The 372,857-nt window shown below is 61.3% G+C and carries 331 protein-coding genes, 3 tRNA genes, 1 other RNA gene, 1 pseudogene and 1 riboswitch; of the genes and pseudogenes, 162 read left to right on the top strand and 174 right to left on the bottom strand.

All coding sequences use genetic code 11. The annotated features are described in order from the left end of the window. The 4 genes from MRX98_RS03610 to MRX98_RS03595 all read left to right on the top strand — a co-directional run. Window positions 1-224, top strand: a 224-nt coding sequence (locus MRX98_RS03610; RefSeq protein WP_246903052.1) for a hypothetical protein, incomplete at its 5' end; no start/stop codon positions are given. Between the two features lie 219 nt (window positions 225-443). Then, complete coding sequence (locus tag MRX98_RS03605) at window positions 444-734, top strand: BrnT family toxin (RefSeq protein WP_246903051.1); 291 nt, start codon at window positions 444-446, stop codon at window positions 732-734. Beyond that, complete coding sequence (locus MRX98_RS03600; RefSeq protein ID WP_246903050.1) at window positions 676-936, top strand: CopG family transcriptional regulator; 261 nt, start codon at window positions 676-678, stop codon at window positions 934-936. The genes MRX98_RS03605 and MRX98_RS03600 overlap by 59 nt, the downstream gene beginning before the upstream one ends. 243 nt (window positions 937-1,179) lie before the next feature. Then, window positions 1,180-1,686, top strand: coding sequence for a hypothetical protein (locus MRX98_RS03595; protein WP_246903049.1), 507 nt, complete (start codon window positions 1,180-1,182; stop codon window positions 1,684-1,686). Between the two features lie 369 nt (window positions 1,687-2,055). Here MRX98_RS03595 and MRX98_RS03590 read toward each other — a convergent pair whose 3' ends face one another. After that, window positions 2,056-3,150 carry an IS91 family transposase gene (locus MRX98_RS03590; RefSeq protein WP_246903048.1) on the bottom strand — a complete coding sequence of 365 codons (1,095 nt, stop codon included), beginning with the start codon at window positions 3,148-3,150 and terminating at the stop codon, window positions 2,056-2,058. Further along, entirely contained in the window at window positions 3,137-4,063 is a 927-nt protein-coding gene (locus MRX98_RS03585; protein ID WP_246903046.1) for a site-specific integrase, read from the bottom strand. Before MRX98_RS03585 ends, MRX98_RS03590 begins: the two co-directional genes overlap by 14 nt. Before the next feature lie 405 nt (window positions 4,064-4,468). On the opposite strand from MRX98_RS03585, the gene MRX98_RS03580 reads away from it, so the two are divergent. The 7 genes from MRX98_RS03580 (at window position 4,469) to MRX98_RS03550 (ending at window position 13,463) form a co-directional block, all read left to right on the top strand. Continuing rightward, a complete protein-coding gene (locus MRX98_RS03580; RefSeq protein ID WP_246903044.1) occupies window positions 4,469-4,927 on the top strand; it encodes a hypothetical protein in 459 nt (152 codons plus the stop codon). Between the two features lie 309 nt (window positions 4,928-5,236). Beyond that, window positions 5,237-5,695 (top strand): C-GCAxxG-C-C family protein, encoded by a 459-nt coding sequence (locus tag MRX98_RS03575; RefSeq protein ID WP_246903042.1) that lies wholly within the window; start codon window positions 5,237-5,239, stop codon window positions 5,693-5,695. A gap of 425 nt (window positions 5,696-6,120) precedes the next feature. Then, window positions 6,121-9,666, top strand: a complete 3,546-nt coding sequence (locus tag MRX98_RS03570) for a S8 family serine peptidase (RefSeq protein WP_246903040.1) — start codon at window positions 6,121-6,123, stop codon at window positions 9,664-9,666. Between the two features lie 98 nt (window positions 9,667-9,764). Continuing rightward, window positions 9,765-10,499, top strand: coding sequence for a hypothetical protein (locus MRX98_RS03565; protein ID WP_246903038.1), 735 nt, complete (start codon window positions 9,765-9,767; stop codon window positions 10,497-10,499). 208 nt (window positions 10,500-10,707) lie between these two features. Then, the gene (locus MRX98_RS03560) at window positions 10,708-12,120 is read left to right on the top strand and encodes an acetyl-CoA hydrolase/transferase family protein (RefSeq protein ID WP_246903036.1); all 1,413 of its coding nucleotides are present in this window, start codon (window positions 10,708-10,710) and stop codon (window positions 12,118-12,120) included. Window positions 12,121-12,275: 155 nt separating this feature from the next. Next, window positions 12,276-12,980: a YkgJ family cysteine cluster protein gene (locus MRX98_RS03555; protein ID WP_246903034.1), complete on the top strand. Its 705-nt coding sequence runs from the start codon at window positions 12,276-12,278 to the stop codon at window positions 12,978-12,980. A gap of 81 nt (window positions 12,981-13,061) precedes the next feature. Next, a complete protein-coding gene (locus tag MRX98_RS03550; RefSeq protein WP_246903033.1) occupies window positions 13,062-13,463 on the top strand; it encodes a pancreas/duodenum homeobox protein 1 in 402 nt (133 codons plus the stop codon). Window positions 13,464-13,473: 10 nt separating this feature from the next. Here the strand turns inward: MRX98_RS03550 and MRX98_RS03545 are convergent, their stop codons facing one another. The 4 genes from MRX98_RS03545 to MRX98_RS03530 all read right to left on the bottom strand — a co-directional run bounded on the left by MRX98_RS03545 (window position 13,474) and on the right by MRX98_RS03530 (window position 17,329). Beyond that, window positions 13,474-14,118 carry a hypothetical protein gene (locus MRX98_RS03545; RefSeq protein WP_246903032.1) on the bottom strand — a complete coding sequence of 215 codons (645 nt, stop codon included), beginning with the start codon at window positions 14,116-14,118 and terminating at the stop codon, window positions 13,474-13,476. Between the two features lie 213 nt (window positions 14,119-14,331). After that, window positions 14,332-15,315 (bottom strand): thioredoxin-disulfide reductase, encoded by a 984-nt coding sequence (gene trxB, locus MRX98_RS03540; protein WP_246903031.1) that lies wholly within the window; start codon window positions 15,313-15,315, stop codon window positions 14,332-14,334. Then, window positions 15,312-16,820, bottom strand: coding sequence for a 30S ribosomal protein S1 (locus MRX98_RS03535; RefSeq protein WP_246903030.1), 1,509 nt, complete (start codon window positions 16,818-16,820; stop codon window positions 15,312-15,314). The genes trxB and MRX98_RS03535 overlap by 4 nt, the downstream gene beginning before the upstream one ends. Window positions 16,821-17,134: 314 nt before the next feature. Further along, window positions 17,135-17,329: a hypothetical protein gene (locus MRX98_RS03530; RefSeq protein WP_246903029.1), complete on the bottom strand. Its 195-nt coding sequence runs from the start codon at window positions 17,327-17,329 to the stop codon at window positions 17,135-17,137. A gap of 439 nt (window positions 17,330-17,768) precedes the next feature. Here MRX98_RS03530 and MRX98_RS03525 point away from each other — a divergent pair, with 439 nt between their 5' ends. From MRX98_RS03525 to MRX98_RS03430, 20 genes are all read left to right on the top strand, one after another. After that, window positions 17,769-19,616, top strand: a complete 1,848-nt coding sequence (locus tag MRX98_RS03525) for a dynamin family protein (RefSeq protein WP_246903028.1) — start codon at window positions 17,769-17,771, stop codon at window positions 19,614-19,616. A gap of 3 nt (window positions 19,617-19,619) precedes the next feature. After that, window positions 19,620-21,431, top strand: coding sequence for a GTPase (locus MRX98_RS03520; protein WP_246903026.1), 1,812 nt, complete (start codon window positions 19,620-19,622; stop codon window positions 21,429-21,431). Further along, entirely contained in the window at window positions 21,406-21,930 is a 525-nt protein-coding gene (locus MRX98_RS03515; RefSeq protein ID WP_246903025.1) for a hypothetical protein, read from the top strand. The genes MRX98_RS03520 and MRX98_RS03515 overlap by 26 nt, the downstream gene beginning before the upstream one ends. Further along, window positions 21,931-22,533, top strand: coding sequence for a 4-vinyl reductase (locus tag MRX98_RS03510; protein ID WP_246903024.1), 603 nt, complete (start codon window positions 21,931-21,933; stop codon window positions 22,531-22,533). A gap of 109 nt (window positions 22,534-22,642) precedes the next feature. Then, entirely contained in the window at window positions 22,643-24,757 is a 2,115-nt protein-coding gene (locus tag MRX98_RS03505; protein WP_246903023.1) for a PAS domain S-box protein, read from the top strand. Beyond that, window positions 24,750-25,418, top strand: coding sequence for a response regulator (locus tag MRX98_RS03500; protein ID WP_246903022.1), 669 nt, complete (start codon window positions 24,750-24,752; stop codon window positions 25,416-25,418). The genes MRX98_RS03505 and MRX98_RS03500 overlap by 8 nt, the downstream gene beginning before the upstream one ends. Window positions 25,419-25,698: 280 nt before the next feature. Next, the gene (locus MRX98_RS03495) at window positions 25,699-26,652 is read left to right on the top strand and encodes a hypothetical protein (protein ID WP_246903021.1); all 954 of its coding nucleotides are present in this window, start codon (window positions 25,699-25,701) and stop codon (window positions 26,650-26,652) included. Beyond that, window positions 26,653-27,771, top strand: coding sequence for a uroporphyrinogen decarboxylase family protein (locus MRX98_RS03490; RefSeq protein ID WP_343217725.1), 1,119 nt, complete (start codon window positions 26,653-26,655; stop codon window positions 27,769-27,771). It begins immediately after the preceding gene. 91 nt (window positions 27,772-27,862) lie between these two features. Beyond that, on the top strand, window positions 27,863-28,528 hold the full coding sequence (locus tag MRX98_RS03485) for a cobalamin B12-binding domain-containing protein (RefSeq protein WP_246903018.1): 666 nt from the start codon (window positions 27,863-27,865) through the stop codon (window positions 28,526-28,528). Window positions 28,529-28,695: 167 nt separating this feature from the next. Then, window positions 28,696-30,756, top strand: a complete 2,061-nt coding sequence (locus MRX98_RS03480) for an ASKHA domain-containing protein (RefSeq protein WP_246903017.1) — start codon at window positions 28,696-28,698, stop codon at window positions 30,754-30,756. After that, entirely contained in the window at window positions 30,737-31,207 is a 471-nt protein-coding gene (locus MRX98_RS03475) for a DUF6951 family protein (RefSeq protein WP_246903016.1), read from the top strand. The genes MRX98_RS03480 and MRX98_RS03475 overlap by 20 nt, the downstream gene beginning before the upstream one ends. A 3-nt stretch (window positions 31,208-31,210) precedes the next feature. After that, window positions 31,211-31,816: a DUF2284 domain-containing protein gene (locus tag MRX98_RS03470; RefSeq protein ID WP_246903015.1), complete on the top strand. Its 606-nt coding sequence runs from the start codon at window positions 31,211-31,213 to the stop codon at window positions 31,814-31,816. A gap of 203 nt (window positions 31,817-32,019) precedes the next feature. Then, window positions 32,020-32,955: a uroporphyrinogen decarboxylase family protein gene (locus MRX98_RS03465; RefSeq protein ID WP_246903014.1), complete on the top strand. Its 936-nt coding sequence runs from the start codon at window positions 32,020-32,022 to the stop codon at window positions 32,953-32,955. Window positions 32,956-33,081: 126 nt separating this feature from the next. Further along, a complete protein-coding gene (locus MRX98_RS03460; RefSeq protein WP_246903013.1) occupies window positions 33,082-33,486 on the top strand; it encodes a hypothetical protein in 405 nt (134 codons plus the stop codon). A gap of 72 nt (window positions 33,487-33,558) precedes the next feature. After that, window positions 33,559-33,849: a hypothetical protein gene (locus tag MRX98_RS03455; protein WP_246903012.1), complete on the top strand. Its 291-nt coding sequence runs from the start codon at window positions 33,559-33,561 to the stop codon at window positions 33,847-33,849. 156 nt (window positions 33,850-34,005) lie between these two features. Next, window positions 34,006-35,043: a CobW family GTP-binding protein gene (locus MRX98_RS03450; RefSeq protein ID WP_246903064.1), complete on the top strand. Its 1,038-nt coding sequence runs from the start codon at window positions 34,006-34,008 to the stop codon at window positions 35,041-35,043. 53 nt (window positions 35,044-35,096) lie between these two features. Beyond that, window positions 35,097-36,008 carry an NAD(P)/FAD-dependent oxidoreductase gene (locus MRX98_RS03445; RefSeq protein WP_246903011.1) on the top strand — a complete coding sequence of 304 codons (912 nt, stop codon included), beginning with the start codon at window positions 35,097-35,099 and terminating at the stop codon, window positions 36,006-36,008. Between the two features lie 162 nt (window positions 36,009-36,170). Next, complete coding sequence (locus MRX98_RS03440) at window positions 36,171-36,824, top strand: thioredoxin family protein (RefSeq protein WP_246903010.1); 654 nt, start codon at window positions 36,171-36,173, stop codon at window positions 36,822-36,824. Between the two features lie 254 nt (window positions 36,825-37,078). After that, the gene (locus MRX98_RS03435) at window positions 37,079-37,423 is read left to right on the top strand and encodes a hypothetical protein (protein ID WP_246903008.1); all 345 of its coding nucleotides are present in this window, start codon (window positions 37,079-37,081) and stop codon (window positions 37,421-37,423) included. Window positions 37,424-37,445: 22 nt separating this feature from the next. Next, window positions 37,446-37,787: an HUIPC motif thioredoxin-like (seleno)protein gene (locus MRX98_RS03430; protein ID WP_393970556.1), complete on the top strand. Its 342-nt coding sequence runs from the start codon at window positions 37,446-37,448 to the stop codon at window positions 37,785-37,787. Window positions 37,788-37,794: 7 nt separating this feature from the next. On the opposite strand, the gene cobO is transcribed toward MRX98_RS03430, so the two are convergent. The 12 genes from cobO to MRX98_RS03370 all read right to left on the bottom strand — a co-directional run bounded on the left by cobO (window position 37,795) and on the right by MRX98_RS03370 (window position 51,685). Next, the gene (cobO, locus tag MRX98_RS03425; protein WP_246903005.1) at window positions 37,795-38,313 is read right to left on the bottom strand and encodes a cob(I)yrinic acid a,c-diamide adenosyltransferase; all 519 of its coding nucleotides are present in this window, start codon (window positions 38,311-38,313) and stop codon (window positions 37,795-37,797) included. Between the two features lie 217 nt (window positions 38,314-38,530). Next, window positions 38,531-38,938, bottom strand: a complete 408-nt coding sequence (locus MRX98_RS03420; RefSeq protein WP_246903003.1) for a Rieske (2Fe-2S) protein — start codon at window positions 38,936-38,938, stop codon at window positions 38,531-38,533. Window positions 38,939-38,953: 15 nt separating this feature from the next. Further along, on the bottom strand, window positions 38,954-39,970 hold the full coding sequence (locus MRX98_RS03415) for an AIR synthase related protein (RefSeq protein ID WP_246903001.1): 1,017 nt from the start codon (window positions 39,968-39,970) through the stop codon (window positions 38,954-38,956). Then, complete coding sequence (locus MRX98_RS03410; protein ID WP_246902999.1) at window positions 39,967-41,508, bottom strand: MSMEG_0568 family radical SAM protein; 1,542 nt, start codon at window positions 41,506-41,508, stop codon at window positions 39,967-39,969. Before MRX98_RS03410 ends, MRX98_RS03415 begins: the two co-directional genes overlap by 4 nt. Window positions 41,509-41,656: 148 nt before the next feature. After that, entirely contained in the window at window positions 41,657-43,249 is a 1,593-nt protein-coding gene (locus tag MRX98_RS03405) for a CoA-acylating methylmalonate-semialdehyde dehydrogenase (protein ID WP_281432167.1), read from the bottom strand. Between the two features lie 63 nt (window positions 43,250-43,312). Further along, a complete protein-coding gene (locus MRX98_RS03400) occupies window positions 43,313-44,365 on the bottom strand; it encodes an arginase family protein (RefSeq protein WP_246902996.1) in 1,053 nt (350 codons plus the stop codon). Between the two features lie 351 nt (window positions 44,366-44,716). After that, window positions 44,717-45,733 (bottom strand): MtaA/CmuA family methyltransferase, encoded by a 1,017-nt coding sequence (locus tag MRX98_RS03395; RefSeq protein ID WP_246902994.1) that lies wholly within the window; start codon window positions 45,731-45,733, stop codon window positions 44,717-44,719. Between the two features lie 85 nt (window positions 45,734-45,818). Beyond that, window positions 45,819-46,052, bottom strand: a complete 234-nt coding sequence (locus MRX98_RS03390) for a hypothetical protein (RefSeq protein WP_246902992.1) — start codon at window positions 46,050-46,052, stop codon at window positions 45,819-45,821. A gap of 71 nt (window positions 46,053-46,123) precedes the next feature. Then, on the bottom strand, window positions 46,124-47,572 hold the full coding sequence (locus MRX98_RS03385) for a hypothetical protein (RefSeq protein ID WP_246902991.1): 1,449 nt from the start codon (window positions 47,570-47,572) through the stop codon (window positions 46,124-46,126). A gap of 303 nt (window positions 47,573-47,875) precedes the next feature. Beyond that, window positions 47,876-48,991 carry a (Fe-S)-binding protein gene (locus tag MRX98_RS03380; protein ID WP_246902990.1) on the bottom strand — a complete coding sequence of 372 codons (1,116 nt, stop codon included), beginning with the start codon at window positions 48,989-48,991 and terminating at the stop codon, window positions 47,876-47,878. 373 nt (window positions 48,992-49,364) lie between these two features. After that, a complete protein-coding gene (locus MRX98_RS03375; RefSeq protein ID WP_246903063.1) occupies window positions 49,365-50,801 on the bottom strand; it encodes an FAD-binding oxidoreductase in 1,437 nt (478 codons plus the stop codon). A 101-nt stretch (window positions 50,802-50,902) separates the two neighbouring features. After that, window positions 50,903-51,685, bottom strand: coding sequence for a FadR/GntR family transcriptional regulator (locus MRX98_RS03370; RefSeq protein ID WP_246902989.1), 783 nt, complete (start codon window positions 51,683-51,685; stop codon window positions 50,903-50,905). A gap of 294 nt (window positions 51,686-51,979) precedes the next feature. On the opposite strand from MRX98_RS03370, the gene MRX98_RS03365 reads away from it, so the two are divergent. The 11 genes from MRX98_RS03365 to MRX98_RS03315 all read left to right on the top strand — a co-directional run bounded on the left by MRX98_RS03365 (window position 51,980) and on the right by MRX98_RS03315 (window position 63,450). Then, the gene (locus MRX98_RS03365) at window positions 51,980-52,342 is read left to right on the top strand and encodes a 4Fe-4S dicluster domain-containing protein (protein ID WP_281432166.1); all 363 of its coding nucleotides are present in this window, start codon (window positions 51,980-51,982) and stop codon (window positions 52,340-52,342) included. A 37-nt stretch (window positions 52,343-52,379) separates the two neighbouring features. Then, the gene (locus MRX98_RS03360) at window positions 52,380-53,699 is read left to right on the top strand and encodes an aldehyde ferredoxin oxidoreductase N-terminal domain-containing protein (protein WP_246902987.1); all 1,320 of its coding nucleotides are present in this window, start codon (window positions 52,380-52,382) and stop codon (window positions 53,697-53,699) included. 11 nt (window positions 53,700-53,710) lie between these two features. Continuing rightward, the gene (locus MRX98_RS03355) at window positions 53,711-55,027 is read left to right on the top strand and encodes a BPL-N domain-containing protein (RefSeq protein WP_246902986.1); all 1,317 of its coding nucleotides are present in this window, start codon (window positions 53,711-53,713) and stop codon (window positions 55,025-55,027) included. After that, window positions 54,955-55,926 (top strand): multiheme c-type cytochrome, encoded by a 972-nt coding sequence (locus MRX98_RS03350; RefSeq protein ID WP_246902984.1) that lies wholly within the window; start codon window positions 54,955-54,957, stop codon window positions 55,924-55,926. Before MRX98_RS03355 ends, MRX98_RS03350 begins: the two co-directional genes overlap by 73 nt. 1 nt (window position 55,927) lies before the next feature. Beyond that, window positions 55,928-56,614 carry a formate dehydrogenase subunit gamma gene (locus MRX98_RS03345; RefSeq protein ID WP_246902982.1) on the top strand — a complete coding sequence of 229 codons (687 nt, stop codon included), beginning with the start codon at window positions 55,928-55,930 and terminating at the stop codon, window positions 56,612-56,614. A 57-nt stretch (window positions 56,615-56,671) separates the two neighbouring features. Beyond that, the gene (locus MRX98_RS22145) at window positions 56,672-58,105 is read left to right on the top strand and encodes a cytochrome c3 family protein (protein WP_246902980.1); all 1,434 of its coding nucleotides are present in this window, start codon (window positions 56,672-56,674) and stop codon (window positions 58,103-58,105) included. An 89-nt stretch (window positions 58,106-58,194) separates the two neighbouring features. Further along, entirely contained in the window at window positions 58,195-60,132 is a 1,938-nt protein-coding gene (locus tag MRX98_RS03335) for a (Fe-S)-binding protein (protein ID WP_246902978.1), read from the top strand. Window positions 60,133-60,162: 30 nt separating this feature from the next. Beyond that, entirely contained in the window at window positions 60,163-60,897 is a 735-nt protein-coding gene (locus MRX98_RS03330) for a hypothetical protein (protein ID WP_246902976.1), read from the top strand. Next, entirely contained in the window at window positions 60,897-61,919 is a 1,023-nt protein-coding gene (locus MRX98_RS03325; RefSeq protein ID WP_246902974.1) for an ABC transporter substrate-binding protein, read from the top strand. Before MRX98_RS03330 ends, MRX98_RS03325 begins: the two co-directional genes overlap by 1 nt. Window positions 61,920-61,928: 9 nt before the next feature. Further along, window positions 61,929-62,684: an ABC transporter permease gene (locus tag MRX98_RS03320; protein WP_246902972.1), complete on the top strand. Its 756-nt coding sequence runs from the start codon at window positions 61,929-61,931 to the stop codon at window positions 62,682-62,684. A 10-nt stretch (window positions 62,685-62,694) separates the two neighbouring features. Further along, on the top strand, window positions 62,695-63,450 hold the full coding sequence (locus MRX98_RS03315) for an ABC transporter ATP-binding protein (RefSeq protein WP_246902970.1): 756 nt from the start codon (window positions 62,695-62,697) through the stop codon (window positions 63,448-63,450). Window positions 63,451-63,496: 46 nt separating this feature from the next. Here MRX98_RS03315 and MRX98_RS03310 read toward each other — a convergent pair whose 3' ends face one another. Further along, window positions 63,497-64,117, bottom strand: a complete 621-nt coding sequence (locus tag MRX98_RS03310) for a flavodoxin family protein (protein WP_246902968.1) — start codon at window positions 64,115-64,117, stop codon at window positions 63,497-63,499. A 120-nt stretch (window positions 64,118-64,237) separates the two neighbouring features. Here MRX98_RS03310 and MRX98_RS03305 point away from each other — a divergent pair, with 120 nt between their 5' ends. Both MRX98_RS03305 and MRX98_RS03300 read left to right on the top strand, forming a co-directional pair. After that, complete coding sequence (locus MRX98_RS03305; RefSeq protein WP_246902966.1) at window positions 64,238-64,756, top strand: GcvH-related protein; 519 nt, start codon at window positions 64,238-64,240, stop codon at window positions 64,754-64,756. Between the two features lie 46 nt (window positions 64,757-64,802). Further along, on the top strand, window positions 64,803-65,786 hold the full coding sequence (locus MRX98_RS03300) for a CobW family GTP-binding protein (protein ID WP_246902965.1): 984 nt from the start codon (window positions 64,803-64,805) through the stop codon (window positions 65,784-65,786). Here MRX98_RS03300 and MRX98_RS03295 read toward each other — a convergent pair. The 8 genes from MRX98_RS03295 to MRX98_RS03255 form a co-directional block, all read right to left on the bottom strand. Continuing rightward, a complete protein-coding gene (locus MRX98_RS03295; RefSeq protein ID WP_246902963.1) occupies window positions 65,783-66,763 on the bottom strand; it encodes an AAA family ATPase in 981 nt (326 codons plus the stop codon). The genes MRX98_RS03300 and MRX98_RS03295 overlap by 4 nt on opposite strands. Before the next feature lie 3 nt (window positions 66,764-66,766). Next, complete coding sequence (locus tag MRX98_RS03290) at window positions 66,767-66,994, bottom strand: hypothetical protein (RefSeq protein WP_246902961.1); 228 nt, start codon at window positions 66,992-66,994, stop codon at window positions 66,767-66,769. Window positions 66,995-67,052: 58 nt separating this feature from the next. Continuing rightward, window positions 67,053-68,009 carry a TIGR03905 family TSCPD domain-containing protein gene (locus tag MRX98_RS03285; RefSeq protein ID WP_246902959.1) on the bottom strand — a complete coding sequence of 319 codons (957 nt, stop codon included), beginning with the start codon at window positions 68,007-68,009 and terminating at the stop codon, window positions 67,053-67,055. Window positions 68,010-68,064: 55 nt separating this feature from the next. Beyond that, entirely contained in the window at window positions 68,065-68,679 is a 615-nt protein-coding gene (locus MRX98_RS03280; RefSeq protein ID WP_246902957.1) for a ferredoxin--NADP reductase, read from the bottom strand. Window positions 68,680-68,900: 221 nt separating this feature from the next. Next, window positions 68,901-69,740, bottom strand: coding sequence for an aminotransferase class IV (locus MRX98_RS03275; RefSeq protein ID WP_246902955.1), 840 nt, complete (start codon window positions 69,738-69,740; stop codon window positions 68,901-68,903). Window positions 69,741-69,910: 170 nt separating this feature from the next. Beyond that, entirely contained in the window at window positions 69,911-70,321 is a 411-nt protein-coding gene (locus tag MRX98_RS03270) for a response regulator (protein ID WP_246902954.1), read from the bottom strand. A 30-nt stretch (window positions 70,322-70,351) separates the two neighbouring features. Further along, a complete protein-coding gene (locus MRX98_RS21950) occupies window positions 70,352-72,601 on the bottom strand; it encodes an ATP-binding protein (RefSeq protein WP_281432165.1) in 2,250 nt (749 codons plus the stop codon). Window positions 72,602-72,604: 3 nt separating this feature from the next. Beyond that, on the bottom strand, window positions 72,605-73,933 hold the full coding sequence (locus tag MRX98_RS03255) for an HDOD domain-containing protein (protein WP_246902953.1): 1,329 nt from the start codon (window positions 73,931-73,933) through the stop codon (window positions 72,605-72,607). Window positions 73,934-74,117: 184 nt separating this feature from the next. Between MRX98_RS03255 and MRX98_RS03250 the strand changes: the two genes are divergently transcribed. The 15 genes from MRX98_RS03250 to MRX98_RS03180 all read left to right on the top strand — a co-directional run bounded on the left by MRX98_RS03250 (window position 74,118) and on the right by MRX98_RS03180 (window position 92,350). Further along, the gene (locus tag MRX98_RS03250; protein WP_246902952.1) at window positions 74,118-76,154 is read left to right on the top strand and encodes an NADPH-dependent 2,4-dienoyl-CoA reductase; all 2,037 of its coding nucleotides are present in this window, start codon (window positions 74,118-74,120) and stop codon (window positions 76,152-76,154) included. Between the two features lie 187 nt (window positions 76,155-76,341). Continuing rightward, on the top strand, window positions 76,342-77,895 hold the full coding sequence (gene scpC, locus MRX98_RS03245; RefSeq protein ID WP_246902951.1) for a succinyl-CoA:acetate CoA-transferase ScpC: 1,554 nt from the start codon (window positions 76,342-76,344) through the stop codon (window positions 77,893-77,895). 416 nt (window positions 77,896-78,311) lie between these two features. Next, a complete protein-coding gene (locus MRX98_RS03240) occupies window positions 78,312-79,145 on the top strand; it encodes a FadR/GntR family transcriptional regulator (RefSeq protein ID WP_246902950.1) in 834 nt (277 codons plus the stop codon). Window positions 79,146-79,149: 4 nt separating this feature from the next. After that, window positions 79,150-79,869, top strand: coding sequence for an ABC transporter ATP-binding protein (locus MRX98_RS03235; protein ID WP_246902949.1), 720 nt, complete (start codon window positions 79,150-79,152; stop codon window positions 79,867-79,869). Next, window positions 79,853-80,557: an ABC transporter ATP-binding protein gene (locus MRX98_RS03230; RefSeq protein WP_246902947.1), complete on the top strand. Its 705-nt coding sequence runs from the start codon at window positions 79,853-79,855 to the stop codon at window positions 80,555-80,557. Before MRX98_RS03235 ends, MRX98_RS03230 begins: the two co-directional genes overlap by 17 nt. 37 nt (window positions 80,558-80,594) lie before the next feature. Beyond that, the gene (locus MRX98_RS03225) at window positions 80,595-81,473 is read left to right on the top strand and encodes a branched-chain amino acid ABC transporter permease (RefSeq protein WP_246902946.1); all 879 of its coding nucleotides are present in this window, start codon (window positions 80,595-80,597) and stop codon (window positions 81,471-81,473) included. Window positions 81,474-81,560: 87 nt separating this feature from the next. Beyond that, window positions 81,561-82,571 carry a branched-chain amino acid ABC transporter permease gene (locus tag MRX98_RS03220; RefSeq protein WP_246902945.1) on the top strand — a complete coding sequence of 337 codons (1,011 nt, stop codon included), beginning with the start codon at window positions 81,561-81,563 and terminating at the stop codon, window positions 82,569-82,571. Window positions 82,572-82,600: 29 nt separating this feature from the next. Beyond that, complete coding sequence (locus tag MRX98_RS03215) at window positions 82,601-83,821, top strand: ABC transporter substrate-binding protein (RefSeq protein ID WP_246902944.1); 1,221 nt, start codon at window positions 82,601-82,603, stop codon at window positions 83,819-83,821. A 124-nt stretch (window positions 83,822-83,945) separates the two neighbouring features. Beyond that, window positions 83,946-84,389: a 4Fe-4S dicluster domain-containing protein gene (locus MRX98_RS03210; RefSeq protein WP_246902943.1), complete on the top strand. Its 444-nt coding sequence runs from the start codon at window positions 83,946-83,948 to the stop codon at window positions 84,387-84,389. Beyond that, entirely contained in the window at window positions 84,389-86,257 is a 1,869-nt protein-coding gene (locus MRX98_RS03205; protein WP_246902941.1) for an aldehyde ferredoxin oxidoreductase family protein, read from the top strand. Before MRX98_RS03210 ends, MRX98_RS03205 begins: the two co-directional genes overlap by 1 nt. Before the next feature lie 2 nt (window positions 86,258-86,259). Continuing rightward, complete coding sequence (gene betA / locus MRX98_RS03200) at window positions 86,260-87,912, top strand: choline dehydrogenase (protein ID WP_246902939.1); 1,653 nt, start codon at window positions 86,260-86,262, stop codon at window positions 87,910-87,912. Window positions 87,913-88,120: 208 nt separating this feature from the next. After that, on the top strand, window positions 88,121-88,879 hold the full coding sequence (locus tag MRX98_RS03195; RefSeq protein WP_246902938.1) for a TorF family putative porin: 759 nt from the start codon (window positions 88,121-88,123) through the stop codon (window positions 88,877-88,879). 948 nt (window positions 88,880-89,827) lie between these two features. Further along, window positions 89,828-90,076, top strand: coding sequence for a hypothetical protein (locus MRX98_RS03190; RefSeq protein ID WP_246902937.1), 249 nt, complete (start codon window positions 89,828-89,830; stop codon window positions 90,074-90,076). A 12-nt stretch (window positions 90,077-90,088) separates the two neighbouring features. Next, window positions 90,089-91,783 carry an ABC1 kinase family protein gene (locus MRX98_RS03185; protein ID WP_246902936.1) on the top strand — a complete coding sequence of 565 codons (1,695 nt, stop codon included), beginning with the start codon at window positions 90,089-90,091 and terminating at the stop codon, window positions 91,781-91,783. Window positions 91,784-91,912: 129 nt separating this feature from the next. After that, on the top strand, window positions 91,913-92,350 hold the full coding sequence (locus MRX98_RS03180; RefSeq protein WP_246902935.1) for an ATP-binding protein: 438 nt from the start codon (window positions 91,913-91,915) through the stop codon (window positions 92,348-92,350). Window positions 92,351-92,431: 81 nt separating this feature from the next. Here the strand turns inward: MRX98_RS03180 and MRX98_RS03175 are convergent, their stop codons facing one another. Beyond that, window positions 92,432-92,791 carry an Mth938-like domain-containing protein gene (locus MRX98_RS03175; RefSeq protein WP_246902934.1) on the bottom strand — a complete coding sequence of 120 codons (360 nt, stop codon included), beginning with the start codon at window positions 92,789-92,791 and terminating at the stop codon, window positions 92,432-92,434. A gap of 155 nt (window positions 92,792-92,946) precedes the next feature. Between MRX98_RS03175 and MRX98_RS03170 the strand changes: the two genes are divergently transcribed. Continuing rightward, window positions 92,947-94,074, top strand: a complete 1,128-nt coding sequence (locus MRX98_RS03170) for a metallophosphoesterase (protein ID WP_246902933.1) — start codon at window positions 92,947-92,949, stop codon at window positions 94,072-94,074. A gap of 73 nt (window positions 94,075-94,147) precedes the next feature. Here MRX98_RS03170 and MRX98_RS03165 read toward each other — a convergent pair whose 3' ends face one another. Then, the gene (locus tag MRX98_RS03165) at window positions 94,148-94,399 is read right to left on the bottom strand and encodes a hypothetical protein (protein ID WP_246902931.1); all 252 of its coding nucleotides are present in this window, start codon (window positions 94,397-94,399) and stop codon (window positions 94,148-94,150) included. A gap of 466 nt (window positions 94,400-94,865) precedes the next feature. Here MRX98_RS03165 and MRX98_RS03160 point away from each other — a divergent pair, with 466 nt between their 5' ends. Genes MRX98_RS03160 through MRX98_RS21945 form a run of 3 tightly spaced genes read left to right on the top strand, consistent with a single transcriptional unit; the run spans window position 94,866 to window position 95,622 of the window. Continuing rightward, window positions 94,866-95,321: an alpha/beta fold hydrolase gene (locus tag MRX98_RS03160; RefSeq protein WP_246902929.1), complete on the top strand. Its 456-nt coding sequence runs from the start codon at window positions 94,866-94,868 to the stop codon at window positions 95,319-95,321. After that, entirely contained in the window at window positions 95,285-95,500 is a 216-nt protein-coding gene (locus MRX98_RS03155; RefSeq protein WP_246902927.1) for a hypothetical protein, read from the top strand. The genes MRX98_RS03160 and MRX98_RS03155 overlap by 37 nt, the downstream gene beginning before the upstream one ends. Continuing rightward, on the top strand, window positions 95,497-95,622 hold the full coding sequence (locus tag MRX98_RS21945; protein ID WP_281432164.1) for a hypothetical protein: 126 nt from the start codon (window positions 95,497-95,499) through the stop codon (window positions 95,620-95,622). The genes MRX98_RS03155 and MRX98_RS21945 overlap by 4 nt, the downstream gene beginning before the upstream one ends. A gap of 63 nt (window positions 95,623-95,685) precedes the next feature. Here MRX98_RS21945 and MRX98_RS03150 read toward each other — a convergent pair whose 3' ends face one another. Beyond that, entirely contained in the window at window positions 95,686-96,144 is a 459-nt protein-coding gene (locus MRX98_RS03150) for a pyridoxamine 5'-phosphate oxidase family protein (protein WP_246902926.1), read from the bottom strand. Window positions 96,145-96,520: 376 nt separating this feature from the next. On the opposite strand from MRX98_RS03150, the gene pcaD reads away from it, so the two are divergent. Together pcaD and MRX98_RS03140 are read left to right on the top strand one after the other, a co-directional pair. Continuing rightward, window positions 96,521-97,330, top strand: a complete 810-nt coding sequence (gene pcaD, locus MRX98_RS03145) for a 3-oxoadipate enol-lactonase (RefSeq protein WP_246902925.1) — start codon at window positions 96,521-96,523, stop codon at window positions 97,328-97,330. Between the two features lie 5 nt (window positions 97,331-97,335). Further along, entirely contained in the window at window positions 97,336-99,603 is a 2,268-nt protein-coding gene (locus tag MRX98_RS03140; RefSeq protein WP_246902924.1) for an NADP-dependent malic enzyme, read from the top strand. On the opposite strand, the gene MRX98_RS03135 is transcribed toward MRX98_RS03140, so the two are convergent. Further along, window positions 99,600-100,817, bottom strand: coding sequence for an aminotransferase class I/II-fold pyridoxal phosphate-dependent enzyme (locus MRX98_RS03135; protein ID WP_246902923.1), 1,218 nt, complete (start codon window positions 100,815-100,817; stop codon window positions 99,600-99,602). The genes MRX98_RS03140 and MRX98_RS03135 overlap by 4 nt on opposite strands. A gap of 438 nt (window positions 100,818-101,255) precedes the next feature. Between MRX98_RS03135 and MRX98_RS03130 the strand changes: the two genes are divergently transcribed. From MRX98_RS03130 to MRX98_RS03115, 4 genes are all read left to right on the top strand, one after another. Then, window positions 101,256-102,944: a HAMP domain-containing methyl-accepting chemotaxis protein gene (locus MRX98_RS03130; RefSeq protein ID WP_246902922.1), complete on the top strand. Its 1,689-nt coding sequence runs from the start codon at window positions 101,256-101,258 to the stop codon at window positions 102,942-102,944. Window positions 102,945-103,097: 153 nt separating this feature from the next. Further along, a complete protein-coding gene (locus MRX98_RS03125) occupies window positions 103,098-103,835 on the top strand; it encodes an energy-coupling factor ABC transporter ATP-binding protein (protein ID WP_246902921.1) in 738 nt (245 codons plus the stop codon). 27 nt (window positions 103,836-103,862) lie between these two features. Then, window positions 103,863-104,480, top strand: a complete 618-nt coding sequence (locus MRX98_RS03120; protein ID WP_246902920.1) for a histidine phosphatase family protein — start codon at window positions 103,863-103,865, stop codon at window positions 104,478-104,480. 174 nt (window positions 104,481-104,654) lie between these two features. Further along, window positions 104,655-105,896 (top strand): Fic family protein, encoded by a 1,242-nt coding sequence (locus tag MRX98_RS03115; protein ID WP_246902918.1) that lies wholly within the window; start codon window positions 104,655-104,657, stop codon window positions 105,894-105,896. A gap of 49 nt (window positions 105,897-105,945) precedes the next feature. On the opposite strand, the gene MRX98_RS03110 is transcribed toward MRX98_RS03115, so the two are convergent. The 3 genes from MRX98_RS03110 to MRX98_RS03100 form a co-directional block, all read right to left on the bottom strand. Beyond that, complete coding sequence (locus MRX98_RS03110; protein ID WP_246902917.1) at window positions 105,946-106,212, bottom strand: hypothetical protein; 267 nt, start codon at window positions 106,210-106,212, stop codon at window positions 105,946-105,948. Between the two features lie 100 nt (window positions 106,213-106,312). Then, window positions 106,313-106,864, bottom strand: a complete 552-nt coding sequence (locus tag MRX98_RS03105; protein WP_246902916.1) for a hypothetical protein — start codon at window positions 106,862-106,864, stop codon at window positions 106,313-106,315. 248 nt (window positions 106,865-107,112) lie between these two features. Next, window positions 107,113-107,304 carry a hypothetical protein gene (locus tag MRX98_RS03100; RefSeq protein ID WP_246902914.1) on the bottom strand — a complete coding sequence of 64 codons (192 nt, stop codon included), beginning with the start codon at window positions 107,302-107,304 and terminating at the stop codon, window positions 107,113-107,115. 135 nt (window positions 107,305-107,439) lie between these two features. Here MRX98_RS03100 and MRX98_RS22140 point away from each other — a divergent pair, with 135 nt between their 5' ends. From MRX98_RS22140 to MRX98_RS03085, 3 genes are read left to right on the top strand one after another with little or no spacing between them, the layout of a single operon-like run. Next, on the top strand, window positions 107,440-107,796 hold the full coding sequence (locus MRX98_RS22140; RefSeq protein WP_246903066.1) for a hypothetical protein: 357 nt from the start codon (window positions 107,440-107,442) through the stop codon (window positions 107,794-107,796). Then, the gene (locus tag MRX98_RS03090; RefSeq protein WP_246903060.1) at window positions 107,705-108,802 is read left to right on the top strand and encodes an ATP-binding protein; all 1,098 of its coding nucleotides are present in this window, start codon (window positions 107,705-107,707) and stop codon (window positions 108,800-108,802) included. The genes MRX98_RS22140 and MRX98_RS03090 overlap by 92 nt, the downstream gene beginning before the upstream one ends. Continuing rightward, window positions 108,757-109,035 carry a hypothetical protein gene (locus MRX98_RS03085; RefSeq protein WP_246902913.1) on the top strand — a complete coding sequence of 93 codons (279 nt, stop codon included), beginning with the start codon at window positions 108,757-108,759 and terminating at the stop codon, window positions 109,033-109,035. Before MRX98_RS03090 ends, MRX98_RS03085 begins: the two co-directional genes overlap by 46 nt. A gap of 49 nt (window positions 109,036-109,084) precedes the next feature. Here the strand turns inward: MRX98_RS03085 and MRX98_RS03080 are convergent, their stop codons facing one another. From MRX98_RS03080 to MRX98_RS03060, 5 genes are all read right to left on the bottom strand, one after another. Further along, entirely contained in the window at window positions 109,085-109,450 is a 366-nt protein-coding gene (locus MRX98_RS03080) for a hypothetical protein (RefSeq protein ID WP_246902912.1), read from the bottom strand. A gap of 268 nt (window positions 109,451-109,718) precedes the next feature. Then, window positions 109,719-111,191: a glutamate synthase subunit beta gene (locus MRX98_RS03075; RefSeq protein WP_246902911.1), complete on the bottom strand. Its 1,473-nt coding sequence runs from the start codon at window positions 111,189-111,191 to the stop codon at window positions 109,719-109,721. Window positions 111,192-111,420: 229 nt separating this feature from the next. Then, window positions 111,421-115,920, bottom strand: coding sequence for a glutamate synthase large subunit (gene gltB, locus MRX98_RS03070; protein WP_246903059.1), 4,500 nt, complete (start codon window positions 115,918-115,920; stop codon window positions 111,421-111,423). 94 nt (window positions 115,921-116,014) lie between these two features. Beyond that, a complete protein-coding gene (locus MRX98_RS03065; protein WP_246902910.1) occupies window positions 116,015-116,755 on the bottom strand; it encodes a YebC/PmpR family DNA-binding transcriptional regulator in 741 nt (246 codons plus the stop codon). 9 nt (window positions 116,756-116,764) lie between these two features. Beyond that, window positions 116,765-117,370 (bottom strand): SAM-dependent methyltransferase, encoded by a 606-nt coding sequence (locus MRX98_RS03060; RefSeq protein ID WP_246902909.1) that lies wholly within the window; start codon window positions 117,368-117,370, stop codon window positions 116,765-116,767. 262 nt (window positions 117,371-117,632) lie between these two features. Here MRX98_RS03060 and MRX98_RS03055 point away from each other — a divergent pair, with 262 nt between their 5' ends. Next, window positions 117,633-117,836, top strand: a complete 204-nt coding sequence (locus MRX98_RS03055) for a hypothetical protein (RefSeq protein WP_246902908.1) — start codon at window positions 117,633-117,635, stop codon at window positions 117,834-117,836. A 113-nt stretch (window positions 117,837-117,949) separates the two neighbouring features. Then, window positions 117,950-118,974 (top strand): annotated as a pseudogene (locus MRX98_RS22135) (arsenic resistance protein). A gap of 58 nt (window positions 118,975-119,032) precedes the next feature. Here the strand turns inward: MRX98_RS22135 and MRX98_RS03040 are convergent. From MRX98_RS03040 to MRX98_RS02995, 10 genes are all read right to left on the bottom strand, one after another. Further along, window positions 119,033-119,365 (bottom strand): MTH1187 family thiamine-binding protein, encoded by a 333-nt coding sequence (locus MRX98_RS03040; protein WP_246902903.1) that lies wholly within the window; start codon window positions 119,363-119,365, stop codon window positions 119,033-119,035. A 78-nt stretch (window positions 119,366-119,443) separates the two neighbouring features. Further along, complete coding sequence (locus MRX98_RS03035) at window positions 119,444-119,911, bottom strand: universal stress protein (protein ID WP_246902902.1); 468 nt, start codon at window positions 119,909-119,911, stop codon at window positions 119,444-119,446. Between the two features lie 276 nt (window positions 119,912-120,187). After that, complete coding sequence (locus tag MRX98_RS03030) at window positions 120,188-120,625, bottom strand: DUF2141 domain-containing protein (protein ID WP_246902900.1); 438 nt, start codon at window positions 120,623-120,625, stop codon at window positions 120,188-120,190. A gap of 191 nt (window positions 120,626-120,816) precedes the next feature. Beyond that, window positions 120,817-120,952: riboswitch (cyclic di-GMP riboswitch) on the bottom strand. 287 nt (window positions 120,953-121,239) lie between these two features. Continuing rightward, a complete protein-coding gene (locus MRX98_RS03025) occupies window positions 121,240-123,849 on the bottom strand; it encodes a CHASE2 domain-containing serine/threonine-protein kinase (RefSeq protein ID WP_246902899.1) in 2,610 nt (869 codons plus the stop codon). Between the two features lie 174 nt (window positions 123,850-124,023). Next, the gene (locus MRX98_RS03020; protein ID WP_246902897.1) at window positions 124,024-125,025 is read right to left on the bottom strand and encodes a calcium/sodium antiporter; all 1,002 of its coding nucleotides are present in this window, start codon (window positions 125,023-125,025) and stop codon (window positions 124,024-124,026) included. A 64-nt stretch (window positions 125,026-125,089) separates the two neighbouring features. Then, window positions 125,090-125,401: a hypothetical protein gene (locus MRX98_RS03015; RefSeq protein ID WP_246902896.1), complete on the bottom strand. Its 312-nt coding sequence runs from the start codon at window positions 125,399-125,401 to the stop codon at window positions 125,090-125,092. A gap of 475 nt (window positions 125,402-125,876) precedes the next feature. Then, window positions 125,877-127,253: a DUF6880 family protein gene (locus tag MRX98_RS03010; RefSeq protein ID WP_246902895.1), complete on the bottom strand. Its 1,377-nt coding sequence runs from the start codon at window positions 127,251-127,253 to the stop codon at window positions 125,877-125,879. Further along, window positions 127,240-128,472: a cytoplasmic protein gene (locus tag MRX98_RS03005; RefSeq protein WP_246902894.1), complete on the bottom strand. Its 1,233-nt coding sequence runs from the start codon at window positions 128,470-128,472 to the stop codon at window positions 127,240-127,242. The genes MRX98_RS03010 and MRX98_RS03005 overlap by 14 nt, the downstream gene beginning before the upstream one ends. Before the next feature lie 16 nt (window positions 128,473-128,488). After that, window positions 128,489-129,751, bottom strand: a complete 1,263-nt coding sequence (locus MRX98_RS03000; RefSeq protein ID WP_246902893.1) for a hypothetical protein — start codon at window positions 129,749-129,751, stop codon at window positions 128,489-128,491. Window positions 129,752-129,930: 179 nt separating this feature from the next. Beyond that, entirely contained in the window at window positions 129,931-130,455 is a 525-nt protein-coding gene (locus MRX98_RS02995; protein ID WP_246903058.1) for a putative DNA binding domain-containing protein, read from the bottom strand. A gap of 445 nt (window positions 130,456-130,900) precedes the next feature. On the opposite strand from MRX98_RS02995, the gene MRX98_RS02990 reads away from it, so the two are divergent. From MRX98_RS02990 to MRX98_RS02975, 4 genes are all read left to right on the top strand, one after another. Continuing rightward, window positions 130,901-131,044 (top strand): hypothetical protein, encoded by a 144-nt coding sequence (locus MRX98_RS02990; protein ID WP_246902892.1) that lies wholly within the window; start codon window positions 130,901-130,903, stop codon window positions 131,042-131,044. A 276-nt stretch (window positions 131,045-131,320) separates the two neighbouring features. Continuing rightward, window positions 131,321-131,596 (top strand): tyrosine-type recombinase/integrase, encoded by a 276-nt coding sequence (locus tag MRX98_RS02985; RefSeq protein WP_343217724.1) that lies wholly within the window; start codon window positions 131,321-131,323, stop codon window positions 131,594-131,596. A 114-nt stretch (window positions 131,597-131,710) separates the two neighbouring features. Then, the gene (locus MRX98_RS02980) at window positions 131,711-131,938 is read left to right on the top strand and encodes an AbrB/MazE/SpoVT family DNA-binding domain-containing protein (RefSeq protein ID WP_246902891.1); all 228 of its coding nucleotides are present in this window, start codon (window positions 131,711-131,713) and stop codon (window positions 131,936-131,938) included. A gap of 3 nt (window positions 131,939-131,941) precedes the next feature. Next, window positions 131,942-132,331: a type II toxin-antitoxin system death-on-curing family toxin gene (locus tag MRX98_RS02975; RefSeq protein ID WP_246902890.1), complete on the top strand. Its 390-nt coding sequence runs from the start codon at window positions 131,942-131,944 to the stop codon at window positions 132,329-132,331. Window positions 132,332-132,733: 402 nt separating this feature from the next. On the opposite strand, the gene MRX98_RS02970 is transcribed toward MRX98_RS02975, so the two are convergent. Then, the gene (locus MRX98_RS02970) at window positions 132,734-133,876 is read right to left on the bottom strand and encodes a Fic family protein (protein WP_246902889.1); all 1,143 of its coding nucleotides are present in this window, start codon (window positions 133,874-133,876) and stop codon (window positions 132,734-132,736) included. Window positions 133,877-134,702: 826 nt separating this feature from the next. Further along, the gene (locus MRX98_RS02965) at window positions 134,703-135,452 is read right to left on the bottom strand and encodes a class I SAM-dependent methyltransferase (protein ID WP_246902887.1); all 750 of its coding nucleotides are present in this window, start codon (window positions 135,450-135,452) and stop codon (window positions 134,703-134,705) included. Window positions 135,453-135,634: 182 nt separating this feature from the next. Between MRX98_RS02965 and MRX98_RS02960 the strand changes: the two genes are divergently transcribed. Then, window positions 135,635-137,134 carry an ATP-binding protein gene (locus tag MRX98_RS02960; RefSeq protein ID WP_246902886.1) on the top strand — a complete coding sequence of 500 codons (1,500 nt, stop codon included), beginning with the start codon at window positions 135,635-135,637 and terminating at the stop codon, window positions 137,132-137,134. Here MRX98_RS02960 and MRX98_RS02955 read toward each other — a convergent pair. The 9 genes from MRX98_RS02955 to MRX98_RS02915 form a co-directional block, all read right to left on the bottom strand. Further along, window positions 137,064-137,849, bottom strand: a complete 786-nt coding sequence (locus tag MRX98_RS02955; protein WP_246902884.1) for a hypothetical protein — start codon at window positions 137,847-137,849, stop codon at window positions 137,064-137,066. The genes MRX98_RS02960 and MRX98_RS02955 overlap by 71 nt on opposite strands. Window positions 137,850-137,994: 145 nt before the next feature. Continuing rightward, on the bottom strand, window positions 137,995-139,122 hold the full coding sequence (locus tag MRX98_RS02950) for a virulence RhuM family protein (RefSeq protein WP_246902882.1): 1,128 nt from the start codon (window positions 139,120-139,122) through the stop codon (window positions 137,995-137,997). Next, complete coding sequence (locus MRX98_RS02945; RefSeq protein ID WP_246902880.1) at window positions 139,058-139,501, bottom strand: hypothetical protein; 444 nt, start codon at window positions 139,499-139,501, stop codon at window positions 139,058-139,060. Before MRX98_RS02945 ends, MRX98_RS02950 begins: the two co-directional genes overlap by 65 nt. A 142-nt stretch (window positions 139,502-139,643) precedes the next feature. Continuing rightward, window positions 139,644-140,297, bottom strand: coding sequence for a nucleotidyl transferase AbiEii/AbiGii toxin family protein (locus MRX98_RS02940; RefSeq protein ID WP_246902878.1), 654 nt, complete (start codon window positions 140,295-140,297; stop codon window positions 139,644-139,646). Beyond that, complete coding sequence (locus tag MRX98_RS02935) at window positions 140,266-141,288, bottom strand: type IV toxin-antitoxin system AbiEi family antitoxin (RefSeq protein WP_246902876.1); 1,023 nt, start codon at window positions 141,286-141,288, stop codon at window positions 140,266-140,268. Before MRX98_RS02935 ends, MRX98_RS02940 begins: the two co-directional genes overlap by 32 nt. A 579-nt stretch (window positions 141,289-141,867) precedes the next feature. Further along, window positions 141,868-142,221, bottom strand: a transfer-messenger RNA (tmRNA) gene (gene ssrA / locus MRX98_RS02930). Window positions 142,222-142,332: 111 nt separating this feature from the next. After that, complete coding sequence (smpB, locus tag MRX98_RS02925) at window positions 142,333-142,794, bottom strand: SsrA-binding protein SmpB (protein ID WP_246902875.1); 462 nt, start codon at window positions 142,792-142,794, stop codon at window positions 142,333-142,335. Between the two features lies 1 nt (window position 142,795). Next, window positions 142,796-144,568 carry a phosphoenolpyruvate--protein phosphotransferase gene (gene ptsP, locus MRX98_RS02920; protein ID WP_246902873.1) on the bottom strand — a complete coding sequence of 591 codons (1,773 nt, stop codon included), beginning with the start codon at window positions 144,566-144,568 and terminating at the stop codon, window positions 142,796-142,798. A gap of 6 nt (window positions 144,569-144,574) precedes the next feature. After that, a complete protein-coding gene (locus tag MRX98_RS02915; protein WP_246902872.1) occupies window positions 144,575-144,859 on the bottom strand; it encodes an HPr family phosphocarrier protein in 285 nt (94 codons plus the stop codon). A gap of 508 nt (window positions 144,860-145,367) precedes the next feature. Between MRX98_RS02915 and MRX98_RS02910 the strand changes: the two genes are divergently transcribed. From MRX98_RS02910 to MRX98_RS02855, 12 genes are all read left to right on the top strand, one after another. Next, complete coding sequence (locus tag MRX98_RS02910) at window positions 145,368-146,885, top strand: PAS domain S-box protein (protein ID WP_246902871.1); 1,518 nt, start codon at window positions 145,368-145,370, stop codon at window positions 146,883-146,885. 76 nt (window positions 146,886-146,961) lie between these two features. Continuing rightward, window positions 146,962-148,851, top strand: a complete 1,890-nt coding sequence (locus MRX98_RS02905; RefSeq protein WP_246902870.1) for a bifunctional acetyl-CoA hydrolase/transferase family protein/GNAT family N-acetyltransferase — start codon at window positions 146,962-146,964, stop codon at window positions 148,849-148,851. A gap of 203 nt (window positions 148,852-149,054) precedes the next feature. Next, window positions 149,055-149,816 (top strand): ABC transporter ATP-binding protein, encoded by a 762-nt coding sequence (locus tag MRX98_RS02900; RefSeq protein WP_246902869.1) that lies wholly within the window; start codon window positions 149,055-149,057, stop codon window positions 149,814-149,816. 7 nt (window positions 149,817-149,823) lie between these two features. Then, window positions 149,824-151,752 carry an AMP-binding protein gene (locus tag MRX98_RS02895; protein WP_246902867.1) on the top strand — a complete coding sequence of 643 codons (1,929 nt, stop codon included), beginning with the start codon at window positions 149,824-149,826 and terminating at the stop codon, window positions 151,750-151,752. Beyond that, the gene (locus tag MRX98_RS02890; protein WP_246902865.1) at window positions 151,749-152,642 is read left to right on the top strand and encodes a branched-chain amino acid ABC transporter permease; all 894 of its coding nucleotides are present in this window, start codon (window positions 151,749-151,751) and stop codon (window positions 152,640-152,642) included. The genes MRX98_RS02895 and MRX98_RS02890 overlap by 4 nt, the downstream gene beginning before the upstream one ends. A gap of 3 nt (window positions 152,643-152,645) precedes the next feature. Then, the gene (locus MRX98_RS02885) at window positions 152,646-153,740 is read left to right on the top strand and encodes a branched-chain amino acid ABC transporter permease (protein ID WP_246902864.1); all 1,095 of its coding nucleotides are present in this window, start codon (window positions 152,646-152,648) and stop codon (window positions 153,738-153,740) included. 91 nt (window positions 153,741-153,831) lie between these two features. Beyond that, complete coding sequence (locus MRX98_RS02880) at window positions 153,832-155,052, top strand: ABC transporter substrate-binding protein (RefSeq protein ID WP_246902861.1); 1,221 nt, start codon at window positions 153,832-153,834, stop codon at window positions 155,050-155,052. A 74-nt stretch (window positions 155,053-155,126) separates the two neighbouring features. Next, window positions 155,127-155,942, top strand: a complete 816-nt coding sequence (locus MRX98_RS02875) for an ABC transporter ATP-binding protein (RefSeq protein ID WP_246902859.1) — start codon at window positions 155,127-155,129, stop codon at window positions 155,940-155,942. An 84-nt stretch (window positions 155,943-156,026) separates the two neighbouring features. Then, window positions 156,027-156,425 (top strand): universal stress protein, encoded by a 399-nt coding sequence (locus MRX98_RS02870; RefSeq protein ID WP_246902857.1) that lies wholly within the window; start codon window positions 156,027-156,029, stop codon window positions 156,423-156,425. 57 nt (window positions 156,426-156,482) lie between these two features. Then, on the top strand, window positions 156,483-158,012 hold the full coding sequence (locus MRX98_RS02865; protein ID WP_246902856.1) for an AMP-binding protein: 1,530 nt from the start codon (window positions 156,483-156,485) through the stop codon (window positions 158,010-158,012). A 140-nt stretch (window positions 158,013-158,152) separates the two neighbouring features. After that, a complete protein-coding gene (locus MRX98_RS02860) occupies window positions 158,153-158,554 on the top strand; it encodes a universal stress protein (RefSeq protein WP_246902854.1) in 402 nt (133 codons plus the stop codon). 365 nt (window positions 158,555-158,919) lie between these two features. After that, on the top strand, window positions 158,920-159,204 hold the full coding sequence (locus MRX98_RS02855; RefSeq protein WP_246902852.1) for a ComEA family DNA-binding protein: 285 nt from the start codon (window positions 158,920-158,922) through the stop codon (window positions 159,202-159,204). A gap of 161 nt (window positions 159,205-159,365) precedes the next feature. Here MRX98_RS02855 and MRX98_RS02850 read toward each other — a convergent pair whose 3' ends face one another. Further along, on the bottom strand, window positions 159,366-160,133 hold the full coding sequence (locus MRX98_RS02850; RefSeq protein WP_246902851.1) for an acetoacetate decarboxylase family protein: 768 nt from the start codon (window positions 160,131-160,133) through the stop codon (window positions 159,366-159,368). A gap of 296 nt (window positions 160,134-160,429) precedes the next feature. Between MRX98_RS02850 and MRX98_RS02845 the strand changes: the two genes are divergently transcribed. Then, window positions 160,430-161,452, top strand: coding sequence for a cyclic nucleotide-binding domain-containing protein (locus MRX98_RS02845; RefSeq protein ID WP_246902849.1), 1,023 nt, complete (start codon window positions 160,430-160,432; stop codon window positions 161,450-161,452). Between the two features lie 4 nt (window positions 161,453-161,456). Here the strand turns inward: MRX98_RS02845 and MRX98_RS02840 are convergent, their stop codons facing one another. Beyond that, the gene (locus MRX98_RS02840) at window positions 161,457-162,722 is read right to left on the bottom strand and encodes a hypothetical protein (RefSeq protein WP_246902848.1); all 1,266 of its coding nucleotides are present in this window, start codon (window positions 162,720-162,722) and stop codon (window positions 161,457-161,459) included. 249 nt (window positions 162,723-162,971) lie between these two features. On the opposite strand from MRX98_RS02840, the gene MRX98_RS02835 reads away from it, so the two are divergent. The 3 genes from MRX98_RS02835 to MRX98_RS02825 all read left to right on the top strand — a co-directional run bounded on the left by MRX98_RS02835 (window position 162,972) and on the right by MRX98_RS02825 (window position 166,066). After that, window positions 162,972-163,565, top strand: coding sequence for a flavin reductase family protein (locus tag MRX98_RS02835; protein ID WP_246902847.1), 594 nt, complete (start codon window positions 162,972-162,974; stop codon window positions 163,563-163,565). Between the two features lie 210 nt (window positions 163,566-163,775). Next, window positions 163,776-164,804, top strand: coding sequence for a bile acid:sodium symporter family protein (locus MRX98_RS02830; RefSeq protein WP_246902846.1), 1,029 nt, complete (start codon window positions 163,776-163,778; stop codon window positions 164,802-164,804). After that, on the top strand, window positions 164,801-166,066 hold the full coding sequence (locus MRX98_RS02825; protein ID WP_246902845.1) for an MFS transporter: 1,266 nt from the start codon (window positions 164,801-164,803) through the stop codon (window positions 166,064-166,066). Before MRX98_RS02830 ends, MRX98_RS02825 begins: the two co-directional genes overlap by 4 nt. A 143-nt stretch (window positions 166,067-166,209) precedes the next feature. On the opposite strand, the gene MRX98_RS02820 is transcribed toward MRX98_RS02825, so the two are convergent. The 5 genes from MRX98_RS02820 to MRX98_RS02800 all read right to left on the bottom strand — a co-directional run bounded on the left by MRX98_RS02820 (window position 166,210) and on the right by MRX98_RS02800 (window position 171,822). Further along, the gene (locus tag MRX98_RS02820; RefSeq protein WP_246903057.1) at window positions 166,210-169,086 is read right to left on the bottom strand and encodes a CHASE2 domain-containing protein; all 2,877 of its coding nucleotides are present in this window, start codon (window positions 169,084-169,086) and stop codon (window positions 166,210-166,212) included. Window positions 169,087-169,176: 90 nt separating this feature from the next. Continuing rightward, complete coding sequence (locus MRX98_RS02815) at window positions 169,177-169,779, bottom strand: OmpA family protein (RefSeq protein ID WP_246902844.1); 603 nt, start codon at window positions 169,777-169,779, stop codon at window positions 169,177-169,179. A gap of 69 nt (window positions 169,780-169,848) precedes the next feature. Continuing rightward, the gene (locus tag MRX98_RS02810) at window positions 169,849-170,295 is read right to left on the bottom strand and encodes a FecR family protein (RefSeq protein ID WP_246902843.1); all 447 of its coding nucleotides are present in this window, start codon (window positions 170,293-170,295) and stop codon (window positions 169,849-169,851) included. Window positions 170,296-170,401: 106 nt separating this feature from the next. Beyond that, window positions 170,402-170,926, bottom strand: a complete 525-nt coding sequence (locus tag MRX98_RS02805) for a carboxymuconolactone decarboxylase family protein (protein WP_246902842.1) — start codon at window positions 170,924-170,926, stop codon at window positions 170,402-170,404. 47 nt (window positions 170,927-170,973) lie between these two features. Then, window positions 170,974-171,822 carry an SDR family NAD(P)-dependent oxidoreductase gene (locus MRX98_RS02800; RefSeq protein ID WP_246902841.1) on the bottom strand — a complete coding sequence of 283 codons (849 nt, stop codon included), beginning with the start codon at window positions 171,820-171,822 and terminating at the stop codon, window positions 170,974-170,976. Window positions 171,823-172,088: 266 nt separating this feature from the next. Between MRX98_RS02800 and MRX98_RS02795 the strand changes: the two genes are divergently transcribed. After that, on the top strand, window positions 172,089-173,117 hold the full coding sequence (locus MRX98_RS02795) for an MBL fold metallo-hydrolase (protein WP_246902840.1): 1,029 nt from the start codon (window positions 172,089-172,091) through the stop codon (window positions 173,115-173,117). Window positions 173,118-173,124: 7 nt separating this feature from the next. Here the strand turns inward: MRX98_RS02795 and MRX98_RS02790 are convergent, their stop codons facing one another. From MRX98_RS02790 to MRX98_RS02760, 7 genes are all read right to left on the bottom strand, one after another. Beyond that, the gene (locus tag MRX98_RS02790; RefSeq protein ID WP_246902839.1) at window positions 173,125-174,438 is read right to left on the bottom strand and encodes an MFS transporter; all 1,314 of its coding nucleotides are present in this window, start codon (window positions 174,436-174,438) and stop codon (window positions 173,125-173,127) included. A gap of 414 nt (window positions 174,439-174,852) precedes the next feature. Further along, window positions 174,853-176,019: a CaiB/BaiF CoA transferase family protein gene (locus MRX98_RS02785; RefSeq protein WP_246902838.1), complete on the bottom strand. Its 1,167-nt coding sequence runs from the start codon at window positions 176,017-176,019 to the stop codon at window positions 174,853-174,855. Then, window positions 176,019-177,161 (bottom strand): acyl-CoA dehydrogenase family protein, encoded by a 1,143-nt coding sequence (locus tag MRX98_RS02780; protein ID WP_246902837.1) that lies wholly within the window; start codon window positions 177,159-177,161, stop codon window positions 176,019-176,021. The genes MRX98_RS02785 and MRX98_RS02780 overlap by 1 nt, the downstream gene beginning before the upstream one ends. A 48-nt stretch (window positions 177,162-177,209) precedes the next feature. Next, on the bottom strand, window positions 177,210-178,415 hold the full coding sequence (locus MRX98_RS02775) for an acetyl-CoA acetyltransferase (protein ID WP_246902836.1): 1,206 nt from the start codon (window positions 178,413-178,415) through the stop codon (window positions 177,210-177,212). A gap of 21 nt (window positions 178,416-178,436) precedes the next feature. Further along, a complete protein-coding gene (locus tag MRX98_RS02770; protein WP_246902834.1) occupies window positions 178,437-181,178 on the bottom strand; it encodes an SDR family NAD(P)-dependent oxidoreductase in 2,742 nt (913 codons plus the stop codon). 12 nt (window positions 181,179-181,190) lie between these two features. Next, window positions 181,191-182,945 (bottom strand): SDR family NAD(P)-dependent oxidoreductase, encoded by a 1,755-nt coding sequence (locus tag MRX98_RS02765; RefSeq protein ID WP_246902832.1) that lies wholly within the window; start codon window positions 182,943-182,945, stop codon window positions 181,191-181,193. Between the two features lie 11 nt (window positions 182,946-182,956). Continuing rightward, window positions 182,957-183,586: a TetR/AcrR family transcriptional regulator gene (locus MRX98_RS02760; RefSeq protein WP_246902830.1), complete on the bottom strand. Its 630-nt coding sequence runs from the start codon at window positions 183,584-183,586 to the stop codon at window positions 182,957-182,959. 221 nt (window positions 183,587-183,807) lie between these two features. Here MRX98_RS02760 and MRX98_RS02755 point away from each other — a divergent pair, with 221 nt between their 5' ends. After that, window positions 183,808-186,681 carry a S8 family serine peptidase gene (locus tag MRX98_RS02755; protein WP_246902827.1) on the top strand — a complete coding sequence of 958 codons (2,874 nt, stop codon included), beginning with the start codon at window positions 183,808-183,810 and terminating at the stop codon, window positions 186,679-186,681. 185 nt (window positions 186,682-186,866) lie between these two features. Then, complete coding sequence (locus MRX98_RS02750) at window positions 186,867-187,772, top strand: adenylate/guanylate cyclase domain-containing protein (protein WP_246902826.1); 906 nt, start codon at window positions 186,867-186,869, stop codon at window positions 187,770-187,772. 105 nt (window positions 187,773-187,877) lie between these two features. Here MRX98_RS02750 and MRX98_RS02745 read toward each other — a convergent pair whose 3' ends face one another. Together MRX98_RS02745 and MRX98_RS02740 are read right to left on the bottom strand one after the other, a co-directional pair. Beyond that, window positions 187,878-188,603, bottom strand: a complete 726-nt coding sequence (locus MRX98_RS02745; RefSeq protein ID WP_246902825.1) for a DUF4197 domain-containing protein — start codon at window positions 188,601-188,603, stop codon at window positions 187,878-187,880. 119 nt (window positions 188,604-188,722) lie between these two features. Continuing rightward, entirely contained in the window at window positions 188,723-189,178 is a 456-nt protein-coding gene (locus MRX98_RS02740; RefSeq protein WP_246902823.1) for a hypothetical protein, read from the bottom strand. A gap of 231 nt (window positions 189,179-189,409) precedes the next feature. Here MRX98_RS02740 and MRX98_RS02735 point away from each other — a divergent pair, with 231 nt between their 5' ends. Next, complete coding sequence (locus MRX98_RS02735; protein ID WP_246902821.1) at window positions 189,410-190,546, top strand: hypothetical protein; 1,137 nt, start codon at window positions 189,410-189,412, stop codon at window positions 190,544-190,546. A 25-nt stretch (window positions 190,547-190,571) separates the two neighbouring features. On the opposite strand, the gene MRX98_RS02730 is transcribed toward MRX98_RS02735, so the two are convergent. After that, window positions 190,572-190,904 (bottom strand): cupin domain-containing protein, encoded by a 333-nt coding sequence (locus MRX98_RS02730; protein ID WP_246902820.1) that lies wholly within the window; start codon window positions 190,902-190,904, stop codon window positions 190,572-190,574. Between the two features lie 265 nt (window positions 190,905-191,169). Between MRX98_RS02730 and MRX98_RS02725 the strand changes: the two genes are divergently transcribed. The 3 genes from MRX98_RS02725 to MRX98_RS02715 all read left to right on the top strand — a co-directional run bounded on the left by MRX98_RS02725 (window position 191,170) and on the right by MRX98_RS02715 (window position 194,069). After that, a complete protein-coding gene (locus MRX98_RS02725) occupies window positions 191,170-192,798 on the top strand; it encodes an HDOD domain-containing protein (protein WP_246902818.1) in 1,629 nt (542 codons plus the stop codon). Window positions 192,799-192,901: 103 nt separating this feature from the next. Further along, the gene (locus tag MRX98_RS02720; RefSeq protein WP_246902816.1) at window positions 192,902-193,219 is read left to right on the top strand and encodes an ArsR/SmtB family transcription factor; all 318 of its coding nucleotides are present in this window, start codon (window positions 192,902-192,904) and stop codon (window positions 193,217-193,219) included. 55 nt (window positions 193,220-193,274) lie between these two features. Continuing rightward, the gene (locus tag MRX98_RS02715; RefSeq protein ID WP_246902814.1) at window positions 193,275-194,069 is read left to right on the top strand and encodes an arsenite methyltransferase; all 795 of its coding nucleotides are present in this window, start codon (window positions 193,275-193,277) and stop codon (window positions 194,067-194,069) included. A 13-nt stretch (window positions 194,070-194,082) separates the two neighbouring features. On the opposite strand, the gene hrpB is transcribed toward MRX98_RS02715, so the two are convergent. Next, complete coding sequence (hrpB, locus tag MRX98_RS02710) at window positions 194,083-196,695, bottom strand: ATP-dependent helicase HrpB (protein WP_246902812.1); 2,613 nt, start codon at window positions 196,693-196,695, stop codon at window positions 194,083-194,085. A 370-nt stretch (window positions 196,696-197,065) separates the two neighbouring features. On the opposite strand from hrpB, the gene MRX98_RS02705 reads away from it, so the two are divergent. Further along, window positions 197,066-198,121 (top strand): CoA transferase subunit A, encoded by a 1,056-nt coding sequence (locus MRX98_RS02705; protein WP_246902810.1) that lies wholly within the window; start codon window positions 197,066-197,068, stop codon window positions 198,119-198,121. Further along, window positions 198,111-198,950, top strand: a complete 840-nt coding sequence (locus MRX98_RS02700) for a CoA-transferase subunit beta (protein ID WP_246902809.1) — start codon at window positions 198,111-198,113, stop codon at window positions 198,948-198,950. Before MRX98_RS02705 ends, MRX98_RS02700 begins: the two co-directional genes overlap by 11 nt. Window positions 198,951-199,276: 326 nt before the next feature. Here MRX98_RS02700 and MRX98_RS02695 read toward each other — a convergent pair whose 3' ends face one another. Further along, window positions 199,277-200,452 (bottom strand): multidrug effflux MFS transporter, encoded by a 1,176-nt coding sequence (locus tag MRX98_RS02695; protein WP_246902807.1) that lies wholly within the window; start codon window positions 200,450-200,452, stop codon window positions 199,277-199,279. Between the two features lie 294 nt (window positions 200,453-200,746). On the opposite strand from MRX98_RS02695, the gene MRX98_RS02690 reads away from it, so the two are divergent. Both MRX98_RS02690 and MRX98_RS02685 read left to right on the top strand, forming a co-directional pair. Then, window positions 200,747-201,724: an ABC transporter substrate-binding protein gene (locus MRX98_RS02690; protein WP_246902805.1), complete on the top strand. Its 978-nt coding sequence runs from the start codon at window positions 200,747-200,749 to the stop codon at window positions 201,722-201,724. Continuing rightward, window positions 201,699-203,654, top strand: a complete 1,956-nt coding sequence (locus MRX98_RS02685) for a SpoIIE family protein phosphatase (RefSeq protein ID WP_246902804.1) — start codon at window positions 201,699-201,701, stop codon at window positions 203,652-203,654. The genes MRX98_RS02690 and MRX98_RS02685 overlap by 26 nt, the downstream gene beginning before the upstream one ends. 28 nt (window positions 203,655-203,682) lie before the next feature. Here the strand turns inward: MRX98_RS02685 and MRX98_RS02680 are convergent, their stop codons facing one another. From MRX98_RS02680 to MRX98_RS02635, 10 genes are all read right to left on the bottom strand, one after another. Then, on the bottom strand, window positions 203,683-204,720 hold the full coding sequence (locus tag MRX98_RS02680; RefSeq protein ID WP_246902802.1) for an elongator complex protein 3: 1,038 nt from the start codon (window positions 204,718-204,720) through the stop codon (window positions 203,683-203,685). Next, complete coding sequence (gene rnc, locus MRX98_RS02675) at window positions 204,717-205,439, bottom strand: ribonuclease III (protein WP_246902800.1); 723 nt, start codon at window positions 205,437-205,439, stop codon at window positions 204,717-204,719. The genes MRX98_RS02680 and rnc overlap by 4 nt, the downstream gene beginning before the upstream one ends. 12 nt (window positions 205,440-205,451) lie before the next feature. Then, the gene (locus MRX98_RS02670) at window positions 205,452-206,357 is read right to left on the bottom strand and encodes a PHP domain-containing protein (protein WP_281432177.1); all 906 of its coding nucleotides are present in this window, start codon (window positions 206,355-206,357) and stop codon (window positions 205,452-205,454) included. 25 nt (window positions 206,358-206,382) lie between these two features. Then, window positions 206,383-206,745, bottom strand: a complete 363-nt coding sequence (gene dksA, locus MRX98_RS02665) for an RNA polymerase-binding protein DksA (RefSeq protein WP_246902796.1) — start codon at window positions 206,743-206,745, stop codon at window positions 206,383-206,385. A 115-nt stretch (window positions 206,746-206,860) separates the two neighbouring features. Continuing rightward, window positions 206,861-207,799, bottom strand: a complete 939-nt coding sequence (fabD, locus tag MRX98_RS02660) for an ACP S-malonyltransferase (protein WP_246902795.1) — start codon at window positions 207,797-207,799, stop codon at window positions 206,861-206,863. 71 nt (window positions 207,800-207,870) lie between these two features. Continuing rightward, window positions 207,871-209,196, bottom strand: a complete 1,326-nt coding sequence (gene hemA, locus MRX98_RS02655) for a glutamyl-tRNA reductase (protein WP_246902793.1) — start codon at window positions 209,194-209,196, stop codon at window positions 207,871-207,873. 42 nt (window positions 209,197-209,238) lie between these two features. After that, entirely contained in the window at window positions 209,239-210,060 is an 822-nt protein-coding gene (gene ccsB / locus MRX98_RS02650; protein ID WP_246902791.1) for a c-type cytochrome biogenesis protein CcsB, read from the bottom strand. Between the two features lie 10 nt (window positions 210,061-210,070). Next, a complete protein-coding gene (locus MRX98_RS02645) occupies window positions 210,071-210,733 on the bottom strand; it encodes a precorrin-2 dehydrogenase/sirohydrochlorin ferrochelatase family protein (RefSeq protein WP_246902789.1) in 663 nt (220 codons plus the stop codon). Further along, complete coding sequence (locus tag MRX98_RS02640; protein ID WP_246902786.1) at window positions 210,730-211,521, bottom strand: MBL fold metallo-hydrolase; 792 nt, start codon at window positions 211,519-211,521, stop codon at window positions 210,730-210,732. Before MRX98_RS02640 ends, MRX98_RS02645 begins: the two co-directional genes overlap by 4 nt. Before the next feature lie 6 nt (window positions 211,522-211,527). After that, entirely contained in the window at window positions 211,528-212,559 is a 1,032-nt protein-coding gene (locus MRX98_RS02635; RefSeq protein WP_246902784.1) for a DHH family phosphoesterase, read from the bottom strand. Between the two features lie 143 nt (window positions 212,560-212,702). Between MRX98_RS02635 and MRX98_RS02630 the strand changes: the two genes are divergently transcribed. After that, window positions 212,703-216,767 (top strand): hypothetical protein, encoded by a 4,065-nt coding sequence (locus MRX98_RS02630; RefSeq protein WP_246902783.1) that lies wholly within the window; start codon window positions 212,703-212,705, stop codon window positions 216,765-216,767. A 23-nt stretch (window positions 216,768-216,790) separates the two neighbouring features. Further along, complete coding sequence (gene recN / locus MRX98_RS02625) at window positions 216,791-218,503, top strand: DNA repair protein RecN (RefSeq protein WP_246902782.1); 1,713 nt, start codon at window positions 216,791-216,793, stop codon at window positions 218,501-218,503. Window positions 218,504-218,629: 126 nt separating this feature from the next. Here the strand turns inward: recN and gltA are convergent, their stop codons facing one another. The 3 genes from gltA to MRX98_RS02610 are packed head-to-tail and all read right to left on the bottom strand — an operon-like array spanning window position 218,630 to window position 221,151. Continuing rightward, window positions 218,630-220,033 (bottom strand): NADPH-dependent glutamate synthase, encoded by a 1,404-nt coding sequence (gltA, locus tag MRX98_RS02620; RefSeq protein WP_246902781.1) that lies wholly within the window; start codon window positions 220,031-220,033, stop codon window positions 218,630-218,632. A 21-nt stretch (window positions 220,034-220,054) separates the two neighbouring features. Beyond that, the gene (locus MRX98_RS02615; RefSeq protein ID WP_246902780.1) at window positions 220,055-220,888 is read right to left on the bottom strand and encodes a sulfide/dihydroorotate dehydrogenase-like FAD/NAD-binding protein; all 834 of its coding nucleotides are present in this window, start codon (window positions 220,886-220,888) and stop codon (window positions 220,055-220,057) included. Between the two features lie 23 nt (window positions 220,889-220,911). Continuing rightward, complete coding sequence (locus MRX98_RS02610) at window positions 220,912-221,151, bottom strand: hypothetical protein (protein ID WP_246902779.1); 240 nt, start codon at window positions 221,149-221,151, stop codon at window positions 220,912-220,914. 26 nt (window positions 221,152-221,177) lie between these two features. Between MRX98_RS02610 and MRX98_RS02605 the strand changes: the two genes are divergently transcribed. From MRX98_RS02605 to thiM, 4 genes are read left to right on the top strand one after another with little or no spacing between them, the layout of a single operon-like run. Next, the gene (locus tag MRX98_RS02605) at window positions 221,178-222,959 is read left to right on the top strand and encodes a 4Fe-4S dicluster domain-containing protein (RefSeq protein ID WP_246902778.1); all 1,782 of its coding nucleotides are present in this window, start codon (window positions 221,178-221,180) and stop codon (window positions 222,957-222,959) included. Next, complete coding sequence (locus MRX98_RS02600; RefSeq protein WP_246902776.1) at window positions 222,956-223,828, top strand: CoB--CoM heterodisulfide reductase iron-sulfur subunit B family protein; 873 nt, start codon at window positions 222,956-222,958, stop codon at window positions 223,826-223,828. The genes MRX98_RS02605 and MRX98_RS02600 overlap by 4 nt, the downstream gene beginning before the upstream one ends. Before the next feature lie 8 nt (window positions 223,829-223,836). Beyond that, window positions 223,837-226,878 (top strand): FAD-dependent oxidoreductase, encoded by a 3,042-nt coding sequence (locus MRX98_RS02595; RefSeq protein ID WP_484840246.1) that lies wholly within the window; start codon window positions 223,837-223,839, stop codon window positions 226,876-226,878. Next, the gene (gene thiM / locus MRX98_RS02590; RefSeq protein WP_246902773.1) at window positions 226,878-227,696 is read left to right on the top strand and encodes a hydroxyethylthiazole kinase; all 819 of its coding nucleotides are present in this window, start codon (window positions 226,878-226,880) and stop codon (window positions 227,694-227,696) included. The genes MRX98_RS02595 and thiM overlap by 1 nt, the downstream gene beginning before the upstream one ends. Window positions 227,697-227,883: 187 nt before the next feature. Here the strand turns inward: thiM and rlmN are convergent, their stop codons facing one another. Continuing rightward, window positions 227,884-228,912: a dual-specificity RNA methyltransferase RlmN gene (gene rlmN / locus MRX98_RS02585; RefSeq protein WP_281432160.1), complete on the bottom strand. Its 1,029-nt coding sequence runs from the start codon at window positions 228,910-228,912 to the stop codon at window positions 227,884-227,886. A gap of 193 nt (window positions 228,913-229,105) precedes the next feature. Here rlmN and ffh point away from each other — a divergent pair, with 193 nt between their 5' ends. The 12 genes from ffh to MRX98_RS02525 all read left to right on the top strand — a co-directional run bounded on the left by ffh (window position 229,106) and on the right by MRX98_RS02525 (window position 237,357). Then, window positions 229,106-230,437, top strand: coding sequence for a signal recognition particle protein (gene ffh / locus MRX98_RS02580; protein ID WP_246902771.1), 1,332 nt, complete (start codon window positions 229,106-229,108; stop codon window positions 230,435-230,437). Window positions 230,438-230,459: 22 nt separating this feature from the next. Then, window positions 230,460-230,717, top strand: a complete 258-nt coding sequence (gene rpsP / locus MRX98_RS02575; RefSeq protein WP_246902769.1) for a 30S ribosomal protein S16 — start codon at window positions 230,460-230,462, stop codon at window positions 230,715-230,717. Window positions 230,718-230,762: 45 nt separating this feature from the next. After that, window positions 230,763-230,993, top strand: coding sequence for a KH domain-containing protein (locus tag MRX98_RS02570; protein WP_246902767.1), 231 nt, complete (start codon window positions 230,763-230,765; stop codon window positions 230,991-230,993). Next, on the top strand, window positions 230,977-231,522 hold the full coding sequence (gene rimM / locus MRX98_RS02565; RefSeq protein WP_246902765.1) for a ribosome maturation factor RimM: 546 nt from the start codon (window positions 230,977-230,979) through the stop codon (window positions 231,520-231,522). The genes MRX98_RS02570 and rimM overlap by 17 nt, the downstream gene beginning before the upstream one ends. 9 nt (window positions 231,523-231,531) lie before the next feature. Beyond that, the gene (gene trmD / locus MRX98_RS02560; protein ID WP_246902763.1) at window positions 231,532-232,320 is read left to right on the top strand and encodes a tRNA (guanosine(37)-N1)-methyltransferase TrmD; all 789 of its coding nucleotides are present in this window, start codon (window positions 231,532-231,534) and stop codon (window positions 232,318-232,320) included. Next, entirely contained in the window at window positions 232,289-232,852 is a 564-nt protein-coding gene (locus tag MRX98_RS02555) for an RNA methyltransferase (protein ID WP_246902761.1), read from the top strand. The genes trmD and MRX98_RS02555 overlap by 32 nt, the downstream gene beginning before the upstream one ends. A 71-nt stretch (window positions 232,853-232,923) precedes the next feature. Next, on the top strand, window positions 232,924-233,271 hold the full coding sequence (gene rplS, locus MRX98_RS02550) for a 50S ribosomal protein L19 (RefSeq protein ID WP_281432158.1): 348 nt from the start codon (window positions 232,924-232,926) through the stop codon (window positions 233,269-233,271). Window positions 233,272-233,289: 18 nt separating this feature from the next. After that, on the top strand, window positions 233,290-233,955 hold the full coding sequence (locus MRX98_RS02545; protein WP_246902759.1) for a ribonuclease HII: 666 nt from the start codon (window positions 233,290-233,292) through the stop codon (window positions 233,953-233,955). Beyond that, window positions 233,945-234,316, top strand: coding sequence for a YraN family protein (locus tag MRX98_RS02540; protein ID WP_246902757.1), 372 nt, complete (start codon window positions 233,945-233,947; stop codon window positions 234,314-234,316). The genes MRX98_RS02545 and MRX98_RS02540 overlap by 11 nt, the downstream gene beginning before the upstream one ends. Continuing rightward, window positions 234,291-235,163 carry a 16S rRNA (cytidine(1402)-2'-O)-methyltransferase gene (gene rsmI, locus MRX98_RS02535; protein ID WP_246902755.1) on the top strand — a complete coding sequence of 291 codons (873 nt, stop codon included), beginning with the start codon at window positions 234,291-234,293 and terminating at the stop codon, window positions 235,161-235,163. The genes MRX98_RS02540 and rsmI overlap by 26 nt, the downstream gene beginning before the upstream one ends. 1 nt (window position 235,164) lies before the next feature. Next, complete coding sequence (locus MRX98_RS02530; protein WP_246902753.1) at window positions 235,165-235,776, top strand: 4'-phosphopantetheinyl transferase family protein; 612 nt, start codon at window positions 235,165-235,167, stop codon at window positions 235,774-235,776. 3 nt (window positions 235,777-235,779) lie between these two features. Then, complete coding sequence (locus MRX98_RS02525; RefSeq protein ID WP_246902751.1) at window positions 235,780-237,357, top strand: MBL fold metallo-hydrolase RNA specificity domain-containing protein; 1,578 nt, start codon at window positions 235,780-235,782, stop codon at window positions 237,355-237,357. Between the two features lie 43 nt (window positions 237,358-237,400). Here the strand turns inward: MRX98_RS02525 and MRX98_RS02520 are convergent, their stop codons facing one another. From MRX98_RS02520 to MRX98_RS02500, 5 genes are all read right to left on the bottom strand, one after another. Next, complete coding sequence (locus MRX98_RS02520) at window positions 237,401-237,586, bottom strand: hypothetical protein (protein ID WP_246902749.1); 186 nt, start codon at window positions 237,584-237,586, stop codon at window positions 237,401-237,403. Window positions 237,587-237,666: 80 nt separating this feature from the next. Further along, window positions 237,667-238,389 (bottom strand): tetratricopeptide repeat protein, encoded by a 723-nt coding sequence (locus tag MRX98_RS02515; RefSeq protein WP_246902747.1) that lies wholly within the window; start codon window positions 238,387-238,389, stop codon window positions 237,667-237,669. A 316-nt stretch (window positions 238,390-238,705) separates the two neighbouring features. Beyond that, complete coding sequence (locus MRX98_RS02510) at window positions 238,706-240,682, bottom strand: cellulase family glycosylhydrolase (RefSeq protein WP_246902745.1); 1,977 nt, start codon at window positions 240,680-240,682, stop codon at window positions 238,706-238,708. 578 nt (window positions 240,683-241,260) lie between these two features. Beyond that, window positions 241,261-242,091 carry a hypothetical protein gene (locus MRX98_RS02505; protein WP_246902744.1) on the bottom strand — a complete coding sequence of 277 codons (831 nt, stop codon included), beginning with the start codon at window positions 242,089-242,091 and terminating at the stop codon, window positions 241,261-241,263. Beyond that, window positions 242,091-242,321 (bottom strand): DUF350 domain-containing protein, encoded by a 231-nt coding sequence (locus MRX98_RS02500; RefSeq protein WP_246902742.1) that lies wholly within the window; start codon window positions 242,319-242,321, stop codon window positions 242,091-242,093. The genes MRX98_RS02505 and MRX98_RS02500 overlap by 1 nt, the downstream gene beginning before the upstream one ends. Window positions 242,322-242,495: 174 nt before the next feature. Between MRX98_RS02500 and MRX98_RS02495 the strand changes: the two genes are divergently transcribed. Continuing rightward, window positions 242,496-242,747 (top strand): zinc ribbon-containing protein, encoded by a 252-nt coding sequence (locus tag MRX98_RS02495; protein WP_246902740.1) that lies wholly within the window; start codon window positions 242,496-242,498, stop codon window positions 242,745-242,747. A 147-nt stretch (window positions 242,748-242,894) separates the two neighbouring features. Here the strand turns inward: MRX98_RS02495 and fdhF are convergent, their stop codons facing one another. From fdhF to MRX98_RS21930, 13 genes are all read right to left on the bottom strand, one after another. Beyond that, on the bottom strand, window positions 242,895-245,675 hold the full coding sequence (fdhF, locus tag MRX98_RS02490; RefSeq protein ID WP_246902738.1) for a formate dehydrogenase subunit alpha: 2,781 nt from the start codon (window positions 245,673-245,675) through the stop codon (window positions 242,895-242,897). A gap of 74 nt (window positions 245,676-245,749) precedes the next feature. Beyond that, entirely contained in the window at window positions 245,750-247,849 is a 2,100-nt protein-coding gene (locus MRX98_RS02485; protein WP_281432157.1) for a molybdopterin-dependent oxidoreductase, read from the bottom strand. Window positions 247,850-247,932: 83 nt separating this feature from the next. Then, complete coding sequence (locus MRX98_RS02480) at window positions 247,933-248,595, bottom strand: histidine phosphatase family protein (RefSeq protein WP_246902736.1); 663 nt, start codon at window positions 248,593-248,595, stop codon at window positions 247,933-247,935. Further along, window positions 248,592-249,734 carry a DVU_1551 family NTP transferase gene (locus tag MRX98_RS02475; protein WP_246902735.1) on the bottom strand — a complete coding sequence of 381 codons (1,143 nt, stop codon included), beginning with the start codon at window positions 249,732-249,734 and terminating at the stop codon, window positions 248,592-248,594. The genes MRX98_RS02480 and MRX98_RS02475 overlap by 4 nt, the downstream gene beginning before the upstream one ends. Window positions 249,735-249,739: 5 nt before the next feature. Next, window positions 249,740-250,807 carry an XdhC family aldehyde oxidoreductase maturation factor gene (locus tag MRX98_RS22130; protein WP_246902733.1) on the bottom strand — a complete coding sequence of 356 codons (1,068 nt, stop codon included), beginning with the start codon at window positions 250,805-250,807 and terminating at the stop codon, window positions 249,740-249,742. Window positions 250,808-250,819: 12 nt separating this feature from the next. Beyond that, entirely contained in the window at window positions 250,820-252,157 is a 1,338-nt protein-coding gene (locus tag MRX98_RS02465; RefSeq protein WP_246902731.1) for a DVU_1553 family AMP-dependent CoA ligase, read from the bottom strand. Continuing rightward, window positions 252,154-253,530 carry a radical SAM (seleno)protein TrsS gene (gene trsS / locus MRX98_RS02460; RefSeq protein WP_246902729.1) on the bottom strand — a complete coding sequence of 459 codons (1,377 nt, stop codon included), beginning with the start codon at window positions 253,528-253,530 and terminating at the stop codon, window positions 252,154-252,156. The genes MRX98_RS02465 and trsS overlap by 4 nt, the downstream gene beginning before the upstream one ends. Continuing rightward, window positions 253,527-253,961, bottom strand: a complete 435-nt coding sequence (locus MRX98_RS02455) for a DVU_1555 family C-GCAxxG-C-C protein (protein WP_246902727.1) — start codon at window positions 253,959-253,961, stop codon at window positions 253,527-253,529. The genes trsS and MRX98_RS02455 overlap by 4 nt, the downstream gene beginning before the upstream one ends. 1 nt (window position 253,962) lies before the next feature. Beyond that, complete coding sequence (gene trsM / locus MRX98_RS02450) at window positions 253,963-254,661, bottom strand: DVU_1556 family methyltransferase (RefSeq protein ID WP_246902725.1); 699 nt, start codon at window positions 254,659-254,661, stop codon at window positions 253,963-253,965. Beyond that, entirely contained in the window at window positions 254,661-257,189 is a 2,529-nt protein-coding gene (locus MRX98_RS02445) for a pyridine nucleotide-disulfide oxidoreductase/dicluster-binding protein (protein WP_246902723.1), read from the bottom strand. Before MRX98_RS02445 ends, trsM begins: the two co-directional genes overlap by 1 nt. A 70-nt stretch (window positions 257,190-257,259) precedes the next feature. Then, window positions 257,260-259,983: a molybdopterin-dependent aldehyde oxidoreductase gene (locus tag MRX98_RS02440; protein ID WP_246902721.1), complete on the bottom strand. Its 2,724-nt coding sequence runs from the start codon at window positions 259,981-259,983 to the stop codon at window positions 257,260-257,262. A 53-nt stretch (window positions 259,984-260,036) separates the two neighbouring features. Next, complete coding sequence (locus tag MRX98_RS02435; protein ID WP_246902719.1) at window positions 260,037-261,059, bottom strand: molybdopterin-binding protein; 1,023 nt, start codon at window positions 261,057-261,059, stop codon at window positions 260,037-260,039. After that, entirely contained in the window at window positions 261,056-261,187 is a 132-nt protein-coding gene (locus MRX98_RS21930) for a hypothetical protein (RefSeq protein ID WP_281432156.1), read from the bottom strand. Before MRX98_RS21930 ends, MRX98_RS02435 begins: the two co-directional genes overlap by 4 nt. A gap of 276 nt (window positions 261,188-261,463) precedes the next feature. On the opposite strand from MRX98_RS21930, the gene MRX98_RS02430 reads away from it, so the two are divergent. Continuing rightward, the gene (locus MRX98_RS02430; protein ID WP_246902717.1) at window positions 261,464-261,850 is read left to right on the top strand and encodes a winged helix-turn-helix domain-containing protein; all 387 of its coding nucleotides are present in this window, start codon (window positions 261,464-261,466) and stop codon (window positions 261,848-261,850) included. A gap of 136 nt (window positions 261,851-261,986) precedes the next feature. Further along, a complete protein-coding gene (locus tag MRX98_RS02425; RefSeq protein WP_246902715.1) occupies window positions 261,987-262,760 on the top strand; it encodes a hypothetical protein in 774 nt (257 codons plus the stop codon). On the opposite strand, the gene MRX98_RS02420 is transcribed toward MRX98_RS02425, so the two are convergent. Further along, the gene (locus tag MRX98_RS02420) at window positions 262,741-263,130 is read right to left on the bottom strand and encodes a helix-turn-helix transcriptional regulator (RefSeq protein ID WP_246902713.1); all 390 of its coding nucleotides are present in this window, start codon (window positions 263,128-263,130) and stop codon (window positions 262,741-262,743) included. The genes MRX98_RS02425 and MRX98_RS02420 overlap by 20 nt on opposite strands. A gap of 68 nt (window positions 263,131-263,198) precedes the next feature. On the opposite strand from MRX98_RS02420, the gene MRX98_RS02415 reads away from it, so the two are divergent. Then, entirely contained in the window at window positions 263,199-263,420 is a 222-nt protein-coding gene (locus MRX98_RS02415) for a hypothetical protein (protein WP_246902711.1), read from the top strand. Window positions 263,421-263,435: 15 nt separating this feature from the next. On the opposite strand, the gene MRX98_RS02410 is transcribed toward MRX98_RS02415, so the two are convergent. Both MRX98_RS02410 and MRX98_RS02405 read right to left on the bottom strand, forming a co-directional pair. Continuing rightward, window positions 263,436-264,311 (bottom strand): amino acid kinase family protein, encoded by an 876-nt coding sequence (locus MRX98_RS02410; RefSeq protein WP_246902709.1) that lies wholly within the window; start codon window positions 264,309-264,311, stop codon window positions 263,436-263,438. Window positions 264,312-264,410: 99 nt separating this feature from the next. Further along, complete coding sequence (locus MRX98_RS02405) at window positions 264,411-265,529, bottom strand: TOBE domain-containing protein (protein ID WP_246902707.1); 1,119 nt, start codon at window positions 265,527-265,529, stop codon at window positions 264,411-264,413. Window positions 265,530-265,848: 319 nt separating this feature from the next. On the opposite strand from MRX98_RS02405, the gene MRX98_RS02400 reads away from it, so the two are divergent. The 5 genes from MRX98_RS02400 to MRX98_RS02380 all read left to right on the top strand — a co-directional run bounded on the left by MRX98_RS02400 (window position 265,849) and on the right by MRX98_RS02380 (window position 270,871). After that, complete coding sequence (locus MRX98_RS02400) at window positions 265,849-267,090, top strand: putative sulfate/molybdate transporter (RefSeq protein WP_246902705.1); 1,242 nt, start codon at window positions 265,849-265,851, stop codon at window positions 267,088-267,090. 209 nt (window positions 267,091-267,299) lie between these two features. Next, entirely contained in the window at window positions 267,300-268,226 is a 927-nt protein-coding gene (locus tag MRX98_RS02395) for a helix-turn-helix transcriptional regulator (RefSeq protein ID WP_246902703.1), read from the top strand. A 78-nt stretch (window positions 268,227-268,304) separates the two neighbouring features. Further along, window positions 268,305-269,144 (top strand): ABC transporter substrate-binding protein, encoded by an 840-nt coding sequence (locus tag MRX98_RS02390; RefSeq protein WP_246902701.1) that lies wholly within the window; start codon window positions 268,305-268,307, stop codon window positions 269,142-269,144. An 8-nt stretch (window positions 269,145-269,152) separates the two neighbouring features. Continuing rightward, a complete protein-coding gene (locus MRX98_RS02385; protein WP_246902699.1) occupies window positions 269,153-269,839 on the top strand; it encodes an ABC transporter permease in 687 nt (228 codons plus the stop codon). Between the two features lie 6 nt (window positions 269,840-269,845). After that, window positions 269,846-270,871 (top strand): ATP-binding cassette domain-containing protein, encoded by a 1,026-nt coding sequence (locus tag MRX98_RS02380; RefSeq protein ID WP_246902697.1) that lies wholly within the window; start codon window positions 269,846-269,848, stop codon window positions 270,869-270,871. Between the two features lie 110 nt (window positions 270,872-270,981). Here the strand turns inward: MRX98_RS02380 and MRX98_RS02375 are convergent, their stop codons facing one another. The 4 genes from MRX98_RS02375 to MRX98_RS02360 form a co-directional block, all read right to left on the bottom strand. Beyond that, window positions 270,982-271,827, bottom strand: a complete 846-nt coding sequence (locus MRX98_RS02375; RefSeq protein ID WP_246902695.1) for an alpha/beta fold hydrolase — start codon at window positions 271,825-271,827, stop codon at window positions 270,982-270,984. Window positions 271,828-271,836: 9 nt separating this feature from the next. Next, window positions 271,837-272,607, bottom strand: a complete 771-nt coding sequence (locus MRX98_RS02370; RefSeq protein ID WP_246902694.1) for an acyl-CoA dehydratase activase — start codon at window positions 272,605-272,607, stop codon at window positions 271,837-271,839. A gap of 82 nt (window positions 272,608-272,689) precedes the next feature. After that, window positions 272,690-273,928, bottom strand: coding sequence for a 2-hydroxyacyl-CoA dehydratase subunit D (locus MRX98_RS02365; protein WP_246902692.1), 1,239 nt, complete (start codon window positions 273,926-273,928; stop codon window positions 272,690-272,692). A 110-nt stretch (window positions 273,929-274,038) separates the two neighbouring features. Then, window positions 274,039-275,157: a 2-hydroxyacyl-CoA dehydratase subunit D gene (locus tag MRX98_RS02360; RefSeq protein ID WP_246902690.1), complete on the bottom strand. Its 1,119-nt coding sequence runs from the start codon at window positions 275,155-275,157 to the stop codon at window positions 274,039-274,041. 187 nt (window positions 275,158-275,344) lie between these two features. Here MRX98_RS02360 and MRX98_RS02355 point away from each other — a divergent pair, with 187 nt between their 5' ends. Beyond that, complete coding sequence (locus MRX98_RS02355; protein WP_246902688.1) at window positions 275,345-277,099, top strand: thiamine pyrophosphate-binding protein; 1,755 nt, start codon at window positions 275,345-275,347, stop codon at window positions 277,097-277,099. A 101-nt stretch (window positions 277,100-277,200) separates the two neighbouring features. On the opposite strand, the gene MRX98_RS02350 is transcribed toward MRX98_RS02355, so the two are convergent. Further along, on the bottom strand, window positions 277,201-277,644 hold the full coding sequence (locus tag MRX98_RS02350) for a Rid family detoxifying hydrolase (protein WP_246902687.1): 444 nt from the start codon (window positions 277,642-277,644) through the stop codon (window positions 277,201-277,203). Window positions 277,645-278,055: 411 nt separating this feature from the next. Next, a complete protein-coding gene (locus MRX98_RS02345) occupies window positions 278,056-281,295 on the bottom strand; it encodes an efflux RND transporter permease subunit (protein WP_246902685.1) in 3,240 nt (1,079 codons plus the stop codon). A 631-nt stretch (window positions 281,296-281,926) separates the two neighbouring features. Between MRX98_RS02345 and MRX98_RS02340 the strand changes: the two genes are divergently transcribed. Genes MRX98_RS02340 through MRX98_RS02325 form a run of 4 tightly spaced genes read left to right on the top strand, consistent with a single transcriptional unit; the run spans window position 281,927 to window position 285,507 of the window. Further along, window positions 281,927-282,757, top strand: a complete 831-nt coding sequence (locus tag MRX98_RS02340; protein WP_246902683.1) for an ABC transporter permease — start codon at window positions 281,927-281,929, stop codon at window positions 282,755-282,757. Next, window positions 282,747-284,105 (top strand): ABC transporter ATP-binding protein, encoded by a 1,359-nt coding sequence (locus MRX98_RS02335; RefSeq protein ID WP_246902681.1) that lies wholly within the window; start codon window positions 282,747-282,749, stop codon window positions 284,103-284,105. The genes MRX98_RS02340 and MRX98_RS02335 overlap by 11 nt, the downstream gene beginning before the upstream one ends. Then, window positions 284,102-284,899 carry a CmcI family methyltransferase gene (locus tag MRX98_RS02330; RefSeq protein WP_246902680.1) on the top strand — a complete coding sequence of 266 codons (798 nt, stop codon included), beginning with the start codon at window positions 284,102-284,104 and terminating at the stop codon, window positions 284,897-284,899. Before MRX98_RS02335 ends, MRX98_RS02330 begins: the two co-directional genes overlap by 4 nt. 23 nt (window positions 284,900-284,922) lie before the next feature. Next, window positions 284,923-285,507: a methyltransferase domain-containing protein gene (locus MRX98_RS02325; RefSeq protein ID WP_246902678.1), complete on the top strand. Its 585-nt coding sequence runs from the start codon at window positions 284,923-284,925 to the stop codon at window positions 285,505-285,507. Window positions 285,508-285,596: 89 nt separating this feature from the next. Here the strand turns inward: MRX98_RS02325 and MRX98_RS02320 are convergent, their stop codons facing one another. The 31 genes from MRX98_RS02320 to MRX98_RS02170 form a co-directional block, all read right to left on the bottom strand. Further along, window positions 285,597-286,853, bottom strand: a complete 1,257-nt coding sequence (locus MRX98_RS02320) for a glycosyltransferase family 2 protein (RefSeq protein WP_246902676.1) — start codon at window positions 286,851-286,853, stop codon at window positions 285,597-285,599. Then, a complete protein-coding gene (locus tag MRX98_RS02315; RefSeq protein ID WP_281432155.1) occupies window positions 286,850-287,878 on the bottom strand; it encodes a glycosyltransferase in 1,029 nt (342 codons plus the stop codon). Before MRX98_RS02315 ends, MRX98_RS02320 begins: the two co-directional genes overlap by 4 nt. 6 nt (window positions 287,879-287,884) lie before the next feature. Then, the gene (locus MRX98_RS02310) at window positions 287,885-288,844 is read right to left on the bottom strand and encodes a glycosyltransferase family protein (RefSeq protein WP_246902672.1); all 960 of its coding nucleotides are present in this window, start codon (window positions 288,842-288,844) and stop codon (window positions 287,885-287,887) included. Then, complete coding sequence (locus MRX98_RS02305) at window positions 288,841-289,839, bottom strand: class I SAM-dependent methyltransferase (protein ID WP_246902670.1); 999 nt, start codon at window positions 289,837-289,839, stop codon at window positions 288,841-288,843. Before MRX98_RS02305 ends, MRX98_RS02310 begins: the two co-directional genes overlap by 4 nt. An 85-nt stretch (window positions 289,840-289,924) precedes the next feature. Further along, entirely contained in the window at window positions 289,925-292,426 is a 2,502-nt protein-coding gene (locus MRX98_RS02300) for a hypothetical protein (protein ID WP_246902668.1), read from the bottom strand. Further along, a complete protein-coding gene (locus MRX98_RS02295) occupies window positions 292,423-293,184 on the bottom strand; it encodes a hypothetical protein (protein ID WP_246902666.1) in 762 nt (253 codons plus the stop codon). The genes MRX98_RS02300 and MRX98_RS02295 overlap by 4 nt, the downstream gene beginning before the upstream one ends. A 26-nt stretch (window positions 293,185-293,210) precedes the next feature. Further along, window positions 293,211-294,314: a bifunctional UDP-sugar hydrolase/5'-nucleotidase gene (locus tag MRX98_RS02290; RefSeq protein ID WP_246902664.1), complete on the bottom strand. Its 1,104-nt coding sequence runs from the start codon at window positions 294,312-294,314 to the stop codon at window positions 293,211-293,213. Window positions 294,315-294,369: 55 nt separating this feature from the next. Then, entirely contained in the window at window positions 294,370-294,786 is a 417-nt protein-coding gene (locus MRX98_RS02285) for a hypothetical protein (RefSeq protein ID WP_246902662.1), read from the bottom strand. Then, window positions 294,783-295,895, bottom strand: coding sequence for a bifunctional UDP-sugar hydrolase/5'-nucleotidase (locus tag MRX98_RS02280; protein ID WP_246902660.1), 1,113 nt, complete (start codon window positions 295,893-295,895; stop codon window positions 294,783-294,785). Before MRX98_RS02280 ends, MRX98_RS02285 begins: the two co-directional genes overlap by 4 nt. Window positions 295,896-296,074: 179 nt before the next feature. Continuing rightward, window positions 296,075-297,544, bottom strand: coding sequence for a hypothetical protein (locus tag MRX98_RS02275; RefSeq protein ID WP_246902658.1), 1,470 nt, complete (start codon window positions 297,542-297,544; stop codon window positions 296,075-296,077). A 234-nt stretch (window positions 297,545-297,778) separates the two neighbouring features. After that, window positions 297,779-299,257 carry a CAP domain-containing protein gene (locus MRX98_RS02270; protein ID WP_246902657.1) on the bottom strand — a complete coding sequence of 493 codons (1,479 nt, stop codon included), beginning with the start codon at window positions 299,255-299,257 and terminating at the stop codon, window positions 297,779-297,781. Window positions 299,258-299,456: 199 nt separating this feature from the next. Further along, window positions 299,457-300,236 carry a class I SAM-dependent methyltransferase gene (locus MRX98_RS02265; protein WP_246902656.1) on the bottom strand — a complete coding sequence of 260 codons (780 nt, stop codon included), beginning with the start codon at window positions 300,234-300,236 and terminating at the stop codon, window positions 299,457-299,459. A 25-nt stretch (window positions 300,237-300,261) separates the two neighbouring features. Next, a complete protein-coding gene (locus tag MRX98_RS02260) occupies window positions 300,262-302,328 on the bottom strand; it encodes a TonB-dependent receptor plug domain-containing protein (RefSeq protein ID WP_246902655.1) in 2,067 nt (688 codons plus the stop codon). A 5-nt stretch (window positions 302,329-302,333) separates the two neighbouring features. Continuing rightward, window positions 302,334-303,683: a sigma-54-dependent transcriptional regulator gene (locus MRX98_RS02255; protein WP_246902654.1), complete on the bottom strand. Its 1,350-nt coding sequence runs from the start codon at window positions 303,681-303,683 to the stop codon at window positions 302,334-302,336. Beyond that, a complete protein-coding gene (locus MRX98_RS02250; RefSeq protein WP_246902653.1) occupies window positions 303,684-305,195 on the bottom strand; it encodes a sensor histidine kinase in 1,512 nt (503 codons plus the stop codon). After that, on the bottom strand, window positions 305,192-306,187 hold the full coding sequence (locus tag MRX98_RS02245; protein ID WP_246902651.1) for an ABC transporter substrate-binding protein: 996 nt from the start codon (window positions 306,185-306,187) through the stop codon (window positions 305,192-305,194). Before MRX98_RS02245 ends, MRX98_RS02250 begins: the two co-directional genes overlap by 4 nt. Before the next feature lie 82 nt (window positions 306,188-306,269). Further along, entirely contained in the window at window positions 306,270-308,483 is a 2,214-nt protein-coding gene (locus MRX98_RS02240) for a secretin N-terminal domain-containing protein (protein WP_246902650.1), read from the bottom strand. Continuing rightward, window positions 308,480-309,250 (bottom strand): hypothetical protein, encoded by a 771-nt coding sequence (locus tag MRX98_RS02235; protein ID WP_246902647.1) that lies wholly within the window; start codon window positions 309,248-309,250, stop codon window positions 308,480-308,482. The genes MRX98_RS02240 and MRX98_RS02235 overlap by 4 nt, the downstream gene beginning before the upstream one ends. Before the next feature lie 19 nt (window positions 309,251-309,269). Beyond that, window positions 309,270-309,869 carry a type II secretion system protein GspM gene (gspM, locus tag MRX98_RS02230; RefSeq protein ID WP_246902645.1) on the bottom strand — a complete coding sequence of 200 codons (600 nt, stop codon included), beginning with the start codon at window positions 309,867-309,869 and terminating at the stop codon, window positions 309,270-309,272. 30 nt (window positions 309,870-309,899) lie between these two features. After that, entirely contained in the window at window positions 309,900-311,285 is a 1,386-nt protein-coding gene (locus MRX98_RS02225) for a PilN domain-containing protein (RefSeq protein WP_246902643.1), read from the bottom strand. 46 nt (window positions 311,286-311,331) lie between these two features. After that, window positions 311,332-312,372, bottom strand: coding sequence for a type II secretion system minor pseudopilin (locus MRX98_RS02220; RefSeq protein WP_246902641.1), 1,041 nt, complete (start codon window positions 312,370-312,372; stop codon window positions 311,332-311,334). Between the two features lie 13 nt (window positions 312,373-312,385). Further along, window positions 312,386-313,042: a PulJ/GspJ family protein gene (locus MRX98_RS02215; RefSeq protein ID WP_246902639.1), complete on the bottom strand. Its 657-nt coding sequence runs from the start codon at window positions 313,040-313,042 to the stop codon at window positions 312,386-312,388. After that, window positions 313,032-313,514, bottom strand: coding sequence for a type IV pilus modification PilV family protein (locus tag MRX98_RS02210; protein WP_246902637.1), 483 nt, complete (start codon window positions 313,512-313,514; stop codon window positions 313,032-313,034). The genes MRX98_RS02215 and MRX98_RS02210 overlap by 11 nt, the downstream gene beginning before the upstream one ends. 50 nt (window positions 313,515-313,564) lie before the next feature. Further along, entirely contained in the window at window positions 313,565-314,098 is a 534-nt protein-coding gene (locus tag MRX98_RS02205; protein WP_281432173.1) for a GspH/FimT family pseudopilin, read from the bottom strand. After that, on the bottom strand, window positions 314,086-314,520 hold the full coding sequence (gene gspG / locus MRX98_RS02200) for a type II secretion system major pseudopilin GspG (RefSeq protein WP_246902634.1): 435 nt from the start codon (window positions 314,518-314,520) through the stop codon (window positions 314,086-314,088). The genes MRX98_RS02205 and gspG overlap by 13 nt, the downstream gene beginning before the upstream one ends. A 19-nt stretch (window positions 314,521-314,539) precedes the next feature. Further along, window positions 314,540-315,769, bottom strand: a complete 1,230-nt coding sequence (locus tag MRX98_RS02195; protein WP_246902632.1) for a type II secretion system F family protein — start codon at window positions 315,767-315,769, stop codon at window positions 314,540-314,542. Continuing rightward, on the bottom strand, window positions 315,769-317,310 hold the full coding sequence (gspE, locus tag MRX98_RS02190) for a type II secretion system ATPase GspE (RefSeq protein ID WP_246902631.1): 1,542 nt from the start codon (window positions 317,308-317,310) through the stop codon (window positions 315,769-315,771). The genes MRX98_RS02195 and gspE overlap by 1 nt, the downstream gene beginning before the upstream one ends. Window positions 317,311-317,726: 416 nt before the next feature. Continuing rightward, on the bottom strand, window positions 317,727-318,704 hold the full coding sequence (locus tag MRX98_RS02185; protein WP_246902630.1) for an efflux RND transporter periplasmic adaptor subunit: 978 nt from the start codon (window positions 318,702-318,704) through the stop codon (window positions 317,727-317,729). Window positions 318,705-319,430: 726 nt separating this feature from the next. Further along, window positions 319,431-320,606, bottom strand: coding sequence for a hypothetical protein (locus tag MRX98_RS02180; RefSeq protein ID WP_246902628.1), 1,176 nt, complete (start codon window positions 320,604-320,606; stop codon window positions 319,431-319,433). Between the two features lie 536 nt (window positions 320,607-321,142). Beyond that, complete coding sequence (mutL, locus tag MRX98_RS02175; protein WP_246902626.1) at window positions 321,143-323,032, bottom strand: DNA mismatch repair endonuclease MutL; 1,890 nt, start codon at window positions 323,030-323,032, stop codon at window positions 321,143-321,145. Between the two features lie 167 nt (window positions 323,033-323,199). Further along, entirely contained in the window at window positions 323,200-323,373 is a 174-nt protein-coding gene (locus MRX98_RS02170; RefSeq protein ID WP_246902624.1) for a hypothetical protein, read from the bottom strand. Window positions 323,374-323,643: 270 nt separating this feature from the next. Here MRX98_RS02170 and MRX98_RS02165 point away from each other — a divergent pair, with 270 nt between their 5' ends. Both MRX98_RS02165 and MRX98_RS02160 read left to right on the top strand, forming a co-directional pair. Beyond that, a complete protein-coding gene (locus MRX98_RS02165; protein ID WP_246902622.1) occupies window positions 323,644-323,904 on the top strand; it encodes an AbrB/MazE/SpoVT family DNA-binding domain-containing protein in 261 nt (86 codons plus the stop codon). Continuing rightward, the gene (locus tag MRX98_RS02160) at window positions 323,888-324,304 is read left to right on the top strand and encodes a type II toxin-antitoxin system VapC family toxin (RefSeq protein WP_246902621.1); all 417 of its coding nucleotides are present in this window, start codon (window positions 323,888-323,890) and stop codon (window positions 324,302-324,304) included. The genes MRX98_RS02165 and MRX98_RS02160 overlap by 17 nt, the downstream gene beginning before the upstream one ends. A 60-nt stretch (window positions 324,305-324,364) precedes the next feature. Here MRX98_RS02160 and gatA read toward each other — a convergent pair whose 3' ends face one another. From gatA to argS, 5 genes are all read right to left on the bottom strand, one after another. Then, window positions 324,365-325,825 carry an Asp-tRNA(Asn)/Glu-tRNA(Gln) amidotransferase subunit GatA gene (gene gatA / locus MRX98_RS02155; RefSeq protein WP_246902618.1) on the bottom strand — a complete coding sequence of 487 codons (1,461 nt, stop codon included), beginning with the start codon at window positions 325,823-325,825 and terminating at the stop codon, window positions 324,365-324,367. Window positions 325,826-325,830: 5 nt separating this feature from the next. Next, window positions 325,831-326,205 (bottom strand): hypothetical protein, encoded by a 375-nt coding sequence (locus tag MRX98_RS02150; protein WP_246902616.1) that lies wholly within the window; start codon window positions 326,203-326,205, stop codon window positions 325,831-325,833. Continuing rightward, a complete protein-coding gene (gene gatC / locus MRX98_RS02145; RefSeq protein WP_246902614.1) occupies window positions 326,205-326,489 on the bottom strand; it encodes an Asp-tRNA(Asn)/Glu-tRNA(Gln) amidotransferase subunit GatC in 285 nt (94 codons plus the stop codon). The genes MRX98_RS02150 and gatC overlap by 1 nt, the downstream gene beginning before the upstream one ends. Before the next feature lie 72 nt (window positions 326,490-326,561). Next, the gene (locus MRX98_RS21925; protein ID WP_281432154.1) at window positions 326,562-327,332 is read right to left on the bottom strand and encodes an SPOR domain-containing protein; all 771 of its coding nucleotides are present in this window, start codon (window positions 327,330-327,332) and stop codon (window positions 326,562-326,564) included. A gap of 19 nt (window positions 327,333-327,351) precedes the next feature. Further along, window positions 327,352-329,016: an arginine--tRNA ligase gene (argS, locus tag MRX98_RS02135; RefSeq protein WP_246902612.1), complete on the bottom strand. Its 1,665-nt coding sequence runs from the start codon at window positions 329,014-329,016 to the stop codon at window positions 327,352-327,354. 535 nt (window positions 329,017-329,551) lie between these two features. Between argS and cbiM the strand changes: the two genes are divergently transcribed. The 3 genes from cbiM to cbiQ are packed head-to-tail and all read left to right on the top strand — an operon-like array spanning window position 329,552 to window position 331,568. Further along, window positions 329,552-330,184, top strand: coding sequence for a cobalt transporter CbiM (gene cbiM / locus MRX98_RS02130; RefSeq protein WP_246902610.1), 633 nt, complete (start codon window positions 329,552-329,554; stop codon window positions 330,182-330,184). A gap of 53 nt (window positions 330,185-330,237) precedes the next feature. Next, window positions 330,238-330,819, top strand: coding sequence for a hypothetical protein (locus MRX98_RS02125; protein ID WP_246902608.1), 582 nt, complete (start codon window positions 330,238-330,240; stop codon window positions 330,817-330,819). Continuing rightward, window positions 330,816-331,568: a cobalt ECF transporter T component CbiQ gene (gene cbiQ / locus MRX98_RS02120; RefSeq protein WP_246902607.1), complete on the top strand. Its 753-nt coding sequence runs from the start codon at window positions 330,816-330,818 to the stop codon at window positions 331,566-331,568. The genes MRX98_RS02125 and cbiQ overlap by 4 nt, the downstream gene beginning before the upstream one ends. A gap of 480 nt (window positions 331,569-332,048) precedes the next feature. On the opposite strand, the gene MRX98_RS02115 is transcribed toward cbiQ, so the two are convergent. Then, complete coding sequence (locus tag MRX98_RS02115) at window positions 332,049-332,609, bottom strand: hypothetical protein (protein WP_246902606.1); 561 nt, start codon at window positions 332,607-332,609, stop codon at window positions 332,049-332,051. Between the two features lie 63 nt (window positions 332,610-332,672). Further along, window positions 332,673-332,747 (bottom strand) — tRNA-Val (locus tag MRX98_RS02110). A 266-nt stretch (window positions 332,748-333,013) separates the two neighbouring features. Between MRX98_RS02110 and MRX98_RS02105 the strand changes: the two genes are divergently transcribed. Then, window positions 333,014-334,018: an MBL fold metallo-hydrolase gene (locus MRX98_RS02105; protein WP_246902605.1), complete on the top strand. Its 1,005-nt coding sequence runs from the start codon at window positions 333,014-333,016 to the stop codon at window positions 334,016-334,018. Between the two features lie 430 nt (window positions 334,019-334,448). On the opposite strand, the gene MRX98_RS02100 is transcribed toward MRX98_RS02105, so the two are convergent. The 10 genes from MRX98_RS02100 to MRX98_RS02055 all read right to left on the bottom strand — a co-directional run bounded on the left by MRX98_RS02100 (window position 334,449) and on the right by MRX98_RS02055 (window position 345,375). Further along, complete coding sequence (locus MRX98_RS02100; RefSeq protein WP_246902604.1) at window positions 334,449-335,027, bottom strand: CDP-alcohol phosphatidyltransferase family protein; 579 nt, start codon at window positions 335,025-335,027, stop codon at window positions 334,449-334,451. A 44-nt stretch (window positions 335,028-335,071) separates the two neighbouring features. Next, a complete protein-coding gene (locus MRX98_RS02095) occupies window positions 335,072-336,244 on the bottom strand; it encodes a hypothetical protein (RefSeq protein ID WP_246902603.1) in 1,173 nt (390 codons plus the stop codon). Window positions 336,245-336,634: 390 nt separating this feature from the next. Beyond that, window positions 336,635-337,615, bottom strand: coding sequence for a polyprenyl synthetase family protein (locus tag MRX98_RS02090; protein ID WP_246902602.1), 981 nt, complete (start codon window positions 337,613-337,615; stop codon window positions 336,635-336,637). After that, window positions 337,612-338,949, bottom strand: coding sequence for a 30S ribosomal protein S12 methylthiotransferase RimO (gene rimO / locus MRX98_RS02085; protein WP_246902600.1), 1,338 nt, complete (start codon window positions 338,947-338,949; stop codon window positions 337,612-337,614). Before rimO ends, MRX98_RS02090 begins: the two co-directional genes overlap by 4 nt. 17 nt (window positions 338,950-338,966) lie before the next feature. Then, window positions 338,967-340,025 carry an FAD:protein FMN transferase gene (locus MRX98_RS02080; protein ID WP_246902598.1) on the bottom strand — a complete coding sequence of 353 codons (1,059 nt, stop codon included), beginning with the start codon at window positions 340,023-340,025 and terminating at the stop codon, window positions 338,967-338,969. 78 nt (window positions 340,026-340,103) lie between these two features. Further along, window positions 340,104-341,123 (bottom strand): hydrogenase expression/formation protein HypE, encoded by a 1,020-nt coding sequence (hypE, locus tag MRX98_RS02075; RefSeq protein WP_246902596.1) that lies wholly within the window; start codon window positions 341,121-341,123, stop codon window positions 340,104-340,106. Window positions 341,124-341,200: 77 nt separating this feature from the next. Then, the gene (hypD, locus tag MRX98_RS02070) at window positions 341,201-342,298 is read right to left on the bottom strand and encodes a hydrogenase formation protein HypD (RefSeq protein WP_246902594.1); all 1,098 of its coding nucleotides are present in this window, start codon (window positions 342,296-342,298) and stop codon (window positions 341,201-341,203) included. Beyond that, on the bottom strand, window positions 342,295-344,601 hold the full coding sequence (gene hypF, locus MRX98_RS02065; protein ID WP_246902592.1) for a carbamoyltransferase HypF: 2,307 nt from the start codon (window positions 344,599-344,601) through the stop codon (window positions 342,295-342,297). Before hypF ends, hypD begins: the two co-directional genes overlap by 4 nt. 12 nt (window positions 344,602-344,613) lie before the next feature. Then, window positions 344,614-344,850 carry a HypC/HybG/HupF family hydrogenase formation chaperone gene (locus MRX98_RS02060; RefSeq protein ID WP_246902591.1) on the bottom strand — a complete coding sequence of 79 codons (237 nt, stop codon included), beginning with the start codon at window positions 344,848-344,850 and terminating at the stop codon, window positions 344,614-344,616. A gap of 39 nt (window positions 344,851-344,889) precedes the next feature. Then, the gene (locus MRX98_RS02055; protein WP_246902589.1) at window positions 344,890-345,375 is read right to left on the bottom strand and encodes a hypothetical protein; all 486 of its coding nucleotides are present in this window, start codon (window positions 345,373-345,375) and stop codon (window positions 344,890-344,892) included. 162 nt (window positions 345,376-345,537) lie between these two features. Between MRX98_RS02055 and MRX98_RS02050 the strand changes: the two genes are divergently transcribed. The 4 genes from MRX98_RS02050 (at window position 345,538) to MRX98_RS02035 (ending at window position 347,644) form a co-directional block, all read left to right on the top strand. Next, window positions 345,538-345,623 (top strand) — tRNA-Ser (locus MRX98_RS02050). A gap of 124 nt (window positions 345,624-345,747) precedes the next feature. Next, a tRNA-Ser gene (locus MRX98_RS02045) sits at window positions 345,748-345,840 on the top strand. Window positions 345,841-346,127: 287 nt separating this feature from the next. Then, window positions 346,128-346,724 carry a type IV toxin-antitoxin system AbiEi family antitoxin domain-containing protein gene (locus tag MRX98_RS02040; RefSeq protein ID WP_246902587.1) on the top strand — a complete coding sequence of 199 codons (597 nt, stop codon included), beginning with the start codon at window positions 346,128-346,130 and terminating at the stop codon, window positions 346,722-346,724. After that, window positions 346,721-347,644 carry a nucleotidyl transferase AbiEii/AbiGii toxin family protein gene (locus MRX98_RS02035; RefSeq protein ID WP_246902585.1) on the top strand — a complete coding sequence of 308 codons (924 nt, stop codon included), beginning with the start codon at window positions 346,721-346,723 and terminating at the stop codon, window positions 347,642-347,644. The genes MRX98_RS02040 and MRX98_RS02035 overlap by 4 nt, the downstream gene beginning before the upstream one ends. Before the next feature lie 41 nt (window positions 347,645-347,685). Here MRX98_RS02035 and MRX98_RS02030 read toward each other — a convergent pair whose 3' ends face one another. Beyond that, entirely contained in the window at window positions 347,686-348,186 is a 501-nt protein-coding gene (locus tag MRX98_RS02030; protein WP_246902584.1) for a cyclic nucleotide-binding domain-containing protein, read from the bottom strand. 584 nt (window positions 348,187-348,770) lie between these two features. Here MRX98_RS02030 and sat point away from each other — a divergent pair. Further along, the gene (gene sat / locus MRX98_RS02025; protein WP_246902582.1) at window positions 348,771-350,045 is read left to right on the top strand and encodes a sulfate adenylyltransferase; all 1,275 of its coding nucleotides are present in this window, start codon (window positions 348,771-348,773) and stop codon (window positions 350,043-350,045) included. A 187-nt stretch (window positions 350,046-350,232) separates the two neighbouring features. Here sat and qmoC read toward each other — a convergent pair whose 3' ends face one another. From qmoC to aprB, 5 genes are all read right to left on the bottom strand, one after another. Then, on the bottom strand, window positions 350,233-351,384 hold the full coding sequence (qmoC, locus tag MRX98_RS02020) for a quinone-interacting membrane-bound oxidoreductase complex subunit QmoC (protein ID WP_246902580.1): 1,152 nt from the start codon (window positions 351,382-351,384) through the stop codon (window positions 350,233-350,235). A gap of 71 nt (window positions 351,385-351,455) precedes the next feature. Continuing rightward, window positions 351,456-353,792, bottom strand: coding sequence for an FAD-dependent oxidoreductase (locus MRX98_RS02015; protein ID WP_246902578.1), 2,337 nt, complete (start codon window positions 353,790-353,792; stop codon window positions 351,456-351,458). A gap of 10 nt (window positions 353,793-353,802) precedes the next feature. Next, complete coding sequence (locus MRX98_RS02010) at window positions 353,803-355,080, bottom strand: CoB--CoM heterodisulfide reductase iron-sulfur subunit A family protein (RefSeq protein ID WP_246902576.1); 1,278 nt, start codon at window positions 355,078-355,080, stop codon at window positions 353,803-353,805. A gap of 389 nt (window positions 355,081-355,469) precedes the next feature. Continuing rightward, on the bottom strand, window positions 355,470-357,449 hold the full coding sequence (gene aprA, locus MRX98_RS02005) for an adenylyl-sulfate reductase subunit alpha (RefSeq protein WP_246902574.1): 1,980 nt from the start codon (window positions 357,447-357,449) through the stop codon (window positions 355,470-355,472). A gap of 65 nt (window positions 357,450-357,514) precedes the next feature. Next, on the bottom strand, window positions 357,515-357,952 hold the full coding sequence (gene aprB / locus MRX98_RS02000) for an adenylyl-sulfate reductase subunit beta (protein WP_246902572.1): 438 nt from the start codon (window positions 357,950-357,952) through the stop codon (window positions 357,515-357,517). Window positions 357,953-358,418: 466 nt separating this feature from the next. On the opposite strand from aprB, the gene MRX98_RS01995 reads away from it, so the two are divergent. The 13 genes from MRX98_RS01995 (at window position 358,419) to MRX98_RS01935 (ending at window position 372,338) form a co-directional block, all read left to right on the top strand. Further along, a complete protein-coding gene (locus MRX98_RS01995) occupies window positions 358,419-359,147 on the top strand; it encodes a YkgJ family cysteine cluster protein (protein WP_246902571.1) in 729 nt (242 codons plus the stop codon). A gap of 463 nt (window positions 359,148-359,610) precedes the next feature. After that, on the top strand, window positions 359,611-360,393 hold the full coding sequence (locus tag MRX98_RS01990; protein ID WP_246902569.1) for a DUF3450 domain-containing protein: 783 nt from the start codon (window positions 359,611-359,613) through the stop codon (window positions 360,391-360,393). Beyond that, window positions 360,390-361,844 (top strand): MotA/TolQ/ExbB proton channel family protein, encoded by a 1,455-nt coding sequence (locus MRX98_RS01985; RefSeq protein ID WP_246902566.1) that lies wholly within the window; start codon window positions 360,390-360,392, stop codon window positions 361,842-361,844. Before MRX98_RS01990 ends, MRX98_RS01985 begins: the two co-directional genes overlap by 4 nt. Further along, a complete protein-coding gene (locus MRX98_RS01980) occupies window positions 361,841-362,506 on the top strand; it encodes a MotA/TolQ/ExbB proton channel family protein (RefSeq protein WP_246902565.1) in 666 nt (221 codons plus the stop codon). Before MRX98_RS01985 ends, MRX98_RS01980 begins: the two co-directional genes overlap by 4 nt. Further along, complete coding sequence (locus MRX98_RS01975) at window positions 362,455-362,874, top strand: ExbD/TolR family protein (protein WP_246902563.1); 420 nt, start codon at window positions 362,455-362,457, stop codon at window positions 362,872-362,874. The genes MRX98_RS01980 and MRX98_RS01975 overlap by 52 nt, the downstream gene beginning before the upstream one ends. Before the next feature lie 83 nt (window positions 362,875-362,957). Beyond that, entirely contained in the window at window positions 362,958-363,608 is a 651-nt protein-coding gene (locus MRX98_RS01970) for an energy transducer TonB (protein ID WP_246902561.1), read from the top strand. 89 nt (window positions 363,609-363,697) lie between these two features. After that, the gene (locus tag MRX98_RS01965; RefSeq protein ID WP_246902559.1) at window positions 363,698-365,056 is read left to right on the top strand and encodes a tetratricopeptide repeat protein; all 1,359 of its coding nucleotides are present in this window, start codon (window positions 363,698-363,700) and stop codon (window positions 365,054-365,056) included. A 114-nt stretch (window positions 365,057-365,170) separates the two neighbouring features. Further along, window positions 365,171-365,359, top strand: a complete 189-nt coding sequence (locus MRX98_RS01960; RefSeq protein WP_246902557.1) for a CooT family nickel-binding protein — start codon at window positions 365,171-365,173, stop codon at window positions 365,357-365,359. Between the two features lie 429 nt (window positions 365,360-365,788). Further along, window positions 365,789-367,915, top strand: a complete 2,127-nt coding sequence (locus MRX98_RS01955; protein ID WP_246902555.1) for a TonB-dependent receptor — start codon at window positions 365,789-365,791, stop codon at window positions 367,913-367,915. Window positions 367,916-368,032: 117 nt separating this feature from the next. After that, window positions 368,033-369,697 carry an SAM-dependent methyltransferase gene (locus tag MRX98_RS01950; protein WP_246902553.1) on the top strand — a complete coding sequence of 555 codons (1,665 nt, stop codon included), beginning with the start codon at window positions 368,033-368,035 and terminating at the stop codon, window positions 369,695-369,697. Window positions 369,698-369,760: 63 nt separating this feature from the next. Then, entirely contained in the window at window positions 369,761-370,546 is a 786-nt protein-coding gene (locus MRX98_RS01945; RefSeq protein ID WP_246902551.1) for a DUF4198 domain-containing protein, read from the top strand. Next, window positions 370,546-371,889, top strand: coding sequence for an APC family permease (locus tag MRX98_RS01940; protein ID WP_246902549.1), 1,344 nt, complete (start codon window positions 370,546-370,548; stop codon window positions 371,887-371,889). Before MRX98_RS01945 ends, MRX98_RS01940 begins: the two co-directional genes overlap by 1 nt. 5 nt (window positions 371,890-371,894) lie before the next feature. Continuing rightward, entirely contained in the window at window positions 371,895-372,338 is a 444-nt protein-coding gene (locus MRX98_RS01935) for a DUF4198 domain-containing protein (protein WP_246902547.1), read from the top strand. Window positions 372,339-372,857: the final 519 nt, after the last annotated feature.

The raw sequence follows: 372,857 nt of genomic DNA, 5'->3' as shown, positions 1-372,857 counted from the left end.
CATGCAAAGAAATTAATCGTATGGATCGAAGATACAAATCCAACTACAAAATGAGCGTAAAAGTCAATTTGGAGTATATAAAAGAGCATGGGTTAAAAGAATTTACTAAGAAACAGTATCAAGGGTACCACTGTTCGAACTGCGGTGCACTGAAATCAGTTCATAATAGAAGGTGCTTTAAATGTGAATCGATTCAAAAATTAGTGGAAATAGAGAAGATTTGAATATCAAAATGAAATTGGCACATAACAAGCGCTTTCACAGCCGACCGGGCTAGTCAGCGGCAACTTACAAGGGCTTTCGGGAAATGGATCAATCGGCTGCTTAAAAACTCATTGCTTCCTCGTGCCCGGCGGTTGAAGCGCAGCGTTATGGCGCGGTGAGCCTCTAAAAAGCCATATATTTGTATTGACAAATAGCCATTCCAGATACAATCTATACGCATGAAAAAGCGAACTGATTTTGAATGGGATCAAGCTAAGGACCTGATTAACCAAGATAAGCATGGAGTGTCCTTTGCTTTGGCGCAGCTCGCTTTTCTCGATCACAACCGTGTCATTCTAGAGGATCTTGAACACAGTGATCTTGAAAAACGGTTTTATTGTCTCGGCAGAGTAGCTGATGGAATTATGACGGTGAGATTCACCTATAGAGACAAAAAAATCAGGATTTTTGGTGCCGGATATTGGCGGAAAGGCAAGCAAATATATGAAAGAGAAAATAAAATACACTGATGAGCCAATTGGAAAAGTAAGGGTGATTACCGATTTTCTACCTTCACCGGAGCATCTCGCGCTAAAGGACGAAACCGTGAAGGTGACCCTATCACTTAGTAAAACAAGTGTCGATTTTTTTAAAAAAGAAGCCAAGAAATACAATACACAGTACCAAAGAATGATACGCAGATTGCTTGATGAATATACTGCTAATCAATAAAGTGGAATCCATAACCAGCGCGTGTATACGGACGCGCGGAAGATCGCCGCGCGCCGGTAACGCGCAACGTCCGGCTAACATTACAAATGTTGCGATCAAATAGGTATCTAATGGGCAAGAATATTAAAACCAAGAATAATTCAAGTGTTGACGAGGGATTGGTCGCAATGTTCCTCAAGATGTCACCAGAGGAACGTTTAAAATCGAACGATAACGCAGTACGCGCTATTTTGGAATTAAGAGATGCCTACAAATATCAAAAAAACGTCGGAAGCGGATCTAAGCGCCATAATTGAAGGCCTTATAAAGGCAGATGTGAAGTTCATCCTTGTCGGTGGACTTGCTGCAGTAATTCAGGGCGCACCGGTAACAACAATGGATGTGGATATTGTACATAGCCGGTCTCCCGAGAATATTTCTAAACTCTTTGCATTCTTAAAATCCATTGATGCAACCTATCGCCGTCCAGACGATAAAATTATCGCGCCGAAGGAGGAGGACTTTTCTGGGATGGGGCATGCGCTTTTTTCGACCCGAATAGGACCACTTGACGTCCTGGCTTTTATCGAAGAGAGGAAAGCTTACGAAGATCTTCTCAAGCATACAATAGAAATTGAATTCAGAGGCCATACTATTCAAGTTCTCGACATCAAAATGTTAATTATGCTTAAAAGAAAATCCAAAGATCCAAAGGATAAGCAGCGACTTTCTGTTCTTGAAGAAACACTGCGACAATTGGAAAAAATGTAGGTCATGATCCCGGCATGAAAAAGCATCAGCAACAAATACAACCATCCGTCGAACCTCATGGATTGACACGATCCCGAAGGGTCGTTTCAATCCAATGTTCAAGAAGCCCGGGTCAAAAGATGGCACAAAAATAGTATAAGGGGATTTGTTTGAAAGTTTTTTAGATGGTGGCATCCCGGCCAGAGGGTAGGCCGGGGTGACACCGCAAAGGGAGAGCAAAAGAGTCTAAGATGCCTGTCAGACCCGCAATGTCGAAAAGATTTACAGCCTGTTTTTCGAGCAAATGCTTCAATCAAACGCACTACTACGAGTCCGACAAGGGTACCTGAAATCGGAAGGTGGAAAACGGCCTTCAAGCAGCGTCGTTTTTTATCCAGCACCGCACCATGGCAAGCGTAGGGGCAGGATAAACGCATGATAGACGAGATCGCCGCCGCACGCTCGGCATTTGGGCACAAAACGAGAGATGCTAATCGAGCGCGAAGCGCGGGACACCGCCGCCGCACAGTGTTTAATGCTCTCGGCCACGGTTTTTATCGATACCGACGATCCGGGGCTCATAAAACCGTAATAGCGCACTTTCATAAACCCGGAGGGCAGCACATGCTGCAAAAACCGATGCAAAAACGCCATGACCTCCAGCGACATGGTGCGCCACCGGTTGCTACGCTGTTTTTTATACTTGAAAAAGATGCGCCGATCCTCGATTTTGACGATGCGGCTGTTGGAGATGGCGACCTTAAAGACGTATGGAGCCAGGTACTTGATGCTCTTTGCACCGGCACCGACCATCCGACAGTCGACCACCCAGGCTAGCTTCCAGACGTCCGGGCAGATGGTGGAAGCAAGCCCATCTTTTTGCATTGCATCCCGGAACTTGGCCTTGAAGATTTTGGACATGGCCCGCACCGGCAGGAAAAAATGATCGAACGAGCGATGCCATCGGCCGTCCGATTTGGTCAATGCGCCGGCGGGTACCACATAGTGGAAAGGAGGATGGTAGGGCATGGTGCGCCCCCAGGTGTGCAGCACCCCGAAAAATCCCGGCAAATCTGCGCCGATGAACTTGTCGTTTCGTGCAAGCGTCTTTAGCGTCTGCGACGATGCATCGAACATGGCTGCATAGCATCGGCGCTGATGACGGCGAATAAAGCCGCGGATGGCCTCGGGCATCGTGAAGGTGATCATGAAATGGTTCACCGGCAGTTGCTCGGCAAGCCGCCTGGCCAGCCACTGGCGGGTTTTCTGTCCTTGACAGTTGGGGCAATGCCGGTTGCCGCAGCAACGAAATACGCTATGGCCTTTGCCGCAATCGTCGCACCGAAAAAGCGTCGCACCATAATATTCGGTTCGGCAGTTGACGATGGCATCGATGACCTTGCGATGGTGTGCCGGCATGTTGTGGCCAAAACGCTGCACATACTCCGGGCCATAATCGCGCATGATCTGCTTAAGCGTTGCCATGGTCGAATCCTTTCATCAAAGTGTCGATGATCGCATAGGCGTCCTCGGCCCCCTTTTGGGTCAGATGAAAGTAGGCCATGGTAGTCTCCAGATTGCCGTGGCCCATGTATCGTTGAATGACCCTGGGATTGGTGCCCGCTTCGAGCAGATGGGTGGCATAGCAATGGCGCAACGTGTGCACCGAAACCCGGCGCTTATTGATCCCGGCAGCGTAACGGGCCTGCCGGAAAGCGCCTTGCACGCTTTCAATGGACATGTGCGTCTTGGAAACAGCGCCCTTATTGAGTCCCCGGCCCAGCGCCGGGAAAACCAGCGCAGGATTTTTATGTGTGACCCAGTACCTGCGAAGCAAAGCGAGCGTATCGGCCGGCAGTGGCACGAAGCGATCTTTTGCCCCTTTACCGCGATGGACATGGAGCATCATGCGTGATTTGTCGATATCGGCCACCTCAATGGCCAAAGCCTCGGACAATCTGAGCCCGCAGGCATAGACCGTCGACAAAAAAGCGTAGTTGTGAAAGGTCTTGACCTTGCCCAGAATCCGAAAGACCTCCTCGCGGCTCAAAATGCACGGCAGACGGCGCTCCCGCTTGGCGTTAAGGTAATTGAAGGTGTGCCAATCGCGCTCGAGCACATTGGTAAAAAAAAACTTGATGCCGCTTTGGGCGATTCGCAGGGTGGCAGCCGACCATTTATCCTTGTTGCGTCGGTGTAAGAAATAGTCCTGCAGCTGCTGTTCGGTGATCTTTTTGGGGGAAAGCTTGTAAAACTCGACCAGTTGGCGCACCGAACGCGTATAGCAATGCTGAGTGCGTTCGCTCATACCGGCAAGCTGAAGGGCCTTAATCGATTGTTGGTAATAATCTTTCATGGTATGCCTCCTATATAATGGTGGATTTGTCATCCGCCCCATGCGGACGACGCCATAAAAGGATACCAGGAATGCAATTGAATTGTTAAATTCGGGTGGGATCCGGCGGATAGGACTTTTATGTGAGGTGCTTCGGGGCACCCCTGCCGCGTAGCGGCTTACTTGAACAACCGGTTGCAGCGGACGGTACGCTGCGCTGCTCGCCGCTGAACCGGTGCGTTGGGCGGAAAAGGGAAAGCGCTTATGCATAAAGCCCAAGTAAGATGAGAGGCGGACAAAAGCAGTATTGAAATCGGGACCGGGATCGGGATCGAAATCGATTCAGGTCCGTTTTGCGCCTCGTTTCGCTTCGATTTCGATAGCGATCACGATAGCGATCCCGATTTCGATTTCCAACGGGGCAAGCCCCAACTTGGGTTTTGTGCATAACCACTAAAGGGAAACATAATGAAGAAAACAATCTTATATCGGCTATTCGGGTTTGGTTCTGTCCCCAAAAAAATACGCCCAGTGCTTGAGCAAGAAGGAATCGTTGTTTTTGATGAAGGCATTGTAGGCTGGTTCGTAACAAAGAACGTTAATGGCCCGGGCAAGCGATATCGTCACCGCACTGAGGGATTTTCTGGTTGGCTTGCAGTAACGAAGGTGCGAGTGGTCTGCTACACGTACGGGAAGCGTCAGATAAATATCTCTGTTGAAGACCCCAGGATAGCACACCTGTATGTTGATACCCCAGAAGAACAAAAGTTGTGTCTCTCGTTCGAACCATCAAGCTTTCGAGAAGAGTGGAAAGGTGTGATTGAATTCCGATTCAAAACAGAAAAAGCGCACCTATTTCGTGATGCGCTAATGACAATCGGCGCCCAGCAAGGCACTTCAGCGGAAGCGGGAAAGCCTCGCCGCTGAGTTTTGCGTTATCGCGCCGAGCAAGACTCGGCACATCTTGCAGGGTGAAGGTTTTTGTCGGGAGGGAATCCGTAATGATTTTCTGTAAGGGTCGGCCACCCACCCGTATCGAGCCTTGGGGCCATGGCGGAGTTGCCCGCAGGTTTAGGGCAGAGAACAAGATGGTCTAAGCGCAGGCAGGTAACCCTGCAGGCCGATGGGGAGGTGGCGCTCCCTGAAGTGCTGGTACAGCTTCGAAATGACAATCGCGAACGCCGAGGGTTTTGCCGTACGCCGAAGGCAACGCTAAGCGTAATAAAGGAATCTGATATGGAAGGGACCGCAATACCTGAAGTCGGCAAGTCTGCCGAAGCTTTTTTTGCTTCCGGATTTTATTGTGCGGAGAGTGTTGTCCTAGCTATTGCAAGGGACATGGGCATTGACTCAGAGGTTCTACCCAATGCGGCTACCGGCTTCTGTAGCGGTATGTCCCGAACGTGCGGGATTTGCGGTGCACTCACGGGCGCCATCATGGCCGTGGGCTTGTCATTGGGCCGCTCAACCCCAACGGATTCGGTTGCGCCTGCCTACATCGCAACCCAGCAACTCGTTCGGGCTTTCGAAAGCGAGTTTGGCAGCCGCGACTGTTCGGTGTTGTTGGGTGGCTGTGATTTGAGCACGCCGGAAGGACAAGAGATGTTCACGGCGCAAGGGCTTGGCCGGCGCTGTCAACAGATCACCGGCAAGGCTGCTGAAATGGCAGCGCGCGTGCTAGTGGCCAAAAGATGACCTAACCCCCTATTTCCAATGATGGCCGAAAGATGGATCGCAACCGCACAGCGCCCGACCTTCGGCGCATCCTGCCAAATATCAACTTGCGCGATTGAACCGTGCTTGGGTATATTCGTTTTATCGGCACCTTGATTGCGGCACCTGCCGAATAACGAAAACGCCTTGCATTGCACCCGGCGGGTTTTGCAACCGGCCTGTTGTGCACATTGCCCAAACGCCTGTCCGGCGCCGTGTGACCGAATAACGACAATCGCCCTGCCGGCTCTCTCACCTTCTCCTTCTCCTTTTCTCGGACCGGCTGCGCGAACATCCCTGCTGGATCCCGGCGTATGCAGCAATCTTGTTGCCGATGCCCCATATTCCACGACCTTCCGCAGGGTCGCATGAAAGAAACAAACCCATATTCGAAGGAGGAACGCCCTATGGCCGGGATACGTTTGCTGGTTAAAGCCGATGCCAAGATCGGTCACGCCCTTGCGGCGGCGGCCACCCCGTTGGGACCCATGGCCCTGCGGTTGCGCCCTTTACTTCCCTATTCCAGCGCCATTGCGGGGTTGGGCCTGGCCGGCGGGCAGGACTGGTACGTCGCCGAGACGGGAGAGGAGATGGACCCGTCGACCGCTTGGGAGGAGTGCCACAAGCTCAACGATCCGCGGCAGGAAGCGTTCGCCGCGGCGGCCGGAGCGGCCGGTATCACCTATGCCGAGCCCGACTGGCCCCAGGTCTGGATGCCGGCGGAGACGCCCGAATCGGTCTCGCCTTTCGGCATCGTGGAAGGGTGCGCCACGGATCAGAGGTGGATGGACCACAAGAAGGTGCCCCACGGCGAGCGGCCCGATTGGCATTTGGAGGACGGTTTCAGCGGGTTGCGTGCCGCGCGCAAGGCCGCGCGGGCGGACAATCCGCGGCGGGTGCGCATCGGGCACCTCGATACGGGGTATGATCCACAGCACCGGCTCCGGCCTCCCGGCTTGGCGACGCCCGATCCGCTGGAGTTCAACGTTTTGGAAGGGGAAGATCCCCACCGTGCCGTGGATCCTTTCGTTACCGGCATGCTCAAGGCGCCCGGCCACGGCACCGGCACCATCGGCATTCTGGCCGGCGGCATGTTGAGCGATCTGTTCTTTCCGGATGCGGAGACGGGCGATTATCTGGGCGGTGCTTACGAGGCGCGCATCATTCCCGTGCGGGTGGCCGCCTCGGTGGTGCTGTTCTACACCAGCGGCTTGGCCCGCGGCTTGGACTACATCGCCGCGCCGCGGGGCAAATCGGATATGCGTTGCGATGTGGTCAGCATCAGCATGGGGGGGGTGGCGTCGGCGGCCTGGACCGAGATGGTCAACCGGGCCTACGACCTGGGCATCTGTATTTTCGCGGCCGCCGGCAACAATTTCGGTGGCCTGCCCACGCGTCGCCTGGTGTACCCGGCGCGCTACGAACGGGTCACGGCGGTGTGCGGGGTGATGCAGGACGGCCGCCCCTACTATGATTTGGGACTGCGCACCATGGCCGGCAACCATGGTCCGGACAGCCGCATGGATACGGCCATCGCGGCCTACACGCCCAACATTCCCTGGGCGCGCTGGGGCTGTGCGCGGGCCTACCGCTGGAACGGCGCAGGCACCTCGGCGGCCACGCCCCAGGTGGCCGCGGCGGCGGCACTTTACATTCAGAAGCATTTCGATGCCATCGCCGCTTACCCCAAGGGGTGGATGCGGGTGGAGGCGGTGCGCAAGGCCCTATTCGACGCGGCCCGCAAAAACACCCGCGACGACTGGCGTACCTACTTCGGCAACGGCACCCTGGATGCGGCCGCCGCCCTGGCGGTGCAGCCGGCCAAGGCCTCCGAACTGCGCAGGCGCGAGCCGGATTCGGCCACCTTTCCTTTCCTGCGGGTGCTGACCGGATTAGGGGCGGCGCCGGCCGCCGATGAAATGGTGCACTTGGAGATCCTGCAGCGCACCCAGCATTCCAAGACACTGCAGGAGATCATTCCCGATCCCCATCTGGCGGCATCGCGCATCGCCAAAGGTGTGCAGCGTCGCTTCTTCGAGGCGCTCATCGCCGACCCCGAGGCCTCCGGCACCGTGAAGCAATACCTGGCCGGGCACCTCAAGGGCAAGGTCAAGGCGATACCGGCGGCCGCGCCTTCCAGCGCGCCGCGGCCGACCATCGCCCTGACGGCCCGCCGGGCCGCGCCGCCCTATCGAAAACTGCGCGGCTATGCCCTGGATCCCAGCCTCTCCACGGAGCTGGCCCACGTGGCCATCAGCGAAACCACCTACAAGGTGCTCTGGGAGTCCGATCTGGCGCCCGGCCCCGTGGGCGAGTACTTGGAAGTGGTGGATTTCGACTATTCCGAGGACACCCGTTACGCGCCGGTGGACCTCAATGACCGCGACATTCTGGCCCAGGACGGTTTGGCGCCTTCCGAGGGCAACCCCCAGTTCCACCAGCAGATGGTCTATGCGGTGGCCATGTCCACCATCGCCCATTTCGAGGCCGCCCTGGGCCGGCGCATGCAGTGGGCGGACGCCGATGGCGATTTCGTGCAGCGGCTCAAAATATTCCCCCACGCCATGCGCGATCGCAACGCCTTTTACAGTCCCGACCGCAAGGCGGTGCTGTTCGGCTATTTCCAGGCCGGGGACGGCGACCCCACGGCGGCCTATCCCGGCGGCCGGGTCTACACCTGCCTTTCCCATGACATCATCGCCCACGAGGTCACCCATGCCTTGCTGGACGGCATGCACCAGGGGTTCCGCGAACCGAGCAACCCCGATGTGCTGGCCTTCCACGAGGCCTTTGCCGATATCGTGGCGCTGTTTCAGCAATTTTCCCATGTGGACGTGGTCAAGCGCCAGTTGGCCGCGGTGCGCGGCGCACTGGAGATGGAGAGCCTGCTGGGCAACCTGGCGCGCCAGTTCGCCCGGGCGACCACCGGCCATGCCGCCCTGCGCAGTGCCTACCGCGCGTACACGCCCGAGGGATCGGAAAAATTGCAGCCCGATCCGGCCGCCTACCAGAATGTCATGACGCCCCACGATCGCGGCGCGCTCTTGCTGGCCGCGGTTTACGATGCCTTCACGGCGATCTACCGCAACCGGACCGCGGACCTGGTGCGCCTGGCCACCGCCGGCAGCGGCGTGCTGCCGCTGGGGGCCCTGCATCCCGACCTGGTCAACCGGCTATTCGAGGAGGTGGCCAAGACCGCCGATCACGTGCTGGGCATGTGCATCCGGGCCCTGGACTACTGCCCCCCCGTGGACATCACCTTCGGCGATTTTCTGCGGGCCTTGATCACGGCCGATTACGACACCGTGCCGGACGACCCCTTCCACTATCGCATCGCCTTCGTCGAGGCGTTCCGCAAATGGGGCATATACCCTCGCCGGCTGCCCACCCTCTCCATCGAAACCCTGCTCTGGCAGCCGCCCCCAGGGGGACGCAAGCCGGTCCTGGGGCGAATATTCGATCTGCTCTCCGGCTTCATCGCCAAACGCGGGTTTACCGCGACGCGCCGGGAGTTGTTCGAACAGTCCAGCGATTGCAAGGACGCGCTGCGGCGGGAGCTGGACGGCATTCTTGAAGAGTCTGGCGTGTCCGCCGATCTGGCCGCCGCCCTGGGGCTGAATCCCGAACTGGACTACAGCATCGTTCGTCTGCGTATTTCACAGAAGATTTCGCCCCAGGGGGATTTGCACCCCTCGGTGATCGTGGGCATCACCCAATCCGCCGAGATGCCCGGCAGCGCCGTGCCTTTCCGTGGCGGAGCCACCCTGATCGTGGATCTCAACCGGGCCGAGATTCGGTACTGCATCACCAAGAACATGAACAGCATGGAACGGCGCGACCGGCAGACCGACTACGCCCAACGGCTCACCCTTTACCGAGACACACCCAAAGAACCTTTTGCCATTCTCCACGCGCGCACGGAAGGCACGGAAGGGACGCCCTTAACTTTTTAACTTAAAAAGGGAAAAACGATAACCCCAAGACTTTACAGGGCTTGAAATTATAAAAGTCTACCGCGTCTCCCCCATTTGTGTTGAGAAGGAGGTGGGTGATGAATGACAACCCAACAGAGCCGGCAAAGAAGGAACCATCCTTTCGTTTTTTGACCCCGATCATCGCGACCCTCATTGCATCGTTGGTAGCCACCTACGCGACCTACACATACAATCAGCGCCAGATGCAATTGGCGCGTATCGAAGCGCTCGACAAGTATCGGATATACATCAACTCGGAAAACCGGGCGGAAAGGGAGTACGGCTATTTCGTGTTCGAAGAGCTGGGGTACCGGACCCTGGTCGACAAAATCGCAGAGGTCCGTGATGATCCGGCCGCCCTCAAGATTCTGATTTCCAGGGCGGACAGAGATACCGGGTCCGCCGAGAATGTCAGAACAGTCGAAGTTGCCGATCGCATCATGCGACAAGCCAACCCTTCCGACCAATTGCCGCTTCCTTTTCCGTCGCCTCCGCCGGTGCCAATGCCTGAAGCGGGCAAACACGAAGACGGATGGGTCTATTTGGGTCATTTCGTTTCGGAAAAGAGCGGTTGGAAAACCAGATACTTGAACTTTCCCGTGAACGAACCCCCTGCCAACCTGGTCGGCAAGACTTTCGAGGTGCGAAGGGAGACCGGTGCACTGAATGTGCGGGCGGCGATGCCGTCGATCTTCGGCCAATTCGCTGCAGTGCAAGAGGTGTTGGCGGAAGGCAGCCGTGTTGAAATTCTGGATCAGCAGGAGTGGCAGTCCAGCGGCTACATGTGGGCCAAGGTGCGCTTCGATAATTAAGGAGCAGAAACATCGGGGACGTTCATGAAAATATGAATTTTTTGAACCGCAAAAAAATTCATATTTTCATGAACGTCCCCTTCTTGCGTCTTTCCCACCGAATTTTTCGAATTGATTTGATCCGTGGGCGGCTAAAGGATAATGTGACCGTTTTGTTTTATTGGGGTTGCTATGGATTTCTTCTGAAGTCGAACATGGAGGTACATCGATGGGTTGCAAACAAGATTACGAGGCCAAGCGGGTCAGTGCGGCGGAGGCGGTGAAGGCGGTCAAGTCCGGCGACATTGTGGATTATGGGTTTTTCAACGGCAAGCCGGTGCTGCTGGACCAGGCTCTGGCGGCGCGGGCCGGGGAGTTGCGGGATGTGAGCGTGTACACCGCCGTGACCATGCCGCCCGTGCCGGCCGTGGTCAATTTTCCGGACAGTTTCATGTACATCGACTGGCAGTGGAGCAAGTTGACCCGCATGCTCCATGGCCATGTGGCGACCAGCTATTACTGTCCCATCCTCTATCATAGAGGGCCTTTCTATTACCGGGAGCTGTTGACCCAGGACCCCAACGAAAAGCTGCACCGCGGGCGTCGGTCGATCTATTACGAAGATCCGGACAAATCCGGTGATGTGAAGTGGATCACCATGATCCAGGTGGGGCCGATGGACAAGGACGGTTTTTTCAACCTCGGGCCCCAGAACTCGGAGACCTCGGCCAAGATCGAAACGGCCGATGTGGTGATTGTGGAGGTCAACCCCAACATGCCCGTCTGCCTCGGCGGCAACGAGGAGGCGGTGCACATTTCGCGGGTGGATCATGTGGTGGAGGCGCCGGCGGAGCAGGTGCTGTTCGATGCGCCCCAGGTGGCGCCCACCGAGGTGGATACGCAGATCGCCCGGCACATCATGAATTACATCTATGACGGCTGCTGCATCCAGTTGGGCATCGGCGGCATGCCCAACATGGTGGGCAAGTTGATCGCCGATTCGGATCTGAAAAACCTGGGCGGCCACACCGAGATGTTCGTGGACGCCTACGTGGACATGATCGAATCGGGCCGCATGAACGGTTCCAAGAAGAACATCGACCGCTACAAGTGTGCCTACACCTTCGCCATCGGCTCCCAGCGCATGTATGACTTCATGCACAACAACCCGGCGCTGGCCTCCTATCCTGTCAACTACACCAACGATCCACGGGTCATCGCGCAGATCGACAACATGGTCAGCATCAACAACGCCATCCAGGTGGACCTTTTTTCCCAGGTCAACGCCGAGAGCCTGGGCATGAGCCAGGTGTCCGGCAACGGCGGCATGTGGGACTTCGTGCTGGGGGCCCAGTGGTCGCGCAAGGGCAAGAGCTTCATCTGTCTGGCCTCCACCCACACCGACGCCGAGGGCCGGCTGCAATCGCGCATCACGCCGCAGCTTTCCCTGGGCTCCATCGTCACCATTCCGCGGCAGATGGTGGATTACATCGTCACAGAATACGGCGCGGTCAAGTTGACCGCCTGCCCCACCTGGATGCGGGCCGAACGGATCATCAGTATCGCGCACCCCGACTTCCGCGAAGAGTTGATTCAGGCGGCGGAAAAGATGAAAATCTGGCGCCGGTCCAACAAAAAATAGCCGGTGCTGCCTTGTGATTCCGGGCGGGGGGCCGGCGTTGCGTTGCCATCGCCATCCCCCCACCGGTCACCCTCCCCGCCGATCCCCATTGAACCGGATTTCAAAATGTGGTTTCATCGGTCCCGAACGCGGCAACAGCCGGCGGAGGTGGCCCGATGGATCCGGAACGGCTGGTATTGAATCCCGAACAGGCATTGAACGCCATCTGCCTCGATTTCAGGGGCTACGGCCCACAACCCATGTTGTTTTGCGAGGTGTTGCGCGCCATTCACGGCGAAGCCATGGTGGTGCGGCGCGAACCGGGCAGTGAGGGTTTGTGGATTGCCAAGCCGGGCAGCGGCAAGATGCGCCACCTGGAGGGGGCCGAACTGGTGGCGTTCATGTGCGACCAGGTGCGGGGCGCCCGCCTGCCGCCCGAGCGGCTGGCGGTGGTGAGCCGGCAGGTGTTTCAGACCGCCTGCCGGGTGGTGACCGATCCCGCCACCGACGCACCGGCCATTGCGGTGGACACCGGCATGGCGACCTTTGCGTGCCGCCAATGCGGCCGGTGCTGCCGTCATCTGGATTATCGCGACGGTATCACCGAAGCGGACGTGGCGCGCCTGCGCGCCCTGGACCGACAGGACATTCTCGAATGGGTGGGTGTGGCCAAGGGGGCCGACGGCCGCAACGTTTACCGGATTTGGGTGGAGCCGGGCACCAATCGATTCGCGGTGCCGTGCCCTTTTTTAAAACGCGGGCCCACGGCGGATCGGTGGTTGTGCCGCATTCACGCGGTCAAACCGGAGATTTGCCGCCACTACCCGGTGAGCCGCAAACACGCCGCAATGACCGGCTGTCCGGGGTTCGATCGGCGTTGACCAAGGCAGCGTTCAGGTGTTGATGTAGGTGTTGATGTAGGTGTTGGTGTTGGCGATAAAACGCGTAATCGAGGTGTATTCATGGCGCATGCAGACGACCGGTGGCAGAACCTATTCACCCGCGAACAGTTGGACCGGCTCCTGCCCGAAGAGCGGGCCGATCATTTTTTCGATGCGTTGCTGGGAGATCCCGTGGAAGGGGCCTATGACATCCGCCTGGTCTACGACGGATGCGACGGCCGGCAACTGCGTTTCCATATCGAGCTGCGGCAGCGGCCCGGCAAATGCCTGGCATGCAATCTCACCTACGGCCTGCCCACGGTGTTCGCCCGGCACCCGGTGATCGACATCGCCGGCGTGGTGGCTCGCATCGATCAACTGCTCGACGGCCAGGGCCGTTGCGGCGCGTGGCGTCTGGCGGCCACCCGCGAAATCAGCCGGCAGCTGCACGTGGTGCCGTTGACCATCGACTTGGCGGATTGACGCGGCCGGCTCAATCCTCCTCGAACACGATGTCCACCTTACCGTAGTTTTCCGGTTCGAAGGTTTCGATGCCTTCGCTTTTCTCAATGAAGGCCGTCATGTGCTTGAAGGCGTTTTCATAGCCCGTCATGGCGGCACTCAAGCGGTTCGTCAGCAGATCCTCCTCCCCCAGCTCGGCCATCGCCGCCCGCAGCAGCTTGCGTCCGGCCTGCAAATGTTTGTGGATGCGGTCGTACATCTCTTTGCGTTTGATGTGCCGCCGGCGTTCGTCGGCGATCACCGGCAACAGGCGCTGTACCGACACTTCGATCAGGGCGTCCCGGGGCGCGTTGAAACTGCGCGCGACGTCCTCCAGGCTGACCAGGGCGCCGCGGCTGATGACGTAGGTTTTCTGGATACGGTTCGAGGGCTCCAGGCGTCGATTGCGAAACTTGCGTGCGATGGCCGCCAGGTTGTCGGTATCGCTGAACAGGTGGTCGAACAGGGATTTTTGTTTTATGCCCAGCTGGGCGGCGACAATGCTGATGGCGTCGATGCAGCGGTCGGTCAACTTGAAGGTGGCCCGCACCGATTGCCGACTGCGCAGTTCGGTGAAAGCCGATTCGGCCCATTCAGCAGCGATGTTCTTGGATTCGGCAGCGTCGTTGTCGGCCATGGTCGCCTCCGTATGCGCAGGGGGTTCCTGGTAAATGAATTACTAATATATTGACATCAATTTAGTAATGCAAGTGAATTGTGCGGGCAGGGTCGCCCGAAATGGATCCGGACCGCTGCCGTTCCATCCCAAAGTGCGGCCGGGTTGGCAGCGGCAGGCATGCGATAAGGGGATCGCACCGCGATCCCCCGGGTGGTTCAATCGGTATTGGTATTATGGATGGGTCAGCGCTTCCGGCAGTTCGCAACTGGCGTCCAGCTTGCCCGCTTTGCGGGTTTCCACGTAGTGGGCGGCATCCAAGGCGGCGGTGCAGCCGTCGGCGGCGGAGATGACGATCTGACGGTAGGTTTTGTCCCGCAGGTCGCCGATGGCGTAGATGCCGGGAATTTGGGTGGCGCACTGCGGGTCGGTCATCACGAACCCGTCGGGGGTCATGCGGATGCCGGCGGGCACCAACTGGTTGTTGGGTTCGAATCCCACGAAGATGAACACGCCGTCGATGGGCATGCCGCGCTCTGCGCCGGTTTGGGTGTCCTGCAGCGCGACGTGGGCGACGCCACTGTCATCGGCGATGATTTCGGTGACCACGGTGTTCCAGAGCACTTCCATTTTGCATTCGGCCTCCACCCGCTGCTGCAGGATGCGGCTGGCCCGCAGTGCGTCCCGTCTGTGGACCAGGTAGACCTGCCGCGCCAGCTTGGCCAGGTAGAGGCCCTCTTCGCAGGCGCTGTCGCCGCCGCCGACCACGATCACATCCTTGTCGCGGAAGAAGAAACCATCGCACACGGCGCAGTAGGAGACGCCGCGGCCGTAGTAGGCCTCTTCGCCGGGTACTTGGAGTTTGCGGGGCGTGCCGCCGGTGGCCAGGATGACGGCATGGGTGTTGATGGTCCGTCCGTCGGCCAGCCGGACCGTGTGATGGTCCAGGCCCGGCTCCACGGCCGTCACCTCTTCGTTGATCTCCTCCAAACCGTAGGTTTGGGCGTGCTCGGCAAACATCATGGCCAGCTCGGCGCCGCCGATGTGTTTGATGGCCGGGTAGTTTTCCACAGCGTCGCTGAGATTGATCTGGCCGCCGGGGACCGATTTTTCGATGAGAGCGGTTTTCAAGGCCGCCCGCATGGCGTAGATGCCGGCCGACAGCCCGCCCGGACCGCCGCCCACGATGATCAGGTCATACATCTCCGATGCGCTCATTCGTCGTTCCTTTTCTTCAGCGCCCGGGCCAACTGTTCGCCCAGGGCGCCCATGTTGGCTGGCGCGGCGCCGCTGTCCGGCTTGAATTCGCGCCAGCTGTCCTCGTCCTGCGCGTCCGCGGGTTTGAGGGATATTTTACGCTGGTCGGCCTGAACGGTGTCGACGGCCACGGCAATGGGGTCGCCGGGCTTCAATTTTTCCATCTTGGGCCCTTCGGCGGAGCGGCTCAGCGCCGACTTGGGCAACAGCCCCACGATGCCCGGCTCGAGCCGCACGAAGATGCCGAAGGACTCCTGTTTTTCCACGGTGCCTTTGACCGGCTGTCCTTTGGCATACTTGCGCTCCACGTCGGACCAGGGATCGCCCTCGGCGTCCCGCAGGCTCAGGCCGATGCGCCGCTTGTCGGTGTCCACCTCCTTGACCACCACCGTCACGCCCTGGCCGGGTTGGACCACGTCTTCGGGCTTGTGCACCCGCTGGGTGTAGCTCATCTCACTGATGTGGACCAACCCCTCGATGCCGGGCGCCAGCTCCACGAAAGCGCCGAAGGGCGCACAGCGGGTCACCTTGCCGTTCAACTGGCGGCCGGTTTGGATTTCGGACGGCAGCCGATCCCAGGGATCGCCGTCCACCTGTTTTAAGGAGAGGGCGATTTTGGGGCCCTTGGGGCCATGTTCGATGCGCAGCACCTTGACTTGGATCTGCTGGTTCGGCTGCACCGCATCGGCCGGGTTTTCAACGCGGGACCACCCCAACTCGGAAATGTGCACCATGCCCTCCAATCCCGGCACCAGCTCCACGAAGGCGCCATAGGGCATCAGGCGGGTGACGCGGCCGGTGACCACCTGGTCGGGCGCGATGGTTTCCATGAAAGCCTGGATCGCCTTTTGTTGTTCGGCTTCCAAAAGCTCCCGGCGCGACACCACGATGTTGCGGCCGTTCTCGGTCAGCCGCTTGATCACGAACTCGAAGCTCTGGCCCACATAGGTTTCCGGGTTTTCCACATAGTGGGTGTCGATCTGGCTGATGGGGCAGAAGGCGCGCCGCTTGAGCACCTCCACCTGCAATCCCCCTTTAATCACATGGGTCACCTTGCCTTCGACCGGGATGCCGCCATTGAAGGCGTCTTTGAGCATTTCAAGGCCGCCGGCGCCTGCGATGGCCTTGGAAAGCCGGATTTCGCTCTCGTCCGCGCCCACGACGTAAAGGGTCACGATATCGCCCACGGCATAGGGCAGATTGCCCTCTTCGTCCTTGAGCTCTTCGATCTCCGCCACGCCGTCGGCCTTGGTGCCGGTGTCCACGAACACGGCGCTGTCGCTGATGGCGATGATCCGCCCTTCGATTTTGTCGCCGACCCGCAGGTTCTCTTTCATGCCGGCGCTGTAGGACTCGAACATCGCGGCGAAACTCTCTTCCCCCTCGTTTTCGTTCTCGATGTCGTTGTCCATGTCGTCATCGGCGCCGTTTTCGGGGATGTCGTTGTTGGAATGGTCTTCGGCCATAAGGTTCCTCTGATGATAGGGATGGTTGAAATGGTTCAAGTGCTTGTATGGTATCGCTCCTGGAACCGCCCATGCGGATGAAGTGGAGCCAATTCAACAAAAAACGGTGGGTTTTGCAAGCAAGAAAGCAAGGGGGGCATTGGGTGCCGGCATACCTTATCCGCAGGATAGCCGATCATGATGGCGCCGACCGGGATGGCGCCGGTGTGGCGGGCGCGGCGCAGCCACCGTTTGAAACCGCAAACCCCGGCTTTGCAACCGGGGTTTGTGTGATGGATTATGTGCCTGCGGCATGGGCTTCGGCGGCCTTGTAGTTAGAGGGAGCACTCCTTGCTCTTGGGCGAAAAGGCGAAAAAGCCGGAGAGGGCGAAAATGGGAACCGCCATCATCAATCCGATAACCGGTAGCAGGGTGACGCCGATAACGCTCATGCCCAATGCCATCATGAAGATCGCAAACGCGATGGCGAGATTGGCCGGACGTTCAACGAGACAATCGATTTTCTTCATAGCAAACCTCCTTTGCAGAGGCGCGGCTGCTTTTAGGGAACCTGGTAACGGTGGGTTCGGTTGCGGGGATGCACACCGCGCATCGCTCATCGCCGCATCCCTGACAGGCATAGCAATCAGGACACTGGTTTTTGCGGCCTTCCGCCCGGTTTTCCGGAACGAAAACTTGGCCTTCAAGTCCTGGTATCCGTTGCCATGCCATCATCCACCTTCCTTTCGGGTCGATCAGCGAACGGTATTGAGATCCGTGCATGTTTCATCTACGGCGCCGTCGTCGACCGTTGAAAAATACCATAGGCCCCATTTGTCCTTTGTCAAATGGCCCATTTGAGGAAGGGTGTGGAACTGACCGTGTTTAAGTGGTAATCTGAATTGCGAAGGCCGGCCGCTGAAGGCCCGCAGCTGCTTGGTCGCAAAATTTAAACCGGACTGTGAACATATGACCTTGGATACCCGCACCGGCGCCGCCATGCAAACCCTGCGCGAACAACTGCCCGCGCTGCTTACCGCCTTGGGTGCCGCGGACAGCGACGATTTGCGGACCTGGACCCATGCCCTGGATGTGAAGCTGCTGCCCAAGCTGCACCCCGATTTTCCCATGGTGGTCGCGGTCTGCGGCGGTGGCTCGGGGGGTAAATCGACCCTCTTCAACAGCCTGGTGGGGGAAGCGGTGTCGCCCATGGGCGGGCGGGCGGGCCTGAACCGGCGGGTGCTGGCCGCCCTGCATCCGCGCCATTTGCAACAGGCCGGGTTGCTCGATTATCTGGCCCAGGCCTTCGGCGGACCCCTGCAGCCCCTGACCGACGCCCAACAGCTCACCACGCCGGGGGATCCGTTCTATCACTGCCACCCAGGGGCGCCGCAAGAGGTGGTGCTGCTGGACACGCCGGATATCGACACCGGCGCGCGGGGCGCCTACCACAACCGGGAGCAGGCGCGCCAAAGCCTGGAAAGCGCCGACGCCTTCATCTACATATTTACCAACGCCACTTACAACAACCGGGACAACACCGATTTCATCGCCCAACTGCTCACCCAATTGGGCACCCGTCCCTGCTACCTGGTCTACCGGGTCTATCCCGCCTTCACCGCCGACGAGGTGCGGGCGCATGCAGCCACCGTGGCCGCCAATCTCTATGGGCCGGATCACAAACGCCATGTGCTGGGGGTGTTGCGGGCCGACGAGGACAACCGGGTGGCCGCCGGAGAGCAACCCGTGACCCTGCGGACCCTGGCAGGCGAACCGGCCGATCTGGCCGCCGACCTGGCCACGTTGGACACCGGTGCGCTGCGCCGGCGGCTGATGGGGGACATGCTGGCCGATGCCGTGGCCCAGGCCCGCCGCATGGTGGAACAGGCCCGCCGCAGCCGCGCCGATTTAGGCGATTACATCGGCGCCCTGGAAAGCGCCCAGCAAAAGGCCGTGCAGCAGGCGTTGTCCCACTTTCCCACCGACCAGGTGTTGCGGCGCTTCGCCGACATCTGGCAGGCCGGCGATCCGGCCCATATTAAATGGATGCGGCGCACCGGCCGGGTGGTGGAGTGGCCCTACAAGATGGTGGCATCGGCGGTAAGCCGGCTGCGGCCGGCACAGGAAGTCTCCACCGACGGCACGGGTAAGGTTGCCGCAGCTTCCCTGCCGGATCAATTGCGTCTGGACCTGATCCAGGCGGCCACCGGTTTGCACCGTGCGCTGGTGGCGGATCACATCACCACGCCGACCGCCACCGTGGCGGCCCACCCCACGGTGCGGCCCGCCCGCGAGGGGCTGCGGCGCAAAGCGTGGCAGGAGATCCTGACCCGTATCCAGGATCAACGTGAAACCATTTTGAGCTGGTCCGAACCCCTGGAGAAAGACCTGGCCGATCTGGCCGACGCCCTGCGCGCACGCATGGGCCTGATGGACCAGGTGCGGCAAACCTTTGCCGCCATGCTCAACGTCATTCCCGCCACCGCCGCCGTCACCTACATTCTGCACACCGCCGACCCGGCGGGTGCCGTGGGCATCAAGGTCAAGCTGACCGGCCTGCTGGGGCTCAACGACCTGGTGGCGCTGATCGCCATCCCCGCCACGGCCGGCATGAAATCGGCGGATCAGCGCCAACTGGAGCAGTTGCTGGCGCCGGTGGCGCAAACCTGGCTGGCCCACAAGCTCAACACTGTGGCGGAGCTGTTCGAGACCCAAATCACCGGGGAGGTGCTCACGGCCGCACGGGAAGCGACCGTCGCCGCGGATCACGGCCTGCAAGCCGTCGCGGGCGCCTTGGCGGCGCTCAAGGAGGTGTAACCCATGACCACGGTGCGTCCGGAACTGGCCGCCCTCGATGCCCTGGGCCAAATGGAGACCCACATGGGGGCCATGGCCGATCTGGCCGACCGCCTGGAACGGCTCTCCTTGTGGCGGCCGGCCCGGGCCCTGGCCAAACAGGCGGCCGAGGCGCGGCAGATGATGGCCGCCATGCGGCAACGCCTGGACCGTCGCTTGGTGGTGACCCTCGTCGGTCCCTCGGGGGCGGGCAAATCCACACTGCTCAATGCCCTGGCCGGCGTCGACGACCTGTCGCCCACCGGGCGCAACCGGCCCACCACCCGGCAAATAGTGGTGTTGTCCAACGACGCCGAAGCGGTGGACCAGCTGCTCGGCCCCCTGGACCCGGACCAGGTGTTGATCCGTGCGGACCGCAGCGCCGACATGCTGAGCCATTTGATCCTGGTGGACACGCCGGATACCGACTCCATCCACCAGGCGGACCACCTGCCGCTCATCCACCAGGCCGTCGCCCATTCGGACGTACTGCTCTGTGTGTTCGACGCCCAGAACCCCAAGCGGCGCGATCACATGGACCTGATGGCGCCCCTGGTCAGCCGCTTTCACGGCGCCTCCCTGGTGGCCGTGGTCAACCAGTGCGATCGACTGGACGCCGCGGAGTTGAGCGACACCATCCTGCCCGAATTCAAAACCTATCTGGCCGAAGCCTGGGACACGGTGCCCGCGGCGGTGCTGCCGGTGTCGGCCCGGCGCCACCTGCAACGGCCCCGCTGGGACCCCCAAGCCGGCCCGCGCCACGACCTGGACCGGTTCGAGGAACTGCGCAGCCTCATCTTCGAAACCTTCAACCGTCCCGGCGCCGGTCCGGATCGCCGCCTGGCCAATGCCCGCCAACTGCGGGACTACATCACCGACCAGGTAAGCCGCGCGGCGGCCGCGGACCGGCCGGCCCTGCAAGAGGCCCTCGCCCGCATCGCCACGGCGGAAAAGGCGGCCTTGCACGAAGCCCTGGAACGGTTGCGCGCCGACGAACGGCGACTGGCGCTGGGGCTCCACGTGCGGCTCTACCAAGCCCTGGCCCAGCGCTGGGTGGGACCGGTGGGCTGGCTGGTGGCCCTCTGGTCCCGCCTGCTGCTCTTCGGCTCCGGCCTGACCGCCCTGGTGCGTTTCGGCAATCCATTGCGCCAGATCTGGGGCGCGGTCTCCGCCTGGCGCCGCTACAAGGAGAGCAGCGCCGCCCTGGACGCCCTGAACGACGAAACCCGGGTCGACGGCGCCCTGCAGGCCTTTCGCAAGGTGTGGTGGACCCACTGGCCGGACATCGGCGAGCAGTTGGTGCGGGGCCGTTTCGATCCGGATGTGCGCCGCCTGGACGACAGCGGCCGGCAGAACGCCGCGGCGATGGCGCGGAACCTTTGGCGCAACGGCCTGGACAACGAAATCGAACGCAGCGCCGACCGCATGAGCGGCTTTCTGCTGCAACTGATTTTCAACCTGCCCACCGTCGCGTTGCTGGGCTACGTCGGCTGGCTGACCGCCTCCCGTTTTTTGACCCACACCATCATGGGGGGCGACTTTTTCGTGCACGCCCTGCTGACCATCGCCATCGTGCTGCTGCTCAGCTTCTTCCTGCTGCAGGCAGTGGTGCGGATGGCCGTGCGCCGGGATCGCGTTCAGCGCCGCGCCTTCCAAGCGGTTGAAAAGGCCATGGGCGATCACAATTTGGAAGCCGGCGGCGAGGTGGCCGTCCAGGCCCGGTTTGTCGTCGAGATGGGCAATCAGAAACAATCCAACAGGAAAAACGACAATGGCCAAGATGAAATGGAAACATGAACTGGACCGCAGGCATCATCAAGTCGTACTGTCCGGGCAGCACGTTGCCATTCACTGCCACCATTACAATATCAATTTGCAGAAAACCCTCGAAGACACTCTGGGGCATGCGGGAACGGCAATTATTTATCAGGCCGCCGAAGAGGCCGCTTTCCAGGGTTTGGAACCGCTGCTCGAACAATATCAGGGGCTTAAAACCATCAAATCCAAACTCGAGATGTGTTCGATATGGTATCAAAATTGCGGCCTGGGCATCATTCATCTGCAGGATCTCGAGACAGGCACGGGATACGCGGTGAGTTCGGACAGTCACCATGTGACCGGTTGGCTGGCAAAGCACGGATGCCGTAATACGCCCGGTTGCCATTTTACCTGCGGTTGGCTGGCGGGGGCGATGGCATGTGTTTTCGGCAAACCGGCCGGCACTTATATGGTAAAGGAGATCAAGTGTAAAATGATGCGGGATCCGGATTGCATTTTTCAGATTGGAGCGCACTGAATGGCCATTGACGGGGAAAAAATCGTCCAGGCGGTGATGGAGGGCAGCCGGATCAGAGAATCCAGGGGCATCATTCCCTTGTTCGGCGTTTACCTCTCCATCTTTTCGACCCAATATTACAACCGTATCAACTTCGACTTTGAAAAGCGGATCAAGGAAGTCCAAGGCATCAAGGCGGCCGAGCTGCTTATCCAGGCAGCGCAGGAATGCGGCTACACCACTTTTCAAGGTGTCCGGAACTCATGGGAATGGGATGAGATCGTCCAGCCCATGATCGAGCGCAAGGAAGATCAGTTGATGGGGTTTGTTCAAGTTGCCGTGGCCTTCGGATGGGGCGATCTGCAAGTGCAGAAATTGATTCCGGGCAGCGATCTTGTCATTAGGGTCGGCGACTCCTACGAAGCCAAGGGTTATGTCGAACTCAACGGGATCGCCGACACGGGCAAGTGTTATATGCTGAGGGGCGTGACCGGGGCCTTCATGGATCTGCTGTATGGCGAAGGGTACCCGGAAGGATGTTTCACCTTTTCGGCCACCGAGCCCCTGTGCCGCGCCAAAGGAGATCCTTATTGTGAATTCGTTGCGCGAAAATCACTGCGTTGAATGCCGCTCGGATCAATGCATCGCACCGACCGAAGCAAGTTGCTGGGATTATCTGCGCTGTCAAACGGTGCTTTGTCCAAGCCACGGTAAAAGCATCTCCAAATGCTGGTTGTTGCCGAGAACCCACTGCACCGGCTCCGTGGAAGAGAATTTCTATCGGAAACTGGCGAACTGCCTGTCATGCGCCTATTTTCATGCGAGATGCAAAGCCGACGGCATATCCACGACTCTTTTCATCGCCCAGCAGTTGCAGCAGCACCACAGCCGAACATTGGAAAGGATATACGCCAAGGAAGAAAGCTACATCGAGATTCTCAATCGCCTGCCCGACGGTCTTTTCACCACCGATCATGAGTGGCGCATCACCTTCTTCAACCCCGCAGCGGAAAAAATCACCGGGTTTACAGCCCATGACGCCATCGGCATGTACTGCAAGGATGTCTTCAAAAATTCCATCTGCGAGTATGATTGCGCTTTGAAAAAAGCCGTGGCGGCCGGCCATGACATTCATAACCGGGAATACGAAATTCGCAACATCGAGGGGCGCAAGGTGCCGATCATCTGCTCGACGTCTGCCTTCCGGGACAAGGAAGGGCGCGTCACCGGCGGCTTGGAGGTATTCAAGGACATCACTGCCATTAAGGAGCTCCAGGAGGAGGTGGCCCGCCGGGAGCGTAAGTATCGCCGGATTTTCGAGGGCAGCCACGACATGATCTATACGACCAACCTGCAAGGCCGCATTCTGGATATCAATCAGGCCGGCGTCGAATTGATGGGTTACAGGACAAAACAGGAGATGCTGGATGGTCTGCGGGCGGAGGACCTCTATTTCAATCCCCGGGACCGCGAGAAATTGGTGGCCGCCATTACCAAAGCCGGTTTCGTGAAGGACTATGAAGCCCAGTTCAAAACCGGAGACGGGTCCAGGTTGCATGTGCTCATTTCCAGTCGCATCTATGAAAACGCTCACACCGGCGAAGTGGAACTGGAAGGCATAATCAAGGACATCACCCGTCGCAAGCAAAGGGAAGAGGTGATTCATCAACGCAATCGTGAGCTTTCCATCCTGAACAGTATCGCGGTCGCCTTGAACCACACCATGAACCTTAAAAACACCCTGAAGGTCACCCTTGAAAAAGTGATCAAGGTGTTGCAACTCGAGCGGGGAGGCCTTTTCATCATCGATCATGACGCTAAACGGATCCATCTGCAGGCCCGTCACAACATTCCCGAAGCAATCAACGAAAAGTCCGACCAATTGGTTTTCAGCGACAGAATATTGATGCAGCACTTGATCGAGGACCAAAAGAGCTTGTCCCCCGAAGCTGCGTTTCCGCCGTTTCATGCGCACTACCATGCTGCCGGTGCGCAAACCAATCTGCATTTGACCTGCTTTCTGATCACTTTCAAGGGCCGCGCTGTCGGGTTTTTCGGAATGAATATCCCGAAATCAAGAGTATTGAGCACCCACGAAGCGCACTTGATGGGTTCGATCGGCAATTTCATCGGCGGCGTTATTGAGAACACGCAAATGATGCTGACCATACGAAGGCATCGCCAGGAGTTGCGGCGTCTGACCGAAAAACTGTTTCAGGGGCAGGAGGAAGAACGGCGCCGTATTGCCCGGGAGCTGCACGATGAGGCGGGTCAGTCCCTGACGGCGATCAAACTGGGTCTTGACCGCCTGGAGGAAAAACATGCATCCGGCATGGCGATGCGGCAAGAAATCAAAGAAATAAGAGACATGATCCAGCGGACAGCCACAGAAATACGGCAAATGTCCTACCGTCTGCACCCTACCCTGCTCAGCGACTTGGGGCTGGAGCCGGCATTGGCGCTATATTTCAAAGAAATACAAAAGCGTACCACAATCGACATTCAGTTTCGGATCATCGGCTTCGATCGCCGCCTCGGGGTGGACATGGAAACCATTCTTTATCGTTTCAGCCAGGAAGCAATGACCAATGCCCTCAAGCACTCGGGTGCTGAACAATTCAGCCTTTCAATCATCAAAAGCTATCCGCGCATCATTTTTTTGGCAGAGGACGACGGTGTGGGCTTCGACACCCACATCATCGGCCGGGACCACCAAAGCCTGGGTTTGCTCGGCATGCGCGAGCGGGCCTCGTTGCTCAACGGCACCTTTATTCTGCGGAGCGAGCCCGGCGAAGGCACGCGGATAAGAATCGAACTGCCCTTGGATGAGGAGGTTGAAAATGATTGATCCGATCCGGATCCTGCTGGCCGACGATCACACCATCGTGCGCCAGGGGCTGGCACGGCTGCTCGAGGAACAAGCGGATTTCAAGGTGGTCGGCGAGGCCACCAACGGTCACATGGCCATGGAACAGGCGGTGGCTCTGAAACCGGACATCGTCATCCTGGACATCGCCATGCCCCGCATGAACGGCATCGAGGCAGCCAAGCGAATTCGCAAACACCTGCCGAAAACCAAAATCCTGATTCTTTCCATGTATTCCCACGAGCACTACATCCACAACCTGATGGAAACCGGTATCAACGGTTACCTGCTAAAGGATGCCAGCGGTCGGGAAATCATCAAGGCCATCCGATCGATCATGAAAAACGAAACCTACCTGAGCCCTACCATTTCCAAGGTCCTTGTCGACGCCAATCACCTGCCCGACGACCGCAAAAAGAGCACCATCGCCGACCGTTTCAGCCAGCTCACCAATCGGGAGCGAGAGGTTTTTCAACTGATCGGGGAGGGGCACTCCACCAGAGAGATCGCGGACATGCTCTGCGTCAGCATCAGCACGATAAAATCCCACCGTGCCAACATAATGGATAAATTGAACATTGATTCGCCGGGAAAATTGATTCACTTCGCCATTCAGCTTGGCCTGGTGGACCCATCCTTGTGATGCGGGAACCGCGGCCCCCGCGTGGAGCCGCGTCTTGGGGTGAAAACGCCATTCCTTTGAAAAATGCGGTCGACCACCCCCTGTGCTGAATCCCCCTCACCGGCCATATTCCGCCCCCTAATTTTTCCATTTTATAATAATTAAATGAAAAATCAGCTAATGGACGATATTCATCGCCTTTCCTTTGCGCTATGAATGGTTTCAGCATCCATCCGGTCAAAGGGATCCGAGGCCCTATCCGTTCGACATTCGTCAATATAACCGCACAAAGGAGGTTGTGATGTTTCGACTCAGCACCGAACAGAAGGTGTGCGAAGTTGGGGGCGTGAAATTCGGCGGCCAACCCGGTGAATACCCTTGCGTTTGTGTCAGCTCGATTTTTCAAAAGGGCGACAAGGTTTTTACAGGTAAACGCAAGGAGGGGTTCGACGAAGTCAGGGCCAAGGAGTTGTTACAAACCCAGGAGCGCCTCACGGCTGAAACGGGTGTGCCCGGCATGGCCGACATCGTCGCCAACACAGGGGACGAGTTCAAACGTTTTATTGATTTTGTAAGTGAAAACAGCTCAATGCCTTTTTGCATCGATGCCTGGGTGATGAAACCCAAACTGGAAGGAGCGGCTTATTGCGCGGAGAAGGGGTTGTTGGATCGGATGTTCTACAACAGCCTGACGGTTTGGGAAAAGGACTTGGAGACCGAAATTCGTGAAATCGCGCAAATCGGCGTCAAGCACGTATTGCTGGTGGCCTTCGATCAGGAGGACCAGATGCCCAGCGGACGGATCAGCGGCACCCAGAAGCTGCTCGACGCCATTGAAAAGGTCGGCGCTAAATTTGAAAGTATTTTCGTGGACACCTCGGTTATGAACGGACCCGCCACCGCCTTTTGCGGTATCGCCAACCGGATGATCAAGGAGAAATGGGGCTTCCCCGCCGCCAGCGCGCCGAGCAACGGCTCCTACATGGATTTGAAACGATTCAAGGATACGTGGGGATTCAAGGGCTGGTCCGCCACCGACGCCGCCTTGGAGTCGCTGTCGGCCTTCTTTTTTCACGACATGATCTTTTCCGGCCCGATGGCGGGGGCCACCCGCATTTTGCCCGCTGTCGCCGAGGCCGAAGCCTTCCTGGCCACCGCTGTGTTCGCCGAAACCAAGCAGCTGCCCAAAGATCCAAACCATCCGCTGTTCAAACTGTTCCCGGATTTTGTCGAACAACTCAAAACATTGGCATAAATGTGCCGTCGATCCGTGATGGAGCGGCCGATGGCCCCAATATCAATAAGTAGAAAGGACGAAATGATGGCTGAATTGACGCCCAAAGAACGCGTGATGAGGATGTTTCGCAAGGAACCGGTGGACATGATGCCTTTTTTCAGCGGCATGGGAATGGTTTTGATGCCTGCCATCAAGGAGCTGGGATATCAATTCCCCAAGGTTCACACCAACGCCGAAATGATGGCCAAATCGGCAATTGCATCCAGCCGGATGTTCGGATTCGATTCCGTGGTCGTGCCCTATGACATGACCTGCGAATCGGAAGCCATCGGCAACACGATCAGTCTTTACGAAGATTCGATGGACATTCTCTACCCGACCATTCCCGAGAAAATGTGGAAAAGCATGGACGAGGTGCAAATTCCCAAAAACATCATGGAGCTGGGGCGCATGCCCCTGGTCGTGGAAGCACTGAAAATATGCAAGAAAGAAGCGCCGGAACTGGCTTTAGGGGCATGGACCCTGGGTCCTTTCACCATGTCCGGTCAGTTGCTGGAATTGGACATTCTCCTCAAAGGCGTATTCAAACAGAAAGCCAAGGTCGAGGAGACCCTTGATAAGATCACCGACATGATCATCAAGGTGGGGCAGGCCTATCAGGCGGCGGGCGCCGACTTCATCACCCTGCGGGAAATGGGCACCGGAACGGACCTGATCAGCCCGCGCACCTGGAAAGATATGATCCAGCCCAGAATGCGCAAGATCCTGGCCGCCTGGAAATCGCCCAAGGTGTTGCATATCTGTGGCGCCACCAACCTGATTATCGAGATGATGGCGGATTGCGGTGCCGATGCGGTTAGCGTGGACATCAAGAACTGCCTGAACGAATCCCGCGAAAAGATCGGCAACGACAATCTGCTGTTGGGAAATTTCGATGTGTTTGCATTGCCCTGCAAAGCAGAGACAACAGTGGAAGAGGCCGTCGCGGGCATCAAGCAGAACATAGACGGTACAGTGGATGCGGTCTGGCCGGGGTGCGACCTGTGGCCGGACATCAAGGAAGAGAACATGCGTGCCATCGTAAAAACAGCAAGGGAATACGGCAGTAAGCCAAGTCCGGCGGTCGGACGGCTTTAAATTCGGAGTGGCCAAGGTAATGCTACGATTGCCGCAAGCGATCGGCATCGATCTCCATATCAACCTAACTAGTGAATGAAAGGTAGCGAACATGGCGACAAAAGAGGAACTGTTGGAAAAAATGAAGAACGGTGTGGTCGAATACGATGAAGAGGCTGTCAAGGAGGCCGCACAGCAGGCTTTGGATGATGGTTACGTACCACTGGAGATGATCATGGACGGACTGGCGGCCGGCATGGAGGTCGTCGGCGAGCTTTATGACCGCAACGAATATTTCGTGCCGGAGGTGCTGATGTGCGCCGATGCACTCTACGCGGGCCTCGGTATCCTGCGCCCCCATGTTCCCAAGCAGGAGGGCGGGCTCAATGCCCAGGTGGTGATCGGCAGCATCCAGGGGGATGTCCACGACATCGGCAAGAATTTGGTCAAAATGATGTTCGACGTCGCCGGCTGGGAAGTGCACGATCTGGGCCGCGATGTACCGCTGGAGAAGTTCGTCGAAGAACAGATGCGCACCGATTCTGAAGTGGTCGCCATGTCGGCCATGATGACCACCACCATGCTGGGCATGAAAAAGGTCATCAAGATGATCAAGGATAAGAATCCCAACGTGGCCATCATGCTTGGTGGCGCGCCGGTGACCAAGGACGTGGCCAACCTCTTCGGCGCTGATGGTTATGCCGAGTCCGCCGGCAATGCCGTTTCCGAAGGCATCAAAATGATCGGCCGGCTCCGGGAAATGCAGGGCAAGAAATAGCGACTGAGCTGGACAGAAACCTTCCGGCCGGCCATGATGGCCGGCTGGAGGGAAAAACTATTCCATTCAGGCAGCTTACACATTAAACCGACCTGCGTCCCCCAAGCGATCCCTTTCATAGCGACACGATCACTTTCAGATAAATAGACGGATAAGGAGCAGCGCCAATGGATTCTGATAAGGCCATGGTCATATTTCAACCTTCCGGGCGAAGAGGTGAAGTGCCCAGAGGTATTACCCTTATTGAGGCATCGCGGTTGCTGGGTGTGGACATCGAAGCCCTGTGCGGTGAAAAAAAGGTATGCGGAAAGTGCGTCGTAAGAATCGAAGAAGGTCATTTTGAAAAATACGGCGTCACTTCCGGAATGCAGAGTGTCAGCCCCTGGCAGGTTGAGGAAGAGAAATACATCAACGCGGAACGCCGCAAGAAGGGGTTTCGCCTTGGCTGCGTGGCAACCGTGCAGGGAGATCTGCTGGTTTTCGTACCGGAGGAGTCTCGTGCCGGCAAGCAAGTCGTGTCCAAGGCGGCCCGCGACATCCATATCGACCACAACCCGGCGGTCAAGTTGTACTATGTGGAAGTAGACTCCCCGACCTTCGAAGATCCGATGGCCGATTTCGAGCGGGTCTGCAAGGCGTTGGAGCGGGATTACGGATTGAGCAACCTGACCGTTGATATTTTTACACTGCGGACGCTGCCCACGACCCTGCGGGACGGCAATTGGAAGGTGACCGTCAGTGTGTGGAATGAGAAAGAAGTGATCCGTATCCGCCCCGGCAAGGATGCAAACGCCTACGGTCTGGCCATCGATGTCGGCACGACCACCGTCGCAGCCTATTTCTGCAACCTGACCAACATGGCGGTGGTGGACACGGTGTCCATGATGAACCCGCAGTGCAAGTATGGCGAGGATGTCATGGCCCGCATCACCTTTCACATGACCAGCACAGACGGCCTCCAGCGGATGAGCGATGATATCATCGAGGGATTGAACGATCTCATCGACCAGGCCATCGCCAACACATACCCCCCGAAAAAGAAAAAGAAGAAAAAAAAGGGCGAAGAAGGGCCGGACGAGTTTATCGAAGTTCCCGAAGAGGGCAAGACCTATTTGCGCCTGACCCGCGATGATATCGAGGATATCACCATCGGGTTCAACACGGCCATGCACCACATCCTGCTGGGGCTCAATCCCGAGTTCGTCGGAATGGCGCCTTTTCCGCCGGTCATTCACCACAGCATGGATATCAAGGCCCGTGATCTCGGCATCAAGATCAATCCTTCCTCCTACTTGTTTGTGCTGCCCAATGAGGCCGGTTTTGTGGGCGCAGACAACGTTGGCGTGCTGATCGCCGAAGAGCCTTACAAGCACGAAGAGAACCAATTGATCATCGATATCGGCACCAACGGCGAACTGGTCCTGGGCAATCGGCACAAACTGATTTCCTCCTCGTGCGCTACGGGGCCGGCCCTCGAGGGTGCCCAGCTCTCATTCGGCATGCGCGCGGCCCCCGGGGCGATCGAGCGCATCGAGATCGATCCCCAAACCAAGGAAGTCAACTACAAGGTCATCGGCCGCGATGCTTGGCGCAAATACTCCGAGCCGAAGGAGATGAAGGCAAAAGGCATCTGCGGATCTGGCATTTTGGATGTGCTGGCCGAGTTGTACAGCAGCGGGGTGATCACCAAGAGCGGTGTTTTCAACAAGAAGGCGCTCAAGGACTGCACCCGTTTTCGGATCAACCCCGACAACAAGCAGCCTGAGTTTGTTCTCGCCTGGGCCGAAGAATCCAGCATCGACAAGGATATTGTCATCAGTCAGAAGGATGTGCGGCAGATACAGCTGGCCAAAGGGGCGCTGTATGCCGGCTGCAAGCTGATGGTCAAGCGAATGGGGTTGGAGAAGGTGGACAAGGTCAAGATCGCCGGCGCCTTCGGCACCCATGTGGATCGCACCAAGGCGCTGATCATGGGCCTGTTCCCGGACTGCGAAATCGAAATGATCCAGAGCGTGGGCAATGCCGCAGGTGACGGTTGCCGGGCGGCCCTGCTGAACGTCAAGAAGCGTGTCGAGGCCAACTGGTGTTCGCGCAACGTGGAGTATATCGAACTGACGGTGGAGCCGACCTTCCAGCAGGACTTTATGGAGGCGATGCAACTGCCCCATATGAAAGACGAATTTCCGCATTTGCGAGGCATTGTTCCGGATGAAATCCTGGACCAATAAAGGGCCGTTTCCGGGACCCCGCCGGGGTCCCGGAAAGCAGCCGTTATTATTCACCCGGCCGGATAGAAACATGGAATCTTGTTCACACACAACAGCGCCTGCTGTTTCAGTCACTGCGCAACCCGGCATTTGCGGCTTCAACTGCGAGATAACCGCTTGCTTGTCCGGACGACGAAAGGTCATGGTCACGATTGCCGCATCGGAGTGCAAGCAGGTTCAGCGTCTGGCCGGCGAACTGACCGAAATTACAGTCAAAGAGCTGTTCCTGCCGTTTTCGCGCAACCCGGTCTATCAAATCGCTGAAAAAATGGGTTGCCACAGCTCCTGTCTCGTGCCCGCTGCGGTGCTCAAGGCGGTGGAAGCGGCCATGGGTATGGCCGTTGCCAAGGATGCCGGTATTCACTTCCAATGCGCAAAGACGGACAGCCGACAAGGGTCGAAAGGTTCTTGAAAAATGAACGCCATGAAGCCACCCAAAATCGTCCCTTTCAAGTCCAACGAATGCATGAGCAAGGAGTTGGTCGAAAAGCTACTTGAACAGGGAAAAAATTATGGCATCAACGCCGTATACCCCTTCAGCGTCGAGAAGATCATTCTGGCGGAGTGGGTTCATTTGAAGTGCCGTTACGGGTGCAGCAAATACAATACCAGTTGGTGCTGCCCGCCGGCGACACCGCGGCCCGAAAAAGTGCGTAAGATCATCGATGAGTATACCACCGCCTTGCTTCTGGTGGGCAGCAAGCATTGTCCCGATTTTTATCGCGACAATCAACGCAAGCGCAGTCTGCAAGTCCGATGCTGGCGCGGTACGGTGGGGATGGAACGATTGTTGTTCCTGGAAGGTTACTACAAAGCCTTCAGTCTGGTAGGCGAATGTTGTGCTCTCTGCAAGGAGTGCGCCTATCCTGAAGACTGCCGTTTTCCACAGGAGAAAAGACCGTCGGTGGAATCTTTTTCAATCGATGTTATCGGTACCCTTCGCAACCTTGGCAGATCCGCCAATGTGGCCAGCGATACCAATGCTACATATAACTATTACGGTCTTATCCTGGTAGAGTAATGTCAATTTCACGGAAGATCGCTGCCGGCTTTTCGATCTCGGCCGAAATGCTTTCCCGGGTGGCTGATGCTTTTTTAAGGGGGCATTCGGCTATCAGTGCGTGCCTTCCGGTAGATGGAGAGGAGGTGATAGTTATCAGTTGAGAAACGCTATGGGACCGCAAACAGGATCGATAACCGACAACACTTTTTAGGAGACTCCTCATGGCCAAGCAAATGCTTATCGATGCCTATCGGGGGAAAAGAACGGCGAAAGCCCCGTGGGTGCCCTACGCCGGCGTTCATTGTGCGTTTTTGATCAATGAGCCGGCGGACAAAATGCTCAAGGATGCCGCACTTCTGGCAAAGGGGGTTGTCAACGCTGCCAAGCGCTACAAAGCTGACGGAATTCCGCTGCTGTTCGATCTGTCGGTTGAGGCCAACTCGGTTGGGTGCGATCTCAAATGGTGGGGCGACAACGTGCCCTCCGTCACCAACCATCCCTGTTCCAATCAGACACCTGCGCAGGCGGGGCTCAAACTTCCTACCAAGGAGTCGGGCAGGTGGCCTGTTATCTACGAAGCGGCCAAAATTGCCAAACCGCAACTCGAAGAGGCGGATTGCGCGATGATGGGCCTTTTCTGCGGTCCTCTGACCTTGGCATCGCACCTGGCGGGCGTGCGCATATTCACGGATGTTTACAAGCACAAAGACTTCGCCCACGAGGTCCTTAAATTTTCCGGCAAAGTCGGCGCCGTGGCCGCACAATTCTATGCCGATATGGGGTGCGACATCATCGCCATTGTCGATCCCGTCGCCTCGCAGATCAAATCCGAGACCTTCAAGGAGTTCGTCACCCCCAACTGCCAGGAAGCCATCAAGGTGATTCATGACGCCGGCAAGACATCTTCCTTTTTCATCTGTGGCGATGCCACCAAGGTGATGGAAGACGTTTGCAAGATCGGTACCCATGGCTTCGCCATTGATGAGCAGCTCAACCTGGTCTTTATCCGGGATCTGGCGCGCAAACATGGCGTGGGCTTCGGCGGTAACCTGAAATTGACCTTGGCCTTGAGTTTGGGCTTGCTTTCCTCCAGGGAGGACGCGATTGTGAGTCTTGCTGCAGGAGGGCAACATGGCTACACCTTCGCACCCGGCTGAGACATGCCCTACGATGTTCCGGTGGAACACATGGACCAAGCGATCGAAGCCAGGGATTGGTATGAGCAGTACTACGCCAAGTATCCGGAGTCCTGGTAAAACAATCATAAAAGGAGGTTTCGGATCATGGCAGACCAAAAAATCACCATCGATGTCCTCACCTTGGACAGCGTTCAGTGTGCGGCCTGCGGATACATGATGGAGTCCATCGCCGCCCTGCCGACGGATGTGCAGGAGATGATCGAGTACAAGGAGTGGTCGATCAAGAACAAGGACAGCGTGGCCAAGTTCATCGAACTCAAAGGGAGAGTGTTGCCGACCATCTGTATCGAAGGCGACCTGGTTTTTGAAAGCATCATCCCCCAATATGAGGAGTTGATCGATGAGATGGCCAAGCGGGCGCCTTCGGAGGCAATGAAAGAGCGGATTCTTTCGTTGCGCGACGTGGGGTTCGAGTTTGACAAGCTTCAGGATAATCTGGCCAAGGCGGGTTCCGGTTTGTCGACCCGCGTTGATTCGGAGCGCAAGTAATCTAAAACTACGGCAAGGCCGGATCGGTCGACGATCCGGCCTTGCCCTCATGCGCAGAATGGGTGAACGCTATTGCCGGTGCACGATACGGTCGAACAGCTCAAGGCCCTGATCATCGAAACCAATCTGCCACTTACCGAGGTGGCGCTGTGCGGCATCACCTGCCCCTACTGTGGAAAATCGGATCGCATCCGGCAATTGGAGTTTCCCGAAGATTTGTCGGGAATGGTCGATGATCAAACCCTTTCTTGCTACAGCAATTTGTGGCGCCGACTCAATCCGGCTTCCAACCGGTTGGGTGTGTGCCGTTTCTGCCTCAATCCCCTGGCACTGGCCAAGGGCAGGGCCGAAACGCTGGACTGACCTTAGCGCGGCGGTAAGGCACCAAGGAGCGCTGTGCCTCCCCAGTTGGGTGAAACACTCCGCCTTCAAGTAGGGCGGGTTCGCAGGGCCGCGGCCGGCGTTCTCCACCGTTACAAGCGGTGATGACGAATCAGTGAAGCCAAGGAGGTGGTGGCTATGCCCGAGCATACCGACGTCTATCTGATCACCGGCTTCCTCGGTGCCGGCAAGACCACGTTCTTGAACCGGGTCATCGAACGATTCCCCAAGGATCGCAAACTGACCCTGCTGGTCAATGAATTCGGTGAAATCGGTGTGGACGGCACCCTCGTCGAGGGCGAAGATCTCGACATCATGGAGATCAGCAAGGGATCGATTTTCTGTGTCTGCGTGAAAACCGATTTCATAAAGGGACTTTATCAACTCTGCATGACCGTCCGACCTGACGTCCTGCTGATCGAGTCTACCGGGGTAGCCAATCCTTCCGATTTGAAAAAGGACTTGCAACTGCCCATTTTCAAAGATCGTTTCCACCTGAAGGAGCAATTTTGCATCATCGATGCGGCTCACTTCCTTGACGCTTTCGAGGTCTACGCATCGCTGGAGAAACAAATCGCTTCTTCCACCGTCTTTCTTATCAACAAGGTGGACAGCACTACGGCCGAGACCATTGCAGCCGTCAAAGCAGTGATCGAACAGTTCCATCCCGCTCCCCGCTTTCTGGAAACCAGCTATGCGAACATTCCTATGGACGCTTTTTTTGATTTCGCCTCGAAATCAGAGGTGGTCGCCGCTCTTCCGGAGGACGGCGGCAGCCAGTCCAACGACCTCCTCAGCGAAGCGGAATTGGATCAATATCTTGACGCATTGCTGGACAGCCCGGATCTTCAAATAACACCACCGGACCTGTTGGTATCGGTGGCTTATCGCTGGACCGGAAAGCAGCATTCGCAAATCGAGGCCATGGCGAATGCATTGACCGCCAAAGTATTGCGAGCCAAAGGGTTTCTCGAATCTGAGGGCCGGATGCTGTTGTTCAATTTCGTGCTTGGCGACTGGACCATCGAACCCGTCCGGATTCCTACGGACCGCATCCAGCACAAAAACGTGGTGGTCTTCATCGGTCCGCCGGAAACAACAGCGCAAATCGAGTCCGCCACCCGGACCGGCAGTTGGGAGGGCCTGGGGATTTACCAGCCCTATTCGTCGTCATGAGGCCTTTCAACCGGGCGGTTTGAGCGGCTTTGGCTTCACACCCGGAGGCAACCATGCCCGCCGAAGTTTACGATCTGATAATCGCAGGAACCGGTCCAGCCGGAATGACGGCGGCGGTATACGCCCAAAGATTGGGGCTGCGGACCGTCGTCTTCGGTGACATACCCGGCGGCTCCCTTTACATGGTCGAAAGGCTGACCAACTTCCCGGGGATGGGCGAGCCGATTGCGGGTATGGAATTCGGCATGCGGCTTTTTCAACAGGCATCCGCCGAAGGGGCCTGCTTTACCATGTCCCGTTTGCGACGGCTGGGGCAGGACCGCAACTTGTTTCTGGCAGTGGACGATAAAGAGCGGTCCTACGCCGCGGCCGTTGCAATCGTCGCCACCGGTCATGCGCCCGTTCGGCTGCCCGGGGAACACCCTTCGTTGAACGGTGTGCACTTCTGCAGCGTTTGCGACGGCCCGCTGTATCGCAACCAGAAGGCCACGCTGGCCGTAGTGGGCAGTGATAATACCGCGGTTCAGCATGCCGTCACCCTGGCGCGGTTAGCTGAAAAGGTGATCCTCGTTTTTCGCAGCGCGGCACCGCTGATGGATGCCGCCCATGCGACACTGCTAAAAAAACAGCAGAAAGTTGCAATTTTTGCGGATAGCGAGGTGATCGGTTTCAGGGGGGAAAAGGACCTGCAAGCTTTACTGGTTAAGCAAAAAGGGGGTCCGGTGCGGGAGATGGCCGTTGACGGCGTGTTTCTCGCCATCGGCTGGCGACCGCACCTCGATTGTCTCGACCTTCGCCTTGAAAAGTCCGCCGACGGTTATCTGGTTACCGATGCCAACCTGATGACATCCCATCCAGGGCTGTTTGCCGCAGGTGATGTGCGCGCTTCCAACCTGCGGCAGGTGCTCACCTCTTGTGCCGACGGCGCGCGGGCGGCAAAGAGCGCCTCGGTTCGCTTGCGGTGAACAAGGTGACATCAATGACTGCGTGGAAGAGGAGGTCTTGCAATGAAAATCGACGAAATATGGATCATCGGGACCGAACCGCCTTGCCCACGTTGCGATCGGCTCACCCGCATGGTGCAGGACATTGTCAATCAAATGGGACTGGCCTGCAAGGTGGTCCACATGGATTATACGAGCGTGGCGGCCGAACGCTTCGCGGCATCTCTCGGGTTGGTGCCGGGTACTGCCAAGGATGTCGCAGGCAAAACCGGAGTTGCCATCGACTGGGATGGGGTTTACGGTCTGATGGATGAACAGGTGGACCCTTCCGCGAATCAATGCTGCGCAACCCCCGGGGACCGATGGTCACCGGAATTGGACGAGGCCCTTAGGCCCTGCCAGCGGACCGCCGCTGGGGCAGGCATATTGATGACGCCCGTTCTTGTCGTAATCGGAAGATTGGTGCATAATGGCAGTGTCCCTTCGCGGGAGCAGGTTCTACAATGGCTTGGCCAAAGCGGTGGCAAATCGCAACAGCATCGGCACGTCTTGGAAATCCTGGGGTCTGGATGCCCCAATTGCCGGATTCTTTATGAAAACGCCGCGGAGGCGGTTCAGGGTGCAGGCCTGGAAGGGCTGGCACTCATCAAAAGAAGCGACATCTTGTACTTCCAGCAGCTGGGGCTGCGCATGACCCCTGGGTTGGCTTTCAACGGCAAGCTGCTGTCGGCCGGCAAGGTTTTAAAACCGGATCAAATCCGCCGAATCTTGTTGGCTGAATTGGGTACGTCGGAAATGGGCGCCGCATCCGGTGCATTGGCAAACGATGCACTCTGATGCCGGTTGCGTGGCAACATCGGCACGAGGGTGGATATTTATGACCCGATCATCGTTGAGGGATGCACGAGAACTGACGGATCGCATTGCGGATTTGACAATGCGATCAGGTACCGGTGCGGACAAAGCGCTTGCGGAAGCCTATTTGCGGAGAGCGCTTTGTTTTTATTCCCTGGGCAACCGCCTCAGGGCCATGCAAGACTTGCAAGCCGCCGGCCTGCTGGGAAGTGAGGCGGCGTTACTGTGGAGCCGATATGACTTTCGCCGCGATTTTGGAACCTGAAAAAATTCTTTTGGAAGTTGTTTACAAGGCGGATTACTGTCTTCTTTGCCTCTACATGGATCAAACGGTTCAAGAGGTCATCAAGCGTTATCAAGGTTTTGTCGATTATAGACGGGTCGAGTTTCTGCGCGGCGACGGGCGGCGGCGTTTCCTGGAGTTGTCCTATTCACTATATGGAGAAAAGGGCGTTCATCAGCAATTCCGTGTCGCTCCGGTACCGTCCTTGTTTATCGACGGCGAACTTGTTTTTGATGCCATCCCGCCGGTTTTTGAGCTCGAGGAGGCCATCGAAGAGGCAATAGGCAATAGACGCTGATACCGTTGATCCGGAGGCAATAATGGCGCCGAGAAAGCCGCCGAAAGAGATCCATTTGGAGGTGCTTCACGAGGGGGGGCACTGAGTCCCTTGTGAATACATGGCCCGTGTGGTCGAAGCGGTCGTTTCCGAATTTCCCGACGTCATTCGTCAGGAGATTGTCATTACCAAAACCCTTGCCGGGGCCTTGCGGCATGCCGAACTATCCAAAAAACACGGGCGCCCGGTACCGGTGCCGGCGATTGTAGTTGACGGAACGCTGGCTTATGATGTGATTCCCGGAACGGAAGAGTTGCGCCGGTATCTGGAGCAGTACACGGAAACCGGCGTATTTTCGATTAATGGGTCTGACGACCCGACCTGATGGTTTATTACATCTCGATACCCACCCTGGCCTTGGTGCCCCGTTCATAATAATGCTTTTTCGCTTGAAACTCAGTGACCATGTCGGCCATCTCGATGATTCTCGGTGAAGCGTAGCGCCCGGTGATGACCAGTTCCAGCGGCTCGGGCTTGTTGATGATAAGGCCCAACAGTTCCTGCACCTGGATCAGGCCGAATTTTACCGCCACATTGGCCTCATCGAGGATCACCATATCGTATTGACCGGAGGCCATCACCTGCCTCGCTCTATCCAGCCCTTTCCTGGCGGCTTGAATGTCCTCCAGTTCCGGTTTTTCGTTGGTAAAACGGCCCAATCCGAACTGTTCGATGGTGATCAGATCCTCAAAGCGTTTCAATGCCTTGATTTCGCTGTATTCGCCTTGCTTGATAAACTGGCCGAAAAACACCCGCATGCCGGCGCCTGCCGCCCGGATCGCCAGACCGATGGCGGCAGTGGTTTTACCCTTGCCGTTGCCGGTGAACACATGCACGTATCCCTTTTCCATTCGTTCGCCCCTTGCTGGCATTGTAAACTATAGCTTAATACCGGTTCAAAGAATCCGATGCAAGTGGATTTGTATCTCTCCGACGCGCAATGGTACGTATCGAAACCATGGATGAAAGGTGACGGCGGTCCTATCCCTCTACCGCCGGCTTGCGGTACGGCAACCGCGGTTTCGGTCTTTGCCTTTGCCGGGGCGGCCCGATCCGGTGTTTAAACGGTTAGGCGGATGGTTGGAGCGTGATTATGATCTCGCCGTTTCGGCTTTCGACGGGGTAAACGGTCAGGTCGCCTTTGGCGGGCCCGGCAACCTGGGTGCCGCCGTATTCAAAGGTGGACTTGCCGACGCTACAGCATTGGACCTGCGGCTGGCCGGGCAAGGGGTCCAAACGGCGACCGAAATGGGTGCATTTGTTCGCAAATGCATGATACGCCCCGTCCATTCCATGTACAACCATCAAACGGGTGGGCAAGTCGCCACCCTCGAGACGAATGGCGCCGCCTGGGCTCGCCAACTCCTTTGCGCTGGACAGTTCGATTTTCACGGTGCCGTTGTCGTAACGCCAGCAGTTCGGATTTTGCGGTAGCCTGGTTTCGCATATGCCGAATATGCGTTTCAAGATTCCCATGTTGCCCTCCTTGGTTTAATCGCCCGGCTTAAAACGAATGCCGGTAATATGATTACGCCTGAAATCGATCAGATCTTCCTGCCGGCCGGATAGGCACAAGGACACCACAGGCTTTTCTTGGACAGATCCGATGACCCCGGCGCTGATACCGCGCTCTTCAAAAAGCGATGTGACCTTGGCGGTGTGGGCGGGAGGAACAGACAGGACAAAACCATAACTTTGAAAACACAAAACCCAGTCGAGGATGCGCATGCCCTCGGGGCGGGGCAAGGCATCGAGGTCGATAATCGCCCCGTGGCCGGAATTCTCAACCATGATGGCCGCCGTACCGAGAATGCCGGCATTGCTGACATCTTTGGCTGCCACCGACCATTCGTGCTCGGCCACTGCCACCATCACCTCGAGGCGTTCTTGAAGCTGCTTCGGCTGTTTGCCCGAATTGGCATCCCAGCTTTTAACCGACCGGCATCCCGGGCGGCCCTGCAAATCAACGGCCAACAAGATATGATCACCGACGGCGGCCAGATGGCTGCGCATCAATTTTTTGGCATGGCCGAGTATCGCGACGCTCAACGCAGGCAGGTCCAAGGGTGCCTCAGGGTGGGTGTGACCGCCGAGCATCGGCACTTGGAGCTTCTCACAGCCTTTGGCGATGCCGGCGACAATCATGGCGCGCTGCTGGGCATCGCCGCTGGAAAGTACATTGACCAGCCCGATAGGTCGGCCGCCCATGGCATAGATATCGTTGACCGTCACCATGACAGCCGCTTTTCCTGCTGCGTAAGGTTCGTTCGCCAGCAATTGGGTCATCATACCATCGGCGGCCAGCAGCAGATAACCCTCATTCCAGGGAATGATCGCGGCATCATCGCCGTAGTTCGGCAGTTGGCACCCAAACTGATGCGTGCGGCGCAAAATGTTGTATACATCCCGGATTGGCTGTTTGCGCCTCAGACCGTCATAGCAGCTCACTTTTTGTACGATTTCCCGCAGAATGGTTTCAGGAGGATCCACGGAATGTTGTGTGGTCATTGGATTTGCAGAGCCTCGCTTTTGCGTTGCGAATTCAAGTCGGCCTTCATCAATTGGTGTGGTTTGCCCATGTGAAGCTTTGGTTTACCGATGGTCGTCCAGCCGATTTTTTCGAAAAATCGTACATTCTGTTCTTGAATACAGGCCGTAAAGCGGACACATCCTTGACGCTTGACCTGCGCCACCGCTTCCTTGACCAGGGCTGCGCCAACATTGCCGTGACGATACCCTTTGCTGACGGCCAAGCGTCCGCCGACCCAATGGTTGTCGGTGCCTTGCGGAAACACCCGGACCGTGCCGACGACGCGGTCACCGGCTTTGGCGACAATGTAAATGCTCTTCTCATCGTGGACGTCCCTGTCGGTATCGGTGAACATTCCTTGTTCGGTCACAAAAACGGCGTGCCGGATGGTGAATACGTGTTCAAGTTCCCGGGGGGTGCGTGCCCGATGATAAATCAGGTCATCAGGTGGTCTTTCGTAAGCCGCCAGGGCGCTGCATGCGCCGCAACGCACGCAGCCGGCCTTGCATCCGGCGGCGCTCAAGCCTCTTTTTGCCAAAATGTCGGCCACGCCCTCATAGATGGGTTGCATGACGCCGGCGCCCGGCGGGCGAGGAATGATGCACCGGGTGCCGCTGATGGGTCGCAGTGGCACAATGAAAGGATAAACGCCCATGTCGGCCAGCAGCTCGCTGCCGTGCATCAGGCTTTGCAAAGGTTCTCCCAATCCGACGATCAGGAAACTGCTGACCTGATTGGGGCCGAACAGCGCCACCGCCTTTTCCCAGGCTTTCCGGTAACGAGACAATCCGATACGCGCTTTGGCCGGTGCGAAACGTTCCAAGGTGCCCGTATCGAAGCTTTCAATATGAATGCCCACGGTGTCCACGCCGGCGTCATACAAGGCTTCCATCGCCGCGAGGTTGTCGGGCGGGGCGAACTGTGCGTGTACGGGCAATCCCGTTGCTTGTTTAACGGCCTGCGCGCATTCGGCCAGATAGGAAATTTCACTGCCCGGCGGATCTCCGGCACCCGAGGTGAGCACCACGTGTGCCACCCGATCCAGCCGCTGCGCACAGGCAGCCGCTTCGGCCAATTGTGACGGTGTCTTGCGCACTAATGTCGTGCCGGCTTTTAAAGACAGTTCCGTACCGCAAAAGGCGCATTGCTCACCCTTGCGCCAATGGCGGCAACTTTGCAAAACGGTGGTCGCAAGGCAATCGCGCCCATGCAGGAGGGCGATCTTGCGATAGGCGATACCCTCCCGGTTCCGGTGGAGATAGAAGCGGGGCTCGGGTACGATGTCCACCGGCAGCAGCGGCTGGTCTTCCCGGCAAAGGACATAGTTGTCGCCGTCATCCCGCAGGCTATAGGGTGAAAGTGCGGCATAACTACTACTGATGGGTGCATTCACGGCAATGCCCCCGATGATCAAGGCACGTCCTTCAGCCGGACCGGCGCCGCTTTTCCGGCCGGTGACCGAGGCAGGTACGCGCACGCCCAGGCTGAGTATATCCCTGACGATCTCTTTGATCACCGGAGAATCTCCGGTTCGCGCCAGCGTCGCATCATTCGGGTTTGTCATCGGCAAAGACATATGCACCTATATATCATAGACCGAGTGTCAATAGAAATTAAAACCGGACATGCCGCATTCTTGCCATGCGGCATGTCCGGATCGGGACTTAGTGCTTTTCGGTGGGCATGGAAGTAATGGTGCCATCCCAGGTGTCCACCTTGCCGGTGTGCTCGATTTCCTCGGAGAACCAGGTGGCGGTCACGTTCTTCGATTCGGTGAAGAAGGCAAAGCCGTCTTTACCCATTACATGAAGATCGCCGAAGAAGGATTGTTTGTGGCCGGTAAAACCGAAAATTCCCAGTGGAACGGGGATACCCACATTGATGCCCACCATGCCCGCATCCGTTCTTTTGGAGAATTCACGCGCGTAGTGGCCGTTTTGGGTGTAAATAACCGAACCGTTGGCAAATCGGCTGTTGTTCATCAAGGTGATGCCTTCCTCGAAGTTCTTGACCCGTTTGACGCACAGAACGGGGCCGAAGACCTCCTCGCGGCCGACGGACATTTCCTCGGTGACATGATCGAAAATGGTTGGCCCGATAAAGTAACCGTTCTCACAACCAGGCGGCACCTGGGGGTTGCGTCCGTCCACGGCCAGCTCGGCGCCTTCTTCAACCCCGGTGCGGATCCAGTCGAGCACAAACTGCATGTGTCCTTCGTTCACCACCGGTCCCATATCGGTGGTTTTCTCATAGGCTTTACCCAGCTTCATTTCGCTGACGAATTCTTTGAGGTAAGCCATCAATTGATCGGCAATGGCTTCCTCTGCCACCACCACCGGCAAAGCCATACACCGCTGTCCGGCACAGCCGGTGAAGGCATTGATGATGCCTCGGGCCGTTCGCTCAAGCTTGCAGTCACGCAGCACCAGGGCGTGGTTCTTGGCCTCGGTCAAGGCTTGGACACGCTTGCCGTTGGCCGCGGCCGTCTCGTAAATGTGTTTGCCCACCTTGGTTGAACCGACAAAGGAAATGCCCCTGATGTCCGGATGACGCAAAAGAATTTCCGCCTCATTGCGACCGGCGGTGACCACATTGATCACGCCGTCGGGAATACCGGCTTCCTGCCAGAGTTCCATCATGCGCATGGAGGATTGCGGTACGAAACTGGCCGCTTTCAAAACCATGCAGTTCCCCGTGGCGATGCAAATGGGGGTCATCCAGCCATGGGGAATCATGGCGGGGAAATTCCAGGGGGCGATGCCGGCGAAGACGCCGATGGGCTGATGGTACAAAACCGTGTCATAACCCGTGCTGACATTCATCAGGGACTCGCCCTTCATCAGATGGGGCGCGCCGCAGGCAAATTCCACCACTTCGGTAACCTTGAGAATGTCGCCCATGGCCTCCATGTACTTTTTTCCCATTTCAAAGGCCAGCAGATGGGAGAGCTCTTCGAGATGGATGTCCAGCAGGTGTTTCATCCGGTACAAGACCTGGACCCTTTTGCTGACGGGTGTATTCGCCCATTTGGGGAAAGCCTCCTTGGCCGACTGAATAGCGATTTCCACTTCTTCAGCCAGGCACTGGGGCGCGCGGGCGATGACCTCGCCGGTGGAAGGATTGTAACAATCCATGTATTTGGTCGTTTTGGACTCTTGCCATTTCCCATTCGCGTGGAATTTGAGCTTCCTGGGCGCGCCTTCTGCTTCCGCGGACGGCGCTACACTGAAATATCGGTTGGCGACTTGTTCGGACATGTTGCATGCTCCCTTCTGATAGTGCGTTTGCTGTTTATAAACAGGTTGAAAACCAAGGCGAGATCATTCACTGGAATGAACCACCTGCTGAAAAGCAAATTGATGAATCAGATCCTGCGCGATCCGATAGGTCGGATCCGCTTGGTTGCCATCGATCGGTAGACCGGCGGTACGCGGATTGATTTCGGTGATATCCATTCCCACCAACTCCAGATCCCTGCCGCCGCATTCGCCGATGGTGGCGGCCAGGCGAAACAGCTGCTTCTCTCCGAGACCGCGCCAATTCTTGAAGCGTACCCCTTCAACGGCATTGCGCGCGCCGATGTCCATATCGATGGACAAATAGGCATAGGGCGTGCGAATGCGTTTCAGAAGGTTTTTGACTTTGGTTGGCTGCATCTGGCATTCCTGCCGGGTGATGAGGGTGGCACCCCTGCTTTGCAATGAATGGTAAACCGCCACATAGTCCGCTATGCGTTTGTCCTTGATGCGAAATGCCTTTTTTGCGGGAAAATCGCTTATTCCGATAATGTATAAATCGCGTGGGTCAAGTACCCCATCCTCCAGCAGACCCTGGATGAAAGAGCCGGCATTGTAGCTTTCGGTACGATTATGCAAATAGGGATCGTTAGCATCAAACACCGAATCGCGGTTGGTTTGCGCATCGTATAGAATCGCATCGGCCAGCCTTGACATGGGAACGGCATCGGTGTGACTGTCGATCACAAGGAAGGAGATGTTTTCGCGACCATGGTGTTCCGCCAGCGCTCTGTAAGCGCCGCCGCTGAGGGAATGGTCCACTGCGATCAGGCACGGAAAATCGGGCAACACACTTTCCGCAACCTTCTGTTGAATCGCCTGCGCGAAATCAAGGCAGCCGTTGCGATCGATGAAATTGACATAATTCTCGACCGTAACATGTGCTTTGTCTTCCTGCGGAACAATCGGCCGCAACCATCCCGGTACGGCAAGGGATCCGTCCACCCGCCAATGATCATTGGCGACCGATTCCGCCAGCATCCCCACGATGGGCTTCAACGGGTCGTCCACCGTTGGGCCTGACGCGCCGTAGCCGATTTTCTCCTGGATGGCTTCGTGCTTTTCGTCACAGTCCAACGGACACCCCAAGAAGACGACTTTATTAAAGGTGGACCTGACCACTTCCTGGATGAACCTTTCCCCTTGTTTCAATCTGCCCGCGGTTCAATCTGTCCGAGGTGCTCAGGCAAGAAAATCGCACAAAGCGGGCATTGTGTCAATGATATATTATAAATATTGAAACATCTGATGTTTTGTTTGGTTAAATATGCCTGAAAGGGTGTCATCTTGGCTGTGAACAACGCCGTGTATCGAACAAAAGATGAGCACCCTTGAATCAGGCATACGGTGGTGTCGACTATCGTTGTTTCAGGACGGCATCGCCATTATTGGACTGACCCTGTGTGCGTCCGTCGAATTATCGGCGGCTCAGCCGACCTTGAAGTAGTCGTCGCGTGCCTTGCGCAATTGCTGTACGTTGACAAGGGGCGAGCCGGGCGCGATGCCGCAGCCCGGCGTTAGAAAATCGCAGCCGTTCTCAAGGGCCGCGATGGATTCCTTGTAGCACTCTTCAGGTGTGCCCATGAACATGGTCGTGGCCGTGGCCACATTGCCGAACACTTTGACACCCTTCGGGCGTGCGATTTCAACCGCCGCCTTCATGTCGGCCTTCTCCTCGATGCTGATGCCGGCCACACCCGTGTCACACATAAACTCGATGATCGAATCGGTGTTGGCGCAAACGTGCAGCACTACAGGGCCTTTGGACCTTTGTGCCACCTTGGTCATCATCGGCAGCACAAACTGCTTCCAAGTTCTTGGGCTCATCAACGCCGGGCCGGAGGAGGGCTCCGCAACCACGTAGTAATCGGCGCCTTGATCGAAAGCCCAGTTGATGACATCAATAACCACTTCAGTGGTGACATCCAACACTTGCTGGACTTTTTCCTTTTCCTTGAATGTCCATTTCATGAACTTTTCGGTGCCCACCAGATTACAGGCGGCGGTCCAGGCGCCTTCCGTTTCGCCGAAAATGGCCACTTCATCTCCAAGCTTTTCCTTAAGAATCTTGAACTGCTCCTTGTAGGCCGGAAATCGACCTTTTTCGAAAAGATTGTCGGGATAAGCCAGGCCGTCAAGGCTTTCGGCATAGGGGTGCTCCTTGATGAACTTCTGAATATCGATCTTGGGTTCCCCGATGGTGCAGCCCATCACTTCGCTGACGGCCGTGATGTCCCAGCCCATCGCCTTGCACCATTCGAAGCCGGCCTCCACGTACCCGAGCGCCAGGCCCGCCATGGCCACCGGATCGGTGTCCGCCAGGGGTCTCTCATGGCCCACCTTTTTCATGATGTCGACGACACCGTAAGTAGTGGTACAGCCGACCGGGACAATATCCGAATCTTTGCCTTCCAAACGGTTCATAAAGCGTTGTTTCAGATTCATCGATTCCTCCTTGAAATGTGAGATGCGTGTTCCTGCGGAAACGGGGAAGCCTTGCGGCTCCCCCATTTCGATTTGTCGCTCGCACTTATCTGTCCATGCTTCGTTTCACTTGCTGGATGCGGCGCCTGAAAAGCGGTTGGTACACAAACCAGAAAACGGCTATCCATCCGAAAAGTATCAGATTCAGATGCTTGGCATCTTCGAAGACGCTCTTGATGGCCCATATGCCGAGGAAAATGACCACGATGCCGACAATGGTATAGGGAAGGCCGGCCTTCAGGAACACCATCAATCGCTGTTTTTGATCATTGGTTTGCATCGATTAAGACCTTCCATTTGTTCCGCGAGATCCAAGAAAACATAGGTACGCTCCAGGCGCCGAGGTGATAACTATTTATCCTTCGGTGGCTGCTTTTTGCCGATGAGGATCTTCTGGACAGTGGTTTTCGGATCCCTGTCCTCCTTCCTCTCCTCCTCCGAGTAGTATTCCAGAGAGAAGTAGAGGATGGCGCCGACGATCAGCGCCAGGGTCGGGCCGGTCCAGAACGGACTGCCCCACAGCTTTACGTAGTTGGCCGTTACCAGTACGGCGCCCATGACACCGGCAATACCGCGCTGTGCGTTGTTGGTGCACATGGCAAATGCGATGTACACACAAAGGTAGCCTTGAATCAGAAGCGTCAATCCGAAGCCGATGTTGCGGGCCGGCAAAATGATCTGGACCAACGGATGGAACACCATCGCCAGGCTCATGCCCCAGAAGAGACTGGTGGCACCGCCCCAGTAGGATGGTTCCTGGTCCGGCGTGGAGTGCTTGTAACGGTTGACTACCAAGGCCTGCCCGCCGGTCCACTGAGGCCCACACAGCGGCAGATAGGGCATAAAGAAACCCTGAACCAGGTTCCGGGTGGAGGTGATGATATGGTTGCGCGGCACCTCAAAGACGATTTTTTCATCCTTGCGATTGGCGTCCGCGTCCAGGATCATGGCTTCCAGTACCAGTATGTCGCCGAAGGCCAGGACGTAGGCGACGATGGCCAAGGAAAAGGCCGATATCCACATGCTGATGGAAGGCATGCCGATGCCGAAGGCACTGAAGCTGGTGAACATCTCTCCGAAGGGCAAGCTGATGATGAACTGATCGAACACGCCTTGGGGCATGGGGATTTCGCCCGTGATCAATCCCACGATGTAGCCGATGACGAACCCCGGTGCGATACCGAAGCCGGCGACCCAGGCGAACCAACCGTAGCGGGCGCGATAGGCCAGTGCCCGCACGGAGAACAGCACGAAAAAGCTGAAAAAGGCGGCCACCAGAAAAGCAACCGGCATTTGCGAGATGAAGGGCTGGCCCGGGTCGAAAATGCGCATCAGGGATGCAAACCCCGCACCGAGCAAAATGCCGGCGCGCATGGATACGGGAAATTTTCCGATTACCGTTTTGGCTATCCCTGTCACCCCCATCACCAGAAAGATCACCCCCACGAGGACCTGGAGGGCGATCAACGCCTGGATGCGTTCGGGCCCCTCCGCATAGCCCGTCAAATAAGCGATATAAAGTGGAATGCCGGCGGTGATCCAGCCGGCCACCGAAGGATCGCCGAAAGAGGTGTGCAACAGGTACAGAAAATTGTTGATCACCACCATCAGCACGGCAATTTCGATTGGAATGCCCAGCACGCCGGTCATGGCGGCGGTAATACCCAGTGGTACACAGCTCAGGATCGCGCCTTGAATGAAGTCCTGGTACTCGATCCGGTAATGCACAAAGGGGAGTCTCAGCTTGAGAGCTCCAGCTGAAGAAGGTTGTTCGGCACCGAATTCCCTAGACAACGCCATAGTCGTTCCTCCTTGTCCGATTTTGTCAATTAGCTGAATGGAGCTCTTGCAATACCAACGGTGATGCACTTGCAGAATTTGAATTGCCGGCGGATGTATTTCCCGGCGCCAAGGATCTTTTCAACATTCTGAAATATGGAATTAAAGTTTCTTTATATAAGCAACTCCTTTCCATTAGATCGGGTTTTCGGCCATAGTGTACACCTCTACCGCTTCATTTAGGAAGTGCTTGTGCCTAAATAAATGAATTATATTCAGCAAAAACGCTATGGGAACCGCTTATCCGAAGCTTGCAGGGGTGGCTTACCCCTCCAATGCCGCGTCGATCAATTCCGTAAGGTCATGCAGCGTCATGTTGCTGCCGACCCTACGGGAACCTTCGGTCAGGTTGAAATAGCAAAAGGGGCAGATGGAAACCATTTTCTCCATGCCGGTCTCCAGGCCCTCCATGATTCGTAGTCCGGCATTCTTACTGGACCAATCGCTGAAACCGGTCATGACACCACCACCACCACCGCAGCAGAAGGAATTGCCGCGGATTCTCTCCATTTCCTGGAATTGAACACCGGGCACCGCCTGAATCAGTTCGCGGGGAATGTCGTAGAGGCAATCGCTTTCGTCGACATCCACATAGGCGCCCTCCCACAGGGTGGAGCCGTCATGGTCAACGACGAATTTATTCAAGTGGCGGCCGGTGTGGCAAGGATCGTGATAGGTCACTTTCCAAGGTACTTCCTTGGTCAGTGGAAGTTTGCCTTCCTTGTACAACTGGTGCAGGAATTGCGCTGTGTGCACGACCTGAATCCCGTCCATCGTTTCATCGTATTCGGACGACAGGATGTAATCCTTCTTAATTGCGCGGTAGCACCCGGCGCATGAGGTGACGATGGTTTTCACGCCTTTTTCTTTGTGCAGCTTCTGGAACGTTTCGAGGTTGGAGGTGGCGACACGCTTGAATTCGTTGGCATCGCCCACCCGCATGGCCGTGGATCCGCAACAGACTTCATTTTCGCCCAGTATGCCGAAATCGATCCCCAGTTTCTGAAAAATGCGCGCCGTGGCCTGGGGCACCGACATGGCCGCCTTGTTGAAGGCACCGGTGCAGCCGACGTAGAACAGCACCTCGGCCGGTTGCGTGTTGATGTCCTTGATCGGCGTTTTGGCCTTTTTAAAGGGGCGTGTCCAGTCCGTGCGCAAACGCCGTGGGCCTTGATAGGGGTTGTTGTAGTTTTTCATGGACTGGACCAGGTTTTGCTGCAACGGCATGGGCCCTTTGCCGCTGGCGACGGCCTCGCGACGCATGGCCTCGATGACTTCGGGAATATGGGGTTTGAAATCGATTTGGCACTGGTTCTGGCAGCCGGCACAAACGGTGCACTTGTAAATGGCTTCCAAAAACTCGGGATCGTCGAAGGTCAAGGTGCCGTCGGTGATACCGCGGGCGAAAGCTGCTTTTCCTTTTGAAGAGTAAAAGCCCTCAAAACCGAATTCCGTTCCGGCGGGACAAATGGGGCGGGCCGTCGGTGGAGGTCCGAACTCGTATGCGGACCGGCACGTTCCGCAAGCCGTACATCGCCAGAAGTAATGCTCCAAATCTTTCAGTGAGGGAATATTCCATTCCATAAGATCCTCCGATGAGATAGCAGATATATGAGAATTGCAAAAATCGTTTTTATTGGTCACGGATGACGAACACAGGCAGTGGCGGATCCCGGAAGGAGGCGAGGTGAAACCTCGGCGCAAGGGAGGCCTTCCCGTCGCTTTCCGGCCCGACCGGCTTGCCGCATATCGATCAGATGCCCAGCTTGCCTGGGTTCATGATGTCGTTTGGATCGAGCATCTGTTTGATGCGCTTCATCAGTTCCAGATAACCCGGGTGTGCGCGTTTATTGATTTCGATCGCGAAATCCACCGGAGGTTTGTAGGGGATGCCGCCGTTGTCCAAATCTACTTTGAGACATTCCACAATAGCCTTCCGGGCGTTCTCCGTCTCTTCCTGGCTCTGCTTGTTGAAAGGAATCATGGCGCGCAGCATGCCGTAGTGGACGCCGCGATACATGCTCATGCGGACCGAAGGGGAAAGATTGTGCTCGATCAGGATACGTTTCCACTCATTGTACACCGGCGCCCACTTGTTGGCGGGGGTGAAGGTGCCCGGCCAGGAGATGCCGGCGCCGGCCATTTTGCAGTAGTTCTTGGTGGATCCGACGATCTGGCTGGGAAGCTGGGTTCTGGCCCGCAGGGCCTCCTCGGGATATTCGGTTACTTTTAATGAGGTGCCCTTTTTCTGCTCTTCGTCGACGACCATCTGCCATATCTCTTCCCTGGCCTCCTTCTCTTTTTCGGTAAAGGAGTTGGTGTTGGCGAAGCTGAACATTTCCGGCACATCATCCGGCTTCGGACGATAGGGGTAGGGAATCGGCACCTGCGCCAGCCACCATGAAACGGCCGTCAAGTCGTCGCAGATCTCGTAATAGGCGAGGTTGTGCATGTAGGAATACATGTCTTCCACGTTGTCGCAGGAGACGGTGAAGACTTTCAATACCGGCGGAATGGGATGGACCGTCAGGCCCAGCTTGGTCACAACCCCGGTACTGCCCAGCCAACCCTTGAACAAACCATCCATTTTCGGCAAGGGAAGGGTACTGTGCCAGGCGTCGTCGACAATGGCGCAGGAGCCCACGCGCACCAATTCCCCGGTCGGGAGCACAACCTCCATGCTGGTGATTTCCTGGCTGTTGAGCCCGTATCGGGCGTTGAGCCCCCCGATGCCATGGGATATGGCGCATGACGAGACGGATGCGGAAGGCGGTCCCACCGGCCAACCGAAACGCAGGTTGTGCTTGTGAAGTGCTTCGGCCAGCATCCCATGGGACACCCCCGGTTCGACGACGGCGTAGTGGGATTCGGGATCGATTTTGACGATTTTGTTCATGCGCTTTAAATCCAGCAGAATACCGCCGCGCTCCGGAATACACAATCCGCCGATGTTGGTGCCGGCTGTGTAGGGGATCACCGGTATTTTTTCGGCATTGGCAAAACGCATGATTTGCTGAATCTGCTCGACGGTCTCGGCCATCACCACGTAGTCCGGCAGCTTGGGTGTCACAAACGACATGTCATAAGAATAGGCATATCGAATGTGCGTCGCCGCCGTAGCGTACTTCTCGCCCACGATGGCCTGCAGGGCCTTGACCACTCCTTCACTTTCCTTCGATTGTTTGGGCATCTCGGACACGATCGGCCTCCTTTTATCCCGCAAGCGGGATTGGCATGATATAACGCCTCCTTTAGAGGAGAACCGTTGTCGCGAGTTGTGTGTCAACCGATCTAACGAACAGCGGCGGTATCCTTTTCAGGAGACGACTCTTTTTCGTCGTCCACCGGATCCGAGACCGAAATGAAGGGGGAATCGGCATCGCAGTAGGCGACCAGCTCTTTGTCCACGCTAATAATGTGGTTGCGCATTTCTTCCAGCGCAGTTTCGGCATCTTTCTTGCGGAAGGCGTCCACGATACGTTGGTGACTGTCGAAGACACTTATTGAAAAGCGCGAATCCAACTCCAGTTGCAGTTTGAGATTCACGATGGCGTTTTTGAGGGAATCAATGACGAAAATAATCAGGCGGTTGTTTGAAATGGTGGCGATGCGGTGGTGAAATTCGCTGTCCAGCTTGTAGTAGAACTCGCCACTGTCCAGTTCCCGGCTTGTTTGCTCAAGGTTTTCGTTGAAGAACGCCAGATCCTCGTCGGTGCTGTGGATCGCGGCTAGCGCGGCCATCTGGGGCTCTATCAACAGGCGCAGCTGGGTGAACTCATGAATGGCGGGGTTTTGGAAAAAAATGTAGTTGAACAAGCTGTTGCGCGCCGTTTCCAGATCCACTTCCCGAATGAAGACGCCGCCTGAAACGCCCTGCAATACCTCCACCAATCCCAGGGCCTCCAGGGACCGGATGGCCTCGCGTAAAGAGGCTTTGCTGACGTTGAAACTGATGGCCAGTTCTTTTTCGCTGGGCAGCCGGTCGCCCGGCTTGAGGTCGCCGGCCAGAATGGCGTTGCGGATCTGTTTTACGATATTGTGTGAAAGGCGATGGGTCTTGGCGCTTTTAAACATCTGTCCGTTCTCTAATTTCGCTTTGATGTAAATGAGGGCGCAATTTAGTATTTATGAGTTTCTCATGACACATTCCGCCGGCCAGTGCAAGAAAAAATTTAAACATTAAAATATCTGATATATGAATATTTTTTTATTGACATTTATTCAGTCCATGAACTAAGCCGTCCAATGGAAGGATACAAAGGGCATTGCCGACCATGCGGTTTGCAAGGCCGACAGGAATGGGGGTCCATATCCAGGTCCGAAACCATCATTGCGATCCGGTTCACCGGATGAGTTGGGGGTCCGAAAATGGCGATTCAAATCGATGCACTGAAATGTATTGGATGCATGGCTTGCGAAATGGCCTGCGGCTATCACAGGGATGACGGCTTCGCTTTGTTGTCGGCCTGCATTGTCACCTATCGCACCAGGGAAAAGAAGGACTATTTCGGCGTTTTGCTCAAGCGCGAAGAGGATTTGCTGATCGCCCGCCCCGAGGGCACCGAGATCAAGCGGATCGGCGTTGAAGAAGAGACCGACTCGTCCCAGGAAGCGGATGCTTCGGCAAAGCCGATGCTTTTGCGGGAAGCATGCGATTTGTGCAAGGACATGGATCTCGGGCCGATGTGTGTCCGGTTCTGTCCCGTGGATGCCATCACCAACGTTGAATGATTCAAAGTCGGACGGCAGATATCATAAGGAGCGGAACATGGAATATTTGTCAGGCGGAAAAATTGTGGTTGTCGATTTGGGCACATCGGAAATTGTCGAAGAGACCCTGGAGGAATCCCTGGTCGAGGAAAAAATCGGCGGCGCCGCAATTACGCGTCACTTGGCGGAGGCGCATGCCGACGGGAATCCTATCGTTATCGGCACCGGCCTCTTGACCGGCACTTTGTATCCAGCCACCTGCGGCGGCATCATCACCGCTAAAAGCCCGGTCACCGGAAAGTTGTGCCACTGTCCTGTCACGTTGAAGGTCGCTCTTGAAATCCAGTTCGCCGGATTCGATTACATTGTTCTCAAGGGCGTCTCCGCCAAGCCGGTGTTTCTATGGGTCCATGACGGCATCGCGGATATTTCGGATGCCGCGGATGTGTGGGGCAAGGACACCTGGACGACCACGGACGCATGGCGCAAGAACATGGGCGACGATCTGATCCAGACGATGGTCATCGGCAAAGCCGGCGAGGAAAAAAGCGATTGCGCCCAGGTGTGTCTCAATTACTGGGCCAGCGGGGATCGATTCGGATTCGGCAAGCTTTTCGGCATGAAAAACCTCAAGGGGCTGGCTTTCCGCGGCATGGGCCTGTTGGAAATCGCGGATGCCGAAGAGTTCATCGAGCTGTCGTTGGATATGCTCGAGGATCTCAAGGAATCCGCCTTCGTGGGCAAGCAAGGCATCGGCGACCTTTGTGCCGCGATCGGCGAGCAGGGCGCCAAGGAGTGGCTGGCCCCCATCGTCCATCGGCACAGCGCTTGCTACAACACCCCATACCCTAGCAACACCTTTGTCTATATTGATGAGGACCCGCAAAGAGTGACGGAACCGGAGCAGGCCGAACCCGGCTTTCTGGTAACCGATCTTTACGGTCTGCTCGGTTTTTACAAGCTGAATTTGAGCGCCAAGGATGCCTGCGGTCTCATGCGGGAATGCGCCCGGCTTGGATTGGACGCCGCTACCGTGGCGGAGTGGTGTGCCGCCAACGGCAAGCAAGCCGCCGGCGACATTCAGGCCGCCTTGCCGGGCATCAGCAGCCAGGCCACCATTTCCGGACGCGGCATTTTCTCGCCATGGTGTCCGCGGCAACCCATTTGGGGCGCATTTGAGGCCGCCGCTCAGGATGGCGAGCAGTGGTGGGAACGCCGCATGGCGGTCGCCGCTGTTTTCGGCATCCACCCTTTGATGGCGGTCATGGCACCGGAGTTGAGCGAGGCGGATCTGCTGGAAACCGCCACCGTCGGTACGGGGATCACGTTCAACCAGGAACGTTTGAATGGCGTGATCGACTATCTATTGGCCGACTGAGCACAAAGTGCATGATGGGTTACGATGAATATGCCGCTTTGAATCAGCGGCTGATGCAAGGGCAACGGTGGTATATTTCGGGCCGTCCCGGGACGGAGCGCATCAGCCGGTATCGGTCCGATGAAAGTCGGCTTTTGTACTACCCGCGCATCGGCGTCTACACGGGTTCCGGTGCTTCGCACTCCTGGCTCTGGGTCGCGGAAATGCTCGATCGGATGGGGTTTCACGACGTCGCCTTCCTGGATGCGGCCGGCGTTCAAAACGGGCTCCTGGAGGGCATGGATGTACTGATGGTCTCCGGTGGCGATACCTTTGCGGCGGCGAACGCCCTGGGGCCTGCGGGGGCCCTGGCCATTGCGCATTTCGTCAGCCGGGGCGGGCTGTACATCGGGGCTTGCGCCGGCGCCTACCTGGTCATGAACTCTTCCAAGCCGGGTTTGGCGGATTTCAATTTTACCGCCGTAAAAATCACCAATCTGAGCAAATCGCTGCCGGCCTGTTTCCAGATGCCGCACAAGTTTTCCACCTCCTATGGGTGCGACTACATCTTTCATCCCGTGCGGGAGACCGTTCGGCTGAGAATCGATGGGCATCTCCCCTTTGCACCGGACGAGGAGTTGGATGCACCTCTTTACGGCGGCGCCGGCATGCTGGCGTCAAGGGACGTTCAGGTATTGGCGTGCTATCATGCTTTTACTCCCGACACCGCGTTTCTTGTCGATCCGGGTCTGGCAAGCGAAACCCTTCTGGGAACCGCGGCCGCTTTGCGCTCACCAATGGGTAACGGCTGGTTTTACTTGTTTGGCCCCCATTTTGAACATCCGCGTTACCCTGCGGCCAATGCTTTTCTGGCCGACGCCATTTTCTGGGACAGCCAACCCAACAGCGCCGGTCGCCACACCGCCGAGGCACCGCCCTTGGCCAGCGAGGCGGAGAGCCGACGTTTGCTCAAAGACATCAAGCGCGAGGTCAGCAACGCGCGCATTTGCGCCGGTGGGATGGAGATGCTGCCCATCGGGTGGCTGATCGGGGCCAAATACTATGAGCCGGAAAAGATCCGGTACTTTCTGGAAGCGATATGGCACCGATTGCAGCGCCTTGAAAAAGGCGGACGGGTAAGGTGCAGCGATGAACAGGCGCAACGACTGCGTCGTTTTTCCATCGCTACCACAGAGCGGGTGCGCCAATTGAAGCAGAACATCGAAAGCACTGAAGGTACGCGGGATTTGGCTGAATCGCTCTTCTCGCTGCTGCAGTGCTACGCCGTCACTTTTCTGGAACTCTATTTTCAGACACTCAGCAACCCAACATTCAACAGTCGGAGTTGACTTTGGATCGCCAACGTATTTCCAGTATTTTGCAGCAAACGCTTGTTTGTGGTTTGTTGGCGGCGGCTGTAGCCCTGACCGCTCTCCTATTGCCGGGGTTCGCAGCAGGGCAACCGAATCGCGCGGTAACGTCGGACAGTGGCTGGTTCGTTGACATGAACCGCTTCTCGGCCGCTGCCCATTCAGGTTTCAAATGTGAAGATTGCCACGGTACGATGATTGAAAGCGGCCGCGCCCACCCCGATCCAGAAGGTCCCGGCTTCTTGAAAACGCCGGCGATCTCTTCCTACGATTATGGCCGCTGCCAGAAATGTCATCAGGTATCTTATGACCGCTACATGGCCGGCGGCCACGCACGCGCCAGGAGTGATGAGGCGGACGGGACGCAGCGCGCGCCGGCGGTTTGGCCGCCGGCGTTGTATGCGGCGCCGACCTGCGGCGCCTGTCATTCCTCCCATTACGATCCTTCCGGCCTGTCGCGGGTTGAAAGCGGCCGGCGCATGATCGTGGTTTGCAGTCAATGTCATCCGGCCCATGGCGCCAGTTATCGGGACAATATTCACGGACGGCTGGCAGCGGATCTGAAAACGGCATCCGCCGCCTACTGCACAGACTGCCATGGTGCCCATACCACCGCCTCGCTACGTGACCCGGAAACGGCCTTGGCAGCCTGTCGCCGCTGTCATTCCGATGCGGGCCCCGAGTATGCCAATATCGTGATTCATGCTTCGGCCGATCATTTGAAACCGGAAGACAATGACAAGAACACCGCCATACGCTGGATCGAACGGGTACGGCTGGCGGCCGTGATCGTGGTTGCTTTGTCCCTGGTGTTCTTTTTCGGACACAGCATTTTATGGATACTGCGCGAGCTGCATGAAAAATTGAGGAAGCATTGATATGCAAGAGCATCACCCTTCGGAAACGTCCGTCATTCGTTTTTCGGTGTTGCACCGTTTTCTGCACCTCGTGGTGATGGTCGGCTTCACCGGGCTGGCGGCCACCGGATTGTCGCTGGCCTTCAGTGCTTCTTGGCCGGCGCGGGCTTTCATGTGGCTGATGGGCGGTTCGGCCGGCGCCGCCTGGGTACACCGTGCCTGCGCTGTGATCACATATGCGACGGTGGTGATCCACGGCCTGTGGTTTCTCTATTACAAATGGGTACTGCGGGGCCGCCTCACAGGGCCGCACTCCATTCTCCCCAGCTTGAAGGACTTGAAGGATCTGCGTCACAATGTCGGCTATTTCCTCGGTACGCGTCCGCAAGCGCCACAATTCGACAAATTCTCCTATATGGAAAAGATCGATTACTGGGCGGTTTTTATCGGAATGAACACCATGGGGATCACCGGGCTGCTGTTATGGTTCCCTGAATTTTTCACCCTGTGGCTGCCGGGCTTTTTCATCAACCTGGCCCAGGTGCTCCATTTTTATGAAGCCCTGTTGGCCATTGTAATCAAATTCTTCATCCACATCGGCATGGCCCATTTGCGGCCTGCCGTTTATCCTGCCGACATGTCCATTTTCACCGGCAGAGCGACGGCGGCACACAGCGGATCGAATCCATCGATGAAACCTGAACAATAGCGAGGGATCTCTAATTCCATGAGTGGAAAAGCCTGGACAGGATTGGGAATCATAGCCGTGACGGCACTTATGCTGTTTGCCGCCATCGACAAGCCCATGGTCAGTGAGATGCAAGGGGCCGCCGGCGCCCGGGAACTGGTTTGCCTGGACTGCCACCGGCGGCCGAATGTCAATACCAATGAGGGCGTTGCCACATCGAGAGCATTTTGTTTCTCCTGCCACGCCACGCCGGAAAGCAGTACGCGCAACCTCGACGACCGCAACATTTCCCTGCAGGTCGAGGCGGCCTCTTTCCAGAACTCGCCCCATCGGTTCGTCGCCTGCGTCCAGTGCCACACCGATGTGGCGCGTTCACCCCACCGGACCGACATGGGCGCCCAATGCCGTGACTGCCACACCGTCCACGGCGAAGGCACCGCCAGTGCCCCCCACTTGCGGGTCGACTGCCAGGCTTGCCACTTCACCCATGAGGCGGTCATGCAGGATGGCGATACCGATCGCATCCGGCTTGCCGCCATCGATGGCGCCGGCGAGATGCCTCCGCTTACCGGAAGGGTTGATCATGCACTGCAGGATACGACCGACCCGGAGACCTGCCGTCGCTGCCACCATGACCAGAACGCGGTCGGGGCGCCGGCTGCGGTTTTACCGGCCAAAAGCCTGCTGTGTGTCGCTTGTCACCCGGCCTCCTGGTCGCTGAACCATCCATTGTTCATGCTGGCGGCGCTGGCCCTGCTGGTAGGGCTATTGCTCATGGTTCGTTTCTGGTTTGTCGGCAGCGTGAAAGGCGAGGACGAATCGTTGCACCAGAAAATCGGTTTGACGTCGGAAGCTGTCTGGAACACCTTGTTCTCACGCAAAGTTCTGATTGTTTTAAAAACGTTGTTGCTGGACATCTTTTTGCAGCGCCGCATTCTAAAAGAGAGCGTACAGCGCTGGTCCATGCACGCTTTGATCTTTGTCGCCATCGTCGTTCGCTTTTTGCTGAGCGTTTTCACCGGCGTTTTGTTCAGTCTGAACCCCGATGGGGACCTGGCCCTGGCGCTGATCGACAAGAATCACCCGTTCACCGCCTTCTTTTATGACCTCTCCGGCCTGATGATCTTGTTGGGCATTGCATGGGCCGCCGTTCAGCGCTTTGTGGTCAAGCCACCCCACGTGCTCACCGAAATCAAGGACAACATCGCCTTGGGTCTGATCGGATTACTGGTGGTGCTGGGATTCGTGGCGGCCGGCGCCCGCATTGCGATGACCGGGATTGCGCCCGAGGTGGCGGTCCACTCTTTTATCGGCTACCCGTTGTCCAGATTGATGGATTTGCTGCCCTTGGACTGGCGCATCGTTTATCCATGGCTGTGGTACGCCCATGCTGTCGTCGGCCTCGCCTTCATCGCCAGTCTGCCTTACGGCAAACTTAAACACGTGATCAATGTGCCTTTAACCTATCTGCTGGAAGAGGTCGATGGTACTGACAAATCCAAGCGGGTATAGTCTTGCCGCCGCCAATGCCGGGACAGTGGCAGGCGGTGACAAACCACTAACAAATCGATGATATGAATCGGTATCCAATAGGCGAACCAATGAGCAAAGACAACCCGACCGATCCCCGGAACGAACCCGGCACCGCGCCAGGCGAAAACCTGGAGTTGCCGCTCAAGCACCTCAATATGCGGCAGCTCATCGCGCTGGATGCCTGCACCCGCTGCGGCGAGTGTCTGACCTGGTGCCCGGTGTATGACCAGGATGCCAAGGAAGCCATTCTGCCCCGGGCGAAAGTCGCTGAATTTCTCAAGATCGCCAGAGCGCAACACGGCTTGCTGGCGGGCATCATCAAAAGCAAGAAGGTGAGCCCTACGCTGCGCCGCTGGTTGACGCGCATCTCCAATTACCGCGCCATTGGACGCGCGGAAATCGAAACCTTTGTCAACAACCTTTATGAATGCTCCACCTGCGGTCAATGCGAAGTGGTCTGCCCGGCCCACATTGAAACGGTCAACTTGTGGGAAGAACTGCGCCGCATCATGGTGGAAGCCGGTTACGGTCCGCTGGAAGCCCAGAAGGGACTGGCCAAAAGCGTCAAGTCCTTTGACAATCCGTGGCAACAGCCGCGCGCCGGTCGCACCAAATGGGCGCGCCGCGCCATCAAGGACGGACTGTTGCAGGCCATGCCGCGTGAGATTCGCAAAACCGGCGGCAAAGTACTGCTCTTTTTCGGCTGTACGGCTGCTTATGATGTCAATGTGAAGCAGGTGGCGATCAACAGTATCAATATCCTGGAAGCCCTTGATATCGATTACGGTATTTTGGGAAGCGAGGAAAAGTGCTGCGCCAGCGTGTTGCTGCGTATGGGAGATCCGGAACATAAAAGAGTCTTTAAGGAAAACATCGACATCTTCAACAGCCTGGGCATCGAGACCCTGATCAGTTCCTGCTCGGGGTGTTTTAAAACCATTTTGCAGGATTATCCCAAGGTGGCTCCCCTGAATTTCGAAGTGCTCCACACGGTGGAGTACCTGACGCGGCTGTTGCAGAAGGGCCAACTGCATTTTAAGCACCGGGTGGAGCGCACCGTCACCTATCACGACCCCTGTCACCTGGGCCGGGCCACCGGTGGTTTCGACGCGCCTCGCATGATCATGGAGGCCATCCCCGGTCTCAAACTGGTGGAAATGCCGCGCAATCGTGAATACTCGCGCTGCTGCGGCGCCGGAGGCGGCCTCAAGGCCGGCTATCCCGATATTCAGAATCGCATGGCCCAAAGGCGCATCAAAGAAGCCGAGGAGACGGGCGCCGGCCAGTTGGTGTCCTGCTGTCCTTTTTGCTTTCAGGGGTTGAACATCGGGATTACGGCCATGGGGTCCCAGCTGGTGATGAAGGATATCAGCAGCCTGGTGGCGGAATCGCTTCTGGGTTATGATGTGTTCGAGAAGGCGGCAGGGGCTGCAGGCGGTTCGGCACAACAACAGGCGTCGAATGCCCCGGCCGCAAACGCTGCGTCGAGCCCCTCCCTTGAAGTCGCACCGGCAGCGGTTTCCGCATCGCAAGACACTGGCGCTGCGCCATCGCCAGCCGACCCGGATGACCGATCTGGAAAAGAAGCCGCACGCGCGGCGCGGCGTGCGGCGCGGCGCGGCACTACCGCACCCGCTCCGGCGTCACTTGCAACGCCCCAATCGGATGCATTGGCGGCACCCGCGAAGGAATCCGTGCAGGCGGCACCGACGGCACCGAGCCAGCCGCCCGCAGATGATGAAAAGGAGCGCCGGCGGGCGGAAAAACGTGCCGCACGTCGCCAGAAAGCGGCGGAAAACCCTGCTCCTGAGGGTGCGGGGGTGACGATCAAGGCACCGACGCCGGCCCCTGAGCCGGTACCGGAGGCAACATCGGCGCCCTCGAACGGCGAAAAGATGTCGGTGGCCGACGGCGACACCTCCGATAAGGAGGCGAAACGGGCAGCGCGCCGGGCGGCTCGCGAAAAGGAGAAAGCTGCCCGTCGTGCAGCCCGAAATGATGCCTGACCATACGCCAACGAGAGTGGAACGCCGAAAATGGCTCCTGTTTACAAATATGCCTACTGGGCCGACGCCCAAACCGTCCAGCATCTGAAAGCGCAGCTGGCCATATGCGGCATGGAGCCGCACGAAGCCCGCAAAGTTGTTTGCAGTCCGCTGGCACGCCACATCAAAATCGGCATCGTCGTGCCGGACACCTGGAGAAAAACCCGATTGTGTCAAAGGCCGTTGTCCTGGTACTGGGATTCACCCATGGCCGGCCGCTATTTGATCGTAAGCGACAAAGGCCTTGATGGCTTCGGGCTGTCCCCCCAAATTCTGCTGCGCAAGACCGGTTTCCGCGCACCGCGGTTACCCGACCGAGGACAACAGCTGCAACTGATCCAAAGATCCAGCTACCGCAATGCCAAGCCGGCCGCCTGGGATGATTTGTCGGCCGAGGATCCATCCCAACAGGAAAAATGGATGCGGATAATGGGTATCAGGGGCCAACGCTTCGATGAACTGTTCATTACACACTGCGCCAACCACGCCAATTTTCTGGAGCCCGCCTATTTCGTCGAATCCAGCGGTGAAATCGTACCCTATTCCATCGGGCAGACCAATCAGGTATGCTCGGCATGTCTGGAGCTGTTCAATGTCATCGGCGCCGCTTATCGGCGCAAGCTCGTCGTGCCTTGTCCGGGGGCTGTGATCTACGCCGGATTGCCGGTCAACCGATATATCGAAGTGGAAACCGTGTCCGATCCGGATGAAAGGATATCGAAGTGATGAAGATATTTCTGATCCTGCTTGCCGCTGTGCTTTTGCCGAACCCGGCGACAGCCTGCGACGGCCATGGCAGCGAAACGGTGCCCTATCTTGCCGCCGCTGAGGCCCGAAAGCATCCGGGCCCGGCCGAAAGCCCGGATAAAGCCGGTCCTCTGCGCATCGCTTATTTGCAAAACGACATTCATCACCTGGCCCTATGGGTCTCATTGGCGCAGGGGTATTTAACCGAAGGCAAAGACGTGGAAATTGCGGGTGTCTTTCGCGCCGGCCCGGAAATCATGTCCGCATTCGCCGCCGGCGCGCTTGACATGGCCTATGTCGGCCTGGCGCCCACGGTGACGGCGGTGGCCAACCAGACGGCCGGCGTGGTCGTGGTCTCGCAGGCCAACGCCGTCGGATCGGCCCTGGTGGTTGGGGTCGATTCGACCATTGGCGCGGTCGGTGACCTGAAAGGGCGCACTGTGGCCATTCCGGGCCATGCCACCGTTCAGGACTTTTTAGTGAAAAGAACTCTTCACGACCATCAGATCGATTTAAAAAGCGTGCAAATGATCGTGCTCAAGCCACCGGAGATGATCACCGCCTTGCGCAGCGGGCAGATCGACGCCTTTATCGCCTGGGAACCCTACCCGTCGCAGGCGGCTGCGCTGAAGGTGGGGCGCAATCTGATCGTTTCCAGGGAAATATGGCCCGATCATCCCTGCTGCGTCGTGGTGGCCTCCAATCGACTGATGGCAGCCCATCTGGAAAAGGTGCGCGCTTTCGTGACGGCCCATAGGCGGGCCACCGATTTCATCCGCCGCAACCCGCAGGAAGCGCTGGCCGTGGCGGTTCAATACACCGGTCTGGATCAGGAAACGGTACGTCAGGCGATGGCCAATGTCGATTTCAATGACCGTTTGAATGTCGCGAGCGCCGCCACCTATGTGGCCTTCTTGTCCGATCTGGGGTATATCCGGATAGCGGACCCGGACGCCTTCATCAAGGCACTGATTCAGCCTGTGACGATTACCGATGATTGATGCACACCTATGACCGCTAAGCGGATGCTGCCGTTGCTGGCGGTTTTATTGGCGTGGCAAGCCATGTCCAGCGCGGGTTTCATTCCGGCCTACAAGCTGCCGTCGCCCCTTGAGGTGTTGCGCGGGCTGCGGGATCTGATCACCCTCGGCATGCCGCCCGGCCACCAGTTGGCCGGACACGCCTATCACAGCCTGCTGCGGGTTTTCTGGGGCTATCTGATCGCAGCCGGGGTGGCCATTCCGCTGGGCATTGTCATGGGATGGTCCCGGATGTTGAATGCCGCACTGGATCCAATTATCGAAATGGTGCGGCCGATCCCACCTCTTGCGTGGATACCCATTGCCATTCTGTGGTTCGGGATCGGCAATCAGTCTGCTGCTTTCATCATTTTTCTGGGCGCCTTTTTTCCGATTCTGCTCAACACCGTCAATGGTGTGCGGACCATCGATCCGATCCTGATCGAAGCAGCGCGCACGCTCAATGCATCACGGCGCTTCATTCTTTTGAAAGTGCTCCTGCCCGGCGCCTTTCCCTCCATTTTCACCGGGTTGCGCATCGGGCTGGGCATCGGCTGGATGACGCTGGTGGCGGCCGAATTCACGGGTGTGCGTCAAGGGTACGGGCTGGGCTACATGATCATGACCGCAAGGGACATTCAACGGCCCGACCAGATTGTGGCCGGAATGGTGGTCATCGGCGCCATCGGTTTTACCATCGACGCAGGGCTGCACCTTTTGGAACGCGTCCTTTTGCGTTGGCGCTAGGATGGACCGAATGGGTACGCACCTGGAACTGCGGGGCCTGACAAAATATTACGCACATGCCGATGGCGAGTTGCCTGTGCTGGCCGACATCGACCTGGACATTGCCCGGGGCCAACTGGTCTCATTGGTCGGCCCCAGCGGATGCGGCAAAACCACTTTGCTGCGCATCATCGCCGGCCTGGAGAGTGCTTCTACCGGCGATTTGCGGTTGGATGGCCAACCTTTGACAGGTTGTGATCCACGGGTGGGACTCGTTTTTCAGGAATTCGCCCTTTTCCCGTGGCGCCGGTTGATCGCCAATATCGACGTCGGATTGGAGATTCAAGGCGTTCCCAAGGCCAGAAGACGCGCTGCCGCCAGAGAATACATCCGCAGTTTCGGTCTGGAAGGATTTGAGAACAAATATCCCAAGGAGCTGTCCGGCGGCATGAAACAGCGGGTGGCCATTGCGCGGACACTGATCGCGAACCCGCGCATCGTCTTGATGGACGAGCCTTTCGGGTCTCTCGACAGCCAATCCCGCAACAACATGCAGAACTTCTTATTGCGGATATGGGCCGAAAGAAGGGACACGATCCTGTTTGTCACCCATAACGTCGATGAGGCGGTCTACTTGAGCGACCGTATCGCCGTCTTCGGTCCAAGGCCTTCACGAATTCTGCAAATTTTCGACGTATCTCTGGATCGGCCGAGGGATCGTACAAGCCCGGAAGCCAACCGCATTCGCCGTGAAATACTCTCCCTGCTCCATCAAACGGAGAGCTGAGAAGAAGTCGAGGGGCGAACACGGTGGCCTCCCCGCGTCAAACCGATCAGGTCGAAGGCGACCGGTCGGAATGCAACCTTCTGGCCAACGCGGCGACCCGCCGCCCGAGATTGGCGACGGTTTGCAGACCGAAGGCATCCTGCTGCACGCCGTCCGGGTGTCCGCTCCATACCGTGCCTCCGTAATGGAAGGTGTTATGGCCATCGCCGACGATGATCATGTCCTGGATCAACATGGCCGCGTGAACCGCGTGGACGGTGGTTTCCTGTCCGCCGTGGCGAAATCCGCCCACCGCGATGGCGCCGCCGATTTTATCGCGGAACAATGCGCCATTGCGCCGCAGGATCACGCAACGGTCCAGAAAGGCCTTGGCTTGGGAAGTCATGGTGCCGAAATAGACCGGCGTCGCCACGATCAGGCCGGCAACGGCGGGATCGGTCAGAAGTGGGAGCAGTTCAACAAAATCGTCCTGTTGACTACATGCAATCTTTTGCGTGCAGGTGCCGCAAGCCAGACAACCCCGGATGTCTTTTCCGGCCAAATCCACCATCACCGGCTCTATGTCGTCGAACTCATTGCGGATGGTTTCAAAACAGGCTTGCAATGCCGTGTGGGTGGTTTGCCCGGAACGGGGGCTGCAGGCAACACCCAAGATTTTGAGCGTCATGTCTTTTCTCCTTTCTTTGGATTGTCCAGTGGCGGCCCCTGTGCCGGTCGGCCAGGAGCCATTGAAACCCTTGTCACCTGAAAAGTCAATTGCCAAGCGGTTTGCAGAGGAGGTTGTATCATGATCGTAATTGAACATTTTTTGGGTCAATCGGTCGAGGTCCCCGATGACCGCCGGTACCACATTCCACAAGGACTTTGGTGCTGCAAACAGGATGCCTTTCTGGTGTTCGGCCTTACGCAGCCGGCCCTGGTGTTGATGGGAGGCATCAAAGATGTCGACTGGCTGCGGCAAGAGGGTGAACCGGTCCAATCCGGCGATTCCGCCATTTTCGCCATAACCGGAAAAATTCTGTATTTGGAAACGCCCATACCCGGGACCGTACACTACCATAAAACTTTAAAAGAACATCTTGATATCCTGGGAAAAGATCCTTATGGCGAAGGATGGTTGTTCAAAATCCGGCCCGTCGGCGACCCCTGGGAAGCTTACCACTCCTTGGCGCTTCCCGAAAAATACCTTGCAAGCCTTCAGGCTTCGGAAGGGTGCAAGAATCCGCAAGGGCTCAAAGGCGGTGTTTCAGGTATATGCAAGGCGGTATACTCCGGCATCGGCCAACAAAAACTAAGCAAGTCATGAAATTGATTTGCTCGCTTCTCTTCAATGAACCCGGGAGTCATTCGTCATGCATCTGCACGCAACATCCTCGGAAGAAGGCAAAACCGCCGTCATCCTGGTGGCTGGATTTCTCGGCGCCGGCAAAACCACCTTGCTCAAAAGAGTCCTCAATTGGCGGACCGACGCCGCCAAAACGGTCGTGCTGGTCAACGAATTCGGAAAGGTGGGGATCGACGGCGACTTGCTTCGAACGTCCGGAACGGACATCGTTGAATTGACCAGCGGTTGCATCTGCTGCACCTTGAGCGCCGATTTGAAGCAGTCGCTGATGCGTCTCTGGGAAGATTTCGAGCCGCATCGGATTTTCATCGAAGCCTCCGGCGTCGCCGACCCAACCACCATTCTGAGCCTTATGAAGGACCCGCAATTGGCCGCCATGATGCATTTGCAAAAAGTGGTCACGGTCCTGGATGCCGATTTCTGGGAAGCCCGTGACCATTTCGGCCCGCTGTTCTACCATCAACTTGAAGCCGCCCATTTGATTCTGCTCAACAAAATCGATCAGGTTGATCCCAGCCGGGTTTCATTGTACCTCAAAGAGATGCATGCCGCCCTTCCCGATTGCCAGGTGGTCCCCACGGTTCACTGCGCCGTGGATGCCGCCACGCTCTTTGCGCCGGTGGAAGACGCAACAGGAAAACCCCTGGCGACCGTCGTCACAGACGGCCAGTTGTTTGAAGCGATTCAACCGGGGCACCTCAGTGAACATGCGCCCACCATGGCAACGGAACATTTCTCGACCTTTTCTTTCGTCAGCTCGAAGGCCATGGACCAGGATCGCTTCCACCATTGGCTCCAAACCCTTCCCCTGGAAGTGTTCCGCATCAAAGGTACGGTTCGCCATCGCGACGGCACCGACTTCATCAATTTCGTCGGCGGGAAGTGGGATCGATATCCATGGAGCGGAGAACAGACGACGCGCCTGGCCTTGATAGCGTGGAACGTCGATGTCGATGCAATCGAGGGGGGTCTCAGGGAGTGCCTTGTTTAACAACACTTGTAGAGCCTGAGCAACCGCTCGTCCATGTCGAAGTAGAACTTCATGAAGGATGAACCGTCCCACCGGGTGCGCACGCCGTGAAGGGTGTCGGCCAGCTCAATGGTGCTGCGCAGGTGGGTGATCATGATCAGCTGCGTATCTGTAGCCACCGCTTTGAGAAAGGCCTGCATGGACTTGTGGTGGCTGTAGTCAAGCGACGGCTCCACTTCATCCAGCAGGAAGAAAGGGTTTTCAAGTTGGCGGAACAGTGCCAGTTTCAAAGCCAGGCTGGCAACCGCCTTTTCACCGCCTGAAAGTTGGTGTGCCTTGCGTGTACGGTTGCCCGGCAGCGTGATCACAAGATCGATACCCCGGCGACCGTTGTGGGATATCAATTTCAGCGCAACGGCGCCATCCGGAACGAGATGCAGCATGTAGCGGCGGAAGGTTTCATCGATGGCGTTCTGCAGTGACGCGTCGAAGCCGGCGGTAGAGGGCAGTTTCAAAAGGGCGCATACCATTTCGAGGCGCTCGTCAGGATCCACCAGCAGCAAGTCGTTGATCCGTTCTTGCCGGACAATGGTTTTCAGGGATTGGTGCAGCCGGTGGGCGGCCAGCGTCTTGCTTACTTGGTCGGGTGAGCAGGCGTGGTCGTCGAGGAAAAATCGGTCCGGACCGTTTCTTTCCAATTCCCGCCGGATATTCAATCCGGGGGTCGCGGCCCCTTTTTCATGCCGAAACCTCAGCTCGACGGAAACCCTTTGCGCCGGAGGGCAATTCTCGCTGCCGGCAAAAAAAAGCTCCTGACGGTCCAAACATCGGAGGCGGCCCAAATCGTTTTCCCCCAAGGCCCACACAATGGCGTCGAGGATATTGGATTTGCCAACCCCGTTGTTGCCGACGATGACGCTGATCCCGGGTTGGAACCCCATCTCCGTTTTGATGGAGAAGGACTTGAACCCTTCTATGATGACATCTTCCAGAAACACTCACTAATCCTTATTCTTAGCTACATAACGCTGTCGGATGGCCGCGATCAGTTCTTCCTGCATGGGAATCAGCGATTCGTAAACCAGCTCGCCATCCAAGGCGATGCTCGGTAGCGATTTGGCTTTCAGCTCCCTGAAACGTTGCACGCCCTGGCGGGTGCGCATGTCCCAGTTGTCGACGGTGATGATCTGCTGAATGTCGTCCGGTAAAACCTTTACCGCTTCCGCCATGTAGACGCAGGCCACTCACTGGTTGAAATCGGTCAGCAAAACATCCACGACAACAGACTTATGCATCATTCACCCCAACTTGCAAAGTGTTGAATAGGCGCTTTTCGGGCCCATCCTGCAGAAGACCGACCGACACTACAGTGCCGTCCGCAATCGGGCCGATGCCGACAATATCTTTTCCACCGACCTGCCAATGCCCCCACCGGTCCGTCTGGGCGAAAAGAATCACATCCGCAGTGAATTGCGGGGTCATCTCCGCCAGGGCGGGAAAAACGGTTTCATCCTGCATGAACAAGGCAAGTCCGGCGATCATGTTGATTTCAAGGGCATATGGGTCGTAATCCGAGTATCCGGGCAGTGTTTGGAGGAAATCGCCATGGAAGGCCAAACATTTCTTGTCCCCCAGTTGAAAAACATAGGCTTGCGGCAATTGCAGCAACCAATCCCGAGATGATGCGGTTATCGGTGAAAAGGCGGATGTCTCCACGCCGCAGGCATAGGCCCAATCGTTGGGGCCTTGGATGGCGTTCACGCCCGATCGCCGCAACGCTTTAATGGTTTCGTCGTTATTTCGGGTGGGGCAGGTGATGTTGCCCAGGCAAACAACCGTTTCGGCGCCAGCCTGGGCCACCGTTTCAAATGCGGACCGAAGTGCCTGTGGATTGCCGCCGACTTCGCCGATGAAACCGATGCGGGATCTGACCGTCGGGTCCTGTGCCAGACGAAACGGGGCGGCGGGGGCCAGGTCGCCCTTTTCAATAGCTCGAAGGGCCTGTGCCAACTGGTCGGCGCACGAGGTGTTGTCTCGGCATGGTATGCCTTCGATCAACGGCATAATGTCTTCGACCGGGCGATCCTGCAGTAAACGGCCCACAAGGGTGGCATTGCCGGGGCAACCACCGCCCACAAATCGCACCCGGGTAAGGGTGTTGCCACTGATCTGAATATGTATTTCCGGGGGGCAGACCCCTTGCGTCTTGTAAATATAACGAAGGGGTTGGCAGCAGTCGGTCATTGGTGTCCCAACAGAGTCCCGGTGGTCCGGCTGAATAGGGCGGCAGCGAGCCGGATTAGTAAAAAACTTCGGTGTAGACGTGCGAATGGGGGTACAAGGTGTCGACGATGTTGGTGACCGATTTGATCATCTTTTGCCATCCGCAAAGATAAAAATCATATTGCCCTGGTTCGATATGTTCTTTTAGGGTATCGACCAGTTTGCGGTGATACCGGTCGCACTGTTCGATGTCGTCGTTCGGCGTATCGCAAATGCAGGGGACATATTTGCGGGCATGGGATTCGAAAAGATCGCGGTAAAAAAGTTCCTTCTCGGAGCGGGCACCCTGCAGCATGGTGAAACCGGCGACTCCGGAACGCACCATTGACACAAACGGCGCGACGCCGGTGTCGGTGGCGATGAAAACGGGTGACCGGGACGAGGGGCTGAAGTTGAAGTACCCGAAGGGGCCGCAGATCCCGATGGATGAACCGATTTCGGCGGTTGATAAATAAGACGCCAACCCTTGGGGGTTGATGATTCTGATGCAAAGTCGCAGACGCCCATCGTCCGGCGCGGATATGGGTGAGTAATAACGTTGATAGGCTTGGTGAGTCAGCCGAATGGCATGGCCCGCCTGCAAGTAAAGATCCGGCGGACGGCGGAGTTCAAGTTCAAATACGTTCGGCAACAGCCACCTGCGATCCATCACTGTGGTCGTTGTGGACGCCGCAAAACTTTGATAGGCAACCTGTTCCCGTCCAGTCACAGCGTTGTCCTCCTGCTGACCGAATCAGCCCTTGTTCATACATCAATAATACCGGCAAGGGGAGGCCGTCAATCGTCCATAAGACGATTTTGTCGAGTCTTGCGGCTTTTGAAGATTGTTGTTTGCGGCACCGTTTCCCAGGGTTACCCGGAAAGCCGCGGCGCCGTCATCTGGGCTTCCAGGGCCGCCATGATGCGGCGGGTGAGCGGGCCGGGTCGGCCGTCGCCCACGGGTGTGTCGTCGATTTGTACCACGGGCACCAGGCCCTTGTTGGTGCCGGTGATGAACACCTCTTGCGCCTTGGGCAGCTCCTTGCGGGGCAGGTCCCGGACTGCCACGGGGCAAATGCCTTGGGCGATGGCCAGCACCACCTTGCGGGTGATGCCCGACAAGATCCCCTTCCCCGGCGTCACCAAGGTGCCGTCGATCAGCGCGAAAAGGTTGCTGGTGGTGCCCTCCAGGGCATTGCCCCGGCGGTCTATGTAAATCGCCTCCACCGCTTCGGCTTCGCGCGCCTTCTGCAAGGCCATGGCCGCCGGCAGGTAGTCGATGCTCTTGGCGTCGGGAATGCGCCGTTCGCTGACCAGGGTGATCACCTTGACCCCCTGGTCGTACCACCAGCGGGGCAGGCGGGGCAGGGGGGTGACCAGCACGATCAGGCGCGGCTTGCCCTGGGGGGTCATGAAATCGGGGCTGGAGCCGCCGGTGACGATGATGCGGATGTTGGCCTCCTCCAGGTCGTTGCGCGCCAGGGTTTCCAGGGCCACCCGGCAGATGTGGTCCGGCGACCAGGGCAGATCGAGCTTGATCGCCTTGGCGGAATCGAAGAGCCGTTGCACGTGTTCCTGTAAAAAGAGGGGCTTGCCGTCGTAGGTGCGCAAGAGGTCGAACACGCCGATGCCGCGCACCACCGCCAGATCGTCCACCGGAATCACCGCCTTTTCGGCGGGCATGAATTGTCCGTCCACATGATAAATCGCCATGGCACCCAATCTCCTGTGGGCACCTCTTTACTCCATTCGGCAAGGATACTCAAGGCAGGGATTGCGAGGTTCGCGGGATCGGCAAAGCGCCGGGCGTAATTCATCGGCGCCGGCGTGGCAGATGCAATGGGGGCGCGTGACCACTGGAGCGGGGACCTTATTGCGACCCTTCAGGAGGCGGATTTATTTGCCCCTTTTTTGGCGAACCCCATGGCCAGCATTTTCTGCTCCAGGGAATCGCGCATGGTCGGCTTGACGATGAAGCCGTCGCACCCTTTGGCGTGAGCCTTGAGCAGGTTCTCCTTGGTGCCCGAGGCGGTCACCATCAATTTTTTGGCGGGGGTGACCCGTTCGCGGGCCTCCATGGTCTGGATGGCGTGCAGCAGGTCGTGACCGCTGGCGTCGCCCAGCTGGATGTCGATGGTGATCAGTTCGTAGGGCACTCCGGCTTTAATGGCCTTGGCGCACAACTGCAGGGCCTGGCCGGCCTGGGTGGAGAGGGTGCAATCGCCATAGGGGGCCAGCAACACCTTCATTTTGGTCAAGGCGGCCATTTCGTCGTCAACGATTAAGATTTTCATCGGGTTACCATCCTCTCGTTCGGGGCGTCGTCAGGGCGCCTCCGTTCCATTGAGCCAGGGTATTGCGGCCACGAAGCGCGTCATTGCATCGGCGGCCGAGGCCAGTCGGGCCACCTGCGCCGTCACCTGGTCCGGCGAAGCGCTTTGGCACTGGGTTTCCAGGGCTGCCGCCGCTGCGGCCAAGGGTCGGGCTTCGACGGTGGCCGCGCCGCCCTTGATGGCATGGGCGATGGCCCGGATGCGCGGCAGGTCCGCCGCCGGCAGCGCCTTGCCGATCTGCGCCACTTGGTCGGACACGGTGCACACGAGCTCGGTAACGACCAGTTGCAGCGTCTCGCGGTCGCCGAATTCGTAAAGGGCCTTGTCTATATCCAGCGGTGGGCCCAGCGGGTCCGCCCCATCCGCAGGCGCATCGCATGGGCCGTCAGGGCGGGGTGGAAGGCTTGCCCCCGCCGCGGCACCTTTGTCGGGCAGCCATTGGTCGACGGCCGCCAGCAATGGCCGGCGGCGGATCGGTTTGGTCAACACGGCGAGCATGCCGGCGGCGCGACAGTCCCGTTGGGTGCGGGCATCGGTGTTGGCGGTCAATCCTATAATCGTCGGACGCACTTGCGGCCCTATCTCTTTCGTGATGCGCCGGGTGGCCTCCAGGCCGTCCATCTGCGGCATCTGCACATCCATCAGGACCAGATCGAAACGCTCTTGGCGGCAGGCCGCCAGCGCTTCCCGTCCATTGGCCGCCAGTCGCACCCGGTGCCCCTGGCTTTGCAGGTGTTGCGCCAGCACCATCTGGTTGACGGGGGTGTCCTCCACCACCAGGATATGGCCGACCGCTTTGGCTTGCTCCCAAGGAAGCGTTGCAGCAGCACCTTCGTCGGCCGCCGATGGGTTGAGCGGGGAGTGCGGCGCCGTCGGCAGGGGCAGGGTGAAAGCAAAGGTGGACCCCGCTCCCGGCGCACTCTGCACCGTCAGCAGGCCGCCCATGCGTTGCACCAGGTTGAAGGCGATGCTGGTGCCCAAACCGGTGCCGCCGAAGCGTCGTGTGGTGCCGGCATCCACTTGGGTGAAGCGCTGAAAGATGGCCGCCTGCCGTTCTGCGGGAATCCCGATGCCGGTGTCGACCACGGCAAAGGCGATTTTGGGGTCGGTGTCCGCTTCCCCTGCGGCGGTAAACGCTTTGAGGGTCACCGAGCCTTCCGGGGTGAATTTGATGGCGTTGTTGACCAGGTTGACCAACACTTGGCGCAGGCGCAGGGCATCGCCCACCACCCGGTGCGGCAACCCATCCGACAGCGCCACCTTCAGGGCCACCCCATTGGCCGCCGCCAGGGGCGTCAAACCCGCCGCCACCGATTGGAGCAGCTCCGGCAGGCAGAAGGGCGCTTGTTCCAGGACGATCTTGCCCGCTTCGATTTTGGAGTAGTCCAGCACGTTGTTGATCAAATGCAGCAGGTGTTCCGATTCATCCAGGCAGACACCGGCCAGCCGGTGGCATTGCGACACGCTGTCGGCTTTGAGCATCAGCTCGGTGCAACCGATGATGCCGTTGAGGGGGGTGCGGATTTCGTGGCTCATGTTGGCCAGGAACTGACTTTTGGCCTGGTTGGCCTGCTCGGCCGCGCGGGCCAACCGCTCCTGGCGCTTCATGGCCCGTTCGAGGGCCTGGCGGGAGGCGTCCAGGCGGGCGGTGCGCTCGGCCACCTTTTCTTCCAATTGCGCATTCTGCGCCATGACCAGGCGGTGCAGGGCCAGGCTCTGGCGTACGTTGGCCATGTTGAACAGAATGATGGTCAACAGGGTCAGGGAGGTGTCGGGCACCGTGGTTTGACCCCGTGCCATCAACCCGACGAACAAGCCTTGCACGCGGGCGTTGTTGGCGATCACATGGAGCAGAAAATGGCGTTCGCGAGGGCGGTCCTCGACCACCAATCCCCGTCGTTCGCGCACGGCCCAGGCGAAGATGCCCTCGTCGATCATGAACTCCACCTGGTCGTAAATATAGTCGCTCAAGGCGGGATCGGAGCAGTAGGCCGGCTCGAAGGTCTGGGTGTCGTCGTCCACCAGGTAGACGGCGCAACCTTCCAGGGCAATCAGTTTCTGGATGCGGGCCGCCGCCTCGGGCAGCAGGTGGGCATGGCTGCTCTCGGCGCCCAGGTCGATGGAAAAATCGGCCATGGAGAGCACCATTTCCAGGGCGTTCTGGATGAAGCGGCGGTTCTCCTCCAGGTAATCGATGCGGGCCTGGAGGTTGGCCGTGTCTGTCGCGGTGCTCGGCGGCATGGTCTATCCTTGCTGCAATACCTCACGAAAGGTTTCCAACTGGCGTCCGGCTTGCTGGATGACGGCCCCGAAAGCGCCCGCGGGCATACGGACCTTGTCCCAGGCGCCGGCGTCGAAGGCCGGGAGGATCTCTTCACCGCTGTTGCCCACTCCCAGGGCGTGCACCACAATGTCGGCCATCTGCAAGGCGGCGGCCATTTCCGGGTTGATGGCCGCTGCGGGATTGTGGTGGCAGGCCACATTGTTTTCCAGGGCGTAGGGCAGTTTCCACTTTTGCAGCAGCATTTTGCCCAAACGGGCATGGGTGGTGCCCAAAAGGGCCTGTTCCGACTTGAGCAGCGGCTGCTGCAACCGGCGGGCGTGGGCCATGGTGGCCATGGCGTGGCGGGGAAAATATTTGCACAGCACCAAGCGGCCGATGTCGTGCAGCATGCCGGAGACGAAAATTTGCTCGGTGTGGGCGGCGATCTTGCCATGGGCGGCGATGATTCGGGCCACGATGCCGCAGGCCAGATTGTGTTCCAAAACGGCGGGCACGTCGATCACCCGGCGCGGAATGCTTTTGAAGGCCTCCATGATGGTGATGCCCAGGGCCAGGTGGGATACCTCCTTGGATCCGATCAGGGTGACCGCCCGGGATATGCTGTCGATCTTGGAGCGAAAGCCGTAGAAGGCCGAATTGACGATTTTGAGCAGCAGGGCCGCCAGGCTGGGACTCTTGTTGACCACCCGGGCGATTTCGCCGGAGGAAGAGAGCGGGTCGGCGATGATGTCGTTGAGTTCGTAAACCAGGGAAGGCACTTCGGGCAGTTGGACATCGATGCGCGCCATGCGGGTCAGCAGGCCGTCGCTGTCCGGCGCTTCGGCGGGTTCGGCGCCGTCTTCTTCTTCCGGCGCGTGCTTGTCGTCGAAGTGGCGCGGCCGGTGCCTTAACGCCAGGCGCATCACCTCCCGGATCGCCGGATGGTCCCTGTCCAGCGCGGCGAACGAGCGATCAATGGCTTGGGAGGCCCTGTCGGCCAGGGCATCGTCCGGAGCGTCGCCGCGCGTCTCCGGATCGGGATCCGATCCCGCCACCGCGACCTCGAACACCCCCCACATCTTCAGCATGCGCAGGTGCCGGCCTTCGATGGTTTGCCCCTTGGCCAGCAACAGGCGGGCATTGATATCCCGCACATCCTCGCTCAATACCATACCCTGCGCCACTTCCTCCACTTTGACCAATACCATACCATCCGCTCCCCGTGCGGGTGTCTGCGCACCCGTTGTGTTGGGCGCCGCGATGCAGCCCATACGGCTATTATCGGCCGCGGCGGGCAATGCTTTAGCCATTGCCGCATGTCCTGCGCAGCAGGTGCCGGTGGTTCCGGTGCCATTGCTTTTTCGGTTGCGCGGCAGATGGAAGTGACGTTAGATTGTTATCAGTCGTTGCGCTGCCACCACCTCGAAGTTCGCGACCGGCCGCTGCCCATCGCCCCCTGCCCCGCGAATACATGTGCCGCCCGGAGGCGTTTGAATGGCTCACCCCCTCTATCCCCGTCTGTTGGCCCCCTTCGTTCTGGGCGGGGTGCCGCTGGCCAACCGCGTGGTGATGGGTGCCATGCATTTGGGGTGGGAGGCCAATAAAGACGGGGCCGAACGGCTGGCGGCCTTTTACGCCGAGCGCGCCATGGGCGGCGTGGGATTGATCATCACCGGGGGCATCGCCCCCAACGCGGCGGGATGCATTGTTGAAGGGGGCGCCAAACTGACCGACGCCGCAGAGACGGCCCGCCACCGCCAAGTGGTGCAAGCGGTCCACGCCTTGAACACCCCAATTTGCCTTCAGATCCTGCATGCCGGTCGCTACGCGCGCCATCGGCAAGCCGTGGCCCCGTCCGCTGTGCAGGCGCCCATCAACCTGGTACGCCCCAAGGCTTTGAGTGCCGACGCGGTCGAAGCACAGGTCGCCGATTTTGCGCGCTGCGCCCGATTGGCGCGCCAAGCGGGCTACGATGGGGTGGAGATCATGGGGTCGGAAGGCTACCTGATCAACCAATTCATCGTCCGGCGCACCAACCGGCGGAATGACCAATGGGGCGGCGCCTATGCAAACCGCACCCGCTTCGCCCTGGCCGTGGCGGCCCGTGTCCGGCAAGCGTGGGGCCCTGACGGCCTGGTGTTGTTCCGCCTCTCGATCCTCGACCTGGTCGCCGAGGGCAGCACCTTCGAGGAGATAGTGTACCTGGCCCGCCGCCTGGCGGATGCGGGGGTTACGGCCATCAACACCGGTATCGGTTGGCACGAAGCGCGCATTCCCACCATCGCCGCCATGGTGCCGCGGGCCGCCTTCGCCTGGATCAGCGCCCGCTTGAAAAAGGAGGTGGACCTGCCCCTGATCGCCGGCAACCGCATCAACACGCCGGAAATGGCCGAAACGGTCCTGGCCGAAGGCGCGGCCGATTTGATCGCCATGGCCCGCCCCCTGCTGGCGGATCCCGATTTCGTGGCCAAGGCGGCCACCGGCCGATCCCATCTGATCAACACCTGCGTTGCCTGCAACCAGGCCTGCCTGGACCACCTCTTCTCTGGTCGCGCCGTCACCTGCCTGGTCAATCCCCGCGCCGGCCGGGAGCTGGACAGGCCCTGTCAACCGGCGCACACCGTGCTCAAAATCGCCGTGATCGGCGCCGGGCCGGCCGGGCTGGCCTGTGCCGTCACCGCCGCCCGGCGCGGCCACACCGTGCACCTGTTCGAACAGTCTCCCTTCATCGGGGGTCAGCTCACCATGGCCCAAGCCGTGCCCGGCAAAGGGGAGTTCGCTGAGACCGTGCGCTATTTCCAGTGCCAGCTCGACCTCTTGGGCGTCAAATTGCACTTGAACCGCCGGATGGCCGCCCATTCGCTGCTGCGCACCGGTTACGAAGCCGTGGTGGTGGCCACGGGCGCCGCGCCGCGCCGCATCGCCTTGCCGGGCATCGACCATCCGCGGGTGATGAGCTATGAAGCGGTGCTGCGGGGGCGCGCCCCCGTCGGTTCACGGGTGGCCATCATCGGCGCCGGCGCCATCGGTGTGGACATCGCCCTGTTTCTGACCCGCAACCAAACCACCCCCTGGCGAGACCCTCCGGCTTTCCAGCGCCACTGGGGGATCGACCCGGCCATCCGCTCGCCGGGCGGGTTGTCCGAGGATCCCCTGCCCGCATACGATGCGCCCCGCCAAGTCTATTTGCTGCAGCGTAATAAGCGTAAACCGGGCGCCCGCCTGGGGATCACCACCGGATGGATTCTGCGCGCGGAACTGGCGCGCCGCGGGGTGATGGCCCTCAGCGGGGTGACCTATCAGCGTATCGACAACCAGGGGCTGCACATCCTTTACAAGGGTGCGTCTTCTTGCCTGGCCGTCAACCATGTGGTGCTCTGCGCCGGACAAGAACCCCGCCGCGCTCTGGCCGACGCGCTGATGGCCTACGATGTGCCGGTGCACATCATCGGCGGTGCCCTGAGTACCGATGACCTGGATGCCCGGCAGGCCATCGCCCAGGGCACGGCACTGGCCCTGCGGCTGGGTTGATCCTATCCGTCCGTTGTGAAGTCTGCCGCCGGTATCCGTTTTTTTCTACCAAACTGTTAAAAGAGCTGACAAAGGGGTGTCGTCGCGCTGCCGTCAGAATACCTGAGAAAAAACTGAAACGATAAAATATCAGTTGGTTGAATCGGGTCGTGGGGGAATGTTCGTCTCAGGCACGGAGATTGCTCCAATGGCCTACAGCGCTTCAGGCCGGACCGGCCTTTTCAAGGACAACCCGTATAGAGAGGATAACGCCATGCCGCAAGCCATTCCCTTTCCGCAATTGACGCCGCAGGAGGTTGTCGACTTTATTCCCCACGGCGCCACCGTCGCCTTCAGCGGCTTTTCTCCCGCGGGATCGGCCAAGGCCGTACCCTTGGCCTTGGCCGACCACGCCAAAAGCGAACACGCCGTGGGTCGTCCTTATCAGATAAGGGTTCTGACCGGCGCCTCCAGCGGGCGCTGCATCGACGAGGAGTTGGCCTCGGCCCTTGCCATTGCATGGCGTGCGCCCTACCAGGGCGGCAAAACTTTGCGGCGCCAGATCAACGCCCAACAGGTGGAGTATGTGGATATGCATCTTTCCCATGTGCCCCAAATGGCCGCCTGGGGCTTTTTCGGCAAAATCGATCTGGCCGTGGTGGAGGCCACGGAAATCACCGCCGACGGGCGTGTCTATCTGACCTCCTCCATCGGCGCCTCTCCCACCTATCTGCAACTGGCCGACAAGGTCATCATCGAATTGAACCGCCACCACTCACCCCGCCTCAGGGAGTTGGCCGACATCACGGTGCTACCGCCGCCGCCCCACCGCAACCCCATTCCGATCCACGATCCCATGACCCGCATCGGCGTGCCTTATGCGGTGGTGGACCCGCGCAAGGTGATCGGCGTTGTGGCGACCGACGCCGGGGACGATGTGGAGGATTTTAGTGTTGCCGGCGAAGATGTGGCCCGCATCGGTGCCCATGTGGCGCAATTTTTGTTGCAGGAGTGGACCATGGGGCGGATTCCGAAAACTTTCCTACCGTTGCAGGCCGGCGTCGGCAACATCGCCAACGCCTTGATGGCCGCCCTGGGCCAATGCGCCGATCTGCCCGCCTTCATGATGTACAGCGAGGTGTTTCAGGATGCGCTGGTGCCCCTCATGGAGCAAGGGCGCCTGCTGGGGGCCAGTGCCACCAGCCTGACGGTCACCACACCCATGCTCAAGCGGATCATCGACCATTTCGATTTCTACGCTTCGCGCATTGTGCTGCGTCCCCAGGAGATTTCCAACCACCCCGGCATCATCCGGCGCCTGGGCGTGATCAGCATGAATACGGCTATCGAGGCGGACCTCTACGGCAATGTCAACTCCTCCCATGTCTACGGCATGGACATCATGAACGGCATTGGCGGCAGCGGTGAGTTCACCCGCAACGGATACCTGTCCATTTTCATGACCCCCTCCACCGCCAAGGCGGGCAAAGTGTCGGCCATCGTGCCCATGTGTCCGCACATCGACAACAACGAGCACTCCGTCCAGGTGGTGGTCACGGAGCAAGGCCTGGCAGATCTGCGCGGCCTCGGCCCCCTGCAGCGCGCCCGCGTCATCATCGAAAATTGCGCTCATCCGGCATACCGCGACTATCTGCATGGCTATTTGGCCGGCGCCCGCACCGGTCACATTCGCCACGACCTGCGCCGCTGCTTCGAACTGCACCGCAACCTTTTGGAGACGGGGCAAATGCTGCCGGTGTGAGCCGTGCGCCGGCGTGCGGCTGCAATTGCCGCGGTGCGAATCAATTTGGATAGCGCACCCGATTTCGGTTTCGATTTCCAAATCGGCGAGTCCCGGCTCGGGCTTTGTGGATCATCGCCGTGTCCCTGCCTTTTTCGAAACATTGGAAAAAAATTAATTTTTTTTTCCCGGTGTAACCCTTCAGCAATACAACCCCATATGGCTGAATCCCACCCGTTTTGATTTTTTGGGCGGTTGACAAGCCCTTTTGGGCTCGGTAATGGTACTACCATTCAATCGAGATCAAAATCGAATGCCGCCGTGCAGTATATATAACAATCGGGATTATTGCTGAAATTAAAATCGTTTAGATTTTGTGGAACGGCAGGCTGTTTTTATTAATATAAAACTGTAGGACCATTCATAGGAAGCGGACCATGACCGAGGAGTTCATATTCAGTCCCGCCCAGGTGGGACGCGCCGGCGAGGATGTCGCCTTGCAGATCGAGGCGGCGATTCTGAACGGCAAATTCCAGCCCGGCGAGCGGCTGCCCAGCGAGCGGGATCTGCAGCGCCAGTTTCACACCGGCCGGGGCGTCATTCGGGAGGCGATGGGCGCCTTGAAGCAGAAGGGGCTGATCGAGATCAAAAAAGGGGCCAAGGGCGGCGCGGTGGTCAAGAACGTGGAGATGCACCTGGTCAGTGAATCCCTGGCGCTTTTTCTCAAACAACGGCGTGTGGAGGCCCAGTATTTGATCGAGGTGCGCGAAAGCATGGACCGCACCATCACCAATCTGGCCATTGCCCGGGCCACCGCCGAAGAGAAGGCCGGCCTGGTGGAAGGCGCCAAAAAGCTGGTCCGGCTGCTGCAAGCCCAGGAGCCGGACATGGTGGCGGTTTTCGAACTCGATCGGGAGCTGAATCTGCTGCTGGCGCGGATGACCCGCAATCCGGTGTTCGAATGGATCATGCGGGCCATGCAGTCCGGCCTGGCCTCCCACGACCATTCCCTTTATGACGATCCCGCCTATCGGGAGCGTACCGGGGTCAACTGGCTGCAGACCGCCCGGGGCATCGCCCGCGGCGAGCCGCTGCAGGCCCTCTCTTTCATCGGCTATCACTACGTGATGCTGCGCGATTGTCTGGCCAAGGCGCGGATGGGGGATCAGACCACCGCGGACGACATTCCCCGTTACCCGCTGGAGATCGGACCGGCGGCAACCCAAGGCGTCCCGGACAATGGGGACGTTGCAGCTTCCGGAGGCAAGTGAAGCCATGCTACGCGTATCCCATTTGACGAAAAAATTCGGCGAGCTGGTGGCGGTCAACGATTTGAGTTTCCATGTGGCCGAGGGGCAGATCTACGGCATCGCCGGCCCCAACGGCGCCGGCAAATCGACCATTTACAACCTGATCACCGGCTATCACGATTTCGAAGGCGAAATTCTCTTCGACGGCACCCCTATCGCCGGCATGGCGCCCCACAAGATCGCCCAGCTGGGCATTTCGCGCACCTTTCAGGTGCCGGAGACCTTTCCCAGTCTGACGGCAGCGCAGAGCATCGGTGTGGGGTGCCATTTCGGCGACAGCGAGGCCTACGACCAGGCGCGGGTGGATGAAATCATCGCCTTTCTCGACCTGGCGCAGGACCGTGACTGCATGGCCGATGAGCTGAACCTGCTGGGCAAGAAAAAGGTCATGATCGGCGCGGCCCTGGCCACGCGCCCCAAAATTTTGCTGCTGGACGAACCCATGGCCGGCTCAAATGCCCACGAGATCCGCGATCTGATGGAATTGATCAAACGGATCAACCAAGAGATGGGCGTCACCATCATTATCATCGAACATTTCATGAAAGTGTTGACCGAACTCACCCAAAAGCTCCTGATCATCGATGCGGGCGCCCGCATCGCCGAAGGCGATCCGGAAGAGGTGATTCGCGATCCCCACGTCATCGAATGCTACCTGGGTGAAGAATATGCTGACAATAGCTGATGTAAACGCATACTACGATCAGTTCCACGTGCTGCACGACGTCTCCTGCGAGGTGCACGAAGGGGAAGTGGTGGTCATGCTGGGTCCCAACGGCCATGGCAAAAGCACGTTGCTCAAGGCGGTGTGCGGCCTGCTGGACAGGGTGGACGGCACCATCACTTACAAAGGGCAGGACATCACCGGGTGGTCCACGGAGCAGTTGGTCAACCAGGGGGTCATCTACATCGCCGAAAACCGCGAGCTGTTCGGCGACATGACGGTGATGGAAAACCTCAAGCTGGGCGCCTATGCCAAGAATGCGCGCAAAAAAGAGAAGCGCAACCTGGCCCGGGTGTTCGAACTGTTTCCCCGCCTGGCGGCCCGTAAAAAGCAACTGGCCGCCACAATGAGCGGCGGCGAGGCCCGCATGTTGGCCATCGCCCGCGGTTTGATGTCCAATGCCGATTTTCTCTGCATCGATGAACCCTCCCTGGGCCTGCAGCCCAATCTGCGCACGGAGGTGTTCAACATCATCAAGGAGATCCACCGCCAAGGCAAATCGATGCTCCTGGTGGAACAAAACATTCCTCAGATCGCCGATTTGGCCGACCGCGTCTACGTGCTGGAAGAAGGGTGCATCACTTTCCAGGGATCGGCCGAAGAAGCCGCCGCGGATGATCGCCTCAAAGAGATTTTCCTCGGCATGTAACCGGCCGCCCGTTGGGCGACGACGGAAGAAAACGATTATGTATATCGAAGAATACCTGGATGTCTTTATCAGCGGTTTGACCAATGGTTCGGTCTACGCCTTGATGGCCGTGGGCTTGACCTTGGTCTACGGTGTGAGTCGGGCCTTCAACTTCGCCTACGGCTCCTTCTACAGCCTGGGAGGGTATTTTGCCTGGGTGCTCATGGTGTACCTGGGCCTCAGCGGCGGCTATCTGATGGTATTGCTGATGGCGGTGCCCTTTCTGATAGGGTTCGGCTACGTCACCGAGAAAGTTATCGTCGCGCCCCTGCGCAAACGCTCGGATTGGGAAGTGAAGGTGATGATGATCACCCTGGGCCTGGCGCTTTTCCTGGACAACGGCTACCAGGTGCTGTTCGGGCCGCGCATGAAATCGCTGCCGCCGATCATGACGGGCGCCGTCGAACTGGGCCCCATCTATATCGCCAACCAGGACATCATGATCTTCGTGTTGGCCATCAGCGGTATCCTGGCCTTTCGCTGGTTGCTGAACAACACGCGCATCGGCATGGCCGTGCGCGCGGTGGCCCAGAACCCCATCGGCGCCAAAATCGTCGGCATTCCCAAGAACCGCATTTTCGCCGCCACTTTCGGCATCTCCACCGTCATGGTGGGCCTGGGCGGCATTCTGTTGGCCCAGAAATACTTCATCTCTCCCATGGGCGGCTGGGACATCCTGGTCAAGTCCTGGGTGATCACGGCCTTCGGCGGCATGGGCTCCATCCGCGGCGGCCTGCTGGCGGCCTTCATTCTGGGCATGTTGGAAGCTTATGTGGGGTACGTGTTCGGCATGACCTGGGTGCTGTTCGCCCTCTTCGGGGTGCTGCTGGCCACCTTGGCCATCCGGCCCCAGGGGCTGATGGGCAAATGGGGCTGATGGCCGGGAAGCCGGTTGCGGTTCGGCGCCGATCGCTTTGTGGTCGGTTCGGGTAAAACTTTCAGGAGCGTAATGGAGTAATTGAATATGGACTGGAAACGCATGAGCGGAACAATGGCGCTCATCTACGGCGTCATGGCCTTGATGCCCCTGTTCGTGGGCGGGACGGACCACCTGATGCACATCCTGATCATGTGCCTGATATGGGCCGTGGTGGCCTCCTGCTGGGACCTGATCATGGGCTTTGCCGGCATCTTCTCCTTCGGGCAGGTGGCCTTCTTCGTCATCGGCGCCTACGCCTCGGCCATCCTCGCGTTGACCTTCGGTATCCACCCCCTGGCGGCCATGGTGCTGGCCGGGGTCGTCGCGGCCGCCATCGGCGTGCTGGTGGCGCTGCCATGCCTGCGGCTCAAAGGCGCTTATATCGCCCTGGTCACCTTTGCCGTGCACATGATCCTGGAACCGTTTCTCAAAAGCGATATGGGCCGCGCCATCGGCACGGGCGGCTCGCGGGGCATCCTGACCATCCCGCCCATGGAGCTGTTCGGCATCACCTTCGGCGCCGGCGACAAGGTGGCCGTGTTCTATGCCGCCCTGGTGCTGGCGGTGGTCTGTTCGGTCATCATCATGCTGGTGATTCGTTCTTTCTGGGGTACCGCCTTCCTGGCGCTCAAGGACTCGGCCGGCTTCGCCGCCAGCCTGGGGGTGAGCGCCTTCAAATATAAATTGGCCGTCTTTGCCCTGACCAGTTTTCTGACCGGTCTGGCGGGCGGGTTCTACGGTCACTACATCGGCATGCTCTCCACCCGCATGCTGGGCATCGATCTGTTCGTGATGCTGATGATCATGCTGGTGCTGGGCGGCATCGGGCAGTTTCCCGGCGCCATCCTGGGCGCCATCGTGACCGTGACCTTCAACGAGGCGCTGGCGCCTCTGGGCACCTATCGCCCCATGGTGTTGGGCGCCCTGGTGGTGGTACTGGTGCTGGCGCTTCCCGACGGTATCATTGGTTTGTTGCGCAACCTTGTGCCCGGCCGCGGCGCGGCCGAACCGGCAGTGGCCGAATCAACGGCCGCGAATGCCGGCGGCCAAGGTTGAACCGAAAACTTTCAATAAAGGAGTTCATCGTGAAGAGAATCATCCCCATCGTTTTGTTGCTGACGGCAATCCTCACCCTGACCGGAATGGCCCATGCCGGTGACGTTATCAAAGTCGGCGTGCCCCTGGCCATGACCGGCCCTTACACCGACACCGGCGACAACTACTGGAAGGGCATCAAAATGGCCATCGACGAAATCAATGCCGACGGCGGCCTGCTGGGCAAGCAACTGGAGCCCATCCGCTTCGACACCCAGGAGTTCGCGCCGGAGCGGGTGATGCAGGGGGCCGACTATCTGGTCGGCCAGGAGAAGGTGGATTCCGTCCACGCCGGCTGGGCAGGCTGGGGCCAGGATGTGCGTGCCTACGGCAAGTACACCGCCCCCTTTTTTGCCGATGACGGCTCCCAGGCGGCGGTGGATGTCTTCAAGGAAGACCCGGAGAAGTACGCCAACATCTTCCAGCTGACCGACACCGACATCAATCAGGCCACCAGCATGTTCAACGTGCTCATGGCCCTGCCCTACGAATACCCCAACAAGAAAGTGGTCATCATCAACGCCGATGACGCCTGGGGCACCGGTGTGGGCGACACCCTGGAAACCAAGTTCAAGGAAGCCGGCTGGGAAGTGGCCCTGCGCGAGGTGGTGCCCTATGGCACGCGGGAGTGGGGACCGATCATGACCCGCATCCGGCGTATCAAGCCGGCCATCATTCACGTGGAGATCGTCAGTGCGCCGGAAGTGATCACCTTCTTTCGCCAGTTCATGCGAACCCCCACCGACACCATCCTCAGCTACGGCTACTCCATCGTGCCGCGGGAAGTGGTGGAGACCATGGGCAAGGAAGCCGACGGCCTGATCGGTGAGGTGCCCACCGCCATGCCGACCCCCGAAGCGCCGACCCCCGAGGCCCAGGCCTGGGTGGAGCGGTTTACGGAAATCTGGGGCCATCAACCCCAGGCCGGTTCCTGGGCAGCCTACAGCGGCGTCAAGGCGTGGGCCGCGGCCGTGGTGGCCGTGGGCGATGAAAAGGACCACGCGGCGGTCAACCGCCACATCGCCACCGTGGGCTACAAAGGCGAGACCGGTTGGTGGAAGTGGGATGAAGATCACGTCATGCGCGGTGGTGGGGATGTGCCTTTCGGCCACTACCAGGTGCAGGACGGAGAGATGGTGACCATTTTCACCGATCCGCCCACCAGGCCGTACAAAGACTACAAGTTCATCAAGCCGCGTTGGATCAAGTAGCATCCATCGCTTGCGGCCGCGGGGGTGCCTTGGCCGGCGCTCCCGCGGCCGATACAGAATCACAATAGAGCAATTATCGACGACCGAAGATTTGAAAGAAGGATAAGGGCCATTGGATCGGCAAATGGAACGGATGCAAATCAAAACCCACTTCGACCGCTGCACGGGCTGCGGGCTTTGCCAACTGGCTTGTTCGGAGCGGCTGCTGGGCGGCTACAACCCCCACCGGGCGCTGCTGCAGATCGCGCACCAATGTGAAAATCTCTACCATTTTCCCACGGTGTGCAACCAGTGCGAAAACGCCTATTGCGCCAAAGTCTGCCCGGTGCAGGCCATCGCGCGCGACGCGGCCACCGGCGCGATGGTGGTGGACCCTGACAAATGCATCGCCTGCAATCTGTGCCACCGCTACTGCCCGTTGCACATTGTGGGGGTCGATCCGGAGTTGAAGAAATCGGTCAAGTGCGACCTTTGCGGTGGCGCGCCGGCCTGCGTGGCCGCCTGTCCCACCGGAGCGCTGGAAATTGTGCACCGGACCGTGCCGGGGCCGGTGAAAGAGGAAAGCTGATGGCACGCAGCGACATGCAAAAACTGTTGTGGGTGGATCTGACCGCGCGGCGCAGCCAAGCAATCGCCACGCCCGACTGGCTGCAGGAGGCCTTTGTGGGCGGCAAGGGCCTGGGCGCCAAGCTGATGAACGACCTGACCTCGGCAGGGGTCGATCCCCTGGCGCCCGAGTGCCCGCTCATGTTTCTCACCGGCCCCCTGACCGCCACGGCGGCGCCGTCCATGCGGGCCTGCGTGGTGACCAAATCGCCGCTGACAGGCACTTTCCTCGATTCCTATTTCGGCGGCCGCTTCGGCCCGGAGATCAAGTATGCCGGCTATGACGGCATCATCATCACCGGCCGGGCCGATGCGCCGGTTTATCTATGGATCAAGGACGACGCCGTGGAACTGTGCCCGGCGGATGCCATCTGGGGCCAAGACGCCCTGGCGGCCAATGCCGCCATCAAGCGGGACTTGGCGGCGCCCGAGGCCACGGTGGTGACCATCGGCCAGGCCGGGGAGAACCGCGTTCCCTTCGCCCTGGTCAGCTGTGAGTACAACCGCCAGGCCGGCCGGGGCGGCGCCGGTGCCGTCATGGGCGCCAAGAACCTCAAGGGCGTGGCCCTGCAGGGATCGCGGGTGGTGGGGGTCCACGACCTGCCCGCCTTCCGCGCCGCCTGCCGTGAAGCCCATGCCGCCATCGCCGCCAACGAGGAGTGCCGCACCCTGACCTACGGCGGCACCAGCACCAGCGTGGCATGGGCCTCGGAAGCCGGCGTGCTGCCGGTGCGCAACCATGCCGACCAGGTGGACCCCAAGGCCGACCGGCTGGGCGACGAAGCCCAGTACAAACACCTGTTTCTCGGCAAGGCCGCCTGTTTCGGCTGCCCCATTCGCTGCAGCCAGATGGGCGCCATCCGCACCGGCAAGTACGCCCATCAGATCACCGACATCGTGGAGTTCGAATCGGCGGCCCTGCTGGGGTCCAATCTGGGCATTCACGATGTGCGCGCCGTGGCCCACCTGACCAAGCTGTGCGACCGCTGCGGCATCGATTCCATGAGCGCCGGGGGCATCATCGGCTTCGCCTTCGAGGCCGCCCGCAACGGCGTTCTCCAGGCCCCCGACGGCGTCACCCTCGATTTCGGCAGCGTGGCCGGCGCGGAATATCTGCTGCGCGCCATGGCGCTGCAGGAGAACGAACTGGGCCGCCTGCTGAGCCAGGGGGTCAAACGCGCCGCCGAAATCCTGGACGGCGGGACCCGGCATTACGCCATGCACGTAAAAGGGCTTGAAATGCCGGCCTGGGGCCCGCGGGGCACCCCGGGCATGGGGCTGGCCTACATGACCGCCGACCGGGGCGGCTGCCACCAGCGGGGTTTCATGATCGCCTACGAAGTGGGCGGCCGCGAATACAAGGGGCGGCCCGTGCCGGCGCACACCATAGAGGGCAAGGCCGAAATCCTCAAAGGCGAGCAGGACTACCTTGCCGGCACCGATACCCTGGTCAAATGCGACTTCGGCGCCTTCGCCGTTCCGCCCGAAGTCTACGCCCGCCTGCTGCAGGCCGCCACCGGACGTCCGGTGAGCGCCACTTTTTTCAATGAACTGGGCGAACGCATTTGGAACCAGACCCGGTTGTTCAATTTGCGCGAGGGGATCAAGCCCGAGGACGACCGGCTGCCGCGCCGGATCGCTGAAGAGCCCCTGCCCGACGGCCCCCATAAGGGACAGCGCATCAGCGCCGAAGACATGAACCGCATGCGGGCCGATTATTACCGCGTCCGGGGATGGGACGCGCAGGGGCGGCCCACGCCGCAAACCCTGGCCCGATTGGGGCTGAACGAGCCACCGCGCTTCACTTTGCCAAACCGTGACAAGGAGTAACCATGTTCAAAAGACATTATGACTACATCATCATCGGCGGCGGTTCCGCCGGAAGTGTCCTGGCCAACCGGCTGAGCACCAACCCGGAGCACCGGGTGCTGGTGCTGGAGGCCGGACTGCCCGATTTTAAGTTGGATTTCCGCCTGCACATGCCCGCCGCCCTGACCTATCCCCTGGCCGGCCGAACCTACAACTGGTGGTACGAATCGGAACCCGAGCCGTGGATGCACAATCGCCGCATCTACCAGCCGCGGGGCAAGGTGCTGGGTGGGTCGAGCTGCATCAACGGCATGATCTACATCCACGGCAACGCCCAGGACTACGAGAAGTGGGCCAAGGAGCCGGGCTTGGAGAATTGGGACTTCGCCCACTGCCTGCCCTATTTTCAACGCTTCGAAACGCGCCTCAAGGGCGCCGACGAATACCACGGCTTTTCCGGCCCGCTCTTCCTCACTTCGCCGGAGTGCGACAACCCGCTGTTCGATGCCTTTTTCAAGGCGGTGCAGCAGGCCGGCTACCCGCTGACCAAGGACGTGAACGGCTACCAGCAGGAAGGTTTCGGTCCCTTCGATCGCACCTGTTACCGCGGCCGCCGCTGGAACGCCGCACGGGCCTATGTCCATCCGGTCAAGAACCGCTCCAATCTGCGGGTCGTCTGCCGCGCCCACGCCACCCGCATTCTCTTCAAGGGCGACCGGGCAGTGGGGGTCGAATACACACGAGGCAAAAAGCAGTTCAAGGTCACCGGCGGCGAGATCATCTGCTGCGGCGGCGCCATCAACTCGCCCTCCCTGCTCCAGCTCTCCGGCATCGGCAACGGCGATGCCCTCAAAACCCTGGGCATCCCGGTGGTGCAGGATCTGCCCGGGGTGGGGGAAAACCTCCAGGACCATTTGGAAGTGTACGTGCAATATGCCTGCAAGCAGCCGGTCAGTCTCTACCCGGCCCTCAAAGCCTGGCGCGCGCCCATGATCGGCGCCCAGTGGCTGTTCCAGCGCAAAGGCATCGGCGCCAGCAACCATTTCGAAGCCGGCGGCTTCATCCGCTCCAACGACCAGGTGTCCTATCCCAACCTGCAGTACCATTTTCTGCCCATCGCCATCCGCTACGACGGCTCGGTGGCCCAGGGCGGGCACGGCTACCAGGTGCACGTGGGCCCCATGAACACCGACGTGCGCGGCACGGTGAAGATCGACAGCGCCGACCCCATCGTCTACCCCAAGGTGAAGTTCAACTACCTCTCCACGGAACAGGAGCGCCAGGACTGGATAGACGCCATCCGCGTCACCCGCCGCATCATGACCCAGCCGGCCTTCGACGAATACCGCGGCGACGAGTTGGCCCCCGGCGACAAAGTGCAATCGGACCAGGAGATCCTGGATTTCGTGGGGCACGAAGGCGAATCGGCCTACCATCCCAGCTGCACCTGCAAGATGGGTACCGACCCCACGGCGGTGGTGGACTCCGAACTACGGGTCCACGGCCTGCGCAACCTGCGGGTGGTGGACGCCTCGGTCATGCCCTACATCACCAACGGCAACATCTACGCACCGGTGATGATGATCGCCGAAAAAGCGGCCGACCTGATTTTGGGCAACACGCCATTGGCGCCGTCGGCGGCGCCGTACCACAACCCCACCGGGAACCCATCATGAAAATCGTGAAGTAGATTCCCCGCGCCAAGCCACGCCGGGCAACCTGGCGGTGCCCCCACAACGGTGGAGCCGCCGGGACAAGGCCCGGCCGGTCCGCCGTCGCCCCTCGGCAGGGGCGTTCGGTGAAAAGTAGCGGGTTCGGTTTAAAACCGCGGGCCGACAACATCGACATCGACCCGCACAACCATCTCTTACAGGAGGAGAAAAAATGAAGAAAAGCGTTATCGGAATCTTGCTCATCGCCTTGCTGGCTTTCAGCGGCACGGCCTATGCCCAGAACACCTATTTCGGCAAAGACAACTTCGGCGCCACCATCTACCTGACCACCGACTACGTGTCCCGCGGTGTTTCCTTCTCGGACAAAATGCCGGCCATCCAGGGAACGGTGGACTACTTCAACGATCTCGGTATCTTTGCCGGCATCTGGGCCAGCAGCTGGCACAGCGGTGAGCCCTCCAACGACTTGGAGCTGGGATACTACCTGGGTTACGGCGACAACATCGGCAATTTGGCCTTCAGCGTGTCGGCCAATTACTACGACTACCCAGGGGCCGATGACGACGAGGCCGAATGGAACTATTGGGAATTTGTCGGCACCCTGTCCTACACCTTCGCAGACATGTTTCTGAGCCCTACTTTGGGTGTCGGCTACACCTATTCGCCGGAATTTTCAGGTGATGATGGGGTGTTGAATTACTACAACGCCAGCCTGGACCTGGTGCTGCCATGGAACCTGGGCCTTGGACTGGAAGGTGGCTATTATGACCGTGAAGGTGGTTTTTATACTGGCGGCGGCAGAGGTCTGGGCGGTAAATCAGGCGTAACCTACTACCATTGGCGCGCAGGCCTCTCCACCACCCTGGTGGGTTTTGGCCTCGACCTAAGCTACCACAATACCAATGAAAGAGAGTACTTCGACGGCATGGGCGGCGACAAATACGTCTTCACCCTATCACGCAGCTTCTAAGTCGACTGCCCTCTCACAATATACATCTAAGCAAAATAGTGTCCTCCCCGTCCCTCAAGGGGCGGGGAGGACACCATCCCGCCGCGAAAAATGGTCTTTTCAACCGGTTTTATCAGCAATCCACCGGCAAACAAGGATCCGTTTCCACCAAAATTCCTCTGCTGTTCCAACAACTTTCAGGCCATAAATATTTGCAAATCATTATAGCATGAGCGACCGGAAATAATATGCCTGGAAAGAAACCCAATCCTGTTCTGCTATGAAAAGAGATGTGATCGGTGAGCACGGCATGTGCTGCGACACTAAAATAGACATGTTGTGTTTGATGAATTGCCCACCAAATTATCAGTAAGCCTATTACATCCAAGAATGAAAAGAAAACCATAGCCCATTTTTTACTCAGTTAGAACCCCATCAATCCTTTATGTTCAAACCATTGGCCACATTTGTTTTGTTAATGAATTCTGTCGCTTAGGTGTGTTTGTGTGTAAGGGGAGAGCGAGTGTTTCGGGGATGTCGGGGGTGGCCGAAGGCCAAGAGTTGTTTCATAAATGCGGCGTCAACCGTACACCTATCGCCTTGTTCAACAGATACCGGCGCCAGAGCCGAAACTGCCCGGGCGCTCTTGTGTCCTGACAACCGAAACAGCGGCAACCGGATTGTTTGTGCATGTGGCGTGAACGCTATCCGCCTTGCCCAATAAGACCCGATCCACCCGCCGGTGGTCGTTCAACGCTCCCCACCATCAGGCGCGCGAACATACGTATCGCCATACGCACCATTCAACAGCAACCCCCCTCCCAAAGCAACGCCCCTCCCACGGCAATCGCTTCTCCCAATTGACAGCGCTACCGCTTTGGTTCATAAAAGTCGCTAACCACTTACGGTTCCGGCCCATTGTCCATGGCCCGGCGCAAGGTGGGTCACGTCTCAGCGAAAGGAGTTCCCATGAAAAGCGGTCAATGTCCCAAGTGCGGCTCCAAAGAGGTCTATGCGGCCACGGACATGCCCCTCAAGGGCGGCCCGTTCGGCAGCAACTCCATTCCCGTCAGCCTTGCCTCCATGGCCCCCCTGGACAATTACGTGTGCGTCGACTGCGGTCTGCTGGAAAGCTACGTCGCCGATGAGGAGAAGCGGGCCGAAATCCAACGCAAGTGGACGCGGGTGACGCCGGAAGAGGGCGACCCGTCGCAATAAAGGACGGCAATCATGGTGTTTCCTTTTCCCAGCCGGCGTCTGCGCGGCATTCGCCATTTCGGCGCCATATCCAGCGTTCTGATCAAGCACGGCCTCGGCGAGGTGGTGGAGCGGTTGCGCGGCCGCCGGGCGAGCAAGGCGGGCGCGGTGCCGCCGGGATTGCCCGATCCGGTGCGGGTGCGGAAGGCCCTGGAAGAGCTGGGCCCCAGCTTCATCAAGTTGGGGCAACTGCTGAGCACGCGGGGCGATATCCTGCCGCCGGAATACGTGGAGGAACTGAGCAAATTGCAGGACCGGGTGCCGCCGGTGCCCTTTGCCGAGATTCAGGAAGTGATTGAAAAGGAGCTGGGCCGGTCGCTGAACGAGCTGTTCGCCCACTTCGAACCATCCTCCATGGCGGCCGCCTCGGTGGCCCAGGTGCACGCGGCACGCCTGCACAGCGGCGAGCGGGTGGCGGTAAAGGTGATCCGGCCGGGCATCCACAAGCGCATCCGCAAAGACATCGAGCTGATGGCCTATTTCGCGGCCAAGATCGAAAAGCGCTTCGACCTGGGCCAGGTGGTGGGGGCCGTCAACCTGGTGCGGGAGTTCGAGCGCACCATTTTCCGCGAGCTGGACATGTTGGTGGAAGCGGGCAACATCGAGCGTTTCGCCCAAACCTTCGCCGATGTGCAGGAGCTGTGCATCCCCGCCGTCCATTGGGATTTCACCGCCCGGTCGGTGCTGGTGATGGCGCACATCGACGGCATCAAAATGGACCGCGTGGAGGAGATCCGACAGGCCGGCATCGACCCGCGCGAGGTGGCCATGATCGGGCTGCGCTCCTTTTCACGCCAGTTGATGCAGTCCGGTATCTTTCATGCCGACCCCCACCCCGGCAACACCATCGTGATGTACGACGGTCGCGTGGGGCTGGTGGACTTCGGCATCGTCGGCTACCTGGACGAAGAGACCATGCTGCAGATCGCGCACCTTTTTCTGGGATTCGCCGAACACGACTACGACCTAGTGATGGACGCCTTCGCGGCGGCGGGCCTGGTGGACCCCGACACCATGGATCTGCACAGCCTGCGCATGGACCTCAAAGAGGTGGCCGAGCCTTTCTACGGCCGCTCCCTGAGCACCATCGCGGTCAAGGATGTCTACGACCAGGTGATGCGCCTGGTGTACAAGTACCGTATCGTACTGCCGCGCAATCTGCTGCTGCTGCTCAAGACCTTCATCCAGACCGAGGCCCTGGGCAAGATCCTGGGATCGGACGCCAGCCTGTTGGAAGTGACGCGGCCCTACGCCCGGCGGCTGATGGAACGGGGTTACGAGGCCCGCAAGATCTTCAAGAACATGGGGCGCGAAGCCCGCGCCGCGGGGCTTCACCTGCGGGGCATGCCCAAGCTGGCCCACGACGCGCTCAAGCGCATGGCCATGGGCGAGCACCGCGTGGAGCTGCGTCACGGCGGGCTGGACCCGCTCAGCGGCAAGCTGGAAAAGGTGCTCAATCGTATGATCGTCGGGTTGGTGCTCTCGGCCTCCATCATCGCCGCCGCCCTGATTCTCAACGCCACCCACCAGACCCTGATGTTCGAAATCGACTTGTTCGGCGTGCAGATCGTCTCCCTGACCCAGCTGCTGGGGTTGACCGGCTACAGCATCGCCACGATTCTGGGGCTTTGGCTGATCTACTCCATCATGCGATCAGGGAAGTTGTAGCGCGTTTGTTGAGTTGATTGAGTTTGTTGGGTTGGCAGGGTTTGTTGGGTTTTTGGGGTTTGTTGAGTTGATGGGGTTTATTGGGTTGCGGTTTGAATTTCCTTTGGATTGACGGATTGGAGCATCTTTTTGACGACCTCGTCTGAACCGGTTTTGGAGTGGTTGTGTTTGCCTGGATCGGCGGGGTCGCTGGCGTCTTTTCGCGACTTTGTCCTGGGGCGTGGGCGGGCCGTCGGCTTGGCGGAGGCGGTGATTTCAAAGATCGACCTGGTTTTGGAAGAGGTGCTGGTCAATGTTTTTCACCACGCATTCGAGGGCCAAGCGGCGGGTGCGGTGGAGGTAGGTTGTGGACCGGCGGCGGAGGAGGGGTTGTTTCTGGTGCGGGTCATCGATCCGGGGCGTCCTTTCAATCCCCTGGACCAGCCGCCGCCGGACCTCGACGGGGATATCGCCGACCGGCCCATCGGCGGTCTGGGAATCCTGCTGGCAAAGGAGATGAGCCACCGCATGCACTACCAGCGCCGGGACGACTGTAATGTGCTGGACATCTACTTCTCTGCCGCATAGCCGCCGGGAGCGGCGATCCGTGGATGCCGGCGCATGTAGATCGCATGGCGCTTCAGTCTGTCGGCGACAGCCCGCGGGTGCTCAACAGGTCAGATGAAAGCAGCCGGCCACCGAAGTGCCTTCCTGCGCCACGGCCGCGTTAAAGCGTCGGGCGGCCTCGGCGGTGGGCAACGCCTCGAGGGCAATGCCTTGCGTGCGACATTGTTCCAGCACCCGCTTGTCCACGGACATGCGTCCGTCGGCGCCCGTGCCGATGATCAGGCAGCGGGGCGGCGCTGCCATCAGTGCGTCGATATCCGCCGGTACCAGATCATGTCCCCGTTGCCGCCACCACTGGTCCTGGATCCTGCCGTCGGCGTGAATGATCAGGTCGGAGGTAAACACTTTGCCGTTCACGGTCATGCGACCGAAGGTGTAATGTTCGATTATGGGCTTGCTCATGAGGGTTCCTGTTGCTTCAGTCATTCATCTCCATGGTGTAGGATGTCCTTTTCCGAATGCCTTCTCCCCGTGGTCAGGGACTTGACCCATCCCTCTTTCAGCTATAAGTAGTCTGATCCGATTTTCAAGCCTTGCACCGCAGTCGAGGATGTGCCGTGACTTTTTTCCTGATCGCCGCCCTGGTCTATTTTTCCATGCATGCCCTGGTCTGGGCGCGCGCCGGCAAGCAACTCGCGGCCGGCCGGCGGTTCCTGCTGTTCGGCTGGCTGATCGCCCTTCTGTTAACCTTTACGCCTTTCCTGGCCCACTTCATTCCGGCCACCTGGCCCCAGCCGCCGGTGCGTTTGGCCTGGTGGCTGGTCTATCTGTGGGTGGGGGTCATCTTCTACCTGTTCTGGTTGAACTTGGTCGCCTTTGTCCTGGAGCTGGCGGCGCGCCCCCTGCCGACGGCCTGGAGTGCTTGGCTGCCCCGGGGCCGGCGTCAACTGCACTGGATTCTGGGTGTCACGGTGTTGATCGTGGGTTACGGCCTTTACGGCGCCACCCAGTGGCAGGTGCCCCGGTTGACCATCGAAACGCCCTACATTCAGCGGGATGCGCGGGTGGTGTTGCTCAGCGACACCCATTTCGGCGTGATGACCACCCAGGCGCGGGTGGCGCGCCTGGTCGCATTCGTCCAGGATCTGAATCCCGACCTGGTGTTGTTCGCCGGGGATCAAATCAACGACCATCCGGAGTGGCTGGCACCCAAGGCCCAGGCCTTGTCCGGTATAGCAGCGCCCCTCGGCAAGTTCGGCGTGGTGGGCAACCACGAGTTCTACGTCGGTGTGCAGACCAGTCGTGATTTTCACGAACTGGCCGGCATTCGGCTGCTGCGCAACGAGACCCGCGTCCTGCCCGAAAGCGGTATCCAGTTGGTGGGGGTCGACGATCCGGCATGGGGGTTCAGGGACCGCGGCTTCACGGCCCGGCAGCTGGACAAGTTGGCCCCCGATCTGCTGCCGGACCACTTCACCCTCCTGATCGCCCATCGTCCTTGGGGCTGGGAAGAGCAAGCCGTGCCCCTGGGCATCGATCTGCAGCTGTCCGGGCACACCCACGGCGGCCAGATCTTTCCCTTCAACTGGCTGGTCCGCCTGCACTATGACCACGTGGCCGGCCACTTCGAAAAAGAGGGGCGGCACCTGTTCGTCTCCACCGGCACCTTCGGCTGGGGACCCCCGCTGCGCGTCGGCACCCGGCCGCAGATTGTGGTCATCGAGCTGGTGCGGCAAGGCGGGTAGCCGTCACCTGCGGTGCATTTTTAGCCGACGGTTCAACGGCAAATGGGGGAAAGTGGCGGCGACGGCCCCGGCATCAGCCGCTTTTGGTTGCCGGTCCGGCATTGGCGCCCTTGATCAGTTGCCTGAGGCCCGCGAGGGTGCCCTTCCACGCCGTGGCCTCATCCACCATGATGGCCACGATGATGTCCTTTTCCACGCTCACCTCCATCACGATCTCCTGCTCCTGAATCTTGAAAACCGCCTCGCCCCAACGCTCGGCGGGCAGCCCGGTGGTCTCGCAGTCGAAGTCGGTCCGGATTTCGGTGGTCATGCGGATCTCGGTCATTGTAATTCCCTCCTTGAATGCCTGTTGATCGGCCGGCAGCTTCGTGTGACGTGTCGACGCTTTTCATGGATATGCCGTCTTGGGCGACCCTACCGCTCCTTGTTTATCGCATGCCTTGAAAAGGTCGGCAACTGGTCGGATTCGATCAAGAATTGATTTTCAGGGCAGGCTGCCTATTTTCTTACATCGTTTGCGCAGCGGCGGCCGCGCTCAGGTCTCGGCGCGCCCACAGCCATCGGCCGGCAAGCCCGGCAACGGATCATCCGGCGCTCGCCGCCACAATCCACCGCACCGAAACCGTTGACTGCGCAATCCTGGCCAACGGGGGCACCATGGAAAAAGAGATACGCTTTTGCAAGGACACCCAGGGCAACGCCATTGCCTACATGCGCATCGGCCAGGGTCCCATGCTCGTCGTGCCGCCCGAAAAATCGGCATCTTTCAGCGCCACTGCGCCACGGCGGAAATGGCCGCCAGGCTGCTCGAGCTGTTTTTTGTCATCGATGTGACCGATCTGCTGCCCGGTCTCGTTATCCCCACCCTGGTCATCCACCGCCGGGGGGATCGCCCCGTGCCCATGGTCCATGGGCGGGAGCTGGCCACGCGGATTCCCAACGCCCGTTTTGTGCTGCTGGACGGCACGATTCACTTTCCATGGCTTGGCAATGTGGATGATGTGCTTCTCCCGCTGTTCGATTTTCTGGGTGACCACCCCTTGCCGGCCTCGGCCCCGGACCGCCAATCGCCCGCGGTCACGGCTGCCGTCGCCCCAAAAGCAAGAAGGGTGCGGGCACATACCGTTTCGTGCTGCACGATCTGCAATCGGTCCAGCCCCGGGTTCAGCCGGAGAGATGCCGGGTGGGCATCGCCCAAATCGATCTGCCCATGGCGCTATTGGAAGAGCGGGGCGGAGGCCTGGTAGGGCTGCGCGTTTCCGGCGTCGATGCGATGCGGCGCCGCATCGACACCATGCTGGAAAAGGCGGTCCGACAAAACGTCAACCTGCTGGTGTTTCCCGAAATGACCGTTTCTTGTGCAATATCGCTTCGCAGGGCAACTCTTCCATCTATTCGCCCGAGAAAGGGCGAAGGAAGAGAGTGATCCCCCAAGGAAAGGAAGATTTGATTTTCAAGGACATCCGCCTGTTCAACCTGCGCGCCGAAAGGAGAAAATGGGAACTGGTTCGGGAGCGCAAGGTGCGGTTCATCCAAAGCACCCGCTGACGGGCATGGCCTTGGGTGCGATACGCGCGTGACGGCAACGGTGCCGTGGGCGCCCGGCATGGGTCACGGGCCGGATGTCTTGCCGCTGATCGCTTCGATTTGCACCTTGATGATCAAAGTGCGGTTCAACGCTGCTTCGGCATAGACGGGCGCGTCCGATCCGTATTGCGCCATGATGAGGTCCAGGGCCGTGCGCTTGGCGGCGGGATCGTAGAGCAGGGTGGCGCGGCCGGTGCCCATCACGCTGCGGTACCCCATTCCCCATTTGCACGCTTCGTCGGCGGCCCGCACCCGGGCCTCGATGTCGATTTCGAAACAGACCGCCCCGTTTTTTCGCAGCATGTCGATTTTGCGGCCTTCGCGGGCGCTGTGGAAATAGAGAGCGCTGCCGTCATAGCCGAAGCAGAGGGGAACGATATAAGGGCGGTTGTCCCACGCCATGCCCAGGCGACAGATGCGCGCGCGGCGTATCACCGCATCGATTTGCGCACGATCCGCGATCTCCTTGTCTTTGCGTCGCATACGGTTCCTTTCATTTGCGATGCATCACCAGTGGTCCCCGGCAAACGGCATTTCGACCGAGTTGAACAGGGCGATGGGTGCACGGTTGACGCCGCTTTTGTGAAAACCCTCTTGGCCTTCGGCCACCGGCAACCAGTTGCCTGTGCCACCCCCTCCTCCTCCTCCCCCACACACCAACCATCTCTAATCGAGAGCATTCTTTCAACTTAAAGCTGCCCGCCAGGGGCGGGCTCCGTTCCACTTGATTTCTGCATGCGATTGTCCTGCCGGCTCCGGCTTGCCCGGCTTGCCCGGTTGCAAGCAGCCCTATAAGTCTATAGAATGTAAGCCTTGAAGGAAAGCCAGTGTTTCATCGCACCAACGAAAGGAGTTTGCAATGCCCGAAATCAAAGCCAACGCGACCACCCTCAACTATCGCTGGGACGGTCCCGCAGAGGGGCCGGTGGTGATGCTGGCCCACTCCTTGGGCGCCCATCTGGGGATGTGGGATTGGCAGGTGCCGGCCCTGACGGAGGCCGGATACCGGGTGCTGCGCTATGACAGTCGCGGTCACGGGGCATCGGCGGCGCCGGAGCGGTCCTACACCATGGAGATGCTCGCCGATGACGCCGTGGGGTTGCTGGACGCGCTGGCCTTGGACCGGGTCCATTTTTTGGGCCTCTCCCTGGGGGGAATGGTGGGCCAGGTTTTGGCAGCGGCCCACAAGGACCGGTTGTTCAGTTTGATTCTAAGCTCGACATCGGCGCATATGCCGCCGCCTGAAATGTGGGAAGAGCGCATGCAAGCCGTTTCCGTGGACGGCACGGCGGCGGTGGTGGACGGCACCCTCGACCGCTGGATCACCCCGGCGGGGCAGCGGCGGCAGCCCGAGGCGGTCGAGCGTGTGCGGGCCATGATCCTGGGCACGCCCACGGAAGGGTTCATCGGTTGTTGCACGGCGATCCGCGATCTGGATCAACGGGACGCCAACCGCAGCATCACCGTGCCCACGCTGATTCTGGTGGGCGAACAGGACCAGGGCACGCCGCCGGCCATGGCGCGCGCCATTCACGAATGCATCCCCGGCGCCCGCTTGGAGGTGGTGCCCGGCGCGGCCCACCTGGTCAACGTGGAGCAGGCCGACCTGTTCAACCGCACCATTGTCGCCTTTCTGGATCAACAGCGGCCCGCGCCGGCCGATAGGTGAATCCCATGCACACCAAAGCGCAAGCCCTGCGTTATCATCGGGAGCCGCGGCCTGGAAAGACCGAGGTGGTGCCCACCAAACCCTTCTTCAGCCAGGCGGACCTGAGTCTGGCTTACACGCCCGGGGTGGCCGTGCCCTGCCTGGAGATCCAGGCCGATCCGAACCGGGCCTACGACTACACCAACCGATCCAACCTCATCGCCGTGATCACCAACGGTACGGCGGTGTTGGGCTTGGGCCACATCGGCGCCCTGGCGGGCAAACCGGTGATGGAGGGCAAGGCGGTGCTGTTCAAGCGTTTTGCCGACATCGATGTGTTCGACCTGGAGTTGGACACCACCGACCCGGAAGCGTTCATTCAGGCGGTCAAGCTGCTGGAACCCACCTTCGGCGGCATCAATCTGGAGGACATCAAGGCGCCGGACTGCTTCTACATCGAAGAGCAGCTCAAGGCGCAAATGAACATCCCGGTGTTTCACGACGATCAGCACGGCACGGCCATCATCTCGGCCGCCGCCATGCTCAACGCGGCGGCCTTGACGGATCGCGCCATCGACCGCCTGCGGGTGGTGATCAACGGCGCCGGCGCCGCGGGCATTGCTTGCGCCAATCTCTATGTGCAGTTGGGGGTGCGCAAGGAGAACCTGGTGATGGTGGATTCCCGGGGGGTGATCTTCCAGGGCCGTGCCGAGGGCATGAATCCCTACAAGGCCCGCTTCGCCGCCGAAACCGCCGCCCGGACGCTGGCCGATGCCGTGGAGGGCGCCGATTTGCTGGTGGGTATGTCGGCCAAGGGGGCCTTTACACCGGCCATGCTGGCCCGCATGGCCGAGCGGCCCATCATCTTCGCCCTGGCCAACCCCGATCCGGAGATCGGCTACGAGAAAGCCAAGGCGGCCCGGCCCGACGCCATCGTGGCCACCGGCCGCTCCGACTATCCCAACCAGGTGAACAACGTGCTGGGTTTCCCCTACATCTTCCGGGCCGCCCTGGATGTCCGGGCCACGGGCATCACCGAAGAGATGAAGGTGGCGGCGGTGCGGGCCCTGGCGGCCCTGGCCCGCGAGGATGTGCCCGATGCCGTGATCCGGGCCTACGGCGGCAAGCCCATCCATTTCGGGCCGGCCTACATCATCCCCAAGCCGCTGGACAACCGGGTGCTGCTCAAAGTGGTGCCGGCGGTGGCGGCGGCGGCCGTGCAAAGCGGCGTGGCGCGGCTGCGCCCACCGGAGACGACGGCCTATGTCCAGCGGTTGGAAGCCTGCCTGGGGCCGGAGCGCGAGCTGATGCGCAAGATCATCATCCGTGCCCAGCAGCGGCCGCTGCGCATCGTGCTGCCCGAAGGCACCCATCCGGTGATCGTGCGGGCGGCGCACCAGGCGCGGCTGGACGGCATCGCCCAGCCGGTGCTGCTGGGGGCGCCGGAGGCGGTGGCCGCCACGGCTGCCGCCATTCAGATTCCCCTGGAAGGGATCGAGGTGATCGACCCGCGCGTCAATGACCAATTCGAGGATTTTGTGCGCAAGCTTTACGCCATGCGGCAACGCAAGGGGTGGACCTTGGCGGAGACCCGCCGCCGGTTGCAGCACCCCTATTTGTTCGGCGCCATGATGGTTCAGGAGGGGCTGGTGGACGGTCAGGTGCACGGCATCGCCCAGACCTATCCCGACGCCATCCGTCCGGTATTACAGGTGATTCCCCGGCGGGCGGGGGTGACGCGGGTGTCGGGCCTTTACCTGATGATCGCCAAGAACCGGACCCTGCTGTTTGCCGATGCCACGGTCAACATAACGCCCACGGCGGCGGAGCTGGCCGAGATCGCCCTGCTGGCTTCGGAAATGGCCCTTTTCTTCGACATGCCGCCAAGGGTGGCCATGCTCTCCTTTTCCAACTTCGGCAGCACCCGCCATGCCGCTGCCGATAAGGTGGCCGAGGCGGTGCGCATCGCCCGCGCCCGCAAGCCCGAGCTTTGCATCGACGGTGAGATGCAGGCCGACACCGCGGTGACCGATGAGATCCTCAACGGCACCTTCGGCTTCAACCGTCTGCAGCAGGCGGCCAATGTGCTGATCTTTCCCGACCTGGCGGCGGGCAACATCGCCTACAAGCTGGTGGATCGCTTGGGCGCGGCCAAGGCGGTGGGGCCCCTGTTGATGGGCATCAGCCGGCCATTCAATGTGCTGCAGCGCGACAGCGACATGGAGAACGTGGTCAACGTCATCGCCATCACCGTGGCCCAGGCCCAGAACCACAAGAATGGGTGGTGCTGCTAAAGATCCCTTTCCTGCTCCATCTCGCGCATCGCTTTTTTCATCTGGCGCAAGGCCTGGCGGATGCGGTGTTCGTTTTCCACCAGGGCGATGCGCAGATAGCCTTCCCCCTCCTCGCCGAAACCGATGCCCGGCGCCAGGGCCACGTTGGCCCGTTTCATCATCTCGATGGAGAACTCCATGGAACCCAGCTTGTCGAAGGGCGGCGGGATCTTGGCCCAGGCGAACATGCCCGCCTTGGGCCGCTCGATGGGCCAGTCCATGCGCTCCAGCACCTCGCAGAGCACATCGCGCCGGTTCTGATAGATCTGTGCCTGGTGGAGCACATCCTCGTCGCAGTGGCGCAGGGCCACGATGCCGGCGATCTGGATGGCCGAGAAGATGCCGTAGTCGTAATATCCCTTGATCTGGCGCAGGCCGGTGACCATCTGCTTGTTGCCCACGCAGTAGCCCAGTCGCCAGCCGGCCATGTTGTAAGACTTGGAAAAGGAGCCGAACTCCACGCCCACGTCCCGCGCGCCGGGCACTTCCAGGAAGCTGGGGGCCACGTAGCCGTCGAAGGTGATCTTGTTGTAGGCGAAATCGTGGATCACCATGAAGTTGTATTTCTTGGCCAGATAGACCACCCGTTCGTAAAGGGAGCGGGTGCCCAGCACGGCGGTGGGATTGTGCGGATAGTTGAGGATCAGCACCTTGGGCCGGGGATAGACGTTGGCGCACATGGTTTCCAGCCGCTCCAGGAAAACCGGCTCCTCGGCCAGGGGAATGCGCAGCACGCTGCCCCCGGCGATGATGGCCGCGTAGATGTGCACCGGAAAGGCCGGGGCCGGCACCAGCACCGTGTCGCCCGGGCCGATCAGGGCCAGGCACAGGTGGGAGATGCCCTCCTTGGAGCCGATGGTGCAGATGATTTCGGCATCGGGATCCAGCTCGACACCGTAATCCTTTTTATAGCTCTTGGCGATCTCGATGCGCAGATTGCGCATGCCGTAGGCCACCGGGTAGCGGTGGGTCTTGGGATCGTTGGCCACTTCCACCAGCTTCTCGATCACCGGCGCCGGCGCCGGGTCCACCGGGTTGCCCATGCCCAGGTCGATCACATCGTCCCCCTGCCAGCGTTTCTCCATCTTCATCTGGTTGATCATGCCGAACAGATAGGGCGGCAACTGGGCCATGCGGCCGGCGAACTGGATGGTGTTGTTTGGTTCTGATGCCATTTTGTGTGTCTCCTTTGCAAACAGAAAGGCCCCGGAGCGTGGGCTTCGATCCGGGGCCTTGAAGAGAACGCCACGGACCGACCGCTACAGCCCGTGGCGAAAAATTAACGACGTTGGATTTTACACTCCGCCGCCCTGCGCCCGAGCTGTGCTGTGCGCGGCCGCGGCGGCCAATGGGACAATGGGTTTCATCGTACACCTGCCTTACCACGTTAAGGATCTGAATAGACATATAAAGGGGGCCAGAGGGGTTTGTCAACGAAAAATAGCGGTTGCGACGCCAAGGCCCGGATCATCGACCGGCCGGCGCTCTGAAAATGCGATGCGGGCGTTTTCAATCCGCCAGTGTCCGAAATATTCCTCAAGTAAACGGTTTGTCCGTCCAATAGTAATGGTAACGGGTGGGTCATCCAACGACATGGAAAACGAGGGATAAAAATGCAACGCATCAAGAATTTGAAAATTCACACCAAATTATTGGCCGGTTTCGGGATCATGCTGCTGTTCATGGGCGTCGTCGGTTACATCGGGTTTCACAGCGCCGGCGGGGTGCACCACAACCTGGCGCAAATCTATACGATTCACATGCCGGGCATCGATTATCTGATCGAAGCAGACCGCGATCTGCAGCAGCTTTTGGTGGCGGAACGCTCCATGCTTTTCACCGATCCACAGTCGCCACTTTTCAAAGGCTTCGTCGAAGAATATGAAACCAATTTGCGACAAGCGCAGGAGCGTTTTGATCAATACAAATCCTTGGCTTTCACATCGGCGGAAAAAAAGCTGATCGCCGACCACGAAAAGGCGCGGGCGGAATGGGCGCCGGTTTCGCGCAAGGTCCTCGAGCTGGTGCGCAAAGGGACCCCGGAGGCCATCGACCAGGCCGAAGCGCTCAGCGCGGGCGATGCCAAGAAACGGTTCGAGGCAATGCGCGACCCCATCGACCAGTTGACGGAACTGGCGCTCGGGCTCGCGCAACAGGCCAGTCAGCAAGCGGAAAGTACCTATAAGTCCGGCAAAATGCTGCAAGGCGTCTCTTTGGCCCTGGCTGTCGCGGCCGGCCTCCTGCTGGCGTGGTTCATCGGTCGCATGGTCACCCGACCGGTCAATGCCATGGTCGAGGGGCTACAGGACATCGCCCAGGGCGAAGGGGACCTGACCAAGCGGCTGGACAGCAGCGCCAAGGACGAGTTGGGCCACCTGGCCTACTGGTTCAATGCCTTCATGGACAAGCTCCAGTCGCTGATCAAGGAGATGGCCCAAAACGCCACCACGCTGCACAACAGCGCCAACACCCTGGCGGAGCTCTCCGCCCACATGTCGGCATCCGCCGAGGATGTGTCCGGCAAATCGGACACCGTGGCCAGCGCCGTGGAGGAGATGAGCACCAATATCGGCAATGTGGCCGCGGCCATGGAACAGTCCAGCACCAACACCAACGTGGTGGCCTCGTCGGCCGAGGAGATGTCCTCGACCATCAACGAGATCGCCCAGAACGCCGAAAAAGCCCGCACCATCTCCGATCAGGCCGTGTCGACCACCCGGGAGTCGTCCGCCCAGATGGGCGCCCTGGGCCAGGCGGCAATGGATGTGGGCAAGGTGGTGGAAACCATCACCGACATTTCCGAGCAGGTCAACCTGCTGGCCCTCAACGCCACCATCGAGGCGGCCCGGGCCGGTGAGGCCGGCAAGGGTTTTGCCGTTGTGGCCAATGAAATCAAGGAGCTGGCCAAGCAGACCGCCAACGCCACCCAGGAGATCAAAGGCAAAATCGCCAACATTCAAGAGAGCACCAACGGCGCCGTTACCGGCATCGACGAGATCTCCGGCGTGATCAAGACCATTAACGACATCGTCGGCACCATCGCCGCGGCGGTGGAAGAGCAATCCACGGCCACCCAGGAGATCGCCGGCAACATCGCCCAGATTTCCACGGGTATTCAGGAGGTCAACGAAAACGTCGGCCAGAGCTCCACGGTGGCTTCCCAGATATCTCAAGAGATCCTGGCGGTGAATCAGGCCTCCAGCGAAATGGCCAGCGGCAGCGGTCAGGTGAAAAACAGCGCCGAGGATTTGCTGGGCATCTCCCAAAAATTGACCGCCGTGGTCAACAGTTTCAAAGTTTGAGCCCTCCCTTCGCGGCAGGGGCGCAGTTTCCGGCGCGCCCCTGCCGCGCCCTTATTCACGCCGCATCAACCGACTGCCGACATCTGTCCTGCCTCCGCCGCGGTGCCAACATCCCATAGCCAAGCCCCCCATTGTATGGTAAAGCTCCGGGTGATGAACACGGACCGCGACCATAGCCCCATCATCCGTTTGCAGGAGATCTCCTTCGCCTATCCCGGCGGATCGCCCGTGCTCGACCGGCTCGACTTCGCGCTTTTTCCGGGAGATCGTATCGGCCTGGTGGCGCCCAACGGCAGTGGCAAGACCACCCTGCTGCACATCATCATGGGGTTGCTGCGGCCCGACGCGGGCCGCATCGAAATTTTCGGTCGGCCGGTGTCGGAAGAGAAGGATTTCGTGGCAGTGCGCCAGCGCATCGGCATGCTGTTCCAGGACGCCGACGATCAGCTCTTTTCCCCCACGGTACTGGAGGATGTGGCCTTCGGGCCGTTGAACATGGGCCAATCCAAGGACGAAGCCATCGCCACAGCCCGCCGGGTGCTGGATCGGCTGGGACTGCACGGTTTCGAGCAGCGCATCACCTTCAAGCTTTCGGGCGGCGAAAAGCGATTGGTCTCCCTGGCCACGGTTCTGGCCATGGCGCCGGAAGTGCTGCTGCTGGACGAACCCACCAGCGGCCTGGACGAAACCACCAAGGCACGATTGAAAACCATTCTACTGGAACTCGATCTTTCCTACATCCTCATCTCCCACGAGTTCGATTTCATGGCTGAGGTGGTCTCCGCTTTTTACACCCTCAAAAACGGACGGCTGGTGGAGGATGCCGAGCTGCACCAACATGCCCATGCCCACTGCCACCCCCTGGGGCACCAGCCCCACGAACACCCCTGACCCCGGGCACGCCAAAGGTTTGTACCCATGAACAGCGCCACCTGCATCCACCTGGTCCGCCACGGTGAAGTTCACAATCCCCAGCAGATCCTTTACGGCCGACTGCCGCGCTTTCGGCTCAGTGATCGGGGCCGGGAACAGGCCCGGGCCGCCGGCCGCCGCCTGCAAGCCCACGACCTGCGGGCCGTCGTCAGCAGTCCGCTGCTGCGCACCCGCCAGACCGCCGCGGAGATCCTCAACTTTTTTCCCGCCCTCAAGCTGCGCCAGTCCCGGCGTCTGATTGAAGTGCACACGGTGTATGAGGGACGGCCCGGTGCCCAAGTGGATGCCCTCAACGGCGACATTTATACCGACGCGCCGCCGCAGTTCGATCAACCCGAAGATATTGTGGTGCGGGTGCGGCCCCTGCTGTGGCAGTTGCGCCGCCGCTTCGCCGGAGGCCATGTGGCGGCGGTCACCCACGGGGACGTGATCGTCTTCACCATGCTCTGGGCCAAGGGGGTCGCGTTGTCGCCGGAGAACAAGGTGCGTCTCAAAAAGACCGGTTTTCCGGTGAGTTATCCGGGGCATGCATCGATAACGAGTTTGGTGTTTCGGACGGAAGATGAAGAGGGGTTGCCGGAGGTTAAGTATTTAAAAATATAGTTTAAAGTTTAAAGCAAGGTATTCTGCCGATTGGATGGGGGATAGTGAGGGGTTTTGGCGGGTTGTTTGGATCCGGACATGGATGTGGACATTTGGGGTGGCTTTGTGTATGGTAAATATTAATTATTAAAGGAGATATACCGGTCATTGAACCGGACATGAATGGGGGGTGGCGTGGACGGTGCATCTGTTGGGCAAATCTTCGATCCGCCGATTCCTTTCCATCGCTTGGGGGAGTTGAAGGATATGGCCCAGGCGGTTGTTGTTGCCTCGGCCACCCTGGAAGGGCGGATCGCCCCACAGACCGCCGCCGCCCTGGGCGATCGGTTGCGTTTTCTCAACAGCTACCACTCCAACCTGATCGAAGGGCACAAAACCTCCATTCTGGATATCGAAGCCGCCCTGCAACAGGACTACGCCCGCGATGCGGAAAAGCGCTACGCCCAACAGCTGTGCGCCGCCCACGTGCAGACCGAGCGGGCCTTGATGGCCGAGATGCTCACCGATCCGCCGCCCAACCCCTGCGCCTTCGACTTTGTCCGTCGCATTCACCGCATGTTCTACGAGCAGCTGCCCGCCGAACATCGGTTCACCCACAGCCGCGGCGGCTTCACCCCCCACTCGGTCATGCCGGGCCACATGCGCGACGGCGACATCTCCCTGGACGGCGGCGCCACCGTTCATGGTCCGACGGCCCGCCAATTGCCGGCGCTGTACGACACCTTCAGCCGCCTTTATCAGCCGCACCATTTCCATGGCGACGAACGGCTGATCGCCGCCGCGGCCGCCCACCACCGCCTGCTGTGGCTGCACCCCTTCCGGGACGGCAACGGCCGCGTGGCCCGGCTCTTTTCAGGACTCTACCTGGCCGCCGTCGGCATCAACCGGACCAACCTGTGGTCCCTTTCCCGGGGATTTTCGCGCAACAAACAGTGGTACATGACCAACCTGCAATCCGCCGATTCACCCACCGCGGATCGCAGCGGTTTCGACCAGCCCTTTTTCGCCGACTACTGCCTCTATTTTCTGGAAGTGTGCCTGGACCAGGCCATCTTCATGGACAAGATCCTGGGCCTGCAGCGCATCGACGCCCGTATCGACGGCTATATCAAGGATCGCCGGGCATCCCGCGGCGCTATCCACCCCATCGACCCGCGGGCCGCCAAACTGCTCAAGGCGCTTTTCCTGCAGGGCGAAATCCCCCGGGGCGAAGCCCGCGCGGTCATGGGAATGGAAAGCCAGACCGACCGCCACGCCCGCCGCATCGTCAGTCAATTGATCAGCGAAGGGCTGGTGCGCAGCACCACCCACCGTGCCCCCCTGACCATCGGCTTTCCCACCAAAGTGCTGCGCTACTACTTTCCGGACATCTTCGATCTCTCGGTGCTGGGCGAAACACCGGAGGAGACGGCGTAGAAGGGGTAGGGGTATGTTCGATTACTTTCCGTGAGTCCGTTCTAATGAGTCAGTTGTCAAAAAACAGCACAAAAACTATTAGAATGCACAGCGAAAAAGTGTTTGCCCAAAAAAGCACCCAGCCCCTGATGATATCCGCTCGGGTTGCATAGCGGCGCACCAGTGCCACATCGATCAGAGGATCGTCCAGCCGGTTCCATATGCCCACTGGAAAAATGATGGCATGCAAGTACCACAAGACCCGATAGCCCACTCCATCCCATGGGGCCGGACGGGGCAGGCCGTCTGCAGGGATTTCGCGTTCGATCCGTGCCATGGTCAATCGGGCAAACACAATCCATAATATAAATGCTGACATAATGATCACAAGAGCTACGAACGCGAAAATGCCTTCCGAAGTTTCGAAAAAAACATCATTATCGACCCCGATCCCATATCAAAGACGATATATATTTGCCTAACGAATCACCGCCATATCCGGCAGCAAACCCAACGGCAACGCCTCCCGCCAAAAGCACAACCCAACCCGCCGGCGTTAAGGCCAAGCCCATTTTGGCGAGCAGGGCTGCTCCTCCTATAACGGTGGACTTGCCTGCTGCGCCGCCAAAAAAACCACCCATTCCAAAACCGGTCAACTGCACCGAGGCCTCGCGCATCCAATCGCCACCGGCCTGGTGTGTGCGGCGGACATCGTTGGCGCGGAAGCCGGCGTCGAGGACAATGGCGCCGTTTCCGACGCAGCGGATGGCGCGGGCGAATTTGACCAGGCGGCCGGCTTGGATGTAATCGCTCACATCGAGTCCACGCCCTTTGCTGCGGCGGGCCAGTTCCAATCCCCGTTGGCTGCTGGTCAGGGCCGTGCCGCGGTTCTTGCCCATGTCCGCGCGGGGCACGATGCGTTCCAACTCCACCCGGAACTTGCGGTTCAATTCGTTGTAGCGCCGTTCCACCGCCTGGCGCAGGCGCATGCGCTCGGCGCCCGATCCGCGGCTCTGGCGCTCGAAGGCGTGCAGCGCGAGCAGGGCATTTTCATATTCCCGGACCGCTGTTTCGAAGGCGGTTATGCGAACCGTGGCCGCCGTGGCGCCGGCGCCGACCAGGCCTGTTGAGCGGCGCGCTATCCTGGAAAGCTGTTCGTCCCAAAAGATCGCCAGCGGCAGGGTCAGCTAACCGAACTGCCCGGCGCAGTCGTAGAGGTGGCGTCGTTGATCGGGGTTCAACAGATTGAGTTGAGTGGCAATGGAGTGACTTTGCGGCCGGCCTCCGGGATGACGTAAAAGTTGTTCGGCAGCAGCTGTTGCCCGGGGCCGAGCCTGTTGCAGCGGCGAAAGGCGTCGACGGCTTCGGGTGTGTCGCCGGCGATTTGATCCATGGCGCAACAATAGTTCGGAAAAAAGAGTTGGGTCATGCTTTCTCCCCCTGATGTGGGCTGCAAGACGGCCGGCCGCCGCCGGCCCTGGCGCGATGGCGCCCGGTGGCGGCACGGTGTGCAGCGGTTGTAATGCAAGTTTGCCGAGAAAGAGGTCAGGGGCAGCGAACACAGGTGAAGCCAAGTCTCGGCGAAGACATCATCCTGAAAATTGCTGATAGGCCAAACCATCCGTTTTGTCAAGGAATGCTGCATTTTAATTGGGGGTGGGATTTCTGGTGGGCCGTTTGGAATCTGGGTAATCCGGGGACATCTTTAAAAATAGCTTGCCACAGCCCTAATTATCAGTTAGCCTCAATTCAATTGCGGATCTTGATGGAAAACAGCAACACGGGTGAGGATAGTTATGTATCAAAGGGCTCTAAATCTCGCCCCTTTATTGAAAAGAAAGTCCATTTTTCTATTCGGGCCAAGGGGCTCTGGAAAAACGACGCTGATTCGACATACCCTTCCAGATGCGGTTGTGATTGACCTGCTGGAGAGTCAGACATTTCGTTACTATTTGAAAAACCCTTCGTTATTAGCGGAGCAAACAAAGGCGCCCCTGGTCGTCATTGACGAAGTGCAGAAGCTGCCGGAGCTTTTGGACGAAGTCCACCGCCTGATTGAGCTGGAGGGGCTGACTTTTTTGCTCACCGGCAGCAGCGCCCGTAAGCTTAAGCGCGGGGGGGCGAATTTGTTAGCCGGAAGGGCTTGGTGGGCATCCTTGTTTCCGCTGACTTCAACGGAGATCCCTCAGTTCGATTTGCTGAACTATCTGAACCGCGGGGGGTTGCCGGCCGTATATCCCAGTAAGGACTATGGTGAAGAGCTTCGTGCTTATGTCGGTTTGTATCTGCGAGAAGAGATTCAAAACGAGGCCCTTACCCGCAATGTGGTTGCATTCAATGACTTTTTGGAACTGATGGCGCTGAGCAATGGTGAGGAGATCAACTTTCAGTCCATTGCCGGCGACTGCGGCGTATCGCCCAATACCATTAAAAACTATATCGAAATTTTAGAGGATACGCTCATCGCTTTCCAGCTCAAAGGGTTTACGCGTACAAAACGGCGCAAGGCCATTGCGCGATCCAAACTCTACTATTTTGATATCGGGGTAACCAACACCCTGGCCCGCAGAGGTGACATTCTTGAGGGATCGGAACTGTTCGGCAAGGCTTTCGAGCATTTCATTGTGTTAGAGACAAGGGCTTGTATCTCCTACGCACGAAAGGATGTGAGCATGCGATACTGGCGCTCCACCTCTAAGTTTGAAGTGGATTTGATCTTGAATGATCAATGGGCCATCGAGATTAAAAGCGCCAGGCAGATCAGTGACAAGCATCTGAAGGGTTTGCGCGCTCTAAAAGAAGAGGGTGTCATCCGAAATTTTGCAGTGGTCAGCTGTGATCCACAGGAGAGAAAAACGAGGGATGGTATTTTTATTTTCCCATGGAAGGTCTATTTGGAAAAGCTTTGGCAGGGCGTATTCATTTAAAAGGTGCTCTTTCTGCAGGGCTAAATCCCCTGCGGCGAGGCCTGGGCGGTCATGGTCGTGAAGGCCGGACCACCCGCCACATCGTCAGCCTACCGCTCAGCGAAGGGCTGGTGCGCAGCACCGTCCACTGCGCCCCCCTGATCATTGGCTTTCCCACCAAAGTGCTGCGTTATTATTTCCCGGACATTTTCGATCTCGCGGTCCCGGGCGAAACACCGAAGGAGACGGCGTAGAGGTTGTGGAGTATGTTCCTCTCCTTTCCGTGAACCCCGTCCGGACTGGTCAGTTGTGAAAAAATAGCATGAAAATTAATATCATACATACCCATAGTGCGTTCGATATGAAAAACACCCAACCCCTGATGATATCCGCTCGTGTTGAATATCGGCGCACCAGTGCCACATCGATCAAGGGGTCGTCCAACCGGTTCCATATGCCGACGGGAAAAATGATGGCATGTAGGTACCACAAGACCCGATAGCCCACTCCGTCCCATGGTGCCGGACGGGGCAGGCCATCCGTTCGGATTTCGCGTTCGATCCGTGCCATGGTCAATCGCGCAAAAGCAATCCATGAAGGAAGAGCAATCATTGTGATTACACCAAAAGCAGTAAAAAAAACGTCTATCGGTTCTTTCAATCCGCTCATTTAATTCATTCCCAGAGCCAGGAAGCGAAATTTTTTCCGATTGTGTCGCCAGCATATCCGGCCGCAAAGCCAACGGCAATGCCTCCTGCCACCAGCACCACCCAACCCGCTGGCGTTAATGCCAACCCCATTTTGGCCAGAAGGGCGGCACCGCCTATAACTGCGTGTTTGCCTAGAAATTCTCCAGCTGCACCACCAAACCCGAAACCGGTCAACTGCACCGATAAGGCCAATCCGGACGTTTAGTCAATGGTGGGGTGGCCTGTTGTCAGCGCACCAGGGGCAGGTCGCAGCACCCTTTGCTGGGCAAGCGGGTGGTGCCCATCAGGTAAAGATCAACGGCCCGGGCGGCTTCCCGGCCTTCGGAGATGGCCCAGACAATGAGGGATTGGCCGCGGCGGGCGTCACCGGCGGTGAAGATGCCGGGCGCGGCAGTCATGTAGTGATCGTTGGTGGCGATGGTGCCTTGTTGGTTGAGGGGCAGGCTCAATTGCGCCGCCAGGAGGTTGGTTTCCGGGCCCCTGTAGCCGATGGCGATGAGCACCAGGTCGGTGGGCCAGTGGCGCGTGGTACCGGGCAGCTCCTTGATGCGCGGCGGGCCGTCGGGTTGCGGGGTCATGCGAATGTCCACGGTGGTCAGGCCGGTCACCCGGCCTTCGTGGCCCTGGAACGATTCGGTGAGAATGTTCCAGTACCGCTCGCCGCCCTCTTCGTGGGAGCTGCTGGTGCGCAGCCGGGTGGGGTAGTAGGGCCACGGCTGGTGACCGGGCCGCTCGGCGGTGGGCCGCTCGGCGGCTTCGAAATTGACCACCGAGCGGGCTTTTTGCCGCAGGCAGGTGCCGATGCAGTCGCTCCCCGTGTCGCCGCCGCCGATGACGATCACATTTTTGTCGGCGGCATGGATGGGAGCTTGTCCGGCGGGTGCGGGCGCGTCGCCGGCCACCCGGCGGTTCTGTTGGGTGAGAAAATCCATGGCGAAATGGATGCCGTCCAGCTTCCGGCCGGGCAGGGATAGGTCCCGGGGCACGGTGGCGCCCAGGCACAGCACCACGGCGTCGAAAGCCTTCAGGTCCGCCACGGACACTTCCACGCCGACCGCGGCACTGGTCCGGAACCGCACCCCTTCCGCCGCCAGCAATGCCAGGCGGCGGTCCAGCACCTGCTTTTCCATCTTGAAGTCGGGGATGCCGTAGCGCAGCAGGCCGCCGATGCGGTCGTGGCGCTCGAAGACCGTCACCTGGTGGCCGGCCTGGTTGAGTTGGGCGGCGCAGGCCAGCCCGGCAGGACCCGAGCCCACCACCGCCACCCGCCTGCCCGTGCGCCGTTCAGGCGGCCGGGGCCGGATCCACCCTTGGGCGAAGGCGTGCTCGATGATCTCCTTCTCGATCTGCTCGATGGTCACCGCCGGTTCGTTGATGCCCAACACGCAGGCTTCTTCGCAGGGCGCCGGGCAGAGGCGGCCGGTGAATTCGGGAAAGTTGTTGGTGGCGTGCAACCGCTCCACAGCCTGTTGCCACTGACCGCGATAGACCGCGTCGTTCCACTCCGGAATCAGGTTGCCCAGAGGACATCCGGCGATGCAGGTAGGCACGCCGCAATCCATGCAGCGGGCCGCCTGGCGCACAAGCTGCTCCCGGGGAAAAGGCAAATAGATCTCCCGATAATCCCCCAACCGCTCCACCACCGGCCGCCGCCGCGGCAACGCACGGCCAAATTCCACAAAACCATCCGGCTTCCCCATAACCAACCACCCTATACCCTAACCAAAAGAAGCATCATCGACAATCAACGATACAACCTCCCCATCTTTGATACACTACAACAGCTCACCTTCACCGAAGACTTCGCACTTCTACCACCCCTTCAAAATCGGCAGCATTCCTTGCTTTTAACTTTAAACTTCTTCCCCACCACTCTCCAGCCCATCCAATCGACAGAATACCTTCAACTTAAAACTTAACACTTAAAACTTAACACTTTTCCAACACCCTTTTATAATCAATCGGCATAATTTTCACAAACAATGGCAGCATTTCCTCCCAACCATCGATAATGCGCCGCGCAACCGGGCTTTGCGTGTACCGCCAGTGATTGTGCACCAATGTCTTGAGCTCTTCGATGTCCGCTTCAGCGGTCACGTTTTCCAGTTCCACCATCTCCTTGTTGCAGCGGTGGTCGGCGAAGTCGCCGGTTTCGTCCAGCACGTAGGCGATGCCGCCGCTCATGCCGGCGGCGGTGTTGCGACCGGTGGGGCCGAGGATCACCACCCGGCCGCCGGTCATGTATTCGCAGGCGTGGTCGCCGGTGCCTTCCACCACGGCGTTGGCGCCGCTGTTGCGCACGGCGAAACGGATGCCGGCCCTGCCGCGGATGTAGGCCTGGCCGCCGGTGGCGCCGTAAAGGGCCACGTTGCCGATGATGGTGTTCTGCTCGGCGGCGAAGGGGGCTTCGGGCGGCGGCAGGATGATCAGTTTGGCCCCGCAGAGGCCCTTGCCGAAGTAGTCGTTGGCTTCGCCGTGGATCACGGCAGTCAGGCCCTGCACGGCGAAGGCGAAGAAGCTCTGGCCGGCGGTGCCCGTGCAGCGCAGGGTGATGGTGTCGTCCGGCAGGCCCGCATCGCCGTGGCGCAGGGCGATTTCACTGCTCAGGCGGGTGCCCACGGCGCGGTGAACGTTGCGCAGGGCCAGGTCCACGGTCACCGGGCGGCTGTGTTCCAGGGCCGGGGTCGACCGGTCACGTATCCGAACCTCCAGGGTTTCGTCCACCGGACGGGTCCGTATGTGGCCGCAGTGCTCCTGGACTTGCGTCGGCGCCTGAATGCGGCGCACCAGGTCGGAGAGATCCACGTCCCGGGCCTTCCAGTGGTCTACGGCCGGACGGAAATCGAGGCAATCGGCCCGCCCCACCATCTGTGCCACCCGCCGGAATCCCAGCCGGGCCATGATGGCGCGCAGCTCCTCGGCCAGGAAGCGCATCATGGCCACCACGTGCTCGGGCCGGCCGGTGAACTTCTTGCGCAACTCGGGATCCTGGGTGGCCACGCCCACCGGGCAGGTGTTCAGGTGGCACACCCGCATCATGACGCAGCCCAGGGCCACCAGCGCCAGGGTGCCGAAACCGAACTCCTCCGCGCCCAGCAGGCAGGCCACGGCGATGTCGTGACCGGTCTTGAGCTGGCCGTCGCACTCGAGCACCATGCGTTGGCGCAGCCCGTTGCGCACCAGGGTCTGGTGGGCTTCGGGCAGGCCCAGCTCCCAGGGGGCGCCGGCGTGGCGGATGGAGCCTTGGGGCGAGGCGCCGGTACCGCCGGTGTCGCCGCTGATCAAAACGCAATCGGCGCCCCCTTTGACCACGCCGGCGGCGATGGTGCCCACCCCTACGCTGGAGACCAGTTTGACGCTGATGCGCGCCACAGAATTGGCCCGCTTGAGGTCGTAGATGAGCTGGGCCAGATCTTCGATGGAGTAAATGTCGTGGTGCGGCGGCGGCGAGATCAGGCCCACATGGGGCGTGCTGTGGCGGGTTTTGGCGATCCAGGGGTACACCTTGAAGCCGGGCAGCTGGCCCCCTTCGCCCGGTTTGGCCCCCTGGGCCATCTTGATTTGGATCTCCCGGCAGTTGGCCAGGTAGGCGGCGGTGACGCCGAAGCGGCCCGAGGCGACCTGCTTGATGGCGCTGTTGCGCCAGTCGCCGTTGGGATCGGGGCTGTAGCGGTCGGCGTCCTCGCCTCCCTCGCCGCTGTTGCTGCGCGCGCCGATGCGGTTCATGGCGATGGCCAGGGCTTCGTGGGCCTCTTTACTGATGGCGCCGTAGGAGATGCCGCCGGTCTTGAACCGCTGCACGATCTCGGTCCACGGCTCGACCGCTTCCAGGGGCACCGGCGCGGCCGTCGGCCTCAGAGCGATCAGGCCGCGCAGCAGTCCCTCCGCGCGGTTCTGTGCGTCCACGGTGGTCGAATAGTCCTGCCAGGCCGCCGCATCGTCGTTGAACACCGCCTGGCGGAATTGGGCCAGCATGCGGGGGGTGTACTGGTGGGCCTCACCGTCCCGGCGCCACTTGTACTTGCCGCCCGAGGGCAGTACCGGTAGGGTATCGGCGGGCGGGTCCGGATGGGCAATGCGGTGGCGCGCCAGCACCTCGCGGGCCAGGATTGGCAGATCGGCGCCGCCGATGCGGTTGGCGGTGTCGGTGAAGTGACGCGCCACCACCGCTTGGGCCAGCCCCAAACATTCGAAGATCTGGGCTCCCTGGTAGCTTTGCAGGGTGGAGATGCCGTTTTTGGACATCACCTTGAGGATGCCGGCGTTCACTGCCCGGTGGTAGTTGCCCAGGGCCGCGGCCGCATCCGGCGCCGCGAAGCTGCCGCCGGCCACGCCGGCGGCCAGGGTGGCATGCACCAGGTAGGGGTTGACCGCCGCGGCGCCGTAGCCCAGCAGGCAGCAGAAGTGGTGCACCTCCCGCGGCTCGGCGCTCTCCACCACCAGGGCGCAGCGGTTGCGCAGCCCCTCGCGGATCAGGTGGTGGTGCACCCCGGCCACGGCCAGCAGGGCCGGAATGGGGGCCCGGGCAGCGTCGGCGTCGCGGTCCGAGAGAATCAGCACGCCGGCGCCGTCGGCCACGGCATCGGCCGCGGCCTGGCAAAGCTGGGTCAAGCCCTGCGCCAGGCCCTGTTCGGCGAACGCCACGGGAAACAGGATCGGCAGCACAACGCTGCGCAGGCCCGGCCGGTCCAAGGTCCGCAACAGGGCCAGTTGGCTGTCGCTGAGGACGGGATTGTCCAGGCGCAGCCGTCGGCAATGTGCCGGCGTGGTATCCAGCAAATTGCCCTCGGCGCCCAGGTAGGTGTGCAAGGAAGTGACCAGGGCCTCGCGGATGGCATCCAGGGGCGGGTTGGTCACCTGGGCGAAAAGCTGGCGGAAGTAGTCATACAGCAGCCGGTTGCGCCGGGAGAGGATGGCCGGGGGAATGTCGTCGCCCATGGAGCCCACCGGCTCCTTGCCCGTTTCGGCCATGGGGGCCAGGAGGATCTTAAGGTCCTCCAGGGTGTAGCCGAACAGGTGGTGCAACCGGGTCAGGGATGCGCCGGCATGCAACGGTTCGGTAGCGGTAGCGGGCGGCGCGGGGACGAGGTGGTCCAGGGAGAGCAGATTTTCCTGCAGCCACCGGCGGTAGGGGTGCGCGGCGGCGGCCGCGGCCTTGATCTCCTCGTCGGGTACCAGGCGGCCGGCCTCCAGGTCCGCCAGAAACATGCGCCCCGGATCCAGTTGACCCTTGCATCGCACTTGATCCGGGGGGATGTCCAGCACGCCGGTTTCCGAGGCCAAAACCACCAACCCGTCCTGGCTGATGGTGTAGCGCGCCGGGCGCAGGCCGTTGCGGTCCAACACGGCGCCGATGCAGCGACCGTCGCTGAAGACCACCAGGGCCGGCCCGTCCCAGGGTTCCATGGTGCAGGCATGGTATTCGTAAAAGGCACGCCGGGCATCGTCCATGGTGCCGTGGTGCTCCCAGGCTTCGGGGATCACCATCATCAAACAGTGGGGCAGGGGACGGCCGGCGTGGTAGAGCAGCTCCACCAGGCTATCCAGGGCGGCCGAGTCGCTGGAGCCAGGCCGCACCAGGGGCAACAGCCCGGCCAGGTCGGCGCCGAAGCGGGGTTCGGCCAGCAGGGCCTCGCGGGCCTTGAGGCCGTTGAGGTTGCCCCGCAGGGTGTTGATCTCACCGTTGTGGGCCAGAAAACGGAACGGGTGGGCCAGGTCCCAGGAGGGAAAGGTGTTGGTGCTGTAGCGCTGGTGTGCCAGGGCCATGGCGCTGGCCATGTCCGGGTGGCACAGGTCGTCGTAAAAGGCTTCCAACTGCCGCGCCAGCAGCATCCCCTTGTAGACCAGGGTGCGGCTGGAAAGCGAGGCCACGTGAAACAGGTCGCTGCCGGCAGCGCCGGGGCGGATGGTCTGTTCCGCCCGGCGCCGGATCAGGTAGAGGATGCGTTCGAAGTGGTCCTGATCCGTGACCGATGGTCCCTGGCCGATGAACAACTGTGCCATGTGGGGCTGGGCATGGCGGGCCAAGGGGCCGAGCACATCCGCCCGCACCGGCACCGCACGCCACCCCAGCACCTGCTGGCCCTCGTCGGCCACCAGCGCTTCCATCCGGGCGCGGGCATCGGCGCGGGCGGCCGGATCCACGGGCAGAAAAATCAGGCCAACAGCATAGCGGCCCGCCGGCGGCACGTCGAAGCCGGCCGCCGCCCCGACCCGGCGCAGAAAGCGGTCCGGCATCTGGAGCAGGATCCCGGCGCCGTCCCCGGTGTCGGCATCGCAGGCCACGGCCCCCCGGTGGGCCAGGTTGGCCAGCAGCCGCAACCCCTGGCGCACGATCTCATGGGAGGGCCCAGCGCCCAAACGGCACACAAACCCCACCCCGCAAGACGCCCGCGCCAACCGCGGATCGCACAACCCCCCATCACCCATCTCCCTCACCAACCCCCATCAATCCCTCAAAAAAATCAAATAGATAGAATACAACAACTTAAAACTTAACACCTAAAACTTAAAACTGATTATCCTATTCCTCCATCATTTCATCCGGCAAATCCGCATTCGTATAAACCTTCTGCACATCATCCAAATCGTCCAAAAACTCCAGCAACCGGACAATTTTGGCGGCGTTGTCCCCCTCCACCGGCGCCATGGTCTGGGGCAGCATGGTCACTTCGGCCACGAGGCAGGTCAATCCCTTTCCATCGATGGCCGTCTTGACCGCCTCGTAGTCGTCCGGTTCGGTGATCACCTCGTAGTTGTCCTCGTCCACGCGCACATCCTCGGCCCCCGCCTCCAGGGCGATTTCCATCAAGGCATCCTCGTCGATGGCGCTGCGCTCGATCACCATGTATCCCTTTTTCTTGAACATCCAGGCCACGCAACCGCTCTCGCCCATGTTGCCGCCATGTTTGGTCAAGGCGTGGCGGATTTCCGAGACCGCGCGGTTCTTGTTGTCGGTGAGCGAATCGATCAGAATGGCCGCGCCTCCCGGTCCGTAGCCCTCATAGGTGGATTCATCGTAGGTGACCCCTTCCAACTCGCCGGTGCCCTTCTTGATGGCCCGCTCAATGTTGTCCTTGGGCATGTTCTCCTGCTTGGCGGCGGCGATGGCGGCCCGCAAGCGCGGATTGGCGGCCGGGTCGCCGCTGCCGGCGCGTGCCGCCACGGTAATCTCCTTGATCAATTTGGTGAACACCTTGCCCCGGCGGGCATCGGCGGCACCCTTTTTGTGCCGAATATTGGCCCATTTGCTGTGTCCTGACATTGATTCCTCCTACTTCTTGCCCAGCCCGATGATGAAAATCTCCCGGCTGGCTTTGCGACTGCTCTGGGGTTTAAAGATATGCATACGGTCGAACCGTGCTTTCACCTGATCGCTGAACGGTTTGAAATCCTCGCCTTGGAAAATTTTGCACACAAAATGGCCCTTGGCTTGCAACAGTTCGTCGGCCACCGCCAGGGCCGTGCGGCACAGTTCGTAGGAGCGTGCCGCATCACCGAAGCGGTCGCCGGTGGTGGCCGGCGCCATGTCGCTGAGCAGTACGTTGAATGCGCTGCCCAGGGATTGGGCCGCCGTCGCCTGCAGCGTGTGGATGTCCCCCTGGATCGCTTGTGCCTGCTTGGGCAGCTGCACCGTCACAGGAGTCAAATCCACCCCCAGCACCGAACCGCCGGGGCCCACCTGTTCGGCGGCGTAGAGCAACCACGACCCCGGCGCGCATCCCAGGTCCAGCACGCGGTCGCCCTTGGCCAGAACACGATGTTTCTTTTGTATTTCAGCCAACTTGTATACCGAACGGGCCGGGTAACGCTCTTTCCGGGCCTGCCGGGTGTAGTGGTCCTGCCATTGGGGTTTCCGGGTGGCTCTTTTTCGCGTCATATAATAATTTCGCAGGGAAAGTCAATTGGTTAAGCGGTTATGTGGGTCACAAGCCAAGCGCAAGCAGCACCGCAGTCCCGAATCAAATCGTGGTCCGTCGCCAGACCGTCGGCGCCAAAGCGCACATGGTGACATGTTCGCTCCGATTCGGCAAATGTTTCTCGTCAGTCGAATCGGCGGTGTCCATTACGACGTTCCTTTGATATCCTATTTTTACAGGGGTTCGTTTCGAAAAGGAACATCGTATATCAGAGGAGGTGCCATGAAAGCGCTTAAGGCCAAGATTTTCAACCACAGCACCGAAAACATCAACCTGCCCAATGAACTGCAGCTCAACGCTTGGCTGGCCGAACATCCGGGGGTCGATATCGTACACACCCTGCAGTCCGAATCCATGACAGTGGCCGACAACGGGGTGCAACGCAATTTGACCATCACCCTGATCTACCGCGAACCGCCCGACTGATTCGGGCTGCCCCATATTGCCCTCGGCATTGATGGTACCGGCGGTCGGTGGCACGCATTTTGATTCTCCTTCATCCAGCGTAAATTCGCAAACCGTAATCCTGGAGGTAGCCCATGTGGCGTTTTTTCGCAGGTATCAACCGCAACCTGGTCATCGCCATTCCCATCACCATGCTGCTGGGTTTCGGGTATGGCCTTTTCCTCCCGGTATCATTTCTGAAAACGCTGATTATTCCGTTCACCTTCCTCATGGTCTATCCCATGATGGTGACGTTGAAACTGCGCAAGGTGCTCGAAGGCGGCGATGTGAAGGCCCAACTGCTCACCCAGGTGATCAATTTCGGCGTGATCCCCTTCGCGGCGTTCGGTCTGGGTCTGCTCTTTTTCCGCGAGGCGCCCTACATGGCTTTGGGCCTGCTGCTGGCCGGGTTGGTGCCCACCAGCGGCATGACCATCTCCTGGACCGGTTTCGCCAAGGGCAACGTGGCCGCCGCGGTCAAGATGACCGTGATCGGGCTCACCCTGGGGTCTTTGGCCACCCCGTTCTATGTCAAGTGGTTGATGGGGCTGAACTGGACGTGGACGTGCTGCTGGTGATGCGCCAGATCGTGGTCATCGTCTTTCTGCCCATGGCGGCCGGATTTCTCACCCAACAGATCCTGGTGAAACGCTATGGCATGGCGGATTTCCAGCAGCGGATGGCGCCGCGTTTCCCGGCGCTGTCCACCGTCGGCGTGGTGGGCATCGTCTTCATCGCCATTGCCTTGAAAGCCAAGGGGATTGCCGCCTCGCCCCAGCAGCTCGGCTACATTCTGTTGCCCCTGACGGCCATCTACGGCTTCAATTTCCTGTTGAGCACCCTCGTCGGCCGCTTCCTGCTGCCCCGCGATGACGCCATCGCCCTGGTTTACGGCTCGGTGATGCGCAATCTCTCCATCGCCCTGGCCATTGCCATCAACGCCTTCGGCCCCCAAGGTTCCAGTGCCGCCCTGGTGGTCGCCATCGCTTATATTGTCCAGGTGCAGTCGGCTGCCTGGTATGTGCGGCTGACCGACAGACTCTTCGGGCCGGCCGAGGCAGCGCCGCCACCGGCCGAAGACTGCCGACCGCCGGCCCATGCGGCGCAGCGGCCCCGGTAACGTTCTGTTCGGCATGGAAACGCGCGTACCGTCGCCCGAATGCCGTCCGGGCGGTCGTTTATGCAAGAGATTGTGCTCGGCCGGCGCCCTTGCCCGTCGATAGCTTCTCCTGAACGGCGGCCACCTTGCGCTGCAGGCGCCCGGAAGGCCCTTTGCGATAGTCCGCTTTCAAAGTGAGGTAAATTCGGTCGCTGTCCTTCTGCAGCGCTTTAAAACAGCGATGCACAACCTCCATCACCTCCTCCCACTCGCCCTCGATGCAGGTCCCCATGGGATTCAACGCGAAAGCCAGTCCGCCCTCTTCAATGATCTGGACGGCCCTGGCGACATACGCTGCGACGCTGATGCCCTTGTCCATTGGAAAGATGGATAGTTCGACGATGACGCTCATTGGATCGGCCTCCGTAAAGGATCGATGGATCCGGCAACCCCTGTTCGTAAAATTCGGCAAACGGTTATCCGATGGATGTCATAAACCTTTCCATCCGGCAACAGGTGCCCGCACAATGAATACCGGAATTTTGGCGGAACGAATGAGCTTGTCCGCTATACTGCCCATGAGCCAGCGCGAGGCGCCGGATCGTCCATGGGTGGCAATAATGATGACATCGACACCCTTCTTGTCGGCAAATTCAATCAGACTGTCCGCGATGCGGCCCTCCAGAACCTCCGAATGAACGGACGCACTCATATGATTGAATCGCTCGCGGATTTTCTGGATGTACTTTTTCGCCGGTGATGTTTGAAGTTTTTCAAATTCCGCAAGACGCGCCAGGTCGGCATAATCTTCTGCGGAGGAGAGCGTTTTATCGGGATCCACCACCCGAACGAAAATGACATCACTGAGTTTGAATCCTTCCACAAATGCTTCCACGTGGGGAAACACGCACTCGGCAAGTGCTGAACCATCTAACGGAACCATGACTTTTTTATACATTGGTGGCCTCCTCTATGTTCCGCTGTTCTGGTGGAGGTTTCGAATATTGCGCTGCCTATTCCATGATTCAATCGCACCAACACAAAGGACTCGGTATTCGCCGGTGGTGAACAACTGCTCGATGCCGTATCCGGCCTTATAGGCCTTGGGTGGAAAGCAGGCACGAGGCGCGGTCTTCGCCGTTTAGAAGCCGGTGTAGGCAGCCGCACCATTTGACGCCGGCAGTTCTTCATACGACCCGACCGCGCCCCGCCATTGGCGGTTCATGGCGTGTTGCTAATCGATGATGCTTATCAACACAATGTCCGGGAGCGTGATGTCCTGGTTCACCTCAAAATGGGTGCCGCTCCACAAGTGAAGAAATGAGGGCCGATAGGTGCCCGCAGGTTCCAGCGGCGTGCCTTTGGCATTCCTGTCCAGTTTGCCGTTTTCGTCTATGTCCTGAAAGGCGAGAAGCGCATACCTGCCTTGCGGAACGCCCTCAAATTTGAAAGACACTTTTCCCGTGGTTTTCTGCTCATCGGTCAATTGGATTGCACAACAAAAAACCGGCTCTATATCGCTCTCCCACTCTTCATGCGTTGAAAGGCTCACAATAACGTCCGCCGTTCCGACGCAGCAGACAGTTCCAGAAACCGAGTATTTTTCCTGTGCAGACACAGCGCAGACACCGAACGCGAAAACGACAAGCATTGATAGGATTGGCTTTTTCATGGCAAATCTCCTTTGTCGTGTGGGTTGCTAACTGTCGAGCGCTTCGTTGTGATTGAAATTCGGTTTCGGCAGAAAACCGCATCCATCCGATAAGGGGAGTGGAGGGGCTTCGCGTTATCCGTCCCTATCGAATTTTCGCAAACCCCAAAAAAATGCCGAGCACTACCTGGGGTGCGCTTAACGATGTCACCCTCGGCAGCTCGGCTGTCTTTGAAACCAAAGTCCTGAAGAAGGGCCTGATAAATCCAGCAAGCAGGTGTCGGAAATTCTATTTCGAGACCCGTGGCTTTCCGTCCCCATTTCGCAATGGGTTTGGCTTTGGCGCTGATGGCAAATGATGGGTAGGCCTCCATGGAGCGCGTTGCCCCAAGGAGGCATTATTCAGGAATTTTGAGGGGCGTATCCATTGAGACACCTCCTGTTTGGAGGTTTGTGGACGAAAGGGCAACTGCTGATTTCATCAGAAGCCATATGGAACCGGATGTCAAGGAAAATGCGGTTCGAGAACATTTGGGGGCAGTTGAAAAAGTTGCAGGATGCATGGACATTGATCGGCACCACGCCCATCGACGATGAGAATGGCGCGGTGCCGGAAATTCATTGCGAAATGGCGCTCAATCACCTCGCGGATCGGCTGCCGGATCTACTTTGGCGTCGATTTCGCTAACGGTTGCAGGTGCAGCATGCGGCAGCTCGTTCATACACGCCGCTATCGCTTCTGCAAGCCGGGCGGCGGCGTCGAACCTTTCGTCCAGCCCCTTGGCCAGCAGTTTTTCGATGATCGCCTGGCAACATGGCGGAATATTTTTTTCCGAATCCGAAACCGGCGGGTGGGCCTCATGCATAATCGCATAGATGATCTGGTTGATGGTATCGCCTCTAAAGGGTTTGGCGCCGACCAGCAACTCGTAAAGAACGATACCCAGGGAAAAGAGATCCGAGCGGCCGTCCAGCGTCTGGCCGGCCACTTGTTCCGGCGACATGTAATTGGGTGTCCCCAGGAGAATCCCGGTGCCGGTCCTGGATGCATCCACTACGAGGGCGATACCGAAATCGGTGACCTTGACGCGGCCATCTTCCAGCAACATGATGTTGGCCGGTTTGATATCCCGGTGAATCACGCCCTGGTTGTGGGCATAATCAAGCGCCACCGCCACATCCGCGACAATGGACAGGGCCTGATGGACCGGCAACAGGTGCTCCGCCGCACAAAACCGGGTCAAATTCCCTCCGTTGAGCAGTTCCATGGCGATATAGGCCATGTCGTGCTCTTCGCCCACATCGTATATGGATACGATGTTGGGATGGGACAGCTTGCCGGCGGCTTCGGCCTCCCGGAAAAAGCGTGCTTTCACCTGATCCAGGTCCCCCGAAACGACCTCCGCGTATTTTAGCGTTTTGATGGCGACCTCGCGGTTGATTTTGGGATCGCGGCCCAGATAGATCGTTCCCATCGAGCCCCGGCCCAGCTCCCTGAGGATCTCGTAGCGCCCGAAGGTCGGCTTGATGTCACCGTCGAGCAGCAACAAGGGGGGCTTCCCGTTGCCGCCGTTGACGGGTGCGGGCAAGGTACCGTCCGGCGATTCGAGCCGGCTGCTGCGTTGTTCGATATCTTTGAAGGGGCCGTATCTGCCGATGTGATGGTAAATCGTCAACGCTTTGCCGAACATCCTTTTGCGCTCGAAATCCAGACCCAGGTTGTACAGCAGCAGTTTGACCGAACCGTCCTGGAGCGGGCATTTCATGAACCGCTCATAGGCCATGTCGAGCAGGCCCTGCCCCTGATAGTGCAACCCGAGGTGTTTATTCGCATCGATGACTTCGTGCCGCCATTTGCGGGCGTAACCGGCGGCCGTGATCAGCACAAAACCGCCGCACGCCAGGGCGGCCGGCCCGAAAGGCTTGATCCGGTACCCGTAACCCAGCAAAAGGGCGACGCCGATGACGAACCAGGTGAACAGAAAAATGCCGAGGATCGAGGCGCCGACCCGGGTCTCCATGCGCGGGATCGCAAACATGAGGAAGAAAGCAAAGTAGAGCAGGGCCGCGATTTCCAGCGGTTGCGCCCATGCAGGACGGGAAAGCCGGGCCGTCGACAAAATGCGACCCAATACATTGGCGCTGATTTCAACCAAGGCGGCCGAGGCATGCGGTCCGATGCGGTAGAAGGGCGTCATCTCTTCGCCGGTCGCGCCGATTAAAATGATGTTGTCCCTGAAAATGGCAGGATCGAGCGATCCCTGGAGCACATCCACGAAAGAGTAGGTTCTTGCCTTTGTCCAGGCAGCATCATAGTTCATCAGGAGACGATATTGGTCGTCCGTGGCGATCTCGAGGTATTTGATCCGCAGACAGGGCTGACCGAAAAAGTTACGTCCCACGGTCAGATCCTGCAGGTCCCCGCCGGTTTGGCGGATCGCCAGCTGAAGGGGCATGGCCGGAAACAGCCGGTCCTTGTATTCCATCAGCAACGGCATGCTGCGAAACAAACCATCCCGATCCTCGTCCAGGTTCAGGTGCCCCAGGCCGCTGGCCTTGGTTGCCAGCGCTTCGAAGGGCTCCCAGACACCGGTCATGGTGATGGGCTTGTGACGGAAGGTATGCGTCGTTTGGGCTTCGGCCGAGGGCGTTTCGGCGGTACCGGCGGCCAACGCCGCCGCATCCAGTGAGCAGAGGGCCAACATCCCCGACATTTTGTTGCGCTCCGTCGCCGCCTCCGGTCCCTTGGTAAAGCGTATCGGAAGCACCACATTTCTGCCCCGGCGGACGGTTTCAATCAATTGGGCGTCCTGGTCCAACTGCTCTTCGACCTTGCTCAGCATGCCCTGAAAGGTTCGCGCGGCCTGCTTGTCGCCCTTCCATTCCCGATCACCCAGCAGCTTTTGGGTTTCCTCGATTGCCAACAGACCGGGATTGGCGTCGGGCTGGGTATACAGTGGCAGAATGCCCATGGCCCCGGCCTGCTGGGATGTCAGAAAACGAACCATTTCGGCAATGCGCGAGCGGGGCCAGGGCCAGTCGCCGAGCTCCCGAATGCTTTTTTCGTCGATGGCGACAATGACGATGGGCTGTTCCTGAGGGCTGCGAAAATGGTGCCCCCAGAAATCGTAATATCGATTCTCCAGGTGCTCCCAGGGGGTCAGGGAGAACAACATGCCCATCAGGATCAAGGCACTCAACAACGCAATCTGGACTGAAGGTGCAGCGAGTATCTTTTTCAACATGGGTCCTTGCAGCAAATCGTTACTATGAACACCCCCGCAAGGGGCATATGCCGTGCGCTCCGGCGTCAGTCCCCGGCGGCGATTGCCCGGAAATGGAAATCCCTTCATTAATCCATTATCGCCCGTTGGCGACAACTCTTAACCGTGCGTTCGCAAAAAAGGGTCGCCAGGGCATCATTGGATGGATAACAGTCGGGCCGATGCTTGCCCCACGAAAACCGTGCCGATCAGGTAGGCGGTGTACCCTGCATAACAGGCCAGCAGCGCCGCGCCCTCGATGCGGTTGATGCGGCCCGGCCCCCGGAACCCGTAGCCGATGACGAACAGCGACAAGGTCAGGGCGGCCATGACCAGCATGTCCCGCTTGAAGACCTCCGGCCCCACGGCCATTGGGTGAATTGCCCCGGCGATACCCACCACCGCCAGGGTGTTGAACAGGTTGGAGCCGAGCACATTGCCCAGGGCGATGTCATGCTCCCCTTTGCGGGTGGCGATCAGCGACGCGGCCAGTTCCGGCAAAGAGGTGCCCACCGCGACGATGGTCAGACCGATCATCAGATCGCTGACCCCGAAACCATGGGCGATTTCCAGCGCGCCCCAAACCAGGATGCGGGAGCTGACAATCAACAGCGCCAGACCCACCACCAGCCAGGAAACGGCGCGGCGGACGGGCATGGCGCGGACTGCGAGCTCCTGCTCCATCTCGATGCCCAGAGTGTCGGCTTGCTTCCGCAATCCCTGCCGGATGGTCCAGGCCATCAGCCCGCCGAAGACAGCCAGCAGCACAACGGCATCGAACCGGCTGATATCCCCATCCCGGAGTTGCCATGCCGCCAGGGCGGTCACCGCCGTGAGGATGGGCAACTCCTTGCGCAGTACCTGCGAATGGACGGCGATGGGGCTGATAAGCGCCGTCAGCCCCAGGATCAGGGCGATGTTGGTGATGTTGGAGCCGTAGGCATTACCCAGCGCGATCCCCGGATTGCCTTGCGCGGCGGCCAGGGCCGACACCACCATCTCCGGCGCGGAGGTGCCGAAACCGACGATCACCATGCCGATCAAAAGCGGCGGCATGCCGAAATGGCGCGCGGTGGCGGCCGACCCTTCGACAAAGCGGTCGGCGCTCCACAGCAGAAGTGCGAGACCCAGAGCGATGGCAATAAAGGCCGGTGTCATGCAGTTCCCGTTCTCCTTACATCTTTACGAAACTTTGGCTTGATGCGTTCCGCCATCTCAACAATTACCATGACCGTGCGCCACGTTCGTTCATTGGCATTGATAAAACAGTATCCACGCGATCACGCAGTTCCGCTGCAATACTGCCGATCATGGATGCCGTAACAGCTTCCATGTTTTCAAGATCCCAAAAGTCAACGTAATCGACAGGGTCTTCGAAGATGTTCACCAGATGAGCCCGGACCCCTCGCAGCCATTCATCCTCGGTCTTGAAGCGGCCGGCCATTGCGCCGAGTTCGGCCTTCAGGGTATCCGAGACGCGGGATGCGCCGACAATGAGGCCCCAAGCCATTTCAGTCAGATCGTCGGTGTCCATAAAGCCAATTCCTGAATGGGGTTGAATTTACCTGATCGGTTACTTGTTCGGTACTTGGCCGCTGAGCCAGGGCATCTCACAAGTCGTGTCGCGAGCTTGTCGCAAGTTCACCTCCCAAGTCAACCCTCAAGTCGGCCCCAAGATGTCGCAGCTTGTGTCATAGCTCTGTCGCAGCTTGTCATAGCTCGGCCAATACGTAATGGCGGGTCGGGTCGGTCGCTCCTGCGCCAACCTCAACGATCAGGTTCTTGTCCAGCATCCCCTTCAGATCCCGCAGTCCCATGTTCTGTTTCTGATGATCAGCCCGATCACTGATCACTTCGGTAGCGGTCTGTCCATTTGATTTCCAGTGACCGGACGAGGGTGCCGGGTTTGAAAAAAACCGGTCACCTTGCGATGTGAAAAACTGCACGTTTATCAATTACGTGGAACGCGGTTCAATTTCCAGATACGGATTCGAATTGGCTGGTTGCTCTCATCTGCCCACAGGTTTTCTTGGCCAGCGCGCCTTTGCACGCTCCAGAAAGGGGGGCTCAACATACTTGGGTGCATCGGAAACGATATCCTCGAATTCGGCCATAAATCCCTTCTTGCGAAAGTGCCTTGCGCGCACATCGGCAACCACCGCCTGCCAGTCGGCATTGAGCCCTGCTTTGGCGTAGCATTTCTTGGCATGCTCGATATTGTCGAGGGCCGCGTCGTAATACTTGCTCTTGCCGGCATTGACGATTCGCATGCAGAGCGCCCGATACACTCTGGCAGAAATTTCAGGATGAGAGCGTTCCAGTTTACGTGCCAATGGCTCGGTCCGGTAGTGGCTAAGATCTTCCAACTCTTCATCCGTGACCTTGTGAAGGCGCGATATAAGACGGTCGCTCTCTTTTCTCTCGAGCCAGAGTTCAATCTGAGCGGACAGATCGCCCCTCTCTGAAACCTCCATGGCCTTTTGGTGCCAGGCCATTTTCTCTTTGGCCGGCACGTAGCGCATCAACTCCTTGTATGAGAATGATGAGGGGTGTGCCTCAAACTCGGACCAGGCTGATTGGAGCGCATCTGCCGGGCGGTTTAGCCTGGCCAGCAGGGATCGCTTCATTTCTCGCAGATCGTGTTCTCCAAAGGATCTTCGGCTGTCCGACCGTGCTATCTCCAAACCTCGCTCGACCCAAGTGAGCGCATCTTCGGGGCGTCTCCGGCTTCGGTACATCACGGCGATCGCCTTGCAATCCACGGCCTCGAGCTCGGTCTGCTCGCAAAGTGCTATGTAGGCATCGACATTGCGCTGGCCTGCGAGCAAAGTTTTCAGCACACCGCCCCACCTGCGCCGCGCGTATCCGGGGTAGCGTTTCTCATTGTCATGCGGTGTCATAGTGGATTCGAACTTGGCGCGTATCCGGCGAACGAAGGCGTCCAGACCCACTTTGTCGAGCACTTTGACAGCCTCGCGATCAAGATCATGGCAAAATCCGAAAGGATCGTCCTCCATCCAGGTAAGCAGCGACTTTGCGGTTTCATCCGGATCATGGTTTGCCGCCTGGCGGGCTTGGATCCAACCACGGAAAAGATCATCCACCAGCATGCCGAAATTGCCGCTGGAATCGTCGATCTCCTCGGCTTTTTCATGGCAAGCGGCGATGAAGGTCTCGAACAAATGGGCCGCTCGTCTCGGCTCTTTTTTGATGATTTTTTCAATTTCATCGGCAACATCTTGAACATCGTCCACGAACGACCAGGCGGCTTCGTAGGAAATAAAACTTCCGGGAGATAATGCCGCTTCGATGGCCTGCTCAAGCAGATCGTTCTGTTTTCGCTTTCTGGGGCTCACCGTATTCCTCTGATTTTTAGTCGTTTTCACGATCCTCCCAGGCTGCCTTTGCTCTTACCTCATCAATGAGAAACCGCACGCCCTGATTATCCGACGGGTTCAGCCAGAGCATCCGGTCAAAAACGCTCAGAGCTTCGTCAAGTCGCCCAAGACGCCAGAGGCACAAGCCATATCCATGCATGCAGCGCAAAAACGGGCGGTTGTCTATATGGCCCCATTGCAATAGGTCGGAAAAGTTCTTTCCCAGGGATAGTTCTCCGATACGCATACCGACCTCATAGTGGCGAATGGCATCTTCCGGGCGGTGACCAAAGACGAGATTGCCCAGATGCGAATGGGCATCTAGGCAACGCAGGTCTGCCTGGCACAGCTCCATCAAAATTTTTTCCGCCTCTGCCCATTCGCCGGCATCCTTGAGATCGTTGGACCTGGTGATGGGGTCATCTAAAGGATCATCCAAGTCCCGGCCGGGCAGCACCTGCTCCATTTTAAATTCGAGGCGAGGTCCATGGGCAATGATCGGCTCGGTCCACGCCTCGATGGGCTCGTCCTCTTCGCCCCAATAGTGCTTTCCGGGATCCCACATGCCCATCTCTTCAAGACCAAGCGGCACCAGATCCAGGGCCGCCGCCTCGATCCGGGCCGATTGAATCTCTCCGGAGAGATAGGGATGACCGGCATAACGCCACTGCTTCCGCGGCTTGACCGTGATGATCGCGCCAGGCACGACATGCCAAAGGCGGCTCGCGCGCAGCGTAATGACCTTGTCGCTCTCCAACAAGCGGCACCGGACGGCCCGCTCCTTGACCGAGAGGGCGACCAGTTCGACCGGTTGGCTAAAGTCGAGGTCATCGGCGGTTACCTTATGCTGCTGCTTGCAACGGGCATCGGGTGCCTCCGCAGGGAAGGGATCGAGGTTGAGCCACTTGCGGTAGGCGGCGACGTGCCATGCACCTTCCGAATTTTGGGGAAATTCGACCTCAGACACCGCAACGGTATGTTCGGAGCCATCCTCACGGCGAAATCTTGCCGTCAAGCCGCGCCGCGCGTTGCCGTCGTAGTCAACTGTCATTATCGAAACCGGCACACCGATGACGAAGCCGTCGGCCGGCAAATCGACCTCGTCCTCGAAGGCCTGCCGAAAGGCCCATAGCTGCTCGTCATCACCGTATGCGTCTACCGTGATCTCCTCGATCATCTTTTCCAAAGCATCGAGGTCCTTGTTTCTCTTGGATCTTCGTGCATTCATAAAATGTCCTTTGCTATCAAGCCGGTCCGCCCAACTCCCGCCAGCCCGGCACCGAATCGGCAAATTCCTGCTGAAACGCCGAACGCCGGAAATTGTCCTTCTTGACCTTGCGCGCAAACTTTTCCCAACGCGGTTTGTCGTCGAGCACCTCGACCAGCACATGTCGTACCTTGGCCATCAACTTGGCCTTGCGGGCGTACTCCTTGCGCTGATCATTGCGGTTTAAATTACCGAGTCCGGAAAGATAATATTTTAGAATTTCTTCGGGGAAATCCTTTTCAAGCTCTTTGGCCACCTGGACTTCATAGCCGCCGTCCCAGGCCGACATCGGATAGCGGCCCTTGGATAAAAGAGCCACGGCTTGATCGTACTCGTTGCGGTGCATGTGGATTTTCAGCCGCTCCGATCTCCCGGCCTGTTTCAACTGCAAGACAATTTTCGGCTCGAAAAGACGCCATTCAGCGGCACTGCACAGTTGCTCGAAATCCTTGTATTTTCCCCAGGTCAAGTCGTCAGTGGTCTGGTCGAGCTGAAGGGCCATGTATTTTTCACGATCACCCGCCTCCCGGGCCCGTCCCGCAACAAACCCGCGCAGTTCATCCATGCGCCCTTTCGCTTTTTCCAGCCCCTCCTCAGCCACCTGCATGGCTTTTTCCTTTTCACCGGATTCCCAATAAAATGCAGCCAGGTCATGGTAATCGGTGCCGTATTCCATCCGTCCGGCACGCAGCTCAAGATATTTGTCCCGATCCCCGAGACGGCGGTAGATATCGCGGGCCCGTGCCGTCCTCCACTCCTTGTTCATCGCCTCAAAAGCCTGGGCCAGCCCTCGCAGATCGCTGTCATTATAACAAGCGGCATAAGCCACATCATCAAGCATGTCGTCCATACCGGCATTGCCGCTTTTGATAAGCGGCAGGACAAGGTCCAGAAGCTCGCGCCGGTAATCGGCGTCCACCTCCTTGGATTCCAGCCGCTCTCGAATCTGATCCAACAGCTCGGCCACATGATCCTCGGTGCCATAATCGCCACCGCCGTACATATCCAGTTCATCCAGATCCGGCGCCAGTTCCGACCAAAGGGCCAGGACGGCCTCGCCTTCAGAGCGTTTTATAAGGGCCTTGGAAACTGTAGACTGGGATTTCAGAAAATCGAAACATTCCCGCCGGACATCGGGAAACATCACCGTAAGCTCTGTAATCAGCTTAGAGAGAACTTTATGCGGCGCCGCCTCCAGTAACTCGGCCAGAGCATTTCCTTCTTTACGTTCCTTCGCCATATCCGCCTATCCTGATGGATAAAAATGAAGCAGGTTCGTATATATATGCGTCAAGCGCATAGCCGGGCGCATAGAATTGCGCCGAGTGTTTACCGTTTTCGTATATAAACCGCTCCCTTTCTTTCTCCTTTTTGTTCAATTTTTCCGGTATCTTTCAATCGGCTGAGAAGTTTATAGGCCTAATCCTTTGTTATTCGGCATAAATCCATGGCCTCAGCCCTTTTTATGGAGCCATGCTTGTCGATATAGTTAAGGACCATTTGCTCTTGCTGAATGGGGGCGAAACCGGCCTGGCGGATATGGGCAGCTTTCTGACAAGTGGTGCGATATACTTTCGCGCTGAGCATGTAAGTCCGGCCGCGACCTGATCCATGGGCTTCAACCAATCCCGCTTCTGCCAGTTTTTCAAGAGCGGAGCGTGTTTCCTGTTCAGAATTCTGGGTCGAGGGGGCCAGATCGGCCGTGGTCAATCTTCGTTCGTAGCGAAGCCTCGAAAGGATAATCATGCTATCTATGGGCATAGCCCGTCCAGTTCGGTCTTCATGGGACAATATCATTTCAAGAAAGTTAAAATCTGATTCTGCACTGGACATTCGGACTGTCACTGTGTAATCGTCCGAAATGCCGTAATCCGGAGCGGGCCGGCCATAGCGCAGCATGCCCTTGTAGATCCGATCGATACCGCGCCCTGTCCGTTCCGCCAGGCCGATGCGTTTTACAATATCCGCCAGCAGTGGATTTCGTGATCGGGGTGCGCCACAAGCAGGTTCTGGAGGGTCACCCCTTCGACAAAACCGCCTGGGCTGGAAATTGACAACCCGTCATCCGTATTTTCGTACGGCCTCACGCAGGCGATGTCTTTCCAAGGGGTTCAAATCATCCACAGAAAGCTCCTTCATCAACAGAGCTGAAGGAAATGCAAAATATAACATACGCCGAGTCTTGTGCAAGGCGAAATTTCACCGATTGTTTAAAGAACAACTACTTTATCGGGCAGATAGCGACTTTGGGCGTTTCCGACGCATCCTTGAAATTTCCGGTAAGTAAGCTCCATCAACGAAAAAACAGCCTACCAGGGGCTCTTCGACATAGTATTCCCAGGCCTTACGAGCTCGCTCCTCCCAGGTGGCTGGAACCGCTTCGGAGGCATTGACCTTGCTGAAGGCGGCCGAATCCAGGGCGGCGGCCGCGGCCATGGGCGCGATGATGAACCCGGTGGTGTCCGGGACGGAATGGTTTTGTTCTGGTTGGGCGTTGCATTCCAAGTTATCCCTTTCGATCAAGTCGATGTAAATGGGCACACAAATGGCTTGTGCCAGATGAGGCTTTATGATGGGGGGCTACTTACCGGGGAAGGGTGAAAAGCGTCGGCTGGAGGAGGACGTATGCAACGAGCTTGGTCGTCGCTAATACGCCATGCGTCGATCTGTAACGATTATTCGTAACTTCTCAATAAGTTCTGGTAGCACACAAAAATCGCTGGACAATTCGATGGGGTCATAGTATGCCTATTGAGTATGAAACCTCACATTTTGATGCCACAAATTCCAGAAGAGCAGCCGCATCTGCATGTGCTCGCGAAGGGCCCTTTTTCTATCCAACCGCGGAACGCGGATTTCTCCGGGCCAGGTGGCCAACCGTGTCAAACACTGGCTGACCAGGGCCGGCATTGACAAGGGCATCAGCCCGCATGGACTGCGCCACACCTTCGCCACCCACCTGTATGCGGCCACCTCCGACCTTCTCGTGGTCCAACGGGCGCTCGGGCACCAGGACATCTCGACCACCGAGATTTACACTCACTTGGTGGACGCAGCCCTGGAGGATGCCCTCGAACGCTTGTAAAGACCTTGATCTTGAATTATATCGAAAATGAATCAAACACAGATCTTGACAGGGCTGTCTTTTCGTTATATCTTTGTAGCAACATTGTATATACCGACCAAGGAGGTTCAAATCATGATCAAAACCCTGACCAAGCATGGCAACAGCTTGGCGCTGGTAATCGAGAAGCCAGTCCTGGAGCTCATTGGTGCGGACTCCGAAACGCCTTTTGACGTTTCCACCGACGGGCAGGTGCTTATCCTTTCCCCGGTGAAGGACGCCGGCAGGGACACAACCTTTAAAGCCACCCTGGATAAGGTGAACAAACAGTATCCCAAGGCCCTGAAAAAGCTTTCGGAATAAACCATGGTCCCGAAATTTCTCAGCTTGCCCGAAGTACTTTTGATTCACCAGGACCAGATCGCACGCTACGGTGGTGCACCCGGTATTCGGGACATTGATCTTTTGAAGTCTGCTCTCGGCATGCCGCCGGCAACCTATGGCGGCGAGTTTCTGCACACGGATATTTACGAGATGGCTGCAAGCTATCTTTTCCACCTGGTGAAGAACCATCCTTTCGTGGACGGCAACAAACGGGTTGGAGCGGTAGCGGCGCTTGTTTTTCTTGCTTTGAACGGGTTCGAACTCCACGCCTCCGAGGATGACTTCGCAGAAATGGTGCTGGCGGTGGCCCGCAGTGAAATGGACAAAGCGCAAGTCGCTGTGTTCATCCGCACATGGTCGAAACCAACCTGATTCCTGCCTCAAATCTTCCTGCCGTGAACCTCCGTCTTTCCGGGATCGTGTTTTCCTGGGGCCGGGTGTTATCCGCAGGTATTTCTGCGTTTTCCTTCCGGCCGCCGTCTTGAGGGCCGACTTCTTCCGCAACCCGGCCAATTTTTCAACCAGGGCCGTGGCTGGAGCAAACAGCTCTCGACCGCAACTCAGTCTCCGACCTCAATCTACCCCGTAAAACATTGAAAACAAAGGGCTTCACACCGGAAGCCGAGTCACGCCCCAAGTTCTCACCCGGGAAGCAACTTTTCTCCCCCGATTTCCAAGCTCCGGACGAGGATGCTGGGTTTGCAACGGGAGCGGATACCAAGAAAAGCATCCCAACGAATCTGATTCGATTCCGAAAATAGGAATCGAATTGGCCTACCTGCCCGGCAGTTCCGTGCCGCGACTCATGATCTCGATATAGCCCGCATAGCTGAACAGTCGGTTGCGTTTCTGGGCGGTCAGCTCCTTGACGATGCCAAGCTGCTCCAGGTGACCGAGCGCCTTGTTGACCGTGGCTGAAGTGATGCCGGTCTTCTCCACCAGCGAGCCCGAGGTGGCGATGGGATGCTCCATAAGCGCCCGGTGGACCTGCAGGGTGGATGCCGCCGCCCGTCCGAGGCCGCTGATCTTGTCGCGGTCCTGGTTCGACAGGTCGAGAAGCTGCTGGGCCGTTTCCACAGCCTGGGTGGCGGTGACGATCACGGCCTCGGCAAAGAAATCGAGCCAGGCTTCCCAATCTCCGGTCAGACGGACATTGGTGAGCAGCTCGTAATAATACTGTCGGTGCGTCTTGAAATAGAGGCTGAGGTAGAGCATCGGCTCCCGCAGCACCTTCTGCTCAAACAACAGCAGCGCGATCAGCAGACGACCCAGACGGCCGTTACCGTCGAGGAACGGGTGGATCGTCTCGAACTGCACATGGGCCAGTGCCGCCTTGAGCAGCACCGGGGTCGGCTCCGGCTGGTCATGGAGGAAGAGCTCCAGCTTGCTCATGCACTCCAGTACCTCTTCGGCCGGAGGCGGAACGAAGGCCGCGTTGCCCGGCCGGGTGCCGCCGATCCAGTTCTGGCTGCGACGAAACTCCTCCGGGGTCTGATTGCTGCCACGACCCTTGGTCAGCAGCACGCCATGAATCTCGCGGAACAGCCGCAGCGACAGTGGCAGCCCTTCCTCCAGCAAACGCAGGCCATGGTCAAGGGCGGCGACATAATTGCTGACCTCCCGCACGTCATCCAGTGGCACGCCGGGTTCCTGGTCCAGCTCGAACAGCAGCAGATCCGACAGGGACGACTGGGTTCCCTCGATCATGGAGGAGAGCACGGCCTCCTTGCGGACATACATGTACAGGAACAGCGAGGTGTCCGGCAGCAAGGTCGAGACGCTGTCCAGCCGACCGAGGGCCAGCAGCGCCTGGTCGAACTTGCTGCGCAGCACCGGCGTCCAGTCGATGGGTGGACGTGGCGGCAGCGGCGCGGGCACGAAGGCCTGGGCCTTCTCACCCACCGTCGATATGGTCACGTATCTACCTTGGAGTTCTCGCTTCATCCTGCCTGCCTCGAGCCTAAAATAAGGTTCGTCTTTATTTTACTTTCGCTGCACATCCTAAAATAAAGGACCAGGAAGGAAAAATCAAGCGGATTTCCTGAACGGCCACTTCGATTTCCTCAGACGAGCGTTCGACGTTGCGACGCATATGCTAAAGCGGAAAAAATTTACAACCACGGCTCCGATTTTTCGGTTGCCGGAAAGCCCTTGGTATCAAAGGCTTTCGGGCCGTTGGTCGGAATGGGCATTCTCCGGGGTCGGGAAATGCTGTTTCAATCCCATTTCCTTTTCGAGGTCACTTTCGGACGTGCGTTTTCTCTGCCCCTCCGAAAAATCTCGCGAACTCGTCTTGAACGGTCCTTGAAGCACAACCCATTGTAAAATCGGGATTTCGGTGTGAGGCGGTGTCGGCGGGAGGTCGGAAACGCGGGAAATCGGGGTGAATAATTTTTGCGTTTTCCAGGTGAGTCCGATTTGCGTTAGCTCTCAGACCGGCAAAATCGGAGGGAACGACGACCTACCGCAAAACAGTCTCAAAGCCCGTGCTCCTCGCAACTCCTTGATAATAAACGCCGAAGTCATATCCCACAACCACTTCCCGACAACCCGACCAGAGAAACGATTTTCTTCCTCGATTTCCCGGCACCGGACGAGGGTGACGGGTTTGCAGTAAAACCGGATACCTGGCGACGAACCGCAACAACTTCGAATCCGGTTTTCGGACGCCGGTTCGGTTCCCAAAACGGGAATCGAATTGAGCATCCCGGGCAAGCAATCCTGCCTCCGGTGGCGTCATGGCTCACACCTTTTTCGCCACGTAAACGCCGTAGCTGTAGTAGTCACGGAATCTTTCATACAGGGCTATTTCGTGCCGTTCCGCATCGACGATAGCCTTGGCCTGGTTGCTGTGACCATGCCGCTCCAGAAACGCATCAAAACGGCTCTGCATGGGGCGATAGTAATCCTCCAGCCAGCAATGCACCGGCAGGACAAAGTAGCCCTGCGGGCTGTAACCATGCCGCTCCACTATCCCGATCTTTGCCGAGGCGACATCGATCTCCGGGTACTCCGAATGCCAATGGGATTGGAGCTCCGCCGGTCGTGTGGCACTGAGCCAGGTGATCTCGGAAACAATGAGCTTTCCTCCGGGTTTCAGGAAGCGGCGCCAGGTGGAGACCCCTGCCTCGAAGCCGATATTGTAGATGGCCCCTTCAGACCAGATCACGTCGAATTCACCCTCATCAAACGGCAGGGCATCCATGGAACAGTTCAGCGTGGTGATCCTGTCCGCCACGCCCTGCTCACTGGCTCTGATTTGCAGTTCATCCAGAAACTCCTGCAGGAAGTCCACGGCTGTAATGTCGGCGTCCAGCTCCCTTGCCAGCAGAATGGTCGATGCGCCGGTACCGCAGCCGATATCCGCAATCTTTAGCGGGCGTGACAGGTCGAGTCCAGCCAGCTCCATCGCCAGTTTTGTTTCAGTGTCTCCGCCTGGACCTTGCCGTTTCGCAGGCCGGTGGAGATCAATGAGTAATTGGAAATCATCCATACACGGTTTCTCTCTTGATTAATGTTTGCGTGCTTCCTCTCATGTAACATCTGCGCCTGTTTTCCGCAAAGCGGGATTGTTCCCGGCAACCATTTCGGACGCCGGTTCGGTTCCCGAAAACGGAATCGAACTGAGTCGTCTGCCTTTTCGACAAACCACTTGCTTATTCCGACCAGCCAAGCATGAATGACACCGGTTGCCAAAATGAACAGGGAGCACCGGGCCATGCCATGATCGAATGCCTGAAACAAATCATCCGCGAATACCAGAACCTTGAACCGTCGGGCGGCCTGCTTCCCCGGCGTGTCACCATTGGCAATCTGCCGGGCAAGGTCTCGGTGGTCACCGGCGTCAGGGGGAGCGGCAAGACCGCCTTGCTGCGCCAGCGCATCCGGCAGTTGATCGAGAGCGGGGTTCCCGTTGAGAACATCCTCTCTCTCGACCTGGCCGATGACCGGCTTTACTGGCTGCGGCACGAAAACCCGGACCTCATCCTGGAGGCGTACTTCGAGCTCCACCCGCAGAAGCGCGGCAGCGAGACGGTTCATTGCTTTTTCGACGAGGTGCAGGCGCTCCCGCACTGGCCGCTCTTCATCGGCCGCTTGACGCGCACCGAAAAGTGCGAGGTCACCGTGGCCGGTTCCTTGCTGCCCTCACCGGATGAGGACACCGCCAGCCCGCTGACCGGCCGGATCGTCTCCTGGGAGATCTTGCCGCTTTCGTTCCGTGAGTTCCTCGACGGCAAGGGCATCGAGAGCGACGGCCCGCTCTCCAACATGCAGCGGCTGACCATCCAGAAGGCATTCGAGAACTTCTGGCAGGTCGGCGGCTTCCCCGGTGTGAACGGCCTCGACCAGCGCCAGCGCATCGAAGCCCATCAGGCGAACTGGAATGCGATTATCGCCAGCATCATCGGCCACCACAACATCTCCCACCCTCGGGCGGTGATCGATCTGGCACACTGGCTGGCGGACAACACCGGCTCCTTTTACGCCGTCAGTCACCTGACCGACTTCCTGAAGTCCCTCGGCCACCGGGTGCGCAAAAGCTCGGTGGTCGACTGGCTCGCCTGGTTCGAGGATGCCGGGTTGCTGTTCAGCGTGAACATCTTTTCCAGCTCGCCGACCCGGATCAGCGTCAATCCCCGCAAGGTCTATTGCATCGATCACGCCCTTGCGGCCTCGGTCAGCTCCGGCATCCTCACCAACCGCGACAGTCTGCTGGAGAATATGGTGTTCACCGCGCTGCGCCGGGTGACGCCGGAGATCTTCTACCACAAGACCAAAACGGGCCGGGAGGTGGACCTTGTCGCGCTGCTGCCGACAGCGCCGGGCCAAGAACGAGCCGTAATGCTGGTCCAGGTCTGCGCCTCCCTGGCCGATCCCCGCGTCAGGCAGTGCGAAGTTCGATCCCTCTCCGAAGCCATGGTCGAACTGGCGGTGGCTGAAGGGACCATCGTCACCTGGCGCACCGATGAAACCATCCCCGTGGGCTTCGGCACCATCCAGGTGGCGCCGGTCTGGCGGTTTCTGCTGGAGATGGAGCCGCGAACCGAAAATAGCGGCTCATCTTATTTTAGGTTCGTGCCGCTTCCTAAAATGATCGATCGCGTCACATCACGCCGAGAATCCATCCTTCGACCTGGGCAACGGGGTATTCGCCGGGCAGCATGTCCGGCTTGAGAAATTTACCGAGGCTGCCACCCGTATCAACCTGCCGCAGCCAGGCGGCAGCGACGTAGGCATCGTGCTGGTCGGGCGTGCGGCGCTCCCGTGGAGTGCTCTTGCTCCAAAACGACGGGTAGACCTCCCCAAGCGCGGATTTGCCGGCAGGAATTTCCCAGCCATCGAAGGGCCAGAAATGGACCCGCTCACAGAGCTGATTGCGCAGATACCGAAGCCAGGGCAATCCGGCATGGGTCGATTTGGCCACCGAACCGGGCACGTCGAAGTGAAAGACCGACTTGGCCCCGGCCCGTTCCTCGGTTATCCGCCGCCAGCGGGCGCTGCCGGAACGGGCCTCGCCCTCGCCCATTAAACCGAGGCGAATGAAATCGACGTAGGTGTGCTCGGCATCGGTCGGCCAGTGTTTCTGGAAATCATCAAGGAAGGTCGGCCAATCCGGTTCCAGCCAATGGACCTCGAAATACCGCAGGGGAAAGGAAAAGCCGTGGTCGATACCAACGATGGTCGGCACATCCCCGGATAGCTGTTCCGCCAGCCATTCCGCCAAGCCGCGCCGGGTCCAGTATTTGCACGGGCTGGGCGGCGGTTCCACCTCTACTGGCTCAGACTCGCGGCTGGCCTCGTAAACCCGGAGCCCTTTCAGGCTGGCATCCGGTGTTTCCGCGCCGGAATAGTCGATGCCGATATAGCGTTGGAACGCAGGATGCGTCATAAACTCACTTCCAGAAATTTACTTGATCGGTTACTTGGTCGGTTCTTGATCGGTGAGCCAGGGCATGTCGCAAGCCGTGTCGCGAGTTTGTCGCAAGTTTCACCCCCCAAGTCACCCCCCCCAAGTCACCCCTCAAGTAGGCCGTTTATTCTTTCTCCGGTTTTTCCTCTCCGGCGGATTCGATCTGCTTCACTATCCGGTCAAAGTCGCTTTCAAACAGCCGATCCTGCACGATACGGTACTTCTCGAATTCGCTTTCGGCATGAGCCTTGGCGATATCCGCACTTACCTTGCCACTGTGCTGCAGAATGTCACGCTCGGTGAACTCCAGGAAGGCGTCCAGCCGCTTGGCCCAGTCCTCCATGGTCATGGGGATTTTGCGCAGTGCGCGTTCCTCGGCAAGATCAAGATAGGCATTCACAATCCGCCCAAGAGCTTCCAGCTCCTCCTTGGCCAGATAGTTTTTGGCCACCGCAACATCGGTTTTCAGAATCTTGCCGTCAGGGGCCTTTTCCCAGGTGGTCAGCCCCATGTTGGCCTTGGTGCTGTCGGCCCGCTGCAGGATCAACTCGGCAGCGGTATGGCCATGGATGGCAAAATGCAGCTTGTTCTGAACCTTGGCGAAAAACGCCTTGGTGGTCGGCGCGTCCCGATTGTAATCGACACTGGTGGCATAGATGTCGGTGATTTTCTGGTAGAAGCGCCGCTCCGAGAGGCGGATCTCGCGGATCTCTTCCAACAGGCGTTCGAAATAGTCCTCACCCAGAAACGCGCCGTTTTCCATGCGCTTTTTGTCCAGCACATAGCCTTTGATGGCAAACTCTCGCAAAACCTGTGTGGCCCACTGGCGGAACTGGGTAGCCCGCACCGAATTGACCCGGTAGCCAACGGAAATGATCATGTCCAGATTGTAATATTCCAGCTCCCTCTGAACCTGCCGCTTCCCCTCTTGGCGAACTGTCAAATATTTTTTGACAGTTGCCTCTGGATTCAGCTCTCCCTCATCGAAAATGCTTCGAATATGATGGCTGATATTTTGCTTAGAGGATTGAAAAAGCTCTGCCATCAACTGCTGGGTCAGCCAGATGGTTTCGTCCTCATAACGGGCCTCAATGTTTTGTTCACCCGCCTGACCGGTGAAAATCAGGAATTCAGCGGTGGAGTTGCGAATCAGTTTTTTGTCGCGGTCAGTCATGGCATGTTTCCCCTCATTCAACGTCCAGATAATCAAAGCGGCCGAGCCGCAACAGATTTTCCCGGGCACGTTCAGCATTTTCGCGGACCTGAGGGTCTTCAGCGGTCAGGCCAGCCTTCAAAATTGGCTTGGCCTCATCGGCTGAAATATACATCTGCGTGCCTTGGTCCATGGCATTCGTGATTTTGGCAAAGCATTCGACAACCAATGCCAGGTGATTCGGGAGCAGTTTATTCAGAGCTCTCACCTCAAGCGAAAGTCCAACATCTTTTCCCCGGCCAAGATCGAGAATCTTCGAGTATGATTGCAAACGCCAGTCCGGATCGAGACATTCGGCTTCCAGCCAAAAGGTAAATTCCTGAAGCTCCAGCGGTTCAGCGGCTACAAAGCGCCAATCGAAAAAAGCGATAATGCGGTCGGTCAGTGTTTTATCCAGATGCCTGCCGCTATTTTTCAATGATCGGCCAACATGGTTGAAGAGTCGCCCCCAGCGTTTCCGGTGGTGGGTGGGAGCATTATCAAACTGTTAATAAAAAGTAATTGATCAGACCGATACCTGTGCCTTTTTGTACTTTTCAAAAACCTTGTCGTAGGTGCCATTATAGATGGCGCAACGGATCGCGAGCATCCGGTTTCCTGTTTGCTTCACCCACCAAGCCCCGGAACGTTTCATGCGGGTGTGGCAAATTTCTCATGATAAAAAACAGGTCGGCAGCATCCTTGCCACGCCTTTCAATGTTGTCATCCCATGAGACAAGCTTCAATATCGCCAGACCTGCCAGGGAGACGATCTTTACGACCAAATCAGGCTCGGCCCTTACTTGCACGGAAACGGCATGCTGATAGCATTCCTGGAAACCCGCGACGCTCATCTGGATATCATAATCCGGCGGCCAAGCGATCGAATGGTTTTCTTCTGCTATGCCGCCGAATGGAATGATATCCAGCAGTAATTCGTCGTCGAAAAGCAGGCGTTGAGCCTGCCTGGTTGGACTGAATTTTCCCGTGCGCACAAGGGTTTCTTTTAAAGTCCGAAACTGCTCCCAATCAGAGACAAACACGCCGATGTCGACATCCAGCGTGGCTCTTGTTGTGTGAAGACCATGGGCATGCTGCAGCAGGATATCGCGAGCAGTGGCGCCGACAATGAAAAAGGTAAGTTTCAAGTCCCGGGCAATTGTATCAATCTCAAATAGAAGGGCGACGGTTTTTTTATCGGTCTTACCGGTCAGGTTGTGCGAGATAGTTGTCATAAATCATTTCTGCCGTTTCGATGTTGCGATCATCCCCGGTGGCCATCAGGTCCGCATAGACCAGGAGCGGCGGCGCGATGCCCTGCGCGTCACACTCATGCTTAAACGTCCAGAAGGGTTTCAGCATTTCGATGTCGCCGGCCGTGGTTTTACGCAGTTTTTTTTCAATAATCAATTTACCCGGCGGTTCAGGGGCATAGATGACGACTTTTTCCGGCTTCAGCTGCTTGGTGAGCTTGGCGGCCGCAACTTCACCGCCCCAGCAAGCGTTGTAACCGGTAATATCGACATCCTTCCACCAGTCGGGGTCATCCGCCTTGAAACGCCCAAGGCCAAGCTTGGGGCGCAATTGCTCCGGATAGGCCTCCACCCATCTTTTGAGCAGCTGCAATGGGTTGGTGATCTTTCGTTTGCGTCCGCCCATTTCAAGGAGGAACCCCATTTCTTTGAGGTCCTTGAAAATCCAGTCGACCGTTCCCAGGGCCACATCCGTCACGGCGGCGATCTGTCGATAAGGCCAATCGACCATTTCAGGATTGTTCAGCAGCGCAAATACGACCTTCAATCCGGCGGGTTTGAATAAACGCTTTATGGGAGCAGGTTTCAGGTTTTCAGGACGCTTGTTGCCCTTGATGAAGATATAAAGCGGCGGCTTGTTAATGTATGCATTGCCGGCCGTGTCCATAAAAAGCAGTCCGATTTCCTTCATCAGGTCCGCCATCTGCGGCGTTGCATATTCCGTGACCAGAATGCGATTTTGCCCAGGCAGCGTTGGCTGGGCTTTTTCCATTGCTACTGTCGCACGCGTCACCCTTGCCTTGGCCTGTATGGCGAAATCATAGTGCATATCATCATAGTCGATCCGGACAAGACTATCAGGATTGGCATTTTTCGCTTTTAAGACATTTGCCCGGAGTACCACTTCTATGCCGGTGGCTTGTGCAAGCGTTTCCACGGCTCTATTGATCAGATTCTTAGTCAGCTGATCCATCTGGATATCCTGTTGTTCAATAATTATTAAAGTACATTCATCGTGAACATAATAAATTTTTGAACAAAAAGCAAGTGATCCATGCGTATTGCAGTGCTTGCAAGTATCAATTGTGTTCAAAAATCTTAGATGTTCATCAAAAATGTACGAGATATAATACTGAACACAATATCAGCGCATTCAGCATAAATCAAACTAATATATTGCAATTATTACATTTAGTGGCTGGAAATATAGATTGATTCCGTTTCTTTTCCGTTTGGCGCTCGGTGAGTTCGGAAAAGAGGTCCGATTGCAACACCGGATGCAGACTTAACACAACCACCAAAAAAGGCGATTTACCGTAAGCCCTTGCAGGACAAGGATATAGCTTACCGGACGAGTATCGGACCAGGTCCGAACGAAACGGAGAATCAGGGGGCAAACAGAGAATGAAGGGCAGGAAAAAGGGAAAAATCAGGTGATCAGAGAATGGTTTTAAAAGATGGCAAATACGCCAAAGGCCTTGAATATAAGGGCAAAAACAAAACCCGCCCTCCCGGATAAGAATCCCGGAGAAACGGGTTATCAACTGTATAATGGTGGAGGCGGCGGGAGTTGAACCCGCGTCCGAAAACATTCCGCACTGGCGTCTACATGCTTGTTCCGATGATTAAGTTCGCGATTCGAGGCTCCATCGGACGAGAGGCTGGAACCGCTAGCCTGCTAGAATTTCATTTATACCGTAACAGGCATTCGGCATAAACTATCCTGCAAGTCGGCGCCCTATCCGTGTCCGCAGGAGTGATACGGTAGGACGGCAGCTGCCTAAGCAGCTACGGCGTAGTTATAATCGTCTGCGATTATATTTAGTTTCCCATCGAGTTTACGAGCCGATGAGCACTCGGCATGCAACCAGCACTTCTTTGTCCCCGTCGAAGCCGTTTCGCCCCCATATTTGGATGGTTGGTGTTCGAGGGTGGTGCCGATTTCTTTTAAAGAGCAATTAACGGCTTAAATATAATGGATCGTTTGGGTTTGTCAATGTAACAGCGCCATGGATGCTTATTTGTACTCTTTGCGTTGGCGGTCCAGGTCCCTTTGTTCGTCGCGGCGGCGGATGGAATCCCGTTTGTCGTATTTTTTCTTGCCCTTGGCCAGGGCGAGCTGGAGTTTGACCTTGCCGTCGCGGAAATAGAGGCGCAGGGGGATCAGGGCGTAGCCTTTTTCGTTCATTTTGCCGTAGAGTTGTTTGATTTCATGCCTGTGCAACAGCAGCTTGCGCACCCGCAGAGGGTCGTGGTTGTCGTAGTAGGCGAAGGTGTAGGGGCTGATGTGCATCTGGTGGACCCACACTTCGCCTTTTTTGATGCGGGCGTAGGCGTCCTTGAGGTTGGCGCGCCCCTGGCGCAGGGATTTGACTTCGGTGCCGGTGAGCACCAGGCCGGCTTCGAATTCGTCTTCGATGAAATAGTCGTGGCGCGCCTTGCGGTTGTCGGCGATCAGTTTGATGTGGTCCTTTGGCACCCTAACGCTCCCAGATGTGGTGATGGTTGTTCTTCAGATCACCGTAGGTGGTTTCAAGCAGTTTTTCGATTTGCGCGATGGTGGTCTGCTGCAGCAGGCGGTCAACGAATTGGCGCGCCTGTTCCACGTCGACGGCGCGCACGGCACTTTTGATCAGGGGTATGGCCTGGGCGTTGACGCTGAGTTCCTTGATGCCCAGCCCCAGCAGGATGGGCACGTAGATGCTTTCGCCGGCCATTTCGCCGCACATGAAGACCGGGACGTTGTGGCGGGCGCCGGCTTCGGTGACGTGCTTGAGCAGGCGCAGGACCGCCGGGTGCAGCGGGCTGTAGAGGTAGGCCACGTGCCGGTTGCCGCGGTCGATGGCCATGGTGTACTGGATCAGGTCGTTGGTGCCGATGCTGAAAAAGTCCACTTCGCGGGCCAGGGCGTCGGCCATGATGGCGGCGGAGGGCACTTCGATCATGATGCCCAGGGGCACCCTTCGCTGGTGGCGGAACCCCTCTTTTTTCAGGGATTCGGCCGCTTTTTCCAGCAGGCGGCGGGTTTGTTGGACCTCTTCGATTTTGGAGATCATGGGCACCAGGATGCGCACCTGGCCGTGTTGGGCGGCGCGCAGGATGGCCCGCAGTTGGGTGATGAACACTTCCGGTTTCTTGAGGCAGTAGCGGATGGCTCGCAGGCCCAGCACCGGGTTCTCCTCGATGTCGCTGTTGTGGGCCATGGCCTTGTCGCCGTTGATGTCCAGGGTGCGGATGGTCACCGGCTGGCCGGGCATGACGTCCAGCACGTCTTTGTAGTGTTCGTACAGTTCGTCCTCGCTGGGGAAATCCTGGCGCGCCAGGTACTGGAACTCGGTGCGGTAGAGGCCGATGCCGTCGCCGCCGCGGTCCTTGACGGCCACGACCTCCTCGGGCATTTCGATGTTGCCCATGACCGTCAGCTCGATGCCGTCGCGGGTTTTGGCCGGCAGGTGACCGCTGCGGGCATAGAAGGCACGGCGGTTTTCGAACTCTATTTTGCGCGTTTCGGCTTGGGCCAGGGTCTCTTCCGAGGGGTTGACCACCACCACGCCGGCGGTGCCGTCAACGACGATGATGTCGTCGTTGCGGATGGTGCTGGTGGCCTTTTCCAGGCCCAGCACGGCGGGGATTTCCAAACTGCGGGCGATGATGCTGGTGTGGGAGGCGCGGCCGCCGCGGTCGGTGACGAAGCCCATAACCCGTTCGAGCTGGATCTGGCTGGTTTCGGCCGGGGAGAGGTCCTGGGCCACCAGGATCACCCGCTTGTCGATGGTGCGGATGCTGACGCCGGCCGAGCCGGTGAGGTGCTTCATGATACGTTCGCAAACGTTGCCCACGTCCTCGGCGCGGTCCCGCAGGTAGGGATCGTCCATGCCCTCGAACAGCGGCTTGATGGCCAGCACCACCTTGCGCAGGGCCCACTCGGCGTTGATGTGTTCTTTATCGATGGTGTCGATGGTGCGTCCGTAGAGCATCTTGTCCTTGAGCAGCACCACATGGGTCTCCAAAATCTTGGCGTTTTCCCGCAGTTCGGCGGATGTTTCCTTGATGATGGCGTGCAGCTCGTCGATGGCTTTCTTGACCGCCACTTTGAAGCGTTTTTTTTCCGCTTCCAGTTTGGTTTGGCAAACCGCGTATTTGGGCACCACATCGACGCCGTCCTTGTCCACCAGGTACGCCTTGCCGATGCAGATGCCGGGGGATCCGCCGATCCCGTGCAACACGATTTCCCTGGATGCCTGTTCCGTCATACCCGACTACTCTCCAAAGCCGCTGTTGACCAGCGCCACGATCTGATCGAGCGTATCCCGGTCGGCGGGAGCGTCGATGCGGATTTGCAATCGATCCCCCCGGGCCGCTCCTAGTGTTAATATATCGATGACCTCTTTGGCGTCCACCTGCTCATCGCCGTGGTGCAGCCATACCCCTTTATCGGCTTTTTGGGCGATTTTGGCAAGTTTTGCGGCCGAACGGGCGTGGAGTCCCAGCGCGTTGACAATCACCACTTCGCGTAACAGTTCGTTTTGAGCGTCGGATTGCATATGGCATTGAATCTGATCAGCGCCTCATCGCTGCAGCCTTGATTTGGACCGCAGCCGCCGTTTCCGGGTGGCTGCAACCTGCACCATGTCTGTTTCATTTAAAGTCGGCCAACGGCGAATGCGATGCCATCAGGAGTGCCTGTTGGATTGCGGCGGAAATAGGTGTGTGGCGGACTTTTGGATCGGGTCGTTTAAAAAGGCCATCCCCCATTCATCGTGTCCATCGGGAAACGGCCTCCCGTGTCCCTGCGCTGCCTTCACGGTGGTTTGCCATCCGCGATGCGGCCGCGATCCGAGCCGCAAGGAGCCGTTTCAGGATGAATACTGAATCGCAGACCCCTACCATCATCCGCCAAGGGTGTCAATTCGATTTCAAATCGTCGATTGACTTATGGCGGCGGCAGCGATTAGCATGTGAAGCATCAGATTTGGCCTTTCTCTTGGGATGGTCCCGATGGTGGATGTCTCTTCTTCCAGCATTGCCGTGGATGGCCGGCAAGGTGAATCGATGCCGGTGGCAGACCCGGTGGTGCGGCGCTACGGTCAATTTCTCAGCGCGCTGCATGAAACCGCTTTGGCCCTGATCGACCAACCCGATCCCCAGGCGCTGTTGCAGACCATCTTGTTGCGGGCCGCGGCCTTAACCAACACCCGGCACGGTTATGTCTATTTGTGTACGCCGGATGATGCCTGCATGGAGATCCGGGTCGGCATGGGGTTCTTCGAAGGGCAAGTCGGCCGCCGGGTGCGTCCCGGCGAAGGGTTGGGCGGCCAGGTGTGGCGCACGGGACGTCCGCTGGTGGTGGCCGATTATTGCCGATGGGAGCGGCGGCTGCCCGATGCCGCCCTGGATCCGCTGCGCTGCGCGGTGGGCATCCCGCTGCGTGACGAACGGCGGGTGCGGGGGGTGATGGGGTTGGGACACGTGGCGCCCGAGCGCTGCTTCGATGCCGACGATATCCAGCTGCTGGAGCGTTTCGCCGCCCTCGCCCTGCTGGCGCTGAACAAAGCCGAGCTGCACCTGGAGTTGCGGCGCGAGTTGAACGAGCGGCAGAAGGCCGAGGCCCGGATCCGTGAAAGCGAACGACGTTACCGCAACTTCCTGGAATCCTCCCCCGATCCCATCGTGGTTTACGATATGCAGGGCACGGCCACCTATGTGAACCCCGCCTTCGAGCTGACCTTCGGCATGTCCCGCGAGAAGGTACTGGGCAAGCCCATCGATTTCGTGCCGCCCGATGCCTGGCCCGAAACCCGGGAGGCCATCGCGGCCATGCTGCGGGGGGAAAAGATCCACCTGTTCGAAACCCGGCGCGTGACCCGCGATGGGCGCACGTTGGATGTCCAACTCAGCTCCTGCCTCTACCGGGATGATTCGGGGCACCCGGTGGGCAATATCGTCACCTTGCGGGATGTGACCGAACATCGGCGGGCGGCGCTGGCCTTACGCCGATACCAGGATCAGTTGGAGGAGCTGGTGCGCGAGCGCACGGCCGAGCTCAATGCCGCCAACCGGCGTTTGGCCCGGGAGGTGGAGGAGCGCAAGGAGGCGCAAAAGGCGCTGCTGCGCCGTGAGGTGGACCTGCAGGCGCAGTCCGAACATTTGGAAGAGGTCAATACGGCCCTGCGGGTGCTGATCAAGCAGCGCGAGGCGGACAAGGATGAGCTGCAGAAAAACGTGCTCGACAATGTGCAGCAACTGGTGCGGCCCTACCTGGAGCAGTTGAAGAACACCCGCTTGAGCACGCGCCAGCAGACGCTGTTGGGTATATTGTCCACCAACCTGGCCAACATCGTTTCACCCTTTGCCAGCCGGTTGGCCAACCACTTTTCCCATTTCACCCCCACCGAGATCCGGGTCGCCAATCTGGTCAAGGAGGGGCGGACCAACGAAGAGATCGCAAGTGAGTTGCTGGTGTCCAAGAACACGGTGCTGTTTCACCGCCACAACATCCGCAAGAAATTGCGCCTGAACGGAACGGCCCGCAATTTGCGGTCGGTATTGCAAACCATGGATCAACCGTAGCGTGTTTGTTGAGTTTGTTGAGTTTGTTGGGTTTTTTGGGTTGGGTGGAGTTTTTCGTTATTGAATAGGGGGGCTTATGGCCTTGGCGGGGTATTGGGCGGATAAGTATGTGGAGAATCGGCGTTCGGCTTATGATGCATTGCGGTTGATCAAGCCGGCGCAGCGGGTTTTCATCGGATCGTCCTGCGGCGAGCCGCAGCATTTGGTGCAGGAGTTGTCCACGCAGTCGGACCGTTTCAGGGAGCTGGAGATCATCCGCTTGATGACCCTGGAAACGGCGCCGCTGACCCTGATCGCCAATCAGACCAAGGATCAGAGCCTCAATATCCGCTCCTTCTATCTCGGCTCGGCCAAGGCCGCCGCGATCGCCCGCAATCAGCGCTTTTTGACGCCTATTCACATGTCGGCCATTCCGAGGCTTTTCACCAGCCGCCTGCTGCCCATCCACGTGGCCCTGATTCAGGTGTCGCCGCCCGACGATTTCGGCTGGATGAGCCTGGGCATTTCGGTGGACATCACCCTGGCGGCGGCCCGCGCGGCCGAGCTGGTGATCGCCCAGGTGAACAGCAACATGCCGCGGGTGCTGGGCCGCAGCTTCATCCATGTCAACGATGTGGACCTGTTCGTGGAGCACGACGAGCCGCTGTTGACCATCGGGGCCAATCCCGAAATGCCGGCGGCCAACGACATCGCGCGCCTGATCGCCCGGCGCCTGGTGGACGACGGCAGCACCCTGGCCATCGGACTGGGCACCGCTTCCGAGGCGGTGATGCTGGCCTTGTCCGATAAAAACGACTTGGGCATTCACACTCTCTACATGACCGACGACATGATGCAGTTGGTGGCCAGGGGCGTGGTGACCAACCGGAAAAAGGGGCTGCATGAGGGCAAAACCATCGCCAGCAGCGCCATCGGGTCGGCCAACCTGTATGAATTTCTAGACGACAATCCCTCGGTGGAGTTTCATCCTTGCGATTATGTGTGCGATCCGTCGGTGATCGCGCGCAACAACAAGCTGATCTCCATGAGCGTGGTGATGGCCATGGACCTGACCGGCCAGGCGGCCGCAGACGCCATGCCCCACAGCCATTTTTCGGGGGTGACGGGCATCAACGATTTTGTGCGCGGGGCCTTTCAGTCCCCCGGCGGCAAGTCGATCCTGATGCTGCCGTCGACCACCGCCCGCGGCAGCCGCAGCCGCATCGTGCCCATGCTCTCCGATACGGCCGTGGTGGTGCCCCGAGGGGATATCCAATACGTGGTGACGGAGTTCGGGGCGGTGAATCTGTTCGGCAAAAGCCTGCAGGAGCGGGCCCTGGCCATGATCAGCATCGCCCACCCCGATTTCCGGGATGAACTGTTCGTGCAGGCCAAGGAGATGGGGTTGCTCAGCGCCGATCGCACGCTGCACGAATCCCTGCACGGCGTTTATCCCATCCACCTGGAGGAGGTGCTCGTCATCGACGGCGAACAGGTTACCGTGCGTCCCGTCAAGCCGGTGGACGAGCGGCGCATCCAGGAGCATTTCTACAGCCTGTCGGAAGATGATGTGATCGCCCGCTTTTTCCACGACAAGACCCGCTTTCTGCAGGAAGAGATGGAGGAGGTGTCCCAGATCGATTACGTCAATGATCTGACCCTGGTGGCGCTGGTGGGCGAGTTCGGCTTCGGCCGGGTGGTGGGCGTGGGCGAGTACCTGGCGGACCCGGACACCAACATCGCCGAGATCGCCTTTTCCATCAACAGTGCTTATCGGCACAAAGGGTTGGGCTCGGTTTTGCTCAAGAAGCTGTCTTCGGCCGCGCGGGAGAACGGCATCGCCGGCCTGGTGGCCTACGTGGCCCCTGATAACCATGGCATGATCAAACTTTTCAACCAGTTGCCCTATCCCGTGGCCACCTCCTTCGATGACGAGATGATGGTCCTCAAGTGCGAATTCGATGCCGTGAATGGTGGACAGCGGTAGTGTAGTAGTAGTGGTTTCCCGCTATTTTGCCACTGTTTTTCTCACTTGACAGGTTCGGCCCTCTTGCCGGATGATGGCCTTACGCCTTGTGCGGACCGTCCGGACCCTTCGGTTCCGCATTGCCGGTGGACCGAAAGCCCGCGTCCCCCTCTGCAGCTTGGCCCGGTACGCTTACCATTACCCTTGAATCGACCGTTGGTTTTATGCATCCGCTGATCATCTCAGATGTGACCTTGACCTTTGGCGGCCTCAAAGCACTGTCCGGCGTGGCGATGCGATTCGAGCCGGGGACCATCACTTCGATCATCGGTCCCAACGGCGCCGGCAAAACCAGTCTGCTCAACTGCATTTCCGGCTTTTATCATCCCGACCAAGGCGACATCCATTACGGCGACCAGCGGCTGACCGACGCCGCACCCCACCAAGTGGCCAAGATGGGCATCGCCCGGGCCTTTCAGAACCTGGAGCTGTTTCGCGGCATGACGGTGCTCGACAACCTGTTGCTGGCCCGACACAGCAAGCTCAAATACAATTTGTTGCAGGCCGTTGTCTTCATCGGCAAGGCCGCGCGGGTGGAGGCGGAAAATCGCCGCACCGTGGAAGAGGTGATCGATTTCATGGAGCTGGAGCCTTACCGCAAAAACACCGTCGGCACCCTGAGCTACGGCATTCAGAAGCGGGTCGAGGTGGCCCGCGCCTTGACCATGGAGCCGCAGGTGTTGCTGCTCGACGAGCCCATGGCCGGCATGAATATCGAAGAGAAGGAGGATATGGTCCGGTTCGTCATGGACATTCAAAAGGAGCGCAACGCCACCATCATTCTGGTGGAGCACGACCTGGGCGTGGTGATGGACATCTCGGACCGGATTCATGTGCTGGATTTCGGGGAGATGATCGGGTCGGGCACGCCGGCGGAAGTGGCCCGCAATCCCAAAGTGATCGAAGCCTACATTGGAAAAGAGTGACGCCGCCATGGAATCGATGGACCATCTGCTGCAGTACACCATCCCGCAATTGCTGCGCTGGCGCGTGCGTCTTTCGCCGTCCAAGGTGGCCCTGCGCGAAAAGGCGTTCGGCCGCTGGCAGCCCTACACCTGGGAAGGGTATTACACTTACGTGCGCCGTGTCGCGCTGGGGCTCGAGCGCATCGGCCTGCAGCGCGAGGACAAGGTGGCCCTGATCGGTGACAATATTCCCGAGTTGTTTTTCATGGCCATCGGCACCCACGCCATGGGCGGCATCACGGCCGGGATCTACCAGACCAGCCTGCCCGAGGAGATCGCCGGCATTCTCGAATACCTGGAAGTGGCGCTGGTTTTCTGCAATGATCAGGAGCAGGTGGACAAGCTGGTCAAGATCCGCGACCGGATTCCCAACGTGCGGCAGGTGATTTACGAAGATCCGCGGGGCATGCGCGATTACGGCCAGGACCCGTGGTTCATGGACATCGAGCGGCTCTATGCCCTGGGCGAAGAAGCGCTGGCGGCGGATCCCGAGCGTTTCGATGCCTTGATCGATCAGGGCCGGCCCGACGACATCTGCCATTTGTGCCTCACATCGGGCACCACCGGCTTGCCCAAGGGCGCCATGTTGAGCCATCGCAATTACATCAATATGGGGGTGCAGATCACCAAGGTGGACCCCCTGGCACCCACGGATGAGTATCTCTCTTTCCTGCCCTTTGCCTGGATCGGCGAGCAGATGAACTGCTTCGGCATCGCCATGGCTACGGGGATCACCATCAATTTCCCCGAATCGGTGGAGACCGCCATGGAGGACCTGAAGGAGATCGGTCCCCACTTCATGTTCGGTGCCCCCCGCATCTATGAAACCATCCGCTCGCGCATCTGGCTCAAGATCGATGAGTCCTATTGGCTCAACAAGCGGTTTTACGGTTTTTTCATCAAGGTGGGCGAAGCGGCCGCGCGCTATCGCATGGCCGGCCGGGCGATGCCCTTGGGGCTGCGCCTGCTCTCCTGGCTGGGCGACACCCTGGTGTTCCGGCCCCTGATCAACCAGGTGGGACTGCTGCGGCTACGGCGGGCTTACACGGGCGGGGCCGCCCTGGGACCGGAGCTGTTCACCTTCTACCAGGCCATCGGCGTCAACTTGAAGCAGATCTATGGCCAGACGGAGATCGTGGGCATCGCTTACATGCATCGGGACGGCGATATCCGACCGGACACCGTTGGCAAGCCGCTGCCGGGCACCGAGTGCAAAATATCGGACCAAGGCGAAATTCTCTCCCGCTCCGCCTCCGTGACCCGCGGCTATTTCAAGCTGCCGGACAAGACCCAAGAGCTGCTGGAAAACGGCTGGCTGCACTCCGGCGATGCGGGCTACATCGACGAAAACGGCCATCTGGTAGTCATCGATCGCGTCTCCGATGTGATGCACAACCGTGACGGCGAGATGTTCAGCCCCATGTTCCTGGAGAACCGCCTCAAGTTCAGCCCTTATATCAAGGAGGCGGTCATCTTCGGCGACCGTCAGCCCTTCGTGTCGGCCCTGATCAACATCGATCCCGTCGTGGTGGGCAAATGGGCCGAAGACCACGGGATCTCTTACAGCACCTTCATGGACTTGTCGGCCAAACCCGAAGTGGCGATCCTGATCCGCAAAGAGGTGGAAACCATCAACGCCAACGCGGAAAAGCCCCACTTCCGGATTTATCGTTTCGCCCTGCTCTACAAACTGCTGGATATGGACGACGGGGAGTTGACCAAGACCGGCAAGATCCGGCGTAAATTCGTCAAGGAGAAGTACCAGGAGCTCTACGAAGCACTGTACGATCCGTCGGTCACCGAAAAGACGGTGGATGCCCATTTTCAATACCAGGACGGGCAGACGGCCGATGTCCGAACCATCATCCGGTTCTACACTATGGAAGGCATGCCATGAGCTACTTTTTTCAATTGGTAATCAGCGGCATCGTGGTGGGGTCCATTTACGCCCTTTCGGCCCTCGGCTTCGTGTTGATCTACAAATCGAGCCGGGTGCTCAATATCGCCCACGGGCAGCTCATCGCCATTGGCGCCTTCATGGTCTATGCGCTCACCGTGTGGCTCAAGGTGCCGATCCTTATCGCCTTTCTGGCCAGCATGGTGCTCACCTTCTTCATGGCCATGAGCGTGGAGCGTGTTTTCCTGCGGCGCTTGATCGGCGAACCGATCATTTCGGTGATCATGGTGACCATCGGCTTGATGTCCATTCTGGACGGCATCATCTATCTGACCCCTTTCGGCTCGGTGAATTACTCTTTTCCCGCAGTGCTGCCGGTGACGCCCATCAGCTTCGGCGGCGTCTCCATTTCCTGGACCCAACTGGTCGGCGTGATCATCACGGTGATCCTGATCGGAGGGTTTTCCTGGTTTTTCAAACGTTCGACCCTGGGCATCAGCATGCGGGCCGTCAGCGATGACCAACTGGCCGCCATGTCCATCGGCATCTCCGTGCCTCGGGTCTTCGGGCTCGCCTGGGCCATGGCGGGGCTGAGCGCCGCGGCCGCCGGGGCGATCATCGGCAACATCACCGGACTCAATTTCGATACGCTGCGCGCCTTCGGCATCCTGGTCTTTCCCGTCGTGATTCTGGGCGGCCTGGATTCCGTTTTCGGAGCGGTGGTGGCCGGCATCATCATGGGACTGATTCAGCAGTTCGCCGGCGGTTATCTCGACGGGCAGTGGGGCCTGAGCGGCACGGCCAACGTGCTGCCCTACATCATTTTGTTGATCATCCTGCTGTTCAAGCCCCACGGGCTGTTCGGCACCCATGAGATCGAGAGGGTGTAGCCTATGTCCGCGAACCGTTGGCTGGCCACCGGCAATTTCTTCACCTCTTACCGTGAAGAGCAGCGCATCTTCTTCACCCACCTGGACCGACTGGTCTTCGTGGCCGTTCTCGTGCTGCTGTTCGCCTGGCCCCTGTTCTTCGAGCTGAGCAACAAATACATGCTGGTGGTCAACCACACCTTGATCGCCGTGGTGGCGGTGATGGGGCTGAACATCGTGACCGGATACGCCGGCTTGATCTCCATCGGCCATGCCGCCTTCGTGGGCGTCGGCGCCTACACCGTGGCCGGGCTGGCCACCACACTGGGTGACAGTCACAAACTGATCACCCACGCCTGGCCGCTGATGATCGTGCTTTCCGGCGGCATGGGCGCCCTGTTCGGCGCTTTCGTGGGGTTGCCGGCCCTGCGGCTCAAACATCTCTACCTGGCCATCGCGACCCTTTCCTTCCAGATGATCTTCGAGTGGGTCATCCACTTCATGGGCTTTTTCAACCAAGGGCAGACCATCTACATCGGCCGGGTTCATTGGTTGACGGGCGAAGTGGGCCGCTCGTCCCACTATGTCTTCTGGTATTATGCCAGCCTGGTGGTGGTGGTCATCACCGGTTTCGGCATCCGCAACCTGATGCGCACCCGTTTCGGCCGCTGTCTGATCGCCGTGCGCGACAACGACCGGGCCGCCGACGCCATGGGCATGCACCCGGGTTTGACCAAGGTGTACGCCTTCGCCCTGGCCGGATTCATGGCCGGTCTGGCCGGTGCGTTGCACGCTTATCTGTACCGGGGGGTGGGGATCGAATCCTTCACCCTGCACCACTCCATCACCTACCTGGCCATGGCCATCGTGGGCGGCCTGGGCACACTGCACGGCGCGTTCTGGGGGCCGGCGGCCATCGAGTTTCTGGATATCCAGGTGGAGCATTTGTCGGCCTGGGCCGCCCAGATCTTTCCGGCCCAGGGGAACCTGGCCACCGCCCTGCGGCCCTTCAGCTTCGGCTTGGTCATCGTGTTGTTCCTGATGTTCGAACCCCGCGGTATCGCCAACTGGTGGCGCATAGCGCGGTCCTATGTCAAGCTCTGGCCCTTCCGCTATTGATCGCCGGAGGGGCTGCCGGGAGAAAAGGGGCGGCATCGGGCCCCATCGTCGTAAACCCGTCGTGAGGAAAGCCAACCAAAAGGAGGAAACGATGAAACACATGAAGATTTTTCTGATCGGCATTGCCGTTGTTTGTCTGCTGCTCGCCGCGGCGGGGCCCAGCCGGGCGGAGGTGATCAAGATCGCCCTGTCGCTGGCCATGTCCGGTCCCACCTCGGACGCCGGGCAGCCCTATGCCAAAGGGGTGGAAGACTTTTTCAAGTACGTCAACGAAGAGAAACTGCTGGGCAAGGACACCATCGACTGCACCATCCGCGATGACCAATACAAGAACGACGTGACCAAACGCAATTTCGAAGAATTCCTGGACATGGGCATCCCGATCTATCTGAACTACTCCACCGGATCGACGCTGGCATTGAAGCGGGATTTCGAGGAGGAGAAAATTCCGACCCTTCCGGCATCGTTTCATCGGGGCAACGTGGAGGACAGCAACTATATCTTTTTGCCCATCGCCTCCTACTCGGAACAGTGCATCGGCCTGGCCGAATATATCGCGCGCCATTTCGACGGCGGCAAGGCCAAGGTGGCCCTGTTTATTCACCCGTCCGCCTTCGGGCGCGGGCCGGTGGCCGATCTGGAGAAGGCCATGGCGGCGGGACTGAACATCGAGATCGTGGAGACCGTGGAGCACGGCACCGACCTGGATAGCACCGCTACCTTGCAGCGCTTGATGAGCAAGGGCGTGCAGTTCGTTATCGCTCAGACGGTGCAGAGTCCCGTGGCCACCTTCCTCAACGATGCCGAGCGCCTGGGCATCATCGCGCAGACCTTCGGAGAAAAAGATAAAATCACCTTCATGGGGGCCCACTATACCGGCGGCACCGATTTGATCGCCCTGGCGGGCAGCGCCGCGGAAAACTTCTTCTGGACCACCTCCTATCGGCTCACCAGCGTGCCCGGCGTGGGCACCGAAGCGCAGTTGGCTCTGGCCGAACGCTACGGCCGGGACGACAAGACCGCCAACAGCCACAACTACACCAACGGCATCATGGTGGCCCAGGTGGCCTTCGAAGCCATCCGGCGCTGCAAGGCCAAGGGCAATCCGGTGAACCGGGTCAATTTGACCGCCGAGTTGAACCAGATGAACGGCCTGAACGCCTTCTACCCCGTAACCACCGTGGGGCCGGTCACCTATTCCGCCACAGATCGGGCCGGGGTGGACAGTCTGCAGCTCTATCGGGTGCAGGATGGCCAGTGGCATGCGGTGGACGCGCCCTTCCGCTCCGAATATATGCGCAAGGTCGAGTAGCCACAGATCGCGCCGTGGCGCCGGTGCGGATTGCCGACGCGCCGGCCCATGGTTGTCACGGTACAGGAGCCGCAATGTCCGACGCACAACCACCGATTCTTGAAGTAAACAACATCGAGGTGGTCTACAACGACATCATCCAGGTGTTGCGCGGGGTCAGCCTCCATGTGCCGCAGGGGCAGATCGTCAGTTTGCTGGGCACCAACGGCGCCGGCAAAACCACCACCCTGCGCGCCGTCAGCGGCTTGCTCAAACCGGAGAACGGCTTCATCCGGGCCGGCTACGTGCGGTTTGCGGGCCAGGACATCACCAATGTGCTGGGGACCCAAATCGTGCGCCTGGGCGCGGTGATGGTCCCCGAGGGCCGCAGGGTCTTCAAGCATTTGACCGTGGACGAGAACATTCGCGCCGGTTCGATCACCCGCAAGGACAGCACCCGGCAGATCAAGGCCGATCACCGCAAAATGTACGCGCACTTTCCGCGCCTGGCCAAAATCACCAACCGGCTCGCCGGATACTGCTCCGGCGGCGAGCAGCAGATGATCGCCATTGCCCGGGCGCTGATGGCGTCGCCCAAAATGCTGATGCTCGACGAACCCTCTTTGGGATTGGCGCCGTTACTGGTGCGGGAGATATTCGACAACATTCGCACCATCAACCGGGAGATGAACACCACCATCCTGGTGGTCGAGCAGAACGCGCGCACCGCGTTGGAAATTTCGGATTATGCCTACATCATGGAGTCCGGCAAGATCGTGCTCGAAGGGCCCTCCAAAACGCTGCAAGACAACCCGGACGTCAAGGAGTTCTACATGGGGCTGACGCGGGGGGGCGGGCGCAAATCGTTCAAGGAGATCAAGTCCTACAAGCGGCGCAAGCGCTGGATCTAGCGTGTCCGGCATCATCGGTCGGCCGGTGTGGCGGTTACCTGTCGGCGCGGGGGATCCCTTCGCCATGCAGAAAGGAATGCGGTCATGGAAAGGCGTTTTCTGGTGGCCTACAATGGTTCCAAGCCGGCCAGGGCGGCACTTGAGTTGGCGATTCAGAATGCAGCGACCTTCAACGCCGCGCTGTTCGTCATGACCAGCATGGAAGGCGGGCACAGTGAAAAGCCGGAAGACATCGCCCGTGTGCAGCAGGCACTGAAGGAGGTCCGGGACCGATTGAGCGCCGCCGGCGTAACGCATGAGGTGTGGGAAACGGCCCGTGGCATGTCGCCGGGAGAGGACATCGTGTTCTTCGCCCGGGAGAACCGCATCGATCATATCTTCGTGGGGGTCGAAAAGAAATCCCGTACCCGCAAGCTGCTTTTGGGCTCAACCGCCCAATACATCATTTTGAAAGCCACTTGCCCGGTGACCACCACCAAATAGACGGCGGCGGTCTGTGGAACCGGCGTAAATCCGCCGTATCGCAATAGGAGCATGAGAATGGGTATCTACGATCTTTCCCTGTATGCCGTCATTCAACAAAACGACCGGCTCTACCAGGACCGGACGGCCTGGATGGAGGCCGACGATGACCAATCCCTCTCCTTTACCCAGTACCGTCGGGCCGTTGAGCAAACCGCCGCGCGGTTGTCCGCCGCCGGGGTGGCCAAGGGGGAGCGGGTCGGTATTTTGGGCAAAAATTGCCTGCCCTATTATGTGCTCTATGGCGCGGCGGCGGCCCTGGGGGCCATCCTGGTGCCGGTCAACTGGCGGCTGTCAGCGGCGGAAACGGCCTATATTCTCAACGACAGCGGCGCCCGGATTGTTTTGGCCGACCCGGAAGAGGCTGAAAAAGTGGCGGCTCTGCAACCCGAACTGAAGGCGCAGACCGCCTTTTTCAATCTGCAACCGGGACAGGGCCCCTTTAGCGAGCTGCCGCAACCAGCGTTGCCCGACGGCGGCTGGTCGCCACCGGACGCGGTGTCCGCCGATGACGGATTGGTGATCATTTACACTGCGGCGGTGTCGGGTTACCCGCGCGGCGCCCTGTTGAGCCACCGCAACCTGCTCACCGCCAACATCCAACTGATGTACCTGCTGGGCCTGACGCCCGCCGATGTCCACCTCAACCCATTGCCGTTGTTTCACATCGCCGGTCTAGGGATGGCCTTCTGCGCTTTTCACGCCGGTGCCCTGAACATCAATATGCCCAAATTCGATGCCCCCCGGGCCGCCCGTTTGATCGCCGACCACAAAGTCTCCCTGCTGTTCGCCTTCGCCCCCATGCTGCAAACCTTGCTGGCCCACGTGGAACAGAGCAACGACGCCATCGGATCGCTGCGCACCGTGCTGGGCGTGGACACGCCCGAGGTCATCGCGCGCTACCAGTCCCTGACCGGCGGCACTTTCTACGTGATGTTCGGGCAGACCGAAACCAGTCTGGTGGCCACCCTGAGCCGCTACGACGAACGGCCCGGGTCGGCCGGCCGGCCTATCCCCCTGGTGGACATTCAGTTGCTTGACGACAATGATCGGCCTGTGGAAGCGGGGCAGACCGGCGAAATTGCCATTCGCGGTCCCATGGTGTTTCTCGGCTATTGGCAGTTGCCCGCGGAGAACGCCCACACCTTCCGCAACGGCTGGCACCACACCGGCGATATGGGCCGCTTCGACGCGGACGGTTATTTGTGGTACGTGGCGCGCAAAGCCGACAAGGAACTGATCAAGCCGGGCGGCGAAAATGTCTACCCGGCCGAGGTGGAAAAGGTTCTACTGGAACATCCCGACGTGGCGGAGGCGGTAGTCATCGGCGTGCCCGATCCCAAATGGACCGAAGCGGTCAAGGCCGTGTGCCGTCTCGAGGCGGGGCGCACGCTGACGGCCGAGGCGCTGATCGCTTTCGTGGGCGAACGCATCGCGCGCTACAAGAAACCGCAGTTGGTCTCTTTTGTCGCCGAATTGCCCTTGACCGCCGATGGCCAAATCGACCGCGCCAAGGTCAAACAGCTGCACGGCAAGCCCAAAGCATAACTCGTATTCCACTGCTCCAAGGGAGGCAGGCATTCCGGGGCGAACCGCCCTCTTGCACATAAACGCCATAACGGCTATGCTCAAGCTGTTGTGTTGCAAAAACCGTGTGTTGGCGTGGGTGCCAGTCAAGGAGGGGGTGGATGATGATCAAATTCATGGTGGGATACAACGATTCCCCCGCGTCCCAACGGGCATTGCTGTTGGCGGCCAAGGCGGCTCGCGGTAGCGCGGATGCCGTAGTGTATGTGGTCGCCAGCCTGGAAACCGGATCGGAGAACGCCATGGCCGACACCGCCTATTTGGATGAAAAACTGCAATCGGCCAAGGATTACCTGAAGAAGGAAAAGGTCGCCTGCGAAATCCACCTTTTGAACCGAGGCCTCGGCCCCGGTGAGGACCTAGTCAAATTCGCCACCGAAAACGACGTGGCGCACATCTTCTTGGGTATCGAAAAAAAATCGCGCACCAAGAAAATTTTTCTCGGCTCCACGGCCCAATTTGTCATTCTTCGTGGACCGTGTCCGGTGACCACCACCAAATAGCGTCAACCCACCGCGCGTTAATTATGTGTTGCAAAAACAGTTGGTTGTGTTGGATACACCCGCCCGTGGCCGTCTATTGACACAACGTCGTTCGTCCTTTCCGATGGATCCACCGTCCACTATTCTGATGGGTAAACCATTCTCATCGTTTCGCAAATACGACACCTTTGTCCGATTCCTTTTCAAGCGTTAAATTCATAAATTCATGAACGTCCCCCTTTATGCGGTACTTAGGTGGGGGACGTATTTTGGGACCACTCTTTCAGCGTTGACATGGTTTGGGGGTGTTGTCATGGTGAGCCGTTAATTTTTGTGTGGGGTAGGCGGCATGTGCCGAAGGGGCTTCGAGGAAGCAAGGAGGAAAGATGAAAAAGGTGATTCAGGTAGTGGCGCTGCTTTTGGTGGCGCTGTTCGTGGCAGGGACCGTTCCCGTCCTGGCGGACGTGCCGGGCAAGATCAACATCAACAGTGCCGACCAGGACGAGCTGATGCTGCTCGACGGTATCGGCGAAAGCTATGCACAACGGATTATCGAATACCGGGAGCAGAACGGGCCCTTTGCCGCGGCTGAGGATTTGCTGAATGTGAAGGGGATCGGTGCCAAAACGGTTGAAAAGAACAAGGATCGCATTTTGGTGCAGCAAGAGTAGGAAAACGCGGTGGGTCGTCGACCCATTCGTGGATGGAACCCCATTTGAAAACCGCAGTATGAGTCCCTTTGCGAGTGTCCCGCCATCCCTCCCGGGCAGCGGCGAAGCAACGCCGCTGCCCGCTTTTTTTTATCCAGCCGTTGTGCCGCCGGTCCGGTGCTTCATTTGTCGAGCAGGTTGCGCGCCGGGAATAAAATGCTCTGGTTCACAGGGCTGTATTGGTAATGAATCGGATATTCGGACAGTTCCAGGGCGCGCAATGCCTTGCAGATGGGGTGCCGGGTGCCGGTTTGTACCAGGGCGGCGTGTTTGTCGTTGCTGTAGGCCATGGCCAGCGGATTGAACACCATGTTGGCCAGCAGCGGCGTTCCCTCCAGCACGGAGTAGGTGCGAATGCGGGACCGTTTTTGCGGGCGGGTGGACAGTATCTTGCCGGTCAGGGCCAGGATCGGTTCGTCGTCACTGGTCAAATGGCAGGTGGTGCGCCGCTCGGCTTTTTCGAATTCGATCTCGGCCAGGAATTTGGGATACCCATAAAGCGCCACACCGCTTGCCCGGGCGCTTTCGGTGGAGACCGGCAGTTGCCAGACGTAGGCGTTGATACGACGGCGGGCCGCTTGCCAGGCGGCGGACAACCAGGGCAGTTGGGGCCGGCCGAAGGTGATGGGAAAGGCGATGCTCACTTCGTTGTAGGGCTCGATGTCGCAACTGCGATATTCGAAGGCCGAGAAGGCCACCAGGCAACGGCCGGGCCGCAACTCGACAGGGTGCATGCGGCGCAGCGGCAGGCGTTTTTTGACCTGCCGGGTGGCGGCGGTATAGATGGCGGTCATCGAGGTGGTGTCGTAGTAAAAGACCGGTATCTTGGCTGTCATGTCCTGATGTGTGACCACCCATTGCCGCACGCCTTCGAAGAATTCCTGACCCATCGCGCCCTCCCTCGGATTGTCGGATATAGTCCGCCCCTTATACCCTCCCTAACGGCTCCAAGTAAAGCGAGGCGCAAATTTCAGCCCGGTGTTTTGCAGGCCTCACGAAATGCCCTTTTCCCTTTTTTTTCCTAACTGCTTAATATTCAGCCGCTATCGGCCGATGATGTGTTTGTACCGGATTGCCCCCGGTATGGGGTGCCGTCGTGTCTATGTCGGTAGCCCGGCGGGGCCATGCCGCGGCAGGCCGGCGGCAAGACGGTACCAGTTCTGATTCACGGATGTGAGGTGGTACCATGAACGACGATGATGGCGCAAAGCAGCAGGCGGTAAAGGCGTTGCTCAAGGCCGGACGCAAGGACAAGGCGCTGGATCTGCTGTTCGAAGCGGCCATGGCCCATGCTCGGGCGCATGCCTTCGCCAAGGCGGAGGCCTTGCGCGACCGGATGTATGAGGTGGACAGCTTTGCCCTGTCCCAGATCACGTCCCTCAACGCGCTGATCGAAGACAAGAAGAGCAAGGCCCTGACCCCTGCCCTGCGGCAGCGGTGGGACCGCTTTTTCAAAGGGCTTTCGGCGGAAGAGGCCAATGCCTTCTTTTTTGGTTTGCAAACCATCATCCCGGGGCCGGACGAGACGCTTCTGCAGCAGGGTAGGGCCAATGATCGTCTCTACCTGATCAATGAAGGACAGGTGCAGCTGTTCCACGACAACGGCAACAAACGCTTGTTCATTAAATCGCTGGGGCCTGGCGATACGGTGGGTGAAGACACCTTTTTTTCGGTCAACGTCTGTACATTTTCCGCCGTCTGTTTGGGCAACACCGCATTGAGTTACTTGGACCGGTCCCGGTTGGCGGCCTTCAAACACGAATTCCCGCTGATGGGCAAAAAATTGAAGGCGGTCTGTGAGGTTGGCCGGGGGATCTTTTCATGGTTGCGCCAGAAAGGGTTGGACCGGCGCCGGCACAAACGGATTCACTTCTCGACCAAGGCTGTTTTCCAGGTGCTGCCCATGGATGACCGGGAGCGGCCCGGCAGTCCGGTTACGGCTGAAATATGGGATATTTCCAAGAGCGGTTTGTCCTTTTATTTTCATGCCAAGAATGCCCAGGCCATGCGCCGGTTGATCGGGCGCACGCTGCAGGTGCGATTCAAGGTGCCTTTGGGAGAGCGGCCAAAAACGGTGACCTTGATCGGGCTGGTGCAGGGTGTCCAAAGCCATCCGTTGGATGAGTACAGCGTGCACCTGAAATTGCAGCGCAATCTGAGCGACGATGCGATCAAGACCATCTCTGCGATCGCCGCCGGGATGGATTGAGTGGTCAGCCTTTGACGTTGAAGGTGATGGCCGCCGCCAGCGCCTCGCCGGTGAACGGATCCCGGCAATAGGTGCCCGACAGTTTGATCTCCACCGCCTCCTGCCGGAATCGGCTGCCGGCGCTCAGGGCCAATTGCAAGCCCTCATCGCTGCCCGTCACCCCGTTTTCATAAACCGTGTAATGGGTTTCGGCGCGTAAAAAGCCATTGACCCGCAGCGGGTTGCGCCAATGCACAAAGCCGCGGTAGAGATAGTGATTGTTGACCGCGCTGTGCCCGTCCATCTGCCCGATCTCCATGCCGATGCTGCTGCCGCCGACCAGATCGACGGTCAGCAGTCCCGCCATGTAGAGCGCTTCTTCGCCGAGCAGTTCATAGGCGTAGCGCCGGCCGCGAAAACCCGGTTTCAAAGGCCCCTTTGCCTGCCAGATCAGATCGCTGCCGGCGATTTCAATGGTTTCATTATCGTCCTTGACGAAGCCGAAGCGGTTTACCTCACCCCGGTAGCGTTGGGCGAAGTTGCGGTATTGAAAATGTTGGTAGGTGGGGGCAATGCGCAAACGGTCCAGGAACAAACCGGCGGCATAGCTGTGTTCACTCCAGGCCCTGCCGGCCACGCTGCCGCCGGAAAGTCCTTTGAGGGTGAAGCGGGCGTCATCGTGAATGTCGACGTGGGCGGCTGCTTTGGCATCGCCGCTTTTTTCGCGTTGATAGCTCAAACTGAAGCGATAGTTTTTGTGGGCTTGAAAAGTGGCTTTGCCGCCGTAGATCAAATAGGGCCCACCACTTGCGTCATCCGCCAGGAATGGGGACAGCCCGGCAAAGAGGGTGGCACTGAAATGGTCGTTCCATTGGGTGCCGATGCGCAGACCGTCGATCCGCGACGGTGTGATGCCATCCTTGACCAGCTGCCGGCCCAGATTGAAACGCAGACGCTCCCGGGCGCTCTGATATTGCAAATAGCCGTGGCGCAATCCCCCCCTGAACTGTTTTCGGCGATCCGGGGCGTCCAGGGTGCGTTCCTGACTCCAGGCGTTCAAATGCAGGGACCATCCGGCGCCCCGGCGGTTTGACGAGGCGGCGGGCGCTGCCTGCACCGGAAGCACATAGGCGTATTCGCCGCGCACGGCGCCGTTGTTTTGCCGGAACAAATGCTTTTTATAGAAGGGGCGGTCGGCATCCGATGCTTCGGCGGTACTGATGTTGGCCGCTGCAATCAGCAGCAGCGCGACAACCCCCATGATCCAATTGCGACCCTTGTGCAAAAGCAATGAGACCTCCTCCATAATCAACAAATACCGCACGAACCCGATTTCTGCAAAGATCATGCCCTGCACGCCGATGGCGGTGGCGAGGACATAAGCTTTGAATTTCAAGGGTCAAGGGCGTAGGGCGGAGCCGGCCGCCGGCTGATGTCAAAAAAGTGTCGCCTTCTTTGGCCTGTGGCGTTATATAACTGTGCACACTCGGCCCGGCGCGCCTGCGGCACCGTCGGCCGGATAGGAGGAGGAGCCCGCCCGATGGCCAAGGAAGCGTGGAAGCCCGGCACCATGATCTATCCTCTGCCCGCCGTATTGGTCAGTTGCGGCAACGCGCGGCTGGGTGACAACATCATCACCATCGCCTGGACCGGCACCCTCTGCACCGATCCGCCGTTGTGCTATATTTCCGTGCGGCCTGAACGTTTTTCCTACGGTTTGATCAAGGCCGGCGGCGAATATGTGATCAACCTCACCACCCGTGCTCTGGCCTTCGCCACCGACTGGTGCGGGGTGAAATCCGGCCGGGATCAAGATAAATTCAAGGCCATGGGCTTGACTCGCGAGAAGGCTCGGGTCGTATCGGCGCCGCTCATTGCCCAATCCCCACTGAACATCGAATGCCGGGTGCGCGAGGTGGTGCCCTTGGGGAGCCATCACATGTTCGTCTCCGAAGTGGTGGCGGTCAATGCCGACGCCGGTTTGATGAATCCCGCCACAGGGGCCTTCCAGCTTTCCCATGCCGACCCGATCTGTTACGCCCACGGCCGCTACTATCAACTGGGGCGCATGTTGGGCACCTTCGGCTTTTCCGTTCGCAAAAAACCGAAAACCAAAGCCCGGCGCAAACTTTAGGGCTCTCCGGGGGCGCGCATCCCTGGCGGCCTTCGGCCTGCGGCGCACACCGATAATCGGTGGGGGTACGATGCCGGGCACCCCATTGTCCTGTTTGCCGCTTGACACCTCCCCGTCCCCCCTTTAAAGTGGCGCCCTTGCGCGTTGCGCAGGCGCCCATTGCAAGGGCTTGCGCGGGCGACCGTTTTTATCCGGCAGCAGGAGGCACAGGTGGCGTTGAAACGATGGATGGCCCAAAACTGGTTTCTGATCGGCCTGGCGGCGGTGGTCTTGCTTGCCTGGCTATTGCCCGAGCCCGGTGCCGCCGGCGGCGTCCTGCGCAGCCAGGTGCTGACCCGCTTGGGGGTGGTGCTCATCTTCTTCTTTCAAGGACTGACACTATCTCTTAAGGTGTTGCGCATGGGCTTGCTGCAGTGGCGGCTGCATCTTTTCGTCCAGGTCTTCGTTTTCCTGGTGATTCCTCTGTTGGCCCTGGTGCTGGTGACGGTGGGCGGTGCCTGCATGACCGAAGAGTTGCGGCTGGGGTTCATCCTGCTGGCGGTGTTGCCGACCACCATCGCCACCTCGGTGGCCTACACCGGCATGACCGGCGGCAATGTGGCCGGAGCGGTTTTCAACTCCACCTTCGCCAATATGGCCGGTATCTTCATCACTCCCATGTGGATCGGCATCTGGCTCCAGGCCGGCGGCCAGAGCCTGCCCCTGGGAAAGTTGTTTCTGGACATCTCCCTGATGTTGCTGGCGCCGCTGTTGGCCGGACAAATCGTGCGACCCTTTGTGAGCAAGCGGGTCGACCGCCACAAGAAGAAATTCTCCACCGCCGCCAGCCTGATCATTCTGTTCATCGTGTATGCCGCCTTCTGCAACTCCTGGAAGCAGAACATCTGGTCGGCCCAGGGGACTGAAATCGCTCTGGTGGCTGCGGCGGGCGCAATCTTACTGTTTGCTGCGGCGGTGACGCTCAGCGTGGCGGGCACCCGCCTCTTGCGTTTCAATCATGAAAACAGCATGGCCGCCTGGTTTTGCGCGCCGCAGAAAACGCTGGCCGCCGGTGCGCCGCTGGCCAACCTGATTTTCGCCGGCCATCCCGGCCTGAGTTTGATTCTGCTGCCCATCATGTTCTACCATCCGCTGCAGTTGCTGGCCGGCGGCGTATTGATCAACCTGGTCAACAAGCGGCGGCAAACCGCGTCGGCCGCCGCCGGCGACGGCGATGCCCGCGCCGTGAAAACACGATGAAGCGCAAGGTCTTCTACGGCTGGTGGATCGTTCTGGCCACCAACATCATCTGCATGTTCGGCTACGGCACCTGGCTCTACAGCTTCGGGGTCTTCTTCAAGCCCATGGCCCGGGAGTTCGGTTGGAGCCGGGCCATGACCGCCGGGGCCTACGCCCTGCGCAGCGTCGAAGGCGGCATCGCCTCGCCCATCGTCGGCTGGGCCGTGGACAAATACGGCTCGCGGCGCTTGATTCTCATCGGCGCGGTCATCGCCGGCGCGGCCTTCGTGATGATGCCCCTGATTCAATCCTTGCTGGGCTTTTATCTGATTTACGGCGTGGTGCTCTCGGCCGGCATGAGCGCCATGCTCTACCTGCCGGCCTGGACGGTGATCGCCAAATGGTTCGACCGCCGGCTTTCCATGGCCATGGCCATGCTGTCGGTGGGCGCCGGCTTGGGGGGGCTGATCTGCGCCCCCTTGGCCGCCATCATGGTGACCCACTTCGGTTGGCGCACGGCCTTCGTGGTGATGGGCGTCTTCATTTGGTGCCTGGTGATTCCCCTGGCGTTCGTGGTTCGGGAACGACCCGAAGATATGGGATTGAAGCCCGATGGCGGCGCGCCCCTGCAAGGCGCGGCCGACCGGCGCGGGTTGCTGGGCTTCATCGGCGGCATGGCGTCGATGCGGGCCACGAGCGGTGCCGACTACACCCTGGCGGAGGCGCTGCGCTCCTCCACCTTCTGGTTCATCGCCTTGGCCTTTTTCTTCCAGGGCATGGCCCACGCCACCGTCACCGTCCATACCGTCCCGGCTTTGACCGATGCCGGGATCCCGGTGGAAACCGCCGCCATCAGCATAGGACTGTTGACCCTGGTGAGCATCATCGGCCGCCTGCTTTTCGGGGTGCTGGGGGACTACTGGGACAAACGCTACCTGTTCATGGCCTCCTACACCATGATGGGCGCCGGCATGCTGGTGCTGATGAGGGCCGACTCCATGGCCCGGGTGTGGCTGTTCATCTTTCTTTTCGGCATCGGTTTCGGCGGCAACATCCCCTTGATGCCGGCCATACGGGCCGAATACTTCGGCCGCAGTGCCCTGGGCAAGATCCAGGGGGTGATGAACCCGGTGATGATGATCGCCGGCGCGGTGGGGCCCATCCTGGCGGGCCACCTGTTCGACACCACCGGCACTTACCGGGTGGCCTTCCTGATCACCGGCCTGATGACTTTTCTGGCCGCCGGGGCCATTTTCTTCGCCCGTCCTGGACGTGGACGTTAGTACATCTCGCGCAAACACCAATGCGTTTAAAAAAGCCCAAGGAAGATTACAAACGGGCTAAAGCAGCATCGGGATCAGTATCGATTCCCATTGGTTTGTGCGCGACCCTTCGTGTCGGCGTGCAAGCGTTTGAATGCCATGGGTCAAGGGGGGATCTGCGTCGACTTGTTCTTATCCAGCTCACGGCGGACGGCCAGACCGATTTTCTCCAGGGTATACGGTTTGTGCAGATACTCACCGGCACCCAGCTCACGCATCGCCTGGACCCGCTCCGAGGGTGCGTAGCCGCTGGCGATGATCGCCTTTTGTTCCGGGTGTATTCGAAGAATGCGTCGGTAGGTTTCCAGGCCGTCGATCCCCGGTGGCATGACCATGTCGAGCACCAATAGATCCACCTCGTGGATCTGCATATAGCTTACGGCCTCCTCGCCATTGGCGGCGGACACCACTTGGTAGCACAGTTTGCCGAGCATCCGGGTGGCAATGGTGCGCTGTTCCGCGCTGTCGTCCACCACCAGCACCCGTTCCGTGCCGGTGTAATCCTGGAGCACCACCCGCTTGGGGATCGGATTTTCCTCTTCCCGCGTTGCCGGCAGGTAAATGTCAAACTGTGTGCCCTCACCTTCCTTACTGTGGATGTCCACAAAGCCGCCATGATCCTTGACGGTGTTCCAGACGATGGTCATGCCCAACCCTGATCCGCTGCGTCCCATCCGCTTTTTGCTGTAGAACGGTTCGAATATCCGGCGGCATTCGTCCGGCGCGAGGCCGACCCCCTCGTCGGCAATACGCAAGACCACATACTCACCTTCCGGAATTCGTTCGAATCCCTCGAAATCCTCATCCAGGTATCGGTTCAGGGTTCGGATGCGTATGTTGCCCCTCGCAGGCATGGCTTCGACGGCATTGCCGACCAGGTTCATGATCAACTTGGAGATGTGTAAGGCCGACCCTTTCACATGCAGTAAATCACCGGCCAATTCGCTGTTCATTGTGATATTGGGATGGTTGCGCGCCAGGTTGTCGTATTCCGGGGATCGGAGATAGGCGGTGACGATATCGTTCAATTTGACGATCCCATGGTTTGCGACGTTACGCCGTGCGATCATCAGCATATCCTGGACGATTTCAGCGGCCCGCTGTCCGGAATGCCGGATCGTCTCGATCTTTTCGCGCATGGGATCGTCGTCGGGCAGATCCAGCAGAAGCAATTCCGGATAGGTGACCAGCCCGCTCAAAATGTTGTTCAAATCATGGGCCACACCGGCGGCAAGGGTGCCGATGGCCTCCATCTTCTTGGACTGTTCCAGTTGGTTTTCGAGGTGTTTGCGCTGGGTGATATCCTTGGCGATGCCTTGTGTGCCTGCAAATGAACGCTCATTTGGCGCCTTTTGGGTGTAAATACCCTCCGCCGATATGTTGAAATAGCGATCTTTACCGTCTAGTGGTGGATCGTCGGACGATAGCATCAGCCGTATTTCCAGATCGGCGGTGGCGCGTTGCCCAGTCCGACGTTCGTTGATAAGATGGTTGGCCCGGGGCCGGTCTTCGGGTACGACCAAGTCCAGAATGTGTTTACCTATCAGTGTTTCGGGCATTTGTTGATAGCGGATAACGGCGGGGCTGATAAAGGTGATCCGACCCTGCGGGTCGAGGCGGAAAACGATGTCCGGGATGGTTTTGATGATCGCGCTCAACTCCTGTTGACTGCTTCTCATCAGTATCAACGCATCTTGCATGCCCAGCCGTGCGCGTCGCTGCCGCATCCAGTATTTGAAAAGCATGAGCAGTAGCCCGGCGCTCAAGATGGATACCGATGGAAGCAATGGGGAGAGAAGCATTTGCCGGCTGTTGAACAGCAACTGGGCGGACCACCAACAAGTGATGATGCCCAGGGCGCCGATGACGGTGGTGATTGCAAATTCGCAGCGCGCAATGCACAGGCTGAACAGGCCTACTGCCAAGAGTGAGAGGAGGATCTCCGCCAGCAGCATTCCTGTGTGGCGATGGATGTACTGTCCCGACAGGATCGTCTCCACCGCCTGGGCGTGAATCTCGACCGTCGAATAGCGCCCATGCCCCGGTGTGGGGAAGGCGGATGCCAGACCGGCGGCGGACAGCCCCACAAGCACCACCCGATCTTTGAAGACCGTCGTTTCGACTTGGCCGGCCAACACTTGCCCTGCGGGGACATGCAGCAGCTTCGAGCGCCGGCTGGTGAAGGGGATCTGAAGATTTCCTTTTTGATCGATGGGAATGGTGTGCGCACCGACGGTCAGCGTGCTATGGCTCGCCACATGTCGGTGCAATATCACCGCTGCCCCATGAACGGTGGGCAGCAGGGCGGCCAGCACCAGATTGGGATGAATCGCCTGTTCATATTGGATCATCAGGGGCAGACGCCGCATAAGACCGTCTGCATCGGGAAGGCCATTGAGAAAGCCGGAATGGGGCGCCGCCCGCGCGAGCCGGTCCACATTGCAGATGGCTCCTTGCGCACGATGCAGGCCCGCGGTTGCTTCTCCGTTGGTCGCTTTTTGTACCTGCACCAACTTGAGCGGGTGAAGAAAGCACGCTTCCTGTTCGCCGGGTACTTCGTCGAATTGAAGCTTGTATCCCAATACGAATGGGCCGCCGGAAAGGGTTTCGGCCAGCAAGGCGTCGTGGTCCTGCAACGGCAAGAGAGAGGTGCGATCCGCTTCGGCCATGATGAACGCAAGGGCGATGCTGCGGGCGCCCATTTCCGATAGCGTGTTCAGCAGCGATGCCATCCGGTGCCGCGGCCATGGCCACTGGCCCCACGTTGCCAATGCGGCTTCATCGATCTCCACCACCACGACTTGTCCGGTTGGTTCGGGGTCGCCGGCATTGGCAACAATGGCGTCGGTGGTTCTATGCTGCAGGTGGCTGATGAAATCGGGGCGTAAGAGGTAAAGTGCGGATAAAAAGATCGACAACAGAAGTCCCAGGCATACGGTCCATGGAACCGATGGATCCAATTTGTGTTTGGGCGTATCCATGTCTTTCAATACCACTGACACCTTATGCTACCCATCGGATTCCGGGGTCGGAAACGCCTGTCCGAGCTTCTGTGCGGGTGCGCGGTGATGCTATCGGATCACCACTTCCACCCGTCGGTTCTGGGCGTTGGCGACGTTATCGGGCGTTTTCACCAAGGGATTTTCTTGGCCATGGGAAACGACATCGATAAAAGCGGCGTCGATCCCCCGGTCGATCAGGAGCTGCCGCACTGTGATCGCGCGGCGCAGGGAGAGTTGGACATTATAAACTTTGTCGCCCATAGTGTCCGTGTGGCCCACCACCGAGACGCGGGTGGGGGAACGCGCTTCAATGGCTTCGACAATTTCCGTCAACTGTCGGCGGGAGTCCGGCAACAGTCGCACCGAATCCGATTCGAAATGAAGCCGGAAGTGCAGTGGCGGCAACGGTTGGTTGGCCACGACCTGGCCGAACAATGCTTCGACCTTGGCCGGGTCCAGGGGCTCCGGCGCACGGGGGGCAGCTTCCGGCGAGCGGATTACCGTCGCCAGGTTGGCTTGGTCGATGTCGACCGAACCGGCCTCGTTGGCAACCGTGATACGCCCCACCGATCCGTCCGGATCCGGTGCAAGCATGACCATGCTTTTTTTGCCGCAAGCCATGTTGAAGGCCATGGCCGCCAGGCAGCAAGCGATAAGTATCGATTTCTTCAAGGTTCACCTTCCTGCGTAAAGGCTGTCTTCGAATATGCGCCTGCGCGTCTGCGCACCTGCGCAAAGCGATCAATCCACCTTGATCAGCACGTGGGTTCCCCGAACGCCGATGGTGGCTGCAGGCAGGACGAGCTGTACGGCTTCAGGGGCGAGCTTGGCGATTTGCCCTGATAAATAGGACACCGTTCCCCGGACAAGTCGCAAGACGAAGGAGAGGTTGTTCTCAAGGGGTTCGAAAAGGTAGCTGTCGATGGTGAGTTCGGTGCCGGGGCCGATGGAAATGCGCGTATCGTCGGAGAAGACCAGGCCGACATGGCCGTTGCGGTCGGTTCGGATGATATCCGCCCGTTTGACTTCCATGCCGGACGTGACGGCGTGGGTCGTGTCGCCACGCGTAATCGTCGCTCCGCCCTCAACGGATTTAACGATGCTGATGAAGATTTCTTCGGCAACTGCGGTGCTCGTCCCGATCCAAACAAGGCCAAGGCAGAGCAGGCAGGCGATGGCATGTCTCATGGGCGCCTCCTTTGTTATGGATCAAGCTTACCGATGGGGCCGCTGTTTGACAAGTGAATTGTCACGGTTGTGGCGGCGGATGCGTTTCGCCCGCCACAGACAAGGATTACGCCTGTTGCGGGGCCGGTTCGATCTCCACTTCGAAGTTTTCGAGCACCCGTGACACCATCATGTAGTAGCCGATGGTGATGGTCAGTTCCATCAAGGCGCGCTGGGACAAGCTGTCGGCCACGGCCTTGAACGTGCTGTCGCCGGCCTTGACGTTGAGCACCACCTGGTCGGTGTAGCGCAGCACTTTGCGCTCCAGGGTGTCGAAGGCCGGCGCGTCGGGCCCGTCGCGCAGGGCCTGGATCTTTTCTTCGGCCACCCCCACCCGCCGTGCCAGCCGTTCGTGCTGGTATACTTCGTATTCCGCCCGGCAGAGAATGCCCACCCGCAAAATGGCCAGCTCCCGCAGGCGGCTGTCCAGTTCGTTTTTGCGCAACAAGGCCGCGCCCAACTCCAGAAAACCCACGGCCGCCGGTCCCCCATGGGCCAACATGCGGTAGATGTTCAAGGGCGGCCGGGTGCCCACTGCGGCACGCAGCTGTTCATCGGCCCGGCTCAAATCAAAATAGGGCATGCGGGGCATGTTCCGTACCTCCATTCAGGGTGTCTTGTTAAAGGCATCTCGCACTGCTACATCGCAATGCCCGTTCCCAAACCGCCATCCACGAAGATGGACTGGGCGTTGATATAGGATGCTTCATTGGAAAGGAGAAAAATGGCGGCATAGGCGACTTCCCAACCGGTGCCCTGGCGGCCGAAGGGGACCAGAGCGGCACGCTTGGGACGCTTTTGGGTGGCCACCCGGCCCAGGGGCGTGTCGATCAAGCCCGGTGCGACGGCGTTGCAGCGAATGCCCTGTCGCTGGCCGGCCAGGGCCACGCTGCGGGCCAGGGCCAATTGGGCCGCCTTGGTGCCTTCGTAAGCCGGATTGCGCCCGTTGGGCCGTTGACTGGCCAGGGAGGAGATCAGGACGATGGCCGATCCGGGCGCCATCAGGGGCAAAGCCGCCTGGCAGGCCAGCATGTGACTTCGCAGGTTGACGGCGAATTCCCGGTCCCAGATGTCGGACGTCAGGGTGTCCAGGGAGCGGCCGTGGCTGGTGCCCACATTGAGCACCAGACCGTCCAGGCCCCCCATGGCGTGGTGGGCCTGCTTGACCATGCGGGCGTTTTCCTCGGCCTGAGCCACATTCACCGTCAGCGGTTGGGCCCACCCCCCTTCGGCGGTGATGCGGGCCACGGTTTCGGCGGCGCTTTGCGCGTTGATATCGGCGCACACCACCCGTGCGCCCTCCCGGGCCGCCAGCATGGCGATGGCGCGGCCGTTGCCGGGAATCTCCTCGGCGCCGGTCACCGCCCGCTGGCCGGCGCCCACCACCAGTACGTTGCGCTCCGGCAAGCGATTGCGGCCCGGGGCGGTGCCGATGGCCTCGGCAAACATTTGGATTCGTGGATCGACTTTGCGTTCGGGGATACTCATCCGTCGTCACCTCCGTAGGCAAGCATGAAAGATGGCAAACGAGGGGCCGCCATGTCCGGCGCGGCTTGGCCGATGATCATGTGCGTGATACTCCTTGCATATCATAGAAGTCGCCCATCGGCATCCCCCCGTCGCGTGGACCGGCTTGCATTTTGCGCTGACTGTGCATAGAAGTGGGCGCCGGTCGGCCCGTGATGGGTCGCTTCGGCACAAACCAAACCCATGCAGTGCATTGCATCATGATCACAAGGCCCGTATAATCGCCCATGTCCCTCGCGACCAACCCCGAACCCCATCCGGGTGTCCACCGCCTCAAGCTGCCGCTGGCCGGTTCTCCCTTGAAGTATGTCAACGCCTATCTGCTGGCGGCGCCCCAAGGGTACCTGCTCATCGATACGGGCTGGAACACCCCGGATTGCCGGTCGTCCCTGCTGCAGCAACTGGACGGCCTGGGGATACGCCCGGAGCGGATCGGCCGGGTGGTGATCACCCATGCCCACATCGACCACTACGGCCTGGCCGCCGGGGTCCTGACTGCGCCCGACAGCCGTTTGCTGATGCACGCCCTGGAAGCCGATGTGGCGCACTTGCGCTACGGCGACACAGCGCATTACCTGCAGCGGACACAGGCGCTGCTTCGGGCCGCTGGGGCCGAGCGCGCAATGATCGCCGACGGTGGGCGGCAGGCGGACCGTTTCGCGCACCTGGTGGATCGGGCCGCGCCTGACATCCTGCTGCAGGGGGGCGAGACGCTGCAACACGGCGATTTTTCCCTGGAGGTGATCTGGACGCCGGGCCATTCCCCGGGTCACATCTGTTTGTACGAGCCGACCCGCAAGCTGTTTTTCTCCGGCGACCACCTGCTGCCGGGCATCACCCCCACCATCGGCCGCTATCCGCGCTCGGGCGACAATCCGCTGGGCGACTACATCGCCTCGGTGCGGCGGCTGAGATCGCTGAATGTGGCGCTGATGCTGCCCGGCCACGGTCCCCCGATGACCGGATTCCGCAGCCGGATCGATCAGGTGCTGAGCCAACACGAACGGCGCACCGGAGAGCTGCTGCAGCGCATGGCGGCCTGCGCCGAGCCGCTGACCGCCTACGACTTGGCGCGGATCATGCCGTGGTCGGCCAAGTTGCGCCCCATCGCCTTCGAGGAGATGGCGCCCTTCGATCAGCGCCTGGCGGTGGCCTCGGTGTCGGCCCATCTGGCCGCTTTGGTTCACGAAGGCCGGTTGATACAACAGACCCATGGCGGGGTGCACCGCTACCAACCGGTCCGGAGCGAGGGGTGAGGGGGGATCAATCTTGCTTGGCCCGCAGCGCCCCGGCGATGTTGCGGCAGCCGGTCTCCTTGACAAAGAAGGCGGCCACCAGGGCCATGGCGGCGTAACCGGCCATCAGCAGAAACCCTGCCTGGTAATCCCGCGCCGCATAGAGGCGCAGCCCGTCCTGCAGCGTCCCCTGCCAGAAGATGTCCAGCACCTTGCCGAAGGCCGGCTGCATCAGGGAAGTGCCGATGAAAGTGCCCATGTTGACGATGGCCACGGCCATGCCGGCGAAGCGCGGGTCGCTGACCTCCTTTGCCACCGGGAAGGTGACGGTGAACCCGGCGCCGGCGAACCCCATCAGGGCGAACACCGGGTAGCCGTAAACGGCGGATGTCCACGGGGGCATCGCCAGCAGGGCCCAGGATAGCAGGTAGAGCATCACCGAGGCCAGCAGAACAGCCTTGCGTCGCCGCAACCAGTCGGAGAACCAGCCGAAAAAGAGGCAACCCAGGGCGAATCCCAGCAGCATGACGGTCATATAGGCGGCGGCCTCCGGTCGCTCGAAACCTTTCACATCCCGCAGATAGGGCATGCCCCACAATCCCATGAAGGCGTAGAGGCCGCCGGTGGTGCCGAAGTTGACCACGAACCCGGGCCAGAGGTGCCGGTTGCGGGCCACCTCCAGCAACTGCCGCCCCAAGGCGCCCAAGCCGGTGAACGGTGCCTTGGTGGCATCGGACAACGGCGCGAAACTGCAATCCTCGGGCCGGTTGCGCACCACGATGGCCCCCAGAACGCCCAGGGCGATGGACACCGCGCCGATGGCCACGAAGGTGGCGCGCCAGGTGACCACATCCAACAGCGCCGCCAGCGGTCCGGCGGCCATCACCGACCCCAAGTTGCCCACCAGCAGGGTCAGGCCGCTCATGAAGCCGTAGCGCGACTCGCTGAACCAGACCGAATTGCTCTTCATGGTGCAGACAAACACCACCGACACCCCCAGCCCCACCATCAGGCGGCCGGCGCTCGCCACCGCCAGGGTGGGCGCCAACCCGAAGAGGATCGCGCCGCACCCGGCCAGCAAATTGCCGACCACCACGGTGGTGCGGGTGCCCAGGGCGTCGGCCAGCACCCCCGAAGGGATCTGCATGGCGGCGTATACATAGAAATACATGGCCGCCAAGGATCCCAGGGCCGCACCGGAGGTGTGAAAGGTGGCCATCAGCTCGCCGGAAACCACGCCGGGCGCCATGCGGTGGAAATAGACGGTGATGTAAGCCAGGATGAGGACAAGGAAGATCAGCCAGCGGGTGAGGTTGAAGCGAACAGCGGGCGACAAGGGCATGGGGCGTTATCCGTATTCAGGGTTGGCGCCGGTGCGACGGCACGAAGAAAATGGGTGTCGGCGCGTTTTGTGCAATCAGCGCGCCGCCATCGGGATCCGCCTCTGATAGCCTCCCATCGGAATTTTTGCAAGTCCGGAATGCGCCCTGGCGGGCGCCGGTTTTAAGTTTTAAGTATTAAGCTTTAAGCAATGAATTCTGTCGTTTAGATAGGTGTGTGGAGGCTTGTGTTTCGGGGGTGTCGGAGGTGGCGGGTGGCGGGTGGCATGGGCAACGGGTTGCCGGGGTTGCGCAGCAACATGAGGTCATGCGCATCTTTGCCGCTACCGGCACGGGTGACGCCGTTTTTTTGAAAAACCGTTTGGTAATGGGGCAAGCCCCAACTTGGGCGTTGTGCATCACTGCATAATAAAAGCCTATACGACCTTCTGTGCCTGCAGTTGCCGGATTTGGGTTTCGCTGTAGCCGTATTCGGCGAGGATTTTCGTGGTGTGTTGGCCGAAACGGGCGCTTGGTGTGCGCAGGGTGCCGGGCGTGACGCTCAGTTTGATCGGCACGCCCAGATGGGTTTCGCCGGGATCTTCGGGGGTTTCGATCTGCGCCACCATCTCCCGCTTTCGGAACAGGGGGTCGCACAGGGCTTGTTCCAAGGTGTGCACGGCGCTGACGCAAATTTGCTGGCCGCCGAGGACGGTTTCCCAGTGGGACAGGGGGTGTCGGCGGAAGGCGCGGCGGAATGCGTCGATGATCTCTGCGCGGCGGGCTTCGTCGAACTGCAGGTCGGCGTATTGCGCCATATCCATTGCCTCGCAGAGCCGGCGCCAGAAGCGGTTTTCCAAGGCCCCGACGGCCACGGCGCGGTCGTCGGCGGTTGCGTAGGTGTTGTAGCAGGCGTAGCGGTGGCCCAGCAGGTGGTCGCCGCGGCGGGGCGCCTGGCCGGAGAAGCCGTGCCAGAAGTGGGCTACGGGCAACATGGCCAGCATGCCGTCGGTCATGGCGATGTCGATGTATTGGCCGCGGCCGGTACGGTTTCGGGCGTAGAGGGCCAGCAGGATGCCGATGGCGCCGTTCATGCCGCCGGCGGCGATGTCGGCGATCTGGATGCCGGGGATGCTCGGCGGGCGGTCGGGGTCGCCCATCAGATCCAGCGCCCCGGCCCGGGCCAGGTAGTTGACGTCGTGGCCCACCTGGTCGCGGCAGGGGCCGGTCTGGCCGTAGCCCGTGATGGCGCAGTAGATGATGTCCGGCTTGACCTGCCGCACGCTGTCGTAGTCCACCCCCAAGCGCGCCGCCACGCCGGGCCGGAAGCCTTCTATGATCACATCGGCGCCGCGGGCCATGCGCATGAAGATCTCCTTGCCGGCGTCGGTTTTCAGGTCCAGGGTCATGTGGCGTTTGTTGCGCTGCACCGTGGGCAAAAAGAGACCGTCGGCGGCGTACTGCCGTTTGTCTTCGATGGCGATCACCGCCGCGCCGTGGTCGGCCAGGATCATGGAGCAGTAGGGGCCGGGCAGCAGCCGGGAAAGATCCAGCACGGTGACGCCGTCCAGGGCGCCGGGAGATGGTAAGGCGTTTGCGTTCATCACAATCCCATGAATTTGGCGGCGATGCCCTTCATGATTTCGTTGGTGCCGGCGAAGATGGACATCACCCGGGTATCGCGGAAGGCACGCACCATGGGGCACGCCTCCAGCATGCCGTGGCGTCCCAGCAGATCCAGGGCGCGGGAGGCGATGCGGTGCACGGCGTCGGTGCACCAGTACTTGGCCATGGAGACTTCCACCACGATGTTTTGCTTCTCCATGTGGTCGGTGATGAGTTTTTCCATGAAGGTGCGGCCCAGTTTGACTTCGGTGCTCATCTCCACCAGGGCGAATTGCACCGCCTGGGCGCGGCAGAGGGGCCGGCCGTTCACCAGGGTGCGTTTGCAGTGGTCGATGGTGTATTCGACGATCCGTTCGGCCGCCGCCACCGCCCCCATGACACAGGCCAGCCGCTCCTGCTGGAGCTTTTCCATCATCATCAGGAAACCGGCCCCTTGCTCCCCCAGGCGGTTGGCCACCGGCACACGGCAATTGGTGAAGAAGAGCTCGGCCGTGTCCTGGCTGTGCCAGCCCATTTTGTGCAGGGGGTTGCCCTTTTTGAAGCCGGGCGTGTCCGCTTCCACCAGGTAGAGGGAGATGGCTTGATGGGGATTGGACTGCTCCGGGTCCTTGGCCGCCAGCACCAGCAGGTCGCAGTTGAGGCCGTTGGAGATGAAGGTTTTGGTGCCGTTGAGCACCACCGTGTCGCCCTCTTCCACCGCCGTGGTCTGCATGCCCGCCAGGTCGCTGCCGGCGTTGGGTTCGGTCATGGCCACGGCGGTGACGATGTCGCCGTTGACGCAGCCGGGCAGGAAGCGCTGCTTGATCGGTTCGGCGGCGAAGGATTCGATGTAGGGCACCACCACGTCGCTGTGCAACGTGGCCGCCAATCCGGTGTGCACGGTGCGGGAGAGCTCTTCGGCCACGATGAGCGCGTGGATGAAGTCGCCGCCCATGCCGCCGTAGGTTTCGGCCACCGTGGGGCACAGAAAACCGGCCCGGCCCATCTTGCGCCAGGCCTCCCTGGGCACCCGGCGCCGGGCCTCCCATTGGTCGACATGCGGGATCACCTCCTGTTCGCAGAAAGCCCGCAGGCGCCGGCGGAACTGTTGGTGGTCCTCGGTGTATCGGAGAATATCCATGGTGTGATTCTCCTTGTCCCGGTAATGTCGTGCACGTCTTCCGGGCGCTTACTTGTACTTTCCGATGATCGCGATGCTGCAGATGTTCTGAAACGGGAAACCGCCCAGATTGTGGGTCAGCCCGTAGCGGGGGTTGCCCAGTTGGCGCTTGCCGGCGCGGCCGTGCAATTGCAGATACATCTCGTAGAGCATGCGCAGGCCCGATGCGCCGATGGGGTGCCCGAAGCACTTGAGCCCGCCGTCCACCTGGCAGGGCATCTGGCCGTCGCTGTCGTAGAAGCCGTCCATCACGTCGTGCCAGGCGCGGCCCCGCTCGGAGATGTGCAGATCTTCCATGGTCACCAGTTCGGTGATGGAGAAGCAGTCGTGCACCTCCATCATGCTGATCTCCCGTTTGGGATCGGTGATGCCGGCCTCCTGGTAGGCCATTGCGCTGCAGCGGTCGGTGGTCATGAAGTGATCGCCGTCCCAGCGGTTGAAGGCGGCCTCTTCGCCGCTGCTCAACGCCACCTGCAGGGCCTTGACGGTGACGAAATCCTTCTTGCCCAGGCCGGCGGCGATTTCCGGGGTGGTGACAATGGCGCAGGCCGCGCCGTCGCTGACCCCGCAGCAGTCAAACAGTCCCAGGGGGTGGGCGATGATGGGGGCGCCCAGCACCTGGTCCAGGCTGACCGCCTTTTGCAAGTGCGCTTTGGGGTTGAGGGCGCCGTTGGCGTGGCTTTTGACCGACACCCGCCCCATGGCGCGCTTGAGGTCCTGCTCGCCGACGCGGTACTTGGCCCGGTAGGCGCTGGCCAGCTGGGCGAAGGCGCCGGGGGCCGAGAGGTTGGGCATCCACTGCCACTGCAGGCTGCCGGCGTTGGATCCCGGGTTGGGCAGACCGCCGTAACCGGTGTCCTTGAGTTTTTCCACCCCCATGGCCAAACAGATGTCGTAGGCGCCGGAGGCCACGGCATAGCAGGCGCCGCGGAAGGCCTCGGTGCCGGTGGCGCAGTAGTTCTCCACCCGGGTCACGGGGATCATGGGCAGGCGCAGGGTGACGGCCAGGGGCATGGCCGTCTTGCCCACGTTGATCTCCTCCATGCAGGTGCCCAGCCAGGCCGCTCCGATCTGCCGTTTTTCCAGGCCGGCGTCGGCCAGGCACTCCTCGAAGGCCTCCACCATCAACTCCTCGGCGCCGGCGTCCCAGCGTTCACCGAAGCGGGTGCAGCCCATGCCGATGATGGCCACTTTGTCCTTGATTCCGGTTGCCATGCGCAAACCTCCCTGGGTCCCTTAAATCGTGAACAGCTTTTCGATGAGCTGCGATTTCATCACATCCCCCTCGATCTTCAGCTTGCCTGAGGTGAACGCCTGCATGGGCGCCATGCGGCCGGTCATCATGGCGCCGAAGTCGGCCGCTGCCATCTTCAGGGTGCAGGTGGGCCGGGGATGGTCTCCGGCGGCCACGGTGCACTGCCGGTCCTTGATCTCGCAGGACCAGTTCCCGCCGCCGGGGCCCGAGATGAGGAACTGGAACACCACATCCACCCCTTCGGCCGCATCGGCTTTGAAGGTGCCCGCCAGGCGGTCGAAGATCGCCTGGGTGTCCGGCGCTTCCTCGGCCGCGGGGGTCTGTCCGCCGCCGGTCGTGGCCGGTCGGTCCTTGGGCGGCGGCGGCGTCATCAGGTCCACGGTGGCGGCGTTGAGATCCGCCAGCTCCTTGGCCCCTTGCAGGTCATTGATGTGGTCCCAGTGGAAGGCGATGTCCTCCACCGCCGGCGGATCCCCTTCCCGGCCCAGTTGCACCGGCGGCCCGGTGAGCAGCGCCGCCCGGCTGAAGTGGCCGACACCGGCGTTGAAGATTTGGCCGCTGTGGTCGCACCCCTCGCTGCACAGGTAGAGGACCATGGGCACCACATCGTCCGGCTTGGCCATTGCGAACAGCTCGGGGGGCATCACATCCTCGGTGAGCCGGGAGGCGGCCAGGGGGGCGATGGTGTTGACCCGGATGTCGTATTTGCCCCCTTCCAGCTTGAGGGTGTTCATCAGCCCCACCAGGGCCATTTTGGCGGCGCTGTAGTTGGCCTGGCCGAAGTTGCCGTAGAGTCCGGCGGCCGAACTGGTCATGACGATGCGGCCGAAGCCGTTGGCTTTCATTGCGGCGAAGGCGGGCCGGGTGACGTTGTAGGCGCCGTTGAGGTGCACGTCCATCACCGCACGCCAGTTCTCCGCTTCCATCTTGACGAAGCTCTTGTCCCGCAGGATGCCGGCGTTGTTGATCAGAATGTCCACCCGGCCGAAGGCGTCCAGGGCGGTTTGCACGATGGCCGCGCCGCCTTCGGCGCCGGCCACGTTGTCGTAGTTGGCCACCGCCTGCCCGCCGGCTTCCCTGATTTCGGCCACCACTCGATCCGCCGCCGCACTGGCCGCGCCGCTGCCGTCCCGGGCGCCGCCCAGGTCGTTGACCACCACCTTGGCGCCGCGCCGCGCCAGTTCCAGGGCGTAGGCCCGGCCCAGGCCGCCGCCGGCGCCGGTGACGATGGCCACCCGGTCGTCGAAACGGATGCGGCGCATCTGTTCGGCGGCATCCGGCGTGGGGGTGGCTTTCCAGAAATAGTTGACAAAGCCCCGCTGCTTGTCCTCGGTGCGCTTGCGGAAGACCATCTGCACCGGCAGGCCCACCTGCAGCTCCTCGAAGTCGCAGTCGGTGAAATCGGCCATCAGCCGTCCGCCATCATCGAACTGCACCATGCCGTACTTGTGGGGCGGGTCCACCGACACCGCCAGCAGATCGCCGGTGAAGGTTTTGATGCGGGCGGGTCGGTCGGCGAATTCGTAGTCCTCCTGGCTGTGCAAGGCGCCGCAGTCGGGATTGACGCAGATGTCCATCTTGGGAAACTGCGGCGTGCCGCAGGTGCGGCAGCGGCCGCCCACCAGTCCCAGCAGCATCTTCCGGTTGCGCCACAAGGTGGTCATGGCGGTCTGGGTGGGGGCCTCGGCCCGGATGCCCATTTCCGGGTCGATCAGTTCGCGGAACTTGAGCCACTTGGCGTAGTTGTCGGTGGCCTTGCCGCGGGCCAGCGCGCCGCGGACCCCGGCGCGCGGGGCCAGGCCGGCGATGGCCTCGGTGACCCGGAAGCACAGCGCATTGCACCCCTGGCCGAAACCGGCCATCAAAATGCGTTGGCCCGGTTCGGCCGTCTCCAGCGCCCGCACCAGCAGCAGCAGGCTGTGGGCCGCGCCGGTCTCGCCGCACACTTCGTGCATGTTGTCCATCACCTGGTCCGGCCGGGCGCCCAATTTTTTGGCGATGTTGCGGTGTTCGGCGGTGAAGAAGCAGGGGTAGACCAAGCGATCCACTTGGTCGATGGCGATGCCCAGCTTGGCCAGCAGGCCGTTGACCGCCTCCGGGATCATCTTGCCGTAGCCTTCGTCGCGCACCCATCGCTCTTCCCAGAAGTAGTCGAACCGCTTGTCCGCCGCCCGGTAGTGGTCGACAAAGTCGTAGGAGACGGAGAAGGCGCCCTCGAAGGCGGCGATCACGTCGCTGTCGCCCACTTGCAGGGCGGCGGCCCCGTCGCCGAACCACATTTCATAGAAATAGCCCGGCCGGGTTTCGCGCCGGTCGGCGGCCGCCACCAGGATGTTGTTGCGCGCGCCGCCCTGCACCGTTTCCAGGGCGGTGAGCAGGGCCGTGCTGCCGGCCTTCTGGGAGGCGGTGACATCGGCGGTCAGAAGGGTGCCGGGCAGGTTGAGGGCCGTGGCCACGATGCCGGCGTTCTGGCGGTCGGCGAAGGGCAGGCTGGTGGAGGCCAGGTAGAGCCCCTGCAGCGCCTGTTTGTCACGGCCGGTCAAACAGTCCCGGGCGGCGGCCACCGCCATGGTGACCGCATCCTCGTCCCAATTGCACATGGCGCGTTCGCCCTGGGCCACCATCATCAAGGCCGGGGCGAACCACCCCATGGACTGGAAGATGGCGGCCCGCTGCAACCGCAGTTTTGGAAGATATGCGCCGTAGGCGGTAATGCCGATCATGATTCGCTCCTTTCATTGAACCTTTGTGACCACATCCATCACCTGCTCGGCCAGTTGGCCGAAGGTGCGGCCCGCTTCGAGGTCGGTGATCGCCGCCGCTTGATCGCGCACCGCCTCCGGCGTCGGCACGGCGCCTTGCGCGGCCGGTACCGCGCCGGGGCCGGTCATCACCGCCACCCGGTTGAAGAAGCCCATGCCGGCATTGTAGATGTTGCCACTTGCCGGGCACTGGTCCGTGCAGAGAAAAAGCGCCAGGGGCACCACATATTCCGGCTGCATTTTGGCGAACAGGTCGGGGGGCAGGATGTCCTCGGTGAGCCGGGAGGCGGCCAGGGGGGCGATGGTGTTGACCTTGATGTTGCGCTTTTCGCCCTCCAGTTTCAGGGTGTTCATCAGGCCCACCAGCCCCATCTTGGCGGCCGCGTAATTGCTCTGGCCGAAGTTGCCGTAGAGCCCGGCCGCCGAGGTGGTCATCAGGATCCGGCCGTACCCCTTGTCCCGCATCACGGCGAAGGCGGGCCGGGTGACGTGGTAGGCGCCGTGCAGGTGCACGTCCAGCACGGCCTGCCAGTTCTCCGGCGTCATGTTGACAAAGCTCTTGTCCCGCAGAATGCCGGCGTTGTTGATCAGGATGTCCACGGTGCCGAAAGCCTCGAGGGCGGTTTGCACGATGGCCGCGCCCCCTTCGACCGTGGCCACGGAGTTGTGGTCGGCCACGGCCTCGCCCCCCGCGGCCCGGATCTCGGCCACCACCCGGTCGGCCGGCGCGGCGGCGCCGTCGCCCGAGCCGTCCCGGGCGCCGCCCAGGTCGTTGACCACCACCTTGGCGCCGCGACGGGCCAATTCCAGGGCGTAGGCCCGGCCCAGGCCGCCGCCGGCGCCGGTGACGATGGCCACCCGTCCGTCAAAGCGGATCCGGGGCGGCACTTCATCGCCGTACTCGAATTCGCCGTTGTCGATCACCACCTCTCCGGTCTCGGCATTGACCACCCGCCAGAGGGCCTTGCCCTGCTCCGTGCGCCAGATCAGGGTTTGGATGGGCATCCCGGGATAGAGCGGCTTGCTGAAGCGGCAGGCCATGCGCCGGGCCTTTTCCGGCGCGCCGGGAATCAGGGTGTCGCACAGGGCTCGGCAGGCGTAGCCATGGGTGCACAGCCCGTGCATGATGGGTTTTTCAAACCCCGACAGGCGGGCGAATTCGGGATCCACGTGCAGACTGAAGGTGTCTCCCGAGAGGCGGTACAGCAGTGGTTGGCTGGGCGCCGGGGTGGCCGCCACCACCGTGTCGGGCGCCCGGTCGGGAAAAGCCGGCGCGCGTTTGGGTGCGTCGGGTCCGCCGAAGCCGCCGTCCAGCCGGCCGAACACCGTGCAGATGCTGGTGAACAACCGGTTGCCCGCTTCGTCCACCGTGTCGCTTTCACCGATGATCAGGGCGCCGCGGTCAGGCCCCTTGTCGTAGATGTGGCGGATGCGCCCCTTGGTGGTCAGGCTGCCTTCGGTGGGAATGGGCCGGTGGAAGATCAGCTCCTGCTCGCCGTGCAGCACCCCGGCCAGATTGACCTCGGATTTGATGCCGATCTGGGCCAGCACATCGAAAATCGACGCGATGGCGAAGCTGGGAATCACTTTCAAATCCTTTTCGTAGCAGTAATGCAGGTCGTTCTCGCCGGCGCCCACCCCCAGGGCGTAGAGCACCACGTCTTTCCAGGTGTAGTGTTTAGTCATCGGCCCGAGCGTCTGCCCCACCGCTTCCAGGTTGAGCGCCATCGTTTGCCTCCTTACGGGTCGTCCCGGGTGAAGGCCGGGATCAGGATGAACTTCAGGGTCTCCTTGACCACCGCCACATAGGCGTCGCGGTCCAGTTTGAGCAGGGGGCGGAACGACCCCTCGCCGGCCGCGAAATTGATCACCGCATTCCACACCGCCAGCACCCGGGCGTTGGCCCGCGCCGACACATTGGCCTTGTCCACGGCCAGCCCCATGGCCACGGCGATGTTGCCCAGGTGGCGGCCCATGCGGGCATCCAGGGTGGAGGCGATGCGGTTCTTGGAAAATTGGCTCAGCAGCACCAGATTGGCCGCCTCGGGATTGGCGAACAGGTGATCGCACATCACATCGATGGCCGCCGCCAGTCGTTGGTCCAGCGGCTTGCCGTGCACCAGGGCCTCGATTTCGATCAGCTTGCCCCGGATCTCGTCGCTCAGGTCGGTCAACACCGCCTCGTACAGTTCCTGCTTGTCGCCCCAGTGGTAGTGGAGGGTGGAGATGTCGATGCCCACGTCCTTGGCGATCATGCGGGTGGTCACCCCGTGAAATCCATACTCGCCGAACAATCGGCGGGCGGCGGCCAGAATGCGGGCCTTCATGGAGTCGGGTGCTTGTCGGGCGATGTCAAGGGCGGTGGGCATGCCGGAGTCTCCGGGAAGGTGTTGCAACCATGCTTTCCATCATTTGATGGATAAACCATGGCTGAAAAATGAATCGCTGTCAAGTGCTAAATTTGGTTCAATTTGGATTTCGATCCCGATCCCGATTTCGATGGCCTAAGGTTTCGGGGGCGGCGACCGATGATGTCCTTTGGTCGTCTTTTGCATCACCCCAACCGTCTTTGTTCGCGTAGGAGATCAGGATGAATTTAAAAACAATCGGTAAACCGTCGCTGCCGCGCCTTGTAGTGGCCCTGCTGTTGGTTGGATGGATCGGTTCGGCCCTGGCCGGGGACAACCCGATGCGATCTTTCGGATCCTTTGCCATGGGCGGGCGTGTCGAAGCGCCTCGGGAATCGGCACCAGCGGGACCGGTCACGGCACCGGGGATTCTGCTGCACATCGGCGGTCGCAGTTTCGATCCGTTGCAGGAAGCGGCGGTGCCGGACGGGGGGCGCAGCAGCACCCTGCAAAGCGACTGCGGCGGTGAAACGGCCTATTTCATCGTCCAGTTCGACGGTCCCATCCAGCCGGACTGGAAGGCGGCCTTGGCCGATGCCGGCGTGGAGCTGTTCGACTATGTGCCTGAATTCGCCTTCATCGCGCGCATGGCCCCCGATCGCCGGGCAACGGTGCAGCGCATGGTCCATGTGCGCTGGGTGGGTGTCTACCAACCGGCCTATCGTGTGAGCCCGTCGGCCCGCAGCCGAATCTATTTACGGGAAGAGGCCGACGAGCAGGCCGAGGCGCCAACAGCGGAACTGCGGGTCAACCTTTTTCCCGGCGTCGATCCGGCGGTGGTGACTGAGCGTATCCAAGGGTGGGGCGGCATCGTTCGATCCCACCACCCATCCCATGACGGCACGACCCTTGCCGTGGCACTGCCGGCGGACCGGGTGGCCGACCTGGCCGCCGTCGAGGGGGTGAAATGGATCGAAACCCTGCCGCAGTGGGAGCTGTACAACGATGTGTCGGCCGACATCATGGGGGTTCGGCCGACTTGGCAACGGTTCGGGCTCTACGGCGAAGGGCAGGTGGTGGGAGTGGCCGATACCGGGCTGGACATGGGCAGCACCGTCGCCGGCGAGATCCACAAGGATTTCGAGGACGGCCTAGGCAACTCACGGGTGGTGGCGCTCATCGACCGCGTGCCGGTGGAAGAGGGGGGTGCGGTGGGCGACAACGCCTCGGACACCAACGGCCACGGGACCCACGTGGCCGGATCGGTGCTGGGCAACGGTTGGTGGTCCGGCAGCGATCCGGCCACGGATCACTTTCCCGTGCGCACCAACGCCGGCATGGCCCCCAAAGCCGGACTGGTGTTACAGGCGCTCAACCGGAACGGCACCAACAGCCTGGAGGGGCTTCCACCGGATCTGGGCGAGGTGTTCGAAGAGGCCCGCCTGGCGGGCGCCCATTTGCACACCAACAGTTGGGGATCTTCCCTGGCCAGTGCCTATTCGATATTCTCCCGCGATGTGGATGCCTACATGTGGCACAACCCCTTTTTTTTGATTCTTTTCTCCGCCAGCAACGACGGTGTGGACCGGGACCGGGACGGGGTGATCGACGGTTACAGCATCGGCGCGCCGGCCACGGCCAAGAATTGCCTGGCGGTGGGCGCCACCGAGGGGGATCGGCCCAGGGGGGCGGGTTATGACTTCGCTTGGGGGAGCGGGTGGGGGCCCTTGTACCATGCCGACCCCATCCGGGAGGACCATATGTCCAACAATGACCGCGGGCTGGCGGCCTTCAGCTCCCGGGGACCCGTGCTGGACGGGCGCTACAAGCCCGATATCGTGGCCCCCGGCACCAACATCCTCTCCGCCCGCACCCGGGCCGCGGCGGCGGAAGCAGACATCGGTTGGGGCAACTACAACGATCACTACGTCTGGATGGGCGGCACCAGCATGGCCACGCCCCTGGTGGCCGGCGCCGCCGCCCTGATGCGTGAGTATTTGATGACCGAGGCGGATTTCGATCCGCCTTCGGCGGCTCTGATCAAGGCGGCCCTGCTCAACAGCGCGGAGGATATTTCACCGGGGCAGTACGGCGCGGGCGACCACCAGGAGATCCCCTACGGGCCGGGACCCAACAACGTGACCGGCTGGGGGCGCTTGAACCTGGGCGACGGCGTATTTCCGGAAGCGCCCTTCCATATCCTCTTTTATGATGAAAACACGGGCCTGGAAACCGGCGGCCGCCAGGATCACACGATCAAGGTCACCGATGGCGATGCGCCGCTGCGGGTGACCCTTTCCTGGACCGACTATCCGGGGCTGCCGTCGGCCCACGGCGCCCTGGTCAACGATCTGGACCTGCAGTTGATCGCCCCGTCGGGTGCGGTCCATTATCCGGACGGCGCCTTGCAGTCCTCCGCGGTCAGCTCCATCGCCTATGATCATGGGGGCCAAGGGGGCATCGTCTACGATACCCGTAGCTATGCCGTTCGGTTCACCCCCGAACGCACGCCCGCCTACCTGGAGAGTGTCACCTTTGCTTATGCCAACGCAGACGACCCGGACGACCTGTCCGTCGCGCCCGTGGAGGTGGTGGTCTATGCCGATCTCGCAGGGATGCCGGACCCGGATCGGGTATTACTGCGCCGTACGCTGCAATTCATGCCATGGGGCTATCACACCATCCCGCTGGATGTGGTCTTGGGCGACGGGGATTTTTACATCGCCCTCGAACGAGGGGACGCCGCTCTGCTTCGCATTGTTTTGGAGGCGGGCAATCCGGAGGGGCGTACCATGGTGCGCGACACAACTACGGACGACGATGCCTGGGCGCCTTCGGACAACACCGCGCTCATCCGCGCCAATGTGCGTTACACGCCCGACTGGTCCACCGACTGCGACCGGGTCAACAACAACGAAAGCATCACCTTGCAGAGACCGGAGGTCGGCCGTTACACCCTGCGGGTCAGTGGCTACAATACCCCCTACGGCCCCCAGCCTTATGCGCTGGTCGCCAGCGGCCACATCGTTCGTGCCGAAGGGGGCTCCGGCGGCGGCGGCGGTGGGGGCGGCGGGGGTTGCTTTGTCCAATCGATGGCGTCCGCGTGGGGCCGGTAGCCGTAGCAAGGGCCGAGTGCCATGCCGCCTTCTGCGCGAACAGAAGAACGATCAAACGGCCTTATCAACGGGTGCCGTGAGGCCGGCATCGGCTTGACAGGGTCGATGCTGCATGCGAAGGGTATCCAGCACGGAAAAACGGTTTGCTTGCAACTTCAGACGACGCACAAGGGATGGAAACGGCAATGGCGGACGACACACATCAGACCCAAGCCATCCTTTTCGCAGACATTGCCAACAGCACCCGGCTCTACGAACAACTCGGGGACGCCCGTGCCCTGGAATTGGTCACCAGCTGCCTGTCACTGGTTGAAAAGGTCACCTTGGCCAACCACGGCCAAGTGGTCAAAACCATCGGTGACGAGGTGATGTGCCGTTTCGCCCAGCCGGATCAAGCGATGGCCGCGGCCGTCGGCATGCAGGAAACCATCAGCGATGACGAAACCATGGTGGCCTATAGGATTCGCTTGCGCATCGGTTTTCACTACGGCCCGGTGATTTGCGAAAGCGGCGATGTTTACGGGGATGCCGTCAATGTGGCGGCACGCATGGTGCAGCAGGCCAAAGCGGGACAAATCATCACCAATCACGCCACCCTGCAGCAGATGGCGCCCCGGCATCACCGCACCACCCGGCTGGTGGACGAGACCCGCATCAAGGGCAAGCAGGCACTGCTGACGATTTATGAAATCCCCTGGGGCCACCCGGAAGAGATGACCATGATCAGCGGCGCCATGGGCGCAGCGGCGAAGGGCAAGGCCAAAGCCGAATTACGGCTGCGGCTGCGTTTTCAGAACCGGGAGGTCGTGGTGGATGCGCAAACGCCGGTGGTCACCATCGGCAGGGATGCCATCAATCACCTGGTGGTCAACGAACCCCGCGTCTCCCGGCTGCACGCGCGCATCGAACTGCGGCGCGATAAATTCGTGCTGGTGGACCAGAGCACCAATGGCACTTACATCCTGCCCGCCGACCAGGAAACGGTCCTGATGCGCCGGGATGAAATCGTCCTGCCCGCCGCCGGCGCCATTTCCCTGGGGCACGCCGGCTTTCTCGCCACCCCCATGGAAATCCGCTTCCAACACATTTGAGGGCTCGCCCTTATTTTTGCGCGGGTCCACAGCGGCTGTTGGCATAATCGGCAGTGACGCACCGATCATTGTGATCGTCGCACACCATGGATACCCCGTTCGGCGCTATTGGCCGAAGACCCGGCGCAACAGATCCGTCACCCGCGCGGCGGGATCGGAGCGGATCTTGCGCTCTTCCTCCGCCACCATGAGAAACAAACCATCCAGGGCTTCATTGGTCACGTAGTGGTCCAGGTCCAACCCTTCGGTTTGCAGCATGGGCACCGATGACAAGGGGGCCACCACCTCTTTGTAGGCCCGGGCGACCCCCACCTGCTCCATGCTCGTGGTGACCACCGGTTTGAAAGCCGCATAAAGCCGGGTGGTGGTTTTACGCCGGAAAAAGTCGGTGGCCGAGGTTTCGCCGCCCTCCAGTATGCCCCGGGCATCCTCGAAAGTCATCTCGCCGATGGCCGTCACGAAAAGGTCGGCGGCGGCGGGCGCCGCGGTTTCCGCCGCCCGGTTCATGGTGACCACCAGATGGTCCACCTGCTCTTGAAAACCGACGGCCGCGGCCATGTCGGCCAACCGCTGAACGCGTTCGGGCAGCACGATTTTGATCCATTCATTGCCCAGGTAGCCGTCCACCCGGGCGACGTTGTGCACCGCGTTGCGGGTGCCGACGGTCAACGCCTCCCGCAGGGCGGCGATGGTGGTGTTCTCATCGGGTGGGGCGCCGGTGTCCGCGCTTTCCGATGTGAGCAGGCGTTTGAAGGTGTCGAAAAAGCCGGCTTGTGCCGGGGCCGTGGCCGTGATCAAGAGCAAAGCGATGGTAACTGTCAGCAGGCGCATGCAAGCTCCCATTTTTTGAATTCTCAAGGGGTTGTCAATAAGGCAGCGGGCACGGGGGGCTTCAAGGCCCCGCGGCGCAAGCTATATTCCATCTGATTGGATGGGGCAATGGGCGAGCCCTAATCAGCGCCACCCATATCTTTGTCGGCTTTGTTCCAGGCGTCGTAGAACGCTTCATAGGCATCGGAGAAGCCCTTTTTCAGCTGTTCCCAGGCCTCGGCGGAACCCGATTTCATTTTCTCGTACCACTGGCCCAGCTCCTTGCGCTGACGTTGCAGGGCGTCACGGGTTTCCCGGGCCCTTTCGCGGGCCGTCTTGTCCATCTGTTCCCATTTCGCATCCATCTCCTTTTGCAGCGCCTCGAGTCGTCGGTCCGCGCGCGCCATGGCCTCTTCCGTTTTGCGCGCCGCTTCATCCCGTTGATCGGCACCATAGCTCTTCAAAGCCTCGATCAGTTCCCGGGTTTCCTTTTTGACCTGCTCCGCAGAATCGGTGGCGGCCGTCGCCGGCACGCCCATGGCGCCCATGGCCAACATCAGCACCATCACGAATAGCGTTCGGATCTTCTTCCTCATGGCATTTTCCCTTCCTCCTCAGGATTTCCAATATCAAAATCTAATCCTCAATGGCGCCAAAAGCAAACCGCTCATTGTATTCGACGCGGCCATGCTTTAAAATACCATCATTATCGCAGGCGACTCCCGCACCCGCCAAGGAGGTGCCCGCGGTTTACGGCTGCAATCTTCAGTAAATCGAATCGCATATGAACAGGCCCACCGCGGGGACCTGTTCCGCGGGGTCACGTTATGCAGCGATATATCCCCTTGGGTTATTGTGTCGGCTGCGGCCGCCTTTGTATCTGCTTGCTGGTGATACTGTTGTTGGTCGGCTGCGGTGGCGGCAGCAGTTCCGGCGCCGCCGGCGGTGACGGGATCGGATCGTCCACCGACCCACTGGCCGGTCCCCTTGCCGGCAACCCCGATGGCACCTGCGCCATTCCCCTGGCGGCTTTGGCCGAGGAGGTGTGGGACCCCGACGAGGTGGTGGGCAATGGCACCCCGGCAAGCTGCAGCGCCGAGGCCTTCATCACCGCCGTGGCCCGGGGCGGCAAGATCGTCTTCGACTGCGGCCCGGACCCGGTCACCATCACCCTGAACCGGCCGGCCAAGGTGTTCAACAACGCCCGACCGGACATCGTCATCGACGGCGGCGGCATGGTGACCCTCAGCGGCGGCGGCACCAGCCGCATTCTCTACATGAACACCTGCGACCGGGACCAGGTGTGGACCACCTCCCACTGCCAGAACCAGGACCACCCCCGCCTGACGGTGCAGAACCTGACCTTCATCGACGGCAACAGCCGCAACGAGAGCGAATATGAAGGCGGGGGCGCCATCTGGGTGCGCGGCGGCCGCTTCAAGATGGTCAACTGCCGCTTTTTCAACAACACTTGTGCCCTGGCGGGCCCGGATGTGGGCGGCGCGGCGGTTCGGGTTTTCAGCCAATATGAGGGCCGGCCGGTCTATGTGACCCACTGCACCTTCGGCGGCGCCGAGGGGTTCGGCAACTACGGCGCCAACGGCGGCGGCATCAGCAGCATCGGCGTCTCCTGGACCATCATCAACAGTCTATTCACCCACAACCGGGCCACCGGCCGAGGCGCCAACCCTCGTCAGCCCGGCACGCCGGGGGGCGGCAGCGGCGGCGCCATCTACAACGACGGCAACACCATGACGCTCTCGCTGTGCGGCACCTTGCTAGCCCACAACGAGGTCAATGCCCACGGTGCGGCCATTTTTTTTGTGACCAACGACCGCAGCGGCTTTCTCTCCCTGGACCGCACGGTGATTCGCGACAACATCGGCGGGAGCTGGTACAACCTGCCGGGCATTTCCATGCATGCGGACACCGCCCGCGAGATCATCGATTCCGTTCTGGAATAGCAGCACCTGCGGTTATGCGCCGGTCCTATTCATTCAATCGCAGGTAATCCTCGCGTACCGGCGCGAACACCTCCACCGCCACGGTGTCTTCCAGCACTTCGGCGCTGTGTTCGGTGTCGCCCGGGATGGACCAGCCATCCCCCGGCCCGGCCTCATGGGTCGTTTCGCCGATGGTCAGCCGGATCCGGCCGCTGACCAAATAGCCGGTCTGTTCATGGGGGTGGCTGTGCCGGGGCAGCAAGCTGCCCGCCGCCAGGCGGAACTCCGCCAGCAGGGTCTTTGCGCCGTGGGCCAGGGTCTTGAGCGTGATCCCCGGCATGGCTGCGTGGTAACCGGATGCATTGGCTTTGTAAAACACGGGTCCTCCTTTTTTTGTTTCAGCCTGCGACCGGTTCTCCTGCGGCACAGGTGTTTTGGATGGACGGGTCCTCAATTTTTCATCGCATCGGTCGATAACAACAAGGATGGGGCATCGCAGCCCGCCGCGCCGCCTTGGCGGAAGGAACTTTCCGCAGGCGCCGGAGCTGTGTTCGCGATACGCCATCACGATGGATCTTGCTTGCTTATAAATATCGATCCCCGCATCCGCGGGGTCGTCATATGCACTACCGGAAGGATGCACCATGCCCTTGGGCGAGCCCCCTGAATTGCTGACGCCCCGGCCCCGCAAACCTCAGTCGCCCCTGGCGCGCATGCTGGGACGGATTCGCCATAGCGATGAATTTCCAAGTATTTCCAAATACGTCGTCGAGATCAACCGGAAGTTGGCCGCTTCTTCGGCCGATTGCGACGCTTCCGAACTGGCCGACATCATCCTACACGATTACGGGTTGACCAGCAAACTGCTCAAGCTGGCCAACTCCGTCAACTACGCCTTTGCATCGGGCAATGTCACCACTGTGACCCGGGCGGTGGTGGTGCTGGGTTTCAAATATGTGCGCATGACCGCCATCGGTCTGTCGCTGTTCGAACATTTTAAAAACAACGCCTTCGAGCAAGAGCTCAAAGAGGAGGTGATCCGCTCCTTCTGGTCCGGCATCCTGGCGCGGGATCTGGCGGCCGCGGAAAAAGATATCGACCCTGAAGAGGCTTTTCTATGCGCCATGTTGAGCCGCTTCGGCAAGCTGGTGATGATCCGATACCTGCCGGGGGAATACCGCAAAGTGCTCAACTGGATGGCCCGCCACGACTGCAGCGAGACCATTGCGGTCAAGGCCTGCTGCGGCATCACCTACCAGGAGCTCGGCCGGGCCGTTGCCCGGCAATGGAATTTCCCGCCCCGGATTTGCGACGGCTTGCGCCCCATTGCCATACACAACTGGAAACACAGGGACACCGGAGCCTCCAAACTGGCTGCCTTGAGCGGTTTTGTGCAGGCATTGAGCAAGTTGATCGGCATGGACGGCCAACAGAAAAATGAGGAGGCGGTCCAGAAATTGCTTGAGCAATTCCAGCCGGTGGTGTCCATCTCCAAGAAACAGCTCGAGCGACTGATCGAAGACTCCTTGGCCAAGGTGCGGCAACACGCCCGGGCCATGGATTTCAGTGTCGCCGACAGTCCTTTTTTCAACGACCTGACGGCCGCTTTCGCATCGGCGCCGGAAGGGTCGGCCGCGGTGTCCAAACCGTCGGCGGCGCTGCCCGCATCCGGCAGTTTCAAGCTGACGGACAGCATGGATCTGAAAACCGGCGGTTCCGATGCCGCCGCCAGCCCCGCCGAAATGATCCTGGAAGGCGTGCAGGAAATCTCCCAGGCCATGATGGCCGATCACGCATTCAACGATATCGCCCCGATGGGACTGGAAATCCTCTATCGGTCCCTCGGCGTTCAGCGGGCCCTGATGTTCATCCGCGACAGCGACACCCAATGGATGAACGTGCGCTTCGGTTATGGCCGGCAGGCTCGGAACCTGGTGCAAAATGCGGGCTTCAAGGTGGCCGAAGCGGCCAAGGACCTGTTCAATCTTTCCCTTCGGGTGGGCAAGGACCTTGTCATGGCCGATGCCGGGGACGACAAGATACGCCATCTCATTCCCCTCTGGTATCGTCGCCACATCGATGCGCCGGCCTTCATCTTCCTGCCCATCATGGTGCAGAACGTGGCCATCGGCGCGCTCTATGCCGATCGTCCAGAGATCGGCGCGCCCATCAACGAAGCCGAACATCGCCACCTGAGCATGCTGCGCAACCAGCTGGTTTTGGCCATCCAGTACCGCCAGCTGCACCAGGACGGCGCACAACCGACCCATTGATCAGCGCTCACACCCTTATTTCCGGGTGGCGCCCCTGCGGTCGGTTGCCGGTATCATTGCAGCCCTTGACAAGTGGTCCGATAACAATTAGATAGTTCGACACATGTCGAACTATGATACCGATACCATCGACCAGCTGGCCGAGATGTTCAAGGCGCTGTCCAACCCCAATCGCCTCAGAATATTCCTGGAGCTGATCGACTGCTGCCCGCCCGGCACCCTTTGGCAACAGGATGGCGAATGCTGCGCCTTTGTCGGCGATCTGACCCGCGTTCTGGAAATTGTGCCATCCACCGTTTCCCATCACATGAAGGCGCTGCGCCAAGCGGGTTTGATCAAAATGCGGCGCCGGGGCAAACAGATCGTGTGCTGGGTGGACCCCGCAGCGGTCCAAGCCCTGGTGCGGTTTTTCAACCGATGAACGCCGGTGCTTTGCGCCCTTGACCGCTTGCATGCATTTGAACGAGGTGAATCCCATGGAAAAAGAACAGTTTGAAATCATCCGCCAGGCGGTGCGCAGCCGCTATGGCCAAATCGCCGCCGCCGACGGCTGTGACTGCGGTCCCTCTTGTTGCGGCGACCCGCTCAAAGAAGTGTCCCCCGATCAGATCGCCCTGGCCCTGGGCTATTCGGCCGCCGATCTGGCCGCCCTGCCCGAAGGCGCCAACATGGGGTTGAGTTGCGGCAATCCCAAGGCCATCGCCGCCCTCAAGCCGGGCGAAACGGTGCTCGATCTGGGCAGCGGCGGCGGCTTCGACTGCTTTCTGGCCGCGCGGGAGGTGGGCCCCGAGGGGCGGGTGATCGGCGTGGACATGACCCCCGAGATGTTGAGCAAGGCCCGGGCCAGCGCCGCGCGGATCGGTGCCCTGAACGTCACTTTCCGATTGGGCGAAATCGAGCATTTACCGGTGGCGGACAACAGCGTGGATGTGATTCTCTCCAACTGCGTGATCAATTTGTCGCCGGACAAACCGCAAGTGTACCGGGAAGCCTTCCGGGTGCTCAAACCGGGCGGTCGGCTGGCTATCTCGGACGTGGTGGCCACCGCTGCCCTGCCGGAAGTGCTGCATCAGGAAATGGCGCTTTTAACGGCCTGCGTGGCGGGCGCGGAGACCATCCCGCGGTTGACGGAGATCCTGACGGCGGCGGGCTTTTCGCGGATCCGCATTCAACCCAAGGACGAGAGCCGCGAGGTGATCCGCCAGTGGGTCCCCGGCCGCAAGATCGAAGATTACATCGTTTCGGCCGCCATCGAGGCGGTCAAACCTTAGGGCTCGCGAGCCCCTATCGTTTGCCGCCGCGCGGCTTGGCCTGCGCGGTGGGCGCACTCGCTAGGGGATCGTCGGGCCAGAAGTGCTTGGGATAGCGTCCCTTGAGCGCCTTTTTCACTTGCCCGTAACTGTTGCGCCAGAAACCGGCCAGGTCCTGGGTGATCTGGGCCGGGCGCCCGGCGGGCGAGAGCAGGTGCAGTTGCAGCGGCAGGCGGCCCCCGGCGATGGCCGGGGTGCGGTCGGTGCCGAACATTTCCTGCAGACGCACCGCCAGCGCGGGCGGGTCGTTGTTGTAGTCGATGGGATGGCGGCGGCCGCTGGGCACTGTGATGTGGGTGGGTGCCCAGGTGTCGAGCTGCTGCAGTTGTTGGCGGGAGAGGCGGCTGCGCAATGCGCCGGTCAGGTCCAGGCATGCCAAGGCTTTGAAGCCCGCAATACCGGTCAGCCAAGGTGCCAGCCAGGTGTCCAGGGCCGCCATCAGGCCCGCATCGGACAGGTCGGGCCATGGGGGTGCGTCGCTCTCCGTTTCCGTCGCCATTCGGCGCAGCAGCAGCGTTCGGGTCTGAAAGGTGCGCCGTGCGGGTGTCCAGGGCAGCACTTCGATGCCCCGGGCGCGAATGGCGGCGGTCAGGGTGTCGGCCACGGCCTGCGGATCGGGATCGGTCTGAGGCTCGCGGCGCAGGACCAAGGCGCCCAGGGTGAGGCGCCGTTCGGCCGATACGCATTGCCGCTGGTCATCCCAGGTCACCGTCTCTTGCCATTTCAGGCGATGGGTCCATTGGTGCATCAAGGTGTCGCGGTCATAGGCCGCGGCCAGGTAAATGCGGGCTTCGCGCCGTTCGCCGTCCAGGTGGGCGATCACCAGGTAGTCGTGGCCCCCCAGGGGGTCGGGCGTGTCGAAAAAAGCGCCCAGGCCGCTGGTCATGACATAGCGGTCCACGCTGCCGGGTCTGCGGCCGGCGATGCGGTCCGGGTAGGCCCAGGCAAGCAGGCGGCCCGGTTCCATAACGCCCCTGTCGTTTGCGCTTAAATGCAACCGCTGCCGCAACAATGCCGCCACCTTGACGATGCGGCGCACCGCCGTCCAATCGGTTCGCTCATCGGTTCGGGGTAGTGTCGCGCGGCTCCGGAAAGCGTGCAGCAGTTCGAGGCGCCGGCGCAGGTCCGTATCCTTGTGAGCGCCGCCGGCGCGCAATGGATCCCGCTCGCTCAAAATCGCCGCCATATCGCAGGCCGTCCCTCCCATCCCCGCCTGCCCGGCGGCGACCACCATGTGGGCCAGGCGCGGATGAAGGGGCAACTGTGCCAGGCGGCGACCGTGGGCGGTGATGCGACCGTTCTCATCCAGCGCGCCCAACTCGGTCAGCAAGGTGCGGGCCTGTTGCAACGGGCCTTGCGGCGGCGGGTCGAGCCAGGCCAAGGCACCGGCATCCGCCTCACCCCACCAAGCCAACTCCAGGGCCAAGGCGGCCAGGTCCGTATTCAGGATTTCCGGTCGGTTGCGGGCCGGCAGTCCGGCGTGCGCCGCTTGGGACCACATGCGGTAACAGATTCCCGGCCCCAGTCGGCCCGCTCGCCCCCGGCGCTGGTCCGCCGCCGCCTGCGACACCGGCACGGTGACCAGTCGGGTCATACCGCTGCGTGCATCGAAGCGCGGTACCCGCTGCAGCCCGCCGTCCACCACCACCGCGATACCCTCGATGGTCAAACTGGTTTCGGCGATGGCCGTGGCCAGAACGATCTTGTGCCGGCCCGCCGGCGGCGGCGCGATGGCCGTATCCTGCGCCGTGCGGCTCAGGTTGCCGTACAAAGGGGCCACCGACCAGTCGGCAGGCAGACCGCCTGCGGCCAGCAGGCGCGCCACGCGCCGAATCTCCGGCGCGCCGGGCAGAAACACCAGCACGCTTCCTTCCCCGGCGGCAACCGTTCGCAACACCCTGTCGGCCACCGCCCGCTCCAGCGGTTGGGAGCGGGGCGGCGGCACATATCGCGTCGCCACCGGGAAAAGGCGGCCCGCGCAAGCCACCAGGGGGGCATCATGCAACAGCGCCGTCACCGGGGCCGGGTCCAGGGTGGCCGACATGACCAGCAGGCGCAACTCCTCGTTGAGCACCCCCTGGATCTCCCGGCAGAGCGCCAGTCCCAGGTCGGCCTCCAGGCTGCGCTCGTGAAATTCATCGAAGATCACCAGCCCCACCCCCTCCAGGGCCGGATCGGTCTGGACCATGCGGGTCAACACCCCTTCGGTCATCACCACGATGCGGGTGCCGGGGCCGGTGCGGCTGTCCATGCGGATGCGATAGCCCACCGTCTCGCCCACCGTTTGGTTGAGAAGGGCGGCCATGCGCGCCGCCGCCGCTCGCGCTGCCAGGCGGCGGGGCGCCAGCAGCACTATTCGTTGCCCGGCCAACCAGGGGGCATCCAGCAGGGCCACGGGCACGGTGGTGGTCTTGCCGGCCCCCGGCGGGGCCACCAACACGGCGCTGCCATGGCGCGCCAGAGCCGCCGCCAGTTCGGGCAGGACGGTGGTGACCGGTAATTCGGGAAGGTGGGGTTGCATTTTTCTCAACAGTGCATCGGCGCGGGCATGGGCCGGGCAACCGAACGGATCGGGTTCACATTCCAAACGCGGCAGTACCGCTTTTTGCCGCCGCAAGGAGCATAGCACATCCTGGCCGACTTTGCGGCAACGCCTACAAGTCGCCTTAAGGATAGCGATAATATAAATTCCCCTTTCAGGCGACCGGATTCGAGTCGGATGGGGTTGACCATCGGATTCAAATACCAGCGAATCCCCCCCCCGGCGCGATGCCGAAATGCAGATGCAGGTATTGTATATTTTCTTGAGAAAGATTATAGAATGTTCCTTTTGAAACAATAGGGTCATTGTGTATCATGGTCGAACGGTTCGGGTTGAGACCTTATCGGGTCAGGGCCGTCGCACCTTATTCTATTTCCGATTCAGAGGGTATCGGGTACGGAAGGAGTCAGTTGATATGAGCGACAAAGGGGGTTCCAAAATCATGACCACCCGGGAGGCGGTCAGCCGTTTCGTCAAGGACGGCGACAGTCTCATCACCGGCAACTACAACGAAAGCATGCCCATCAGCCTGATTTACGAGATCATCCGCCAGCGCAAGAAAGGCATGACCTACTACAGCCAGTCGGGATCGTTCGATGCCGAGTTCCTGGTGTACGGCGGCTGCGTGGAAAAAATGGTCTCCGCCTTCCTATACAAATGGGGCGGCAAGGGGCGCGGCGGGATCATCGAACAATACCAGCGCAAAGGCCAATTGCTGATCGAGGACTATTCCAACTTCACCTACAATGCGCGCCTGGCCGCGGGTGCTTACGGTTATTCCTATATGCCGGTGCTGCCGGCCATCATGGATTCGGATGTCTTCAAATACAGCAGCTTCATGGGCGACAAGAAGTTCGGCACCACCACCTGTCCCTTCACCGGCAAGACCATCCCCGTGGTGCCGGCGGCCAATCCCGATGTGTGCATGCTCCACGTGCAACGGGCCGATCAGTTCGGTAACGCCCAGCACTGGGGCGGCTTGGGTTCCACGGTGCACGCCTGCCTGGCCAGCCGCACGATTCTCGTGACCTGCGAAGAGATCGTGGAGCCCGATGTGATTCGTTCCAGCCCCCACCACACCATTGTGCCGGGTTTCCGGGTCAGCGCCGTGATCGAAGAGCCTTTCGGTTGCCACCCCTTCGAGTTGGTGGGCTACCGCGGTCTGGATACCGCCATGTTCAGCCTGATGAACCAAGCCTTCAAGGCCGACGGCGGGCTGACCGCCTTTTTTGACGAATGGATCTACAACCTGCCGGACCGCAATGCCTACATCAAGCACTACATCGAGGTGTTCGGCCAGGAGATGCTCAACCGCTACAACGCCCGCTCCTACTACTCGGCCCCGGCCAACTACGGCATTCCGTTCCAGTCCGGATGGGATGTCGACGGCATCTCCAACGATCTGGGCGTGGACATGGAAGGGTTGGAGAAATTGATTGAAGAGAAAGGAGACGTGATCGATGTTAACTAAAAAGGTCACCCGCCAGGAACTGCTGATCATTGCGGCCGCGCGCCAGATTCAAAACGGGGATGTCACCATTCTGGGCATCGGCCTGCCCATCATTGCCGGCGCCGTGGCCAAGAAGACCCATGCACCGGAAGCGGTGCTGATGATGGAGTCGGGCATTTGCGATTTCGAGCCCCGCATTTTGCCCATGCACGTGGCCGATGCCAGCGCCACCCGGGGCTATGGATACGCCATCGACCTGTTCAGCGTATTCACCACCATCACCCATGCCGGCTATCTGGACAAGGCTTTCTTGGGCGTGGGCCAGATCGACCGCTTCGGCAACATCAACACCTCCTATCTGGGAACGCCCCCCGACGCCCAGCGCATCACCGCCGCCGGTGGCGCCCCCGAATTCTACGCCTACGCCAAACAGAGCATTTTAACCATGAAAGGCGGCGAATTTGTAGAAAAACTGCCCTATCTCACCTCCCCCGGCTTTTTGGGTGGCGGCGACGAGCGAGAAGCGTCCGGCCGTTACACTCCCGGCTCGGGACCGGCTGTATTGCTGACCCCCAAGGGGATCTTCAAGTTCGACAAAGAGACCAAGGAGATGTATCTGGACACCCTGTTTCCCGGCAGCACCGTGGAGCGCGTCAAGGCCGATATTCCCTGGGATCTGAAGGTGGCCGACCAATTGGGTGTTTTTCCGGTACCCACGGATGAGGAGATCATCGCGCTCAGGGAGTTTTCGCCGCGGTCCAGTTTCTCCAGCCCCGTGGCCGTCCAGCTGGTGTTCGAGAACTTCAAGCGGCGGATCGCCGCCCAGAAGGCGGCCGGCCGGGCCAACTGAAGCCACTCTGCCCGCAACCTAAGGGTTCGCGAAAAAATAAATTCGCATTTTAGGCGCCTGGATTTGGGTCGGATTGGTTTGATCAGCGGATTCAAAACCGGAGGCATAGCGAGCTATTCCGAGGATTTTGAATCCGCTGATCGGGCCAAGACGACCTGAAGCAGGGATGCATAAAAGGGGAAGTTCTTTTTTCGCGAGCCCTAAACATTCAGGCGCTCGCCCGGGGACGGCACCCCACTCCCGCACGACGCCCCGGGTGCCTGGATGTCGACCCACCCCGCTTTTTCTTCCACACGCCCCGCATGGCAACAGGACGCCTTCGTTGTTCAAGCGACAAAATACCGCTTGCCGTATTTGTGCCAGAACAAAAAGGCGGCGGTACCGCCGATGGCGCCCATTGAACTGAGCACCCTGATTTTGTCCGTCCATTGCAAAGAGATGAGGCCCATGCTGATGGCGCCGCAGGTCATGAAAGTAAAGATGATCAGGGCGGAGGCGGCGCCCACATCCCGGTCCACCTGGTCCAGGATCAGGTTGTTGCTCGGGGGGCGGCTCATGCCGAGGAAAAAGGTGATGCCCCACATGGGCAGGGCCAGGCGCCAAGGCGAATCGTATGGCCAGATCAACATCAACAGACTGGATATGGCGATCCCCGCAAAGGCGACGGTCAGCAGCGAGGCGGTGGACACCCTTCGGGAGAGCCGGGAGAAGGCCATCGGCCCGCACATGAAGGCAAAGGCGTTGAACCCGAAAAAAAGGCCGAATTGCCGCTCGTCCATGCCGAAACGGGTCATGTAGATGTCCGGCGAACCGGCGATGAAGGCGAAAAAGGGAAACACCAGCAAGGACATGGCCAGCAGCAGACCGGTGTACCGCCGGTTGCGGAACAGCCGGAAGTACACCCGTACCGCCTCCCGGGCCGACACGGCTTGGAATCGCTGCAAGGATTCGGTCATGCGAAAGACACCCACCCAGGCGATCATGCCCATGCCACCCTGGCATATGAACACCCAGCGCCAGCCGACATAGTGGATGACCCAGCCGCCGATGATGGGCGCCAGCATGGGCGCCAATGCCACAATGACCGCAATGTAGGACATTATGCGGGCCCGCTGCGCCGATTCGAACAAGTCCTTGCTGATGGCCAGAGCCAGGGCCGAAGCGGCCGCCGCCCCGGCGGCCTGTAACACCCGTGCTGCAATCAGCACGTGGATGTCGGGTGCCAGGGCGCACATCCCGCTGGCAGCGATGAAGATGCCGACGCCAACCAGCAACGGCCGACGCCGTCCGAAACGGTCGGACAACGGGCCGTACACCAGCATCATGACGCAGTAGCTGAGAAAAAAGCCGATCAGGGTAAAATTGACCACCACCAGTGGTACATCCCACAAGGCGCCTAGGTAAGGCAGCGCCGGCAGATACATGTCGGTGGAGAGTGCCGGAAAGGCCGTCAGCAGGGCCAGCAGCAGCAGGATGGGGCGAGGCGGGGGGGCGCTGTTCATAAGATTTGATCCGTCCGGGTGGCGGTTGTCGAAAAGCGACCGATAGCGGTTTTTTTTCGGAATGGCAAGAGCGCAGCTGCCGTGGCAGCGATTCCAATTGAATGTTTCCAATGGCCGTTGGATGTAAATTTGAGGGGCGAGCGGTTCATAGAAGGAGATAAAGTTTAGCGTGAAATGGCCGATGATAGGTGTTGAAAGGGTGCCGGAGATGGTGGTGGGTGTGCGAAGCGGCCATCATTTGTCGCTTTCATTGGTTTCTTGGGAGGTTGTGCGATTGTGAGCAGGTTGCGGGCGATGGTGCTGGTTGCGTTGCTTGGGGGCATGCTGTGCATTTTGGGGCAGGGTGTTTCGGTGGGGCGGGCCGAGGCGTTGAAGGCCTTTGATTTTTTGCCGCAGTGGTCTCCCCAGGCGCAGTTTGCCGGGTATTATGTTGCGGCGGCCAAGGGGTTTTACGCGCAGCGCGGGTTGGCGGTGACCGTTTTGCGCGGGGGACCGGAGCGGCCGTCGGGGGCTCAGTTGGCGGCGGGGATGGTGGATTTCGGTACTTTGTTTTTGACCGAGGGGCTGGTTTTGCGCGACCAGGGGATTCCGTTGGTCAATGTGGGGCAGTTGGTGCAGCGGTCGGCGTTGATGTTGGTGGCGCGCACGGAGAGCGGTATTCGTACGCCCGACGATCTGGCCGGCCGGCGGGTGAGCGTGTGGGATTCGTTTCAGGTGCAGCCACGGGCTTTTTTCCGCCGTCACGGGTTGGCGGTGCGCGTGGTGCCCCAGGGGTACACGGTGAACCTGTTTTTGATGGGTGGTGTGGATGCGGCTTCGGCCATGTGGTACAATGAGTACTTCACCATCCGCAATGCGGGTATCGATGCCGAGGAGTTGGTCACCTTTTTTCTGGCCGATTACGGGTTGAACTTTCCCGAGGACGGCATTTACTGCCGGGAGGAGACGTTGCGCCGGGATCCGGCGGGTGTGCGGGCTTTCGTGCAGGCGTCCCTCGATGGGTGGCGCTACGCCCTGGCGCATCCCGAGGAGGCGCTGGAGATCGTCATGGCGCAGGTGGAGGCGGCCAATTTGCCCACCAATCGGGGGCATCAGCGCTGGATGCTGGCGCGCATGGCCGATATCATTCGCCCCCCCGGGCACGACCGCCCCATGGGCGTGCTGGTCGAGTCCGATTTCCGTTTGGTGACGGAAGCGCTGCATCAAAGCGGCATGCTGCAAACCCTTCCCGGTTATTTGGAGTTCCATGACCCGCGACCTGCCAACCGCTAGGCGCCGGGGCCTGGCCTTTCGCCTGGCCCTGTTCATTTTGACCAGCACCACCCTGATTTATCTGGTGGCGTTCGGCTACAACTACTACTGCTCGCGGCAGGTGGTGATCAAGAATGTGCGTGCCACGGCGGCGCAATTGGCCCAGGCCGCCGTGCTGCGCATCGAGAGCAAGCTGCGGGCCGTGGAGGCGCCGCCGCGCATGGTGGCCGGTCATTTGCAGGCGCGGTCGCTGAGCAGCATTGCGCTGCTGACGCTGATGCACGACATGGTGGCCGGGTCGCCGGAGATTTACGGCGGGGCGGCGGCCTTCGAGCCCCATGGTTTCGATCCGGCGCACCGCTACTATGCCCCGTACTTTTTCCACACCGAGGAGGGCCGGGTGGGGTTCACCCGTCTGGGCGGCGCCTACGACTACTTCTTGCAGGATTGGTACCAGGTGCCGCGGGAGCTGGAGCGCCCGGTGTGGAGCGAGCCCTATTTCGATGATGGGGGCGGCGGCATTTTGATGGCCACCTATGCCCACCCGTTTTATGATCTGTCGGCGGGCGAGCGGGTGTTTCATGGGGTGGTCACGGCGGATATCTCTCTGGAAGACTTGGTGGCGGAGATCGGCGCCATTTCCATTTACGAAACAGGCTATGCTTTTGTCATCAGTCGCAATGGCGCTTTTCTGGCCCATCCGGACCGGGATTTGATCATGCGCCACAGCATTTTCAGCGTGGCGGAGGAGCGGGGCATCCCGGAACTGCGGGCTGTGGGCCGGGAGATGGCGCAGGGCCGTTCGGGGTTTGCCGCCGTCACCAGCGTCCACACGGGTCTGCGCTCGCTGTTGGCCTATGCGCCGGTGCCGGCCGCCGATTGGGCGGTGGGTGTGATGATTCCGGAAGAAGAGTTGCTGGCCGATATCCGTGGCCTCAACCACACTGTGCTGGCCATCGGCGCGCTGGGGTTCACGGTGCTGTTTCTGGTGGTGGTGGGCATCTCCCGCTCGATCACGCGTCCGCTGCACCGGCTGATGCGCACCACGACGGAGATCGCCCGGGGCAACCTGGATGCGGCCCTGCCGGCGGTGCGCACCGGCGACGAGGTGCAGTTGCTGACCCATTCGGTGGACGAGATGCGCCTGGCGCTCAAGGCCTATATCGCCGATCTGACGGAGACCACCAAGGCCAAGGAACGCATCGAAAGCGAGCTGAAGATCGCCCGCGCCATCCAGATGAGTTTTTTGCCCAAGCATTTTCCGCCTTTTGCCGATCAGGCGGCCTTCGATCTGTTCGCCGCGCTGGAACCGGCCAAGGCGGTGGGCGGTGATCTGTACGACTTCTTCATGCTGGCCGATGGTCGTCTGTTCTTCTCCGTGGGCGATGTGTCGGACAAGGGGGTGCCCGCGGCGCTGTTCATGGCGGTGAGCAAAACCCTGATGAAGGGCATCGCCGAATTGGCGGCGTCGCCGGCGGAAATCCTGGCCCGTGTCAACGCCGAACTGTGCCCGGGCAATGATTCGGCCATGTTCGTCACCGTGTTCTGCGGCATCCTGGACCTAACCACGGGCGAGCTGGTTTACTCCAACGCCGGCCACAACCCACCGGTGCTGCTGCGTGCCGGCGGCACCCCGGAGATGTTGTCCCTGCCGCCGGGGATGGTGTTGGGGGTGATGGAAGATGCCGCTTTCGCCGACAGCACCGTGCGGTTGCAAGCGGGGGATCTGCTGCTGCTGTACACCGACGGGGTCACCGAGGCCATGGACGATGCCGGCCGCCTCTTTTCCGATGAGCGGCTGCTGGACGAGATGGGCGCCATGCCGTCACGGGCACCGCAACCGGTGGTGGAGCGACTGTTCGCCGCCGTCCACGCCCACGCCGCCGACGCACCGCAGTCGGATGATATCACCGTGCTGGCCATGCAGTACAAAGGGCCGGCCGGCGTGTAAGCGGTACCTACGCTTTTTTCCGCCTTTTCTACAATTTCGTGCAAATCACCCCGTTGATCGTCACTTGATCCGGCGCCAGGGCGTCATCGCCGCGCACGGTTATGCCGGTGAGCTGGTGGCGGTTGATGAGCGCGAGGATGTTGGCGTCATGGGCGCCTTTGATCTGGGAAAGGTAACGGGAGGGCGCGTCGATACGGATTTCGGTGCCTTGCAATGCTTCCCGCTCCAGGTGGCGGTCCATGGCGTCCAGCCAGACGGCCGATTGCACCAGCTCGCCGAAGGCGGGGTGGAAGGGGCCGGCCACGATCCGGTCGCCGCTGGTCAAATGGGAAGTGGCTTGCAGGCCCATCCGGATGACGGGGATGTGGTGACGGGCGAAGATTTGGAAAAGGGAAGCGGTCAGGGTCACGGCTTCGTCCAGCTTCAGGGGAGTGTAGCGGCCGTGGAAATGTTGGCGCGCCAGGCGGCTGCCCCGGAGCACCAGGGTGGGGTAGATGCGGGCGAAGTCCGGCGCCAGGGAAACGAGTTGGCGGGCCGTGGCGCGGGCGGTGGCCGGGGTGTCCGCGGGCAACCCCACCATCATCTGCACCCCCAGGCGGTAGGGCGAAGCGTGCAGCAGGGTGACGGCGCGGACGGTGTCCGCGGCCGTGTGGCCGCGGTCGGCGGCGGCCAGAACGGTGTCGTTCATGGATTGCACCCCCAGTTCCACCGTGCTGACCGGAAAGGGGGCCAGCCACCCCAGGCGCTGCGGGTCGATGGTGTCCGGGCGGGTGGAAAAGCGGATGCCGTGGGCCCGCCCCCGGCGCACGAAATGTGCCGCGGTGGCCAACAGCAACTGCACTTGTTCCCGGGGCAGGCCCAGCAGGTTGCCGCCGTAAAAGGCGATTTCCGTTGGGCGCCGGTCATCGCGCCGGTAGGCCAGGAATTCCTCGATGGCGGCTTTCACGGCCGCTGCCGTGGGCGTTTGGGCCTCCCGGCCGGTGGTGTTGTGCTGGTTGCAAAAGACGCAACGATGGGGGCAGCCGGCGTGGGGGATGAAGACCGGCACCACGAAGGGTTTGGTCACTGATCGGCGGGGCGGCTGCATGGGTTGGCGGCCAATCGCGCCAGGGCCTGGCGCGCGGCGTCCTGTTCGGCCAGTTTTTTGCTTTTGCCGCTGCCGACGGCTTGGCATCGGCCCACGGTCACTTGGACGGAAAAGGTTTTGTCGTGGTCCGGGCCGCTCTCCGCCACCACTTGATATTGGGGCACTTCACGGGTGCGGCCCTGGATGGCCTCTTGCAGGCGGCTTTTGTAATCCTGGCCCGCGGTCAGATCCAGGGCGTCGGCGACGAGGTGTCTGAAATGGTGTTGGATCATGGCGAAGGCGGCCTGAAAACCGCCGTCCAGGTAGACGGCCGCGATCACCGCTTCCAGGGCGTTGGCCAGGATGGAGCTTTTGCTGAAGCCCTGGGAGAGGATTTCCCCCTTGCCCAGTTGCAGGAAACGGCCCAGGTCGATGGTGCGGGCGATGTCGGCCAACTGGGATTCGTTGACCATGTGGGACCGGATGCGCGACAGGTCCCCTTCGCGCAGCTCCGGGTAGGCGTTCATCAACAGGTGGCCGATGACCAGGTTGAGCACCGCATCGCCCAGAAACTCCAGCCGCTCGTTGTCGCGCAGGGAGGGCTCGAACTGTTCGTTGACAAAGGAGCTGTGGCGCAGCGATTCCTGGAGCAGGTCCGGGTCTTTGAAGCGATGGCCCAGTTGGGTTTGCAGCAGATCGTATGTGGCGGGTGGTGCCATGGCGTTTCCGCGTCAATGGTCGGAGGCCGGCGGTGGGCCGCCGGGAAGCTCCGGATTGCCGGTGATCAGCCCCTGGGGGCCGACATGCGCGATCAGCGTTTCGAAAAGGGCCATCGGAATGTGCATCCCTCCCCGGCCGCGCCCCATTTGGATGTCGGGGGTCAGCTCGCCGTGGAAATCGGTACCGCCGGTGACCAGCAGGTCGAAGCGGCGGGCCATTTCCAGGTAGAGCGCCACGGCTTCGGGCGGGTGTTCGGGATAGTGCACTTCGATGCCCGTCAGTCCCAGGTCGCACAGGGCGCGCAGCAAGGGCGTCAGGGTGTCGTCCCGGTCGCCCCCCGGCACGAGGTAGGGGTGGGCCAGCACCGCCACCCCGCCGGCCTGGCGGATGCACTGGATGGCCCGATCGCAGGGCACGCGGTATTTGTCCACGTAGCCGGGGCGGCCCCGGGAGAGCAGCCGGTCGAAGGCCTCGTCCACATTGGCGACCAAGCCCATGCGGATCAGGGCCTGGGCCACATGGGGGCGGCCTGGGCTGCCGGTGCCGGCGTGGGCCATTACCTGGTCCATGGATACAGGGATGCCGGCGGCGTTGAGCTGCTTCACGATTCGCGGGATGCGCTGGTCCCGCGCCGCCTGCAGTTCCAGAAGGGCGGCTTGCAAGGGGCCGTCGCCCACGTTCACACCGTAGCCGAGAATGTGCAGACTGCCGCCCACCTTGAAACCGTCGGGTGCCCGGGTGCTGATTTCAACGCCGGTCAGCAGGCGTGGTCGGCGCGCAATGGGGCCGTTGAGCAGATCGTGGATCCCCTGGAGGGTGTCGTGGTCCGTTATGGCGATGGCCTCCAGACCCATGTCGGAGGCCATGCGCATAAGTTGCCCCGGCGTGCAGCTGCCGTCCGAGGCCGTTGAGTGCAAATGGAGATCGATGCCCCCTTGAAGTTTAGAGTCCAAGGGCTTTTTCAAAGGCCTCCTCTTTGGTCTTGCATTCGATGCACTGAGTGGTGACCGGCCGTGCCTTGAGCCGTTCGATGGTAATTTCCTCGCCGCACGATTCGCAAATGCCGAAGGTGCCGTTTTCGATCCGCTCCAGCGCCTTTTTGATTTTCTTGATCAGCTTATGCTCCCGGTCCCGGATGCGCAGCATGAAATTGCGGTCCGATTCCAGTGTGGCGCGGTCGGTGGGGTCGGGGAAATTTTCCTTTTGCTCGGTCATGTCCGAAACGGTGTCGTCGGCCTGGCTGAGCAGCTCCTGGAGTCGGTTGCGCAGAAGATCTTCGAAAAATTTGATATCTTTCTTTTTCATGGGCAACTCTCTTTGAGCACAGGTTTAAGGCAAACCATTCAACAAAAAAAGATTAATCGTTACCACAATAGCACAGTCCATGTAAAGCGACAATGCGGCCCGGGCGGCGGGTGTATCAAATCTCCGCCTGGAGGAATTTCTCGGCCGTTTTCAGGTCGGACACGTTGTAGACGCGGGCGCCGTGGCCTGCCGGCAGGATCTTTTTGAGCAGGCCGGCCAGTACCCGGCCGGGCCCGATTTCCACATACACCTCGATGCCGGCCGCGGCCATGCGGTTGACCGAATCGTACCAGCGCACCGGGCTGCACAACTGGCGGGCCATCAGGGTGCGGATCTGCCGCGGGTCGTCGGTGGTGTCGGCGGTGACGTTGTGAATCACCGGGCAGCGGGGCGCGGCAAAGGGGATTTCGTCCAGGAAGGCGGCGAACTCGGCTTCGGCGCCCTGGATCAATGGGCTGTGCCAGGCGCCGCTGACTTGCAGCGGGATGGCCCGGGCGCCCTGTTCGGCGGCTTCGGCGCCGGCGGCTTGCACCGCTTCAGGGGCGCCGGTGATGACGATCTGCTCGGCGCTGTTGTGGTTGGCCACGGCCACCACGGCATTCTCGGCGTGCCGCGAGACGATGGCGTTGACCTGGTCGATGGTCAGTCCCACGACGGCGCTCATGGCGCCCGAGTGTTGGGTGGCTTCGCGGTGCATCAACGCGCCCCGTTTGTGGACCAGCTTGATGCAGTCCGCGGCGGAGATCACGCCGGCGGCGTACAGCGCGCTGTACTCCCCGAGACTGTGGCCGGCGCACAGCGCGGGGCGCAGATCGGCCTTTTCCAGCAGCGCCAGGCAGGCCAGGTTGACGGCGGTGATGGCCGGTTGCAGGTTGACGGTCTCGGTGAGGGTCTCCATGGGGCCTTCGAAGCAAAGCTGGGTGACGGGCAGGCCGGTGGCCGCGTCGGCGGTGGCGAAAACGGCCTTGGCTTCTTCGTGGGCCTCGTAAAGATCACGGCCCATGCCCACCTTCTGGGATCCCTGGCCTGGAAAGAGAAAGGCGATTTTTTTCACGGTGCACTCCTTGTCGCGGTGAGTCGGTGGTTCAGTGGTTCGATGGTTCGGCGATGTGATCGGCAGGTCGTTTACGGTTCCGACGGTTCGGTCGGCCGATCCGGGTCCTGGTTCGCGCGCTGTTCCATCTGCTCATCCAACTTGAACAGACGCCGCGCCACTTCAAGGTAGACGGCCCGGTCCCCGTGGCAGCCGTTGCCCTTGAGGAAGCGGGTGGGATCGTGCAGGATCTTCTTGACCATGGCTTCGCTCATGCGGCTGATGGCCTGCTGGTCCTCGGCAGACAGGTGGGGCAGGTGCCCCAGGGTTTTCTGCAACTCGGCGGCGGCCACCTCGCGCAGCTTGGCGTTCAAGGCCTTGATGGTGGGGACCACCCCCTGGCTGTCGTACCAGCGGCGGAACTGCACCACCGCTTCGTCGACGATGCGATCCGCCTTGACCGCTTCGCGGCGGCGGTCCTCGATATTGTCGTCCACCACCTCTTGCAGATCGTCGATGTCGTAAACATAGGCATTGTTGACTTGGTTGACCAGGGGATCGATATCCCGCGGCACGGCGATGTCGATGAAGAAGAGCGGGCGGTTGCGGCGGTGGCGCATGATCCCTTTCACATCGGCCTGCCGGATCACATAGCCCGGGGCGCCGGTGGAGGTGATGATGATGTCCACCTTGCCCAGGTGCGCGCCGATCTCCTCGAAGCGAATGGGAGTACCCTGGTATTTGGCCGCCAGGGCCACGCCCCGCTCGAAGGTGCGGTTGGCCACATAGACGCGGCCGGTGCGGTGGCGAACCAGGTGGTCCACGGCCAGTTCGGCCATTTCGCCGGCACCGATGAGCAGCACCTGCTTGCCTTCCAGGCGGCCGAAAATCTTGCGTCCCAGTTCGATGGCCGCGTAGCTGATGGAGACGGCGTGGTCGCCGATGCCGGTTTCGCTGCGGATGCGCTTGGCCACGAAAAAGGTGCGGTGCAGCAGGCGGTTGAGGATCACGCCCGCGCTTTTTTGTTCGGTGGCCAGGCGGTAGGCCCCCTTGACCTGCCCCAGGATCTGGGGTTCGCCCAGTACCATGGAGTCGAGGCTGGCGGCCACGCGGAACAGGTGGCGCACCGCCGCTTCGCCCCGGTGCAGGTAAAGGGAGGATTCGAAGACCGCCAAGGGCACCTGCTTGGTGGTGGACAGAAAGCGCTTGGCGGCGGCGATGGCCGCGTCGGGCCGGTGGGCGCTGAGCAGCACTTCCACCCGGTTGCAGGTGGAGAAGATCATCGCTTCGTCGATGGCCGGATCATCCCGCAGCATGCCCAGGCCGGCGCGCGTGTCCGGCTCGTCGAAGGCCAGGCACTCCCGGATTTCGATGGGGGCGGATTTATGATTCAAGCCGATCAGGATGATCCTGTCCATGGTGCTCCAACACTTTGTCCGCGGGGGAGGATCGGCGGCGTTTCACCACTGGGTGAACTGGCCGTGATGCCCTTTGAGCAGAAAATTGACGCCCAGGAAGGCGAACAACAACACGCCCACCCCCGCTATGGCCATGATGGCGGTGCGGCGGCCGCGCCACCCCACCGCCAACCGTTCGTGCAGCAGAACCGCGTAAAAGATCCAGACCACCGCCGACCACGCCTCCTTGGGGTCCCAGGCCCAGAAGCGGCCCCAAACGGCCTTGGCGTAAACCATGCCGGTGATCAGGCCGATGGTGAGCATGGTAAAACCGAACACAATACACGCATATCCGGTGGTGTCAAGCATATCGAGAGAGGGCAGCCGTTTGAAAAAAAAACCGCGGGTTTTGGCTTTGATGTTGCGTTCCTGCAGCAGGTAGAGCACCCCCGTGCCGGCGGCCAGGATGAAGGCCGCATAGCCCAGGAAAATGGTGACGATGTGGGTGGTGAGCCACACCCCCTGGAGCAGGTTCTCCGGTTGGGTCGGCGTGCGCGGGAACTGGAATGCGGCCAGGAGAATGAAAACGGTCAGCGGCGCCACGTAGGCGCCCAGGATTTTCAAGTGGAACTTGAGGCCCAGCAGCAGGTAGGCGCCGGCGATGGACCAAGCCGTCACGGAGAGGGTCTCGTGCAGGTTGCCCGCCGGAAAGTGGCCCGTGGCGGCGAATGCCCAGCCGATGGCCAGGGTGTGGGCGGTGAAGCCCGTCACCAGCAGGAGGTTGCCCGCTTGCTGCAACGGGTTGCGTTGCAAAAAGAGGTAGGCGCAATAGGCGGCCGCGCTGAGCATGTAAATCAGCAGGGCCGCGACGAAGGCAGTCTGCATGGCGGCGTCCTTACCGTGTTCTTAAGGTTTCGAGGCTGACATCCGGGCCGACCACCTCGGCCAAAAGCGCGTTGATGGTCGCCCGGTCGTCGCGTCGGATCAACTCCAGCAGCCCCTTGGCGATCAGCCGTTCGAAGATCGGCTTGTGCTCTTCAGGGGCGTGGGCCTGCTGGAGCAGGTGTTTGCGCACGGCGCCCATCAGTTTGAGCAGGTGGGCGTATTCCGGTCCGAATTGCCGTTGCATCTGGCGCCGCAGGTATTTGGCGAAGGCCGGGCTCTGGCCGCCGGTGGAGATGGCGATCATCAGATCGCCCTGCTGCACGATGGAGGGCAGCACGAAATTGCACAGCTTGGGCTGGTCGGCGATGTTGCACAGCCGGCCGTCTTTTTCGGCGTCGGCGTGGATGCGGCGGTTGAGGGCCTCCTGGTCGGTGGCGCCGATGACCAGGAAGGCGCCCGCCTGATCGCCGCTTTCATAGTTGCGGGCATGCCATTGAATGGTGCCCGCGCGGGCCAGTTCGGTCAGCTCCTCGCCGGCTTCCGGGCTGACCAGGGTCACCCGCGCGCCGCACAGCAGCAGGGTCGTTACCTTGCGGGTGCCCACTTGGCCGCCGCCCACCACCAGGCAGGCGCGGTTGCGGATGTCCAGGCAAACAGGATAATAACGCATCATTTCGACTTTCCCCCGTCGGGTTGATCCAGTGTGAACCGCATCAGGTCCGTCGCCGCGACCACGGGCCCTTTATACGTGGCGGCGGCTTGTTTGACAATATCCACCGCATCGCAGGAGGGGTACAGGTGGGTGAGCACCAGGCGTTTGGCCCCGGCCCGGGCGGCCATGCGGCCGGCCAGGGAGGGGGTCAGGTGGCCGGCCGTTTTCAGGTCGTCCGGCTTGGATGCTTCGCATATGAACAGATCGGCGCCGCGGGCCGCGGCCACCAGTCCGTCGCACACGTCGCTGTCGCCGGAACAGGCCACGGTGCGCCCGCCGGCATCGGCGATGCGGTAAGCCAGGCTTTCCGGGCGGTGGTCCACCGGAAAGGCGCTCAGGGTGAAGTCGGCGAAGGCCTGGGCGGCACCCGCCGGGTCGTCGATCTCCCGCATCTGCAACAGATCGTCGGGCAGGACGATCCAATGGCCGTACACGGCCTGCAAGCCGCTGAAAAAGGCCTTCAACCCGGGACCGCCCAGCACGGTCAGGGGGCGCGTGCGGGGCGGCGCCTCGGCGTATCGGGTGGCGAAGAGCAAGGGCACCAGCTCAGCGGTGTGATCCGGGTGAAAGTGGGTGATGGCGATATGGGTCAGATCGCCGATGGCGTGGCCGGCCTCCAGCAGTCGGCGCATGGTGCCGGGGCCGATGTCCAGCAAAAGGTTGGACCGGTCGGTGCTCACCAGTACCGCGGCGGCACTGCGATCCAGACGCGGGGTGCAGGTGCCCGATCCCAGGATGGTGATCCGCATGGCGCCTCACCCCTGCTCCGGGGCGTTTGCCGGCGGATCCGTCTTGGCGCTCTTGCCGGGCCCTTTTTCGATGATTTGCGCGATCCAGCGGGCCAGCTCGCCATGGTCCCTGGTGTCGACGACCCCTTCCAGGGCCTCCAGGCCGATCTCGGCGCGGGCGGCGCTTTTGTGCCCGCCGGCCGAACCCCAGCGGCCGAAACGGCCTTTGGCCAGGCGGCCCGCGTCCTTGCGGATGCCGTCGTTGCGAAAGATGATGGTCAGCTTGCGCTGGTACACCCCCGATACGATGCTCCAGTTGACCGTGTCGATGCGCATCAGGAAATCGGCCACCTGCACCGAGGCGTCGGGGTGGGTGACCGGTCCCAGGTGGACGAAGGCGCGCCCCTTGCGGATGCGCAGCCCGTCCAGGGCCATTTTGAAGAACTTGAGGAAATCGCGCCGGATTTCGGCCGTCTCGATGCGTCGCGCCAGGGCGATGTTGGCGTGGCGGAAGACGAACTGGAACGCATTGAGGTCTTCCATGCGGGTGTGGCGCTCGAAATTGGCCGTGTCGGTTTTGATGGCATAGTAGAGGGCCGTGGCCAGCTTTGTGGACGGTTTGATGCCCGCGGCGCGCAAATACTCCACCAGTATGGAGGCGGTGGCGCCGTAGGTGGGACGGATGTCGCTCACCGGCGCCTTGGCGGATTCACCGGTGGGGTGGTGATCGATGATGATGTCGGGTTGCAGCGCTTTCAAGACGGGATGGTGGTCCGGCTGGGCGTCCACCAGCACGATGCGCGAAAATGCCCGGGGATCGACCTTCTCGAAGGGCACCAGGGCCACGCCGACCAGTCGGATCAAGACCAGGTTGTCGGCCCGCCGGATCTCGTTGACGTGGGCGATGGTGACCCCGGCCACCTTGCGCCACAATAGACGCTTGATCGCCATGGCGCAGGCAATGGCGTCAGGGTCGGCGACAATGGGCAGCAGCACGTGGTCATCGCCCTTGAAACGGGCATGAAAGCGGCGCAAGCGTTCTTTGGTCGAAATGGTCATGGGGGGAGTTTATCAAAAAAAACGGGGGGGTTCCAGTAATTATGACCACCACATTGACACCCGCCGTACCCTCCTTCTATAGTGGGCCTGCCATCACGCCCTTGAGAGGCATCGCCACAAACCGCAACAGAGGGTTTTCCACCATGCAAAAAGCAATCGGCGTTGGACTGGTGCTGGTTTTGATGATTTTGGGTCAGGCCGGGCCGGCGGCGGCCACTTTGCCCGAGGGGTCTTTGCCCCCCGCGCTGTCGCCCTGGCAGTCCTGGGTGCTCCACGGGCATGAGGAGGCCCTGTGCCCCGGCGCCTACAACGACGGACAAACGGTGCGCTGCCACTGGCCCTCCCGCTTGATCCTGGATTTGTCGGAAACCGGCGGCCGGTTCGAACAGCGCTGGCGGGCGTTCGCCGACGGCTGGGCCGCCTTGCCGGGCAATGCCGGGGCTTGGCCGGAAAGCGTGGTGGTCAATGGCCGTCCCACGGCGGTGGTCGGCCGCAACGGCGCACCGGTGGTCCGTTTGAGCCCCGGCGAGCATCGCATCGAAGGGCGTTTTTTCTGGCAGCGGATGCCCGAAACCCTGGCGGTGCCGCCGGCCGCGGGATTGCTGGCCCTGACCGTCGACGGCCGGCCGGTGGCCACGCCGCTGATCGACGCCCGGCACCGGCTCTGGTTGCGCGGGGAAGGTGAAACGCCGACCCAGCCGGGGCAGGGCACTTTGCAGGTGCGGGTGTTCCGTCTGCTGGACGACACCATTCCCATGCAAGTGACCAGTGTGCTGCGACTCGAGGCGGCCGGCGCCGATCGCGAGGTGGTGCTGGACGGCGCCTTGATCCCCGGCACCCTTCCCATGGCCCTGGAGAGTTCCTTGCCGGTGCACCTGGACGGCGACGGCCGTTTGACGGTGCAGGTCCGGGCCGGGCGCTGGGAAGTGCGCGTGCAGGCCCGCATGCCGGGCCCCCTGGAACGGATCGCTGCCGGTGCGGCGCCCTTCGGCGAAGAGATCTGGTCTTTCCGGGCGCGCCACGATCTGCGCCTGGTGGAGATCGAAGGTGTGCCGGCGGTGGCCCCCGAGCAGACCGAGATGCCGTCGGATTGGCGCCGTTTTCCCGCCTATCTGGTGGTCGCCGGTACAGAGCTGCGCCTGCGGCAGATCCATCGGGGCGATCCCGATCCGCCGCCCGATCAACTCTCTTTGCAGCGCACCCTGTGGCTTGATTTCGACGGCGGCGGATTCACGGTTCAGGATGTGATCAGCGGTTCGGTCCATCGCAGGTGGCACATGGCCATGAATCCGCCCCAGAAGCTGGGGCGGGTGGCCGTGGCGGGAGAGGACCAGGTGATCACCGCCCAGGGGCCCGACGGCAAACAGGGCGTGCAGCTGCGCCACGGCCGCTTGTCGTTGACCGCCGATGCCCGTTTGCCCTGGTCCGGCGGCATCCTGCCGGCGGTGGGGTGGGACCACGATTTTCAAAGCGTCGCCGGCGTGCTGCACCTGCCGCCCGGATGGCGTCTGCTGGCGGCCGGTGGCGTGGACAAGGTGACGAGCACCTGGTTGCAAAACTGGTCCTTGCTCGATCTGTTCCTGGTGCTGATCATCGCCCTGGCGGTGCTCAAGCTGCGGGGCGGGTGGCAGGGCTTGCTGGCGCTGGCGGCCATGGCGCTGATCTACCATGAGCCGGCTGCCCCGCGCTTGGTCTGGTTGCACCTGTTGGCCGTCCTGGCGCTGTTGCCCTTGCTGCCCGCCGGCTGGTTCCGGCGCCTGGTGGCCCTTTGGGGCATCGGCGCCACGGTGGTGCTGCTGGTGACGGTCGTGCCCTTTGCCGTGGACCAGGTGCGCTGGGGGCTCTATCCCCAGTTGGCGCCCCGCGATTCGGTGGTACGGCCCTTGGCCGGCAGCGGCGCCCGGCGGGTGGAGGAGGCGGCTGTCGCCCGGACCATGATGGCCCGGGAAGCGTTGCCCGCCAAAATGGCCGAGGACCGTCGGGCCGACCTGCCGGCGGCGCCACCGGCGGAAAAGGCAGCGCCGAAACCCTACGATCCCGACGCCTTGATTCCCACCGGTCCCGGTCTGCCGGACTGGCAATGGCAATCGGTGGCCTTGGAGTGGCGCGGCCCGGTGGCCAAGGGCCAGCGCCTGCGACTCTACCTCCTTTCCCCCACGGTCAACCTGGTGCTGTGCCTGGCACGGGTACTGCTGCTGGCCGGCCTGGTCGGCCTGCTGGTGGATTGGCGCGCCGCACGGTCCTGGTTGGCCCCGCGGGCGGCCGGTAGCGCATTGATGGTGCTGGCCTGCCTCGCCGCGGCGGGACTGCCCGGCGGCACGGCGCGGGCGGCAACGACGGGCTACCCACCGCCCGAGCTGCTGGAGGAGTTGCGCCAACGGCTGTTGGCCCCGCCCGATTGTTTGCCCCACTGTGCCGATATTTCCCGCATGGAGCTGACCGCGGTGGGCGACGACCTGCAGGTGCTGCTTAAGATCAATGCCGCCGCGCGGGTGGCCGTGCCCCTGCCGGTGGCGCAGCGTGCCTGGTCCCCCGAGCAGGTGTTGTTGAACAACGCCCCCATCGAAGGGCTGGCGCGGGACGAACAGGGTCGTCTGTGGGCCCTGGTGCCCAGCGGCTTGAACACCCTGGTGCTGCAGGGCACCACCCAAGGGGAGATGGTCATCCAACTGCCCCTGCCGCTGCGACCGCGCAGCGCCTCTTATCGCGTGGAGGGGTGGCGTCTGGAAGGGATTCAACCCGATGGCCGGGTCGGCGCCACGGTGCAGCTCTCCCGCCTGACCGACACGTCTCCGCCGGACAGCGGCCGACCCGCAGGCGGCCTGCCGCCCTTCGTGCAGGTGACCCGCCATTTGCGTTTGGGTCTCACCTGGGAGGCGACCACCACCATCGCCCGCCTCACCCCCGTCGGAACGCCCATCGTCCTGACCGTGCCCTTGATACCCGGTGAGGCGGTGGTGACCGAGGGCATCGCGGTGGAAGAGGGCCAGGCGCTGATCCACATGGGGCCCGAACAGCGCGCCCTCTCCTATGCCGGCGCCCTGGAAATGGGCGACACCATCGCCTTGACCGCGCCGCGGGGGGTGCCCTGGTCCGAAACCTGGGTCTTGGATGCGGCCGCCGTCTGGGAGTGCACCTTCGAGGGGATCGCGGCCGTTCACCACCAGGACGACGGCGGCCAGTGGCAGCCCCGCTGGCAGCCGTGGCCCGGCGAATCGGTGACCATCAAGGTACGGCGGCCGCCGGCGCTGCCCGGACAAACCCGCACCATCGACAGCGTGCGCATGGTGCTGAGTCCCGGCCAGCGGTTCAGCCGGGGAACGCTGGATCTGGCGCTGCGGACCCACCGCGGTGGCCAATACACCCTGACCCTGCCCCCGGACGCCAATTTGCAGCAGGTGACGGTCAACGGTCAAACCCTGCCGGTGCGCCAGGAAGGCGACCAGGTGACGGTGCCGGTGCAACCGGACAGCCGGCGGGTCGGCGTGACCTGGCACGCATTGGCGCCCTTTGCCACGCTGTTCCGGGCGCCGGCGGTGGACGCCGGGCAAGCGGCGGTCAACGCCCACATCTCCATCGAAGTGCCGCAAAACCGGTGGATCCTGCTCACCGGCGGCCCGCGTTGGGGGCCCGCGGTGCTGTTCTGGAGTTATCTGGTAGTTATTCTGTTGCTGGCCGGCGTCCTGGGCCGCGTGGCGCCCACGCCCCTGCGCTGGTGGCAATGGGCATTGCTGGGGTTGGGGTTGACCCAGGTGCCGGTGTTCATGGCCCTGATCATCGCCGGCTGGCTGGTGGTGCTGGGGGTGCGGCAGCGCCGCGCCATGCCCGCTCACTGGCTGCCCTTCAATGCCGCCCAGGCGCTCCTGGTGCTCTGGACCGTGGCGGCCCTGGCGGCCCTTTTCGCGGCGGTCAAGGCCGGATTGCTGGGCGACCCGGCCATGCAGATCGTGGGCAACGGTTCCAGCGCCACCGTGTTGCACTGGACCCGGGACCACATCGACGGTCCGTTGCCCCGTCCCTGGGTGGTGAGCCTGCCGGTCTGGGCCTACCGTCTGCTGATGCTCGCCTGGTCCCTGTGGCTGGCCCTGGCCTTGCTGCGTTGGCTCAAGTGGGGATGGCAGTGCATCAATCAGGACGGCTTGTGGCGCAAGGTGACCCTGCGCCGTGCCGGGAAAGAACAACCCTCGGCGCCCGGTGGCGACCGTTAAGGTTCAGACGGTGACGTGACCCTATGCTGCTGGAACTCTCCATTCGCAATTTCGCCATCATTGCCGATTTGAACATCCGGTTCGGCAGGGGCCTGACCGTGCTCAGCGGTGAGACCGGCGCGGGCAAATCGATCATCATCAATGCGGTCAATCTGCTGCTGGGCAGCCGGGCTTCAGCGACCCTGATCCGCACCGGCGCCGAAAATGCGGAGTTGGAGGCGCTGTTCGAGGTGCCGCAGCAAAGCCGGGTGGCCCGGCTGATGGATGCGGCGGGTTACGATCCGGCGGAAGGGCTGCTGGTGCGGCGCATCATTTCCAACGCCGATCGGCACCGGGTTTACATCAACGGTCGCTTGGCCACCATGCAGGCCCTGGGGGAGATCACCGCCCATCTGGCCAGTATCTCCGGGCAGCATGCCCACCAGGGATTGCTCAAGGAAGAGGCGCACCTGCTGGTGCTGGATCAGTTCGGCGGTCTGATGGACGCGCGGCGGCAGTGCGGCGACCAATATGACCATCTGCTGCCCCTGATCCGGGAGGAGCAGGAATTGTTGCGCCGCCGTGAACGCCAGCACGAACAGGTGGCCCTGCTGCAGTTTCAGCAGCAGGAGCTGGCCGCCGCCCGCCCGGCGCCCGGCGAGGACGATGAACTGGAAAAGGAGCGCTTGCGCCTGAAAAACGGCACCGCTCTTTACCAGGCCCTGGAGCAGTGCATTCATGGATTGTACAGCGCCGACGGCGCCGTGGTGGAGCAGTTGGGGGCCATGGCCAAGACCTTGGGCCAAATGACACGGGTGGACGAGCGGCTGGGTGAACGGGCTGGCCAATTGGAATCGTTCATCTACCAGGTGGAGGATCTGACCGAGCGGCTGCGCGACGACCTCAAACAGGTCGATCTCGACCCCCAGCGGCTGGAGGCGGTGGAGGCGCGTCTGGACACCCTGAACAAGCTCAAGCGCAAATATGGCGGCAGCCTGGCCGCGGTTTTGGAGCGGGCCGACACCATCGCCGAGCAGTTGGCCGCCTTCGAGACCCTGGACGAGGCCATCGAGCGGGTGCGGGACGATTTGCAAAAGGGGCAACAGGCACTGTGCCGGAGCGCCGCCGAGCTTACAAAACGGCGCGGGTCGGCGGCCGAGGCCTTGGCCGGGCGGGTGGAGGCGGAGCTGGCGGATCTGAAAATGGCGGGCACCCGTTTTGCCGTGGATTTGCAGCCTTTGCCGGCGCCGCGGGAAGGGTCGCCCCATTTGCTCTGCGACGGGCGGGCGGTGACCGAAACCGGCGCCGACCGGGCCGTCTTCATGATCGCACCCAACGTGGGCGAGGATTTGAAGCCCTTGGCGGCCATCGCCTCGGGCGGCGAACTTTCACGGGTGGTGCTGGCCCTCAAGGCCATCCTGGCCCATGGCGAGGCACTGGACACGGTGGTGTTCGACGAGGTGGACGCCGGCATCGGCGGCGGAACGGCCGACGGCGTGGGGCGCAAGCTGGCCGCACTGGCGCGCCACCACCAGGTGTTGTGCATCACCCACCTGCCCCAGATCGCCCGCTACGCCGACCACCACATGCAGATCGTCAAAAAGGTGGCCAAGGGGCGCACCCACACCACCATCACCCCGCTGAACGCGGAAGAGCGCGTGGCCGAGATCGCCCGCATGCTCAGCGGCGACGCTGCCACCGCCACCACCCTGGCCCATGCCCGGGAAATGCTTGCCGAGCGGCCGGCCGCCAATTGAAACGTCGCTGAAACCGTTGCCGGTGGTGCGCCCAGGGCGTTTCGGCCCTGTGAAAAGGCGGGAAAAGCGTTGCGGGATCGTGCAGAAAAAGGGGGCTGACCCATCGGGTCGCCCCCCTGTACTTTGCTACCAGCCCCACTCCAGGTACTTGTGAATATCATCGGCCGCGCTGCGTCCGGCGCCCATGGCCAGAATCACCGTGGCGGCGCCGGTGACGATGTCGCCACCGGCCCAGACACCTTTTTTGGTGGTCTTGCCCGTCTGCGGATCGGCCAGGATGTAGCCCCACTGGTTCAGTCCCAGGTCGGGGGTGGATTGGGTCAGCAGCGGATTGGCGCCCGAACCCACGGCCACCACTACCAGATCGGCGTCCAGGGTGAACTCCGACCCCTTGACCGGTACCGGACGGCGCCGGCCGGAATCGTCGGGTTCGCCCAGTTCCATCTTGAGGCACTCCATGCCGGTCAGGCGGCCTTTGTCGTCGCCCAGGTAGCGTACCGGGTTGCTCAACAGGAACAGTTCGATGCCCTCTTCCTCGGCATGGTGGATTTCGGCCGCCCGTGCCGGCATCTCTTCCCGCGAACGGCGGTAGACGATGCGCACCGTCTCGGCGCCCAGGCGCATTGCGGTGCGGGCCGAGTCCATGGCCACGTTGCCGGCGCCCAGCACGATGACGTTTTTCCCCTTGGGAATCGGGGTGTCCACATCGGGGAACTTGTAGGCCTTCATCAAGTTGGCGCGGGTCAGGTACTCGTTGGCCGACAGGATGCCGATCAGGTTTTCGCCCGGTATGTTCATGAAACGGGGCAGGCCCGCCCCCACGCTCAGATAGATGGCGTCGTATCCCTGCTCGAACAGTTCGTCCAGGGTGACGGTGCGGCCCACCACCATGTTGCACTCCAGCTTGACGCCCTGGCGTTCCAGGAAGTTGACCTCCTGGGCCACGATGGCCTTGGGCAGGCGGAATTCGGGAATGCCGTAGGCCAGCACGCCGCCGGGTTTGTGAAACGCCTCCATGACCGTCACATCGTGGCCCTTGCGGATCAGGTCGCCGGCCACGGTCAGGCCCGAGGGGCCCGAGCCCACCACGGCGATGCGCTTGCCGGTGGATTGCGCCTGGGGCGGCAGCGCGCCGGTGCCGTGCTCGCGTTCATAGTCGGCGCAGAAACGCTCCAGGTTGCCGATGGCGATGGGTTCTCCCTTTTTGCCCAGGACGCACTCGCCCTCGCACTGGATCTCCTGGGGGCAGACCCGGCCGCAGACCGCCGGCAAGGCGTTCTGGGACCAGATGTAGCGGATGGCGCCGGTGAAATCCCCTTCGGTGACCATTCGGATGAACCCGGGGATGTCCACCTGCACCGGACAACCGGTCACGCATCCCGGTTTTTTGCATTGGATGCAGCGGGCCGCCTCTTCCTGGGCCATGGCCACCGTATAGCCCAACGGCACCTCATCGAAATTGCGCTTGCGCACCTCCGGCGGCTGTTCGGGCATGGCCACGCGGCCGGCCTTTTCCTTGTTCTTTGCCATGATCTTTCCTCCTTTATAACTTCACGCCCCGACCAGTCGGCAGTGCGAATCGTAACACGCTTTCTCTTCTTCCATGTAAGCCCGCAAGCGGGTCTGCAGCTCGTCGAAATTGACCTGGTGGCCGTCGAACTCCGGGCCGTCCACGCAGGCGAACTTGGTTTTGTCGCCCACCGTCACCCGGCAGCCGCCGCACATGCCCGTGCCGTCGATCATGATCGGGTTGAGGCTCACCAGGGTGGGCACATCGTATTGCTTGGTGATGGCGCACACCGCCTTCATCATGGGCACCGGCCCGATGGCCACGGCCTGATCCACCTTCTCTTTGTCCAGAACCGCCTTGACCACATCGGTCACGAAACCGTGATGGCCGTAGGAGCCGTCGTCGGTGCAGACCCGCAGGTCATTGGAGGCGGCCTTCATCTTGTCCTCCAGGATCAGCAGATCCTTGCTGCGCGCGCCGATGATGCAGGTGACGTCGTTGCCGGCCTCCTTGAAGGCCCGCGTGATGGGGTGCAGCACGGCCACGCCGGTGCCGCCGCCCACGCAGAGCACCTTGCCGACCTTTTCCACATGGGTGGGTTTGCCCAAGGGGCCGATCACGTCCTGGTAGGCATCGCCCACCTGCAGGTCGCGAAACACGGCGGTGGATTTGCCCACTACCATGTAGATGATGGTGATGGTGCCTTTGGCGGCATCGGTTTCCGCCATGGTCAACGGGATGCGCTCTCCCTCTTCGTTGGCCTTGAGAATCACGAACTGTCCGGGTTGGGCCTTGCGGGCGATCAGGGGCGCTTCGATCTCGTTCAGAATCACCGTGCCCTGCGCCATTTCCTCCCGTTTTACGATGGTAAACATAACACCTCCTTGCAAGAGAATGGTCATTCGATGTCCATACTGCTTTCGGTAACAAAAGGAAAGGGGCGGGCCGAAAATTTGTCTTTAACAGGTGTTAAAGCAATTTCGGCGCGGCTTTGCCGGAAGTATGGCGTGTTGCGGGGCGGGTGACAAAGGTCTTGATTTTCGTTGGTTGAAGGGCTAAGGCTTGCGGTTACCTTGTAATCGACCCGGAACCATGAACTGGTGCGTTCGGTAAACCACAATAAGGGGCCGACGCCCATCGGGGGTGCCGCAGGAGGCTGTTTCCATGTTCTTTACCGTCGCCTTGTATACGTCCTTGGCCATTTTCGCCATCGGCATGTTGTACAAGATCACCACTTGGTTCACCCGCAAGGTGGGTTTCCGGGGCCGGCAGTTCACCGCCTGGCAGCGGTTCAGCGCCTTTTTGCGGGGTTTGGTCGGCGTGTTGTTCAGCGCCAAGTTGTTCGCCCTCATACGCGCCTTGATTCTGGATGTCCTGCTGCACGCGCGGATTTTCAAGGAGGACCGCCTGCGCTGGAGCATGCACATGCTGATCTTCAGCGGGTTCATGATGCTGTTTTTCATGCACGCCATGGAAAAGCACATCACCATGAACCTGTTTCCCCACTACTACTCCACCCTCAACCCCTTTCTCTTTCTGCGCAACCTTTTCGGGTTGATGGTGATTGTCGGCGTGGGTATCGCCATTTACCGCCGCTTCATTATCAAGGTGCCCCGTTTGATGAGCGGTTTCATGGACAAGACCACCATCGTGATCGTGGGGGTGATCATCCTGTCCGGCTTCCTGCTGGAAGGGGCCAAGATGAGCTCCCACACGGAGTTCACCTACATGGTGGAGGATTACGCCGCGATCTGGGACGACGAAGAGCTGGAGGCCCTGGAGAGTTACTGGGTCCAGAAGTTCGGCACCGTCTCGCCCACCCTCAAGCGCCCATTTGCGCCCGAGGTGTTGGAGATGGGATATGAATCCCATCTGGCCAACTGCGCCGATTGCCACTCGCCCAACAAGACGGCCTTCGTGAGCTACGCCACGGCCAAGGCCATCGCGCCGGTGGCCCTGTTCCTGGACCGGGTCAACGCGGTGGGCATCTTATGGTATGTGCATATCCTCGCCTGTTTCATCGGGCTGGCCTATCTGCCCTTCAGCAAGATGCTCCACATGTTCAGCAGCACGCTGACCTTGCTGGCCAATGCGGTGATGGACCCCGAACACTCCCTGCCGGCCAATATCGCCACGCGCCAGGTGCTGGAACTGGATGCCTGCACCCGCTGCGGCACTTGCAACCTGCGCTGCTCCGTCTCGGTGGCCTTCGAGGCCAAGGGCAACCGGCTGGTGCTGCCGGCGCAAAAGCTCGCCTTCCTGCGGGAGTATGTCCGCGGAGGGGGCCTGTCACGGGAGGACCTGCGGGCGGTGCATGAAGGGTTTTATCTGTGCACCAATTGCGACCGCTGCACCGTGGTGTGCCCGGCGGGCATCAACCTGCGCGAATTGTGGCTCAGCGTGCGGGAGCCCCTGCTGGCCACCGAGGGCCCCACCTTTCATACCTTGTCGCCCTTTTCCCTGTTCCGTGGCCTCAACCGCCACCGGCTGCCGGCCGAAGGGTATGAGCGGCCGGTGAACGAAGCCCTGGAAACCATGGCGGCCAAATTTCCGCTGGTGCGCGACACGGCGGCGGAGATCGCCGTGTCGCCCATTGATACGGCATTCAAGGCGGGGACCGGCAATGCGGCCGATCGGACCGACACCTTCGTCAACTGTTTCGCTTGCGAGAATTGCACCACCGTCTGTCCCGTGGTGCAGGCCTTCGACGATCCCCAGGCGGCGGTCGGGCTGCTGCCCCATCAGATCATGCGCTCCCTGGGGTTGGGCCTCAAGGATCTGGCCCTGGGCGCGCCCATGCTCTGGAATTGCCTGACCTGTTACCAGTGCCAGGAGCACTGTCCCCAAGGGGTCAAGGTGACCGATGTGCTCTATGAACTCAAAAACCAAGCGGTGCGGGAAGCGTCCTGTGTTAACAACAACGACGGACTGCGGGTGAACGAATGAAATTTGCGCTTTTTATAGGATGTAACATACCGGCACGGGTGCCCCATTTCGAACGGGCCGCCCGGGTGGTGTTGGCGGAGCTCCAGGTGGATCTGGTGGATGTCCGCCGTTTCAATTGCTGCGGCTACCCGCTGCGCAACATCGATATGCAGACCGCCCTGCTTTTTGCGGCCCGTAACCTGGCTTTGGCCGAAGCGGAAGGGGTCGATTTGCTGACCCTGTGCCAGTGCTGCTACGGCACCTTGAAAAAGGCCGCCCATCAACTGGCCAACGACGCGGCCGCCAAGGCCGAGGCCAACCGCTTCCTTGCCCGCAGGGGGCTCGCCTATGAAGGCAAGAGCGAGGTCAAGCACCTGCTTTCCTTGCTGCACAAGGACATCGGCACGGCGGCCATCAAGGAGCGGGTGAAGGCGCCCTTCAAGAATTTGAAGATCGCCGCCCATTACGGCTGCCATGTGCTGCGGCCCAGCGACGTGATGCAGTTCGACGATCCGGTGGCGCCGCGGGTATTGGATGACCTGGTGGCCCTGACCGGGGCCAAGAGTGTCGACTGGTCGCAAAAGCTGGAATGTTGCGGCGCCCCGCTGATGGGGGTCAACGACGCTTTGTCCAAAAAGCTGACGGCCGGCAAGTTGGCCGATGCCAAGGCCGCCGGCGCCGATTACCTGAGCGTGGCCTGCCCCTGGTGCCAGATCCAATTCGATACGGTACAGCAGCAGATGGAGCGCGAAGGGCTGAGCGATGTGGATCTGCCTTCCATCCTCTATCCGCAACTGCTGGGGTTGGCCATGGGGTTGTCCGAGAAGGCGTTGGGATTGGCCGAGAATAAAAAAGAGATACGCGGTGTGAATGCGTTCATTGCCCAATAGGTGAAATGATGTCAGAGAAAATCGGATCCATAATGGTCGTCGGCGGCGGGATCGCCGGAATGCAGGCCGCCCTGGACGCCGCCGATTCAGGGTATTACGTCTATCTGGTGGAACGCGGGACCTCCATCGGCGGGATCATGTCCCAGCTGGACAAGACGTTCCCCACCAACGACTGCGCGCTTTGAATTATCTCTCCCAAACTGGTCGAGGTCGGCCGGCATCAAAATGTTGAGTTGTTGACCCTGGCGGAAGTCCAGGGGATTTCGGGAGAAGCGGGCAATTTTCAGGTCCGGATCAAGCAGCATCCACGTTTTGTGGACTTGGACAAGTGCATCGCCTGCGGCTTGTGCGCCGAAAAGTGCCCCAAGAAAGTGGTGGATACCTACAACGGCGGGCTGCAAAAGCGCAAGGCGATCTATGTGCGTTACGCCCAGGCGGTGCCGCTCAAGTACGCCATCGACCAGGAGCAGTGCATCTATCTGCAGAAGGGCAAGTGCGGCAACTGCGCAAAGGTGTGCCCCACCGGGGCGATTGTGTACGACGACAAGGAAAAAGAGCTGATCTTGAACGTGGGTTCGGTGGTGATGGCCGCTGGTTGCGAAACCTACGATCCGGCCACTCACGATGTGTACGGTTACCAGCGCTCGCCCAATGTGGTCACCAGCCTGGAGTTCGAACGCATTCTGTCCGCCTCGGGCCCCTACGGCGGCCATCTCGTAAGGCCGTCGGACAAGAAGGAGCCCAAAAAGATCGCCTGGCTGCAATGTGTCGGTTCCCGCGACGTGCACATCGGCGCCCGTGGCTACTGCTCTTCGGTGTGCTGCACCTATGCCATCAAAGAGGCCATGCTGGCCAAGGAGCACAGCCACGAGCCGCTGGATACGGCCATTTTCTACATGGACATTCGCACCCACGGCAAGGACTTCGAACGGTATTACAACCGGGGCCGGGACGCCTCCGGCGTTCGCTTCGTCAAGTCCCGCATCACCAACGTGGTGCCCGATGCCGATGGCAATCTGCTGCTGCGTTACGTGGATGCGTCCGGCCGGCGGGTTGAAGAGGCCTTCGACATCGTGGTGCTTTCCGTGGGACTGGGCATCGGCGCCGAGGCGCGCGCCCTGACCCAACGGTTGGGCATCGCGGTCGATGCTTACGGTTTCGCCCGCACGCCCGGCTTCGATCCGGTGCGCACCTCGGTACCGGGGATCTACGTCTGTGGCGCCTTGGAAGCGCCCATGGACATTCCCTCTTCGGTGGTGGAGTCCTCGGCAGCCGCCGGCGCCGCCGGCAGTGGATTGGTGGAGGCCCGCTGGAGCCGCACCTTGACCAAGGAAGCGCCGCTGGAAACCGACATTCGCGGCGAAGCGCCCCGCATCGGGGTGTTCATCTGCCGTTGCGGCACCAACATCGCCTCGGTGGTGGATGTGCCCCAGGTCGTTGAATACGCCCGCACGCTGCCTTACGTGGCCCATGCCGAAGAGAGCATGTTCTCCTGCAGCCAGGACACCCAGGAGGCGATGGCCAAGGTGATCCGCGAAAAGCGGCTCAACCGGGTGGTGGTCTCGGCCTGCACTCCCAAGACCCACGAGCCCCTTTTCCAGGAAACGGTGACCAGCGCCGGCATCAACAAATACCTTTTCGAGATGGCCAACATCCGCAACCAGTGTTCCTGGGTGCACAACCAGACAAAGGAAGAGGCCACCACCAAGGCCAAGGACCTGACCCGCATGGCGGTGGCCAAGGTGGCCCTGTTGCAACCGCTCGAGGAGCCGGAGCTCTCCATCGATCCCAGGGCCCTGATCGTCGGCGGCGGCGTGGCCGGCATGGCGACCGCCCTGGCCCTGTCGGCCCAAGGCTATGAGAGCTACCTGGTGGAGCAGACCGACCGCCTGGGCGGCCAAGCCCTCAACCTGCACCGGACCTGGGATGGTGGCGACGTGCAGGCCCATGTGCACGAGATGGTGCAACAGGTGGCCGCCGACCACAAGATCGAGGTGCGCCTCAATGCCCGCATCACCCATGTGGACGGCTTCGTGGGCAACTTCAAGACCACCATCGACCGTCAAGGGGAGCAGGAGGTGCTGGACCACGGCGTGACCGTCATCGCCTCGGGCGCCTCGGAGTTCAAACCCGAGGGACTGCACGCCTACGGCCGGGATCCCCGGGTGTTGACCGCCCTGGAACTGGACCGGCGGTTGATCGCGGGCGATGAGACCCTGCCGGCCTGCAAGAGTGCCATGTTCATTCAGTGCGTGGGTTCGCGCAACGAAACCCGCCCCTACTGTTCCAAGGTGTGCTGCACCCACTCCATCAAGAGCGCCCTGGCCCTCAAAGCCCTGCGTCCGGAGATGGATGTGATGGTGCTCTATAGGGACATGCGCAGCTATGGCTTGCGCGAGGATCTCTACCGCGAGGCGCGGCAGGCGGGGGTGGTGTTCATCAAATACGACGAGGCCGTCGGCCTGGAGGTGCAACCCGAAGGCGAGGACCTGGCGGTGCGCTTCACCGACACCGCCCTGCGCCGCAAGATGGTGGCGCGGCCCGACCTGCTGGTGCTGGCCACCGCCATCGTCCCGCCGGCGGACAACCCGGTGGCCCAGATGTACAAGGCCACCCTCAACGACGACGGCTTCTACATGGAGGCCCACGTCAAATTGCGCCCCGTGGATTGCGCCACCGACGGTGTGTTCATCTGCGGCCTGGCCCATGCGCCCAAACCGTTGGACGAGTCCATCACCCAGGCCCAGGCGGCGGCCACCCGGGCGGTCACCCTGCTGGCCAAGCAGACCATCCGCATGGCGGGCACCGTGGCCGAAACCCGTCCGGCCGACTGCAGCGCCTGCGGGGTGTGCGTGGCCATCTGCCCCTACTCGGCGCCCAGTTTCATCGAGAAAGGCCCTTTCACCGGCAAGGCGCAAATCAACCCCGTGCTGTGCAAGGGGTGCGGCCTCTGCGTGGCCTCCTGCCGCAGCGGCGCCATCCGCTTGAAGGGTTTCGACAACGACCAGATCTTCGCCCAGATCTTCGCCCTCAACGAAGAGGTCGGCTGATGGAAATGGCGGCCTATACCGTCGATGCGCTGGCGCAACTGCGCGACCGGGCGCCCCTGGTGCACAACATCACCAACTTCGTGGTGATGGAGACCACGGCCAACATCCTGCTGGCCGCCGGGGCCTCGCCGGTGATGGCCCACTGCCGCGCCGAGGTGGAGGAGATGGTCGCCCTGGCCGGCGCCCTGGTGCTCAACATCGGCACCTTGCAGGAGGATTGGGTGGAAGCCATGTGCGTGGCCGGCGAGAAGGCCAATGCCCTGGGCAAGCCGGTGATCCTGGATCCGGTGGGCGCCGGCGCCACCACCCTGCGCACCCGCGCCGTGCGTACCATCATGGCGCGCTGCCGCATCGCGGTCCTGCGCGGCAACGCCTCGGAAGTGCTCTCCCTGGTGTCCGCAGATGTGCGCACCAAGGGGGTGGACAGCAGCCTGGCGTTGTCCGATGACGGTGTGGCGGCCGTTAAGGCCCTGGCCCTGGAGGCCGGCTGCATCGTGGCGGTGTCGGGGGCCGAGGATTGCATCACCGATGGAGGTCAAGTGTACCGCGTGGCCAACGGCCAACCGCTGATGACCAAGGTCACGGGCATCGGCTGCGGCCTGAGCGCCATCACCGCCGCTTTTTGCGCCGTGGCCGGACCCGGCGCCGGCGACCATTTGGCCGCCGCCACCGCGGCCTTCGCCTACTACGGCATCTGCGGCGACCGGGCCATTCAAACCAGCGACAAGCCCGGTACCTTTTTCCCCGTATTTCTCGACCGCCTCTACGACACCGGCCCCGAAACGATTCGGGCGATGCTCAAGGTGCGCGCCGCCTGAGCTGACCGGCCTTCAAAAGCAATGCGGTTATGCACAAAGCCCGTCTATGATTGGAAGCGGGGCGAAAGCAGCATCGGGATCGGGATCGAAATCGGGAGCGAAATCGATTCAGTTCAGATTTGCGCCCCGGTTCGACGCGATTTCGATAGCGATCCCGATTTCGATTTCGATTTGAAATTGATTTGATTCAAACGGCTTGTTCGCGCGCCGCCACCCGCAACTGGCCGCAGGCCGCCATAATGTCCAGCCCCTTGCTGTAGCGCACCACGCTGGTGAAGTGTTTGTCGATGAGCAGGCTCTGGAATGCCTGGATGCGCGCCTCCGAGGGTCTTTCGAAGGGGCTGCCGGGGTGGGGGTTGAAAGGGATCAGGTTGATCTTGGCCTTCAGGGGACCCAGCAAACGGGCCAGGGCGCGGGCATGGTCCGGGGTGTCGTTGAGATTGTTGAACAGGATGTACTCGAAGGTGATCTTGCGGCCCTTGGGCAAGGGGTAGTGGCGGCAGGCGTCCAGCAGTTGCGCCAGGGGATATGTTCGGTTGACGGGCATCAGCCGGCTGCGGGCCGTATCGTCCACTTCGTTGAGGGAGACGGCCAGGTTGACCCGCGTGTCGCGGCCCAGATCCAGGATGCGCGGCACGATGCCGGCGGTGGAGACGGTCACTCGCCGGGAGGCGAATTTCATGCCCCAATCGCTGTCGGTCAACACCGTGATGGCCTGCACCAGCGCATCGTAATTGGCCAGGGGTTCGCCCATGCCCATGAAAACCAGGTTGGTCAGCCGGGCCGGATCGGCCATCTGCTTGCGCACCTCCCACACCTGGCCGATGATCTCGGCGGGGGTCAGGTTGCGTACCAGGCCGCCCTGCCCGGTCAAGCAGAAGCGGCAGCCCAGGGCACAGCCCACCTGGCTGGAGACGCAGAGGGTGTCGTGGCTGCGCTCGGGCATCAGCACGCTCTCGATGGTCTGGCCGTCGGCCAGGCGGAACAGGAATTTGCGCGTGCCGTCAACGGCCGTGCGCACCTGGTCCACCGCCAAGCGCCCGATGGTGAAGTGGCGGGCCAGCAAAATGCGGAAATCCTTGCTCAAATCGGTCATCTGGTCGAAGTCGTCGGCCAGGCGCAGATAGAGCCATTTGAGCATCTGATCCGCTCGAAAAGGCCGCTCGCCTTGGCTTTCCAGCCAGGCCAGCAACGCTTCGCGGTCCATGTTTTTCAAGTCTGCAACCATTGTCACGACCTGCGCCGATTCTTTGTTGCTCCTGCACCGGGTTGGTGCTATAGCACGGCGGCTGGGTGATGGTTTGTGATCCGGACGGCAACATTGTTGTTGCCGTTTCGTTTTGCTTGACTTATCATTTATCTCAGTTTATTTTCAAGGTTTTATTACTACAGCCGACGACGGGCAAGCGATGTTCGAGAGCCTGAGCGAAAAACTGGACGGGGTCTTCAAACGCCTCAAGGGACACGGTACCCTGACGGAAAAAAACATTTCCGACGGGTTGCGTGAGGTGCGCCTGGCCCTGCTGGAGGCGGACGTCCATTTCAAGGTGGCCAAACAGTTCATCGCCGACGTCAAGGAGCGTTCCCTGGGCCAGGAGGTGATGCGCAGCCTGACCCCCGGCCAGCAGGTGGTCAAGATCGTCAACGAGACGTTGACCGATCTGATGGGCGGCGCCCACGAGGCCCTCGACCTGTCCGGCACTCACCCGGTGCCCATCATGCTGGTGGGGCTGCAAGGTTCCGGTAAAACCACCACCGCCGGCAAGCTGGCCTTGAAGTTGCGCAAGGAGGGCCGCAAGCCCTATCTGGTGCCGGCCGACGTTTACCGGCCGGCAGCCATCGATCAGCTCAAGAAAGTGGGCGCCCAGATCGATGTGCCGGTGTTCGAATCGCGCACCGACATGGACCCGGTGGATATTTGCCGGCAGGCGCGGGTGGCGGCCCACAAGGCGGGTTGTGACACCGTCTTGCTGGATACCGCCGGTCGATTGCACATCGACGAGACCTTGATGGCGGAACTTCAGGCGATCCGCGAAGCGCTCCAGCCCGCCGATGTGCTGCTGGTGGCCGATGCCATGACCGGTCAGGATGCGGTCAACATGGCCAAGGCCTTCGACGATGCGTTGCATATCGGCGGCGTGGTGCTCAGCAAGATGGACGGCGATGCCCGCGGCGGTGCGGCCCTCTCCATCCGGTCCATCACCGGCAAGCCCATCAAGTTCATCGGCGTGGGGGAGAAGCTGGCGGACCTGGAGGCGTTCCACCCGGACCGCATGGCCTCCCGCATTCTCGGCATGGGCGATGTGCTGACCATGATCGAGAAGGCCCAGGCCGTGGTGGACACGGAACAGGCCGCCGCCCTGGAAAAGAAGTTGCGCAAGAACCAGTTCACCTTGGAGGATTTTCGGGATCAACTGGTGCAAGTGCGCAAGATGGGTTCGCTGACCGACCTGATCGGCATGATTCCCGGCATGGGCAAGCACAAGCAGATGAAGAACCTGGATGTGGACGAGTCGGAGCTGGTGCGGATCGAAGCGATCATCAACTCCATGACCCCCCAGGAGCGCTACCAATACAACATTATCAACGGCAGTCGGCGACGGCGCATCGCCAAGGGCAGCGGCACCACGGTGCAGGATGTGAACCGATTGCTGAAAAACTATACCCAGATTATGAAAATGATGAAGAAAATCAATAAGGGCGGCATGCGCGGACTGGGGCGCGGCATGTTGCCTTTTTGAGACAAAAGGAGAATGTCCGAAAATGGCAGTGAAGATCCGATTGGCCCGGCACGGCGCCAAAAAACGACCCTATTACCGCATTGTGGTGGCAGACAGTGAAAGTCCGCGTGACGGACGATTTCTCGAGAAGGTGGGAACGTACAACCCGCTGCTGGATCCAGCTGAAGTGACTCTGAATACTGATCGGGTGCAATACTGGTTGCAACAGGGTGCCACACCTACGGACACCGTGAAGAACCTGCTGAAGAAGCAAGGCGTCTTCGCCCAGCCCGCGCAGTAGGCAACGCACCGCCATGTGAGCATCGCCGATCCGGGGAGGGGTGCTATGAAAGACCTGATTTTGCAGATTGCACAGGCTTTGGTGGACCATCCGGAACAGGTTTCGGTGACGGAGATTCAAGGCAACCAAACATCGGTGTTGGAACTGAAGGTGGCCAAGGACGATTTGGGCAAGATCATCGGAAAGCAGGGCCGCACCGCGCGTGCCATCCGAACCCTGCTCAGCGCGGCATCGGCCAAACTGAAAAAACGAACGGTCCTTGAAATCCTTGAGTAACCCTGAGATCCCGGACGGATTGATTCTGGTCGGCAAAGTGATCGGTGCCCACGGCATCCATGGTGCCGTGCGGGTCTACTCCTACGCCGAATCGCCCGCCATTTTCGCGCCCCGGGACGAAGTGCACCTGATCGATGCGGCGGGCGGCACAACCGTCTATCGCATTGTCGCGGCCAAGCCACACAAGCAAGTGGTGCGTTTGACGCTCGGCGGTGTGGAAACGCGGGATGCGGCCGGGGGACTGAGCGGTTGCCGGGTCTGCATACAGCGGCAAGGATTGCCGCCGCTGGCGCCCGACACCTACTACTGGAGCGATCTGATCGGCATGGCGGTTCATGACCTGACAGGTCGCTATCTGGGCGAAGTGGTGCAGATCATCCCCACGGGGGCCAACGATGTGTATGCGGTCCGGACCCCGGACGGGCAGCCGGTGGATGAGATCCTGGTGCCGGCCATCGCCTCGGTGGTGCTGGACATCGATATCGCAACACGCCGCATGCGGGTGGACTTGCCCGAAGGGTTGATATAGGCACCGGTCATGCAATTCGTGGTCCTGACCCTCTTCCCGGAATTGATTCAGGCGTTCTGGGACAACGGCATTTTACGGCGGGCCATCGCCGGCGGCGCCATCACAACCGAGGCGATCGCCATCCGCGATCACGCCGCCGGCCGCCATCGGGTCACCGATGATCGCCCCTACGGCGGCGGCTGCGGCATGGTGATGAAGCCGGAGCCCCTGGCCGGGGCGTTGCGGGCGGCACGCGTAAAAGCGCCCGAAGCGCTCACGGTGCTGCTCAGCCCGCAAGGGGCGCCTTTCGACCAGGACATGGCCGGCCGGCTGGCCCAACAGGCGGGGCTGATACTGGTGTGCGGGCGCTACGAAGGCATCGACGAGCGGATCAGCGAACAGTTCATCGAACTGGAGCTCTCCATCGGCGATGTTGTTTTAACGGGCGGCGAGGTGGCCGCCATGGCGGTGATGGACGCCGTTACCCGGCTGTTGCCCGGTGTGTTGGGCAACGAAGTTTCGGCCGAACAGGACTCGTTCCGGCACCAGCGGCTGGACCATGCCCACTACACCCGGCCGCCGGTTTTCGAGGGTCGGGAGGTGCCCGAGGTACTGCTTTCGGGGCACCACGACCGTATTGCCCGATGGCGACAGGCCGATGCCTTGTGGCGCACGCTGGTAAAACGGCCCGACTTGTTGTACAAGGGGCCTCCGAGTGATGAGGAGACGGCCCTGCTGGGCGCATGGTATCGTGAGATCCAACGCATCATACGCGCCCGCGGTGGCGGTGGCCTTGATACACCACCCGGTGGTGGATAAAAACGGCGCACCCATTACGGCGGCCGTGACGGCCCTGGATCTGCACGACATCGCGCGCGCGGCCCGGACCTACGGCGCGGCACCGTTTTACGTGGTCACGCCCCTGGCGGACCAGCAGGCCCTGGTGGATGAAATTCTGGAACACTGGGTGCACGGTGCCGGGGCGCATTACAACCCGGATCGCAAGGCGGCCCTGGCACTGATAAAAACGGTGCCCACCCTGGCGGCCGCAGTGACGGACATGGCCGCGCGCCACGGCATGGCGCCCCTGACGGTGGCCACCAGCGCGCGCATGCGCGTCGACGATTTGAGCTGTGCGGACCTGCGGCAAAAGGCCCGCGGCCGACGCCCCCTGCTGCTGCTCTTCGGCACGGCCTGGGGGTTGGCCGACGAAGTGCTTGAGCAGGCCGACCATCGCTTGACCCCCATCCAGGGTGCCGGCGATTACAACCATCTGTCGGTGCGCAGTGCGGTGGCGATCCTTTTGGATCGTATACTGGGAGAAGACCGGTCGACAGCGGTTGCTGAATGAGAATGTGATTTTAAATTCGCAGCTTATAATTAACATAGAACATTGCCTTTTATTTCAGAGGAGACCCGATCATGGAAGTCATCAAGCAGTTGGAACGGGAACAGATGCGCATGGATGTGCTCGACTTTTTGCCGGGCGACACGGTGCGCGTGCATGTGAAGATCAAGGAAGGGGACAAGGAGCGCATCCAGGTGTTCCAGGGCGTGGTGATTTCCAAGCGCAAGGGCGGCATCAGCGCCACCTTCACCGTGCGCAAGGTGTCCTACGGCGTCGGCGTGGAGCGTATTTTCCCCTACCATTCCCCCATCATCGACAAAGTGGAGCTGGTCTCCCGCGGCCGCGTGCGGCGCGCCAAGATCTACTACCTGCGCAAGCTGCGCGGCAAGGCGGCCCGTATCCGCGAGAAGCGGATGAACTAGACCGCCTTGGCGCGGATCATGGTCGAAACCGATCTGTGGGCCTTTGAAAAGGCCCTCCAGGCCCGGGGATACACCCGCATCGCCGGGGTGGACGAGGCCGGCCGCGGCCCTTTGGCCGGCCCCGTGGTGGCCGCGGCAGTGCTGCTGCCGCCGGATTTCGCCGTTGCGGGGGTCAACGACTCCAAGCAGCTCACGGCGCGCCGGCGCGACCGGCTCTTCGACCGGATCCACGCCCATGCGCTGGCTGTGGGCATCGGCATCGTGGAAGCGCCCGAGATTGACCGCATCAACATTCTGCAAGCGGCCCGCAAGGCCATGGCCGACGCCGTGGCCGCCCTGGACCCGGTGCCCGACTTTTTGCTCATCGACGGCAATTGCACCATTGACCGCGATCTGCCCCAGACCGCCCTGGTCAAAGGGGATGCGCGCAGCATCTCCGTGGCCGCCGCTTCCATCGTGGCCAAGGTGCACCGTGACCGGCTGATGCTGGCGCACCATTGCCGCTATCCTCTCTTCGGCTTCGACCGCCACAAGGGCTATCCCACCTTGGCGCACAAAACGGCCATCGCCCGCCACGGGCCGTGTCCGCTGCACCGTCGCTCTTTTCGCGGCGTGTGCGGGGTGCGTGCGCCGGAGCAAAGCCCTCTGCCTTTCGCAGACGAGATCATCGCCCATGGTGGATGACCGCCATGCCTACGGGCAAACCGGCGAGACGGCGGCCGTCGCCTTTCTGGAATCCCGGGGGTACACCATTCTGGAGCGCAATTTCCGCACCCGTTTCGCGGAAATCGACATCATCGCCCGGCACAAGGGGGTGTTGGTGTTCGTCGAGGTCAAGGCCCGCCGTTCGCGACGCCATGGCGATCCCAAGTGGGCCGTCACGCCGACCAAACAACGCAAAATCTCCATGGCCGCCCTGACCTGGCTCAAACGGCACGGCGGGACCCAGGTGCGCGCCCGGTTCGACGTGGTGACCGTGCAGCAGCTGGGCGGCCGGACGCAGGTGGAGCTGATTCCCAATGCCTTCGAACTCGCTTACGCCTGACACCCCCCTGGCAGCGGGGCTCTACGTGGTGGGCACGCCTATCGGCAATCTGGCCGACATTACCCTGCGGGCCCTGTCCGTGCTGGCCCGGGCGGACCTGATCGCCGCCGAGGACACCCGCCACACGCGCCGCCTGCTGGCAGCCCACGGCATCGAGCGCCCCCTGATCTCTTACCACGAGCACAACGAAATCCAACGCAGCGTCCAACTGCGCGACCAGTTGCGGGAAGGTGCGGCCATCGCCCTGGTGAGCAATGCCGGCACCCCCACGGTCTCCGATCCGGGCTACCGCCTGGTGCAGGCGGCAGCGGCCGACGGCATCCCCGTGGTGCCGGTGCCCGGTGTGTCTGCGGTGATCACAGCCCTTTGCGCCGCTGGCCTGCCAACGGACCAGTTCACCTTCATCGGCTTTCCCGCGCGCAAAAAGAGCAAGCGGGCGCAACAGCTCGCGGCCCTCGCAGCGCTGCCCCACACCCTGGTGTTCTACCAATCGCCCCTGCGCTTGGCGGCTTTCGTGCAGGAGTTGATAGAGGCCCTGGGTGATCGGGAAGCCGTCCTGGGGCGGGAGATGACCAAGCTGCACGAGGAGTTTTTGCGTGGTTCCCTGTCGGTCATCGGCGCCGCATTGGACCAGCGGGATGCCGTCAAAGGGGAGTGCACCCTGTTGGTGGCCGGCGTCACCGCGCCGCCGCCGGCCGCCGTGGAAGATGTGGACAATGCCCTGCAGCAGGCGCTGGCGTCCGGGGATCGTTCCCTCAACGACATCGCCAAGGCGCTGGCGGCCCGTTTCAAGGTCGGTAAAAAGCAGATCTATGACCGGGCCCTGGAATTGAAGGGGCGTCGCTGATATGGTCGGCGTCGGCGATCGATCCGTCGCCTTGCACCCTGTGGTGCTGCCGGTGTCGGTGGATCAGCAGCGTTTGCGCGGCCGCGAAAAGGTGGCGGCGCTGCGCGCGCGGGCCCGCGACGCCCTGGCGCTGTCGGCCGGTTATGCCGGTTTGCGCCTGGGCCCGTTGGCCAAGGATGACAATGGCGCACCGTTGCCCAGCGATGGCGTGTACTGGTCCTTGAGCCACAAGTCGGCCTACGTGGCGGCCGTGGCGGCCATGCGGCCCGTGGGCATCGATGTGGAACGGATCAAGCCGGTGAGCGAAGGTTTGCGGCGGCGTATCGCCGAGGCCGAAGAGTGGGCCCTGGCGCCCGCCGAAGAGCAGCACACTTTTTTTCGCTTCTGGACCGCCAAGGAGGCGGTGCTCAAGGCGGTCGGCACAGGGCTGGTGGAGTTGTCCCAATGCCGTATTGCGCAAGTCTCAGCGGCCGATACGCTGCTGCTGCACCATGGCGGGCGGGTTTTCACGGTCCGCCAGCGATGGGTCGACACCGATCACCTGGTGGCCGTCACCACGGACGGGGCGCCCATCGTTTGGCATATAACGACACAGCTACAGCAAAAGGATTGAAAAATGCACGTCACCTTTCACGGCGCGGTAAGGGAAGTCACCGGTTCCATGCACCTGATCGGCACGGACCACGACCATGTGCTGCTTGATTGCGGCCTGCACCAGGGTCGCCGCAAGGAGGCGGCCGAAAAGAACCGGGTGCTGCCCTTCGATGCGGACCTGGTGACCAATATGGTGCTCTCCCACGCCCACATCGACCACTCGGGGCGTATCCCCCTGCTGGTCAAGGGCGGCTTTCGCGGGCGCGTGGTGTGCACGCGGGGCACGGCCAGTATCTGCAACTATCTGCTGGCCGATTCGGCACGGATCCAGGAGCAGGACGCCGACTACCTCAACTACAAAACCGTTCGCGGCGCCCTCTCCCAAGGCCCCACCATCAACGGCAAGCCCATCGGTCCCCGCAAATACGAGCAGCTCAAGAAAATGCTCAAAAAGGGCCGCAGCGAGCTTAATCGGGAAACGATCCAGCAGTTGATGGCCCGCTACCACCTGGAGCGCGTCGATCCGCTCTACACCACCGCCGACGCCGAGAACGCCCTGGGGCTCATGGAAGGCGTGCCCTACCGCACACCGGTGACCATCGGCAAAAATATGACCTGCACCTTTTACGAGGCGGGCCACATTCTGGGCTCGGCCATCACCATCCTGCGCTACACCGAAGGCGGCCGCACGCGCACCATCGGCTACACCGGGGATCTGGGCCGTTTCGATAAACCCATCGTTCGCAATCCCTGCCTTGATTTTGCAGAAGAAGATCGCCACATCGACCTGCTGATCATGGAGAGCACCTACGGCGACCGCGATCACGAACCGACCCAGCAGCTCAAACCCCATCTCAAACAGGCACTCAACGAAACCTTCGACCGGGGCGGCTGCGTGCTGATTCCGGCCTTTGCCTTCGGTCGCACCCAGGAGCTGCTCTACGTGATCCACGAGCTATATAATGAAGGCGCCGTGCCGCGCAAACCGGTCTTTGTCGACAGCCCCCTGGCCACCCGCATCACCAGCGTCTTCGGCGAGCATCCCGAAACCTACGACCGGGACACCCATGCCACCTTTCTGTCCAAGGGCAAAAACCCCTTCGATTTCCCCCAGGTGCACTTCACCCAATCGGTGGAAGAGTCCATGGCCTTGATGCGCCAGACCAAGCCCCACATCGTCATTTCGGCCTCGGGCATGTGTGAAGCGGGCCGTATCCTGCACCATTTGCGGAACAAGATTCACAACCCCATCCACACCATCCTGCTGGTGGGCTTCATGGCCCAGCACACCCTGGGGCGGCGTATTCTGGAGCAAGGCCAGGTCTATGAAGCCGCCGGCCGCACAGGCGATCCGCCCATCGTGCGGATCTTGAACAAGGAGTACCCCCTCAAGGCACGGGTGGTCAAACTCAACGGCTTTTCGGCCCACGCCGACCGCAACGAGATGATCCAGTTTCTCAAGGACGCCAACCTCGATATCAAGCGTATCGCCGTGGTGCACGGAGAGGAGAGTCAGAGCCTGGCCTTCGCCGAGCTGTTGCGGGAAAAGGGCTATAACGCCCGGGTGCCCAGGGAGGGACAGACCTTCGAACTGGAATAGCGGAAGAGATCAGGCAGTTACAAGTTCAAGAGGGCGTCCTGCGTTAGAGGGCGCCCTGTTTTTTTTCCCGCGCCAGCTCCTTTTCCATGAAATGGATCATGCAGGAAGGGCGAAATTTACAGTACAGTTGCGGGTCTTTGCACTTGGCGCAGGCCGCACACACCTTGATCTGGTGTTTCATGCATTCGTAGACCGTTTCATTTTCGTCATTGGGATCGCAGCAGGACATGGCGGGCAGCCTCCGATTCGTTTTTATGGGCTTTCTGCCTTAATGAGCCCAGGGGTCCGCCAAGGTTACAAAGCCGATCATCAACGACCGAAAAGGCGGCGCAGCCGTTCCAGGCCGAAACGCCGGGGAGACCGGGCGCAGGCGGCCCCACGCTGTTCGGTGTTTGCCGCGGCGCACGGGGCGGCGGATGCTGCCGCCAATGCCGCGAGCCGGTTTTGCATGGCCGCCGCCAAGGCCGGCATCTCGGCCAGGTGCAGGAACAGAGCCCGAGCATGATCCGGATGGCCCCGTTCGGCAAGCCTTTCCGCCATGGCCACTTGCATGGCCAGAACGGTTTTGGGGTCGTCGACCGATGCCCGGGCCAGGCTGCGGACCGCGGCGCCGATTTCATCGGGCGGGTGGAGGCCGGCGAGGCAGTCGGCCATGGCGTGCACATAGATTTTTTTGGGACCCGCTTGCGCCACCAAGGTGCGCAACTCCGCCAAGGCCTCCGCGTGGGCGCCGATCTGCAAAAAGGCCTGGGCGCAGACCAGGATGTCGCTTTCATTGGCTTGCGTTCCCCAGCCCTCCCGGATGCGGCCGATCTCCGCGGCGGTCAACGGGCGGGTTTTCCGTGCCGTGTTCTCTTGAAAGGCCACCTCGATTTTTTGCCGGTGGTTCTCGATGGCCGCTTTGATGGCGGGATCGATGTGGGGGGAGGCGTCCAGCAGTTGATCGTAGAGTTTGATGGCCTCTTGGTGCAACCCCTGGGAAAGATAGGCCTCCGCTTCCTTTTTGGCCAAAACCGTGGTCAGTTTACCCATCTTGGATGTTTCCCCTGCTCTGAATGTGCCGGAATCCGTCGTCCGTATGATACCGTCGCTGCGCCGACGGGGCTCAATCTGGTTGCGGGGTAAGGGGATTCTTATTGAAAATTATAGGAAATGTCAATGTGCAACAGCATTTCTAACTGAACACAGTGGGATATAGGACAGCTGGAAATATCCCACATCAACACTTATAAAAGCGGCGGAGACATCGAGCCAAAAAGCGAGGCGCCCCCGGCAACGGCCGGGGACGCCTCGGTGCGGCACCGCCACGCGAGCGGTACCGGGTGAGACGTTATGTCAAACGGTCGGGCTATTTATCCCACAATCTTTGCAACAGCTCGACCTTTTCCGCATCGAACCCCAGCCACCGGCCCCAACCCTGTTTGGAGTAGGGGTCGTAAGCATGTTGGTACAAACCGCCGGTGTCGCCCGATTCCGGGTTGATGGACCAGTAGCAAGCGTCGATATCCTTTTCAATCAGGTAGTCCACAAAGGCATTTTGCCACTCCCTGTCGGGTGTGGTGGTGATATAGCCCCAGCGGTCGCGATCGCGCTGTTCGGATGTCTCCCGGGGCCAGTTCAAATGCCCGCCGAATTCACCGATCAGAACGGCATAGCCTTGATCCCGGAGGAAGCCGAAATGCTCTTCCCAACCCTCCCTGAGTTTAGCTGCATCGATGACGATGTTGCACTTGGCATCCCCGGCCGCGTCGCCTTCCAAACCGGTACAATGGGGTTGTGACGGATCCATGAATTGCCGTTGCACAAAAACCGAAGGTCCGTAGGTGTGGGGAGAAATGATCAGCCGCTCTTTGGGAATGTTCAGGGGGTCGGTTGCGGCGCCGTAGAAATTCTCACCCCAGTTGGGGTTGGAATCCGGATCGCCATGGGGCACTTGGGTGCCGTCGGCCTTTGCCGAACCGACACCTTCCACCATGATCAAGACATCTTGGTTGACGGCATCGATGATCTCGAACGCTTTCTCGGCCAGTCGCTTCCACTCCGCCCAGGTGTAATCCCAGGGTTCATTGAAAATGTCGATGGCAAGCAGGTTGTTCACCCCCAGTTTCTGCGGCAGGCTTGCAATATCCCGCAAATCATCGAGCCAGCGCGCTTCACCGTAGTTGAGACAATGGTGGTCTTCCCTGGTGAATTCGTAGTTGTCCCGGGTGGCATCCGCATAGGGCGGCATGGCATCGAGACGGCCGGCGCGCCATCCCACATAGTTGGAGCAGCTGTGGATGTCCACGATCACCTGGATGTCGTTGCGGGCGGCCAGTTTGATGAAATCTTCCAGCGCCTGGCGGGCATTGGTCTGCCGGACCGATTCGTGGTTTTTCAGAACACCGCCTTGGCGAATGTCGCCGATCCCCTGGGGATCGTTGGGATCCAGGGTCTGCGGTGCGATGGGCAGTCGGACGATTTTGATGCCCATTTGCTTGATTTCGGTCATGGTCTGCTGAATGGTGCGGCCGGTGTTGTCCCACCACATGTTGCCCACATAAAGTTCCATGGGTGCTCCGCCGGGATTGTTCTCGGAATAGTGCGGCTCATATTGGCCTTCCAGGCCGAACCAGGCGCCGCAGCGAATGGGGATTTCATCGCCGTTCTTGGTGATTCGGCCGGCTTCGTTGACGCGAAAGGTGGCCGGTGTGACAGGATCGGGGTCGGGGCCGGGATCGGGGTCCGGTTCGGGATCCGGATCGGGGGCCGGTCCGCCGTTGCACGCGATGCCGTTCAAGGTGAAATCCGACGGCACGCGATTGGTGCCTGAATGGGTCGCCTGGAAACCAAAGCTTGCGCGGCCGCCGTTGGGGTCAAGGGTTCCGTTCCAGTGACCGGCCGGGTTGGATGCCGTGACCCGGTTTCCGGCCTGGGCGACATCGGCGTTCCAGGATCCGGACAGCTGTTGACCATCGGCGAATGTCCAGGCCAGTTGCCATCCGCTGATCGCCTGCCGCCCATTGTTGGCAACGGTCACTTCAGCGGTGAAGCCGGTGTTCCACTGGTTCATCACATAATCGACCCGGCAGGCGTTTGGCGGTGTGGGGTCGGGATCGGGTGTCGGATCCGGGTCCGGTGTCGGATCGGGGTCCGGCGTGGGATCGGGGTCCGGCGTGGGATCGGGGTCCGGCCCGGGACCGGGTCCGGGATCGGGATCCGTGGTCGCACCGCAACCTTCATTGCCGCTGCCCGTGTCGACCTCGCACGCCACGGCGACGAAAGCCACCATGGCAAGCACCATGAGCAGATAGAACATTTTGAAAATCGGGGTTTTTCGTCTCATTCTTCCTCTCCTGTACGTTTCAAAAGGTTTGCCGATACCATTTTCGGCCACGATGAAGCCTGCAAAACAGTGAAGCCTGCTATATGAGACACCAACCACGGATGACGGGATTGCAGACATTACAGACAGCAGGACGGAGCAGTTGGAAGAAAAACAGCAGAGCGGGGGCATTGCCTGCAGGTATTCGAGGCGGCATTGAAAAGCATGCCGCTTTGCCGCCCCCCGTACGGGGTGCACGGGCGGTCCGGATGGTGTTTGTTGTGTCGGATTGAAGCCTGAACCAACCAACAACGAAGCCTAACCAGTGCTGCAAATAGCAAGGTTCGGCCAATCCCGCAACCTTTTTTCACCATGGTGTGGCGGCAAGCGTCTTTGGCGGATAGCGTTCACGCCACATGCACAAACAATCCGGCTGCCGCTGGTTCGGCTACCAGGGCACAACACCGCCAGGGCCGTTTCAGCGCTGCCGCTCCCGACACCCCCGAAACACCCGACTCCCCCTACACACACATCTAACCGACAGAATTCCTTCAACTTAAAACTTAAAACTTTAAACTTAAAACTGGCCCGACAGGGCCCTAAAACTGGCCCGCAAGGGCCCGGTGGAAGCGGCTTTGCATGCGCCATTGGGAGGACCGGTAGGCAGTGGTGAGGGGCAGGCCGGTGTTGTACCAGAATTGGTCGCGGTTGAAACGCATCCGGGGGTGGTATTCGGTGTGCGAGAGGGTCAGCGGCAGCCGGTGGAGGCCGCGCAGGCGCCGCTTGCGGGTGGCTTCCAGGAGGTATTCGGTGCCGTTCGCATCGAACAGCACCACCCAGGCATGGCCTTGCCCCTGCACCGTGCCCACCGCGACCCAGGCGTCGTACCCCTCGCCGATCAGCCAGTCGGCCAACAAGATGGCGTGGTCCTCGCAGTCGCCGCGGGTGAAGTGGAAGGCCTGCTTGCTGGTTTGCCACACATCCCGCAGGCCGGCATACTGCACATGATCGAACATGTATTTCTTGCGTTGGGCGATGACGTGCCAGGCCATCCATGGGCTGGTCACTGGAAAAGGGACATAGCCTTCAAGAAAGGCATTGGCCACATGGTGACGCCGGTCCACGCCCATGGCGGTGGCCGCCGCATTGGCCACGCCGCCCAGGCGCCAAACCAAGAAGCTGCTCTCCATCCGCTCCATGGGCAGCATGGCGGCGATTTCCCGGCTGCCGATGCGCTGCCGCGTGGCGATCACCTCCACCGTGCCGTCGAGATGGGGCATTTCCAGCTCCGCGGCGGTCAGGGCGACGAGAGCGTTTTTCACCGGGCCACCGAATTCCCAGTGCCACATCAGCGAATGGTAGCCGTACATCAACAGCAGCACCAGGGCCAGCGCCAGGGCCGTGGCCTTGAGGCCGGACCAGCCGAGCATCAGCCTTTGAACCCGAAGGTGACGATCAGCGCCACGAACAATAGAATCGCCGAGGCGAACAAGGCGATGGCCATGTTCCCTTTGCGCAACTCTTCCTGAAAGCAGATCTTCTTGAAGAGCTGCTTGTCGACGAAGATCAGGGCCGCCATGCCCACGAGCAAGGCCACCAGGGTGTAAACCAGGTTGATGCCCAGGTTGAACAGCGTTACGCTAAGAAAGCCCGTTCCCATAATTGTTCCCCTCTGAGGTGTACTTCATGTATGATGCGTGTGGATTGAAACCACCGAAGCCCGGTCCTTACCGGACTAGGCGGCGTTTTTCAATAGGCGCGGGCCCGCGCTTGGCAAGGCGAGGGGACCGGCAAAGGGTTGGTTTGTGTCAGGTTGTGGCGAAAGGAGCGCGCAATGGATTTGGATTTGGACATGATCCTGTTTGGCGAAACCAGCCTGCGGCAGGCCTTGTATGTGGCCGCCGCGGTGGTCGGCGCCCTGTTGGCCCTGCGCATCGTGAAGCGGCTTTTTTTTAAGAAAAAACCGGTTTTGGCGCACACCGTCTATTTTGTCTGCGAGAATTGCGATTGGGAAGGCCATGTCAGCAAGTTCGGCACCCGCTGTCCCAAGTGCAACCATCCCATCAGTCGCGTTGCGACCCACTGACCGTACGTGGCCCTGAGGGTTCCGGCCGGGCGATGGCGTGGTGTGGACGCTGCATGCCATCGCCCCGGCACCGGATTGCCGCCGCCGGCGGCGCCCGGCCGATTTTTCGGCAGGAACGCCGACGCGCGGTATTTTGCAGTTACCAGGTCATCCCAATGCCTTTTCGGTCAATTTATCGATCCGCACCGCACAAGCCTTGTATTCGGCCGTCATGGTGATGTTGTCGAAGGCCGCGTTGGTGAGCCAATTGGCGTTGGCCTCCCGGAAGTGAAAAGCCATCCAGACCATGCCTGCCGGCACTTCGCCGGTGACCCTGGCCTTGACCGTGACGGTGCCGCGGCGGGAACTGACGCGGATGGTCTCCCCGTCGGCGATGCCCAGGGCGCGCGCGTCCGGCATGGAGATGTCGGCGGTCTCTTCGCCCAGCAGGTCGTTGAGCCCCTCGCAGCGGCCGGTCTGGGTGCGGGTGTGGTAATGGGTCAGGCGGCGGCCGGTGCTCAGTACCAGCGGGTACTGGTCGTCGGGCACCTCGGCCGGCGGGGTCCATTCCGCCGGGTTGAATATCCCCAGACCGCAGGTGAACTGACCGTCGCGGTGCAGAATACAGGTGCCGGGGTGATTTTCATCCGGGCAGGGCCACTGCAGCCCGTCCCCCTCCAGCCGGTGGTACTTGATGCCGCACAACTGGGGCGCCAGCACCGACACTTCGTTGTCCCAGATCTCCCGGGCGCTGTTCGATGCCCACTCCTGGCCGAAGCGCTTGGCGATCTGCTGGAAAATCCACCAATTGGGCCTGGCATCCCCGGGCGGAGGGCCGGCCGTGCGCACGCGATTGACGCGGCGTTCGCTGTTGGTGAAGGTGCCGTCGTTTTCGCTCCAGGCCGCCGCGGGCAGCACCACATGGCCGAAACGGGTCGTCTCGTTGAGGAAGATGTCCTGCACCACCAGGAACTCGGCCGATGCCAGTTCATGTTCCACCTTGCGGATGTCCGGCTCGGTATTGGCCAGGTTCTCGCCGAAGATGTAGAAGCCGCGGATCTTGCCGTCGACCAGTCCCTCCATCATTCGGGGGATCATCAGGCCGTTGGCCTCGGGCAGGCCGTCCACCCCCCAGGCGCGTTGGAATTTCTCCCGGGCGGCCGCTTCGGTCACCTTCTGGTAGCCGGGAAAGACATTGGGCAGGGCGCCCATGTCGCAGGCGCCCTGCACGTTGTTCTGCCCCCGCAAGGGGTTGACCCCGCCGCACTCGACGCCCATGTTGCCCAGCAGCATCTGCAGGTTGGCGATGCTCATCACGTTGTGGGTGCCGCAGGTGTGCTCGGTGATGCCCAGCGTGTAGCACAGCATCATTGGCTGGACCGACGAGATGCGCCGGGCCGTATCGCGGATCATGTCGGCCGGGACACCGCAGATGTCGGCGGCATACTCCGGCGTGTAGCGCATCACGGTGGCGGCCAGCTTATCGAAATCCACGGTGCAGGAGTCGACGAACCGCTTGTCCTGCCAACCCTCGGCGATAATGACATGCATCAAGGCGTTCAGGAAGGCGATGTCGCTGCCCACCCGGATGGGTACGTGCAAGGCCGCCATTTCCGCCAGTTTGTGGCGCCGGGGATCCACCACGATCAGCTCGGCGCCCTTGAGCACGGCGTTCTTGACAAAGGTGGCGGCCACCGGATGGGCTTCGGTCATATTGGAGCCGATCACCATGAGCATCTTGGCCCGGGCCATCTCGTTGAAGGAGTTGGTCATCGCCCCGGAACCGAACGTGGTCGCCAGCCCGGCGACCGTGGGGGCATGTCAAGTGCGGGCGCAATGGTCGATGTTGTTGGTCTTGAACACCGCCCGGAACAGCTTCTGCATGTTGTAGGAATCCTCGTTGATGCTGCGCGCGCAACTCACCCCGGCCAGGGCGTCCGCGCCGCTTTCGGCGATGATCTGCTTGAACTTGTTCGCCACCAGATCCAGGGCCTCGTCCCAGGAAGCTTCCCGGAAGCCGTCCTCCTCGCGGATCAGCGGGTTTTTCAGGCGCTCTTCCGAGTAGATGAAGTCGTAGCCGAAACGGCCCTTGACGCACAATCGGCCTTGATTGGGTTCGGCCTCCTCGACGCCGGTCACCTTGACGATGCGTCCGTCCTGTACATGCAGCCACTGCTGGCAGCCCACGCCGCAGTAGGGGCAGGTGGTGCGGATCTTTTCCGACAGCCATGGCCGCCACTGATATCGGGCCTTTTTTTCCACCAGGGCGCCCACCGGACAGGCCTGGACGCACTCACCGCAAAAGACGCACTCGGAATCGGCCAGGGGCCGGTCGCCGGCGGCCACGATTTTGCTGTGGGCGCCCCGGTAGCCGTGGCTGATGGCCCGGTTCACCTGGACTTCGTTGCACGCCTGTACACAGCGGCCGCACAGGATGCAGCGGGAAAAATCCCTTACGATCAGCGGATTGGCCATCTCGGTGGGATAGATGGTGGCGGTGGCGGGGAATCGTGAACCGTCCACCTGGTAGCGGAAGGCCAGCTCCTGCAGGCGGCAGTCGCCCCACACCGGGCACAACCGGTCCGTCCCGTCCTCTGCCTGCACCGTCAGTTGGAAATCGGTCCAATCCGCGTCCCGGTCTCGGGGCACGGAGCAGTTGTGGTGGCCCGAGGAGAGCAGCAGCTCCAGCACCAGGCGCCGGGCTTCCACCACCCGCGGCGATTCGGTTTGGACCTGCATGCCGGCCGTCGCCGGCGTGCTGCAGGCCGGCAGCAAGGTGCGCGCGCCGGCCACCTCCACCACGCAGATACGGCAGGCGCCGGTGGGCGTGGCCCCTTTGAGATGGCACAGGGTGGGAATGGAGATGCCCACCGCCTCGGCCGCCGCCAGGATGGTCTGTCCCGGACGGAAGGCCACCGCGTGGCCGTTGATCGTCAATGTTACCGCCATTTTCGGTTCGTTCTCCCTCGTTGCCGCTCCGGCCCCACGCCAACCGTTCCCGGGACCGGATTGCGGATTGTAGCCTATTTGTGATCGTTCTCCTCGGCGGCCTTGCTCACCGCCACGAAATGCTCCTGCAGGGCCAAGGCGCCCCCGGCGGGGTCCCACAGATCCAGTCCCCCTTTCATGAATTTCTGGTCCGCCAGGCCGCGGCCTTGGGCGAAGCGCTCCACCGGCAAGGTGTGGCCGAAGCCGTGCACCACGAAAACCGCCTCGGGGTGAATCAGATCGGTCACCTTGGCGATGATGGTTTCCGCATAGCCGTTTTGGGTCACCTGCACCCGGTCGCCGTCGGCGATGCCCAGGGAGCGGGCGGCCGTTGTGTTGATCCAGAGGCGGTTTTCCGGCATCTGTTCGAAGAGCAACGGGTTGTCGACGGTGTGTCCCTGGGTGTGCAGTGCGCAGCGGCCGAAGGTGAGTCTGAAACGGCCTTCTGGTGGTCCCGGCACCGGCGTATAAGGGAGCAGGGACGGGAGGTCGCTTTGGGTCAATTTCTCCGATACGATCTCTATGCGGCCACTGGGGGTCTTGAAGGCGAGATCGTTCCGGTCGCGGTAGATCGGCGCCTCGACCAGGGGCACCATGCCGGTGGCTTCGAAATCCTCCGGTTGAACGCCCGTGCCTTCCAGCTGGTAGCGCCAGATGTCCTCGATGGAATGAAAATCCAATTGCGGCAGCCCCAGGCGGCGGGCCAAGCCACCGACGATCTGCCAATCGGCGCGGGTTTCGTAGCAGGGCGCGACGGCCCGGCGGCGGCGAAAGAAGAAAGGGCGCAGCGTGTTTTTGCAAGCGATCAGGCTGTCCCGTTCCAGGTAGGTGGAGAGGGGCAGGACCACATCGGCGTACCAGGCGGTGTCGGACCAGCTGAAGGTGACCGCCACCAGCAGGTCGAGGCGATCGAAGATCCGTTTGAGTCGCTCCGGGTCGGGAAATCCCATCAAGGGATCGTGGCGGTAGGCGATGTAGGCCTTGACCGGGTAGGGATCGTCGGTTTCCATGGCCTTGTAGAGCAGGTGGGCCAGGCCCGGTCCCTTTTCGATATGGGTGTGGCGCCACCCCACGCCGTCGGCTCGTTTCTCCTCGGGGGCCGGAAAGATGTCGACGAAGGTTTTCAACCCCTTGCGGCCCACATCCTTGGGTTTGTTGACCAGCGGCAGACCGCCCCGGCTTCCGATGGCGCCCAGCAGGGCGTTGATGATGTAGATGGAACGGCACACGTGGAATGAATTGCGGTATCGGGCCGCCATCCAACCGGGATGCCAGATCACCGCCGGTGCGGCCTGGGCCAGTTGTTGCACGAAGCGGCGCAGCCGACCCGCCTCGATGCCGGTATGCGCCGCGGCCCATTCGGGCGTGTAGGGCACGATGAACGCCTCGAGTTGATCGAAATCCTTGAAGTAGCGTTGGACATAGTCGCGGTCGTACCAGCGCTCCTGGATCAAGGTGTGGATCACCGCCAGATTGAAGGCGTAATCGCTGCTCGGTCGGACCATGAAAAAGTCATGTGCCTTGGTGGCGGGCACATTGGCGCGGATGTCGATCACCGACAAGCGGCACCCTTTTTCCAGGGCCCCGGTGAGCTGGTGCACCTCCTGCACGTCCACCGACTCGAAGATGTTGCGCAACTGCAACACCACGTGACGCGCGTTGGCAAAGTCGTATGCCACATCCTTGCGCCCCAGCCCGGTCAACGACAGGTGGGCATGATGGACGTTGCGGGCACAGGAGGCGTCGTGGTTGCAATAGTTGGGCGATCCCAGTCCGCGCAACAGGGCGCGGTGCATGTCCCGAAAGGGTCCGCCCCGGTCGGACAAGGCGACGCCCCGCGCGCCGTGCGCCGCCATCACGGACTGGAGCCGCTGCGCCACATGGTCCAGGGCCTCGTCCCAGCTCACTTTGCGCCAACGCCCTTCACCGCGCGCGCCATCGCGCAGCAACGGTGTCCTGGGCCGTTCCGTATCGGTCAACAGGGCCCTGCCGGCCGCTCCACGCGGACACAGACCGCCCGCCATGGTCGGTACATGGGGGTTGCCTTGCAGATCCACCACGCGGCCACTATCCACCCGCGCCATGATCGGACAGCGCACCGTGCACATACCGCACACCGTATAGATCGATTCCATGCTCACTCCTGCGTTTTTTCCAGGTCAACTGTGTTCGGGTCCGGAAATGGATGCAGGGTCGATAGCACACGCCAAGGGTTATGTCAATTTTGAACCAACCGATGGCCTGAATCCAGGCAGGGAGGGGGAATGTTGACGGATTGTACCCGGTAACTGTCGGCCCGCGCCAGGACGACACTCAAGCCGCCGGGGTCCTGGCCAATGCGAAAAAGGTGGGCCAAGGGCAGGCCCAGCAAGTGGCACAGCAGCACCCGAAGTACCCCCGCATGGCCCACCAGGGCGATGTCGCCGCGGGTCTCGGCGACGATGCGGGTAAAGGTGGGCACCACGCGCTCGCGCAGATCCTGGAACGACTCGCCGCCGGGCGGCCGATGGGCGGCCGGGTCTCGGCCGCGTTCGGCATAGGCGATGGGATCGCGCTGTCGCACTTCCGCGAAGGGAAGGCCCTCCCATTCGCCCAGGTGCACCTCCCGCAGGGCGCCAAGGGGGTGGATGGACAAGGGGTGATCGGCGAAGACGATCGCGGCGGTGTGGCGGGCGCGCTGCAGATCGCTGCAATAAACGGCGCTCAGGGCGATGGTGCGGAACCAGTACCGCCACCGGTGCGCCTGCTGAATGCCCTCGGGCGAAAGGGGCGGATCTGCTTGCCCCAGGTACCGCTTGCCGCCGGAGGCTTGGACCGGCGCGCAGTGGCGCAACAGATAAAGGGTGCGCACCGTTGGGCCATTGGCGGCGTCGGCGGTCATCCGGGCTGTTCGCCTTTTAACGGCAGGTCGGCCGTCAAGGCGGCCACCGGGCGGCCGATGCACCGTTCCACGGTGGCCAGAAGGGCCTCGGCGGCCTGCCGGCGCGATGCGATGGCCTTCGCGATCCGGGGATCGTTGCCGTATTTGGCCATCTTGCGTTCGAAGCGGGTGTGCAGGTCGGCGGGACGGTCGCCCACCACCAATTTGTCCGCCAGAAAAAGTACCGCCGCTTCGTCCGGCGTCGCGGCATCCGCCACGGGCGGATCCATGTGCACGGCCACCATGGCGGCCGGCCGGGGATAGCCCAGGTCCGCCAGCAGTCGGGCGCCGGCAGCGGCGTGATGGGGTGCTTGGCGGGCGATATCGTGCACCAGGGCGGCGGAGCGCACCAGGTCGGCATCCAGATCCACCCCGGCGGCCTGCAGGGCATCGGCGATGGCGCCGGCCACCGCGGCCACCGCCCGGCAGTGGCGCCACACAGCCGGCGGCACCTGTTCAACGCGGGTCATGAGCACGCGGCAGGCATCGGCGGAGGGTCGGTCATCCCGTTCCAGGCGTTGCGTCAGCATGCGAAGGTCCGCCGGGGTGTCCAGATCGAGCAGGATGCCTTCGTCCGCCACGGCCACTTCCCGCCACGGCCCGGTCCACGATTGCCAGAAGGCGCGCAAGCCCCCTTCTCCCGGCCATGCCAGCAAATCGGCCCCCAGGGCGGCCGGGATCAAGACCGGGTGGCCCCGCCGGCCGTCGTAGCAAGGGTGGCAAACCGCGCCGCGTTGATCATGGAAGCTGCGGGCCAGGGCGCCGACCGTCGACGGCCGCACCAGGGGGATGTCCACCGGATGGACGAAAAAGGCGCGCGCGTCCACCGGCAGGGCCCCAAGGCCGGCCTGGAGGGAGGTGTACATGCCGGCCCGCCACTGCCCATTGTGGATGCAACGCAGCGGCAGATGGGTCAGGGCGGTGCACAGGGCATCGCTGTTGCAGCCGGTGACCACGATGATGTCCTTCAGACCCGCGGCGGCATACAGTTGCACCACCCGCTCCACCACCGTGGTTGCGCCCAGGTGCAGCAACGGTTTGAAACGGCCCATGCGCCGGGATTCGCCGGCGGCCAGGATGATGGCGCTCACGCCGTCCATGGCGTTCACTCCTCCCCGTTCGGGTGTGCCGTGGGTCGACGTCGGGCGGTGATCATTTCCGCCACGATGCTCACGGCGATTTCCGTAGGTGTCTCGGCGGCGATCTCCAGGCCGATGGGGCAGTGGACCCTGTCCAGGTCGGTCGCCGCAACGCCCTGTTCCAGCAGCCGGCCATAGATGGCGTCCCGTTTGCGCCGGCTGCCGATCATGCCGATGTAGCCGGCCGGGGTGCGCAAGGCCTGGGCGAGCACCGCCTGGTCGTGGAGGTGGCCGCGGGTGACGATGATGATGAAGGTGTGGCGGTCCACGGGCAGATTCCGGAAAAGGTTCGCGAAGTCGGGCACCACCGCCACCCGGTGCGCATCGGGAAAGCGGTGTTGGTTGGCGAAGGCCGCCCGGTCGTCCAGCACCGTGACCTGGAAATCCACCAGGGCGGCCAGATGGGCGGTGGGTTGGGCCACGTGGCCGGCGCCCACCACGATGGCCCGCCAGGGCGGCCGGATCGGCTCCAGGAGCAGCTCGCCGTCCTGCATCGTCAGGGTGGTCATGGCGCCGGCCGCCGCCGCGGCACGGCGTGCCTCTTGCAGCACCGCGTCGTCCACGGGCAGTGTGCCGTGGACCCGACCGTCGTGCGCCACCAGGGCATGATGGATTTGGCTCACCTGCTCGCCCCGCCGTCGGATCAAGGTGATGAAAAGGGCCGACCGCGCCTTCGGGTCCCATTGCGCGCGGCGCTGAAACACAGCGATGGTTTCGGGCGTCGGCCGCAAAGGATCGTAGAGCACTTCGAGGCCGCCGCCGCAGATCAGGTCCATGGCGGCCGCGTCGGTGCTGTCCAGATCGAAACGCTCGATGCAGGCCGGCGCGTCGGGCAGCATGGCACGGGCGCGGTCGACAACACGGGCTTCCAGCAGCCCGCCGCCGATGGTGCCGTGAAAACGGCCGTCCGGTGCCACCACCATGCGGGTGCCGGCTTTACGGGGCGTGGCGCCCTGTTGACGGATGATGGTGGCCAGGACAACCGGTTCGCCACGGTTGAGGTATTGGAAAACGGTTTCGACGATGGATGTCACGATGGTCGCTCCTTAAACCCGCAGGTCTTGGATGGTGCGCTTGGCCGTCGCCGCGCGCGGCGACGGCCACTGGGCCACGCTGATTCGCGGCGCTGTCATGACGCCGCCGGCAAGGGCGGCGCGGACGGCTGGGATACCCGTCAATGCCGCGGCGGCGCTGTGGCCGTCGGGCGGCGGGAGGCCCGCTGCCGCGTACAGCCGGATGCGCAGCTGGTCGCCCTCTTTGAAACGGGTCAGGGCGGCATCGAAATCGACCACGCCGGGCAGATCGAAAAGGACATTGTCCAAGTCGGTCAAGGTCAGCCGAATACCGTCGGCAAGGCGAACGGCCGCCTGGCGCCGCCCCTGCACCCAGCCCATGCGCCGCAGCACGGTGCCGCAGGGACAGGGCGTGTCGCGCCAGGCCGCCAGATCGCCGGTACGGTACCGGATCAGGGGCATGGCCCGGGGCGTCAGGGTGCTGAACACCACTTCCCCGGTGCGACCCGGCCCCAGGGGGCCGCCGGTGACCGGATCGACGATTTCAAACAGCAGATCGCTTTCCCGCAGGTGGTAGCCGTCGTGCGCGCTGCAGGAGACGGCGCCACCGTAGCCCATCTCGGTCATGCCATAGTGCTGGAACACTTCGCAACCCCAAATGCGCCGGATCTCACGGACCACGGGCGGCGGAACGTGGTCCGTGGTCAGCAGCACGCTCAGCGGGGTGCCGGCGGGCAGGCGCGCGCCTTGCGGGTGCCGCGCCAAGGCCAGCACCTGGACCGGGACACCCACCAGGGCATCGATGCCCTGGTCGCGGATGGTGGCCAAGGTGGCTTCCGGATCGGTCACCGGGCCATGCACAATGCCGCCGATGTCCATGGCGGCCAGGGCCCGACGCAGCAAATCCCCCACGCTGTCGGGCCGTTCGCCGGGCAGCAGGATCAGCACCTTGCGGCCGGGCGGAACCAGGGTCGCCATGCCGTATCGGAAAAAGGCGATGGTGTCGGCCAGGTCCGCTGCACTGAAATGGAGCCGCTTGGGCGTGCCGCTGGTGCCCGAGGTGTGCAACGTCACCACGCGTGCCACTTCAGCGCGGCGCGCCGCCAGAAATTGCAAGGGGTCCTCCTGCAGGTCCTTTGCGGTGGTTAAGGGCAGTCGGGGCATTTGATCCAGTCGCTCGATGCGCGGGGGCACCCCTTGCCAGCGGCGGCGGTAAAACGGACTGTGACGCGCGGCCAAGGCCAGGACCGCGTTGAGCCGTTGCAGCTGGGCGGCCGCCAGCCGTTGCGGGGTGGGCCGCTGCCCGCGGGCCAGACCGATGCGGCCTGCGATCCAGGGTTCCAGGGGGGTGGTGCGGGGCAAAGGTCTCATGGGCGGTGGAGGGGCCGGCCGTCGGCGGCGGTCAGGTTGTAGAGGCAAAAGGGCACCAGGCGGCCGTCGGGTGCCATGATGTGAATGCAGCACTGCTGCACCCGTTCCAGGTCCAAATTCCACACATCCTGGAAAACCATGGCCGACACCGAAAAGGTGCGTTCCCGAGCCGTTGCCAGAAAGGCGTCCAGGTCGCCGGCATGCCCATGGCAACGGCCTTGCCCTTCGGACGTGCAGCCGCAGGCGGTTGGTGCGGCGGCCGGTGGGGCGGCCCACTGCCGGGCGACCGCGGCGATGGCCCTGGCCGCCCCCTCTTCGGCCCGGATGGGCGGCGGCGTGGCGACCGGAGGGGCGGCCATAAGCGGCCGGGGCCGGCCGTCGGCGGCGATGAGATACTGGGCGTGGCACGAGCAGAAGGAGTGCTCGCATCCCGGTGGGCGGAAGTGGTCCACCCGGAAAAGGCACGCGGTTGCGTGCTCCATGAGGCGCATCAGTTGGGGCAGGGTGAGCCGCTGTTCATCGGTGGGTGCGCCGGGGTGGCGGCCGAAGTAGCTGATGGGCTGGAAATGGACCCCGCGCACGGTGGGGTGCCACCGCAGGGCGGTTTCCAGGATGGTGCCCACGGCATGGGTGTTCACCCCCGGCACCAGGGTGGGCACCAGCACCACCCCCAGTCCGGCCCGTGCACAGGCCGCCACGGCCGCCTGCTTTTCCGCCCACAGCGGGCGCCCGCGCAGGGTGCGGTACACTGTGTCGTCAACCCCGTCGAACTGCAGGAAAATCGAACCGGCACCGGCTGCCTTGAGTGTTTCGGCATAGCCCGGTTCGCGGGCCAGCCGCAGGCCGTTGGTGTTGATCTGGATGAAGGGCAGGCCCGATTGCCGCCCGAGGGCCACCAGTTCGGGCAGGTCGTCGCGCAGGGTGGGTTCGCCCCCGGAGAGTTGGATGTTGGCGCCGGGTCCGAACCGGCGGGCCAGCCGGTACCAGGTGGCGATGCGCTCCACAGGCGGGTCCGCGCCGTCCGGCCCCGAGGCGGCGTAGCAGATCGGGCAGCCCAGGTCGCAGCGCGGCGTCACCTCCAGGAGAATGGTGCAGGAGCGCTGGCGATGTTCAGGGCAGAGACCGCAGTCGAAGGGGCAGCCGTGTTCCACCGGGTGTCCGGGCGTGGCCGGGTGCGTCGGGATTTTCGGCCGCCGCCAGCCGGCCATTTCCGGGAGACCTTGCCAGATCAGGGCGGCAAAGGCGCCGTGATCCGGGCACTGTTTCTCCAGATAGATGCCGCGGTCCCGGTGCACCCGCCGCGCCGGCAAGTGCTTCAGGCAGACGGGGCAGAGACTGGCGGTGGCGCCGTTATCGGCTGCGCCACCGTTCATGCCCACAATCCGTGCGCTGCCAGGATGGAAACCACCTGGTCATAGGTGTCGCTGACCAGCAGCGCGCATCCTTGTCGGGCCGCGGCCGGTCCGCCGGGCCCCACCAGGTCATCGCAGGCCATGGGGCCGGTGTCTTGACCCGTCCGTGCCGCGAACCAGTCGGTCCATTCATTGAGCATCAGCGGCAGCCGATCGGAGGGTTGGTCGGCATCGGGCGTAGCGGCGGAAAAAAAGGCCAGCAGGCAGGCGCCGCCGCTCAGGGCGCCGCAGGTGCCGCGGCCCGAGCCGCCGCCGTAGGCCAAGCCGGCCATGGCCCGCACCAGTCCGGGGTTGGTTGCGGATGTACCGCCCAAGGCCAGCAGGAAAAGGATCTGGCCGCAGCTGTAGCCTTGCTGTCCCCAACGCATGAACTGCACCATGCGGTCATTCATGTCACCATCTTCCCTTTCTGGCCACCAGGAGAAAATAGCCCGGTCGGAATCCGCCCGGGCCGCCGCAGCCCGCTTGCCGGAGGGCCGCCAGGGAGCCGCAGTGCCATACCAGCTCGGCCGCCAGCTGTCGCAACAAAGGGCTGTGATCCTCGAAGAGGTAGACCCGGAAGCCGGCTTCGACGATCCGCGCCTGTACCGCGGGGCCGTTCAGGGCGCCGGCCACACAGCCCTGCAGAGCGCCGCCCGGCGGCGGTCCGATGCCGTTCCGCCGATAGAGGTCGGACACCACGAGCCAACCGCCCGGCGCCAGCGCCCGGTGCCATTCGGCGAGCACCGCCGGCGCGACAGGCAGCAGGCTCAGCACGCACTCCGCGAAGAGGGCCGCCAGGGCCCCATTGTCAAACGGCAAGGCGCCGGCGCGGCCCCTGATCAGGCAAGCGGCGCCGCAGCGGCGGCGCGCCTCGTCCAGCATCGCCGGGGTGCAATCGAGGCCCATGGCCGCCAGTCGGTAATGGCGGCGAAGGTGGTCCACCGTGGCCCCCGGGCCGCATCCCACATCCAGCACCCGCGCTCCGGGCGCCATTTTGCAAAAGGAGACCGCCCGGTCGGTCAGGGCAAGCCCACCGGGGCGCAAGGCCGGACCGGCCACCGTCCGCAGGGCGTCGGATTGGTAAAAAGGGACCGCTTGGGAAAGGGCCATCACTTGTCCTCCAGAATGCTTTCCACCTCGGCCATTTTGCCCAGCGCCAGGGTTTCGGACACCAACGCCCGGCCGCAGTGCAGGCAACTCGGCATCCGGGTGGTGAAACGGTTGTCCAGGTATTCCACGGTCACTTCTCCCGCCGCCAAAGGCGTATCACAGGCCGCGCAGCGCCAATCCATGCCTTCCATGGGGATGTCGGCGGGGGTGCCTTGCGACGTCGCCGCTGCAACGTCGGCCACCACCATGCGGTGACTGTAGGCGCCGAACACCGCATGGCCTTGGTCGCGGCGCGCATACGACACCCAATAGGTGGCGTGGCCGAGGCGCGCGGCCGTCAGCAGGCGGCCGTCCTTCGGGTGGCGGAACCAGGGGCCGTCCGTTGCGGCGCGGGCGATCACCTGTTGCACTTCGTCGATGAGAATACGGCGCTCCTCCAGTGTCGCCTGGACCGCAGGGGCCATGGTCAGCGGGATGCGGCGGTGCGGCGGGTCGGCCGGCGGCGTTTCGCCCCACAATCGCTCGAGCAGGTCCGCCTTGAGCCGGGCACGGTTCTCGCGGCGCCGGGACCACCCCGGCCGCGGTCGGGCCGCCGCATCGGTGCCATCGGGAAAGAACAGGTCCAGCAGGTGCAGGCTGCGCTTGCCCACGGCGGCCAGCCGGTCGCGGCACATGGCGCAATAGGCCAGGTAATCCTGTTCGCTCATGGCTGCGCGCCGTTCCGTAACGGTGCGGGCGATGGCCGGGTTGGCGTTGTCCATCAGGCCGCCGAAGCCGCAGCATTCGGTCAGCGCCCCGGACAGCGGCAATTCCGTGATCGCAACCCCCAGCGCCGCCAGCAGGCCGCGCACCGCTTGCTGCACGGCCGGCTGGTCCCGCGTGGTGCACGGATCGTGAATGGCCAGGGGGCCGCCGCCGGGGGGGCATGATGCGGCCGGTTCGGGCAGGGCGGCCAATGTTTGCCACAAGGATTCAATGGGCGCTTCGGGCCAGAAATCGCGGAACATGCGGTGGCAGGTGCTGCAGGCCAGGAGGATGCGGGGCCGCCCGATGGCCGCCCACTCCCCGCGCCAGCGGTCCAGCACCGCATCCCGCTCGGCCCGGCGGCCCGCCCAGTGGGCCGGGGTGCCGCAACAGCCCAAGGCCAAGCCCACGCCGCCGGCCAGATGGGCCCGCAGGTGGTCGTAGAGGCGCGCCACCTGCTCCGGTGCCGATGCGCAGAGCTGACAGCCGGGAAACAGCAGATGGGTGCTTTGCGCGGCGTCCGGGGCGTGGCGCACCATGAAAAAGGCGTCGCCCTGGCTGAAGGCCATGTCCGCCAGGGCGAAGGCATGGGCCGAAGGGGGCATCTTACCGCTGTCCACCATGGCCTGCCGCGCGTTGAGACAAAGGGTCTGCATGGCGAACCCTTCGGGACAGACCGCCTCGCACAGGCCGCAAAGGCTGCAGGCGTTGATCAAACGATTGGCCGAGTGGTTCCCCATGACGATGGCCGCGTTGTTGTAGATCTCCCTGGCGTATTTGCGCGGATAGGCCCCGAAGGTCTCCAGGTAGGGGCACACCCGCACACAGGCGAGGCACTCGCACTGCAGACAGCGCCGGGATTCGGCCATCGCCTCGTCGGCGTCATAGCCCTGACGTGGGTCCCGCGCCGCCACCGGCGGCGCGGGGACGACTTGATCCACGGGGGTGTGGAGCCGGGTGGACAGGGGCCCTTCCCGTTCGCGTCCCGCCGTCAGCGAGACCTGCTGCAGGAAGCGGTCGATGGCGGTCGCGGCCCAACGCCCGTGGGCGGCGCGCAGGATGGTGCTCGACCCTGTTCCGCCGGCGAACACACCGGGCACCCGGGTGGTGTGGGCCTTGGGGGCGAACGCCGCGGTTCCGTCGGGACCGCTTTCCAGATCCAGCGCGGGACGGGGCAGCACCGCAAGATCCACGAACAGGGCATCGCAACCCTGTTGCAGTTCCTCCAGCAAGGCGCGCGGCGGGTCGGCGGCCATGGTTTGAAAGGTCACGCCCCAGCCGGCCATCGAGGACAAGGTGGTTTCAAGCAGGGACGGGGTGAGCCGATGATCGTGGCGCTCTGTAAGGCGTTCGCCCGGTTCCCGGCCGGGGGCATGGAGCGTGACCGCATACCCTTTGCGGCACAGGTCCCAGGCCGCCGCCAGCGCACTCCAGTCGTCGCCCAGCACGGCCACGCGTTTTCCCTTGCGGGGAAGGGCCGGCGGGGCCGGATAGGTGTTGTCGGCCTGCGTGGCGCAGGCCCGCTCCAAGGCGCCGATGCGGATGGCGCCGCCGAGGGGGTTGCGTTTGCAGTGGGCCTCGCAGGGCGCGTCGCACACCCGCGCCAGCAAACCGGCCAGGGGCAGGGCGCGGTGCAGCAGCTGCCAGCCGGCGTTCCAGTTGCCTGCACGCAGGTGGCCGATCAAGCCGCGCACGTCCAGGTGCAGGGGGCAAGCCGCCGTGCACTCGGACGGTTCCTCTTGAATACAGCGCGCCTCCCATTGACGCAGTTCCCTCTGGTCCATGGGGCTGTCCTCGCATCCAGAGACAGCGCCGGCGGGGCCCTGCGGTCCCGCCGGCGCAAGGGGTGGTGCCTCAGCCGTTCATGGCCGCCAGCACCTTGTCGGGCAGTGCCGGCAGATGGCGCACACGGGCGCCGCAGGCGTTGTCGATGGCGTTGATCACCGCCACATGGGAGGCGGTCAGCGGCAACTCACCCACCCCGGCGGCGCCGAAGGGGCCGTGCTCCCGCGGCGTTTCCACATAGATCAGGTCGATCCGGTCCGGAATCATCTTGGCGTAGGGCAGGCCGCAGGCGCGCAGGGAGGTGTGTTTCTTCAAATCTTCGAAATCCTCGCTGAGGGCCAGGCCGATGCCCTGGGCGATGCCGCCGTACATCTGGCCGTCCACCACCAAGCGGTTGTTGATGCTGCCCACATCGGCCACGGCGGTGAATTTTTCCACACTGGTTTTGCCGGTGGCGACCTCCACGGCCACCTCGGCCATGAACATGCCGTACATGTAGACCGAGAAGGGCGCGCCCTGGGCGGTTTGCAGATCGCAGTTGGTGCAGACGGAAGCGGTCCACTTGCCGGAGTAGCGCAACGCCATGTTTTCGGCCACCATCTCATCGTAGCTGCGATAGGTGCCGTCGGGTTTGCGCATGGCGGCCAGCAGCATCTCGCAGCCGTTCTTGATGGCGTTGCCGGTGACCACCTGCTGGCGGCTGCCGCCCGACGGTCCGCTGTTGGGGGTCAACGCCGTGTCGTTCATCACCAGGTGGATCTTTTCGGGTGCCAGGCCCAGCGGGGCCAGCGCCTTGTGGGCCGTGCCCAGGGCCCCCATGTCGGCGCCCTGTCCGTGGTCTTCCCAGCTGCAATAGAGGGTGATGGTGTTGTCCGCGTTGAGCTCCACGCTGATGTCCGAACTGTCGGCCCCGTCCAGCCCGCAGCCGTAGATGCCCAGAGAGATGCCCACGCCGCGCTTCACGTCGGCGGTGCTTTCCGCCGCGGCCTTTTCCCGTGCGGCTTTGTACAGGGGGCGCAGTTTGTCCACCATTTCGGGAAAGGAGAACACCTCCGGTTCCTGGCCGGTGGGGGTGGTGTCGCCGGGCCGGTAAACATTGCGCGCCCGCAACTCCAGAGGATCGATGCCGGTCTTGGCGGCCAGCTCGTCCATCAGGCTTTCGCCGGCGAAGAAGCTCTGGGGGGAGCCGTAGGCCCGGAAGGCCGACCCCCAGGCGTGGTTGGTGCAGACCGTGCGACCCAGGCCGCGGATGTTGGCGATGCCGTAGCCGGCACCGATGAACTGGGCGCCACGCAGGGTGAGCAAGTCGCCGAACTCGGAATAGGGCCCGTGATCCACCGACCAATCGCTTTCCATGGCCACGATCTTGCCGTCGGCATCGGCGCCCAGTTTGAGCTTCATCCAGAAGGGGGAACGTTTGCCGGTGTAAGTGATGTGCTGGTGGTAGTCGTAGCGCAGGTAGACCGGCCGCTGGGTGGCCAGGCAGGCCACGCCCAGCAGGGCTTCCATGGTGGGACTGAATTTGTAGCCGAAGGTGCCGCCGGTCGGATTCTGCACCAGTCGCAGCTTGTCCGGCGCCACCCCGATGCCCGGCGCGATCATGGCGTGGTGCAGATGGATGCCGATGCTCTTGGAGTGAATGGTCAGCCGCTGCGCCTCATCGAAATAGGCCAGCCCCACATCGGTTTCCATGGTCAGGTGGGGTTGGCGTTGCAGGTAGTACTCCCCTTCCACCGTGTGGGCCGCCGACTGCATCAAGGGCGCCGTGTCTTCACCTTTGACCACCGGAATCTCGAAGTAGACATTGGGCGTGCCGGGATGGATCTCCATGGCATCTTCGGCCATGGCCGCCGGCGCGCTCATGTAGGCCGGCAGCTCTTCCAGCTCGACCTTCACCTTTTCCGCCGCCCGCCGCGCCTGGTATTCGTTTTCGGCACAGACGATGGCGATGGCGTCGCCGTACTGAAACACCTTTTCGTCGCACAAAATGGGTCGGTCCCAGCCATCGCCCTTGTTGGTGGGGAAGGTGATCAGACCCGTGATGCGGTTCTTGCCCTTCACATCCTTGGCCGTCACCACTTTGACCACGCCCGGCATCTTTTCGGCTTCGCCGGTGTCGATCCCCTTGATCAGGGCGTGGGAGACCTCGGCCTGCACCAGGGCCAGAAAGAGGGTGTCGGGCGGCATCTTCAGGCCCAGGTCGGCCCCGTAATCAAGGGTGCCGGTGACTTTGGCAACGGCGCTCGGCCGCGGGTAGTTGCCGCCCCAGATGCTGCCGTCGGCCGGCATTTTGAACAGCAACTCCTCGGCCGCCATTTCGCCCCGCAGCACCTTGGCCGCATCCATCACGGCATCCACCAGCTGCTTGTAGCCGGTGCAGCGGCAGGCGTTGCGATGGGTCTGGAACCAGTCGCGCACCGCCTCGCGGGTGGGATCGGGGTTTTCGTCCAGCAGGGCCTTGACCGACACGATGAACCCCGGTGTGCAGAAGCCGCACTGGGCGCCGCCATGGGCGATCCATGCCAGCTGGATGGGATGCAAATTTTCCGGATCGCCGATCCCCTCCACGGTGATTACCGCGGCGCCGTCGGGCACCTTGGCCATCTTGGTGACGCACGAGCGCACCAGCTTGTCGTCCAGGAGCACATTGCAGCAACCGCACTGGGCCTGGCCGCAGCCGATCTTGGTGCCCGTCAGGCCCATTTGCTCGCGCAGCACGTTGGCCAGGCTCTGATCGGCATCGGCGATCACTTCCCGAACCACGCCGTTGATCTTCAGTTTGCGTTTCAGCATGATCGTTTCTCCTTTATATGTAAGGTTTCGTGGATCGGTTGTCCGCCTGGATGTCAGCCGCAGCCGAAGCCGCAATCCGGAAAACGGCATTCGGCGCAGCCGGCGCAGTAGCCGCCGTGGCCCAGCGCGGTGATGTCCTCCTTGCAGACCGGCACGCCGGCCAGCAGGCGGGGCACAATCAGGTCGAAGATGCTGGCGCGGTAGTACATCACGCAACCCGGCAACCCCAGCACCGGCACCTCGCCGATATGGGCCAGCAGGAACATGGCGCCGGGAAAGACCGGTGCGCCGTAAAGCGTGACTTGGGCGCCGGCGGCGCGGATGGCCGCCGGGGTGCGGTCATCGGGGTCCACCGACATGCCGCCGGTGACCACCACCATGCGGGCGCCTTCGCCGATCAAGGTCAGAATGGCCTCGGCGGTCATGGCGGTGTCGTCGGAAACCAGAATTTGGCGCAGGATGGGACAGCCCATGGCCGCGAATTTCTCCCGCACCACCGGGCCGAAGGTGTCGGCGATGCGGCCCGAATAGACTTCGCTGCCGGTGGTGACCATCCCCACGGGAAGGGGGCGGAAATGGCGCACCTGGACCAGGGGAAACGCCTCTCGGCAAAGGGTTTCCGCCGCCGCGAGGCGTTCTTCGGCGATGGTCAGGGGCACCACGCGCAACCCGGCCACCGCCTGTCCGGACGCCACCGGGCGATGGGTGTGGCGGGTGGTCACCACGATTTCGCCCAGACCGTTGCAGCGCTGTAACGCCGGTACATCGATGGTGAGCAGCCCGGCGTGCCGCGCTTTCAGGTTGATGCGGCCCTCGCAGGGCTCGGTGGCGTCCAGGCCCGGACCGGCGACGGCGCGGGCCAGGCGCCGCGCCGCTTCATCTTCGTGCAGCATCCCGGGAGAGCAATCGGCCACGAACACATGGCGCTTGCCGATATCCAGCAGCAAAGGGATGTCCCCCGGCTGGATGACGTGGCCCCTGCGAAAGGCGGGGCCTTTCTCGCCGCCGGCCACGATGCGGGTCACGTCGTGGCCCAGCACCATGCCCACGGCCTTTTCCACGGCAATGGCCTTCATGGTCGATCCCCCTTCAGTGCCGACGAAAAGCGGCGGGCGCCCGTGCCGCGGGTGCGCCCGGGCGCCGTGGGTGCACCACGCCGCTCGTCATCATTGAGCCGGCGGACGTTTTGGTCTATGGTGCCCATGGTATCATTTCCTGATCCGACGCCGGAACGGTTGACGTTTGTGAAGCAACGGGCATTCGACGGTCTTTGCCGGGTGGGCGGTACGTGCAGGGGCGACCGCGAAAAGGTCCCTGTTTGCCAAGGATCTATCGAAAGCGCGGCGTTGTGTCAATAATGATATAGTCGGAAAGTGTCGTCATGGACGCCGTCGCGTCATTCGGCTGTCGGAAAGTGTCTGGAATGACCTTGGATGACTCAGGAGCGCATTCAGGTTTTTGGTGAACAGGAGGAAAGGTCATGTGCTCACATGAGGTCCGCTTTCGGATGCGGTCCAAAATCTGGATCGAAGACGAGGGGGGAAAGGTGGTGTTCGGTCTGGGTCGCTACCGCATGCTCGATCTGGTGCGTCGCACCGGATCGTTGAATGCCGCCGCCAAGGCCCTGAAAATGAGCTACCGGGCGGTGTGGATGCGCATCCGCAAATCGGAAGAGCGCCTGGGCCGGCCCCTGGTGATGCGGGATGGCAACGGTTCGCGCCTGACCCCTTTCGGCGAGTCGCTGATGGACGGATTCGACCGGCTGCACGCGCGGGTGATCGCGGAATCGGACCGCTTTTTCGAAGGATTGATGGCGGACCGCCTGCCGGAAGGACCGCAGGACCCGCCATCCGAGGAATCGGGTTGACAGCTTCCGGCGACAATAGTAGCTATGCAGGCTTGTGCCCGCGCGGCCCCATGGCATGGGGCCGCCCGCGCCGGCGGACCATCGGGGGCCGTCCCGCCGGCCGGCTGCGGTATTGAACGTTATCGAGTGAATGAACATGCGCATCTACATCGGACTGGACGACACCGACACCATTGACGCCCCCTTCGGCACCGGCAAGCTGGCCCGTTGGCTCAGCGCCGCCCTGCCGGACGGGTGCCGTTGCCAAGGGGTGGTGCGCCAGCAATTGCTGGTCTCCCCGGAGATTGCCTACACTTCCCACAACAGCGCTGCCTGCATCCTGGCCGATGTGGCCGCCGCGGCGCTGCTGCCCGCGGTGATCGACCAGGCCGTTCGCACCATTGTGGACAATGCGGTGCCGGGCAGCGATCCGGGCCTGTGCGTGGTGACCGAATCGGATCCGGCACTGCCGGGCTTGATGGCCTTCGGCAGGGCCTGCACCCACCGTGTGTGCACCCGATCCCAGGCGACGGCGGCGGCCGGCGCGGCCCACCTCTCCGGGCACGGCGGCACCGACGACGGCATCATCGGGGCGGCGGCGGCCGTCGGTTTGACGGCCGAGGGGTGGCTCGGCCGCTATATCGAGCTGGATGGCTTGCGGGACACACCCGCCGAGGTCAGTGTCGCTCAGTTGCGTACGCGCGGCATTCGGGTCATGGCGGTGGATCGTGATGCCCCCGCGCCCGCCCCGGAAGACAGGGTGCTGACCAACGGTTGGCTGCGTCCCATGCATATGGCGCGGGGCCCGGTGCTGCTGGTCGGCTGCGAAGCGCCGGGGCTCTGGCGCAACCTGCACGCGAAAAAACGCAAACACGGCCGGGGGCTCGATACGCCGCAATGCGCCGGGGCCGTCAAGACCGCCGCCCGCTGACCTGTTCGCGATACATTTCCACAAACGCCAGCATCTTGCGCGCCAGTTGCTCCATGTAATCGATCCAGTAGCCCAGCACCTCTTCCCCGTCGGGGGTCAGCCGGTAAATGCGCTTGGCCGGCCCCCCCTCATCGGTCTTCCATTCCGACACCACCAGGCCGCTCTCCTCCATTTCCCGCAGATGCCGGTACACCATGCCGGGGGGCGCATTGCCACGGATGAAAGCGAACCGGCTGATGTTCTGAATCAGCTCGTACCCGTAGGTCGGCCCCTGCTTCAAGGTCATGAGGATGGACGGTTGCATGTAGCGTTCGCCCTTGCGGCCGCCGATGCTTTTGGTGCGTTTGCGCGATGTGTTTTCTTTTGACATATATCTTTGTAGGATATATTATTTCAGTTATCAATAAACCCATGGTGACAATACCACAGGAGGGCGTTATGACCACCAAAATTTTTGTACGCGAACGGCGCAAAATCGAAAAGGGCGAGAAAAAACCCCGTTTTCGGGTCGTCGGCGTCAGCGGCGGCGACGTGAAACTGTACGCCCGCCATGTGCGCAAAAAAGAACTGGAGCAGATCTGCGCCGCCAGCGGCGCCGAGGCGGTCTATCTGCAAGCCGGCAAGGGCGAGCGCAACGGCGGCGGCCAAACGGCCGACTGAACGGCCGCGCCGGCGTCAGGCCGCCGGTTGTGACGACGGGTCCGGTTCCTGGTAAATGATGGTGCCCACATGCTCCCCGTTCAGCGCCGCGGCGATGTGCTCCGGGTGGCGCAGCGCGTCGATGATCTGCAGCTCCTTGAGGCACTTGGAGCGCTGCAGAAGCGCCAGGATGGGGCGTTCGATGATCAGGTCGTCCAGATCGAGGGCCAAGAGCTCCCGTGCCGAAATGCGGTCGTAGAAAGTGAGACCGGCCGGATCGGTTGTTTTGGGATCGGCGCTGTAGAGCCCTTTCTCGTCCTTGAGATAGATCAGGGAGCGGGCACCGATGTTTTCCGCCAGCAGGAAGGCGCCGCAATCGGTGCGGTGGGGCGGAATGGAGCCGTGTTCGGCGGGGTGCTCGAAAAATCCGTAGGGCGGCACGCCGTAGGTGATGGGCAGATAGCCCAGGCGACAGAACATGGTGAGCTGTTCCAGGTTGTCGCCGTGGCCGATCTTCACGCCGCCGTGCTTGGCCAACAGCACGGAAAGCATTTCCGCGTTCTGCCAGGAAACCTTGTCCCCCAGCTTGGAGAGCACCCCGGTGGGCATGCCCAGATCCACCGCGATGTTGTAGACGTGGCGCGCGCGTGTGCCACCCCCGGTCATCAACAGGATCTTGTGGTTTTCCTTGGCTTCGATCAACGCATCGAGGATGGGCAGCAGCGCCTTGGCGCCGCGGTCCATGATGCTTTGCCCACCGATCTTGATCACGTTGATATCCGGGTGCATGCGAAAATAGCTGCTCGCCTCGGTGCGTTTCAACAGCTCCTTGCTCACCAGGGATGCGCCCATCAGGGGCGTGTCGATATGCAGGCGGCCGGTTTCCGAAGGCTCTTTGATCAGTTTGCTCATGGGTGGCTGTGCTCCTTTGGGGTGCCCGCGCGGGCGGCTGTACACGGGATGGTTGTTACGGCTTGTTTATCATGAATCGCCCCGGCCCGCCACTCGGTTTCACTCGGCCAGCAAGACCACGGCAAAGCTGCTGAAAAGCACCGTCACCGGATCACCCTCGCAAAGCTCCAGGCGCGCGTCGGCTGTGCGGGTCACGATGGCGCACACCTCCGTTTCATCCGCCAGCCGCACGATGTACTCCACATTGACCGCCGCACGGGTGATGGCCCGCACCGTGCCGTGCAGGGCGTTGTCGGCCGATGACGCCGGGTCCGCCGCGCCTTTGTGCAGCATCACCCAAGGTGCCTTGACCTCGGCCGTGATGGTTTTGCCCGGTTGCAGGCCGAGCCGGCGTGCGCTGTGGTTGGTGATGACCGATCGGATGAGGTGGCCGCCCATGGTGGCCAGCTCCACCATGGACTGCACGGCGTCTTGCTGGATGGAGCGGACCTTGCCGTAAAAAGAGTTGCGGGCGCTGGTGCGCCGCACCCCCTCCTTTTCCATGAAAGTGCGGGTCACCTGTTCCATCTCCGCTTCGGAAAAAGTGACGTAGGCGGAGGTCAGATTGGGCGTGCCGTGTCCCAGGAGCATCTGCACCGCCGGCAACGGCATGTGGTTTTGCATCAGCTCCACCGCGCGGGATCGGCGGAGCACCTCCGGCGCGCCCAACGCCTTTGCCAGGCCGCAGGCCTCGGCCCGCTCGTAGAATTTACGACGCACGAAACCGGGATCCACCGCCAACCGCGTGGGTGCATCGGTTGCGCGGGCGTGGTCCAGGTACCGGCGGATGTCGTCGCAGAGAGCGGCCGGCAGCGGCACTTGGCGCTGTGCCTTGGCCGCGCGGCTGTCACCGCGGCGCAAGAGCGCCGTTCTCCGTTCGCAGTCCACGTCCTGTTGCAGATCCAGGCCCAGCACCTCGCTGAGTTTGGCGCCGGTGTAGCGGATCAGCAGGAAGATCAGCAGCACCCGATGGCGGGCGCTTCTGATATCCGCCCGGGGAGAGTCATGCCGCCATTCCCTGAAGGCGCGCTCCAGGGCTTCCAGCTGGATGGGGTCGAGGCATTTTTCCGAACCCGGCATGGAGTGGATGCGGCCTTTGGCCGCGGTCCCGGGAACCGAAGGTGACGGCGGTTCGCCAGGAAGGGCGATTTCAGGATCGGCATCGTTTTTGGCGCCCATACAAGCCTCTTGTCGGTGGTGGATCCTGGAGATGGGTGATCCATTGCGGTCCCTTGCGCGCTATGTTCCATGCTTAGAAGGTACGGCGGGCGATGTCAATACGGTACCCTCCAGGCTGGGTGGCGGCATTCGGCGCAATGGGTGTTGGGCCCCATCCCGGATCTGGATCCGATCTTGGTCTTGACGATCGTGGTTGGACATCGTATTATCACGATAAAGATGATATTCGTAACTATCATGACCGGAGCGACCTGCGTTGCAACCAACGACAAGCATCCGGTATAAAGGGCCTCCCCCAACGCCCAACGAGGAGCATGCCATGGATCAGCGCATGGAAACCGCTTCAACGGAAAAAGCCGCCCACAACCCGCCTTTCCTTTTCAACCGCCTGGAATTGGCCGGCTCCCTGGGGGACCTGGGCACGATTCTGCCCCTGGCCATCGGCATGATCCTGATCAACGGCCTGCACCCCCTGGGGCTTTTTCTGGCCGTCGGTCTTTTTTACATCGGATGCGGTCTCTATTTCCGGGTCACCGTGCCCGTGGAGCCGATGAAGGTGATCGGCGCCTACGCCGTGGCCACGGGCATCGGCGCCGCCCAGATCCAGGCCGCCACCCTGTGGACGTTTCTGGTGCTGCTGTTGATCGGCGGCACCGGCCTGATCACGGTCATCGGCCGGGCCATCCCCCGGCCCGTGATTCGTGGCGTACAACTCTCCACGGGGGTGTTGCTGGTCACCCAGGGGGTCAAGCTGATGCTGGGCACCTCTCCGTTCCAGGCCATGCACGGCGCGGGGGAACCCTACCTCGCCATCCAGGCCATGGGGCCGGTTCCTTTGGGTCTGATCATCGGCGCCGCGCTGGGGGCCGCGACCCTGATGCTGCTGGACAACAAACGGCTGCCGGCCGCCATCGTCATCGTCGGCGCCGGTATGGCGATCGGCCTTCTGTTCGGCACTCGCGAGGGGCTGGCCCAAATGCGGCCCGGCTTGTACTGGCCCTCCCTGCTGCCCTTCGGCCTGCCTTCGGTGAGCGATCTCACCTTCGCCTTGATGGTGCTGGTGCTGCCCCAGATGCCCATGACCGTGGGCAACGCGGTGGTGGCCAACGCCGACCTGTCGCTGCAATACTTTCCCCGGGACGGCCGCCGGGTCACCTACCGGGCCTTGAGCCTCAGCATGGCCCTCGGCAACCTGCTCAGCTTCTGCCTGGGCGGCATGCCCATGTGCCATGGCGCGGGGGGGCTGGCCTCGCGCTACCGTTTCGGTGCCCGCAGTGGCGGTTCCAACCTGATCATCGGTGTCCTCTTCATCCTGCTGGCGCTGCTGCTGGGGCCGCACCTGATGGGAATCATCCACCTGCTGCCCATGGCCGCCCTGGGGGTGTTGCTGGTATTCGCCGGTGCCCAGCTGAGCCTGACCCTGCTGGACATGAACACCCGCAAGGAGCTGTTCGTGCCCATTCTGGTGGTGGGCATCACCCTGGCTTCCAATCTGGCGGCGGGTTTCATCGCCGGTACCCTGGCGGCCTACGCCCTGCGGTCGGACAAGCTGTCGGTCTGAGAACCCGCACAGTGCCGACGGCCGTCCACCTCCCTCCCCCAGCGCATCCGCGCCCGCCGAAGGCCACCCCTTTGCGCCGGCTAATCGTTATTACAGGTTGTCTTTGGTAGTTATTGGTTTTGCAAATGCAAACCTGTTGACAACTCACCTTCACCGTTCATAATTGACTCCATTTTCAGCACGATGTCGCAGCGAGGAGGATGCGCGCCATGAGCCAGTTGATGAGCACCAAGGAGGTGGCCGCCCATCTGGGGGTCAACGAAAAGATGATCTATTCCCTGATCTCCGAAAAGGGCTTGCCCGCCTCCAAGGTGACGGGCAAATGGCTCTTTCCCCGTCATTTGGTGGATCGCTGGGTGGAGGCCCACACCATCAACCTCCAACCGACGGCCGGCGCGATGCCCGCCAGCGAGGGGCTGCTGGTGATCGCCGGCAGCAACGATCCCCTGCTGGAGCAGATGATCGGTGTTTTCAACGGCCTCTACCCCGACAACCTGGCGGTGTTCGGCAACCTGGGCAGCCTGGGCGGCATCCGTTGCCTCAAACAGGACCTGTGCCACATCGCCACCAGCCATCTGCTGCAGGAGAACGGCAGCGAATACAATTTCGAAATCGCCGAGCAATTTCTCCAGCCGGCCCCGGTGGTGGTCAATTTCTGCCGGCGCCACCAGGGGTTGATCGTGGCCAAGGGCAATCCCCGGCGCATCCGCGCCACCGCGGACCTGGGACAGCCGGGGCTGCGGGTGGTCAACCGCAAGCTGGGTACCGGCACCCGGCAGTTGTTCGACCGGGAGCTCAAGGCGGCGGACCTGGCCCCGGGCCGCATCGACGGGTATGACAATGAGTGCCAACGGCACATGGATGTGGGGCTGGCCGTGCTCAAGGGCCAGGCCGACGCCGGGCCGGCGATTCAGCCGGTGGCCGAACAGTTGGGGCTCGACTTCATCCCCTGGCGCTGGGAACGCTACGACCTGCTGATGCACAAGGAGCGCTTTTTCGACAAGGCCATGCAGCAATTCCTGGGTCTGCTGCACGAAACGCGTTTTCAGGCATCGGCCGCCGCTTTCCAGGGGTACGACACCTCCATCAGCGGCAAGATCATTTTCCCCCAGGCGCCCAAGGCGGCGGAAGCATAGGCCAATTCGCCGTGCCGACGGTCATGGTGACGGTCGGCAACGGCTTTAGACGGGTTCAACCACTGCAAGGAGGACGCTATGAAGCGAAGATGGAGCATCGGGCGGCTGTTGGCGCTGTTGTGCGTTGCGGCGATTCTTGGTTTGCCGGCGGCGGCGGCCGCCGAAGGCGAAGTGCTGATGATGGCCACCACCACCAGCACGGACAACACCGGGTTGCTGGACTATCTGGCACCCCACTTCACCGAGGAAACGGGCATCGAACTGCGTTGGACTTCCACGGGAACCGGTAAAGCCCTCGAACTGGGCCGCAACTGCGATGTGGATGTTTTGCTGGTGCATGCCCCCGCGGCGGAGATCGCCTTTGTCGAAGCCGGTTTCGGCATCCATCGGCGACCCGTCATGTACAACGATTTCGTCATCATCGGGCCTGCCGCGGATCCGGCCGGCACCAAGGGACAGGGGGTGGCCGCGGCCATGACGGCCATTGCCGATCAAAAAGCGGTTTTTGTCAGCCGTGGAGACGATTCCGGCACCCACAAAAAGGAGCTTTCCCTCTGGGCCCGTGCGGACCGGCCGGTACCCGAGCGGGAATCCTGGTACATCCAGGCCGGGCAGGGGATGCTGACCACCATCAACATGGCGGCCGAACGCAACGGCTACACCATGACCGACCGGGGCACCTTCATCAAGTACGCCCACGACAAGGGCGGCCAACCGCCGTTGGTGATTCTGGTGGAGGGCGATGCCGCCCTGCTCAACCCCTATGCCGTGATCAGCGTCAACCCCGACCGCTGCCCCAAGGTCAAGGGGGACCTGGCGAACCGTTTCGGCGAATGGATGGCCGGAACACGGGGGCAGGCCCTGATCGCTGACTTCAAGCTGATGGGCCAGCCGCTCTTCTTTCCGGATGCCGAATAGAACGCGGCATGGATTTCATCCTTCAGGGGGTCATTCAGGCGCTGCGGCTGTTGGTCGGCGGCGACCCGGAGACCTACTCGGCGGTGGCGGCCACGGTCAAGGTGTCCAGCATGGCAATGGCCGCCAGCCTGCTGATGGGCATTCCCCTGGGGTTCTGCCTGGGCCATTTCGATTTTCCCGGCAAGCGCCAGGCCCGCCTGGTGGTGGACACCCTGCTCTCCCTGCCCACGGTGTTCATCGGCCTGATGGTGTACGCCTTCCTGTCCCGGCAAGGCCCCATGGGCCAGATGGGGTTGCTTTTCACCCTGCCGGGGGTGGCCATCGGCCAGACCATCCTGGCCCTGCCCGTGGTGATCGCCCTGACGGCCACCGCCGTTGAAAGCATGGACGCCGAACTGCGCACCAGCCTCCTCTCGCTGGGAGCCAGCCGCGCTCAGTTGCTGGCCGGCAGCCTCTGGGAGGCCCGCCACGGCATCCTGGCCGCCGGGGTGACCGCCTACGGCCGGGTGATGACCGAGGTGGGCATCTCCATGATGGTGGGCGGCAACATCAAGTGGCACACCCGCACCATCACCACCGCCATCGCCCTGGAAACCAGCAAGGGCATGTTCGCCATGGGCATCGCCCTGGGCCTGGTGCTGCTGCTGATCGCCTTCGGCGCCAACGCGGCGGTCTCCTTTCTGCGAAGGAAATAAACCCTCATGCCGCTGTTCGAGTTGCACCGGATCCTTCAGGCCTACGCCGGCCGCACCGTGCTGACCATCGATGCGTGGCAGGTGCCGGAAGGCAAGATCGTGGGCTTGTGCGGTCCCAACGGCAGCGGCAAAAGCACTCTGCTGCGGCTGCTGGGGTTCGTGGAACGGCCCGTGCGCGGCACCATTCACTACCAGGGGCGCCCGGCCGAACCCTATGCCGATGCCGTGCGCGGCCGGGTGGTGCTGCTGCCCCAGGCCTCGTACATGCTGCGGCGCACGGTTTATAAAAACGTGGCCTACGGGTTGCGTATCGGCCGGGTGCGCTGCGACATCCGGCAGCGGGTGGGGGAGAGCCTGGGCCTGGTGGGGCTGGACCCCGATGCCTTCGCCCAACGGCCCTGGTTCGCCCTGTCGGGCGGCGAAGCCCGGCGGGTGGCCCTGGCGGCGCGCCTTGTCCTGCGCCCCCGCGTGCTGCTGCTGGACGAACCCACCGCCAGCGTGGACAGCGCCAGCGCCCAGATGATCCAGGCAGCCGCCCTGCACGCCCATAGGCAGTGGGGCACCTGCCTGATCGTCACCAGCCACGACCACCATTGGCTGCAGGACACCTGCGACGAAACCGTGCACCTGTTCCAGGGTAGAATCCTGGGCCGGGGCGACTTCACCCTGGTGTTCGGCCCCTGGCAACCCGGGGAGAACCGGCGCCTGGCCGCGCCATTGGGCCGGGACCAGTGGCTCACCCTCGATCCGCCGCCCGCCGGTGCGGCCGAAAGCGACATCGCCGCCCTCGATGCCCGCCACCTCACCCTCCACGCCCTCACCGATCCGCTCCCACCGGGCACGGCCGTCGTGGAAGGCACCATCACCGCCCTGGCCCTTGGAAAAACCAGCGGCCAGATCAGCGTCTCCCTGACCGTCGGCGCCACCCCCTTCACCGCCTATCTACCCCCTGAAATGGCCGCCACCGGCCACTTCACCCCCGGCAACAAAGCCCGCCTCGCCTATTCGCCCGATGCGGTGCGGTGGGTGTAGCAAAACCGGGGACGCCAAATCGGCCAAATCGGGGACGTACATGAAACTAGGCCAAATCGGGGACGTACATGAAAATATGAATTTTTTTGGGGTTCAAAAAATTCATATTTTCATGTACGTCCCCGAATTCCCGTCCCCGAATTCCGACGTCCCCGAATTCCGAATTCCAAGAAGCCGTTCACAATGTCCACGAAGATTTCCGGGGCTTCGGCGGCAAGGGAGTGGCCGACATTGGGAAGCTCCACGTGGCGACCGCCAATGATGCGGGCAATCTCTTCGGCACCCTCGCGGGTGACCAGGGGGTCGTCTTCGCCGGTGAGCACCAGTGAAAGAAAGGGCAGGGGTTTCAGGGTGCCGGACAGCGGCGGGTAGTGCTGCAGGGCCGCCAGGTGGGCGCGCAGGGCATCGCTCTGGTTGCGGCGCACGATGGTCTGGACGATGCGCTCCAACTGCTTTTCGTTCTGCCGCAGGAAGGCGCGGCCGAAGACGTGGGGCACGGCGGCCCACACCATGGCGTCCAGGCTGTGGCGCTGCAGGATTTCGTGCCAGGAGCGCACGATCATGCGGGCGCGGAAAGTGGCGCGGGTGGAGAGGCTGCACAGCACCAGCCGGGTGATGGGGTCGGGTGATCGTTGGGCCAGGGCCAGGGCCACCCGCGCGCCGTGGCTGAGGCCCGCCACGGCCGTTTGGCGGATGCCGGTCTCCAGCAGCAGTTCTTCCAGGTCACGGGCGTGCAGCTCCAGGGAGAGGGGTTGCTGTCCCAGGTCGCTGGCCCCCTGGCCCCGGGTGTCGTAGAGCAGCAGGCGGAACTGCCGGGTCAACGCCTTGACGGCCGGCTTCCAGTTGATGGTGGTTTGCAGGGTGCCGTTGATCAGGGTGAGGGTAGGCTTGCCGGGACCTTCTCCGAGTACTTCGTAGTAGATGGAACACCCGTCGCTGGTTTTGCAGAAGGCCATGACGCCGCCCTATCCAAGGCCGGCGGCGAGGATGGCCGCGCCCAGGGCACCGGTGACCTGGGCCTGTTCCGAGACGACCAGCGGGATTTCCAGCTTGGCTGCCAGCGCCTTGACCACGCCCGCGTTGCGGGCCACGCCGCCGGTCATCATCACCGTCGGGCGCAGGCCGACCCGTTTGGCCATGGCCGCCACCCGGGCGGCGATGGCGGCGTGGATGCCGGCGATGATGTTGGCCCGCTCTTCGCCCTTGGCGATCAGGGAGATCACTTCCGATTCGGCGAAGACGGTACACATGCTGCTGATGGGCGCGGCGCGCTCGGCCGCCAGGGAAAGGTCGCCGAAGGCGTCCAGGTCCAACTCCAGGGCGCGGGCCATCACTTCCAGGAAACGGCCAGTGCCGGCGGCGCACTTGTCGTTCATGGCAAAATCCCGCACCTTGCCTTTGGCGTCCAGGGCGATCACCTTGCTGTCCTGGCCCCCGATGTCGATGATGGTGCGTACGGCCGCATCCAAGTAGTAAGCGCCGGCGGCGTGACAAGTGATCTCGGTGACCGCCTTGTGGGCGAAGTCGATGCTGTTGCGACCGTACCCGGTGGCAACGATCCGGTCCACCTGCTCCGGCCGCAGATCCGTGGCCGCCAGCACCCGCTCATACACCTGCCGCCCGGCGCCACGGCTGTTATAACCGGTCAACATCACATCGGCGGCCAAAACCCCACCTACCCCCATCACCACCGCCTTGGCACTAATCGACCCCACATCCACCCCAACACTCACCATAACCCCATCACCTCTCCACCCAATATAACCGCCAGAATACCTCAACTTAAAACTTAACACTTAAAACTTAAAACTTTTCTTCTTATCCCAACATCTCAATAAACGCATCGATCCGTGTATCTATCTGACTCTCGGCAAAACTGCGCTCATCCACCATATCGGCCTCGATCATCAAAGTGGGGATACCCATCTTCTCCTGCACGATGCGCTGGATGTCGTACTGCCCTAATGAATAGGGCTTGCAGCTGCGGTTGGAGTGAAACACCACGCCGTCGGCATGGTACTTCTCCACCATGCGCAGGATGTTTTCGGCCATCAGGTCGGTGCCGCTGTTGAGGAAGATGCGCGCGTAGCTCTCGCCCATGAAGCCCAGGAAGTCATTGCGGTCGGCCCCGGGCAGCCATCCGGTCCAGCCGGAGGTGTAGGTGTCGGCCACCAGGCAGGCCGAGCGGGCCATGAACTTCTCCGAAAGCCAGCGCATGCGGTACCAGATGGGGATGTTGTCCCACACCAGGCGGTACTTCTCCTCGGCCAGCATGCCGATACCTTGCGCCACCCGTTCGCGCATTTCGGCCAGCAGCATTTTGTAGTAATCCACCGCGGTTTGAGTGCCGCGCAGGGTGACGATCATGGCCAGATGAAAAAAGGCGTCGAAGCAGGTCATGGGGGCCGGCTTGTGCATGGTGGTCTCCAGGATCTCCTGCCACAGGGCCTGTCCCTCCAGGGAGAGTTCGCCCACCACCTTCATGCGGTCCTGGTCGAAGGGTTTGCCGCACACCCGCTCCAGGAAGGCGATGTACTCCTTGCTCTGGCGCTTGACATAGCGGCGCATGTCGTCGTCGAAACGGGTGTGGGTGATGGGAGTGTCGAAGATGAACAGCGGTACGTTGAAATAGCGGGCCTGGACTTCGTACCACTTGAGCACCGTGCCGCAGATGTTGTTGCAGCAGATCAGCATGTCCGGCTCGGGCAGTCCGCCGATGGGCCCGCCGTTGACCGTGGCGCTGGCGATGTCCGCTCGCGCGTAGGAGCACAGATCGCGGCTGTAGCCCATCTCTTCGGCCGTTTCGCACAAGCCCACTCCCATCTTCGAAGCCCCGATCATGGCGCCGTAGTTCTCCGGGTAGACGGGAATCACATCCATCACGTGCAGCGGCTCCACGGGACCGCCGCTGGTGATCCAGGCAATTGGCTTGCCGCGCTGCTCGCGCGGGGTCTTGGCCTCGATGTAGTATTCGGCCATGATCTCCCGCATCCGCTTATCGGCCTTGATCTTCCGCTTCTCCCTATCCGGATCCAAAACCCGCCCATCCTCACCCATCACCCATCTCCTTCCCACCACAAAACGCTATTCACCCACCCCATCCAAACGACCCCAATCCTTCAACTTAAAACTTAACACTTAACACTTAAAACTACCGGCGCAGCCGGTCAAACCATCTCCATGAATGCTTCCAACCGCGTCCGCAACTGCCCCTCCGCCCCGGTTGCGTCCTCCACTTCGATCAGCATGCTGGGAATGCCCTCCTCATCCAGCATCGCTTTCAAGTAGGGGTGGTCGAAGGCGTGGGGATCGCAGAATTTGAGGTAGAGAAAGACGACCCCCCTGGCCCCTTGTTGGCGCACCTTGTCCAGCAGGTAGTGGCCGCGGCTGTGGATGCCGGTGTGCTTGGCCGGGCAGACCACGCGGGTCAGCAGTCGCCGGGCAAGGGCGGCAACGGGTTCTTCCGATTCGTCCACCAGGCCTTCGAAATAGCGGGCGCCGGTGCAGAAGTCGTCCCACACCACCCGGCCGCCGGCCGCTTCCACCACCTGGTGGATGTCGGGCATGCCGCACAAGCCGCCGCTGAGGATAATGGGCACCCCTGCCGGGCGTCGATCCGGCTTGGCGGCGGGCAGGCTGTGGATCAAGGCTTCCAGTGCCCGCGCCGATGCCCGCGGCTCCATCACCATGGCCGCCCGGAACACCTGGTGCAGTTCGGCGGCGCCCAGGGACGAGGGATCGCCGGCGCGGCGGGCGTAGAGGCTGCCCAACAGCCGCCGCACCCGGTTCCAGTCTTGGATGGCCTCGTGGAGGCGCTGATCCGTGATGTTGACGCCCAGCCCCTTTTCCAGATCGCTCCGAAAGCGGTGCAGTACGGCGGTCATGTATTCGGCGGCGCTGTCGGTGTTCAACTTGACCGGCATCACCAGGTCGGCGTGGAACCCGAAATGGGTGTTCATACGCCAGATGTCCGACAGCCGCATGATGGAATCGCAGGTGTGGGGAAAGGCGGCGCCGTCCAGAAAATCGAGCCGGCCGGCCAGGGCATCCTCCAAGGCGCCGCGCACCAGGCTGCAACTGTAGGCCTGCAGGTGGCTGTCGGCGCGGCTGATGTCGGCGCCGCTGCTCCAAATGCGAAAGGGCAAGGCGCGGGCCGCGGAGATCAATTCCTGGGGCGTGTAGGAACAAAAATAACCGACCACCTTGCCGCCGGAACGTTCTTTCCAAAGACGTGCGTAATCGCGGGGATGTTCCCCGGCCTGGTGCAGCGGTTCGCTGAGGGGCATGGAGACTCCTTGATTGGGAATGGGTTGCACCCAAAAACTGAATCAACGTCACGTTTTTGCTACATACCATGAATCGGTTTGGGGGCAAACCACCAAATACATGGGCAAAGGCCGATTGGGACGGGCCATTGACAATCGCCCGGTAACCTTCCATCTTAAGCCATTTGATCCATCTGCGGGAGGCATCATGGAAACCCACGGCGGGCACATCATCGCGGACGTATTGCAAAGCCACGGCGTGCGCCATCTGTTCACCCTCTGCGGCGGGCACATCTCCCCCATCCTGGTGGGCGCCAAGGCCCGCGGCATCCGGGTGATCGACATGCGCGGCGAAGCCGGCGCAGTCTTTGCGGCCGATGCGCTGGCGCGGCTGACCGGCCGACCCGGGGTGGCGGCGGTGACCGCCGGGCCGGGGGTGACCAACGCCCTGACGGCCCTCAAGAACGCCCAGATGGCCCAAAGCCCCCTTGTGCTGCTGGGCGGGGCGGCGGCCACCATCATCAAGGGACGCGGCTCGCTGCAGGACATCGACCAGATCGGCCTGGTCAAATCCATCGTCAAGGTGGCCCTCACCATCAACCGCAACTGCGACATCGTGCCGGTGCTGGCCCACGCTTTCCGCGTGGCCCGTTCCGATGTGCCGGGACCGGTCTTTGTGGAGTGTCCCATCGACCTGCTTTACGCCGAAACGGAGGTGCGCCGCTGGTACGGCGGTGCCCGCGACGGCGCGGCCGAGACCAAGGGGCTCAAGAGCAAGCTGTTTCAATTCTACCTGCAACGCCATCTGGACCGCATGTTCGTATGCGATTTCGACGACATGCCCCCGCTGCTCGAACCGGTCGAAGCCCCCGAGCTGCCGGCCGCCAAGGTGGACAAGGCGGCCCGCCTGTTGGGCGCCGCCCGCCGTCCCGTGCTGATCGTGGGCAGCCAGGCCCTGCTGCAACCCGAAAGCACCCGCCGCCTGGCCGACGCGGTCACGCGCATCGGCGCGCCGGTCTATCTGACCGGCATGGCCCGGGGCCTGTTGGGCGTCGATCATCCCTTGCAGATGCGCCACCACCGAAAAAAGGCCCTGGCGGCCGCCGACCTGGTGCTGCTGGCCGGAATGCCCTGCGACTTCCGCCTGAATTACGGTCGCGCCATTCCATCCGCCGCCACCCTGATCGCCGCCAACCGGGACAAGGCGGCCCTGACCCTCAATCGCCGGCCGACCCTGGCGCTGCACGCCGACCCCGGCGACTTTCTATGCGTCTTGTCCGAAGAGCGGCCGCTGGAAGACATTGCGGCCCCCTGGTCCGAATGGACGGCGACCTTGCGCCGCGCCGACCAGGAGCGGGAAGATGAGATCGCCGCCTTGGCCGACCGCCCCGCGGCCCAAGGGGTCAACCCCATCGCCTTTTTCAACCGGCTGGAAAACTTTCTGGATGAGCGCGCCACCCTGGTGGCCGACGGCGGCGATTTCGTGGCCACCGCCGCCTATGTGCTGCGCCCGCGGGGCCCGTTGCGCTGGCTCGACCCCGGCCCCTTCGGCACCCTCGGCGTGGGGGCCGGCTTTGCCGCGGGCGCCCAACTGGTGCGCCCCGGCGAAGAAGTCTGGCTGCTCTACGGTGACGGCGCCGCCGGTTACAGCCTGCAGGAGATGGACACCTTCGTGCGCCACGGCCTGCCCATCATCGCCGTTGTGGGCAACGACGCCGCCTGGGCCCAAATCGCCCGGGACCAGGTGAAACTTCTAGAAGACGATGTGGCCACCACCCTGCGCCGCAGCGACTACCACATCGTGGCCCGAGGCTTCGGTGCCAAGGGCCTGCTGGTGCGCACCCGGGAAGAAATCGACCCCGCCCTGGCGCAAGCCCGCGAATTCGCCCGCAAAGGCATGCCGGTGCTGATCAATGTGTGGCTGGGCCCCACCGATTTCCGGGAAGGGTCCATTTCCATGTAAGGGGTCAAGAGTAGTAAAAAGGGGACGTTCTTTATATTTTTATATTTCTGCCGCTTTTCGGGCAGAAATATAAAAATATAAAGGGCGTCCCCTCGTTGCTTTCATTTGGCCCCGGACGGTTGCACTGCCACGCACTTGACCTCCACGCGGCCGTTCTTGGGCAGGGCGTGGACCGCCACCACGGCCCGGGCCGGCTTGTGTTCGCCGAAAAAAGCCTGGTAGATGCGGTTGAACTCCACGAAGTTGCCCATGTCGATCAGGAAAACATCCACGGCGATCACGTCGCTGAGCCGGCAGCCGGCCGCATCCAGCACGGCTTTCATATTTTCCAGGGCCTGGCGCGCCTGGCTGGCGAAGTCGCCGCCGACGAAATCGCCGCTGGCCGGATCGAAGCCCAGTTGGCCGCTGACGTAAACCAGTCCGCCGCCGATCCGTCCCTGGGCGTAAGGCCCGATGGCGCGGGGGGCGTTGTCTGTGGCGATTGGGGTGGTGGTATCGGAATTTGGGGTGGTGGTATCGGAATTTGGGGTGTTGGTGGTGGGCATGGGGGCTCCTTGGAGAAAAGATAGTTTTAAGTGTTAAGTTTTAAGTGTTAAGTTAAGGTGTTCCGTCGATTTTAGGTTTGGTGGTTGTGTGGGGTTGTTGTTGGGTTGCCGAACTGTGTCGCTGTGGTGCGGCACCCTTGTTTATTCCATTCGCCGGTCCTTGCGGCTATTACGCACGAACGGGCGGTGCCATTTCGCTCCTTCGGCGCGTTCCGATTCAGGACCTCCAATAGTGTATGATATTCAGACTTGGGCCACTGTTCAACCCCATTCCAACCACCCAACGGTTGAACAGTGCGGACAGCCGTCGAATCCAGACCAAATCGCCTCCCCCATCCGCACCCCTCACCCTATCTAACCGACAGAATTCCTTAACTTAAAACTTAAAACTTAAAACTTAACACTTAACACTTAAAACGCTCCCTTCCTTCTCAACTTCCCGATCCGCCGCCGCCGCAACTTCGCCCGCCACCCCTCCAACAACTCATAATTCACCGGCGTGATCAACAGCGCCAGCACCGTTGCGCTGCTCAGGCCGGTGACGAAGGCGGTGGCCATGGGGGCCCAGGTGAGGGACTTGGAGGGAATGCCGATGGCCATGGGCAGGAGGCCCAGCAGGGTGGTCACGGTGGTGATCAGGACCGGCCGCATGCGGGCGGCGCACGATTCCAGGATGGCCGGGCGCAGGTCCTTGCCGTCGCGGTAGCGCTTGTTCATGAAATCGAGGAGCAGGATGGTGTTGTTGACCGCTACGCCCGACAGCCCGACCGTGGCGATGAAGCTGGCGATGGTGAAGATGCCCCGGGTGAAGAAGATGCCGAAGGAGACGCCGATCAGGGAGAAGGGCACCGCCGCCAGGATGATCAGCGGTTGCAGGTAGTCCCGGAACTGGGAGGAGAGCACCATGTAGATGCCCAGGATGGCGATGGCGAAGGCCGTTGCCAGGGAGGTGTAGGACTTGAGGGTCGATTCGAACTCGCCGCCGAAGGTGAGCACCACGCCCGGCATGGTGTCGGCGGCCGATTGCCAGTGGGCCTGGATCCGGTTGCGCGCCGCTGCCGCCGAGAGGTTGGCGCCGGCGCGGATGTCGGCGCTGACCGTCACCGTGGGGCGCCCCTGGTAGCGGGAGCGCACGTTGGGTTCGCGCGCGTAGCGGGCGTTGACCAGGTCGCGCAGGTAGATGGGCGCCGCGCTGTGGTCGATCACCGGCACGGCCAGGGCGTCCAGGGGTGTGGCCAGGCCGTTGGCGCCGCCCACCGGGTCGTCGTGGCGCGCCAGGCGCACCACCATGTCCACCTCCTCGTCGATGGTGCGGTACACCCCGGCGTACCAGCCGTTGAGCACCCCGGCCACCAGGGCGGTCACCCGATCCACCGATAGGTTGTATTCATAGACCGCCTCCTGGCGCGGTTCGAAGCGCACCGTGCGGTGCTGCGAGGGGCGGTCGTCGCCCAGGTCCACCAGGTCGCTCAGGGCCGCATCGTCGCGCATGCGCGCCAGCAGGTGGTCGGCGGCGGCCAGGGCCTCTTCCATGGCGGGGCCCTGGATGCGCACATTGACCGCCTTGCCCGTGGGCGGGCCGTCCACCTCCTCGAACACCTGCACCCGGGGGTTGGCCGGATCGTCGCCGTAGGTGGCGGCCACGTGGTCTGCGATCTTGCGGCGCACCTCGGGAAGGTAACGAATGGGGTCGTTGCCGGGGATGCCTGGAAAATCGCGCTGCCGCACCTCGGGCAGGGTCACCACCACCTGGCCGTAATTGGGGCCGTTGTGGCGCACGTAATCCTGGTCTTCGTAATAACCGGCCATGCCGGCCGCCGACTCGGCCTGGCCGGGGCCCAGGGAGAGAATGAAGCGGCTGGTCTCGCGCACCATCTCGTCGGTGCGCTCCAGGGAGGTGCCGGCGGCGGTCTGCAAGGTGACATGGTAGCGGAAGTAGTTGCCCGGGAAGAATTTGACCTGGATCAGGGGCGCGATGCCCAGCATGGAGAGCAGCAGAATGGCCACGGCCGCCGCCAGCAGCAGGTTCATGCCCAGCAGGGCCGGCAGCTTGTGGTCCAACACCCAGAGCAGCAGCCGGCGGTAGACACGCCACACCAGGCCGAAAACGCCGCTTTGCAGATGGGCGAAGGGCGTGGCCTTGTCGTTGATCTGCCGCGCCGTCGACGGTTGCCGCGGGCCCCAGTCCCACACGTGGATGGGCAGGATGAACAGGGCCTCGAGCAAGGAGGCGATCAGGGCGAAGGCCACCGTCTTGGGGATGATGGCGAAGAAATCGCCGATGTGGCCGGTCATGATCAGCATGGGCAGAAAGGCCAGCAAGGTGGTCAGGGCCGCGCTGATCACCGGCAGCATCACTTCCGCGGTGCCGTCGATGATGGCCTGCCGCCGGTTCTTGCCCATCTGCATGTGACGGAAGGTGTTCTCCACGATGATCACGGCGTCGTCCACGATGATGCCGGTGACCAGCACGAAGGAGAAGAGGCTGATGGTGTTGATGGTCAGCCCGGTGAACTTCATGATGGCCAGGGCGCACAGAAAGGAGAAGGGGATGCCGACGGCCGTGATCATGGCGTTGCGGAACCCCAGGGTGAGCCACAGCACCAGGATCACCAGGGCCATGCCCAGCAGCAGGTTGCCGCCCAGGGTGCGCAGGGCGTCGTTGATCTCGATGGTGGAGTCGTTGGTGAACACCACCGAGATCCCCTCGTCGGCGTGGCGCTCGCCGAAGCGCTGGGCCGCCGTCTTGACCTGCCCGCTGATGGTCACCGCGTTGCCCTGCCGCTCCTTGGTCACCACCATGCGGATGGCGCTGTGGCCGTTGACCGAGGCGATGGTGATGGGGTCCCGGTGATGCAGCCGGGCCGAGGCGGCCAGGTCGCCCACCCGGATGAAATTGCCGTCGCCGTCGCGGCGCACCACCACCTCCAGCACCTGCTGCCGGCGCTCCAGGCGGCGGCCGGTGTCCAGCATGAAGGCCGTGTCGCCGGTGCGAAAGCGCCCCGTGGGGATCTTGGTGCCGGCGCTCTCCACCGCCCGCACCACCTCCATGAAGGTAACCCCGAAGCGCCGCAGCCGCTCCGGGTCCAGGGCCAGGTGAAACTCCTCGGTCACCGACCCGCGGATCGCCACGTCCCGCACATCGGGCACGGCCAGCAGCTGCACCCGCAGCTCCTCGGCATAGCGTTCCAACCCGCGCAACGACAGATCGCCGCCCACGTGCACCTCGATCACCGGCTTCCAGATGTCGGTGTCCAGCCAGATGAAAGTGGGCTCCTCGGCCCCCCGGGGCAGCTCGTCCTTGATGTTGAGCACCAGAAAGCGCAGCTCGTCGTACAGATAGCGGTAATCGGTGTCGTCGAGGAACTTGACTTGCACCGAGGAGAAGTTGCGGTAGGAGTGGGACTGGACGTACTCGACGCTCTCCAGGTCCTCCAGGGCGTCCTCGATCTTGCGCGTGACCAGCTGCTCCACATCCTCGGCCGAGGCCCCGTAGTAGACCGTGTGCACGAACACCCGGCCCATATCCACCAGGGGCATGTTTTCCGTGGGGGTGGTCAACAGGCTGAACACCCCGGCCACCACCAGGATCACGAACAGTACATTGATCAGAACGGTCTGTTTGAGGGTGTAGCGGACGACCCGGGGCATGGCGGTTCACAACTCCGCAAAAAGTCGGCCGCTGCAGTTTCCGTCCTGCGGCCGTTTGTTGGACGCGATCACTGGGTGTGCCGGTCGTTGCGCACCTGGTTGACCGTTCAGCTTTTCCCTGTGCCGGGCATCAATGGGCGGCGTCCGGCGCCAATTGCCATCCGACTGCCACACGCCTACAAGGCGACCGTTTAGCGCAGGCGTTCGGGTACATTCTGATATGCCCTGCGCCACAACGCAAGTCTTTCCGAAAAGGGCGGCGGGCAAATCCACAGGGCACAAAAAAAAGGGCCTCTTTTCCAAGAGGCCCCCTTCATTCATTATGAATATCGGATGTGGATTTTTCCGATGCGGAATCGGTCGGCGATGGTTTCGTTTATGCCTGCTGATGCCAATCATTCCTTGACATGGTGGCTTCCAGTCGGCTAAACACCTGATGTTCATGATGTTCAAATACGGCAAGGTCGCATTGGCTTTGCCCGCCCCGCACTCGGAACGGGCCACGCGTACCAAGTGCGACACCGGAAAGATTCAGGATGCCCCCGACCCATTCGAAGCAAGCGCGCGGAAACCGAAACTCCCTTGCATCATCCAACAACCAACCCATGTGACCGCACCGGTTTACAATGCCATGACCTTTGATCGGAACCATTCCGCTTCCTTTGCCGCTCTCGCCGCCTCTCTTTGGGGGCACCGCGCCCTGATTCTGCGAATGATACGGCGGGAAGTGATCGGCCGCTATCGCGGCTCCATATTGGGATTGGCATGGTCCTTTTTTCATCCTCTGCTGATGCTCGCGGTTTACACTTTTGTGTTTTCGGTCGTTTTCAAGGCCCGCTGGGGAGTGGGGACGGAGGAAAGCCGGTTGCAGTTCGCTCTCGTGCTCTTTGCCGGCTTGATCATCTACAATCTCTTCGCCGAAACCGCCAACCGTGCGCCCTATCTTATTTTGCAAAACGTCAATTTCGTAAAAAAAGTGTTGTTTCCACTGGAAATACTTCCTGTGGTGGCCATCGGCACGGCCCTTTTTCAAGGGCTGGTCAGTTTGATCGTACTTTTATTGGCGGTGTTGCTGGTAAACGGTGCGGTGTCCTGGACTGCGGTGCTGTGCCCGCTGGTGCTGCTGCCCATCGTCGTCGCCACCCTTGGCTTTGCCTGGGTGTTGGCCTCCTTGGGTGTCTACCTGCGGGATGTGGGGCAAATCATCGGGATCGTCACCACCATCATGCTGTTCGTTTCGCCCATCTTTTATCCCGTTTCGGCTTTGCCGGAAGCCTTCCGCCCCTGGTTGCTGCTCAACCCTTTGACTTTTGTGATCGAACAGGCCCGCGCGGTGCTCATCTGGGGAGAGCTTCCTCACTGGCGCGGGCTTTTGCTCTATAGTGCCGTTGCGGTCGCAGCGGCCTGGGCCGGATTCGCCTGGTTTCAGAAAACGCGCAAAGGATTCGCCGATGTGCTCTGAACCGGTCGCCATACGGGTCGAAAACCTGGACAAGGGGTATCAAATTTACAAAACGCCCCGGGATCGGCTCAAGCAGTTTGTCCTGCCCCGCCTTCAGCGACTGGTCGGCCGGCCGCCGAAGGCCTACCACGAAGAGTTTTGGGCCTTGAAGGACATCTCCTTCGAGGTGCGGCGCGGCGAAACGGTGGGGATCATCGGCCGCAACGGCGCCGGCAAGTCCACCTTGCTGCAGATCATCTGCGGCACCCTGACCCCCACCGCCGGGACCGTGGAGACCAACGGTCGCGTAGCCGCCTTGCTGGAGCTGGGCTCCGGGTTCAATCCCGATTTCAGCGGCCGCGAAAACGTGTACATGAATGCCGCCCTGCTGGGGCTGGACAAGGCGGCCATCGATGCCCGTTTCGATGCCATCGCCGCTTTCGCCGATATTGGAGAATTCATCGACCAGCCGGTTAAAACTTATTCCAGCGGGATGTATGTCCGCCTGGCCTTTGCCGTCATCGCCCACGTGGATGCCGACATACTGGTCATCGACGAAGCGCTTGCCGTGGGCGACGCTTTTTTCGTGCAAAAGTGCATGCGTTTCTTGAGGCGCTTCATGGAAACGGGCACGATCATTTTCGTCAGCCACGACACCGGCAGTGTCACCAACCTGTGCCGCACCGCAATATGGTTGGACAAGGGACGAATTTTGAGGCAGGGAGTCCCAAAGGATGTCGTGGCAAAATATCTCGAAGCATGCTATGCGCTTCAGCAAGGCGATAGCGTCGATCATTCCACTGATATGCTGGCCCCGGTGTTCGAGGATCCAGAATGGCCGCGGGACATGCGCCAGGATTTTATAAACAGTTCGCCTTTGCGAAACGACATCCAGCTTTTCACTTTTAGACCGGATGCGGAACAGTTCGGTAAGGGTGGAGCGATGGTGACCTGTGTTCAGTTGACCGATCAGCACGAAAAGGCATTATCATGGGTTGTTGGCGGCGAAATGGTCATCTTGAAGATTTACTGCAAGGCGCGGGAGGCGTTAAAGGGAGCTATCATTGGTTTCATGGTGAAAGATAGGCTCGGCCAGGCCATATTCGCCGACAATACCTACCTGATGACCCTGGATAATCCTCTGCATGTGCCGGCAGGTAAAGATTACCATGCCCACTTTGCTTTTCGAATGCCCTTGATGCCTCCAGGTGACTATGCGATAACGGCATCAACGGCGGAAGGTTCCCAAAATGTGCACATTCAACACCACTTGATTCACGAAGCGATCATTTTCAAAGTACACAGTAGTGCGGTTTGCTTCGGCCTCATAGGAGTTCCCATGAAAGATATCAGGATTCAGGTTGCATGAATATTCGCATCGATACCGAAATGAAGACCATCGAATTCGATAGAAACGGCAGCATTGAGCTCATCCCCTTGTATTCCAAGGCTGGCATTGAAGCTTTGACGGAAATATGGATCAAGGTACAGTGGAATCAATTGGCATGGCGATCCCTCTCCTGGCATGGCTTTCCCCTACTCCAGCTTTCGGAGGATCTTTTGCGTCTGCAGGAAGTGCTTTTCCGTTTAGGGCCGGACGTAATTGTGGAAACAGGTGTCAATCAGGGTGGCAGTGCGGTCTTTTTTGCTTCCTTGTGCCGTTTGATTGGTAAGGGACGGGTCATTGCTATCGATATCGAAATTCCGCCAAATGTCCGTGACGCTATTGCGCAAAGCCCATACGGGGACATGATTACCCTGATTGAATCCGATTCCGTGGCTCCGGAAACGGTTCGCTTGGTTCGGCAGCTGATCGGCAGGCATGAAAAAACCTTCTTCTTCCTGGACAGCGATCATTCTAAAAGCCATGTTTTGCGAGAACTGAATGCCTATGCCGACATGGTATCGGTAGGCTCTTATATTGTCGCCGCCGACGGCATCATGGAGCGCTTGGGCGACACCCCTATTGGTTCTCCAAAATGGCTTCACGACAATCCTGCTGTCGCGGCACGTGATTTTGTGCGAACCAATGAAGATTTTGTTATCGAGCCACCCGAGGCGTTGTTCGGTCAGGAACATGCGATCAAGTCGTTGACATATTGGCCGGATGCTTGGTTGCTGCGGAGGAGGGCATCTGCCAACACTGCAGATGTAGAAGTCTGATGCATCGGAGCTCCTACGACAAGATGACCATATTCCGCGATCGATATCTCGGGCAACATTTTCACTTGCCACTTCTCATCTACGATGTCGGAAGCCAGGATGTTAATGGCAGCTATAAGGGAATCTTCGCCAACTCGCTTTGGCGATATCGTGGGGTGGATATGGCACCGGGAAAGAACGTGGACATTGTTTTGCGCCATCCCTATAGGTTTCGTACCATTCCTTCACGATCGGCGGATGTCGTAATTTCAGGGCAGGCTTTTGAGCATATCGACTATTTCTGGATTACTATGCTGGAGATTACCCGGGTACTTAAACCCAGCGGTCTATGTTGTATTTTAGCCCCATCCGCCGGACCCGAACATCGGTATCCCAAGGACTGCTGGCGTTTTTTTCCCGATGGCATGCGGGCGGCGGCGGCCTTCGCCTGTTTAGAAGTGGTGGAGGCAAGCACTCAATGGAATGATCTTGGCTATGAGGATGGCAGCGACCAGTGGCACGACACCATGCTGGTTGCCCGAAAGCCCGATCATGGTCGCTGGGGAAACTTTTTGTGCGGTTTTTACTGTTGGATTCGTCACTTGGCGCTAACGTTCCGGAAACCTTGAAATTTGTAGATTTGCAGACAGCGCCTTTATTTCATAATTCGCACAACCCCGGCATAATACGATTTTCATTGCAGCTGCTTTACCTACAATCAGAATCGCAGCGGCGAAATGATGTCGGCATCACGGTGCGTGATCACGTGCTGAGCTACTGCAACAGCCAACAGGGTTTGATTCAAGGTGGTGCAGGGGCGCTGCGTGAATAGTTCGATGGGTGCCACTGCATAATTGCGATGCAGTGGGAAACGTCGCTGCCATGTTTCGCTTTCCGGACCCTGAAATTGCAATGGCCTGGGCGGGCGCCTTGATGTGAGCATGCGACCTGCCAACAAATAGGTGTCGATGATCGCACCAGCAATCCGATCCTGCCGCCGCGCCTGAGCCACCGATTGGGTGCGGCCATGCCACCGGTAGGCGTACAGATAGTCCGGGACGAAGAGCAGCGGCTCGACAAGACTGGCACGCAGGGCGAATTCATAATCTTGACATCCCGCATACCGTTGCTGATATGGTCCGATGTCGTCGAATAGGTCCCTGCGGATCACTTTCAGATGGCCGGCCACCATTCCCCGCATTATCAGGTGGCTGGGGCGCTCATCCCGCAGACGCGCCCTCAGCAGGCGCCCCTGCGCATCGATGTCCAGCATGCGCGTGCTGATGTAGCGGGCACGCGGGTATTGGCGGATGCGACGTTGCAGCACACGCAGGCAGTTCGCTGGCAGTAGATCGTCGCAGTCCAGGTGCACGATCCATGGGTACCGGGCTTCTCTCACCGCCTTGTTCAGGGTGGCGCAGATGCCCAGGTTGGCCGGATTCTGGAAAATCCGCGCATGGCGCCGCAATGGAGAGGGGACCGCAACGGCCAGCTGCTTGAGCCCCACAGCCGGATCATCGTTAACCAGCACAATCTCCAGGGGTACCTGCGGTGTTTTTTTCATGGCACGCGCGACGGAGGACAGGCACGCTTGCAGAAAACCCAGGTGTCCATAAAAAGGTATGGCCACCGTGAAAGCGGGTTGCATGGGAGTCGCCCGGGGTTGCCGCCGCTGGGTCCTCTCGGCCAGGGCCATGAATTCCCGCATCCATTCCGATCTCAATTCCGGGGGGATCAAGGGGCGTTCAGGCTCGGCGATGTCCGCGGGCAGGACTTCGGGAAACCGGTCCAGGATGGCAAGGGTGTCCCGCTGATTCTGCCAGGCAAAAACGCGGTCAACGCCGGTGCGGGCCATAAGCGTCCCCCATGCCCGGTCCAGCGGGTCGGGGTGAGAATGGTCACCCTGCGACACTCTTCGATGATAAAGCCGTCGCAATACCGCGCGCACGATGCTCTCCAGTGGATTCTCGCTCATGTAAGGTTCCGCGCGGATGTGATGCCGGCGATGCGTCGGCTACCGGGCGGCATGGCCTCGGGCCGTTTCGAGAGGTAGAAAAAGCGGCCTCCCAGATGGCGTCTGGCCGATTCCGTCGCGATCACCTGTCTGTCGGGCATCAATCGATGCAGATCGGAGACGATTTCCGGGTCCGCCACAATGGGGTCGCCAAACCGCCATGCCGTGAAACAAGCCCGGCCGGTCTCTAAAAGCGAGAGCCCCAAGTAGTCGGCCAATCGGTGCAGAATCTCCGGGATCGCCTCCCAGTCGGTTGCCAGAAAAGCGGCATGGACCGTTCCGGAAGCCGCGCGTTGCCGAGGGGCATGCACGGCGCTGATCGCCTGGTCGGACACCGTGTAGTCGTAGAGCACCTCTTCCACCATGGCGACTTTGAAAAAGCGCAGCCACAGGGCCCACAACGCGAAGTCCTCGCAATGGGCCGTTGCCGGGTCGTGGGAATAGCCTCCCAGCAGCCAAAACAGATCACGCCTGGCCAGGATGCTGCCGTGGGGGAAAGGGCAGCCTACGGAGGCGGTGAATTTCAATACGCCTTCCCAGCTGCCCGGCCGGATGAGATCCACATCCATCTCGTTGCCGCTGGTGTGCACGAGTCGCATGCCGGTGCCGGAAATGGTCAGGTCCGGATCCGCCCCGAAAAGGGCCAACTGCCTGGTCAGCTTGCCGGGCCGCCATGCGTCATCGCTGTCGATACGGGCGATAAGCTCATGGCGGGCAAGGTTGAGACCGGTGTTCAGGCCGAAAACGAGGCCGTTGTTGCGTTCGAGACGGATGAGGGTGACGCGCGGGTCAGCGAAAAGGTCCGCCAGCTTAGGGTGGGAGGCAATGGGGACCGCGCTGCCGTCATCGATGACCAGCAGCTCCATGGGTAGATCGGTTGCCTGTGAGAGGACGGAGGCGGCTGCTCTGTGAAAACGCTCGATCCAGACACCGCTTGATCTGGGGCAAAAGGACGGAAGAAGAATGGATATGCCATCGAAGGCCATGGCGGTTCAGCTCGCCTCTTTTTCGCCGGACAGGCGCTGATACAGTCGGACGATGATCCGCCGAGCTGGAAACGGCAACTGGTGCCAAGCTTTGCGCAGACGGCCCCACAGCAGCAAAGCTCGCGGGTCGGCGTCGGCGTTGCCGCATGCCGGCATGCCATGGCGCGCTGTCCCATCGGCGTTGAGGTGCAGCGCCATCCGGACCAACGCGTCGCCGGCCAGCGGGAACATGGTGCGTTCTATCTGCTCGCGGATTCTGAGCGCATCCCGTTCCCATGCCTTGGGGTTGCGCTTGACGGCCGTATTGCCGTCCGAAGTGATGCGAAATTCCGAAAGGGTGATGCCCAGCGGCTCGAAGCGGAAGCCCAATGCCAGCAGATTTAAAAGAAAGCTCCAATCCTCGGTGTAGTCCAAAGTTTCATCGAACAGCGGTCGTGTCTGCGTCAGGCGCGTGCAGCGGACGGCATAACTGTTGATGGGGATGAAATTTTCCACCACAAGGCGCGAGAAGTGCATGGGGCGGTAACCCGCTTCCGGTGCATCGGGCAGCCGGCGCTTGTTGCTGGCCGCGTAAACCACATCGGCGCCGGTGGCGCTGAAGGCCTGGGCCATGCAGCGGGTGAACATGGGGTAGACGATATCATCGTCATCGAGGAAGAACAGTGCGTCGAAGCCCCCGTTCTCATAGCACCAGGCCAATCCCACATTGAGCGGGTATCCCCTTCGGCGCCGCACTTCCGCCGCATGAAGCAGTTGCATCGGCAGGTCCACCCGGCTGCAGAGCGTCTGCACGGATTCGAACACCTCCGGGCTGGCATGCACCGTGACCACCGCTGTGCAGGCCGGCCGCTGGCAGCGCAGCGACTCCAACGCTTCGACCAACAGCTCGGGACGATTGCCCTGGGTGCGGACGATGGCCCCGAAGCGCATGTCGGAAGCGACTGTTTCAGCGGGCGCGGGGATCAAACCGCCCCCCGCAACCTGGCCCTGAGCCGGGCGATGTCGGCGCGCGCCATGCGCATCAAGCGCGCGGATAAGGGTTCCGCTAGGCGCTGTTCCAACACCTCGATCCAACGTCCCCTTTCCTCGTAAAGGCCGGCGAGATGATCGAGCCGCTCCTCAAGCCCTTGTATGTAGCGACCCCGCCGGGCGTCGTTCGCGGCGATTTCCTCCACCCGCTCCTCCAGGTCGCGCGCGTAGGTTCGGGTTGTCCCGAGCTCCCAGTCAACTGCATGCAGGCGGTTTTTGAGCTCTTCCGTTCGTCGGCAAAGTGTGACCCGTTCGCCGAGGCACCGGAACAGGTGTCGGACCCATTGGGCCGCCGGCGGCGATAGGTGGAACAGGATCTCGGTGCCGGGGGGCTGGTGCTGGCCGACGGCCAGCACACCCAGGCCGCTGCTGTGCTGGAAGCAGAAAGATGGATAGCGCTCCGATAACTCTTTCCACAGCCGCCACACACCGAAATCGTCCTGGGTGACATGGGTGTCGTGAAGCAGCACCACGCCGGCGGGACTCATTTTCGGCAGCCAGGCATCGAAATCATGGCGCACCGCCGCATAGGTGTGCAGACCGTCAATGTGCAACAGGTCCACCGTGCCATCCGCGAACCGGTGCAGTGCTTCATCGAACGTCATCCGCAACAGCTCTGAAAAATCGGCATAACGGACGGTGTTGTATTGCGCCAGCTCGTCGAACACCCCGGGGCCGTAATGGCCGGACTGGGCGTCCCCCTGCCAGGTGTCCACGGCAAAACAGCGGGTCGGCAGGTCCAGGGTCTTGACCGCTTGGCAGAAGGCGCAATACGAATCTCCCTTGTGGGTGCCGAGCTCCACGAACACGCGGGGCTTGAAAAAAGAGATGGAAAACAGCGCAAAGGGCAGGTGGCCGTGCCATGAGGAGACATCGGTCAGCCGTTCCGGCGTATCGAAGGCATGAGGCGAATGGAAAAGGGCGTCGAGCATGGCGGTTAAGCGTGTTGCTCCGGAGATCGCCGACGGTGCGGCGGTTGGTGGATAGGGGTGCTATGGCGTGTCAAAAGGAGACGCATCAGTCCAGATAAAGCACATCCACGCGATTTTCGAGAACTTCTCCGAAAATGCCCAGCCCAAGGATGGGCTGTTCGCTGAACAAACGCAGCGTATGGGTTTCCGTAGGAATGCCATGGAAGATGTTTTCAATCACGTCAACGGTATTGTTCAGGCCGGCAAGTCCATTAGGTATATTGTACCAGAGAAAATTGCCGTTGTTCAGTTGATTGCCGAGCGCATCATAGGGAATCGCCCAGATATCCGTTTTCCGGCCGGCTGGGTTCAGCAGGGCCAGGCCCAGCCAATCCCGGCTCAGTTCGGGCACATATTTGATACTCAATTCGGTTTTTGCATCGTGCTCCGTCATCAGCGGCATTGCGGCCAGTCCGCTATTGTCACCGACAAAGAGCTGGTAGCCGCCTACTTCCTGGTCGGCCTCGATTCTGGCCCAGGCCAGTCCGGGGTTCCACTGTTCGCCTACCAGCGCTTGAACCGATCCCCGCCAGACGCCTTGGGGCGCGATGGTGAAGGTGCGCGTGGCCCCGGGGGTTCCCCGGGCGCTGTATCCGGTCACCACAACGGCTGCCGGTGCGTTGTTGTTATTGACGATGGCGGCCTCGGTGGTCCAACCATCATAGGTGGCCAGATGGGGAAGATAGAGGGTCCGCCCCGTGAGCTGGTTACGCAGGAGCGGCACTCCTGCCAATCCGGCTTGTCCGTCGGGACCGTAGAACCCCCACAGCACGAATCCTTCCAGGGGTTGCTCGGATGTCAAGGAAGCCCAGGTGGTGTCCTCAGGTATGGAGCCGAATACCTCCAGCGGGGCGGCGAAATGTTGACCGGGCGCCAGGATGAAGGCGCTTTCGGCCAAAATACGCCCCGCATCGTTCAATGCCGCCATCCTGACTGTCGTCTGGTTTTGGGGGTGGGTGTTCATCACCGCCAGTCCGGTGTACCACGGGCCTTCGTGAAGGGTTCGCGGAACCACAAGCCCGCGGGACGGTGTCCCGCCCAAGGGGATGCTTGTCCTTTGATTCCCCATTGTATAGCTGAAAAAACCCCTGTGGGGGGAATCGGCATCCAGATGGAGGATCTTGGCGGTCCTGGCGGATGATGCCTCGCTGCCGTCCACAACAGTGCCGAGGTTCGCATGCACGCGGGCGTTTTCCGGCACCTGGAGGTCGCTGTGGCCGATGAGGGCCCGGTCCGGGCCGAACAGGTTGAGCCGTGCGCTGTTATTGTGCTGTTCCCGCCCAATGAGGGTAAGGTTGGTTTCCCATCCGCCAGCCGTGGCCAGGTGGGGAATCAGGTCGGACGGCGAGCTGAAAAAGCTGATATTGTAGAATGCGCCCAAGGTTGCGCCGGGGATCACCCTTATGTAATAGTCACCATCCGCGCCGACATTGGTATGCCGAACGCCATTGGGGATCGATGATCCCACCTCAGTGCCGTCGGCGTCGAAGAGGCGAATATCCAGATCGTTCGCCGGGGAAAGCATGAAAGTATAGAAATCGTCGCCTTTACCCAATACCACGCGGTACCAATCCTCGTTCCGGGCGTTGCCCCAGAAAAAGCGGCCTTTGATGCCATCCGTTATCGGGTAGGCTGTCTGCATGGTCGTGTTGGGTTCGAAGCGGTCATCGCTGCCGTCCGGGTGGCTGTCGACGATGGCCCGCACGGTGTTGCGATCGAGGTAGGGGTGATTGCCTCCGACCGATGTGGGAAACCACATGAAGTCCGGGTGATTGCTCACGCTGTCCCCTGTCCATTGCCCGCGGCTATCCAGTAGCGCCCCGGAGGCGTCGATGTCCAGCAGGTAGGTGTAGGTTTCGCTGCGTGACAGGGTGCCCGTGAAATCCGGCGCGACGCTGTTGTCCGCCATCCAGACGGTGCAGGTGACATGCCGGGTGTTGCCGCTGTCGACCCATGTCATCTCGTATCGGTAAACCGGGTAGCTCCACACCTCCACGCCCGGATCCATGTCCATCACGATCGGCAGCCCCTGGATGCCGATGTAGTTGATCAAAGTCTGGTGGAAGCCGCCGATGCCGCCCGGGTGGATATCCGCATGGTCCTGACCGGGGCCGGTATAACGGCTGCCATACACCACGGCGGAGTAGTTGTTGCGGTAATAGGAGGTCAGCAGGCCCTTCTTGTCTCCCACGGCAAAGGGAATTCCGTTCAGGGTGCCGGCCCGGACAGCCTCCGGTTCCAGAATGGATGCCGCCGCCCAGGCATCGCACAACCCGTGCCATGCGGGCGCGGTGGGATCATATTCGGTGGCCCGGCCGGTTTCCATCGCCATGCCCGGATAAAAACCTTCCACATAGGCATCGTACTTTTTCAAAGGCGCGGGATGGTCCGAATAGCCGTTGACCAGGCCGCCCTGGTTCTTCGGCCACCAATAGCCGGACCAGGGAATCCGGTTCGCCGGAACGGAGGCCGCGTCGTACCCGGCCAAAGTGGTGGCAACCATCGAGATCCAAGCGAAAATCGACCAGACGAGTACTTTGTTGATCACTGCGCCCCCCTTGCCAGCCAGGCCCGGCACGATGGGCTTTCGGTGTACAGCGCCCAAGGCAAGCGGGGAACCCAATATTGGGTGAATAGCATTTCACCGGCCTTTTCGATCCGATACATCGTGCCGACAATCGGCGGCGACAAGAAGGGCGCGATATCGGCCCGCGCTGCCTCCGGAACGGTTTCCAGCAGCGACGCGGGTTGGACATCGGAACGGGACTGGCTGATCGTTTCTGCGGTCAAGCGTCGCCCATTGAGATAGCGCTGCAATTGGAAAGTGCCGTTGGCATCTTCCGGGGCGAGAAGGGGAAAATGGTAAGGTATCGCTGAAAAAAGCGGGTAGATCGGTGCGTTGCTTTCAATCACCACATCGCGATACACCGTTTCGCCCCTGATGTTGTCGGTGAGGCCAATGCGCCGAAGCTGGCCGGACGGCCTTTCAAAAAACAGACGGGCCCGGCTGCCCCCTCCCCCATCGACATCCACGATAAAGCCGTCGGTGTCCTCGGAGAAAATGGCGAATCGCCATGTCACCGGAGCGGACCAGCTGCCGTCGGACTGCCGGTATGACGCCCTGACCTGCCACGTTTCGAAGGTGTGCCATGCGGCCGGAAGCTCCGCGCGTGCGCTATCTGCCGGGCAAAGCAGGATTGCCGTCAGAATCATGGCCAGGCCCGCTAGCGTGCGGGCGATTCCCGTTGCTGATCGGACGACGTTCACTTGATGGGTATACGGATGTTGCATGATGCTGTCTTCCACCTCTCCGATGGCTCTTTCGTTTCCCTTCAGCGCTGCATTGGCGGAGTGTTGTCCAATGACAGCCCATAGGCTCTGAAAAACTCTTCCGGAGACATGTGGCGCGCGTTTTCCACCATATCTTTGACCATCGCTTGGCGCGTCTTCTCCCCCTGCCGCGCGCCGTCAAGTTCTGCGTTGAAAGCGGATATCGTTTGGAGCATGCCGGGGTCGTCGGCAATCGTTCGGTCGAGGGTGTGCAATGCGTAGTCCATGGCGGCGACGCGCTTAGACGCAGGGTCCCAGGACAGTTGTATGACCGCCACCTTTTCGCCTTTCCAGCCCGGGCTAATGACCAGGGGACCGCCCTCGATGCGACCATGGTAGGTCTGCCGGTGATGCGAGAGAATCGCGAGATCAATGCCGGGAACGACGCGCAGCAACGCTTTTATCCGGGAAAGCCGCATGTGGGCCGAAAGTATAACGATGTCTGCCTCGGTGCGTGCCTCGGCAACCAGCTCCTGAAGGGCGGCGCCATCAGGAAGTGTCGGACTTGAAGCGGTTCTGATGATCGATTCGGGGTCGATCCAACCGATGAAGGCCACCCGCACGCCATCCATGGTTTTGAATGCAAGGGGCTGCAGTTGCGAGTCCGCCACTTGCGGATTCACATTTGCGCCGAGCAAGGGAAATTCCGCCATATCCGCCAGCTTGCGCAAATGGTTGGGCCCTCCCCGAAGATCCACCGCGCCAATGCTGAAAAGATCGTAACCCATCCGGTTGAGCGCCGAAACAAGCAATTCCGCATGGAGATCCGGAAACTCCTGGCCGGGCGCAAGGAGGTCGCCGTTTTCAATCAGGATGAAAGGCATCGGAGCGAGCGTCTCCCCTGCACTCGCGCGAAGGGTTTGCAGAAATGCGGCCCGTCGGGGAAGACCGCCAAAGGTGATATCGCCGCAGTACGCGCACGGCAGCAGCTGGCCGCGCAAGTCGTTCGTGGCCACAACCACCACTCTCCGCATCGGCTTGGGCGGGGCGGTTTCCTGCGCTGACGCGGGCTGCCCAAGGGGAACCAGCAGCAGGGCCGCCAAAATCAGCAAGACGCAGGCGACCGTGCGCGGCGGAACGGTCCGAAGGCCGGTCATCTGGCCCATGCTCCCTCCTTGTTCTAAGAATCGGGTCCTGAAGGACTTCCGATGCTTCAACGGGTCAACGGCTGAACAGATCCTTGAGCGTTCCGGACGGCGCCAGGCACCAACCATCATTCTCGTACCGCCACTGCTCCTTGAGTTGGATACCTTTGAGCGTGAATCCTTGCACCACCGCGTCGAAAACCACTGTGACTTCACCGGCTTTTCCATCCTCGGTCAGCACGACCTCCTCGATGCGAAAGGCCGATGTGTCCAGGTTGGCGCCCTGGATGTATTGGGTCCGGGACTGCTGCTCGCGGACATCCTTGCAGAAAGCGTTATAGGCCTTGTCCCACTGCTTCTCCTGCTTGTACTGCCAATGGGCCGTGACACTTTTCAGCAATTCGGCGTGCGGATCCTGTTCGCCCCAATGGGCGCATCCGGCAAGCAGAAGCAGCGCCAGCAGGCCGGCCATTTGCGATGCATGCAGTTTCATTGTTCCTGCTTTCGGTTCAAACGGTGGTCATAGTTTTTGAGAAACTCTTCCGGTGACATGTTGCGGGTCTCCTCCACCATGCTGGAAGCTTTCTGCTGTCCGATGATCTTGCGCAGCGCATAGGCCTCGGCGCGGGCGTTGTCGATCTGGTCGTTGAGGGCCTGCGTCATATCGAAAAACGACGGATCGTCGGGAAGCGATTCATCCAGGGCGAAAAAGGTCACGTCCGCCCGCGGCGCTGTGCCGTTTTTACGGCCAAGGTCCACTTCCACATCCAACACGCCGACGAACTGTCCATTGCTGCCAGGGCTCATCAGCAGCATACCCGCCGGGGTTTCGTCGTGGAAAGGATCGCTGGAGAATCCCGTCACGGTGATGTCGACACCGGGGATGTCCTCGGTAAGGGCCGCGGCCTGAAAGGGGGTCATCTGGGCCATCAGGATCACCAGGTCGGCCTGATCCCCGATTTCCTCGATCAAGGTCCGCAGGGCCTGGTGCGGAGGGCCCGATTCCACCCCACCGGAGGCGGCAAGGCGGTCGGGCCCGACCATTCCGATCATGGCGACGCGCACGCCGCCAATGGTCTTGACCATGTAGGGCCGCCAGGGTGTGTCGGCCGCCTTGCGCCGCACATTTCCACCGATCAGCGAAAAGCCGGCGGGTTGGACCATGCGGTCTATCACGGCATCGCCTTGTGTGAGCTCAGGCGCTCCCAAATTGATTACATCGTACCCCATGCGGTTGAAGACGGCCGCGTAGAATTCGGCATAAAAGAGCTGGAATTCAGATTCCCGGCCGAAGAAGGCGCCGTTGTCGATCAACAGCAGCGGCACAGCCTCCTCAGCCGATTCCTGCCGCAAGAAGTGCACAAAACTCATCCGCCGGGGCAGGCCGCCGATGCTTTCGCCGGTGCAGTGCCAGGTGGGCAGCAGGGTTCCCTGCAGGTTCCCGGTTACGAGGATGCGCAGTCGCTGGGATGGGGCGGCGTCTCCGGCCATGGCCGGAACAGGTCCGGCAACGAATGCAAGGGCGAGCAACGCGAGCAGGGCCGTGCGCCGAAGATAAGCGGCGATTTCCCGGGGAAACCGTTGGAGGGTCGGATCGTGCATGTTCAATTCCTGTTACTTGGCTGATTCGGGCAAACTGAATGGAAAAGAGGGGCCGCCGGGCCCCTCTTTCGGTAAACCGGAACTGCTTTGGATCTTTTGCCGGCCGGGGCCGCCCGCAAGGGGGAAGCGCCCGGCCGGTGGGGGGTTCTGGTATCAGTCGTCAATCGGACCGACTGTGGTTATGGCAGCATGTGGCCGCCGCTGGTCAGAATAGGCAGATAGCCCTGGGCCATGGTGCCGTTGCCGATGAACAGGAAGCCGTAGAAGGCGCCGCTCTCGGAGCCGGCGTAAATGGCGTAGGACTCGTCGCCGAATTCCGCGTCGGTGTGGCTCGGGGCCAGGACGGGGTTGACCACGTCCGCCACCGTGCCCACGACCATCTCGTTGCCCGGAACGGTAACCTGGCCGATGTACATGTCGCCGTCGGCTTCGACAATCTGCACGTCGATGGTCACCGGTGTGGACAGCGGGTTGGTGAACACCAGGCCGTTGAACCAGGCGCCGCCCGCGGTAGCCGCGGCATAGGGGAATACGGCGGCCATGGGGGTGCCGGCCGGATCGAAGAACTCCATGGCATCCCAGTCGATTGCGCTGAAGCTGGAACCGCAGGGAATCAGGTTTGCGAAAATGTCGATCGTCCAGACGCCCGGCGTAATGGGCACGCAGGTGTCATATTCATAAGCGGCGACGATCCGATAGGAGCCCGGGCCGGTCAGGGTGGAAGTAACCGTGATTTCAGAAGTTTCGGCCGGATCCATTGTCAGGTCGGCCTCGCCCAAACGGTTGCGGCGGTTGGTCACGGTCGCGGCCACGCCAAGGCCATTGATGTTCACCCAGGATCCGGCTTCCAATTTTTCGATGTAGATCGCCTCGAAGCCAACCCCTGCTTTGGCGCCGGTGGTCTTTCCGATGACGAATCGGTAGGGGCCGTTCAGGGCGCCGGAAGCATTGTCGGTGAACCGGAAGATGCACTCTTCGCCGAACCCGATGCCGCAATCCTCACCCTGTCCGAGTCCGGAGACAGTGATGATGTCATAGGGCAGGGCCTTGCCGCAAAGGTCGAAGGCAATGGAGCGGGCTTTAACGGTGGCGACATAAATGTCGCCGGAGTAGGTGTTGAACAGGTTGTCCGCATAGCTGACCAGCACCAACTGGCGGTTGGGGTCACTGGCGGTGTACTGGGTGCCGGCGATGTTGAAGCACAGGGCGCTGGCATCGTCGTGCCCGAGCACCACCGTTTCGTCGGCTACCGAGTCAACGTTGATCTGGATGGAGAAGAAATCCTGGCCCGCGATGGCGACGACATAGTAGTCGGCCGCCAGAGTTGCGTCGCCATAACGGTCGCCAGCGGTCGGGGTCCATTCTTCGATCAGGGTTCCACCGTAATCGTAGGAGGCGGCGAAGGTGCGGCTGATGGTGGCGCCGCCGAGCAGTTCCCCGACAATAGCTTGCTCGGGTGGGCCAGCTTCGAACAGATCGGCAGCTGTTGCGCCCTGGAGTGTAATGGCGCCGACGCGCTCGGAGGTGCCCTGTTCCGTCACGCGGATACCGAAGTTGGCGGTGACGTTGTAGGAATCGGCGAGGGCGGCCCCCGCAGCCATGGTGACAATCAGCATTGCGGCCAAGGCAATCAATGTAAATCGTTTCATACTGTTTCCTCTTTATTCGTGGGTTAAAATGAAATTGCCGAGCTTGCACATCACATAAAATAAGATCAAACCGCTTTCGTTTTTATGCATCCCCCCTTTCACATACGCCTGTTGACATGAAACATAGCAGTGCTTCCGGTTCCGGCGGAACGCCTTCGGCGTTTGGTCGGCGTAAGGCCAATCCCCTGGCATGCGCAAGGCATTTCGGCCTTCCTCCTTGCATCCCCGACGGTATCATCGAGGCAGCAGGGAATGGTCCAGAAGCACATTTGCCCCTTCGGTTTGCACCCAATAGTCGACGGGTTCATCACCGGGGATGTACAAACGTACCTCGTGAGCCCCCGATTGATCGACGGGGATGGCAAAGGTCCCCGCATCGTTGGTCACGGTTTCGCGGAAGGCCGCATCGTGATGTTCGTCTTCCGCGGTCGAGGCGAGTGTGACTCTTATTCCCGCCAACCCCTCGCCGAGGTTGTGGAGCCAGTTATGATCTTTGTCTATATAAACGGAGCCGACGATATAGTCTACATCGGAGTTGGGTGTCACGCCTAACAGCACCGTTGCCGAAATGTCGCCGCTTCTGCCGCCGGTCCAAGGATCGTGCACACTCGCCGCAATGGCGACGCCGATGTCCTTGACCCGTTCGTCAAGCAGTTTCAGTGTGCCGAGGGTTCTGTAATATGCCATTTCCCCCAGGACCAGATCCGTGAAAAGCGTGTCCAGGGCTTGCCGTCCATCGCCGATGTCGGAGAGGGCGGCCATGGAAAGGGTATATGCGCTTTGGACCGGGATGTACCCGGCTTCCGAAAGCTGCTGCGCAATGTGTTCCGGATTCGGCGCCAAATATTCATGGGGAACGCCCCCTGTTTCGTCGGCCAGCCGGCCGGCAACCAGTTCGAGCACGGCGTTGGAAACGAGCGGCGGCGCGGCGGCATAAAGGAAATCATCCGGCGGGAAGGCGGATTCGGCAAAAAAGCTTGCTGCATCCAGGCCCAGCGACTGGACCACTCCCGCCGGGTCGGCGCGGAACTGGTTGATCATGGCCGTGAGCTGGCGGGACATTTGGCGCATTTCGCTTTTCTCGAAAACCAAAGGCTGCCCGAAGTAACATGTCACCATGTACACGTTGTAATTCAAGCCATTGAGCATCATGGGCCCTGAGTCGAACGCGATGCCGACATGCTGGAATGCCGGCTGTAAAAATGTCAGCTGTGCGCTCCGGGACGGGTCGAGCTCTCGCCGGAGAAGGCTGTCAAAAATTTGACCCACCGCCTGTTGCGGGTCTATGAAGTTGAAAAACCCAACCAGTCCAATACCTTCCCCGGTGAGCCGGGCAAAATAACCTTGTCGGCGCAGCCGCTCGGCCAGGGGCAGGCCGTCGGGGTCATCGTAGGCGAAATGGTTGGTGGCCAGCATGTGGGCGGTGTGCCGGCGAGCTGTCTCTCCGAGGACAGTCTCGGCCTCGAGCGGAGGCAAGCCATGATCGAGGGAAGGGGCGAGCCCGGGCCGAATCAAGGCCAGTTCGTCGGCGGACACGCCGATGGTGGCGGCGACGCCGGCGGGATTTGAGCGGGCGGAATTGAACAGATGGAGCAGTTGCGTCGCCATCTCCTCGCGAAAGTCTGCCCGGCCACTGAACGGTGTGATCAGTAGGACGGATAGCGCCGCCATGAGGATGCACATTTTATACTTGATATGATCGCAGAAGTTCATCGCACGCCGTCGGGTTTGGTGTTGGCTCGAACATCATCTGACAACAAGCAATTTGTGTACCACGGTGTGTGGTGGCGGTTTTGCAGATGACAACCAATTGAAAAATCAGTTTATCTATGGTTTGCACGTTTTGGTGATCGTAGATGAAGGGGAGGCATTAGCGTGGAGATTGGTTGAATTCAGCCAGTCGTGGCCGGATTCAACCAGATGTTTGTTCAACATCCCTATCAAGTAGCAGTGCAGGTGCCGCCTCGGACGTGGACAGGGTGTACCAATGGTGCTCCGCCAGCTTCTGTCTAAACCGGGCCTTAAAACCGATCTCTTCCAGGCAGCCCAGGAAGGTGCCGGTATGATAGTAAAAATCGACCTCTGAGCAGCCATCCTCCTCATCATCACTGAGAAAGACCGACAGCAGGATCTTCCCCCCGGGAGCCAGTACCCGGTACAATTCCCTTAAATAGTGCACACTTTCCTGAAGTGGCATGTGAGTGAAGATGGAGGCCAGCAGTACGGCACTGAAGGACGCAGCCGGATAGGGAAAGGCGAAGGCGGATGCGGGTTGTCGTCCTTTGTGGCCATCCAGAGTTTGGTAGCTGCTCTGCAGGCTGAAATAGTGGAAGGCGAAGCGAGGATCCCGGGCACCGATTTGTTCCCTGCACCAACGGATCATGCCCGGGTGGCGATCAAAGCCAGTGTAACTGGAAATGGGTCGTTCCATCAACCGGCGCGCAATACGTCCGCAGCCGCATCCGACATCCAGAAAGGAGGTGCCGTCTGCGGTCATGCCCTCTTCGTCCAGCATGTTAAGGACTACCTCGCCTGCCCAGTTGAATTGGTCCGCCAGGTCATCATGCTGGCCGCATACGAGGCGCATGTAGACTTCAGGAGGCAGGGGTACCTGCGTCGTCGTGTCCTTATTCGGTGAAAATATCTTTATAAATAGTTTATTCAATATGTTGTGGAGTTTGTAGGGTGGCATGGGGATTGGCCTCGTCTGGTAATTATCACCACCGGACGCGAAGTATAAATGTGGCGGTGAAGGGTTCGCTTTGAAAAATGTCGTAGGTACCGGGGGTAGGGTGTCGCCGGTCTGTGAAGTTGCGCAGGGCGATTTCCAGGTCCATGCCGGGTCGGAGGACGTCGCGGATCACGGCGGCGGCATCCAGCCGCCAGAACGCGGGGGCCTGCGTCCGTCCCAAGGCCTCCTGCCGGGGCAGGATCAGATGGCGGGCGGCCACGTGGACGGTGCGCAGGTTCAGGCTCAGGCGGTTCAGGGGCCGCCATGTGGCGCCGGCGGTGAACAGCAGGTCGGCGCCAAGGTCGTAGGGGTAGGTGTTTTCGCCGTAAAGCTCGCGGATGGTGCCGTCGGGTTCCAGTACAATGGCTTCCAGGTAGCGGTACTTTTCATCAGGGCCGCTGTTGGCCGTCCAGGTCAGTCCGGCATGGAGGGAGAGGGTCTTGTGGGGGCGGATGCGCGCTTCCAGTTCAACACCGTAGATCTCCTGGCGGTTGGGCTGGGATAGTCCGGCGTAGGGGTCCTCCAGCACATGGCGGTCGATGCGCTGGAAGAAGCCCGTGGCAGAGGTCTCCAGCCGTTGGTCGGGTTGCCAGGCCAGTTGCAGGTTGGCGCTGTGGATCTCCTCCGGGTCGGGGTGGCTGCCGGTGTGTCGCTGGCGGGAGAAGGGGGTGCGGTAGGCGGTGCCGTACTGCAGCTTGAGGCGCCAACTGCGCGCCGGGGACCAGCCGATGCCGGCGTTGACGCTGGTCTGGTCCGCCAGGTTGGCGTGCATGTCGTGGCGCAAGCCGGCAAAGAGATCGACGGGGCCGAAGGTGTGCATGTACTGGCCGAACAGGGAGGTCATCCGGCTGTGAAAGTCGGTTTCCAAAACGATGGGAGTGAAGGTTGGGTTCTCCGAAGCCAAGTAGCCGGGCAGATACCCGGTCCATATGGGGGCGTTGCGGATGGTGCGGTGTCGGTGGGACAGGCCGCCGGTGAACCGGCCGGCGCCTTGAAAAAGGGTGCGGTCGTAGACCAGCTCCCCATAGCCGGTGGACTCCCTCAGGGTGCGTTTGCGGTCGATCACCTCGTGTTCGTGGGCCAGGTGCGTATAGTAGGCGGTGAGCTTGAGGGCCGAGCGCCAATCCAGGTCGCGCTTGGCCTCCATCTTTAAGAAGCCGAAGGGGGTGCCGCGGGTTTCGCCCCAGGCGATTGCACCGTTGCCGGCGGTCATGGTGTAGGGGGTTTGGTTGAGGGCCAGGCGTCCCGAGAGGTTCAACCAGCCGCCGTGGGCGAAGTGGCCGTAAATGTCCAGGTATTCCGCATCGTCCGGCAAATCCCGGCCCGCCCGCTGCTCGGGGGGCAGGGGCCGGCCGTCCGGGCCGGTGAAGCGCACGATGTTGCGGGCGCGGCTGTCGTGGCGGCCCCGGCGGCCGCTGAGGGAGAGGAAACCGTCCCACAGGCCGCCGTCGTAGCCGGCGTTGACAAAGGCGCCGTGCTGGTCGCCCGGGAGGCCGTAAAAGGCGCCGCTTTCCACCCCTTGCAGGTCCTTGCCGGTCAGGGGCACCAGGTTGACGATGCCGGCGAAGGCGTCCGGGCCCCAGAGCACCGATCCGGGGCCGCTGATGATTTCGATCTGCTTGGCGGACCAGAGGGGCAGCGCATGGTCGATGTGGTGGAGCGCCTTGTTGACTTCCGATTGGACGGGAACGGTGTCGTGCAGAAAGAGGGTGCCGTTGGGGATGCCGCGCTGGTAGGGCAGGGTGCCCCACTCCCGGGGCGCCATCAAAAAGCCGGGCACCGTTTCCAGGGCCTGGCTCAGGGTGTGCGCTCCCCGCTCCCGGAGTTCATCGCGCTCGATCACCCGGGCGATGGCCGGCGCCTGCCAGGCGCTTTGCTCGCGCCGGGAGGCGATGCGCAGCATGGGGGTGCGCTCGCCCACGAACATCAGCAAAGTGTCGTCGGCCGGCGATGCCGGACCAGGGGTTCGGTTGTCCGCCGCCAGGGCCGGGACCCCTAGCGGCAGGGCGACAAGACCGAGGAAGAGAAAGCGAAACAGGATCTGAAGGGCCATGGTGTCTACTTTTGTCTACAGTTCTTCATCAGGGTGCGGAACTTCGCCCGGGTCAGGCCGAGCAGCCGGGCGGCGCGGGACTGATTGCCGGCGGCCTGATCCAGGGCCTGGCGGATCAGGCGCCGCTCGAACCGTTCCAGGTCCAAACCGCCGGCGGGCAATTGAAAGTCGTCGGGGTCGGTGCAACCCGGTGCGCGACGCTCCAGGAAGTCGAGAGCCGCCTGATCGATGGTGGCGGCCTGGCCGGAGAGGATGGCCACGCGCTCCATGGCGTTGGCCAGCTCCCGCACGTTGCCGGGCCATGGGTAGCGCTGCAGCAGCGCTGCGGCGCCGGGGGTCAAGGCGAACGGCCGGCCCCTGTAAATGCGCTCGAGGAAGTGGCGCGCCAGGGGCAGAATGTCTTCCCGCCTATCCCGCAGCGACGGCATGTTCAGGGGCACGACGTTGATGCGGTAAAAAAGGTCCTGGCGGAATCGGCCCCGTGCCGCCAGCACTTCCAGGTCCTGGTTGGTGGCGCAGATGATGCGCGCTTCCACGGGGATCTCCTGGTTGCCGCCGACGCGCTGGATGGTCTTTTCCTGGAGGGTGCGCAGCACTTTGGCCTGGGCCTCCAGGGGCATGTCCCCGATTTCGTCCAGAAAGAGGGTGCCGTCCGAGGCGTATTCGAACTTGCCCGGTTTCTGCCGGTCGGCGCCGGTGAAGGCCCCTTTTTCATGACCGAACAGCTCGGATTCCACCAGGTGGGGCGAGATGGCGGCGCAGTTGATGGCCACGAAACGGCCCTGGCCGCAGGGGCTCTGTTTGTGGATGAAGCGGGCCAGCAGCTCCTTGCCGGTGCCCGATTCGCCCTGGATCAGGACCACGGAGGCCCGCTGGGCCACCTTGACGGCCATTTCCAGCAGCCGGCCCATGGGCTCGGAGGCGTGGATGATCGGCGCTTCGGCGTCGGCTTCGCTGAGCTGCTGCCGCAAGGCGCGGTTTTCGGCCAGCACCCGGGAGAGCTTGAGGGTGCGTTCCACCGTCAGCAGGATGCGTTCTTCCTCGAAGGGCTTGGTGATGTAGTCGGCCGCACCCAACCGCATGGCCTCGACGGCCGAATCCACCGTGGCAAAAGCGGTGATGAAGACGATGGGGCAGGCCGCCTCTTTTTCCCGGGTGCGGCGGAGCAGCTCCATGCCGCTGAGCCGGGGCATCTTGATGTCGCTGATGATCATGTCGAAGGGCTTTTCCTGGATCATGGTCCAGGCCGCGTGGCCGTCTCCGGCCTCGCTCACCTGGTGCCCGGATCCTTTGAGCATGAGGCCAAGAAGATGGCGCATGCGCTCTTCGTCATCCACTACCAATATGCGGGCCATTCAGGTCCTCCTGGCATCGGGGTTGGCAACAGCACAGGTATCTGCGTTCAACACCGGCCCCTTTTCTTGCGGAAGCGAAGGGCCGGCGGTCGGCGGCCCTGTCGTCAGGGGCAGCCGCACGGTGAAAACGGCACCGCCCTCGGGCGCGTTGTCGGCCTCTATGGTGCCGCCGTGGGCCAGGATCACCTGGGCGGCGAAGGCCAGGCCGAGGCCGGTGCCTTTGCTGCGGGTGGTGAAAAAGGGTTCGAAGACCCGTTGGGCGATGGCCGGGTCGATGCCCTCGCCGCTGTCGATGATGGCGGCCCGCCAATAGTCGGTGCCGATGGTGGTGCTGACCCGGACGGATCCCCCGGTGCCGGCGGCGGCACAGGCGTTGTCGATGATGTTGGAAAAGGCGCGGGTCAACAGGTCCCTGTCCGCCCGCGCTGCGGCAATGCGGCCGGGCGCCGGGGATATGTGCATGGTGATGCCGTTGTCGCCATGGGTCATTTGCAGGCGCGCCACCGCATCGGCCAGGGTCTGGTTGAGGTCGATGGTGCGGAAGGCGGGTTTCGCCGGCCGTGAAAATTGCAGGAACGCCTCGATCAGGCGGTTCAGGCGCACGATTTCGTCTTCGATGTAGCCCACCATGGTGTTTTCGGGGTCCAGCCGCGATTCCCGCTTGAGGATGTCCAGGGAGCTTTTGATGATGGCCAGCGGGTTTTTGACTTCGTGGGCGATCATCAACGAAAACTTGCCGATCTCCGCAAGGGCCTTCTGGCGGCTCATCTCCTGGTGCACTTTCTGCAAGGCGGCCTGGCTGTGCTCAAGCGAGTCGAGCATGGCGTTGAAGGAGAATGCCAAGGCGCGCGTTTCCGGCAAACGGCCCGGGATCACCCGCAGTTCGGCATCGCCGCGGCCGATCTGCTGGGCCGCGGCAGTGAGCTGTTTGAGTTCCGTTCCCATGGGACGCGAGACCAGGAAAAACACCAATCCGGCCACCAGGCAGGCGACCACTGAAAACCAAAGGAATTGCCTGCCGATGAGGCGCGTCAGGTCGTTGATGCCGCGGGTGCTGAAATAGATGCGCACCTTGCCGATGTGCACTTCCGCTTCAGGCTGTTTGCTGATGAATGGGTTGGTCTGGCGCAGCGCGTCGTTGAAGAGCAGGTTTTCGCCCCTGGCGCGCTTGAACACCACCGGCGTCTCCACCATGGAAAGGGGGCCGGACTCCGGCCGTTCCAGGTCCACCAGGGTGTTGTCGTCGCTGTCGAGTATCATGACCCGTGCGACGTCCTCCTCACCGAGCAGATTGTGGGCCAGGCTGTTGAGACCCCGGGTGTCGCTGATCAAAACCCCGACTTCGGAATTCATGGCGAGGTAGCGGGCGAGAAAATCGATCCGGTCGTGGAACCGCTCGTGCATGAAGTGGTTGGTCACCTGGATGCCCAGAGTGCCCAGGACCAGTGCCACGGCGCCGATGACCAGAAATGCGGCGATCACCAGCCGTGAATGGATGCTCAAGCGTTTCATGGCGCCTCCCCCGGCCTGTCGGGCGGCGGGGACGCCGTCATCCCCAAGGCTTGCAGCACCCGCTCGTTGAGCACCACTTCATGGGCCGGGTGGGTGGCGGGGCATGGCCGCCCCTGCAACAGGGCCGTGGCGGCCTCCGCGGCCTGCCGGCCGATGGCTTCGTAGTCGCATACCAGGGCCAGGGCGGCGCCGCTGTCGGCGAAGAACTGGTTGTACCCGAAGACGGGGACGCCATGGGTCAGGGCCCGCTTGATGATGAAATGCACCAGGCTTTCGGAAATCACGGTGGCGTCGGGGATCACCCAGAGGGCCTCGATATCATGCCAGTGGCGGTCCAGTACGCTGGGGATCTCCTGCCGTTGGCGGACCGCAAGGGGCACCAGGGTGATGCCGAGGCGTTCGGCCGCCGTCGCCGCCGCCACGGCGAAAGGTTCGTTGTGGGCGGGATCGAAAATCAGCCCGAGGCGTTCCAGGCGAGGGAAGGCGTGCTGGAAGTGGCGCAGTTGCAGATCCGGCGCTAGGCTCAGGGAAATGCCGCACAGGGAAGGCGCTTCGGGCACCACGCGGTGCGGGTGGAGCACCATGCTGTAGACCATGGGGGGCGGTTGGTCCGCAAAGGCGTTCCAGCAAAAGGCCATGGCCTCCGGGCCGACGGATATGAGCAGGTCCGGATCCTGTTTTTGCAGTATGCCGGCCAGCAGGGTGTGCGAGGGGTCGTTGAGCGGATCGAGGAAGTGAACGGTGGGCGTTGCCGCCGCCGCTGCCTGCAAGCCGGCCTCCAATCCTTGCAGCGTTTCCATGTAGGGTTTCAGGTTGGATGACACCACCACCGAGATGCGGGCCGCCTCCGGCGGAACGGCGGTCGCGCCGGCAACGATCACCGGAATCAGTAGGAGAAGGGCCGGCAGCGACAGCAGGATGCGCACGGGACGCCGGAGGGCGGCGGTGCGGCCGGATGACGCGGCCATTGCGTAGCGGCGTTGTTTGGTCAAAGGGCGTTGATCGGCGCCACGGGGCGGCAGCGGCGCAAAAAGTTTCCCCGGGGATTGGCGCGAGCTGGATCGCTCGCGATTCCTATGAATCGGCCGGATAGCGAATGCGTTTCACCTTCTGGCTGAAATCGTCCGTGATCGCGTCCACATCGCCCAGATGGACGATCACCCGTGGTGTGATCAGGATGATCAGTTCGGTCTTGACGCCTGAACGCACGTCCTTGCCGAAAAGGAAGCCGAGCAGGGGGATCCGGCTCAAGAAGGGCACGCCGGTGCGGGTGCGCTCCTCGTCTTCGCGGATGAGGCCGCCCAGCACGATAGTCTGGTTGTGGCCGACGGTCAAGTTGGTGTTGACGCTGCGTTTGAAAAAGGAGGGGTAGGATTGGTCGCCGACGGTGACATTGCCGGCCTGCTGGCTCACTTCTTGTCGGATGTCCATGGTGACCATGCCGTTTTCGTTGATATGGGGGGTGACGTTCAGGATGATGCCGGTGGTGCGGTAGTCGATGCTGGTTTGGGTTACCGGCGGCTCCGTTCCGCCGCCGTAACGGAACTGGGCGCTGGCCACGGGCACTTCGTCGGCGATTTCAATGCGCGCCTCCTTTCCATTGGAGGCCAGCAGGGTGGGCGACGAGAGCACATTGATCTTTTCTTTTTTGGCCAGGGCGCTGAGGGTGGCGTTCCAGCGGTTGGTCTGGCCGATCATGTACTGCAGGCCGCCGACGCCCGTGGCGGCGCCCAGCAGCGTTGTGCTCATCCATCCGGGGCCTTCCACGTATTGAAATTCGAGTCCCAGCTCAGTGCGGTCGTCCAGCCGGATTTCGGCGATCATGGCCTCGATCAGTACTTGGCGGGCCAGAATGTCGAGGCGGGCCAGCACCGCCTGGATCATGGGCCAGTCGGTGGGCAGGGCCTCGATGATCAGCAGGTTGCGTGCTGTGTCGGGGACGATCCGGATATCGCCGCGCAACGTTCCCGGCAAAGCGCCGCTTTCCAGGACGGGAACCGTCTCCTGATTGGCCTCGGCGGGCCTTTCCTCGGCCCGAAGAAAAGGGTTGGGGTCGGTGCGGCGGACGGTTTCTTCCTTTGGTTTTTCCCCTTGGCCCTGCACGGCGGTTTTTGAGAAGGTCCGGTCCAGCAGGCCGGCCAGATCATCGGCCTCTCCGTTTTGTACGGAGTAGATGAAAATCTGGGATTGGGTGCCTTCGCTGGGGGTGTCCAGCTTGAACAGCAGGTCCTTGACCCTGTCAAACTGGCGCTGTTGCCGGGCCATGACCAGCAGGGTGTTGATCCGTTCGATGGGGATCAGCTTCACTTCCGATCGAAACCCGGCAGGAAAGGCGGCCATGGCGCTTTCTATGACCGGAACGATGTCGTTCACGTAAACATGATCGATCCTGAAAAAATGGTACCTGACCCCTTCATAGAGGTCGATGTCGAAGGTCTCCACCAGCTGGAGGGCTTTTTCGATGTTGCTGTCGCGGTCCACCAGCAACAGGGTGTTGGTGTCGGCGTCGGCGATGATGGTGCCGTCGGCGGAGACGAAGGGGGTGAGCAGTTTGGTCATTTCCGCCGCCAGAATGTTGTTCAACGGTATGATCTGCATCACGATACGCCGGCCGGGCGGCAAGGGGGTGTGATCGGTGCCGTGGTGGGTCTTCAGGGGCAGTCGCGCGGCGTCCTTGAGGGTGGTGATGCGGTAAACCGGTCCCTCCTCGATGGCCGTCAAGCCGTTGGCTTCCAGTATTTGATAAAAGACGCCAAAAAGTTCGTCGGGCCGGATGGCGCCGGCGGTCTGGATGGTCACACGGCCCCGCACGCCGGGGTCCACGATGTAGTTGATGCCCAGCAGGGAGGTCATGGTGCGGATCACTTCATAGATGTCGGCGTCATCGAAATTGAGCGTGATGCCGCCCTGTTTCGAAGAGGCCTCCGGGTTCGGCTCCGGGTCGGATCCGTTTGCGTTCAGTATGGCGCCCGGCCGCTGCGGTGCTGTCTGCAAAGCCTTGCGGGGCGCACGGCCGGCAACGGAAAGCCGATCCGAGGGGTTCTCGAACGGCTGAACTTTGTCCGGCAAAGGATCGGCGTCATTTTGCCGCGGCACTTCGGTAGTTATGGGTGTCGAGACGGCCCGGGCTTCCGGTGCTTCCGCCTCGAGTGCGGGTGCCGGCGGATTAGCCGCCTTTGATTCCGCGGGTGGCCGATGGGCGCACGCTCCGATGATGGTCAAACAGGCCAGCAGGGCGATCAGCACGAGGACGGGTCGGTGTTTGGGCATTGGTTTCGGTATCGTCATGGTTGACTCTTCGGTCGTTTGATATCGCCAAACGGCGTTTTGATGATGACATACTCCTGCTCATCCGTCCCCGTTCCATCCCGGGTTGTCCGGTCCGGGCCGGATGGCGCTGCATCGCGGGTTTCAGGCCGGGCCGCGGGTCGTGGCTCCGGCGTGGGTTGCGTGGTCACCACGGTGGGGCGGGGGGTGCCCGGCGAGGATGCCGCGCCGGCGCTGCTGCGGGATTTGTCGGGCGAGTGCAGGGCCACCCGGAAGCGCTTGCTTTGGTCGTCGGCGAAGATCACCGCTTCCGGTTCGATGCGTTCCACCTCGAGTTGCCCGATCCGGTCCCCGGGGCGCACCCATCGGTTCTGCCCCCGCCCGGTGCGGACGGAGGGGTCGCTGACCAGGGCGGTGGTCAGCTCCTCGGCCAGCACCACGCCGAAGAGCTGGATCAGGCGGCCGTCCACTTTGGGGGCCGGCGCCTCTTCCGCGACGGCCGTCAACTCCTCGATGTCCTCCTCGGTCTCCGCCGCCGACATTTCGCGGCGGTCCGGGCTGAAGAGGTTGCGGGCGCCGATGTTGTTGAAGGCGGATTTGGGCGGTACGCCGGGTTCGTTGAGGCGGGTGGTTCCTCTCTGGACAGGGCTCTCCTGTGGGTGCGCGCTGCTCGTGGCAGGCGTTTCGGCAAGGGGCGGCGGGTTGCGCCAGACGCCGATGGTTGCGATGAGCAACAGGAGCCCGACGAGGGCCAGGGCCAAATTGATTGCGACGATTCGGGTGATCATGGGTCCTCCGGCTGCCGTTTCAGCGCCGTGGCGGCGGCGATGCTCCGCGGCGTTGCTGGCTTTGGGATTCGTTTTCGGGTTTGGGCATGTAGCCGGACACGGTGATGACGGCATTCAGGGTGTCCGGTTCGCCGGCCGGCGCGGCGCGCAGATTCATGTCCGTGACGGCCAAGAGCTGGGGCGCTGCTTCGATGCGGTGCAGCAGGTCGGTGAGCTGGCGGATGCGCAGCTTGATGGTCACGGTGACCGGCACTTCGAGGAAGCCCTCCACCGGAGCGTCCTTGGTGCGTTGCACGCGGACCGATTCCACCACCAGGTTGTTGGCGTAGGCGATGTCGTTGATGACGTTCTGGATGTCCACGGCCCCCAGGGAGGGGGTGGGGGCGCCGAGCAGGATCTGTTCGGCGCGCTCCAGCCGGCTTTGCAGGGCGGTGTGCTGTGCCTGCAGGCGGGGCCTTTCGGCGGCTGCCTGGCGGTAGCGGCTCAACTGCCGCATCTGGAGCGCGGATTCATTGGAACCGCCGAAATAGGCGGCCAGGTCCGGGTAGAAGCGGTAGACGGCCCCCAGCAGGAGCAGGATGGTGCCGGCGATGAGCAGGTATTTGCGTTCTTTGGGCATCTGTGTGTTCGGCGATCGGCGCTGTGGCGGTTAGCTTTGGGGGTTTTCGAAATCCATGCCGATCTGAAACCGTTCCTTTCCGTCCCGGGTGCGGGTGATGGCGGACAGAAACACCACGTTCGTGAACAGGGGGGACTCTTCCAGGAGCGTGACCAGTTCGCTGGCCGAGTCGGCGAAACCGGTGATGCGCACTCCTTGATTTTGAAAGTTCAGGTGTTCCACCCAGGCCGTGGTGGGGATGCGGGCGCTGAGCTCTTCCAGGGTCACCAGAGCGGAGGTCCTGGATCGGCGCAAGGCCTCCAAACCCTGGATGCGGTCTTCCAGGCGGCTGTTGTCGGCCCGCAGGGATTCGGTTTCGGCCACCCGGGGCCGCAGGTGTTTGAGCTCCGATTCGATGTGGGCCACGGCCATCCTGTGGCGGATGAGATGGCTGACACCCCAGGCGCCGGCTAGCAGGAAGACCGCCGCCGTCAGCGCCATCAGGGTGTAATAGGCGCTGCGATCGGGCTTTTTGCGCATGGTCGGCGGCAGCAGGTTGACGGCGCCGTTGCCCTGGCGCAACCCGCGCAGAGCCAGACCGTAAGCCGTCGCCCATTGGGCTTCCGGGAGGCCGGCCGCGGTTGTGTCCAGGGGCACGATGTTCAGCGGGGGGGTGCCTTCCCGAAAGACGGCGGGCACTTCGTGGGATGCCCCCGCCGCAACGCAGTACCACCGGTGTTGCGTCTCGGAGCGTCCTTCAACCGCTCGGGCGGCCGTCATCAGACGGTCCGCGGCGTCTTCGGCGGCGGTCGGGGTTTCGATCCACTGCGAGGCCCTCAGCAGGCCGTTCCGGTAAATGCAAAGTTCGCCGCCTCCGGTGTCGAGGCGCAACAGCCCGAAGGGGCCGTTGTTTTGAGCGGGGGGGTGCATGGCCAGAAAGGCGGCCATGGCGGTGGACGGCGGCTCGATGGCGGACAGTTGCTGGCCCAGGTGGGTGGCCAGGTGGAGGTAGGGTTCGATGTCGCCGCGGCGGGCGGCAAACAGCAGCAGGCGCAGTTGGTTCTCCTGCCGTTGCTCTTCGAAAATATGGTAATCAAAATGGATTTCATCCACCGGCAGGGGGATGTATTTGGGCATTTCGTAGCTGAGGGTGGTGCGCAGGTTCTCCTTGGCCGACAGGGGCAGCCGGACCTCCCTGAGAATCACCATCTGCCGGGGGATGCCGAGGAAATAATCGGCGGCCACGATGCGGTGTTCCTGAACGAAGCGGCCCAACACCTCGGCGATCACTTTGACCCTGTCACCGGCGCTGAGGTCGCCGTTGAAGGCATGGGTGGCGCGGGCAGCCGGCAATATCCGGTTGAGCCGGGTTTTGAGGGCGACCACGTTGAATTTGTCGGTATGAATGTCGATGCCGATGGCGGTTTGAAACAGCAAGCCGGTTCTCCTGTGATCGGCCGGGCCGGGGCCGATGCCCTTGCGGTCATCGCACCACGGTGTGGGGGTGCCAGTGGACGGTATGATATTGGTCCTTGGCTTGCAAATCAAGCCTAACCGTCATTGCCACACCCTGGCGGACGCCGCTTTGGTCCATCTGCGCCGTGGCCGAGAGGGTGTAGTAGGGGGAGCGATGGTATGTGATCAGGGGACGAACGGACAGAAAGGCCCTGGCGCCGATCAACTTCACCAGGTCGCTGTCGGCGCGCAGATCCTGCTCCAGGCGGTATTCGACCAGGGCCTCGACCATTTCGGCGGTGAATTCCGGCAGTGCCATCAACAGTTCGGGCGCGGCGGCGTTGATGTTGATGCGGTTGAAGTCGAATCCGTCGGCCGATTGGCTGGTGCCGGGTTTCATTCCTAAGGCTTGCCGGGCGGTGTCCCGTGTGGGGTGGACGGTCACGCGCTCGGACAAACCGGCGAAATAGATTTCCGGCGTTACCCCCCGCACCAGCAAAAGTTCGCTGATGTCGTCGAAGTCGCTGTTTTTGCAGGGGTGGGGGACGGGCAGGGCTTGGTAGTAATCGTCCTCCGCGCCGAGGGGCCGGGGCCGGTTGTCGCTGTCGCGCCAGTCCAGGATGCTGTCGACAATGGTGTTTTCCTCCTCCTCGGTGAGACCGAGGCCGCTGACGGCCAGGCGCAGAAGCCGTTGATCGGCCAGGTTGATGTTCACCTTGCCGCCTTCGTTGTCGATGCGCGTGACGATCCGTTCCTGTCGGGGGCCGGTGATCGGAATGTCCATGTTGATGCGCCAATCGGGCGCATCGGGATCCGGATCCTCGGACCGGGTCTGCATGGCGGTCGGATGGCGGAGGGATCGGAGCAGCGCCTGCAAGGCCATGTTCACCCCCGCCCTGGCGGAATAGTGGGCCCGGGCCATCTCACGGTAGTTGAATGCAATGCCGGCCTCGGTGCGCATGGTGCGGGCGAACTGCGCCGCGATCACGGTCAGAAAGGCCAGCACCCACAACACCAGAATCAGGGCGGCGCCGCTGTTCTTCAGCCGCAAGGGGAGGTCCGGGCGCATGGTTCGGTGCTCCTTAGGGCTTTTCCCGGCCGCGCAGGGGCACGATCAAGGTGACGGGCGCATGGTCGTCGGGATGGCTCTTGACCCGGATGCGCACGGCAAGGGGGCGTCCGTTTTGCTCCAGGGCATCCCAGTGGTCCAGCCACTCGGCCTCGCCCTCGGTGTCCGGCGCCGGCAGATAGTCAAAGGCGATGTCGTGCATGCCGCTGAGGAGGGTGCGCCGCTCCATGGCCGGATCGTCGGCTTCCACATCCAAAGGCGCATCGGTCATGGCAGCGGGAACCTCCAGGACCTGGAGGGACATCCCGGCCGCATCGTTGCTGCTGATGATGGTGTACTGGATGTAGAGCACGCCCCGCTGGCGCCCCGGGTGCAGCGCCATGCGGGAAACGAAGGAGAGCCGGTCGCGGCGGCCGTCGAAGGCGGCCGGCGCATCTTCTTTGACCCAGTTGCCGGCATGGGTGTGGGCGCCGATCTGCTGGTTCAACAGCTCCAGAACGATACGCAGGCGTTGCTGCCGGTCGATGTCCCGCTCGCCCCGTTCCCATGCCCGGATGCCCATGCGGAAGGTGCCGAATATCAGGGTGATGATAATGGCGGTGATGGACATGGCGAGCAGCAGTTCCAGCAGCGTAAAGCCCCGGCGGCGGGCAAGCGTTTCAGCTGTCATCGCGCGCCTTGGCCAGGTAAACGGTTTCCAGGTCCACTTCCCGTTGCCGCTGTCCGTCGTCCCACCAAACCTTCAGGGCGATGTGAAAAAGGCGCAATTCACCGGCGCGCGCGGGCGGGTCTTCGTCCGTGTCCGCCAGGGTGATGTCGGCTTGCCAGCGGAAACCGTCCGAAGATTCGCCGGCAAGGGTTTCTTCGGCCGAATCGGGGCGCAGCAGCAGCTCTTCCATGGTCTGCCTGGCGCAGAGAACGGCCCTGGTGTATTGCTCCGACAGGTGGCCGGTGCGCAATCCGCCGCTGAAAAGCTGCATGATGGTCACCAGGGCGATGGCCAGAATCATGGTGGCGGCCAGGGCCTCGAAAAGGGTGAATCCCCTATTGCTGAACGGGTGGCGGGCCGGGCAGACGGCAGCGGCTTTCCGTCCGCCGACGGTATATTGATTTCCGGCGTCGCAGGGGCATTCCTTTTGCATTTTTCGGTTTCTTTGCTGAACCTCGGGCGGCCGCTGTGGGTCGGCGCTTTTCAGGATCGGGCATCGGCGCCGATGGAAACGCTGCCGGTGACGATGTCCAGCTGGATGGTTTCGCGGCGGTCGGCGGTGTCGGTCAGCACAATGCGCCCCCCGCTGCTGTTGCCGATGGGGTAGAAAAGGGCGATGTCGTTCGTCGGCAGCCGAAGGTCGCCCTCCGTGACCGTGCGTTCCACCGTGATGCCCGCGGGCAGGTGGTAAACCCGCCGCGGGTCCGTGGCGGGAAGGTCTTGGCCGCTGTTTTGCCACCGTTCCAGGTCCTCGGCGCGGACCAGCACAAGGCGATAGGGATCTGTGGTCAGGTGGATCACCATGGTTTCACTGCGGGTGACGGCATCGCTGCGGGCCAGGCGCATCAGGGCGGCCAGGTCCTTGGCGGCGGCGGTCAAAGGCAGTTTCTGATGGGAGCCGGTCAGTCGCGGCAGCACCACGGCGGCGGCGATACCGATCAAAAAAAGGGTGACCAACAGCTCCATCAGGGTGAAGCCACGACGGTCCGACGCGCGAGGGGAGACTAGTTCTGCCAGTTGCCGATGTCCTCGTCTTCGCCTTCGCCGCCCAGGCGCCCATCGGCACCGTAGGAGATGATGTCGAAGTCACCGTGGTCGCCGGGGCAACGGTATTCGTAGGGGTTGCCCCAGGGGTCCTGCGGTATGTCCCGTCGCAGATAGGGGCCATCCCATCGTTCTTCGCCCTGCGGGCGCACCCGCAAGGCGTTGAGGCCTTGATCGGTGGTGGGGTAGCGGCCCACATCCAGGCGATAGGCGTCCAGCGCGGTTTCGAACAGTGACATCTGGGCTTTGGCGGCGTTTTGCTTGGATTGGCCCACTTTGCCGAACATGCGGGGTCCCACCAGGGCCGCCAGGAGCCCGATGATGACCATGACGATGAGCACTTCGATCAGGGTGAAGCCCTTGGATGATGCCGGGTGCAATGGGGTGCTTTTCACGGAGCGACTCGCTTGAGAGCTAAAAAGGCAGTTCGTTCATGCTGAAGATGGCCATCAGCATGGAAATGACGATGAAACCGACCACTATGGCCATGGCCAGGATCATCACCGGTTCGATCAAACTTGTAAAGCGTTTGACGGCCATGGTCAAGGCCTTTTCATAATTGTCGGCGATGCGGAAGAGCATTTCCTCCAGGCGCCCGGTTTCCTCGCCGACGGTGATCATTTGCAGCGCCAGGGAGGGGAACAACCCTGCTTGCGCTAGGGAGGGCGCCAGTCGATCCCCTTCCTTCACCTTGAGACGCACCTGCTCCATGGATCGGGCGAACACCTGGTTGCCGAGCACTTTGCGGACCAGGTCCAGACCCTGGAGGATCGGCACGCCGCTGCGGGTCAGGGTGCCCAGGGTGCGTGCGAAGCGCGCGGTTTCCATTTTGCGCACGAGATCACCCACCAAAAAAAGACGCAATTTCCATTGGTCGATCCGCCGCCGCCCCCGTGGTGTGCGCCGGTAGCGTTCGGCGAGAAACACCGCCGCCGCCGAGATCGCCAGCAGCAGCCACCAGAAATTGCGCAACAGGTCGCTGCCCTGAAGCAGCAGCTTGGTGGACCAGGGGATGGTGGCGCCCATGTCTGCAAACAGTACGGTGAATTTGGGCATCACGTAGGTCATCAGGATGATGATGGAGATGCCGCTGACGGTGACCAGAAAGATGGGGTAGACCATGGCCGATTTGATGAAATCGGCAAGGTCCTGCGCGCTTTGCAGGTGAGTGCCCAAACGGCCCAACACATCCTCCAGTACGCCGCCCGCTTCGCCCGCCCGCACCATGTTCACGTAAAATTCGGAAAATATACGCGGATACTTGGCCAGCGCATCGGAAAGATAGGCGCCTCCCTGAACCATCTTCAAAATATCGGCCACCGTCGCTTGCATGGCCTCCCTTTCCGAAACCCCTACCAGAATGGAAAGGGCCCGGTCCACGGGCAGACCGGCGCCCAGCAAAGACGCCAGGTCCTGGGTGAAGAGCATTACATCTTTGCCGGTGATGCGGCGGTTCAGATATTTGACTGGGTCCAGGGCGGCCCAGCCGCTGATGCGCGGCTGCTTGCCCGCCGGTGTCACCCGTATGGGGATCAATCCCATTTTTTGAATGCGGGCGACCGCCGCAGCCTCGTCGTCCGATTCCAAGGAGGCGGAGACCACTTTACCGTCGGCATCGGTGGCTTTGTAAAGAAACAGGGCCATCAGTTGTCCAGGGTGACCTTCAGTACTTCGGCGACGGTGGTGATGCCCGCCAGGACCTTGCGCCAACCGTCTTGGCGCAAGGTGACCAGTCCTTTGTCCAGGGCCATGCGGCGCAGGGTTTCGGTGCCGGATTGCTTCACGATTTCCCTTCGGATGTCATCGTCGATACGCATGAATTCGAAGATGGCGATCCGGCCCTGGTAGCCGGTGTTGCGGCAAGCTTCGCAACCCGCGCCCACATAGAACACGGCATCGGCCAACTCGGGCGTTTCGGCGCGCAATGAGCGCATCAGGTTGTCTTCGTTCGTCACCTCTTGCTTGCACACCGGGCAGATGACCCGCACGAGCCGCTGGGCCAAAACACCCAGCAAGGTGGAGCTGAGCAGAAAACTTTCCACTTTCATGTCCAGCAAACGGGTGATCGCCCCCACGGCATCGTTGGTGTGCAGGGTGCTGAAGAGCAAATGGCCGGTCAGCGCGGATTGGATGGCGATTTCCGCGGTTTCATGATCGCGGATCTCGCCGACCAGGATGATGTCGGGGTCCTGGCGGACGATGGAGCGCAAGCCCGAGGCGAAATTCAAGCCGATTTTGGTGTTGACCTGGATCTGGTTGACGCCTCGCAATTGGTACTCCACCGGATCTTCCAGGGTGATGATCTTGATTTCAGGCGAGTTGACGCGCGCCAGGGTTGCATAGAGGGTTGATGTTTTGCCGCTGCCGGTGGGGCCGGTGACCAGGATCATGCCGTAAGGTTGACGGATCAAGCCGAGATAGCCCTGCAGTATGTCATCCGGAAAACCGATCTTGTGGAAATCCAGAACCAGGTTTTCCCTGTCCAGGATGCGCATGACCAGGCTTTCGCCGAACATGGTGGGCAACGTGGAAATGCGAAAATCGATTTCCCGATTGGAGATGAGCAGTTTGATGCGGCCGTCCTGGGGCAGGCGCCGTTCCGCGATATCCAGTTTGGCCATGATCTTCACCCGGGAGATGATGGCGGCCTGCAAGCGCACGGGGGGCGATTCCACTTCGTGCAGGACGCCGTCGATGCGGTACCGCACTTTGAAAAGGCCCTCGAAGGGTTCGAAGTGAATGTCGCTGGCCCGCTGTTCGATGGCATTCAGGATCAGCCGGTTCACCAGCCGAATGATGGGCGCCTCGGAGGCCATGTCCCTGAGGTGGTCGGCGTTTTCATCCTCATGGGCGGCCAGCTCTTCGATATTGCGGCCGGCCTCCTCGATGATCATGTCCATGCTTTCGGTGCCGGTGCCGTATAAACGGTCGATGGCATCGATGATGTCCTCGGGGCGCCCGGGAAAAGTGCGCACTTTGTACTGATAGGCCAGCTTGAGGGTGTCCACCGCGTAGAAGTTGTCCGGGTCCGCAATGGCCACGGTCAAGGTGTCGTCCGCGAGGGAAATCGGGACGAAGAGGGATTCCTTCATGAAATGGGTGGACAGGTTGTCCAGCATGATCGGCTCTTGAGGGTAATCCTGATAAGCCAAGGGAGTGGTGTTGGAATGGGGGGTGTCAGGCATCAAAGATAGCTCCGCCTGGTGGGTTACCGGATTGGATCGGCATACCCGAATCGGCACAGGAGATGGAGTTGTCGGCAAGCGGTGTGCAAGGGCGATGGGTCATGGTCGGCCGATGGGTTTCCGGGTACCGGCTGCGTCCTGGAAAGCCGGGCTACCATTTGTTACGCCCTTTCTCACGACTGCCCCGTTTGTCGGTTCATTATCGACTGAAGACTTTTTTATATCCAATAGTTGGCGCGCAGTATGGCAAGAGCGGATGGCAATGTCAACAGGTCAATCAGCACTGCCACGCGCAGGGAATTAGGGGATAAACGCCGGTCTTTGGCGAATCCGGGCAGGTATTGTCGATGGAACGCGGCTCAGGAAAGGATTTTGCGGCGGCGGTTTGTCGAAACCGGTCTGCCGCTATCGCGGCATCAACGATCTTCTGGCCGTAGCTTCAAAGATGTACCAATTTCCAGAAGGCCTTCATCCGCCACGATCAAATCCGTTCCGTCTTCCCCCGTGACGAACACCGGCACCATGCGGCCGTCGGGGGCCAGGCGCACGTAGGGGTTGTCGTAGCGGTCGGTCACCGCCGCCCGGGGCACCCGCAGCCCGCGGGTGGGCAGGGTCAGTTCCAGACGGACCGGCAACCCGCCGCGGGCCTCGCCGTCGTGGCCCACCAGCACCAGTTCCACCGCTGACTTGCGGGTCTGCTCGTCGAAATCGGGATTGATCCAGTTGATGCGGGCCCGCCCCGGCCGTCCCGCCACGGTCACCGGCAAGGGATCCCGTTCGCCCATTGCCGCCAGTTCCTGCTCGGTTACGAAAAGGGGCACCACCAAGGTGCGAAAATCGGCCACCCGCGCCAGGGGCGCACCGGCGGCCACCATCTCCCCCGGCTCCACCCGCCGGGCCACCACCACCCACCCCTCGGGGGCCGGCACATCGTGGCGCCGGCGCCGCTCGGCCAGCTCCCGCTGCTGCACCGCCAGGGCATTGCGCTCGGCCGCCACCCCACGCAGTTCCAAGCGGGCCTGGGCCAGCTCCTCTCCCGCCGCCTCCCAGCGGGACAGGGGGGCCACCTCGTCCCGGTAGAGCGCATCGATGCGCTCGAACTCCTTCTCCAGAAAACCAATCCGCGAAACATGCCGCTCCAGGGCCACATCCAACCGCTCCAACTGCCGCTTCACCTGCTCGATCTGAAAATCGACAAAGGTGGGATCGATCCGCGCAAAGGGCTTGTCGCCGATGGCTTGCCCCACATCATAGTGCACCGCCAACACCCGCCCCCCCATCTCCGCCGCCACCGGCAGGGCTGCTCGGGCGCGGGTGTAACCACTCAGGGTGACGGCCTGGGTGGCGGGGCGGACGGTGAGGCGGGGAGCGTCAGCCGATGCCGCAGGCGTCATCGAAACGGCCACCAGCACAACCAATGCCGCCAAGTATAGAGATCGAACCGGCATTCGTATAGGAGAGGAAGCAGCACCCGATCCGTCAACACCAAACCGCCACATCAACTGAACCTCCGGCACGAGGCATGGCATGGTGGGCCTGCTGCCGATTTCCTGCCCAAGCGGTTAAAAAGCGTCATCGATAGGTTCCGTAAAAGAAGGTGAAAACACGGTTGCCTGATGAGGCCGCCATTGTTGCCGAATACCGACTTTATCGGTTGTTGTCATGGAGATCAAGGACAACAAACGGTAGTTTGATAACGCAGGCAAGTGGGAACCTCAAAAAGGAAACGACCAAGCGATTGGCGGTCACTTGGTCGTTAAGGAGGAGAACAGATGAAAAAACTATTGGTTTGGCACAATTCAGCCATGCAATTCGCTTGCCACATTTGCTGTGGGCGGTGGTATAGGGCTTTTTGAATTTAAATAGGAAGATTTATCGGTGGCTTATAATTGTATAAACAGCAGGCTGAACTCAGAGCGGGCTTGGATTGTTTAACCTGAAAAACACAATTTGTTCAAAAAAGTAAATCCATTTTAAGGTAAAATAGGAATATTGGTTGATATAACGAGTGGATAAACATCCCTTCGGGCGGGTTCAAAATAATGAACTATGTGGATAAAAAAGCCGGGGCGCAAGCCCCGGCTTTTTTAATAACTTCTACCTGTGTGCCTAAAATTAGCCTAGAAATCGATTCTAAGATTGGCAACGAAGTAAGTCATACGGCCTTGGGCATAATCGCCAAGGGGCAGGAGCGGACTGGGATTTACCCAATCGCCGCGATCAAGCTGGCCGACTTCGGGGATAATTGTAAATCCTTTTGCAACTGTAAACGGAGCCTGCAGATAATACACTGCACCTTTTTGCTTTGACTCGACGTTGGCTGCAAGATCAACTTTGTTTTCGGTATATGCAACACCAGCTTCGATAAAGAAGGCCGGGCTAAATTTGAAGCCGGCGACGAAGGTGCCCTGCAGGCTCTGCGCGTCATCCACCGCAGTGGCGCTCCGAGCGTAGGGGGCGAGAACGTTGCTGTTGCCATAATTGCCGGCGTTCTGCTGCCAGGCGCCGGTCATCTTCACGTAGGCCGGCCCAAGGGTCAGGCTGATGCCGAGGCCCGCCAGGTAGCTTTCGATGTTCCGATAATCACCACCGGGTCCCAGGTCGTTCACCTTGTAGGTCTGGTAGCCCAGTACAGGGCGGATGGCGATAACGGGGGTCCGGAACACATAAGCGGCTTCAATGCGAGGCAGGACACGGTCGATTTCATCATAGTTAAGGTCATCTTGGGCGGTGTTCTGCTCGATTAAGGCGAGTTCAATACCAGCGATGGTCAGTCGGATCTGGGGCTGACGACCAATGTAGGGCAGCCCCGCCACCAGCAAGTTGGCATCGCCCGAGTCGCCCAGGTCGCCGACCATGTTGGAGTATCCCAGGAAGGTCGCGGGGGTGTAGTGCTTGCCGAAAATCAAGCTGCCGGCACCGAAGTTCCACTGCCCGTAAGCCAGACGGGTATAAGGACTTTGCGACTTGCCGGCGCGGGTCGTTTCGGTGAAGCCGAACTCGACATGGCCGAACAGTTTGTCCGACACCGCCCCCCTGAAGCCGAGACGGCTCTGGGCGCTCATGCTCAACAGGGTGCCTTCATCTTTTATGCCTTGAGCAGGTTGGCCAAAGGGGTTTCCCAAACTACCCATGCCGATAGTGCCGTCTTGGGCAGGCGCATTGGCAATAAAGTCTTCACTGGTGCTGTAATACCCCACGTGGGTCCGCAGGCTGCCGTAGAAGTGCCAGTTCGTCTGTGCCATCGCCGGGGCGGCCAGCCCCAGCACCAATAGTACAACCAATAGTTTCTTCATCTGTTGTCCTCCTTGAGACAATGAAGTGGGTTAAAAGAACGCCAAACCACGCAAAAAAGGCCAAACGTCACCGACTACCGCCAATCAACGGCTTTCCCAACCTGCTCCTTTCGAGACGCCCTTACCGTTCGTTTCAATTGGATTCGGTTCCAAACTGGGTTAATTGGCTGATAATCAGGAACATTCGGCCACAAATAATGCCACATCAATAGCAAGATGTTTTGTAGAAGTCAAGATAATTTCTTCCATGGTTTCATTGGAACCTCGAAAAGGATAACCCACTCATCCACGCAACTGCGACCCCGAGTTGTAGGGGCACGGCATGCAGTGCCCTTGTTCGCGTTAACCCAATGGTACCGTGTAAATGCCGTGCAACATCCCCGGAGCCCATATGCCCGATATCTTTCACAAGCGGCCATGGAGGATCGCGGTGCAGGGCACGGCGTGCCGTGCCCCTACGGTGGGTGGCCGATCGGGAGATCCGTGAACGTGGGTGCCCGAATGGAGATGCCCGAACGCCAATCGGGCGTGACCGTCTAAGGCCGCCGACCGAAGGCCTTTTCCACATCCTTTAGCGTCCAACGCACCCAGGTGGGGCGGCCGTGGGGGCAGTGGGAGGGGTTTTGGCAGCGGTCCAGGTCTTCGAGCAGTCTTCGGATCTGGGTGTCGTTCAGGCGCTGGTTGGCGCGCACGGCCCGGTGGCAGGCCATGACCATGCGGCAGGCGTCTAGGATTTTCTGTGGATCGGTGTCCAGGCCCAGTTCGGCGCACCGTTCGGCCAGGCCGCGCACCAGGTCGGCGGGGTCGGCCTCGGCCAGCAGGCTGGGGAGGGTTTTGATGGCGAAGGTGGTGCCGCCGAAGGGTTCGATCTCCAGGCCCATGGCCGATAGATGGGTTGCCATGGGTTCCAGGGCGCGGGCTTCGGCAAAGCCCAGCTCTACTGTTTCGGGCATGAGCAGTCGCTGGGCTTCCGGGGCGTGGTGCTGCCGGCCGAGGGCTTCGAAGACAACCCGTTCGTGGGCCGCGTGCTGGTCGATGAGGATCAGGTCGTCGCCCTGCTGGCAGAGGATGTAGGTGCCGCGGTACTGGCCGATGACGACGAGATCGGCGAAACGGTCGGCGTGCCAGAGGTTTTGCTGCGTTGGCCTGGCGGCGGGCGGATGGTTGCTTGCCGTCGCCTCTCGCACTGTCGCCGGCGGAGCCGGTGGACTGTGTGGATCGCGGGGCGGCGACGCTGGTGCGGGGGAAGCGGTTGCCGGTAGGCCGTCGGCCGGGGTGGTCGGCACGGGGCCGTAGGCAATGGGGGATTCGGCCACGGCGGCCGCCGGGGGAGCGGACGCGGGCGCAGCGTTGCGGATGTCGGTTCGGCCGGCGGGGGGCGCCGGTCGAGTGTCCCCCATGGCTTTTGCAATGGTGTCGGGGTGCCAACGGCGCCGTTCGCTGCGTTCCAGGGCTTCCCGAACGCCGTCCCGGACCAGGTCGTGCACCCGGCGCGGGTCGACGAAGCGCACTTCGTGCTTTGTTGGGTGGACATTGACGTCCACCTGATCCCAGGGAACGTGCAGCAGCAGCACCGCCAGGGGGTGGCGGCCTTTCATCAATCGCCCTTCGAAGCCTTCAAACAAGGCGTGCTGGATGATGCGGTCGCGCACGCGGCGGCCGTTGACGAACAGAAAGGTGCCCCGGGGGGTGTTGCGCGCCAGGCGGGGGGGCGCGATCCAGCCGTTCAGGCGGAAGGGCTCGGACGCGGCCGCCAGGGGGAGCAGCGCTTCTCCCTCGGCGCGGCCGAGCACGCCGGCGGCCCGTTCGGGGCCGTCGGCGGCGCGGGGCCACTGTTGGACGGTCTTGCCGTTGTGGGTCAGGGTGAAATGGACGTCGGGCCGGCCCAGGGCCATGCCGGCCACGGTGTCGGCGATGTGGGCCATTTCGGTGTTGACGGTTTTGAGAAACTTGCGCCGGGCCGGGGTGTTGTAGAAGAGGCGGGCCACCCGCACCAGGGTGCCCCGGGGCGCGCCGGTTTCGGTCACATGGACGATGCGGCCGCCTTCCACCTGGATTTGCACGCCGGTGTCGCTCTCCTGCTCGCGGGTGATCAGGGTCAGCTTGGAGACGGCGGCGATGCTGGGCAGGGCCTCGCCGCGAAAGCCGAGGGTGCGGATGGCGGCCAGGTCGGCGTCGCTGCGCAATTTGCTGGTGGCGAAGCGCTCCAGGGCCAGCAGGGCGTCGTCGTATCCCATGCCGCTGCCGTTGTCGGCCACCTGGATCAGCGCGCGGCCGCCGTTCTCGATCTCGATGGCGATGCGCTCGCCCCCCGCATCCAGGGCGTTTTCCACCAGCTCCTTGACCACCGCCGCCGGCCGCTCCACCACCTCGCCGGCGGCGATCTTGTTGGCCAGAATGTCGGTCAGGATGCGGATGCGGGTCATAATAGGATTCGTAGTGGGGACGCCCAATCGTAGTGGGGACGCCCTTAACTTTTTAACTTTATGGTTTAGCGCTTATTCGTGGGCTATCGGTGACGGCGGCAACATGGACCGGCATTTGACAGCGTTTTTTCATAAAGTTAAAAAGTTAAGGGCGTCCCCCCGCTTATTTATTTGCTTTCCTTCAACATGCGTTCGAGGGAGGCGGTTTCCATGGGGGTGAGGTTGAATCGGCTCGAGGCCTGATCGATCAGTTTCTGCAACGAGGTGCCGGGGTTGTCCTGGCGCTCGTCGCTGATCCACTTGACCGCACTGCGCACGCTGTCGCCCTGTGGCTTTTTCATCGGAATTTCTCCTTGTTTTATGTCACCGTTCGCTGTTCCTGTAACCAAACACCGGCGCGGCAACCACCACGCCGGTGACGTTCAGGCAAAAATAACATACCCCCCGGACGTGTCAAGAAAAGTCGGAATCGGCGGGAAATTCCGGATGAAAGAAATTAGTAAGACAAAACATATTGACAAATTCTTACATCACCATTAACCTGTAATCAATTATATGCAAGATGGAAGATATGCAAGGTTGAAGCGATGCCTTGGGAAAGGTCAAACACCATGGAATCGACGAAGTCGAAAGTTACCTCCAAAGGACAAATCGTCATCCCGAAACAGATCCGCATGCGCTACGGTATTAAACCGGCAACGGTAATTCGTTGGGTGCAAAAGGACGAAGGGGTGTTGCTCATTCCGGATTCGGAGAACGCTGTTACGGCTGCCCGGGGGATGCTGCCCAAGACCACCGGTTTGTTGGCGAAGTTAATGGCGGCCCGCCGCGCGGACCGGGAAAACGAGGATCGATATGGCAAAAATCGATAGTTATGTGCTCGACAGCTATGCGCTGATCGGGTACCTGGAGGACGAGCCCTTTGCCGATTGGCTCCAGGCGTTATTGAGGTCGGCGGACCGGGGGGAATGCCGCTTGTACCTGCATGCCATTCAACTGGGGGAGGTATACTACATCACGCTTAGAGAGCAGGGACGCGCAACGGCCGACCTTGCCTATTCCCGCATCAAGGCCTTTCCCGTCATCCTGGACGACACCATCGACGAAAAACTGCTGCTGACTGCCGCTTCCCTCAAGGCCCGCTTTCCGATCTCCTACGCCGATGCCTTTGCCGCAGCCCTATCCCAACAGCACCATGCACAACTCGTTACCGGCGACCCCGAATTCAAACCCCTTCAAACCCAAGGCCACATCCAAGTCCACTGGCTCTAACCCCCACGCACCCCAACAAACCCAACAAACTCAATAAACGCAACAAACCCTATCAGCCTGCTAAATCGCCGCCCGCTTGCGGTGAAACGCGGTCGCCTGCTCGAAGGCGTGTCCGGTAGCCAGCAGGCGCGCTTCCGCGAAGGGGGCGGCCATGAGCTGCAGGCCGATGGGCAGGCCCTCGGTGGAGAAGCCGCAGGGCAGGCTGATGCCGGGGATGCCGGCCAGGTTGGCGGGCAGGGTGTACATGTCCATCAGGTACATGGCCAGGGGGTCGTCCAGGTGGGCGCCGATGGGGGTGGCCGGGGTGGGGGCCACCGGCGCGGCGATCAGGTCGCACTGGGCGAAGGCGCTCTGGAAGTCGCGCATGATCAGGGTGCGCACCCGGGAGGCCTTGAGATAGTAGGCGTCGTAGTAGCCGGCCGAGAGGGCGTAGGTGCCCAGCAGGATGCGCCGCTGCACCTCGGGACCCAGCCACCGGGAGCGGGTGGATTGGTACATCTCCATCAGGGTGTCCCCGGCGGCTTCACGGCGGCCGTATTTGACGCCGTCGTAGCGCGCCAGGTTGGAGCCGGCTTCGCAGGGGGCGATGACGTAGTAGGCGGCCACGCCGTACTCGGTGTGGGGCAGGTCGATCTCCACGGTGCGGGCGCCCAGCCCCTTGAGGGTCTCCACGGCGGCCAGGACCGCCGCGGACACCTGGGGGTCCAGGCCCGGATGGTCGAAGTGGGGCTGGTAGAGGCCGATGGTCAGGCCTTCGACCCCTTGGGTCAGGGCCGCCGTGTAGTCCGGCACGGGCTCGGGGGCGCAGGTGGCGTCGGAGGGGTCGTGGCCGGCGATGGCCTGTAGCAGCAGGGCACAGTCGGCAACCGTTTTGCCCATTGGCCCGATCTGGTCCAGGGAGGAGGCGAAGGCCACCAGGCCGTAGCGCGACACCCGCCCGTAGGTGGGTTTGAGGCCCACCACGCCGCAGTGGGCGGCGGGTTGGCGGATGGAGCCGCCGGTGTCCGAGCCCAGGGCGGCGATGCACATGTCGGCGGCCACGGCGGCCGCCGAGCCGCCGCTGGAGCCGCCGGGGATGCGGTCGGTATCCCACGGGTTGCGGGTCACCTGGTAGGCGGAGTGTTCGGTGGTGGAGCCCATGGCGAACTCGTCCATGTTGAGTTTGCCGGTCATCACCGCCTGCTGCGCCTTGAGCCGGGCCATGACGCAGGCGTCGTAGGGGGGCGTGAAGTTTTCCAGGATGCGGGAGCCGCAGGTGGTGCGCACCCCTTGGGTGCAGATCACGTCCTTGATGCCCAGGGGGATGCCGGTGAGGGGCGCCAGGCGCCCCTGGGCGATGGCGGCGTCGGCCCGGCGGGCCTGGTCCAGGGCCTGGTCGGCGGTGACGGTCAGGTAGGCCCCGATGCGGCTGTCCACGGCGGCGATGCGCGCCAGCAAGGCTTCGGTCAGTTGGACGGCGCTGATCTCTTTATCTTTCAAACACCGGTGCGCTTCGGCGATGGTGAGCTGATGCAGTTGCATGGGTTTTACTCCAAAGGGGGGCGGGGGCCCCCGCCGTTGGTTTTGGGCCAGTCGCGGATTAACTGGAGGATGTGACGCACGAAGGCGCATTCGCAGCGGGCCGGGCAGGGGTCCAGTTTGCTTTGATGCAGACAGTGGCCGGGGCAATCCGCGCCGCCGGCGGCCCGTTCGGTGAACAGCGGGCCGTCGTACAGATCTCGGAATGCGCGCACGGGCAGTGCCAGGGTGGTTTTACAGATGTGGTTGAACATCAGGAGACCGGTTTCGAGGGCCTTGAAATTGACCTGGTAGCCCACCAGGGTCAAGTGCGGGTCGGCCAGGAAGTCCGCCCTTGCGGGCCATGGGAAGCGGCATTTGGGGCACTGCTTGAAGGGTTCCATCAGATCACCTTGGGCACCGTGAAAAAATCGCCTTCCCGCGCGGGGGCGTTGGCGAAGACCGCCTCCGACGGCAGATGTTGCCCCTGGCGGTCCTCGCGAAAGGCGTTGACCAGGGCCGTGGCATGGGTGGCGGGGGGCACCTCTCGGGTGTCCACCGCCTCCAGTTTGTCCACGTAGCTGAGAATCGTGGCCATTTGGCCGGCGATCTTGTCCACCATTTCAGGATCGATGCGCAGACGCGCCAGGCGGGCGACGTGCTGTACTTCTTCGGCATTGATTTTCATGGGTTACGGCTCCTGTGGTGCTGTTTCCTTCGTTTATGCGCGGCCATTTTCGCAAGGGGCTTGGGCGAGCCCTTACTGGGTCCCGATCACCATGCCCTGCATATCGTCGCCGTTGAGCTTCTGGAGCATGGTTTCGGCAGCGGCGCGGTTGGCGAAGGCGCCCACGCGCACCCGGAACCACTCCCCCTTGCCCGCCACCGTGGTGCGCAGATGGTAGGCCGGATAGCCTTTGTCGCGCAGGGTGGCCACCATCTGCTCGGCGCTTTGGGCTTCGCGGAAGGCCGCCACCTGGATGGTGAAGCGGCCGCTTTCGTCCGCCGCCGGGGCGGCCGCCGGTGCCGGTTGCGCGGCCGGTGGCTTGGGTTGCGCTGGCGGCGGTGCCGGTGCCGGTGCCGGTTCAGGTGCCGGCTTGGGTGCCGGTGTCGGATCCGGCTTGGGCGCCGGCGCGGGTTTGGCCTGCGGTTGCGGCGTCGGTTGCGCGGCGGGCGGCTTGGGCGGCGTGGGTTTCGGTTGGGGCACCTTGGCGGTCACCGTTCGCGGCGAAGGGGCGGGCGGTTTGGGTGGGGGCTGTTTCAACGCCTCGTAAAACCCCAGGTCCGCGCTTTTCAGATCCCCCTGGCCGGACCGGGCCGCCAGTTGCTCGCGCTCCTTGTCCTCCATGGCCGCCTTGAGCGCCACCAGTTCCTTTTCGAGGTTGCGGGCCTGCAGGGGCACCGGCGCTGTGCCGCGGCCCACCAGGATGCCCAGGACGAACATCCAGCCCAGGGCGAACAGCAGCAGGCCGATCCATACCATCACCCCCTTGCGGGTGATTTGAACGGCGTAGGGGTTTTCCTTGGCCAATGGCTTGTCCTCGATTCCGCTACATCTGTTCGGGCGCGCCGACCGCCAGCAGGCCGAGGCCGTTGCGGATCACTTTCTGTACCGCCAGCACCAGGCAGAGCCGCCCCATGGTCAGGTCGGGGTCGTCGGTCAACACCCGGTGCTTGTTATAGTAGGCGTGGAACAGGGCCGCCAGCTGCATCAAATAAAAAGGGATGCGGTGGGGCGCCAGGGAGTGGGCCGCCATGGCCACCACCTCGGGATAGCGCGCCAGGGCCTTGATCAACTGGATCTCTTCGGCCTCGATCAACCGCTCGCCGGCGCGCTGCGCCCAGGTCACAGATGGGATCCCCTGCTCGGCGGCCTTACGCAGAATGCTGGCGATGCGGGCGTGCACATACTGCACATAGTAGACCGGGTTGTCGTTGGATTTCTGCTTGGCCGTTTCCAGGTCGAAGTCCAGGGGGCTGTCGTAATCGCGAGTCAGAAAGATGAAGCGGGCGGCGTCGGCCCCCACCTCGGCCACCACCTCTTCCAGGGTGACGAACTCCCCCGAGCGGGTGGACATGGCCACCGGTTGACCGCCCCGAAGCAGGTTGACCAGCTGCACCAGGATCACCTGGAACCGGTCCCGACCGTGACCGGCGGCCTCAACGGCGGCGCTCATGCGGGGGATGTAGCCGTGGTGGTCGGCGCCCCAGACGTCGATGACCCGGTCGAAACCCCGCTGGTATTTGTCGATATGATAGGCGATGTCCGAGGCGAAGTAGGTGGTTTGGCCGTTCTGCCGCACCACCACGCGGTCCTTTTCGTCGCCCAGGTCCGAGGTCTTGAACCACCAGGCGCCTTCGGCCGCATAGACGATGCCGCGGGCCTTGAGGTCGTTCAGGCATTGGTCCACCCGGCCGCTGTCGTAGAGGCTCTGCTCGCTGAACCAGCGGTCGTAACGCACGCCGAAATTTTCAAGATCCCGGCGGATGCCGTCGGTGATGGAGCGGGCGGCATAGCGGGCGCAGTGGCCGATGGCGGCCGCCTCGTCCATTTCCCGCAGGCCATCACCTTCGGCGGCCGACAGCTCCCGCGCCAGGTCGCGGATGTAGTCCCCCTGGTAGCAATCGGAAGGAAACTCGACGATCTCGCCTTGCAGCTCGCGCATCCTCAAATAAACCGAGCGCCCCAGGGTCTGGATCTGGCGTCCCGAATCGTTGATGTAATATTCCCGCTGTACATCGTAGCCGCAGCAGGCGAGGATGCGGGCAACGCTGTCGCCCACGGCCGCGCCCCGGCCGTGGCCCACGTGCAGCGGGCCGGTGGGGTTGGCGCTGACGAACTCCACCTGCACCTTCTCGCCGGCGCCGATGTCCGATGTGCCGTAGGCGTGGTCCGCGGCCAGCACCTGGCGCACCAGATCGGGCCAGGCAACGGGTTGCAGGAAGAAGTTGACGAAGCCGGGGCCGGCGATCTCGGTGCGCTCCAGCAGCCCGTCCCCGTCGCCCAGATGGTCCACCAGCGCCTGGGCGATCTTGCGCGGCGCCATCTTCTGGGTTTTGGCCGACAACATGGCGAAGTTGGTGGCGAAATCGCCATGGCCCTCGTTTTTGGGCTCCTCCACCAACACTTCGGGAAATTGGTCGGTGGTCAAGGCGCCGGCCGCCAAGGCCTGGCGGGCGGCGTCGAGAATCAGTGCTTGGATCCGGGATTTCATCAGGGTGCTTGTGCCTCGGACGATCATGGGAAAAGCCGGCCGCCGTGCCCGTCGGCCCGATGGGTCGCTCGCGACCCTTGCCGGGCGCGCAACTGGGAATGGCTGGCTTTTCGGAGTTGGTATTGTTATCGCAACCGCCAAAACTGATTCTCATAAATGGCGCGCAAAGACAAGTCAAGATCCCGTATGCGTGTTTGTTGCGTTTGTAGGGTTGAGGTGGGGGTGGCGATGACCGGATTCGGCAAACGATTGCGGAGGGGCGCTTGGGTTTATCCGGTGTTTGACTTCGGCGGGCAAAATGGTTATCAGTCGTCCAATGCGGACCGGAGTCCGCCCGGTTGATCCCATTGTTGTTCCCGCCTATCAAGCCACGAAGGTTTGCAGTCGACGCGCGGCGTCCCGACGTTTCAGATGATTGTGTAAGAATGCATTTTCCGGTTGCGCGCCGGCAGTTGTCCATTCTAACTTGCCGCCACGCACGGGCGGCCTCGGTCCTTCGGGGAGGTCGCTACAACAGAGACAGGAACGGAACGCCATGCACATTTCGGAAGGGTATCTGTCCGCCGCGGTGCTGATCTCAGGCGGTGGCTTGGCCGCCGCGGGCACAGCCATTGGATTGAAGCGGCTCGATTACGATCAAATCGCCCAGGCCGGCATCCTGGCGTCGGCCTTTTTCGTGGCCTCCCTGGTCCACGTGCCCATCGGGCCCGCCAATATCCACCTGATCCTGAACGGCCTGCTGGGGTTGCTGCTGGGGTGGGCCGCCTTTCCGGTGATCCTGGCGGCTTTGCTGCTTCAAGCGGTTTTCTTTCAGTACGGCGGCATCACCACCCTGGGGGTCAACACCGTGATCATGGCCGCGCCGGCGGTGGCCGTGCACTATCTGTGCGGACCCTGGATCGGTCGCAACGGCTGGCGCTGCATGGCCTCGGCCTTTGCCGGCGGCGCCGGTGCCATCGTGCTGGCCGCGGTGGTGATGGCGGCCGCTTTGTACTTCACCGACAAGCAGTTCTTTACCGTGGCGGCCACGGCGGTGGCGATCCATGTGCCCATCATGGTCATAGAGGGGGTGATCACCCTTTTCTGCGTGGGTTTCTTGAAAAAGGTCAAACCCGAGCTGTTGCCCCACAATGTGGTGCAACCGCCACAGTCGCGGGAGGTTGTTTGATGGATGGCAGGGGAGTGACACGCTGGATGGCGTGGGGCGTAGCTGGATGGTTGATGTTGTTCATCGGTTGGACCGCGCCGGCCCACGGCCACCGGGTGATGGTGTTCGCCTATGTGGAGGGTGGCACCATCCACACCGAAAGCAGCTTCGGCGGCGGCAGTCCGGTGCGCGGCGGCACCATCGAGGTGTACGACACGCAGGAGAACAAGCTGCTGACCGGGATCACCGACGATGAAGGCCGCTTTTCGTTTCCTCTCGATTTTCCCGTCGCGGGGGATTTGAAGGTGGTGGTGCTGGCCGGCATGGGGCACACGGCCCACTGGATCGTGCGGGCGGCGGAGATGGCCTCCGGCGACCCGCCCGTCGCCCCTGCCGCGGCGTCTGCGGCGGATGATCTTGCTGCAACGGCCCAGCCGGCGTCGGCCTTCGACGGTGTCGTCGCCGATTCGGGCCTGGACGCGGCCACCGTCGAACGGATCGTGCGGCAGGCCCTGGACCGCCGGATCGGGGCCCTGGAGGCACACATGGCGGCCCGACAAGCGCCCTGGCGGGACATCGTGGCCGGCATCGGTTACATTTTCGGCCTGGTGGGTGTGGCCACTTACATGCGTTATCGCCCCAAAAGGACACCATGATCGAGGAACTGTTCGCCGACGGGCGTTCGGCCATCCACCGCACCGATCCGGCCTTGCGGGTGGCCGCGGCCACCCTTTTTTCCTTCACCGCGGCTTTGATCGATCACGTGGGCGCACTGCTCCTGGCGGTGGTGTTCGCCGCCGGTCTGGCCCTGGCGGCACGGTTGCCGGCGCGCCCGCTGGGCAAACGCCTGGCCGCGGCCGGAGGCTTGCTGCTGCTGGTTTGGGTGGTGCTGCCGCTGACCTACGACGGGCAGCCATTGCTGACGGTGGGGCCGCTGACGGCCAGTCGGGAAGGGGTGCGCCTCTGCCTGGTGATCACCCTCAAGACCATCGCCATTCTCACCGCCTTCACCGCCCTGGTGGCCACCATGCACCTGGCCACCCTGGGCCACACCCTGCACCGGTTGGGCGTGCCCGCCAAGCTGGTGCAGTTGCTGTTGCTGGCCTACCGCTACGCCTTCGTGATCGCCCACGAATACCAGCGACTGCTGCGGGCGGCCCGGATGCGCAATTTCCGTCCCACAACCAATCTGCACACCTATAAAACCTACGCCTATTTGGTGGGCATGCTCTTCGTGCGGGCCTCGGAACGGGCCCGCCGGGTGCACCTGGCCATGAAGTGCCGCGGCTTCAACGGGCGCTTCCACTCCCTGGACAGCTACCAGGCCACGGTTTGGAATCCTCTCCTGGGCGCTGCCGTGGTGTTGGTGAGCATCGTGCTGACCGCCATGCATTGGTGGGGGTGACCGGGGCAGTCGCATCTATCAATCTATCAAGTTGACAGGATATTGATCAGGTCGCCATTGGCCCTGACGAACAGTTTTAAGTTTGGGCCCTGACGGGCAGTTTTAAGTTTTAAGTGTTAAGTTTTAAGTTAATGAATTCTGCCATTTAGATGTGTGGGGGGGTGTATGCCAATGTGTGTTTGTAAGTGTTTATGATAATCGCAATCGGAATCGATATCGATATCGGGATCGAAACCATAAACCATAGGATGTGCTGACGAAGGAAGCGCATCAAAGCCCTGGCGGGCGGTTTAAAATGTTATGTTTTAAGTTGTTGTTGTCCCAGGGCAACCGCATGTAGAAATCAAGTTGAAAGGATTTTGATCAGGTAGCCATTGTTCCACGCTGCGGCACCCGCAAAACAGCAGGCGGAAGAAGTGCGTCGACGCGGTTGTCGGCGGTGCGATGGTTTATGTTGTGACTTTTTTCCGCGGCCGTTGCTCACGGCCCCCGGCGGGCGGTCATCCGTTGATGTACCGTGTCGGCCATTTGGAGCATCTTGGCGCGCTGGGCGGGGTTGAGTTGGAATTCGGCTTCGATCAACTTTTTGAGTTGCGCCAGTTCCAGGTGGCACAACGCTTTGAAGTTGCCGTCGCTGTCGTCCCGCCAGTGATCGACGATGCGTGCCCGCTGCAAGGCGTTGCGGCTCAGGGTGCCGAGCAGTTGCGCGTCCCCATTCACCTCGCTGTCCAGTCCGGCTTCCGTCCCCAGGGCGTTGATGTAGGCGCGCAGGATGCGCCCCATTTCCGTGCGGGCCTCGTTGTCGGCCGCGGCGCGCAGCAATGTGGTGTTGCGCACCCCGGCCGCCATGCCGATACCGTAAAAAACCGGGCCCGCCTCGTTGATATGGGCGCCGCTCTCCTGGTACATCCACTCCCGCGCCGGCACCGGCTCGGGGCGGTTTGGCGCGACAATCGGCGGTTTGGCGCATCCGACCGGCAACCCGATGATGAGCAGGAGGATGGCCCCCAACCAGCGGCGGGCGTGCGGCATGTGGTCCATGGCGGCTCCTTGTTGCAATGCAAAAAGGGCTACGATATGGACCGCAACCCTTTTCAGATCGGATGGTAGGCACGCGCGGATTTGAACCGCGGACTTCTACCGTGTCAGGGTAGCGCTCTCCCCCTGAGCTACGTGCCTGTAAGTGCGATCTTGTTAGCATCGGCGCCGATCACTGTCAAGGCAAAATGAGGCCGGTGCCGCTCCCGCAGCCCTTGCCCCGGGGATGAGGGGTGTTATGTTGTTCAGCATACTGAAAAGGGGAGGAGAGGCACTCTTGTGTGACGAAAGCGTGGTGCGATATGGAACGCAGAGACTTTTTGAAACATATGATGGCTGGGCTAAAGTCCCTGGCTGTTTTGAACTTGCTGCCGACGGCGGCGGTGTTTGCGGATGACGGTGGCGGTATGGAAACGCCATTGCATTATCAGCCCTTGAACGGCATGACCTTGCGACGCATCGCGGCCGAGCGGATACACCACGGCCACAACGGCCGCTTCCTGAACCCCCTGGGCGAGCGCCGCCGCCGGGCCAACCTGGGCCGGGTGCTCTACTGGAAACTGTTTCACGAGAATCCATTCGAACCCCATTTGGCAGAACAGCCGGTGGTGCCGGTGCGAATCGATTGGCGAGCGGTGAAAAAGCACGACGGGGTGTCGGTGACCTTTCTCAAGCACGCGTCGGTGCTGATCAAGGATGGCGAACGCCACATGATCGTGGACCCGGTGTTCGATGACAGCCTGTTCTGGTTCATCAAGGACTTCACACCCCTGGACTTCGATTTGGCGGAGATGCCGCGGGTGGATGATATCTTGATCACCCACGGCCATTACGACCATCTGAGCCGACCGGCCCTCGCCCGCTTCGACCGGGACACCCATGTCATCAGCCCCTTGGGGTACGACGGCTTTTTCAACAGTCTGGGGATGCAGCGGCGGCACCCATTGGACTGGTTCGACAGCTACGCCGACGACCGGCGGCGGATCACTTTTCTGCCGTGCAACCACTGGACCATGCGCAACCCCATCACCGGGCCCAATCGTTCCCTTTGGGGGGCTTACGTCGTGGAAACGGCCGGCGGCAAGACCATCTACATCTCGGGTGACACCGCCTTTTTCGATGGCTTCGATCAAATCGGGCGGCAGTTCGATATCGATCTGGCCATCTTCAACCTGGGGGCCTACGAACCGCGCTGGTTCATGGCACCCAGTCACATGAACCCCGAGGAAACGGTGACGGCGTTCAAGCAGTTGGGGGCCCGGCAATTGATGGCCATCCACTGGGGCACCTACCGCCTGGGAGACGAACCGGTCCATTTTCCGCCTTTGCAACTGCGCTCGGTGATGGCTCGCGAAGGATTGCTGGACCGCTTGGTGGAGGTGCGGCACGGGCAGACGGTGCATCTGACGTGAGAGGGGATCCTGCGCAGACGCGGGGGCCCTGACGGGCAGTTTTAAGTTTTAAGTGTTAAGTGTTAAGTTGAAGGAATTCTATCGATTAGAGATGGTTGGGGGGTGGCGGGGTGGCACCGGCAACTGGTTGCCGGTGTTGCGCAGCAACAAGAGGTGATGCACACCCTACCGCCACCGGCAAGGCGGGTAGCGTTCACGCCACATACACAAACCATCCGGTTGCCGCCGCTTGCGTGAAAAACCTCCTGGCCTTCGGCCACCGGCAACCAGTTGCCGGTGCCACCCGGCACCCCCGAAACTCTCGCTCCCCTCCCTACACACACACACACACATCTAAACGACAGAATTCATTAACTTAAAACTTAACACTTAACACTTAAAACTGCCCGTAGGGCTCGGCGAGACAATGGCCACCGGATCGAAATCTTCTTTATTTGATATCTATGTTCGATTGCCCTGGATCGGGGGCTTGCAGGATATTCATGCCGATGTAGATGTAGTGCAGGCCGGAGGCGGTGGTCAGGCCGGCGGTGAGCCAAAGCAGGGGTAGGTAGAGGATTGTCAGGTGGATGCGCGCCGGGTCGCAGAGGGCCACGATCACCAGAACGAGCTGTGCGGCGGTGGTGCACTTGCTGATGATGGTGGGGCGCACTTCGTAGGTTTTTTGGGTGAGGGTGAGGATGGCGATACCCAGGGATATGATCACGTCCCGGGCGATGACGATCACCGTCACCCAGGCGGGCAGCACCTCGAGCACGGCCAGGGAGATGTAGGCCGAGGCCAGCAGCAGCTTGTCCGCCACCGGGTCCAGATAGGCCCCGAGGGTGGTGCGTTGGTTGAAATAGCGGGCGATGAAGCCGTCCAGGGCGTCGCTCACGCCGGCGACGACGAAGACCGCCAAGGCCTGCCAGTAGAGGTGGCGCAGCAGCAGAATGATGAACACCGGCGTGAGCAGAATCCGCACCAGTGTCAAGATGTTAGGAATGCTGATGGGGGTTGTTGGGTTCAATCCGTTCCTGTCGCTTTGGTTTTATCCGGCGGCGGTCGTGGTCATTACCGTCTGACCAGTTGCAGTTCGATGGTGTCGTTCTCCGTCCGGGCGATGGCCACCCTGAAACCGTCCAACGGCAATTGCGTCAGGGCTTCGGCCAGGGCACGGGCATTGCCCTGGTACTGCACCTGCAAGATGGCGGCGTCGCCGGTCATTTCCCGGATTTGCAGGCGGTCGACACCCGTCAGGTTGCCCAGGGCGCTGCGAAAGCGGACAAAATCGGCCATGTGGCCGGTGATGCCGTGGACCACGATTTCGATGGGGCGCCCGGCGGCCAGCAGTTGCGTCCAAGCGTTGTCGATCTGGCTGGACAAATCCGCGGCCGCCTGCGTGGCGGCGTTGTCCAAGGCCTCGCGGCCGCCGATGCGGGGCTCTTCCCGGGAGACCGAGACGGCCCGTTGAGTTTGGGCGATCTGTTGACCGTCGGCAACGCGATAGGCCCTGGCGGTGATGGTGCCGCGCACGGCGGGTGCCGTCCCGGTGTCGGTTTGCGGGGCGGTTTCGGCCGTGGCCAGGCCCACCACCACCACTTCGGCCTTGAATTCACGGCCCAGGGCCACGGCCTGGGGGCCGCGCAGCTCGGGCGGGTAACCGGCCGCCACGGCAGCGGCGGGGCGCACCACCGGGTACCCTTCCGCCGCGAAGATCCTGGACAGGGCGGCGCCGGAGACGCTTTCATCGCGGCCGCCACGGCCGTCCCACCAGTAGCGGGGCGCCAGGGTGTCGACCGGGCTTTCGGCGATGCAGAACAGAATGCTGGGGTATTGGCGCGCTTCCAACCGGATGCCGGCGGCGCGCAGCGCCTCCTTGATGCGGTCCGCCGATACCGTGGCGCGCACCAGGGCGCGATAGCGACCCGAGACGGTGGACTGGGCCAGCATCCGATAATCGCGCACGAAGCGGTCGGTAGACTGCAGTACCCCTTCATTGATGGCCTGGAAGTTGCCGGCCACTGTTTCCGGCGGCAGCAGATCGGCAAGCACCTGGTGCACCGCCGCCACCAGGCCGGCCGCGATGGCTTCTTCCCGGGCGGAGGCCACATCGCCTCCGCGTACCCGGCTGTCGCCCACGGTGTGGACCGTCACATCGCCGCGCGGCGCCTGCTGGGCCCATGCGGCCACAGGCGCCGACAATACCATCAGGAGCAACAGCACCGTTCCTGCTATTCCGCGCATCTGTCTTTTATCTCCCCGTACCCGTATTTCGATGATTGCCCATCTTATCGCGTTCCCAAAATATGCCCCGACGGACGGAAAAAGGCAACCCTGTAGCCCTGGCGGGCCAGTGTTAAGTGTTAAGTTTTAAGTTTTAAGTTGAAGGAATCCTATCGATTAGAGATGGTTGAGGGTTGGCGGGGGTGGCACTGGCAACTAATTGCCGGTGCCACCCGACACCCCCGAAACACCCGCCCCCACACACACATCTAAACGACAGAATTCATTAACTTAAAACTTAACACTTAAAACTTTAAACTGCCCGCCAGGGCTCGCGCGCCGCGGGACAATGGTTGCCGGATCAAAATCCTTTCCACTTGATTTTTACATGCGATTGCCCTGGCGGGTGATTTAATTGGCCCTGGCCCAGGCATAGTCGACGATGTCGGCCAGCACTGTGCGGGCGGGGCCGGGGGGAAAGCCGTCGAGGATGGTTTTGGCGCGGGCCATGTGGTCGGCGGCCCGGTCGCGGGTGTAGGCGATGGCGTCGCAGGATTGCAAAATGGCGATGAATTGCTGCAACTGATCGGGTGTGAAGGCCTGGGCGGCGATCAGGGACTTCATCCACGTCTGCTCCGCCGGGGTGGCGTGGCGCAGGGCGTGGATCACCGGCAGGGTGAGTTTGCCTTCCAGCAGGTCGGCGCCGGCCCGTTTGCCGAGGGTGTCGGTCTGCTGGGTGTAGTCCAGCAGGTCGTCGGCCATTTGGAAGGCCATGCCCAAATGGAGACCGTAGTCGGCCAGGGCCTCGATGATCGGTTGGGGTGCGCGGGCCAGCAGGCCGCCCACCCGGCAGGCGCCTTGGAAAAGCACCGCCGTCTTGCAGCGGATCACGTCCATGTAGTCCGCTTCGCTGAGGGTCACATCCCCTTTGCGCGCCAGTTGGTTGATTTCGCCCTGGGCCATGAATTCGGTGATGCCGGCGATGGTGGCGATCACCGCCGGCATTTGGGTGCGGGCGGCCAGGGTGAGGGCCCGGGCCAGCAGAAAATCGCCGGTCAGCACCGCCGTGGGCGGGTCCCACACCTTGTGGGCCACGGTACGTCCCCGGCGCAGGTCGGCGCCGTCCACCACATCGTCGTGGATCAGGGTGGCGGCATGCAGGTATTCGAAGATGATGGCGCTGGCAATGGCGTCTTGCGTGTCGTGGCCGCAAAGGCGGCCGCAAAGCAGCATCAACAGGGGGCGCAACCGTTTGCCGCCGGCGAACAGCAGGTGGCCGGCCACCTGGCGCACCAGTTCATAATGGGGGTCGAGGTGGTCGGCCAGGGCCTGTTCGATGGCCGCCAGGTCCGGGCCGACGGCCGCCAGGATGCGCTGTTTGAGATCGGTCATAGGGCCTCTGCGATCAGATCGTAATCAAGGGTTTCCAGGATGCGCACCGGGATGCAGGCGCCGCGGGCCGGGCGGGGTCGGTGATCGGCATCCGCGGGGCAACGCACGAAGGTCACGCCGTCCACTTCCGGCGCTTGGTGCCGGGTGCGGCCGACCCACAACCCGTCCTCGCCCGGGGGTTCCTCCAGCAGCACGGTGGCCTGCCGGCCCAGATGACGGGCCAGACGTTGCGCGGAGACGGTTTGCTGTGCGGCCATCACCTCTTCCAGCCGCTCCTGGGCGATGTCCGGCGGCACGTGGCCGTCCAGGCGGTGGGCGGGCAGGTCGTCGGCGTCGGAATAGACGAAGGCCCCCAGGTGGTCGAAGCCGGCCTGCCGGATGAAAGCCAGCAGTTGTTCCGCATCGTCGTCGGTTTCGCCGGGAAAGCCCACCAGCACGGTGGTGCGAAGGGCCGCATCGGGCACCGTGCGGCGAATGCGTTCCAGCAGCCGCAGCAGGTCGTCGCTGTCGTAACGGCGCCCCATGCGCCGCAGGATACGGGCGCTGGCGTGCTGCACCGGCAAGTCCAGGTAGGGGCACAAATTGTCGTGGGCGGCCATGGCGTCCAGTACGGCCGGCTGCAAGCTTTCCGGATGGCCGTACATCACGCGGATCCACACCGTCGGGTCCACGCCGGCCAGGGCGGTGAGCAGACCGGCCAGATGGTCCGGGGGCGTGCGGTCCGTTCCGTAGGCCGTGGTCTCCTGGGCCACCAGGGTCAATTCCCGGGCGCCGGCGGCGATCAGGGCGCGCGCTTCGGCCAGCAGGGTGGTCCGCGGGCGGCTTTTTTGCCGGCCGCGCAGGCGGGGGATGATGCAGTAGGTGCAGCGGCGGCCGCACCCTTCGGCGATCTTCAGGTAGGCGGCCCAGGGGGTCAGGGGTTGGCGATGCATGGGCGCCGTGGTGTCGATGGTGTCGGGATCGGGCAGCAGGCAGGCGCCGATGGTCGCTTCTTCCAGCACCGCGGCCACGATGCGGTCGTAGGCGCCGGTGCCCAGGAACAGGTCCACTTCGGGCAGTTCGGCGACCAACTGTTCGCGGTACCGCTCGGGCAGGCAGCCGGTGACGATCAGGCGGCGGCAGGCCCCTTCGGTTTTCAAACGGGCCAAGGCGAGGATGGCGTCGATGGATTCGTCGACGGCCGCCTCGATGAAGCTGCACGTGTTGACCACGATCACCTCGGCGCCGGCCGGGTCGTCGGTGACGCGTGCGCCCGCGCCGCGCAGCAGGGCGAGCATGGATTCGCTGTCCACCTGGTTGCGCGCACAGCCCAGACTTTCAAGATAGATCCGCATTCAAGTGCCTTGCCGCATCATGGGTTCGCCAGGGCGGCGAAGCCCCGGGATGGGTGGTCGACCAAGGTGCCGTCGGCTTGCCGGGTGATGATCAACCCCTCCACGCCGGGCAGGTCGTCGAGCAAGGCCACGCCCTCCCGGGCCCCCATGACCGCCAGGGCGGTTGCCAGGCCGTCGGCGAAGGTGCAGTTATCGGCGATCACCGTGGCGCTGACCACGTCGTTTTGCACCGGGTGGCCGGTGCGCGGGTCGATGATGTGGGCGAAGCGGCGGCCTTCGATTTCATAATATTGGCGATAGTCGCCGCTGGTGGCCAGGGCGCTGTTTTGCAGCCGCACCACGGCATGGACGGCATCCGTGGGTCCGCCCGGTTGCGGCCGGTTGATGCCCACCCGCCAGGGGCGGCCGTCGGGGCGCTGCCCGGCGGCGTACACCTCGCCGCCGATCTCCACCAGAAAATGGTCGAACCCCATGCCGTCCAACAGTATCGCCACCTGGTCCACGCCGTAACCTTTGGCGATGGCCCCCAGGTCCAGGGTCACGTCGGGGATGCGCTTGGTCAGGTGGCCCGAAACGGCGATGTCGATCCGCTCGAACCCCACCCGCCCACGGGCCGCCGCCACCGCTGCGTCGTCGGGGATGCGCTGCAAGGGGCCGCCCGGGCCGAAGCCCCACAGGTTGACCAGGGGCTGGACCGTGCCGTCCAGGGCGCCGCCGGTCAGGTGGTACAGCTCGCGCGCGGCCAGCATCACCCGCAGAAAGTCGGGCGAAATGGCCATGGGGGTGTCGGCGGTGGTCAGGGCGTTGAAGCGGCTGATTTCACTGTCCGGCCGGTAGGTGGACATGCTCTGGTTGATCTGCGCCAGGCGCGCATCCACCTTGGCCTGCAGTTCCGCCAGGTCCGCCGAGGCATCGGCCACCACCTTGATGTGGTAGGTGGTGCCCATGGTTTGGCCCGCCAGGGTGTGTTCCTGCGGTTTTACGCCGCCGCAGGCCGCCGGCGCCAGCAGGCAGATCAGGATCCAACAGACCGACAGAGATCGCCGGCCCCATCTTTCTGTGTGCAATCGGTTCATGGTTTTTTCTGGTGCACCTTTCCGTTAACGCCTCGGCAGCGGGTTCCGGGCAAGGCATACGCTGTTCGCCGGTCGGGGTCAACAGATTCTGGGCAACTGCTCGCCGGTGAGCATGTCCACGATGCGGCGGCCGCCGATGCGGGTGGCCATCACCACCCGGCCGGGTTCTTGGGCCGTCACTTCGCCGATGATGGCGGCCCGGCGGCCGTAGGGGGAGGCCTGCATGGCGGCCAGGGCGGCCTCGGCCTGTTGTGCCGGCGCGCAGCAGAGCATCTTGCCCTCGTTGGCCAGATAGAGGGGATCGAAGCCCAACAGGTCGCAGATGCCGGCCACCGCCGGATCCACCGGCAGCAGGGCCTCTTGGATGGTCATGCCCACCGCCGATTGGACGGCGATCTCGTTCAGGGCCGTACCCACGCCGCCGCGGGTGGGATCGCGCAGCACCCGCACCCCCGGCGCCGCCGCCAGCACGGCCTGGGCCATGGCGTTGAGGGGCGCCGTGTCGCTGCGCACATCGGATTGAAAGGCCATCTGCTCCCGCTGGGTCAATACGGCAATGCCGTGGTCGGCCATGGTGCCGCTGAGCAGGATGCGGTCGCCGGGACGGGCGCCGTCGCCGCCGATGCGGATGCCCGGCGGCACCACGCCGATCCCGGCGGTGTTGATGAACAATTTGTCCGCCGCGCCCCGCGGCACCACCTTGGTGTCGCCGGTGATCAATTGCACCCCGGCCAGATCCATGGCCGCCCTGGCCTGTTCCAGAACCCGTCGCAGGTCGGCCATGGGCAGGCCTTCTTCCACGATCAGGCCCATGCTCAGGTAGCGGGGCAGCGCGCCGCACATGGCCAGATCGTTGACCGTGCCGTTGACCGCCAACTCGCCGATGCTGCCGCCGGGAAAAAAGAGGGGATCCACCACGAAGGTGTCGGTGGAAAAGGCCAGCCGTCCCTGGTCCGTCTCGAACACCGCCCCGTCATGGAGTTGCGCCAGCAAAGGATTGTCGAACAGGGGCAGCAGCAGCTCGGTGGTCAGTTGGTGGGCCAGCTTGCCGCCGGCGCCGTGATCGAGGGTGATGGCGATCTTGTCCTTGTCAGGCATGGTTGCATCGTCCCGATTTCGATTTCGATGGTGTCGGCCGTTGATTCGGCATCGCATTGGGCCGTGGGTGCACCTTCCTACCGTTGAAAACGATAAAAGGCGGCACAGCTCCCTTCGCTGGACACCATGCAGGGGCCGACGGGGTCCGTGGGGGTGCACCGCTTGCCGAAAAGGGCGCAGTCGGTGGGCACCCGGGCGCCGGTGAGCACGGGGCCGCAGAGGCACCCCTTTGGTTCGGGCATCTCGACCACGGCGATTTTGAAACGCCGGGTGGCGTCGAAGGCCGCGAATTCGTCCCGGATGGCCAGACCGCTGGCGGGGATCGTTCCCAGTCCGCGCCAGCGGGTGTCGCACGGCGCGAAGACCTGTGCCATTACCTGGCGTGCCCGGGGATTGCCCGCGTCGCCGACCGCCCGGCGGTAGGCATTGGTCAATGCCGGTCGGCCGTCGGCGATTTGGCGGGCCAGATCGCCAATGGCCGCCAGGATGTCCAGGGGCTCGAAGCCGGCCACCACGCAGGGGAGACCGAAGCGTTCAAAGAAGGGGCGGTAGGCCTCAGTGCCGATGATGACCGATACATGGCCCGGCAGAAGAAATCCGTCGATGCGGGTGTCGGGGGCCTGCATCAGGGCTTCGAGGGCCGGCGGCACCACTTTGTGGGCCGAATAGACGCAGAAGTTGGTCAGGCCCAGATCGCGGGCCGTCAAAATGGCGGCCGCCACGGTGGGGGTCGTGGTTTCGAATCCCACCCCTAGAAAAACCACGGTGCGGTCCGGGTGTTGCCGGGCCAGGGTCACGGCGTCCATGGCCGAGTAGACCACCCGCACGTCGGCGCCCTCGGCCGCTTCCCGGCGCAGGGAGGTGAAACTGCCGGGCACCCGCAGCAGGTCGCCGAAGGTGGCCACGATCACCTCCTCGCGCTGGGAAAGGGCGATGAAGCCGTTGATGTCCAGGGTGTCGGTGACGCACACCGGGCAGCCCGGCCCGGAGAGCAGGGTGATGGCCGGCGGCAGCAGATCGCGGATGCCGTGGCGGAAGATGGCCATGGTGTGGGTGCCGCACACCTCCATCAACCGCATGGGGCGGTCGGCCGCCCGCTGGATGTCCCGCACCAGTCCCCGGGCGATGGCCGGATCGCGGAAGGCTTCGGTAAAGGTGACGTCGTCCATGTTCATTGTGCCTCTTGCAAGCGGGCACCGGCCACGACCGCCTGCCCCAGGGAGAGCCCGCCGTCGTTGGTGGGCACTTTCTCGTGACTGTACACCTCGAAGCCCGCTTGTTGCAACCCGGTGGTGAACCCTTCCAGCAGCAGGCGGTTCTGGAAACAGCCGCCGCTGAGCACGGCGCGCTCCAGCCCGGTGGTGTCGCGCAGGGTGCGGCACACAGTGATGAAGCGGTCGATGACCGTGTCCTGGAACTTGCGGGCGATGACAAAGGCCGGCAACCCGGCGCGGATATCGGCCACCACGGCGGCCACGATGGGGGCCGGATCCACCCGGTCGATCGGATCGTCGTTGGTGTTGGCGGGATAGGGCCCGTGGGAGGCGCCGTCGGCGATCATCTCCAGCTCCATGGCGGCCTGCCCTTCGAAAGAGACCGTGTGGCGCAGGCCCAGGATGGCGGCGATGCCGTCGAAGAGGCGTCCCAGGCTGGAGGTCGGCGGGGCGTTGATGCGGCGGGCGGCCATTTGGCAAACCGTGTGCGCTTTCCCTTGATCCAGGTTGCGCAGAAAGGGCAAGTCCAGTTCCCAGAGGTCATCGCCGAAGGCGTGGTGCAGGTAGGCCAGCCCCATGCGCCAAGGTTGCCGAATGGCGGCGGCCGCGCCGGGCATGGGCACTGGATCCAGATGGGCCAGGCGGTCGAAGCCGGTCAAGCCGGCGGCCAGAATTTCGCCGCCCCAAACCGTTCGGTCCGGCCCGTAACCTGTACCGTCGAAGGCCAACCCCAGTACCCGGCCCGTCAATCCATGTTCGGCCATGCAGGCGGCGATGTGGGCGTGGTGGTGCTGCACGGCGATCACCGGCCGTTCGGTCCGGCCGCGGGCCCACTGGGTGCTCCGATAGTCGGGGTGCAGGTCGCAGGCCAGGGCCGCGGGGCTGATGTCCAGTATGCGCTGCAAGTGGTCGATGGTCAGGCGGAAGAACTGTTCGGCGGGCAGATTTTCCAGGTCGCCGATGTGCTGACTGACGAAGGCCTGGCGCCCCTTGGTCAGGCAAATGGTGTTTTTCAGTTCGGCACCGCAGGCCAGCACGGACGGTTGGCTGTCGTGCAGGGCGATGGGCACCGGCACGTAACCGCGCGAGCGGCGAACGAAGCGGGTGGCGCCGCCGACCCGTTGGACGATGCTGTCGTCGCTGCGCAGGTAGATGGGCCGGTCATGGACCAGGAAATGATCGGCGATGGCGCCCAACTGATCGAAGGCCGCTTCGTTGTCGATGACGATGGGTTCCTCGCTGCGGTTGGCGCTGGTCATCACCAGGGCCTCGAAGCCGTGGGCCAGCAACAGATGGTGCAACGGGGTGTAGGGCAGCATCACGCCGTAGAAAAGGTTGCGAGGGGCCACGGCATAGGCCAACCGTTCGGGCAGCCGCTTGGGCAGCAGCACGATGGGGCGTTGGGGGGCGGTCAGCAAGGCGGCATCGGCGTCGTCGCATCGGGCGAAGCCGGCGACGGCCGCCAGGTCCGGCGCCATGACCGCCAGGGGCTTCTCCTCCCGCTGCTTGCGCCGGCGCAAGCGCTCCACCGCCGCATCGTTGAAGGCGTCCACGGCCAGATGAAATCCCCCCAATCCCTTGATGGCCACGATGCGCCCTTCGTGCAGCAATCGGGCGCCGCGGCCGATGGGATCCGGGTCGGCCACCGGGTTGCGCTGCCGGTCATAGAGGGCCATCCGGGGACCGCAGTCCGCACACGCATTGGGCTGGGCGTGAAAGCGCCGGTCGGCGGGGTCGTCGTACTCGGCCTGGCAGCGGGCACACATGGTGAAACCGCGCATGGCGGTGTTGGGGCGGTCGTAGGGCACCGTTTCGATGATGGTGTAGCGCGGTCCGCAATTGGTGCAGTTGATGAAGGGATAACCGTAGCGCCGATCCCGCGGATCCCTCATCTCCCGCAGGCAGTCGTCGCACACCGCCACATCGGGGGCGATCAGGGCGTTGCGGTGCCGGGCGGCCCGGCTGTGGCGGATGGTGAATTCGTCATGGCCGGCGACGGGCTGTTCCTGGAGGTCCAACGTGCCGATATGGGCCAACGGGGGCAGGCGGCGCGGCAGGTCTCGGAAAAAGGCGGCGATCCGGTCCTGAGGCCCTTCGACCCACAGCGAAACCCCGTCGGCGGTGTTGGTCACCCAGCCGGCAAGACCGTGTTCATGGGCCAGGCGGTGGACATAGGGCCGAAAACCGACGCCCTGGACGATTCCGCCGATGTCGGCCGTTTTAGCGATCGGGAGTTGGTCGGGGTCGTGCAGGCCGGGGGACATGGTGCGTCGGGGTCAGGCCGGCGGATCGTCTTCGGCCGCGGCGGCCGCCTGGCGCAGCAGATCCAGGGTTTCCAAGGCGGCCTCGGCATCCAGGATTTGAATGGCATAACCGGCATGCACGATGACGTAGTCGCCCACTTGTGCGTCTTCCAGGAGGATCAAACTGGTTTGGCTCTGGACACCGGACACTTCGATGGTGGCCGTTTGCCCATCAATGCGGATGATGCGGGATGGAATGGCAAGGCACATGGTCGGGTCCTGGGCGATGGGGACGGGAGCAAAGCCTTGTCAGGCGCTGTCGTCACCATCGTCGGAATCGTCGTCGGCGACCTGAAGCGTCGACTTGAGCTCCTTGAGCACCTTGTCGTCTTCGAAATCGTCGTCGTCGGCATCTTCGTCATCATCCAGCAGTTCGTCCACATCCACATCCTCTTCCACATCTTCCGGGGACTCTTCGCCGGGCAGGACGATGTCCTGGTTGAACAGCTCCTTGTCATCGAAAAAGAGCTCTGCCGAAGGGTTGCCGTCCTCGGCGAACAGGCCGGTGATGGCTTCGGCGATGGCCTGGGCGAACAGGGTCGGCGGATACATGTTGTTGGTGCGAATGGCGTTGATGACGGCCTGTGCATCTTCCTGCAAGGCCACCTTGATCTTTTCCAGAGGGTAGAACTCCTCGCACAGCAGGGACATCATTTCCTTGTCGAGCTCGGCGTATTCACGCACGATCAATTTCTGTTGCTCGTCGTCCCGGATGATGGCGTACTTTTGTTTCATGCTGGATCTCCTTAAAAACCCCATGGTTGGGGCAACCGTTGGCGGCCAACTAATCACCAATGGGGCGCGATGTCAACTACCAAATGGCATCCCCTCACCATTGGCCGCATAAACCTGTTGACCATACAGGGCCTTGATGTTAAAAGCGAACCAATTTTCGAGGGAGGGATGGCCGAGTGGTTTAAGGCGGCGGTCTTGAAAACCGTTGAGCGAAAGCTCCGTGGGTTCGAATCCTACTCCCTCCGCCAGTTCTTGAATTTCGTTGCATCGTTAAGCAATCGATTCGCGACGGCGGTTAGCGGGCGCGAACCGGCCCCATGGCCGCAGGATGGATGGTTTGACCGTTCAACGAAATTCAAAAAAACAGAATACGGAGAGATGGCCGAGTCGGCTGAAGGCGCTCGCCTGCTAAGCGAGTGTGGGGGGAAACCTCCACCGAGGGTTCGAATCCCTCTCTCTCCGCCATTTCAACAAGTTAAGCCACCTTGCGCCTCAAAAAATGGTTTCTTCAGGCATTCGTACAGCGAATCAGACGTGGCGATAGCGTCCGCCTGATTCCCCCTCCTGTTCGTTTTCGAGTTTCCCGAAAGTCCACTCTTTGACCAACATTGTTTCTTCCGATTGCAGTTCTGATTGGAAATTTTTGTGGCCCGTATTGATGCAAGCAGGGGGATTGGCTTGACCGCCAACGCAAATGTTGCAAATCCTCGTCACTTGTGTATATTTGAATAGGATTTGCACAAGGAGATTCCATGCGTCGACAACAGCAGATACTGGAACTTGCCAGGGAAAAAGGGATTATCCGGGCCGAGGACGTCGAGGCGGTGGGGATTTCCCGAAACTACCTGTACCGAATGCACAAGGAAGGTCTGCTGGAGAAGAGCGCTGTGGGACTCTACACCCTTCCGGAAGCGCCCGTGACGGAGTGCTCATCTCTGGCGGAGGTTGCGAAAAGGCTGCCTCACGCCGTCGTTTGTCTCATTTCCGCCCTGAGCTACCATGAGGTGACCACCCAGATTCCCCACGAGATATGGCTGACCATCCCGAGAGGCTCATGGCGGCCGGATGTGAAATACCCACCGCTTAACCTGACCTATGTTTCAGGCCCAGCCTATTCGTTCGGTATTCAGGAGCATGTCATCAACGGTGTGGCGGTTAAAATATACAGCCCTGCCAAGACGGTGGCTGACTGCTTCAAGTTTCGAAACAAGGTCGGTCTGGATGTTGCCCTTGAAGCGCTCCGCGAAGCATGGCGTTCACGTAAGGTCACCATGGATGAGCTGGTCGAAGCTGCCGGAGTCGACCGAGTGTCGAAAATCATGCGCCCATATCTGGAGGCGACTGTATGAACCGGAACAACAAAAACGATGCTCATTCAATCTTTCGGCGGCTGCTGAACCGCGCTAAAACCAACAATGAAGATTTCAATCTTTTGCTTTCCCGGTACGGCATGGAGCGATTGCTTTACCGGCTCAGCGTCTCGCCTCACAATGACCGGTTCGTTCTAAAAGGAGCCAGTCTGTTTCTGGTCTGGAAAGGACGGAATTACCGTGTCACCAGGGATGCGGATCTTCTGGGATTCGGCAATGCCGAGATCGAACAGCTCGCGAACGTGTTCCGCAAGATCTGCCGCGTCGAGTCTCAGGGAGACGGCATGATCTATTTGCCGGAATCCCTGAGTGCGGAGGAGATCCGCGAAGACCAGGAGTACGACGGTGTGCGAATCACCTTGATCGGTATGCTCAGTCGGGCCCGGATTCCTCTCCGGGTCGATATCGGCTTTGGGGATGCGATAACGCCGGCCCCTGAAAAAATCGAGTATCCGACCCTTTTTGACGCGCCCTCACCGCTTTTGAAGGCTTATCCCCGATATACGCTGGTGGCCGAAAAGGTGGAAGCAATGGTCAAACTCGGTCTGGCGAACAGCCGGATGAAGGACTTTTATGATCTCTGGCTGGTCTCGAGGCTCTTCTCGTTCGAGGGGAAGGTGTTGCAAAATGCGCTGGAGAATACCTTCGGCCGGCGGCGCACGACATTTCCGGCGTCAACACCCTTTGCGTTCACGCCCGCTTTTTACGCCGATCCTCAGAAAACAGTGCAATGGAAAGCCTTTGTCAAAAAGTCAAAGCCCGACATTCCGATTGTCGATCTGTCTGCCGTTATCGCCGACGTCGTTGTCTTCATTCTGCCTGTCATCGACAGCTTGAAATCGAATATTTCATTTGAAAACGAATGGTTGCCTGACAGGGGGTGGCGTATCCGGTCGTAAGGGCATGTGTCAGGTGCATCCCTCTCTCTCCGCCATCCTTCTCACCTCCGCTTCTTTTTCAGCCTTTCGATCTCTTCCTTGGCCTTCAGGTATCTGTCGGTGGTGATCCGCAACCGCTTGGCCAGCACCTCGGCAAAGCCGCGGAAGATCAAGTAGCGGAAAACATAGCGGTTTTCAGTGGGGAGCCCGTCCACATGGGACATGTTGATCTTGAGGCAGATGGTTTCGTCCAGGGCATAAACCGATACCGCCTGTTCTCCCGTTTCGATATTGCCCACCGCGCCGAACACATCCCCGGTGCGTTGCAGCGTGGCCAGTTCCGCCCCTTTTTTGACAATACGCGCGCGCCCCGAGATCAAATAGTAGATCCAGCCTTCGTAATCCCCTTCGTCGACAATCAGCGCGCCCGGATCGTAGCGGACGATCTTGCTGATGCGCAGCAACTGCTTGAGGTCCTGCTCGTTCAGCGGTTCCAGGGCGGGCAAGGTTTTGATTTTGGCCAAAATTTCGGATTTGTTGGCCTGCTTTGAGCGACCCGTCATGAAGACGCCTCCTTGCGTGCACCGTTGGTTATTGCGCATCCATAGCACAACCCGGGGAAATTGACCACAACGGGTGCGGGCCCTCGCGGGCCAGTTTTAAGTTTTAAGTTTTAAGTGTTGATGGCCTCGTAAAAAGTCCCAAAAACGGTGTTTTTGCAAATTGCCATCGTATAAATTTAGGTACTTACAGCGTCGAAAATTGAAAATTCCGACTTTTTACGAGACCATCAAGTGTTAAGTTGAAGGAATTCTGTCGTTTAGATGTGTGGGGGGGTTGGCCCCGCTAACGCCTTGCCGGTGGCGATGGTGAAGCTCATGACCTCTTGTTGCTGCGCAAAACTGGCAACCAGTTGCCGGTGCCACTCGCGCAAAACTGAACTGAATCGATTTCGATTTCAGTTTCGATGATGCCGGTCACTAAAAGTGCACCATGCGCTTTCGGGATTGCCCGCCTGCGCCGGAATAAACTTGACAAAAACCCGGTTCCCCGTTAAAGATACGCCTTTGCATCAGAGTTGCCCTACTATGCCCTGAAGGTGGTCCTACCTACTGAAATCAATATAAAAGCGAAAGGAGATCAACAGATGTCAAAACTCATTCCTCCCCATGGCGGCAAAGGCTTGACCATTTGCCTGCTGGAAGGTGCTGCGCTGGAAGCCGAAAAGCAAAAAGCGGCGGGCCTCAAGAAAGTCACCATTTCGCCCCGCATCAAAGGCGACCTGATCATGATCGGTATCGGCGGCTTCAGCCCCCTGACCGGCTTCATGACCCAAGCCGACTGGAAAAGCGTGTGCGAAAACTACACCCTGGCCGACGGCACCTTCTGGCCGGTCCCGGTGACGCTGGACGTGAGCAAGGCCGATGCCGATGCCATCAAGGAAGGCGAGGAGATCGCGCTGTACGACCCTGAGGGCGACGAGATCATGGCCACCATGAAGGTCACTGAAAAGTTCGCGATGACCGAGGCCAACAAGAAGTGGGAATGCGAAAAGATTTTCATGGGCGAAGGCACCCCAACCGCCGAGGAGTTCTGGAAAATCGCCGAAGACGATCACCCCGGCGTGCAGATGGTGATGCAGCAGAAAGAGGTCAACCTGGCCGGTCCGGTGAAGGTGCTCAGCGAAGGGGACTACCCCACCCGTTATAAGGGGGTCTACCATCGCCCGGCGGAATCCCGCGCCATCTTCGAAGAGCGTGGCTGGGCCGAAGTGGCCGCCCTGCAGTTGCGCAACCCCATGCACCGCTCCCATGAGTACCTGTGCAAGATCGCTGTGGAGGTGTGTGACGGCGTTTACATCCACTCCCTGGTCGGCAACCTGAAACCGGGCGACATTCCCGCCTCGGTGCGCGTCAAGTGCATCGACGCCCTGGTAAAAGGCTATTTTGTGGAAAAGAACGTGGTCCAGGGCGGTTATCCGCTGGACATGCGTTATGCCGGTCCGCGTGAAGGTCTGCTGCATGCCACCTTCCGCCAGAACTACGGCTGCTCCAAGATGATCATCGGCCGCGATCACGCCGGTGTGGGCGACTTTTACGGCATGTTCGAAGCCCAGACCATCTTCGACAAGATCCCGACCCCGTCCGAACCGGGCAAGGCGCTGCTGTGCTCCCCGTTGAAGATCGACTGGACCTTCTACTGCTACAAGTGCGACGGCATGGCCTCCCTGCGCACCTGCCCCCACGGCAAGGAAGACCGCGTGCTGCTCTCCGGCACCATGCTGCGCAAGCTGCTCAGCGAAGGCGGCAATTTGCCCGATCACTTCGGCCGTGACGAGGTCGTGGAGATCCTGCGCGCGTACTATGAAGGGTTGACCGAAAAGGTGGCCATCAAGACCCACAAGGCCGCAACGGGTGATTAATCCTCCGTAAAGTCAGGAACAAGTAAAATCAGAATGGGGAAGGTGCCGCGCACCTTCCCCATTTTTGTGGTCGCGCGCCCTAAACCTGCACCATCCTTTCAGGCACGCATTGTTGGATCTTGCCACAAATAAAAACGGGGCATTGCCGGTTCTTTTTCGGCAATGCCCCGTTTTTAAATAGTACTTGCTACTTGCGTCCCGACCACTCCAGGTAAGTCATGGCCACGGTGCGATAGACCAAGTGGGCCAGTTTGGAGAAGGGGGTGTAGGCGAAAAGATACCACACGAACATCAGGTGGACGAAATAGATGAAATAGGAGACGCCCGCCAGGCCGCCCAGGCGGGTCAGCTGGGCCAGCATGCCGGTGACGCCCAGGCCGAAGACCAGCCCCAGCAGCCACCAGTCTTTATAGCTGCTGACCTGCTCCTTGTTGGACAGGCGCTGGATGATCATCATGCCGGAGCCGATGATCAGGGCGATGCCGCCCACGTTGGCCAGCCATTTGACCGGGTTGAGTTGTGAGTAGGGTCCATGCTGGCCGAAGATGTACAAGGACACGAAAAAGATGTTGGTGACGATGAACAGGGCGATGAAACTGAACAGCACCATCATGTGAGGCGTGGCCCGCTCCTTGTTTTCACCGCACTCGGTGAACTTCTTGTGCTGCAAAATGGTGGGCACCGTCCGGACCAGGGCCTGGACGAATCCGACCGGGTCGATCTTCTCCTTGGTGGTTTTGCCCTCCAACAGCGCATTGGCGTGAATATCGGCCACGAACCGCTTCAGGCCGAGGGCGAAAACGACGACGGCGAAGAAGAAGGTGGGGATGAAGATGATGTCCACCAGCCAGGTGCTGAAGAAGTTGGCGTGCACGATGGTGTCGCCGCCGGGCCGGAAGTTGAGCCACTGGACGCCGAACAGGATGTTGCACAGAAAGCCCACCACCAGGAAGAGCACCGCCGGCAGCAGTGCCAGGGGCACCAGCTTCTTGGGATCGTTGACCGACTTGGCCAGGATTTTGGGGGCGCCGTATTCGCTGATGGCGTAGGCCCGCAAGGCGCCCAGCACGTCGCCGGGTTTGGCGCCCCGGGGGCACAAGGCGGTACAGTCGCCGCAGTTGTGACACAACCAGATGTCGGCGCTGCCCACCAGGCGATCCTTGAGCCCCCAGGAGGCGGCGATCATCTCCTTGCGGGGAAAGGGCTTGGTGTCGGGGCTGATGGGACATGCCACCGAGCAGGTGGCGCACTGGAAGCACTTTTTCAGGTCCTGCCCGCCCAGCTGGGACACTTCCTTGATAAAGCCGACATCGGGGTCGACAAAATAGCTATCGGACATGCGATTTCCTCCTATGTGGATCCATTCAAAGGTTCATTGAATGATGTTTGTCCGTCCATCAAGCGGCGGTGTTAGAAACCCTTGAAGGGGTTCGGGCCCAGTGCCTCGATGGATTCCACGAATTCGTTGATCAGTTGGGGTGCCTTGTCGTATTCGTCGATGGCGATGTCGAACTGGGCCACCCGCTCCATTTCCAGGGCCAGGCTGGCCAGCGCATCGCCGATCTTCTTCATGCGGATGCTGGCCAATTCACTGCCTTTGACGAAATGGCACTGGTAGTCGTCCCCATGCTTGCAGCCCATCAGGAACACGCCGTCCATGCCTTGGGACAGGGCATCCTTGATCCAGATCACGTTGACCGAACCGAGGCAGCGAACCGGTATCAGGCGCACGTCCGCCGAATAACCGATCCGGTTGAGGGCCGCGATATCCAAGGTGGGGTAGGCGTCGTTCTCGCACACCAAGCCCAGGATGCGCATGGGTGGTTCGGAGTAATCGTCTTCCGAGGGCACCTTGATGGCTTTGACCATGGAGCCGATGCTGTCGATGTTGTAGTCGGCAAAGCCGATGATCCGCTCGGGGCAAGCGCCCATGCAGGTGCCGCAGCGGCGGCAGCGGGTGGGGTTGGGCTTGGGCGTCCCCTTGGCATCGTCATCCAGGGCGCCGAAGGGGCACTCTTCGGTGCACCGTTTGCACTGGGTGCAGCGCTGGAAGAAGAAGTCGGGGAAGGTCATGTCGCCGGAGCGGGGGTGAACCGCAACACCGCGGTTGGACGACTCGATGCACTGAATCGCCTTGAGGGCGGCGCCGGCGGCGTCTTCCATGGCTTCGTCGGTGGTCATGCTGCGGCGGACGGCGCCGGCGGCATAGATGCCGGTGCGCTGGGTCTCGTAGGGAAAGCAGATGAAGTTGGAGTCGCAATAGCCGTTGAACAGGTCGTTATCGCGGAAGGCCGGGCCCTGGCGATAGGCCATGTTGACCACCGGATCGTCCTTGGTGGCCGGCACCATGCCGGCGGCCAGGACCACCAGGTCCGCCTTGACCTTGAGCTGTTCGCCCAGCAGGGTGTCGGAGGCTTCGACCACCAGGGCGTTGCCGCTCTTGGTCACGCTGAGCACGTTGCCCTTGGTCATGAAAATGCCCGGATCCTGCTGAATGCTCTTGTAGAAATTCTCGCTCAGGCCCGGTGTGCGCATGTGCTGATAGAAGATGAAGGCCTTGCCGTCCGCGTAATCCTCGCGTACGTACTTGGCCTGCTTGAGGGCCACCAGGCTGGTGACGGCGCCGGCATAGTCGAAGTCGCTGTCATCTTCCCCCTTGCCGGGGCTCTGCACGAAGACCACCGACTTGGCTTCCTTGCCGTCCGAGGGGCGCAGAATGCGGCCCTTCTTGGCCAGGGCTTCGAAATCGGCGTTGGTGATCACATCGGGAATGGCGCCGTAACCCAGGTGGGCGTATTCGTCGCCCTTTAGTTTGGCCGGACGCCAACCGGCGGCCAGCACCACGGCGCCGTAAAGCTCGCCGTTGGGGTCGAGGGTGAGGATGTCCTTGCGCCCTTCGTTGTACTCCAGGTACTTGGCGTGCAGCGTCTCGGCATCCAGTTCCTTGCCGCTTTCGTCCACCTGCATCTCAGGGGGCAGCGGATAGGGCACGTCGAAATCGATTTTTTCGCCGGGCTTTTTGAAGGTCACCGTGAATTCGCCCGGTTGCCCTGCCAGGCGGGCCACCACCGTGCCGGTTTTGACGGTGATGTTGGCATTGGCTTTGACGGCCTCGATCTTCTTTTGCACCATTGGCGGGATCAGTTGATCATAGGGATCGGCCACCGGCAGCTGGCTGCGCCAGGTGAGGGCCGCGCCGCCCAGTTGGTTCTCTTTTTCCACGACAGTGACCTGGAAACCGGCGTTGGCCGCATCCAGGGCCGCGCTCATGCCGGTGATGCCGCCACCGATGACCAGGATCTTGCGGGAAATATTGTCCAGAACATAAGGTTCGGGCAGCTTGACCTTCTCCACGCGGGCCATGCCCATGCGAATGTAGTCTTCGGCCATCATCTGCACGCGGTCGTAATTGTCCTCATCCCCCTTCTCTTCCTCGGTGAGGGCCGGGTACTTGTCCCGCGGATGGGACCAGACCACGCCTTCGCGCAGGTTGACGCGATCGATGATGCAGCCGTCGAAACGGAAGGTATCGTAATGCACCCGGCGCGAGCAGGCGCACAGGATCAGGGTGTTGACGCCGTCCGCGATCTCCTTTTGCAAGAAGGCGACACCGTCGGGGCCGCACATGATGGGATGGGTTTTGGCCGTCAGCCCTTCATCGTCGGCGACGGCCTTGAGGGCCGCGACGTCCAGGGAGTCGCCGATCCCGCAACCTTCACAAATATAGACACCATACTTTTTATCCATGGATGACCTCCTACTTCCTTGCCAAGGTTTGGATGGCTTTCAGGGCCATGCCGGTCGCGTTCTGGTTGGATGAGACCACATCGGCCGGCTTGTTGGCACATCCCGCGGCAAACATACCGCCCTGCTCGAAATCATTGATGATGAACCCGTCGGCGTTGTACTTCAGGTCCGCGGGCAGTTTGGCATTGGCGGCCGTCGGTTGCATGCCGGTGGCAAGGACCACCAGGTCCACTGTCTGTCGCATCTTTTCGCCGGTCACGGCGTTTTCCGCCACCACGGTCACGGCCTTGGAGGCCGGATCTTCCATCACTTCGGCGACCTTGCCCTTGATGAAATGGACTTTCGCGTCTTCCTTGATGGTTTTGTAGAATTTCTCGTAGCGTTGGCCCGGCGCGCGCAGGTCGATGTAGAAGATGTGGATTTCGGCATCGGGATAGCGTTCGCGCACGTAAGTGGCCTGCTTGAGGGAGGCCATGCAGCAGATGTAGGAACAGTAGGGCAGATGATTTTCATCCCGCGAGCCGGCGCACTGCACGAAGGCCACGCTCTTGGGTTCCGCATCGTCCGAAGGCCGGACGATTTTGCCCTTGGTGGGGCCGTTGGGGGCCGCCAGGCGTTCCATCATCATGTTGGTGATGATGTTGTCGTACTGGCCGAAGCCCAGGTTGTCGATCTTTTTGGCATCGTAGGGCTCCCAGCCGGTGGCCCAGACGATGGCGCCGGCCTGCAGATCGAAGGTCTTGGGTTTCATTTCCAGGTCGATGGCGTCGTACTTGCACGCCTCTTTGGCCTTGCGGGCGTCGTCGGTGCCGATGATCTGGGGCGACAGCACGAAGCGGGCCGGAAAGGCCATTTCAAAGGGCAGGTAGGCCCCCTTGCGGGTGTTCATGCCGAAATTGTAATCGTCGCTCAGCTCGGTGCCGCAGGCCTCGGCGCAAGCGCCGCAACAGGTGCACTTCTCGTTGACGAAGCGGGGATTGATCCGTACCGAGACCGTGTAGTTGCCCGGCGTGCCTTCCACCTTCTCCACCTCGGCCAAGGTGAGCACCTTGATACGGGGATTGTCCTTGATGCGACGAAAGTTGATCTCCAGGCCGCAGGTCGGTGGACACAATTTGGGGAAATACTGGTTCAGCTGGGCCACCCGACCGCCCAAATAGGAGTTTTTCTCCAGCAGGTAAACTTCGTACCCCACTTCGGCGGCTTCGATGGCCGTGGTCAAGCCGCTGATGCCGCCGCCGACCACCACAATGCTTCCACCTGCGGGGGCTTTGGTTTCACTTGTCATGCTGTCCCTCCATGCATTCAAGATTTGGTAAGAATGGTTCGGACCCGCCGCGGGATGCGGCCCTCAGGCGATACCCTTGAATCCTGAACCGTGCAGTTGAATCCTGGGGGTGTTGCCCAAAAAGCGGTGCTCCAACATTCAACTTCACGTTTCAGGGGATGCCAGGCACCCACGATCCAGGGTGCGCCGCCACCTGCTGCGGCTCAAAGGGAATATCGCCTGAACCGGATAGGCGCGGCAGGCGTCGGTATGCGTTTTTGTTGGGTGCCCGGTGGGACCTGGCTGCGTGCCGCCTCGATCCGATGGGCACCACTTACGAAAAACCTCCAGGCGCCAGGCGCCTGGAGGTTTTATGTGTCAGCACTCAGTGCACAACAGACACCTGCCCATTAGTCCGGAATGATCTTGATGTAGTCTTTCTTGAAGACATCCCATTCCTTCTTCGCCGGATCGTACTTGGAGTTGACGAAGCAGAACCAGTTGGCATCGTCCTGTCCGGGGTAGTCGGACTGATAGTAGAAGCCCGGGTAGCGGGTCTCTTTGCGGAACTGGATGTGCCGCAAGTGGGCCTCCACCGTCCAGATGCGATGCTCGATTTCCCAGGCCCGCATCAGTTCATGCAGGTCGCCGGCAGCCATCTTTTCGCAATCTTCGCGCATGGTGCCCAGCAGATCCATGACGATCTCCAGGTTCTTGCTGCTGGTCAGGTAGTAGGTCGCCGTGCCGGCCCCGTACTCGTGGGTGGCCTTCATCAACCGGTACATCATGCCGTTGGGCTTGATGTAGTTGGGGTTGATGTCCTCGGCGGTGGTGTAAGCGACGTTGTCCAGGTAGGTCCGGACCGGTTTGTAGATCAGGTCCACCAGCTCTTCCTTGGACTGCTTCAGGGTCGGGGTGAAATCGGCATGGTCCTTGGCGTAACGGACCATCGCCTTGGCGGTGATGCGACCCTCGGCATGGGAGCCGGAGGAGAACTTGTGACCGGAGCAGCCCACGCCGTCGCCGGCGGTGAACAGACCGTTGACGGTGGTCATGCGGTTGTAAACCTTGCCGTTGTCGGCCTTAACTTTATATGCATCCGGAATCCAGTCGAAATCGGGACCGGAGGCCCACAGGCCGCAGCAGCCGGAGTGGGAACCCAGCAGGTACGGTTCGGTCGGCATGACTTCGGAATTTTTCTTCTCCGGTTCGCAGTCCTGGGCACACCACAGGTTGGCCTGACCACAGGTCATGTCGAGAAAGTCTTCCCAAGCTTCGGACTCCAGATGCTTGAGCTCCTTCTTGTCCATGGTCTTGCCGAGCTCGTTCAGCGCGGTGACGGTGTCCATGATGATCGGGCCGCGGCCGGCCTTCATCTCGAACAGCATCAAGTGGTTGCGCAGACAGGTCGGGGTGATGGCGGCGGTGCCGTAAGGTGCATAGTTTTCCAGCTCCTTCTTGGCGGCATCGCTGGCGGCGAAGTTCTCGCCCAGGCCGTTGAGGGCCTTGGCCTTGAACAGCAGGAACCAGGCGCCCACGGGGCCGTAACCGTCTTTGAAGCGGGCCGGGGTGAAACGGTTTTCCATCATGCTCAGCTCGGCGCCCACCTTCATGCACATGGTGTAGGTGGAACCGGCGTTCCAGACCGGGTACCAGGCGCGGCCCTTGCCCTCGCCCACCGAACGCGGCTGGTAGATGTTCACCGCGCCGCCGCAGGCGACCATCATGGTTTTGCACTTGATGATGTAGACTTTGTTCTCACGCACCGAAAAGCCGACGGCGCCGGCGATGGTGTTGGGCTTGTTGGCGTCCAGCAGCAGCTCGACGATGAAGCAGCGCTCGATGATGTTGTCGTCGCCCAGGGCTTTCTTGGCGGCCTCGGCCACGACGCGCTTGTAGGACTCACCGTTGATCATGATCTGCCATTTGCCGGTGCGGACCGGCTTGGCGCCCGATTTCAGGGTGCCCATCTTCTGGCCTTTTTTACCGTCGAGGTTCTTGCCCTCTTCGGATTTCTTCCAGATCGGCAGGCCCCACTCTTCGAACAGGTGAACCGAATCGTCCACGTGGCAACCCAGGTCGAAGATCAGGTCTTCGCGCACCAGGCCCATCAGGTCGTTGCGCACCATGCGGACATAGTCATCCGGCGTGTTGTCGCCGATGTAGGTGTTGATGGCGGACAAGCCCTGGGCCACGGCGCCGGAACGTTCCATGGCGGCCTTGTCGCACAGCAGCACGGTCTGGCCGGGCTGCAGCCATTTTTTGATCTCAAAAGCGGTACCGCAGGCAGCCATGCCTCCGCCGACGATCAGGATGTCCACTTCGCGCTCTTCCACCGCTGGGTCCCGGACGGCCTTGAGTTCACCCTTGGGTTTATTCGGAATTGCCATAATCTATCCTCCTAAATGATGAGTTCGAAAAGTTTCGTTCATTCAAATGGGTTGAAAACCTGCCGTTACACGGTCGCCTGGGGGGTCGGCAAGGTGCGGCCGTCCGCCTCTTCGGTGGAGAGCAGTTCGCTTTCCAGGTCCTTGCCTTTCAGGTCGTCGTAGGCGTTGGCGGCGCCTTCGGGAGTGGTCCGGATGGGGAACTTGAAGCGTTTGATGAGACCATTGCGGAACTTACAGGTCCACATCACATCCTCGGTACCCATCATGGGCATGATCGAGCTTCCCAGGGGCACGAAATCGGCATAGCCGCGCACTTCGATGGCCTGAGTGGGGCAAATTTTTACGCAGGAAAAGCATTCCCAGCACTGATCCGGCTCTTGGTTGTAGGCCTTCATGGCGTTGGGGTCGAGGACCATCAGGTCGTTGGGGCAAATGTACATGCAAGCGGTCTTGTCGCCACCCTTGCACCCGTCACATTTTTCCTGAATGACAAAACTTGGCATTTACGATACCTCCTAAAGTTGGTTTCACGAATTGAACCAATGGACTCCGTTCTTGTAAATCTGGATCAAGCGGTTGTTTCCCACACCTCCCTTCATTTTGGTGTCTTGTTGACGGTTTTTTCCAGTCGCTGGATGGATATGTTCTTTTTGCCGCGACGGTGCCGCCGAATCGTGCCGCAGGAGCGGCACCGTATGTTTTGCGACGAAATTTCTATCATAAATTCAATAAGTTATAAATCAAACAAGATTAGATGAATATCATCAGAGGGCAGGCTTGTCAACGATTTTTGGCGAAACGGGTCGGTCGGTCGGGCCTGTGGCGCGATGTTGCGACACTTCTTCCACATGTGGCGCAATGCGCCGGCCGAATCACAAGATGTAGGGGCGGAAAATCCCTTCGCCCATTGCATCCGGGCCGGCGGGAGGTTATGGTGACGTTTTGGTCCGAAACAACCGTGGAGGCATTATGGAATCAATGGATTCGCCTGAGATTTCGGCTGTCGCGCCCGAGGACACCTTCACCTTCGACTGCCATCCCGGCGTACCCTGTTTCAATGCGTGCTGCCGGGATTTGAACCAGGCGCTCACTCCTTACGACGTGCTGCAATTGAGGCGCTATCTGGGCCTTTCGTGGCAGATTTTCGCGAGGGACTACGCCGCCGTGCACACAGGACCTTCCAGCGGTCTGCCGGTGGTGACCCTGCGCTTCGGCGACCGGTCGGACGGGCGGTGCCCGTTTGTCACTGCCCAAGGGTGCCGTGTTTACCCGGCCCGCCCCACCTCCTGCCGCCTCTATCCACTGGCGCGGGGGTTGCATCGCAACCGGGCGGATGGACGGTTGACCGTTCACTATGCCCTGTTGCGCGAACCCCACTGCCGGGGCTTTGAGCAGTCGCAGCGCCGGACGGTGGCGGACTGGATCGACGATCAGGAATTGACCGCCGGCTTGGCGGCCAACGATGCGCTGATGGAGCTGATCGCCCGCAAAAACCAATATTTGCCCGGTCCTCTGCCGCCCGGTCAACGGCAGTGGGTTTTGATGGCGCTCTACGATTTGGATGGTCTCAAGGCCGCCGCTTCGCAGAACAGCCTGCCGGCCGGAGAACCCAGTGGGCCGCCGCCGCTGGCGGCAGAGGATGATGGACCGTGGCTGCAATGGGGCCTGGCATGGATTCAGGGGGTCCTCTTTCCGTAATCGTAGGGGCACGGCATGCCGTGCCCGAACGGGAGGATCGGGTCCTATCGGGCACGGCGTGCCGTGCCCCTACGGGAGGATCGGGTCCTATCGGGCACGGCGTGCCGTGCCCCTACGGGATGCAAACGATTCAAAAACCCAACAAACCCAATCAACCCACTTGACCCGTGCGGTTGGTTTTGGTATGCACAGGCTGGTTGTTCTAATGGCGTCATGAAGACGCCGCAGCCTGATCCGCCGTGAGGTTGCTGGGTCGATCCTTGATCGGCGCGGTGTGATCGGGTAAGCCGATTTTAAAAAATATGGCAGCTTGAATCCCGCAGGGGTTGAATGCTGCCGCAGTGGACATAGACACCAAGGCCGGGAAGGTCGGAACGGGAAGAATCCCGTTATCTGACCTTCCCGGCCTTTTTTTTCGGCCCCACTTCCGGGTGCCGGGACGAGAGACACAAGGGAGGCATTTTTGAAACCCTCGGCAGTAATTTTTTGGGTCCAGGTGGTTTTGGTATTGATGGTGGCCGGGGCCGGTTGGGTGTTGCCCGCCGCGGCCGACCTGGGGGGGCGTGTGGAGCGCTCGGTGGGTGAAGCGGTGACCCTCCGGCAGCAGACCCAGGCGGCTGAGGAGCAATGGCGGGAGGAACGCAGGTCGTTGGTGGCGGAACTGGATGCGCTGGAACAGGCGCAAGCGCAGCTGCGCGAGCAGACAGCGCTTTTAAGTGAAGCCGTGGCAGCCGCCCGGACCCGTGTGGCAAGCAAGGAGAAGCAGTTGGCGGACATCGAGGCGCTTTCCACCCGCATCCGGCCTTTTCTGGAGGACCAGGTGGATCGCCTGGCGGCTTTGATCGCGACGGATGCGCCCTTTTTGCCCGAGGAGCGGCGGCGGCGTCTGGAGGGGTTGCGCGTCATGATGGAGGACCCCGACACGGCCATCAGCGAAAAATTGCGCAAAACCATGGAGGCCTGGTTCGTGGAGGCGGAGTACGGCGACACCATCGAGGTGTACCAGCAGACCATTGCATTGAATGGCAACGGGGTGTTGGTGGACATCTTCCGCCTCGGCCGTCTGGGCCTTTTTTACCAAACCCTGGATGGTCGGCAGTGCGGCGTGTACGATGTGGCCGCCAAGGCGTGGCAGCCCTTGCCGGACCGGCACAACCGGGCCATTCAGGCAGCGCTGGCGATCGGCGCCCGTCAGAAACCGGTGGAGCTGTTGACCCTGCCGCTGGGGAGGATGGTGGCCGAATGAGAACCGGACGATTGTTTTTGATCCTTCTGGCCGGCGTGCTTCTTAGCGCCCCCATGTCCCTTGCGGCGGAGGACATGCGCGAGCGGCAGGTGCAGGCCGAACGGGCCCGCCAAGAACTGTTGGAGAAAGCCGCCTCCGAAAAGCGGGCGGCCGAGGCGGCGGCGGCCGAGAGTCGGGCCCGCATCGTGGCCGACCGCGATGCCTTGACACGCGCCGTCGCCGCGCTCAAACAGAGCAACGACCGGTTGACGGCCGAGGTGGATGCGCTGGACCGACAGCGCAGCGATCTTGCCGAAACCGAGCAGGATCTTGACGGCCGGTTGGCGGAAACCGACAGCATGGTGCGCGAAATGGTCGGCGCGGTGCGGGTCAATGCCAAGGACCTGGAAGGGTTGCTTGCCCAGAGTCCCCAAACCGCCTTGAACCCGCCTGATCTCGCCTTTTTGCGGGACATCGCGGATCAGGCCCTTTTTCCCGGAATGGACGACATCCGGCGCATGGCCGACATGCTGCACGACTACATTCTCTGCTCCGGCCAGGTGCGCCGCACCCGGGGCACCATCGTGGACCGCGGCGGCCATGAGACCGAGGCCGAGATACTCGTTCTGGGCAATTTCACCACCGCCTACCGTACCGCTGAAGAAACGGGGTTTCTCAACTATTCCCCCGACAGCCGCAAACTGTTCGCCCTGTCACGCCTGCCCGCCCGCGGCATGCGCAAACAGATCGACGGCTATTTGGACGGCCGTTCCGAGGCGGTGCCCATGGACATCTCCCGCGGCGGCGCCCTGCGCCAATTGACCCATCAATTGCGCCTGTGGCAGCAGGTGCCCCAGGGCGGCCCCATCGTGATCCCTATTCTGCTCATTCTGTTGGTCGGCCTGATCATCGTGGCCGAGCGCACTTTTTTTCTGTGGCGCCGGCGGATGGATGACGAAGGCTTGATGGCACGGCTGGACCAACTGGTGCGGGAGGGCCGTTGGGATGCCTGCCGCGAGTTGTGCGCCACCCACGTCGGTAAACCGGTGGCCCGGGTGCTGGCCGCCGGTTTGAAATATGGCCGGATGGCCCGCGCCGAGATGGAAAACGCCCTCCAGGAAGCCATATTGAAAGAGGTGCCGCCCATGGAACGCATGCTTTCCACCCTCGGCATGCTGGCCGCCATCGCGCCGCTGCTGGGCTTGCTGGGTACGGTGACCGGCATGATCGGCACCTTTCATGTGATCACGCTGCACGGCACCGGTGATCCGCGGATGATGTCCGGCGGCATTTCCGAAGCCCTGGTGACCACCATGCTGGGCCTTGCCGTGGCCATCCCCATCATGCTGGCCCACACCTTGCTGAGCCGGGGCGTGGACAACATGGTCGGCAACATGGAGGAGAAGGCGGTGGCCCTGATCAATATGGTGGACCGGCACCGTCCATTGGACGGGGATCAAGGCCGATCATGACGGCCTGGTTGCAAAACGGCCTCGTGCTGCTCAGCGACTACCTGCGTGCCGGCGGTGCGGTCATGGCGCCGCTGGTGGTGGTGAGTGTGTTGATGTGGCTGCTGATCGCCGAGCGGGTGTTGTTTTTCCGCCGTCTGGAGCGGCGCAACATGCCGGCTGACCAGGCCCGGATCTGTGTGCGCGAAAATCGCCTTCCTGCGCCGCAATACGCCGAAGGCGCCGTCGCTCTGTTGGTCGGCGAATTCGTCGTTCACCGCTCCGGACGACCCGCATTGGACCGGGCGATGCTTGACGCGACGGTGCAGCGGCTCCATCGTGCCCTGACCCACCGTCTGGCCCTCATCGGCGTGTTGGCCGCGGTGGCGCCGCTGCTGGGCTTGCTGGGCACGGTGACCGGCATGATCGCCACCTTCGACGTGTTGGCCGTGTTCGGCACGGGCAATGCCAAGGCCATGGCCGGCGGTATTTCCCAGGCCTTGATTACCACCCAGACAGGACTGATCGTGGCCATTCCCGGGCTCTACATGAAAGGGTTTCTCGAGCGCCGGGCCCGCATCGTGGGACAACGCATCGCCTCCGTGGGACTCAATTTGCAAAGAGAGATTTCGTCATGCTCAACATCAGTGCCACCCGAAAAAGAAGCCGCGCCGGCACGGAGCTGAACATCGCGCCGTTGATCGACATGGTGTTCATTCTGCTGATTTTTTTTCTGGTCACCACCAGTTTCGTCAAGGAGACGGGCATCGAGGTGACTCGGCCCACCGCGGCGACGGCCGCGAGTCAACCCAAGGCCACCATTCTGATCGCCATCGACCCGGACAACCGGGTGTTCATGGATCGCCGGGAGATCGACATCCGTGCCGTGCGCGCCAATGTGGAGCGCGCGCTGGCTGAAAACCCGGAAGGGGCCGTGGTGGTGGTGGCCGATCGCAGCAGCCACACCGGCACCGCCATCCAGGTGATGGACGGGTGCCGCATGGCCGGGGCGTACAATGTCTCCCTGGCCGCCGGGTTGCCGGAGGAGCGCTGAGGGGGTTGGGTTTGTTGAGTTTGTTGAGTTTATTGGGTTTGTTGGGTTTTTTGGGTTGAGAGGTGTGAGCATTGGGTTCGGGGATGGGGGATAGCCGGCGGGTGTGGGTTTTGGCCGTTTTGGTGGCGGTGGGAGTGAACCTTCTGTTGTTCGGGTTCATGCCGTATCTGTCGCGGCCGGTGCCGGCGGCGCGCGGCTATGACACGTTGGTGCCGCAAATTCAGGTGATCCGTCTGAAACGGCCCGAAACACCGCCGGAGCGACCTGCGCCGGAGCTGCCCGAACCACCCAAGACGGTCGCACCCGATGAGGCGCCCCGGCCGCCCCGGCAGCAGACGGCGAAATTGCAGTTGCCCTTCGAAGTGGCGCCCCGTTTGCCCGCCGGGCCGGGTACCCTGGCCCTGCCCGTCTTCGACCTTTCAGCCATGGATTTACATCCGGGGGTGTTCGAGGCGGGGGACCTGGACCGGCAACTCTTGGTGCTGTCGCGCATGCCGCCGGTCTACCCGATCAACGCCCGGCGCCAGGGCATCCAGGGATGGGTGACGGTGCGTTTCATCGTCAACGAACAGGGGCGAGTGGAGCAGATCACCATTCGGGAGGCGGAACCGCCCGGCGTGTTCGACCAGAGCGTGATGCGCTGCGTCGGCGGCTGGCGATTCGAGCCGGGCACCGTGGACGGTCGCCCGGTGAAAGTGTGGGCCGAAACGACGCTTCATTTTGAATTGGAATGAACCGGCCTTGGTGGGCAGTGGGGGACGTCAATGCGAGGCGGGCGGTTGTCGCCGTCTTCGCCCCGTGTTTCAAGGCAAGGAGAAATTCGATGAGAACGGCAAAAGGGGACATGGTGTGGCGCCGGGTGTTGCTGTCGGCGCTGGTGGGTCTGGTGCTTTGGCCCTGCGTCACGGCCGCGGCGCCGATCTGGGATCCCCAAGATCTTCCAGCGGCGGTGCGCGTGGTGCTGGGCGAGGCCGGCGGATTGATGGACAAGGGAAAGGTCGACGAAGCGGTGGAAAAACTGCTGGCCTTCGAAGCCCGGGGCCGATCGACCGAGGGGGGGGACGGCACGCCCCATGCCGTCTATTCCCATCCCATGATCCATTTCGCCCTGGGCAACGCTTATTTGCTGCAAGCGGCCCACGGCCGGGCCCGACAAGCCTTTGAGCAGGCGGTGGGTCTGCATCCCGATTGGGTGCCCGCTTGGCTGAACCTGGCCAAGACCCACTATGAACTGGATGCCCCCGCCGAAGCGGCCCGTTGTTTTTTCATGGCCTACGAAAAGGGCGAAGAAAAGGATGCCGAGCATCTCTATTTGAGTGCCGCGAGTCACCTCATGGCCCGGCAGTACGATGCAGCCGTCGCCCGCTTCGATCAACTGCTGGCACGCCATCCCGAGCAAATGCGGCCGGAGTGGCGCGAACACCTGGTCCATGCCCTGCTCAGCAACGACCAGCCCCGTCGGGCCTTGTTCCACATTCGCCGCCTGGCCGGCATCTACGACGGCGACAAGCGGATTCAATGGCAGGAGATCCTGCTTCACCAGTACATGCAACTGGAGATGCACGCCGACGCCCTGGCCCTTGCGCGGGACTTGGTGGACGAGGCCCCCACACTGGCCAAATGGTGGAAGGCCAAGGCCCACCTGCATCTCAACACCCAGGACCACGCCCCCGCTCTGGTGGCCATGATTGTTTACAGCTACCTGACGGACTTGACCCGCGAAGAGCAGCAGCTGCTGGCCGATTTGCACCTGCAGGTGGGTATTCCGGACCGGGCCGCACCCCTTTATGAATCCCTGCTGCAGGCTGGAGCGGCCGACAAACGGGTGGTGCGGCACCTGGTGACCGCCTTGCGCCGAATCGACCGGGCTGATGCGGCCTTGGCCCGGCTGGAAAGCCACCCCGCGTCGGGTGAAGACCCTGATTTGTTGATGCTGCGGGCCGATCTGCTCTACGAAATGGAACGGTATGCCGAAGCGGCCGGCGCCTATCGCCGGGCGGCGGCGCGCAACAGCCGTCAGGCCGGGCAAGCCTGGCTGATGGCGGGGTATGCCGCCTGGCGAACGGAGGACTGGGCCGCCAGCCGCCAGGCCTTCGAGCGGGCGGCCCGATTCGAGCGCCAGCGCAAACCGGCCCTGACGGCCATGCGGCGTTTGCAAAACCAACAGTCACGCGCCAATTGAGGGTGGCCGGCAAGACCTGCCGCCCAAGGTGTGCGACACGCACACGGTACCGCCTTGCGCCGCGCTCGTTGCAGCCAACCGGTACCGACATTAAACCGAAGGAGGGCCCGCACCATGTGTGAAGCCAATGTGTACATGGAACAAAACGGTAGGGAAGATCTGCTGCTGGCGTCCGTGGATGTCATCGAACCGCAGGCGGACGGCTCCCTGCGGATGGTCAACATTTTCGGCGAGCAGAAGGTCGTCCGGGCAGCGATCAAGTGCATGTGCCTGGTGGATCACCGCATCGTTCTGGCGCCGTAGAAGGTTGAGAAAAGGATGGCCTGCAGGCGTTGCAAGCTTGAGAACGCCAAATACAGGAAGAAAAGACAGCCGCCCTCCGGCCAGGGGTGGGGCGGCTGTCATGGGATGAACCTCCCGGTGAAGGGAGCTTCGGTTGTCAGAATATCACCGAAGCTTTCCGGGCGTCAAATGGGGAATGGACGACCCGGCAGGAGTTGAAGCACGCCACATCGGCATGGTCATCGTGGTCGGGGCGCGCAAAAAATGGATTCGCATTTCAGGTGTTCGGCATCGGGTTGCAACGGCCTGAATCAAGGAAGCGTGAAATGCGGCCTTTTTTGCCATGAGCTCTGAATACAAGACCTTGCACGATGCCTCGCGGGCCCCTGCCTGATCCGGCCGGTTCCGAACCGCAATGGAAGTCGGTAAACAACGGAAAAGGAGAGAACAGTGAAAGGACAAGGCATCGGAAAGTGCGCGCTCTTGGGGGTCGGCCTTTTATGGCTGCTGGCGGCCGCCACTGAGGCCCGCGCTGCGGAAACGGAACAGGAAGTCCAGCAGATCGAGGATATGACCGTCACGGAAAAGGTCGGCGCGCCCGGTTTGCAACTTGCGCCCGGGCAAACGGTCATCGAAGTGGAAAAATTCGACGCCATCACAGAAAGCGGAAGCGTTGTGGACCTGCTGCAAACCCAGAGCATCATCGATTTTCGCGGTGACACGGGCCTTGACCCGGGCGTGGACACGGTCTACATGCGGGGGTTCGACAGCGGCCGTTTCGTCACCGCCATCGACGGGATGACCGTGCAGAAAACGGGTGGCCGCAAGTCCAGTAACGTCGTGGATTGGGCCACGCTGCCTTCCCACACGGTGGAAAGCATCGAGCTATTGCCCGGCCCCCATTCGGCCTTGTACGACAGCAAGAGCATCGGCGGCGTGGTCAATATCAAAAGCGCGCCCCCCCGGCTGCGGGATACCCTGAAACCGTCGGCTCGTCTGAACACCAGCTATGGTTCCTACAACACGCAGAATCACAGCTTGGCTGTCAACGGCGCAGTGCAGGCGCTCTCGTATGATTTCGGGTATCGTCATTACCGTACCGATGGCTACCTGCGCAACACCGAGACGAAAATCGATAACTACTCCGGAGGGTTGGGGTTGGTTCTGCCGCTGAATGGATATCTCAAGTTGAGCGCGGCTTACTCCGATGTGAAACGCCAGGCGGCGATCAAAAACATCCCCGGCGCGGATGATTACGATCCGGATTATCCGACCACCGAGAGCGGCGCCTTCAGTGATTGGCAGAAACCCACCTGGGACGGCGAATCCCATGAATACCGACTCGGCTACGCCCAGAATCTGCCCATCGGGCGTCTGCAACTGGGCGCCTATCACAGCAAGTCCACTCGGGGACGGCACTATTACAACGACGAAGCACAAACCAGTCGCAATACAGGCGTGACCAGCTGGTGGTCCCAGGGCGTGAAAATCATGGATGCCATCCGCTGGACCGACCGGCACGAGACCACCATCGGCATGGACCTGACCCAGATGTTCGACGGCAGCGACAAGGATGAACGCATCCGCAAGACCGGCGGGTTCGTGCAGCACCAGTGGCGTCTGCTGCCCATGGTGGACGTTAAGCTGGGCTTGCGTCATGAAACCCTGCGCATCTGGGTCACCGGCTCGGGCGCGATTACCGGGCGTGAGGCGACAACCATGCGCCGTTGGGACGAACTGATCCCCAAATCCTTCATCACCTGGCGGATGGGCCACCTGGCTCCCTGGCTGCGGGACACTTCCCTATCGGCCGGGGTGAGCAAAATCTGGCGCGCACCGGACGCCCACGGCGATTACAACCCCCAGGGCCGCCCCGCCGGTGTGTGGCTCGAACCCGAGCACGGCATGGGTTATGACCTGATGCTCAACCGCCGCCTGTGGCGCGATATCGGGCTGCGCCTCAATTACGGTTTTTACGAAATCAAGGACTATATCGCCTCCAACAGCTCCTATGCGAAATATTCGGGCGCCGATGCCGGGGCCCTGCGCTATAGCGATTACAAAATCAACGTGGAGAAAATGCAACGCCACGGCGTGGACGTGGATCTAGGCGGTCACTTGACCGACACGTTCTCTTTCTATCTCGGGTATGCCTGGCAGAAATTGTACAACAAGGGGGAAGAGCCGGCCGGCTATGACGCAACGGATCGGCGGGCGGAGCACATCCTCAAGGCGGGATTGCGCTATGACCTGTTCGCCCGCACCACTTTGAAGCTCGATTACAACTACCGCAGCGCGGAGGTGCGCACCCGGTCCGACCTGATCGCCGAGGCCGGGGAGATATGGAATGGAGAAGTGCTGGACGAGGATCTGTACGATTTTTATGAGCAGAAAAACCCAGGCTACAATGTCTTCGATTTCGCAATCGAGCAGGTACTCTTCAAACAGGCGGGGCCGCTACGCAATGCCCGGCTGAAGTTCTATATCCAGAACTTGTTGGACGAGAAATATTTTACTTCTTCGCTCCACCCGGCCACGGACCGCACGTTCGGCGTGTCGCTCAACCTTCAGATGTAAGTCCGGAGGCGGCAAAACGCCGTTCATTGTCGATGATTTCGTTGGCGCTTCGCCCGGTCAGGGCGAAGCGCTCGACCCATTTCCGGCAAGACCCGTACCACAAGAAAGGAACATCCCATGTCATATGCTCAAAAACCCGTTCAATGCTTGTGCGCCGCCTTATCATTGGCGCTATTGGTGATTACCCTTGCCGCCGGTTGCGCCGCCACCGGACCATCGGCAGGATCGCCCGCCGCGCCGGGCAGCTACCAGGTGGTGGCCACCGGGCCGGGGGACGTGGACCTGATCACCCCCCGGGCACTGGCCGCCATCGCGCGGGCCGACATCGTCTTCTGCGAACCCCGGCAACAGGAGCAGCTGGAAGCCTTCTTGAGCTTCGACGGCAAACAGGTCCTGGCCGGTTACGGGGTGATCTTCCCCTACTACGGTCGGGACTGCGCAACGGTGCCGACGGACCAGCCCAGCCGCTGGTCCATGAGCTGCGAGCAGTTTCAGGAAAAGCAGGCCGATTTCGTGGCCCGGGTGCGGGCCGCCGTGGCCGCGGGACGGCATGTGGTGCTGCTCTCGGGCGGGGATCCCACCATCTACGGGCCCGCCATGTGGAGCCTCCATGCCCTGGCCGACCTGAATCCCGGCGTGGTGCCCGGCATCAGCGCCTTCAACGCCGCCAACGCCGCCTTGCAGGTGCGCCTCGGAGAGGTGGTGCTCACCGCTCCCTTCCAGCGCCCGGACCGCAAGGACACCCTGGAAAACTTCGCCGGCAACGACCAGGCGACCCTGGTGATCTTCATGCCCCGGGAGATGCCGGCCATGCTCCAGCGGTTGCAGGCGGCTTATCCCGCCGAGACCCCCGCCGCCGTGGTGGTGCGCGCCGGTCATGCGGACCGGGAGAAGGTGATCGTCGGCACCCTGGCCGACATCGGCGAGCGCCTGGACCCCGCGGAGGCCAACATGTCCCTGTTCTACCTGGGGCGCTCTCTGAACACGGCCCAATATCGTCCCGCAAAGACCGCCGACGCCCGTAAGGGTCGATTCTACCTGTTGGGCATGGGGCCCGGCGACGCCGACCTTGCTTCCCTGCGGGCCTTGGCGGTGATTGAAAAGGCCGACCTGATTTTTGCCCGGCAGCGACTGCAAGAGCGCTTCTCCGCCCACCTGGAAGGCAAGCAAGTATTGGACGGCTACCATCGCCTTTTCCCCTTTTACGGACGTGACTGTGCCGCGGTGACCGCGTCCGAGCGTTCCCGCGAACGGATGAGCTGCGAGCAGTACCAGACCAAGCAGGCCGAGTTCGCCGCCATGGTTCGCGCCGCCGTGGCGGAGGGCAAGACGGTGGCCCTGCTCGACAGCGGCGACCCCATGATTTACGGCCCCAATGCCTGGACCCTGACCGAACTGGCCGATCTGCCGACGGAAGTGGTGCCGGGTCTCAGCGCCCTCAACGCAGGCAATGCGGCCCTGGCCACCGGCGTGACCGAAGGCAAGAACAGCCACTCGGTGATCCTGGCATCGGGTTGGACCGTGGAGCGGATGGCCGCCTACCAGGCCACCATGGTGTTGTTCACCATGCGCACGGAGTTTAAAACGTTCATCGACGCCCTGGCCAAGCACTATCCGCCCCACACGCCGGTGGCCATCGTGCAGAGCGCGGGCTACGCCGAACGCGAAAAGGTGCTGCGCGGCCGGCTGGACACCATCCTGGCCGAAATGGACGCCGGCCGGCTGCCTTTCGAGTATCTGCTCTATGTCGGGGATTTTCTCGAAGGCCGATCCCAGTGGTGATTGCCGGCGGATTGTTTTAACTTTTCCTTGAACCAACCAGCATTCCATGGAAGGACTACTGAAATGCCGATAAAAACATTTTCCATCACGCTCTGCTGCCTCCTGGCGCTGGTTCTGACCGGCGCGGCCCAAGCCCATAACCTCTGGCTCAACCCGGACAACCACTATCCGGCTGTGGGGGAGACCGTCACCATCGCCATCGGTTGGGGACACAAATACGGCGCGGATCGTTCCGATGAATCGGTGCGCGCAGACCGGGTGGCCGAAATCTGGGCGCTGGATCCCGATGGCCGCACCATCGCGCTGGCACCCGAGGAGGGTCCCGCCTTCAAGCTGAAGGTGGATAAGGCGGGGGTCTATCAGGTCGCCGCGCGCATCAAACCAGGGGTTTTCACCACCACGCCCCAGGGACGCAAATGGGCCGATAAAAAAGGGGTGGAGAACCCCATCAAGTGCACCGCTTTTAAAATCGAGGCCCAAACCATCGTGGTGGCCGGTGATGGGGACCGCAATCCGCAAGCAGGCACCGGGCTGCCGCTGGAACTGGTGCCCCTGGCCAATCCGGCCCGGTTGACGGCCGGTAGCGAACTGTCGGTGCGGGTGCTGTTCCGGGGGCAACCCCTGGCCGGAATGCCCGTGCGGGCGGTCTTTGCCGGTTACGCGGAAACAGCGCCTAAGGAGAAGCCCTTTGCCGTGGAAGCCGTCACCGACGACAAAGGCGAAGCGACCCTGGTCCTGGATCGCGCCGCATACTGGCTGATCCACCTTTCCCACACCATCGCCCACCCGGAACCGGATCGGTGCGACGATGACCGTTACAACACGGCCTTCACCCTGCAGGTGCGCTGATGCCCACCGCCTCATCCAGCGACGCCGGACTGGTCAAAACCCTGCGGCCCATCGATGCGGTGATGATCGTGGTGGGCAACGTGGTGGGGGTGGGTATCTTCACCACCACCGGCTTCATCGCTGCCGAGCTGCCCGACGCGCGCCTGATCATGGGCGCCTGGCTGCTCGGCGGCCTGCTCACCATCCTCGGCGCCCTGGCCTACGGCGAACTGGGGGCCGCCTTTCCGCGGGCGGGCGGGGATTACGTCTACCTGCGGGAAGCCTACGGCCCCCTGGCCGGTTTCCTGGTGGGATGGGTGGGGTTTTTCATCATCAATCCCGGCTCCATCGCCGCCCTCGGCCTGGGCCTTGCCGAATATCTGCTGCCCCTGGTGGTGCGGGACCCGGAGGCAATCGGCAGCGGCATGAAGAACGGGACGGCCCTGGCGGCCATCTTCAGTTTTTCCCTCCTCAACTATGTCAGCCTGCGCTGGGCCAGCCGGGCCCAGAACCTGGTCAGCGGCCTCAACCTGCTCACCATGGTGCTGATCCTGGCCGTCGGCTTTCTCTGGGGGTCCGGCAATTGGGGCCACCTGACCCACCGCGCGCCCGATGCCGCCCTCGGCGGTCTGTTCGGCCCGGCCATGGTGTCGGTCTTCTTCACCTACAGCGGCTGGTTCGTGGCGGCCTACGTGGCCAGTGAGATGAAAGACCCCCAGCGCACCTTGCCCCTGGCCTTGCTTGCCGCCAGCCTGGTCGTCACCGTGCTCTATCTGCTGATGAACCTGTTCTACCTCTACGCCCTGCCGGTGCCGGAGATGGACGGCATGGTGGACATCGCCCGCCGGGCTTCGGAGGCGCTGCTGGGCAGCGGTGCCGCCATCTTCTTTTCCATCATGATCCTTCTGGGCATCCTCGGCAGCCTCAACTCGGTGATACTCACCGCCCCGCGGATCTACTTCGCCATGGCCCGCGACCGGCTTTTCCCCCGGTTCGTGGGGCGGGCCCACCACCGTTTTCGCACCCCGCACCAGGCCGTGGTCGTTCAGGCGGCCGTGGCCGCGGTCATGGTGCTGGCGGGGACCTTTTACCAACTGCTGGCCTACACCGTCTTTTTCATGCTGCTCACCTCGGTGGCCACCGTGGCGGGCCTGTTCGTGCTGCGCCACCGGCGCCCCGACCTGGAGCGCCCTTTCAAAGTCTGGGGCTACCCTGTCACGCCGCTGCTCTTCATCGCGGCCTACGCCTGGATCGGCGTGCGGCTGTTTCTCTACAACCCCACCAACGCCCTGATCGGTCTGCTGATCGCGATCAGCGGCGTGCCATTCTACTTTTTCTGGAAACACAAGGCACAAAAGGAGTAAGTGCAATGCACCCGCGCACCTGGATTCATTTGTTGCTCGCCCTGTTCGCCTTTCCCACAATGCTTCAGGCCCACGGCATGGTGTGGGAAATCGCCACGCGCGAAACCGTCACCATCCTGGCCACCTACGACGACGGCGACCCCATGGCCTACAGCGACGTCAAGATCTTCGCCCCCGGCGAATCCCGAATCGAACACCAGAACGGCCGCACCGATAAAAACGGTCATTTCGCCTTCATTCCCGACACCCCCGGCCAATGGCGCATCGTGGTCGACGGGGGAATGGGCCATGTCATCAACACCACCTTCGAAGTGGACGAAACCCTCACCGTGGCCGGCGACACCGCCGTCAGCACCCCCCACTCCCGCCTCCACGGCATCATGGCGGGTTTGGGGCTTATCTTCGGCCTGACCGGGATCGGCTTTTACTTCCGTGGTCGGCGGAAGTAAGTTTTGTTAACAGATAGTGTTAAGTTTTAAGTTAATGAATTCTATCGTTTTTAGGTGGGTGAGGGGGGGTGGCGGATGGGTGCTTCCACCCATTGTGCATAACCGCCTTGTGCATTGCACCCACCGTAGGGGCACGGCACGCCGTGCCCGGGCAGCCCCGATCCTCCGGCAAGGGCACGGCATGCCGTGCCCCTACGGGGGGGGTATTCGCCCGTGTGGCCCACATGGGCCGTTATGAGGTGGGTGCAGAACCATAGGATGTGCTGGCGAACGATAAGCCATAGGATGTGCTGACGAAGGAAGCGCATCAAAGCCCTACCGGGCCGTTTTAAATTTTAAGTTAATGAATTCTTGCGATTATAAGAATTTGAGGGAGCTAGAGAGGGTTGAAGTTGAAAGGTTACACCCATCGATTGTGATGGTGATCACGCGAAATCCCTTACAGCCGCGCCGACCACAAAGGGTGTTTTTCCACCGTAAAAGCGATATCGCCTGTTCTCGCACGGAGGCGGGTGGGGC

It is taken from the genome of Desulfatitalea alkaliphila (genome assembly GCF_022968795.1).
GTDB lineage: Bacteria > Desulfobacterota > Desulfobacteria > Desulfobacterales > Desulfosarcinaceae > Desulfatitalea > Desulfatitalea alkaliphila.
The sequence above is the reverse complement of the archived record's forward strand: the minus strand, read 5'-3'. Positions and strand labels throughout refer to the sequence as shown.

Excerpts from the sequence above, each read along its gene's own strand:
- MRX98_RS03415 (WP_246903001.1), bottom strand. The coding sequence starts at position 39,970 with ATGACCACACAACATTCCGTGGATCCTCCTGAAACCATTCTGCGGGAA.
- MRX98_RS03255 (WP_246902953.1), bottom strand. The coding sequence starts at position 73,933 with ATGGCTAAAGCATTGCCCGCCGCGGCCGATAATAGCCGTATGGGCTGC.
- MRX98_RS02255 (WP_246902654.1), bottom strand. The coding sequence starts at position 303,683 with ATGGCCCGCATATTGGTAGTGGATGACGAAGAGCGCATGCGCCATCTT.
- MRX98_RS03175 (WP_246902934.1), bottom strand. The coding sequence starts at position 92,791 with ATGAGCAAGCCCATAATCGAACATTACACCTTCGGTCGCATGACCGTG.
- MRX98_RS02040 (WP_246902587.1), top strand. The coding sequence starts at position 346,128 with ATGCGTCGACAACAGCAGATACTGGAACTTGCCAGGGAAAAAGGGATT.
- MRX98_RS03015 (WP_246902896.1), bottom strand. The coding sequence starts at position 125,401 with ATGGACACCGACGATCTGACTGAAATGGCTTGGGGCCTCATTGTCGGC.
- MRX98_RS02115 (WP_246902606.1), bottom strand. The coding sequence starts at position 332,609 with ATGGACCACATGCCGCACGCCCGCCGCTGGTTGGGGGCCATCCTCCTG.
- MRX98_RS03405 (WP_281432167.1), bottom strand. The coding sequence starts at position 43,249 with ATGTCCGAACAAGTCGCCAACCGATATTTCAGTGTAGCGCCGTCCGCG.
- MRX98_RS02260 (WP_246902655.1), bottom strand. The coding sequence starts at position 302,328 with ATGGCCCTTCAGATCCTGTTTCGCTTTCTCTTCCTCGGTCTTGTCGCC.
- aprB (WP_246902572.1), bottom strand. The coding sequence starts at position 357,952 with ATGCCAAGTTTTGTCATTCAGGAAAAATGTGACGGGTGCAAGGGTGGC.
- MRX98_RS02105 (WP_246902605.1), top strand. The coding sequence starts at position 333,014 with ATGGAAACGCCATTGCATTATCAGCCCTTGAACGGCATGACCTTGCGA.
- MRX98_RS02420 (WP_246902713.1), bottom strand. The coding sequence starts at position 263,130 with ATGTCAAAAGAAAACACATCGCGCAAACGCACCAAAAGCATCGGCGGC.
- MRX98_RS02525 (WP_246902751.1), top strand. The coding sequence starts at position 235,780 with ATGCACGTCACCTTTCACGGCGCGGTAAGGGAAGTCACCGGTTCCATG.
- MRX98_RS03570 (WP_246903040.1), top strand. The coding sequence starts at position 6,121 with ATGGCCGGGATACGTTTGCTGGTTAAAGCCGATGCCAAGATCGGTCAC.
- MRX98_RS02185 (WP_246902630.1), bottom strand. The coding sequence starts at position 318,704 with ATGACGCCTGCGGCATCGGCTGACGCTCCCCGCCTCACCGTCCGCCCC.
- MRX98_RS02320 (WP_246902676.1), bottom strand. The coding sequence starts at position 286,853 with ATGAGCGAGAATCCACTGGAGAGCATCGTGCGCGCGGTATTGCGACGG.
- MRX98_RS03155 (WP_246902927.1), top strand. The coding sequence starts at position 95,285 with ATGGCGCTATTGGAAGAGCGGGGCGGAGGCCTGGTAGGGCTGCGCGTT.
- MRX98_RS03320 (WP_246902972.1), top strand. The coding sequence starts at position 61,929 with ATGACCGCTAAGCGGATGCTGCCGTTGCTGGCGGTTTTATTGGCGTGG.
- MRX98_RS03185 (WP_246902936.1), top strand. The coding sequence starts at position 90,089 with ATGGTGTTTCCTTTTCCCAGCCGGCGTCTGCGCGGCATTCGCCATTTC.
- MRX98_RS03230 (WP_246902947.1), top strand. The coding sequence starts at position 79,853 with ATGCTGACAATAGCTGATGTAAACGCATACTACGATCAGTTCCACGTG.
- MRX98_RS02430 (WP_246902717.1), top strand. The coding sequence starts at position 261,464 with ATGTGCTCACATGAGGTCCGCTTTCGGATGCGGTCCAAAATCTGGATC.
- MRX98_RS03585 (WP_246903046.1), bottom strand. The coding sequence starts at position 4,063 with ATGGGGCGGATGACAAATCCACCATTATATAGGAGGCATACCATGAAA.
- MRX98_RS02055 (WP_246902589.1), bottom strand. The coding sequence starts at position 345,375 with ATGAAACAAAAGTACGCCATCATCCGGGACGACGAGCAACAGAAATTG.
- MRX98_RS02180 (WP_246902628.1), bottom strand. The coding sequence starts at position 320,606 with ATGAAGAAACTATTGGTTGTACTATTGGTGCTGGGGCTGGCCGCCCCG.
- MRX98_RS03000 (WP_246902893.1), bottom strand. The coding sequence starts at position 129,751 with ATGGCGAAGGAACGTAAAGAAGGAAATGCTCTGGCCGAGTTACTGGAG.
- MRX98_RS03550 (WP_246903033.1), top strand. The coding sequence starts at position 13,062 with ATGGCGCATGCAGACGACCGGTGGCAGAACCTATTCACCCGCGAACAG.
- MRX98_RS02735 (WP_246902821.1), top strand. The coding sequence starts at position 189,410 with ATGCAGCGATATATCCCCTTGGGTTATTGTGTCGGCTGCGGCCGCCTT.
- MRX98_RS01935 (WP_246902547.1), top strand. The coding sequence starts at position 371,895 with ATGCACCCGCGCACCTGGATTCATTTGTTGCTCGCCCTGTTCGCCTTT.
- MRX98_RS02215 (WP_246902639.1), bottom strand. The coding sequence starts at position 313,042 with ATGACAGCTGAAACGCTTGCCCGCCGCCGGGGCTTTACGCTGCTGGAA.
- MRX98_RS02795 (WP_246902840.1), top strand. The coding sequence starts at position 172,089 with ATGTCCCTCGCGACCAACCCCGAACCCCATCCGGGTGTCCACCGCCTC.
- MRX98_RS02360 (WP_246902690.1), bottom strand. The coding sequence starts at position 275,157 with ATGCCCCTCAGCGAACCGCTGCACCAGGCCGGGGAACATCCCCGCGAT.
- MRX98_RS03140 (WP_246902924.1), top strand. The coding sequence starts at position 97,336 with ATGCACACCAAAGCGCAAGCCCTGCGTTATCATCGGGAGCCGCGGCCT.
- MRX98_RS03330 (WP_246902976.1), top strand. The coding sequence starts at position 60,163 with ATGGCTCCTGTTTACAAATATGCCTACTGGGCCGACGCCCAAACCGTC.
- MRX98_RS02485 (WP_281432157.1), bottom strand. The coding sequence starts at position 247,849 with ATGGAATCGATCTATACGGTGTGCGGTATGTGCACGGTGCGCTGTCCG.
- MRX98_RS02940 (WP_246902878.1), bottom strand. The coding sequence starts at position 140,297 with ATGACAACTATCTCGCACAACCTGACCGGTAAGACCGATAAAAAAACC.
- MRX98_RS02250 (WP_246902653.1), bottom strand. The coding sequence starts at position 305,195 with ATGAAACGCTTGAGCATCCATTCACGGCTGGTGATCGCCGCATTTCTG.
- MRX98_RS03575 (WP_246903042.1), top strand. The coding sequence starts at position 5,237 with ATGGAAGGGACCGCAATACCTGAAGTCGGCAAGTCTGCCGAAGCTTTT.
- MRX98_RS03385 (WP_246902991.1), bottom strand. The coding sequence starts at position 47,572 with ATGGCGTTGTCTAGGGAATTCGGTGCCGAACAACCTTCTTCAGCTGGA.
- MRX98_RS02960 (WP_246902886.1), top strand. The coding sequence starts at position 135,635 with ATGAATGACACCGGTTGCCAAAATGAACAGGGAGCACCGGGCCATGCC.
- MRX98_RS02425 (WP_246902715.1), top strand. The coding sequence starts at position 261,987 with ATGCGCATCTACATCGGACTGGACGACACCGACACCATTGACGCCCCC.
- MRX98_RS02765 (WP_246902832.1), bottom strand. The coding sequence starts at position 182,945 with ATGGCGCTCAACCTGGAAGCGGTGGGGCAGACGCTCGGGCCGATGACT.
- MRX98_RS02325 (WP_246902678.1), top strand. The coding sequence starts at position 284,923 with ATGACCATATTCCGCGATCGATATCTCGGGCAACATTTTCACTTGCCA.
- MRX98_RS02645 (WP_246902789.1), bottom strand. The coding sequence starts at position 210,733 with ATGATGCGTTATTATCCTGTTTGCCTGGACATCCGCAACCGCGCCTGC.
- aprA (WP_246902574.1), bottom strand. The coding sequence starts at position 357,449 with ATGGCAATTCCGAATAAACCCAAGGGTGAACTCAAGGCCGTCCGGGAC.
- MRX98_RS03475 (WP_246903016.1), top strand. The coding sequence starts at position 30,737 with ATGAAATCCTGGACCAATAAAGGGCCGTTTCCGGGACCCCGCCGGGGT.
- MRX98_RS03360 (WP_246902987.1), top strand. The coding sequence starts at position 52,380 with ATGGAATATTTGTCAGGCGGAAAAATTGTGGTTGTCGATTTGGGCACA.
- MRX98_RS03480 (WP_246903017.1), top strand. The coding sequence starts at position 28,696 with ATGGATTCTGATAAGGCCATGGTCATATTTCAACCTTCCGGGCGAAGA.
- MRX98_RS02805 (WP_246902842.1), bottom strand. The coding sequence starts at position 170,926 with ATGCCCCGCATGCCCTATTTTGATTTGAGCCGGGCCGATGAACAGCTG.
- MRX98_RS01985 (WP_246902566.1), top strand. The coding sequence starts at position 360,390 with ATGAGAACCGGACGATTGTTTTTGATCCTTCTGGCCGGCGTGCTTCTT.
- MRX98_RS03490 (WP_343217725.1), top strand. The coding sequence starts at position 26,653 with ATGTGCCGTCGATCCGTGATGGAGCGGCCGATGGCCCCAATATCAATA.
- MRX98_RS03020 (WP_246902897.1), bottom strand. The coding sequence starts at position 125,025 with ATGACACCGGCCTTTATTGCCATCGCTCTGGGTCTCGCACTTCTGCTG.
- MRX98_RS03465 (WP_246903014.1), top strand. The coding sequence starts at position 32,020 with ATGGCCAAGCAAATGCTTATCGATGCCTATCGGGGGAAAAGAACGGCG.
- cbiQ (WP_246902607.1), top strand. The coding sequence starts at position 330,816 with ATGATCGAGGAACTGTTCGCCGACGGGCGTTCGGCCATCCACCGCACC.
- MRX98_RS21950 (WP_281432165.1), bottom strand. The coding sequence starts at position 72,601 with ATGCCGCCGAGCACCGCGACAGACACGGCCAACCTCCAGGCCCGCATC.
- MRX98_RS03220 (WP_246902945.1), top strand. The coding sequence starts at position 81,561 with ATGGACTGGAAACGCATGAGCGGAACAATGGCGCTCATCTACGGCGTC.
- MRX98_RS03495 (WP_246903021.1), top strand. The coding sequence starts at position 25,699 with ATGTTTCGACTCAGCACCGAACAGAAGGTGTGCGAAGTTGGGGGCGTG.
- MRX98_RS03065 (WP_246902910.1), bottom strand. The coding sequence starts at position 116,755 with ATGTCAGGACACAGCAAATGGGCCAATATTCGGCACAAAAAGGGTGCC.
- rimO (WP_246902600.1), bottom strand. The coding sequence starts at position 338,949 with ATGCGGATCTATCTTGAAAGTCTGGGCTGTGCGCGCAACCAGGTGGAC.
- MRX98_RS02980 (WP_246902891.1), top strand. The coding sequence starts at position 131,711 with ATGATCAAAACCCTGACCAAGCATGGCAACAGCTTGGCGCTGGTAATC.
- MRX98_RS02750 (WP_246902826.1), top strand. The coding sequence starts at position 186,867 with ATGGCGGACGACACACATCAGACCCAAGCCATCCTTTTCGCAGACATT.
- MRX98_RS03500 (WP_246903022.1), top strand. The coding sequence starts at position 24,750 with ATGATTGATCCGATCCGGATCCTGCTGGCCGACGATCACACCATCGTG.
- MRX98_RS02095 (WP_246902603.1), bottom strand. The coding sequence starts at position 336,244 with ATGCGCGGAATAGCAGGAACGGTGCTGTTGCTCCTGATGGTATTGTCG.
- MRX98_RS03545 (WP_246903032.1), bottom strand. The coding sequence starts at position 14,118 with ATGGCCGACAACGACGCTGCCGAATCCAAGAACATCGCTGCTGAATGG.
- MRX98_RS02720 (WP_246902816.1), top strand. The coding sequence starts at position 192,902 with ATGTCGAACTATGATACCGATACCATCGACCAGCTGGCCGAGATGTTC.
- MRX98_RS02435 (WP_246902719.1), bottom strand. The coding sequence starts at position 261,059 with ATGAAGGCCATTGCCGTGGAAAAGGCCGTGGGCATGGTGCTGGGCCAC.
- MRX98_RS01975 (WP_246902563.1), top strand. The coding sequence starts at position 362,455 with ATGCTCAACATCAGTGCCACCCGAAAAAGAAGCCGCGCCGGCACGGAG.
- MRX98_RS02935 (WP_246902876.1), bottom strand. The coding sequence starts at position 141,288 with ATGGATCAGCTGACTAAGAATCTGATCAATAGAGCCGTGGAAACGCTT.
- MRX98_RS02965 (WP_246902887.1), bottom strand. The coding sequence starts at position 135,452 with ATGGATGATTTCCAATTACTCATTGATCTCCACCGGCCTGCGAAACGG.
- MRX98_RS03435 (WP_246903008.1), top strand. The coding sequence starts at position 37,079 with ATGACTTTCGCCGCGATTTTGGAACCTGAAAAAATTCTTTTGGAAGTT.
- MRX98_RS02210 (WP_246902637.1), bottom strand. The coding sequence starts at position 313,514 with ATGCAAAAGGAATGCCCCTGCGACGCCGGAAATCAATATACCGTCGGC.
- MRX98_RS02885 (WP_246902864.1), top strand. The coding sequence starts at position 152,646 with ATGTCCGCGAACCGTTGGCTGGCCACCGGCAATTTCTTCACCTCTTAC.
- MRX98_RS03125 (WP_246902921.1), top strand. The coding sequence starts at position 103,098 with ATGAACACGGACCGCGACCATAGCCCCATCATCCGTTTGCAGGAGATC.
- MRX98_RS03035 (WP_246902902.1), bottom strand. The coding sequence starts at position 119,911 with ATGTATAAAAAAGTCATGGTTCCGTTAGATGGTTCAGCACTTGCCGAG.
- MRX98_RS02725 (WP_246902818.1), top strand. The coding sequence starts at position 191,170 with ATGCCCTTGGGCGAGCCCCCTGAATTGCTGACGCCCCGGCCCCGCAAA.
- MRX98_RS02820 (WP_246903057.1), bottom strand. The coding sequence starts at position 169,086 with ATGGATACGCCCAAACACAAATTGGATCCATCGGTTCCATGGACCGTA.
- MRX98_RS02975 (WP_246902890.1), top strand. The coding sequence starts at position 131,942 with ATGGTCCCGAAATTTCTCAGCTTGCCCGAAGTACTTTTGATTCACCAG.
- MRX98_RS03395 (WP_246902994.1), bottom strand. The coding sequence starts at position 45,733 with ATGAATCTGAAACAACGCTTTATGAACCGTTTGGAAGGCAAAGATTCG.
- MRX98_RS02220 (WP_246902641.1), bottom strand. The coding sequence starts at position 312,372 with ATGCGCCCGGACCTCCCCTTGCGGCTGAAGAACAGCGGCGCCGCCCTG.
- MRX98_RS03105 (WP_246902916.1), bottom strand. The coding sequence starts at position 106,864 with ATGCGCCTGCGCCAGGCGGTGGAACGGCGCTACAACGAATTGAACCGC.
- MRX98_RS02395 (WP_246902703.1), top strand. The coding sequence starts at position 267,300 with ATGAGCCAGTTGATGAGCACCAAGGAGGTGGCCGCCCATCTGGGGGTC.
- MRX98_RS03345 (WP_246902982.1), top strand. The coding sequence starts at position 55,928 with ATGCAAGAGCATCACCCTTCGGAAACGTCCGTCATTCGTTTTTCGGTG.
- MRX98_RS02915 (WP_246902872.1), bottom strand. The coding sequence starts at position 144,859 with ATGCAATCCGACGCTCAAAACGAACTGTTACGCGAAGTGGTGATTGTC.
- MRX98_RS02410 (WP_246902709.1), bottom strand. The coding sequence starts at position 264,311 with ATGAGCAAACTGATCAAAGAGCCTTCGGAAACCGGCCGCCTGCATATC.
- MRX98_RS02010 (WP_246902576.1), bottom strand. The coding sequence starts at position 355,080 with ATGACAAGTGAAACCAAAGCCCCCGCAGGTGGAAGCATTGTGGTGGTC.
- MRX98_RS03445 (WP_246903011.1), top strand. The coding sequence starts at position 35,097 with ATGCCCGCCGAAGTTTACGATCTGATAATCGCAGGAACCGGTCCAGCC.
- MRX98_RS01980 (WP_246902565.1), top strand. The coding sequence starts at position 361,841 with ATGACGGCCTGGTTGCAAAACGGCCTCGTGCTGCTCAGCGACTACCTG.
- MRX98_RS03470 (WP_246903015.1), top strand. The coding sequence starts at position 31,211 with ATGAACGCCATGAAGCCACCCAAAATCGTCCCTTTCAAGTCCAACGAA.
- MRX98_RS03135 (WP_246902923.1), bottom strand. The coding sequence starts at position 100,817 with ATGGCATCAGAACCAAACAACACCATCCAGTTCGCCGGCCGCATGGCC.
- MRX98_RS03225 (WP_246902946.1), top strand. The coding sequence starts at position 80,595 with ATGTATATCGAAGAATACCTGGATGTCTTTATCAGCGGTTTGACCAAT.
- MRX98_RS02905 (WP_246902870.1), top strand. The coding sequence starts at position 146,962 with ATGGCCTTGGCGGGGTATTGGGCGGATAAGTATGTGGAGAATCGGCGT.
- MRX98_RS02315 (WP_281432155.1), bottom strand. The coding sequence starts at position 287,878 with ATGGCCTTCGATGGCATATCCATTCTTCTTCCGTCCTTTTGCCCCAGA.
- MRX98_RS02240 (WP_246902650.1), bottom strand. The coding sequence starts at position 308,483 with ATGACGATACCGAAACCAATGCCCAAACACCGACCCGTCCTCGTGCTG.
- MRX98_RS02365 (WP_246902692.1), bottom strand. The coding sequence starts at position 273,928 with ATGGGTGAGGATGGGCGGGTTTTGGATCCGGATAGGGAGAAGCGGAAG.
- MRX98_RS02035 (WP_246902585.1), top strand. The coding sequence starts at position 346,721 with ATGAACCGGAACAACAAAAACGATGCTCATTCAATCTTTCGGCGGCTG.
- MRX98_RS02760 (WP_246902830.1), bottom strand. The coding sequence starts at position 183,586 with ATGCCCACCGCCCTTGACATCGCCCGACAAGCACCCGACTCCATGAAG.
- MRX98_RS03510 (WP_246903024.1), top strand. The coding sequence starts at position 21,931 with ATGGCCATTGACGGGGAAAAAATCGTCCAGGCGGTGATGGAGGGCAGC.
- MRX98_RS02195 (WP_246902632.1), bottom strand. The coding sequence starts at position 315,769 with ATGGCCCTGTTTCTTTACAAAGCCACCGATGCCGACGGTAAAGTGGTC.
- MRX98_RS03485 (WP_246903018.1), top strand. The coding sequence starts at position 27,863 with ATGGCGACAAAAGAGGAACTGTTGGAAAAAATGAAGAACGGTGTGGTC.
- MRX98_RS02350 (WP_246902687.1), bottom strand. The coding sequence starts at position 277,644 with ATGCCCACCACCAACACCCCAAATTCCGATACCACCACCCCAAATTCC.
- rpsP (WP_246902769.1), top strand. The coding sequence starts at position 230,460 with ATGGCAGTGAAGATCCGATTGGCCCGGCACGGCGCCAAAAAACGACCC.
- MRX98_RS02160 (WP_246902621.1), top strand. The coding sequence starts at position 323,888 with ATGGCAAAAATCGATAGTTATGTGCTCGACAGCTATGCGCTGATCGGG.
- cobO (WP_246903005.1), bottom strand. The coding sequence starts at position 38,313 with ATGGAAAAGGGATACGTGCATGTGTTCACCGGCAACGGCAAGGGTAAA.
- MRX98_RS02505 (WP_246902744.1), bottom strand. The coding sequence starts at position 242,091 with ATGCTCGGCTGGTCCGGCCTCAAGGCCACGGCCCTGGCGCTGGCCCTG.
- MRX98_RS02985 (WP_343217724.1), top strand. The coding sequence starts at position 131,321 with ATGTGCTCGCGAAGGGCCCTTTTTCTATCCAACCGCGGAACGCGGATT.
- MRX98_RS03030 (WP_246902900.1), bottom strand. The coding sequence starts at position 120,625 with ATGAAAAAGCCAATCCTATCAATGCTTGTCGTTTTCGCGTTCGGTGTC.
- MRX98_RS02770 (WP_246902834.1), bottom strand. The coding sequence starts at position 181,178 with ATGATCGGCATTACCGCCTACGGCGCATATCTTCCAAAACTGCGGTTG.
- MRX98_RS02385 (WP_246902699.1), top strand. The coding sequence starts at position 269,153 with ATGGATTTCATCCTTCAGGGGGTCATTCAGGCGCTGCGGCTGTTGGTC.
- MRX98_RS03075 (WP_246902911.1), bottom strand. The coding sequence starts at position 111,191 with ATGGGGAAGCCGGATGGTTTTGTGGAATTTGGCCGTGCGTTGCCGCGG.
- MRX98_RS02610 (WP_246902779.1), bottom strand. The coding sequence starts at position 221,151 with ATGGGCGTCGGCCCCTTATTGTGGTTTACCGAACGCACCAGTTCATGG.
- MRX98_RS02775 (WP_246902836.1), bottom strand. The coding sequence starts at position 178,415 with ATGGCAACCGGAATCAAGGACAAAGTGGCCATCATCGGCATGGGCTGC.
- hypD (WP_246902594.1), bottom strand. The coding sequence starts at position 342,298 with ATGAACATGGACGACGTCACCTTTACCGAAGCCTTCCGCGATCCGGCC.
- MRX98_RS02540 (WP_246902757.1), top strand. The coding sequence starts at position 233,945 with ATGGTGGATGACCGCCATGCCTACGGGCAAACCGGCGAGACGGCGGCC.
- MRX98_RS03365 (WP_281432166.1), top strand. The coding sequence starts at position 51,980 with ATGGCGATTCAAATCGATGCACTGAAATGTATTGGATGCATGGCTTGC.
- MRX98_RS01970 (WP_246902561.1), top strand. The coding sequence starts at position 362,958 with ATGGGGGATAGCCGGCGGGTGTGGGTTTTGGCCGTTTTGGTGGCGGTG.
- MRX98_RS02745 (WP_246902825.1), bottom strand. The coding sequence starts at position 188,603 with ATGCGCCTGCTGACAGTTACCATCGCTTTGCTCTTGATCACGGCCACG.
- cbiM (WP_246902610.1), top strand. The coding sequence starts at position 329,552 with ATGCACATTTCGGAAGGGTATCTGTCCGCCGCGGTGCTGATCTCAGGC.
- MRX98_RS02740 (WP_246902823.1), bottom strand. The coding sequence starts at position 189,178 with ATGAGGAAGAAGATCCGAACGCTATTCGTGATGGTGCTGATGTTGGCC.
- MRX98_RS02345 (WP_246902685.1), bottom strand. The coding sequence starts at position 281,295 with ATGCCCCGGGTCGTCCGCTACACCCTCAAACAGACCGTTCTGATCAAT.
- trsM (WP_246902725.1), bottom strand. The coding sequence starts at position 254,661 with ATGGCCCTTTCCCAAGCGGTCCCTTTTTACCAATCCGACGCCCTGCGG.
- MRX98_RS03565 (WP_246903038.1), top strand. The coding sequence starts at position 9,765 with ATGAATGACAACCCAACAGAGCCGGCAAAGAAGGAACCATCCTTTCGT.
- MRX98_RS03060 (WP_246902909.1), bottom strand. The coding sequence starts at position 117,370 with ATGACGCGAAAAAGAGCCACCCGGAAACCCCAATGGCAGGACCACTAC.
- MRX98_RS02170 (WP_246902624.1), bottom strand. The coding sequence starts at position 323,373 with ATGAAAAAGCCACAGGGCGACAGCGTGCGCAGTGCGGTCAAGTGGATC.
- MRX98_RS02700 (WP_246902809.1), top strand. The coding sequence starts at position 198,111 with ATGTTAACTAAAAAGGTCACCCGCCAGGAACTGCTGATCATTGCGGCC.
- MRX98_RS02370 (WP_246902694.1), bottom strand. The coding sequence starts at position 272,607 with ATGGTGAGTGTTGGGGTGGATGTGGGGTCGATTAGTGCCAAGGCGGTG.
- MRX98_RS03250 (WP_246902952.1), top strand. The coding sequence starts at position 74,118 with ATGGCTCACCCCCTCTATCCCCGTCTGTTGGCCCCCTTCGTTCTGGGC.
- trmD (WP_246902763.1), top strand. The coding sequence starts at position 231,532 with ATGCAATTCGTGGTCCTGACCCTCTTCCCGGAATTGATTCAGGCGTTC.
- MRX98_RS03335 (WP_246902978.1), top strand. The coding sequence starts at position 58,195 with ATGAGCAAAGACAACCCGACCGATCCCCGGAACGAACCCGGCACCGCG.
- MRX98_RS02855 (WP_246902852.1), top strand. The coding sequence starts at position 158,920 with ATGAAAAAGGTGATTCAGGTAGTGGCGCTGCTTTTGGTGGCGCTGTTC.
- MRX98_RS02270 (WP_246902657.1), bottom strand. The coding sequence starts at position 299,257 with ATGAACTTCTGCGATCATATCAAGTATAAAATGTGCATCCTCATGGCG.
- MRX98_RS03535 (WP_246903030.1), bottom strand. The coding sequence starts at position 16,820 with ATGGCCGAAGACCATTCCAACAACGACATCCCCGAAAACGGCGCCGAT.
- MRX98_RS02880 (WP_246902861.1), top strand. The coding sequence starts at position 153,832 with ATGAAACACATGAAGATTTTTCTGATCGGCATTGCCGTTGTTTGTCTG.
- MRX98_RS03370 (WP_246902989.1), bottom strand. The coding sequence starts at position 51,685 with ATGTTTAAAAGCGCCAAGACCCATCGCCTTTCACACAATATCGTAAAA.
- MRX98_RS02030 (WP_246902584.1), bottom strand. The coding sequence starts at position 348,186 with ATGACGGGTCGCTCAAAGCAGGCCAACAAATCCGAAATTTTGGCCAAA.
- hypE (WP_246902596.1), bottom strand. The coding sequence starts at position 341,123 with ATGCCTGACAAGGACAAGATCGCCATCACCCTCGATCACGGCGCCGGC.
- dksA (WP_246902796.1), bottom strand. The coding sequence starts at position 206,745 with ATGAAAAAGAAAGATATCAAATTTTTCGAAGATCTTCTGCGCAACCGA.
- pcaD (WP_246902925.1), top strand. The coding sequence starts at position 96,521 with ATGCCCGAAATCAAAGCCAACGCGACCACCCTCAACTATCGCTGGGAC.
- MRX98_RS02305 (WP_246902670.1), bottom strand. The coding sequence starts at position 289,839 with ATGCTCGACGCCCTTTTCCATTCGCCTCATGCCTTCGATACGCCGGAA.
- hemA (WP_246902793.1), bottom strand. The coding sequence starts at position 209,196 with ATGGACAGGATCATCCTGATCGGCTTGAATCATAAATCCGCCCCCATC.
- MRX98_RS02355 (WP_246902688.1), top strand. The coding sequence starts at position 275,345 with ATGGAAACCCACGGCGGGCACATCATCGCGGACGTATTGCAAAGCCAC.
- MRX98_RS03055 (WP_246902908.1), top strand. The coding sequence starts at position 117,633 with ATGAAAGCGCTTAAGGCCAAGATTTTCAACCACAGCACCGAAAACATC.
- MRX98_RS02600 (WP_246902776.1), top strand. The coding sequence starts at position 222,956 with ATGAAATTTGCGCTTTTTATAGGATGTAACATACCGGCACGGGTGCCC.
- MRX98_RS03165 (WP_246902931.1), bottom strand. The coding sequence starts at position 94,399 with ATGACCGAGATCCGCATGACCACCGAAATCCGGACCGACTTCGACTGC.
- MRX98_RS02340 (WP_246902683.1), top strand. The coding sequence starts at position 281,927 with ATGACCTTTGATCGGAACCATTCCGCTTCCTTTGCCGCTCTCGCCGCC.
- MRX98_RS02405 (WP_246902707.1), bottom strand. The coding sequence starts at position 265,529 with ATGGGCGCCAAAAACGATGCCGATCCTGAAATCGCCCTTCCTGGCGAA.
- MRX98_RS03390 (WP_246902992.1), bottom strand. The coding sequence starts at position 46,052 with ATGCAAACCAATGATCAAAAACAGCGATTGATGGTGTTCCTGAAGGCC.
- MRX98_RS02635 (WP_246902784.1), bottom strand. The coding sequence starts at position 212,559 with ATGACCATTTCGACCAAAGAACGCTTGCGCCGCTTTCATGCCCGTTTC.
- MRX98_RS03300 (WP_246902965.1), top strand. The coding sequence starts at position 64,803 with ATGCATCTGCACGCAACATCCTCGGAAGAAGGCAAAACCGCCGTCATC.
- MRX98_RS01995 (WP_246902571.1), top strand. The coding sequence starts at position 358,419 with ATGGAATCAATGGATTCGCCTGAGATTTCGGCTGTCGCGCCCGAGGAC.
- gspE (WP_246902631.1), bottom strand. The coding sequence starts at position 317,310 with ATGCCTGACACCCCCCATTCCAACACCACTCCCTTGGCTTATCAGGAT.
- rplS (WP_281432158.1), top strand. The coding sequence starts at position 232,924 with ATGGAAGTCATCAAGCAGTTGGAACGGGAACAGATGCGCATGGATGTG.
- MRX98_RS02380 (WP_246902697.1), top strand. The coding sequence starts at position 269,846 with ATGCCGCTGTTCGAGTTGCACCGGATCCTTCAGGCCTACGCCGGCCGC.
- MRX98_RS02545 (WP_246902759.1), top strand. The coding sequence starts at position 233,290 with ATGGTCGAAACCGATCTGTGGGCCTTTGAAAAGGCCCTCCAGGCCCGG.
- rsmI (WP_246902755.1), top strand. The coding sequence starts at position 234,291 with ATGCCTTCGAACTCGCTTACGCCTGACACCCCCCTGGCAGCGGGGCTC.
- MRX98_RS02390 (WP_246902701.1), top strand. The coding sequence starts at position 268,305 with ATGAAGCGAAGATGGAGCATCGGGCGGCTGTTGGCGCTGTTGTGCGTT.
- MRX98_RS03450 (WP_246903064.1), top strand. The coding sequence starts at position 34,006 with ATGCCCGAGCATACCGACGTCTATCTGATCACCGGCTTCCTCGGTGCC.
- MRX98_RS02530 (WP_246902753.1), top strand. The coding sequence starts at position 235,165 with ATGGTCGGCGTCGGCGATCGATCCGTCGCCTTGCACCCTGTGGTGCTG.
- MRX98_RS02850 (WP_246902851.1), bottom strand. The coding sequence starts at position 160,133 with ATGGGTCAGGAATTCTTCGAAGGCGTGCGGCAATGGGTGGTCACACAT.
- MRX98_RS03150 (WP_246902926.1), bottom strand. The coding sequence starts at position 96,144 with ATGCGACGCAAAGACAAGGAGATCGCGGATCGTGCGCAAATCGATGCG.
- MRX98_RS02475 (WP_246902735.1), bottom strand. The coding sequence starts at position 249,734 with ATGGACGGCGTGAGCGCCATCATCCTGGCCGCCGGCGAATCCCGGCGC.
- MRX98_RS01960 (WP_246902557.1), top strand. The coding sequence starts at position 365,171 with ATGTGTGAAGCCAATGTGTACATGGAACAAAACGGTAGGGAAGATCTG.
- betA (WP_246902939.1), top strand. The coding sequence starts at position 86,260 with ATGTTCAAAAGACATTATGACTACATCATCATCGGCGGCGGTTCCGCC.
- MRX98_RS02335 (WP_246902681.1), top strand. The coding sequence starts at position 282,747 with ATGTGCTCTGAACCGGTCGCCATACGGGTCGAAAACCTGGACAAGGGG.
- sat (WP_246902582.1), top strand. The coding sequence starts at position 348,771 with ATGTCAAAACTCATTCCTCCCCATGGCGGCAAAGGCTTGACCATTTGC.
- rnc (WP_246902800.1), bottom strand. The coding sequence starts at position 205,439 with ATGGCACCACCCGCCACATACGATCTGCTGCAAACCCAACTGGGCCAT.
- gltB (WP_246903059.1), bottom strand. The coding sequence starts at position 115,920 with ATGGGTGATGGGGGGTTGTGCGATCCGCGGTTGGCGCGGGCGTCTTGC.
- MRX98_RS03555 (WP_246903034.1), top strand. The coding sequence starts at position 12,276 with ATGGATCCGGAACGGCTGGTATTGAATCCCGAACAGGCATTGAACGCC.
- MRX98_RS02860 (WP_246902854.1), top strand. The coding sequence starts at position 158,153 with ATGATGATCAAATTCATGGTGGGATACAACGATTCCCCCGCGTCCCAA.
- MRX98_RS02080 (WP_246902598.1), bottom strand. The coding sequence starts at position 340,025 with ATGAACCGATTGCACACAGAAAGATGGGGCCGGCGATCTCTGTCGGTC.
- MRX98_RS01940 (WP_246902549.1), top strand. The coding sequence starts at position 370,546 with ATGCCCACCGCCTCATCCAGCGACGCCGGACTGGTCAAAACCCTGCGG.
- MRX98_RS02570 (WP_246902767.1), top strand. The coding sequence starts at position 230,763 with ATGAAAGACCTGATTTTGCAGATTGCACAGGCTTTGGTGGACCATCCG.
- qmoC (WP_246902580.1), bottom strand. The coding sequence starts at position 351,384 with ATGTCCGATAGCTATTTTGTCGACCCCGATGTCGGCTTTATCAAGGAA.
- MRX98_RS02630 (WP_246902783.1), top strand. The coding sequence starts at position 212,703 with ATGCAAAAAGCAATCGGCGTTGGACTGGTGCTGGTTTTGATGATTTTG.
- MRX98_RS03130 (WP_246902922.1), top strand. The coding sequence starts at position 101,256 with ATGCAACGCATCAAGAATTTGAAAATTCACACCAAATTATTGGCCGGT.
- MRX98_RS02810 (WP_246902843.1), bottom strand. The coding sequence starts at position 170,295 with ATGAGACATGCCATCGCCTGCCTGCTCTGCCTTGGCCTTGTTTGGATC.
- trsS (WP_246902729.1), bottom strand. The coding sequence starts at position 253,530 with ATGAACGGTGGCGCAGCCGATAACGGCGCCACCGCCAGTCTCTGCCCC.
- MRX98_RS01965 (WP_246902559.1), top strand. The coding sequence starts at position 363,698 with ATGAGAACGGCAAAAGGGGACATGGTGTGGCGCCGGGTGTTGCTGTCG.
- MRX98_RS02375 (WP_246902695.1), bottom strand. The coding sequence starts at position 271,827 with ATGGCCTTCTGCAAAACCAGCGACGGGTGTTCCATCTACTACGAAGTA.
- MRX98_RS02845 (WP_246902849.1), top strand. The coding sequence starts at position 160,430 with ATGAACGACGATGATGGCGCAAAGCAGCAGGCGGTAAAGGCGTTGCTC.
- MRX98_RS02455 (WP_246902727.1), bottom strand. The coding sequence starts at position 253,961 with ATGAATGACCGCATGGTGCAGTTCATGCGTTGGGGACAGCAAGGCTAC.
- MRX98_RS02695 (WP_246902807.1), bottom strand. The coding sequence starts at position 200,452 with ATGAACAGCGCCCCCCCGCCTCGCCCCATCCTGCTGCTGCTGGCCCTG.
- thiM (WP_246902773.1), top strand. The coding sequence starts at position 226,878 with ATGGAAATGGCGGCCTATACCGTCGATGCGCTGGCGCAACTGCGCGAC.
- MRX98_RS03025 (WP_246902899.1), bottom strand. The coding sequence starts at position 123,849 with ATGTTGAAAAAGATACTCGCTGCACCTTCAGTCCAGATTGCGTTGTTG.
- gatA (WP_246902618.1), bottom strand. The coding sequence starts at position 325,825 with ATGCAACTGCATCAGCTCACCATCGCCGAAGCGCACCGGTGTTTGAAA.
- MRX98_RS03275 (WP_246902955.1), bottom strand. The coding sequence starts at position 69,740 with ATGGCGATTTATCATGTGGACGGACAATTCATGCCCGCCGAAAAGGCG.
- MRX98_RS03205 (WP_246902941.1), top strand. The coding sequence starts at position 84,389 with ATGGCACGCAGCGACATGCAAAAACTGTTGTGGGTGGATCTGACCGCG.
- MRX98_RS02835 (WP_246902847.1), top strand. The coding sequence starts at position 162,972 with ATGGCCAAGGAAGCGTGGAAGCCCGGCACCATGATCTATCCTCTGCCC.
- MRX98_RS02705 (WP_246902810.1), top strand. The coding sequence starts at position 197,066 with ATGAGCGACAAAGGGGGTTCCAAAATCATGACCACCCGGGAGGCGGTC.
- MRX98_RS03235 (WP_246902949.1), top strand. The coding sequence starts at position 79,150 with ATGCTACGCGTATCCCATTTGACGAAAAAATTCGGCGAGCTGGTGGCG.
- MRX98_RS03110 (WP_246902917.1), bottom strand. The coding sequence starts at position 106,212 with ATGGCACGGATCGAACGCGAAATCCCTGCAGACGGCCTGCCCCGTCCG.
- MRX98_RS02445 (WP_246902723.1), bottom strand. The coding sequence starts at position 257,189 with ATGGACCAGAGGGAACTGCGTCAATGGGAGGCGCGCTGTATTCAAGAG.
- MRX98_RS02330 (WP_246902680.1), top strand. The coding sequence starts at position 284,102 with ATGAATATTCGCATCGATACCGAAATGAAGACCATCGAATTCGATAGA.
- ccsB (WP_246902791.1), bottom strand. The coding sequence starts at position 210,060 with ATGCAGACTGCCTTCGTCGCGGCCCTGCTGATTTACATGCTCAGCGCG.
- MRX98_RS21930 (WP_281432156.1), bottom strand. The coding sequence starts at position 261,187 with ATGGGCACCATAGACCAAAACGTCCGCCGGCTCAATGATGACGAGCGG.
- MRX98_RS02685 (WP_246902804.1), top strand. The coding sequence starts at position 201,699 with ATGACCCGCGACCTGCCAACCGCTAGGCGCCGGGGCCTGGCCTTTCGC.
- MRX98_RS02955 (WP_246902884.1), bottom strand. The coding sequence starts at position 137,849 with ATGACGCATCCTGCGTTCCAACGCTATATCGGCATCGACTATTCCGGC.
- MRX98_RS03440 (WP_246903010.1), top strand. The coding sequence starts at position 36,171 with ATGGATTATACGAGCGTGGCGGCCGAACGCTTCGCGGCATCTCTCGGG.
- MRX98_RS03605 (WP_246903051.1), top strand. The coding sequence starts at position 444 with ATGAAAAAGCGAACTGATTTTGAATGGGATCAAGCTAAGGACCTGATT.
- MRX98_RS02015 (WP_246902578.1), bottom strand. The coding sequence starts at position 353,792 with ATGGATAAAAAGTATGGTGTCTATATTTGTGAAGGTTGCGGGATCGGC.
- MRX98_RS02265 (WP_246902656.1), bottom strand. The coding sequence starts at position 300,236 with ATGCCACCCTACAAACTCCACAACATATTGAATAAACTATTTATAAAG.
- gltA (WP_246902781.1), bottom strand. The coding sequence starts at position 220,033 with ATGGCAAAGAACAAGGAAAAGGCCGGCCGCGTGGCCATGCCCGAACAG.
- MRX98_RS03160 (WP_246902929.1), top strand. The coding sequence starts at position 94,866 with ATGGCCGCCAGGCTGCTCGAGCTGTTTTTTGTCATCGATGTGACCGAT.
- argS (WP_246902612.1), bottom strand. The coding sequence starts at position 329,016 with ATGAAATCCCGGATCCAAGCACTGATTCTCGACGCCGCCCGCCAGGCC.
- MRX98_RS03085 (WP_246902913.1), top strand. The coding sequence starts at position 108,757 with ATGGAAGGTCTATTTGGAAAAGCTTTGGCAGGGCGTATTCATTTAAAA.
- MRX98_RS02615 (WP_246902780.1), bottom strand. The coding sequence starts at position 220,888 with ATGTTTACCATCGTAAAACGGGAGGAAATGGCGCAGGGCACGGTGATT.
- MRX98_RS02800 (WP_246902841.1), bottom strand. The coding sequence starts at position 171,822 with ATGAGTATCCCCGAACGCAAAGTCGATCCACGAATCCAAATGTTTGCC.
- MRX98_RS03595 (WP_246903049.1), top strand. The coding sequence starts at position 1,180 with ATGCCTACAAATATCAAAAAAACGTCGGAAGCGGATCTAAGCGCCATA.
- MRX98_RS02415 (WP_246902711.1), top strand. The coding sequence starts at position 263,199 with ATGACCACCAAAATTTTTGTACGCGAACGGCGCAAAATCGAAAAGGGC.
- MRX98_RS03195 (WP_246902938.1), top strand. The coding sequence starts at position 88,121 with ATGAAGAAAAGCGTTATCGGAATCTTGCTCATCGCCTTGCTGGCTTTC.
- MRX98_RS03040 (WP_246902903.1), bottom strand. The coding sequence starts at position 119,365 with ATGAGCGTCATCGTCGAACTATCCATCTTTCCAATGGACAAGGGCATC.
- MRX98_RS02235 (WP_246902647.1), bottom strand. The coding sequence starts at position 309,250 with ATGATCACCCGAATCGTCGCAATCAATTTGGCCCTGGCCCTCGTCGGG.
- MRX98_RS03190 (WP_246902937.1), top strand. The coding sequence starts at position 89,828 with ATGAAAAGCGGTCAATGTCCCAAGTGCGGCTCCAAAGAGGTCTATGCG.
- MRX98_RS03210 (WP_246902943.1), top strand. The coding sequence starts at position 83,946 with ATGGAACGGATGCAAATCAAAACCCACTTCGACCGCTGCACGGGCTGC.
- MRX98_RS02165 (WP_246902622.1), top strand. The coding sequence starts at position 323,644 with ATGGAATCGACGAAGTCGAAAGTTACCTCCAAAGGACAAATCGTCATC.
- MRX98_RS03460 (WP_246903013.1), top strand. The coding sequence starts at position 33,082 with ATGGCAGACCAAAAAATCACCATCGATGTCCTCACCTTGGACAGCGTT.
- MRX98_RS02870 (WP_246902857.1), top strand. The coding sequence starts at position 156,027 with ATGGAAAGGCGTTTTCTGGTGGCCTACAATGGTTCCAAGCCGGCCAGG.
- MRX98_RS02785 (WP_246902838.1), bottom strand. The coding sequence starts at position 176,019 with ATGAACGCAAACGCCTTACCATCTCCCGGCGCCCTGGACGGCGTCACC.
- ptsP (WP_246902873.1), bottom strand. The coding sequence starts at position 144,568 with ATGACGGAACAGGCATCCAGGGAAATCGTGTTGCACGGGATCGGCGGA.
- MRX98_RS03375 (WP_246903063.1), bottom strand. The coding sequence starts at position 50,801 with ATGCCCAAACAATCGAAGGAAAGTGAAGGAGTGGTCAAGGCCCTGCAG.
- MRX98_RS02440 (WP_246902721.1), bottom strand. The coding sequence starts at position 259,983 with ATGCTGAAACGCAAACTGAAGATCAACGGCGTGGTTCGGGAAGTGATC.
- MRX98_RS02690 (WP_246902805.1), top strand. The coding sequence starts at position 200,747 with ATGGTGCTGGTTGCGTTGCTTGGGGGCATGCTGTGCATTTTGGGGCAG.
- MRX98_RS02825 (WP_246902845.1), top strand. The coding sequence starts at position 164,801 with ATGAAGCGCAAGGTCTTCTACGGCTGGTGGATCGTTCTGGCCACCAAC.
- MRX98_RS02755 (WP_246902827.1), top strand. The coding sequence starts at position 183,808 with ATGAATTTAAAAACAATCGGTAAACCGTCGCTGCCGCGCCTTGTAGTG.
- MRX98_RS02125 (WP_246902608.1), top strand. The coding sequence starts at position 330,238 with ATGTTGTTCATCGGTTGGACCGCGCCGGCCCACGGCCACCGGGTGATG.
- MRX98_RS03590 (WP_246903048.1), bottom strand. The coding sequence starts at position 3,150 with ATGGCAACGCTTAAGCAGATCATGCGCGATTATGGCCCGGAGTATGTG.
- MRX98_RS03420 (WP_246903003.1), bottom strand. The coding sequence starts at position 38,938 with ATGGGAATCTTGAAACGCATATTCGGCATATGCGAAACCAGGCTACCG.
- MRX98_RS01950 (WP_246902553.1), top strand. The coding sequence starts at position 368,033 with ATGTCATATGCTCAAAAACCCGTTCAATGCTTGTGCGCCGCCTTATCA.
- MRX98_RS03315 (WP_246902970.1), top strand. The coding sequence starts at position 62,695 with ATGGGTACGCACCTGGAACTGCGGGGCCTGACAAAATATTACGCACAT.
- recN (WP_246902782.1), top strand. The coding sequence starts at position 216,791 with ATGCTGCTGGAACTCTCCATTCGCAATTTCGCCATCATTGCCGATTTG.
- MRX98_RS03120 (WP_246902920.1), top strand. The coding sequence starts at position 103,863 with ATGAACAGCGCCACCTGCATCCACCTGGTCCGCCACGGTGAAGTTCAC.
- MRX98_RS02500 (WP_246902742.1), bottom strand. The coding sequence starts at position 242,321 with ATGGGAACGGGCTTTCTTAGCGTAACGCTGTTCAACCTGGGCATCAAC.
- hypF (WP_246902592.1), bottom strand. The coding sequence starts at position 344,601 with ATGTCCCCCGGCCTGCACGACCCCGACCAACTCCCGATCGCTAAAACG.
- MRX98_RS02090 (WP_246902602.1), bottom strand. The coding sequence starts at position 337,615 with ATGACCGATCTCAAACAGCGCATCCTGGCGGCCGTCGGCCCGGACCTG.
- MRX98_RS02790 (WP_246902839.1), bottom strand. The coding sequence starts at position 174,438 with ATGCCCTTGTCGCCCGCTGTTCGCTTCAACCTCACCCGCTGGCTGATC.
- gspM (WP_246902645.1), bottom strand. The coding sequence starts at position 309,869 with ATGCCCAAAGAACGCAAATACCTGCTCATCGCCGGCACCATCCTGCTC.
- MRX98_RS02895 (WP_246902867.1), top strand. The coding sequence starts at position 149,824 with ATGGAATCGATGGACCATCTGCTGCAGTACACCATCCCGCAATTGCTG.
- MRX98_RS03525 (WP_246903028.1), top strand. The coding sequence starts at position 17,769 with ATGACCTTGGATACCCGCACCGGCGCCGCCATGCAAACCCTGCGCGAA.
- MRX98_RS03290 (WP_246902961.1), bottom strand. The coding sequence starts at position 66,994 with ATGGCGGAAGCGGTAAAGGTTTTACCGGACGACATTCAGCAGATCATC.
- MRX98_RS03530 (WP_246903029.1), bottom strand. The coding sequence starts at position 17,329 with ATGAAGAAAATCGATTGTCTCGTTGAACGTCCGGCCAATCTCGCCATC.
- MRX98_RS03240 (WP_246902950.1), top strand. The coding sequence starts at position 78,312 with ATGACCGAGGAGTTCATATTCAGTCCCGCCCAGGTGGGACGCGCCGGC.
- scpC (WP_246902951.1), top strand. The coding sequence starts at position 76,342 with ATGGCCTACAGCGCTTCAGGCCGGACCGGCCTTTTCAAGGACAACCCG.
- MRX98_RS03285 (WP_246902959.1), bottom strand. The coding sequence starts at position 68,009 with ATGACCGACTGCTGCCAACCCCTTCGTTATATTTACAAGACGCAAGGG.
- MRX98_RS02290 (WP_246902664.1), bottom strand. The coding sequence starts at position 294,314 with ATGGGCCAGATGACCGGCCTTCGGACCGTTCCGCCGCGCACGGTCGCC.
- MRX98_RS03305 (WP_246902966.1), top strand. The coding sequence starts at position 64,238 with ATGATCGTAATTGAACATTTTTTGGGTCAATCGGTCGAGGTCCCCGAT.
- MRX98_RS02640 (WP_246902786.1), bottom strand. The coding sequence starts at position 211,521 with ATGCGGATCACCATCCTGGGATCGGGCACCTGCACCCCGCGTCTGGAT.
- mutL (WP_246902626.1), bottom strand. The coding sequence starts at position 323,032 with ATGACCCGCATCCGCATCCTGACCGACATTCTGGCCAACAAGATCGCC.
- MRX98_RS02520 (WP_246902749.1), bottom strand. The coding sequence starts at position 237,586 with ATGTCCTGCTGCGATCCCAATGACGAAAATGAAACGGTCTACGAATGC.
- MRX98_RS03515 (WP_246903025.1), top strand. The coding sequence starts at position 21,406 with ATGGCCAAGATGAAATGGAAACATGAACTGGACCGCAGGCATCATCAA.
- MRX98_RS02715 (WP_246902814.1), top strand. The coding sequence starts at position 193,275 with ATGGAAAAAGAACAGTTTGAAATCATCCGCCAGGCGGTGCGCAGCCGC.
- MRX98_RS03270 (WP_246902954.1), bottom strand. The coding sequence starts at position 70,321 with ATGAAAATCTTAATCGTTGACGACGAAATGGCCGCCTTGACCAAAATG.
- MRX98_RS03005 (WP_246902894.1), bottom strand. The coding sequence starts at position 128,472 with ATGAATGCACGAAGATCCAAGAGAAACAAGGACCTCGATGCTTTGGAA.
- MRX98_RS02910 (WP_246902871.1), top strand. The coding sequence starts at position 145,368 with ATGCCGGTGGCAGACCCGGTGGTGCGGCGCTACGGTCAATTTCTCAGC.
- MRX98_RS02890 (WP_246902865.1), top strand. The coding sequence starts at position 151,749 with ATGAGCTACTTTTTTCAATTGGTAATCAGCGGCATCGTGGTGGGGTCC.
- MRX98_RS02060 (WP_246902591.1), bottom strand. The coding sequence starts at position 344,850 with ATGTGCCTTGCCATTCCATCCCGCATCATCCGCATTGATGGGCAAACG.
- trxB (WP_246903031.1), bottom strand. The coding sequence starts at position 15,315 with ATGAGCGCATCGGAGATGTATGACCTGATCATCGTGGGCGGCGGTCCG.
- MRX98_RS01945 (WP_246902551.1), top strand. The coding sequence starts at position 369,761 with ATGCCGATAAAAACATTTTCCATCACGCTCTGCTGCCTCCTGGCGCTG.
- MRX98_RS03560 (WP_246903036.1), top strand. The coding sequence starts at position 10,708 with ATGGGTTGCAAACAAGATTACGAGGCCAAGCGGGTCAGTGCGGCGGAG.
- MRX98_RS03520 (WP_246903026.1), top strand. The coding sequence starts at position 19,620 with ATGACCACGGTGCGTCCGGAACTGGCCGCCCTCGATGCCCTGGGCCAA.
- ffh (WP_246902771.1), top strand. The coding sequence starts at position 229,106 with ATGTTCGAGAGCCTGAGCGAAAAACTGGACGGGGTCTTCAAACGCCTC.
- MRX98_RS02605 (WP_246902778.1), top strand. The coding sequence starts at position 221,178 with ATGTTCTTTACCGTCGCCTTGTATACGTCCTTGGCCATTTTCGCCATC.
- MRX98_RS03100 (WP_246902914.1), bottom strand. The coding sequence starts at position 107,304 with ATGACCCAACTCTTTTTTCCGAACTATTGTTGCGCCATGGATCAAATC.
- MRX98_RS02280 (WP_246902660.1), bottom strand. The coding sequence starts at position 295,895 with ATGCACGATCCGACCCTCCAACGGTTTCCCCGGGAAATCGCCGCTTAT.
- MRX98_RS03080 (WP_246902912.1), bottom strand. The coding sequence starts at position 109,450 with ATGAGCGGATTGAAAGAACCGATAGACGTTTTTTTTACTGCTTTTGGT.
- MRX98_RS03580 (WP_246903044.1), top strand. The coding sequence starts at position 4,469 with ATGAAGAAAACAATCTTATATCGGCTATTCGGGTTTGGTTCTGTCCCC.
- MRX98_RS02150 (WP_246902616.1), bottom strand. The coding sequence starts at position 326,205 with ATGGAACCCTTCAAGCAGTGCCCCAAATGCCGCTTCCCATGGCCCGCA.
- MRX98_RS02465 (WP_246902731.1), bottom strand. The coding sequence starts at position 252,157 with ATGAGACCTTTGCCCCGCACCACCCCCCTGGAACCCTGGATCGCAGGC.
- MRX98_RS02865 (WP_246902856.1), top strand. The coding sequence starts at position 156,483 with ATGGGTATCTACGATCTTTCCCTGTATGCCGTCATTCAACAAAACGAC.
- MRX98_RS02515 (WP_246902747.1), bottom strand. The coding sequence starts at position 238,389 with ATGGGTAAACTGACCACGGTTTTGGCCAAAAAGGAAGCGGAGGCCTAT.
- MRX98_RS02275 (WP_246902658.1), bottom strand. The coding sequence starts at position 297,544 with ATGAAACGATTTACATTGATTGCCTTGGCCGCAATGCTGATTGTCACC.
- gatC (WP_246902614.1), bottom strand. The coding sequence starts at position 326,489 with ATGAAAATCAATGCCGAAGAAGTACAGCACGTCGCCCGCCTGGCGCGT.
- MRX98_RS02875 (WP_246902859.1), top strand. The coding sequence starts at position 155,127 with ATGTCCGACGCACAACCACCGATTCTTGAAGTAAACAACATCGAGGTG.
- MRX98_RS03310 (WP_246902968.1), bottom strand. The coding sequence starts at position 64,117 with ATGACGCTCAAAATCTTGGGTGTTGCCTGCAGCCCCCGTTCCGGGCAA.
- MRX98_RS02285 (WP_246902662.1), bottom strand. The coding sequence starts at position 294,786 with ATGAAACTGCATGCATCGCAAATGGCCGGCCTGCTGGCGCTGCTTCTG.
- MRX98_RS02400 (WP_246902705.1), top strand. The coding sequence starts at position 265,849 with ATGGATCAGCGCATGGAAACCGCTTCAACGGAAAAAGCCGCCCACAAC.
- MRX98_RS02950 (WP_246902882.1), bottom strand. The coding sequence starts at position 139,122 with ATGCTGAACGTGCCCGGGAAAATCTGTTGCGGCTCGGCCGCTTTGATT.
- MRX98_RS02780 (WP_246902837.1), bottom strand. The coding sequence starts at position 177,161 with ATGGATATTCTCCGATACACCGAGGACCACCAACAGTTCCGCCGGCGC.
- MRX98_RS02900 (WP_246902869.1), top strand. The coding sequence starts at position 149,055 with ATGCATCCGCTGATCATCTCAGATGTGACCTTGACCTTTGGCGGCCTC.
- MRX98_RS03325 (WP_246902974.1), top strand. The coding sequence starts at position 60,897 with ATGAAGATATTTCTGATCCTGCTTGCCGCTGTGCTTTTGCCGAACCCG.
- MRX98_RS02480 (WP_246902736.1), bottom strand. The coding sequence starts at position 248,595 with ATGACCGCCGACGCCGCCAATGGCCCAACGGTGCGCACCCTTTATCTG.
- MRX98_RS03355 (WP_246902986.1), top strand. The coding sequence starts at position 53,711 with ATGATGGGTTACGATGAATATGCCGCTTTGAATCAGCGGCTGATGCAA.
- MRX98_RS02510 (WP_246902745.1), bottom strand. The coding sequence starts at position 240,682 with ATGAGACGAAAAACCCCGATTTTCAAAATGTTCTATCTGCTCATGGTG.
- MRX98_RS02495 (WP_246902740.1), top strand. The coding sequence starts at position 242,496 with ATGGATTTGGATTTGGACATGATCCTGTTTGGCGAAACCAGCCTGCGG.